A 461,373-nucleotide genomic window follows, 5' to 3' on the forward strand; every position below is an offset into this window, starting at 1 on the left:
ATCGCTCCCCCTCCAGGCTTGCCTTGGCCCCAAGTGTTACCTGGCCATTGGCCGTGAATTTAATCGCATTGCTCAGCAGATTCGACACCACCTGCTTGAAGCGTAGCGGGTCGACCAGCACCACCCGATCAATCAATGGGTCAAGTTCAACCTGCAGCGCCAGCCCCTTGGCCCGCGCCAACCCTTCGAACACGCGTGCCACCGATGCCAGCAGTTCTTGCAAGTTGGCTGGTTCAAGGGCCAGGGACAAATGCCCAGCCTCGATTCGCGCGATATCAAGGATATCGCCGATCAATTCCAGCATGCCGCGCGAGGCCACCGACGCCACCTCCAGCGCATCCCGGTCGGCGCGCCCCTGCTCGGCATTTTTCAGGGCCAGCTCGATCATGCCGATCACGGCATTCATTGGCGTGCGGATCTCATGGCTCATGGTGGCCAGAAAGGTCGTCTTGGCTCGGCTGGCCGCATCGGCATCGTCCTTGGCTTCCTGCAACTGGCGAAGCAGGCGTTGCCGCTCGCTCACATCCACCCAGCCGGCAATCATGCCCACCACCTTCTCGTCGCCATCGCGGTACGGCAACATCCACTGGTAAATCGTCAGGATCTCGCCACTGGGCACCTTGAGTATCCGATCATGAATCTGCGGCTCGCCACCGGCCATCAGGCGTAGATAATCCTCATGAAACGACTGGGCCTGGGGCAGATTGTTGGTGTCGGTTTCCACCACGGTCCTGCCGATCACGTCTTCGAGCTTGTAGCCGAAAACGTCAAGATAAGCGTTATTGCAGGCCATCAGCCGCCCTTGGCGGTCGCGCACATAAATCGGGTGCGGGGTGCCGTCAATCAATACGCTCATGAACCGCATCTGGTCGCTCAGCGCCCGCTCGGCCTGCACGCGTTTATGAATCAGGCTGCGCAGATAGATGACCCAACCCAGCGTGATCACCAGCAAGAGTGCCGCCAGCCCGAAACCCTGGAGAATGACGTTGCGATGGCGCAACCAATAGCTGTCCTCGATGATGATCTCATTGCGCCAATGCCCGATCAGCTCGTCCATCTCTTGCGGCGTGATGCTCAGCAGCGCCTTGTCCAGGATCGAATAAAGCTCCAATTGACTGCGATTGACCCCGAATGTCACGCGTGCCGGCTCGGTGCCGACGGTACTGGCAATACGCAAACGGTCGCGATAATCCCGGGCAATCAGATAGCGCGCACTGATCAGCGAGTTCACCGCACCGTCGGCGTCGCCTTTGGCCACCAACGCCATGGCTTGCTCCGGGTTTTCCACGTCCACAAACGCGATGCCGGGAAAATTCTGCGTAATCTCATCGTGCAAGCCGTTACCGGTCACCATCGCCAGGCGTTTGCCGAGCATATCTTCCAGGGTGGCCGGGCTGTAGTCCCCACCACGTGTCACCAGCACAAAGGGGTTGGTGAGGTAGGGCCGGGTAAACCGCACCTTCTCGGCGCGCACGACACTGGGGGTCACGACCGCCAGCATATCCGCCGTGCCCGCATTGACGATATTGATCTGGCGCGGTAACGAGGTGCCCGGCACCACATCGAACTTCAAGCCGGTACGCAAGCTGATACGCGCCAACACCTCGGCACTCAACCCTTCGAACTGCCCTTGATCATTGATGAATGACAGCGGCAGGAAGTTGTTCAGCACTGCGACCTTGACCCGTGGATGCTTCTGCACCCAGCGCTGCTCACTGGCACTCAGTTGCAACCGATCAACGCCGACGATACCGAGGTTGCCCCCACTCCAACGACGCAGGATTTCCATCTGCTCACTGGCAGGAATCGCCTCCAGCGCGGCGTTGAGGATGGGCAATAGACGTGTATTGTCCCGAGCCACGGCGAAGGCAAACGGGTTGACTTCCAGGGTCGAAAAATCGGCCATGCGCACATTATTGAGGTGGTTACGGTTGATCAGGTAATTGGTGCTGATGGCGTCGCCCAGATACACATCGGCACGACCAAATGCCACGGCGCCGATGGCTTCGAAGGTCGACGCAAACAGCTCCAACTGGGCATCGGGGTAAAAGGCGCGTACAGCGTCGGGCTGCATGTAGTGATACAGCATCGCCACACGCTTGCCCGCCAGGTCGTCACTCAACACCTGGCTTTCACCGGTGCGGGTGACCAGTGTCGGTTGATCATTGGCGTAGGAGCGAGACAAATGCAGTTGCGGGTCGGCCGCTTCGTAGCCGTTGGCAGACCCGAGAAAATCCACGGCCCCCTGTTTGAGGGCTTCGATCACTTCATCGCGGGTGTCGTAGCGCCGGACTTCGATGGAGATATGCAGGGCCTGGCCGATCAGTGCGGCAAAATCGGCAGTTATGCCTTCGAGTTCGTGGTTGTTATTGGTCAGGTCAAACGGCGCGTAATCGGGGGCGGAAACCCCCATCAACAGCGTGCGCCGCTCGCGCAGCCAACGCCAATCAGCCTCGTCCAGCGTCACTTCGGGAGTTTCGATATGAGAATGCCCCAGCAGGCGCAAAGCGTGGGGCTCGTCAAGGGCCACCGCGATCAGGGGTAACAGGCTCATCCAAAGGATCGTGGCGAACCTCGTAAACGCGGTGGTGATCATTTCAGATCAGATGGTTGCGCTGGGCAAACTTGGATAAATGCACTACCGAGGACATACGCAACTTCTCCTTGAGTCGAGTCTTGTAAGTGCTGATGGTCTTGTGACTCAACAGCATCTGCTCGGCAATTTCCTTGTTGCCCAGCCCCAGGGCCAGCATTTGCAATACGGTCAACTCACGGTCAGACAAGCACTCGATCATCTGTCGTTCCGTTTCCTGCAGGTCGTCACGGCGTACCGAACTGGTCGGCAAACTTGGGAAGCAACTGTAGCCCGACATGATCGCCTTGATGGCCTTTTGTAACTCATCCAACTCGCCGGTCTTGGCCACAAACCCCATGGCTCCGGCGCGCATACAGCGTGTGGAAAAGAACACTGCAAGGTAAGAGGTGAGCACCAAGATGCGGCACGGCAGGCCCTGGGTCTTGATGCGGTGGATCACTTCCAACCCACCCAGCTTTGGCATTGCCAGGTCGAGGATGATCAAGTCCGGGCGCTGTTCCCTCGCCAATTGCATGGCATCTGCACCGTCACCTGCCTGATAAATGTCGTCGAACCCTTCCAACTGCAGCAGATGCTTGACCGTTGCACGGATAAACGGATGATCATCCACAATTAATGCTTTGCTCATAAACTTCCCTATACGGACAAAATACCCTTACACATCACATCGGACCTTGGTACCTGTGAGAAATAACAGTTCCGACCAACGGCACTGCGCAAACTCAGAAAGATAACCAAGCGATGCCTGGCCCATTCAATTGCAACACCACACTTACAGCAGCCGGGCCTGATGGGCCCATCTGCTGTAAGTGCCCAACCTTAGCAATGCATAAATATTTAGATTGAAGGGATAATCCGGACTGTTTGTAGGATTTTTCCACGATCAAGTTTAGCCGCTTGTGGCATATCCATAACGTTCAGTCCGTGGTACTCGGGCTCCAGAACGCCTGTACCACCAGGGTCGAGGTCGAGATGCGCGCCACCAGTGCATCCAGCTCGTCGCCATCGACCGACGTCGCCGCCAGGGTGGCCTCGATTTCCACTTCTTCGCTGCCGAACGGTCGCACGTCGACATCGCTGGCCGGGTAGTTGCAGCGGGCCAACTCGGCTTCCAGCAACACCATCACTGCCTGTTGCTGACTGCGCCGCGCAATCACATAGAGGATGTTGGTAACCTCCGCCGACACCACGTCCAACGGCTGGCGGTTTATGTTATTGACGATCGGCCGCAGCAAGGTATTGGCCGCCAGCACAAACAGCGTGCCCAGCAACGCCTCGAGGATCAGGTCGGCACCCGCGCAAGCCCCCACCGCCGCCGAGGCCCAGAGGGTCGCGGCGGTGTTGAGCCCGCGCACATTGCCTTCTTCACGCATGATCACACCGGCCCCCAGGAAGCCGATGCCCGAGACCACATACGCAACCACCCGTACAGCGCCTTCCGCGCCGCCCAGGCGGTTGGCCATATCGACGAAAATCGCCGCGCCGACCGCCACAAGTACATTGGTGCGCAAGCCGGCGGTGCGCTGGCGGTATTGGCGCTCGAAGCCGATCAGGCCACCGAGAATAAACGCCGCGGTTAGGCTGACCACCGTGTCGATCAGGGAATTGAGGTTGATATTGTTGATTGCCTGCATAAGAAAATCTCCATGAATGCAGCAGCACGTTGGAACCACCATGGATCCGCTGGGAACTGACTTGCCTGCGAGGGCGGTGAGTATTTACATAATTTTTGGCACGCCGCTGGACATGTGGGAGAGGGCTTGCCCCGATGGAGGTGGGTCAGCCAACATCATGTTTGCTGGGCTGACGTCTTCGCGGGCAAGCCCCCTCCCACAGGGTTTTGCGGTGTTGCATGGAGCGTATTACTGCCAGCCAAACCGGCGGATATAAAAGCCCTTCACCGCCTGGGTCAGCGCCATGTACGCCAGCAGAATCACCGGCAGAAATACGAAATACAGCGACGGCAGCGCCTGCAATTTGAAGTAGTGCGCCAGCGGCCCCATCGGCAGGAAGATCCCCACGGCCATGATCACGCCGGTCATCAACATCAACGGCAGCGCCGCACGGCTTTGCAGGAACGGGATTTTCGGGGTACGGATCATGTGCACGATCAGGGTCTGGGTCAGCAGCCCCACCACGAACCAGCCGGATTGGAACAGGGTCTGGTGGTCCGGGGTGTTGGCATCGAACACATACCACATGAGTGCGAACGTGGTGATGTCGAAGATCGAGCTGATCGGCCCGAAAAACAGCATGAAACGCCCCACCTCCCCTGGCTGCCAGCGTTGCGGCGTGGCGAGCATTTCGTCATCGACGTTATCGAATGGAATCGCAATCTGGGAGATGTCATACAGCAGGTTCTGCACCAGCAAATGCATTGGCAGCATCGGCAGGAACGGGATGAACGCGCTGGCCACCAGCACCGAGAACACGTTGCCGAAGTTGGAGCTGGCGGTCATCTTGATGTACTTGAGCATATTGGCGAAGGTACGCCAACCTTCCAGCACGCCCTCCTCCAGGATCATCAGGCTCTTTTCCAGCAGGATGATGTCAGCCGCTTCCTTGGCGATGTCCACCGCGCTGTCCACCGAAATACCGATATCGGCCGTGCGCAATGCTGGTGCGTCGTTGATGCCATCGCCCATAAAGCCCACCACATGCCCGTTGGCCTTGAGCAGGCGCACGATGCGCTCCTTGTGGCTGGGGGTGAGCCTGGCGAACACATTGGTGGTTTCCACGGCCTGGGCCAGTTCGGCATCGGTCATGGCTTCGATATCGTTGCCCATCAGCAAGCCTTGTTGCGCAAGACCCACTTCGCGGCAGATCTTCGCCGTGACCAGTTCGTTGTCGCCGGTCAGCACTTTCACCGCCACGCCATGGGCTTTCAGGGCCTTGAGGGCGGGTGCGGTGCTTTCCTTGGGCGGGTCGAGAAACGCCACATAGCCGATCAGGGTCAGGTTGTTTTCATCCGCCAGGCTGTAGGTGTCACGCCCGGCCGGCATCGGCTGCGCCGCCACCGCCACCACACGCAGCCCTTCCTCGTTAAAGGCCGCGGTCACCTGGCGAATGCGCGCCAGCAGTTCCTCGCTCAGGGCTTCATTGACGTCGCCGTGGCGCACGCTGGTGCACACCGACAAGATCTCCTCCACCGCGCCCTTGCAGATCAGCAGGTGCGGCTGGTCTCGCTCGGCCACCACCACCGACATGCGGCGGCGGTTGAAGTCGAAGGGGATCTCATCGACCTTATGGAACGCGGTGCCGACTTTCAGCTCGCGATGGATTTCCACGTGTTCGAGCACCGCCACGTCCAGCAGGTTTTTCAGGCCGGTCTGGTAGTAGCTGTTGAGGTAGGCCATTTCCAGTACGTCTTCGGACTCCTCACCCCACACGTCCACATGGCGCGCCAGGAATATCTTGTCCTGGGTCAGCGTGCCGGTCTTGTCGGTGCACAGCACGTCCATGGCGCCGAAGTTCTGGATCGCGTCCAGGCGCTTGACGATAACCTTCTTGCGCGACAGGAATACCGCGCCCTTGGCCAAGGTCGAGGTGACGATCATCGGCAGCATTTCGGGGGTCAGGCCCACGGCGATCGACAGCGCAAACAACAGCGCCTCGGTCCAATCGCCCTTGGTGAAACCGTTGATGAACAACACCAGCGGCGCCATTACGAACATAAAGCGGATCAGCAACCAGCTGACCTTGTTGACCCCGTGCTGGAACGAAGTGGTTGCGCGATCAGTGGCCGTGACACGTTGGGCCAACGCCCCGAAATAGGTGCTGTTGCCGGTGGCCAGGACCACTGCGGTGGCGGCGCCGGACACCACGTTGGTGCCCATGAACAGAATGTTCTCCAGCTCCAACGGGTTGCGGGTATGGGCATCCTGCTGATGGGCGAACTTCTCCACCGGCATGGATTCACCGGTCATCGCCGCCTGGCTGACGAACAGGTCCTTGGCGCTGAGCACGCGGCAGTCTGCGGGAATCATGTCACCGGCCGACAACACAATCAGGTCGCCCGGCACCAGTTGCTTGATCGGCAGTTCAATACGCTTGGCGGCATCGCGGCGCAGTACGGTGGCGGTGTTGCTCACCATGGCCTTCAAGGCGTCGGCCGCCTTGTTCGACTTGGCCTCCTGCCAAAAGCGCAACAGGGTCGACAGCACCACCATGGAAAAAATCACCGTGGCAGCCTTCATGTCCTCGGTCAGCCAGGAGATCACTGCCAGTAACGTCAGCAGCAGGTTGAACGGGTTTTTGTAGCAGTGCCACAGGTGCACCCACCACGGCAGCGGCTGCTCATGCTCGACTTCGTTGAGGCCGTATTGCACACGCAGGGCGTCGGCCTCCTGGATAGTCAGCCCCGCCGAATGACTGCCCAGCACACCCAGCAACTGCATGGCACTGCCGTTGGCCGCAGCCACCAGGGTGTGCGCCAGGTTTGGCGGGACTTCGCGGCTGACGCTGGCGTCGGTCACGGTTTCGAGCATTGCCAGCCGGCGAAAATGCCGGGCGATATGCCGGGTCCGCAGGAAGCCGGCGAAGAACTCTTTGAGCAGCGTGAGGTTCATGGTGTTACTCCTGCGCGAGGAAAACCCGTCGTGCAGGTACTGCCCATCCGCACCGCGCCCGTCACACAGGCACAGCCGAACCTGGCCCGCCCACCGTAAAAAAGGCAGGCGCGTCCGTAGCATCCCGAAGTTACCCAGGTGCTGGTCAGCGTCGATGAGAGGGATTCAGGCAGGCGCCAGGACGGGCTACTGCCGGGATGCCGCTTCTCGCTTTTTCAGGCGAGATAACGGCATCTGGAACATGCGCGTTATCTTGCCAAGTATGCGCCGGTTACCGAGACCGGCCGACAACTGTCACTCGAACAAGTACCCACTGAGGGTCTCCGCTATTGATGAAAACGCGCGAAGCTTACGCCGCGATGTTGGCAGAGTAAACCGTAGGAAAGTGCCCGCATGGAGAATAAGAAAATTCTTCAGGATGGGTTCAGGAATCCCTTTCTCAACCACACCGCCAAGCAAATGTGGGAGGGGGCTTGCCCCCGATGACGGTGTTTCAGCTACTAATTCATCGCCTGACACACTGCATTCCTAGACAAGCCCACTTGGGCTCAGCGATGCATACTCCTTAATCAACAACTTTGAGCCGCACTTTGGCGCCGTCTGGCAACTCCTTAATCTCCAGCGCCAAATCACCGCAAAACCGAATCTGCTCGACGTGATCAATACAACGCACATTGCTCATGTCATATTCACCACCCAACACCGGCGAAATCACGAAATGATAGACCTTGCCCGGTGCCAACCGGCCCAACACCTTCTCGGCCTGCTCCACCATCGGTTGCAAATACCAGCCGTGCAGAAACGCCTGATCCTTGGAGACGTCATCCAGTGCTTCACGCGTCTGGGCGATGATTTCGCAAGAGAGGGCCTCCGGACATAACCGCCAATAACGCGCCTGCCCGTCCTTGATCATCAAATTACCAAACGCCGTGAGACCTACAACTTCGATGGGGTCAATACCAACCCATCCCCAGCTCTCGCGTATCGCCTGAATCATCTCCATACCGCCTCCTTGCAAATCAACGTTTCAATCATCCCGCGTCAGCACTTCCAGCAATTCAATCTCGAAACGCAAATTACTGTTGGGCTTGATATGCGCGCCCATGGAACGCTCGCCATAGGCCAGGTGCGCTGGCACATACAATGTACGTACCCCGCCGACCCGCATCCCCATCAACCCCTGGTCCCAGCCCTTGATCACGCGACCGGTGCCAATCACGCACTGGAACGGCTTGCCCCGCTTCCACGACGAATCGAACACGGTGCCATCTTCCAGGGTGCCGGTGTATTGGGTGGTGATCAGCGCGCCCTTGACCACGGTTTTTCCAGTGCCCGGGCGGATGTCGGTGATCTGCAGTTCGTCGTTGCTCATGGGGGTCTCATTGAAGGCATCAAAGGCTAGGGTTTTCCCAGAATCGGCTGGGTTTGGCAAGTGTAGGAACAGTCGGAACAATGACATTTCCCTTTAACTTGAAGGACGTTTCCGAGAGAATCCCAACCGCTTGCGCCGCTCACATTGCGTGGCTAGTCTTCGTCGGTCACTGCCAATTCAGTGACTCGGGGTTTGGTAGACCGCGAATGATTAGGCGCTAAGCGCCCCCTTCTGCAAGGCGCTTTTTTTCGGCCCTGCGTTATGGTGGCCGTGCGCAGGGCACCTTCGGGTGCACCGGGTCCTAATCACCGGTCTACCAATCTGCGTACGGCCACCACCCTAAAAGTCGTTTGGTAGCGATGGTGGTGGCCTTCTAACTTAGATTAGGAGTCAAACCATGGAAAAGCTCGTCCCCGCACCACCCGCCCCAGAACTGCAATTCTTCGCCACCACACCCGACCTCAGCTTCGAAGACGCCCTGGCCCATGCCAGCAGTGTATTGCGTTGCGCAGCCGTTGCCGCGCAGACAGCGGGTGAGCAGTTGGATGGCACTTCCCGCACCCTGGTGATTTCGGTCATGCACCTGGTGGAAATGGCCAGCGTGATGGTGGACCGTTCGCTGGAATGCATACTGCCGCGTTAATGCAAAACTAAATGTGGGAGGGGGCTTGCTCCCGATGGCGGTGCATCAGTCACACTTCATTGGCTGACAAGCTGCTATCGGGAGCAAGCCCCCTCCCACATTTAATCTGCCTGCATCCAGAAGTCGCTGTGTCGGCCTTTACAACCAATGCCAGAACCGGCTCCAGAACCCGCGTCCCAACTCATCCTTGCACCCGGCATATTGCCGTGCGTACAGCTGCGAACGCGCCTGCACCTTGCTCGCCACCGGTAGCAGCCAGGCTTTGCTGGCGTAGGTGCGCTGGCGGTAGCCACCCCAGCCTTCGTGGTAGTTCAGGTATTGGCCGTAGGCGTCGTATTTGTAGACGCCATTGATGGTGTAGGTCTTGTCCATGTACCAGCCGATAAAGTCGATGGCGTCGTCAAAATCTTCGCGGTCAGCACCGCTGCGGCCGGTGCTTTTGCGGTAGTCGTTCCACACTTCATCCTTGGCCTGGGCGTAGCCGGAAGCGGTGGACACGCGGCCCCAGGGGATGATCCACAGCAGGTATTTACGCGGGGTCTTGGCGTCGTAGCGAAAGCCCGACTCCTGATACATGATGGCAAGCGGCACCTGGATCGGCACGCCCCAACGCTTTTGCGTGACTTTGGCGGCGTCGTACCAGTCATCTTTTTCGCGGAAGATGCCGCAGATGTCGTTGGGCGTGCGTGGCGGCGAGGTGCCGCACGCCGCCAAGAGAGAAGTGAGTAATAACAGTCCTACGGTTTTGCCTGCGCTCAAGGGGCACCTTTGCGGGATACGGGTAAAATGCCAGCATTTTACGCGCTCAGCCAGTCGGCGTCCTTGTTGTGGGCGTTTTTATGCCAAGGGCATGCGGTGGCTTGTCAGGAAGAAACGCCCGATAAAGAAGATCAGGTTCAGGCGCATATGGACCACGTCCACCAGTGCATTCGTACTGCTCAGCGGTCAATTGCTCTGCACTATCCTGATGCCGGGTGGTCGTATTCCCATGCGCCCAGCCCCTACAAAAACTCGCGCGTTTTCTATTTTGGAGCAGTCATGACCCAGGATGTCCTTGCCAAAGAAACCAACCGCCGTCAATTGCAGCAGATCATTTCCGGGCTGTCCGACGGCGTGATCCTGGCCGAGGTCGACCAGACCATCCTCTGGGCCAACGAAGCGGCACTGGCCATGCATGGGGTCAATGAAGTCGAGGAGCTCGGCACCAATACCGAGGCGTACGCCAAGCGTTTTGCCCTGCGCTATCGCAACAATCATCCGTTACAACTGGACAGCTACCCCTTAAGCCGCGTCGCGACCGGTGAAGAATTCAGCGATGTGGTGGTGGAAGTCACCCCTGCTGCCGATGAAAGCCGTTGCTGGGTACATCGCTTACGCAGCCTGGTGCTGACCGACTCCAAGGGCGAGCCGGAGCTGCTGGTGTTGATCCTCAGCGACGCCACCGAATGGGCCAGCGCCGAGCAGCGCTTCGAGAAAACCTTCAACGCCAATCCGGCGCCCGCAGTGATCTGCCGCCTCAGCGACCTGCGCTACATCAAGGTCAACCAGGGTTTTCTGGAGATGACCGGCTACAACCGCGACCAGGTCATCGGCAAGTCCGTGTATGAACTGGATGTGCTGGAACAGGCCGAGCGCAAGGACCTGGCCATCCAGCGCCTGGGCGAAGGCGCGACCATCCCGCAGATGCAGGCCGAGCTGAAACTGCCCGAAGGCGGCAGCAAACTGGTGATCGTCGCCGGCCAGCCGTTGGATATGAACGAGGAAGATTGCATGCTGTTTTCCTTCACCGACCTTGAGCCCCGGCGCAAAGCGGAAATTGCCCTGCGCCAGAGTGAAGAACGCTTCGCCAAGTCCTTCCGCCTGACGCCGGTACCGACCCTGGTGTGCAGCGCTGACAACCGCCAGGTGGTGGATATCAACGAAGCCTTCATGAATATGACCGGCTACATCAGCGAGGAGCTGATCGGCAAGGCCATTGAAGACATCAACTTCATCGACAGCCCCCAGGCTGGCGCGCAGTTGTTCGCCACCCTGGAAAAAGCCGGCAACCTCGACGGCCAGGACCTCAAGGTGCGCAAGAAAGGCAACGAGGTGATCGACTGCGTGGTGTCCGCCGACACAGTGATCATCCAGGATGTGCCCAGCTACCTTCTGGTGATGATGAACATCACCGAACGCAAACGCTCCGAACTCGAGCTGGTGGCGGCTATCGAGGAAGTGATGCAGGACGCCTCCTGGTTCAGCCAGACCTTGATCGAGAAGCTGGCCAACGCCAAAAGCGTCAACAGCCCCAACCTGCCGAATGTGGCCTTCACCGACCTGACCGCCCGTGAGCGCGATGTGCTGGGCCTGATCTGCGAGGGGCTGGCCGACAAGGAAATCGCCTCGCGCCTGAAGCTGGCGCCCAATACCGTGCGCAACCACGTGGCTACGGTGTATTCGAAGCTGGGCGTGCACAGCCGCAGCGCAGCCATCGTCTGGGCCCGTGAACGCGGGCTTTTTGCCGGGGAACTGCGCCTTAAAAACAAGTCCTGAGCATGCAAATGCACTAGTTCAACTAGTGCGAATTCGCCTTATTGAGCGGGTAAGCAGGCAATAACCTTTTAGGGATCGTATTTATGCCCTGAAGGAACCCGCATGTTTACCCTCTCCCAACTGCGCAACTGCATCGAAGAAGGCCTGTCACCGCTGACGTGCGAATTCACCCTGTGCCGGGATGCGTCATTGACCCTCAAGGTCTACGACGCCGAGACCGGCCGGGTCGACCTGGTGGTCACCGGCATCAGCACTAACCGCCTGCAGACTCCACAAGAAGTGGAAAAGATGGTGGATGAGCTGCGTTACGAGCTGCAGAGCAACAACGTTGGCAAGCTCACCCTCGATGATTTGCCTTCATCGACGCGGCAATAAACAGAACACCTGCAAAGCAGCAGGTGGTGGTGGTGCCGGGATTATTTCTTCACCGGGGTGATCTCAAGGATCGTGCCGTTGGTGGTCTTGAGCAGCACGAACTTGTCGCCTACCCGCGCCCACTGATTATCATCCCCCGGAGCCTTCAGACCGCGTTTTTTCCAATCGCTGACCGCCGACTCCTTGCGCATCAGCATATCCGGCGCGCGGTCACCTTCTTTCAGGTCCCGGGCATTGATATTTGAAGGTTGCACGGTTTCCTGAGGGGTATCACCGGCCTGCACGACAAAGCTGGCGGTGGACAGGCCGGCGGCGACCAGCAGGCAGGCGGCTAGGGTTTTAGACTTCATGGGTGCTCCTTCAATTAATGGTGCGTACCCAGTGTCCGACCGCAACGACGCAGAATCATTCAGCCTGCCTACCTTGCAGCAAGCTCCTACCACAAGGTAGTAGTCACTGCGCAGGTGTGCCTTGGTGAAACACCATCCGCCACTGCCCTCGCTCTTCGCGCCATACCGAACTGCGCAATGAATCGCCCACGCCTTGCCGATGACCGCGATAGGTCACCAGTGCCACGTTGGCGCTGAGCATTTTCAGCGCAAATTCAGTCATACGTCGCTCGGAAAACACCTCATCCTGCAACCCGGCAATCACCTCGGCCTTGCTGCCCCAGACAGCGCCACTGGCACCAAACTCAACAAAATCATCCGCCAGCAGTTGCCCCAGCCGGTGCGCATCCGAGCGCGTCGTACACGTCTGAAGTTCCTGTTCCAGCGCGAATAAATGCGCCTCGAGTTCCATCACCATTGCCCCCGTGAAATTAATCCTGTAATTTTTCATGAAATTATCCAATACAAATTTCATGACCCCACAAGAAGAACTCGCCACCCTCGCAGCGCTGATCCACGACCTGCGCAAGCACAAGAAGCTCACCCTGGCCCAACTCGCGCAAAAAATCGAGCGGTCGGTGGGTTTCCTGTCCCAGGTCGAACGCGGCTTGTCGCGCCCAACCGTGGCCGACTTGACCGCTATCAGCCACGCACTTGATGTGCCCACCACCTATTTCTACAGCCTGCCCAAACCCAAGGCCGTGGACTGGGTCACCCGCCCCAACGAGCGGCGCACGGTGTATTACGCCAATGGCATCACCGACATCCTGGTGTCGCCGAGCATGAACGGCGCGTTTTCGATGCTCGATAGCCTGCTGGCTCCCGGTGCCAATAGCGGTGAACAAAGCATGAGCGACCGCGCCGAACAGGCCGGCTTTGTGCTGGAGGGCGAACTGACCCTGTGGGTGGACGGTGAGGCCGACCCGGTCACCCTCGGCCCCGGCGACAGCTTCCACCTGGCCAGTTTCGCCCACTGTCGCTACGCCAACCTGACCGACCTGCCCGCCCGCGTCCTGTGGGTCTACAACTAGGAGCTGCACCCGTGAAAAGCCATTCCTCCACGTTGCTGGCCGAAGTACGGACCTTTCGCCAGAACCACCCCGACGTGCGCTATGTCGACCTGATCGCCCTGGACATCCCCGGGCATTTCTACGGCAAGCGCTACCCGGTGGAGATGCTTGAAAAAGTCGCCGCCGGCAGCCCATTGAAGTTGCCGCAGAATGCCGTGTTACTGGGGGCCCAGGGTGGGTTGTTCAAGATCGGCGACTACTGCTTCAACGACGGGGACCCGGACGCCAATCGGCGACTGGTGCCCGGTACGCTCAAGCCGGTGAGTTGGGAAGCGCAGCCGCTGGGGCAAATGCTCATCACCTCGGACGGCACCGAGGCACCGATTGAATTCGAACCCCGCGAAGTTCTGGCCAAGGTATTGGAACGCTTGCAGCACAAGGGCATTCACCCGGTGGTGGCGTTTGAACTGGAGTTCTATCTGTTCGATAAAAAGCTCGAAAACGGCCTGCCGCAATTTGCCCGTGACCCGCTGAGCGATGATGCCGATGACCAGCCCAATCTGCATATCGAACGGCTCTCGCGTTTCAGCGAAGTGCTTGACGACATGGCGCAGACCGCCAAGGCCCAGGGCATCGACATCACGGTGATCACCGCCGAAATCGGCCCTGGCCAGTTCGAAATCAATTTCGGCCACTGCGACGACGGCCTGCGCGCCGCTGATTGGGCCGCCCTGTTCTGCCGCAGCACCCGTGGCGTGGCGCTCAAGCACGGTTACCGCGCCAGCTTCATGGCCAAACCCTACCTGCAATTTCCCGGCAGCGGCATGCATGTGCATGTCAGCCTCTACGACGCGGCGGGCAATAACCTGCTCGCGGCTCATCAGCAGCAGGCGCTGCGCCATGCGGTGGCCGGTTGCCTGGAGTTGCTGCCCCACTGCATGCCGATCTTCTCGCCCAACCACAACGCCTTCCGCCGCCTGGGTGGCACAGTCAACGCCGCGACACGTGCCAGTTGGGGCTTTGAAGACCGTGACGCCTGCGTGCGCATCCCCGAGTCCGACCCGCGTAACCTGCGCATCGAACACCGCCTGGCCAGCGCCGATGCCAACCCGTACCTGGTACTGGCGGCGATCCTGGTGGGGCTCGAACACGGACTCGAAACCAAGCGTGAGCCCATCGCGCCGCTGAATGAGGACCGCAGCAGCGGCACCGACTTCCCGGTGGAAATGCTCGACGCCGTACGCGTCATGCAGCAGCAACCGATAGTGCGCGATAAGCTGGGCGCGGAATTTGTCGATGTGTATTGCGAAAACAAACGCCAGGATCACCTGGCTTTTCAGCAGGAAATTCATGCGCGGGAATACCGCTGGTTTCTCTGACTCAACCCCATGGAAGCACCGATGACCGACCAAAGCGCCCCGGCCCTCAAGGAACTCTTCAACGTCGAACGCCTGCAACACATCGCCACCGAGATGAGCGCGGTGTACCCGGCATTCGATGCCAGGGGCTTTCTCACGCACGCCACAGCCGGGCTGGACGAGTTATCGGTGATGCAACGCATGGCGCGGGTCAGCGAGAGCCTGCACGCGGTGATCCCTCTGGATTACGCGCAAACCCTCAAGCACCTTTACGCCCTGGCGCCGCGCATCAACAGCGGCTTTGTCAGTCTGTTTTTGCCGCATTACGTGGCGAGCTATGGCCTGGGTGATTTCAAGCGCTCCATGGCCGCGTTGAAATTTTTCACCACCTTTGGCTCCTCCGAGTTCGCCATTCGCCACTTCTTGCTGCATGACTTCGAGCGCACGTTGACGGTGATGCAGCAATGGTCGCTGGAGGCCAACGAACACGTACGCCGCCTGGCCAGCGAAGGCTCTCGCCCTCGCCTGCCATGGTCGTTTCGCCTGGCCAACGTGCAAGCCAATCCCGAGCTGTGCGCGTCGATCCTGGATAACCTCAAGGCCGACAGCAGCCTCTATGTGCGCAAGTCGGTGGCCAACCACCTCAATGACATCACCAAGGACCATCCAGGCTGGGTGCTCAGCCTGATCGAAGGCTGGGACCTGAATAACCCGCACACTGCCTGGATCGCCCGCCATGCGTTGCGCAGCCTGATCAAGCAAGGCAACACCCGCGCACTGACGATCATGGGTGCCGGGGCCAAGGCCGAGGTGACCATTGACCAATTGAGCATCACCCCGGCGGCGATTCGCCTGGGCGAGCGGATCAACCTGTCTTTCAACCTGACATCCACCGCTCCCCAAGCGCAAAAACTGGTGGTGGACTACGCCATCGATTACATAAAGAGCGCCGGCCATAGCGCGTCCAAAGTGTTCAAGCTCAAAGCTTTTACCCTGGGCGCAGGCGCACGGCAGCGCATCAACCGCGAGCAGCACATCCGCGAATTGACCACGCGCAAGCACTATCCCGGCACACACCGGGTGCATGTTTTGATCAACGGAGAGCGCATCGCCAGCGCGGAATTTGAACTGCTAAAACCTTGACATGAATCAAACAAAAGGCTCTAGCACGGGCCTTTCAGGCGGATAAATTGTCGAACAATCCTGGCTTTCGTCGTTGAGACCCATTATCATCCGGCGCCTTCTCGCTACCCGCAGGGTAGTTGTTTCAATGTGTCACCCGAGGCGCCCATGTACCGTTTTTCGTTTCACCGCCCTTTGTTTGCGATCAGCCTGGGGCTGGTCAGCCATTCTGTTTGTGCTGCACTGCAACCCATGGCCGAAGCTCCGCTGGCCAGCGACACCGAGCTGCACTGCCACTTTAACCGCGACGCCAGCACCGACTGCACCACCACCGAGCACTACACCATCCTCAAACCCAGCGGCCGCGAAATGCTCTCGCGTATCGACTTCGATTACTCCGAAGGTGACACCTTTAAAGTGATCAGCGCGCAGTCCACACAGCCCGGCGCCAAGCCGGTGGCCCTGGCCGATACGCAAATCGACACACGCACCGCGCCCAACCCGGACCAGGGCTTCAGCCGCGACAAGCAAACTTCCCTGGCCTTCCCCAACCTGCGGGTGGGCACACAGATCCGCTACACCGTACGCCAGCACTACCCAGCCAAGCCGCTGGTGACCCAGTTCCACTATGTGCTCAAGTTCGGCCCCGGCGCGGCCCGCCGTGATCGCTTCAAGGCACGCTTCACCGCCGAACGGCCGATCCAGTGGCGCAGTGAAATGTTCGACGGTTTCAAGGTCACTTCTTCGAGCAACGGCAAGACCCTGGATGTGGTGCTCAAAGCGCCGATCTACGTCAACTACATCAATGAATCTTCCGCCGCCGCACTGCTGCGCATCCCACGCCTGGAAGTGGGCAGCGCGGTGGAGCGCCAAGCCTACTTCGGTGATTTAGCCCAGCGCTACAACCAGATCCTCGGTGCCAGCCTGCCGGCGCAAGCCGCCACCGCCGTGACCGCCGCACGCAGCCTGGCGCCGGCCGAACAAGTGGCTGCGCTGATGCAGCACATCAATGATCACTACCGCTACCTGGGTGACTGGCGCGCCACCGAGCGTGGCTACGTGCCATTTAGCCTGGCGGAAATCGAGCAGCACGGTTACGGCGACTGCAAAGACCTGGCAACCCTGCTGACCGCCATGCTCAAGGCCAGTGGCATCAAGGCCGAAACCGCGTGGGTAAGCCGTGGGGATGTGGCAGCCGCTTTGCTGATCCCAGGCCCGCAGGCGCCAAACCACGCCATCGTGCGTGCCGAAGTGGACGGCCAGGTGTGGTGGCTCGACCCGACCAACCCGGTCTTCGCCCCCGGCCAGACCATGCCCGACATCCAGGACCGCTGGGTACTGGTCAACGATGCCCAGGGCCAGGTGCGCGAAGAACACATCCCAGTGGAGCGCCCCGAGGTCGTGGTGCGCCTGGACAAACATGTGCAGTTCGGTAAGGAAGGCGATGGCGCAGTCGAGGCCACCGTCACCTTCAGCCGCCTGTGGCTGATGCAATTGAGCACCGCCGACCGCCAACAAGGCACCACCGCCACCGACCAGAACATCTGCGCCAACTTCGGCAATGACATCAGCGACTGCCAGATCACCCGCGAACCCACCGGGTTTGTGGTGCATGACGGTTACAGCGTCAACGCCCGCATGAACGACCAGCGCGTCCTGGAAAAACTGGCTAATGACTACGTCTACACCGACCCGTCGTTGAAAGACCGCTGGGAGGGCTACATCAACTATCGCAGTCACGGACAGCAGGCTGACCTCTACCTGGGCAACCCTGAAACCTATGACTACACCTATACACTGGCAGGCGGAAAAATGGAAAAAGCCGTCCCCGGCTGCAAGGTCCGCTCGCCATGGTACGACCTCGACCTGGATGGGAAGCTGGAGGAAGGTTCGCTGCGCTATCACTATCGCCTGAGCCAGAAAAAACGTTGGCTGACCCATGCGGAAGTAGCCAGTGACACGTTCGGCAAGATGATTGAAGAGGCTCGGGCCTGTGCCGAGCAGGTGCATCAAGTCGTGAAGCTCTAAGATCTCTCTGGAATTACGCAACCCAAATGTGGGAGGGGGCTTGCCCCCGATAGCAGTGGTTCAGTCACAGCTGCATTGACTGATACACCGCCATCGGGGGCAAGCCCCCTCCCACATTTTGCTCCCCGTTCCGTCAGTCGGATTCGCCGAGCAGCAAACCCTGCTCCCGGGCACACAACTCCACCACATAATCCCACAACACCCGCAACCGCACCGACTTGTGCAGCTCCCGGCGCGAGCTGATCCAGTAGCTGCGCTGGATGCTCTCTCCCGGCAGCAACGGCACCAAGTCCGCGTCGCCAGCCGCCATGAAGCACGGCAGCACGGCAATGCCCAACCCCGAACGCGCCGCCTGGTGCTGGGCAATCACGCTGGTGCTGTGGAACACCACCTTGGGGTTACGGCAGAAGCTGCTGAGAAATTTCAGTTCCTGGCTGAACAGCAAATCATCCACGTAATCGATCCAGGCATGCGCCGCGAGGTCTTCGCGTTTTTCGATGGGTGGGTTGCGCGCAAGGTAAGCGCGGCTGGCATATAGCGCGAGGCGGTAGTCGGTGAGTTTGCGCGTCACCAGTTGATCGACGCTGGGGCGTTCCAGGTGGATGCTGATCTCCGCTTCGCGGTTGAGGATGCTGACAAAGCGCTGCACCGCGACCAGCTCCACTTCCAAGCCCGGGTAGCGTTCGAACAATCCCCCCATGCGGCTCGCAAGGAACATCACGCCCAGGCCTTCGGCGACACCGAGGCGGATCTTGCCCAGGGGCGCAGCGGCGTGGGTAAGTTCGTCTTCGGCCAGCAGCGCCAGGTTTTCCATGGCTTCGGCATGCTTGAGCAGCGCTTCGCCGGAAGGCGTCAGCTCATAGCCCTGGGCATGTTGCACGAACAACGCAGTGCCGAGGCTTTTTTCGATGGCCTCGATATGCCGGGCCACGGTGGCATGCGTGGTCTTCAAGCGTTGCGCGGCGGTGAGCAGGCGGCCACTGCGCTGCAACTCGAGAAAAAACCGCAGGTCATTCCAGTCGAACATGTCGCCTCCCTTGCCTGAACCCCGCCGACGCTGTTTAAAAACGCACAGCAGCTGGGTAAAAACTAACATTTTTAAGACGAAAACTAACAACTAGGATGGGGGCAATAAGAAAAACAAGCGAGACCCCAGATGCCCATTGCAACTGCTGAATACGATTACATCGTGGTCGGCGCCGGCCCCGCCGGTTGCCTGCTGGCCAATCGTCTGTCCGCCAACCCCGCCCACCGCGTCCTGCTGCTGGAAGCCGGTGGCCGCGACAATTACCCTTGGATACACATTCCCGTCGGTTACCTGTTCTGCATTGGTAACCCGCGTACCGACTGGTGCTTCAAGACCGAAGCCCAGGCCGGCCTGCAAGGTCGCGCCTTGAGTTACCCGAGGGGCAAGGTGCTGGGCGGCTGCTCGTCGATCAACGGCATGATCTACATGCGCGGCCAGGCCCAGGACTACGACGGCTGGGCGGCAGAAGGCAATCCGGGTTGGGCCTGGAAAGACGTACTGCCGTTGTTCAAGCACAGCGAAAACCACTTTGCCGGCGGTTCTGAATTCCACAGCGATGGCGGCGAGTGGCGTGTCGAACAACAGCGCCTGTCGTGGCCGATCCTCGATGCGTTTCGTGAAGCGGCAGCCCAGAGCGGTATCGCTAATACCAGTGACTTCAACCAGGGCGATAACGAAGGTTGCGGCTACTTCCAGGTCAATCAAAAGGCCGGTGTGCGCTGGAATGCGGCCAAGGCATTTCTCAAGCCAGTCCGCCAGCGGCCCAACCTGACCGTGCTGACTGACGTGGAAGTTGACCGGGTGCTGCTGGAAAACGGCCGCGCCTCCCAGGTGGTCGGGCGCCAACACGGCCAGCAGCTAAGCTGGAAAGCGCGCAAGGAAATCGTGCTGTGCGCTGGTGCCGTTGGCTCGCCGGGCATCCTGCAGCGCTCCGGCATCGGCCCTTCCAATGTGCTCAAGCCGCTGGGCATTGAGGTACTGCATGAACTGCCTGGGGTCGGCGGCAACCTGCAGGATCACCTGCAATTGCGACTGATCTACAAGCTGGAAAACGCCCGCACCCTCAACCAGATTGCCGGCACGCTGTGGGGCAAAATGGGCATGGGCCTGCGCTACCTGTATGACCGCAGCGGCCCGCTGTCGATGGCACCGAGCCAACTGGGCGCGTTTGCTCGCTCCGGTCCGGAGCAGACCTCGGCCAATCTTGAATACCACGTGCAGCCGCTGTCCCTGGAGCGCTTTGGCGAGCCGTTGCATGGCTTCCCGGCGTTTACCGCATCGGTCTGCGACTTGCGCCCGCAAAGCCGCGGCCGCGTGGATATTCGCTCGGCCAATCCGGCGGATGCGCCGCTGATACAACCCAATTACCTCAGCCATCCCGAGGACCTGCGCGTGGCCGCCGACGCCATCCGCCTGACCCGACGCATCGTCGCCGCACCGGCCCTGAGCCAGTTCAAACCGGTGGAATACCTGCCCGGCGACGCGCTGCAAACCGAAGAGCAACTGCACGAAGCCGCTGCCCGTATCGGTACTACCATCTTCCATCCGGTTGGCACCTGCCGCATGGGCAATGACCAGAACGCCGTGGTCGATAGCCAACTGCGTGTGCATGGCATTCCCGGCCTGCGCGTTGCCGATGCGTCGATCATGCCGCGCATCACCTCCGGCAATACCTGCTCACCCACGCTGATGATCGCGGAGAAGGCCGCGCAGCTGATCCTTTCACCGACTACAAGGAGCCTCGTCGCGCAGAAAGAACTGGTTCATGCAATCTGAATAGCGGCGTCAAACCTGGCGCCGACAGTGGAACAACAATAAATAATCACTGTGAGGGACACCCGATGTCAGAACATGCTCAACCCCTGGGCTCGGCGGCCAGAGCAAGCACCGCCAACGAATCAAGAAAGGTCATTTTCGCCTCGTCCCTGGGGACGGTGTTCGAGTGGTATGACTTTTTCCTCTATGGCGCCCTGGCGGCGGTGATCAGCAAACAGTTCTTTGCCGGGGTCAACGACACCACGGCGTTTATCTTCGCCTTGATGGCCTTTGCCGCCGGTTTTGTGGTGCGGCCGTTCGGTGCGTTGGTGTTCGGCCGCCTGGGCGACATGATCGGGCGCAAGTACACCTTCCTCGTCACCATCATCCTGATGGGCGTGGCGACCTTCTGCGTCGGGCTGTTACCCACCTACGCCAGCATCGGTATCGCCGCGCCGATCATCCTGATCGTGCTGCGCATGCTGCAAGGCCTGGCTCTGGGCGGCGAATACGGTGGTGCGGCCACCTACGTGGCCGAGCATGCACCGCCGGGCAAGCGCGGGCTGCATACCAGCTGGATTCAATCCACCGCCACCCTCGGCCTGTTGCTGTCGTTGCTGGTGGTGCTGGCCTGCCGTTATTTCACGGGCGATCAGTTCGAAGTGTGGGGCTGGCGCATTCCGTTCCTGTTTTCCATCGTACTGCTGGGCATCTCGACCTGGATCCGCATGAGCCTGCACGAGTCGCCGGCCTTCTTGAAAATGAAAGAGCAAGGCAAGGCCAGCAAGGCGCCGATCCGCGAGTCGTTCGGTAAATGGGAAAACCTCAAGGTGGTGCTGATCGCGCTGTTCAGCATTAACGGCGGCCAGGCCGTGACCTTTTACGCGGCGCAGTTCTACGTGCTGTTCTTTCTGACCCAGTTCCTGAAGATGGACCCGGCCCTGGCCAACATGCTGTTGATCATCAGCGTGGTGATTGGAGCGCCGTTCTTTATCCTGTTTGGCTGGCTGTCAGACAAAGTCGGGCGCAAACCGGTGCTGATGCTTGGCCTGCTGTTGGCGACCGCGCTGTACTTCCCGATCTTCAAGGGCCTGGCGCACTACACCAACCCGGCGATGGACCAGGCCAGCCGTCAAGCCCCGATTACTGTATTGGCCGACCCGGCCACCTGCACCTTCCAGTTCGACCCGGTGGGCAAGGCGCGTTTTGACAGCCCGTGCGACAAGGTCAAGACCTTTCTGGTCAAACAGGGCCTGCCCTACAGCAGTGCTGCCGCCCCGGCGGGCAGCCCGGTGCAAGTGAGCGTGGGCGATGTGCGCATCGACGGCTTTGATGAGGCAGCCCTGCGTGGCGCCGTGGCCCTGGCCGGCTACCCGACATCGGCCGATGTGGCCCAGGTCAACAAGGTCATGGTGGTGGTGCTGATCGTGGTGCTGATCCTGATCGCGGCCATGTGCTACGGGCCATTGGCGGCGCTGATGGTGGAGCTGTTTCCAACACGCATCCGCTACACCTCGATGTCCCTGCCCTACCATATCGGCAACGGCTGGTTTGGCGGGTTCCTGCCGACGGTGTCGTTTGCCCTGGTGGTGTACACCGGCGATATCTTCTATGGCCTGTGGTACCCGGTGGTGGTGACGGGGGTGAGCCTGGTTGTCGGGTTGTTCTGTCTTAAAGAAACCCGGCATGTGGATATCGACAATAACTGAGTTCGTTTGAACACTGGAGATCCCCTGTAGGAGGGGCGGTGCGACGATTCGATTTGCTCCCGATAGCAGTGGTTCAGTCAATATCTTCATGGCTGACACACCGCAATCGGGAGCAAGCCCCTCCCACATTCGGTTGTTGTTGCTCACACATATTGCTGTACATCCATACAGATAATGGTTGCTCAAATCCCTCTGACTGAGCATCCTGCAAGGCATCAATCCAATCTGATGGGATGACCATGCGGCTGTACCTCTGTGAAAAACCCTCCCAGGCCAAGGATATCGCGGCCGTGCTCGGCGCCAGCCGCCGCGGCGACGGTTGCTGGCTGGGCAATGGGGTCACCGTCACCTGGTGCATCGGCCACCTGCTGGAAACCGCTCCGCCTGACGCCTACGACGCCAAGTACAAGCGCTGGGTGCTGGCCGACCTGCCGATCGTGCCGGAAAAATGGAAGATGCTGGTCAAGCCCAAGACCGCCAGCCAATACAAGGCCGTCAAGCGCTTGCTGGGGGAAGCCCAGGAGTTGGTAATTGCTACCGATGCCGACCGCGAAGGCGAGATGATCGCCCGCGAACTGGTGGAGCATTGCCGCTATCGCGGGCCGATCCAGCGCTTGTGGCTGTCGGCACTGGACGACGCCTCCATTCGCAAGGCTTTGGCTGCGCTCAAGCCCGGAGCCGAAACCTTCAGCCTGTATCATTCGGCGCTGGGCCGCTCCCGAGCCGACTGGCTGATCGGCATGAACATGAGCCGCCTGTTTACCTTGCTGGGGCGCCAATCCGGTTACCAGGGCGTTTTGCCGGTAGGCCGGGTGCAGACTCCGACCCTGCGCCTGGTGGTGGACCGCGACCGCAGCATCGCCGATTTCGTGCCGGTGGCTTATTGGGCCATTGATGTCGACCTGCGCCACGAGCGCATGACCTTCACTGCTCAGTGGCGCGCCCATGACGATGCCTGCGACGATCAGGGCCGCTGCCTTAACCCGCAATTGGCGCGGGACGCCGCCGACGCCATGCTTAACGCCGCCACTGCGCGGCTGGTGAAGCTGCGCACCGAACGCATGCGCGAAGTGGCGCCCCTGCCCTTCGACCTCGGCACGCTGCAGGAAATCTGCTCGAAGAAGCTCGGCCTCGGCGCTCAGGAAACCCTGGATATCGCCCAGTCCCTCTACGAAACCCATAAGGTCATCACCTACCCGCGCAGCGATTGCGGCTACCTGCCGCTGAGCCAGCACAGTGAAGCACCGAAGATTCTCGCGGCCCTGGGCCGTGCGGATGCGGCAGTCAACGAGCTGATGCCGCACATCGACCCTCAACGCCGCTCGCGGGCCTGGAACGACGCCAAGGTCAGCGCCCACCACGGCATCATCCCCACCGGGGCGGGCAAGGATTTAAGCCAACTGACCGGCAAGCACCGTGCGGTCTATACCCTGATACGTGCGCGCTACCTGGCGCAGTTCCTGCCCAACCATGAATATGACCGCACCCAGGCGGACTTCGACTGTGCGGGCCAGGCATTGCGCGCGGTAGGCAAAGTCATTATCGAGCCAGGCTGGAAACGCGCATTGCCCGAAGCCCTGGCCCCCGCCAAAGGCCGAGAAGCGCCCGCGCCACAGGCCTTGCCGACGCTGGTGCAGGGCCAGGACTACGCCGTGGCCAAAGTCAATCTCAAGGACCTGTGGACCCAACCGCCCAAGCCCTTTACCGAAGGCGACCTGATCAAGGCGATGAAAAACGTCGCCAAGCTGGTGGAAGACCCACTGCTCAAGCAAAAGCTCAAGGACACCACCGGCATCGGCACCGAAGCCACCCGCGCCGGGATCATCCAGGGCCTGCTCGACCGTGGTTACCTGGTGAAGAACGGCAAGGCCCTGTCGGCCACCCCGGCGGCATTCAGCCTGATCGACGCAGTGCCCCGCGCCATTGCCGACCCTGGTACCACCGCCATCTGGGAGCAGGCGCTGGACATGGTGCAAAGCGGCGAAATGAGCCTTGAGGAATTCGTCGCCAAGCAAGCGGCGTGGATGAGCAAGCAGGTGGCGCGCTGCAACGGCATGCGCATGACTATCACCGGCCCCGCCAGCCCCGCAGGCCGAGGCGCCACACCCTGGAAGAAGAAACGCAAGAGCGCCCCACGCAAGACCGCAGCCAGACCCAAGCGGGCGAAAAAACCGTCAACGGCGGGGTAAAACCGGAAAAAATCCGGCAAATGACGTTTTTCGACGGGTTTAACGCCGCTTTGGGTCTTGCCCTGCCGTGGGCCGTCTAGGATTCTGTAGGGGATCTGGACTACCTACAACAACACCGGAGTGGCCGCCATGAAGACCGTCGCACAATTGCTGAAAGCCAAGGACCAAAAAAACCAGGACGTCCATACGATCAAATGGGATCACACCGTCTTTGAAGCCTTGGTCCGGATGTCGGAAAAAAACGTCGGGGCTCTGCCGGTGGTCAAGGATGACGTGGTGGTAGGCATCATCAGTGAACGTGATTACGCGCGCAAAATCATGCTCAAGGGCCTGTCGTCGGTCACCACCAAGGTCCATGAGGTGATGAGTTCGCCAGTCATAACGGTGGACACCCATAAAAGTGTCGAAGAATGCATGAACATCATGACCGACAGTCACCTGCGCCACCTGCCGGTGGTCGAAGACGGCAAACTGCTTGGCCTGCTGTCCATCGGCGACCTGGTCAAGGAAGCCATTGCCGAACAAGCAGCCTTGATCCAGCAGTTGGAGCAGTACATCCGCGGCGAATAGGGGAACCCATGCTCGACACCTTGGTACATCAGGAAGACCACCTCGACACCCTGCACAGGGCCATGGCCGGACGACACTTTGTGGTGCTGACCGGTGCAGGGATCAGCACCTCGTCGGGCATCCCTGATTACCGCGACAGTGAGGGTGTGCGCCGGGGCAAGGCCCCAATGATGTACCAGGAATTCCTCGCCACCCCAGAGGCGCGGCGCCGTTACTGGGCGCGGGCGATGCTGGGTTGGCCGCGGGTGCGCATTGCCCAGCCAAACAAGGCCCATCGGGCGCTGGCGACGCTGCAACAGCGCGAGCTGATCAGTGGGCTGATCACGCAAAACGTCGACACCCTGCATGACCAGGCCGGCAGCCACGATGTGATTGAGCTGCATGGCAGCCTGCATCGGGTGCTGTGCCTGGATTGCCAACTGCGCAGCGCACGCGATGCGATCCAGCGGCAGATGGACGTCGATAACCCTCACATGGCGCAGGTGCATGCCGTGCAAGCGCCGGATGGCGACAGCTTGCTCGACACCGCGTTCGAACAGCGCTTCCAGGTGCCCCGCTGCCCCCATTGCAATGGCGAACGTCTCAAACCTGACGTGGTGTTCTTTGGCGAGAACGTCGCACCGGCAACTGCGCTTAAGGCGATGAGTGCGGTAGACCATGCTGACGGTTTGCTGGTGGTGGGGTCGTCGCTGATGGCCTATTCGGCGTTCCGCTTGTGCAAGGCGATGGTCGAACAGGGTAAGCCGGTGATTGCGATCAACCTGGGCAAGACCCGAGGGGACGAACTGCTGCAGGTTAAAATCCAGGCCTCCTGCGAGCAGCTACTGCCGTTGCTTGTCGAACGAATGTAGGAGCGAGCTTGCTCGCGAAAAACCTGAGCGCACCGCGTGGGTGTCAGGTGTTCCGAGTCATCGTTGACGATTTTCGCGAGCAAGCTCGCTCCTACAGGGAGTTAAACGCTCGACCAGCAACTCCAAAAATGACGCCCAAGTCACGTTTTCCCGCATTCTCCCGCCCCCACAACGATTTATGTAGTGATCAAAAATAATCACTACATAACCGTTGACGTAAGCTTTTTGTCCTTGCATGATCTAGACGTCTCCCGGATCGGGAGCGTTGGTAACACGCGTTTTGAACAGGCTCGTCTGACCGCCGAGCTGTTTTTCCGGATGTGCACTGCCCACAAGGCGGATTGATGAAGCTGACCAGCCCCGAGAGGGACAGGTACAAGGAGCCTAAACGCTGCTTGTCTTCGTTATGAAAGCATTGCGTAGCAGTTCATCAGCAAGACTACATGCATCAGGCTCAAGACCCTGCCCGTATTCGGCAGACCGTCACTGACGCCCGGTTTTCCGAACCGGAGACAACTAAAGAGTTTTAACGAATCAACTGATAGATCGCCAACTGGTCAAGGGGCTTACACATGAATCTGAACAACCAACCAACTATCGATGAATTGGCTGAGATGTTCGCAGCGCAGAAAGACACACTCGACGACCATATCCTGTGGATTGGCAAATCGGGCGAAGTGCAAATTGACTGCCTGGCTCCCAACACCAAAGAGGCCGAGTTCGACCGCAATAACCGTGAGCTGGCGGCGCGCCTGAAGATGTACCGCCGGGGCCAGGGTTATGTCGGCAAGAAAGCCGCGGCCGACCGCAATTTTATCGAGCAGGTGTTCGATACCCTTAACAATGCCTGGGCATCTTTCAAGGATAACTCGCAGGTTAAAGTGATCGATCGCTACTACTAATAAGCATCACTCGATCAAGTATGGGAGTTGGCTTGCCAGCTCCCATACTTTTTTGTGAGTTGTTCAAAAAGTTGGAAACCTGCCCTTCCCCGCTTCATCGCAAAAGATATCAAACAATACTTGGGCCGCCGCCGATAGTTCATGCCCAGGCTTGGTCAATACTCCTATCGGCCGCTCGATCACCGGGCCGCTCAAGGTAATGCAATGTGCCCCCGCTTCCTCCATTTGCCGCGCACATAACGCCGGCACCGCGCTGACCCCCAAGCCACTGGCAACCATCTTGCCCACCGTCACCAGTTGATGGCTTTCCAGCGCCACGGGCAGCTTCATTTGCAAAGCACCCAAGTGATCTTCCAGCATCACCCGCACCGTAGATGGCCGCTGCAAGGTAATGAACGGATGCTCCAACAGGGTTTTCCAGTCGATTTCAGCGCATTGCGCCAAGGGCGAATCTCCCGGCACCACGGCAATAAAGCGGTCCAGGTACAGCGGCGTGAAGGCCAACGATGAACCTTCGGACGGCTCGAATGCCACGCCCAGCTCGACCTGGCGATCACGCACCATCTCCAGCACTTGTTCATTGATCAGGTCATGCACCGTCACATTCACCTGGGGGTAACGGGCGCGGAATATCTTCAGGATCGGCGGCAACAAGTTGCCGGCGAACGATGGCATCGCCGCTACCGTTACCCGCCCGCGTTGCAGCGTGAATCGCTGGCGCAGTTCGTCCTCGGCATTGTCCCAGTCAGCGATCAATCGACGTGCCAGGGGCAACAGCGATTCACCTTCAGGGGTTAGCGCAACATTGCGTGTGTTACGGCTGAACAAGCGTCCACCCAACCCTTCTTCCAGGCCCTTGATCGTTAAGCTGAGAGCCGATTGAGAAAGGTGCAGGCGCTCGCAGGCCGCGGCAAAGCTCAGGCTCTGGGCCACGGCGAGAAAGGCACGCATCTGTTTAACGGTCATGGAGCTGCTCCGGACGAAGGATCGACTATGCTGTTTTCTAAATCAATCAACCTTAAAAAACAACTTAACAAATCAATCCATCAGCGCAACACTCGGTTCACTGGCTGGACCACAAACAATAAAAGAGGTGCATATGGCAGGTTTCGATAAACGTGTGGCGTCCTATGAAGAAGCGCTGGCAGGTCTGGAAGATGGCATGACCGTGCTCTCCGGCGGTTTTGGCCTGTGTGGCATTCCGGAAAACCTCATCGCCGAAATCAAACGCAAAGGCACCCGCGACCTGACAGTGGTTTCCAACAACTGCGGCGTCGATGGCTTCGGCCTGGGTGTGCTGCTGGAAGAAAAGCAGATCAGCAAAGTGATCGCCTCCTATGTAGGTGAAAACGCCTTGTTCGAAAAGCAGCTGCTCAGCGGCGAAATCGAAGTGGTGCTCACTCCCCAAGGTACCCTGGCGGAAAAAATGCGCGCAGGCGGCGCCGGTATCCCGGCCTTCTTCACCGCCACCGGCGTCGGCACCCCGGTTGCCGAAGGCAAGGAAACCCGCGAATTCAATGGCCGCCCCTACTTGATGGAAGAATCCATCACCGGCGATTTTGCCATCGTCAAAGGCTGGAAGGCCGACCACTTCGGCAACGTCATCTACCGCCACACCGCCCAGAACTTCAACCCGCTGGCCGCCACCGCCGGCAAGATCACCGTGGTCGAAGTCGAGGAAATCGTCGAACCGGGCGAGCTGGACCCGGCGCAGATCCACACCCCTGGCATCTACGTCGACCGGATCATCTGCGGCACCTTCGAGAAGCGCATCGAACAGCGCACCGTCCGCAAATAATCCACGTCCAGAACAATAAGAGGAAATCACCATGGCGCTTACCCGCGAACAAATGGCTCAACGCGTCGCCCGCGAAATGCAGGACGGCTATTACGTAAACCTGGGCATCGGCATTCCGACCCTGGTGGCCAACTACATCCCCGACGGCATGGAAGTGATGCTGCAATCGGAAAACGGCCTGCTCGGCATGGGCCCGTTTCCTACCGAAGACACTATCGATGCCGACATGATCAACGCCGGCAAGCAAACCGTCACTGCGCGCATCGGCGCATCGATCTTCTCCTCTGCCGAGTCCTTCGCGATGATTCGCGGCGGGCATGTCGACCTGACTGTGCTTGGCGCATTTGAGGTGGATGTGCAAGGCAACATCGCTTCGTGGATGATCCCCGGCAAGCTGGTCAAGGGAATGGGCGGCGCCATGGACCTGGTGGCTGGCGCGGAAAATATCATCGTGATCATGACCCACGCATCCAAGGACGGTGAGTCCAAATTGCTCAGCCAGTGCAGCCTGCCTCTGACCGGCGCGAACTGCATCAAGCGTGTACTGACGGACCTTGCGTACCTGGAAATCGAAAATGGCGCTTTTGTCCTCAAGGAACGCGCACCTGGCGTCAGCGTTGAAGAGATTGTGAGCAAGACCGCCGGTAAACTGATCGTCCCGGACCACGTTCCAGAAATGCACTTCCAGTGAGGACAGATTCCATGCAAGACGTCGTGATTGTTGCTGCCACCCGCACCGCCGTGGGCAGCTTCCAAGGTTCGCTGGCGAACATCCCGGCCCCGGAACTGGGCGCTGCGGTGATCCGCCGCCTGCTGGAACAGACCGGCCTGGACCCGGCCGAAGTCGATGAAGTGATCCTCGGCCAAGTGCTCACCGCAGGCTCAGGCCAGAACCCGGCGCGCCAGGCTTCGATCCTCGCCGGCCTGCCCCATGCCGTGCCGAGCCTGACCCTGAACAAGGTCTGCGGCTCGGGCCTCAAGGCCCTGCACCTGGGCGCCCAAGCCATTCGTTGCGGCGACGCCGAGGTGATCATTGCCGGCGGCATGGAAAACATGAGCCTGGCCCCGTACGTATTGCCCGCCGCGCGCACCGGTTTGCGCATGGGCCATGCAAAGATGATCGACAGCATGATCACCGACGGCCTGTGGGATGCGTTCAACGATTACCACATGGGTATTACCGCCGAGAACCTGGTGGACAAGTACGGTATCAGCCGTGAAGCCCAAGACGCCTTCGCCGCCGCCTCCCAGCAAAAAGCCGCCGCCGCCATCGAAGCCGGGCGCTTTGCCGATGAGATCACGCCTATCCTGATTCCCCAGCGCAAAGGCGACCCGGTAGCTTTTGCGGTGGACGAACAACCCCGCGCCGGCACCACCGCCCAGTCCCTGGCCAAGCTCAAGCCCGCGTTCAAGAAAGACGGCAGCGTCACCGCCGGCAACGCCTCCAGCTTGAACGATGGCGCCGCCGCTGTGCTGCTGATGAGCGCCGATAAAGCTCGGGCCCTTGGCTTGCCGGTATTGGCGCGGATCGCCAGCTACGCCAATGCGGGCGTTGACCCGGCCATCATGGGCATCGGCCCGGTGTCGGCCACCCGCCGCTGCCTGGACAAAGCCGGCTGGCAGTTGGCTGACCTGGATCTGATCGAAGCCAACGAAGCCTTCGCTGCGCAATCCCTGGCGGTGGGCAAAGAGCTGGCATGGGACGCCGACAAGGTCAACGTCAACGGCGGTGCTATCGCCATCGGCCACCCGATTGGTGCCTCAGGTTGCCGCGTGCTGGTGACCCTGCTGCATGAAATGATCAAGCGAGATGCCAAGAAAGGCCTGGCGACGCTGTGCATCGGTGGCGGGCAGGGCGTGGCCCTGGCCCTCGAACGCATCTGACCTGTAGGAGCAATACAGAAAAGGCCTGGCTCCACGAAAAGCCAGGCCTTTTCTTTTATCGATACCCCTGAATGAACTCGGTCAAAATGTGGGAGCTGGCTTGCCTGCGATAGCGGTCTATCAGTCAAATCATTGCTAACTGACACACCGCTATCGCAGGCAAGCCAGCTCCCACATTCGATCTCATTGCCTGTCACTCTGTGGCACCGCAAACACCGCACTCGCCCGCAGCACAACCCGCTCATCCACTTGCAAACTCAGCGTGGCAAACGCCATCTGCCGCCCGCGCTTATGGCTGTCCAAGCGCACCACCATCCACTCCCCTACCTGCACGGCCCCCAGGTAATCCACGGTCATGCTGGCGGTAATCAACGGTAACGGCGGCTCACTGGAAAATGCCATGGCGTAACCCATGCCAATATCCGCCAGGGTTGCCAGCACACCGCCGTGCACCGTACCGCGCCCATTGGCGTGACGGTTATCGGCGCGCAGGCCGATTTCCAGCTGCAAGCCTTCGCCCCGGCAATACGCCGGGCCGAGCAGGTCCAGCAATGGGCTGCTGCGAGGTAATGGAACAAAACCTTGAGGAACGGTGTGGGTGGTCATGGCGGCTCTTCCCTGGAACGAGCCTTAAGGTGTACGCCAAGCGGCGCGCAGCGGCCATTACCATCATCCGCGCAAATTCCCTGCCATGCGTAGGGAGCTGCTCTGTCAGCGTTTCATGCAGCGCTGATAGCGCTCATCCACGCGCTTGGCGAACCATGCCGTGGTCAGGTTGCGGGTGATCTTCGGGCTCTTGAGCACAATGCCCGGCAGGATCGCCCGCGGCAGCGGCTTGCCCGCGGCCTGATCGGCCAGGGCAAAGACGCGTTTGTAGAGAGTGGTGTCTTCGAAATCCAACTGCTCGCCCTGCTCCAGCTGGCTGCGGATGCTGGGATTACGCATGTCCAGTTTTGCCCCCAGTGAGCGCACCGCCAGCTCGGTGGTACCGGGCAGCAAGGAGCCATAGCGGATCAGATCCCCGTCCAGCGCCAGCTCCTTGCCGGTGACGCGGCTGACGGCCGCCTGGAACGCCGCATTGCGGCTGGCGTACCAACCGGCATTGAAATCGGCAAAGCGGTACAGCGGCTGATCGTAGCTCACCGGGTAGCCGAGCAGATGGGCGATGCCGAAGTACATGCCACCGCGACGGGTGAAGACTTCGCGGCGAATCGTGCCGTCCACCGTGTAGGGATAACCCCGCGCCTGCTTTTGTGCGAAGTCGATACTGACCTGCATCGGGCCTGCGGTGTGCACCGGGTTGAAGCCGCCAAACAGCGTATTGCCCAGGGGCACCATGCTGATGAAGTCATCAAAGATCGCGCTCAGGTCCTTCTCGGTGCGTGCGGCATTCAAGCGGTCGGCATAGGTCTTGCCAGTGGGCGAACGCAATTGCAACGCGCTGCGTACCACGAACGCGGGCACATGCACCTTGCCGGCACGGCGCAGGATTTCATCCTGGGCGATCTTGCCCATGCCGGGCACTGGTGGGTCGACCTGAAAAGTGGACTCCTGCTCGGTCACCGCCAGTACGGCGCAGATGTTTTCAGTGCTGGGGTAGATCTTTTGGGTGTCGAAGGCGGTGTAGATGTCCTGGGCCCAACCGTTGCGGTCCGCCACCTTGGCCGGCAGCAGGCGCACGATCTGCGCCTTCACCTCGGCTTCACTGCGCTCAGGCTGCTGCGGGCCGCGTGAAGTGGAACAACCGGCGAGCACCAGCAAAGGCATGAGGCAGAGGAGCAGACGGCTTGAATACATGGGGCTTCCTTGATGAACGACGGACCGGACAGTGCAGATATCGACAGGTAAGTCTAACCGGGGTTCGTCGGTGTGCAGAACCGGCTGCCTGGTCGTAGCTGAAACATCCCACATAACTGCCGGATAAGCTCTACTCCCCTGCCCCGGGAACCGCTGCAAAGTCCCTCGCCTGATTGAACAGTGCGAGGGATTGCAGATGGTTGTTTTCGTTACGCCCCCGGTTGATGGGGTTGGCGCTTGAACCCGGTCATTGGCAGGCTGGCCCTGACCCCAATGAACGTGAAAACGGTCGACGTTGAAGGCGTCTTCCGTGACTTTCGCGATTGCTTGAACACCTTTGACGATTGGGCCAATAGCTTCTGGAGCTTCTCGGCGCTGGAGCTTGAGCAGGTGTTCAAGGTCGGCGATGAGGTAACGCTCGTTGTCCCGATCAATCGCTCCCTGTTTCCCAGCAGCACCGTCGCCACCTGCCGGGCCAACGGTACGTTGACCCTGGTGCATATGTTCCAGAGCACGCGGTTCGTGCCGATCGGCGACACGGCGGTGATGCTGCAACGCGTTGATCCAAACGGCGGTCCGCTGGGCGAGCCCATCCATAAGACCATCGGCCCGAGCGGCATCCTTGAGATCACCGAGTGTGATCGCAACCAGCAATATCGGGTGAGCTTTTATCCCAACGTTTCCCAGGATCACCTCAAGGCGCTGTATGCCTCCTACCAGTCGGTGATCGCAGCGCTGGAAGCCCGGCTGCGCAAAGAGTGGACCGACACTTTCCAAGCCCAGTGGAAAAGTTACGCAGACGCTCGCCCGCTTGAGCGGCGCCGCCTGCTGGAGGCGGCCTTTGCCAGCGGCATGGTCAAGGCGCTTTACAGCCTGTGGGACAACATTGGCGAGCTGTCGGCGCTGCTGGCGGACCTCAAGCCCAACAGCGAAAAACTGCTGCAATACCTTTCTCAAACTGAGCTCGATGAACTGCTGACACTGAGCAGTGACGCGATCGCCCAGGGCTTGCTGGTGCTCAGTGATGAACCGCTGTTGTTTATCTATCTATCGGCGCTGGTCAGCTGGATGCGCATGCTCCCGCCGCCGGAGATGGCTGAACTGTGGGGCGAAATTACCGGTGAGGTCCTGATCAATCTGCTGCTGATTCGCGTCTTGGGTGCGATGGGCGTAGTGGTGCGATTGGGGGCTGGTGTGCTCAGTCACGTCAAATCCGGGCGCGCACGAGCGTTGTTGGAATTGCTGGCCAAGCAAGTAGTGGGGCCAGGGTTGGGGCCGCATGTCGAGGTCGCCAAGCCTGTGTTGCTTAGCAGTTCGGCGACACCGGTCAAGGCCGTGCCGGTGGTGCCGTTGAAGGCCGGCGACACGCTGGTTTCGAACTCGGTGCCGGTGGTTCGCAACAAGACTCGGCAGACGGTATTGGTCCGGCAGGAGCATGTGGATGATGCGCCTGCCGTGGCTTCCAATCCGAAGGGAGATGCGGCGGCGCCAGCGGACAAGACGGTCACCAACGGCTGCCCGGTGTCGATGGTCACCGGGGAGGAATTGCTTACCCTTACCGATGGTGCGCTGGACGGGATCTTGCCGTTTGAGTGGGCGCGGCTGTATCGCACCAGTGCGGTGGATGTGGATTGCGGTTTGGGGTTTGGCTGGAGTCATGCGCTGGCGCACAGGCTTTGTGTGTCGGGCGATTCGGTGGTGTGGACTGATCATGAGAACCGCTCGACCACCCTGCCCTTGCCCACATCTGCCCGACCCGCGATCACCAATAGCCTGGCGGAAGCGGCGATCTACTTGGGCTCGGCTCCTGATGAGTTAGTACTGGCCCAGGCGTCGCGGTTCTATCACTTTCGCGACGGTGTGCTGGTCTCGATCAGCGATGCGTATGACAACCGGCTGCGCATTTGCCGTGATCCTTCCGGGCGAATTGAGCGGCTGGATAACGGTTCTGGTCGCTCGCTGCTGTTGCGCTATGAGCTGGACCGCATCGTCGCAGTGGACTACCAGGTGCATCGCGCCACAGGGCGCGAGCCCTACGTCTGGGAGACCGAGCAGAACGTCGTTTCCTACGCCTATGACGAAGCTGGACGACTGGTTTGCGCGACCAATGCTGTCGGGGAAAGCGAGCGTTATCAGTACGACGATCAGCACGTCATTCTTGAGCGGCAGTTGGCCGGTGGGGCGAGTTTCTTCTGGGCGTGGGAAGGCTCTGGTAAGGCGGCACGCTGTGTCCGGCATTGGGCGAGTTTTTCGCAGATGGACACGCGGTATGCCTGGGGGGATGACGGCCGTGTCACGGTGCTTAACGCTGATGGTAGCCAGGAAGCGTATGTCCATGACGACCGGGCACGGTTGGTGCAGCGGATTGATCCGGACGGTGCCCAGCACTTCAAATCCTACGATGAAAAAGGCCGGCTGACCGTCGAGCAGGATCCGCTGGGGGCGGTGACGGCGTATCAGTACGACGAAGCCGGACGCTTGGTAGCGTTGTTTCCGGGGGATGACGAGCCGACGTCCTACGAGCATGATAATGGTTTCGTACGGGTTGTCAGGCGTGGCGAGGCGGTCTGGAAATATGAGCGTAATAGCCAGGGCGATGTTACGCGTAGGACCGATCCCGATGGGCAGGTCACGGACTACAGCTACAACAAACGCGGGCAGTTAACCGGAGTTTGGTACCCCGATCACAGTTGTCATCGGCTGGTGTGGAATGAGCGTGGGCAGTTGCTTGAGGAGCAATTGCCCACTGGCGGGATCAAGCGCTATCGCTATGACGATCTAGGGCGGCAAGTAGCGTGTGAGGATGAATATGGCGCGCTAACCCAGTATCAGTGGGACAGCGTCGGGCGCTTGATTCGCCTCGTCTTGCCAGGCGGCGCCACACGAGAATTCAGCTACAACCCCTACGGCAAAATCATCGCCGAACGCGATGAACTCGGCCACGTCACCCACTACGAATACGCCGACGGCCTGCACCTGATCAGCCGCCGCATCAATGCCGACGGCACCCAGGTCAAGTATCGCTACGACAACGTTCGCTTACTGCTCACCGAAATCGAAAACGAAGTCGGCGAAACCTACCAGCTCACCTATCACCCCAACGGCCTGCTCCAGCAGGAAACCGGCTTCGACGGCCAGCGCACCGCCTACGCCTACGACCTCAACGGCAACCTGCAGGAAAAGACCGAATACGGCGACGACGGCAGTCAGCTCATTACCCGCTACGAGCGCGACCACGCCGGGCGTCTTGTCCGAAAAGCTCTGCCCGATGGCAGCGTGGTCGATTATGCCTACGACCGCCAAGGCAACCTCCTCAGCGTCGAAGACGGCCACTGGGCCCTGGCCTACGAATACGACCAGCAAAACCGCCTCGTCGCCGAGCACCAAGGCTGGGGCACCTTGCGCTACGGCTACGACGCCTGCGGCCAGCTACAAAACCTGCGCCTGCCGGACAATAACCGCCTCACCTTCAACCACGACAAAGGCGGTCACCTCGCCACCGTCGAGCTCAACGGCGAAGTGCTCACCTCACACCTCTTCCGTGCCGGTCGTGAACACCAACGCCAACAAGGCCAGCTGCTCAGCCACTACCACTACGACGACCAGCACCGCCTGCACGCCCACGCCATCACCCAACACCAAAACCACCGCTACCAGCGCCAATACGACTACGACAAAAGCGGCAACCTCACCCGCCTGCTCGACACCCGCAAAGGCGAACACCGCTACCACTACGACCCCCTCGCCCGCCTGACCCGCGCCGACCATTCCCAAGACGTGCAGGAACGCTTCGCCCACAACCCGGCGGGCAACCTGCTCATGCAAGACCGCCCCGGCCCGGACATCGTCGCGGCGAACCGCCTGGTGATCCAGGGCGACCGCCACTACGACTACGACGCCTTCGGCAACCTGATCCGCGAACGACGCGGCAAGGGCCAACAACTCGTCACTGAATACCGCTACGACTGCCAGCATCGGCTGATCAGCGTGACGAAGCCCAACGGCGAAACCGCCAGTTACCGCTATGACCCCTTTGGGCGGCGCATCAGCAAGACCGTGGACGGCAAGACCACCGAGTTTTTCTGGCAAGGCGACAAGCTGATTGCCGAGCATCATGCGGACCGCCACCGCAGCTACATCTACGAGCCCGGCAGCTTCCGTCCACTGGCACTGCTGGAAGGCTTCGGACCACAAGCCACAACCCCCTACCACTACCAGCTCGACCACCTTGGCACGCCGCAGGAACTCACCACGCCCGAAGGCGAAATCGTCTGGTCCGCCCACTATCGAGCCTACGGCCAGATCGCCCGGCTCGACGTAGGCAAGATCGACAATCCACTGCGTTTCCAAGGGCAGTATTTCGATCAGGAAAGCGGGCTGCACTACAACCGCCATCGCTACTACAATCCGGATATTGGTCGCTACCTGACGCCGGATCCGGTGAAGTTGGCCGGTGGGATCAATGGGTACCAGTACGTGCCCAATCCTACTGGCTGGATTGATCCACTTGGCCTGAGTAGATGCCCTGGTGAATGCGGTCCCGCTGAAGGCGTCGAAGATCCTACAACCAGTGCAAAAACCAAAGACAGCCAGCCGACGCTGCCTGCTCCTGAAGAAATTCAGTGGACCGCTCATGGTTATAAGCACAGCCCGTCTAAGAAAATGCCTTGGAAAGATATTTTGGCAACAACAAAGTCCGGCCCGGCAAAGTACAAACCGGGTATAAACATTGAAAATCTGGAAAGAGAAGCCTATAAAAATGGCAGAGCGACTACTAATGGAAAACCTTGGAAAGTGATGGAGTACTCTGAGAGCATTGGGGCCAGCGAAGGAGCATCCAGCCGCTGGATACGCATAGAATTGAGTGCAAAAACCATTCACGGCCACCCTATTTCAGAAAGAGAATTTCGGAGGTTAACCAAATGATCTCGTTAGATTTCCTGAAAGGCAAAATCACTTACGATGAGCTATCGATACTGCAGAATTCCGGGATTGAGCACCAAGCCCACAACCTAAAGGAGGACATGCTTCAGGTTGAATATCCAGACGGCTTTCTTATTGATGTAGGTTGGTATCCTTCATTCGATGCAAAAGGGCATTTTCAAATAAAGGTTATTAAAGACTATGAATGGGACTGTCCCACTTTAAAACTTACCGCACAATCAATTAGTACACTAAGCGAGCTGCTGCTGCTCGCTCAAGAATCGATTAATACAAAACTTCAAAAAACCACCACTTCGTTGATCGCTTGATAACGTCTAACGAAGTGTATCTGCGCAAGCTCGCCCCTGTGAAAAGCAAACCCACTCACCACAGGGGATAAACGGCGCCGTTAGATCCCCGCCAACGCCAAGTCCATAGCGAAGTAAGTAAAAATCAAATCCGCCCCCGCCCGCTTGATCGACCCCAAGGTCTCGCGCACCACCCGGTCCTCATCAATCGCCCCGGCCTGTGCGCCAAATTTTATCATCGCGTACTCACCGCTCACCTGATACGCCGCCACTGGCAGGCGTGAAGCCTCGCGGATGTCGCGGATGATGTCGAGGTAGGCGCCGGCTGGCTTGACCATCAGTGCGTCGGCCCCTTCCTGTTCGTCGAGCAGCGATTCGCGCACGGCTTCGCGGCGGTTCATCGGGTTCATCTGGTAGCTTTTGCGGTCGCCCTTGAGGGCGCTGCCACCGGCTTCGCGGAATGGGCCGTAGAGGGCCGAGGCGAATTTGGTGGAGTAGGCCATGATCGGGATATGAGTGAAACCGGCTTCATCCAGGGCGCGACGGATGGCCTGGACCTGGCCGTCCATGGCGGCCGATGGGGCAATCACATCAGCACCGGCGCGGGCAGCGGCCACGGCTTGTTTGCCGAGGTTGACCAGGGTCGCGTCATTGTCCACATGAGCGCCGTGCATCACGCCGCAGTGGCCATGGTCGGTGTATTCGCAGAAGCAGGTGTCGGACATCACGATCATTTCCGGCACCGCGTCCTTGATGATCGAGGACATCCGCGAAACCAGGCCCTGTTCTTTCCAGGTGTCGCTGCCGCTGGCGTCCAGATGGTGGGACACGCCGAAGGTCATCACCGACTTGATGCCGGCACGGGCGTAACGCTCGATCTCGCCGGCCAGTTTCTTCTCAGGGATACGCAACACACCCGGCATGCTGGTGATCGGCACGAAGTCGTCGATTTCTTCTTCGACGAAAATCGGCAACACCAAATCGTTAAGGGTGAATTCGCTTTCCTGGAACAAGCCACGCAGCTCCGGGGAACGGCGCAGGCGGCGTGGGCGGGCTTGGGGGAACTGACTGGTCATGGCTTTCCTGAAAAAATGGCTGAAATCTTTGGGGCCAAAGCTTATGCCCCCAAGTCCCGGCAACACAAATGCCAAGGGACCAATAGTGTATTGCCAGGCACGTAACAATTCATTGATCTAGAGCTGTAGTCGCCCTTCGATGCACACTGCCACGGCGCCACCTACCCAGACTTCATCACCCTGGCGCTCGATGTGAATACGCCCCGCCCGCCCCATGGCCGTGCCTTGGCTGACCACGTAGCGGTTGGGCGCCAGGCCCTCGGCCAGCAGCCATTGCGCCACACCGGCATTCAGGCTGCCAGTGGCCGGGTCTTCAGGGGCGCCGTCGCCGGCGACAAAGGCACGCACTTCAAAGTGTGCGTCTATTGCGTCACGTGCCGGGTCACAGGGGGCGATCACCCCCACGGCCAGCCCCTGCAATTGTGAATAATCCGGCTGCAGGCCCAGCACCGCATCACGATCATCCAACATCACCGCCAGCCAACCGGCACCATTGTCGACCCACTGGCTGCGCACAATGGCCTCGGGCGCCAGGCCCAAGGCCAGGCGCACACGCTCCAGCAACGGCGCATCCAATGGCCCGGCACGCAACAACGGCGGCGCGATAAATGCCAGCTCGTTACCTTGGCGGCGGATACGCACCAAGCCGATTTCACATTCCTGGATGATTTCATCCCCATGCGGCACGCCGCCGGCTTGCAGCCACGCGTGGCAACTGCCCAACGTGGGATGCCCGGCGAATGGCAGCTCCTTGAGGGTGGTGAAGATTCTTACCCGGTAATCGGCCCGCGGATCGCGAGGCGTCAGTAAAAACGTGGTTTCGCTGAGGTTGGTCCAATTGGCGAAGTCGGCCATTTGCTTGTCGGTAAGGCTGTCGGCGCCGAGCACCACGGCCAGCGGGTTGCCCTTGAGAGACACTTCGCTGAAGACGTCCAGTTGTTTAAAATCGAAAGTCGGCATGCGTCAGCTCGGAATGTTCAGGCCACGGATCACTGCTGGACGTGCGACGAAGCCGTCCAACGCGCGCAGTACGTTAGGGAAATCAGCGATGCCCACCAGGTCGCCGGACTCATAGAAGCCGATCAGGTTGCGGATCCAGGGGAAGGTGGCGATGTCGGCGATGCTGTAGTCGTCACCCATGATCCAGGTGCGGCCCAACAGGCGTTTTTCCAATACTTGCAGCAAGCGCCGGGATTCGGCGGCGTAACGGTCCCGCGGGCGCTTGTCTTCATAAGCCTTGCCGGCGAACTTGTTGAAGAAGCCTAGCTGGCCAAACATCGGGCCGATCCCGGCCATCTGGAACATCAGCCATTGCAGGGTTTCATAACGGGTGGCCGGGTCTTCGGAGAGCAACTGGCTGGTTTTTTCCGCCAGGTAGATCAGGATTGCGCCGGACTCGAACAACGCCAGCGGCTGCCCACCCGGGCCATTGGGGTCAATGATCGCGGGGATCTTGTTGTTGGGGTTCAGGGACAGGAACTCGGGGGACAGCTGGTCATGGGTGTCGAAACTGACCTTGTGCGCCTCATAGGGCAGGCCCAGTTCTTCGAGCATGATCGACACCTTGACGCCGTTGGGCGTGGGTAACGAATACAGCTGCAAACGTTCCGGATGCTGGGCGGGCCATTTACTGTTGATCGGGAAAGCGGCAAGTGCATTCATTGAAGAATCCCTGGACGGAAAAGCCTCATGATAGTCATCCCCCCGTTGTCGTGCATGGGTCATCGTTGCGCAACATTCCCCGGTTAGTATCCCGAGTGGCGAACCAAAGCGCCTGAATGCACTCTTAAGTGCGCCCGAAGGGTGAATGGAGGCACCTTGCTATATCGACAGGGAACACCGCAGGACGCTTTCAGCGTCGCTGGGGCCGGGCTTGTCCGCCTTAATCCGACGCATGAAGACTCGAACCTATAATGAAGATCAAGCCTCTGCGCCTCGTGCAACGACTCAAACGTTATTCATACATGATGTTACCGCTGCTGCTGGTCAGCGCGGCCATCGTCACCGTCCTCGATGCCCGTGAAAGCCGTGCGCAACCCGTGGACGGCGTGCAAACCCTGGTATTCCTGCGCCACGGCGAAAAACCGGCCGGCGGTCTGGGCCAGCTCAATTGCCAGGGCCTGAACCGCGCCATGAACCTGGCCACGGTGCTGCCGGAAAAATTCGGCAAAGCCAACTACGTGTTTGCGGCCAACCCGACGCGCAATGTCGAGGAAGGCGAGCTGGATAATTCCTACAGCTACATTCGTCCGCTGATGACCATCAGCCCCAGCGCCATCAAGCTCGGCCTGCCGGTGAATATCAAGTTTTCGGCAAATGACACCAGCGCCCTCGCCGACGAACTGGTTGAAGACAAGTATCACAACGCGACGATCTACACCGCCTGGTCCCACGGCTACCTGCCGGAACTGATCAACAAGGTCGCCAGCGAAGCCGTCGGCGAAAAGCACACCATCACCGAAGACTGGTCCGGCAATGACTATGACTCGCTCTACGTGCTGACACTGACCTGGCACAACGGTAAGGCCTCGCTGCTCAGCCGCAACTATAAGCAGGGGTTGAACAACGGCGAGGAAAGCTGTCCGGATCCGACCCAGGTCAGTACAGATATCTGAAGCTTGGGCCGCAGGGGCGTATGATGCCCGGCTATTGACTCACCTGCGGATTCTCTCCATGTCCAACCTCGCTTCCACCCAGCCCCGCCGGGGCTGGTCGTTCTGGTGGAAACCAGCGCTGTTTCTCCTGGTGGCCTGCATCGGCCTCTACTACGTGAAATGGTCGCCCTATTACCTCAAGGCGTTTGTAGCAGCCGACAACCACAGCATCGGTGCCTCGATTCTCAATGACCAGCAAAGCTCGCCCCTGGCGGCGGCGCTGGCCTATGCCCAGGTGTATTTCCTGGCGATCTGGAAAGCCGCGGTGCTGGCAGTGATCCTCGGTTCGTTGCTGCAGGTGCTGATCCCTCGCGATTGGCTGCTGCGCCTGTTCGGTCGTGCCGGCCTGGGCTCGACCCTGCGCGGCGGGCTGTTCGCCCTGCCGGGGATGATGTGCAGTTGCTGCGCGGCTCCGGTCGCGGCAGGCATGCGGCGCCAGCAAGTGTCGGTCGGCGCGGCGCTGGCATTCTGGATTGCCAACCCGGTGTTGAACCCGGCCACCCTGGTGTTCATGGGCTTCGTATTGGGCTGGGACTTCACCGCGCTGCGGCTGGTGGCGGGGGTTGTGCTGGTGGTGGGAGTGTCCCTGGTGGCGCAACGTATTGCGCGCCCGGAGCAGGTACCGGAGGCGGCACTGGAAGCCGTCGCCGAAGTCAGTACCGTGGAATCGCAACCGTTCCTGGTGCGCTGGCTGCGCACCCTATGGCAGTTGTTCTGGAGCACCATCCCGGTGTACATCCTGGCGGTGCTGATCCTCGGCGCGGCACGGGTGTGGCTGTTCCCCCACGTGGACGGGGCGATGACCGACAGCCTGGTATGGCTGGTGCCGCTGGCGATTGTCGGCACACTGTTCGTGATTCCTACGGCGGCAGAGATCCCTATCGTACAAACCATGATGACCCTGGGCATGGGCACCGGCCCGGCCGTGGCCTTGCTGATGACCCTGCCAAGCGTGAGCCTGCCGTCGCTGTTGATGCTGCGCAAGGATTTCGATGCGCGGGTGCTGGTGACGGTGGCCGGGTTGACCATGCTGGTGGGGGTGGTGTGCGGGTTGATTGGGGCGGTGATTCTTTAGGGATGCGCTAAGGCTGAGGGCCCTGTTGGGGCATGGGTATCTACACAACTCTGACGTAGCGACCGTCAGTAACCACGATGCGAAGCGAGCCGCTCTTGATCTTGATCTGCTTTTGATCTTGATCTTAGGCGCCCCGTTAAACCACGCTGGCCGGAATTCGACAGGGATTTGGGGGGTAAACCGGCAGGGATGCCGGTTTAGCCGCCCCGCGCCATGGATGGCGCGTGGCGGCGCCCCCCCAAATCCATGTCGGATTACGGGCACACCGAGCCTGGGCGAGGTGCCGAGTGGTGGGGCAAGAGCGTTTGGTTACTTTGCGCTTTTCAAAGTGACCCGCTGTAAAAGCGGAACCAATAGTGGCCGTTGCCCAAATAACGGATATGTACTCGGTCTGATCCAACATTCTGGTCGGCTGTCAGGCCGCCATCGGGGGCAAGCCCCCTCCCACATTTTGACGATGTTCACCAATCAACATGTGGGAGCGGGCTTGCTCGCGAAGAGGCCCTTGAAATTCACTTATCAACCTCGTCGTCCGCTGCGCTCACGCAAATACTCCACCACTGCTGCCTGCTCGCCGACGAACTCGATCCGTGCGCCTTTCTTTTCACGCTGGAACGCGTACATCGGGTCGTAGTATTCGCGCAGCAATCCTTCAATCCACACCCGGTGCAGATCCACGGCGCCAGTTCGCGCCTGCTCCGCCAGAGCGTCCTGCAAGACGGCCTGTAACCGTTGGAAACGCTCACCGCCCAGACGCTTGTGGATATTGGCCAGGCTCTGGGTCAGGCGCTCGGCGAATAACGCCTGGCCGGTTTCACCAAACATCTCGATGAACTCGGCGCAAAGGTTCACCACGTAATCACCCAGGATGCGCTCGACGCGGCCCTCGACGCTGTCTTCCAGCCACACCATCGAAAATGTCTGCATGCTCTTGTGCAACGGCAAGGGCAAGGCGCAACTGCCGATCATGCGGCTCTCATCCTCGACCACAAACTGCTCGATGCCGCGTGCACGTTTCTTCAACAAGTCCACCGCCAGGCGGTTCTCAAAGTCGATATTCGACGGTTGCGACGTGGCGCGCTTGCCGAAGCTGGAACCACGATGATTGGCATGGCCTTCCAGGTCCAGGGCGTTGCGCAGTTGGCCAAGCACTTCGGTTTTGCCAGTGCCGGTCATGCCGCCAAGCAGCACGAAATCACACTGGCTGGTCGCCTGCTCCAGGGTCTCCAGCAGAAAAGCACGCATGGCCTTGTAGCCACCACCCACGCGGGGATAGTCAATGCCTGCTTCGGTTTTCAACCATTGCTGCACGATCTGCGAACGCAGCCCGCCACGGAAGCAGTACAGGTAGCCGCCGGGATTAGCCTGGGCAAAGTGCGCCCACTGCTCGATGCGCTTGGCCTTAGTCGCCCCGGACACCAGCTCATGCCCCAATACAATCGCCGCTTGCTGGCCCTGCTGCTTGTAACAGGTGCCGACCCGCTGACGCTCATCATCGTTCATCAGCGGCAGGTTAAGCACCCCTGGGAAGGCACCCTTGTTGAACTCGACCGGTGCGCGGGTATCCATCATCGGCCGGTCGTTGAGGAAGATGTCGCGGTAATCGGTGATGTCAGCCGCCATCAAACCACCTCTACCGCGTTGCTCTGTCGCTCAAACAATTCGCCGATAGGCTCAAGGGCCAGGCCGAGCTCGGCGGCCACCGCGTGGAACTCGGCGTCGCCTTCTGGAGTGACAGCGACCAGCAGGCCACCGCTGGTCTGCGGGTCGCACAGCACGCGCTTGTGCAACTCCTGCACACGGCCGAGCTTGCTGGCGTAGCTGTCGAAGTTGCGCAAGGTACCACCGGGTACGCAGCCTTGGTCCAGGTAGTACTCAACCCCAGGCAGGCGAGGGACTTTTGCATATTCAATGCGGGCCGTCAGGCCGCTGCCGTCGGCCATTTCCACCAAGTGACCAAGCAGGCCGAAACCGGTGACATCGGTCATGGCCATCACACCCGCCAACTTGCCAAAGCGGCTGCCGGGTTTGTTGAGGGTGCACATCCAGTCACGGGCCAGGCCGATATCGGCCTCGCGCAACTTGCCCTTCTTTTCGGCGGTGGTGAGGATGCCGATGCCCAAGGGTTTGGTCAGGTACAGGCGGCAGCCGGCAGTGGCGGTGTCGTTACGCTTCATATGGCGTTTTTGCACGATGCCGGTCACGGCCAGTCCGAAGATTGGTTCCGGCGCATCGATCGAATGCCCACCCGCCAATGGAATGCCCGCAGCGTCGCATACAGCACGACCACCACGGATTACTTCGCGGGCAATCTCGGGCGCCAGCACATTGACCGGCCAGCCGAGAATGGCGATGGCCATCAAGGGGTCGCCGCCCATGGCGTAGATGTCGCTGATGGCGTTGGTGGCGGCGATTCGGCCGAAGTCGAAGGGGTCGTCGACGATCGGCATGAAAAAATCGGTGGTGGATACCACGCCGCGCTCGTCGTCGATGGCGTATACCGCCGCATCATCGCGTGAGGCGTTGCCCACCCAGAGGTTGGGATCGAGGTTTTGTGCGCCGCTACCGGCCAGAATCACTTCCAACACCTGGGGCGAGATCTTGCAACCGCAACCCGCACCATGGCTGTACTGCGTAAGTCGAATCTGATCGCTCATGGAAAACCTCTTACTATCGTGTAGGAGAATTCTACCAGATAGCCAAAAGCCAACCGCGCTCTAATGAACGCGGCTGGCTTTTGAGGTCAAGCGTTACTGCCGGGCAGCAAGCAATCGTGCGTGCCGGTTACGCCGGGCGATGTTCAGGCATTCGATCGCCGCCGAGAACGCCATGGCCGCATACACGTAGCCTTTAGGTACATGGGCGCCGAAGCCTTCAGCGATCAGCGTCATACCGATCATGATCAGGAAGCCCAGGGCGAGCATCACCACCGTCGGGTTGTTATTGATGAACTTGGCCAAAGGTTCGGCCGCCACCAGCATCACAATCACCGAGACCACCACGGCGATGATCATGATCGGCAAGTGCTCGGTCATCCCCACGGCGGTGATGATGCTGTCGATGGAGAACACCAGGTCGAGCATCAGGATCTGGCCGATGGCCGCGGCAAAGCCGATGGTCACACCGTTGCTGACGGTGGCCTTCTCTTCGGGTTCCGGGTCCATGCTGTGATGGATCTCGGTGGTTGCCTTCCAGACCAGGAACAGGCCACCGGCGATCAGGATCATGTCTTTCCACGAAAACGCCTGGCCGAACACTTCGAATACCGGCGCCGTCAGTTGCACGATGAAGGCGATGGTGCTCAACAGGCCCAGGCGCAGGATCAACGCCATGCTGATACCGATGCGTCGCGCCTTGGCCCGATGCTTCTCGGGCAATTTGTTGGTGAGGATCGAGATGAAGATCAGGTTATCGATGCCCAGCACGATTTCCATGACGATCAAGGTGGCCAGGGCCACCCAGGCGGTGGGGCTGGCGGCCAGTTGTAAAAGGTAATCCATAGGTCAGTCCTGACGTGGTGGTGCTGGGAAATTAGGTTTCTTGGGTGTGGGATTCAGCGTTGTTTTCGGCGTCTTTTTCCTGCTTCTCAGGACTGATCAAGCCCTGGGTCGCTTCGCTCAATGCCTGTTCGGCGGCCTTCTGGGTGTCGTCGATGGCCTGCTTGGCCGATTCGGTGGCTTTGCCCAACACCTGTTGCGCGCTTTTCTCGACCTGATCACAGCCACTGATCATTACCAATGAAAGCGCAAGCAACGACGCCGCGCCCAGGGAATTGAGTTTCATGATGTATTCCTCGTTAGAACCATTAGGGCCCAATGGTGGCCCCTCGATAGCGAGGCATTCTATGCAGGCAAACAGTTCAGGAAAATTCGTATTTTTCTCGCGTATACTTCGATTTTTGCGAAGTGTAGACCGTCATGCTCAATTATCGACAGCTGCATTACTTCTGGGTGGTAGCCAAGACCGGCAGCATCGTGCGCGCCTGCGAGCAGTTGAACCTTACGCCCCAGACCATCAGCGGGCAGATCAGCCTGCTGGAACACACCTTCGGCATTGCGCTGTTCCAGCGTGTAGGGCGCCAGCTTGAGCTGACCGAAGCCGGGCGCCAGGCCCTGCCCTACGCCGAGCAGATGTTCCAGACCGGCAATGAACTGGAGGCGATGCTGCGAGCCCAGCCCGATGAACAACAGATTCCGTTCCGGGTCGGGGTGGCGGATGTGGTACCCAAGTCCATTGTCTACCGGTTGATCGCACCGACCATGGAACTGAGCGAACCGATCCGCATCACCTGCCGTGAAGATAAACTCGAACGTTTATTGGCCGACCTGGCGATCCAGCGCCTGGACCTGGTGATTTCCGACAGCCCCATGCCCACGCATCTGGACATCAAGGGCTACAGCCAGAAGCTGGGGGAATGCGGTATCAGTTTTTTCGCCACCCAGGCGTTGGCTGACCAATATGGCGGTGATTTCCCACAGTGTTTACAGGGCGCACCGCTATTGATTCCGGGGGCGGAAACGGTGGTGCGCAGCCGCTTGCAGCGCTGGTTTGCCGAGCAGCAGGTTCAGCCCCGCATCATCGGCGAGTTCGACGACAGTGCGCTGATGCAGGCGTTCGGACAATCCGGCAGTGGGATCTTTATTGCCCCCAGCGTGATCGCCGACGAAGTGGTACGCCAATACGGCGTGGCCCTGATCGGTCAGACCGATGCGGTGACCGAGTCGTTCTATGCAATTTCGGTGGAGCGCAAGGTCAAGCACCCTGGCATCGTGGCAATTACCGAAGGTGCCCGAAGGGAGTTGTTTACCGCCCTGCCCTGATCCATCAGGCGCTGGGGGCGACCGATTGCTTGGCCGTCATCAGCCACATCGCCAGCAGGATCGATACCAGGATGAAGCCCGAAGCGGCAAACCCCAGGCTGCCCAGGCCCAAGGTATCGATGACATGCCCACCGACCATCGCGCCCAGACCGATGCCGAGGTTGGCGCCGGCGATATTCAGCGATGCGGCAAACGCCGGCGCATGGGGCGCGGCCTTCATCAACCGCACATGGCTGACCAGGAACATCGCCGCCTGGGTTACGCCCCACACCGCCATCGCTGCCGCCAGGCCTATAGTCGAATGAATCGCCGGCACCACTGCCACCATGCCCGCGATCATGAACCCGCAGAACACCATGGATGCGATCAACGGGTGACGATCCACGGCGCGCCCGCCCAGAGAGTTGCCGATCAGCCCGACTGCGCCAAAGCCCATCAGGCACCAACCCACCAGCGTACCGTCGAACCCGGCCAGGCGCTCAAGGATATCCGCCAGGTAGGTGTAAGCGGTGAACATGCCGCTGAACACCAGGATCGATAACAGGATATGCCCCTGCATCACCGGGCTGCGCAGGATCTTGAATTGTGAGCGCAAGGTGACCTGCTCGTTCTTTGCCCGGGTAACCGGCAAGTAGATAAACAGCAGCAACGCTTTGGCCAGGGCAATCACCGCGAGCACGGCGAACGCACTGCGCCAGCCGAACATATCGGAAATCAGCGTACCCACCGGAATGCCGAACACCGTGGCGCAGACGATGCCGAAGCCGATTTTTTCAATCGCACGCCCGGCGAACTCCGGGCCGACGATATCTACCGCCGTTTCGCTGGCCAAGGCCCAGAACACCGGCAGCCCCAAGGCAGGAATCAAACGGGCCAGGGACATTATCCAGATATTGGGCGCCAATGCCGCCACGGTATTGGCCACCGCGAACATGATCAGGATGCTGATAAACAAGCGCTTGCGCTGGAATCGTGCGCAGTACGCGGTCAGAAAGGGACCGAACGCCGCCACGGTAAATGCAAACAGCGTCACCAGCAGCCCAGCCTGGGACACACTGACATTCAGGTCCCGGGCAATCGACGGCAACAGGCCGACGATGACAAATTCTGTGGTCAGCACGGTAAAACCGGCAGCCGACAGCAGCAGGATAGGGAACAACATGGAAACTCCAGAAACGACGACATCAACGACAGCCCTGGGGGCCCGCTGACGGAGAGGAAAGATGAGAGGGGTGAATATTAACAGGATATGTCCGGGTTTGGCCAAGCTCGACGGGCGCGGGTGACGGAATGCCGCAGCGAACAAGACGTTTCGTACAGCATGTTAGACTTCGCGCCTACTTCCTACAGTACTTTCTGCTTGCAATGCTGTACCCAACTAAAAAAACTAGAGACAACTCTTTATGACTGCTGCCCCTTCCCTGTTGCAACGTCTAATGCGCGTCAGCCTGGTCACCCAAATCGTCATCGGCCTGATCGCCGGGATCGTGCTGGCCTTGTTATTACCCGAGGCTGCCCGCGCCACCGGCTTTATCGGCAAGGTGTTTGTCACTGCACTGAAGGCGGTCGCGCCGATCCTGGTGTTTGTGCTGGTAATGGCCTCGATCGCCAACCATAAACACGGCCAGGAAACCCATATCCGCCCGATCCTGTTTCTGTATCTGCTCGGCACCTTTGCCGCCGCCGTGGTTGCAGTGGTGGCCAGCACCCTGTTCCCCTCCTCCCTGGTCCTCGCCACCCATGACGCCACAGTGAGCGCTCCCGGCGGCATTGGCGAAGTGTTGCAAAGCCTGCTGCTCAGCGTGGTGGATAACCCGATCAGCGCGCTGATGAACGCCAACTTCATCGGCATCCTGGCCTGGGCCATCGGCATGGGCATCGCCATTCGCCATGCCGGCGAAACCACCCGTACGGTATTGGACGACCTGTCCAACGGCGTGACCCTGATCGTGCGTGTGGTGATCCGCTTCGCCCCGCTGGGCATCTTTGGCCTGGTGGCCTCGACCCTGGCCACTTCCGGCTTTGGCGCGCTGCTCGGCTACGCCCACCTGCTGGTGGTCCTGATCGGCTGCATGCTATTCGTGGCGCTGGTGATCAACCCTGCCATCGTGTTCTGGAAGCTACGCCGCAACCCTTACCCGCTGGTGCTGATGTGCCTGCGTGAAAGCGGCATCACCGCATTTTTTACCCGCAGTTCGGCGGCGAACATTCCGGTCAACCTGGCGCTGAGCAAACGCCTGGGCCTGCATGAAGACACCTACTCGGTATCTATCCCACTCGGCGCCACCATCAATATGGCCGGTGCCGCGATCACCATCACCGTACTGACCCTGGCGGCCGTGCACACCCTCGGGATTGCCGTGGACCTGCCGACCGCCGTACTGCTCAGCGTGGTTGCCGCGGTGTGTGCATGTGGTGCGTCTGGGGTGGCGGGTGGTTCGCTGCTGCTCATCCCGCTGGCGTGCAGCCTGTTCGGCATTCCAAGTGAAATCGCCATGCAGGTAGTGGCCGTCGGTTTCATCATCGGTGTGCTGCAGGATTCGGCGGAAACTGCGCTTAACTCCTCGACCGATGTGCTGTTTACTGCGGCGGCGTGTTTGGGCAAGGAAGAACAGCCGGCTTAAACAGCAGACATGAAAAAGCCCGGGACGGTTCATGGATGAACGCTCCCGGGCTTTTTTGTGGCGGCTTAAAAAGCGCCCATGTAATCGCGCTTGCCCACTTCCACACCGTTATGACGCAGCAAGGCGTAAGCGTTGGTGACGTGGAAGAAGAACTGCGGCAGGCCGTAGGTCAACAGGTAGGACTGGCCGCTGAAGCGTTTCTCCTTTGGAGTACCAGGGCGGGTGACGATCTCGATACCTTCCTTGCCATCGATCTGCTCGGGTTTGATGGTGTCGACGAACGCCAGGACCTTGGCGATCAGCGCTTGCAGGTCGGCGAAGGTGACTTCGCTGTCTTCATATTTGGGTACTTCGATCTCGGCCAGGCGGGCGGAAACGCCTTTGGCAAAGTCGACGGCGATCTGCACCTGGCGCACCAGCTGGAACATGTCAGGGAACAGACGGGCTTGCAGCAAGGCGTTCGGCTCGATGTTCCTGGCGGCGGCGTGGGCTTCGGCCTTGGTCAACACACCGCTCAGGGCGGTGAGCATTTGCTTGAAGACTGGGATAGAAGCGGCGTACAGGGAAATAGTCATGGCAGTCTCACGGTAATGGCAGGGTTGGAACCAGCGGCGATTATAGCCATGCCCGGCGCTTGTCTTTTATTTTTTGAGGATTACGCTGGTGACCTTCACTGCATAGGGAAAGCGCGATGACCGCCGAGCACGACACCGACACCCCTGAGCCGCGCCTGAACAGCACGGAAATCCGCGTCCTGGGCTGCCTGATCGAGAAACAGGCAACCAACCCGGAAACCTACCCACTGACCCTCAACGCCCTGGTGCTGGCCTGCAACCAGAAGACCAGCCGCGAACCGGTGATGAACCTCAGCCAAGGTCAGGTCGGCCAGAGCCTGCGTGCGCTGGAAGGCCAAGGCTTTACCCGCCTGGTGATGGGCAGCCGCGCCGACCGCTGGGAACACCGTGTGGACAAGGCCTTGGAACTGGTGCCGGCCCAGGTGATCTTGACCGGGCTGCTGTTCCTGCGCGGGCCGCAGACGGTCAATGAGCTGCTGACCCGCAGCGGGCGCATGCATGATTTCGAGGATGCCGAGCAGGTCGTGCATCAACTCGAACGCCTGATAGCGCGGGGGTTGGCGTTGCTGGTGCCGCGTCAGGCGGGACAGCGGGAAGACCGGTATACCCATGCGTTGGGAGACCCGGCGGATATCGAGGCGATACTCACGGCGCGGGGCAGTCCGGTGGAGCGTGGGCCTGGCAGCTCAGTCCCATTGGAACGTATCGAAGAACTGGAAGCCCGGATTGCAGCATTGGAAGAACGCCTGGTACAACTGGAACAGGCCTGACACAGTAAAAAATGTGGGAGGGGTGGTGCGACGATTCGACTTGCTCGCGATGAGCATGGGTATCTACACAACTCTGACGTAGCGACCGTCAGTAACCACGATGCGCAGCGAGCCGCTCTTGATCTTGATCTGCTGTTGATCTTAGGCGCCCCGTTAAACCACGCTGGCCGGAATTCGACAGGGATTTGGGGGGTAAACCGGCAGGGATGCCGGTTTAGCCGCCCCCGCGCCATGGATGGCGCGTGGCGGCGGCCCCCCAAATCAATGGCGGATTACGGGCACACCGAGCCTGGGCGAGGTGCCGAGTGGTGGGGCGAGGACCTTTTGCTTACTTTTGGCTGGGCCGGCATTCCGGTCCTTCCAAAAGTGAGCCGCTGTAAGAGCGGAACCCTAAGTGGCCGTTACCGCAGCAATGGATATGTACTCGGTCTGATCCAACATCCTGGTCGGCCCTGAGACCGCCATCGGGGAGCAAGCCCCCTCCCACATTAGCTGGGCCTTCAATTGCGGGCGAAGGCCACCGCCGCCTGAAATTGCTCCTGCGTCGGGCGCACACCGGTGTACAACACAAACTGCTCCAGCGCCTGGATTGCAATCACCTCCAGCCCGGTAATCACCCGCTTGCCCTTGGCGCGCCCACGCACGATCAGGGGTGTTTCGGCTGGAATCGCCACTACATCGAAGACAGTTTCCGCCTGATCGATCGCCTCGGCGTCGAACGCCAACGCATCCGCCTCGGCCCCACCTGTCATGCCGATGGGCGTCACATTGATCAGCATCTGCGGGCGCAAGTCGCCCAGGTCCGCCTGCCATTCATACCCGAGGTTGCGCGCCAATGCCTGGCCCGCCGCCTCATTGCGCGCCACGATCACGCCGCGGGCATAACCGCCATCACGCAAGGCACTGGCAACTGCCTTGGCCATGCCACCACTACCACGTAGGGCGAACGTGGAGTCAGTCGGCACGGCGTGCTTTTTCAACAATTGCTCGATGGCAATGTAGTCAGTGTTATAGGCCTTGAGGTGGCCATTGGTGTTGACGATGGTATTGAGCGAATCAATGGCTTGAACTGAATCGTCAAGTTCGTCCACTAAGGCAATGGCGGCCTCCTTGAACGGCATCGATACTCCACAACCACGCACGCCCAAGGCGCGGATACCACCGATCGCGCCGGGCAGGTCCTGGCTGCTGAAGGCCTTATAGTAGAAATTCAAACCCAGTTGTTCATACAAGTGGTTATGAAAACGCAGGCCAAAGTTCCCGGGGCGCGCCGACAGTGACATGCACAGCTGGGTGTCCTTGTTGGGGTGCATCTGCATGGGTAACTCCTTGAAGTAAGCAAATCGGTACAGACCTTACACAACCTTTACCTAATGGAAGTGCTGTTTTTTTGAAACACGTTGTCTTAAAAGTATCCCCGCGACAATCCTTGAGTCTATTGATTGCAGACCACAAGCGCAGGGGCTAACCGAGGAATGACCATGATTCGTAAAATCCCCAGAATCGCCTTGCTGATCGGTGCACTCGCAATGGCCGGCCAAGCTTCCGCCCACGGTGGTGGTTGGGGTGGCCCGGCAGTGTTGGGCGCACTTGTTGGCGCAGCGGTAGTTGGCTCCGTAGTTGCCAGCCAGCCTCGTGAGGTCTATGTGCAACAACCGGTGTACGTCCAGCCGCAGCCGGTGTATGCCGCTGCGCCACCGGTCTATTACGCGCCACCGCCGCCGGTGTATGTACAACAGCAGGTTTATTACCGCCCGGCCCCGGTCTATTACGGCCCTCCACGCGGCTATTATGGTCCGCCTCGGGGCTACTACGGCCACCCGCACGGTTACTACGGCCGCGGTTGGTAGGTTTGAACTGAGTGACTTGAATGGGCCTCGCTCCTGAGCGGGGCCTTTTTTTTGCCCGAAAAGTCCGGATTTATCCTGCCAATGTCGCTGTGAGAACAATGCCCAAGCGCCTATCCCACATCATAAGGACGCAATATCCTCTTGATCGGCGCAGGCGTGCGCTGTCATGGTTGCGTCATAAAACAGTCTCACTATCGACCCAGTCCACCCAATAACAATTAAGGACGATTGCCCATGCCCACGCAAAATCCCCATCGCACCGCCGGTCTCTGCACGTCCAGCAAGGTCTACAGTGCCTTGACCGAACTCAAGCACCTCGAGGGCCACCGCAGTGTAAAGTTCCTCGCATTGCTGGCCGAAAACCTGGTTCGCAAAGGGCTGCTCAGTGAGCACGAAGTAGTGAGCATGCTCGACCAGGTGGTGGATTAACGCCTGGCGTCGATGTCGACTATCGAGCCAGGTGATTTTTCCCCGGTGCCAGCGCACCGTAAGGTGACCTCCATAACGATTGGAGGTACTTATGCCCACTGTTCAAATCATGTCTGTCATCGGCAGCGCCGTCCCAGCCCCTTTACGTAAGCTGGGCTTGCTCGCCTGTTGGTACGTGGTCCGCGATGGCGAGCCGATCAGCGGCCCGCTCACTTCATTGTCCGACGCCGAGACACAGCGCCAACGAGTAGCCGACTTCAGGCTTCAAGCCTAGGGCAACGGCAATTTGACCCGTGGCTTGGTTTCGACGAACAGCGCCCAGCACGACATGAACAACGCCGCCACCAGTGGCCCGATGACGAAGCCGTTGAGGCCGAACACCGACAGGCCACCCAAGGTCGAGATCAGGATCAGGTAGTCCGGCATCTTGGTGTCCTTGCCCACCAGGATCGGACGCAGCACGTTGTCCACCAGGCCAATTACGAATACACCGAAAAGCCCCAGCACCACGCCCTGCCAAATCGAGCCGCTGAGCAGGAAGTAAACCGCCACCGGGCCCCAGACAATCCCTGCGCCCACCGCTGGCAGCAGGGACAGAAACGCCATCAATACCGCCCAGAGCAATGCACTGGGAATATCCAGAAACCAGAATATAAAGCCACCCAATGCGCCTTGGGTCACGGCCACCAGCACGTTGCCCTTGACCGTGGCGCGCACCACCCGGTTGAACTTGAGCTGCAGGCGACGCTTTTGCGGTTCGGCCAGCGGCACCGCCGTGCGCACCTTGCGTACCAGCTCCGGGCCGTCGCGCAGCAGGAAAAACAGCAGGTACAACATAATGAAAAAGCTCACCAGGAAATCAAACGTGCCCTGGCCGAAGCTGAACGCCTGGGAGGCAAAGAACTGACTGCCCTGCATCGCGCCCTTGACCACTTTTTCCCGCAGCCCTTCCAGGTTGCCCATGCCGAAGCGGTCGAGCAGGTGTTGGAAGTACGGAGGCAGGAAATGCTTGAATTGCTCGATATAACCGGCCACATCCAGCTTGCCACTCTCAACGTTTTTGTACAGCGTGGCCCCCTCTTGCACCAGCAACGCACTGGTAATGATCACCGGCAGAATCGCGATCACCAGGCACACCATCAAAGTGGTCAAGGAGGTCAGGTTGCGGTTCCAGCCAAGCCGTTGTTGCAGGCGGCGTTGCATGGGGGCAAAGATAATGCCGAGGATTACTGCCCAGAACACCGCGCCGTAGAACGGCAGCAATATCCAGATAAAAGCGATGGTTACCAGGGCCAGCAGCAACAACAGGGTCTTGAATTGCAGGTTGGTTTGATTCATGTCCGATCCATGTCAAAAAAGCAGAGGGCCGGTGTCGGCCCTGTTGCTTAGTCCGCGGCGATACCTGGGAGTGCCCTTGTTTATCGAACAAGCATAGACCGCCTTGTTTAGACTTGGATCAATGAACCGCGCCCGCCCCTGTACTACCCTCGCGGCTTTTTGCGACCCACACCCATGCCACCTATCATTGCCCCCGAACTGCTCGCTCCTGCCGGCACACTGAAGAACATGCGCTACGCCTTCGCCTACGGCGCCGATGCGGTCTATGCCGGCCAGCCGCGCTACAGCCTGCGGGTGCGCAACAACGAGTTCGACCATGCCAACCTGGCCCTGGGTATCCGGGAAGCCCATGACCAGGGCAAGCGCTTCTACGTGGTGGTGAACATCGCGCCGCACAACGCCAAGCTCAAGACCTTCCTCAAGGACCTGGCGCCTGTGATCGCCATGGGCCCGGATGCACTGATCATGTCCGACCCGGGACTGATCATGCTGGTGCGCCAGCACTTTGCGCAGATGCCGATTCACCTGTCGGTGCAGGCCAATACGGTGAACTGGGCCAGCGTGGCGTTCTGGCAGCAACAAGGGATTTGCCGGGTGATCCTGTCGCGGGAGCTGTCCCTGGAAGAGATCGATGAAATCCGCCAGCACGTACCGGCCATGGAGCTGGAAGTGTTCGTACATGGCGCCTTGTGCATGGCCTATTCCGGACGTTGCCTGCTGTCGGGCTACATGAACAAGCGCGACGCCAACCAAGGCACCTGCACCAACGCCTGCCGCTGGAAATACCAGGCCACGCCCGCGGTGGAGAATGCGACCGGCGATATCGTCCAGCAATATCAGCCCACGCTGGGGATCGGCACGCCAACCGAGCACGTATTCCTGCTGCAGGAAGCCAATCGCCCCGATGAATCAATGCCTGCCTTCGAAGACGAACATGGCACCTACATCATGAACGCCAAGGACTTGCGCGCGGTGCAGCATGTGGAGCGCCTGACGCAGATGGGCGTGCACTCGTTGAAGATCGAAGGCCGCACCAAATCCCACTTCTATTGCGCACGCACCACCCAGGTGTACCGCCAGGCCATCGATGACGCGGTGGCCGGACGCGCCTTTGATCGCAGCTTGATGACCAACCTTGAGTCCCTGGCCCAGCGCGGCTACACCGAAGGTTTCCTGCGCCGTCATGTACATGATGAATACCAGAACTACCAGAACGGCAGCTCGGTGTCCGAGCGACAGCAGTTTGTCGGTGAGTTGACCGGCGAGCGTCGTGGCGAGTTGGCAGAGGTCAAGGTGAAGAATCGTTTTGCCGTTGGCGATCACTTGGAATTAATGACGCCGGCCGGCAACTTTCACTTTGACCTGGCCACCTTGCGCAACGCCAAGGATGAAGCCATTGAGGTGGCACCGGGGGACGGGCACACCGTGTATGTGCCCTTGCCGGCCGAGATGGACCTGCGTTTTGGCCTGCTGATGCGCGACCTGTGAAGGGTCAGATCCTGAACTGACCGACCAACTGCCCCAGGCGCTGGCCCAGATCTGCCAAGCTGCGGGAGGTCTGGGCACCCAGTTGGGTTTCATCCGCCACGCTGTCCACCGCCACGGCAATCTGATGCACGCTGCGGTTGATCTCTTCAGCCACGGCGGTTTGCTCCTCGGCAGCGCTGGCGATCTGCGCATTCATCGAGTTGATTGTGCCGATCAACTGGGCCATGGTGTCCAGGGACGCCCCGGCCTGGTTGGCCTGGGCCGAGGTGCCATCGCCGGCATCGCTGGAGCGGCGCATTGCGTCCACGGCTGCCTCGGTGCCTTTTTGCAGGCGGTCGATCATGCCCTGGATTTCCTGGGTGCTGGTCTGGGTGCGGCTGGCCAGGGCGCGTACTTCATCGGCGACCACGGCAAACCCGCGCCCGGCCTCCCCGGCCCGTGCGGCTTCAATGGCAGCATTGAGCGCCAGCAAGTTGGTTTGTTCGGCGATGGAGCGGATCACGCTGAGCACACTGACAATCGACGACACATCCTGCTGCAGGCTGTCCAGGGACACGCCACTGCTGCGGATATCGTTCACCAGCGCATGGATCTGCGCGATGCTGCCGTCCACCACACGTTTGGCGGCCTGGCCTTCGGCGTCGGTCTGTTGCGCGGCGACAGCGGCGCCTTGGGCACTGCGCGCCACTTCATGGGCAGCGGACGACATCTGGTTGATCGCGGTGGCCACTTGGTCGGTCTCGTGGCGCTGGCGTTCCATGGCTTGCTCGGAACGCTGGGCCTGGTCGGATACCTGGCTGACCAGTCCGGTGAGCTGGGCGGTCATTTCGGTTATCTGGCGCACCAACCCATGGATTTTATCGACAAAGCGATTGAACGCACCGGCCAGGTCGCCCAGCTCATCCTGGCTGGTAATCGCCAGGCGGCGGGTCAGGTCGCCTTCGCCAGCAGCGATGTCGTCGAGATTGGCCTTCATCAGGCTCAGTGGACGCAGGATGGTATTGGCCACCAGCATGCCCACGGCGGCGATTACCAACAGCAATATAACGGCGACGCCGAGGATGCTCAGCAGCACGCCTTCCATGCGTTTCTCCACCTTGGCTTCGACCACCGCCACCTGGGCCTCGATACCGTCCAGGTTCACCGAAGTACCGATGACCATGTCCCACTTGGGCAGGTATTCGGTATAGCCGAGCTTGGGCACCAGTTCGGTCTGGCCGGGCTGGGTCGAGCTGTATTGCAGGTAGTGGGTACCGTCCTTGCCGACTTTAACCAGGTCGCGATTGACGTAGACGCCGTTGGGGTCGCGGTTGTCCTTGAAGCTTTTGCCCACGCCGTCCGGGCTGTTGCCCTTGAACAGGCGGATGGTCTCGGAGTCGTAGCCGAAGAAATAGCCGTCCTTGCCGTAGCTGGTATTGGAGAGCAACTTGACCACCTGCGCCCGCGCCGCGGTGTCGCCGGGGGCTGCCGCATCGTAAAGCGGCTTGATGGTGGTCATGGCCACTTCGACATAACCTTGCAGCGTGGCCTTGGCGTCGTTGAGCAAGCGCTGGCGGGTTTCATCCACTTCGTTGCGCGCCTGGCCCTGGAGAATCCACACGGTGGTCAGGCTGATGACCACGGCAAACAACAATACAGGCACTACGGCAAGGGCCAGGACTTTGGCCTTCAAACTCAGACGCATGGCTTTTCTCTCTTGTTAGTGGCGACTTGAGAGGTTAACGGCCAGGTGCGTGATTTCTGTAGGCGCGAGCTTACTCGCGAAGCACCTGAGAACTCTGCGGGGTTTCAGGTTGTTCGCATTATCGTTGGGGTTTTTCGCGAGCTCGCTCCTACAGGGAATTCATCAGAGCGTCATCGCGGCCAGCCACCCAAACACCAGCAGCGGAATGTTGTAGTGCAGGAAGGTCGGCACCACGGTGTCCCAGATATGGTGGTGCTGGCCATCGACATTCAGGCCGGAGGTGGGCCCGAGGGTGGAATCCGACGCAGGCGAGCCCGCATCGCCCAGCGCACCGGCGGTGCCGACAATGCACACGATGGCCAACGGGCTGAAGCCCAGTTGCACACACAACGGCACGAAAATCGCGGCAAGGATCGGCACCGTGGAAAACGACGAGCCGATGCCCATGGTCACCAGCAGCCCCACCAGCAGCATCAGCAACGCCCCTACCCCACGGCTATGGCCGATAAACGCCGCCGAGGCTTCTACCAGCGAGCGCACGTCACCGGTGGCTTTGAGCACTTCGGCAAAGCCCGACGAGGCGATCATGATGAAACCGATCATCGCCATCATCTTCATGCCTTCAGTGAAGAGGTCATCGGTGTCGCGCCAGCGCACGATGCCCGATACCGAGAAGATCAGGAATCCGGCCAGGGCGCCGATGATCATCGAGTCCAGCCACAGCTGGATGATGAACGCCGAGGCAATCGCCAGGCCGGCCACCAGCAGGGTCAGCGGGTTGTACTGCACCGCCACTTGCTCGACACGCTCGATTTTTTCCAGGTCATACACGCGCTTCTTGCGGTAGCTGATAAACACTGCCACCAGCAGGCCGACCACCATGCCCAGTGCCGGCAGGCCCATGGCGTGGGTGACGTTGACCTGGCTGATATCCACCCCGCTCTTGGCTACGTTGGCCAGCAGGATCTGGTTGAGGAAAATATTGCCGAAACCCACCGGCAGGAACATGTACGGCGTGATCAGGCCGAACGTCATCACGCAGGCGATCAGGCGGCGGTCCAGTTGCAGCTTGGTCAGCACATAAAGCAGCGGCGGCACCAGCAGCGGGATAAACGCAATATGGATCGGCAGGATGTTCTGCGAAGCAATCGCCACCACCCACAACAGGCCGATCAACAACCATTTGACGTGGCTGCCACCGCTGGCTTCCTGGCGATCAACCAGCAGCAAGGCTTTGTCCGCCAGCGCGTGGGCCAAGCCGGACTTGGCAATTGCCACCGCGAAAGCACCAAGCAATGCGTAGGACAAAGCCACGGTTGCGCCGCCACCTAAACCGCCGTTGAAGGCTTTGAGCGTGGCGTCGATCCCCAGGCCACCCGTCAAGCCGCCCACCAGGGCGCCAACAATAATGGCGATGACCACATGCACGCGGGACAGGCTGAGTACCAGCATGGTGCCGACCGCGGCGATGACTGCGTTAATCATGGTTACCTCAAGCAAAAACAAAAAAGACAGGCATGCCCGCGCACGGCCCATGGGAACAGCTGCCGGCGTGCAGGCTTGAAAGAGGTCCTATTAGAGGGCGCGCACTTTGCAGCAGGCAGGCGCGCATGTCAAAAAGCGGCGCCGTTTTTGAAGTTTAAATTGATCGTTTGAATAAAGAACCATGCGTGTCGGCCGATAAGCTGTTTCCATGTGCTTTCAGGTAAGGATGTCCCGATGTCGCTCAGGCAGCTCTCCATTCAATGGAAAATCACCCTGCTCGCGGGCCTGTGCCTGCTGGGGATCGTGACCCTGCTGGTGGGTCTGTCGCTGTATCGCATGGCGCAGAGCTCGGAGCAGGTCAAGGCCTCCAGCATGCAGATGCTGGACGAAGCCGCCCAGGCGCGCATCGAGGCCCAAGGTGAAGTACAGGCGCTGGGCATTCGCCAGCAGTTCATGGATGCCTACCAGTACGGTCACGGCTTTTCCCGCCAGGTACTGTTTCTGCGCGAGCAGGCAGAGAAACGCTTTCTCGATGCCTTCGACACCCGTGAGGACCTGACCCGCCAGGTCAAGGCCGCGCTGCAAGCCAACCCCGACCTGTTGGGTTTGTCCCTGGTGTTCGAAGCCAATGCGCTGGACGGCAAGGACGAGTTGTTCGCCAACCAGCAGGAACTGGGCAGTAATGACAAAGGCCGATTCGCCTTGTACTGGTCGCAGCCGACGCCGGGGAAGATCACTTCGATGGCACTGCCCGAAAGCGACATGACCGACACGTCCGTCAGCCCCAGCGGCGAAAAAGCCAACGCCTGGTTCACCTGCCCGCGCACCACGCTCAAGCCGTGTGTGATCGAACCCTACTTTTATGTGATCGACGGCCAGAACGTGCTGATGACCAGCATCGTGTTCCCGCTGATGGTCAATGGCAAAGTCATCGCCTCACTGTCGGTGGACATCAACCTCAACAGCCTGCAGGCCGTGAGCCAACAGGCCAGCCAGAAGCTGTACGACGGCCAGACCCAGGTCAGCATCCTCAGCCCGACCGGTTTGCTTGCCGGTTATAGTCCGGATGCCAGTAAGCTCAGCCAGCGCCTGGCTCAGGTTGATACGGCCAGCGGCGCGCAGTTGGTCAGCGCCTTGGCCAGCAGTACTCAAACCCACAGCCTGCGTGCCGGTCATCAGCTCAAGGTGCTGGCGCCCTTTGCGCCGATCCCTGGGGGCAAGCCGTGGGGCGTGTTGCTGGATGTACCGGAAAAAGTCCTGGTGGCGCCCGCCGAGGCGTTGAAAACCCAGCTGGACGCTGACAATGCCAAAGGCACCCTGCTGGAGCTCGGCCTGGGTCTGCTGGCCGCTGTGGTAGGCCTGATACTGGTGTGGCTGATGGCGCGCAGCGTGACCCGGCCGATCCTCGGCGTGGCACACATGCTTGAAGATATCGCCAGCGGCGAAGGTGACCTGACCCGGCGCCTGGCCTATGACAAGCAGGACGAACTGGGCCAGTTGGCCGGCTGGTTCAACCGCTTCCTCGACAAGCTGCAACCGATCATTGCCGAGGTCAAACGCTCGGTGCAGGACGCCCGTGGCACCGCCGACCAGTCCGCCGCGATTGCCACGCAAACCAGTGCTGGCATGGAGCAGCAGTACCGCCAGGTGGATCAGGTGGCGACCGCTTCCCACGAAATGAGCGCCACCGCCCAGGACGTTGCCCGCAGCGCCGCCCAAGCTGCCCAGGCCGCTCGCGATGCCGACCAGGCCACACGCGAAGGCTTGACCGTGATCGACCGCACCACCGCCAACATTGGCGACCTCGCCGCCGACATGAGCACCGCCATGACCCAGGTAGAAGGCCTGGCCGCCAACAGCGAGAAAATCGGCTCGGTGCTCGAAGTGATTCGCGGCATCGCCGAACAGACCAACCTGCTGGCGCTCAACGCCGCCATCGAGGCCGCCCGTGCCGGTGAAGCCGGTCGGGGCTTTGCCGTGGTCGCCGACGAGGTGCGCAACCTGGCGCGGCGCACCCAGGAATCGGTGGAAGAAACCCGCCTGGTGATCGAGCAACTGCAAAGCGGCACCACCGACGTGGTCGGCTCCATGGGCAACAGCTATCGCCAGGCCCAAGGCAGCGTCGAACAGGTCGGCCAAGCGGTAACGGCCTTGCGCCAGATTGGCGACGCGGTCACGGTGATCAGCGACATGAACCTGCAGATCGCCAGTGCCGCCGAAGAGCAAAGCGCGGTGGCCGAGGAGATCAACAACAATGTGGCGACCATTCGCGATGTGACCGAGTCGCTGTCGGAGCAGGCCAATGAATCGGCGCGGGTCAGCCAGGCGTTGAACAGCCTGGCGAATCAACAGCAGGGGTTGATGGATCAGTTCAGGGTGTAAGCCTAATGGAGATCTACTGTGGGAGGGGGCTTGCCCCCGATGGCGTTGGGTCAGCCCCAGATGTATTTACTGACACTCCGTCATCGGGGCAAGCCCCCTCCCACATTTTTAGATTGGCATTACCGCTTGGGCAATTCGATCAGTACCTTAAGCCCACCCAGCTCACTCTCCTGTAACTGCAACGTCCCGCCCCATACCTCGACGATGTCCCGCACGATCCCCAACCCCAGGCCATGTCCGTCAATTTGCTCGTCCAGTCGCGCGCCGCGGCCCAAGACCTGGTTACGCTGGGCCTCGGGAATACCGGGACCGTCGTCCTCCACCACCAACAGGTAGCCTTGCTGGGTTTCGCTGACGTTCAGCCGAATATCGGCATCCGCCCACTTACAGGCGTTGTCCAGCAAATTACCAAGTAATTCCAGCAAGTCCTCGCGGTCCCAGGGCAATTGCAGGCCCGGCGAAACGTGATAGCTGAGGTCAAGATGGTCGCCATGGATCATGTTCAAGGTCGCCAGCAGGACGGGCAGTTCTTTTTCGCAATCAAACAAAGCACCCGGCAGGGTTTCGCCAGCCAGCCGTGCCCGGTTGAGCTCGCGATTGAGGCGTTGCTGGATTTGCTCCAGTTGGTCGCGCAATAGCTGGCTCAACTGCGGATGACCCTTGAGCGCCTCACTGGAGGCCGCGCTCAGCAATACCGCCATTGGGGTTTTCAGCGCATGCCCCAGGTTGCCGAGCGCATTGCGGGAACGCTTGAGACTGTCTTCGGTGTGCGCCAGCAAATGGTTGATCTGCGCCACCAGTGGTTCCAGCTCCAACGGCACCTGAGTGTCGAGTTGCGAGCGCTGGCCCTGTTGCAGCTGGGCGATCTGGTTACGCGCCGTCTCCAGTGGGCGCAGGGCGCGGCGCACGGTGACTCGCTGCAGGACCAGCACCAGCAGCAGCGCCGCCAGCCCCATCACCAGGCCAATCTGGCGCATCAGGCGAAAACTCTCCCGCACGGGCGTGTAATCCTGGGCCACGCTGATGGAAATCGGCAGGCCGAAGCGCTTGTAGTCCGAACGCAACACCAGCAATTGCTGGCCTTCCGGCCCCAGTTGCAGGTTGCCCTTGAGCCCCGCCTCGGGCAGGCGGGGCAGTTCCTGGTCCCAGAGTGAACGGGAACGCCAATGGACATCGGCAAAGTCGATCCGGAAATAATGTCCGGAGAACGGTCGCTGATAGGCCGGTGACAGGCGTTGCTCATCCAGCTGTACGCCGTTTGGCCCACGCACCAGCGCCACCAGCAGGTTCTCACTGTCATTGCGCAAACCCGCTTCCAGGTAACGCTGCAAACCGGCCTCGAACAGCCACAGGCTGGTTTGTGCCAGCACCACGCCAACGCCCACCATCACGCTGATCAGGCCCAGGCTCAAACGCCGCTGGATCGACTTCATGCCGGGGCGGCGCCAAACCGGTAGCCCTGGCCGCGCCGGGTTTCTATCACACTGCGCCCCAACTTGCGGCGCAGATGGTTGACGTGCACCTCCAGCACATTGGAGTCTCGCTCCGTCTCGCCATCATACAAATGCTCGGCCAGATGGCTTTTCGACAGGATCTGTTCGGGGTGCAGCATGAAGTAGCGCAGCAAGCGAAACTCGGCCGCCGTCAGCTGGATCTCGGCGCCATCGCGCAGCACACACTGGCGCCCTTCATCCAGATGCAAGCCTGCAGCCTGCAGGGTGGGCTGGTTGGCGTGGCCGTGGGAGCGTCGCAACAGCGCCTGGATGCGCAGGTAGAGCTCTTCGGGGTGAAAGGGTTTGCTCAGGTAATCATCGGCACCGGCCTTGAGCCCTTCGATACGCTCGGCCCAGGAATCGCGGGCGGTGAGGATCAATACCGGGATGGCGAGCTTAGCGGCGCGCCATTGCGCAAGCACATCAAGCCCGGGCAAACCGGGCAGGCCCAGGTCGAGGATGATCAGGTCATAGGGTTCGCTGCGACCTTGATACGCGGCGTCGCGGCCATCGGCCAGCCAGTCGACTGCATAGCCTTGACGCTGCAAACCGGCCAGCAACTCGTCAGCCAGGGGCACGTTGTCTTCCACCAGAAGCAGGCGCATCAGTCTTCCTCATCTTTGATCAGGTCACCGTTGGTGGCGTCCAGTTTGATCTCACGCACCACGCCTTCGGTGGTCACCAGTTCCACTTCGTAGGCATATTGGCCGTGTTTCTTTTCCAGCTCGGCCTCCAGCAGCCGCGAGTCGGGGTACCGCGCCATGGCCTGCTGCAACAGTTGCTCCAGCGGCAGGATCACCCCCTGCTGGCGCAGCGCCAAGGCCTCGTCCTGATTGAGGTCGCGGGCCGCCAGGCTGGAGCAAAAAACCATGAGCGCCAGCGCCACTCGACTGCCCACGCGTAAATTAACCTTCATTACGTATCCTGATGATTCTTGAGAACCTGTCCGGTGAGCGCGTCCAGTTCAACGTCCCATTCAATGCCGTTGCGATCTTCCAGTTCGACTTCATAGACGTACTTGCCGTATTCCTCATCCAGGTCGGTGCCCAGCAGCGTCGAGCCAGGGTGCAGCGCCAGGGCTGTGGCGTCCAATTGGTCAAAGGCGACAATAGTAACAGTGGCGGGGACGATCAGTGGCTTGTCCGGGTCCACGGCTGCGGCCTGGGTCGCCGTAACCATGATGATAGCGGCGGCGCCCAGAACAGTGAGGCGCGTCATGATAAGTCTCCGTTACAGGATGTTTTCCTACGCCGGTCACCCTACCTGTTGCAACTTAACTGAAACTGAATTGCCACCATGGCAATTGCGCGCAAGCCGTTTCTCCCACCGTCTGCGATATTTTCTATAATGCCCCGTTCGCCCAATCAGAGACCGGTATGACAGCCATCCATATCAAGTTCCCTGCCCTGACCCTCAAGGCCGGCAAACGCGCCTTCGCCCGCATTCGCGAGCGGGGCCTTGCGCCTGCCGACGTCGGCATTCTCCCCGGTGCGGCTGGCGGCCCCAAGGCCTTGGGCATCCAGGGCCTGGACCTGGCGCTGTTTGGTGACTGGCTACCCCGCGTGCCGCGCGAGCGTGCATTGATCGGCGCGTCCATCGGTTCCTGGCGGTTCGCCAGCGCCTGCCTGCCCGACCCTGTGCAAGGCTTGCTGGACCTGGGCCGCCTGTATAACGAACAGCGCTTCGCCAAAGGCGTGACCATGGCCGACGTCAGCCAGAGTTGCCAACGCATGCTCGATGACCTGCTGGCTGGCCGTGATGCACGCATACTGGACAATCCCGACTATCGCCTGAACATCATGGTGGTCAAGAGCCACGGCCTGCTCGCCGACGACCACCGTGGGCGGCTGGGGCTGGGCCTGTCCTCGGTGATCGCGGATAACTTGCGGGGCCGCGCACGGCTGTCGCGGCATTTCGAACGGCTGATCATCCATGACCCGCGCCAGGCACCGCCGGTGCATCCCCTTAAGGATTTCCCGTCGCGCTTCCTTAGCCTGGAGTTGGGCAACCTGCGCCAGGCGCTGCTTGCGTCCGGCTCGATCCCCATGGTCATGCAAGGCGTGCGCGACCTGCCCGGCGCCGGTGCCGGCACCTATCGCGACGGTGGCCTGCTCGACTATCACCTCGACCTGCCCTACCACGGCGATGACATCGTGCTCTACCCGCACTTCACTGACCGGGTCATCCCCGGCTGGTTTGACAAGGGCCTGCCATGGCGACGCAGCAGCCCGCAAGGCTTGCAGGATGTGTTGCTGCTGGCACCCTCCAGGGACTACCTGGCCCGCCTGCCCTACGGCAAACTGCCGGACCGCACTGACTTCAAGCGCTTCATGGGCGATGACCCAAGCCGCAACAAGTATTGGCAAACCGCGATGAGCGAGAGCCGACGACTGGGGGATGAGTTTTTGGCCTTGGCGGATAACGGCGCGCTGGGCGACCGACTGCTTGCCCTCTAACGGTAGGAGCGGTGTGCGCAGGGGCTGATCAAACTGTTAAACTCGCCGACTGCCAGACACCTGACCGAGCTGAAAACACTGTGGAAATCTTCAAGGAATTTACATTCGAATCCGCCCACCGCTTGCCCCACGTGCCGGAGGGCCACAAATGCGGGCGCCTGCATGGGCATTCGTTCAAGGTCGCGATCCACCTGAGCGGCGACCTGGATCCCCATACCGGCTGGATTCGCGACTTTTCGGAGATCAAGGCGATTTTCAAGCCGCTCTACGAACGCCTCGACCACAACTACCTCAATGACATTCCCGGCCTGGAAAACCCCACCAGCGAAGTGTTGGCCAAGTGGATCTGGAATGAATTGAAGCCCTTGCTGCCCGAGCTCAGTGCGATTCGTATCCATGAAACCTGCACCAGCGGTTGCATCTATCGCGGCGAGTAGGCGATCACGTGTCGGAAAACCACCTGCGGGTGGTTTTTTCGAAGTGCCAGTGGCATCTTTCAGAGGAGTTCATTGCAATGATGCGCCCCGCCACTGTCGATGATGTGGCTGCCATTGAGGCCATCGCCCAGGCTGCTTACTCGCCTTACATCTCGCGCATCGGCCGCAAACCCGCGCCGATGCTGGAAGACTATCGCCAGCGAATCGAGGCCGGTGGCGTACATGTGATGGACCATGCGGGGCAGGTCCAAGGCTTTATCATCCTGCTCGATACCGACACTGGCCTGCTGTTGGATAACCTGGCCGTGGCACCGGATGCCCAAGGCCTGGGGCTGGGGCGCGTGCTGATGGATTTCGCCGAGCAACAAGCAGCCGACTCTGGCTACACGCACATCTACCTGTACACCAATGAGGCCATGACCGAGAACATCGCGCTATACACTCGTCGTGGGTATGCACAAACCCATCGGGCCGTGGAAAATGGTTTGCGCCGGGTGTACATGAGCAAATTTCTACAGGCGATTTAACAGATCCAACTTGTGTCACTTGCTGCACCGTTTTCGCGCTTGACCGGCAACTCTGGCATGACCCTCTCTGCGACACCTCCTGGTTTGACTATAAATACGCTGCACAACCTGGGCGCATTACTGCCTCTGACTTGGCACGCACGCTGCAACAGGCCTGCGTCACTCATTCAGGGAGCAACCCACATGACGCAGCAGGAACCAGGCAACGATTACCCCCTCAGCGAAGTCCCCTTGCATGCGCGCAAGGGCCTGGCATCCACAGCCATGGTGCTGCTGGGCTTCACGTTTTTTACCGCGACCATGTTTGCCGGCGGCAAGCTTGGGGTAGCGTTCAGTTTCACCGAGATGCTCGGCGTCGTGGCCCTGGGTAACCTGTTGCTGGGTATCTACGCCGCAGGTCTGGGTTACATCGCCTTCAAGAGCGGCTTGAACTCGGTGTTGATGGGGCGGTTCTGCTTTGGCGAAGTCGGCAGCAAGCTCAGTGACTTGATCCTGGGTTTTACTCAGATTGGCTGGTATGCCTGGGGTACTGCCACGGCGGCCGTGGTATTGGGCAAGTATTTCGAATTGAGCCAGGGCAGCGTGCTGGGGTTGATGGTGGTGTTTGGCTTGCTGTTCTGCGCCACGGCCTACGTGGGGTATCGCGGGCTGGAAATCCTGTCCTATATCGCCGTGCCGGCCATGGGCATATTGCTGGTTCTGTCGATGTGGGTAGCGACCGTGAAAGTCGGCGGCCTGGATGGCCTGCTGGCGGTGGTGCCAACCGGTGAACTGGACTTATCAACGGCGATCACCCTGGTGTTCGGCACCTTTGTCAGCGGTGCAACCCAAGCCACCAACTGGACGCGCTTTTCACGCTCGGCCAAGGTCGCGGTGCTGGCCAGCCTGATCGGGTTTTTTATCGGCAATGGCCTAATGGTGCTGATCGGTGCTTATGGCGCCATCGTCTATCAGCAACCGGATGTGGTGGAAGTCCTGCTGCTGCAGGGGTTCGCCATGGCGGCGATGGCCATGTTGCTGCTCAATATCTGGAGTACCCAAGACAATACCATCTACAATTTTGCCGTCGCCGGCTGCAATCTGCTGCGCACCCGACGCCGCAAGACCGTGACACTGGCCGGTGCGGTGATCGGCACCCTGCTCGCCTTGCTCGGCATGTATGACATGCTGGTGCCATACCTGATCCTGCTGGGCACGGTGATCCCGCCGATTGGCGGGGTAATCATGGCGGACTTCTTCTATCGCTATCGTGGCCAATACCCACGCCTGGCGCAAGCCCGCCTGCCGGCGTTCAACTGGCCCGGTCTGGTCGCGTATGGGGTGGGCACCGTGCTGGCGTTCAACTCGCCATGGGTCGCTCCACTGGTGGGAATTGTTGCCGCGTCGCTGACCTATATGCTGCTCAGCGCCATACTACGTGCAATGACCGCCGGGACATCGGTATCGCCCTGAGGATCCGGCGGCTGTCTGCCTGATTGTTTTTAGCCAAGAGGAACTTGACCATGCACATCATCAATGCCCGCCTGCGCAACCGTGAAGGCCTGCATGATCTGCACCTGGAACACGGCCGGATCGCCAGCATTACTGCGCAAACCGGAATCCCGACACTCACGAGCGGCGACCTGGACGCCGCCGGTAACCTGGTAATACCGCCCTTCGTAGAACCCCACATCCACCTCGACGCCACCCTCACCGCCGGGGAACCGCGCTGGAATATGAGCGGCACGCTGTTTGAAGGCATCGAGTGCTGGGGTGAGCGCAAGGCCACTATTACCCTGGAAGACACCAAGACCCGCGCCAAAAAAACCATCCAGGCCCTCGCCGCCCACGGCATCCAGCATGTGCGCACCCATGTCGACGTCACAGACCCGGACCTCACTGCACTCAAGGCCCTGCTGGAGGTGCGTGAAGAAAGCTCGCACCTGATCGACCTGCAAATTGTCGCCTTCCCCCAGGAGGGCATCGAGTCGTTCCGCAATGGCCGCGAACTAATGGAAGAAGCCGTTCGCCTGGGCGCCGACGTGATCGGCGGTATCCCCCACTTCGAATACACCCGCGACCAAGGGGTCAGTTCGGTGAAATTCCTCATGGACCTGGCCGAACGCACGGGCTGCCTGGTGGACGTGCACTGTGACGAAACCGACGACCCGCACTCACGCTTCCTCGAAGTCCTCGCCGAGGAAGCCCGCAGCCGCGACATGGGCGCGCGGGTCACTGCCAGTCACACCACGGCCATGGGTTCCTACGACAACGCTTACTGCGCCAAACTGTTCCGTCTGCTGGGGCATTCAGGCATCAGCTTTGTCTCCTGCCCCACTGAAAGCATCCATCTGCAAGGTCGCTTCGACAGCTTCCCGAAACGCCGGGGTGTCACCCGTGTCAACGAACTGCTTGAGGCCGGCATGAACGTGTGCTTCGGCCAGGACTCCATCGTTGACCCCTGGTACCCCCTGGGCAACGGCAACATCTTGCGGGTCCTGGAAGCCGGCCTGCACATCTGCCATATGCTCGGCTACCGTAACCTGCAAAGTGCCCTTGACCTGGTGACCGACAACAGTGCCAAGGCCATGGCCCTGGGTGACCGATATGGGCTGCACGCCGGTCGCCCCGCCAACCTGCTGATCCTGTCCGCCGACAGTGACTATGAGGTCATTCGCAGCCAGGGCTTGCCGCTGTACTCGATCCGCAACGGCAAGGTGCTGATGAAACGGCAGCCGGCGCAGGTGGAGTTTTTATATAACCCGGCTGGCTAGACGATAGAGTCGATGTCCAGCGTTTGCGCCTTTGCCTGATCATGGTGTGCAGGCGGCGGAATGCTGGCAAATTGGGCAAACTCGCGGTTTTCAGGGTGACTGAACCAACGTTTGAGGCTCGATTGCAGGTGCGCAGACTGTGCTTGACTGCCGTAGACGTCGCGAGCTTCAAGGCGACGCCAGCGCAGGGTTGCCAGGCGCTCGCGGCTGGTGTGCAAGCGGTCGATCTCGGCGTTCAAGGCATCGCTAGGCTCATAGCTGCGATCATTGGCTGGACGCTGGCGGGCAAGTTCACGCCGTTTGGCTCTCAATTGCTCGCGCATGTCTTCGAGAGCGCGGTCGAGCAGCTCAAACTCCCTCAAGGTCACCAGGGGGCCTTGACGATCCAGGGCTTGCTGCCAGCGTCGCAGTGTGGCCCAGGCTGCAGGGATGTAGCTGGTGGTCATGAAGTGTTGGCCGGCCTGAAAAAGCTGCCGCAGCAGATTGTCACGGTCGGGCATATCGCCCTGGAGTTGCAATGCGCGATGACAGCCCGCCTCCTGGATGGACTCACAGCCAGGTTTCCATAGCACTGAAGAATGGGTGCCGTCCGGGAGCGTGATCGGCATGAAGTGATGTTGCTCACCGTGATGTTGATAGGGGTTGCCGCCCACACGTACCAGCCCGGCGGCGAACAATAGGCCACCGGGTGCAGGGGCACTGAATAATGTGATGGCCCCGGGGATCCAGAGTTTGGCGGTGGTGTTCATCCAACGCGCCGGAACGCTGGGGACGGGGTCGTTGTGGTTGACGATGCGGTGATGGACCAGGGATGAGGCGCCGGCGATAAACTCGGAGTCGGCGGCGCGAGGGGCGCCGTAGGTGTAGAGGAGAACGTCGTAATTAGCATCCGGGGTTCGGCGCAGCCCTTCGGCCAACAGCAATGCAATAGCGCCGCCAAGGCTGTGGCCGCAAATCACAATACGCTGGCCAATGTGGAATTGGTCAAGGTATCGCAGTACGAAATCACGCATAGCCCGGTAAGCCTGGTAGAAGCCCTCGTGGACTTTACCAACGCCGTCGACGAAAGCCACTTGATGGGCGTCCGCGTCACGTAGCGCATCAGCACCGCTGACGGTTCCTCGCACGGAAATCAGGATGACCTGGTCGTGGTGAGTGATGAACGCCTGGGTGTCGGTGCCAAATTTTTCGTCATCGAAAAAATGCAGGCGTGCAGGGTGTTCCTGCTCGTCCTTTAGTTCCGGGCGATTTTGGGGATATAAGTCGGGATCGAAAGGCAGGATTTCGAAACGCTGGGAGTATGGGACGTCTTCATAGATCGGATAGAAACACTGCGTTTGCTTCGGATCGATTCGCCAGGCTTCGTGATACACCGACAGCTGTTCAGCGAACAGATTTCCAACGCTTGGATCCAACGGAAACCGGACCTCCTTTAAGGGGTTTTCTCGAGGGACTTGCCCAAAGTCGCAATAACTCAACGCAGCAAACAATGCCAGCTGAAACACATTCAGGGCACAGATGTTGTCTTCGACAGATAGCATTGGGCGCAAGGCCCGCAATGGCCGTACCTCGAGAATGGTGTGCTTGTTTGGAAACAGCACGATACCCGCTAATGTTGGCTCGGGCGGGCCGAATCCCAGCTCGGCCATCATTTTCAATGCATGACGTTTGGGACGATGGGTACGAGGCGTTATCGGAGGCAAGTGGGCGACATGTCGAACCAGATCTCTGACTTCGACTTGATAGAACCGGTCAGCTTGTAGTTGAGCAGGATTGGCTTCAACACGACGCCCACTGGACGTAGAAAATTTAGTCTGCTCTGCCCGAACTTGAAGCTCGCTGATAGGAAGTGGATACATCGGCCGCATCATTAATCGGCGATATGGCTGTTCTGCTCCTGAATAAAGTTCGTCAAAAACAAGAACCACGGGACCGCTATAAATATCTTGTAACTTGGCGCCCCCCTCACCGTTCAATCTACCTTTGTACTGCTGTCCTGCACTGTCGTGAACGGTATACGGCAGACCGCCATACATCGTTCCTACTCCGACTTCGTCGACTAAGCAAAAGCTCACCCACTGCCCTCGTAATGAACAAGCTAGCGTGCTATCACTGAAAAATGATCGCTTCCTTGCGTCCATGCACATGGCTCACTCCTTCATTCACACGATGGATAAATATCGCAGATGCGACCGTCCGGCATTTTTATAGGTTTAAAATCGGTCGTGTTGCCGTTGCAGTAGGCATCCCGATCAGAGAAGTCCTTACCTTTACAGCGTTTCCACCCTCCTGGAACAGCTACCCAGTTATCGTCAAAAGCGGGTCTCTCCTCATTACTCAAAGTCAACACCATCCTCAGAGTTTTTCCTGGGAGTTCATCTCGTTGCGCGTATCCACCTACTCGTGTTTTTTGCAACTTCCCCTCCGCATTAACCGAACGGCACTGGAGAATTTTCCTGATCCCGTGAAGAGGGCCTACAGTCCGAAACAACCATTGACACTGGCCCGAAAAATCCTGCGCATCTGACTCCCGCATCCCGGGCATATCCAGATAATCTCTGATAGAGATATTGGCAATATCCCCACCCACATCCGTACTTCGCTTTCCCCACTTCGCATAGAAATCAAACTCCAAACTACGCAGTACCAACGGACACCCTTCTACCGTTTCGGTCAGCGGTAACTCATAACTCACCCTGCTCGCGACAGGTTTGTAGTCTGTAAAAAAGACCTTCCGCTCTGGTCTCTTGCCTCGGCGTCTCGGCAAGACACAGGTTTCACCCGTTGCAGGTCGATAATTAGCTGCGGTCTTCAGTTCGAACTGCGGCGGCAAATCCACCTCCAACGTAAAATGCTCTACCCCCTTCCCCGTACACCCCGAAAGCCCTACGCCCCCGACCACAAGCAACCCCACTTTCATCCATCTATTCACCCTTCCCTTCCTCCCTGCGCCACTGCTCCACCACCCGTTCAAAATGCGCCCCTGGCGCCTCGCCTACCCTCGGTTGCCAATGGACAATGCTGCTGCGGGTCGCCTCTTCCAACCGACGCACCACCAAAAACTCCAACTGCTCAGGCGTGTGCCATTGCCAGGTGCGTGCCTGCTCCAGTACCTGGGCCAGCCAGATCCTCGGGTCTTGAAACTCAACCAATGCAGCCAGGTCTTCGCTGTGCTCGGCCAACAGGTAGCGCAGGATATTGGCGTGCAGGATGGCTTCGGCCTGGGGATTGGGTGCACCCAGCCAAGGTGACGGGTCGGGTACCGGATAGTCGCCTGGTGCGGGGTTCTCGGCCTGGCACCAACGGCCTTCGTGCCAATAGCAAACGCTGATGAGCGGCCCGAGGTAGTCCGGCCAATGCGCTTTCGATAAATGGGCCAAGGCACGACCCAGGGTGCGGTTGTCGTGAATGCGATAAAGCACCTGCTGGCCCTTGGGCCCCAGCAGCAATCGCGCGCGCCAATGTCGAGTCACATCGTCCAAATCGGCAGCAGGCAAACTACCCATCCACCCCCAATTCGACTCGGGGTGTTGCAGCAGCTCGACCAATGCAGGTTCCTGCATCTGCTCCAGCAACACTATGACCGGGCCTGAGCTCGCTAACTGCGCCGCATCGGTCTCGCTGTAGAGTTCGCAATAGCGCGATAGGCTGCACTCTGCCAACAGGGGCTGGCGAGCGGTGTTATGGCCCTCCAGCATCAGGCACAGCGCGTACCCTCTCTGCCGCTGTTGAGCCATCCATCGATGGGGCGAGCTGTCCATCAAGCCGCCCTCCCCGCGATATCGCAGCCGCCTTCTCGGCAGTCTTCGCACAGGGGGCAAAAATCCGCGCCCAGTTGCTTGGCCAAGTCCATGATGATGCCTTGCACCGCGGAAACCGGCGCGGCAACCCGCCCAGAGCCCACCGGATGGGATGCCGACGGTATGCCGCCAAGGCTGATGTTGCGGCTGCTGAAAATACTGCCGGCTTGAATCACCAGGTGCTCTCCACCCGCCTTCAGGCTCAGTTTCGCACCCGCATCGATTATCAGGCTGGCACCGGCCTGGAGATGAACCTGCTGGCCGGCTTCGATCACCATGGTCCGGCCAACTCGGGTCAGGCTATCGCCCTGCACGTCAAGGTAGTCATGCGCCTTGAGCGTTACCTTGCGATCACCGTCGACGTGGCGATGCTCCTCGCTTTCCAGCCGGAGCGTGCTCACCCCCCGAATGATTTCATGCCTCTCCCCGGCGACTTCCAGGCGGCTGTCACGGCCCACCTGTTGTTCCAGGTCGCGTTGTGCGCGCAGGTAGATCAGTTCTTCGCCGCGCCTGTCTTCAAGGTGCAACTCGTTGGCCCCTGCTCCGTGGGGAGAACTGCGGCTACGCAGAACGCTGCGCGTCTTGTGCTGCGGCAAAGGGTAGGCGGGAAGGTGTAGCGCGTTGGGCAGGCAACCGCTGACCAGGGGTTGGTCGGGGTCGCCCTCCAGGAAGCTCACCAGCACTTCCATGCCCACCCGTGGAATGACCATGGCGCCAAACCCATCCCCCGCCCAACCGGACGCTACCCGCAGCCAACAGCTGCTGGTATCGTCAGGTTTGTCCCGACGATCCCAATGAAAGCGCACCTTCACACGGCCATAGGCATCGCAATGGATATCCTCACCCGCAGGCCCGGTCACCGTCGCGGTTTGGCTGCCACTGATCGTCGACTTGGGGTGCTTGAGCGGCGGTCGATGCACTGCGCTCCAAGATGTCGCGGTGAAGCGGTTGCGATAGCCTTGAAACCTGTCGACTCCAAATGCGGCCTCCTCCAAAACCTGCGGTTGGTAGCCCTCATGACGTACCGAAGTCAGTAGCCACAAGTCGTTGCAGACTGGATCGGGGTGATCGCACAACTCGAGAAAGTGACCACTGCATAACGCCGGTTGATCGCTCTTGCCCAATACTCGATGACGATCACGCTGATGGCGCTCCAGGCCGCGGCGCGCCAGTTGAGCACCTCGTTCACGGCTGGTGAACCCAGCGGGGGAGCCATAGTCTTCCAAAGGATCCGTGGCTCCGGCCTGGGCTTGCAGGTGTAGCGAAGGATGCTCAAAGTCGAAGTCACGGCGTACGCTGCGTTGACTGCGGGTTTGCAGGCGCCGGTCGAAACGCTGGACGACCCGGGCCTCGAGCGCCGGATCGGGCGATGAACAATAACGCTGCACCGGTAACCGTCGAAACACTGTCTGGTCATCACCAAACACCAACAGATGATTGTCCGTACTGTGGCGAAAATGGAAGTGGATGCCCTCCTCTTCGCACAGTCGCTGGATGAAGTGCAGGTCGGACTCCATGTACTGCACGCAGAATGTCCGCGGGGGATACACCACCGGCCCGAGCTCGAAGGTATAGGTATCGGCGAGAATGCCGTGGTGCTCAAGGATCGTCGCAATGATCTGCGGCACGTTGCGCTGCTGGAAAACTCGCTGGTCGCGGCGATGGGCAAGCCATGCAAGGCGGGGGGCCAGCGTCAGGTGATAACGGGTGAACCGTACACCCGGGTCATCCCGGCCGATGGCGTAGACCTGCCCATGCAGGCCTGTATCCACCTCGCCGAAGTCCAGATAGGCGGGTTGACGAAGCAAGGCCTCCAGGTCAAGGGAAGGGTTTTCACTGATCAACTGCATATGAATGAAGTACGGCTGGTCGAGGGCTTCGTGACCTTTGAAGGTCAAAACCTGGAAGTCCGTATTAATTCCAGGAAGAAACAATTTAAAACGTGAGGAAGAAAACGCGTGAACCATCCTTTGTTACCCGCCATCAACTTTTTCGATTGAATTGCCCTTCCTCGCCAACCTTGATGGCTTGGGAAAAAAAGCACCTGAACACGATAAAGCTTAGCGATTTTGGCAGCGTTTCGGATGTTAAAAAACAAAAGAGAAGTTTCGTACGTCGAGGTTGGAAGTGTCTTTTAAAAAATGCAACACGGTGCAAAACAATGCTGGCTAATATCAAGAAAGTTCTTACTTTGACTTGCACCTTTAACAGCTAATAACTCAGGAAACAGCTGACACCGGATTAAGCCGTGCGGGGTTTTCACAGGTTCAGGTTATTATTCGGGCGGCCCCAAACAGACTGACACTCAACAAGTTCCCAGCCTCCGCCTGCAAATGCACTGGAGCCGTACCACCCGGCATCACCACGGCGACCTCTCCAGCCTCCACCCAACCCGCTCGCCACGCGGCACAAGCCACGGCGCAGGCGCTGGTGCCCGAAGACGCGGTAGGCCCTTCACCTCGCTCAAATACACGGGCACTGACGCGATTGCCGGAGTCCCGAGCGGCCCCACTGCAGGTTGACCCCACCGACACAGGGTTGGCCACCACCTGCCGGGGGGGCAAAGGCAATGCTCTGTAACCGTTTGAACAGCCCTAGCTGATGCATCGTATCGTTAGCTGGCAAGGCGCACGCCTGCTCCAGTAACGTCGTTTTAACCCCGCCCGCGAAGGGAACCCTGCTCGCTCGAAAAGGCCTGATGTGCAAGGATGTCACGCCGGACATCGTTCGCTGAACGCAAAACCAAGGATTCTTCATGACTGCCATTCCCACTCCTGCCCCCGTGGTTCCCGGGCGGTTGGAACAAATGTCCACCCGTATCGCTTTTTTTATCGCCGGTTTTGGTATTGCCGCGTGGGCGCCCTTGGTGCCGTATGCCAAGGCGCGCGCGAACCTGAACGAAGGCACGCTTGGTCTATTGCTATTGTGCCTGGGGGTGGGTTCGATCATCGCAATGCCGGCGGCGGGCGCGCTGGCGTCTCGCTACGGTTGCCGGCGCGTGCTTACCGCCGGGACGCTGATGATTTGCCTGGCCCTGCCGATGTTGGCCACTGTCAGTTCGATCCCTTTACTGATCGCCGGGTTATTCCTGTTTGGCGCGGGCCTGGGCACCGTGGACTCCACCGTGAATCTGCAAGCCGTCATCGTTGAGCGCGCCAGTGGCAAGACCATGATGTCAGGGTTTCATGGCCTCTTCAGCCTGGGTGGCATTGTCGGCGCGGCGGGGGTTTCCGGTTTGCTGGGGCTGGGCCTGTCGCCCCTGCAGGCGACCCTGGTGGTGGTCATTATCATGGCCGTTGCGCTGTTCAAGGCCGCACCGCATCTGTTGCCGTATGGCAGTGAAAGCTCAGGTCCTGCATTTGCAGTGCCCCACGGAGTGGTGCTGTTTATCGGCTGCCTGTGTTTTATCGTGTTCCTGGCTGAAGGTGCCGTGCTGGATTGGAGTGCGGTATTCCTGAGTGCTGAGCGTGGCCTGGATGAGGCCTACGCCGGTCTTGGCTACGCGGCATTTGCCTTGACCATGACCGCTGGGCGCCTGACCGGTGATGCCATTGTCCGACGCCTGGGCGCCACGCTAGTGATCGTGATCGGTGGCGCGCTGGCGTGTGCCGGCTTGCTCCTGGCGACATTATTGCCGGCTTGGGAAACAGCGTTGCTCGGGTACGCATTGGTGGGTGCCGGGTGTTCGAATATCGTGCCGGTGCTGTACACCGCCGTCGGTAGACAAAAGGTCATGCCTGAACATATTGCAGTGCCGGCCATCACCACCCTGGGTTACGCCGGTATTCTCGCCGGCCCCGCCATGATCGGTTTTATCGCCCATGGCAGCAGTTTGAGTACCGCTTTCGTGCTGATTGCGGTGTTGCTGGCGGCAGTCGCTATCAGCGGCAAAATCCTCAAGGTGTAGGTCAAGGCGTCAACGTGCTTTGCGAGCTTTGTGCTGCTCCTGCCAACGTTCGAGGTTTTTGTTGCACAGGTGGTCTTCTACATGCGGCGGGCCAAACAGGCGTGGAGTATTCGCATGCTTCAGCGCAGGTAGCAGACCCGGCCGCTCAAAAATGTTCTTCATTGTGTAGACGCACAGTTCGCTGTACTTGGACCTGGGCATCCCGGTGGACGGGTCCAGCACCGGGTTGCCCTGTTGATCAACCTCATACGGATCCTGCAAAACTTCCCTGAGCTTGGCGATGTCGACGTACTGGTGCTGTTCGAAAAGAAAAGTCCGATCCTTGGTTTTATCTCTCAAGTGCTCGAACTGCCCTTGCAGCGCCTCAACTACTTCAGCGTTGCCCTGCGCATGAAAGGGATCCTGGCTGAAGACGCTTGGGGAGCTGTTGCCCTGCAACGCCTGGGCCGCCGCCCTGAGACTATCCCGCGTGATATCACCGTCACGACTGAAGATCGTATCGCTTAGTCGCGGGCGCTCGAGAATTTCCCGGACGACCTGAATCGCGCTGTCCAACTCCTCGTTTTTTCCGGTGGGCTCAGCGGCAATCCGCTGCAATGACAACCAGGTCAAGCGCCCGTCATTCAGATACGAGTGCAGCAGCCCGAAGGCTTTCTCCAGGGCACTCGCCAACTGCTTGTCCGTGGAGTTGGGGCCCGGCAGGGAAAACTGCGCCCGCTGCGGGGGGAAGTTCTGCAAGTTCCGATGACGCAGGACAGACAATGTTCCGCGCAGCAGGAAGGGCTTGCGAGGCCCAGCAGACTCAGGCACGGAGGGCGTTTCACTCCAGGCTCCAGCGTTGTCGACCGGTGGTGGCGCCATGGGGTGCGGGACTGGTCCACCAGGGGCGTGAGACCGCCTGGGAGGTAGTACACCATCGATTGACATGGGTTTTCTCCAACTCTTTGAGATGCATATCCGCTTGGTGATCGGCTCGGTGATGACCAAAATCAACGAATGAATTCCACTCGGACCAGCACCTCATGTGTGGTTGGATGAACCCGGCAGTTCCTTACGGACAACGAATACCAATGACAATATGTAAAACCGCAACCAACGATGCTCAACCCAACTTGCGTCTGCGCCACCAGCCCGCGAGGGTGTGAATCAGCCCGACATTTTTTATCGATCCGGCCCCCTCTCCGGGGGGCTGTCCGTCCGCAAGCATGCCCCTGGAAAAGTCATCCGAAACGGGCGCCTGGAATTGTCGCTGACCGGCAAAAGCCTTCATGCGCAGGGCTTGGGCCGCATGTTCCTTTGCAGGGGTGTGCAGGCCTCGCGTTGCTGCGCCCTCCTCTGATACCGCAAGTTTCGCGTCCTGGGTGCTGTGCAGGAGTTCAAGGCGCTGGGATGGGGGGGAGTTAAACGAGGTTGAAGTCATGAGTTTGCCCTCACTCGGAATCTGAAAAGCGGCGGGTGAATCACTACTGTAGGTATCAGCTATGTGGCAAATGAGTGTAATCCGTTCCTCGAACAATTCAGTCAGGCGCCGCATTCGCCGTGCAGCGCCTGTAGGTTGGTCACTTGGACAATAGGACCAATGCTCTCCAATTGATCTTTCCGTCCCCGTCTTTACTGGCAAGGTCGTCCATCAGCTTGAGCAGATTACTTCGCTGGATCACTGCCTGGGCCAACTGGATAAGATGGTCCTTTTCAGCGTCGCCTGTGAAAGGTTGGCGGGCGAGCTTTTTCAGGTCGCGGATTCTAAGGTCTGGCCCCCAGGGCCAGCCCTTCAATTCGTCAAAATGCTCGAGCATTTCAGCGGCCAACTCCTTGTCAGACTTGTACTTGAAGTAGTTTTCGCCCTTGATGACCGCGATCACATTCTGAAAGTCGATGAGATTATCCAATGCACCGGTAGAAGTGTGTCGGTCAAGCGCCGCCATCAGTTCCGGACGCCGCAGCAGCTCATTGGCCAAGCGAATGTTCTCCCGCATGGCTGGGTTAGGCGACCACCCTCTTCTCGCCATCGCAAGGATGCTGTCAACACTGATATACCCAGGATTCCTGGGGTCCCTGAAAGCATGGAAACTGTCGCGCAATTGCGCTGCCAACTCTTCATTGTTCTTCAGCGAGTATTGCGGATCTGGCCTGCCAGGCGCGACCGGATAGGGCCTTTCTCCGCCGGTAGGGTCTGGTCGTGGTGGCGGGTTGCTCGCCCCGGGATTCGGCCTCGGCGGCGGATTGCTGCAACCTGGGTTCGGCCTTGGTGGTGGACCGCCGCAGCCTGGATACGGAGGCGGCCGATGTCCGGAAAACCATTGGTTCATCCATTGCTTGAACTGGCTCAGGAAATCCTGCATTGCAGGAGCGTGATGATGGTGATGGTGATGGTGATGGTGGCGGCCTGACACATCTGCGCCGGTGGTGGCAGCCTGATGGTTGCCGAACACTGGACCGGCCTTACTTTCCCCGGATTGAAAATTTACATTGGCGGAACTCTGACCTTTGAAAGAAGGCGTAGCAGGCGCTTCACGAGTGTTCTTGACCTCGGGCTTGGCAGTGGCATTGGCCTGCGAAGGATCAGAGGTTGATGAGGTAGAGACGGGGGATGGATCCAACATCGGTACCGACATGCGTTTCTCCATTACAGTGGGCGCGATTTTCAGCTTGTCGCTCCAACGTAGTGTCGAAGCCCATCAGCTTTCCCATGTGTGGCTTTTTGTCGGAATCAGTTCCTGTGCCAGCAACAATATATGCTGTGCGAGTGTAGGAAACAGATCGAGCAGGTAATAGCCTTTGCTGCTGCCTGGGCAACGTCGCGTCGCACCCGGGCAGGCAAAAAAATCGCAACCCTTGGGTTGCGATTTTTCTATCCACTGGATATCAGAATCCGACACTTGCCTGGACGAAGAACGTACGCGGTTCACCCAGGTATATCCCGGCGTTGTTGTCGCTGGAACGCGTGTAATGCTGCTGGTCGAAGACGTTCTTTACGCCCACGCCCAGCTTGAGGTTCGACAATTGCGCGCCAAAGTCATAGCCGCTGCGCAGGTTGACGGAGACATAACCTGGGATGTCGCCATATTGGCCATCGTCGGTGCCCTGGGTAATGTAGGTGGTGCCGGTACCTGGCGCACGCTGCTTGGATTGCGCATAAACATCGAGGTTATGGGTCCAGTGGTTGACGTCGTAGCGCAGGCCCAGCGTCGCCACTTCACGGGAGTACAGGGGCAGGTCGCGGCCCTTGAACGGTACATCACCTTCGGAGGTGGCCTTGGTATAGGTAAAGCCGGCGTTAGCCGTCAGCCCGTCAAGGCGCGGGTCGAGATTGGACAGGTCGTAGTGGGCCGAGGCTTCGACACCGGCGTGCTTGGTGGCGCCGAGGTTAGTCCAGCCTACATCGTTGCTGACGTATTGCAGCTCATCCGAGAAGTCGATGTAGAACAGTGTCACTTCGCCGCCCCAGACGCTGTCGTTGTAGCGCGTTCCGATCTCGTAGGTCTTGGCTTTTTCCGGGTTAAGGCCATTGGCGGTCTGGTTGCCGGTGCCGCCCTGGCCCAGCTGGAAATACTGCAGGCTGCCGAAGGAGGTTTCGTAATTGGCAAACAGTTTCCAGGCGTCGGAGACGTGATACATCACGCTCAGGGCCGGCAAGGGTTCGTTGTTGTGGATCTCGCGGCGTTTTTCCTCGGTACGCTTGCCGTTCAGGGCCACGACGGGGCGGTCATGCCATTCGGTGCGGATATCTTCAAAGCGGATGCCCGGGGTGATGGTCCACTTGCCAATATCGATTTTGTTGTCGATGTAGAAGGCATTGGCTTCGGTGCCACCGGTGCGGTCCTGATAGACATGGCCATCGCTCTGCCCGCCCGGCGTCGGCACGTTATTGATCAGGTTCAGGCTGGTGGCTTGCTCGTGCATGCCTTCCTTGAGGTAACGGTAGCCAACGCTGACTTCCTGGGTGCTCGGGCCCAGGTCAAACACATGGGACACCCGCGGCTCGATACCAAAGGTGTAGTAGGTGCGCGGGTAGGAACTGAGGGTTTTCAAATCACGGTTGGCGATGTTGCTGCCACGGAAGCTGTCGGAGTAGTAGGTCAGCACTTCGGCCTGGGTGCGATCGTCGATCTGGCGGATGTACTTGAAGGACACATCCTTGCGGCGACCGCTGAAGTTGTCCCAGTCGCGCACCGACTGATACGGGTTGGCGTCGAACTGTTGCTGGGTCAGGCCGCCAGGCATGTCGGCGCTGGCGTCGTAGTAGTGGAAGTTCAGCGAGAAGTCGTCTTGATCGGTCGGCGCCCAGTGGGTCTTGAAGATCACGTCGTCGATATCGTTGGAATTATTGCTGTTGCGATAGCCGTTGCCGTTGACTCCGGAATACAGCAATGCAGCGCCGATGCCGTTGTCTGCCGTGCCGCCAATAAAGGCGTTCTCCACATGCTTCCAACCACCATGGGCGGAGGTCTGCAGGGTAGTGCCGACCTCACCGGAGAATTTCTCCGGAATTGCGCGGGTCACGAAGTTGATCACGCCCCCCACGTTCTGTGGCCCATAACGTACAGAGCCGGCCCCGCGGACAACGTCGATGCTTTCCAGGTTACCGGCAGAAATCGGCGCCATCGACAGTTGCGGCTGGCCGTACGGGGCGAAGGCCGCCGGTACTCCGTCGATCAGCACGGTGGAGCGCGGCGACAGGCGTGAGGTCAAGCCGCGTACACCGACATTGAGGGAAATATCGCTGCCGCCGGTGCCGTTGGCTTCCTGCACCTGCACGCCAGGCACGCGGCGCAGTACGTCACCGACGTTCATCGCGCCCTGCTCCACCATGGCTTCGCGGCGCACCACGGTACGTGCGCCCGGATGGTTTTGCACCACGGCGGCATCGGCATCGCCGAGCCAATCGCCCACCACCTTGATATCGGTGACTCCCAGCTCCAGCGGTGAACCCGCTTCACCGGTGCCGTTGCTCACCGGGCGCAGGGTCACGGAACCGGCGTCGATCTGGTAATCCAGCCCACTGCCTTGCAGCAGTTGGCGCAGGGCCTGTTCGGGCGAGAGGTCGCCATTCACCGCCGGGGCTTGCTTGCCGGCCACCATGTCGGGGCTGAAGAACACTTGCAGCGAAGTCTGCTGGCCCAGTTGGCTAAGCGCGGCACCCAGTGACTGGGCGCGGATATGTATGCCATCGGCCGCATACGCGGCAGGCAGCGCGGTGCTGACCGCAATGGCCAGTGCCAGGGGCGCCCAGCGAGAGATTTTATTATTGTGGATGGCGAGTTTTTTCACGTCGAACCTAGTCCTGTGATCGCAAGAGTGTGCGGCTGTTAATGCAAACCAGTTGCAGTTGCAGGAGAAGACGAAGAACTCGAAAAAAACCTGAATGTCAGCGTGAAATAATTTCCTGACTACCGTCCGGCAAGGTGCGCAAGGCCACGGGCAGGATGTGCGGCAAGGCTTTGAGCAAGGCGTCGGTGTCACTGGATTTGAATACGCTGGTCAGGCGCAGGTTACCCACCGCTGCCGTGCTGACACGCAACGGCTGCTCACGGTAGCGCGACACTTCCCGGGCCACTTCGCCCAAGGTGGCGTTGTTGAACACCAGTTTGCCGGTACGCCACGCGGTCAGTTCTTCAGGGTTCACCGCATAGGTTGCTGCCACTTGGCCTTGGGTATCAACGTGGGTACCACGGCCAGCGGTGAGCGTCACCGCCTGATCCGATATGCGCCCCTGCACCTTGACCGTACCGGCTTCGACCGCCACGCGGGTCTGGTCTTCGTCGCGGCGCACATTAAAACGCGTGCCGGTAACCGTTACCTGACCTGACCCGGCAACCACGACGAACGGACGCCTGGCGTCATGCTCGACACTGAACATCGCCTCGCCCTGCTTGAGTTCCACGCTCCGCTGGCCCTTTTCATAGCGAACCGCAGCCACGCTGCGGCTGTTGAGGTCCATCACCGAGCCATCGGGCAAGGCTACCTGGCGATGCTCGCCCAATCGGGTGCTGAACTCTGCACTGTAAGGCTTTGACTGGCCCACCCCGCTGACTAAACCCAGGCCCACTGCAATGGCGACCACACTGGCGGCAACGGCATAGCGCAACACCGCACGGTGCTTGGGAGGCTCGCCCGGCGTATCGCACAAGGCCTGCAAGCGGGCCTGGGGCAGCAGATCGGCGGCGCCCCACAGCCCTTGCAGCACATCGATTTCGTACTGGTGCTCAGGCGCCTGCGACTGCCAGGCATCGAAACGTTGCCGCTCCTCGGCGTTCAATGGGCCGTCTTGCAGGCGTACAAACCATTGCGCGGCCTCATCACGGACACGGTTATCCATCGAGCAGGATCCTGTTTCAAAGCGGGTCATGGCGCCATCGCATCCAGACGATCACGCAGATGCCGCAGGGTGCGGATCATATACTTTTCCACCATGTTTTTAGACAGCCCCAGGCGCTCGGCGATTTCCTGCTGGGTCAGGCCCTCGATCTTCTGCCAGATGAAAATCCTGCGACAGTTGAGCGGCAGCTCCGTCAAGGCCCGCTCGATGGAGTCGGCCAACTGGATCGCATGCATGTAATGCTCCGGGTCGCCGCTGTGGGGCGCGCTTTGATCCATGGCCGGCAGCGTCAGCGCCTGGCGGCGGTCTTCGCGGCGATAGGCGTCCAGCGCAATATTGCGTGCGGTTTGATGCAGGTAGGCGCGCGGTTGTACTACCTCGCTGGCGCGGGACTCAAGCACACGCACAAAGGTGTCATGGGCCAGGTCTTCGGCCTGCTGGCGGTTTCTCAGGCGGCGCGTCCAGGTTCCGATCAACTCTTCGTAGTGCTCGAAAAAGCCTGTTCTGCGGGGCGGCTGAGGGGTCATCGCGGATGCACTGGGTAGGCGGGGCGTGAATAGTAATGCTTCCTATTAAGCAGGGCAATTGCTGCTGAGCGCCTGCGCCACTTCTGTTCCCGAGAGCATTTATTTTTTTGAAATAACCGCACTCATATATTGATGCAGGTCGCGTAGATCCTTAATGCTCCAGGCATGCGGCGCTATCTTTACACCGTTCTCCCGCAACGTCCTTGGGATCAGGTCGCCATTGGGACGAAGGATGATCGACGATACGATAACACCCGGATAATCCTTGAGCCGCTGCTTGAAAGCTGTGGTTGTGAGGTCAGGCGTTGGCGGATTGCTTTTTTTGGCCAATGGCCCAGTCGCTCTGATATCGGGCCCATGACACACCGCGCACCTTTGGAGGTAAAGCGTCTTGCCATTAGCGTTTTCTGCCAAGGCCCCCGACGTTTGAGCCAGTGACAATACCGCTGATAGACCCATGAGTATTTTGTTCATGGGTGCGGTGCCTGTCGGCATATACATTCCATCGCGCCCTCTCCATTCCCTTTATTCTAAGCACCATACGATAACATTCACCTTCCGGCCGAACGCTACACCTATGCAAACGCCTTTTATCGACACCCGCTGCCACCACGCCTTACGCCTTGCCTGCAACATCAACACTTACCCGCACAAGTTCTGTTTGAGCCAATCCAATCGAAAACTCGTCAGTTCCCTGATGGATGAATGCCCGGGCGTGCAGACATTGGTCGAACAGCTGTGCCAGATGCAGGCGCTGCTGGCACCCAAGCTGCCACTCACCGGCACGAGCGCACTGTGGAAATCCCGCGAGGCGCATCTGCAGCAAACCCAGATACACACCACCGTCGACACGGAACCTTTACCCGACGGCACCCTGACCGATATTGCGCGGCTGCTCGATCTGCAGCTGTTTGAAACCGTACTCTCGACCATGCCATGCGAAGCCAAGGGTGCCCCATCCTCGCATGACGCTGTTAGCCTGGCGTGCCAATGCGTTTGGCTTTCTGAGCTACTGGCGCTGGTCATACTGGGTATCGCCAGGGCAACCCTTGATGAGACCGGCCGTTGCAGCATCACGCCGTCCTCGGACGCCATGCGCATGCACCTTCGACGAGTGTGGTTTGGTTCAGCCCTGGAGCAGGCATCCCTTGCGTCTGCCTCCCTGGCCATCCAGAGCCTTGCCATCGTGGCCGCCGACCCGGCTCGACGAAACCAGCTGCAGAACGCCAGGGTATCGGCACTCACTGTATTTCCCCAGCATTGGCGACTACCGCCAGACTACGGTCCCGTGGCCGGATTATTATTCGATCAACTCGAACCCTTGCTGCTGATGATCATTCACGCGGTCCATGGGGCACAGCACCCTGGAACCCCACCCTTCGATCATCGCCACGCCGCGCAGAAAGGCATCACGCCGGTCTACGAACTTGTCTGTCAGATTCAAGCGCAACTCCCCGTGGTTGACCGGCTGTTCGATTTCTCTGGAGGCGGACTGATCCTGGGAACGCGCAACCTGGCGAGTGGCGCCATCGAGACAGCCGAAAAACTTGCAGAAATAAAGTTCGGCGACAATTGGCACGGCAAGGCCACCTCTGATGCACAGAAGGCCTACCTGTTGAACCGGCTCAAACGCTGCGCCCATATTGAAGTGCTCGATTTCGAACTGCTGCAACACCATACAAAAGACAGTGCCGTTGAAGTGGATGTCGATTTTTTCATCCGGGATAACCTGCACGGCCAGATTTATGGCGTTCAGCTCAAACACCTCAAGAAGCGCTCCCATAGCGGTCTACTGGGATGGCTCAGCCTGCTCCGGGAGCCGGCCAGTGGGTTGGGCAACCTGGTCCGACAGTTGGAAAACCTGGTGCTGGTTGCCCGCGACGATGAGAAGGCTCGGGCGGTGCTGATCGGCAACGGGCTCACACCGGCCGAATGCGAGCGCATCATACCGGTAGGCTTGCACAATGTCGGCAGCATGGACATGTGGTCACTTCAAAACGGCATTCTGCTCTATGACATGCACACGTTTGTGAACCTGGTGGCCGGTAGGGCTGCGGTCGAAATCGGCATGGTCGACGGGCAAATCATTCATCGGCCGGCGGCCGCCCGCGAAGGACCTCCTCCCAGCCCTCATGCTCCGGACTCGGCCATTGATGCCTACCTGGCCGATCCCCTGTTCCAGCACCTGTCCCGGTTTGACAGCGCTGCCAGGGTCAGCCGACGGGTGTGTATCGGCGCGCATACCGTTGTTGCCCATGGACTGGGCATATGAGCCAAACGGTGAACTTCCACTGCTCGTCGTCAGTCAGCTGAAAGGACTCTCATAATCACAGTGGGTGGGCGATGCAGATTTCCTTGCAGCAACAAGTGGCCCTGGTCACCGGCGCCAGCTCCGGCATTGGCGCCGGTGCCGCCAAAGCCCTGGCCGCAGCGGGTGCGGCGGTGGTGCTCAACTACAATTCCCAGGCGGCACCGGCCGAGGCCCTCGCCGCGCAGATCAATGCCGCCGGTGGCCAGGCGCTTGCCATCGGTGGCGATGTGTCCAAGGAAGCAGACGTCGAACGCCTGTTCGCCCAGACGCTCGACGCCTTCGGCCACCTGGATATCCTGGTGGCCAACTCCGGCTTGCAAAAAGACGCCAATCTGGTCGATATGACCCTTGAGGACTGGAACACCGTGATCAGCGTCAACCTCACCGGGCAATTCCTTTGTGCCCGTGCGGCCGTGCGTATTTTCAATCGTCAGGGTATTCGCGAAGGCGTGTCCCGCGCCGCCGGTAAAATCATCCATATGAGCTCGGTGCATCAACTCATCCCCTGGGCCGGGCATGTGAATTATGCGGCGTCCAAGGGCGGTGTGGAGATGCTGATGCGCACCCTCGCCCAGGAAGTCAGCGAGCAACGTATCCGCATCAATGGTATTGCGCCCGGCGCTATTCGTACGGCAATCAACCGTGCGGCCACAGAAGGTGCGGCAGAAAAAGAATTGCTCAAATTGATTCCTTACGGCCGCGTGGGTGATGTGGAGGACGTGGCCAATGCGGTGGTTTGGCTGGCCAGCGATGCGTCTGATTATGTCGTCGGCAGCACCCTGTTCATTGATGGCGGCATGAGCCTTTATCCGGAGTTCCGTGGCAATGGTTGATTTGAAGACAGAACCCCAAAGCGCCATCGATGCCCACGGCATCATCGGCGATATGCGCAGCGCGGCGCTGGTGAACGACCGGGGCAGTATCGACTTTTTCTGTTGGCCCGAATTCGACAGCCCATCGATCTTCTGCGCGCTGCTCGACACGCCCGATGCCGGCACGTTCCAGCTCACCCCGGACTTGCCCAACGCCCGCCGCGAACAGATCTACCTGCCCGACACCAACGTGCTGCAAACCCGCTGGCTCAGCGACGCGGCGGTGGTAGAAGTCACCGACCTGCTGGCGGTCAGCGAAGAGGTCGACGAGCTGCCTTTGCTGATTCGCCGGGTACGGGTGGTCAGCGGCCAAGCCACCCTGCACCTGCGCTGCGCCGTGCGCCACGACTACGCGCGTGCCAAGACTCACGCCACAGCCAGCAATAGCGGTGTGCTGTTCAGCGCCGACGGCCAGCCCGGCCTGCGCCTGGTAGGCAGCCACCCGCTGACCCTCGAAGACCATGCAGCCGTCACCAGTTTCACCCTGGCCCAGGACGAAGGCGCCGAATTCGTGCTCGGCGGCCAGGACGATCCTCGGGTGGTCAATGACTGCACCGACCTATACCTGGAGCGCACCCTTAAGTTCTGGCGCGGCTGGATCTCCCAGTCCAATTACCGTGGGCGCTGGCGCGAAATGGTCAACCGCTCGGCCTTGGCGTTGAAGCTTTTGACGTCGCGCAAGCACGGCGCAATCATCGCCGCCGCTACCTTCGGCCTGCCGGAAACCCCCGGCGGCGAACGCAATTGGGATTACCGCTACACCTGGGTGCGCGACGCCTCGTTCACCGTCTACGCGTTCATGCGCCTGGGTTTTGTCGAAGAGGCCAATGCCTATATGCGTTGGCTCAAAGGCCGGGTCAGCGACTGCTGCGGGCAGCCGACCAAGATCAACATCCTCTACGGCATCGACGGTCGCCAGGAACTGCCGGAAACCACACTTGACCATCTGAGCGGCCACGGCGGCGCCCAACCGGTGCGCGTGGGCAATGAAGCGTTTGACCAGATCCAGCTGGATATCTATGGCGAACTGATGGACGCGGTGTACCTGGTCAACAAGTACGGCGAAGCCATCTCCCACGAAGGCTGGAAACACACGGTGGAAGTGGTCGACCAAGTGTGTGAGATCTGGAACCGCAAGGACGTAGGCATCTGGGAAATGCGCGGCGAGCAGCACCACTTCCTGCATTCGCGCCTGATGTGTTGGGTGGCCGTGGATCGCGCCATACGCCTGGCGTCCAAACGTTCACTGCCGGCACCGTTCGCCCGCTGGGATCAGACGCGTCAGGCGATCTACGCCGACATCTGGAGCAACTTCTGGAACGAGGAGCGCGGGCATTTTGTGCAGCATATCGGCAGCACTGCGCTGGACGGTTCGATGCTGTTGATGCCGCTGGTGCGCTTTGTAGCGGCGACCGACCCGCGCTGGCTGTCGACACTGGAAGCGATCCAGAAAAGCCTGGTGCGCGACGGCATGGTCTACCGTTATCGCAACGACGACAGCCAGATCGATGGGCTGCAAGGCACCGAGGGCGCGTTTGCCGCCTGCTCGTTCTGGTATGTCGAATGCCTGGCCCGCGCCGGCCAAGTGGAAAAAGCCCATCTGGAATTTGAACAGTTGCTGCGTTACGCCAACCCCCTGGGGTTATACGCCGAAGAATTCGACAGCCAGGCCCGGCACCTGGGCAATACGCCCCAGGCCTTAAGCCATTTGGCGTTGATCAGTGCGGCGACGTTCCTGGACCGCAAGCTCAGCGGGGAGAAGACCGTATGGCAACCCTGAATGCCCCCGCCCCATTGCTCTATGTGCGCACCTCCGTGTTGGATGTAGCTTACGAGACCCATGGCCCCGTCGCAGGTGAGCCGGTGATCCTGCTGCATGGCTTCCCCTACGACCCACGCGGCTACGATGAGATCGCGCCAACGCTGGCCGAGCGTGGTTATCGGGTGTTGGTGCCGTATCTGCGCGGTTATGGCCCGACGCGATTTATCAATGATCAAGTGATGCGCTCCGGCCAACAGGCGGCGCTGGCCAAGGACCTGCTGGATTTTATGGATGCCCTGGCAATACCCCAGGCTACTCTCGCAGGGTTTGACTGGGGTGGGCGCGCCGCGTGTATTGTCGCGGCGCTGTGGCCGCAACGGGTGCGCGGGCTGGTGACCGGCGATGGCTACAACATCCAGGACATCGCCAAGTCAATCGCGCCTCGGGCTGCGGAAACTGAGCATCGTTTGTGGTACCAGTATTACTTTCATACCCAGCGCGGGGTCGACGGTCTAACCGCTAACCGCCGTGAGCTTTGCGAGTTGTTATGGCGGCTCTGGTCACCGACCTGGCTTGAAGGGCCAAGCCTGTACGGCAATACCGCGCCATCGTTTGATAACCCGGATTTTGTCGCGGTGGTGATTCACTCCTATCGCCATCGATTCATGTATGCACCGGGTGACCCCGCGCTGGAATTCATCGAGCAGGCATTGGTGCCGCAACCGGCGATCTCGGTGCCGAGCATTTCATTGTGCGGTGCCGACGATGGCGTGGGCCCGCCCTCTCAAGAAGATGAGGATGTGGAGCGCTTCAGCGGTTTTTATCGAAGGCACGTGTTGCCTGGCGTGGGCCATAATGTTTTCCAGGAAGCGCCCAAGGTCACGCTGGATGCCTTGCTGGAATTACTGCAGCGCTGAAAAACGCTCCCGATAAGCCTGGGGCGTCACCGACAGGGCGCGCAGGAAGCTGCGGCGCAATGTCTCTTCACAGCCAAAGCCGCATTGCAGGGCAATGCGTTTGATTGAGGTGGTGCTGTCTGCCAACTGTCGGCGTGCGCTTTCGATACGGATCAGTTCAACAGCGCGCGCCGGGGTTTGGCCGGTTTCGGCTCGGTAGTGACGCACAAAACTACGCTCACTCATGCCGGCCTGCCCCGCCAGGGTGGCGATGTTCAGATCCAGTGTCAGGTGCTCGGCGATCCAGGCGTGCAATTCGGCAAAGCGGCTGTCGCTCTTTTGCAGGGCCAGCGTCACGCTGAATTGCGCCTGCCCGCCGGGGCGCTTGAGGAACACCACCAGGTGACGCGCTACTTCCAGGGCAAAGGCGCGCCCCAGGTCCTCTTCCAACAGGGCCAGGCACAGGTCGATCCCGGCGGTCACACCAGCCGACGTCCACACTGCGCCTTGCTGGATGAAAATCGGATTGGCCTCCACCGTCAGCGCGGGAAACTTGCGCGCCAGTTCTTCACAGCGCGTCCAGTGCGTGGCCACCCGACAGCCGTCGAGCAAGCCACTGGCGGCCAACAGAAAAGCTCCGGTGCACACCGAAGCCATGCGGCGCGTGTGCCGGGCTTTTTCCCGTACCCATTGCACCAGCGCCGGGTCTTCGGCTACGCCGTACACGCCCCAGCCACCGGCGATCACCAGGGTGTCGCAAGCCGTGTCGTTGGCGGGCAGCGGTTCGGCCAGCAGCGCCAGGCCGGCAGAGGTCATCACCGGATCAGCCTGGGCGGCGATCACACTCACCGCGTAGGGCAACGGCAAGCCACGCTGGCGTGCCAGGTCATTGGCGGACGCGAACACCTGCAGGGGTCCGGTCACATCCAGCACCTGGACATTCTCGAAAGCGAGTACATGAATGATTCTGGGCATGATTGGCGTGATTAGTGGGCTCAATGGCGTATGCGCCAAAGCCTAGGCTCCTACAGTGAGGTCGTCCACCCCTTTATCGGAGCTTGATTAATGACTTTGCACATCGGTTTTCTGTTATTCCCCGGTATCCAGCAACTGGACCTTACCGGCCCCTATGACGTGCTTGGTTCACTACCCGACGTGAAGCTGCACCTGGTGTGGAAAGACCTGGCGCCGATCACCTCAAGTACCGGCCTGATATTCACGCCGACCATGACCTATGCCGACTGTCCGGCCCTGGATGTGTTGTGTGTGCCCGGCGGTGCAGGCGTGGGCCCGTTGATGGAAGACCCGCCCACCCTGGACTTCCTGAACACACAGGCGCAGACCGCACGTTACATAACCTCGGTATGCACCGGCTCGCTGGTATTGGGGGCGGCGGGTTTGCTGCGCGGTCGCAAGGCCACCACCCACTGGGCTTACCACGACCTGCTCGCGCCGCTCGGCGCCATCCCCGTGCAGGAACGTGTGGTGCGTGACGGCAACCTGTTTACGGGCGGAGGGATCACGGCGGGAATCGACTTTGCGTTGACCCTGGCGGCCGAGTTGTATAGCGAAGCGGCGGCGCAATTGGTGCAATTGCAGATCGAATATGCGCCGGCCCCGCCGTTTGACTCAGGCCGCCCGGAGACTGCGCCCAGGCATGTGCTGGAGGAAGCCAACAAGCGCACGGTAGAGTCGCGCAGAGTGCGTGGGGAGATCGTGGCCCGAGCGGCTGCGCGGTTGGGTTGAATGTTCATCCGTGGCGAGGGAGCTTGCTCCCTCGCCACAGTACAGCGCTGCTCCTTAACTGACGGGCATCTCAGCATCAGTATCTACACATCTCCTGGTATGGCCCTGTGGGAGGGGGCTTGCTCCCGATGGCTGCTTCAGGGCCGACCAAGATGCCGGATCAGACCGAGTACATATCCGTTACCGCAGGAATGGATATGTACTCGGTATAACTGTGTCGGCTGTCAGGCCGCCTTCGCGAGCAAGCCCGCTCCCACAGTTGGATCGTGGGGTATCAGGTAGATGAGCATCGGCTGTCGGGCCGTCACAGGAGCAAGCTCCCTCGCCACAAAAAAGCTTGCTTGGCGTCCAGCGTGTCTTCAGGCAGGACGAGACATCACCGCCAAACGCACAGCCAGCACCATCAACACGGTCGCCAGGCCCCACTTCTGCAGCCAGGCGCTTTTTGAACGCTTGGCAAAGAAGCGACTGAGCGCACCGCCAAACATCCCCAGCAGCGCGTGAAACACGCCTGCAATCAGCGTCAGCACGCCACCCAGCACCATTAATTGAACGGCGATGGGCCCAGCCTCCGGTTGCACAAACTGCGGCAGGAACACCATGAAAAACAACAGCGCCTTGGGGTTGAGCAAACTGTTGAGCATGGCCTGTAGAAATACCCGGCCCAGGGCCACGCGGTCGACGTGCGCAGTGTCCGCGCCGGGGCGCTGCTGCAAGGTCTTGAACACCAGCCATAGCAGGTAGATCACACCGGCGTAACGAATCAAGTCAAACGCTGGCGGCCAACTGGCGACCAACGCCGTCACTCCCATGACGGTCAACGCCGTCAGCAACAGGTCTGCCACAGCGATGCCCAGGGCCGACGCACAGCCTCCGCGCCAGCCATGGGTCACACCATGGCTGATCACAAACGCCATATTTGGCCCCGGTGACAGCAGCAACAGCAAAACAGCGCCGGAAAAAACCGCAAGAGTGACGAGGCTGATCATGGGTGAACCGTCCGCCGGGAAAAGCCCAGATTAATCGGCGTGTACAGCGCACACAAAAAATTGTGCTGGATACATTGCTTGCGCAGAAAACCAGATGATTGCTGAATGCCACGATCAACGTCTAGAATGCGAAACATTATCAATTAAGTTTGCTGCGCCGGGATGACCATGTCGAGCGATCACCCTCTGGACCCTGCCGCCATCGGCCAGCTTTACCAGGCCCACCATTCCTGGCTGCGCGGCTGGTTGAGCCGGCGCACCGGCTGCCGTGAACACGCCGCCGACCTGGCGCAGGAAACCTTCGTGCGCCTGCTCAACGCACGCAAGCACCAGACCTTGCAGCAGCCGCGGGCCTATTTAAGCAGCATTGCGCGCAGCTTGATGATCGACCAATACCGGCGTCGCGAGCTGGAACGCGCCTATCTGGAAAGCCTGGCGCACTTCCCCCAAGTCGAGGTGCCGAGCGAAGAAACCCGCTTGCTGATCCTCGACAGCCTGGAGCGCATCGACCGTTTGCTTGACCAGCTCAAGCCGCGGGTGCGCGAGGCGTTCCTGTTGGCGCAACTGGACGGCCTGACCTGCCCGCAAATCGCCCTGCGCCTGGGCGTATCCAGGGCCACGGTGGAACGTGACCTGTCCAAGGCACTGCACGCTTGTTATCGGCTGCGCTATGCCGAACTCTGACCCGCGCCTGGTGGACCAGGCCATCCAGTGGATGATCAAGCTGCGTTTCAACGTCGCCGACGACGCCAGCACCGCGGCCTTTGAGCAGTGGTTGCAGCGCAGCGCAGCACATCAGCGGGCCTGGCAGCAGGTGGCGGCCATGGATGACGATTTCAAGCAACTGCCGGCGCATGTCAGTCGCCATGCACTGGATGGCGCGCGCCAACGCATCAGTCGTCGTGAAGGCTTGAAGGTGCTGGGGCTGTGTGCCGGCGCCGCTGGCTTGGCCTGGCTGGGCCGCGACTACACACCGCTGCCCGCCCTGCTGGCCGACTACCGCACCGCCACCGGCGAGCGGCGCTGGGTGGCATTGGGCGATGGCAGCAAAGTCCAGCTCAACAGCGCCAGCGCCATCGATACCGCGTTAAACGCCGAGCGGCGGCTGGTGGACCTGCGTCAGGGAGAAGTGCTGATCAATACCGGTGGCGACCAGCGCCCCTTCTGGGTGCACACCCGCGACGGTTACCTGCGCGCCCTCGGCACGCGCTTGCTGGTGCGCGAAGAGCCAGCAGGCACGCTGCTGGCCGTGCAACAGGGCACGGTGGCGGTATTTTCCGACAGCCATGACATCACTGCACGCCAAGTGATCAAGCCCGGCGAACAGGTGCTGTTCAACCGTAGCGGCATCCACCCATCCCCCTCCAATGGCCTCGACCCCTGGGCCTGGAGTGACGGCGTGATCAGCGCCCACAACATGCGCCTGGATGATTTCCTCGCCGAACTGGGCCGTTACCGCAATGGGCTGGTGCGTTGCGGCGAAGCGGTGGCCGGGCTGCGGGTCTCGGGCACTTACCAATTGGATGACACCGACCAGGTACTGAAACTGGTGGCCCAATCGTTGCCGGTCGCAGTGACCTACCGCAGCCGTTACTGGGTGACCGTCTCCGCTCGGGTTTAACCGACTGAAAATAAATGAGGTGAATTCTCATTGCCGCTCGACCTGTAAGGAAAGGCCGATCAACAGGCCGGTTTTATTCACTTCCCTCAGGAGCATCCCGCGGTCATGCAAGCGTTCCCCTCCAAACGTTCACCTCTCAGACACGCCGTCAACGCCCTTCTCCTCGGCGCGAGCGTGGCGGCCGGCGCCCTGCCCTATACCGCAAGTGCTCAAGAGCCCGGCAACGAGCGCCCGGCCCGCGCCTGGAATATTGCCCCTGGCCCTCTGGCCGGCGCCCTTGATCAATTTGCGCGGCAGGCCGGTATCAGCCTGTCATATGACGCGGGCAGCGTGGCCGGCAAAAACAGCCCGGGGCTGAACGGCACCCTGGACCCACAATCGGCCCTGAGCCGGTTGCTTCAGGGCCAGGGGTTGCAGGCTCAAAGCCAGGGCCAGAACGCTTGGTTGTTGTTGCCTCAGCAGCAGGACGGTTCGGCGCTGAACCTGGGCGCCACCACCATCACCGGCAATCGCCTGGGTGCCACCACCGAAGGCAGCGGCTCCTACACCACCGGTGCGGTAACCATCGGCAAGGGAGAACACAGCCTGCGACACACCCCGCAATCGGTGAGCGTGATGACCCGCAAGCTGATGGATGACCAGAACATCACCACCATCGACCAATTGCTGGAGCGCACGCCAGGCATCACCAGCTACGAATCGCCTATGGGCGGCAAATATTTCTACTCCCGGGGCTTCAAGATGCTCGGCCAGTACCAGTTCGATGGCGTGCCGCTGGACATCGGAAAGGATTACATACAGGCCGACAGTTTCAGCGCAAACATGGCGATTTATGACCGGGTGGAAGTGCTCAAGGGGGCCGCCGGCATGCTCAAGGGCGCCGGCACCGCCAGTGGTGCGGTGAACTTCGTGCGCAAGCGGCCCCAGGCCACTCCCACCACCAGCCTCGGGTTGTCGGCGGGCACCTGGGATAATTACCACGCCGAGCTCGACACCGGCGGCCCGTTGAACGACAGCGGCACGGTGCGTGGCCGCGCGGCGGTCAGCCAACAGAATCGTGGTTCCTACATGGACCTTGCCAAGCGCCAGGACCAAGCGTTTTACGCCGCCCTGGACATGGATGTCACACCCGACACCACCCTGGGCTTCGGTGCCAGCCATGAGGATGTCGACGCCACGCCGTGCTGGAGCGGCCTGCCGCGCTACCGCGACGGCAAAAGCCTCGGTCTGAGCCGCTCCACCTGCCTGGGCCAGGCCTGGAACGACTGGCAAAGCCAGCGCACCACGCTGTTCGCCGATGTGACCCATCACTTCAATGACGCCTGGAAGCTCAAAGTCAGCGCCGTGCATAGCCGCAACCTGCAAGATATCAAATATGCCGCCAGTGAAAGCACCGTGGACTATGGCAACCCGGCGCCCACCCTCACCAGCTACGCCGCACTGCTGGACTACGATCACAAAGACTACGGCCTGGATGCCTATATCGACGGTCAATTCGAGGCGTTTGGCCTGCAACATGAATTGATCCTCGGCGCCAACGGCAGTCGCGGTACCCAGGACGATGTCTACGCGATCCGCAACCTGCCCCAGCGCCAAAGTGTTTTCAACCCCGATCATCACTTCCCGGAACCTGCCGACGACACCTTCTGGCCCAACATGTACCGAGGCGGCACGGTCAACGAGACCGCCACGCAATACGGCGCCTACGCCACCTTGCGCCTGCGCCTGGCCGAGCCCCTGATGCTGATTCTCGGTAGTCGCGTCAGTTGGTACGAAAACCGCCGCAAGTCCCTGAACCTGGCGTGGGGCGAGTGGGCCGATCAAGACGCACGCACCAAGGAAACCGGCGTGGTAACGCCGTTTGGCGCGTTGATCTATGACCTCAATGACAACCTCTCGGTGTACGCCAGCTACGCCGATATTTTCCAGCCACAAAGCTCCTACGCCACGGTCAGCGGTTCGGCCCTCAAGCCAAAAATGGGCGAGAACTACGAGCTTGGCATCAAGGGTGAGTGGTTTGACGGGCGCTTGAACAGTTCCCTGGCAGTGTTCCGCGCAATCGAAAAGAATGCCGCCCAAACCGACTTCGAGACCCGTTGCGGCAGCTCCTCCGACGGCTACTGCTACACCGACACAGGCAAAGTTCGCGCCCAAGGGGTGGAGGCCGAGCTCAGTGGTGAATTGCTCGAACGCCTGCAAGTGTTCGGCGGCTATACCTACACGCAGACCAAGAACCTGAAGAACATCGATAGCACAGCCGAAGGCGCGGTATCCAACACCTACGTGCCACGGCATATGCTCAGGTTGTGGGGCGACTATCAGTTGGACGGTGCGCTGTCGAAATGGACAGTCGGTGCAGGGGTTAACGCCCAAAGCAGCAACTACCGGCTGCAAACCATCAAGCTTGAACAAGCCGGATATGCGTTGTGGAATGCGCGCCTGGCGTATCAGGTAGACGACACCTGGACCGTGGCGCTCAACGGCAACAACCTGTTTGATAAAAACTACTACCAGACCGTAGGCACAGCCGGTTGGGGCAATCTCTACGGAGAGCCGCGCAACCTGACGCTGAGCCTCAAAGGCAACTTCTAAGCGTTACAAATCCCTTCTCCAGGGCCGGCAAGCCGGCTCTGGCTCCACGCCGCGCCATCCCCTCCCGCATCCCAAAAGCTTTTTCCTCACCGCCGGGAAAATCCCCAGGTTTGTTCCTACACTCCAAAAAGCCATCATTGATTCTCGATTTTTCTGACACCTCGCGCAGAATGTCAACAAACCGTCATATCATAGCGATGTTATGAAACCCATTGACGGCGCCGGCCTAATAAGCCAAATGATTGACACGCGACCTCAAGAGAGCCACTATTTAGCCAGCATTTCGTAAATTCCTGCGCACGAACAGGCATTACGTATTACCCAGCGACAGCAGTCGTTCGATTTGCACCACTTGTAAAGCACACCTGCCTTATGGATGAGCAAACGAACAGGAACGTTCTGGTGGTGTATTGAGGATCTGATTTATGCGCGCTAAGTCGTCGGTCGATAGCCTGTTTTTGACTCGTCCCGGTTTTGTTGAGTTTTTCGTTGTTTTCGTAAAACTGATCCACGGCCTGACTTCAGTCTTGCCAGCGATCATCTTGTTGTTCTACCCGGACCCAGTCGCCGAGCACATGCGCAATCACTACCTCGGCCTGCTGGTGTTCTTTGCGCTCCTGACCATCATCCTGTTCCAGGCCCTTGGGGTGTACTCCGAGGATCTGTTCAGCAACCGCCTGCGTTTTCGCGTGATGCTGGTGGCCTGGGTCTCGGCGTTTTGCATCCTCTTGTTCATGTACCAGATCCTGCTCCTGTTCCCGCAGTTGAGCCCGCGCAACCTGGTGGCGTGGTTTTCCATGAGCCTGGTGCTGTTCGGCGTGGAGCGGATATTGATGCTGCGCCTCTACCGCCATTTGATGAAGAACGGCAAGTTCTTGCAGCGCACGGTGATCCTGGGTTTTACCGAGACGGCGGTCCACGTGGCCGAACACCTGTCGCGCAATAGTGATATCCGTTCCGGCCTGATCGGTTTTATCGACGACCGTACCGAGCGCATCCCCAAGGAATTGAGCCGCCTGCCGTTGTTGGGTAATACCCGCGACCTGGAAAAGCTGATCCGCGGCGAACAGGTCAATCAGGTGATGATCACCCTGCCCTGGGCCGCCGAACAGCGCATCAATGGCTTGGTCAAGCGCCTGCGGCAGATGTCGGTGAACGTCATGCTGGTGCCGGACATGGCCGCCTTGCGCTATGGCCATAACCGCATCACCGATGTGGGCGGCATCCTGATGTTCAACACGTCGCAGTTGCCACTGCGCGGCTGGTCGCCCTTTATCAAGCGTTGCGAAGACCTGCTTCTGGCCAGCGTGGGCCTGCTGCTGCTGTCACCGCTGATGCTGGTGACCGCTATCGCGATCAAACTCGATTCCAAGGGTCCGGTGCTGTTTCGCCAGAAGCGCTTTGGCTACAACGACAACCTGATCCGCGTGTTCAAGTTCCGCTCGATGTATGTCGAGCAGACCGACCTCAACGCCGAGAACCAGACTACGCGCCTGGACCCGCGCATTACCCGGGTAGGCCGGATCATTCGCAAGACCAGCATCGATGAGCTGCCACAACTGTTCAACGTGCTGCTGGGCAATATGTCGATGGTCGGCCCACGGCCCCATGCCACGGCCACCAAGGCCGCCGGGATTCCGTTCGAGCAAGCGGTCAGCGAATACAGCTCGCGCCATCGGGTCAAGCCGGGCATCACCGGCTGGGCGCAGATTAACGGCTACCGCGGCGAAACCGACACCCTGTTCAAGATCCAGAAGCGGGTCGAATACGACCTGGAATACATCGCCAAATGGTCGGTGTGGCTGGATCTGTACATCGTTTTCATGACGATTCCTGCCGTTCTTTCCACCAAGGAAGTCTATTGATGAACCCACTTAACGGCTTGATTCCCTGCATCATCTCCGGTGGTTCGGGCACGCGGCTGTGGCCGGTTTCGCGGCAGAACATGCCCAAGCCCTTCATGCGCATGCGTGACGACCAGAGCCTGTTGCAGAAGACCTTCCTGCGCGCCAGTCACTTGCCGGGGGTGGACAGCATCCTGACGGTAACCAACCGCGACCTGCTGTTTCGCACCCTTGACGACTACCGCGCGGTGAACACACAGCGACTGGCCCTCGACTTGCTGTTGGAGCCCTTTGGCCGTAACACCGCCGCCGCCATCGCCGTGGCCGCGTTGCATGTGCAGGAACATTTCGGCGCTGACGCGCAGCTGCTGGTGATGCCCGCCGACCACCTGATCCTCGATGAAAGCGCTTTTGCCCAAGCAGTGGAAAAAGCCCGCGCACTGGCCGAGGCCGGTTATCTGGTGACCTTTGGTATCCAGCCTGACCGTGCGGAAACCGGCTTTGGCTATATAGAACAAGGGGCGCCGCTGGGTGTTGGGTTCCAGGTCCAGCGCTTTGTCGAAAAACCCGACCAGGCCACCGCCCAAGGCTACCTGGACGGCGGCAGGCACCTGTGGAATGCCGGAATGTTCTGCTTCAAGGCTGGCACTGTGCTGGACGAATTGACCCGCCACGCACCGCAGGTCCTGGACGCAGCCAAGGCCGCACTGGAGCACAGCCAGAGCCTGCAAAACAGCAGCAGTCGCCAGCGCGAACTGAGCCCGGAAGGTTTTGGCACCGCACCGGATATCTCCATCGACGTGGCCCTGATGGAAAAATCCGCTCAGGTCGCGGTAGTGCCCTGCAACATTGGCTGGAGCGATATCGGCTCCTGGGAAGCCCTGCGCGAACTCACGCCCAGTGACGACAATGGCAACCAGATCAATGGCGAGGCGGTCCTGCACGACGTGCATAACTGCTATATCGATTCGCCCAAGCGCGTACTCGGTGCAGTGGGCGTGCGCGACCTGATCATCGTCGACACCCCGGACGCACTGCTGATCGCTGACGCCCACCGCAGCCAGGATGTGCGGTATATCGTCGCCGAGCTCAAGCGCCAGAATCACCCGGCGTTCAGCCTGCATCGCACCGTCACCCGCCCCTGGGGCACCTACACGGTGCTGGAAGAAAGCACGCGGTTCAAGATCAAGCGCATCGTGGTCAAGCCCAAAGGCTCGCTGTCCCTGCAAATGCACCATCACCGCAGCGAGCATTGGGTGGTGGTCAGCGGCGCAGCGATGATCACCAATGGCGAGCGGGAAATCCTGCTCAACATGAACGAGTCCACCTACATTCCTGCCGGGCACAAACACCGCCTGACCAACCCCGGCATCATCGACCTGGTGATGATCGAGGTACAGAGCGGTGAGTACCTGGGTGAAGACGACATCGTGCGCTATGACGACATCTACGGCCGTGCGCCGGTTGAAGTGAAACCCTGATGCGTACCTCCCTGATCATCCCCACCCGCAATGCGGCCAGCCATCTGGACCGCTTGCTGCCTGCCCTGCGCATGCAGACCTTGCAACCGGACGAGATGCTGGTGGTCGACAGCGCCTCCAGCGATGACACCGTGGCGCGCTTGCGCGAATTCGGCGCGCGCGTGGAAGTGATCGATGCCGGTGATTTCAATCACGGCGGCACCCGGCGCTGGGCCAGCGAGCAGGTGGGTGGCGACGCGTTGATCGTCATGACCCAGGACGCAATCCCCGCCACCGCCGAGACCTTCGCCAACCTGATCGCCGAACTGCAACTGGAACCGCTCAATGGCGTGGCCTATGGCCGCCAACTGCCGCACCCCGGTGCAGGTGTGTTGGGAGCCCAGTCGCGGCACTTCAATTACCCAGCGACCAGCCGCAGCAAAAGCCTGGCCGATGCAACACACCTCGGGATCAAGACCTGCTTCAGCTCCGACTCGTTTTCGGTGTACCGGCGCAGCGCGCTGCAGGCGGTGGGCGGCTTCCCCCAGGATGTGATCGGCAGCGAAGACGCCTACGTCGCCGCACGCATGTTGCTGGCCGGCCACCAGGTGCGCTACGCCGCCAGCGCGCAGGTGTATCACTCCCACGATTACCGCTTGCTGGAAGAGTTTCGCCGCTACTTCGATATCGGTGTGTTCTACGGCCGCGAGCCGTGGATTCGCCAGGCGTTTGGCGACGCCGGCGGTGAAGGCAAACGTTATGTACTGGCCGAACTGCGCGCATTGCGCGAGGCCAATGCGCTGCACCGCGCGCCCGAAGTGGTGGTGCGCAGTGCCTTTAAATTGCTGGGTTATCGCCTCGGCCACCTTGAACGCTACTTGCCCAACTCGCTTAAACGGCGCCTGGGCATGTTTTCCACCTACTGGACTTGAGCCGTCATGAAGACTATCAACCGACGTTCCCGTCTTACCCTGTTCAGCCTCTTGAGCGCCTCAATCTGGCTGGCGGGTTGTTCGACCCCCGCGCGGGTGCCGCTTCCTGACAACGATACGCTCAAGGCCGGCCATCAAGCGGCACTGACCCTGGCCGACCTGCCGCCGCCGCAGGTGCTGATCCAGAGCGGCGACTCGCTGCGGATCGTGCGCGATGCCCAGGAACCGGCGGCAGCCGATGACATGACCCTGTTCGTGGTGCGCCCCGACGGCGTGATCTCGGTGCCCAATATTGGCCGGGTCAAGGCCGCCTTGCGCACGCCCGAGGACCTGGGCAAGGAAATCACCGAGAAGTACAAGCGCATCTACCGTGAACCGGCGGTGACGGTAAACATCGCCAGCGCACCGAGCAACAAGGTGTTTATCGGCGGTGCGGTGCCCAACCCGGCGTTTTTTGACCTGGCCGGCAACGTCAGCGTCGAGCAGGCGCTGCTCAGTTCCGGTGGTGTATTGCCCTCGGCGGATGCCTCCAACGTGGCCTTGATGCGCACCGGCCCGGATGGCAAGTACAGGACGTATTTCATCAGCCTGGAAAGCATGTTGACCAACGCCAATCACCCGCGGGTGGCGTTGCAGCGCGGCGACTTGATCTTTGTGCCGCAGTCGGGCATCGGCGCGACGGTGGAGGCCGTGGATATGTACTTCACCAAGCTGTTTCCGATCAACAAGGGGATTGGCATTGGCTTGAATTACGACCTGAACAAGAGCGACGTGAAAAACAGCGGCAACACCATCTACAACAACCCAACCATCAACGCAGGCCAAGGATTATGAAGCGGGCGTCGTATCACTCGAACCAACTGTCCCCGTCTTTCGTAAACCCCATATGCAATGGAGTGATCCTGTGATCGAAATCCGCTCTCTTCGCGACCTGCTGCGGCTGTTTTTCATCTACCGCCGCGAATTCAAACTGGCAGTGATCACCACGATTGTCGTCGCAGTGCTGGGTGCCTTCCTGCTGCCGGCTCGCTACGAGTCCGACGCGCGCTTGCTGGTCAAGCCAGGGCGGGACAACACCACGTTGCCGATCGAAGCCGCCAACCGCCAGACGCTGATTGCCCCGAGCACCCAGCACGACCCGATTGTCGACGAAGAAAAAATGCTCACGGGCCGGCCCATTGTGCATATCGTTGCCGAGCGCTATATGGCGATGACCTCCGAACCGCCACAAGGCTTCTGGAAGGTCACCAAGTTCTACGTCAAAAAAGGCGTTGGCGAAGTCATCAATGCCGTGCGCAGCGTGCTGCAGTTCGTAGGCCTTGCCGAGAAACAAAGCCCGCTTGAACGCCTGGCGACCTCGCTGGAGAAGAACTTCAAAGCCGGTCACGAGCCGGGCTCTTCGGTGATCGAGATTTCCTTCACCTGGGACGACCCGGCGGTGGCGCAAAAAATCGTCGAGGAATGGGTCAATGCCTACCTTGAGGAACGTGCGCGGATCCTCGGGCGCAAAAGCCTGCATACCTTCTATGAAACCGAGCGCGCCAAGGTGGCGGAAAATATCCAAAGCCTGAAGGACCAACTGCAAGGCCGTCTGAAGCAGATCGATTCGATCAGTGTCGATGCGCGCCTCAAGAACCTCACCAGCCAGATCGACCGCGTCACCGACGCCAAGGTCAGCGCGCAAAACCAGATCTCGGGGATCCGCAGCCTCCTGGCCAACGCCAGCCAGCAGATCAAGAGCCAGCCGGCGGACGTAGTGACGATGCGCGAAACCAGCCTCAACCCCACCCAACTGGACCTCAAGCGCCAGCTCAATGCGCTGCAAGTGGAGCGAGCACGCCTGCTGCGCACCTACCTGCCGGGCACGCCGCAGGTCAATCAGATTGAGCAGAACATCCGCGACATGGAAGCCCTCAGCGCCCAGGAAGCCACACGCCTGGAGCGCTCGCAAAACACCGCGCCCAACAGCCTGGTGATCAACATCAAGCAGCAAGTGATCGACGCCCAATTGCAAGAGCGCAAACTGGCCGGCGAAATCGAGAACTACGACAAGACCCTCGCCGAGCTGCGCGACCAGCGTGACAAGGCGATGACCGATGAGCCGGAACTCAACAAGCTGAGCCAACAACTGCGCGCCGCCGAAAAAAGCTACGCCTTGTACTCGGACAATCTTGAACAGGCGCGAATCGACCACGAACTGGACAACAGCCAGATCAGCAACATCGCCCTGATCGAACACGCCACCCTCAACCCGTCACGCGTGTTTCCCAAGAGCCTGCTGATTCTGTTGTTCGCCATTCCCGCCGGCGTGGCCGTGGGCTTGTTGACCATCTATGTGCTGTACCTGCTGGACCAACGCATCCACGACGGCACTCGGTTGCAGGAGATGTTTCATGTGCCGCTGTGGAGCAGCATCCCCGATGTGCAGGACGCAACGCCGGCAGCCGTCACCGCCAGCCTCTATCGCCTCTACAGCCTGCTGCCCCTGGAGCGCATCGCCAGTGAAGGCTTTGCCCTGGGCCTGACCTCGGCGCGGCATGGCGAGGGCGTGACGTTTATCGTCGAGCAGCTCAAGCGTCTGTTGGAGGAGCGTGGCCACCGCGTCTCGGTCAATGGGGCAAACGCGCCCACGCCGGGTGAAGTGCTGTTGCTGGATGCCTCGGCCTTGTCGTCCAACCCCCAGGCCTTCCTGATCCTGCGCCGCGCCGACCAGATCGTACTGGTGATCGAAGCTCGCACCAGCACAGTGCCGACCATCGAAAATGCTGTGTCGCTGCTGACCACCGCGTTCGGCAAAGTGGACGGCATGATCCTCAACCGCCGCCGCTTTGAAGTGCCGGCCAAGGTCCTGGCACGAATCAACAGCTGGCGCGGTGCGGCCTGATGCGTATCGCGCTGCTGGCACCGCTGCCACCGGAGCAGACCGGGATCGCCGATTACGCCGCACACTTGCGTAGCGCGTTGATCGAACTGGGCCTTGAGGTGGTGACCCCTCTCGCGGGCTGCCAGAACCTGCCTGAACAATTGCGGCGCCTGCAGGCCTTTGACTGGACCGGCGTGGACCTGGTCCATGCCGAGCTGGGGGGTGGGCGCTTCGGTGAGTTCCAGGCGCTGGACTATCTGCGCCGGGCGCAACCGCACCTGCCTTTGACCGCCACGGTGCATGATCCGGAGCGTCTGATCTGGCGCAGGGCCAAGCTGTTTTTCCCCTTGACCCTGCTCGAACGCCTGCCCCACCCGCTGCCCCAGGCGGCGGCACTGCTGGCCGACCCGCTGACCTTGCGCGAAGAACGGCGCCTGGCCAAAGGCATGCGCCGCCTGATCACCCTCACCCGCCTGGGCGGCGACTGCCTGCGCGAACGCATGGGCCTGCGTCCGGAGCAAGTGGCGGTTATCGCCCACGGCAACCTGACCATTGCGCCCCAGGCATTGGCGCCGCTTGCGCCGTTGCGTCTGCTGTATTTCGGCTTTATCTATCGCGGCAAGGGCATTGAGGACCTGCTCCAGGCCCTGGCCCAGTCACTGGCCGCCCACCCCCAGTGCCGAGGCCAAATACGCCTGACCCTGGCCGGCGGCACCGCCCCGGAAATGACTTTTGACCCGGCCGGTAACTACCTTGATGGCCTGCGCCAACAGATCAGCGCGCTGCACCTGGAGGATGTGGTGGATTGGCAACTGGACCTGCCATCGACCCAGATCCCTTCTACGATCCAGGCGCACCACGTGATGGTATTGCCTTACCGCGAATCGAAAAAACTCAGCTTCCTGGGGCAGATGCGTGGCACCAGCGGCGCGTTGTCGTGGGCCAATGCCTGCGGGCGCGGGGTGATCACCTCAAACGCCCGTGCCTTTGCCGAAGAAGTGGCCGGCGGCAATGGCATCACCTATCAGCAGGGCGATATCGATTCCTTGAGCAACGCATTGAACCGCTTGATCCTAGACCCGCAACAGGCCCGGCAATGGGCCGCCCAGGCTGGGGAAATCGGTCGCCAGCGCCAGTGGGCCAACACGGCCCAACGTTTTGCCGAACTCTTTCGGGATGCTTGTGAGGAGCCGTTGCGATGAAGATTTCATCCGTTCGCCCGATGTGGCGTTATCTGCCGCTGGTGTTGGCAATCGCCGTCGGGGGCGCCCTGCTGTCGAGTGAAAAAGTCGATGCACAACCGGTGAATCTGGCCCCGGAGCGCAGCGTGGCATGGAAGGATTTTCTCGGCATAAATGCGCACTTTCTGTGGTTCAAGCCCGAGCAGTACCGCAAGCAGATCAACCAATATAAGAAGCTGGGATTGCAATGGGTGCGGATCGACCTGCACTGGGATCGCCTGGAGCCCAAGGAAGAGGGTTATCAGCTCAGCACTTTCGATGAACTGGAGCGCACCCTGACTGCCGAAAAAATCCGCTCGGTATTTTACCTGGTGGGTTCGGCGCCCTTTATCACCACCGCCCCCAAGGGCGCGCCGTTCCAGGACCAGTATCGGCCACGGGACGCCGGCATCTACGCAGCGCGTCTGGCGCTACTGGCCAAACGCTACCCGAATATTGATGCCTGGCAAGTGTGGAACGAACAGAACCTGCCGAACAACTGGCGCCCCAAAGTCGACGCCAAGGAGTACGGGCAATTGTTATTGGCCAGTCACCAGGCCTTGAATATTGCCGCGCCCGGCAAACTGCAGGTCATGGGTGGCATGGCGTACTACAGCCAGATGCCTCCCCGTGGCAAAACCCTGATGTTTGAAGCGCTCGGCGCGCTCGGGGTGCAAAGCCTGGGCATGGTCGCGGCCTATCACCCCTATTCGATGACCCCGGAAACCGATGAGCCGGGCAAGAACGAAGTGCTGCTGCGCGGCGATCAACTCAATGCAATGCTGCATGGCGCCGGGATCAAGCAGGTATGGGCCACTGAATGGGGCTGGTCCAGCTATGCCGGGCCCAAGGAGATGCAGGACCTGATCGGTATCGACGGGCAAGCCGACTACACCTTGCGTCGCCTGGCCTTGATGGCGTCCCAGGACTACCAGAAGATTTTCCTGTTCGCCCTCTCCGACCTCGACGAACGTGCCTCGCCGCGAGACCAGCATTACGGCCTGCTGGACCTCAATGGCGAGCCGAAGCCGGTGTACACCGCCCTCGCCCGCTTCCTCGAGATCACCGGCCCCACTCTTCAACCCGGCGCCACGCCGCAGCTCAAGGACATACCGGACAGCTTCTACAGCGTGGCCTGGACTCGGCCTGACGGCAAGCACCTGCTGATGTACTGGAGTGCCGAAGGCAGCAGCATCAGCCTGCCCGGGATTAAACGCGCAGAACTGCTGGACCCGCTGACCGGAACCCGACAGACCCTGAGTGACGACAACGGTATTCGCCCCGTGGTGAAGCCGAGTTTGCAGATACTGGTGTGGTAGCGCCGAGCATGGAGAACGACACATGAGAATCCTATGGATTGTGCCCTACCTACCGTGGCCGACCACCAGCGGCGGCAAGACCCGGCAGTACCATTTGCTGCGCACCTTGAGTGAGCGCGGGCACCGCATCACGCTGCTGGCGCAATCGAAGACGCCGGCCGATGACGCGGCGCATGCAGCCCTTGAGCCATTGCTCGAGCGCTTGATCGTGGTACCGCGCCGGCCGCTGAAACACCCGCTGACCCTGCTTGCTGGCGTGTTCGCGCCGTGGCCGCTGTTGACCACGGTCAACGGCCTGTCCGCACCGTTGCAGGCGCAATTTGCACAACTGTTGAACGAACACTGGGACGTGATTCAGATGGAACACAGCTACAGCCTGCAGCCGTTCATGCGTACCTTGCAGCAGCGTCGGCGCGCGTTTGTGCTGACCGAGCACAATCTGGAATCAAGCCTCGGCGGCGCCACTTACGACCGCTTCCCCAAGTGGGCCGCGCCGTTCGTGCAGTACGACCAATGGCGCTGCCGGCAGTGGGAGCGCAAGGCGTTCGATGCCGCCGCCCATGTGATCGCGGTGACCGAGGCGGACGCCCAGGCCATGCGGCCGTTGTCCTCGACGCCGGTGAGCGTGGTGGTCAATGGGGTCGACAGCCGCGCCTTCGCCGAGGTCAATGCCGACGCGCAAAGCCAGCGCCTGTTGTTTGTCGGCAACTACGAATACGCACCGAACCTGGACGCCGTGCAGTGGCTGCTCGAGGAAATTTTCCCCAGGGTCTGGCGGCAGTGCCCGAATGCGCGCCTGGCGGTGGCAGGTTACGGCTTGCCCGAACACTGGCGCAACCGCTGGCCGGATGAGCGTATCGAGTGGCTGGGATTCGTTCCCGACCTGTGCGCCTTGCAACGCCGCTGTGCCGGGTTTGTCGCCGCGTTGCGCCACGGCGGCGGCTCCAAGCTCAAGGTGCTGGAGGCGATGGCCGCCGGCTTGCCGCTGGTCAGCACTGCCCAGGGCGTCTCCGGCCTTGCAGTAAAGCCACAGGACCATTACCTGGCGGGCGAAAGCGCCGAGGCCTTGGCCGACGCCGTCGTGCGCTTGCTGGATGAACCGTCTCTGGCTCGGCAACTGGCCGATGCGGCACGCGACTACGCACGTCACTATCACGATTGGGCGGTGGCTGGTAACGAACTGGAGCACATCTACCGCACCTTGCTCACCGCCAAGGAGCCGCAGCCATGCGCGTAGCCCTGGACTATCGCCCCGCCACGGTTGCGCCGTCGTCTGGCATCGCTCGCCAGGTCCTGGCCCTGGAGCACGCCCTGCGCGCGCGAGCCGATACCGAGGTGCTGCTGTTCAGCGAAGCCCCCCTGGATCACCCGCAACGCCAGATCGCCATTTGCCCGGCCTGGGCCAGCCCGCTGGACGGCCTGCAGCGCCCACAAGTGCGCCTGGGTTTCGAGCGCAGGTTTTTGCCCAAGGCCTTGCACGCGCAGCAGATCGACCTCTACATCGCCACCGCCAATATGGGCTTGCCGCTATGCCGCAAACCCGCCGGCACCCGCTATGTGCTGGTGCTGCATGACCTGTTTCAGCTGACCCACCGTAACTTTCATCGCTCCAGGCTCAAGGCCCTGGCCTATCGCTTGATTGACGGCGCGTCGATTGCCTGGTCGGTGTGGCAGGCTGACCGGGTGTGGTGCCCTTCGCAGTTTTCCTGCAACGAAGCCGCCCGCGTGTTCCCTTGGGCCCGGGCGAAATTCCGGGTGCTGAGCAACCTGGTACCCGAATTGAATGCAGCGCCAGAGCCGCTGCCGGCAAGCCTGCCGGCGCGTTACTGGTTGGTGGTTGGCACCCGGGAACCGCGCAAGAACATGGTGTTTTTCCTGCGCCAATGGCAGGCCTGTCGTACGGCGAACCCTGATGTACCGGACATGGTGCTGGTGGGCCATGCCAGCGATGTACCGGCAGACCTTGGCGAACTGCCGGGCCTGCATTGGTGCAGCGGTTTATCGGACGGCCAACTGCAAGCACTTTACCGGCATGCCGCCTGCCTATGGCAGCCTTCCTATGCCGAGGGCTTTGGCCTGCCGGTGGTGGAAGCCTTGAGTGTCGGCACGCAGGTGGCGGTAGCACGCGGCTCCGCCCTCGACGAAGTCGCGCCGCCCAGCGCTCCGCGCTTCGACCCCCACGATGCCGGGCAACTGCAAGACGTCATGCGACAACTGGCAGCCCCCGAGGCAACGGTAGACCCGCAACCGCAAATCGACTGGGCCCGGCAATTTGCCGAGCCCGCCTATCGCTCGCGTCTGGACACTTTGCTCAAGGAATTGGACCGCTAATGCTGCCAGGAAAATTCGTTAGTCTGCTCCTGGGCCTGGTCTTCGGCGGCTTGCTGTTGGCCCTTTCGCCGATAAAGGTCCTGTTGGTCGTGGCCGGCATGGGCGTGGCCTTGACCCTGGTCCGCTTCCCCCTGTGGGGCTTGCTGATTTTCGCCGTGTTGGCCACAAGCATTCCCTACACCACTTTGGAACTGGGAATCCGCACCACCGTGAGTGAAGCGGTGCTGGGGCTGACCTGGGTCGGGGTGTTCTGGCAGTCGTTTATCGGCAAGACCCGTGGCTTGATACTGTGGCGTCCGACCGAGCGCGCGCTGATGTGGCTGATGCTGTTCAGCACCATTCCGTTTATCTGGGGCATGGTCATCATCCATGCCGAAGGCAATGGACCGGTGAACTGGGTGCGCTGGCTGATGAACCTGTCGTTGCTGTTTATCGTGCCGTTGCTGCTACGCACCGACGCCGACCGCGACAAGGTCGTGGTCGCCCTGCTGCTGGGTAACCTGGCAATGCTGTTGCTGTCGATTTTCATGTTCCTGAAGACACGCAACGCGATGTCGATGATCGATATCCTCACTGACCTCAAGTATGCCCACCCGGAAGCGGTGAAGGATATTTTCTCCGCCAACTACACGCGCATGGCCTCGCCCTGGGTGCATCCGAACCTGACCGGCGGCGTGCTGGTGCTGTTTATTCCCCTGGCGCTGTTCTATGGCTGGACCCGCAGCGGCTGGCGTCGGGCGCTGGGCCTGGCGGTGGCGGTGCTCGGTTGCGCCGGCCTGCTGCTGAGCATTTCCCGTGGCGCCATCGTGGCTCTGGCGCTGGTCTTGATCTGGCTGACCTACAAGCGCGTGCCTAACAGTGGGCGCATTATCGGTATCGGGTTGGCGTTTGGCATCGCGCTGGTGATGTTCTACCCGCCGCTGCAGGAGCGCTTGATGACCATCTTCTCGACCACCAACGCCAGTACCGAAATCCGCTTCGACGAATACGCCAGGTTCCCCGACGCCATGTCGAAATTCCCCCTGGGGATCGGCTTCAAGATCGACCCGCCCGTACCCGGCAGCAACCTGTTGGGGATCTCCAACCTGTGGCTGAACTTCATCTACAAGGTCGGTATTCCAGGGATGTTGTTGTTCATCACCGTCACGGTGCTGTGGTGGCGGGAAGTGCGGCCCCTGGGCCAGGTGCGCAAGGTCACCGCCGACAATGCCCTGTGGCTGGGATGCATTTGTGGCGTGCTGGCAGCGCTGCTGACGGGGCTTTTCGACCACTACTTCAGCTTCACCTTTGTACTGATCGCACTGTTCTGGCTATTGATGGGCATGAGCCTGCAACAGGTGCGCTTGCGCCCCACCGTTACCAGCGCTGTTCCTGTTATTGCGCCAAAGGATGACCAACCATGAAGCACCGGATAATTCACTCTACCGATTTGCGCGACCGCCTCCCTATGCTGGCCGGTGAACTCGGCGTAAGCCTGCCCGACCTGGAAGAAGCGCTGGATTGGTGCCTGGCCAACGACGTGGTGTTTGAAGACGGCGAAGGCGAGAACAAGCGTTTCTGGATCAGCTCCATCGACCTGGAACCCACCCTTGAGCACCCGGTGGCCCGCCGCCTGTTCCACCGTCTGAAACAGGACCTGCCGTGCCAGCTACTGCCGCGCTACGGCAAAAACTGGGCAACTATCAAGGATCGCTGGCGCAACGCCTGGGACATGGCCTACAACATCTTGATCAACAAAATCCCCAGCCACCATGTACGTATTGCCTGGCTGCGCCTGGGAGGCGCGAAGATCGGCAAGGGCTCAAGCCTATGGCGTAACACCGAAGTGCTGGGCATCCACAATCTGGTGGTGGGTGACGACTCGGTGATCGGCTGGCATTGCCAGGTGGACGCACGCGCCGGGCTGGTGATCGGCAACCACGTGGCGATTGCCTCTCACGTGCTGATCATCGCTGGCAGTCATGATTTGCAGGCGCCGGAGTTCTGGTCGATTTCCGGGCCAATCTACATCGACGACTACGTGTGGATCGGCAGCCGTGCCTTGATCGGTTTCGGCACCCATCTGGGCCATGGTTCGGTGATAAGCGCCAACACCGTGGTGGCCAAAGCCGTGGCCCCCTACAAAATCATTGGCGGTACAGGCGCCAAAATCATGGGTGAACGTTGCCATGATCTGACCTATAAGGTGGGTGGCAAGGGCCTGTTCACCCTGTTCCACTGATGTTCGGCAGCACCCTCTGGCTGACCCTGGCGACTCTCGCCGGGCTGGTGGCCGGTTTTGCCCGCGAATGGCTGCTGGTGGCGGCCTGGGGCGCCGGTAGTCGCAGCGACGGGTTTCTGGTGGCGGTGTTTTTGCCCGAAGCGCTGCGCATGACCCTGGCCGCCGGCTTGCTCGCAGCGGCGGCCCTGCCCCTTTATCAACAACGCGACCCACAGCGCCAGCAAGCCTGGCTGGCCAGCCTGTCTCCACGCCTGCTGGGCGTAGGCCTGGGCCTGTTTGCCGTGCTGGCGCTGGGCGCGCCGCTGTGGGTGCGCCTGATCGGTCCCGGCCTGGACGCTGCGGCCCACGCCGAAGCCGCCACCAACTTGCGCTGGCTGGCCGCCTGTGCACCGGGCCTGGTGATGCATGCCTTGTTCAGCATTCCGTTGCAGGCACGCCAACGTTTTGTCCTGCCAGGGCTGGGCTCGTTATTGTTCAACCTGCCGCCGGTGCTGTACCTGTTTATCCGTGGCAGCGCCAGCGACAGCGCGGAACTGGCGATGTGCTTTTTTGCCGGCAGTGTATTGATGTGCCTGCCATTGCTGGCGCCGGTCTGGTCCTTCGGCTGGCGGCCGTGGCAGGTCACTGGAGAAGCCCTGGCAGGCCGCGAATTGCTGGGGCGCATCGGGCCATTGCTGGCCAGCAATGTCGCCAGCCAGGGCCTGGCATTGCTCGAGCGATTGATCGCCAGTTACCTGGGGGAAGGCGCCGTCACTTGGGTCAACCTGGCACGCAAACTGATCAATCTGCCCTTGATCGCCCTGATGAGCCTCAACCAGGTACTGCTGGGCATGATGAGCGGCGAACAAGGCCAGCAGCGCCTGGCTCTGCTGCGCCGGGGCCTTGATGCAGCAACCCTGCTCAGCCTGCCCGCCGCCCTCGGCCTGATCGGCGCCAGCCCCGTGCTGATTCATTTGCTGATGCCCGCCCAAAGCGCCGACGGCCCACTGCCGGCGCTGCTGGCCTGGTTCGCGACGCCATTGGTGTTCGGCGCCTGGAACGCCATGCTTGCCCGCTACGCCTATGCCGGCGGCGACACGCGTCTACCGTTGCGGTGCGAACTGCTGGGCAGTGTGATCAACGCCATACTCCTGCTGCTGTTGCCGTACTTTTTTGGTTTGCCGGGTATTGCACTGGCGGCGTTGGGCGGGGTTGTCGTTACCAATCTGCTGCTGATGCAACGCCAGCAATTGCTTGGGCAACTGGGCTGGCCGCTGCAATGGGGGCTGAGTGCAGTGTCATTGGGCTTTGCAGCCGTCATATTGCACCCGCTGCACAATGACGGCTGGCAACTGGGCTTGAGTACCTTGACGGGTGCACTGGTATTGGGGGGGTTGGCTGGGTGGTTCAAACCATGGAAAAGCGTGAAGTAGAACCACCGCTGCAACTGCCTGCGCAGGAGCTGGTAAGCCAGCTCCTGCGCGGACTCAGTCATCCAGCTGTTGAGGAGCAGCCTGCTTGGCTGCCTTACCCGTTTTGGGAGCGTTCTTGCCAGGTGCAGGTTCTGGCGCAGCTGGCGCGGTCGGCGCAGCCGCTTCTTTCTCGGCCATCGGCATCTGGTCGATAGCGCTGAAAAACTCCTTGAGGTCGAGGGTGTCCGGTGGCACGGTCTTCTCGAGTTTCTTCTCTCCGTCCTTGCCGATCAGGATCACCTTGGTGCCGCTGCCGGCCCCCAGCTTTAGGGCGCGGATCAGTGCGTTGGTTTCCGGTGGCGTAAGTTTCTTGTTGTCCTTGGCTTCCTTGGCGAACTTCTCACCTTCGGCGCCGATGCTGCCGAACTTCACGGTGTAGAACACCATGTTGCGCTCTTCAAAGGACTGTTTGGTGGCAGGTTCGTCCAGCTGTTTCCTGATAGTCGCCAAGGTGTCGTTGCCGGAATCCAGCTCCACCACCACCAGCGGCCGGGCCTTGCCCAGGTCCTGCTTGAGCGGATCGATATCATCAGCGGCCAGCAACGGCCCCGTAAAAGCCATCAAGGTAGCCAGGGTCAGCGACCGGATGAGCATGCGCACCTCCTTTGAATTCCATGCAGGGTTCTTGAGTTTCATGTCTGCGACAGCCAAATTCAAGGATGATTCCTACACCACCATGAGAAGCGTAGGTCAGGACGCCCGCTACGCAAGGGTTGGGGGCTGACCAGGGCCATTGTTTCTTCTGGTTACGAGACCTTCCACTGCGGCCAATGCCGGGCAAAAACGGGCGCGACAACAGGGTCGGCGTCCACTCGTTCCAGGGTCTGCGCAAATCCCGGCGCCAGTCTTGCGAGCTCCTCACGCGCCTCATCCCAACGTGACACTGCCGCCGCCATGATCCCCAGTGCATTCGGCACACCGGTGGGCGTGAACAGCTGGTCGGCAAACTGCTCGGCGAACACCACCCACGCCTGGTGCAAATAGCGCCGAGTACCCGCAATCAATTGTGCTTGCAGCGCCTCATCCGCGTTGCCCAGCCAGCGTTGTGGGTAGTCGATGATGCCGATTGCCGAATAGCAATTGGCGGCGATGTACAGCAGGCCGCGCAGGATCTGCGTACGATTGCCGGCCAGCAGCTCGGCTTCGGGATATTCCAGGCCCAGGTGGATCAGGATAGCGGCGCTTTCGGTCAGCACCTGGCCGTCGGGAGTGACCAGGGTGGGGATCTGTTTCAGCGGATTGATGCGCGCGAGCGCGTCGCTACCCTCGCCCTCCTGCCAGGAACTGGCGTCCACGCGATGCCACGGCACCGCGCAACGCTGCAGGGCAATTTCGATCATGCAGGAACCGGATTCGTCGGTGCCGTAGAGTGTGTACATGGGCCTTTGCTCCTCATCGCAGCATTTTGATTTGCACTAGCCAGGCCTGGCTAGCGGCCATACCGAATCAAGTTTAGAACAAGCCCATCTGCCCGCCCACCAAGGTGCCGAAATCGTCATTCACGAACGGCAGGATCGCATCGGCCACCGGCTGCAATTGTCGGGTGACGTAGTGGTCGTAGTCGATGGGCGCTTGCCGCACTTCCAGCGGCTGCGGGCCGTTGACGCTGATCACATAGCTGATCCAGCCACCGCGCTGGTACTGGCGCGGGCGCCCCAGGCGGTCGTTGTACTCGTCGGCCAGGCGCGCGGCTCGTACATGGGGCGGGACGTTGCGCTCGTAGTCGTGCAAAGGCCGGCGCAGACGCTTGCGGTAGATCAGCAGCTCATCGAATTCGCCGCTCAACGTACGCCGAACGTAGTCGCGAATGTAATCCTGATGGGGCTGGCGATGAAAGATGCGCTGGTAGAGCTCCTGCTGGAATCGCCGGGCCAGGGGCGACCAGTCGCTGCGTACGGTTTCCAGGCCCTTGTAGACCATTTCTTCGCTGCCATCGCCGCGCACGACCAAGCCGGCGTAGCGCTTTTTGCTGCCCTCCTCCGCGCCACGGATGGTCGGCATCAGGAAGCGGCTGAAGTGGGTTTCGTATTGCAGCTCCAGGGCGCTCTGCAAGCCGTACTCCTTGCTCAAGTGCGTACGCCACCAATCGTTGACGTGTTGCACCAGCGCCAGGCCGATGCGATTGGCATCCTCCGGGGCATGGGCACTGCCAAGCCAGACGAAGGTGGAGTCGGTGTCGCCGTAGATCACTTCGTAACCCTGGGCCTCCACCAGCTCGCGGGTCTGGCGCATGATCTGGTGCCCACGCAGGGTGATCGAGGACGCCAGCCGCGTGTCGAAGAACCGACAGCCGCTGGAGCCGAGCACGCCATAGAAAGCGTTCATGATGATCTTCAGGGCTTGGGACAGCGGCGCGTTATTTTCGCGCTTAGCCACTTCGCGGCCCTCGGAAACGCGGGTGACGATCGACGGCAAACAATGACGGGTGCGGGAAAAACGCGCGCCGCGAAAACCTTCCACCGACTCACTGTCGTCGGGATACTTGAGGCCTTCGATCAAGCCCACAGGGTCGATCAGGAAGCTGCGGATGATCGACGGATAGAGACTTTTATAGTCCAGCACCAGCACCGACTCGTAGAGGCCCGGACGGGAGTCCATGACAAACCCGCCGGGGCTGGCTTGGGGCGGTTTGTCACCTAGGTTCGGCGCGACGAAGCCCTGGCGGTGCATCAACGGCATGTACAGATGGGTGAATGCGGCGACCGAACCGCCGCTGCGGTCAGCAGGCAATCCGGTGACACTGGCCCGCTCCAGCAGGAACTTGAGCAGCTCGGTCTTCGCGAAAATCCGCGTGACCAGTTCGCAGTCCTTGAGGTTGTAGCGCGCCAGGGCCGGCTTGTCCTCGGCGAACATGCGGTTGATTTCGTCCATGCGCTGGTAGGGCGTGGAGATGTCCTTGCCTTCGCCGAGCAGGGTTTGCGCGACGTTTTCCAGGCTGAAGGATTCGAAGCTCCAGGTGGCCGAACGCAAGGCTTCGATGCCGTCGATGATCAGCCGTCCCGCCGCCGCGGCGAAGTAATGGTTGCGACTGCCGTGTTCGCGCCAGGTCATGGCTTCACCGCCACGCCCGAGCAGCAGGGGCACGTTCAGGCGCTGGGCGTGTTCGTGGAGCACACGCAGGTCGAACTGCACCACATTCCAGCCGATGATCGCGTCGGGGTCGAAGGTGACCAGCCATTGATTGAGGCGTTCAAGCAGTTGGGCACGGGTGTCGCAATAGTCGAGCTTGAAGTCCACCGCGTCGGGTTTGTTCGGCGGGCCGAGCATGTATACCTGGCGCTCGCCGCAACCCTCGAGGGCAATGGAATACAGATCGCCCTGGGCGGTGGTCTCGATGTCCAGGGACACCAGCTTCAATTGCGGACGGTAGTCAGGAGCGGGCTTCATCTGCGCGTCGAGCAATGTGCCGTTCGCGTCGGGCGTGCCGCCGAACCACACGGGGGCAGTGATAAAGCGCTCCATCATGTAACGCTCGGGTGGGCGTACGTCACCTTCGTAGACATCGACCCCGGCAGTGCGCAGGCGCTTTTCGATGTCCATCAACTGGCGGTGCTGGCGGGCATAAAGGCCCAAGACCGGACGATGGTGGAAGTCGCACAGTTGCAACGGGCGCAGCTCAAGATCGCGCTCGCCCTTGAGCAGCCAATCGAGCGGCTTGCGGTGCGCCTCGGGGATGAACACCACCGAGGTCTGCGCGGGCAGGCGAATGCAGCGAGGCCCATGGTCGGTGGCCAGCCAGAAACTGACCTCCGTGCCCGCCGGGGTGTCGCGCCAATGCCGGGTCAAAACAAAACCCTGCTGTAAATCCACCGTACCGCACCTCAGGAATCGCGTTAAGGGCGTGATTCTACTCGGCATCCGTGCAAACGCGGCAGGTTAACGCGCATCCAGACGGTCATCTCATAAATTTGTTGCAGATCGTTAATAGTAATTACTATCATCTGCGCTGGAGTCGTATTCGCGCAGTGAGGAAGCGCAAAGTCGTTGTCCACTTCCTCACACCGTTGACGGTTCGCCGTCAGGATCGATCATGCCCATCTGTAACGCTCCCACTGTGCCGTTTCGCCCCACCCTGCTCGCCCTTTGCTGTTCCCTGAGTTTTGCTGCACAGGCGGCACCGCCAGCGGGTGCGGATAACGCATTGGAGCTAGGCGCAACCAGCATCAATGCCGAAGCGCCCGCGCCCACCGCATTGCCACCCGAGTTTGCAGGTGGCCAGGTGGCACGCGGTGGCCAATTGGGTGTTCTGGGCAACCAGGACATCATGGACGTGCCCTTCAGCATGTCCTCCTACACCGAGAAACTGATTCGCGACCAGCAGGCGGAAACCGTCGGCGACGTGTTGCTCAATGACTCTTCCGTGCGTCAGGCCTCGGGGTATGCGAACCAGTCACAGACTTTCATGATCCGTGGCCTGCCGTTGAATGGCGACGACATTTCCTATAACGGCTTGTATGGCATCCTGCCGCGCCAGATCATCTCCACCGACGCCCTGGAGCGCGTAGAAGTGTTCAAGGGCCCCAACGCCTTTATCAATGGCGTCACCCCCACTGGCTCGGGGATTGGCGGCGGTGTCAACCTGCAACCCAAGCGCGCCGATGATGTACCGCTGCGGCGGTTCAGCACCGACATCAGCAGCGATGGGCGGATTGGCGAGCACTTGGATATCGGCCAGCGTTTCGGTGAAGACAACCAGTTTGGCGCACGGGTCAACCTGTCCCAGCGCGAAGGCGATACCGGCATTGACGATGAAAACCAGCGTTCGAAGCTGTTTGCCGTCGGCCTCGACTACCGCGGCGATGCGTTGCGCCTGTCCGGTGATTTTGTGTATCAGAAGCAACGTATCAACGGCGGACGCAACTCGGTATTCCTCGGCAAGATCACCCACGTGCCGGATGCGCCCTCGGCAGATACCAACTATGCGCCGAGCTGGAGCAGTACCAACCTTGAAGATACCTTGGGGATGCTGCGCGCCGAGTACGACCTGAACGAGAACTGGACCGCCTATGCAGCAGCGGGTGCCAAGCACAGCCGTGAGATGGGGCGCTACTCGTCGGTGACCTTGAGCGATAACTTCGGTAATGCCAACGCCAGCGGTTCGACCATCGCCCGCGAAGAAAACAACACCAGCGCGATGGGCGGCCTGAACGGCAAGTTCCAGACTGGGGCCGTCAGTCATCGGCTCAACTTCGGCCTGGCTGGTATCTGGACCGAGGAGCGCAACGCCTATGTGTTTGCCAGCGCCAAGACACCGACCAATATCTATCACCCTGTGACCGGCGCACCACCGGCCTTGAACAGCCCACGCAATACCCCAGGTACCGACTTCAGCGACCCGACTATCACCGGCAAGACTTTCGTGCGCAGCGCAGCAGTGTCCGACACTCTCGGCTTCTTCGATGACCGCCTGCTGGTGACCCTGGGTGCCCGCCGCCAACAGATGGTGGTACAGAGTTACAACTACATGAGCGGCAGCCGCACCGCCAACTATGACGAATCGATCACCACGCCGGTGTACGGCATCGTGTTCAAGCCATGGGAGCATGTGTCGCTGTATGCCAACCGCATCGAAGGCCTGGCACAGGGCCCGACGTCGCCGCTCAAATCAGGCGAACTGACGGTCATCGGTGGCGGGCAAGCCTATGCGCCCGCGCGCTCCAAGCAGATCGAAGCTGGCGTCAAGGTGGACATGGGCACCTATGGCGCGACACTGGGCGTCTATCGTATCGAGCAGCCCGGCGCAGGTTATGCCGAGGCCATCGACGCCACCACGGCGCGCTACGTGCGTGAAGGCGAGCAGATCAACAAGGGCGTCGAGCTGAACGTCTTCGGCGAACCGGTCAGCGGCCTGCGCTTGCTGGGCGGAGTGACGCTGATGAAGACCGAACTCAAGGGCACCCTCAACGGCGCCAATGACGGCAACCGTGCCATCGGCGTTCCTTCATTCCAGCTCAACGCCGGTGTGGATTGGGATGTACCCGGCCTGCAAGGCGTGACCCTCAGCGGCCGCATGCTACGCACCGGCGGCCAGTACGCCGATGCAGCCAACAACCTGAGCCTGCCGGCCTGGAACCGCTTCGACGTCGGTGCGCGCTATACCTTCACACTGGATGAGCGCGAGGTGACGGTGGGCGCAACGGTGGAGAACGTCGCCAACCAGAAGTACTGGGAATCGGCCCAGGGTGGGTTCCTGAGCCAGGGTGATCCGCGAGTGGCGAAGTTGTCGGCGACGATTGATTTCTAAACGCGTGAAAACATGGGGGGCTGAACTCCCCCTTGTATCCCATCACTTCGGCGGGGTTTCGCTCAGGTAGTTTTCGATGTTGCCCACCTGCTCATCCCAGCCACGGGAGTTCATCTTGAAGGCTTTCTGGCGCCGGGCCTCGGGCACGTTGTCAAAACCGGATTCAACAACCCGCAACAAGATGCCCGGCGCACGATCCTCAATGGTGAACTCCACCAGGGTCGGTGTTTCCTCGTCGTAGTCGACGCCCGCTTCTACCGCGTAAGGGTGCCACCAGAAAGAAAACAGCGTTTGCGGCAGGATGCGTTCGATCCTGACCTTCCACACCACATGTTCGTAGCCTGGATAGGTAATCGGCGCTTCGAGGGTTTCCCCGGCAACAAAGGTTTTGCCCTTGAGCGCGATACCGAACCAATCACCAAATTGCTCGGCCTGCGTCAGTGCCTCCCAAACCTGCTTGCGTGATGCGTTGAGCAGGACTTTTCGTTCGATGCGATCTAATACGTGCATGAGTCACCTCCTCCATTGAACAGTAGGCGACATCGATCAATGCGCAACCTTCAGTTGTGCGCGATGATGATGACCCCATCCTTGACCTGACCATAGGTTATGACTGACCCATTGAATGGAAGTTGCTTGTGCAAAGCGGTGCGCTACCAGGTGGACAGCCTGGACATGCCCATCAGTCACTGCCACTGCAAAAGCTGTCGCAAGGCGCACGCGGCCGCGTTTGTCGCCACGGCCGGGGTGATGCGCGAACACTTTCGCTGGACGCAGGGTGAAGAACTGCTGTCGTCCTTTGAATCTTCACCGGGCAAACGCCGGCATTTCTGCTCACGCTGCGGCTCACATCTGATCGCCGAACGTGGGCATCAGCCTCACGTGATTGTGCGGGTGGCGACGCTGGATGATGACCCAGGCACCCGGCCCACCTCGCATATCTGGACGTCCCATGAGGTACCCTGGCTTGCCTATGACGGCGTTGAGCGCTGGGACGAATGGAAGGCCTGAGTCAGACGCGTGGGTCGCCTGGCGCCTTGGCGGGTGTCGCATATTGCGGTTTGAGATGACCTTCCTGGTCGAGCAGCCAAGCGTCCATGATCTGTCGCACCACGGGCCCGGCCACACGGCCGCCGGCCTCACCGTTTTCGATCATGACTGAAATCACGATTTTCGGATGTTCGGCCGGCGCGAAGCCGACGAACAAGGCGTTATCGCGATGGCGCTCCAACGTCTTGTTGCGGTTGTAGCGCTCACCCTGCTTGATCGCCACTACCTGGGCGGTACCACTCTTGCCGGCGATGCGATATTGGGCACCTTGCGCTGCGGCCCGGGCAATACCGCGTGGATCGTGCATCACCAATTGCATGCCGTGGTTGACCTGCTCCCAATCACGCGGATCCTTGAGGACCACGTTGGGCATCGGGTTTTCGTCCACGGGGGGTATGCCGTTGATGGTCTTGGCCAGATGTGGCCGGTTCCAAACACCTTTGTTGGCGATCAATGCGGTGGCCTGGGCCAATTGCAGCGGCGTCACCTGCATATAGCCCTGGCCGATACCGAGGATCACGGTTTCACCCGGGAACCATGGCTGGCGACGGGTCGCACGTTTCCAGGCCTGGGAAGGCATCAGGCCCGCAGACTCTTCGAACATGTCCAGGGATACTTTCTGACCGAGGCCGAACTCGGCGAGATAGTCATGTAGACGGTCGATGCCCAGCTTGTGGGCCAGGTCGTAGAAGTAAGTGTCGTTGGAACGCATGATGGCCGCGTCCATGTCCACCCAGCCGTCGCCGCTGTGATTCCAGTTGCGGTATTTGTGATCGAAGTCCGGCAGCTGGTAGTAACCGGGATCGAACACCCGGGTTTGCGGGGTGACAACGCCACTGTCGAGGCCGGCGATGGCCACTTCCGGCTTGATGGTGGAACCCGGCGCATAGAGCCCGCGCAGTACGCGGTTGAACAGTGGGCGGTCGATGGAATCGTGCAGCGCAGCGTATTCTTTGAAGCTGATGCCAGTGACGAACAGGTTAGGGTCGAAACTCGGCTTGCTGACCATCGCCAGTACTTCACCGGTTTGCGGATCCAGGGCCACCACCGAACCACGACGGTCGCCCAGGGCCTCTTCGGCGGCTTCCTGTAGCTTGACGTCGAGGCTAAGGACGATGTTTTTACCAGGGATTGGGTCAGTGTGCTTGAGCACCCGCAATACGCGTCCCTGGGCATTAGTCTCGACCTCTTCATACCCGACGTGGCCGTGCAGTTCGGACTCGTAGAAACGCTCGATCCCGGTCTTGCCGATGGACTGGGTACCGCGGTATTCCACGGAATCGAGGGTCTTGGATTCTTTTTCGTTAATGCGACCGACGTAACCAATGGAATGCGCAAAGTGCGCGCCCAGTGGGTAATGACGAACGAATTGTGGCTCGACGTCCACGCCAGGTAGACGGAACTCGTTGACGGCCAACACGGCGATTTGTTCTTCGGTCAACTCATAGAACAAGGTGACGGGAACAAACGGGTGACGAGCCTGCTTGAGCGCCTTATCGAACACCGCACGGTCTTCGGCAGGCAGGTGCAGCAGATTGACGATTGCGTCCAGCTCGCCCTTGAGATCGGTGGTGCGCTCGCGGGTGATAGTCAGGTTGTAACTCGGACGGTTGTCGGCCAGCACTACGCCATTGCGGTCATAGATCAAGCCGCGAGTCGGGGTGATGGGCAGTACGTGGACCCGGTTGTTTTCGGAAATCGTGGAGTGATAGTCGTACTGCACCACCTGCAGGAAATACATGCGCCCTACCAGGGCACAGGTGATGCCGATCACCAACAGCGCACAGGCGAGCAAGCGCTTGTTGACCAGGCGGTTTTCTTTTTCGTGATCTTTGATAGGTATCGGTTCAGGCATTTCTACAGCATCTCGTTGAAAAAGGTCGACGCCGCCTCCTGCGGATAAAGATCAATCCTTGTGAAAATGTGCTGCACCATACCAAAAATGCAGAAACACTTTGCATCGATTTCCCTCAACGGCAGGTTATTTAATGGGGATGAGGACCAGGAACTGAGGGCATTTCCGAGCGCCCAAAACAAAACCCCAACTGCTTTCGCAATTGGGGTTTCGGAATTTAATCTTGACGATGACCTACTCTCACATGGGGAAACCCCACACTACCATCGGCGATGCATCGTTTCACTACTGAGTTCGGGATGGGATCAGGTGGTTCCAATGCTCTATGGTCGTCAAGAAATTCGGGTACTGAGTCGTGGCCAGCTGGCCTCGCTTCAGCAAATTGGGTATGTGACAGCGGTCGGTGCTTTGTGAGCGTCGAACTTTCGGTTCATTTCGTCTTCACACACCGCAATCTGATGCTCGTTAGAGAAACAAATTGCTTGGGTGTTATATGGTCAAGCCTCACGGGCAATTAGTATTGGTTAGCTCAACGCCTCACAGCGCTTACACACCCAACCTATCAACGTCGTAGTCTTCGACGGCCCTTCAGGGGACTCAAGGTCCCGGTGAGATCTCATCTTGAGGCTAGTTTCCCGCTTAGATGCTTTCAGCGGTTATCTATTCCGAACATAGCTACCCGGCAATGCCACTGGCGTGACAACCGGAACACCAGAGGTTCGTCCACTCCGGTCCTCTCGTACTAGGAGCAGCCCCTCTCAAATCTCAAACGTCCACGGCAGATAGGGACCGAACTGTCTCACGACGTTCTAAACCCAGCTCGCGTACCACTTTAAATGGCGAACAGCCATACCCTTGGGACCGGCTTCAGCCCCAGGATGTGATGAGCCGACATCGAGGTGCCAAACACCGCCGTCGATATGAACTCTTGGGCGGTATCAGCCTGTTATCCCCGGAGTACCTTTTATCCGTTGAGCGATGGCCCTTCCATACAGAACCACCGGATCACTAAGACCTACTTTCGTACCTGCTCGACGTGTCTGTCTCGCAGTCAAGCGCGCTTTTGCCTTTATACTCTACGACCGATTTCCGACCGGTCTGAGCGCACCTTCGTACTCCTCCGTTACTCTTTAGGAGGAGACCGCCCCAGTCAAACTACCCACCATACACTGTCCTCGATCCGGATAACGGACCTGAGTTAGAACCTCAAAGTTGCCAGGGTGGTATTTCAAGGTTGGCTCCACGCAGACTGGCGTCCACGCTTCAAAGCCTCCCACCTATCCTACACAAGCAAATTCAAAGTCCAGTGCAAAGCTATAGTAAAGGTTCACGGGGTCTTTCCGTCTAGCCGCGGATACACTGCATCTTCACAGCGATTTCAATTTCACTGAGTCTCGGGTGGAGACAGCGCCGCCATCGTTACGCCATTCGTGCAGGTCGGAACTTACCCGACAAGGAATTTCGCTACCTTAGGACCGTTATAGTTACGGCCGCCGTTTACCGGGGCTTCGATCAAGAGCTTCGCGTTAGCTAACCCCATCAATTAACCTTCCGGCACCGGGCAGGCGTCACACCCTATACGTCCACTTTCGTGTTTGCAGAGTGCTGTGTTTTTAATAAACAGTCGCAGCGGCCTGGTATCTTCGACCGGCATGAGCTTACGGAGCAAGTCCTTCACCCTCACCGGCGCACCTTCTCCCGAAGTTACGGTGCCATTTTGCCTAGTTCCTTCACCCGAGTTCTCTCAAGCGCCTTGGTATTCTCTACCCAACCACCTGTGTCGGTTTGGGGTACGGTTCCTGGTTACCTGAAGCTTAGAAGCTTTTCTTGGAAGCATGGCATCAACCACTTCGTCATCTAAAAGATGACTCGTCATCAGCTCTCGGCCTTAAGATCCCGGATTTACCTAAGATCTCAGCCTACCACCTTAAACTTGGACAACCAACGCCAAGCTGGCCTAGCCTTCTCCGTCCCTCCATCGCAATAACCAGAAGTACAGGAATATTAACCTGTTTTCCATCGACTACGCTTTTCAGCCTCGCCTTAGGGACCGACTAACCCTGCGTCGATTAACGTTGCGCAGGAAACCTTGGTCTTTCGGCGTGGGTGTTTTTCACACCCATTGTCGTTACTCATGTCAGCATTCGCACTTCTGATACCTCCAGCAAGCTTCTCAACTCACCTTCACAGGCTTACAGAACGCTCCTCTACCGCATCACTTACGTGATACCCGTAGCTTCGGTGTATGGTTTGAGCCCCGTTACATCTTCCGCGCAGGCCGACTCGACTAGTGAGCTATTACGCTTTCTTTAAAGGGTGGCTGCTTCTAAGCCAACCTCCTAGCTGTCTAAGCCTTCCCACATCGTTTCCCACTTAACCATAACTTTGGGACCTTAGCTGACGGTCTGGGTTGTTTCCCTTTTCACGACGGACGTTAGCACCCGCCGTGTGTCTCCCATGCTCGGCACTTGTAGGTATTCGGAGTTTGCATCGGTTTGGTAAGTCGGGATGACCCCCTAGCCGAAACAGTGCTCTACCCCCTACAGTGATACATGAGGCGCTACCTAAATAGCTTTCGAGGAGAACCAGCTATCTCCGAGCTTGATTAGCCTTTCACTCCGATCCACAGGTCATCCGCTAACTTTTCAACGGTAGTCGGTTCGGTCCTCCAGTTAGTGTTACCCAACCTTCAACCTGCCCATGGATAGATCGCCCGGTTTCGGGTCTATTCCCAGCGACTAGACGCCCTATTAAGACTCGCTTTCGCTACGCCTCCCCTATTCGGTTAAGCTCGCCACTGAAAATAAGTCGCTGACCCATTATACAAAAGGTACGCAGTCACCCAACAAAGTGGGCTCCCACTGCTTGTACGCATACGGTTTCAGGATCTATTTCACTCCCCTCTCCGGGGTTCTTTTCGCCTTTCCCTCACGGTACTAGTTCACTATCGGTCAGTCAGTAGTATTTAGCCTTGGAGGATGGTCCCCCCATATTCAGACAAAGTTTCTCGTGCTCCGTCCTACTCGATTTCATGACTAAGAGATTTTCGCGTACAGGGCTATCACCCACTATGGCCGCACTTTCCAGAGCGTTCCGCTAATCTCAAAGCCACTTAAGGGCTAGTCCCCGTTCGCTCGCCACTACTAAGGGAATCTCGGTTGATTTCTTTTCCTCAGGGTACTTAGATGTTTCAGTTCCCCTGGTTCGCCTCTTGCACCTATGTATTCAGTACAAGATAACCATCTTATGATGGCTGGGTTCCCCCATTCAGACATCTCCGGATCAAAGTCTGTTTGCCGACTCCCCGAAGCTTTTCGCAGGCTACCACGTCTTTCATCGCCTCTGACTGCCAAGGCATCCACCGTATGCGCTTCTTCACTTGACCATATAACCCCAAGCAATCTGGTTATACTGTGAAGACGACATTCGCCGAAAATTCGAATTTCTCAATTAAGAGAACTCACAAATTTTACCTTAGCCTGATCCGTTACCAGTGAAAGTAACGTTCAGTCTATCTTTCTATCACATACCCAAATTTTTAAAGAACGATCTAATCAAAGACTAGAAATCAATATTCACTTCAGAATATTCATTTCTAAACTCTAACAGCAGAAGCAGTTAATGGTGGAGCCAAACGGGATCGAACCGTTGACCTCCTGCGTGCAAGGCAGGCGCTCTCCCAGCTGAGCTATGGCCCCATAACAAAATTGGTGGGTCTGGGCAGATTCGAACTGCCGACCTCACCCTTATCAGGGGTGCGCTCTAACCAACTGAGCTACAGACCCAATTTCGAGCGCAACTGATTAGCTAAGAGCTATCAGCTTGGAGCTTAAAGCTGCTTCTATCGTCTTCTTCAATGAATCAAGCAATTCGTGTGGGAACTTATGGAGCAGCTGATGTCGTCGATTAAGGAGGTGATCCAGCCGCAGGTTCCCCTACGGCTACCTTGTTACGACTTCACCCCAGTCATGAATCACACCGTGGTAACCGTCCCCCCGAAGGTTAGACTAGCTACTTCTGGTGCAACCCACTCCCATGGTGTGACGGGCGGTGTGTACAAGGCCCGGGAACGTATTCACCGCGACATTCTGATTCGCGATTACTAGCGATTCCGACTTCACGCAGTCGAGTTGCAGACTGCGATCCGGACTACGATCGGTTTTCTGGGATTAGCTCCACCTCGCGGCTTGGCAACCCTCTGTACCGACCATTGTAGCACGTGTGTAGCCCAGGCCGTAAGGGCCATGATGACTTGACGTCATCCCCACCTTCCTCCGGTTTGTCACCGGCAGTCTCCTTAGAGTGCCCACCATTACGTGCTGGTAACTAAGGACAAGGGTTGCGCTCGTTACGGGACTTAACCCAACATCTCACGACACGAGCTGACGACAGCCATGCAGCACCTGTCTCAATGTTCCCGAAGGCACCAATCTATCTCTAGAAAGTTCATTGGATGTCAAGGCCTGGTAAGGTTCTTCGCGTTGCTTCGAATTAAACCACATGCTCCACCGCTTGTGCGGGCCCCCGTCAATTCATTTGAGTTTTAACCTTGCGGCCGTACTCCCCAGGCGGTCAACTTAATGCGTTAGCTGCGCCACTAAGAGCTCAAGGCTCCCAACGGCTAGTTGACATCGTTTACGGCGTGGACTACCAGGGTATCTAATCCTGTTTGCTCCCCACGCTTTCGCACCTCAGTGTCAGTATCAGTCCAGGTGGTCGCCTTCGCCACTGGTGTTCCTTCCTATATCTACGCATTTCACCGCTACACAGGAAATTCCACCACCCTCTACCATACTCTAGTCAGTCAGTTTTGAATGCAGTTCCCAGGTTGAGCCCGGGGATTTCACATCCAACTTAACAAACCACCTACGCGCGCTTTACGCCCAGTAATTCCGATTAACGCTTGCACCCTCTGTATTACCGCGGCTGCTGGCACAGAGTTAGCCGGTGCTTATTCTGTCGGTAACGTCAAAATTGCAGAGTATTAATCTACAACCCTTCCTCCCAACTTAAAGTGCTTTACAATCCGAAGACCTTCTTCACACACGCGGCATGGCTGGATCAGGCTTTCGCCCATTGTCCAATATTCCCCACTGCTGCCTCCCGTAGGAGTCTGGACCGTGTCTCAGTTCCAGTGTGACTGATCATCCTCTCAGACCAGTTACGGATCGTCGCCTTGGTGAGCCATTACCCCACCAACTAGCTAATCCGACCTAGGCTCATCTGATAGCGCAAGGCCCGAAGGTCCCCTGCTTTCTCCCGTAGGACGTATGCGGTATTAGCGTCCGTTTCCGAACGTTATCCCCCACTACCAGGCAGATTCCTAGGCATTACTCACCCGTCCGCCGCTCTCAAGAGAAGCAAGCTTCTCTCTACCGCTCGACTTGCATGTGTTAGGCCTGCCGCCAGCGTTCAATCTGAGCCATGATCAAACTCTTCAGTTCAAACATCTTTGGGTTTTTAAGAAACCCTAAACTTGGCTCAGCAATCGTTGGTTACATCTTTGATTTCTCGCGGAGTAACTTGTGATGCTGATAATCTTGTTGACTATCAGTCTGACTCCACAAGCACCCACACGAATTGCTTGATTCAGTTGTTAAAGAGCGGTTGGTTAAGAGCTTTCGTCTCAACCGAGGCGCGCATTCTACAGCAGCCTCATTTGCTGTCAAGTGATTATTTTCAGAAGCTTTCGAAGATTTCTTCAACAACTTCAACCACTTGCGCTTCTGATCTCTCATCAGCGGGAGGCGAATTCTACAGCGTTACACGCTGCTGTCAACACCTCTTTTTCAACTTCCTTTGGGCTTCGATGAACTGAAGCTACTTGCTGCCGAAAACTTCATAACTCATTGTTTACCAAGGAGTTTTCCGTTTCGACTGCGCCGGAAGTGGGGCGAATTATAGGCTTTCAGAATTTGCCGTCAAGGCTTAATTCAGGTTTTCTATCAATACAGCTGCAAACGCCATAATCCTTCTATATAGAAGGACTTAAACGGCAAATTGAGCAATATATTGCTCATCACTGAACAGTTAAGCATCATAGCGACATCTGCTCATCGACTATGACTTCGGAAGAACACCTCCAATGACCACCCCTCCCCGCGGCTTGGCCTGCGCACTGTTTCCCGTCGGCCTGCTGTTGATCGCCATGGCCTCCATCCAATCCGGTGCCTCACTGGCCAAGAGCATGTTCCCTATTGTCGGCGCGCAAGGCACTACTACTCTGCGCTTGATCTTCGCCAGTGTGATCATGCTGCTTTTATTACGCCCATGGCGCGCCAAGCTGACGGCAAAGTCCCTGCGCACAGTGATCATCTACGGAATGGCGCTGGGTGGCATGAACTTCCTCTTCTATATGTCCCTGCGCACCGTGCCCTTGGGAATTGCGGTAGCACTGGAATTCACAGGCCCGCTCGCCGTCGCTATCTACGCGTCGCGGCGAGCAGTCGACTTCCTCTGGATTGCGCTCGCAATCATCGGCCTGCTCCTGCTGATCCCGATGGGCGAGGCCAGCAGCGGTATCGACTGGGTTGGGGCCGCTTACGCGCTGGGCGCAGGCGTATGCTGGGCGCTCTATATCCTGTTTGGCCAAAAGGCGGGGAATGACAACGGTGTCCAGACCGCCGCCCTCGGCGTAATGATTGCAGCCCTGTTCGTAGCGCCGATCGGCATCGTGCATGCCGGCGCCGCATTGCTGACGCCCGCCCTGATCCCTATCGCCATTGGCGTTGCGATTCTGTCGACCGCCTTGCCCTATACGTTGGAGATGGTCGCACTGACTCGCCTCCCCGCACGCACATTCGGTACGCTGATGAGTATCGAACCGGCGTTCGGCGCCCTCTCCGGCCTATTCTTCCTGAATGAGCACCTATCCCTCGCCCAGTGGCTGGCGATTACCTGCATTATCCTGGCTTCCGTGGGCGCCACTTTGACGATGCGCAACGAATCAAAACCGCTGGTACCCGCTGACTGACCCTCTTTAACACCAACTCTGGTATTTGCCGCTCATTTAGGCCATGTTTAAGCCGTAACCGAATGTCATTCATGGAGAATTTCGACACGGACAGCATGAACGCTACGCTCGAGAGCGAGTAAGCGGCTCTGTTCTTCTGCAGAGCGGCTATTAAGGATGGGAATGAAACGAATTTTGATACTGTTGCTGGTTGTGGGCATCGCTGGCTGTGCTGCAACCACCAAAACAGAAGTGAAACGGGGCAAAAAAGGGTTGCACATCAACTGTTCTGGCCTGTCCTCCTCCTGGGACCAGTGCTACACCAGTGCAGCCAACTCATGCGGCGCCAAGGGGTATCGGGTGATTGCCAAGTCCGGCGACAACTCCGAGGAGCCTGGGGACTATCCCTTCGGCCTCAATCCTGCCGGCTATACCAGCCGCAGTATGATCGTCATCTGTAAATAGCTGCCGAGCAGCCTCTCTTGGCTGCTCGTCTCAAATTCCCACCACATTCCAAATGCCTTTTGCGACACGGCGGCTAAACTCCTGCTCGATCATCGAGCCAATGGAGTTCCCATGACGCACAACAAGAAAATCGTATTGGTAGTCGGTGCAGGTGACGCAACCGGTGGCGCCATCGCCAAGCGCTTTGCCCGCGAAGGCTACATTGCCTGCGTTACCCGTCGCAGCGCCGACAGACTGCAACCCCTGGTAGACAGCATCCAATCGGCAGGCGGTGAAGCCCACGGTTTTGCCTGTGACGCACGTAAAGAAGAAGACGTTATCGCACTGGTCGAGCAAATCGAGACCGAACTCGGGCCTATTGAAGCGTTTGTCTTCAACATCGGCGCCAACGTGCCTTGCAGCATTCTGGAAGAAACCGCACGCAAGTATTTCAAAATCTGGGAAATGGCGTGTTTTTCCGGTTTCTTGAATGCACGTGAAGTTGCCAAGCGAATGGTCACCCGTAACCGCGGCACCCTCCTGTTTACCGGCGCGACTGCGGGCTTGCGCGGAGCCGCAGGGTTCGCCGCGTTCGCCGGTGCAAAGCACGGCATCCGCGCCCTCGCCCAAAGCATGGCGCGGGAATTAGGCCCGATGGGCATCCACGTCGCCCATGTGGTGGTCGACGGAGCCATCGATACCGACTTTATTCGCGATAACTTCCCGCAAAAATATGCCCTCAAGGACCAGGACGGCATCCTCAACCCAGACCACATTGCCGACAACTACTGGTACCTGCATAGCCAGCCACGTGATGCGTGGACGTTCGAACTGGATCTGCGCCCCTGGAACGAACCCTGGTAACACGCCCCTATAACAATAAGCAGCGAGTATCGACCATGAGTAAAACCCTGGAGTTTTTCTTCGATCTGGGCAGCCCTGCCACTTACCTGGCCTACACCCAGCTGCCGGCTCTCTGCGCCGAAACGGGCGCACAGCTGGTGTATCAGCCGATGCTGTTGGGCGGCGTATTCAAGGCCACTGGCAATGCCTCACCGATCATGGTGCCGGCCAAGGGGCGCTACATGCTGGATGACTTGGCGCGTTACGCCAAACGCTACAATGTACCGCTCAGGTTTAACCCGAACTTCCCCATCAATACCCTGATACTGATGCGCGCAATCACCGGCATGCAAATCCACCAGGCTGAGCGCCTCCTCGACTTTATCGACTGCCTGTTCCGTGCGCTCTGGGTAGAAGGCCGTCACCTGGGCGATCCCGAGGTGCTGGCCAGTGTTCTCAGCGAACATGGGTTTGATCCAGGGCAAGTACTGGCCCTGTCCAATGACGAAACCGTCAAGAACGCGCTCAAGGACAACACCGAACAAGCCGTCAAACGCGGCGTGTTCGGCGCCCCCAGCTTTTTTGTCGACAACCAGCTGTTCTTTGGCCAGGACCGTCTGGACTTTGTGCGCGAAGCTCTCAGCTAGATTTCGCTTGCAGCCGGCGCGGGCCGGCTGCAATAAATCAAATGGCCGCGGTGCGCACCTGCAGCCACTCGAGCGCCGCACCACTGAGCAACGGGCTCAAGCGCTCACGCACTTCGGCGTGGTACGCGTTGAACCACTCACGCTCGTCCGCCGTCAGCAACGACGGCTCCAGGCAACGGGTATCAATCGGGCACAAGGTCAGGGTTTCGAACTTGAGGAATTCGCCAAACTCGGTCTTGCCCGCTTCACGGTTCAGTACCAGGTTTTCAATACGCACGCCCCAACGGCCGGGACGATAAGTACCTGGTTCAATCGAAGTAATCATCCCCGGCTGCATCGCCGTTTGTGGCGCAGCAACGGCCTGGTAAGCAATGACCTGCGGGCCCTCATGCACATTGAGGAAATAACCTACGCCATGGCCTGTGCCGTGGCCGTAGTCCACCCCTTCGGCCCAGATCGGCGCACGAGCAATGGCGTCCAGCAATGGTGACAGGATGCCTTTGGGGAAGTGCGCACGGGACAGGGCAATCACTCCCTTGAGCACACGTGTGCAATCGCGTTTCTGCTCTTCACTCGGCGTACCGATGGGCACCATGCGGGTGATGTCGGTGGTTCCGCCCAGGTATTGGCCACCCGAGTCGATCAACAGCAAGCCATCCCCTTCGATCAGCGCGTGTTCTTCTTCGGTGGCGTGGTAGTGCGGCATCGCGCCATTGGCGTTGAACGCGGCAATGGTGTTGAAGCTAAGCGACACATAACCGGGGCGACGGGTACGCGCAGCGGTCAGGTGTTCGTCGATAGTCAGTTCGGTAATGCGCTCGCGGCCCAGGGCGCTATCGAGCCAGGCGAAAAATTCGCACAATGCCGCGCCATCCTGCTCCATGGCCTGTCGGATATGTTCCGCGTCCGCCAGGCTCTTGCGCGATTTGGCAAGGGTGGTCGGGTTCAGACCTTCCACCAGCTTGACGCCAGTGTCGAGGTTTTCCAGCAAGCCAGCCGTCACGCGTGCGGGGTCCACCTGCAAGCTTGCACCCGACGGCACGGCACGCAGCGCATCGGCCACTTCGCTGTAGTCGCGCAAGGTCACGCCATCCTGCTCAAGCATGGCCCTGAGTTCGGCATCGACCTTGCCCAGCGCCACAAACAAGGTGGCCTGCTGTTGATTGATCAACGCAAAGGACACGAACACCGGATTGAACGACACATCACCGCCGCGCAGGTTGAATAACCAGGCGATGTCATCCAGCGTCGCGATGAAATGCCAATCGGCGCCCTTGTCTTTCAAACTGGCGCGCAATGCGGCAAGTTTCTCGCCACGGCTGACGGTGGCTTGGGGCGGCAGATGCTGGTAGATCGGCTGGTTCGGCAGCGCCGGGCGGTCTTGCCAGACTTCGTTGAGCAGGTCGATATCGGTACGCAGGCGGGCACCGCGCTCGACCAGCTTGCTGCCCAGGGTACGCGCCGAGGCCACGGCCATGACCGCGCCATCCACGGCCACCACGCCGCCTTCGGGGGTTTGCTCGGCCAGCCACTCCAGCGGCCCAGGTTGGCCCGGTTGCAGTTTGACCAGCTCGATGCCGCTGCCCTTGAGTTCCTTGGTCGCCTGTTCCCAGTAGCGGCTATCAGCCCAGACCCCGGCAAAATCCGCCGTGACGATCAGTGTTCCCACCGAACCATGAAACCCCGACAACCATTGGCGCCCTTGCCAGTAACCCGGCAAGTACTCGGACAAGTGCGGGTCGGCCGATGGCACCAGCAGGGCATGAATGCCCTCGCGGCGCATCAGTTCACGGGTATGCGCCAGGCGCTGGGGAACCGTTCCATGGGTCAAAGGCTGCGTACTCATTGTGTCTCCTGCTAACCACGAATAATTGTTATATGTTGCGAAAGATAAATCAGACCGCCCAGAACGCCGGCGCGCTGGCCAGTGCGGCGTTGATCAGCCGGGCCGCTTCGTCGATATCCTGTTCGGTGGTAAACCGGCCCAGGCTCAAGCGGATAGTGCGTCCGGCGCTGCGTACATCATGCCCCAAGGCCAGGAGCACATGGGACGGCGCATTGCTTGACGAATTGCACGCGGAAGTCGCGGAAAAGGCAATGCCCGCGCTCAGTGCGGCGGAATTGAATTCGCCTTCGCTGAACGTCAGGCTGAGGGTATGTGGAATACGCTGGGTGGGGCTGCCATTGAGACGCAGGCCGGCGACTGACGCCAGTTGATCCAGCAGGCGCTGGCGCAGCGCAACAATCTTGGCCTTCTCATCAGCGAAGGACGCCGCCGCCAAGGCAAATGCCGTGCCCATGCCTGCAATCTGGTGGGTCGCCAGGGTGCCGGAACGCAATCCGCCTTCGTGGCCTCCACCATGAATCTGCGCCAGTACCTTCTGCTGTGCCCGAGGCCCGACGTACAACGCACCGATCCCCTTGGGACCGTACAGTTTGTGCGCAGAGAACGACATCAAGTCCACCGGCCACTGGGCCAGGTCAATGGCCACCTTGCCCGCCCCCTGCGCCGCATCCACATGGAACAACGCGCCATGCTCACGCACGCGGGCGCCGATGGCCGGGATGTCGTTCAGAGTGCCCAGCTCGTTATTGACCAGCATCAGCGAGACCAGGAAGGTGTCCTCGCGCAGGGCTTCGCTGACGGCGTCGACGCTGATCAAGCCGTGGGCATCCGGCACCAGGTAAGTCACCGCCACGCCGGCGTCCTGCAATTGCCGCGCGGTATCCAGTGTGGCCTTGTGCTCAATCTGGCTGGTGATGATATGCCCACCCGCCACACCACGGGCCTGGGCCACGCCCTTGAGCGCCAGGTTGTTGGATTCTGTAGCACCGGAGGTCCAGACGATCTGCTCAGGCTGGGCGCCGACCAACTCGGCGACCTGGCGACGCGCCTGTTCAACCGTATGCCGAGCCGCCTGGCCAAACGCATGGGAACTGGACGCAGGGTTACCGAAGTTGGCATTGAAGCCCAGGCACTCGACCATCACCTGGATAACCCGATCATCCACCGGCGTAGTGGCGGCGTAGTCGAAATACAACGGACGTTTATTCATGACGTTAAAAACTCGCAGAGCGTATTCCCGAGAGCAGCGTCTCAGGAGGCATCGACCAGAACAGAGGTCGTCAGGTTTAACCGATCGAGTGCCATTAAAGAAGGACCACTTTATTTAAATGTGCGTAGGAACGCTCCTGGAATTCAGCTTAACAGGCTGAAGTAGCCCATGGCAAACAAAAAGCCCGAGGTTCCTTATGGGAAGCCTCGGGCTTTTTGCCGCAGGAAGCGGGCTCAACTGGGACGACCATGCAGGACGACGCTGCGCTCGGCGTTCATTTCACCCTGGTGATCAAAGCCGAAGGGTTGCTGTGGCTGGCCAAGCAACGCGGCGCGCTGGCGTTGATAGTCGTCAAACGACAAACCACGGCGACCCAGGGCTTCCAAGGCCAATTGCCTGGTTTCTTCCGCGGTATAAGGCCGCAGCTCAGGTGACGGCTGGGACGCACAACCTGCGAGGACAGAGGTGACAAGTAAAAAAGAAACAGCGAGCAAACGGTTCATGGCGGAGGCCCTGCAAAGGTGGTTTCAAGTCAATGAACACAGGCTACTCCCGCCCCTCCGCGGTGAAAAATCACCGTCCGTGATAGTCGCTATCAACCGTTACGGCATACCAGATAGCATCTTCTACTTATTCACTTAAGGCCTATAAATATAGAAATACGTACGTTTACGGAATAAACGTATTCTTCTATATCTAACTCCACTAACCAGTCCATGCCGATCCGACGCTCCATTTCAAACAGAGGTGCCCATGCAGCTTTTGACCCTCCCGCCCTCGCCCGCCCTTGCGACCTCGATCCGCGCCACGGCCCAGGTTTTCGAAGACCCGAAATCCCAGGCGTTGCTCGAGCATATCCGGCAAGTGGCGCCGAGCGAAGCCAGCGTACTGATCATTGGCGAGACCGGCACCGGCAAGGAACTGGTGGCGCGGCATATCCACAACCTCAGCGCACGGCGCAAACGGCCGTTCGTGGCGGTGAACTGCGGAGCCTTCTCTGGATCCCTGGTGGAGGCCGAGCTGTTCGGCCACGAGAAAGGCGCGTTTACCGGAGCCCTCTGCGCCAAGGCCGGCTGGTTCGAAGAAGCGCAAGGCGGCACTTTGTTTCTCGATGAAATCGGCGACTTGCCGATGGCTATCCAGGTCAAGTTACTGCGGGTGTTGCAAGAGCGTGAAGTGGTGCGCCTGGGTTCGCGCAAAAGTATTCCAATCGATGTGCGGGTCCTGGCCGCCACCAACGTGCAACTGGAAAAGGCCATCAACGCCGGGCACTTCCGCGAAGACCTCTACTACCGCCTCGACGTGGTTAGCCTGGAGCTCAGCCCACTGCGCGAGCGCCCCGGCGATATCCTGCCGTTGACCCGGCACTTTATCGAAACCTATAGCCGGCGCCTGGGTTACGGCCTGGTCACCATCAGCCGCGAAGCCGAGCACAAGCTCCGTAGCTACAGCTGGCCGGGCAATATTCGCGAGCTGGAAAATGTGATTCACCACACGCTGCTGACCTGCCGCAACGGCGTGATCGAGCGCGACGACCTGCGCCTGTCGAACCTGCGCATCGAGCGCCAGGACGACAGCCGGCATGGCCTCGATAACAGCGCCGAAGCCCTGTTGGCACGGGCGTTTCAAAAGCTCTTCGAGGAGCAGGCCGGCGCCCTGCACGAAAAGGTCGAGGACGCATTATTACGCGCCGCTTACCGCTTCAGCCATTACAACCAGGTGCACACCGCCAACCTGCTGGGCTTGAGCCGCAATGTGACGCGCACGCGCCTGATCAAGATCGGCGAGTTGGCGGTGAACAAGCGTCGGCCAGGGGAAAACCTGCAAGGCGAGCGAATGCTGCATCTATCCATTTAGCCTGCAGTGCAACGCGTCATCCTGGCTGCGCTCAAAACTGCGCAGCACCTGGAACGAACCGAAGGTCACGGCCGTGGCCTGGTGAGCGCGGATCAGCGTCCAGAAATCCGCATCGCCCTGCTCAAAGCACTTGAAGGCCGCCTCACCGGCCTCGCGGGATTGCCATTGCAGGTAATTGAGCACCCGCCGACCATCATCGCTGACTTGTACGCTGGCACTCAAAAAGCCGCCATGGCTTTCGGCCAGGCGCTCGCTCTGGGTGGTCAAGGCTGCCACCAGGGCGGATTGCTGACGGGGCTCGATATGAAACTCGATCAATTGAGCGAAGCTGCGATTTTTCTCTGATACCTGCATGAACACGCCCCTTTCTTTGTAGGCAGAATCTTGCGATTCGATGTCATGCAGGGTAAAACCTCTAGCTAAGTCGAGGTCAAGCACTGCCTGGGAGTTTTTCATGCTCAACAAGGAACTCAGCGTCGGTCAGCTGGCGGCCCGCAGCGGCGTGGCGGTCACTGCCCTGCACTTCTACGAATCCAAAGGGTTGATCAAGAGCAATCGCAATGCCGGCAACCAACGGCGTTATCCACGGGACGTACTGCGGCGGGTGGTGCTGATCAAGATCGCCCAGCGCTTGGGCATTCCACTGGCGACCATTGGCGAAGCATTGCAGGCGCTGCCCGATGGGCGCACACCGAACGCTCGCGACTGGGAGCGAATGTCGGCGTTATGGCGTGAAGACCTGGATGAGCGCATCAACAAACTGATGCTGCTGCGGGACAAGCTTAATGGCTGTATCGGTTGTGGATGCCTGTCGATGGAGGCGTGCCCGTTGCGCAACCAGGACGATCAGTTGGGTGAGCGCGGCCCCGGTGCCCAGCTGTTGGAACCCACCCTTGATTCCGACCTGTAGGCCCAATCAATAATGGGGTGGTGCGGCGTGACCTATAGTGAAAAGGTTGTCACTCCATAACCACAATAAAGGAGAACGTTATGAGCGTTAAACCTATTCCCGACGGTTATCACGGCATTACCCCCTATATGGGGATCAACGAGGCCGCAAAGGCGATCGAGTTCTATCAGAAGGCCTTCGACGCCACAGTGTTCATGCGCCTGGACATGCCCGACGGCAGGGTCGGCCACGCCGAGCTGCGGATTGGCGAAGCGGTGATCATGCTGGGCACGCCGTGCGATGAAACGGCCCTGCGCAACCCGGATACACACCCCAGTGTCGGTTTGCACTTGTATGTCAACGATGTGGATGCACAGTTCAAACAAGCCATTGAGGCCGGCGCCATCGAAGTGTCTGCGCCACAGGACCAGTTCTATGGCGACCGCTCCGCGAGTGTGAAAGATCCGTTCGGGCACCTGTGGTTCCTGGCTACACACAAGGAAGACCTGACCGAGGAGCAAATCCGCCAGCGTGCCATGGAGATGTTCAAACCGTAGTGCATTCAAGGTGGGAGGGGGCAAAACCCCTCCCACATTGGATCTCCTTTGTTTGAAGGGCCGGGCTTCTACACACTTCATGAACATCCTCCCCACGCTTTTCCCCTTGCCCCAACCGCCGTGTGATTCCAGGATGCAGGTCATCATCACAAGGAGTCACTCCATGTTTGCCGGCTTCGAGAAACACCAGTGCCACGTCAACGGCGTCGACATCAGCTACCGCAAAGGCGGTACAGGCTCCGGCCTGCTTCTGCTCCACGGGCACCCGCAAACCCATGTCATCTGGCATAAAGTCGCAGGGCAATTGGCCGAACACTTCAGCGTGGTGGCTGCCGACCTGCGCGGTTATGGCGACAGCAGCAAGCCACCGGCCGAGGAACATCACACCCATTATTCGAAACGGCAAATGGCCAGGGACGGTGTCGAACTGATGCAGGCCCTGGGCTTCGAAACGTTCTCGGTGCTGGCCCACGACCGTGGCGCCCGCGTCGCCCATCGCCTGGCCCTGGACCACCCCAAGGTTGTAAAGCGCATGGTGCTGCTGGATATCGCGCCAACCCTGGCGATGTACGCCCAGACCGATGAAGCCTTCGCCCGCGCCTACTGGCACTGGTTCTTCCTGATCCGCCCGGCGCCGTTGCCGGAAGCCCTGATCGAAGCTAACCCCGAGTTGTACCTGCGCAGCGTCATGGGCAGCCGCAGCGCCGGGCTCAAGCCATTCACCGACGAAGCCTTCGCCGAGTACCTGCGCTGCCTGACATTGCCCGGCACCGCCACCGGTATCTGCGAGGACTATCGCGCCGCCGCGAGCATCGACCTGGAACATGACCAGGCTGACATCGACGCCGGCCATCATCTGAATCTACCTCTATTGGTGATATGGGGCGCCGACGGCACCGTCGGCCGCTGTTTCGACCCGCTCGGAGAATGGCAGAAAGTCGCCACCAACGTACGTGGCAAGGCGGTGCCGGCCGGGCACTACATAGCAGAAGAGGCGCCGGAGTTATTGCTGAGTGAAGCCCTGCCCTTCCTTTGCGCAGCCAAATAAGCTGTGCCTCCCGCCGTGGCCGCTACCCGAGCACAGCAGCCTCCCCAACCGATGCTATCCTGGCGACTCACCCTCCCACACCTGCCTGCGATGACGAACAAAAAAGCCACCGTGCCCCTGCCCGAAGACCTGCGGGTATTCCTCACCGTCATCCGCAAAGCCGGCTTTGCCGCAGCCGCCGACGAACTGGGCTTGTCCCCAGCCTATGTCAGCAAGCGTATCCAGATCCTCGAAACCACACTGGCCACGCGCCTGCTGCACCGCACCAGCCGACGCATCGCCCTGACCGAAGACGGCGAACGGGTGCAGCGTTGGGCCGTGCGCATCCTCGAAGACTTTCAGCAACTCTCGGATGAACTGTCCGACGCCCATGACAGCCCCCGTGGGCACCTGCACTTGTGCAGCAGCTTCGGCTTCGGTCGCAATCATGTGGCCCCGGCCCTGTCATTGCTGGCAGAAAGATACCCAGGACTGGACATCCGCCTGGACCTGTTCGACCGCGTGGTGGATATCGTCAGCGAAGGCTTCGACCTGGAGATTCGGGTGGGCGATGACATCCCCGGCCAGCACATCGGCCGACGCCTGGTGAGCAATCGTCGAGTGCTGTGCGCCGCACCGTCCTACTTGCAACGTCGGGGCACGCCGCGGCAACTGAGCGACCTGGAGCATCATGACTGCCTGGTGATCAAGGAGCGCGATAATGCCTTCGGCATCTGGAACCTGGAGCGCGATGGCACAGCGCACAGCGTGCGCGTTCGCGGGCCGCTGTCATCCAACAACGGCGAGATCGTGTTGCAGTGGGCACTGGATGGGCGAGGCCTGCTGCTGCGCTCGATGTGGGATGTGAAACCGCTGCTGGAGCAAGGCCAACTGGTGCAGGTGCTGCACGACTACACCCAGAGCGCCAACGTATGGGCGGTGTACCCGACACGCCTGGCCTACTCCGGCAAACTGAGGGCTTGTGTGGAGTTTCTACAGGAGCACTTCAAGGGTTTGTCGATCTGACCCTCCGGTAAGCAGCGCAGCCCAGCCATATCGTCATGACCACCAACGCAGAACGGCCTGACCACTAGCATGCCCACGCCAAAGCCCGCCATCTGGATCAGGGTCAAGAGGCTGAACAGCGGCAAGCGCAAGCTATCGGGCTCGCTTTGCGCACGGGAGATCAATGCCACCTCGGACAACCCGTCGCCCATGTCGGTCCCACTTAAGTCGACGAAGCACCCGGTGTCAATCGAGCCAGGGCTTCGTCGCCAGGTGCTGGCGCTCAAATGCCTTGATCTGCTCGCTGCGCTGCAAGGTGCTGCCGATTGCATCCAGGCCGAGTAACAGTGCCGTCTTGCGCAAGGTGTCGATCTGGAACGGGATCAACTGGCCATCCGCCAGACGAATCTGCTGGGCCTCAAGGTCAATACTGATCTGCGCCTGATCCGCTTGACTGATGGTTTGGGCAAGCCGGTGTAACACGTTCTGTTCCAGAGTGATCAATAACAGCCCGTTACGCTGGCAGTTGTCTTGGAAAATTCCGGCGAAGCTGCTGCCGATCAAAGCACGAATGCCCATTTGCTTCAGGCCCCACACCGCATGCTCGCGGCTGGAGCCACAGCCGAAGTTCGGCCCCACCACCATAAAGCTCGCGCCTTGCCAGGCCGGTTGATTGAGCACGAACTCGGAATTTGGCGCACCGGACGGCAAAAAACGCAGGTCAAAAAACAGCCCACGGTCCAGGCCATTGCGATCGATGCCCTTGAGAAACTGCTTGGGCATGATCACATCGGTATCGATATTGGCCGCCAGCATCGGTGCGGCTTTGCCAGTGACCAGGGTGAAGGGTTGCAGGCTCATGGGCGCTCTCCAAGGTCACGGATATCGGTGAGCCGGCCGGTGATGGCGGCAGCGGCGACCATCGCCGGGCTCATCAAGTGAGTGCGGGCCCCCGCACCCTGGCGGCCTTCGAAATTGCGGTTGGTGCTGGAGGCACAGCGGTCGCCGGGGGCCAATACGTCGTCGTTCATCGCCAGGCACATCGAGCAGCCCGACTGACGCCATTCGAAACCAGCGTCGATAAAGATCGCGGCCAGCCCTTCGGCTTCGGCCTGGTCCCTGACTTGCGTGGAGCCCGGTACGATCATCGCGCGTACATGATCGGCCACCTGTTTGCCGCGCACCACGCGGGCGGCGTCGCGCAGGTCTTCGATGCGCGCGTTGGTGCAGGAACCGATAAACGCATGGCTGATGACGATATCGCTCAGCGGCATGCCGGGTTCCAGGCCCATGTAATCGAGGGCGCGACGCATGCCCTGGCGCAGTATCAGATCGCTGACGTGCTGCGGGTCGGGCACACGGGCGCCAATGGACGCGGCCTGGTCGGGGCTGGTGCCCCAGGTGACCATGGGTTCCAGGGTGGCGGCATTCAGTTGGACTTCGCGGTCAAACACCGCGCCCTCGTCACTGCGCAGCGTGCGCCATTGACGCAGGGCTTGTTCCCACAGCGCCCCCCGGGGTGCGCGAGGCTTGTCCTTGAGGTAGGCGAACACCTTGTCATCCGGCGCCATGAACGCGCCACGGGCGCCGGCCTCCACGGCCATATTGCAGATGGTCATGCGCGCTTCGATGCTCAGCGCATCGAGGGTGGTGCCACGGAACTCGATGGCGTAGCCGGTGGCACCGGATGCACCGATCTGGCTGATCAGCGCCATGATCACGTCCTTGGAAGTCAGGCCCGGCGCCAGCTCGCCATCGACGTTCACTAGCAGGGTTTTCAAGCGTTTGTAGACCAGGGTCTGGGAGGCCAGCAGATGCTCGATTTCCGAGGTGCCGATGCCAAAGCCGAATGCGCCGAGGGCGCCGTAGGTGGTGGTGTGGCTATCTCCGGCGGCAATCACCATACCGGGCAGGATAAACCCCTGCTCCGGCGCGATCACGTGTTCGATGCCTTGACGCTTGTCGAGGACATCCAGCAGTTCGACGCCGAAATCCCGGCAGTTTTCCGCAAGGTAGGCCACCTGTCGCGCCGCGCCGGCATCCGGCATGGTCGCGACCCGCGTGGGAGTGGTGGGGTTCACATGGTCGACCACCGCCAGCGCCGTGCCGGGGCGCCACACCGTGCGCCCGGCCTCGCGCAAGCCGCTGAACGCCTGGGGGCTGGTGTATTCGTTGATCACCTGGCGGTCGATATAAAGCAAAACATGGCCCTGGTCATCCAGGGCGCACACCGTATGGGAATCGATGTGTTTGTCGTAGAGGGTTCTGGCAGTCATTTTCTTGCGGGCTCGCTCGACGGGGTCCGCCCATCCTAGCCAGCCGTCCTGCCCCATCAATGGCGACGGGGTGATCGCATGAAACATGTTTCGTGTTCGATCAACGTTTCCATACCGCCTGAATGTGAACCTGAAACATTTACTTTCATATATGCATTAGGGATTTCTCATTCTCATCCGTCTTAACTTAGATACAGCCCGTCGCGTCAGCAAAAGCTACGACCGGCCTTTTCCGGGCCTCCATTGCCCCCTCCGATCAAGACCCTCATTAATCATGTCGAAGAAGTCACGCTCCAAACTCTGGTTTCTCGTGCATAGCTGGCTGGCATTGCCCATCTGGTTCTTTGTACTGATCGTCTGCGTTACCGGCACCCTGGCGGTGGTCAGCCAGGAAATCGTCTGGCTGGCCAACCCGGATATCCGTGCGAGCAAACCGTCGGATGACGCCCAGCCGCTGAGCTTTGGCCAGGTGATCGCCGCCATCAAGCGCGATGAACCCCAGGCTATCGTGCGATCCATCAGCCGTCCGGATGAATCGCACTTCGCCCTGAGTGTCGACCTCAGCTACCCGGATGGACGTTCCGTGGAGGTCTACGCCAACCCCTATACCGGAGCGATCCAGGGCATCAGCCCGTCGTTCAACTTCCAGCAATTCACCCGTGCCCTGCACGGCTGGTGGCTGGTGCCGTTCACCAACGGCTACAGCTGGGGCTGGTACCTGGTGTCCTTGCTTGGCTTGCCGCTGCTGGCCTCGCTGGTCACCGGCCTGGTGGTGTACAAGCGTTTCTGGAAAGGCTTCTTCAAGCCAACCCTGCGTTTTCGCCACGGTGCGCGCATTTTCTGGGGTGACTTCCACCGCCTCAGCGGTATCTGGTCGATCTGGTTTATCGCGGTCATCTCCATCACCGGCACCTGGTTCCTGATCCAGGCGATCCTGGGTGACAACCAGATTTCCATCTCCAGCGAGCCGGTCGTGCCGGTGATCGCCCGCGAGAAAGTGCCAACCTCTGCACCTGGCGTACCCGCGCCGATGATTGCGCTGGACGACGCAATCGAGATTGCGAGTCAACGCATTCCCGGGCTGGAAGCCTCTTTTCTGGTCCTGCCGTTCAACGCCTACAGCCATTTGCAGATTGGCGGCCGGGGCTGGTACCCACTAATGTTCCAGACCGCACAACTGAACCCCTATGACGGTGAAATCGCCGTCACGAACCTGCTGTCCGACCGTACCGCGCTGGAGTTCGTCACCGAATCCATGCGCCCGCTGCACACTGGTGACTTTGGCGGCTTGTGGATCAAGTTGATCTGGGCATTCTTCGGCCTGGTGCTGAGCATGATGGTGCTGAGCGGCTTGCTGATCTGGACCAAGCGCACCGCCCTGGCCACCCTCAACGCCCTCAAGCGCGAAGCCAAGACCCAGCGGCAACCCGCGCCCATCCCGGCCATGCAGGCTGAAACCCCGGAGGCCCAGCGATGAGCAAGGTCGCGACTGTACCGCCATCCCCCCTTCGCGCCTTCTGGCTGAAATGGCGTTTCCACATCAACATCCTGCTGTTGCTCGTGCCACTGGGGTTCATGCCCAAGTACTTCGCCGATGCCGCGCTATTTCGCGGAGATACCGGTATCGGCGAGCGCGTGGCTGGGCAGGTGCAAGTCGGCCCGTGGAGCCTGACCCTCGCCGAGCTGCGCAATGAAGGCCCACGGCCAGACCCTGCCGGACCGATGAAATTATTCAATGCCGCCCTGTGTGACACCTGCACCAACCAGGTCAAGGCCACCTACCTGCGCATCGGCAAGCCGCGCAGCCTGCGCGCCGCCGGGGTGATCTTCTTCGGTACGCCGTACCGCATGGGCGCCGCCCTGCCGGTGCCGGAACGCACACCGGTAGACGCCCAGGTGTGGGTAACCATGGAAGGCTGGGACGGCAGCATGCACCAGGGTTCCATCCCGCTGAGCCAGGCCTCGCCTGCCACCATTGCCTGGCTGAACAAGCAAGGAGTCAAACCATGACGTTCAAGCGCCTGACCCGCGCCGCACTGCTGCTGTGCGCGGCTTTCAGTACCACCGCCTTTGCCCACAACCCGATGTGCGAATGCAAGGAAATCCCCGGCGAGCAGATCCAATGCAAGGGCGGCTTTTCCGACGGCAGCGGCGCCCCCGGTGTAACCCTGGATGTGATCGGCTACGACGAAACCATCCTGGTGCCGGGCAAGCTCGGCGAGGATTCGACCCTGACCTTCAAGAAGCCTGCGGCCGAGTTCTATGTGCTGTTTGATGCCGGCCCCGGCCACGTCGTGGAAATCGACCAAGCGGATATCCAGGCGCAATGACTACCACACAGGTCGTACGCCCCGCCGGCGCAGGTCATGAAACCCTCTACGTGCTGCTGTTGTGCCTGATCATCCTGGCAGTGGCGGGCACGGTGGTGGCATTGCACGGTGAAAGCCAGGCAGTCACGGCGGTGCCGAGCCACCAGTTGGACGCCCGCCGCGACCTGAGCGCCGCCGAACAAGGTATCTATGCCGACCTGCGGGTGACGCTGGATGAAATCCACCTGTTGCAACAGGAGCAAAATGCCCTGCCGACACCTGAACAACTGGCCGAGGAAGGCTTCGCGCCCTTTGCCCAGGATGCCAGTTCGGTCAGCCGTGGCGACCATCGCTGGCAGCTGTTGGCCCCGGCCGCCTACCTGGGTTTGAGCCAGGTTCCGGCCACCAGCGGTTCGCTGCTGATGCGCGTGCAGGGCAACGAGCCGGATATCTGGCTCAACCGCAGCGCCAACCTCGCCGCCCCTTCCGACCTCACTGACCAGGCGCTGATTGCGGCCGGCTGGCAGCAAGTGGTCGCGCAATTCGATGCCGGCGTCACTCGCCAGCACCGTCACTGAACGAGAAGACCGATTGCCCATGTCTATTTCATCGCCCCTGTTGCGCCTGTTGCTGGTCAGCTTTCTCAGCCTGATGCTCGCCCCGCTGGCGAATGCCGAAGCGGCCAAGCGCCTGCGTATCGGCATCACCCTGCACCCTTATTACAGCTATGTGGCCAATATCGTCGGCGACAAAGCCGAGGTGGTGCCGCTGATCCCGGCCGGCTTCAACCCCCATGCCTACGAACCACGCGCCGAAGACATCAAGCGCATCGGCACGCTGGATGTGATCGTGCTCAACGGCGTCGGCCATGACGACTTTGCCGACCGCATGATCGCCACCAGCGAGCGCCCGGACATCCCGGTGATCGAAGCCAACGCCAACGTGCCGCTGCTGGCCGCCACCGGCAATGCCGCACGCGGCGCAGGCAAGGTGGTCAACCCGCACACCTTCCTGTCGATCAGTGCCTCGATAGCCCAGGTCAATAACATCGCCCGCGAATTGGGCAAGCTCGACCCGGACAACGCCAAGGCCTACACCCAGAATGCGCGCGCCTACGGCAAGCGCCTGCGCCAGATGCGCGCCGACGCCCTGGCCAAGCTGACCAGCGCCCCCAACCCGGACCTGCGTGTAGCTACGGTGCATGCCGCCTATGACTACCTGCTGCGCGAGTTTGGCCTGGAAGTGACTGCGGTAGTGGAGCCGGCCCACGGTATCGAGCCGAGCCCCAGCCAGCTGAAAAAAACCATCGATGAACTGCGCGCCCTGGATGTGAAGGTGATCTTCTCGGAGATGGATTTCCCGTCCACCTACGTTGACACCATTCAGCGTGAATCCGGGGTCAAGCTGTACCCGCTGTCGCATATTTCCTATGGAGAATACAGCGCTGAAAAGTACGAAGTTGAAATGACCGGCAACCTCAACACCGTGGTCCGTGCGATCCAGGAGTCGGGGGCATGACGGCGGCAGAGCAACTGAACGTAGTCAGCGTCGGCCCGACCCTGGACTTCGACCAGGTGTCGCTGACCCTCGGGCGCACCGTGATCCTCGACAGCGTAAGTTTCCAGGTACAGCCGGGCAGCATCCACGCACTGGTAGGTCCCAACGGCGGCGGCAAGAGCTCGCTGATCAAGACCCTGCTGGGGCAGACGCCCCACCAGGGCCGATTGAGCCTGGAGTGGCCGACCACGCCCGGCACCATCGGTTATGTGCCCCAGGCACTGGAGTTTGACCGTGGTTTGCCGATGACCGTGGATGATTTCATGGCCGCCATGTGCCAGCGCCGCCCGGCGTTCCTTGGCCTGTCCAGGCATTACGCCGCCGCCATTGGCGAAGCGCTCGAACGGGTAGGCATGCAGGACAAGCGCAAGCGCCGCATGGGCGCGTTGTCCGGTGGCGAACGCCAGCGCGTCCTGCTGGCCCAGGGCCTGATCCCGGCGCCGCAATTGCTGGTGCTGGATGAGCCGATGTCGGCCCTCGACGAAGCCGGCATCCAGGTCTTCGAACGCTTGCTAAAAGACTGGCGCCTGGCCGGGATCACCGTGCTGTGGATCGAGCACGACCTGGAAGCCGTCGGCCGCCTGGCCGACCGCGTCACCGGGCTGAACCGCCGCGTGCTGTTCGACGCCACGCCTAAAGAGGCGCTGACCCCGGACCGCCTGTTGACCCTGTTCTCCACTCACCCTCGGAGCCCGGCGCAATGAGTTATGAAGCCTTTCGCTTGATGGTTCAGGGCTGGGCCTCTTCCGGGTACCTGCCGGAAGCCCTGGCCTACGGGTTTGTGGTCAACGCCCTGCTCGCCGGTTTGCTGATCGGCCCGGTACTGGGCGGCTTGGGTACGCTGGTGGTGGTCAAGCGCTTTGCGTTTTTCTCCGAAGCGGTCGGCCATGCCGCACTGACCGGCGTGGCCGTGGGTATCCTGCTCGGCGAACCCTACACTGGGCCCTATGGCAGCCTGTTCGGCTACTGCCTGCTGTTCGGCATCCTGCTGAACTACCTGCGCAACCGTACCGGCCTGGCGCCGGATACCCTGATCGGCGTGTTCCTCTCGGTGTCACTGGCACTGGGCGCCAGCCTGCTGCTGATCCTGGCCGGCAAGATCAATGTGCATATTCTGGAGAACGTGCTGTTTGGCTCGGTGCTGACGGTCAATGGCAACGACTTATTGGTATTGGCAATCGTCGGTTCGCTGGTGATGGCCCTGGCGTTGCCGCTGTACAACCGCATCATGCTTGCCAGTTTCAACCCGCAGTTGGCGGCGGTGCGTGGTGTCGCGGTGAAAACCCTGGATTATCTGTTCGTGATTCTGGTGACACTGATCACCGTCGCGGCGGTCAAGGTCATCGGCGCGATCCTGGTCGGTGCGCTGCTGGTGATTCCGGCCGCCGCGGCACGCCTGTTGAGCCAGTCGCTCAAGGGGTTCTTCTGGGTGTCGGTCGTCATCGCCACCGTCAGCACCCTGTGCGGGATCCTGCTGCCGATCATCTTCGACCTGCCGATCCCGTCCGGCGCCGCAATCATCCTGGTTGCTGGTATCGCCTTTGCCTTCGCCGCCATTGCCCGCGGCACCGTGCCCAGCCTCAAAGGGAATCTTGGATAATGCGCCCTGTCTTTCGCCCAATGGCCCTGGCCATCGCTTGCTTGATCAGTACTTCGGCGCTGGCCGCCGTTGATGGTTTCGATCCAAAGGAGTTCAAGGCCAACCACGGCCTCGGCCATGCCGCTCTGACCAAGGCCAAGTCGGTAAAACCGGTCAAGGTCCTGGCCTCGCTGCCCATTACCTACGGCTTGGCCGAAGTGCTGCTCAAAGGCACCGACGTGCAGCTTGAACGTGCGGCCCCCGCCAACCTGCCAGGCTCGCGGCAGGTCTCCTATTTCACCGGCCGCGGTGCTGCGGCACTCAATACCTTGGCACAGGACGCCGACGCCGCCATCGGCCTGCGTTCCCTGTGGGCCGATGACCCGCTGTACCCGGTGGCGCGTCGCAGCAATATCCGTATCGTGGAAGTGGATGCCGCACGCCCGGTAGACGGCGGCTTGCCAGGGATCGCCGTGCAACCCGGCGGCGCCGATGGTTTGAACAGTCAACCCTGGCAATCGAGCAACAATATGGGGCGCATGGCCGATGTGATGGCCGCCGACCTGAGCCGCCTGGCACCGGGCGCCAAACCGAAGATCGACGCCAACCTGGCCGCCCTCAAGCAACGTCTGCTCAAGCTCAACGCCGACAGCGAGGCGCGACTGGCAAAAGCTGACAACCTGAGCGTGGTCAGCTTGAGCGATCACTTTGCCTACTTGGTCAGCAGCTTGAACCTGGAACTGGTCAGCACCGATGCGCGACCCGATGCCGACTGGACGCCTGAGGCGCTGCAGAAACTCAGTACCGACTTGAAGGACAACGATGTGGTGATAGTGCTGCACCACCGTCAACCAAGTGAGACGGTGAAAGCGGCTGTGACTGCCGGCGGCTCCACGCTGCTGGTGTTGAATGTGGACGGTGCCGACCCTGTGACCGAGTTGGAAACCAATGCGGATCAGGTGATCAAGACGCTGACGCCATGACATCCACCCCCACATGAATCGCATCATGGCGCCAGAACTCCAGGTCACAATCGATCAGGCGCTGGTGCTGGTCATAGTTGACCCGGGCGATGCGCAAGCCCGGGCTGCCAACCGACACGCGCAACGCGGCGGCGGCCTCCACTGGCAGGGAAGTCGGCACGATTTCAAAGCGCACCCGTCCATAGTGCAAGTCGTACTTGCGCGCATACAGCTCGGTCATCGACTGATTCAAATCACACGCCAGGATCCCCGGAAAATACCGGGGGTTCAGGTAGTGCTCCACGTACAGCACCAGACGCCCGTCGATCCTGCGGCTGCGGCAAATCTGGATCACGCTGGACAGCGCCGGCAATTGCAACCATGCACACACCGCCGCCGACGCCGGTTGCAGCCGGGCCGAAATCACTTCAGTGCAGGCCACACGCCCCTGGTCGCTGACCATCGCGTGAAAGTGGCTGCGTTGCATCAGGTTATAGGCCAGTCGCGGCGGCGAGACGAACCAGCCGCGACGCTCTTCGCGATAGATCTGCCCTTGAGCCTCCAGCTGTAACAAGGCTTCCCGCACGGTAATCCGAGTGGTACCAAACAACTCGCTGAGCTTGCGTTCGGCGGGCAACTTGCTGGCTGGCGGCAACAGGCCATGGTCGATCTGCTCTTGCAGCGCCAGGCCAATGGAGGTTACCGCCTTGATTGCCTCATCACGCATCAACGTTACCTATCTGGACTAGACCAGCACCGTTCGGGTGCACAAAACGTGCGCTATCTGGGCTTTTGCTGTTGCGTGCCAGCCTAGGCATTACAGATGACCGACAGATGACAGCGGGTGTAGCCCTTCCTACCACACCCTGCAATACATCGGCCAAGTCCAGGGCCTGCGGGCACTTGGACATGGTCTACGCTAACTCTGCGCTGAGCGACATCAGCGCTTTGAAAACGACATCGACATGAAACTGTCATCCATCGGGCCTAGATTGGCTCAGGTATTGCTGACCTAGACCAAACCACCGCTAACGTTCATATAAAACGCCGCGTTGAAAACGCCCAAAGGAGCTTCGGATGAAACAGCTTTTCCTGGCATCACTGTTAGGCTCGACCATTGCCATGTGCACCGCCGCCATGGCCGCTGATACCGATTTGAAAACGCTCGAAGCCGCCGCGAAAGCGGAAGGCGCCATCAACAGCGTCGGCATGCCCGATGACTGGGCCAACTGGAAAGGTACCTGGGCAGACCTGGCCAACACCTATGGCCTCAAGCACATCGACACCGACATGAGTTCGGCCCAGGAAATCGCCAAGTTCAAAGCCGAGAAAGACAACGCCAGTGCCGATATCGGCGACGTTGGCGCGGCCTTTGGCCCCATCGCGGTGAAGCAGGAAGTCACCCAGCCGTACAAGCCTTCTACCTGGGCACAGGTGCCAGACTGGGCCAAAGACAAGGACGGTCACTGGGCCCTGGCCTACACAGGCACCATTGCCTTTATCGTCAACAAGAAGCTGCTGCACGGCTCCGAGGTTCCCACCAGTTGGGCTGACCTGCAGACCGGCAAGTACAAGGTGTCGGTAGGTGACGTGAGCACCGCCGCCCAGGCGTCCAACGCGGTACTCGCCGCCGCCATCGCCAACAAGGGCGACGAGAAAAACATCGCACCGGGCCTGCAATTCTTCACCAAGATCGCCCAGCAAGGTCGCCTCTCGCTGTCCAACCCGACCATCGCCACCATGGAAAAAGGCGAAGTCGAAGTGGGTATCGTCTGGGACTTCAACGGACTGAGCTACAAGGCCAAGATGGCCAACCCGGATGACTACGTGGTGTTGATCCCTTCGGATGGCTCGGTGAAATCCGGCTACACCACCATCATCAACAAATACGCCAAGCACCCGAACGCCGCCAAGCTGACCCGCGAATACATCTTCAGCGATGCCGGCCAGCTCAATCTGGCGAAGGGCAATGCCCGTCCTATCCGCGCTGAAACCGACCTGAAACTGCCGGCCGACATCGCCAAGAACCTGATCCCGGGCGAGCAGTACACCAAGGCCAATCCGCAACCGATCAAGGATGCCGATGCCTGGGAAGCGACCTCCAAGAAGCTGCCGCAGCTGTGGAACGAGCAGGTCATCGTAGAAATGAAGTAAGGGGTTATCCCACATTGGAGACCCAGTGGAGATCCAATGTGGGAGGGGGCTTGCCCCCGATAGCGGTGTGTCATTCAACAGATTTATTAGCTGTTCCACCGTCATCGGGGGCAAGCCCCCTCCCACATTTGGTCCGGTTTCTTGCGGACAATCGAGTCGAATCCAATCTGTTGCGGAGCCCCAGCCCCCATGAAGCACAATGTCATCCTTGTGGTGCTCGACGGCCTGAACTTCGAGGTCGCCAGGCACGCCATGGGGCACTTGCAGGCCTATGTCGGCGCAGGACGCGCAGCCCTCTACACACTGGAATGTGAACTGCCCGCCCTGTCCCGCCCGCTGTATGAATGCATCCTCACCGGCGTGCCGCCGATTGACAGCGGCATCGTCCATAACAACGTCTCGCGCCTGTCCAACCAGCGCAGCGTCTTCCATTACGCCACCGATGCAGGCTTGACCACGGCAGCGGCGGCTTACCATTGGGTCAGTGAGCTGTATAACCGCACGCCCTTTCTCGCCGCCCGAGATCGCCACACCGACGACAAGGCGCTGGCGATCCAGCATGGGCATTTCTACTGGCATGACCACTACCCGGATTCCCACCTGTTCGCCGATGCCGAAAGCCTGCGGCTCAAGCACGCGCCGAACCTGCTGCTCGTGCACCCGATGAACGTCGACGACGCCGGCCATAAGCACGGCCTCGACTCCGCGCAATACCGCAACAGCGCGCGCTCGGTCGACATCATCCTGGCCGACTATCTGCAAGCTTGGCTCGACGCCGGCTACCAGGTGATGGTTACCGCCGACCACGGCATGAACAACGATCGCTCCCACAACGGCCTATTGCCAGAAGAGCGCGAGGTCCCCCTGTTTGTACTCGGCGACGGATTCAGCCTGGACAGCAATGCCGCGCCCACACAGACAGACTTGTGCGGCACGGTGTGTGAACTGCTCGGCGTACCCCACGACAAACCTGTATGCCGGGAGCTGCTGAAGTGAATTCAATGACCCGCGGCAAATGGCTGGCCCTGCTCTGCCTGGTGCCCTTCGCACTGTTCTTTATCGTGTTCGAGATTGCGCCGCTGGTGTGGGTGCTGATCAACAGCCTGCAGACCGAAGAGTCCGGCTGGGGCCTGGAAAACTTCACGCGCATCTTCAGTTCCAAGTTCTACCGGCAGGCGATCCAGTTCAGCCTGGAGATCAGTTTCTACTCCAGCATCTTCGGCATCATCATCGCCACCCTGGGCAGCTACTCCCTGCGCCGGGTGGATTCGCCGCTGCGCAACTTCGTCACGGCCTTTGCCAACATGACCAGCAACTTCGCAGGCGTGCCCCTGGCCTTCGCGTTCATCATCCTGCTGGGGTTCAACGGCAGCATCACCATCATGCTCAAGCAGGCCGGGATCATTCAGGACTTCAACCTGTACTCGAAAACCGGCTTGATCATCCTCTATACCTACTTCCAGATTCCCCTCGGCGTGCTGTTGCTCTACCCGGCCTTTGACGCACTGCGCGAAGACTGGCGCGAGTCGGCCGCCCTGCTCGGCGCCAATGGCTGGCAGTTCTGGCGCCATATCGGGTTGCCGGTGCTGACGCCGGCACTGCTGGGCACCTTCGTGATCCTGCTGGCCAACGCCCTGGGCGCCTACGCCACGGTGTATGCCCTGACCACCGGCAACTTCAACGTGCTGCCGATCCGCATTGCCGGCCTGGTCTCCGGCGATGTGTCGCTGGACCCGAACATGGCCAGCGCCCTGGCGGTGGTGCTGGTGGCGCTGATGACCGTGGTCACCGTGGTCCATCAACTGCTGCTCAAGAGGAGCTACCATGTCACGCGCTGATGCCGGCCCGGTCACCCTCTACCATCGGGTAGTGGTGTACCTGTTGTTCCTGATCCTGGTGCTGCCGCTGATCGGCACCTTTGTGTATTCCATTGCCAGCAGTTGGTCAGCCACCATCCTGCCTGCCGGTTTCACGGTGAAATGGTATGTACAGCTGTGGAGCGACCCGCGCTTCCTGATGGCATTCGGGCAATCGTTGCTGGTGTGCGTTGGGGCGCTGATCCTCTCGGTGGTGCTGATCCTGCCGCTGCTGTTCGTGGTGCATTACCACTTCCCCAGGCTCGACGCGCTGATGAACATCCTGATCCTGCTGCCCTTTGCGGTGCCGCCGGTGGTGTCGTCGGTGGGCCTGCTACAACTATATGGCTCCGGGCCATTAGCGATGGTGGGCACGCCATGGATCCTGATCGGCTGCTACTTCACCGTGGCGCTGCCGTTCATGTACCGCGCGATCACCAATAACCTGCAGGCCATTAACCTGCGCGACCTGATGGACGCCTCGCAACTGCTCGGCGCCAGCACCTGGCAAGCCGCGATCCTGGTGGTGCTGCCCAACCTGCGCAAGGGCCTGATGGTGGCGCTGCTGCTATCGTTCTCGTTCCTGTTCGGCGAGTTCGTGTTCGCCAACATCCTCGTCGGCACCCGCTACGAGACCTTGCAGGTGTACCTCAACAACATGCGCAACAGCAGCGGCCACTTCACCAGCGCCGTGGTGATTTCCTATTTCTTCTTTGTGCTGGTGCTGACCTGGGCCGCCAATATCTTGAACAAGGACAAAAGCCAATGAGCTTCGTCAGCGTCCAACATCTGCAAAAAGGCTACTCCGGTACCTCCGTGTTCAGTGATATCAACTGCGAAATCGCCAAGGGCGAGTTCGTCACCCTGCTCGGCCCGTCCGGTTGCGGCAAGTCCACCCTGCTGCGCTGCATTGCCGGGCTGACCTCGGTGGACAGCGGTAAGATCCTGCTGGATGGCCAGGATATCGTGCCCCTGAGCCCGCAGAAACGTCATATCGGCATGGTATTCCAGAGTTACGCGCTGTTCCCCAATATGACCGTGGAACAGAACGTCGCCTTTGGCCTGCGCATGCAAAAGGTCAACGCCGACGACAGCCACAAGCGTGTGCAGCAAGTGCTGCAACTGGTGGAGCTTACGGACCTGGCCGGTCGCTACCCGCACCAGATGTCTGGCGGCCAGTGCCAGCGCGTGGCCCTCGCCCGCTCCCTGGTGACCCGCCCGCGCCTGCTGTTGCTGGATGAGCCACTGTCGGCGTTGGATGCACGGATTCGCAAGCACTTGCGCGAACAGATCCGCCAGATTCAGCGCGAGCTGGGGCTGACCACGATCTTCGTGACCCATGACCAGGAAGAAGCCCTGACCATGTCTGACCGCATCTTCCTGATGAACCAGGGCCAGATCGTGCAGAGCGGCGATGCCGAGACGCTCTACACTGCGCCGGTGGATGCATTTGCCGCCGGTTTTATCGGCAACTACAACCTGCTCGACGCCGACAAGGCCACTCAACTGCTGCAACGCCCGATCAACAGCCGTATTGCCATTCGCCCGGAAGCCATCGAGCTGAGCCGCAACGGCGAACTGGATGCGCTGGTGCGTAGCCACAGCCTGTTGGGCAACGTGATCCGCTACCGCATCGAAGCCCGCGGTGTAGAGCTGGTGGTGGACGTGCTCAACCGCTCGGCCGACGATCTGCACCCGGACGGCCAGCGCCTGGCACTTTCCATCGACCCCAGCGCCCTGTGTGAAGTAGCCTGACAGGCAGCGACCTATTGAGAGAGAACATGACGGATGGCATTGGTAATTTTTGATCTGGACGACACCCTGATCCACGGCGACTGCGCCACCCTGTGGAGCGAACAGATGGGCCGCCTGGGCTGGGTAGACCCTGAGTCGTTCATGCGCAGGAACAACGAATTGATGGACGCCTACAGCCGAGGCGAGTTGCGCATGGAAGACTTCATGGACTTCAGCCTGGAGCCGATGATCGGCCGCACCCCGGAAGAGATCGAGCATCTGGTGGAGCCCTGGGTCGAAGACGTGATTGAGCCGCTGATCTATAGCGACGCCACCAAGACCATCGCCCGCCACCGTGCGAATGGTGACCGGATCCTGGTGATTTCCGCATCGGGCACTCACTTGGTCACGCCAATTGCGGCGCGCATCGGTATTGACGAAGTGTTGGGGATTAACCTGGACGTCGGCCACGGCGTGTACAGCGGCAAGACAGTAGGCGTGCTGACCTATCGTGAAGGCAAGATCACGCGCCTGTTGGAATGGCTGGAGCAGGAAGGGGAAACGCTGGAGGGCGCGTATTTCTATTCGGATTCGCGCAATGATTTACCACTGCTGCTCAAGGTGGATCACCCGCAGGTGGTAAACCCGGACCCGGTGTTGCGCGAGCATGCTGAAAAGGCCGGCTGGCCGATCCACCATTGGGTCTGAACCAACCGAGATCCCCATGTGGGAGGGGGCTTGCTCCCGATGACGGTGTATCAGTGAAGAATATTTCATCTGATACACCGCCATCGGGAGCAAGCCCCCTCCCACATGGGTCCCGTTACAACTGTGGAATATTCAGCGCGTTTAGAGCTCGCTACCACGAACTCGCCCTACATTGCATGTAGGACCAAGCTCTTACACCACTCGACATGCCCCTCAACGCCTTGCAATGCTCTCACTGTGCCTCCATAGTGAGTCTGGACTGAGCCCGTAGCAGTAGTGCCGGGCTTTTTGCATTATGCGACCGGACCATATGGAACCGGCTCCCTCAAAGACGGCCTAATATGCGTTATCAATTGCCCCCGCGTCGAATCAGCATGAAGCATCTGTTCCCCAGCACCGCCTTAGCTTTTTTCATTGGTCTCGGCTTCGCGTCAATGTCGACCAATACGTTCGCAGCCAACAGCTGGGACAATCTTCAGCCTGATCGCGATGAGGTGATTGCCAGCCTCAACGTCGTCGAGTTGCTCAAGCGCCACCACTACAGCAAGCCGCCGCTGGACGACGCTCGCTCGGTGATCATCTACGACAGCTACCTCAAGCTGCTGGATCCGTCGCGCAGCTACTTCCTGGCCAGCGATATCGCTGAGTTCGACAAATGGAAGACGCAATTCGACGACTTCCTCAAGAGTGGCGACCTGCAGCCCGGTTTCACCATCTACAAGCGTTACCTGGACCGCGTCAAGGCCCGTCTGGACTTCGCCCTGGGTGAGCTGGACAAAGGCATCGACAAGCTCGACTTCACCCAGAAGGAAACCCTTCTGGTGGATCGCAAGGACGCTCCGTGGCTGACCAGCACCGCGGCCCTCGACGACCTGTGGCGCAAACGCGTCAAGGACGAAGTGCTGCGCCTGAAGATCGCCGGCAAAGAGCCCAAGGCCATTCAGGAGCTGTTGACCAAGCGCTACAAGAATCAGTTGGCGCGCCTGGACCAGACCCGTGCCGAAGATATCTTCCAGGCCTACATCAACACCTTTGCGATGTCCTACGACCCGCACACCAATTATCTGTCGCCAGATAACGCGGAAAATTTCGATATCAACATGAGTCTGTCCCTGGAAGGCATCGGTGCAGTCCTGCAAAGCGACAACGACCAGGTCAAGATCGTACGCCTGGTGCCGGCAGGTCCGGCGGACAAGACCAAACAGGTCGCCCCGGCGGACAAGATCATCGGCGTGGCCCAGGCTGACAAAGAGATGGTCGATGTGGTCGGCTGGCGCCTGGACGAAGTGGTCAAGCTGATCCGTGGGCCGAAAGGCAGCGTGGTGCGCCTCGAAGTGATTCCGCACACCAATGCACCGAACGACCAGACCAGCAAGATCGTGTCCATAACCCGCGAAGCGGTGAAGCTCGAAGACCAGGCCGTGCAGAAGAAAGTCCTCAACCTCAAGCAGGATGGCAAGGACTACAAGCTGGGCGTGATTGAAATCCCGGCCTTCTACCTGGACTTCAAGGCCTTCCGTGCAGGTGATCCGGACTACAAGTCGACCACCCGCGACGTGAAGAAAATCCTCACGGAACTGCAGAAAGACAAAGTCGACGGCGTGGTCATCGACCTGCGCAACAACGGCGGCGGCTCCCTGCAGGAAGCCACCGAGCTGACCAGCCTGTTTATCGACAAGGGCCCGACCGTGTTGGTGCGCAACGCTGACGGCCGCGTCGACGTGCTGGAAGACGAGAACCCGGGCGCCTTCTACAAGGGGCCGATGGCGTTGCTGGTCAACCGTCTCTCGGCCTCGGCCTCGGAAATTTTCGCCGGCGCCATGCAGGACTATCACCGTGCGATGATCATCGGCGGCCAGACCTTCGGCAAAGGTACCGTGCAGACCATCCAGCCGCTGAACCATGGTGAACTCAAGCTGACGCTGGCCAAGTTCTACCGGGTTTCCGGGCAGAGCACCCAGCACCAGGGCGTGCTGCCGGATATCGATTTCCCATCGATCATCGACACCAAGGAAATCGGCGAAAGCGCCCTGCCTGAAGCCATGCCATGGGACACCATCCGCCCTGCGATCAAGCCGGCATCGGATCCGTTCAAGCCGTTCCTGGCGCAGTTGAAGGCTGACCACGATACCCGCTCCGCCAAGGATGCCGAGTTCGTGTTTATCCGTGACAAGCTGGCCCTGGCCAAGAAGCTGATGGAAGAGAAAACCGTCAGCCTCAACGAAGCGGATCGCCGTGCACAGCACTCCAGCATCGAGAACCAGCAACTGGTGCTGGAAAACACCCGCCGCAAGGCCAAAGGTGAAGATCCGCTCAAAGAGCTGAAGAAAGAAGATGAAGACGCACTGCCGGCCGAAGCCGATAAAACCAAGCCGGAAGATGACGCCTACTTGGCCGAAACCGGTCGGATCCTGCTCGATTACCTGAAAATCACCAAGCAGGTGGCCAAGCAGTAAATGATGGCAATTTAATATGAGCGCTCCATGGAGTGTCATCATATAGACATCATTCTGTCGTGAAATGAAAGGACCGCAGGCTTAATGCCTGCGGTCCTTTTTTTTCGATCGAGATCGCCATGACCATGACCGAACAGCTGAATGCATTGGGCTCAATCCTGGCTCAACGCAGCCTGCACAGCTTGTTCCAACCGATCATTTGCTTGTCGCAGCGGCGCATTCTCGGTTACGAAGCCCTCAGCCGCGGCCCGTCCAACAGCCCCCTGCACTCCCCCGTCGCGCTATTCTGCGTAGCCCGCCAGGCCGGGCGCCTGAGCGAGTTGGAAATGGCGTGTCGGGAGAGCGCGTGCCGGCGTTTCAGCGATCAGAAACTGCCGGGCAAGCTGTTTCTCAATATCTCACCAGAATCCTTGATGGAGACTGCGCATCAGCCGGGGCGCACCCTGCAACTGCTGCGCGACTTCGGTATTGCGCCCAGCCAGGTGGTGATCGAACTCACCGAGCAGACGCCCACCGATGATTTCGCCCTGCTGCAAACCGCCCTGCACCATTACCGCGACATGGGCTTTGCCATAGCCCTTGATGACCTGGGTGCCGGTTATTCCAGCCTGCGATTGTGGTCGGAGCTACGTCCGGACTACGTGAAGATCGACCGGCACTTTATCGACGGCATTCACCAGGACGCACTCAAGCGCGAATTTGTCGGCTCGATTCTGCAGATCGCCAGGGCATCCCGCGCCCAAGTGATTGCCGAGGGGATCGAACGAACGGAGGAACTGGCAGTGTTGACCGAGATGGGTGTCGACTTGATTCAAGGTTACCTGCTCTGCCGCCCGCAGGAGCATCCGCCTCAGGAAGCGCGCCTGATGCTGCCCAAACTCGATAACGCCGCCACTGCCCTCAATGACGAAGGCAGTGACCTCAGTGCCCTGCTCAATGAGCAACCAGCGGTGGATCAAGAGACTGCCACGGCCCAAGTGCTGGAATCGTTCCGTCGCCAGGCTAACCTCAATTCGCTGGCGGTGCTGGATGGCTGCGGTCGCCCCGTCGGTATTGTGCATCGGCATTCGTTGTCGGACGCGCTGCTCAAGCCGTTCGCAACGGATCTATTCGCGCGCAAACCCATCAGCCGCTTGATGAGCAGTGACTTCCTGGCGGTGGAGTTGAGCCAGTCCTTGCAACAGGTCAGTCGCTTGCTGACCAGTCGCGCGCGACAGCGCATCGAAGAAGATTTCATCATCACCTTGAACGGCGATTACCTGGGCTTGGGCCGGGTCATCGATGTGCTCAAGTTGATCACCGAACTGAAAATCCAGCAGGCACGCTACGCCAACCCACTGACCTTGCTACCCGGCAACGTGCCGATCCAGCAGTGCCTGACGCGACTGTTACAGCAACAGCGCGAGTCAGTGATCTGCTATGTGGATATCGACAGTTTCAAGCCGTTCAATGACATCTACGGCTACGGGCGTGGAGATGAAGTGTTGCTATGTCTGGCACAATGCCTGAACGACCGGGTTGACCCCAGCCGCGACTTTGTCGGGCATATCGGTGGCGATGATTTTCTGCTGGTGCTGGGCCCGCAAGACTGGCGCAAGCGGCTTAACCAGTTGCTGGATGATTTCCACACCCAATGTCGACGCTTTTACCGCCCCGAGCACGTTGATGCTGGCTGCTTTGTCGCACTCAACCGCCAAGGCGTGCGCCAGGAGTTCGCCCTGCTGTCGCTGTCCATTGGCGTGGTGCATCTGTACCCACAGGCCTGCGCAGAGCTCGATGCCAGCCAGTTGGCAGAGTTGGCCTCACAAGCCAAGCACCAGGCCAAGGACGTGGCCGGCTACAGCATCCATGTGATCGACAGCATGGACAGAGTCCCCCAGGCGCTTTAGGCCTCGGCGGATTCCGGGTACTCGTACTCGAATACCCGCACCACTTCCGAAGCATGCCAGGACGCAGCGGCCACACCATCAGACGGCCCGCTGAAACGCCCCAGCCGCTCCACACACTCAAAGAAACCGGTGCGCGGCAGGCGGCTGGCGCCCTGGCTTATCACCAGTGAACTGCGCAGCGGCTGCTCGGCCTTGGCATCCAGCGCCGCCAGATGTTCCAGGGCGGCGGCCAGGGTCTGCATGGCCGGGGTCGGGAACTGCAGGCGCTCCAGCAGCGCCCGGTACGTCAGCAAATGGCGCTGGCGACGTGCCTGGTCCAGTTCATTGAGTAACCCATCCCAGTGCTGACGGCTGATACGTAGGCTCAAGACTCATCCCTCCAACCTGCAACGCCCAATTCCCAAGCCAGGCTGCGGCGAATGGCGGCATCCGGCTGGCGTTCACCACTTTCAATCAATCCAAGATACGAAGGGCTGATCCCCACCGTGCGTGACAAGGTCTCGATCGCCAGGCCCTTGGCTTCACGCAGGCCGCGCAGGTCTGCGAGCGGGCGCAGGTCCTGATCGGTGGCGATGGGGGCGACAGGTGAAGGAGCGAGTGTAGGTTGCTGCTGACCGGCAGCTTTTAGCAGCGCCTGGTACTGGTCCCATGGCAACACCGCATACTCGGGTTCGCCATTGCGTGAAATGATCTGGATATCCATGACTGCCCCGTAGGATAAAAACACTTACTAAGTAAGTTCTTTCCTTAGAAGTGTAATCCTAACAGCCACAAAGGTCGTAGGGGATACCCAGCATCATTAGTTTTTTTGCGGGTTTTCCTGGGCCAGCAGTTCAGGCGTTGCAGGCAGGCGCTCAACCACCGCCAGTTTTTCCGGACGCTGCGCCTCGCGCCAGGCCCGAAAGGCGCTCAGTTCGCCGCTCAGGGTCTTCATGACCCATGCCAGCACTGCAATGTCGTCGAGCATGCCGAACATGGGGATAAAGTCCGGGATCGCATCAACCGGGCTGAGGAAGTACATCAGCCCCGCCACCACCGAGATCAGCGCCTTGGGACTGATCGCCCGGTATTCGCCGCGCCAGTAAGCCAGGCACAGGGCCTGGAGCAATTTGAGATCATCCTTGAGCTGGCCCAGCCGGTTGCCTTGGCTTGAGCCTTTGGCGGCGACGGCAAACAGCAGGGTCGGTAAGCGCCCACGACCCAGCAGACGAGCCGCCATAGGCAGGAAACGGGTGAAATTGAAAGGTGGTTTCATCGGTCACTCCAGTTCCAGGCGATATAAAAGGTTATCCACACAAATTGTGGATAACCTTGTGAACAGAGCCTGTTTTATCGGCTGAAAGCCACGCTCTATAAGGCTTGCAGTCAGATCGGGCGTTTTTTGCGCACATAAAAAAAACCCAAGATTTCATTGACTTGGCATGCGCGTGCGGCTACCCGTGCTCGAGTCTTCTATCAGACTGTTTCCGCTGCCGTGGGTTCTATCGGATTTCACTGTAGGGGGCAAGCTTGCCCGCCACACTTAGCTCTGCGGCAACAAAAGTGAACCGGCAGAAACAACAACGCCCCGTCGAGACGGGGCGTTGTCTGTTCAGGCGCCGATTACTTTTTGGCGGCTGGTGCAGCAGGTGCTTCAGCAGCGTCTGCCTTGGCTGGGTCCTTGATGGCCAGCAGTTCCAGGTCGAATACCAGCACGGAATTGGCTGGAATCGCCGGGCTCGGGCTCTGGGCGCCGTAGGCCAGGTCAGACGGGATGTACAGCTCGACCTTCTCGCCAACGTGCATCAGTTGCAGGCCTTCGACCCAACCCGGGATCACGCCGCTGACCGGCAGGTCAATCGGGCTACCGCGATCCACGGAGCTGTCAAAGGTGGTGCCGTTGGTGAGCTTGCCGGTGTAGTGCACAGTTACTACGTCGGTTGGCTTGGGCTGGGCGCCGTCGGCCTTCTTGACGATCTTGTACTGCAGGCCGGAAGCGGTGGTGACGACGCCATCTTTCTTGGCGTTGTCTTCGAGGAATTTCTTGCCGGCGGCTGCCGACTCTTCGCTCATCTTGGTCATGCGTTCTTCAGCACGCTTTTGCAGTGCGGCAAACGCCTCGACCAGTTCGTCATCCTTGAGCTTCTGTTCTTTCTTGCCGACGGCATCTTCAATGCCCTGGGCCACAGCTTTGGAGTCCAGGTCGTCCATGCCTTCCTGGGCAAGGCTCTTGCCCATGTTCAGGCCGATGCCATAGGAAGCTTTCTGCGCCGGGGTTTTCAGCTCTACGCTGGTCTGCGAATCACAACCCGCAAGTACCAGGCTAACCAGGGCCACCGCCGCCGCCAACCGATGCTGTTTCATGCTATTTCCTTGTTCATGCGCCAAAAGGGCATTCGAATAAAGTCGCGAGCTTATCAGGCGGCCACGACCAATGGCTACCGGCATGTGAGCAGGAAACTTCTGATAAGTTCACGTGTTTAAAAGCATTTTCATTCATTATGGAGTACCGCGACGGATCGCGGGACCGCCTGCAACCAGGCTACTGGCTACTTGCCGCACCTGTGGTGTAGTGGCATAACAACGCGACAACTCGACAAGGATAGTTATCTTGCGCATTTTTTCCCGTGTTTTACTCCTGATACTCATCGCCCTCGGCCTGATCCTGGCCGTGGTGCTCTATTACACCATTAACCCCAAGCTGCCGGACTACGTGCCAGTGCAGCAGGTGCACTACCAGGATCAATGGAGTGCCGCTGACCGCCAGGTCTATTACTTCACGCCCCAAGGCACCCAGGTAAAAGGCCTGCACTACGACTGGTTCACGGCCCTGGAGTTGCCGTTCTCCGAGCAACGCTTTGCCGCGCCGCAGTATCTGGCGCGCTTTGGCTTCCTGGTCGACCCCAAGCAGGTTCCCACCACGCAGAACCCAGGCAACCTGCCAGTGGGTTTCACCCGACACCAGAACGCCGGCAGCAAGGTTCAGTACCTGGACGTCACCTGCGCCGCCTGCCACACCGGCGAACTGCACTTCAAAGGCCAGGCCCTGCGCATCGACGGTGGCTCTGCGCAACATGTATTACCCTCCAGCGTCCCGACCTTGCGCGGCGGCAGTTTCGGCCAGGCCCTGGTCGCCAGCCTTGCCGCTACCTACTACAACCCCTGGAAGTTCGAGCGCTTTGCCCGCAGGGTCTTGGGTGACCGGTACGATGCCCAGCACGACCAACTGCGCAAGGACTTCAAGCAAGCGCTGGACCAGTTCCTCAAGGTCGCCTGGAACGACACCCACCGCGGTCTTTATCCCACTGAAGAAGGCCCTGGCCGCACCGACGCCTTTGGCCGCATCGCCAATGCCAGCTTTGGCGACGCCATTTCCCCAGACAATTACCGCGTCGCCAACGCTCCAGTGGACTACCCGCAACTGTGGGATATCTGGACCTTCGACTGGGTGCAATGGAACGGCTCGGCCCAGCAACCCATGGCGCGCAATATCGGTGAAGCCCTTGGCGTCGGTGCGACCTTGGCATTCTTCGACAGCGCCGGCCAACCGCTCCAGGGCGATGCCCGCTACCCGTCGAGCGTGCGGGTGGGCGACTTGCACCTGATCGAGGAAACCCTGCAACGCCTCAAGCCGCCAACCTGGCCGGAAGACTTGTTCGGCGCCATCGACAAACCCCTCGCCGCCCAGGGCCGTGCACTGTTCGCCGAAAACTGCGCTGGCTGCCACGTACCGACTGTTACCGAGGAAAATGGGCGCCCAGTACAGCAATTGAAAATGCTGCCTGTGGACTACATCGGCACCGACCCCGGCACCGCCAGCAACATTGCCGACCAGCGCTACGACCTCAGTGCCCTGCAATGGGACCCGGCCGAACTGGCCCAGCTGGATGTCCAATTGCACCCCACGCCCACCGCGCCGCTGGACCTGAAAAACATGTCCGTGGCCCAGGGCCTGGCCTACGTGACTGCCTTCGTCGAAGAACATGCCTACCGCGCTGCCGGCGTGACCCCAGCGCAGCGCCCGCAACTGGACGGATTCGGCCTGCCCATCGGCGTACGCGAATTACGTGCCTACAAAGCGCGGCCGCTGGCCGGCGTATGGGCCACCCCGCCGTTCCTGCACAACGGCTCGGTGCCGACGATCTACCAACTACTGTCGCCCCAGGACGAACGCAGCACTACCTTCTACAAGGGCACCTTCAATTACGACCCTCGCCACCTGGGCTTTGAAAGCGCCGCCTTCAAGAATGCCTTCCTGTTCGATACCCGGATCACCGGTAACCACAACAGCGGCCACGAATTCCGTGCAGGTGCACGCGGCAATGGCGTCATTGGCCGTGGCTTGCTGCCGCAGGAGCGCTGGTCGCTGCTCGAATACCTCAAAGTGCTGGGCGGCCCGCTGGAGCATCAACTGCCATGATTATCCGATCGCAAAACAAGGACCGTTCCATGCTCGCTCGATTGTGGCTGCGTCTTGGCGCCTTTCTCGGCAAAACCCTGCTGTGGCTGCTGGGCCTGGGCCTAATAGGCTGGTTGTTGGCGACCCTCTGGTTCGCCTGGCAGCACAGTGGCCCGGTGTCAGCGGATGAGCAGATCCCACCGGGTGAAGCGGCCATGACCCAAGGCATCATCCAGACCGCAGTCCGCATCGTCGACCAGCACCGCGAAGGCACCCGCTACCTGCGCGATGCCCACGCCAAGGCCCATGGCTGCGTGAAAGCCGAAGTCAGTGTGCTGGCCGATCTCGATCCAGCGTTGCGCCAGGGCGTGTTCGCCGAACCGGGCAAGACCTGGGAGGCGACCATGCGTCTGTCCAACGGCAACGCCTACCCGCAGTTCGACAGCATCCGCGACGCCCGCGGCATGGCGATCAAGCTGCTGGATGTGCCCGGCAAACAGCTGATGGCCGACCAGCAAACACGCACGGAGCAGGATTTCGTGATGTTCAGTCATCCGAATTTCTTCGTCAGCGATGTAGCGGAATATGCGCAGAACATCGGCGCGCAGGCGGACGGCAAGAAGGTCCTGGCTTTCTTCCCCACGCTCGACCCGCGCAGTTGGCAAGTGCGCCACCTGTTTATTGCCCTGGCCACCCTGGCGCCCGCACCCGCCAGCCCGACGCAGACCACCTACTTCTCAGTTTCGCCCTACAAGTTCGGCGCGGCCAACGCCAAGTTCCGCGTCGCGCCAGACCCGCAAAGCTGCCCGGACTATGTGCTGCCCAAACAGAATCAGGCCCTGCCGAACTTCCTGCGCAGCGCCCTCACACAACAACTGTCCACCGACCGTGTAGCCGCCTGTTTCGTGCTGCAGATCCAGCGCCAGAACCCGCAGAAGTTCATGCCGATCGAAGACACCAGCATCGAATGGAAGGAGAGCGACGCGCCATATGAGACGGTGGCGAAGGTCAGGATCCCCGCCCAGGACTTCGACACGCCCGCGCAGAACCTGGCCTGCGACAACCAGTCGTTCAACCCGTGGTTTGGTGTGGAAGCACACCGCCCTATTGGCGGCATCAACCGGTTGCGCAAGGCGGTGTATGAAGCAGTCAGCGATTACCGGCACAGCCGCAACGCGCCGTAAAGAGTGCGTAACAACAGGCCCGGCGGCGTAAGGATTGCGTCGGGCCTATTGAGCAGCTTCCGCCCCGTCTCTACCGTGATGGCATACCCCATCATTGCGTAGGAAGTCAGCGTGGAAAGCTCAACCCTCGGCATGATCGTACTGACCATAATCGCTGTATTCGGCACAGCATCTTTCTGCTTCGAACACTTGGCAAGACGCCAGCCGCGCAGGAAAAAAGCCGAATAGAAAAAACGCAGACGAAAAAAAGCCCGCTCAATGAGCGGGCTTTCTGTAGCGACCTGGCGTTCAGTGCTCCAGGTTGCCGAATATGGCGCAGCGGACGGGACTCGAACCCGCGACCCCCGGCGTGACAGGCCGGTATTCTAACCGACTGAACTACCGCTGCGCGTAACACTTGAAGCGAATGGTGGGTGATGACGGGATCGAACCGCCGACCCTCTGCTTGTAAGGCAGATGCTCTCCCAGCTGAGCTAATCACCCTTCGTTTCGGTGTGGGCGCATCATACACCAATAATCCGCAATGTCTTGATTTAAATGCAATTTATTTGAAATATTTTCTTTATCCCCCACAGAAGCTCTGGAACTGTCCAACCGCCGATGGTCGTCGCGCCCTAAACACCTGGGTAGTGAACCCGATTGGCGGGCGTGTTCGCCACGCGGCTTGGCCACTTGTGGTTAACATCGGCAAGCTGTTTTCGTTCACGACATCACAGCAGTCTTCGACTTGATAATAGAACCCCCTCCAACAGGAGGGGTCTGCTCTTTATCAGATCTCGGGAATACATCGAATGTCCGCGCAACATAGCCTGGTAATACTCGCTCGGGGAGGCTACGCCGCCCGGGGAGCGCTTTATTTGATCATCGGTATCTTCGCATTGCTCGCAGCACGAGACTCGACAAAACCGAAAGACAGCCACAAGAGCCTGGAAGCATTGCTAAGCCAACCATTCGGCTATTTTTTAGTTGGGCTTGTGGTGGCGGGTCTGCTCGCATTTGCGGCTTGGCGCGTCCTGCAAGCTACGCGTGATGTCGATCATCACGGCAAAGAGCTCAAAGGCCTGGTGATTCGCACGGGTCTATTTGCAGGAGGTATGGTCAACGGCGCTCTGGCGCTTTTCGCATTGGGCCTGCTCATTAGCGGCATTAGAAGCTCGGGCGATTCCGGAGGGCAGACCAAAGACTGGCTAGCGCATCTTTTGTCTTGGGAATACTCGAGTTTGCTGGTTTACCTGATCGCTCTCATTCCGCTTGGTGTGGGTATTGCTCACATCATCAAGGGATGGAAGGCGTCGTTTGAGAAGTATTTCGAGGCTGACGAAGACATCATGCGGTACGTACGTCCAGTGTCGCGCTTCGGCCTGATAGCCCGTGGGGTTGTTTTTATAGAGATTGCGTTGCTGCTGGCAATCAGTGGCTCCGCTTATCAAGCCATGGATCCACCCGGTATGAAGGAAGCCCTGGACGCGCTTCAGAATCTACCAGCTGGGTGGTTGATTTTGATGGTGATGGCCTTGGGGCTGATTGCTTTCTCGGCTTACAGTTTCTCTGAAGCCTTCTGGCGCAGGATAAATATGGATATGCCGGGAGTATCGAGATCGCGCTGATAGCCGGAGTGACGTCCGGCTCACCACCGTAGGAAAAACGTCATGTACAGAAACCAGTATTAGAAACAGGAAGGCCAATGTAAACCGAAGCGCTGGCGATCATTGAACTGCCATTCGGCCAGTAAATACTCACGTGAATAACAAACGGCGCCATTGCAGCGCCGTCTGACTACCACCCCTAGCGTCATTTGGACTCTAATGTTGCAGCTTGATTACCGCCCTGCTCTGCAATCTTGGATAGTTTTTCATCGGTCGCTTTTTCTTCAGCGAGAGTTTCTGCGAGCAGTTTCGCAGCATCAGGAAGGTTCAAGTGCTTTGCCATGGCAATGAGCGTTCCATAGCCAGCGATCTCGTAGTGTTCCACCTTTTGCGCTGCCCCAATCAAGCCAGCATCCAGAACAGCGCCTTTCTCGATCTCGTCAATTAATTCTTTTGACTCCTCGACCAGCCCTTCCATTGCTACGCATTTCATTCTTTTGAGTTTTAAACCGGTCAGTTCCACGAGCCGATCTATCCGTTCAATCTGGCCCTGGGTTTCTTCAAGATGAGCATTGAATGCTTCTGCCAATAACGGGTTGGTTGCCGCTCGGGCCATACGAGGTAAGGCACGAGTGATCTGCTTTTCAGCACTGTAGATATCGGAAAGCTCGTGAATAAAAAGGTCTTGCACTGTTTTCCTAGCCATTTTAATGCCCTCACTGAATCAAAGATCGCCCCTTGCCAGGACGCAATTCAACGACACAGGGCGTGTCGCACATGAAAAATGACTGGGTGATTTGTGCAGTTGTTCCAAAATTTTTCCGGGAGTACAACCCAGCGGTAGACGAACCAATACGAAAATTGATGTGCAGGGAATGGTAAAAGGCTGTGCCAGCGGTGAACTGATGTGTACTTGAAAAACCGTGGCTGGAGATGAGCTCCGGTGTATTCAGAAGACGAAAAAAAGCCCGCTCAATGAGCGGGCTTCTTGTGGCGACCTGACGTTCAGTGTTCCAGGTTACCGAATATGGCGCAGCGGACGGGATCATAACTCATCCTCCAAGTGTTTGAAAGCTCAAGATTTCCAAAGTATAGCGTTACGCTGATGGCCTTAATTGTGTACTCATTATTTGTGCTGGCGTTTTTACGTGGCTACGGCCGAATCACACGGGGCCAGGCCGGGTAAGACTTCTCATGCTATATCCGCATCGGTTTAACCAAAAAAATGGATTCGTACTCATTGGGGAGTCGCACAGGCGTACACCCAGCAGTGGGCACGTGAACTCTAAACAGGTTTCTGAATCGGCAAGATCTCGCCCTCTTCTGTTACCGATGACGCTGCATTGAGTAGCACATGATTTACTTCCGGATCGCCACGTCTGGGACTTCGATCACCCGCATCTTGTATAACTTGATGGAAGTGCCACGCAAGCTATGATCGTACCTAAGGATTATTGCCTACCGCCCAACTCGCTGGTGATGGATCAAACGTCTAAGCGAGGCTAAAAATGCCCCACGATGTCTGCATTGGATTCTATCACTGTCGACCACAGGCCTTCAGACCCACAATCGTGTAGCAACCCACCGCCACCACGTAACCATCAATTCGTTGTAGAAAGGTCTGTTTGAGCTCGTTCTGACCCGTCATAGGGTTACGCCACAAGTAAGTCATCTCGGCGTTGTCCTCAGTGCGCATCAGTTCAAGCATGGCTTCGCCAATGGGCTTGCCATCGGTGGAACGCAGCGACTTGAAGTCAGTGCCCACCAGCCTGGGCAAGAAGCCATGGGCGGCGAAGCGTTGGGTCTTCAGGTCCACCACAAAGGCATACAGATCATCTTCGGTGAGTTGCTTGTCGTGTTTGTTGATGCGATCCAGCGTAGAGGCCGGGTCGCTGGCCAGTTGTTCGGTCACCCGTTGCAGCAACTGCCTGGCCTGTTCAGCGCTGGCTCGGGGCATGTAGTAGCCCACCGAGATCACCCGATCGGCCACACGCTCGTAGAACACACGCTTGCGCTCCACTTTGCCGTGCTGCCAGTTCCACCAGCGGTATTCGGCGCTGCGCACCGTGCCGTCAGCCGGTTGCGAAATAGCGTGCTGGAAGGCGGCCTTGAGGTCGTCATCCAGCACGCTGACCACGGGCTTGCCCACCAATGACGCTGAAGGTCCGCCACTGGCTAGCATTACGCCGGCGGTGTCGATCACGTAGATGTATAGCTCACCATCCACATAGGCGCCCTGGCGACTGAACTCGGCGAGGGCACCATCACCCCGCGTCTTGTAATCGGCCACGGCCTTGGCCAGCAAGGCATTGGCGCGCTGGGCTTCGCCACCGTAGACATCCGTCGTCGCAGCTTGGGCCCCATTGATGAACGCGCTGCACCACAGGCACAGCAGCACGAAAGGTCGGTAAAGGCTCATTAATGGTGTTCCTCAAAAGGTGGCTGCGTCATCTGGTGTCACAGGGTCCGCCCGATGATCTCCTTCATGATCTCCGAGGTGCCGCCGTAGATTCGCGCGACACGGGCATCCACCCACGCCCGGCTGATCTTGTACTCGCTCATGAACCCGTACCCACCGTGCAGTTGCAAAAACTCGTCGAGCAGCTTGCCCTGCATTTCCGAGCCCAGCAGTTTGGCCATCGCCGCGACATCCGGCGCCAGCTCGCCGCGCATGACCTTGGCCAGGCAATCATCGACAAACACACGCAACATGGTGAATTGCGCCTTGGCCTCGGCCAGCTTGAAGCGGGTGTTCTGGAAGTCCAGCACCGGCTTGCCGAATACCTTGCGCTCACGGGTGTACTCGATGGTTTCCGAGAGCAACGTGTCGATCGACTGCGCGGCGCGGATGGCAATGATCAAGCGTTCCCAGGCCAACTGGTGAGTCAGGTATTTGAAGCCCTGCCCTTCCTCGCCCAGGCGGTTGGCTGCGGGTACGCGCACCTCATCGAAAAACAGCTCGGCGGTGTCCTGGCCCTTGAGGCCGATCTTTTCCAGCAGGCGCCCCTTGGCGAAGCCTGGACGGTCCTCCTCGATACAGATCAGGGTCAGTTCCTTGGCGCTGAGGTCAAGCTTGGTGGCGGTGACCATCAACCCGGCGTTGCCGCCGTTGGTGATGAAGGTCTTCTGCCCGGAAACGATGTAGTCATCGCCGTCGGCGCGCGCCAGGGTGCGCATCGAGCGCAGGTCACTGCCGATTCCCGGCTCACTCATGGCGATCACGCCGACCAGCTCGCCACTGACCATTTTCGGCAACCAACGCTGCTTCTGTTCTTCGGTGCCGTAGGCAACGATGTACGGCGCGACGATTTCCGAGTGAGTGGTAAAACCCACTGCCGTGGCGTTGGCACGCGCCAGCTCCTCGATCATCACGGCGCTGTGGCCAAAATCGCCACCGGGGCCGCCATATTCCTCAGGCACTGTGGAGCACAACAGCCCGGTTTCCCCAGCCTTGAGCCAGACTTCCTTGGGAACGATGCCGGCCTTTTCCCATTCATGCAGGTAGGGCACGATCTCGCGATCGACAAACCGACGGGCTTGGTCGCGGAACATGCTGTGGTCTTCGCGAAAAACACTGCGCATTGTCAGTCTCCAGAATTGGGTCGATAAGCCATCAACGGTCGCGGTAGTCGGGTGCGCGTTTTTCGACAAACGCCGACACGGCTTCGTGATGGTCTTCGGTGTGATGAGCCAGCGATTGGTACGCGGCCGACAGCTCCAGCAAGGAGTCCAGGCGCATATGCTGGCCTTCGCGGAGCAGGCGTTTGCACAAGCGCAACGAATGCCCCGGGTTGCTGGCAATCCGTTCGGCGAGCGAGCGCGCTTCGGCCATCAAGGTCTGGTGCGTGCACACTTGCTCCACCAGCCCCCATTCCTGGGCCTTGACGGCATTGATGGCGTCGCCGGTGAACGACATCAGGCTGGCCTTGGGAATGCCGATGATCCGCGGCAGCAACCAGGCGCCGCCGTCTCCCGGAACGATCCCCAAGCGCACGAAACTCTCGGCAAACACCGCCGAGGTCGAAGCCAGGCGAATGTCGCACATGCACGCAAGGTCAAGGCCGGCGCCGATTGCCGGACCGTTCACGGCCGCAATCACGGGGATATCCAGCTCGTAGATCGCCAGGGGTATGCGCTGAATCCCATCGCGGTAGGTATTGCGCAGTTCATAGGGTGAGCCGGCGAAAATCCCGCCGCGCTCATGCATATCCTTGACGTTGCCACCGGCGCAGAAAGCGCTGCCATTGCCGGTAAGAATCATCACCCGCGCCGATTGGTCGCGGCGCAATTGGCTGCACAGCTCGACGAACTCCTGGATCTGCTCGGGGGTCGTCAAGGCATTGCGGGTGTCGGGATGGTCCATGCGCACGGTGACAATGCCGCCGTCGCGCTCGATCTGCAGAAACGGCTTCATGATGCATCACTCCCGGATGGGCACAAGGGTTGCCTGCCGTGGTCGGTCAGCAACGGCCAGAACCCATCGCTGCCACCCTGGCAGATGCGCTGGCCCAGACGTTGACTCCAGAGGCTGGCCGAGCCTGCCTCGCTGCGCCACGCCCATAGCCGGCGGGTCAGCAAGTGCAAAGGGTATTCCTCGGTAAAACCGATGGCGCCGTGCACGGAGTGAGCAAAGCCGGCGCCTATGCCGGCCGCCTCGGCGGTACTGATCTTCGCTGCAGCGATAGTCAATTCGGCCAGCCCGTCGCCTGATTCGGCAAACGCCGCTTCGGCAGCAATCCCGGCAGCAGCGGCCTGTTCGGCAAACACCGCCAGTTGCTGCTGGATAGCCTGGAACGACCCAATCGCCTTGCCAAACTGCTGGCGCTCGCGGGCATAGTTGGCGGTCATGTCCAGCAAGCCGTGCAGCGCCCCGGCAATCTGCGCCGAACGCAGCATGGCGGCGCCCAGTTCAAGTACGTTGCCGGCAAAACCCTCAGGCAAGGCTGCCTGCGCCAGCACCTGGGCACCGGTAAAGCCCAGGTCGTCGCGGGGCTCACCGGCGATATTCAAGCTGAGCGTCAACTCGCTGGCATCGCTGCGCTTCAACAGCACCACGCTCGGCTTGCCGGACGACGACTGGGTCGCCACCGCCACCAGCGCTTCAACCTGACGGCCCCACGGCACCGCGTACGCCGAGCCGAATACCCGATCATCGTCGAGCAGCAAATCGGTGTCGGCCGCGATGCTCAAGCTCCCCGCGACCCCTTCCAACCCGGCCTCGCTCAACAGCCAGTTGCCAAGCAGGGCTTCAGCCAGTGGCGCCGGCACGCTATGACGCCCGGCCGCACGTACCAGCACGTACATATCGGACCAGCTGGCACCGGCGCCACCGAGCGCCTCGCTGACGCCGGCCAAGGTAAAGCCGGATTCGTCCAGGGCTTGCCACAACGCCGTAGGCCATTCGCCGCCGTCACACGCCATCACATAACTGGGCGTCGCCAGGTCGGCCAACAGGCGTTCAATTGTCGATTCAAATAGTTCGCGCATTATCGCAACCCCAAGCCACGGGCAATGATGCCCCGCAGAATTTCACGCGTGCCGCCGCGCAATGAGAATGACGGCGCCATTTGTGTCAGGTAGGCCAGCACTCGCGCGTGTTCACTCCCACCGTCCTGGCGCGGTTCGGTTTCCAACAGCAACTGGGCCACTTCGGGGATTTCCTGCTCGAAGGCATTCCCCAGGTCCTTGACGCAGGAGGCCGCCCACGTCGGTTGCGCCCCCGCCGCCAGTTGGGCAGTGACCGAAAGCGACATATTGCGCAGGGTCAACAGCTTGGCCGACATTCGGCCGATCTCCCGCGACTGCAAGGCGTCGGGATGGTTGCCCACCGCATCGATCAGGGTTTTCAACAGCGCGATGCAACTGAGAAAACGCTCCGGGCCGCTGCGTTCGAAGGCCAACTCGGCGGTGACCTGGTCCCAGCCTTTGCCCTCGCTGCCGATCAGGGCATCCACCGGCAAGCGCACGTTGTCGAAGAACACTTCATTGAAATGCTCACCGCCAGCCAAGTCACGGATCGGCCGGATCGTGATGCCCGGCAGGCTCAGGTCGACAATAAATTGCGACATGCCCTCGTGGCGCGCCGCCTGTTTTTCCCCGGTGCGCAATAGAGCGATCATGTAGTGCGAATGGTGAGCGTTGGTCGTCCAGACCTTCTGCCCATTGAGCACCCAGCTGTCGCCGTCACGCACCGCGCTGCTTTTGATCGACGCCAGGTCCGACCCCGAATTGGGCTCGCTCATGCCTATACAGAAGTAGCTTTCGCCGCGACAGATAGCCGGCAGGTAATGCTGTTTTTGCGCCTCGGTACCGAAGCGATTGATCAACGGACCGCTTTGCCGATCGGCAATCCAGTGCGCCGAAACCGGAGCCCCGGCCGCCAGCAGCTCCTCGATGATCACGTAGCGGGCAAAGGGCCCGGCCGCCGCCCCGCCATATGCCTTTGGCAAGGCCATGCCAACCCAGCCCTGGGCTCCGAGTTTTTGACTGAAAGCCGCGTCGAACCCCATCCAGGATTCCGCCCGCAAGGTATTCGGGTATTCGGCCAGGTGCGTATGAATAAAGGCGCGGACGCTTGCGCGAAGCGCCTCGGCTTCGGCAGGAATACTACTGTAGGAAAATTGGCTGATAGGCATATGCGTTCTCTTACGCTGAACACGAGCGCGACCGCCTCAAACGAGGCGACCACGGAACCTCTACCGCCCCACTGCCGCCCTTGGTGGGCGACGGTGGGAGCAGCGGCAACTTACAACGCGGTTTGCGCGTCAGCTTCGGCGAACATCGCGTTGATGTCGCCGGATGTCACCGGCTTGTTGTCTTGCCGACCGTGGTCGGCACCGCCCAGGCCCAGGGCCGGTTCGATGCTGACGTGAGTCGCCTTGGCCCGCAGCGCGGCGACCGTGCAGTCTTCGCGCTTATGGATCGAGAACGGGTCGTAGGAGAACTCGCGCATCGCGTTCAAGTGGGTGATCTTGTCGATCATCTCTTTATCCAAGTGCTGCAAGCCTTCCCACGCGGTTTCAGGCGAGTTCGGCCAGGTGCAGTCGGAGTGCGGGTAGTCGCTTTCCCAGGTGACCATCTCGGTGTTCAAGTATTTGAGGTTCTGCAGACCGAAATTGTCTTCGATAAAGCAGGTGACGAAATGTTTGTTGAAGATGTCGCTGGGCATCTTCCCGCCGAAGTTGGAGTTGGTCCATGCGTTGTGGTGGCGGTGCGTGAAGTCCGCACGCTCCAGCAGGTATGGAATCCAACCGATGCCGCCTTCGGAGAGTGCCATGCGCAGATCGGGGAATTTCTTCCACATCGGCGCCCAGATCCAGTCCGCCGCCGAGTTGGCGATGGAGATCGGCATCGAGGTGATCCAGGCGTCGATCGGTGACATGTCCGAGGCGTGATTGGCTTTGACGCCGGTGCCGATGTGGCAGCAAATAACCACCTTGTTATCGCTGCAGGCTTTCCACAACGGGTCCCAGTAATCGCTGTGGATCGACGGGTAACCGTGAATCGCCGGGTTATCCGACAGCGACAGTGCATGCACGCCCTGCCTGGCCAGACGCTCGACTTCGGCAGCGGCGGCTTTCATGTCCCACCACGGCACGATCATCAACGGGATAAAACGCCCCGGTGCGGCATTGCACCAGTCGTGCAAGTGCCAGTCGTTGTACGCCTGGATCGCGGCCAGGGACACATCGCGGTCGGCATGCACCTGGAAACGCTGCCCGGCAAAGCCCGGGAAGGTAGGAAAGCACAATGAGCCGAGCACGCCGTTGGCGTTCATGTCGTCGACGCGGTCCTTGATATTCCAGGTACCACGACGCATCTGGTCGTAGCCCAGCGGCTCCATGCCGTATTCCTCTTTCGGCCGGCCAACCACAGAGTTCAACCCCATGTAACCGGTGGCCTGCTCTTCGAACACCCACACATCACGGTCGCCCTTCTTGACCACATGAGGCTCACGCCCCTTGAAGCGCGCAGGCATGTGACGGGCAAAGGCATTCGGCGGCTCAATCGCGTGATCATCGACGCTGACGAGAATCAGATCTTCAACTTTCATTGTTTTTCCCCTTCGCATTCGGGCTTGTTGTTGTCCCTGAATCATAGAGCAGGATCTGCATTAATTAAACACTTTTTTTAATTGTGTTCATTTAATGCAGTTTTTCAAGCGTTTGGCTGGCTCTTGATTTTGATCTAGAGCGCCCCGTCAACCACGCTGGCCGAGGTACCGAGTGGTGGGGCGAAGACCTTTTGGTTACTTTTGGCTGGGCCGGCATTCCGGGCGGTTGCCAAAAGTGACCCGCCGTAAGGGCGGAACCAAAAGAGGCCATTACCGCAGAAACGGATATGTACTCCGACCGATATCTCTGGCGCCCAACACACAGCCATCGCAGGCAAGCCAGCTCCCACCTTTTGATACGGTTTACACCCGGCAAGTGAGCTGCTCGCCTGTAAGACCGCTTTCGCGAGCAAGCCCGCTCCCACAGGTGGGTCGCGGGGCATCAGTCACATCCCGGTCGACCTAGAGGCCGCTTTCGCGGGCAAGCCAGCTACCACAGTATGATCCGGTGTACGTCGGTCAATCCCACAACACATGCAGATAATGCGGCCCGCGCAACTGCGCCCCCACGATCTGCGGCCCAGGCTTGGACGGGTCAAGGCGAATGTTCGGCATCAAGTCAAGAATGGCATTCAGCGCGCAGTTGATCTCCGTCTTGGCCACAAACTGCCCGATGCACATGTGCGGGCCAAAACCGAAGCCAAACGAGGGCTTGGCCTTGCGATCGATATCGAAGGTATCAGCTCGTTCAAAGGCGTCTTCGTCGCGGTTCGCCGAGGTTACGATGCACTGCACCATGGCGCCCTTGGGAATCGCCACACCGCGAATCTCCAGGTCCTTGGCGGCCTGGCGTACCTTGAACGTGGCCACCGGTTCAAACCGCACCGCTTCATCGATGGCTTTGTTGACCAGGCTGCGATCGTTGCGTACCCGCTCCAGCACATCCGGGTGCTGCAACAGCAACGACATCAAGGTGCCAAAGGTGCGCGTCGTGGTTTCGCTGGCAGCTGGCAACAACGAGCGCACGAACGTGGCGATTTCGTGATCGTCCAGGGACCGGCCCTGGTACTCGGCATTGATCAGGCGACTGATCAAATCATCGCCGGTGGCGCCGTTGGCGCGGCGCTCAGCCACCACCGTCTTGACCACATCGTAAAGCGCCTTGGCCGCTTCCATCGCGGCACCGCGTGCGGCGGCGGCCTTTTCCGGGTCGACCTGGGGGCCGGCGAGAATGGCCAATGCCCAGGCGGCGTATTGCTCGATCTGTTCAGGGCGGTCTTCGGGAAAGCCGATCAGCGAATAGATCACGCGGATCGGGAAATACAGCGCGAAGTCCATCAGGTCGGCGCCCTTGGCCGGCACCATGGGCTTGAGGTATTCCTCACGAATGACGCGGTCGATCTTGGTTTCTTTCCAGCGGTTGACCGTCTCTGGCATGAACACCGGTTGCAGCAGGTTACGGATATTCTTGTGGGCATCACCGTCCATCGCGGTAAGGATCAAACCATCAAAGAATGCGCCCAGGCCCTCGGCAATAAACCCGCTGGTGAACGTCCCGGCATCGCGCATCACGGCCATGACGTCGTCGTATTTGAACAAGGTAAAGGTGGGCCGACTGGCGTCCAGACCGGCAATCGTCGGCACACCCAAACGCGCCATGAAGTTGTCCTGGAGCACCGGGGAGTTTGCGCGCATGTCGCGGTAAGTCGCGTGCAGGTCAATGTCGCTGGTACCCCGGTAATTACTGGCGACATCGTTGAATGCCTTGGTCAGGTCACTCTGTGCAGGTGTGGACATGAGCATCTCCGTCATTTTTGTCGTTATTGTTTGAGGCTGATCGCAGTCAGGTCGCTATCAGGCGACGGCAGCCGGACTGCTGCGCGAATATATGGACGCTTTTTCGATAATTGATCAGTTTCACATCCAAATGCAATCAGTAAGCTTGTTGAACGACGGTCATACGTCCGCCTGCCAACATCAACGCACAGAACATACCCAGCTCCACCACCTGCTCCGGCGAGAAGAAGATAGCCAGTTGGGCAAAATGCGTATCGTCGATAGCCAGGTAGTCACCGGCGAACAGCTCGGCGTAGGCAAGTGCCGCCTGTTCAGCGGGTGTGAAGTGCGCGCTGTCCGAGTTCATGCAAACAATGTCCTGCTCGGTAACGCTGTCGGACTTGCGCGCCAGCCGGCAGGCCTGACAGGTGGTGATGCTGGCAATCTTCAGCCGCACCAGTTCCCGCAAGCGCTCATCCAGCAGGCTTTCACTGTGCAGGGCCTCCATCAACCCCAGCCAGGCCAGGGCTGCCCGAGGCCGGTGAGCCCAGACTTGCACCGGGGTGATGGCGCTGAGCATGCGGCTTTGCCGGCCGCGCGCGACCGCCTCCTGCAACGCAGCCGGCATCGCCTCCAACGTAATCAGCGGCAGGCGCGCCACCTCAGTCGAGCCGTTCGATAATGGTGGCGGTACCCATGCCACCGGCGCAGCAGATCGCTTGCAAACCGTAACGCGCGCCACGTCGCTCAAGTTCGTTGAGCAAGGTGGTCATCAACCTCGCGCCACTGGCGCCCAATGGGTGACCAAGGGCAATCGCGCCGCCATTGACGTTGAGCTTGCTGTGGGGCACACCTGTTTCCTGCATCCAGGCCAGCGGCACCGAGGCGAACGCCTCATTGACTTCGAACAGGTCGATATCCGCAAGACTCAACCCGGCCTTGGCGAGCACCTTGTCGGTCGCGGCGATGGGCCCGGTGAGCATCAGCGTCGGGTCCGAGCCCACCGTGGTGAAGGCCACGATGCGCGCCCGTGTCTTGAGCCCGAGCTGACGCGCAGTATCGGCCCCCATGATCAGCAGGGCCGCGGCGCCGTCGCTGATCTGCGACGAATTGCCGGCGGTGATACGCCCGCTTTCCGGGCGAAAGCTGGTCTTGAGAGTCGCGAGTTTTTCCAGCGAAGTATCACGACGAATGGTCTCGTCGCGACTTAGCGTCGTGGCAGGCTCCTCCAGCGCCTTTTCCCGCAATGCCTCGACAGGTACGCCGACGATTTCGTTATCGAAATGGCCGGCATCGCTCGCGGCGGCCGCGCGCTGCTGGCTGGCCAAGGCAAACGCATCCAGCGCTTCGCGGCTCAGCGCCCACTTGTCGGCAATGCGCTCGGCGGCCTCACCCTGGCTGGTCAGTTCATAGTGCTGCGCTGCCATCCAACCGAATGCCTCGCCGTGGATCTCGCGGTTACTGCCCATGGGCACGCGGCTCATGTTTTCCGCGCCGCCCGCCACCACGATGTCGGCAGAGCCTGCGGCAATCATACCGGCCGCCAGGTGCACTGCGACTTCACCGGAGCCGCATTTGCGGTCAATGGTCAGCCCTGGAATGGTCACCGGCCACCCAGCCCCAAGCAACGCGGTACGGGCAATGTTGGCCGATTGCTCGCCAATTTGCGTGACACAGCCAAAAATCACGTCGTCGACGCGCGTCGGTGACAGATCATTGCGCTTGAGCAACTGGTCGATCACCCACGCACCGAGGTGATCGGCACGCACCCCCGCCAGGCCGCCGCGAAACCGGCCGATAGGCGTGCGCACCGCATCCACAATCACGATGTCGTTCATAGCGCACTCGCCTTGAGCCCGGAACCCGCGACCGGCTTACCTTCTTCGTAGCGGTAAACCCCGTGCCCGGTCTTGCGCCCCAGGCGCCCGGCCGCGACCATTTTGATGATCAGTGGGCACGGCCTGAATTTCTCCCCGAGGGTCTGGTGCAAGTAGCGCAGCACTGACAACCGCGTGTCCCAGCCCGTCAGGTCGCCCAACTCCAGCGGCCCCATGGGATGGTTGAAGCCAAGGCGCAGCGCGGTGTCGATGTCTTCGGCGGTGGCGGTGCCTTCCTGCAGCATCCACATCGCCTCATTGCCCAGCAGGGCCGACATACGGCTGGTGGTGAGCCCCGGGGACTCATTGACCACAATCGATGTTTTGCCCAACTGATCGCACAGGGTGCGCGTGCGGGCCACCACCTCATCGCTGGTCGCCAGGCCACGTACCAGCTCGATGAGCTTCATCTTGTGCACGGGGTTGAAGAAATGCATGCCGATCACCCGTTCGGCGCCCGGTACCGAGGCGGCAATCTCGGTGACGCTGAGCGCCGAGGTGTTGGTTGCAATGATTGCATCCGGCGCCAGCAGCGGTGCCGCCAGGCCGATCACCGCCTTCTTTACCGCCAGTTGCTCGGAGACCGTCTCCACCAGCCAGTTTGCGCCGGCGGCGGCTTCACTCAAGTCGCCGCCGGTCAGCAGGTTCGCCAGAGAAGCCTTGGCTTGCTCTTCGCTGACCTTGCCCAGGCGCACGCCGTCGCTGAGGATTTTTTCGATACTCGCTCGGGCCTGGGTCAACGAGGCGGCATTGGTGTCGACCAGCAGCGTTGTAAAACCCGAACTGGCGAACGCGTGTGCGATACCGGTTCCCATCAAACCGGCACCGACGACCACTATTTTTTCTTGTTTGGCGTTCATTTTTGTCTCTCGATTAAGCGTGGATTTTTCGCCCGACAACATTACGTAACGTGCCAATGCCTTCGACACTGGCCTCCACCACATCGCCCTCTTTAAGAAACAACCCGGTGCCCATGCCGACGCCTGCGGGTGAACCCGTGAACAGCACGTCGCCACAGGCAAAGCTGGAGCGCTGCTGCACAAAGCGAATCAACTGGCCTACATCCCACGTCATTTCGGCGGTCGAGCCGTCCTGGCGCGTTTCGCCATTGACCTTCAACGTCAGGCGCAGCTTGGGCGAGCCCTCAGGGAACTCGTCCTTGGTGACGATCCAGGGGCCGAGGCCCGTGGTCTGGTCCTGGCTCTTGGCCGCGAATAAATCCATGCCGATCCCGGCCGCACCGCTGCGCTGCAGGTCGCGGGCACTGACATCATTGCCAACGGTGTAACCCAGCACGCAGGCCAGCGGGTCTTCCAGATCGATTTCATGGGTGCCGATCACCGCCACCAATTCCACTTCGTGATCGAGCTCTTCGGTCAGTGGCGGAAAACGGATCGGATCATGGGCGCCTATCAGTGCGCCGTAGGCCTTGAGAAAGGCCACCGGCTGAGCCGGTGCCCCCAAGCCGAACTCCACCAAGTGCTTGGCGTAATTGGCGCCCGCGACCACTACGCGATTGACCGGCTCGATCGGCGGCAGCAAGCGCACCTTGGACAGCGGCAACGCAGGGCCGGCAATGCGCACCGAGCTGATCCCGCGTCCGGCAGCCACCGCCGGCGCCCAATCCTTGAACTCACCGGAAATCGGCGTCACTTCGTTCTGCGCAACATCCACCACGGCCCAGAACACGCCGGACGCGAAATATTCACAACGCGCCAGCTTCATCAGGCACCTACCTTGCCCAACTTGGCGGGATCCAGGTGCAGCAGGCGGCAGGCATTTTCATAGCGGATCTTGCGCAGGTCGGAATCCGACAGACGCAGCCCGTCGGTCAGGTCGTGACGCACCGCATCGCTACCACCGAAGTTGCTGCCGTACAGCACATGGTCGGCGCCAATGATGTCGACCAGGGCCTGGCGCATCGGCACTTCATGCAGCTCGACATCAAAGTAGAAGTTCTTCATGTATTCCAGCAGCGGCTTCTTGTTGAATTTGACGTCGAGGTTTTCGTTGGTCTTGGCCAGGCGTCCCAACTGGTACGGCACATAACCGCCACCGTGGGTGATGTACACCTTCAGATTAGGGAAACGGTCGAGCACGCCACCGCAGATCAGGTTCCAGAAGCAGCGGCTCTCGTCGTACTGCATGCCGACGATGGCAGTCGTTTCATAGCGGTCGTCATTGGCGTTCTTGCCCCAGGTGACCGACTGGTTGTAGCCGTGGATGAACATCGGCAGGTCGAGGTCGCAGAGAGTTCTCCAGACCACGTCGAGTTCCGGCGAGTCGAACTCCAGGCCACCAAAGTTGGCGCCACCGGCAACCATGCCTTTGGCTCCCAACTCGGTGCAGGCATAGCGCAATTCGGCGGCTGCGGCCTCGGGCGAATTCAATGGCACATGCGCCCAGAACATCAGGCGGTCAGGAGCGGCCGAGCAGTATTCGGCCAGGGTGTTATTGACGGTGCGCGCAAACGGCACCGCGAACTCGGCTTCCGTCCAGTACATGTAGCAATGGGACGGGACGGACACCACTTGCAGGTTTTGCCCCGCCTTGTCCATGCCGGCCAGGCGCACTTTCGGATCGGCCCAGCGCGACAGGTACTCTTCAAGCTTTGGCCCGTTACCGGAACGTACGGCGGCTTTGCGCTCAGGCGAGCCCAGGCCCAGGATCCAGTCCCCGACACGCAGTTTGATATCGCCGTCGGAATGTTGCTCGAAGAAAGGCCCCCAGTGCGGGTGCTGGTTGTAGTAGCCCGGATGGGGAGCATGAGCGTGGAGATCGATGAGCATGTCTAGGTACCTCGAAGTTGGCACTTTTTGTTGGGGATTAGCGCGGTGCCTTCACGCGACAAGGTCGGTCTGCCGCGAAAAGGGGAAGCCGTACGGCTCGCTGCTAAGGCTTGAGCTTAAATTTAATTTGAGCATAAATCAAAAAACTGTTCATATTAATTTCAATCAGGCGTGCGAACGCCCGAGCCAGAGCGCTCGAGCGGCGTGAGAAGCAAAGAAAAAGCACACGCAATTGCCCGCGAATCGAAAAAAACGCCGCTTAAGATTGCGATTAGTCAGCCATGCAGAAACACAAAGCCCCCCGAAATTCGGGGGCTCTAAAGGTGGTGCGGGAAAAACGCGGGGTTTAACGGCGGGTGCGCGACGTGGAGCCCATGATCAAGGCCCCGAGCAGTTTTTTCACGCGGATCGGGAACAGACGTCGCCCTGCCGCTTCCGGCACCAGAATTTCGCTGAGCACGTAGCGGATGATCATTTCACAGACCAACTCCCGGTCCAGGCGAACGCCCAACCGGTCGTCCCAATCGTCGAACACGATGCTCAGGCCGTCCTGAAAACGCACGATCGAGTCATGAAAAATTCGCCGGAAGAAGCCCAGGGCGTAATCCGGCGCCACGACCAGCAGGCGTCGTGCCCGGCTTTGTTCCAGGTAATTGTCGAGGTAAGCGAACAAGGCGTTGAGGCGCGCTTCGGGGTCGGTGATCGGGCCCAGTTCCTGGGACAGCGAACTGTGGAAGCTTTCGCGCTTGTGTCGCGAAAACGTGTCCAAAAGGTCTTCTTGTGAGGCGAAATACCGATAAAAAGTCCCCCGCGAAACCCCCGCGACCTGACACACATCGAGAATCGAAATGCGCTCGGCGCCGGACATCAACACCACTTCTTCAGTGGCCTTGAGGATATTCGCGATGGTTTCTTCCGAGCGCCGGTTCGGCTTGACCGGTGCACCGGACACGGCTTTGTTCCCGGCGCGCCGCTCGACGGGCTTGACCGCACGGGGAGCCGCTTCTGCCACTGCGGCTTTTTTAATTTTTGGGGTTTTCGCAGCTGGCTTAGGCGTTTCGGCTTTCTGCGGCGCAGTTTTTGGCATGGATTGGCAGGCTCATGAAGAGAAAAGATGGCCAACATTAGCACAGGATCTATGCATAAATAACACAACATGTTCAACTTATTCCTAAAGACATTTTATTAGTTTGTATTTAGAATCAAATTCTCTCACCAAAATAAAATCAGGTAACCCCTTCGCTGCGGGCGCCTAAACGGAGAACCGATATGGGTAGCACTGGAAATCCCGAGACCTGGGCCGTCGGAGATCGAGACACGGTCATCGATGCGCTTGAACGTGCAGTGGCAAGGCATCCAGACAAAATATTGCTGGATTTCAGTGGTGAGTTATACACATACGCCGAGGTTGACTCACTTTCCACAAAAATGGCCAATGCGCTCACGGTGCTGGGGGTCAAGGCCGGTGAAACCGTACTGACGATGCTGGACAACAACATCGACGCGGTAACCACCTGGCTCGCGATCAACAAGTTGTGCGCGGTCAGCGTGCCCATCAACACGGCGCTCAAGGGCGAGTTTCTGCGACATCAGATCGCCGATACCGGCACTTCGGTGGTGATTTGCGAAGCCGCTTACCTGGCGCGTATCACGCCGCTGGCGGAACAACTGCATGACGTGCACCACATTCTCCATCGCGGCCTGCTGCAGAACGCTCCAGACTGTCGGATTCGCATCGCGCCGCTGGATGCGTTTCGTGGCCACGATGCCACCCCGCTGCCGACCAAACCGCAGCCATCCGACCTTGCCTGCCTGATCTACACCTCCGGCACCACCGGCGCATCTAAGGGCTGCATGATCAGCTACAACTTCATGTGCAACCTGGCGCGCCTGCAATTGCGTGCCGGGCCGGCCAGCGCCGATGACATCACCATCACCCCGCTGCCGTTGTTCCATATGAACGCGCTGTGCGTGTCGATCATTGCCAGCATCCTGGTGGGTGCGCGGGCGGCAATCCTGCCACGGTTCTCGGTGTCGAACTTCTGGCCGGAAGTGGAACGCTCGGGTGCCACCATCGCCTCGATCCTCGGCGGCATGGGCGGCCTGCTGGCACAAGCGCCGGATAACGATGCGATGCTGCGCTGCGTCGGGCAGATCCATACCGCGCGTGGCAACCCTTACACCGAAGAGACCAAGCAGCTCTGGCGCGAACGTTTCGGCACGCGGCTGGTTGGCGGCAATGGCTACGGCCTTACCGAAGCGTGCGTGATCACTTCCCTGGCGGCCGGCGAATACGCCGCACCGGGTTCGTCAGGCAAACGCATTGCCGACTTTGACGTGCGCATCGTTGATGAATTCGACCAGGAGTTGCCCGCCAACTGCGCCGGCGAGATCGTGGTACGCCCGCTGCGCCCGGACATCATGTTCCAGGGTTACTGGAAGCGTCCCGAAGACACCCAAAAATTGATGCGCAACATGTGGTTCCACAGCGGCGACATCGGCAAGTTCGACGACGAGGGTTTTTTCTACTTCGTCGACCGCAAAAAGGATTACCTGCGGCGCCGTGGCGAAAACATCTCCAGCTTCGAGATGGAAGCTGCGTTCGCGGTTCACCCTGCACTGGCGGAAGTGGCGGTGCACGCGGTGCCATCCGACAAGGGCGAGGACGATGTGAAAGTCACGGCGGTGTTGCATGAAGGCGCAGCGCTGCAGCCCGAAGATCTGTTCCAGTGGGCGACGGATTCGGTGCCTTACTATGCCCTGCCGCGCTACATCGAGTTTCGCAGCAGCTTGCCGAAAAACCCTCAGGGCCGGGTGCTCAAGTATTTGCTGCGGGACGAAGGCAAGACCGCGACCACCTGGGACCTGGAAACCACATCTATCGTGGTCTCCAAGAAATAGGCGCTACGGCAACATCAGAAAAAGCGCGGCACTCGCCGCGCTATTTTTATCGCGCCAGGCTCAGTATTCCCGCACCGGCACCGCTTTGGGGCGGGAGTTGTAGCCGGGCAAATGCAGCCCACCGTCCACGTGGATGGTTTCCCCAGTGATATAGCGCGACATCTCCGACGCCAGGAAGACCACGGCCGGGCCGATATCAGCCTCTGGCTCGCCACAGCGACCCAATGGACGCATCGAGGCAGACATTTCGGCAAAACCCGGGTTTTCCGCCGCAAGCTTGTGGAACGTCGCGCCCATGGCGGTCGGCGCTATGGCGTTGACGCGTACATTGAAGCGTCCCCACTCCGATGCCGCGCTGCGCGTCAGCCCGACGATCGCCGCTTTCGCAGTGTTGTAGTCGCCATGCAGCCAGGCGCCGATTTCAACATCGATGGAGTAAAAGTTGACGATCTTGCCACCGCCGCGCGCCTTCATGTGCGGCAGCGCGGCACGCATCGCCCACCAGGCCGCCCACACGGTGGAACCCAAGGTCTGTTCAAGCATCGCATCGGTCTTGTCTTCCAACAGCACATTGGGCGTGGGGGCGAAGGCATTGTTGATGAGGATATCCAGGCCGCCGAATTCATCCACCGCCAACTGCACGGCCGCCTCGACCTGCGCCTTGACGCACACGTCGGTCTTGATGAACACCGCCCTGGCGCCCAGGGCCTTGAGCTCGGCGACAACGGCTTCGCCACTGGCGACATCCAGCTCCGCCACCACGACTGCCGCCCCCTCTTTAGCGAAATTGAGCGCAATACCGCGGCCAATGCCGCCCCCTGCGCCAGTGATCAGCGCGACCTGTTCGGTTAGCAGTGCCATGAGCCACTCCATTTTTTGTTTTTAGTGAACATTTTTGGTTATAGTGTTCAAATATAACCGATTTCTTACGCCTGAACAGCTGTAGTACAAAGGATATTGAGGATGACTGCATTTCGCCGCCGCGTGGATATCATCGCCAGCCGCCGCCATGGCTCTGGTGAAGTGCGCGCCGCCCTGGAAGACGACTTTCACCACTTTCGCGTTTGGGTCCGGCATGCAGACGCCACAGTCATCGCCATCGGTGGCGAAGCGCTGCGGTATCCGTACTCGATGTGCCCGCAGGCTTGCGATCAATTACAGCAGTTGGTTGGCATGCCGCTGGATCGCGTGGCGCATTCGGTCACCCGGCAAACCGACGCCAGCCATCAGTGCACCCATTTGCTCGATCTGGCCGGCCTGGCCATTGCCACCGCAGCACGCGGCACCACCGCGCGACGCTATGACATCCAGGTGGACCGCCGCGTCAATCAGCGTACACGCCCCACGCTGGTACGGGATAACCATGAGGAACTGGTCTGGGAAGTCAACGGTGCCCTGATCGAAGGGCCCTCCCCCTACGCCGGTGTCAACTTGCGTGAAGGCATGGCGCGCTGGGCGCTGGCGACCCTTAACGAAGAAGCCGCAGAGGCGGCGCTGCTGTTGCGGCGTTGCACGCTGATTTCGATGGGCCGAGCATTCAACCTCGATGACCAGGCACACGCCGAGAACAGCAACCGGTGTTACAGCCAGCAGGCGGTGAGGGCCGAACAGGCCCTGCGGATAAAAGGTTCGACCCTGGATTTCAGCGACCGACGAGAACGCCTGTGCGCCGACGACCAGGCATGGCTGCAAGCGGTCAATGCACGTCCTGTGCATTGACCCTGTGCCTTAGAGAAACACCGCCAGGTTTGGCGTACCCAAGACCGCCTGGTCGAGAATGACCTCACGGCGCGCCAGCTTGAACCCGGTTTCACCCAGGCGCAGCACATCACGACGTTCGCCACTGATGACATCGACATGAGTGTCCTTGAAGCGGCTGCGGGTCAGCAGCAGATAGCTGGTCACCACGAACTCATCCGGCTTGGCGGTTTCCTCGACGAACACGTTGGTCACCAGACGACGCGTACGCGAGGGCGGATCTTCGGCCCAGGCGCTTTTGCCGGACAGGCGCAACACCCGGCCCATGATCGAACGATAATCGTCGTGGTAATGCTGCACCGTACGCACGATGGTGGTTTTCAGCTCGGCGGCCAGGCGCGTCTGGCGCAATGGCACGGTGTACACCAAGTCGGTATCCAGGCGCTCGGACCATTCCTGCAGGCGGATCTGGTCGAGCAGCGTGGCTTCCTCGTACAGAAAGGTCACCACGTCGTTATAGATCGGCGAACCCACCGGCACCCGTTTGGTGCCCACCGGAGAACCCGGCTGGATGTCTTCCTCGCCGCGTTGTTGAACCTGAGCCATGAGTCATTTCCTCACTGTTATTGTTGTGCTGATAGAGAGCGCTGCCAGCGAGCGCGGCCTGCAAGGGCCGCGCCGCCTGGCACGGGCTTACTGCTCGTCCGAAGCCGTCATCAATTCATGCCAGTACAACCACCAGTGCCATTGGGTGTCGTCCTTGGTGAAGCCTTCGTTGACGATCCCTGGGCCCGGCCAGCCTTCCGGCGCACCGGTTTCAAAGCAGGCCTGGTATTTGAGCGTGCTCTTGCGGCCCATGGCGCCTTTGGCGGCCAGGGTCATGTGCGGCCAGGTGTCGGAGTCATCCTGTTCAACCATGCCCGACGTGCCGAACAGCTGAATGGTCTGCTTGAGCATTTTGTCGCGCAGTTCCGGCGAAGCGTCCTTCTCGGCGAACACCCAGTTGACGAATTCCAGCTGGTCCGGCCCACGCGGCACGTAGGCGTGCAAGGTCATGGAGCCGACTACGCTGCCGTCCGGCTGCGGGATGTAGACAAAGCCGAAGAGAATGTTCGGGAACATCCCACCCACTTGCGGGGGCATGGTGGTGAGGACTTTCAGTTGATCCTCGCTGAGGTTGCGCGCCAACTGTTCAACCATGTCGGCGGTCATGCCGGCCGGAGGCAGTGCCTGGAGTTTCTGCTCCACGCTCAACTCCGCCGGATCGAGCCCGGTGAGGCGCTTGATCTTGCGCGCCAGGTCGATGCAGCGCAGCGCATGGCCATGGGGCGAGCTGATCTCAACGCCGATCATCTCCGGGCTCAGGTCGGCGGTCTCGCCTTCACCTTTCTTGGCATAGTTGCCCACTTCACCCAACCAGCGGTGCAGCGTCAGGGTGTGAAAGCCATCGGCAGCCGATTGCTCGCCGGCGGTTTTCCAGTTGGCGTTGACCACGAAGCGCTGCGGCGGGCCAAGCACTTCCATGCCCTTGTCCGAACGGCAAAAGAGCATGTCGTAATACCACTTGGCGTCACCGAGGAACTCGTCGAACGAAGGCCCGTCGATGTTCCAGGTAGCGAATACCAGGCCGCCGTACAACGTGACCCGGGCCTTCTTCAGGCCCAGCTCTTCCTTGGGCAGCGTCTTGCCGTGCATGCATTCGCGCTCGACCGGCGAACCGACGAAGTCACCGTTGGGACGGAAGGCCCAGCCGTGATAGATGCATTTATGAATTTGCGTGTTGCCGCAGTCAGCGGTGCTGATGCGCATACCACGGTGCGGGCAGACGTTAAGCGTGACGAAGACTTCGCCTTCTTTGCCGCGCGCAACAATGACCGAATCGGAGCCCAGGTCACGCACCATGAAATCCCCGGAATTCGGAATTTCCGACTCGTGCCCCAGCAGCACCCAAATCTTGCCGAAGATCTTCTCCATCTCCAGGTCGTAAATCTCGCGGTCAGACAACACGCGCATCTGTACTTCACGGCTGGAGGGGTAGATGAGGTCAGAGACCTTGGTTCCATCAGACAACACGGGGCTTGTTATTGTTAGCATGCTTGCCTCCTACTCTTGGCTTCACGGCGGTAAGCCGCAAGATAATATAAGACACTTTTCAGATTTGTGTATACTAAATTCACGCACAATTTGTGGGTGAAATCACTCGAATCCGCTTTCACTGGGCAGGCTTTAGGCCCACTTGGGTACGCAGTACGCCGATACCGTCAATTTCCAGCTCAACCACATCACCGCGTTTCAGATACCGCAACTGCTCCAGGCCGCAACCGTTACCCACGGTGCCGGAACCCAGGAACTCACCGGCGTGAAGCGTTTCATCACGCGAAACGTGGGCGATCACATCTTCAAATTGCCAGCGCATGTCACGGGTATTGCCACGCCCCCATTCCTCACCATTGACCCGGGCAATCATGTTCAGGTCATAGGGGTCGCCCAGCTCATCAGCGGTGACCAGGCACGGGCCCATGATGTTCGCCGTATCGAAGTCCTTGCTTTTGGCCGGCCCGAGCATCCCGGGCATTTCCAGGGCCTGGGCATCGCGGGCGCTCATGTCGTTGAAAATCGTGTAGCCGACGATGTGTCCGCGGGCCGCCTCGCGGCTGATGTCCTTGCCACGCTTGCCGATGTAGCAGCCGAACTCCAACTCGAAATCCAGCGCCCGGGTGAAGCTCGGCCATTGGAATTCATCATCGATACCGACCACCGCAAAGCGGTTGCCCTTGTAGTAGATCGGTTGCTCGTTGAAGGTCTCGATCACGCGGTCATCGGCGCGGGTGTTCATGGCTTTCAAGGTGGCTTCTGGGTCGTCGGTACGCAGGGCGCGCGCGCGACGGGCGGCGGCGAAGCTCTGGCGCAGGTGCAGTTCGAAGCAGGAGCAGTCACGCATTTGCGGTGGCGGCTGGATCGGTGCGCGCAGCTTCACATGGGCACGCTCCAGCACCGCGTCGGCCGGTGCTTTGGCCAGCAGGCCACGCGCCAGCTCCAACGCCGGCTCGCCAGCCTCCACCAGCCCGAGAATGCTGCCCAGCGCCGCGCTGTCACGCCCTTGCACCGCGCGGTAGGCGCGTTGCAGGTCCAGCACCTGCTGATCGTCGTTGAACAAGGCTCCCGCGCGATCAATGCCCTCGGCATCGGTGTAGGTCACCAGCCTCATACGCGGCCACTCACCGGCAACAGCGCGCCGGTCACCGCTGCCGCGTCATCCGACAACAGGAACGCCACCACCGCTGCCAGCGCCTCGGGTGTAACCCAGCGGCTGCTGTCGGCGTCGGGCATATCGGCGCGGTTGGTCGGTGTATCGATAATGCTCGGCAACACCGCATTCACGGTCACGCCACGGTCTTTCAGTTCTTCCGCCAGGGCTTCGGTAAAGCGTGCCACGCCGGCCTTGGAGGCGGCGTACGCGCCCATGCCGGCCGACGCCTTGACCGAGGCCAGCGCGCCAATGTTGACGATGCGCCCGGCGTTGCCCGCCACCAGGTGCGCCAGCGCCGATTGGGCGCTGACCACGGCAGTGCGCAGATTGATCTGGTACAGGCGGTCCCAGGTCTCCAACTGCCCTTCCTCGACCGTCTCCCAGGCAAAGCCGCCCGCCACGTTGACCAGGCCGTCAATGCCGCCCCACTGCGCGGCGACCCGTTCAAAGGCAACGCCGGCCGACGCTGCCGACGTCAGGTCTACCCCATCCAGGCACAGCAAGCCTTGTGTGTCCAACAGCGTGGCAGGTGCCTCACTGCGATCGAGCAAGGCCACCTGCGCACCGCGCGCCAGTAAATACTTGCCCAGCGTGCTGCCCAACACACCGAACCCACCGGTGACGACTATCCTCTTGCCCTGTAATGGCTGGGACATAGCGCAATCCTCTTGTTGTTTTTAGTGCGCGAACAGTCGATTCGCGCATTCACTACGGCGAATATATGACACTTTTCGAAAATATGTTCAAATGATACCGTACGACTTCGAGTCAAACACTTCGCAGCGGACTACGTCATGCCTAGAAAACTTCCCGCACTCAACGCCGATAACCGCGCCTTCTGGCAAGGCGGTGAACAGGGCACCTTGTTCGCTCACCATTGCGCGGCGTGCAGCCTGTACTTTCACCCGCCCGCCCCACTCTGCCCGCATTGCGCCAGCCTTGACGTGGCGCCCAGGGCGGTGAGCGGCAAGGGCAAGGTGCTCAGTTACACCGTCAACCACCAACCCTGGACGCCGGGGCTGGAGGTGCCGTATGTGGTGGCGATCATCGAACTGGTGGAACAGGCCGGCTTGCAGTTCGTCAGCAATGTGGTGGGCATGCCAGTTGATGAAGTGCACATCGACATGCCGGTGCGGGTCAGCTTCCTCAATATCGAGGATGTGTGGTTGCCTCTGTTCGAGAAGGATCAATGATGTTCGATCATCGGTATGAAAAAGACGTGGCAATCACCGGCGTCGGCCAATCCGAAGTCGGCCGACCGTCGAGCCTGTCGGCCATGCGCCTGACGGTCGACGCCTGCCTTGAAGCGATCGCCGACGCTGGCCTGCAGCGCAGTGACATCGACGGCGTGGCCTGCTGGCCGGGCGACAACAACAACGGCGATGCATTCTCGCCGGTGGGCCCGAGCGCATTGAAAAACGCGCTGGGCCTTAACGTGAACTGGTTCGGCGGCGGTTATGAAGGCCCGGGGCCGCTCGCCGGGGTGATCAACGGCGCCATGTCGATTGCAGCCGGGCTGTGCAAGCACGTGCTGGTGTTTCGCACCATCACCGAGGCCTCGGCACGCGTGGTCGACAAACAAGCCGGAGCCTTGACCAACAAGACCCAGGGCCGCGACAGCAGCTTCGCGTGGCAATGGTTTACCCCGTTCAACGTGCAGTCAGGCATCAACTTGATGGCGTTGTATGCGCAACGGCATTTTCATGAGTACGGCACCCGGCCGGAGCAGTTGGCGCAAATTGCCCTGACCTGCCGCCGCAACGCCATGCGCAACCCGAAGGCGGTGTACCGCACGCCAATGAGAATGGATGACTACATGGCGTCCCGGATGATTTCGTCACCGCTGCGTATGTTCGACTGTGACGTGCACTGCGACGCGTCCACGGCCATCGTGCTGTCGCGGCGGGACATTGCCAAGGACCTGCCCAACCGCCCTATCCGCATCGAGGCCATGGGCGCGGCACTCAACCAGCCCTGGTCGTGGGACCAGATCTCGCTGACGAAGATGGCCGCGTTCGATGTCGGCCAGATGATGTGGGCGCGCACCGACTACACCCCGCAGGATGTCGGCTCTGCGCAGCTGTATGACGGCTTTTCGATTCTGACGCTGATCTGGCTGGAGGCGCTGGGGCTGTGCCCCACCGGTGAAAGCGGCGCGTTTGTCGAGGGCGGTACCCGCATCGCGCTGGAGGGCGCCCTGCCGATCAACACCAATGGCGGCCAACTGTCCGGTGGCCGAACCCATGGCCTGGGCTATGTGCATGAGGCTTGCCAGCAACTGTGGGGGCGCGCCGAGGGCAGGCAGACGCGCGACCACGAGGTGAGCACCGTGGCTGCCGGCGGCGGCCCGCTGGGTGGCAGTTTGCTGTTGGTGCGCGAGTAACCGCGCGCCTCAGTACAGCACGCAGGCCACCTCGCTGCAGAACTCGATCAACGCCTTGCCCAGTTCGGCAAGGCCTTCCTCGTCGCGCTGCCCGCGAAACATCACGGCCGAGACGGTGAAGTCGATGCTGTCGGACGGCGAATAGATCGGCGCCGCCACCGCCAGGATGCCGACCGAAAAATGCCCGTCGTCCATGGCCCAGCCGCGCTCGGCCGCCAGTTTGACCTCCTCGCGATAAGTCGCCAGCGGCAACGGTCGGGCCCAGCGGATGGTCTCGTAACCGCTTTGCACCAGAGGGTCTTCCATGTCGATCTGGGTCGCGAACATGCGTCCGCTGGCGCCCATCAGCAGTGGCAAGCGTTGGCCTTCGGCCATGTCGATGCGCACGTCGGTCGGGCTGGCGGCGGAGCTGACGATCACGATCCGATCCGGGCTGGTGCGGCGCCACAGGGTGATCGTCACCCGCAGGCGCGCGGCCAGGTTCTGCAGCAGCGGCTTGGCCATCTGCACACGATGGCCCTGGGTCACTTGCTGTTCCACCAACCGCGCCAGGCCCAGGCCGACCGAGTAGCGCTTGGACATGGCACTGAAATCCACCACATCCTCCTGCACCAGCGTGCGCAGGATGTTAAAGCAGGTGCTGGGGTTGATTGCCAATTGTCGGGCGATGTCCACCGAACGTTCGGGCGTGCCGACCTGGCTGAGGTAGCGCAGGATGCGTATGGCATTGGAAACCGGCTTGACGGTAACCGCTGTGCCCAATTTAGTGCTGTCGTTGACGTCGGAAGAGTCCATGCCCAGTCCAGGTAACCAAAGATTGCTGGCATTCTAGCTTGAGAATGAAACCCTACGTGAAAGTTTTATCTGGGAATTTTCCTACGCATCGCTGACCGACGCCAAGGGCGGCTGGTAAATCAGCCGACGCGTCTGCAGGTCTTCACAGCGATAGCGCTCTATCAGGCGTTCCTGGGCGTGGTCCGCCTGTGTGACGCGTAACTGCTGGCGCAAATAGTCGAGCCAGGATTCAACCGTAAACCGCTCGACATATAGCTGCGGCTGCGCCATGTCGCGGTAAAGCCGCCAGTTCTGCGCGCCGTTGCGCCGACGCGCCTTGCCCACTGCGTAGACGCTGTTCAGGAAGTCCGCGCGCTGCGCATCCGTGACCTGATAGACGATCTCTACCGACACCGGTCCGTCGGCGTGGGCGACCGTAGCGGTCAGCAGGGGTTTTTCGGTCAGGGCCACCAGGGCGAAATCCGCTTCCTGGCCCAGCTCGAACTGCCCCTTGCGAGTGAGCATCAGCCCGCCGATCAACAACAGTGTCGCCAGTAGCAAGCTCTGCTCGAGCCCCACGTACTCGGCCAGTGCGCCCCATAGCACGCCACCGGCCGCCATGGCGCCCATCAACGTCAGCACGTACACCGAGGCCACGCGCGCGCGCACCCAGTTGGCCGCGTAGGTCTGCACAACCGTGGAAATGGTCGCGTTGACTGCCATCCAGCCAAAACCTGCCAACAACATCATGGCGCAGACCACCGCGCGGTTATGCGACAACGCTGCGCTGAGGGTGGCGGCGCTGAAGGCGATCACACCGCAGACGATCAGGCGTCGCAGGCTCAAGGTTCGGTACAGCTTTGGCAGGCAGATGGCCGACAACACCGCGCCAGCGCCGAGAAATGCCATCAGCAGGCCGTAACCACCGGCATCCATGCCCAGCTCCTGCTTGGCAACCAACGGCATCAATGCCCATAACGCACTGGCGCAACTGGTGAACACCAACACCTGTCGCAGCGCGCTGGATAAAACCGCCGAATGCCGGATATAGCGCAGCCCGCTGCGCATACCGCCCGCCAGGGTTTCCGGCGGCAAGCCAAACTCGGGCGGCGCGGGTGCCAGGCGAAACAGAAACAACATGACCACAAACATGCACAAGGCGATCACCACGAATACCAGAGTGGTGCTCCAGTAGGCAATCAACGCGCCTGCCAACGCGGGGCCCAATGCCCGTGTGGCATTGATGGCAATGCCAATCAAGGAGACGGCTGCAGGCACCTGGTCACGCGGCAGCACACCCACCATGGTCACCATCCACGCCGACATGCCCAAGGCACTGCCGGTACCCAGCACAAAGGTAAAGGCCAGCAACCCCAGTGCTTCAAGGTGTGCGGTCCATGCAAGGAGGCTGAGGACCACGGCGGCGAACAGCATCATGCACTGGGTGATGATCAGCCAGTTTCGGCGATCCACGCGGTCTGCGATCACCCCGCCCGGCAAGGCAAACAGGAACACCGGCAAGGTCACGGCCGTTTGTACCAGTGAAACCATGGTGGCGGATGGGGTCAGCGTGGTCATGATCCACGCCGCTCCCACGGTGTGCATCCAGATCGCCAAGTTGACCAGCGCACCGCCCAGCCATAAGCCACGGAACGCCTTGTTACGAAACGGCGCCCACGCCGAGCCATCGCTCATAGTTACTCCTGCCAGGAATTCATTGTTTAGGAACGCCGGTTTACGCCAGCGGTTGACCCAACCTGCCCTTTGCCCGCGCGCCACTCAGGGCGCGCGGCGCGGCAATGGTGTTGCGCAAACGGCCGACACCGCTGATCTGCGCATCGACGCGATCGCCTGGCTGCAGGAAGCGCCCTGTTTCCAGCCCGACACCATGGCTGGACCCGGTAAACACCAGGTCTCCGGGGCGCAGGGTGATGCGCGCATCGAGGTAGTTGAGCAGCTCGTCCAGCGGGAAAATCATCTGCCGGGTGTTGTCCTGCTGGCGTAGCTCATCGTTGACAGTCAGTTGCATGTTCAACATCGGCTGCCCTCTCACACCCAACTCGTCAGGCGTGACGATCCACGGGCCGACGGGTGTGGTGCGGTCCATGGCCTTCTGGGTCAGCAAGTCCAGGCGGCCGATCTGTTTGCCGGCGTCCCGTGCGCTGATGTCGTTGCCGACCGTGTAGCCCAACAGGCAATGGCTGGCGCGCGGCTCATCGAGCAGCGGCCGGCCAATCACGGCGACAAGTTCGACTTCGTAATCGAGCTGGGTGGTCAGGGGTGGATAGTGGATCTCATCATTGGCCCCCACCAGAGCCGATTCAGGCTTCATGTAGGCCAAGGGGTGGGCCGGCACCGTGCTGCCCAGGCGTTGCAAATGGCTGGGGTAATTCAAACCGACGCCAAACACCCGCCCGCCAGGCTCCAGGGGTGGAAGCAGCCGAGCGGCGGACCGGGGCAGGCGTTCAGGCCCCAGGTCCAGGGCATCCAACGCCTGCGCCCCCGTTAACCCGGCCCAGTGTGCGAACGGTGCATTAATGGGCCGCAGGCGGTGGGTCTCATCTTCAAGCAGCGCCCAGAATGCCCTGCCGCCCACCTCGACCCGCGCAATGCGCATGTCAGCGCTTGGCCAGGTAGATGGGCAAGTACTCGGCGTCGAGCACCTCTTCGGGCGTCTTGACACTGGCACCCAGGATCGGCCCGACCATTTCATGCCCCCACAGGCTGAGCTTTTCAGGGTTCAGCTCGTAGGGATCGCCCTGCCACGGCTCGATTTCGGCAATGGTTTCGAAGGCAAAACCCGAGGGGGTGAAATGGTAGAACGACAGGTGCGGGTCCTGGGCATGCTGGCCCAGGGTCATCATCATCGGCAGTTCGCGCTGGCGCACAATGTCGTAGGTTTCGCCGACATCGCGCACATTGCGCACAAACAAGCCCACGTGTTGCACGCCCATCCGCCCCGGCCCGTGGCCATAGGCAATGTCGTGGCTGGTGTGGTGGTTGAGCTTGGAGCGAAAGAACCCGGTGCGGCCCTTGCCCGCACCCGCGCCATACCAACTGAACCCCATCACGTTGAGCAGAAAGTCTTCCAGCTCGTGGGTGTAGTCCGGCGTGATCAACACCACATGGCCGGCGCCCCGCTCATCGGCGAGAAAACCACTGTGCGGGCGCCCGGGCTGGAACGAACGTGGCAGCCATTTCTGCCCGTAGAACAGCTCGTGCCGATAGCCGACCGGGTCGCGAAAACGCACCACCTCGCGCACACCGCGCAGCTCGCAGAATTGCGCATCGCCGCGCGTGTATTCGACCTTGGCAGCCTCAAGTTTCTTGATACCGGCCTCGAACGCCATACGACCGATGGCCTCCCAACCGATATAGGCGATACGGTCGACCTCACCGGGGTGGAATGCAAACCGGTGGCGACGATCGTCGATCTTGAAGTACAGCGAATCCGGGTCGCTCTCGGGGTTTTTGCCTATGCCGAAGCCCATCACCTGCGGGCCGTATTCACGCCACGCGTCCAGGTGCGGGGTTTCGAAACCCATGTAACCGATGCCGATGATGTCCACGTTTTTTCACCTTTTTATTGTTCGAGATGAAACGGTGCGGCGCTGGCTAGACCGCCAGTAAGCCGCCGTCGATGACAAAGTCCGAGCCGGTAATGAAGGACGCCTCATCGGACGCCACGAAGACCGCCAGCGCCACCACTTCCTCGGGTTCACCGGGACGGTCCATCAGCACGCCGTCCAGCAGCATCGCGCGCAGCTTGGCGTCTTCCAGGAACGGACGGGTGCCGGGGGTAGCGACGAATCCGGGGCTCAGGCTGACCGCCCGTATGCCGAACGGTGCGCCCTCTACGGCAAGCTGCCGGGTGAACGACACCACCGCGCCTTTGGCGGCCGAGTGGGCACTGATGCCCGCGACCTTCGAGCCGCCCCAGGCGGCAGTGGACGACACATTGATGATCACCCCGCGCTGCTCGGCCAAGTGGTTCCAGGCGTATTTGGTGGTGTAGAACAGCAGGTCGATTTCGTTACGCATTGTGTACTGCCAATCTTCGATCGACAGTTCGCTGACCAGCCCGAAACGCGCGGCCGAAGCGTTGTTGTAGAGGATATCGATACGCCCGTGCTCGGCGACGGCGGCATCGATCCAGGCCTTGGCTTGCTCGTGGTCGCCCAGGTCGACCGGGGCACTGCCGTAAAGGGTGAAACCTTCGGCGCGCATCAATTCGGCGGTCTGCTCATGGCCCTCGGCGACAAAGTCGCAACCGACCACGATGGCGCCCTCGCGGGCAAAGCGCAGTGCTGCAGCACGCCCTTGGCCGCCGCCGGTACCGGTGATCAAGGCCACCTTATTGTGTAAACGTCCCATCGACCTCTCCTCAGCGTGTGGTTATCCCAAAGCGCATGCGCGCCGATTCAAACGGCGTCGTCTGCGGCGGTGATGGGCTCCAGCCAGATGGCTTCGGCCGGACACGCTGCGGCACCTTCGCGTGCTTCTTCTTCAAGCTCCACAGGCACGCGGGCATCGTCGAAGTACACCAGGCCATCGGCGTCGAGTTTGTAGACACTGGGGCAGATCGTGGCACACAAGCCATAACCACAGCAGCGGCTACGGTCTGCCACGGCCTTGAACTGCGCAGGTTCTGAACTCATTTTTTTCTCCTTATCAGGTTCAGTTTCGGCAAATTATGAACACTTATTTATTTTATGTGCAATTAATTTTTAGCGCGGATATGCTGGTGATCAGCCCCGGGGGCAAAACAACCCGGCCGGCTGCCTGCGACGAGGGCTTGAATACAGTCAAGCCAGCTTGATCCAACGTCGCCTGCGGCGCAGGTATTTTCGTTTGTCTGTCAGTCACATGGCGATGCTGGACAAACCCAGATGGGCAATTTTAGTCTCCACCCGGTATCCGGTTCTGAATACAGAACCAAACAGTTTCCCCAGCAGCGCTTGGCTCAACAAAACCTATAAGGAAGCCAACCCCATGCAGCCTTCGAAAAACGAAGCGGCTATTGATTTTCATGAATTCCGTCAGGGCTGGAAAATCCTGATCCTGTCGGTCGCCGGTGTCGCCATCAGCATCAATGCCGCGCTGTTGTATGGCTTCGGCACGTTGGTGGTGCCGCTGGGCGACGCCTTCGGCTGGAGCAGAAGCGAACTGCAGGCGTGCATCACCTTCCTGTTCGGCGGCGCCGTGGTATCGCTGCAATTGGTGGGCTGGTTCAACCTGCGCTACGGGATGAAACGCGTCACCGTGATTTCGCTGCTGCTGCTCTCCCTCGGCTACCTGGCCACCACCCAACTGACTGCCTCCATCTGGTCGATGTACTTTGCCTTTGCGGTACTGCCGATCATCGGTATGGGCGCCTTGGCGGTCACCTGGACCCAACTGCTGAGCTTGTGGTTCGACCGCAATCGCGGGCTCGCGCTGGCCATCGGGCTGTCCGGTACTGGCGTCACCGCAGCCACCATTCCACGCCTGATGGCCTGGGGCATCGAGCAATGGGACTGGCGTGCAGCCTTCGTCATCCTCGCGTTGCTTAACCTGCTGGTATTGCTGCCCCTGATTTTGCTGTGGTTCAAGCTGCCGATGGCCCAGGGCGATGGCGACAGAAAGCAGGCGCTGGCGGCCCTGCCCGGCATGAGCTTTCGCGAAGGCATGGGCTCGCTGAAGTTCTGGACCTGCAACCTGGCGCTCAGCCTGGTGATTTCCTCGATTGTGGGGATGGTCACCAGCACCGTGCCCATGCTGCAAGCCAAAGGGCTGTCGGCGGGTGACGCGGCCACGGTATTCAGTTGCTTCGGGATTTCGCTGATCTTCGGCCGGCTGTTGATTGGCTACCTGCTCGATCGCCTGTGGCCGCCTGCGGTGTCGGCGATCAGCCTGATCCTGCCTGCCGTGGGGTGTTTCATTTACCTGAACACCTCCACCGAAATCGCCCCGTTGATGCTGGCGGCCGTGCTGGTGGGTTTTGGTGCAGGCGCAGAATTCGATATCGCCGCCTTCCTCATTGCGCGTTATTTCGGCTTGCGCGAGTACGGCCGCCTGTTTGGTGTGCACCAAGGCCTGAACACCGTGGCCTCGGCCCTGGCGCCACTGTTGTTCGCCGTGATGCTCGCACGTACCGGTTCCTACACCGCGATGCTGGTGTACAGCGCCGCCTGCTGCCTGATCGGCCCGCTGTTGCTACTGACCCTGGGCCGCGTGCCGCGCTTTACCGCGCAGGCGCTGCCCCATCAATCCTGAGAAGAACCGGAGCAGAACATGCCCACATTGACGTTTATTGAACACAACGGCACCGAACACCGGGTCAACGGCAGCATCGGCCAGTCGGTGATGCAGGCGGCGACCTTCGCTTCGGTGCCCGGCATCCCTGCCGATTGCGGGGGTGCGTGCAGTTGCGCCACCTGCCACGCCTATGTCGACGAGGCTTGGCTGGCCAAGGTGGCGCAACCGGAAAGCATGGAGACCGACATGCTCGAGTACGCCTTCGAGCGCCAGGACAACAGCCGCCTGAGCTGCCAGTTAATCATCAGCGAAGACATGGACGGCATGGTCTTGCGCCTGCCGTCGTCGCAATTCTGAATACGCGCCAAGGAGCTGTCATGACCCTCGCCTCTGTCGTTATCGTCGGTGCTGGCCAGGCCGGTTTTCAAGTTGCGGCGTCCCTGCGCCAGGAAGGCTTTGAAGGCCGTATCACGCTGATTGGCGATGAGCCCGGCCTGCCCTATCAACGCCCGCCGCTCTCGAAGGCCTACTTGCTGGGCAAGATCCAGGCAACCAACTTGCTGTTTCGCCCTGAAGAGTTCTACGCCACCCAACGCATTGAACTGGTGCATGACCAGGCAACGGCCATCGACCGCCTGAACCGCCGCGTACTGCTTGCGTCTGGAGAAGCCGTGGGCTACGACCACCTGGTGCTCGCCACTGGTGCTCACAACCGCCCGCTGCCGGTGCCTGGCGCAGAGCTGCCGCAGGTGTTCGGCATCAAGACCAGGGCCGACGCCGACGCCCTGGCGCCACTGGCCAAGGCGGCGCGCAACGTGGTGGTCATCGGCGCGGGGTTCATTGGCCTGGAATTCGCGGCCGTGGCCGCCGCCCTCGGCGCCAATGTACATGTGCTGGAGCTGGGTGAACGGCCGATGGCGCGGGCGGTCTCGCGGGAGATGTCCGAGCTGTTTCGCCAGGCCCATGAAGCCTGGGGCGTGCATTTCGACTTCCGCCAGGGCCTGAGCAGCATCGAAGCCGACAATGGCAACGTGTGCGCGGTGCACACCAACGACGGGCGCCGCTTGCCGGCGGACCTGGTGGTGTTCGGCATCGGCGTGATCGCCAATGCCCAGCTGGCGACCGAAGCCGGGCTGGCGATCGAGAACGGGATCAAGGTCGACGCCAATCTGCTCACCTCTGATGCGCAGATCTCTGCGCTGGGCGATGTCGCCAGCTTCCCGTGCCTGCAAAACGACGAACAGCACACCCGCCTGGAATCCGTGCAGAACGCCATTGATCAGGCGCGCGCCGTGGCAGCACGTTTGATGGGCAAGCCTGCACCTTACGCGGCCCTGCCTTGGTTCTGGACTGACCAGGGCGACCTCAAGCTGCAAATCGCCGGGCTTTCCACCGGTTACGACAGCACCGTAGTGCTGGGCTCTGCCGAAAACCGGCAACTGTCTGTGTTGTGCTTTCGCAATGAGCGGCTGGTGGCAGTGGAATCATGCAACCGCATGGGTGACCACATGGCCGCGCGCAAGATCCTGGCCCGTGCTCCCCGCTTGACGGCTGTCGAAGCCGCCGCCGAAGGCTTCGACTTGAAAACCTGGGAAGCGGCCAACCGCGACTGATCCATTCCCCTTGCGCCGCATCCGCGCCTGGCGTGAGTGCGGCTTTTTTATGCGCAGAGCGCAGGAGCCATCCCATGAACAAAACCTGGTTTATCACCGGCGCGGCACGTGGCCTTGGCGCGGCCATCGCCCGCGCCGCCCTGGATGCGGGCGACAACGTAGTGGTCAGCGGTCGACGCCTTGAGGTCTTGCAAGGCGTCTTCGCCCCCTACGGCGAGCGCGTCCTGGCGGTGGAGTTGGACGTGAGCGACGAAGCCCAGGCACTGGCGGCGGTCGATGCCGCGGTGGCGCAGTTTGGCCGCATCGATGTGCTGGTCAATAACGCCGGTTATGGCCAACTGGCGCCCTTCGAAGAAAACCTCGCCGCCGAAGCCCAACAACAGTTCGCCACCAATGTGTTCGGGGTGTTCAATGTGTGCCGCGCCGTGCTGCCGGTCATGCGCCGCCAACGCAGTGGCCGCGTGTTCAACCTGTCGTCGATGGGAGGCCTGCTGGGCATGGGCGGCGCAGCGCTGTACTGCGCGTCGAAGTTTGCGGTGGAAGGCTTTTCCGAATCCCTGGCCCAGGAGGTCGCGGGGTTCGGCATCAAGGTCACGCTGGTTGAGCCGGGGGTGTTTCGCACCGACTTCCTCGACCCAAGCTCGGCAGTGTTTGGCAGCCGCGGCCTGGCGGACTACGAGGTGTTCACCGCCAAGGTCAAGGGCGCCTCGGCCGCCTACAACCATCAGCAGACCGGCAACCCAGCCAAACTGGGCGCGGCTCTTGTAGGCCTGGCCAACCATGAACAGCCGCCCCTGCGTTATCTGGCGGGTTCGGATGCGTACCAGCAAGTCAGCACCAAGCTGACCGACATGCTCACGCACATTGAACAATGGCGCGAGCTGTCGTTTTCGACCGACGGGGTATGAACGGCTACAGGTCGATGAAGTAACGCACCGACAATTTGCCCTCTTCGAACCGATACAACTCAATGGTCTCGATACCGCCTTCCAGCTCGCGGAAGGCGTTGAGGTGATGACAGGCAGCCTCGCTACCGTTGACGATGCACTGGCGCACCTCGACACGGATCTTGGGCTGCTGCTGCGCCCACATGCCCTCCAATACCTGCCAGCCATCCTGCACTGGCCTGCCGACGTATTCGATGCTCAAGCCGTTGGGCGACACGCTGCGGTAGTGGGCAAAAAATCCCTGCTTGTCACCCTTGTTCCAACAGTCGACCTGTCCATGCAGGAAACGCTCGATAGCTTGTCTGTCCATGCTCATAAACTCGATGTCCTCAGGGAAAGACTTCAGGCGGGTTGCTGCTGTTGCCAGGCATACCGGCGCGCCAGGAATGCCGGTTCCATCTTCAGGCACAGCAGGATGGTCGGGCCGATGATCGCGCAGCAGAAACAGCACACCAACACGGCTGAATAGCTGCCGTACACGTCGTAGAGATGCCCGAACAAGATCGGCACCAGCCCGGACACGATGGTGATCAGGCACAGGTGCAGGCCGAAGATCCGTGCGTAATCCTTGAGCCCGAAATAACGCGCCATCAGGAACGCCGCCAGATCAAACTCGGCCCCGGCACTCGCGCCGATGCACAGGGTGGCAAGCACCAGCAACGGCAGGCTTTGCCCGCCGCTGAAATAGAAAATTGCGCAGCCCAGCGCCGGCAGCACCAGGCTGACCGCCGCCACCATCGACGGCGAATAACGGTCCAGCAAGTAGCCCACCAACAGGCGCCCGGCGATGATCGAGATACCGAAGGTACTGAATACCTGGGCCGCCTCCTGCGGGCTGAGCCCTTTGCTTTGCAACATCGGCACCATGTTGGTGACCATGCCGACGGTCAACGACACCGACAGGATCAGCGCCACGTTGAAGCCCCAGTACATGCCGCTGCGCAAGGCTTGCCGGAAACTCATGCCGGACAGCTCCAGCGGTTTGCCCTGCTCGGCCGAATGGCTGCCGGTGGCAGGCCTTGAAAAGTCAGTCGGCAGGCGCAACCACCACAGCGCCAACGGCAATGTGAACAGCAATGGCATCGCACCCAGGGCGAAGAACCCGGCCTGCCAGCCATAGGCCGCAATCAGCCGAGACAACAACGGCGGCAGCACCATGGCCATCAACCCGGTGCCGCACAAGATAATCGCCAGCGCCAGGCCACGGTTGCGCTCGAACCACAGGTTGACCAATTGGGTCCAGGTAATGGCGATGGTGCCGGCACAGACGATCGGCATGGCAAAGAACGCCAGGTACAGCCAGCCAATCGAACCCTGGATCTGGGTGATTGCGAAATAGCCGACGATCTGCAGCACAATCGAAACAATTGCCACGCGACGCAGGCCATAACGCCGATACAACCAACCGACGACCTGGGTGGAAATCGCCACGCCCGCGAAGAGGAACGTGATCGACGCTTGCAAGTCGCCGCGGCTCCAGCCAAACGCTTGTTCCAGCGGAATCACCAGGGTGCCGAAGGCATACAGCAATGCCGCAGTAATACTGGTGCAGATGCCGAACAGTCCGAGCAGGACCACGCGCCAGCCGCGCTTGAATTCGGAAAAATCACTGCCCTGCCGAGGCGCAGTTTTGGTGCGTGTATCAGTCGTCATGGTCTAACTCCCGGCGCAATGCGCGACATGCTTAGTGGCCCTTGAGGATGTCTTCGACCTTGGGCAGTGCGATCATCGTGGCACCACCGTCCACCAGCAGCGACGTGCCGGTGATATAGGAGGCTTCGTTGGAGGTGAGGAACAGCACGGCGTTGGCAATGTCGGCGGACTCACCCAGGCGGCTTACCGGAAAATGCGCGGCCAGTTGATGCGGCAATTCGTTGCCCAGGGTTTCCAGCATATGGTCAGTGCCAATCAGGCCCGGCTCGACCACATTGACCAGGATGCCCAGCGCGCCAAACTCCACCGCCAGGCCACGGGCAAAGGCATTCATGAACGCCTTGCTCGCGCCGTAGGCAATCAGGCGGGGGGTGTATTTGCGGTTGGCTTCGCCGGACGAAATAAAGATCAGCCGGCCCTTGTCGACTGCCTTGGACAGGTACGGCGCACTGTCTTTGGCCAGCCAGAACAACGACTGGATATTGCTGCGTACGATGTGATCGAAGGTGTCATCGGCCATCTCGGCCATCAGCCCGTGGCTGGTGTCGGCGGCGCAATGCACGACGATGTCCAGTTGGCCAAAGCCGTCGACAGCGCCTTGCACCATGGCCTTGATCGCTTCACGGTCGGCGATGTCACCGCCGACCAGGCAGGCTTGTGCACCCAGGGCCTGGATTTGCCCGACGGTTTCTTCGCCATAACGCGCGGTGCGCGCCGATACGACCACCTTGGCGCCCTCGCGGGCATACGCCAGTGCGATTGCACGGCCCATGCCGCGTCCGCCACCGGTGACCAGCACTACTTTGTCGCGATATTTCATCGCCGGATCCTCATTGTTTTTATTAGTCGAGGCGGGTGTCGCGGCGGCCGGGCCTGTTGGGCCCGGCCGCCTGGAGGTTACAAGTCCTGGCCCTTGACGTTGCGCGCCGAACCGTTGCGCCGGTCCGACTCACCCCAGCCCAGCCAGTGCGACGGCTCACGGGTATCGCCAACCCGGCGCCAGCGGCCTTCTTGCTGGGCAGTAATCGGGAAGCCGCCGACGAAGTCGATCATCTCGCCTTTCTCGTCCGGCAGGAACTCCCATTGTTCCTTGCCTTCCAGGGTGATCTTCGCGGACTTGAGGAAGTAGCTGCCGTCTTTGTGTTCGGTGAGGCCCTCGATGTCGGTCGTCACCCGCACTTCGCCCTTTTCGTTGTTGAAGATCGCGTAGCCCAGGTGGTCGTGCCCGACCATGAAGGAGCCGGTGTCCCAGGTGCCATCCTTGTACACCGTGACGAACGACCACCAGATCACATGCTTGTTGTTGTTCACCACCAAGTCTTTCTTGAAGTGGATGGCGCCGCCTTCGGCCATGTAGAACTGGTCCAGTGCCATGGCGCCCTTCACCGGGCGGCCTTCGCACACACCGGACAGCTCCCACAGCTGCGACACGTAGAACGTGCCCCACTCCACGCCGGGCAGGTACCACTGCAACCCCGGGCCGAGCAGGCGGCCTTCGAGATGGAACAGGCCCTCTTCCTTCCAGGTCAGGCGTTCGCTGTTGGCGGTGATTTCCCAGGCATTGCCCGGCTCGCCCGGTTGGCTGGCCCAGCGCGCGGTGTCGCCGTCCAGGCTGTGCACCGGCAGTGGCGTCAACGCCTGCCTGGCCATTTTCTCGTGGTCCATGCGCAGGTTGACGTGATCCACGTGGTTGTTCAGGTAGAAGAATTTGGTCGGGTTGGGGGTGCCGTTGGGCGCCATCAGTGAGCGCACGAAGGAGTAGATATTGCCCTCCTCGTCACGGACCGAGCCGAACGGCGAACTCTTGCTCAGGTGCAGGCCGAAGAACCCGCGCTCGGCGGCCATCGATGCGCCCGTGACCTTGTGCGGGCCGACCAATTGTTGAAAGCCGAAATCACCGCGTTCTGGAATGGTTTTAAACGTTCTCATGCTGCCCTCTATTGTTTTTGTAGGGATGCTTTTGCAGGGATGTTTTGTAGAAAGGTGTGTTCAGTCCCAGATAACCGGGAGTGTCGAAACCCCACGCAACTGCGCGCCGTTGATCTGCGGCACGGGCTGGCTCGGGTCCAGGCGCAGGTTGGGAAACAGGTCGAGAATCGCGTTCACCGCGCTGCTGATCTCGACCTTGGCCACGAACTGGCCGATGCACATGTGCGGGCCAAAACCGAAACCGAAAGACGGTTTTGGCTTGCGGTCGATGTCGAAGACGTCGGGGTGTTCGAACGCGGCTTCGTCACGGTTGGCAGACACCACCATGCATTGCACGAAGGAGCCTTTGGGAATCTTCACACCGTGGAATTCCACGTCCTTGGCGGTCTCACGCACCTTGAAGGTGGCGACCGGCTCGAAGCGCGTGGTTTCGTCCATCAACCTGGCGATCAACGAGCGGTCGGCTTTCACGCGTTCCAGCAGGCCTGGAGTAGTCAACAGCAAGGTCATCACCGAGCCGAACATGCGCGTGGTGGTTTCACCGGCTGCCGGCAACAGCGAACGCGTGAAGGTGATGACTTCGTGGTCATCCAGGGTCCGCCCCTCGTATTCGGCACGCAGCAGGCGCCCCACGACGTCATCGCCCTGGCTGCCCTCGGCGCGACGTTGCACCACGACTTCCTGCAGCGCGTCGTACAAACCCTTGACCGCAATGCCGGCCTGGCGGCGTGCTTCGACCATTTTGGTCGGGTCAATCTGGTTGCCTCCGACGATGGCCAGCGCCCAGGCAGCGTATTGCTTGTATTTGGAGGGATCATCCGAGGGGAACCCCATCAAGGCGTACATCACCCGAATGGGCAGTTCGAGGCCGAACTTCATCAGGTCGGCCTTTTTGGCCGCCAGCATGGGCTGGATGTATTCCTCGCGGATCACCTGGTCGATCTGCGGGCGCCACTTGTTGACGGTTTCCGGCATGAACGCCGGTTGCAACAGCGCGCGTACCTTGCGGTGCTCGTCGCCATCCATCGCGAGGATGATCAAACCGTCGAAGAATGCGCCGAGGCCTTCGGCAATGAACCCGCTGGTGAAGGTCGCGCCATCGCGCAACACGCTCATCACATCCTGATAGTTGAACAAGGCGAAGGTCGGACGCGTACCCTGCTGCGTGCCAGCATTGGTCGGCACACCGAACTGGGTGATGAAGTCGCCTTCGTAGATCGGCGACTTGAGGCGCTGCTCACGGCACACCTCGTGAATATCCAGGTCGGTACCGCGGTACAGCTGCGACACCGCGGAATATGCGGTGGCCAGGTCCAACGCTGCGCTCTCGTTGCTCATCAATATCTCCTATCTCTTGTTTTTATTGTCCGGGCACCGGCTTTACGTGCAGTGTCCGGGCTGCCAACCTATGGTATGCGCTCGTCCAGGTACGGGCAGTCCGATTCGTTTGACCCGGGGTCAAACGAAGTCCCGCAAACAACACATGCCGGCAGAAGGAACAGAAGGTGGCGACAAAGACAGCTGAAGGTGGCGAACAGGGCAAACGCAGCACAATGAATCGCCTGCTCGCCGCCGCACGCATCGAATTCGCCCGCAAAGGCCTGGCAGGCGCGCGCGTCGAAGCCATCGCCATTGACGCCGGGGTTACCAAGCAACTGGTCTATCACTACTACGGGTCGAAAGAAGGCTTGTTCGTGGCGGTATTGGACGAGTCTTCGGACAACATCATGTCCGAGCTGGTCAACCTCAACGTGGAGTCGTTGCCACCGCCGCTGGCCATGCGCAGCGTGCTCAATCACTTCTTCGATCAGTACCGCTTCGATCCCTTCCTGGGTAGCCTGGCGCTGGAAGGGATCCGCTATCACGACGTCCATGAAACACCGCGTAACCATTTCCTTGAGCTGGCGCCGGCGCTGATTGCCAAGTTGGACGCGATCCTCAAGCGCGGTGCTGCCAGCGGTGATTTCCGTGCCGATATCAACCCGCGCCTGCTGCTTGCCAGTGCGTCCCTGGTGACCACCGGCTGGTTTACCAACAGCTATTCCATGTCAGCCCTGGCGGGCCTGGATACCGACTCCGAAGAAGGCCTGTCGACCTGGCGTCAATATTCGGCTGATTTCGTCCTGGCGGGGATTTCACTGCGCACATAAGATTTTTTGTATGAGCGCGCTTCAAGACCCCGCCGGGTGCAAGACATTGTGGCGAGGGAGCGGTTGTTTGGCTTGCCATGGTGAAGGATGCAGCGCGCCTCAAGACCCCGGCGTACACCGCGCCGGGTGCAACACATTGTGGCGAGGGAGCGGTTGTTTGGCTTGCCATTGGTGGAGGACGCAGTGCGCTTCAAGACCCCGGCGTACACCGCGCCGGGTGCAAGACATTGTGGCGAGGGAGCTTGCTCCCGCTGGAGTGCGCAGCGCTCCCGCTTTTTGGGGGCCGCTTCGCGACCCAGTGGGAGCAAGCTCCCTCGCCACAGGGAGCGGTTTTTTGGCTTGCCATTGGCGAAGAACGCAGCGCGCTTCAAGCGCTCCGGCGTAAATCGCGTCGAGTGCAAAACATTGTGGCGAGGGAGCTTGCTCCCGCTGGAGTGCGCAGCGCTCCCGCTTTTTTGGGGCCGCTTCGCGACCCAACGGGAGCAAGCTCCCTCGCCACAGGGGAGCGGTTGTTTGGCTTGCCATTGGTGGAGGACGCAGTGCGCTTCAAGACCCCGGCGTACACCGCGCCGGGTGCAAGACATTGTGGCGAGGGAGCTTGCTCCCGCTGGAGTGCGCAGCGCTCCCGCTTTTTGGGGGCCGCTTCGCGACCCAGCGGGAGCAAGCTCCCTCGCCACAGGGGAGCCGTCGCGCCTACAGGCGTGCGTCGGGTGTGGTTCAGCGAGCGGTTTTCTTCAGGTACGCGCTCACTCGTCGGGCCGCCAGCCGTCCTGCCATGCCATTGACCCCGCCACCCGGATGAATGCCCGCGCTGCCCAGGTACAGGCCTGCGACCGGTAACGTATCGCCGCCCAAGCCATGGGCCGGGCGCATCGTGCTGGAGCGCAGTGACGTGGTGTCGATATGCACCACGCAACCGTTGACGGTGTTCAAGCGCGCCGTAAAGTCCGGTGCCGCTTCGATGTGCCGGCCAATCACCTGGCCCTCAATGCCGTCGATATAGTCATACAACTGCGTCATCACCTGGTCAGCCACTTGCTCGCGCAGGCCATCCCAACCCTGGGTCGGGTTCACCGGCATCACCGGCGGGTAGATGTACAACACATCCTGCCCCGCCGGGGCCTGGGAAGGGTCCGCAGCACTCGGCGCAGCCACGGTGATATACGGCAATTTCGGCACCTCGCCGCGTGAAGAAGTAGCAAAATTCTCCAGCACCGCTTCCTCGGTTCCGATCAACAGGCAGGTATTGCGCAGGTCCACACCATCACCGCGCCACGCTTCAAAACGCGGCAGCGAGATCTGCCCGCGCAGGGCCACGTCCACTTTCAACGGGCCCGAACCCTTGGCGTTGGCCGGCGCCATGGCGATGCGCGTGAGCAGATGCCGGGGGATTTCGCCGGCGGTGACCATTTCCAGCGCCGGCTTGGGGTGACAGCCCGCGATCACCGCGCGCGCAGTGAAGCTGCGGCCATCGGCGAGTTTCACACCCTTGACCTGCCCGTCCTTGGACACGATTTCACTGACGCTGGCCGACACCAGCACCTGCCCGCCCAATTCCTCCAGGCGTGCCTGCAAGGCATTGCTCAACTGTTGCATCCCGCCCAGCACCCGACCTACCCCGAAGCGATGAAGGAAGCCGAGCAACGCGTAGTAAATGCCACCGCCATCGGCACTGATATCCCCGGCCAGGCCGGTCAGCGCACACATCGCGGAAATAGTCACCGGGTGCTCGAAACGCTCACGCGCCGCCTGCAACGCCGAGCCTGTCATCAATGCCATCAGCTCGGGCTTGAGCGCCTTGCGCTTGATCGCCGTGCCGAGAATTTTAAGCTTGGTGCCCAGGTTGGTCTGTGCCGGGTCGACGCGCATCATCGGCAGCGCAATGTCCAGGAACAGGTCGATGACCTTCATGAACTGCAGAAATGCGTCGGCGTCCTTGCTGCTGAAGCGGCGAATTTCGGCGGCGGTTTTCTCGCGGTCACGCCAGAACACCAGCGAGGTGCCGTCCGGGTGCAGGTACACATACCCCGGCGCCATTTCCACCGATTTGAAGCCGTGCCGTGCCAGTTCCAGTTCAACCGGTACATGGGCGTGCACGCGCATGGACATCATGTCCAACGCACACGGGTGCACCAAGTGCTGTGGCGCCTCGGGGATCAGGTAGCCCGAAGAGGCCATGCCGCCGACCTTGTCGAGTGCCTCGAGCACCAGGACTTTCTTGCCTTCCATGCCCAGGTAGCAGCCCGCCGACAGGCCATTGCTGCCGCCACCGACCACGATCACATCAAAGTCATTGTTCAGCGCATGTGGGTTCTGATTCATCACAGGTTTCCAGGTGGTTCCAGCCATGGCAGCGTCTGGCGGCAATGGCGGCAAAAGAGACCGCGACGCGCCCGACGGACGCATCGCGCCAGGCGTTACATGCCGGTGCGGCCCATTTGCGCGAACAGCGCACGCATGGCCACCAACGACGGTGTATGGCTGCTGAAACCGCCATCGGCCACCAGCGTGGTGCCGGTCACGAAAGACGACTCATCACTGGCCAGGAACGCCACCACGTCGGCGATCTGCCGGGGCGTGCCCAATTCGGCGGTGCAGTGGTTGTCCCGCAGGATATCCAGCAGTGCGGCGGGCATCGCGTGCTCGGAGGGCGCCAGGCCGATCTGCACGGCATTGCCGCGAATGCCCTGCTTGCCGTACTGCGAAGCGACCATGCGCGGCAACATCATCAAGCCGGCCTTGGACGTGGCGTAGCCGGTCAACGACATGTCGCCCTGCATGCCCAGGCCCGAGGTGGCAAAGATGATCGAGCCCTGGCCGTGTTCCAGCATCACCGGGATCACATGCTTGGTGCACAGCACGGCGCCGCGCAGGTTGACCGCAATGGCGCGGTCCCAGGCCTGCATGTCGAGGTTGACGAAATCACGGTCCAGCTGGCGTTGTTCGGCGTTGAGAATGGCCGCGTTGTTGTGCAGCACATCGATACGCCCAAAGTGTTGGCGCACCTGGGCGACCATGGCTTTGACGTCGTCTTCGGAGGACACATCGGTGCAAATCGCCAGCGCCTGATGCCCTTCGGCCAGCAGCGCCTGGGCTACCGCGCTGGCGCCTTCGAAATTGATGTCGACTACCGCGATGCTTGCGCCATGGGACGCCAGCACCCGCGCGCACTCGGCGCCCAGGCCGCCACCTGCGCCGGTGATGATCGCCACGCGCCCTGCCAGTTTTCCTGTACTCATGTCCTGTTCCTTATGGTTGTCTCGGCACGCCTCTGCGGCTTATTCGCCGGTGAACTGCGCTTCGCGTCGTTCGCTGAACGCCAGCGCCGCCTCGCGGGCATCCCCGGTCGGGGCCAGCAAGGCGAACAGGTCCAGCTCCAGGTTCAGGCCGCTCTTGAGGTCCAGTTCCAGCGCTGCCCGCGCTGCCCGTTTGACAAACGCCGACGCGGTCGGTGGTTTGCCGGCAATACGCTGGGCAAAGTCGCGCACTTCGCTCTGCAACGAGGCGCTGTCACTGGCCAAACGGCTGACCAGGCCAATGCGCTGGGCCTGCTCGGCGCTCACGCGATCGCCGGTGAGCAGCATGTCCAGTGCCTGGCCCGGCGCAACCACCCGCGACAGCCGTTGCGTACCGCCACCGCCGGGAATCAGCCCCAGGCCGGTTTCCGGCAGCGCGAACACCGCGTCAGGCGCGGCGAAGCGAATGTCACAAGCCAATGCCAGCTCCAGCCCGCCGCCCATGCAATAACCATGAATGGCGGCGATCACCGGCTTGCTCACCGCGTCGAGCGATTCGATCCAGCGCAGTTTCTCCATGCGCTGGCGCACCTGCAGGCTGGACTCGGTACCACGGCGCTCCTTGATGTCGGCGCCGGCACAGAAGCCCCGCTCGCCTTCTCCGCGGATCACAATCACGCGGATCGCCGGGTCCTGTTGCAACAGGCTCAGCGCCTGGGGTACGCCCAGGCGGATAGCGTCGTTGATCGCGTTGATTTGCCCCGGGCGCGTCAGAACGATCCAGCCGACCCTGGCCTCGCGCTCCAGGCGCACCGCCTCGTTGATCTGCACGACTGTTTGCTCAGGGTGCGTGGTGGTCATGCAGGGCACTCCTCGAACTCAAAGACCTGGCCGTTGAATTCCTGAGGGTCGACCTTGATCAGCGACCGACCGTCCACCGCCTGCGACGACTCGATCCACTGGAATCGCGTGCCACGCGCCCGCAAGTCTTCGGCCTTGGCGGCCAAGTCGTTGACGCCGATCCGAATGTAATACGGTCCTGGGCCCCAGTTGTTGACGTAGTGGCCGGCGTCGGTATTCCAGTAAGTCGCTTCCAGCACATCGAGGGTCGCGCTGTTGGGCACCGTAAAGCCCATCCGCGCGCGGCGGTAGCCTTCACTCTGGATGTTTTGGACCGGGCCGCTTGGCTCCCAGTCGAGGTTGGTCGAGACCTTGCGCAGGGTTTCATCCAGGTCGCGTACCAGGAAGCCACGGGCGGTGACGCGCACCATCTCGCCGGGCTTGAGGTCGCGCGGCTGTGCAGGTGGCAACTGGTAGGTTTCCGCCGGCATCTGCAACGGCTCGGTGGGCATGATCTCGATGCACAGGCCGCCATCCACCGACGGCTGGTAATACGGTTGCTCCGGGGTGGCGCCCAGCCACAGCCGGTCGAACGGCATTTCCGGGGTGCGCTGGGCCATGCGGAACGGCAGGCGCCGGCGCATCAGCTTGGCCACCAGGGCGTCGAACTTGTCGCCATGCAGGGCCAGCACGATGGAGTGGGTCAACATCGGCCGGTGATGGCCCTGGAAATCCTTCAGGCTTTCAAGAAAGTCATGGAACAGCGGGTCGCCGGGGTTCGGTCGATCCAGGTGCCATTGCGGTTCAATGCGTGTCGGCGACACGGCCAGGGACTTGTGCACGCGCAAGAAATGCGCAATGTACGGGTGGTTATCGAACGCCTGGCGCCAGCGTTCATGTTTGTAGATCCCCAGCTTGTCGACCAGCATCTCGGTCATGCCGTCCGGGTCTGGCACCATCATGTCGGCACTCAGCAATAACTCGAACATTTTTCTCTCCTGGCAATGTGCGGCCGGGGCCTGCCCCGGCGATTAAGTCAGCGGGCGCGCCGGGGTAAGGCGGCCTTGGTCAATGCGTGATTACGCGGCTGGGCCGCCGGCCTGCGGCTGTCTTGCTGCTGGCGTGTGTCCTCCAGGTCGAGGGCGGCCCCGCCCTTGGAGTTGCCCTTGGGGTTAAGCAAAAAGTGCGACAGCGCCGGGATCAGCACCAGTGCGCCGAGCATGTTCCACAGGAACATGAAGGTCAGCAGGATGCCCATGTCGGCCTGGAATTTGATCGGCGACCAGGCCCAGGTGATCACGCCGGCGGCCATGGTCAGGCCGACCAGCGCGACGACGCGGCCGGTGAAGTCCAGCGAACGCCGGTACGCCACGGCCAGGCTGCCGCCACGGGCCTGCACGGCCAGTTGCACGCTGAGCAGGTACAACGCGTAATCGACCCCGACCCCCACGCCCACCGCAATCACCGGCAGAGTGGCAACCTTGAGGCCGATGCCCAGCCAGACCATCAGCGCCTTGCAGATAATCGTGGTCATCAGCAGCGGGATCAGCGCCACCAGGGTCGCGCGCCAACTGCGGAAGGTCAGCAGGCACAACAGCGCAGTGGCGCCGTACACCGCCAGGTACATGGTGATAATGCCCTTCTCGACTTCGATATTGGTCGCCGCCTCGATGCCGGCATTACCCGCCGCCAGCAGGAACTCTACCGGATGCTCGGCGCCCGCGGCGGTGTTGTGGGTGTTGGCGAAATCTTCGGCCACCTTCAATACGCGGTTCAGCGTGTCCGCCTTGTGGTCGGCCAGGTAGGCAATGATCGGCGTCACCGAACACTGCTGGTTGGTGATGCCCGGCGCGGAAATCATCGCGGCATCCACGGCCGAGTTGGTGATCGCCTGGTCACGGCTGATGCTCAGCCATTTCGGGCTGCCCTCGGCCATGCCCGAGCTGATCATGCGCACGGTTTCGCCAAGGGACTGGGTGGTCTGCACCCCCGGGGTCTGCCGCAGGCGCCAGGCCAGTTGGTCCATGCTTTGCAACGACTGGTAGAGGCGGCAGCTGTCTTCGTTGGTCTTGACGATGACCACGAACTGATCGCTCGACAGCCCGTAGTTTGCAGTGATGTAGGCGTTGTCGCGGTTATACCGCGAGTCGGCGCGCAGCTCCGGCGCGCCGGGGTCCAGGTCGCCCACCTTGAGGTGCATCATCACCGCGGTGCCCGCCAGCGTCACGACCAGCGAAAGCGCGATCACCGCCGTGGCCATCGGCCGCTCGGTAAAGCGGTCAAGGCCATGCCAGACGCGCCCAAGCACGCCGCGATTGGCTTCACCCGCCTGGTCCTTGGCGATCGCGATACGCGCCGCTTTTTGGCTCACGCCCAGGTATGAAAGCGCCACCGGGATCAGCAACAGCTTGGTGAAGATCAATACCGCGACGCCGATACTGGTGGTCAGCGCCAGGTCGCGAATCACCGGGATATCGATGATCACGAGCACCGCGAACCCGACGATATTGGTCAACAGTGCTGTCAGGCCGGTGAGGAACAGCCGGCGAAAGGTGTAGCGTGCCGCGACGTATTTATGGGTGCCACGGCCGATATCCTGGAGGATGCCGTTCATCTTCTGCGTGCCATGGGAGATGCCGATGGCGAAGATCAAAAACGGTACCAGAATCGAGTACGGGTCCAGGTCGTAACCCAGGATCTGCATCAACCCCAGCAGCCATACCACCCCGGCCACTGCCACACCCACCAGCAGCAGCGTGCTGCGCAGGCAGCGGGTATAGAAATACACAAACAGACCGGCGATCACCACCGAGGCCCCGAAAAACAGCATCACCGAATACAGGCCGTCGATCAGGTCGCCGACCAGCTTGCTGAAGCCGACGATATGAATCGCCACCTTGGGGCTTTCGAGAACGCGAATCTTGTCTTCGAGCTGTTTGGAGAAGTCGCCGTAGTCCAGCGGTTTGCCGGTCTGCGGGTTGGTATCCAGCAGCGGCGCGACAATCATGCTCGACTTGCCGTCATTGGCCACCAGGTTACCAATGATGCCAGCGCGCATGATGTTACTGCGCAGCGCCTGGATCGACTTCGGGCTGCCGTCATAGTCAGACGGCATCACCGCACCACCGTCGATGCCCTCCTCCGTGACTTCCTTCCAGCGCACGATGGGCATCCACAACGACTTCATCCAGGACCGATCCACGCCGGGTATCAGGTAGAGGGTGTCGTTGACCTTTTGCAGGGCGAGCAGATAGTCGGCGTCGTAAATATCACCGGTCTTGTTTTCCACCACTACGCGAATGCTGTTACCCAGGCCTGGCAACTGACTTTTGTAGGCCATGTAGTTCTTGATGTAGGGGCTGGAGCCGGGAATCATTTTTTCGAAGCTGGCATTGACCTGCAGGCGCGTGGCGAAAAAGCCCAGCGTCACGGTTGCAAGCAAGCAGGCAACGATAACCAACATGCGGTTTTTGAAAATGACCCGCTCAAACCAGCCGCCGGAGTTCTTGTCGAAGTCCTCCAGGTTGGCAATCACTGGCATCCCGCTGTTGAATTTTTGCTCGACCATGTTTTCTGTCTCGTAGGGGAATCGTGCCGACCGCGTTAATCAGCCTTGGCGATATCGATGACCTTGGCGCCGTTGAAGCGCGCAACGACCAGGCTCCCGGCCTGCTCGGTGGCGCTGGCGGCGTACACCTCGCCCACTCGCCCATTGGCCAGTTTGGTGACGTGCAGGGTCTGGCGATCCACCTTGACCAGTTGCCCGCCCTGGCTCACCACGATCAGGGCTGCGCCCTGTTCGACAATGCTCACCAGGCTGCCATTGAGTTGAGTGTCCAGGGCCTGCCAGCTCTGGCCGTCATCGCGACTGGCAAACAGATTGCCGCGTAGCCCGAACGCCAGCAGCAGCTGGTCGAAAGCACGCACGCCGAAATAGGTCCCGGTGTACGGGGTGTCGATTTTCACGAAACGTTGCTGTTGGTTGTCCAGGCGCAGCAACAGCCCCTGTTCACCACTGATGTAGAACGTACCGTTGTGCTCAGCCAAGCCATACAGGTGCATGCGCTTGGGGTTGTCCGCCCGTTCGATCCACGGCAGCCAGGTTTTCCCGGCATCCTCGCTGCGCAGGATCATGCCGAAGGCGCCGACCGCAAAGCCGTGGCCTTGTGCGTCAAACAGCACGTCGAGCAATGGCACCGGCAGTACATCAGCCGTCGCCGACGAGCCCATCGCGCGGCTGACTTCCTGGACCATATCCGCCGCGTCCTGGTCACCGCTCTCGGCGCGTTGGCCATAGACGCTATTGAGGACGCCGAGCAATTGCCGGCCATCCATTTGCACCGCCCAACTGAGGCCACCATCGGTGCTGTGCAGTACCACGCAATCGTGGCCGACAATCCAACCGTTTTGCGCGTCACTGAAACGCACTTGCACAAAGTCACTGGAGACCGGGCTGGGCACTTGCTCCCAGGTCTGGCCGTTGTCGCGCGAGCGCTGGATCAGGCCGTGCAGGCCCACACTCACCAACGCATCGCCGGCACGTGCAACGCCCAGCAACGGCGACGCCAGTGGGCCTTCGAGCAGGCTGGCCGGCTCTTGCAGCGGGTCGATCAGCGCAGCGGCTGCCTGCGCATGACCTGCCGCCATCAGCGCGGCGATCAGGGCAATGTTCAGCACTCGCGTGAGCGGGTTGGAAAGTCGTACAAGGCGTTGGCTAATCATTATTTTTATCCTCACCAGGCCGGGGTCCCGGCGCCGGCGCGCATCTGACGATTGACGCGCTGGCGACAGGACCACCTCTTCAACTGCGCGCACCTCCAGGGTGCGCGCAGGTCACCGCATGCCGCTTGATGCTAGCGCTGGGTTTCGCGCGCCACGATCGCCTCGGGGTTCATATCCCGTTCGGAGCGGGGTTTATCGACGAACTTGTAGCCGCCCTTCAGGCCGTCGTTGAGCAGTGCCCACATGCCTTTGTTGAAGTCGTACACCACGTTCTTGACGTTGTACGGCAGGGTCTTGTCGTACAGCTGCACGCCACTGAGGAAGATCGCACGGTACAACGCGCCGCTCTGGTCCCAGGCGTCATACAGGCCGATGCCGTAGGTGTCTTCATCCAGGTAATAGGTACGCTTGCTGTAGACGTGACGCTTGCCCGGTTTCAACGTGGCTTCCACTACCCACACGCGGTGCAGCTCCCAACGCTCGCACGCCGGGTTGGCGTGGTGGGTGAGAAACTGGTCGTCCTGCTTGCACTCGAAGTAGAACTTGTAGGCGTTGTACGGGATGTACATTTCCTTGCGGCCCACCAGCTTGTAGTCGAAGCGGTCCTGGCTGCCGGAGAACATTTGCAGTTCGTCGAACAGGGTCACGCCGCCCTGGCTTGCCACCGGGGTATCGAAGGAAAACTCGGGGGCCAGTTTCACCCGGCGTTGACCCGGTGAATAACTGAACGCACGACGCGGCTTGGTGGTGGGGTCCATGTAGTCGTTGATGCCGGTCACTTCGCCAGAACGCCGCGCCGGGTAGTTATTCAGCGAGTACACCCGCGCATACATGTTCGGGTCACGGTCCGGCTGCTCGGTCTGGTAGTACGGCTGCTCCTCGAACGTCGCCTGTTCGGCGGCCTTGGTCCGCGAGCCATTGGCGTCTATCACCCAGCTGTTGGACGAGCTGGTGGTGGAGTAGCCATGGCCGATCTTGTAGCGCAGTTGCTGGTTCCAGATCACCTCGTTGCCGGTCTTGGGGATCGGGAACGGCAAGCCGCCACGGCAGGCGACGTCCACTGCCAGGCCTTCCTTGGTGGTGTTGCAGCCGGTGGCATTGCGCGTGGTTGCAGCCAGCACATCCTGCGGGTAGGCCGTGGTGCGATGGCTGGGGTAAATATCGAAGTAATAATCGGGGTATTTCTTCAGGACTTCTTTTTGCCCTTCGCTGAGCTTGTCGGCGTATTGCGCCACGTTCTGCGCGGTAATCCGGAACAGGGGTTTCTCATCACGGAACGGGTCGGCCCAAAAGCCACTTTCGGGCTTGAAGTCTGCAGGAGCCTTGGTCAGGCCACCGGTGTAGGCCGGAATGGTGCCTTCGGCATTACCTGCCTGAATCGACCCAAATGCAGTGAGGGTTTTACCGATCTGCGCCGCTTCTTCCGGGCTGACGGCGGCGATGCTGCTGGCAGCAAAGCCAAGCAGTGCGATGGACAAGGCAATTTGTCGTTTCATTCAGACAGGCTCCGTTTTTATTGGATTTGTTCAGAAGGAGGTTTTGAACGTGAATGCCAGCCAGCCACGGTCGGTATTACCGACGCCGCCGTTGCCTCCCACGGTACCGTTGGACAGGTTCTTGGACTGGGCATGGGTGTCGGCGTAGCGCAGGCCAAACTCGTACTGCTGCTGGTAGGTGAACTTGACCCCGGTAGACCAGGCCAAGGCACCTTCACTGCCACCGCCGGCGGAAGCGGCGTTACCGTGAATGCCGTAGTTGACGGTCAATGGGACTTCCAGATCCCACGACGGGAAAATGTTCAGGTATTGCGGCGTGTAGTTGACCGCAGCGGCATAGTAGTTACGGGTAGAGCAACCGTCCGACTCATCGCCGGAATTGGCAACAGCTGGGCTGCGCCCGCTGGTACAGGCAGCGTTGCCCTTGTATTTGAACAGTTCCTCGTGCTCGGTGACTTTGGCCAGGTGGCTGAAAGCGAACTCTGCGACCAGCGTGGCATTCTCGGCAATGAAGTTACGCGGCACGCCATACACGGCGTTGGCGATGAAGTGGATGGTGTCGCCGCGAGGGCCTTCGTCATCCAGGGTGCTGACGCCGGTCGCGTTCAGTGCGCCGTTCATGCGATAGGACAATTCACTGCCCACGGCGATCGAGTCGAACACCCGCGCGAAGCTGACGCCGGCCAGTTTCACCCCACGTGGGTACACCACGCGGTACTCACCCAGGTTCGCCTTGATTTGCGGGGCCAGCCACGGCTGGTAATCGTCGAACTGGCGGTAGTAGGCGCCGAAGGTCGACTCGATGGCCTCCAGGTTGTATTTGGCCATCACGCCCCAGTTGGCGCCGTCGCGGCCAAATTTGGAGTTCTGGCGCTTGAACGCGCCAGCACCGGCAGGTAACTGGTCCGGGCCTTCAAACAGGAAGTCCGCGCCGCCGAAATAGGTGCCACCGTAAGGGATACGGGTGTTGTCCCATTCATAGAAATACTGCCCGGAAATCGACAGAGAATCGGTGACTTGCGCTTTCGCCGAGACTTGGCCAACAGGCAAAAATACTTCTTTTGTCTCAATACCAGGGCTTGTGGCGGCTTTTACCCCATCACTTGGCGCCTGGGAGTAGGAAACGGAGTGGGCACCGAACAGCAGGCCTTCACCCCAATAGTTGGTGTGCCGACCAACCTTGACGTTGACCGGCGTGTCGCCCAGCTGGAAATTCTTCCAGATGAATGCGTCCAGGATTTCGCCCGATGGCCCCCGCACGTAGCGCTTTACTTCGTCGCTGTACCGGTCGTTTTCATAACTGGTCTGGCCACCCACCTGACTTTTTACGCCAGTGTCGCGATAAGCATTGTCGTACCAGCCGGCGAGGCTCAGGCGTGCGCCCCACTCGTTCAAGTATGAAAAATCGACTTCGGTAAACAGATCGACCCGATTTGTCACGATGTCGTGTTTGCCGAACTTGCCGTCGGATTCGTCGTAGGTAGGGTTATTCATGATGTGACTGTCCTGGCCATCCATACGCATGCCCAGGTTGTAACGCACGGTGTTGTCCCAACGCAGGCGGTAGTCGGGGTTACTCAGGTCGAACGAAACTGCGTGGGCACAGCTCATGCCGCTGAGCACCGCCAGCGCGACAGCGCTACGGCTGAACACCTGCCGACCGTGCTTGGTCATGTCTTTCATACGAGCCACCTTTTATTTTTATTTTTCAGTCGTTTATGTGAGATCGGTAGAACGCTTTCTGCTGTATTGCGGGCAGGTGTCGCGCACCTTGCCCCAAGCGCCTCAGCCCTATCTGTCCAACTTCCCAACAGCTGCAGGCCCAGCGGCTTGGAAATCAAATTAACCGAGAAAAACAAATAATTCCATATAAAGATTTCAATTCTATATTCAGAATCACAAGCTTCAGTACCCCATCGGTTCACACCTTCACAACCTACAGAGCTCGGCACATCCACGCAGACATATTGCACATAAAAAACTTAACTGTTCAATTGTGTTTTGATCCGGCGTCGGTTTGCGTTCTAATGGGCCTTGCCGGACGCGGCCGCCGCGTCGTCGCAACGCCCATAAAAACAAGAGGAAAAAGCCGCGAATGAACATCGATCTGAGGGGAAAACGAGTCATCATCACGGGTGCTTCAAGGGGCATCGGCCTTGCTATAGCAAGCGCGTTCGCCCTTGAAGGTGCTCGTGTAGCGATTTGCGCGCGCAGCCAGGATGCCGTCGACGCCGCCGCCGCCAAATTGCGCGAATCTGCCGAACAGGTGCTGGCGCGCGTTGTGGATGTCACCGACACACAGGGTGTTCAACACTTCGTCAGTGAAGTGGCCGAGGCATGGGGTGGCGTGGACATTTTGGTCAATAACGCCGGTCAAGGGCGTGGCGGCAGCCTCGAAACGCTCACCCCGGAGGCCATTCTTGAACACGCAAATGTGCTGCAAATGGGCCATTTCCGTTTCGTCCAGGCGGTAGTGCCGCATATGCGCAAGCAGCAGTGGGGGCGGATTATCGAAATCAATGCGCTCGCCGGCACGGTCCCGACGCCGGACGGCATTCCCTCGGTGATCAACCGCGCTTCGTGTATCGCCCTCTCGCGCTCACTGGGAATGTCCCTGGCCAAGGACAACATCCTGGTCAACAGCCTGAACATGGGTTGGATCGACACTGGCCAGTGGGACCGCCATTACCGGGAAATGGGGCCCGGGGTCAGCCGCGAAGAGTTTGACGCGATGGTGCTCAAAGTGGTGCCCATCGGGCGCTACGGCAAACCCGAAGACGTCGCCGGCATGGTGTTGTTCCTGTCCAGCGAGTACGCCAGCTTCATCAGTGCGGCGTCCATCGACATCGCTGGCGGCATGGGTGGGCAAATCGCGTATTTCCCAACGCTCAAACGCGATTTCGCACAGGCGGTCAAGGCGCGTAATGCGGCCGATCAATAGTACGGACGCATCCGATGAATAACCTGCTGTTTCCCGTGCTTGCCACGCTGATCTGGGCGGCAAGCACCGTGGTCAATCGGCTCTCCGTGGGCGTGATCGACCCGGCCGCGATTTCGTTCTACCGCTGGCTGGTGGCACTGCTTGTATTGTCGCCGGTGTTGCTGCCCAGAGTGTGGCGCCTGCGTCGCAACATCGTGCCATTGCTGCCCAAACTTGGCGTACTGGGTTTGCTCGGCATGGCGCTGTATCAATCGCTGGCGTATTTTGCCGCGCACACGGTCACTGCAACGTCCATGGGTCTGATCCTGGCGACCCTGCCGCTGCTGACCATGCTGCTGGCGTTTGCGATTCTGCATACCCGCCCCACCCCGTTGATGCTGGTGGGTGCCGGGGTGTCGTTTATCGGCCTGGCGTGGCTGTTGTCGGCCGGTAACCTTTCGTCGCTGTGGCAACAAGGGGTTGGCCGCGGGGAGTTGATGATGCTGCTGGCGTCGCTGTCTTATGCGCTGTATTGCGTGTTGGTCAAGCGTTGGCGTATTCCCTTGCCGACCTGGGAAAGCCTGTACGTGCAGATCGCCTGCGGCACGCTGTTTCTGGTGCCGGCGTTTGTGCTGGCGCCCACGGTTGCCTTGACGCCGGCGAATATCCCGTTGGTGTTGTTCGCTGGTCTGTTCGCCTCGGCGCTGGCGCCAGGGCTGTGGATGCGTGGCCTTGACACCCTCGGCGCGGAAAAAACCGCCGTGCTGATGAACTTGGTGCCGCTGTTTACTGCGGTATTGGCTATTACGCTGTTGGGTGAGACGTTGCATCTGTATCACGCGGTGGGGGGCGGGTTGATTCTGGTGGGTATCTGGCTTACGCAGGGGAAGTAGGTGTCCAGGCAGGCCTGTGGTGAGGGAGCTTGCTCCCGTGGCGGCCTGACAGCCGACCAGGATGTTGGATTTGACCGGGTACATATCCATTTTTGCGGTAACGGCGGCTATGGGTTCCGCTCTTACAGCGGGTGACTTTGGAAAAGCCCCAAAGTAACCAAAGGGCTCTTGCCCCACCACTCGGTGCCTCGCCTAGGCTCAGCATGCCCGAACGCAGGCTTGAATCCGTGGGTAACCCGGCTGGACGCCGGGTTAGCCGTCCTGGGCCAGGGAAGGCCCAGGACGGCGGCCCAAGGATTCAAGCCTGCGTTCGGCCAGCGTGGTTGACGGGGCGCTTGAGATCAAGATCCAAAGCAAATCACAGCAAATCACAGCAAATCAGGGGAATATTGGGTGGCTGTGAGGTTGTCACGGGAGCAAGCTCCCTCGCCACAGGTGCCTGGCCTCCCAAGATGGTTATGTAGGGGGCGCAGCCCACGCAGTCAGTAACGTGTCGCGCAGACGCTGGATACCCGCCGGGGCGAGGCCGGTGAAGCGAGCCAGGTAGGGATCGAGCCTGCCGTATTCGGCGTCGATACTGGCGTAGGCAGCCTGCAGATACTCCGGCCTTGCGTCCAGTACCGCATCGATCGCGACTTCGTTTACCGGTTTGCCGACCATGTGTTCGATCGCATTGCCCAGGGCGGTCTGGCGCTGGGTATCGAGTTGATGGAAACGGCGGGCCGACAGGAGGTAGTCGGCCATGATGGTTTCGGGGGCCACGCCTAGGGCATGCAACAGCATGCGCGACCACTACGCCGGTGCGATCCTTGCCCGCGGCGCAATGAATCAGCACCGGCGTGTGCCCACCGACGAGCAATTCGAACACGGCCGCCAAGTGCGGCGCCAGCAGGCTCGGTAGCTGGCGATATACCTCCAGCATCATCTGTCGCGCGCCCTCCTGCGCCGGGTTGGCTGCCAACATGGCCGCAATGGCCGGGTCGGCACGCACATCGCCGCTCACCTCCAGGTGCACATGCCGTGTGACGGTTTCGGGCAAGTCACTGGGGTATCGCTCACGCTCGGCGCCGCTGCGCAGGTCGCACACGGTTTTGAGCCCCATCTGCTGCAGCGCCATCCAATCCTCCACCGTCAGACGATGCAACTGGTCCGCCCGCAGCAGGGTGTCACCCGCGATGCGCCGCCCACCGTAGGCAGGCAGGCCTTTGAGGCTGCGAAAGTTATCCGCGCCCTGCAGGCGCATAGTCGTACTCGGGGTCACAACTCAGGCGTCCAGTTGAGGTTGATAAGCCGGGGCCAATGGCCGCGCATCCTTGCCCAGGATCGGCGTGCGTCGGGGCGTGCGGCCTTCGGTCAAGAGGTTGATGGTGTCCCAGTCCTCGGCAGCCGCGAAAAAGCGCTCAACCATCGGTAAGCCGGTTTGCCCCCAGTCATCCATGTTCGACATCCACGTCTGCATGCCCCACACCGGCAAGCGACACAACTGTTCCCAGGCTGCATCCTGGCCGAGTACGCCCTGCGCGCCCAGGCTGATGAGTTTCTCGCGGTACACCCGCAACAGGCGCTGGGCATCCGCTTGCCGCTCCGCCACGGTCAGCGCGCCGAGCATGAAATACGTCACGTCGCGCCAAGGCCGTCCCCATCGCGCGAGCTGCCAGTCGAGCCAGACGCGCTGGCCATCCGGACGCAGGAAGCTGTTGCCCTGGTGGGCGTCGCCGTGGATCAGGCAACCCGGTGAAGTCTGCTCGCGCTCAAACGCAGCCATTTCATCGAAGGCATGGCTGAACAATTGCGGCGAGTCATACATCCACGACGGCAGTACCCGCTGATATTCCGGCTTGCTCAGGTTCACCTGAATGTAGTTGTACATCCGCAACAGGCCGTCGCAGTCCACCGGGTTGGCCATCGACACCGGCAGCCACGCTTGCTGCTGCAACTGCGCACTGCCCCAGGTCGCGCCATGCAAGGTGGCCAGGGACTCAAGGCCCGCAGCCACACCGTCCACGCCCAGATGATCGGTGCTGTGGCCAAACTGCCCGGCGGCCAGGCCAAGGTCTTCCATGACCACGATGCCTCGACCGCCGCCGTCGGCGTCCCAGTCGGTGAAGTAGGTCTTGGGCAGAGGCGCCTGCGGCCAACTGCTCGCCAAATGATAGAAGCGCGCCTCAAGCTCGCAGATATCGCCGCTTTCAAAGCCCTCGGACCAATTGGACTTCAGGCACAGGTGCGGCGCAATGCCCGCACGCTGGCCCGCGTCATTCAAGGTCAGCCTGGCGCGAAACTTGGTGGTGTGACCGTTACGCACCTGCACCGGCTCGAGCGCCAGCACCTCGACGCCGGGATAACGCGGCTGCAACAGCTGCGTCAGCCACTGCGCCGTAACCTCCTGCAGTTGCCTGGGCAAGCGCCCGTTACGCTGTGGATAGGGGCGCCCGGCCGGTAGGTCCAGCGAGCGTTCGGTCATGACGACACCACCGCCGGCACCTTCAATTTGAGCAGTTCGATGGCGTTGCCGCTGCGGATCCGCTCACGGTCATCGGTGGACAAACCCAGCCCGGCCGTCAGGTCGCCGTGGTCGTAGGCGCCGCCGAAATTGGTGCCGTAGAGCAGGCGGTCAACGCCCACCACTTCGGCCACGCCACGGCGCAGGCCTGGCGCATGTACGTCGAGGTCAAAATAGAAGTTCTGCATATATTCCATCAGCGGCCGCTGGTTGCGCGAGTCCGGCGCCATGGCGCGATTGAGTTCACTCAAGCGGCCCAACTGGAACACCGCCATGCCGCCCGCATGGGTGATGTAGGTTTTCAAGGTGGGAAATACATCCAGCGCGCCGCCGCAGATCAGGTACCAGAAGAACAAGGTTTCATCGACGCAATCGCCAACGATCGAGGTGGTTTCGAATTTGTCGTCGGTGTGTTTTTCGCCCCAATAAATCGATTGGTTAAAGCCGTGCACCATGATGGGCACATCCAGTTGCGTGAGCTTTTCCCACACTGGGAACAGCCGCTCGTCATGCGCCTCCAGCCCGTTGAAATTGGCCCCGCCCACACACACGCCCTTGGCGCCCAGTTGGGTCACCGCACGCTCGATTTCGCGGGCAGCGTTCTCGGGGTCCGCCAGGTTGGCATGGCACCAGAAGTCGAAGTGGTCGGGGTCGGCACGGCAGAATGCGGACAGTTCATCGTTACAAACACGCGCGTATTCGTTGGCGAAGTCACCCGCCCAATACATGAAGCAGTGTGACGGCGTAGACATCACCAGCTTGTCGACACCGCGCTCGGCCATCAGCTTGCGCCGGCTGGCGTGGGTCATGCGCGCCAGGATATTAGCCTGCGCCTCAGCATCGGTGGCCGCCTTGGCGGGTTGTTTGGTACCCAGGGAAAAGTGGCCGACGGTCAGCCCCTGCACCTTCATGAACGGGCCCCAGAATTCGTGACGGTTGAGCATACCTTCGGTCAACAGGTGGGCGTGGACATCAATCAGCATGGCGTTCTCCTTGTTTTTAGTCATCCGGCTTTTAATTATCTGGCCCGGATGAGCCATCAGGCGGATAAAGCATCCGAAATAATATAAACACATTTTTAATATCTGTTCATTTAATTCCCGCAACACAGTGGATTTCACGCAAAAAAAACGGCCCTTTCGGGCCGTAAAAGTGGAGTCGAAGGGTGAATCAGCGCTGGGTTTCCTGGGACACGATGGATTCTGGCTTCATGTCCCGCTCAGTCTCCGGGACGTCATGCACGCGGTAACCGCCCTTCAAACCGTCGTTGAGCAGCGACCACATGCCCTTGTTGAAGTCGTAGCTGACGTTCTTGACGGTATAGGGGATGACTTTGTCGTACAGCTGCACTCCGCTGAGGAACAACGCGCGGTACAGCACCCCGCCCTGGTCCCAGGCGTCGTACAAGCCGGCACCGTAGGTGTCTTCATCCAGGTAGTAAGTGCGTTTGCTGTAGACGTGGCGCTTGCCCGGTTTGAGCGTGGCTTCCACCACCCACACCCGGTGCAGTTCCCAGCGTTCGCACGCGGGATTGGCGTGGTGCGCGAGGAACTGTTCGTCCTGGCCACAGCTGAAATAGAACTTGTAGGCGGTGTACGGGATGTACATTTCCTTGCGGCCCACCAGCTTGTAGTCAAAGCGGTCCTGGCTGCCGGAGAACATTTGCAACTCGTCGAACAGGTTCACGCCGCCCTGGTTCGGCACGGGCGTGTCGTAGGCGAATTCCGGCGCCAACTTGATCCGGCGCATCCCCGGCGTATAGCTCCAGGCGCGACGCGGCTGGCTCTGCGGGTCGAGGTAGTCGGCGAGGATGATCAACTGGCCGGCGCTGCGTGCCGGGTAACTGTCCAGCGCCCAGGCGCGGTAATACAATTGAGGGTCGCGGTCGGCCTGTTTGACCTGGTAGTACGGCGACTCTTCAAAGGTGGCGGACTCGGCGGTCTTGGTCACCGAGCCCGAGGAGTCCACCACCCAACTGTTGGATGACGGCGTGGTGGTGTAGCCCGCGCCCTTGTAGCGCAATTGCTGGTTCCAGATCACCTCGTTGCCGTTCTGTGGCAGCGGAAACGGCAGGCCGCCACGGCAAACCGGGTCGACGGCCAAACCGTCCTTGTTGGTGTGGCAGTTGGTGGCATTGCGCGCCGTGGCGTCGAGGACTTCCTGCGGGTACGCCGCCGTGCGGTGCGAGGGGTAGATATCTAGGTAGTAGTCGGGGAATTTCTCCAGCAACAGCTTCTGCCCGCCGCTGAGTTTGTCCGCGTACTGCTGCATGTTTTTCGAGGTGATGCGCAGCAGTGGTTTTTCATCCTTGAAGGGGTCGACCCAGAAGCCGCTGTCGGGTTTGAACCCAGGTGGGCTCTGCCGCAGGCCGCCCTGATAGGCGGGGATCGTGCCTTCGGCGTTACCGGCAATAATTGCACCGAACGGCGTGAGGGTTTTACCGATTTGCGCCACCTGATCGGCGGGCGCCGCCGCCAGGCTGCAAGTGGCCGCGCTCAACAGCGCGAAGGCCAGGGCAAGTTGTCCGTTCATAGCAGGTACTCCGTTTATTGGCGTTATCAGATGGAGGTCTTGAAGGTGAAGGCCAGCCAGCCACGGTCGGTGCCACCCACGGCACCGTTGCCGCCAATCGTGTCGCCGGGGATGCGCTTGGACTGGGCGTCGCTGTCGGCGTACCGCAGGCCGAACTCGTAACGCTGGGCATAGGTGAGCTGCACGCCGGCGGACCAGGTCAGCGCGCCTTCATTACCGCCACCGGCTGAAGCGGCGTTGCCCGACAGGCCATAGTTGACGGTCAAGGGCACGGTCATGTCCCAGGAGGGGAATACCGACAAGTACTGCGGCGTGTAGTTGACGGCCATGGCGGCGTAATTGCGGGTGGAGCAGCCGTCGCGCTTGTCGCCCGACCCCGGCGTGCCGACCCGGGGGTCTACACAGTTATTGTTGTGTTCACCCAGGTACAGCTCCTCGTGGTCAGTGACTTTGCGCAGGTGGCTGTAGGCGAACTCGGCGACCAGGGTGGCGTTGTTGGCGATGAAGTTACGCGGCACGCCATACACGGCATTGGCGACAAAATGCAGCGTATCGCCGCGCGGCCCTTCGTTGTCCGTAGGGTCGATGCCCACCGCATTCAACGCCCCGCCCTTGCGATACGACACCTCGCTGCCTACCGAGACCGTGTCGAACACCCTGGAAAAACTCAAACCCACCAACTTGACGTTGCGCGGGTAGACCAGACGGTAGCTGCCAGTGGCGGCCGAGACTTCTGGCGCAAGCCAGGGTTGGTAATCGTCAAACTGGCGGTAGTACAGGCCGACGTTCGAACTGATCGCCTCGATCTCATACTTGGCCATCACCCCCCAGTTGGCGGAGTCGCGGCCGAACTTGGAGTTCTCCCTTTTCAAAGAGAAGCCCGGTGCGACGGGCAGCCGGTCGGGGCCTTCGAAAAACGGGTCTGCCGCGCCAAAATAGGTACCGCCATACGGCAGCCGGGTGTAGTCCCATTCGTAGAAATACTGCGCAGCCAGGGTCAGGTTATCGGTGGCCTGAGCCTTGGCCGAAATTTGCCCGATGGGCAAAAACACTTCCTTGGTTTCGATACCGGGGCTGGTGACCGCCTTGGCTCCGTCCAGCGGCGCTTGGGAATAGGACACGGCATGCGCGCCGAACAGCAACCCTTCGCCCCAGTAGTTGGTATGGCGGCCCGCCTTGACGTTGATCGAGGTGTCGCCGACCCGGAAGTTCTTCCACAGGAAGGCATCGAGAATTTCCCCCGAAGGCCCTGCGGCATAGCGCTTGACCTCGCCGCTGTAGCGATCACTGTCATAGCTGCTCTGGTAGCCGGCTATATGGCTGCGCACGCTATCGTCGTGGTACGCCTGGTCGAACCAGCCGGCGGCGCTGACACGGGCACCCCACTCCTTGCGATAGGAAAAGTCGATTTCACTCAAGATGTCGACGCGGTTAGTGACGATATCGCCCTTGTCGAACTTGCCATCGGATTCATCGTAACTGGGGTTATTCATGATGCGCCGGTCCTGGTCTTCCATGCGCATGCCCAGGGCGTAACGCAAGGTATTGTCCCAACGCAGGCGGTAGTCGGAATTCGGCAACTCGATGGCGGCCGCCAGTGCCGTGCCGCCTTGGCCCACCAGTACCAGCAAGGCCAGGGTCTGCCAGGCTTGCTCACGCCGCTGCTTATTTATCGGTTTCATGTAACCACCTTTTGTTTTTATTCTCAGTCGGTTGATCCACGCGCTCATCACGGCCTCGGGGCTAGCGCCCGATGGGGTAGATGATGGATTTTTCCTGGGTGAATTCCTTAAGCCAGTTGGGCCCGAATTCGCGCCCGATACCGGAGCGCTTGAAGCCACCGATCGGCGCGTATGGCAGGCTGCCACTACCGCCATTGAGGTACACGCTGCCGGCACGGATGCGCCGGGCCAGGGCATAGGCCGTTGCGGCATCGGCCGAGGCGACGGCCGCGTTGAGGCCGAACCGGGAGTCGTTGGCGATGACCACGGCTTCGTCGTCGCTGTCAAAACCGATCACCACCCCTACCGGCCCGAAGATCTCTTCCTGGGCGATCAGCATGTCGTTGCGCACGTCATCAAACAGCGTGAGTTCGCTGAAAAAACCACGCGACAAATGCGCCGGGCGCCCGCCGCCGCACACCAGCGTGGCGCCCGCGTCGCGGCCCTGGCGGATGAAATGCTCGACCTTGTCGCGCTGCGACGCCCGGATCAGCGGGCCCATCATCACGCCGGGGTCAGCCGGGTCGCCGACCTTCCACTGGCTGGCGACGGCCTTGGCGCACTGCACAAACGCCTCGCGCACGGAGTGATGCACCACAAAGCGCGTCAGCAATGCACACCCTTGGCCAGCGTTGACCGCCAACCCGGCCACCGCACCCAGGGCGGTGGCCTGGATATCGGCATCCGCGCGCACGATCAACGCCGACTTGCCGCCCAGCTCCAGGTGCACCCGTTTCAAGGTCGGCGCGGCCTGGCTCATGATGCTGCTGCCGACGCTTTCGGAGCCGGTGAACGAGACCATGTCTACCCGGGGGTCACTGCTCAACAGGCTGCCGACTTCAATACCGCCGGTGACAATGTTGAGTACGCCCCTGGGCAGGCCGACCTCTTCGGCGATCTGGCCGAACAGCAACGCGCTGTACGGGGTAAACGGCGAAGGCTTGAGCACCAGGGTGTTGCCCGCCAGCAGCGCCGGGAAGACCTTTGCAAGGTTGAGTAAAAACGGAAAGTTGTAGCCCGTGATACCGGCCACCACGCCAATTGGCTCACGCTCGACCGTGCCACTGCCGAGGATCAGCGGGCCACCCGGGTTGAAGGGGTTGGGGTTGGCATGCACAGGAATCTGCTGGCTGTCGCTGTGCAGCGATTGTTCGATCGCCGTCAGCACGTGGGCCAGCGGCATATCCACCTGCATCGCGTACGTCACGCCTTGGGAACAGCCGACTTCGGCAATGATCAGTGCGGCGATCTGCTCACGCTTGCTCACCAGCGCGGCATGCATGCGCCGCAGATAGCCTGCACGTTCGGCCATGCTCAGCCATGGCCAGGGGCCGTTGTCGAACGCCTCGCGGGCCGCCGCCAGTGCGGCGTCGGCGCTGTGCAGGTCGCCCGTCGGGGCCAGGCCGATCACCGCTTCGCTGGCGGGATTGAGCACCTCTTCACGAGGGCCGTCGACGTTGACCCAGGCACCGTTGATGTAAAGCTGGTCGAGCTGAGTAAAGGGAATAGTCATGCTGCGCTGGCTCCAGAAAGTGTGCCGGTGATCAGTTCGGCCGCACGCATGGCAATCGCCATCGCCGGGGCATTGGTGTTTCCGGACACCAGGCAAGGCATCACGGAGGTATCGACCACCCGCAGGCCCTCCACGCCGCGAACACGCAATTGCGGGTCCAGCACCGAAGCGCTGTCGGCGCCCATGCGGCACGTACCGGAAACATGGAAAGCGGTCTGGCCGTAACGGCGAAAGGCCGCGAGGATTTGCTCGTCGCTTTGCACCTGCGGGCCGGGGGTAAGCTCCTTGACGATGAACGGCTTGAGCGCGGTTTGGGCCGCCAGGCGACGGAACCAGCGGAATAAGGCAACGGCCGAGGTCCGGTCGATTTCTGCGCTCAGGTAGCGGGCGTTGATCTGCGGTGGCACCGACGGGTCGGCAGATTGAATCCGCACCTCGCCCTGGCTTTGCGGGCGCAGGAAGTAGCCGCCGATCGTCAGGCCGGGCTGTTTGTCGATTTCCACCTTGTTGCCATCACCGTCCATGGAATACAGGCTGACGCCAATCTGCGCATCCGGCTGCTCAAGCTCCGGGCGCGTCTTGATAAACCCCCCGGCCTCGTGGGCGGCATGGGTCATCGGCCCCTTTTTGCGCAGAAAATACTGCCCCAGCGCGCCGAGCAAACCCAGGCCATGGAAACAGTGGTTGAAGCTGCCGCGTGTCACTCGGTACTGCATGGCCATGTACACATGTTCGCGCAGGTTGCGACCCACTTCGGGGGCATCCTGCACCACGGCAATTCCCAGGGGCTCAAGCACACTGGCCGGGCCGATGCCGGACAATTGCAACAGCTTGGGCGACTCAATGGCTCCGGCGCACAACAGCACTTCGCGGCGTACCTGGAAGCGCGCCTTGCCGGCGCGGACCTGCACGGCCGTGGCACGTCGGCCGTTGAACTCGATGCGCTGCACATCGGTGCCGGTCATCACCGTGAGGTTCGGGCGTTCGCGCACCGGGTCGAGAAACGCCTTGGCGGCGCTGAACCGCTGGCCGTTCCAGGTCGTTTGTGGTTGGTAACCGAAGCCGCCCTGGCGCACCGAGTCCACGTGGTTAGTGTCGTCGGTGCGCGCCGCACCCAGCTCGCCAGCGGCGCTGATCACCGCGTCGCACAACGCATCCCCCGCCGGATGCACCGTGACCTTCAAGGGCCCGCCGACGCCGCGCCACTGGCTTTCGCCCAACTGGTGGTCTTCCAGCGCGACAAACTGGCGCCCCATGTCGGCCCAGCCCCAACCGACGCACCCCTGGGCTTCCCAGCCGTCGTAGTCAGCAGGTGTACCGCGCACATACACCATGCCGTTGACCGAGCTGGAACCGCCGATGGTCCGGCCTTTGAGCCACTGCTCACTGGCCATGCCTTCGCCGCGCTCGGCCTGGTAGTTCCATACATGAGGGTTGCCCGGGTTGAGCAATTTGCCGATGCCACGGGGCATGGCGATCAGCGGGCTGGTGTGGTCCGGGCCGCTTTCGATCAGCAGCACCGAAACCTTCGGATCGGCGGACAAACGATTGGCCAGCACGCACCCCGCCGAACCCGCCCCGATAATGATGTAGTCGTAGATAGTGCTCATTGTTGTTCTCCAGGGTCTCTTGCGGACCGCAGAAAACATAAGTCGCCGGGCATCAACCCACAACGAACAGAACCGCGAATCTGTTCGACATCGCAGTTTTTAATTAACACTTTTTTAAAAAATGTTCTAAAACTAAGGTGCTTGTCTTGGCGGTCGATGCCATGATTCAAGCCTCAACGCCGAGGTAAATCCTCTCGCCCGGCGCCAAGATTCCAATAAAAAAGCTGCAGAGGTACCGGATGACACACGCCGCCCCCGCACACAGGCTCGATAACACGCACTGCCACCAGCGCCACATGCTGCGCTCCCAGCGAACCCGCGATCTGCTGTTGGATAACATGTATCGACTGGCCCTGGAGAAGGACTACAACGAAATCACCGTGCAGGATCTGCTCGACCGAAGCGGTGTGGCGCGCTCGACGTTCTACGCGCACTTTCGTGACAAGGAAGACCTGATCATCGCCGGCTACGAAATTATCGGCGTACCGGCCACCAAGCTCACCGACGTCCAGGGCGACCGGCGCGTAGTGCTGGACGTCTCGACCTGGCTGTTTGGCGCCACCGAACGTCATGCCGCACTCACCACATCGTTCTTCAGCGGCGCCGGACACCGCGTGGTGCTGGCGCACCTGGAAAACATCCTGATCATTCAAGTACGCGAACACTACCGCAAGCAGGGCCTGTACCAGGCCACAAAACTACGCGGAGAAGTCGCCGTGCGCTGCTTCGTCGGCGCGTTGCTAGGGTTGTGGCTGTGGTGGGTACGCCATGATTATCCGGGCTCGGCGCAAGACATGACGGAGGCGTTTGATACATTAATGAATGATGGGAGCTGGCCTGGTCCTTCGCCGGGGTAGGACTAACCACTTTTACACTGCTTTTGCTCTTGACCTTGATCTCAGGCGCCCCGTCAACCACGCTGGCCGAACGCAGGCTTGAATCCGTGGGTAACCCGGCAGGACGCCGGGTTAGCCGTCCTGGGCCAGGGATGGCCATGACGGCGGCCCACGGATTCAAGCCTGCGTTCGGGCACACCGAGCCTGAGCGAGGTGCCGAGTGGTGGGGCAAGAGCCCTTTGGTTACTTTGGGGCTTTTCCAAAGTGACCCGCTGTAAGAGCGGAACCGATAGCCGCCGTTACCGCAAAAATGGATATGTACCCGGTCAAATCCAACATCCTGGTCGGCTATCAGGCCGCCATCGCAGGCAAGCCAGCTCCTACAGTTTGATCCGGTTTACATCCGGCAAATGGTGGCGCCCGGGAGGCCGCCACGGGAGCAAGCTCCCTCGCCACACGACCCGCCAATCAACATCCACGCACAAACACTCAGGACGCACACGCCATAATCAAAAACTGCCTAAACGCCTCGGCCGGCCGCGACAGAGCCCGATCTGGCAACCAGATCAACCCCAACTCCATGGGCGGAATCACGTCCACCAACGGCCGTATCTCGATTTTCTTGCCCTCCAGCGACCAAGCGCGGTACAGCATGTCCGAAAGAATCGTCACCCCAAACCCATGCCCCACCAAGCCTCGCAGCGCCTCCAGCGACGACGTGCGAAATGCCACCTTGGGCGCCAACCCCCGCGACTCCCAGTAACGCAGCGTCGAGGTGTCGCCTTCATCCAGCGTGGCGAGGATATAGGCATGCTCGGCAACGTCTTCGAGGTTGATCGACGCCGCTGCCATCAGCGGGTGTTGACTCGACAGCCAGAGCTGGCGCCGCGAGCGGATCAGCACATGATGGGCAAACCCGCGCAGGTCGGGGGTGTTGGACAGGATGACCAACCCCAGGTCCAGCTCGCCATTGCTGACGGCCGCCTCGATGCTCTGGCGATCCATGTCCACCAGGTCAACCTCGACCAGCGGGTAGCTGCGCTTGAAACGCGCCAGCAGCGCCGGCAAAAAATACCCCAGCACCGTGTAGGAAGCGCCAACCCGCACCGTGCCTTGCATCCCGTGGCTGAGAAACAGTGGCTCGCTGAGTGCGTCTTGCAGCGTGTCGAGGATATGCCGGGCATGCTGGGAAAACTTATTGCCTTCAGCCGTCAGCGCAACGCCGTAGGGCAAGCGATCAAACAGGCTGACACCGAGCGACTCCTCCAGTTGCAACACTGCGGCGGTGATGGCCGATTGTGAGACGTGCACCTTGAGCGCCGCCTGGGAAAACTGCCCGGCGTCGGCGGCGGCCACGAAATAGCGCAACTGGCGCATGGAAATATCTTTGCCTTTGGTCATCTGATTTCCTGATACCTGCCACCTGAATATATGAAACAGCTCAGTCCGCGCGCTGGGTACACTCGGGTCAGGCTGCGCCCCTTGGAGGCGCTGACCCTCGAATTTCAGCACCAACAATAAAAATCGCTGAAGGTAGAAAAATGAACACGATCCAATACAGCGAGTACGACTGTGAAGACACGGGGCATTTCCTCACCGAGGCCTCAGTGGCCAAGCAAGGCTTCGACATCCGCATTGAACACGCCCAGTGGTCCAACAGCGGCACGGCCCTGATTGAAACCGGCGACAGCTGCCTGCTGCGCCTGATGCTGCCTGCCAGCGCGCATGACAACCCCAATTGCGGCAGTTTTTCCAGCCGCGCAGGGCATGCATTCCAGCCGCTGGGAAAACTGCTGTTCATTCCCCACGACACCCAGTTCCACTTGCGCCACGACGCGTGCGCGCAAAAGGCGCTTGTCTGCGTCTTCGACCCTGCCGCCTTGGGCGTGCTGGGGTGCTACCGCTGGAACTGGCAAGACAACGTCCACGAATCCATGCTCAACCTGAAAAGCCACTACCTGCATGCCTCGTTGCAGCGTCTGGCCGAAGAAGTGGCTCAACCCAGCTTCGCCAGCGAACTGCAGACCGAATGCCTGCTTACCAGCATTGCCCTGGACCTGCGCCGCGAATACATCGATGCACCTGCCAGCGGTATTTCAGAAGGTGCCAGCGGCGAAAAACTCAGCCCCGGGCAACTTAAATTCCTGCGCGAACTGCTGGATGCCAGCCCCGACGTCGAGTGCTCGCTGCAACGCCTGGCCCAGGCATGCGACTTGCCGTTGCGCACCCTCTCCAGCCGCTGCAAAAACACCACGGGCATGACCCTGCGCCGCTACGCCGCGCAATGCCGCCTGCAAACCGCCATGGCGTTATTGGCCGACCCGCATTTGTTGGTCAAGCAGGTGGCTTATCAGTCAGGCTTCAACAATGCCGCCGCCTTTGGCGCCGCCTTCCGCAAGGAACTGGGCGTGACGCCGGAAGAGTTTCGCCGCCAGCGCCAACGGTAAAGGGCGCCCTTTCAGGGGCGCCGCGCCTGGCGACCTAACGTCGAATCGTTGCGGTAATTTTTGCGTGAGGGCCACTGACCTGCGCCGCCCAGGCTTCGGCCGCCTGGTCGAGCGTGAAGTCGAGGTAATCGACCTGGATCTGCTGCTCTTTGGCGATACTCAGCAAGCGCAGCCAGATCTGCTCACGGTCGGCTGGCGGGCGTTGACCGGTGCCGATGCACGACAAGTTGCGAAACAGCAGGTCGGCGATGTCCAGGTTCAACTGACGCCCGGCGCCGGTGCCGATGGTCATGATGCGCGCGCCCCAGTTGGTGGCCTTCAAGGACGTCAACATCGGCTGGCCGCAGACCAGGTCCAGCACCACATCAAACCCGCCGTCGGCGGCGTCCTTGAGGGCGGCGACATCATCGCTGCCGCCCAGGGTCACCACCTCGTCGGCAATCCCCCGGGATTTCAGGCGGCCCAGCGCCTCTGCGGAACGCGCGGCGCCCACGACTTTACCGGCGCCCATGCCGCGTGCCAACTGCAAGGCGATCTGCCCAAGGGTGCCGGTGGCGCCGAGCACCAGGACCTTTTCGCCCTTCTGGATCTGCGCCTTTTCCAACGGCACGATGGCGCCGGTGGCGGCAATACCCATGCTGATGGCGGTCTTGTCGTCGACATCATCCGGCACATTCCAGACTTCGGCTTGAGGCACCAGGGTACGTTCTGCCCAGGCACCGAACGGCAACACCGAACGCTCGCCAAAGTACACCCGGCGACCATCCGGGGCACGGCCCACGCCCTCACCGCGAATCACACAGGGGTACTCGACGCCCAGGCGATAAGCGCCCAGTACGTCCCAACCGCCAAGCCCGGCGGTATCCACGTCAATCAGTACTGCCCCGTCCTGGGGTTGTGGTTCCCGAAAGTCCTGTATGACCGGTGGCGCATTGCGCTCGGTGATGATGGCTGCTCGCATCGCATTCTCCTTGTCTGTTTTGTTGTCAGGTTGCGCATGCAGCAATAATTGAACACATTTCTATTTATTGTCCATATATTTTACTGAATAGCGATTTTACGTAGCGGCCAATGCCTGCCCTTGATAGCGCGGATACCCGCCAAGCGTCAGCAGTAGCAAGGGGCCGACCACAAAACAGATGCCGCTGAACAACAGCATCGCCGAGTAGCCGCCGGTGACTTTGTACAACAGGGCAAACAGCAAGGGTGACAGCGCCGCGCCGGCAGTAATCAAGCCCAGGTGCGCACCAAACAGGCGCCCGTAATCGCGCATGCCGAAGTAGCGTGCGATCAAGAACGCGGCGATGTCGAACTCGGCGCCTGCACCCACGCCCACCAGCAGTGTCGCCAGAATGTACAGGCCAATCGTCGCATCGCCGTAGGCAAAAATGCCGCAGGCAAACGCCGGCATCAGCAGCGCCAGTGACGCCACCGCCGGCGCCCAAAGGCGATCGATCAGGTAGCCCACCACCAATCGCCCAAGGATCAACGACACGCCAAAGCTGCTGAATACCTGGCTGGCCTGCAACGCGCTCAAGCCCCGGTCCTGCAGCAACGGCACAATGTTGGTGACCATGCCCACCACGCACGCCACCACCAGGGTCATCGACAGGTTGCACACCCAGAACCGCCACGAGCGCAGGGCTTCGCTCAGCAACAAACCGCCGGCCAGTGCCGTGCTCGCTGTGCTGGTTTGCCGGGCATCAGCGGTCGGCAGCAGCCAGCGCAGGGCCAGTGGCAAGGCCAGCAACAGCGGCAACAGCCCGAGTGCGAGGAAGCCTGCCTGCCAGTTCCAGCGGTTGATAGCCCAGGCGGTGATCAACGGCAAGCCGATGGCCGCCAGCCCTGAACCACTGAGGATAATGGCCAGCGCCAGCCCCCGGTTTTCGTCGAACCACAGGTTGACCAGATGCGACCAGGTCACCTGCAAGGTGCCCAGCCCGGCCAGTGGTACCAGGAAAAAACCCAGGTACAGGCTCCAGATCGAACCGTTGATGCCGGTCATGGCCCAGACACTCAGGCATAACGTGACCAGCGACACCAGCGTGACCGCGCGCAGGCCATACCGCAGGTTGAGCCAGCCGGCCAGTTGCGAGGCGACGATAGTGCCCAATGACAGCGCGGTGATTGCCGCCTGCAACTGCGCGCGATCCCAGCCCATGGCGTTTTGCAGGGGAATCACCATGGAACTGAAGCTGTACAGCAGCAATGAACTGGAACTGGTGGCGACGCCAACCAGGGCCAGCACCAGTACCCTCCAGCTGCGTTTGAACTCAGCGTTATCGAAGCCTTTCATGGTGCATTACCTCAGTCGTTGCCAATAAACACAGCCGCTTGCGCGCTCGTCGCCAGGACGTGCTCGCGTCGCGCCTGGCCCGGTGGATCGCCCAGGGTGTCCTGGGGGTGAATCAGCGTCGGGCCTTTGGCCAGATTCTGCAGCGCCCACAGCGCCAGCTCCTCGGCTTGGGGCAGGACCATGCTCAGGGCGTCGGGAATATTCAGCTTGACCATTGCCTCGCGCATGGTGGGGGTGTCGACGGTGCCGATCAGCACGTTGAGGACATCCACCCCATGGTCCTTCCACTCCGCCCAAAGCGATTCGCCCAGGTTCAACGCGAACCCTTTGGTGGCGCTGTACATCGCCAGTTTGCGCACGCCGCCGAGTGCCGCCTGGGACCCCACCAGCAGTAGCCCGCCCCGCCCGCGTTCGAGCATGGCGCCGCCAAAGGCATGACTGCAGCGCATCACGGTCAGGCTGTTGAGACAGAGCAGGCGCTCCCAGTCATCCGCCGAGGTGGCGATGAACCGGGTGATATAGGGATCGCCGCCGGCGTTGTACACGAACAAGCCGACTTGCCGCGTGCCTACGGCCGCCACCAGTTGCTCACAGGCGTCGTGCCGGGCCAGGTCCTGGATGACGGTCAATACTTCGACGGCATACTCGCGCTCTAGCTGCGCCTTGAGTTCGGCCAGCGGCTCGCCGCGACGGGCCACCAATACACAATTGAGGCCACGGGCCGCGAGCAGATGGGCAAAGGCTGCGCCCACCCCGTGGGAGGCGCCCGCGATCACGGCCCAGGGGCCATAGCGATGCACAAAATCCGGATCAGACATACAGGTTTCCTCAGCTCACAGGTGGCAGGTCGATGTGGCTGGCAGAGGCGCCAATCGCTGTGCTGCCATACACCAACACCCGACGTTCGACCTGGGCCATGAACAAGCGCAGCAGCGGCTCGTCATATTCGGGCCCGGCGCTTTTAACGAAGGTTTCCAGGGCCACCTCGATTTCGCTGTAGTCGGCGAAGGTACGGTCCAGCAAGGTTTGCGCTTCTTGTTGTTCCAGCTCGCGCAGCTTCAGCTCCATGGCGTCACCGCGCCCTAGGTACTCCACCAATTTGCCCACCGCACGCAGTTTGGTTTGCTGGAAGTCGCTGGTGACCTCCACTTGCGCCAGCGCGTCCGTCAGCATGGTCAGCAACTGGGCATTCGGACCGCTGTCGACAATCGGCAGGTGCGGCGTGTGCAAGGGCACGCCCATGGCTTCGGCCAGCGCATGCACCACCACCCGGCGCAGCGCCAGATCGAATTCGGTGTAGGTGTCATGCGGGTCGCCCGGTTGTGGCGTGGCCACCGAGGCGGAGAACTGCAAAGTGCTGACCGTGGCGAACAGCAAGGTGTGGAAGCGCACCACATCGGGGTCGGCCGGCTCACCGGTCAGCGTTTGGTAATGGCGATACAGCGCGGCAAAGCTGTCGCCCAAGGGTTCGTAATTGTCACGCATGCGTGCCGAGGCCAGGTCGGCCAACGGATCGCCGATCATTGCGAACTCAAAGTCGTACAGGCCATGCACTTGGCCGTTCTCGAACAGAAACTGCCCCGAGTCGTACTGCACGAAGCCGGGCCGGGTGCGATGCTGCGGCACATTGCGCCGCAGCCAGCCCAGGGCGAACTCGGCCAGGGGCTGGGCGCGGGTCTTGTTGCGCTCATACAAGGGGTAGTAGGCGTACAGCCCCGCCAGAGCAATGTCCTCTGCCGTGCGGGGCAAATCGATGCCCTGTTCGACAAACGGCTGCAGCGGTAGCTGGTGCATGCGCGCCATGGCCGCGACCCACTGGCGAGCGACGCTGTGGCGTTCGGCATCGTCCTTGGCGGTGGTGACGTCACGGCTGCCGGGCACCAGCTCCATCACGATCGCCTGAGGGTCTTCGCACAGCCCGTAGATATGCGGCACCGGTACGCCTTGCTGCTTGAGCTGGGTGAGGATATCCGCCTCGCGCCGCAGTTCAGGGAACGGGCTGACGTCGCCGCCGCGCTCGCCCCGAATGTGCAACTGCAGGGTTTCGTCGCCGCGCTGCAGTTCCAGGTTCCAGGCCGGGCGCCAGCGCAACAGGCGCTGCATGGCCGTGATCTTGCCGCCCAGCAAGTCTTCGACGAAGGTGCGCAGCTTTGCTTCGACGGCGTCAGCGGTCGGGCTCTCGGTTGTTTGCATGTCGATCTCCATCAAGGGCTGAAGGCCAGCGCCGCTATCAATTGGCACTGGCAGCGCCGGCGTTCGGGCCACCCACCTCTGCCAGCGGAACACCCTTTTTCTTCGCCAGGTCGGCGGTATCGAGGTACTCACGCCAGGCACAGATCAGGCCCTGTTCATTCAGTTCGTACACCGCCACCATCGAGTGCGGCATCGGCACGCCATTGTTGACGCAATAATCATCGCGCTCGGTCATCACTACCCGCGCCGAAGACACGATGTGCCGGGTGGTACAGCGGTTATGAGTGACGTAACTCATCTGCCGTTCTATCTCCTGGTGCAACGCTGCTCGCCCGCGAATCACCGGGCCGCCAGGCACCCACAACTGCCAGACGGCGTCTTCGGCAAAGGTGGCCATGATGCGTTCGATATCCGGGCGGCTGCCGTCGGAGCCATCGCCCCAGGCCGCCAGCATGTCGAGAATGAAGTGTTCTTGTTCGAGGGCCATGGGCCGGGCTCCTGTGTCGGGGATGGGGAGAGTCAGGCCGAGGCCTGGGGCAGCAGCAAATTACGCACCACCGGCACCATCGGCGTACCGCAGCTCATGCCGCCGTCGACGCGCATCAGGGTGCCGTTGACATAGGCGGCATCGTCACTGGCCAAAAACGCGGCCATCGCGGCAATGTCGCGCGGTTCGCCCAACTGGGGCACGTTCTGCAGGTCGAGGAAGGCTGCCTGCATCGCTTCGGTGGCCCAGCTTTCCATGGCCGGCGTACGGATCACGCCGGGCAGGATGCCGTTGCAGCGGACGCCGCGCTTGCCAAACGTCGCGGCGATGGTTTGCACGTACCAGTTCAACGCGGCCTTGGACGCGCCGTAGCTGAACTGGCTGATTTCGCCGGCGATCGAACTGGTGGAGGACGTAAACAGAATCGACCCGCTGCCCTGGGCGAGCATGTGCGGCAACGCGTATTTGCACGCCAGCACGCCACCCAGCACATTCACACGCATACAGTTGTGAAACAGCTCGGTATTGAAGTTGATGAAGTCGATATCCCGCGTAGTCTCCGGGTTGCGGTACACCGCGTTGTTAAAGAGCACATCGATACGCCCGAAGGTGTGCACCGTGGTCTCGATCATTTGCCGCAGCTGATCCTCGTCGCCGACATCGACCTGCAGCGCCAGGGCACGCGGGCCGATTTCGGTGGCCACGGCCTGGGCCGAGTCGAGGAACAGATCGGTCACCACTACCCTGGCGCCCTCCTCGGCAAAACGTAAGGCCGAGGCGCGGCCAATGCCGCTGCCCGCGCCGGTAATCACGCACACTTTGCCGTCCAGGCGCTGTAAAAGCTGGCTCATAAAAAACTCTCGCAATTCGAAAAAAAGGCGCCCTGCACGACGCCTAAAAGGAGCTTCAGGTCAGCGCGTCTGGCCACCGGCAATCGTCTGCGGGTTAGCCTCGCGCTCGGATACCGGCGCTGCGCGATAGCGTGTCGGGCCATTGCCAAACATGCCGTACTGGTCACGCGTGAAGTCGTACAACGCGTAGGAGTCCTGCTGCGGGTTATTGGGTATGCCGTAGGCCTCGATGTTGAACTGCGAGCCGGTACGGAACAGCGCGCCACTGTCATCCCAGGCGTCATACACCGCCGCGCCGAACGTATCCTCGTCGATGTAATAGCGGCGCTTCTTGTGGGCGTGACGTACACCGTCCTTGCGAGTCGCCTCGACGACCCACACGCGGTGCAGCTCCCAACGCTCGCAGTCGGGGTTGATGTGCTTGGGCATCAGCTTCTTCTGCATGTCGCAGCCCCATTTCAGCGTGTAATTGCTGTAGGGAATGAACATCTCCTGCTTGCCCACCAGCTTCCAGTCAAAGCGATCCATTTTCCCGGAGAACAGGAAGATTTCGTCATAGAACGCCACGCCACCAAACGCCGAGTTGGGCGTGTCGTAGTTGAATTCCGGAGCCTTGCGCACGCGACGCTGGCCGGTGCTGTAGCTCCAGGCATAACGCGCATTGGCGACCGGATCCAGGTAGTCCCAATAGCCCGATGCCTGCCCCGCCGTCCGCGCCGGTGCGACGATAAACGACCAGATACGCTGGCCGATCTTCGGGTCACGCCCCGGCACGTCCAATTGATAGAAGGGTTTCTCACCGGTGGAGCGGTTGGTGTTGGTCAGCGTCGGGTGCCCCTGGTTGACCACATAGGCGCTGTGGTTCCAGTCCCAACCGTTGACGCCCTGATAGTTGAGGATGTAGTTCCACATGACCTCGTGCCCGTCCTTGGGCAACGGAAACGGCAAGCCACCGCGACAGCCCTCGCTGATCGACAAACCGTCGTTTTCGGTCCTGCAATCCTGCCGACTGGCGTTGCGCTGGCTGGCGGCCAGAAAGTTGGCCGGAAACGTCGCCGTGCGGTGGGTGGGGTAAACCTCAAGGTAGTAGGTCGTCGGGTTTTGCTTGAGCAATTGCACCTGCCCGGCGGCCAACTGGTCCTTGTACTGATCAACGTTGGCGGCAGTAATGCGCAAGCGCGGCTTCTCCCCGGCAAACGGATTGGGCCAGTTACCGTCACCCGGCACCAACCCCGCAGGGACCTTCAAACCGCCGTCATACGCCGGAATAGTCCCAGCCGCATTCCCCGCCACAATAGCGCCGAATGGCGTGAGCTTGCCGCCAAGGTCAGCTGCCGTATAGGCATCATCCGCCGTCGCGGAAGCCGTGAACACCAAAGCCACCAAACCGGCACTCACACCAGTGAGAACCTTCGAAAAACCAGCCATTGAAGGCTTCAGCTTTTGACTTGGCTGTTGATCCTGCTTTTGATCTGCTTCTGATCTCAATCGCCCCGTCAAACCACGCTGGCCGAACGCAGGCTTTGGAGCGTGGGTAACCCGGCAGGACGCCGGGTTAGCCGCGCTGGGCCAAGGATGGCCCATCGCGGCGGCCCACGCTCCACAGCCGGAGTGAGGGCATGCCGAGCCCAGGCGAGGCACCGAGTGGTGGGGCGAGGACCTTTTGGTTACTTTTGGCTGGGCCGGCTTCCGGTCTCTCCAAAAGTGACCCGCTGTAAGAGCGGAACCATAAGCGGACTTTACCGCAGCAACGGATATGTACTCCGACCCAAAACCCTGGCCGCCTGACCCAAAGCTTTCGCGAGCAAGCCCGCTCCCACATTTAGACTGCGGGGTGCCAGCTGACTCAGGGTTGGCCCCGAGGCCGTCATCGCAGGCAAGCCAGCTCCCACCTTTGGATTCGGGGGTATCAACCAGCGCCCCATGGAAATCAACCGTCATAACACTCTCCATTCAGATGAAGTAACCGCCGCACTCGACGACCACTGCAATGCAAAACCTGGGGCCCAATCAAAAGGCCGTGCTGAGCGTCAGCGACACCCAATTACGGTCCGTGAGCCCCACATCGCCGCTGCCGCCCACCACGGTTTTACCCACGCCGGGGACGTTCGCGTATTTGCGCTCGCTGCCATAACCGATGTACGACAAGGTCACGTCATAGCGCTCGTCGTAGGTGCCCTTGATCCCGGCCTTCCAGGTGTATTTGCCTTCGTTGCCACCGCCGGTGGCGGCATTGCCATACACGCCGTAGTCCACACTCATCGGTGCCGAGATATTCCAGCCGGGAAACACCCCCAGCCATTGCGGGGTAAAACTGACCGCCATGCCGACATAGTTTTTGGTCGCGCAGCCGTAGTGTTTGTCCTGCCCGGACGGACAACCGCCGTAACCTTCGCCCTTGTACAACTCCGCGTGCTCGGTCACCCGTTGCACATGGCTGAACGCGGTTTCGACGATCAGGTTGCCGGTGTCGAAATACGCCGTGCGCGGCAGCAGCCACAGGCCGTTCACCACCATGTGCCAGGTGTCGCCCCGGGCGCCTTCGTTATCGACGGTGCTGATGTTGCTGGAGACCAGCGAGGTGTTCTGTCGGTACGACAGGTCCACGCCAAGGGAGCCGCCGCCCAACACAGGCCCGGCGGAAAAGCCCAGGCCGTAGAGCTTGACGTCCTTGGGGTAGACGTAGCGGGCAAACGTCGGTGCCACTTGCAGGCCCCAGGGGTTGTAGTCGGCAAATTCGCGGTAATACAGGCTCACATCCGAGTGCAGCCAATCCAGGCTATAGGTGCCCATCACGCCCCAGTTGCCGGAGTTTTTAGGCTTGAGAGGGTCCACCAGTGGACGCGTAACCCCGCTGAGCAACGGCAACTGATTCGGCCCTTGCAAGGCCACATCCGCCGAAGCCAGGTAGGTCCCGCCTTCCGGCGCCCGGGTGGTGTCCCACTCGAAGAAATATTGCGCGGCGACCGACAACCTGTCGGTGATTTGCGCCTGGGTGGAAATCTGCGTCAGCGGCAGGAAGATCTCGCGCGTTTCGGTGCCCGGGTTACTCACGGCCTTACGCCCATCCAGCGGCGCTTGCGAATAGGAAATCGCATGCCCGGCAATCAACAAACCATTGCCCCAATACACCGTGTGGCGACCGGCGCGCACGCTGACGGGAATTTCACCCAGGTCAAAACGGGTGAACGCAAAGGCATCCAGCAACTCGCCGCTGGGGCCGCGGTGATAGCGCTTGGTAAAGCCCGAATAATGCCCGCCCCGGTAACTGGGCGTACTGGCACCGGGAACGGCGCCAGGGTAATAGACATTGCCATCGGTGGTCTTGACGTCGGTGTTGTCATAGGCCTGGTCGTACCACGCGGCACCACTGATGCGTACGCCGTGATACTGCTTGTAGGCGACCTCCAGTTCGCTCATCAGGTCGACGCGGTTGGTCACCACGTCGCCGCGATCGAACTTGGCATCGGACTCGTCATAACTCGCGTTATTTGCCAGCGCAGAGTCCCGCGACTCGGCCCGCACGCCCAGGTTGTAACGCACGGTATTGTCCCAGCGCGCAGACAAATCCGGGTTGCCGGTGTCGATCTCGGCGGCCTGCGCCATGCCCGCAGACACCGCGCCCGTACTCAGGCTGAACCAGAGGGCCAGCCGCAGCGGCTTCAGTTTTGGGTTGCTCATCAACACTCCCGTCACATTCTTGTTATTGGCAGCCGAGGGCTGTGGGTTTCGGTGTGAGCAGCAGTAGACGGCACGCGGCGGCGCCTCACAACGCGCAACGCTATCGCCCAAATGCGTTTTGCTATTGGCCAAATGCAGCCGCCGTGACACGTGCACCCAGGTATCCGAAAAGCCAATACCTGCAGGGTGTTTTTGTGATTTTACGATGCCAGGCACGCTGCCTAGACTGCGGCGAACAAGGCCGTGCCGTGCTCCCGGCGCCGCCATAAAAATAAAGCCTGGAGGATCAACATGAGTGCCGCCCCGTCCCTGGACGACAAGTACATCCAGCACAGCGGAAACGTTTTGCTCACCGGCATTCAAGCGCTGGTGCGCCTGCCGCTGATGCAGCGGCAACGCGACCTGGCGAATGGCTTGAACACTGCCGGGTTCATTTCCGGCTACCGTGGCTCGCCGCTGGGTGGGTTCGACCAGGCACTATGGAAAGCGCGCGACTACCTCAAGGAGCACCACACGGTGTTCCATCCAGGCATGAACGAGGACCTCGCGGCGACCTCGATCTGGGGCACCCAGCAGGTCAATCTGTTTGAAGGCGCGACCTACGATGGCGTGTTTGGCATGTGGTACGGCAAGGGCCCGGGGGTGGACCGCTGTGGTGATGTGTTCCGCCACGCCAATGCCGCCGGCACCTCCGCGTTTGGCGGTGTGCTGGCAATTGCCGGGGATGACCATGGCGCCCGCTCCTCTTCGCTGCCGCACCAGACCGAGCATATTTTCAAGGCGGTGATGATGCCGGTGCTGGCGCCGTCAGGCGTGCAGGAGTACCTCGACTACGGCATGCATGGCTGGGCCATGTCGCGTTACTCCGGTTGCTGGGTGGCGCTCAAGGCCGTCGCCGATACCGTGGAGAGCGCGGCGGTGGTCGATATCGACATCCATCGCGTGCAGCCGGTGATCCCGGATATCCCCCTGCCCGAGGGCGGCTTGAATATCCGCTGGCCCGACCCGCCGCTGGCGCAGGAACAACGCCTGCTGGAACACAAACTGTATGCCGCCCTGGCCTATGCCCGGGTCAACCGCCTCGACCGGATCGTCATGGATTCGCCCGGCGCACGCATCGGCATCGTGACCTCCGGTAAGTCATACCTGGACGTGTGCCAGGCCCTGAAAATCCTCGGCATCGATGACGCCCTCGCGCAACAGATCGGCCTGCGCGTGTACAAGGTCGGCATGGTCTGGCCCCTGGAAGCCGAGGGTGTGCGCCAGTTTGCCGAAGGCCTGGAAGAGATCGTGGTGGTGGAAGAAAAGCGCCACTTGATCGAATACCAATTGAAAGAAGAGCTCTACAACTGGCGCGAAGACGTGCGCCCGCGCATCGTCGGCAAGTTCGATGACAAGGGCGAATGGAGCCTGCCCCACACCGACTGGCTGCTCCCCGCCACCAACGACCTGACCCCGGCGATGATTGCCCGAGCCTTGGCCAAGCGCATTTTGCGCCTGCACCAAAGCGGGCCATTGCAGGTGCGCCTGGCGGTGCTGGACGCGCAATTGGCGAGCAAACACCAGTTCAGCAACCTGATGGACCGCGTCCCCCACTATTGCTCCGGCTGCCCCCACAACACCTCGACCAAAGTGCCCGAGGGCAGTCGCGCGCTGGCCGGCATCGGCTGCCATTACATGGCGGCGTGGATCTACCCGCAGACCCAGACCTTCAGCCAGATGGGCGGCGAAGGTGTGGCCTGGATCGGCCAGGCGCCCTTCACGGCCACCGAGCATGTATTCGCCAACCTGGGCGACGGCACGTACTTCCACTCCGGCATTCTGGCGATTCGCGCGGCCGTCGCCGCCAACGTCCAGATCACCTACAAGATTCTCTACAACGATGCGGTTGCCATGACCGGCGGCCAGCCCGTGGACGGCAGCCTGAGCGTCGCGCAAATCAGCCGGCAGCTGGCCGCCGAAGGCGTGCAGCGCATTGTGGTGGTCAGCGAGGATGTCGATAAGTACCAGCACATCGATGACCTGGCCGACGGCGTGCCCGTGCTGCGTCGCGACAAAATGGACGCGGTTCAGCAAGAGCTGCGCCAGTTCAAGGGCGTGTCCGCGATCATCTATGACCAGACCTGCGCCGCCGAAAAACGCCGGCGCCGCAAGCGCGGTAAATTCCCCGACCCGGCACGTCGGGTGGTGATCAACGAAGCGGTGTGCGAGGGCTGCGGCGACTGCAGCAGCAAGTCCAACTGCATGTCGGTGGTGGCCGTGGAAACCGAGTTCGGGCGCAAGCGCGAAATCGACCAGTCGTCCTGCAACAAGGATTTCACCTGCCTCAACGGCTTCTGCCCCAGCTTTGTCACGGTCGAAGGCGGCACCCTGCGCAAACCCAAGCCGCTGGCCAACACCGAGGAAGCCTGGAACCTGCCGACCCCGGCCGTCGCGGCGCTGGATGAGCCCTATAGCATCCTGGTGACAGGCGTTGGCGGCACCGGTGTGGTGACCATCGGCGCACTGCTCGGCATGGCGGCCTTTATCGAAGGCAAGGGCACCCTCAACCTGGACATGGCCGGCATGGCGCAAAAAGGCGGCGCCGTGTGGTCGCATATCCGCATTGCCGCACGCCAGGACCAGCTGTTCGCCCCACGTATCGCCGAAGGTGAGGCCGCGCTGCTGCTGGGGTGCGACCTGGTGGTAAGTGCCAACACCGAAACCCTGTCGAAACTGCGCCAGGGCGTGACCCATGCGCTGGTCAATTGCGAAGAAAGCATCACCAGTGCCTTTGTCCGCACCTTTGCCTTGCAGGCGCAAAGCGGGGATTTGCTCAAACACCCCGACCCGACCTTCCATACCCACAGCATGAGCGCGCAGATCAGCGAAGCGGTCGGCCCCGACCAGGCGGACTTTGTGGATGCGAGCAAGGTTGCCACGGCGCTGATGGGCGATTCGATTGCCACCAACACCTTCATGCTCGGCTACGCCTGCCAGAAAGGCTGGCTGCCGGTGGGTGAAGCGGCCTTGCTGCAAGCGATTGAACTGAACGGTACGGCGGTGGCGTTCAACCTGTCGGCTTTCGCCTGGGGCCGGCGCAGCGCGCAGGACTTGCCGCGGGTGCTGCGAAAGTTGCGCGACGCCAACGTGCAGAACGCCGAGCGCACGCTCTCCAAAGACCTGCAACAAAGCGTGACACCCCGCGTGAACGCACTCGGCGCCTACCAGAACGCCGCCCTCGGGCAACGCTACCAGCAGCGGGTCAAGCAGTTCATGGCTGCAGAAACCGCCCTGCTCGGACAGCCGGGCGCACTGTCGGCGAGTGTCGCGCGGCACTACTTCAAAGTGCTGGCAATCAAGGATGAGTACGAAGTGGCGCGGCTGTTCACCGATGGCCGGTTCCTGCAAAACATTCAGGCCCAGTTCGAGGGTGACTACCGCCTGCGTTTTCACTTGGCACCACCGGTACTCAACCGTACAAACCCAGGCGCCGAAGCAAAAAAACGCAGCTACGGCCCGTGGATGCTGCAGGGCTTCAAGCTCCTGGCCAGCCTGAAGGGCTTGCGTAATACCTGGCTCGATCCGTTCGGGTACACCCACGAACGCAAAGTCGAACGCGCCTGGCTGGCCAACTATGAATCGATCCTGGATGAGTTGCTCGCGGGCCTGACGCCCGACAACCTGGCCCTGGCGCAGGACCTTGCCGACCTGCCGGACAGCGTGCGCGGTTATGGCCCAGTGAAAGAGCGCTACCTGACCCACGCCTATCAGCGCCAGGCACAGTTACTGGAGCAGTGGCGCCGGGGTCCGTCCGCGATGTTCCACGATGCCGCCCAAGGCACCGGCAAAATTGCCGTCACACACCTTTAGGCAACAGCACCGTGCTGCGGCACGGTCATATTTTTGGAGAGCGCCATGCAAGATGTCGTCATAGTCGCGGCCACCCGCACCGCCATCGGGACCTTTCAAGGGGCACTGGCCAACACGCCTGCCGTGGAGCTGGGCAGCATTGTGATCCGGGCACTGCTGAAAACGTCCGGCATCGATGCCGCGCTGGTGGACGAGGTGATCCTCGGCCAGGTCCTCACCGCAGGCTGCGGCCAGAACCCGGCACGCCAGGCGGCGTTGAATGCCGGCCTGCCATTCGGCGTGGCGGCGATGACCGTCAACAAGCTCTGCGGCTCGGGCCTCAAGACCGTCAGCCTGGCCGTCCAGGCGATCCGCTGTGGCGACGCCGACGTGGTGATCGCCGGCGGTATGGAAAACATGAGCCTGGCGCCCTACACCCTGGCCAAGGCGCGCACCGGCCTGCGCCTGGGCCACGCGCAACTGGCCGACTCGCTGCTGCAGGATGGCCTGCTGGACGCGTTCAACGACTACCACATGGGCATCACCGCCGAGAACCTGGTCGACCGCTTCCAGCTGACTCGCGAGCAACAAGACAGTTACGCCCTGCGTTCGCAGCAACGCGCCAGCGCAGCCCTCGAGGCCGGGTATTTTACCGAGCAGATCACCCCGGTGGCCGTGCCCCAGCGCAAAGGCGAGCCGCTGCTGTTTGCGAAGGATGAACAACCCCGCGAGCACACCACGGCGGACAGCCTGGCCAAGCTCAAGCCGGCCTTCAAGGCGGATGGCAGCGTCACGGCAGGCAACGCCTCGGCGATCAACGATGGCGCGGCGGCGGTGCTGCTGATGAGCGCGAGCAAGGCCCAGGCCCTGGGTGTGCCGGTGCTGGCCACCATCAAGGCATATGCCAGCAGCGGTGTCGACCCGGCGATCATGGGGATCGGGCCGGTGTCGGCCACCGAAAAATGCCTGGCCAAGGCCGGTTGGCAGTTGGCTGACCTGGACCTGATCGAAGCCAATGAAGCCTTCGCCGCGCAGTCACTGGCCGTTGGCAAGGCGCTGGGTTGGGACAGCGACAAGGTGAATGTCAACGGCGGCGCCATTGCGCTAGGCCATCCCATCGGTGCTTCGGGTTGCCGGGTGCTGGTGACGCTGCTGCATGAAATGCGCCGGCGCGATGTGAAAAAAGGCCTGGCCACCTTGTGCATTGGTGGCGGCATGGGTGTGGCCCTTGCGGTAGAACGGCCATGAGCGGCGGGCGCCTGGCCGCCGTGCCCGCATCGCCATGGCCTGGCGAAACCGACGATGACGTGAGCACCCGTCAGTTGTTGCGCCAGGTGGCACAGGAGCTGTTCGCCGAGCAGGGTTTCCAGGCGGTCAGCCTGCGCCAACTGGCGGTGGCAATGGGCATGCAAGTGGGCTCGCTGTACAACCACATCGACAGCAAGCAGGTATTACTGTTCGAGCTGATCCAGGACCATGAAAGCGAGCTGTTGGCGCTGCTGTGCAAAGACCTCGTGCGCCGCGCCGAAGGCCTGCCGCAACTGGAGGCCTACGTGCGCCTGTATTTGCAGTTCAACTGCCTGCACGACCAGCGCCATACCCTCGCCCGCCTGGAATTTCGCAGCCTGGCACCCGAGCAGCAACACAGCATCAAGCTGTTGCGCCAAACCCATGTCGATCTGCTGGAAGACCTGCTGCGCCGCTGTGCCCTGCCCGCCAGGGAATGCGGCACCATCGCGCTCGGCATGCGCGCCCTGCTCGACGGCGTGGTGGCCGGCTACCCCGTGGGAGGACGGCCACCGCTGGGTAACCTGGCGGCGCTGTTCAGCCGCATGGTGATGAGCGGGTTGAGCCAACCCCAGGCCTGAAGCACTTCTTGAACCCAAAACAATAAGGTCGACCCATGAACGAAGAACTGGCCCGGCATTACCGCGAGATTATCCAGGGTATCGGTGAAGACCCGCGGCGCGAAGGCTTGCTGGACACCCCCAAGCGCGCGGCGAAAGCCATGCAGTATTTGTGTCACGGCTACCAGCAGAGCCTGGCGCAAGTGGTCAACGACGCGCTGTTTGAATCGGATAACGATGAGATGGTGATCGTGCGGGATATTGAGCTGTACTCCCTGTGCGAGCACCACCTGCTGCCATTCATTGGCAAGGCCCACGTCGCCTACATGCCCACCGGCAAGGTCCTCGGTTTGTCCAAGGTGGCGCGCATTGTCGACATGTATGCCCGCCGCTTGCAGATCCAGGAAAACCTCACCCGGCAAATCGCCGAGGGCATTGCCCACGTCACTGGCGCCGCCGGGGTGGCCGTGGTGATCGAAGCCAAGCACATGTGCATGATGATGCGCGGCGTCGAGAAGCAAAACTCGGTGATGACCACGTCGGTGATGCTGGGTGCGTTTCGCGAGTCGTTCAACACGCGCCAGGAGTTCCTGCAGTTGATCCGCAACCATTGATCACCTTCAACTGAGCATCACCATCCCGCCATCGATCATCAGGGTCTGCCCGGTGACAAAACGCGAGCCCTCCCCCGCCAGGAACACCAGCACCGGCGCGAGATCGCGGGCGGGGTCACCCAGGCGGCCGCCCAATGGCAACTGCCCGGCCATGAACGCGTCATGCTGCGCCAACTGCTCGCCACTCATGCTGGCGCGGGTTGCCTCGTACATCGGCGTCCACATTGCCGGGGCAATCGCGTTGACCGTGATACCGAGCGGGCCCCACTCGCGGGCCACGGTGCGGGTCCAGGCCAGTACCGCACCTTTGCTCGCCGCGTAGTGAGCCTTGCCGGGCTGGCCGACCACGCCGGCGGCCGAGGCAAAATTGATGATGCGCCCGCCTGCATGCTTGAGCCGTTCATAGGCCGCGCGGTTGGTGAGGAAGGTGCCACGGGTATTCACCGCAAAGACCTGCTCCCATTCATCCAGGCTGATCGCCTCGGCACGCGCATTGGGGGCGATCCCGGCTGCGTGCATCAGTACGTCAAGCCCGTCCAGCTGCTGGTCGGCCCACTCGAAGGCGGCATCCACCGAGTGCCGGTCGGCGATATCGCAGGTGCGGCTTGTCGACCAACCGCCATCGGCCCCCGCAAGGTCTGCCGATTGGCCGAGATCGAGGCTGACCACATGGGCGCCTTCATCAACGAAGGCCTGGACCATGGCGGCGCCGATACCTCGGCCGCCCCCCGTGACGATGATGCGTTTGCCTGCCAGTTGCATGAGCGGTTCCTCGTGGGGTGCGGGTTATTGATCGATGCGCTGCAACGCCGTCGCCAACAAGCGTAACGCCGAAGCATGGTGTTTTTCGCCAGTGGCCATCGGCGCCTTGCCGGCGCAGGCACGGGCATAACTGACTTCCAGAAAGATGCCGAGCTTGAACCCGGCCAATACCAGGTACCAGGTGAAGTCGGCCAGCGAGCGCGAGCTGCCGGCGCGGTAGTGGGCGACCAGCTCATCCGTGCTGCAAAAGCCCGCCCAGGGGTGCACCTCAATCGTGCCGGCGCCGAAACCATCGGCGTCGGGCCAGGTAACCACCAGCCAAGCCAGGTCGAGCAAGGGGTCGCCAACGGTGGCCAACTCCCAATCGACCACGGCCGCCAGCTCGGCACTGTCGTGGCGGAACATCACATTGGAGAGGTGAAAGTCGCCATGCAGGATGCCGGCCTCAAACTGTTGCGGGCAGTGTGCGTTGAGCCACGCTGCCACCCGATCCAGGCCAGGCAACTCGCTGGCGCCCGGCCAATCGGCATAACCCTTGACGCTGTCGAGGTGCGCCAGCCACCGTGCCACCTGACGCTGACGGAAACCTGCGGGGCGGCCAAAATCCGCCAGCCCGACCGCGTGGTAATCGACTTCGCCCAGGCGCAGCAGCGCGTCCACCATGGCCAGCCCCATACGCCGACGCAGCTGGGGGTCGCTGGCCTGCAGGGGCGGCAGGCCAGCGACGTTGTTGGGGTTGAAGCCTTGCACCGGCTCCATCAGGTAGAAACTCGCCCCCAGCACATCCGGGTTATCGCACGCAGCAATCAGCCCGGCATGCGGCACCGCTGAACCCGCCAACGCCTGCAGCAGCCGGGCCTCGCGCTTGATGGTGGTGTTGCCGACCTCGCGCAGTTCCCGCGATGGGCAGCGCAACACGAACTCACGCGCACCACGGCGAAAGTGCAGCAGCAGGTTTTGCGTACCGCCGGCCAGGACCCGCGCAGCCTCGATCGGACCGTGCTCCAGGCCGCAGTCATCCATCCAGCGCGCCAGGCGATCCGGCTCGACCAACGCCTGCCAGTCGTTCATGCCTGCGGCTCGTCGAAGTGTGCCAATACGTCGGCATATTTTTCCCTGGCACGGGCGGCAGCGGTCGGCCGATGGTAGGCGGGGAACACCTCGTCACAGGCGTGGTAGTCGCGCAGCAGCTGTTTGGCGACGGTGATTTTGTGCACCTCGGTAGGCCCATCCGCCAGCCCCATCTGGAATGAGCGAACGATGTAGCCGGTAAACGGCATTTCGTCGCTGACCCCCAGCGAACCGTGCACATGCAAGGCGCGTGCGGCAATGTCATGCAGCACCTTGGGCATGGCGGCCTTGACGGCGGCGATGTCTTTGCGCACCCGTTGGTAATCCTGGTACTGGTCGATTCGCCAGGCGGTGCGCATCACCAGCAAGCGGAATTGCTCAAGCTCGATCCAGGAGTCGGCGATCTTTTCCTGGACGAGTTGCTTGTCGGCCAGGCGACTGCCCTGGGTTTTGCGCGACAAGGCGCGTTCGCACAACGCATCCAGGGCCTTCTGGGCCTGGCCGATCACGCGCATGGCGTGGTGCACCCGGCCGCCGCCCAGGCGCACCTGGGCCACCACAAACGCCTGCCCCGGCGCGCCGAGCATGGCGCTGGCGGGTACACGCACATTGTCGAAAGACAGGTAGGCATGGGTGGCCGCCGGGTCATCGGCGATGCCGACGTTGCGGATGATGCTCACCCCTGGCGTATCGGCGGGCACGATAAACATCGACATGCCGTTGTACACCGAGACACTTTTGTCGGTGACCGCCATCACGATGTAGAACGCCGCGTAGCGCGCGTTGGAGGCGAACCACTTCTGGCCGTTGAGCAACCAGTCATCGCCCTCGCGCACCGCGTCGGTGGTGAAGACCGCAGGGTCGGCGCCGCCCTGGGGTTCGGTCATGGCGAAGCAGGACACGATATCCCCCGCAAGCAGCGGTTGCAGGTAACACTGCTTTTGCTGCGGCGTGCCGAAATGCGCAAGGATTTCACTGTTGCCCGAGTCCGGTGCCTGGCAACCGAACACGATGGGGCCGAACAGCGAACGCCCGAGAATTTCATTGATCAGCGCCAGCCGCACCTGGCCATAGCCCGCACCGCCCAGCTCTGGCCCCAGGTGGCAGGCCCACAACTTGCGCGCCTTGACCCGCGCCTGCAACGGCTTGACCAGTTGCTGGAACAGCGGGTCATGGATATTCCATGGGCTGCCCAACACATGGTCGAGGGGCTCGACCTCTTCACGCACGAACTGCTCGATCCAGTCCAGTTCAGCTTGAATCTCGGGGTCTGTCTGGAAGTCCCAGGCCATGGTGTCTCTCCTAGCAATAAGTGATCAGGCCAGCAGCATGCCGCCGTCGACCAACAGGGTCTGGCCCAGCAGGTAGCCCGCCAGGGGCGAGGCCAGGAACAGCGCCACATTGGCCATGTCCTGCGGTGTGCCCAGGCGCCCCAGAGGGATGCCGCGCAACGCGCTTTCAAGGCGTTTGGGGTTGGCGGTGGTGACCTGGGTCAGCTTGGTCTCCACCAGGCCAGGCGCAATGCCGTTGACCCGGATACCGTCCCGCGCCCACGCTTCGGCCAGGGTGCGCGTAAGGCCGAAAGCGCCGGTCTTGGAGGCGTTATAGGCTGGGTTACCCCGGGTGGAATGGAACGCCGCCGCCGAGCTGACAACGATCAACGCGCCCTTTGCGTCCTTGAGCAGCGGGTAAAATTTCTGCGCGCAGACCATCACGCTGGTGAGGTTGACATCCAGCACATGCTTGAAGCCTTCGGTGAGAAACTCCTGGCGGTCATAGAGCACCGTGCCCTGGGCCAGTACCAGCACATCCAGCCGCGCAAACGGCACCCGGGTCGCTTCGATCAGGTCGGCATCGGCCACGTTGACCCGGGCGTAGTGCAAGCCTTCGAGGTCCGAATCCGCCGAGTCCGCGTAGGCGGCGGCATTCGCCCGCGTACCCCACACGTGCACCTGGGCTCCGCGTCGGCGAAAGTTCTGCGCGATGCTGTTGCCTATACCGCTGGAGCCGCCCACCACCAGCACGGTTTTGTCGTTGAAGTCCAACTCGTCCATGGAAATTCCTTGTGCTGCGTGTCGAGAAATCGTCAGGGTTGCTGCAGCGTCAACCAGCCATCGGCGGCCAATCGCTGCAGTTCGTCATCGGCAAAACCCAGCCCCTGCAGGACTTGCCGCGTGTGTTGGCCCAGCGCCGGCGGCGGACGCGACAACGCCAGGGGCAGGTCACCGAAGTCCCAGAACTCGCCGATCTGTTGCAGCTGGCCATACTCCGCGTGGTCAGTGTGAGCGTGCAGGCCGGCCGCGGCGTGCTCGGGGTTGTCGAGAAAAGCCTCGCGCTGTGCCTCCAGCACCGCTTCGGCGGGCACCTGCGCCTCTGCCAGTGCCGCCAATGCCGCATCACGCGGTTGGCGGTCGCACCAGTCGTGAGGCGCATCGCCCACCAGCGCGTGAAAACGCTGCACTTCATCAGGGGTCAGGGCCGCGACGGCGATCCATGCATCGCGGCAGAGGTATAAGCGATGGTTGTCCGCCAGGCCGGTCTGTTGCCCGTCCATCGGTTCGAACGGTGTGAGGCTGCCGTCTGCACGTACCACCACTTCACTCATGGTGAGCAACGTGGCACCCAGTAAAGAGGCGTTGACCATTTGCCCGGTGCCACTGCGATTGCGTTGATACAGCCCCAGCAGCAAGGCGTACAGCGAGGACAGGCCGGCGAAGAAATCCCCGACGCCAAAGCGCAGCCACATGGGTGCCTGCCCCTCGCCGCCCTGCGCGACCTCCCAGCCGCACGCGGCTTGCATCAATTGATCAAACCCCGGCCAGTCGGCACGCGGCCCGGTGGGTCCATAGGCGCTGACGTGGCAATACAGCAACTGCGGGTTGATCGTCTTGAGCGAGGCGTAATCGACCTTGAGCTTGCGCGCTGCCGGCAGGCGCATGTTGTGGTGGACCACATCCGCCCAGCGCACCAGCGCCTCCACCGCCGGCCGGGTGTGCGTATCGCCCAATTGCAGCGCCACACCCAGCTTGCCGCGCTGGGTACCGCTGAATACGCGTTCCAGGCGTCGCATGGCGTCGCCCTTGGGCGCCTCGACCTTGATCACTTCGGCCCCGAGGTCGGCCAATAACATGCAGGCAAACGGTCCAGCCAGATAAGCGCCCAGGTCGAGTACCTTCAAGCCGTGCAGTGGCGGCAATGGTGCCGCCCCCTCAGCGGCTAGCGCTATAGGGGCGAGCGCAGGGAATTCGGGTAGCCCGGCCCCGGCTTCGTTGGCCCGTGGCGCACCAGTACCGATGGGCGGTAGGGGCTGCACTTGCCAGGCGCGTCCAGGCTGCCAAGTCGTGCCTAACTGCTCATCCTCGACCTGCACCACGTAGCCATTGAGACGGGCTTGCTCGTCGAAATAAATATCGCCAAACGGCGCCGCGATTTGCGCTGCCACATCGTGCTGCCAGAAGTGCTCGACCCAATCCTGTGCAGGGCGCGTGGCGATCACGGCCTTGTTCGCACCGAAGTTCGGTGCTACATGACTGGGTGGCCACAGCGCGTTCAGCCGGGCTACCTCGACCTCTCCCAACGCGGCGAGCGCGGTAGCCATCCACGGTGCCTTGTCCGGTGAATAGTGCACATGCAGCCAGCGACCGTCGGCGCATTGATGCAGGGGAATGGGAATGTGTTTGTCCAGGCCTTTGGCAAACGCCGGGGTAGGCGTTTGTGCGCGGCTCCAATGCATGGTCATCGGTACTAGTGCGGCTTGCGCCAGGCTGGTGTGGGCGAGCCCGCCCCGGCCATCACGGTCGCGGGCAAGCAGGCGCGCCATCACCCCGACGACACAGAGCCAGCCCGCCAGCCAGTTGGCAAAGGGTATGCGCACGAACACCGGGCCAGATCGGTGACCGGGCTGCTCGTCCAGCAACCCCAGACGCGCCAATATCAAGGTTTCCCGCGACAAGGCGTTTGCCAGCGCGTGACGCCGGGGCCAGCCGCTGATGGATGAAATCACCAAGCGGGGAAACGCCGCCGTGAGTAAGGCGTCCGCCAGACCGTGGGCCTTTGCCACGTCCGGCGTGAAGTCATGCAGCAACACATCCGCATCGCTGAGCAGTTGTTGCAGCTGTTCAAGGCCGACAGCCGCTTCGAGGTCGAGAACGACGCTGCGTTTGCCCCGGTTGAGTACCGCAAACAGCACAGGCTGGTCTCGGGCCGGGTTAACAACTGGCTCGACCATTATCACCTGCGCTCCGGCCTCACTCAGTTGCAGGCCAGCCGCTGAGCCGGCAATGCCGGAACACAGGCTGATAACGCGAATTCCTTGAAGCACGGCATGGCTCATCGGGCACCTTCAGGTGTTGTTTTTTGCTCACGGTGGTTGGCAGCGAAGCTGCCTGACAATTCCATGGCTCAACTCTACGACGACCCGATGAAATTCCACATCTAGATTATAATTCTGAATATGGAACAATAAAAATAAATGAGCACACTATGACTATAACTGTTCAATTATTGCGAGCAGCTCAGCCGTTAGTCACGAGGCAGCTTCAGGCGTTATCGACCAACTCCACCGTCACATTATCGATCAGGCGCGTTTTCCCCAGCCGCGCGGCCAGTAACACGGCCAACCGAGTAGCGTCTTCAAGCCTGGGGCTCAGGTTGAATGCATTGCGCACTTCAAGGTACTCAAGCTCAAAACCGGCTTGGCAAATGCGTTGGGCAAAGTCATCCATCAGGTGCGGGTCGACATGCCCGGCACTCTCGATGGCGGCTGCGACCCGCTGCAGGTAGCCATACAGCAGCGGCGCCTGCCTGCGTTCCTGTTCCGTCAGATAACCGTTACGCGACGACAGGGCCAACCCATCACTCGCACGACAGGTCGGCACAGCAATAATCCTGACCGGCATATCCAGACCACTGACCATGGCGCGAATCACCGCCAACTGCTGATAGTCCTTTTCGCCAAACAACGCGCTGTCGGGCTGAACCATATTCAGCAGCTTGCAGACAATGGTCGCCATCCCATCGAAGTGCCCAGGACGGGACCCACCACAGAGCCCCCACGACACACCCGGCACGCTGATACGCGCCTGGGCCGCTTGGCCATTGGGGTACATTGCTTCAACCGACGGACAGAACAGCAGATCGCAGCCTGCATCCTCGAGCTTTTGCCGATCAGCCTCCAGGGTGCGCGGATACGTAGCGAAATCCTCGTTGGGACCGAACTGCAAGGGGTTGACGAAAATGCTCGCCACTACATAGTCGGCGCATTGCCTGGCCCTGCGAATCAGCTCGATGTGCCCCTCGTGCAGGTTGCCCATGGTCGCCACCAGGGCAATAGATTTCTGCACGCCGCGCGCGCGCGCGGTGTGGGCGCGAAGCGCGACGATGTTGTTCACTGTCAACATTGATGCTCGATCCTGCATTGCAGCCCGTGTATCAGACGCGTGGGTTCAGGCCGTCAGGGCTAACTGTGCGTCTATCGCAGACAGCAATCGAGGATCATCGGCAGCGACATCCGGGGCGAAGCGAGCCACGACCTTTCCCGAACGACCAACCAGGAATTTCTCGAAGTTCCACAGCACCTGGGTGGTGTCGTCCGAGGTGACACCGTACCCCTTGAGGCGCTCGCGGAACGGTCCTTCGCCGGTCGCGGCGGGTTGCGCGGCCGTCAGTTGGGCATAAAGTGGATGCTGGTCAGCGCCGGTCACCGACACCTTTGAAAACAGCGGAAACTGCACGCCGTAAGTCAGGGAACAGAACGCCTTGATCTCTTCTTCGCTACCGGGCTCCTGTTCCTTGAAATTGTTGGCAGGGAAACCCAACACCTCCAGGCCTTCGGCGCGCTTGCTTTGATAGAGTTTTTCCAGCCCCTCATACTGCGGCGTCAGGCCACATTTGGAGGCAACGTTGACCACCAGCAGCACTTTACCTTGGTAGTCGCCCAAGCTCGTGTCAGAGCCATCAATCTGCTTCAGGGGAATGTCATACAGAGAGCCGGACATCTGAAAACCTCATACGCATGGATAAAGATCGCCTGCCCAATCTGTGTGCGCAGACCTGAACGAATAGGAGAAGCCTGACGGTCACCCCTCCCAACGGGACAAATAAAACACATATATAATATTTGTTCAATTTCATAATGATCGAACGGATAGAGTTTGACGCGTTTCAGGCGGACTTCGGATTAGGTACCGAAGGACATGCGCGTCCGCCCCCCTTTCCAGTAGTAGCGCAACAGCCACAGCTTACCGCCTGCTTTAGTCACCCCAAAGAGATAGGCCAGCAATGTCGTCGAGGGTTTAGTTTCTAGCGGTGATTCGGGCGAAAAAATTAGACTCTCGACAGGCAGTATCGACACGGTTTTCTTCGGCACCCTGCCCGTCCGGAGAGTAATCAAAAAGATCAAAAAATATGAAGATGAATCCGACTATGACCATCGCGATACCACCACTGAAGATCTCACCGCTCTCAAACACCAATCCCATTACAGTCAATGGTCAAAGCCGCTGGCCCCTATGCCGGGAAAGCCCGTTGCAAATACTGTACAGTGTCGCATCCAAACGACCTCCCCTGCCCAATATAAAAAGTAGGGTAAAAGCTCGACGGATAACAAGACATGCATGGTTTAACATCTTCACATACTCCTTAGATAGATTGGCCCAGTCTCGTGGCTGCTGGCTCTGATGGCGCGCCGCTCAACTTCTGCGCCTCGGAGTAGCTTGGATAAGGTCGAAATCCCAGCAGGATTAACGTCGCCAGCAGAAACGCACCAAGCAACGTCCACTCAGCCAACACATAAGAGCCGGTCTGGTCATACAGCGCGCCAATCAGCCAGGCACCGAGGCTGATCGAAAGGGCAAACGTGAACGGCTGCACCGCCCCATAGATCACACTGAAACGACGCAAACCGAAGTAGCGTGCGATGAAGTATTTGGTCGTACCACTTTCGCCACCGCCACCCAGGCCGATCAAGAATATCGAGAGCCACAAGCCGGCAAAGCCGTTCGCAGACTCGAATATCAGCATGCCGAGTACGGCGATCAACGCAAAGGGTAGCGCGACCCTGGGCGTCTGGAAGCGGTCCATCAAGCCCCCCATCAGTGGCTGGGACACCACCATGCCGATCGACAACGCCGACAGCACCGTAGCAGCCTGACCCCGAGTCAGTTCACGTTCTATGAGCATTGGTACCCCGTGCGTCATCACGCCCGACACCACAAATACCGTCAGCACTTGGTTGATCAGCAGCAACCAGAACGTTGGCGTTCGCCAGGCTTCGAACTCGGACATGCCCGGCTCCACCGCAGGCGCGGCTTGCTGGACGGCGGGGACTGCACGCTCGCGAAACAACCACCATAACAATGGCAACGCCACCCCGCCCTCCAGAACGCCATACACTAAGTAAGTGGTACGCCACCCCCATGCCTCGATGCACACATGGCCCACCCACAACCCGAACGGACCGCCGATGCCAAATCCCAGCCCCAACAATCCATAGGCCATGCCACGTCGCTGCACAAACCAACCGCCCAAAATCTTGCCGTAGGGCATATTCCCCGGTGCAACGATACCCAGCAGCAAAAACAAACCGCGTAGCTGCCAGACTTCTTCGATGATCGCCAACCCCATCAGCAGTGGTGCCAGCAACGCGGTGCTTACGAGCATCAACCGCCTGGCCCCCCAGCGGTCGATCAGCCAGCCTTTGACCGGGCTGCTCAGCGCCACCGCCAGACCGAACAGCGTCACCAGCAACACGACCTGGGCGCGGTCCCAGCTGAATTCGAGGCTCATCGGCGCGATGAACAAACTGAACGTAGTGAGCAGGATGCCGGTGGGGCCAAGCATGATGGCGATCACCGAAGCCAGCAGCACACCGAGGGCGGCCGGAGAATACTCCGCGTGGCCGCCCTTTTGAGTTTCAAGGGCCATAGTCGTATCCCATCAGCCACTATCCGTTGAGTATCAGAACTGATACCGCGCCTTCACGTAGTAGAACGCACCGTTGAAACCGATCTGTGAGCCGTAGGTGTCGTAACGCAACACATCGCCGTAAGTAGTACTCGCGGCCGGCAGCTTGTCGGGGCGTACGTCCAGCACGTTGTCGGCGCCCGCACTCAGTTGCAGGTTGCGATTTACCGCGTATCGCACGGCGACATCGGTGATGTATTTCGGGCTGTTAACAAAGTGATTGAACACCGTAGGGGACCAGGCGTTAGGCCCAACGGTGTAGTCGAGCTCCGAGGTAGTCTTGCCGTAGCGTGTCAGACGCAGGCTCACGTCAAGGTTATCTAGGCTCCAGGTACTGCCCAACGACACTTGGCTGCGCGGCGTGGAAGATGTCAACCAGGCAATCTGCTGGGCATTGAGCAGCACGTCACCGTTGGCGCCCTGGTGGTTCTTTTCTACTTTGGTGCGATTGAAGTTGGCCGATGCTTCCCAGTCAATCGCGCCATAAGCGCCAAGGGACGTGAGGTAATGCCCTGTGATATCGACCCCACGCGTGAGGGTGTCGGCACCATTGGCCAGGTAGTGCGTACTGACCGTGTCCAGGCCCGCGGGCAACGAGATACCGGCCAGCGTCAACGCATCGATCGCCTCGGTACCCGAATAGGTGCCGCTGTCGACGATACGGTCACGAATGCGGATCTGGTAGGCATCGATGTTCAGGCTCACATCGTCCCGCGGGGTCAGCACCAACCCGAGGTTGAAATTGGTGGACTTCTCCGGTTTCAGGTCCTTAGCCCCCAACAATTTGGCGGCCGGTGAATTGGCCGCCAGCAGCCCGAGGGCGATGTCCGGCCCCACGCTCAGCCCGGTATAGTGTTCCTGCACCAGAGAGGGCGCGCGAAAGCCACTGCTCACACTGGCGCGCACTGCCACCGCCGGCGTGAAGTCATAGCGGGTGGATAATTTGCCATTGGTCGTGCTGCCAAACTCGCTGAAATGCTCGTAGCGGCCGGCAACGTCCACCTGCCATTTCTCGGTGATCGACGACGACAGATCGATGTAGGACGCCAGCACATCACGCGACCATTTGCCCGCACTCAGCGGTGAGAGCCCGGCCAGCCCCTCAGCTCCGCCCAGGTCGTACGAAGCCGGATCGCCGGCGTTGATCTGATAGGTTTCCCGCCGTTGCTCCAGGCCCAGCGCGACATTCAACGGTTTGGCAAGGAACCCGACGTCATAAGCGCGGCCGATGTCAAAATTGTTGGTCCACTGGGTGTTGCGATACGTAGCCAGGTCGAAACTGGTGGGGCTGGTGCCGGTGTTGCGATAGAGCGCCGCGTTGACCGATTGGGTCATGCTGATTTCGGGCCTATCGGCGCCATAGGCGGTGCTCAGGTCCCAGTGCCATTGATCGAATAACGAGTTACCGCGGATGCCGAAGACGGCCGAATAGTCATCCTCGTCATTATTGGGGCGCGGGGTAAAGCCTTGCGGGTAGATCGTCGGAGCCACCGAACCCAGGCGATAGTTTGCCGCCGACGAGCCCTTTCGGCTGGTGTAGGTCCCAAAGCTATACAGCTCGACGTCATCGTCAAAACCATAGCCGCTGTTGTATGCCATCGACTGGCGATGGAAGGCAGGGTCACCGATGGAAATGTTGTCGCGATGGCCCGTGCGGTTATCGATACCACTCCTGACGGTACGCTCCTGCTCCCGGTATTCGGCACTCAGGTTAAGAAAACCGCTCTCGCCGAACGCCAGCCCGCCGTTGATGCCCGAGCCCTGGGACAGCCCGTCACCGGCGCCGTACTGCCCGATATCAGTGTTGAACAGCGCCCCATGGTCGGCAGACTTGAGGATGATATTGATCACCCCGGCGATGGCGTCCGAGCCGTACTGTGCGGACGCCCCGTCTCGCAGCACCTCGATGCGCTCGATGGCGCTAACGGGAATGGTGTCCAGGTCGACGCCCGTCGAGCCTTTTTGCAAACCACCACTGATGTTCAGGTTGGCCGTCTCGTGGCGACGTTTGCCGTTGACCAGGACCAGCACATGGTCTGGGCTCAGGCCGCGCAACGACTGGGTATGGGTCAAGGCTGAGGCATTGAACGGCTGCGCCTGTCGAGTCAGCGCGGGCAGCAACTTGACCAGCATGTCGCGCAGGTCAGTCGCCCCGCTGCTCTGCAGTTGCTCGCTGCTCACCACGTCGATGGGGCTCAGGCTCTCGCTGGCTTTCACATTGGTCTGGCGAGTGCCGGTCACCACTACCGTCGCCAGCGTGCCCGTCGACGTCGGCGCACGCGGCACAACGGATGCTGCCGGCGCGGACGCTACGGGGTGCAACGTCAGTACGCCATTGTTGCGGCTAAACCCCAAGCCACTGCCGCGCAATGCTTGCTCCAGCGCCTGATCAACACTCAACGAGCCCTTGATCGCCGGCGCCGACAACCCCTCGACCTGCGTCTGGTCAAACGAGATCGGCGTACGACTCTGCCGGACAATGCTCAACAGCACCTGGGATAGGCTTGCGCCAGGAATATCAAAAGCCAGGGCCTGGACCTTGCCGGCCACGGCGACAGGCTCGGCCCAAAGCGGCGGCGCCGACACTAGGCAGGTGAGCCCCACCGCCCAGATCATTGAGCTGCGAGGCACGCGAGACAAACGTTTTATGGTCATTATCGATTTACCTGAGGGATGCACGTTCCTATGTGTGCAATTGCCCCCAGGATTGTTTAGCGCCGATCGAGACTGTTTTTTTATAAGGTTATGCCGTCATTCCGCGCGGAGTGGCATTGCCTCTGGAGCAGTGTGTGCCCAGTGCGAACCTATGAAGATCACCTCGGGCCAGCATTCACCACCAAGGCAACCTAAGTGGGTTGCTATGAGGCAGTAATACTGACCCAATAATCGCTATACCGGCTGACCGCCACTGGCAGGCTGCGCTCCAGCATCTCAAGGGAGATGGGCATATCGTCCAGCGGGAACAGGCCGTTGACGCGAATTTTCGCAGCCTTGTCGTCGAGCATGACCACACCGGGCAGATAAGGCCTGAACGCCTCCGCGACCCAACTCAACGGCTTGTCATTGACTTCAAGCCAACCGCTGGCCCAGGAGCCTTCGCCCGGTTGCAGCGATGCCTCTGACAGCACGCCATGGGCATCGAACAGCAGGGAATGGGCGCCGGGCACCGCCACGTTCTCGCCATTGGGTAAACGCAGGAGCACATCGCCTTGCAAGGTCAGCAGACGGATACCCGCCCCCTCTTCTCCTACCTGCAACCGCCCCGCCTGGCTATGCACGACCCCGACCGCCGTCGCGATCTCGAAGGACGAAACAGTGTTCTCGACGATGTCCAGCAGCAGCGTGCCCTTGCGCAAGACCAACGCCCGCTGCTGGTCGAAAAAGCGCGGCAATACGCGGCTGCGGGCGTTGAGTTCCAAGCGGCTGCCGTCGTCCAGCTGCCAGTGTCGTCGCTCGCCGGTACCGGTCGCCCACTCACCAGGCAGCCCCATGCCCGATTGCAACCAGCGTCCGAACAGCCCGGCGCCCAGGGCAACCCCGAGCACGCCGAGGCTATTGCCGATAAATCGCCTTCGACTGGAAGGCTGCTCCAGGGCACGTAGTAAAGGCGTGCTGGTACGCCCGCGCCAGGGAGAGGCTTGAACGGCCTCCAGCCCTTTGAGCAACTGATCGAACACCTGGGCATGGCGTGGTGATTGCCCACGCCACCGCTCCAGGGCGCGTTGCTGCTGGCTGTCAAACGCGCCGGACTGAATTCGCGCCATCCATTCAATCGCCTCTTCCAGCACCGGGTCGTCGCGCTCGTCCGTGCTCATTCGGCCAGCCCCCGGTAGCAGCAGCGCAACGCCTCTTTCATCAACTGATGAATGCGCGCCTGAGACAACCCCACACGTTCACTGATCTGCAGGTAGGTCAGGCCCTCCAGTTGACTGAGCACGAACACCGTCTTGGCTTGCCCCGAGAGGCCGTCGAGCAGGCGGTCGATGGCTTGCAGGCTTTCGATGAGCATCCACTGTTCATGGGGCGAAGGGTGGACCTGATCCGGCGCCTCCGCCAGTACCTGCAGGTAGGCGCGCTCCAGATCCTTGCGCCGCCAGGTCTCGTACATCAGACGCTGGGCAATGGTCGCCAGCAGCGCCCTGGGCGAACGAATCGCCGCTGGATCCGGCAGCAACCAAACCTGCAGAAAGGCCTCCGCCGCCAAGTCCTCGGCGCTGTGGCTGCAACCGGTGTGGCGCGACAAGCGCCGGCACAACCAGCCGTAGTTCTGCTGGAACAGTTGAGCAATCAGCGTGCTCTTGAAAGGTGAAGGGCTATCCATATGCATTCAGTCACTTGAGACACCCCACGCCAACGGATACGACGGTAGTGAGCTTGCCAGGTTGAAGTTCTCTCGACGGTCAGTCGTTTTCCTGTGTTTTGGGCAGCCGTGCCGACCACCAGCCGCACCCGGCACCGCCGAGTACCAGGGCCGCTCCCAGCCACGGCAGCAGTTGAACGGAAAAATGATCCACCACACCGGCACCGAGGAACGCCCCCAGGGCCACGCCCAACTGGATTGCACTGGTGTTGAGGCTGATCTGCACGGCTGCGGTTTCGGGGTTGAGTTGCACCAGGTACTTCTGGATCGCGGGGCCCGGCGCCATGTTGAAAATGCACCAGGTCACCACCGCCACCAGCAGCGTCAGCAGGGAAATCGTCGCAAGGGGCAACAGGCTCATCGCCAGGGCATGCAACAGCAGAAACACCACGAACGTGCGTGGCCCGGGCCACCGGTCCGCCGCGCGTCCGCCCAGCACCGCGCCCACGATGCCACCGATACCGTAGACCAGCAGCACCAGGCTGATCACGGTTTTCGACAGGCCCATGCTGCGCACCAGAAACGGCACGATGTAGGTGTAAAGCGTGAATTGCCCGGTCATTTGCAACAGCGCCGCCCCATGGGCGAGAAAGACCTTGGCCCGCACCAGCTCCGCCCATTGCCGGGACGGCGCTATGCCGGGTGCGCCGGGAATATCCGGCAGCCACTGTGACACCAGCGGCACACTGAGCAACGCCACGCCCGCCAGCAGCAGGAACAGGCTGCGCCAACCCCAGTACTCGCCAATCAGCGTGCCCAGGGGCACCCCCAGCACCAACGACGCCACGATGCCGGCGAACACCAGGCCGATGGCCTGCCCGCTGCGATTGGCCGGCACCAGCGCCACAGCGACGGTGATGGCGACCACCACGGTGACCGAGGCACTGGCCGCCACCAGGAGCCGGCTGAGCAGCAACAGCATGAACGTCCCCGCCGCTGCCCCGGCCAGGTTGGCTAGCACAAACACCAGCAGCGCCACCAGCAACAGGCGTCGCCTGGACACCCTGGCGCTGAGGTAGATCAATACCGGACCGGCCAACGCATAGACCAGCGCATAGAGGCTCATCAACAAGCCGGCTTGCCCCTGGGTGACGCCGAATGTCTGGGCGAGCTGATCGAGAATCCCCGCCACCACCAATTCAACGGTGCCGACCACAAACGCCAGGACTGCCAGTAACCATACACCGGGCGCCAGGCGGTCGCGCTCGCTTGCGGCTTCCAATGCCTTACTCATGGCGGTGTTGCTCCCTTGTTTGATAAACCGGTGGCGGTGTAACGATAACGGCCCAGGCCCAACAGCAATACGGTAGCCACCGAGAAGGCCGCCAGCAGCACCTGACTCGATAAGCCGTAGCCGCCCGAGCGGTCATACATCACGCCCAACACATAGGTGCCCAGGCTGATCGCGATGGCAAATGTAAACGGCTGCACCGAACCATAGATCACGCTGAAGTGGCGCAAGCCAAAATACCGCGTCAGAAAATACTGGGTAGTGCCGGTTTCACCGCCAGCACCAAGGCCGATCAGGAACACCGCGGCCCACAGCCAGCCGTGCTGGCCGGCCTGAATCAACACCAGCATGCCCAACACCGCCAGCAATGCAAATGGCAGCGCCACCCGGGGGCTGTTGTAGCGGTCCAGTGCAAGCCCCAGCAGCGGTTGCGACACGATCATGCCCAGCCACAACGCCGACAGCACGTCTACGGCGTCTGAGCGTGTCAGGCCCTTCTCCACCAGTAAGGGCACGCCATGGATGATCACCCCAGTGACCGCAAACACCCCCAGCAGCAAATTTGCCAGAATCAACCAGAACGTTATCCCCGCCCAGGCTTGGCGCGGTGTGCTGCCCTCGGTCGGGCGCCGCCGGCTGGATGCAGACACCACCACAGGCCGCTCGCGAAACAGCCACCACAACAGGGGCAAGGCCACCAGCCCCTCAAGCAGGCCGTAGATCAAATAGGTGGTGCGCCATCCAAACGCCTCGATACACAGGTTGCCAGCATACAACGCCAGCGGACCACCGACACCGAAACCCAGGCCCAGCAACCCATAGGCGGCGCCCCGTCGATGATTGAACCAACCGCCGAGAATTCGCGCATAGGGAATGTTGCCCGGCGCCAGCAAACCCATCAGCAAAAACAACAGATACAACTGCCAATCGGCCCGTACCCAGGCAGTGCACGCCATGCACACCGCCAGCAGTGCCGTAAGCGGCAACACCAGCGCCCGCGCGCCCCAACGGTCCACAGCCCAGCCTTTGAACGGGCTACTCAGCGCCACCGCCAAGCCCAGCCAGGTCACCAGCAATGCCACGTGGCTGCGGTCCCAGTGCAATTCGGCGCTGATGGGGTCGATAAACAACGAGAAGCTGCTGATCACCAACCCGGTGGGGCCAACGATGACGCCGATGACACAGGCCAGCAGCACCCCCAGCGTCACCGGTGTGAACTCAGAAGCGCGTGGCTCGACCAGCGGTTCGGCCCGGCTGATGGACGTATCACTCATGAGGCCGCCCTCAGGCGCTCGATCAACTCGCGCCGCAACTGAATATCGAGCGCACTCTCGGTGGTGGCTTCCAATTGGACAATATCGATGCCAGCCTGATGAAACGCCAGGATGTCCGAGGCGACCTTGTCGATCGTCCCGACCCGCAGGCCGGCGAACGCGCGCTCGACCACTTCGACCGCCCATTGCTGACGCCTGGCCGGGCTCAACTGCCCGAGTAGCTCGCGTTCGTTGTCCCGCGCCAACTGAGGTGAGGCACTCAGTTCCGCAGCGGGGCGCGCCAATAACAAGCCCAGGGCTGCCTCACGCCACTTTCGCGCGGTGTCACGCGCCGCCTGTTCGGTCTCGCCGAGAATCACCTGGAAATGCTTCCAGAACTTCAAGGGGCGCCCATCGGCCAATGCCTGCAGTTTCACTTTCAGCTGATAGGTGGCCTCAGGGCTGCTGAAGCTGCCGGCGTAGATGTCGGCAAAGCGCACCGCCAGTTGCTGGGCACTGTCCGACGAACCACCGATGGATAAGGGCGGACGCGGCTGCTGCACCGCCGAAAAGCCGCTGCCGGCGTTCTCGAGCCGATAGAACTCGCCCGCATAATCGAAGGGCTCGGAACTGGCCAGGGTGCGGGTGAAGATATCCAGGTATTCGAAGGCTCGCCGATAGCGTTGCTCCTTGTCGGCAAAATCACCGTCGCGGCGCACATCGGCGTCGCTGGAGCCGATCACCACATGCACCGCCGCACGTCCCTGGGACAAACGGTCCAGGGTCGCCAGGGAGCGTGCCGCGACGGTGGGTTGAGTGACTCCTGGACGGTGGGCCACGGTCACCCGCAGTGTGTCGGTAGACGACAAGGCGTAACCGGCCACCAGCCAGGGGTCCGGCCACGCGCTGGCCACGGTCACCAAGGCACTGTCCAGGCCATCGGCCTCCTCCAACCGGGCTTTCTGCTGAATATCGAAGGGGCATACCGGGCGACTGCGCAGGTCGGGCAGGAAACGCCCGGCCTGGCGTTCAAACACCGTGTCACCGGCGACGGCACAGGCACGCACGCCGCCGCGCAATTCAATGGACATCGTGTTCACCTCCCCTAGAAGCTGTAGACCGCGTTCACGTAATAGAAAGCCCCGTTGAAGCTGATCTGCGAGGCATAGGTGTCGTAGTGGTTGAACCCCAGGTAAGCGCTTTCAGCGGGCAGTTTGTCGGGTTTGACGTCGAACACGTTGTTTGCACCCACGGCCAGCGACAGTTGGCGAGTCGCGGCGTAGCGCAACTCGATGTCGGTGAGGTACTTGGGGGAGTTCTCGAAATGGTTGAACTCGGTGGTGGAGTACGCATTGGGCCCGGTGTAATAGTCCAGTTCAGAGATGGTTTTGCTGTAGCGCGTCTCGCGTACGGTCAGGCCCCATTTATCGCGACTCCAATTGGCTTCCAGGGACACCTGGCTACGGGGTGTGGAACTGGTGATCCAGGCCTGTTGCTGATCGTTGAGCAGCGGCCGGCCGTCGCTGCCGATGTGGTTTTTCAGCAGCTTGGTGCGGTTGAAGTTGGCGCCCAGGCGCCAGTCGATCTGGCCCCAGCCGTCGAGCCGGGTCAGGTAGGTGGCCGTGATGTCGACACCGTGGGTGCGGGTGTCGGCGCCATTGGTCATGTAGTGAGTGCTTACCGAGGCCAGGCCCGACGGCACCGAAATGCCGCCGGCACGTAGCGCGTCGATGGCTTGCTGGCCCGAGTAGGTGCCGCCGTCGACGATACGGTCACGCAGGGTGATCTGGTACGCGTCGATGGCGATATTCAAGTCGCTCAGCGGGTTGAGCACCAACCCCAGGTTGTAGTTGATCGACTTCTCGGGCTTGAGGTCCTCGGCTCCCAGCATCTTGGCCGCCGCCGAGTTGGCGGCGAGCAACCCGGTGGCAATCGTCGGCGAGACCCCAAGGCTGGTATAGTTCTCCTGGGCCAGGGACGGCGCACGAAACCCGGAACTGACACTGGCCCGCAGGCCCACCTGGGGGTTGAAATCGTACCGGGTCGAGAGCTTGCCGTTGGTGGTACTGCCAAAGTCGCTGTAATGCTCGTAACGGGCCGCCGTCGCCACTTGCCATTGCTCGGTCAGGTGGGTGGAGAGGTCCAGGTAGCCGCCCAGCACGTCCCGCGTCCACTGCCCGGCAGTGGCGGGTGCCTGGCCGGGCAAGGCTTTGGAGCCGCCGTTGTAGTAGGAGTAGTAATCGCCGGCGCCAACCTTATACAGGTCGCGGCGCTGCTCCAGCCCCCAGGAAAAGTTCAGCGGCTTGGGCAGCAGCGCCACGTCGAAGGCACGGCGCAGGTCCAGGTTGTTGGCCCATTGGGTGACCTTGTATTCGGCCAGGTCAAACTTGCGCGGGGTGGTGCCGGTTTCGTTGTACAGCGCGAGGTTCACCGAGTGGTCCATTCCGATATCGGGCTTGTCGGCGCCGTAGGTGGAGCTCAGGTCCCAGTCCCAGTCACCGAACAGTTCCACGCCGCGCAGGCCGGCGGTGAGGGAATAGTCGTCCTCATCACTGGTGATGCGTGGCGTAAAGCCGTTGGGGTAAATGGTCGGCACCAGTGTGGGCAACTGGTAGATCTGCGCCGACGACACCGTGCGATGGGTGTAGGTCGCGAAGCTGTAGAAATCCAGCTGGTCGGTCAGCGCCGCCCCTGTGTTGAACGCCAGGGCCTGGCGATGCACGGCCGGGTCGCCAATGGAGGGGTTGCCGTAATGCCCGGTACGCTCGTCGATGCCGGCGCGGATCGTACTCTTTTGCTCGCGGAACTCGGCGCTGAGATTCAGATAGCCGGTCTCCCCCACCCGGTAGCCGTTGTTCACCGCCCCGCCCTGGGAAAAGCCGTCACCCGCGCCGTACTGGCCAGCGTTGTAAGAGACCAACCCGCCGTGGTCGGCCGAGCGCAGAATGATGTTGATCACCCCGGCAATGGCATCGGAGCCGTATTGGGCCGAGGCGCCGTCGCGCAGTACTTCGATGTGGTCGATGGCGGCCATGGGGATGGTATCCAGGTCGACCCCGGTGGAACCACTCTGCAAGCCGCCGCTGACGTTAATATTGGCCGTCTCGTGGCGACGCTTGCCATTGACCAGCACCAGTACATGGTTGGGGCTCAGGCCCCGCAGGGACTGCGCGTTGGTCAGCGCCGAAGCGTTGTAGGCCTGGGCCTGGCGCGACAACGAGGGCAATAACTTGATCAAGGCTTCGCGCACATTGTGGGTGCCGGTCTGGCGCAATTGCTCGTTGGAGACCACGTCAATCGGGCTCAGGCTGTCAGTGGCCTTGACGTCGGCCTGGCGAGTCCCGGTCACCACCACGGTGGCCAGGGTTCCCGCCGAGGTGGCGAGGGTTGAGGTGGTGGGCTGCGGCGCCTGGGAGGCCACCGTGTGCAAGGTCAATACGCCGGAGGCGTTGCGGCTGAAACCCAGGCCGCTGCCGCGCAAGGCTTGCTCCAGGGCCTGGTCCATGCTCAACGAGCCTTTGATGGCAGGCCCCGACAACCCCTGCACCCGCGCCTGATCAAACGAGATCGGCGTGCGGCTCTGGCGGACGATGCTCAGCAGCACCTGAGACAAATCCCCCGCCGGAATATCAAAAGACAACACCTGAACCTTGCCCGCCGGCGCGGCAGGTTGGGCCCAGAGGGGCTCAACCGCCATCAGGCAGGTAAAGCCCACAGCCCAGATCATGGGAGTACGGTGCAAACAGGATGGACGTTCAATGGACATCATCAACTTACCCTAAGGGAATCACGTACCTGTGAGTGCAAATGGCCCAGGGCTTTTTCAGCAGCGATCCAGACTGTTTATTCATAAGGTTATGCCCCACTTTTTTCCGCACGTCGTACACAGCGCCAGACGCTGACGGGGATGTCTGTCACATGCCCCTGGCGCGCCATGCGTTGTTCGGCGATGGCGCCCAGGCGGGCAAAGAACTCCTCGATTCGTTCCGGTGGCACCAACGGGCTGAAATAGGTGCCAAAGGTAGCGGCGTGAAAGCGCTGATATTCCTCGATGCTGTGGATCCGCAGCGCCGCCGAGCGACTGGCAATCGAACGCACCTGAAAATGGCGCTGCACCAGTGCTTCCAGCGCCACCCGTGGTCGGGTACGCATGCCCATCGGCAGTACCGCCGCTTCGGCGAAATGCGCCTGCACGTGCCCCGGCGTGACCAGTTTCATCGCCAGCAGTGCCTCGGCTACCAACTCATCCTCACCGCCCAACCCTTGCTGCGAAACGGGGTGATGAGACGTGAAGAGAAACACGCCCTGTTCACCCAGATGCCGTGCCACCCACTGGAACAACCTGTCCTCATGGGGATACAACCAATGCAGGACAGCAGTCATGCTTATCAGGTCAAAACGCTGCTCCAGCGCGGGCAGGTCCAGCAGGTCGCCCTGCTGCAACACCACCTCGGCCGGGACATGGCGTAATTGCTCGCGCGCCAGGTCCAGGCGCAACTGCGAACGCTCGATGCCCCACACCTGCTCCAGGCTCGGCCAGCGCTCCACGGCCCCCTGCAGCAGCGAACCGATGCCGCAACCCAGGTCGAGCAAACGTCTGGGCTGGATCTGTGCACGCCCCAGGACCCAGTCCTGGTCACGCAACTGCAAGAGTTGGCTGGAGGTTTCATAACCGGCCAGGGTACGGGCTTGCTCAATGATCGTGCTCATGCTCGACGACTCCTGCGTGAATGAGGCTTTCCTTGGTAATGGTCCATTCGCAGCCATGGCCCTGTTCGTCGGCCAGCAACGTCCAGCGGGCGTCACACCCCTTGGCATGGACCAGCGAAGACAGCAACTTGGTGCAATAGGTGCAAGCCGACTTCAAGGTGATTGGCACGCCGTTGGCTCGGGCACGCTCGCGGTAGTCCCAGATTCCGCAGTGGTGCACCTTGAACAGACTGGCGTCGGGGGCGACCTGGCGAATCTCGAAACGCGTGCCGTAGAGCGAAGCCTGTCGCCCCAGGCGTTCTGCCGCCGCAGCGGGTTCACCCTGGCCGGCAGGCTCCAGGGCGCGATACACCTGGCCGGTGGCGGCCGCCCAGGCATCCAGGTCGTAAAACTGCTTGCGCTGCACGATGAATTGTTCGATCAACGCCTGGGTGCGGAAAAACACCGCCTGCCACTCGGTACTGCCGGCGCCCAAGGCGGGCGGCAAGTCGCGGAAGATCCGCCCGGTGACGTCAACCCAGTCGGCGAGGTCCTGCGCCCGATGTTCCTGGATCAGGTAGGCCGTCATCGCGCTGTGGGCCTCAAACAGACGCTGACGCCACAGCGCACCTTGCTCGGCTGGCGTCAGGGGTGCCGCACTCATGGCTGCGCAACCTGATGCAGGAAGGGCAAGAGCTGCTCCAGTACCGCCTCGGGTGCTTCTTCGGCCAGCATATGGCTGGCCGCAATCGCCGCGCCCCGCACCTCCACGGCCCAGGATCGCCACACCGTCAACGGGTGGCTGGCCGCTGCGTAGGGACGGTCCTGCCACAGCACCAGCACCGGGCAGCGCAACTGGTGACCGGCGTCGCGGTCGGCCTGGTCGGCGGCGGCATCGGCGCCGGCTGCCGCCCGGTAGTCTTCGCACATCGCGTGCAATACCTCGGGACGGGCAAAAGCCTGGTGGTAACTTTCCAGCGCCTGCGGATGATAAATATCGCGCCCCTGAGCCATGCGCTGTAACGTCCAGTCAAGGAAATAGCCGGGGTTGGCACCGATCAGCCGCTCCGGCAGATCAAACGGCTGGGCCAGGAAAAACCAGTGGTAGGCGTTCAGGGCAAAGGCCTTGTTGACCCCCGCCCAGACATCCAGGATCGGCACCACTGTCAGCGACACCAGAGCACTCACCACCTGCGGGTGTTCCAGCGCCAAGCGATACGCCACCCGTGCGCCACGGTCATGGCCCACTACCGCGAACCGCGAAAACCCCAGCTTCTGCATGACGTCCAACTGATCCAGGGCCAGTGCGCTCTTGTCATAAGCGCCCGGAGCGTCAGCATCCAGGGCGCGGGATTCGCCGTAGCCGCGCAGGTCTGCCAGCACCACGGTGTAGTCCTCGGCCAGGCGCGGGGCAACGCGGTGCCAGGCTAGGTGGTTTTGCGGGTAACCGTGCAACAGCAACAGTGGCGGGCCACTGCCCTTGACCGCCACCTGAATCCGCGCACCGCGGGTGGTCAGGGTCGAGTACTCGAAACCGGGAAGCAATGAATGACTCATGAAGGGCTCCTGCCTCATAAAATGATGCTGATGCGCCGCTGGGCACTGATGGTTTCGTGGTCCAGGCGAATGTCGCGCTTGAGAATCCGCAAGCCACGAGGGCTGTCGTACAGCACATGGGTGGCCTCGCCGACGAAGTACCAGGTTTGCTGGTTGCGAAACTGGTGCACCACGAAGTTGCTTTTGATGGTCAACTGCTCGCCGTCCCTGGACTTGATCCGCACGTTGCTCACCAGCCGTCGGGTACGCGAAGGCGGCGTCTCCATCCAGCTATGGCCACTGAGCAGGCTGTCGACCCGCTCACGCAGGCGGCCGTAGTCATCGGCAATGATGAACAGGCTGTCGTGGGGCTCACCCTCAACCAGATGGCGTTGCAACGGCAGTACCCGGTACTGGGCGGGTTGATCGAACAGGCCGATCCAGGTTTCCAGCTCGCGGTTGTCCAGCAGCTCGGCTTCGCTGATCAGGAAGTCGCTGACCCGGGCCTGCAAGCTCGGGGCGCTGATGTTCAATGGAAGGCTCATGGGCATGTCCCCTGAAGGTTGAAGGCGGTGCTACAGGCGGATTTCCACCTGGTACAGGCGTAACCAGCGGTCCAGGTTCAGCAGGTAGGCCAAGCCGGCCGTGGGGCTGCTGGAGGCCCGGGGACTGGGCAGCGGCTGCTCCAGTTCGAGCAACTCACCCACCCGGCGCGTATCCACCAGGTCGAACACCGGCGAGTCGCCGTCAATCAGCAACTGCCTGAGCTGGCTGCGCAACAACGCCAGGTAGCGCGGGTCGGGATTGGCCGGAAAGCCGCTTTTCCTGCGCTCGACAATCGCTTCGGGCAATTCACCGCGCACGGCGTTACGCAACAGGCTCTTGCCCTCCCCGGCCACGCTCTTGATCGACCAGGGCACATTCCATACGTAGTCCACCAGGCGGTGATCGCAAAACGGCACCCGCACCTCCAGGCCCACCGCCATGCTGATGCGGTCCTTGCGGTCGAGCATCGCCGGCAACCAGCGCGTCAGCGCCAGGTACGTGACCTCGCGCTGTCGCCGCTCAACCGGGCTGTCTGCGGCCAGGTGCGGAACCTCCGCCAAAGCTTCCTGGTAACGCCTGGCCATGTACGCCTGCGGTGCAACTCGCTCGGCGACCTCGGGCCGCAGCAGTTCCCAAAGACCACTCTTGCCTGCCAGCCAAGGAAACCCGCAAAAATCCAGGGCCTGCTGGTCGTGAAAAAACGGATAACCGCCGAACACCTCGTCCGCCGACTCCCCCGAGAGCGCCACCGTGGTGTGCTCGCGCACCTGTTGGAACAGCAGGTACAGCGAGCTGTCCAGCTCTCCCCAACCCGGCAGGTCCCGGGCACGCAGTACCGCGTCTTCCTGCTCCAGCACCTGTTCGGGTGCGACCGCCAAGGTGGTGTGCGGCGTACCCAGCGCTGCGGATGCCAACTGCGCGAAAGGTTCGTCCCAACTGCTTTGCCACGGGGTTGGGGTAAAGCCTTCACCACCGCCGGTAAAGTCCACCGAAAAGGTCGGCAACGAGCGCCCTTCACGCCCCAGCGCCTGAGCGGCATAGGCGCTGATGGCGCTGGAATCCAGGCCGCCGGAAAGCAGGCTGCCCAGGGGTACATCCGCCACCAATTGTTCCTCGACCACCTGGCGCAACAAGCTGGCAACCTGCCGGGCAGTGTCGGCCGGGCTGTCACTGTGAGGCTCGGCCGTCAGCGACCAATAGACAAGGTCCTGTCGCCCGTTGGCATCGAACCTCAAGGCATGGCCAGGCTTGAGCTGATAAAAACCCTGGTAGATCCCGTGGCCAGGCGTGGGCGCGGTACTCAGCGCAAACAGCTCGGCAACCCCACTGGCATCCAGCACCGGGCGTACCTGGGGATGGGCAAGGATGGCCTTGGGCTCGGAGCCGAACAGCACGCCGGTGCCGGTGGCAAAGTAATACAGCGGCTTGACACCAAAACGGTCGCGTACCAGCCACAGGCTTTGGTCCCGTTCATCCCACAGGGCAAAGGCGAAAATCCCGGTCAACCGGGCGAACGCGTGCTCGCCCCATTGCAGGTAGGCACGCAGCACCACTTCAGTGTCCGAACGGGTGGTGAAGGCCTGCCCCAGCGCCTGCAGTTCTTCGCGCAAGGCCAGGTAGTTGTAGACTTCTCCGCTGTAGGTCAGCACCACTTCGTTGCTGGCGTCGGCCATGGGTTGGGCGCCATGGGCCAGATCAATGATCGACAGGCGCCGATGCCCCAGCAGCGCGTGGGGCGCCACCCATATCCCTTCGGCATCCGGGCCCCGCAGCGCCAGGGTGCGCGTCATGTTTTCGATCACCTCGCGCTGGGGGCGCAGGTCTTGGGTCCAATCGGTCCATCCGGCAATTCCGCACATGAATAATGCCCTTGCAGTGCCCGATATTCCCCACGTAGCCCAAGCTCGGTGCGCGTGGAAGATCTGCCAGGAGTCGGTGATAGTGACTGGCTAAACAGCGATGGCCAGTTGGCGCAGAGGGATCTGTTGCCCGAGGCGACGGCTCCATTCACGCCAGAAACTGCGGTTTTGTTCTTCATCGGTGTGGCGCTGGGTGCCTGGCCCCATGCCCCGGGAAAAATCACTGTAGCCCAGGGCACTGTGGGCATAGGCCCGCTGGCAGGACTCAAGGATTTCCACATCATCCGGGGTGCCGAAGCCGCCCGGGCCAATAAAGGAGATCAGGCCGTTGATCCGCGCTGCCCGCTCCTCTCGGCTCTCGTTGCTGAACCCCGCGCCCCATACGGTGACATTGACCTGGGTAGCGGAGACGGGGAAAAAGGTGCGGATGTTCAGGCCCAGGATGTCGTTGATCACCAGGTTGGGAAAGATGAACAGGCTCTTGTTGGTGTGGGCGATGGTCTGCGCCCGCGCCAGTCCGAAGCGCTGTACCAAGTGCTCGAATTTGTCGGCAATCGGCGCTTTCAGTGCCTCGGGAAACAACGGGCTCCAATAGGCAATCGGCCGGCCCGTGGAGGGTGGCCCGCTCATGATCAAGCCGTGCCCGTTGCCCAGGGACAAACCTTCGCCGGTACGCTTGTGGGACGCCGGATCGGTGCCCAGGCTGTTGAGGTATTCGAGGTAACGCTTGTGGGCGAACGGCAGGTGGTAGGCATCAACACCGTTCTCGGCGAGCAACTTCCAGTTGCCTTGAATGGCATGGTCAAACGCGCCGGGGATTATTTCCAGGGAGGATTCGGACTGGTCGAGGATCAGGTCGATGTAGTCGACAGCCTGCCCGAGGTAGTCCTCCAGGGTGTTCTGCGTGCGGGCAAAGTGGATGAACACAAAACCCTTGTAGACGGAGTGCTTGATGCGGGTCAGCGACAGGTCGAGGTTGCATTGGCCGTGATGCTCGTAGGCTGCCTTGTCAGGCTGGCCGATCAGCGAGCCAGCGGTGTCGTAGGTCCAGCCGTGGTAAGGACAGTTAAAACGCTGGGTATTGCCCTGAGGCTCGGAACATACCCGCGCGCCCCGGTGCGAACAGGCATTGAGGAACACCGCAAGTTCACCGTTGCCCTGACGCTGGAAGATCAGGTTGCGCCCGCCCACGTCACGGGTAAGGAAGTCCCCGGCCGCTGGCACCTCGCTGAGGTGGGCCAGATACAACCAACTCTTGTCGAAGACCGCTTCGAGTTCTTGCTGATAAACCTGGGGGGAAACATAAGCCTGTCGATTGACTTTGAAATAACTAAGATTATCGGTCTCTATAAATCCATTCACGTCACGCCCTCCCTTGCTGTTTCGATAGAACTTATAAAAACCTAACACAACAAACCCGGCGACAACTATAACGATTGACCATTAGCTCATAACTGAAAGCCGCAGGCATAAGCACTGAAAAAATAAATCTAAGGCGACAGTAAAAAAATCCAGGAGCTATTGCACTCATAGAGGGATTCATTGCACTTAGCAAAAACTAAAGCCGTCACTGACCACTCACTAGTTCCCCCACAGATAACAACAACGCAAAATTGCATTATCCAGGAAATAAATAGTAATTTTCGGTTATGCGACGACGTGAGCGTTTGTCTAGATTTTCCTTCGCGCACCGAGCTCAAGCCATTAGTTCGCTAACTGCTGGGATCGGCGAATGCACGCGCTGGGTATTTATCCCTAACGACTGCCAAGCCGCGACTTGCATGAACAAATTCACACTGGTAGCAACCACGGAAGCCTATTTCATCGCGTAAGGCATTCAGACCTCCCGTAGCGGACCACCCTTCTATTAGAGGCCACCTCTATGAACGAAGCTAGTAGAGTGACTCCAACTGAAAAGCTGTTCTACAGGCCCATCGAAGCCGCAATACGTTGGAGTAATTTAACTGCTCATGAGTCCGTGATCCTCGAGTTCGCATGGGGCCATCCCGATCGCCTAAGCAATGAGTTTCCGCAGTGGCCGTGCCTGCACGCGAACTTCTGGAAGATTCTGGATGCCATTCGAAATCGTGAGATTCCGTACGGAGCCTTGGGTATTACGGTCACTCCAGGCACACCTGTCGACTTCAGGCTCCTGACCATCCGACATTCAGATTTAAAGCGCTGGATGTCTATGTACCACCCTGATCAACGACCATCTTTTCTTTTCGGCCCACCGCTAATCAGTCAGGAAACAATCCACAACCACACGTACTTGACCTTACAAGCCGATCGAGATGCCCTACAGGTACAGCTAAAAGCTAGCGACGCGAAACTCCAAACTTTGACTGATGAGTTGAAAGCTGCAGGACTGGAGCGCGAACAGCTTCGCGAGCTCGCCGAAAACAAACTCCAACTTAGTGAAGACAGCAAGGAAACTTTACTTAACATTATCGGCGCGCTGGTCGAAACCATCTTAGGTTCCACCAGCACCGGTAGACGGCACTCCGTTTTCGACAGTCAAGCTTCTCTCGTCGACTCAATTACCGCGCACTACGGCGGCGTAAAGGGTCTGAGCAAACGCACACTAGACGGAAAGTTTGCGGCCGGCAGACGCAACCTTGCAAAGGCTAAAAAGTGAGGGTTGCACTGCAATCACTTCAATTGCACTGCAATGACTACTCCCGCTTTCTACTATTGAATCCAGGTCACTTCCCACCCGATGCCATACGGCGCTAGGAGTGACCAACATGCTTAATCAATCTTTCTCTACGGCTGATGCACCTAATCCTCAGGTCGAGCGCCATATCATGCGCCGTGATGAGGTGGAGCGAAAAACCGGATTCAAGCGCGCTCACATCTACAACCTGATGAAGGAAGGTAAGTTCCCTAAAGCTAAACGTATTGGACTGCGTGCAGTCGGATGGGACTCGCTGGAAATCGAGCAATGGATCACCGAACGTTTGGTGCAAGAGGGCTGATGGTATGCGTGTGATATCGATTGTTTCGACCAAAGGAGCTGTCGGCAAAACCACTGTAGCGGCCAATCTTGCCGGTCTGCTAGTGGATGCGGGCCTCCGTGTGCTGCTACTTGATCTGGACAGCCAACCCACCCTCTCCAGCTATTACGCATTGAATCAAAAAGCGTCTGCGGGGACGTACGAGTTTATAGCACTCAATCAGACATCTCCTGCACAGATTATTTCCAAAACAGAGGTCAAAGGTCTCGACTTGATTATCTCCAATGACGATCAAGGTCGGTTGAGCACATTACTGCTGCATGCCCCCGACTGTCGGCTGCGGCTGCGAAATTTACTTGACCAATTCGGCGCCAGCTATGACCTTCTTTTGATCGACACCCAAGGCGCACGCAGCGTGCTTCTGGAGATGGCCACGCTGGCCTCCGATCTTGCCCTCTCGCCCGTCACTCCGGAAATGCTCGCCGCACGCGAGCTGCATCGCGGCATCCTAAAGCTGCTGAGTGAACTAGAACCGTTTCGTCACTTGGGCATAACAACACCATCGCTGCGACTGCTGCTTAACCAAGTAAACGCACGGTGGAAGGATACCCAGATGATCATTCGGGGTCTGCGCGAAACCCTCATTAAAACACCCAACATATCAATCCTATATACCCTAATTCCAGATCGGGTGGCGTACCTCAACGCCGCATCTCTTGGACTTCCAGTACACCGAATGGAGAGTCGCCAGTCACCCGGACGACGTTCGTCATCAACGCTAGAAACCATGCGAGCGTTGGCCGCCGAGCTGTTCCCGGAATGGCGTTCGGCAATCTACACGGTAAACAGAGTCTCGGTGATTCAATCAGGCGACTCGTCGCGCGAGTGTTCTCGATAGCCGTTTAGGTTAATCGATCTTGATGCCAACAGCGTTTGGCAAGGAGTCTGTTGATGTTGTATCAGCTTCCCATCATCGTTCCACCGTCCACTCAACCACACCACCCACCTTGTGAGGAGTACTGCACCGTGGTCTTTCGCCTGCAGGGTGGGCGCTCGGCCATGGGCTGGTTCCTCGCAGAACTCTCCCGACATTTCGAAGGTTCGGGCACTGCCGAGATCGTCAAGTTCGAGGTCGGTGACCATTTGCGCAACCGGCGTTAACTGAGGTTGTTCAGATGAAGAAGCTGAGTCAGGAGCAGATCACCGACAAGCTGCACCAGGACCACTTCCCTCGGGGCCCGGAGCTGGAGCGGCTGTCCGATCCACTCATCGACACGCCCATGCTGGTCACGCTGGAGCAGTTGCGGCCCTACGAACACAACCCGCGCTTCATCCGTAATCCGCTGTACGACGACATCAAGGTGTCGATCCGTGAGCGCGGACTGGATCAACCGCCACCGATTACCCGCCGCCCGGGCGAAACCTATTTCATCATCCGCAACGGGGGTAATACGCGCTTGGCGATTCTCGGCGAGCTGTGGCAGGAAACCCGCGACGAGCGCTTCTTTCGCATTCATTGCCTGTTCCGACCTTGGACCAATGAGCTCACCGCCCTACTCGGCCATCTGGCTGAAAGCGATCTGCACGGCCAACTCACCTTCATCGAACGGGCTCTGGCGGTAGCCAAGCTCAAAACCATGCTCGAAGCAGAGGGAGCGGTGCTCTCGCAACGCGAGTTGGCACGACATCTTGCCGCTGGAGGCTATCCGATTTCGCAGTCGCACATCAGCCGAATGCTGGACACCCTCGAACACTTATTGCCCGCCATTCCACAAACCCTGTATGCCGGGTTGGGCAAGCCCCAGATCGAACGCCTGATCGGCCTACGTAGCCAGGTTGAACGAACCTGGAACCGTTATCCAACCGCCACCGTTGCGTTCGCTGAATTTTGGCTCGAGACCCTGGGTTACTTCGATGCCGAGCCCGAGTCCTTCGATCTTGAGCAAATCCAGGACGAACTGCTCGAACGTATGAGCCGCTTGCTCGGACAGTCCTACCGTATGTTGGCCTTGGAGCTGAGCGATACCCAACGGGTCATCTCGACGCCTGGCGTTGCAGTCACCACGCCCTCGGAAAACAGTCATCTGCCGAACGATAATGAAGCCGCGGCAGGACCTCTCTCCTCCGAGTCCCGCCCTCAATCAACTGAGACCTGGACCCAGACCGAAACAGCGCGAGAGGAACTGCTCACACCGCCTGAAACGAATGTCGAATCAGCGGTCAGCCCTCCGTCACGCGTTCAACAGATTCGCGAACAGATCAATCACGAGACCGCCACCGAAACAGCACCGACCTTCGAGGCCTGCTCGACCGACGACATCTGGACCATTGCACCAGCACTAAATACCCCCGAACAACTGCGTTTAGCCATTGCCGGACTGGCGCGGGAAATGGCGACCTATGCCGGACATCCCGAGAGCATCATCGATCAGCAGCTTGGCTTGGGTTTCACTCTGAACATCGAGCGACTTGATCTTGCCGCGCCTCGCGCGACCGGCGTTCACCTAATGCTCCTGGCCCTGTTGCGCGCTCAAGACGACGTGAACTGGGAGGATCGCAAGCAACTGCCCTCAGCCCTGTTCGGCCAACTGTTGTTGGGCATCTATCAACTCCCCCTGACAGATCGTCCAGCTGTGGATGTGGGACTGGAGCGACTGCCCGACAGCCTGTTAATCAAACTGTATCGCCTGATCCGCCTAGCCCGTCGCCTGATCGACTTAACACTTCCCCCTGAAGACGACTCACCGAAGGAGCTGCCATGAACCTGTCCTTCAATGTGCTCAACCATGCCATGCTGACCCAGGTGCTCCACGAGTTGAGGCTGGGTAACCTGCAACGCTGTAAGGCACTCGGACTGGGTGAGGACGACATCTACCTGTTGCAATCCTTACCACCCACCACGCTGTCGCGCCTGGCCCATGCCACCGTAACCTGGGTTGAGGTCAAGATTGACTCGCCGGTGCTACATCGATTGATCGAGCAAGCCGAACGCGACGAGCAGAACGAACGTTTGATCAACCGAGCGCTCAAGCTAGGCGCCAGCAGCACCATCATGTATCAGTGCTTCGGCTTGGCGCATTCGGAAACCGCCCTGCGTCGACGTCTGCTCAAGATAGAAACCCGTAAGGGCCGTCCTCAGCATTTGAGCGAAGCGCAGGAACATGCACTCTGGCAGCGATGGTGCCAGCTACGCTCTCAGGACGGTACCGAGGATCAGCTCGACGCCATGATGATGCTGGCCGAAGAACAACAGATCAGCTTGACCATCGTTTGGCAGCAGATTGACCAGTACAGCAATGGAACATGAACACTGCCCCCTCCAGTCGCTGGCAGCGTGTCCTGCAGCAATGCACCCAGCAGCTGAGTGAACGCTGGCCCGCACGCCCTACCACCGAACAACCGTCCAACCAGGTTCTACAGGCTGGCTTTTTGTTCAGTGGCCAATCTCACGAAGTCGTGCCACGTCGGCTGCTGTTGGATCATCGGCTGACGCCATTGGAACGTAATGCCTGGCAGGTGTTCCGACTCATGCTGCAAGGCCAGGGCGTGGTCACACCGCGCTATGAGGATTTGCAGCCTTACCTCTCGAGCGTGCCGTATGGCGCGCAAGCCTCCCGTGAAACCATCGCTCGCGTCTTAACGATGCTCAGACTGACGCGCTGGCTCAGCTTGGTAAGTCGCGGTCGCGACCAAGTTAGCGGGCGCCTGCAAGGTTCTCTGTACGTCCTGCACGATGAGCCGTTAACCCCCGCCGAAGCCATGGAACTGGATCAAGATTACCTGGAGTTGGTCGGACATTGCCTCAGTCATAGCACCAAGGCGGTGCGCATTGTCGCTCAGCATGTTCTGGAAGAAATTCGCCAGGACACCCGTATCGATTTAGGTCAGCTACCCACACGGCTCGAGAGCTGGGAAGATCACTGGATACAGCAAGGATTGGATCAGGCAACCGACTCCGCGGTGCATGATTCCGAACTGGGTGGCGATCACCGCGTTCGGAATCGTGCAGGCCCTCGTTCGGATTCCGAACCGGGCTTGAACACCAGTGTTTCCGGCGTAGTTCGGAATCAGAACGCCGCCTGTACTGTATTAAAAGAAAGTACTTGTACTGTACCCCGCGCGACCCAAGCGGTGGATAACCTGCTCTGGCCCGATTCGCTGCACCTGAGTCCAAGCGAGCGTCAGGCCGTCGCCATTGCGCTGAACAAGCTCAAACCAGCGGATCGTCAGGCGGTGCTCAACGAAGCGGGCGCACGCTGTACGGCAGGAGGTATCCGCAAACCAGCGGCGTATCTGATGGGCCTAATCCAGCGCGCACTGAAAGGCGACTTTCGGCCTTGGGCGGGTCAGACAGAGCCCTCACCCGTTGCAGAACCGCCCCCAACGGCACCGTCACGCCCATCCCGAAAACAGGGCGAACCCGCCTCCGCCCTCGCCCAAGCGTGTCTGAATGAGCTACGCCAACTGTGCGGCAAACGCTCTGGACATCAGTAGATTTGATGCCAGTGGCATCAAATCTACTGAGCTCTACTGTGAAATCGCAAAGGGCCGAATCTGCGCAATCCGACCGATACAGCCATCGCCATCCCTGGAAATGATGCCACTGGCATCACTCACGAACGCCTCCGAAATTAACCCTCTCACACCAAACCGAACAGACCGCATTCAGCTTTTTGGCTGCCCTTGACCCTCATCTGTCGCAACGTTCCTGTCCAAGCGAATGCGAGGACAACACCGTGCCCGATCACTATCAACTCAATCTGGGTTCATTGCGCAGCAGCATCACCCTGACCCTGCACACCCACCACGCCGCCCGTATCTGGCAAGGTCGGGCCGCACGTGAAGGCGTCCACTCGATCATGGGCATGGCCGGCTACATCAGTGTCACCAACCTGATCAAACAAACCGCGGCCCAGGACGATCCCTATGCCGACTGGGCCATCGTGCAACTCGAAGAAAAACTGATGCAGGCCAAGGCTGGGATGCTGGAACTGACCCAACAGCTGGACCGAATCAGACAGGACCTGCCGACACAGATCGACATGGGCGACAACCTCAACATCCACCCCGTCACCTTGCCGTTGTACATCGGCAGCCAGCTGGGTTTTCTGGCGGTCTACCTGCTGACCGACTACGACACTCTGGTGCGCCGGACCCTATTGGCTCATCACACCGCCCTGATCGGCCGCATCGACATGGAAGCCTGGATCGACGACGGTGCCCATCTGCTGCGCAGCCTGTTCGGCCAGGCACAGCGCTATCGACATTCTGGCGTCACCCGCGACGACATGGCGGCGAACAACGCCCGTGCTATTGCGGCCATCGAGAAAATGGGTTTACCCCCGATGGACATTCTAGAGGGGCATCGCCGCTCCCAGTTCGCGCCGCCAATCACTCGCCGTGGTGCGGTGGCAGTGGATGACGCCGACGCGTTGGCAGAGGACGCAGGAGCATCGTCTGCGTCAGTGAGTGAACCGGAGGACGAAGCATGAATCCGATGATCCCGGCTCAACCAATGCCCTTCGTAGCGTTAACACCGGATGCCTATCGACAACTCGAACATGCATCCTCCCTAAAAGGCCTTTTAAAACCTTTTAAGGGTAAGGGGGAGTTGGAGCACTTGGCGCAGGTAGCGAGGGAAATCGAGGCGCAGTTATGTCACCTGATGGAGGCTGTGGTGCAGCAAGCCGGACAGCCCCCTTACTCGCTGCTGGACATTCGTTTAGTGCTGCAGAACACCAGCGCAGGCAGCACCTTTTTGCGTTGGCGCACCCGTGACTTCGCCCGTATGGGCGTAGCGGTCTGGGAACGCCAGGTCTGCAACAATGCCCTGCCACAGGCCATACGGGAGAGATTGCACCGTTTCGAATGCGAGCGCATTGCACTGAACCTACAGATGAGTGTGGTGCATTCGCTCTACCGCCAGGCCACGACCTGTGCGATCAAAATGGCCAGCGCCGAACGGCTGCTGCGCCAGTTCACACCCGCAGCGGAGGTATCACGATGAGTACTTTTTTCGTCGGCGAAGGCAATATCGGCAGTGCGCCAGAGTTCCAGGAGTTTCCATCAGGCAATGACGAGCCCCGGCGTTTGCTACGGCTGAATGTGTACTTCGACAACCCCGTACCACGGGAGGGCAACTATGAAGATCGAGGCGGCTATTGGGCCCCGGTTGAGCTCTGGCATCGAGAGGCCGAACACTGGAGCACGCTGTATCAGAAAGGCATGCGGGTGCTGGTCGAAGGTCGTACGGTACGCGACGAGTGGGAGGACAGCGAAGATAACGCACGAGTAACCTTCAAGATCGAGGCCCGTCGAGTCGGTGTCCTGCCCCACCGGGTGCACAGTGTGGTCATGCGGGAGCGCTCCAGTGAACCGACGGCTTCTCAAAATACAGAGCAGGCCAGTTCACCGGCGTCGAAACCTAAGAAACGCAGAGGGCCGCCACCGTCGACCTGACAGACATCAGGCATAAAAATTGCGCCTTTGCGCGAAGTTGCCGACCAGTTATTACTCGCTGTTCGTGAAAACCCGCCCTGTTACCCACCCTACAAGGTAGCAGCCTCGGCCCATTCAAAGCTGCCCTCACCGACTAATATGAGGAACCTGCCATTCAGGTTTCTCATATCTCGCCCCTGCTACTTCGAACAACGCTGCTCCGAACCCAATCCGGAGCAGTTCTATGCGTCTCTTCCTCTGCGAGAAACCGTCCCAGGGTCGTGACATCGCCAAGGTGCTCGGAGCCAGCCGGCGTGGTGACGGTTGCCTGATCGGCACCGACTCAACCGTCACCTGGTGTATCGGTCACCTGCTGGAGACGGCCCCACCTGAAGCTTATGGTGCTCAGTACAAATCCTGGTCGCTGGATCATCTACCGATCACTCCCGTGCAGTGGCAGGTCGAGGTCAAACCCAAGACCGCCGCGCAGTTCAAAATCATCAAACGCCTGCTGAGTGAAGCCTCAAGTGTTGTCATCGCGACCGACGCCGATCGCGAAGGTGAAATGATCGCCCGCGAACTGCTGGAACTCTGCAGGTATCGAGGCCCCGTTCAGCGCCTCTGGTTGTCCGCCCTCAATGAGGCGTCGATTCGCAAAGCATTGTCCTCGCTGAAGTCTGGTCAGGAGACCCTCCCGCTCTATCACTCAGCCCTCGCCCGCAGCCGTGCTGACTGGCTGATCGGCATGAACCTGAGTCGCTTGTTTACCCTCCTCGGTCGGCGGGCAGGCTACGACGGAGTGCTGTCGGTTGGACGCGTACAGACACCCACTTTACGCCTAGTGGTCGATCGGGATCGTGCGATTGCCAGCTTCGTCTCGGTACCCTACTGGGAAGTGGATGTGCACCTGTCCTCAACGGGCCAACAATTCATTGCGTCGTGGCAACCACCAAGGTTAGGACGAGATGAGGCCGGTCGTTGCCTGCAGCAGGCGCTTGCCAGTCAAACGATCCAAGCGATCTCTTGCGGTAAGACCGCCACAGTACTCTCGCTGCAGACTGAGCATTCCCGAGAACCGCCGCCCCTGCCCTTCGACCTGAGCACGTTGCAGGAAGTCTGCTCGCGTAAGCTGGGGCTCGGCGTCCAGGAAACCCTGAACATCGCCCAAGCCCTGTATGAAACCCACAAAGCCACCACCTACCCGCGCAGCGATTGCCGCTATTTGCCAGAGAGTATGTTCAACGAGGCACCCGCAGTATTCGACGCCCTGCTCAAAACGGATTCGGCACTCAGACCTGCATTCGGGAGCCTCGATCGATCATTGCGCTCCCGCGTATGGAACGATGCCAAGGTCACCGCGCACCACGGCATCATTCCCACCACCGAGCCCGCAAACCTGGCGCGGATGTCCGAACAAGAGCGCCAAGTCTACGAACTGATTCGTAGCCACTACCTCGTGCAATTTCTGCCGCATCATGAGTTTGATCGAACCCAGGTCGAACTGGAGTGTGGCGGAGAACGATTGATGGCTGTTGGCAAACAGATCCTGATTCAGGGCTGGAAAGACTTGCTCTACGACGCTGCGGAGGCGGATGAGCCCAGTCAAAAGTCGCAAGTATTGCCCGCCTTGCAACAAGGCACGCAGTGCGCAGTGGACGACGTCGAACTCAAATCCATGCGCACCGCAGCTCCCAAACCTCTCACCGAGGGCGATCTGATCAAGGCGATGAAAAACGTCGCCAAGCTGGTCAACGACCCACGCCTGAAACAGAAACTTCGGGACACCACCGGTATCGGTACTGAAGCCACGCGAGCCGGCATTATCAAAGGGTTGATTGATCGCGGTTATTTACTGAAGAAAAAACGCGCCTTGATGGCCACCGCCGCGGCCCATACCCTGATCGAGGCGGTACCGGCAGCAGTCGCAGATCCGGGTATGACCGCAATCTGGGAACAGGCGCTGGACGAAATCGAAGCGGGACGCCTGACCCTGGATGCGTTCGTTGCCAAGCAGGCGAACTGGATTGCGCAGCTGGTCGCAAACTGCCGCTCGCTCACTTTGGCAATAGCGCTCGAAACGAGCCCAGGCTGCCCCATGTGCAACGCCTCAATGCTCAAACGAAAGGGCAAATCAGGGCCGTTCTGGTCATGCTCCCGCTATCCGGATTGCAAGGGCACTGTGTCGATCAGTAAAGATACGCGTCGCTCATGATGTTCCATGGGACGATCACCATGAGAATGGTGCGTTCTCTGCCTTGACGTCGTCCCACCCTCTCTGCTGTAGTACCTTAGGATCATCGCCAACGGCGACCCAAGACCGATTTGCTCCGGGTAGCTCGGTCGAACTCTTCGAGTTCGGAGCCTTCTCTTCTGCGGAATTTCATTCCCGTTTTTTGCTCGACCTGATTGTGGTGGCGGATGACCACTGCTGCCTTTACCCGGCAACAGCGGTCATCCGCTTCGGCGATCGTATTCAGTCCCGGAGCCCGCCGGGGAAACACTGGGCACCCTTTGTGCGCGGATGCGTGCCAGCAGGTACCGACCCAGGCCACGACAAGGGTCGGTTGGCGGATCATGGCGCAGTTCAACCAAGTGTTGCGAGGCGCTTGTCGACTGCGTCAGACCGCCTAAGGTGGCTTTTCTATTCTTCGCCTGGCACCCAGCCAGGCCCACTCTTCACTTTCTTCAGTCCAGTAATTTCCAATGTATTCCGGCCATAAAAAATCGGCTTGCGGCGTCTTGACGCTCCCCTGTGACAGGCTTATACAAAGGGCGTGGTTCGCTGTCATTGACAGCCCAGCCCAGGTAGCTTGAACCTTCAAGGCTACGCCACGCTTGTGGTGGTTTACCCAAGTGCAATCAGCGTTCGGAAGCTTGCACGATTACCGCTTCAGCGGTGATGAATGCCGACTACTCCATGCCTGCGGATCACCACCGCAGACGCTCCTCTGCTGCACTGCTATTCCCCCAGACGCATCGTTCTGATCGTCATCGGCTTGCCGGTGGCGAGTCGTTCATTGCTCGCCTTCACCTTACCCACCCTGACGGGGGCTCACTTCCCCGTCAGGGGCTGTGAGTCGCCGTTTTCCCTTGAAACAGGAGAACCACCATGGCCCACGCCAACCACTCCCAAGAAGCGACCACTTACTTCAACCTGCACACCGTCGGTATCGGCTACCTAAACCGTGTTCGTGAAGTGCAAGTCCGCCGCGGCCAACCTTTCATGGCCTGCGATATCGCCGCGTTGCACGGTGCTACTGATGCCGTGGAGTACACCCGCTTCGACTGCAAAGTCGCTGGGGGTGAAGCTGAACGCTTGATTCGTCTCTATATGGACGCCGTCAACGCCGAGAAAAAGGTCTTGCTGTCGTTCCGTATCGGCGACCTGTGGATCGATCCGTTTCTCTACGAGAAAGGCGCTAAGCAGGGTCAACCGGGCGCCAGTTTGAAAGGTCGTTTGTTGTTCATCGACTGGATCAAGGTCAACGGCACGTTCGAGTACAAAGCGCCCGCCAGGCAGGAAGCAACAGCACCTGCTGAGCAAGCGCCAAACAGTGAGTCCTCCCCAACGTCGGCTGATGCCGAAGCTGAAGATATCGACAACCCAACAGAGTCCAGGATTGAACCTGAATCTCCACCCACTCTCCGCACGGCCCGCCGTGTCGCCACGCGTACTGTTCAGTCCGCCTGAACAATCCACGATGTTTTACATCAAGGCGCTCAATCGAGCGCCTTTCCTTCAATCCGCACAGGAGAGTCAACATGGAATCCTTCTGGCTTTGCGACGACTGCCTGTTCGCGACTGCTTACGAGGACTACAGCACGTTATCGCTCTACTACACGACGGATGAAATCGAGAAACGCATCGCCGGCATCCATCGTGAACTGGTTTGGTTAATGCCAATCAGTGCCGACTTCGATCCCGAAACCGGTCGGGGAATAAAAGCCTTCTCCCCATTGCCCTGCGACGGTTGTGGTTCACACCTACACGGCCAACGCCACCGATTCACGCGGCTGTAAACAGCGCGCCATCTGCTAACGCCCGCGACTCCACACCCACCTCGGGGACACCACTGCCCTCGGGCGTGTACCCCTGATTGTTCCCTTCGGAGGTACCACCATGAGCACCCAACTCACACTGATCGAGACTTCGGATTTCGAGGCTGATCGCATTGTCCAAGAAAATCAGCTGATCGACGAAGCGCTGCATATTCTGGATCGTCGGCTGTTCACCCGCGGCCCTATCCTGACCGCCCCTGACACCGTAGCTGCTTACCTAAAACTGCATCTTGCGCAACAAGAGCATGAAGTCTTCGGTGTGATCTTTCTCGACGCCAAGCACCGGGTGTTGGCGTTCGAAGTCCTCTTTCACGGCAGCATTGATGGCGCCAGCGTTTACCCCCGCCAAGTCGTTAAGCGTTCCCTCGCGCATAACGCTGCGGCCGCCATTTTTGTTCACAACCACCCCTCAGGGTGTACGGAGCCCAGCCAGGCGGATCGCGTCTTGACCGCACGGCTGAAGGAGGCCTTGGCCTTGATCGAAGTGCGCGTACTAGATCACTTCATCGTGGGTGAAGGTCGTCCTCTCTCCCTTGCCGAATATGGCTGGCTTTAACCTTCACAGGCGTCTTCGGACGCCTTGTTCATTTTCATTCTGGAGAACCCTCATGAACCCCACACACCAAGCCCCAGCCCAACTGACGGCCTCAAACCCATTTGCTCGCGGTTACGACAACCTTCATATCGAACGGCTGCTACTGATTACCTACGAAAACGACTGCCCTCCCTGCTTTCGACCCGTGCACGACTCACAAGCCCATCTGCCCGACAATGAGCTGCAACTGTTCGTCTGTCTGTTCAATGACGATTTCGCCTTGATCAGCGAAGGCCAATCCATTCCGGAAGATTTGGATGAATGCTGCCAGTCCACCGGGTTGGTGCGCCAAGTAATCTACCCCGTGATGGGCGAAATGCTCAACGTGCGGCATCACCTCGGTGACCTGTACTCCCTGGAAGAGGCACAAGCCATGGTCCATCGCTTGAGCTTCGAAACGGGACACTACAGTCGAGCCTGGGAAATCAGTACCGCACACCTTCCCGAAGAAGCGATGCTTTATCTGGAAGAGTGGGTCAGTAACTTCGCTCCGCGGCATACCGGCCTCTTGTTCGAGCTTTTTACGCTGCCAGATTGCTGCGGTATCGGTTGCAAACTGATCGGCACGCCATGGACGGACGAGAACTTGCTGAACATTGAGGGCAATCGTTATTCGAGCTTGAGACAAGAGCAACTCGACGCAGGCACACCGGAAGCCTTGGTCAACGTACTGTACCTCGCGGCATTGGCGGATGTGCGATTGTTGATCTTCGACCCCGACGCTGCCGTCTTGGATGGGCTCGCCATTTTTGACGAATAGCAACGTGTTCAGCGTTAACACGACCTGCCTTGAATCGACTTTCTCACTGAATCGCTCCTTCACCTCATGTCAGGTTCTGCACTGAATCTGACATGAGGTTTTTTTCCATGGAGCGTTTTTTCACGCCTGTCTGCCTGCTGGGTTTGTTGAGCGCCTGCACCGCGCAAATCCCCACCCCAATGCCGACTCATCTAGAAATCGGCAGTGGCTCCAATCGGGCCCAGCACTCGAGGGGCACAGCCGAAGAAAACCATCCGGCAGAACTTCGTTATGGCCGCTACACGCTGGTCAGCACCGAGCCCACCACGGGACAACGCGATCTTCTTGCCCAAATCATTGAAGTGAACATCTCGTCCAGCCTGAGCCCCTCGGTGCAGGATGCGTTGCAGTACGTATTGCAGCGCTCGGGCTATTCGCTCTGTCCAGTTTCCGCGTCGGTGAGGGTGCTCTTTACTCGGCCCCTGCCCGCGGCCCACTACCGGCTTGGGCCAATCCCTTTGCGCCGCGCGCTACAAGTGCTGGCTGGCCCCGCCTGGCAACTCACGACTGATGAAATCAGCCGTTCGGTCTGCTTCGAACAGCAGAAAGCTGATGCCGGCGTCACGCTGACCACACCCGTCTCGCCCCATCAGTTGGAGGCACGTCCATGAAAGCCTCAACGTTTCAAACCCTCATTGTTGGCTTACTTTGCCTGGCGGTCGCCGGGCTGAGCGGTGGTTTGTATAACCAGTATCAGCGCATGGCCGAGCTACAGAGCACGAACACTCAGTACCTACACACTTTGGACACCCTGCAACATGATTCAAGCGCCCTCAAGGACGCCCAGGAAAAACTGCAGTACGCGCTGAAAGACCTAAAGCAAATGGTCGATTCCGGTGAGCAACAGGCCAATACCCTCGATCCGATGCTGGATCAGTGGGCGCAAGAGATACAGGAACTGCGCGATGGCCTGGCGGCCCGTGCCACCGTGGCAGACCTGACAGTGCTACGCGCGCGTCTTGAACAGGTCGAGCAGCAGTTCCTGGACATCAAGACCCAGCCATCACTCCCACCACCGACGTCTTCCGCGACCAAGCCGAAACAGAAGGCTCGCTCCAAGTACCTCCCGCTCTCACCGCCGTTCTCAGTGTTGGGGTTTGAGTCCCGTGGGGGTGAGCGCTTTCTGGCGGTCGCACCTCCTGACAGTCGCTCGCTCATGGAGATCCGGCTGCTGCATAGCGGTGAGCAGTTCGGCGCCTGGCACCTAAAAGTACTGGAGCCGAACTCAGCCATCTTCGCGGTGGCCGCTCAGCCAGACCAGACCGTGCACCTCCCTTGAGAAGCGATCATGAACAAAGCGTTACTGCCCTCCGTCGCCTGTCTTGTTTCGCTACTAACCACCGGCGCTGCGATGGCTAACCCCATCACGACACCGTCACGGAACCAGAACACGCAGGTCGCGCCCTTGGGGCGCTCTCACTCTGAACAGGCGGTGAGTTGGGGTCTGACCGAGCAGGAGTGGACGCGTTTCGAACAGATCCAAGCCGGCCCGCGCGGTTTCTGGAGCCCGAACCTCGATCCGTTGACCGCACTCGGGGTCGAGGCCCAGACCGACGAAGAACGCCAGCGCTATGCCGAATTACAGGTAGCACTGGAAGCCAAACGCGCCGAGCGTGAATTGGCCTACCAAAACGCTTACACCGCGGCCTGGACCAAGCTGTTTCCCGGGCTGCTGCCGATCCAAGGCATGGCATCTTCGTCCCCTACCAGCTCATCGGTCGCGCCGCGCCCAGCCCTGTTTGTGGAGGACCACTGTCCTGCATGCACCGCTGAAGCACAACGTTTGCAAAACAGTGACACGACGTTCGATATCTACTTGGTGGGCAGCCAAGGCGAGGATGAACGCGTCCGTCGCTGGGCTCGGCAAGCGGACATCGATCCGGCCAAGGTTCAACGCCGGCAGATCACCCTGAACCATGACCGTGGTCGCTGGTTCAGCCTGGGGGCCTTGGGGCCATTGCCCGCCACTTACCAACAGGTGAATGGACAATGGCAACGCCTCGACTGAGTGGTATTGCGCTCATGCTGACGATGCTCGCCGTCCAGGCTGACGAACTTCCGCCTCCGGCCTATCAACTGGCGGCGCATGACGCCGGCATCCCTTCTACGGTGCTGTTCGCGATTGCGCTGCAGGAGAGTGGTATCCGCGTCCGTGATCGACTGCTGCCCTGGCCCTGGACCCTGAACATCGCCGGAACACCCTACCGCTTCGCCACTCGCCAGACCGCCTGTCACGCCTTACTTCAGGCACTCGCCCAACATGACGCCACGCGGGTCGATGTCGGTCTCGGGCAAACCAACCTGGGTTACCACGGTCAACGTTTTTCCAGTCCCTGCGAAGCCCTCGACCCCTACCGAAATCTCGCTGCAACCGCCGCGCTGTTGCAGGAGCATCACGCCGCTACCGGTGATTGGGTGTCAGCTGCCGGCCGCTATCACCGCCCGGCAGGAGGAACGCCAGCCGCGCGTTACCGTGCAGGCTTTTCCCGGCAACTTGAACGACTGATGGCCTCCTTCAAACAGGGCACACCACCATGAAGCGAATATCCCTTACCTGCTATTTCATCCTGCTCTTGGCACCTTTCGCCCAGCCGGAACTGACCGTAGCTGGGGATCAGCCTAGCGACTTCACACAACCCGATTTTCCAGCCGTGGGCGTGCCGATAAATAACAGAGTTCAGGCTGATCGGCCCGTGCATGCGGACCTGTCCAACTTTGCCGATGTGGCCTGGATACTGCCGATTAGTAGTTCCCGGCTGAGCCCCGGCCCGGTCACGCCTCGTTCCCTGAAAATGCCCGGCCTGCAACCCTGTTTTCTGGTGGGCGGCGATCCCCAGTCGCTGACTTGGCTGCGTCAACGCGCGGCTGAACTGCACGAAATGGGAGCGGCCGGCCTCGCCGTCGAAGTGGCCGATAATGAAGCCCTGGCCCGGATTCGAGCAGCCGCTCCGGACATCACTATCTTGCCGGTCAACGGCAACGACATCGCCACCCGCCTGCAGATTGAGCACTATCCCGTCTTGATCACTGCAACCTCATTGGAACAGTGAGTCAGGTCATGGCCGAGCATGCGATGGAGTCCAAGCTCCGGCCAGCGGTGGAGCTGTATACCGTAGCAATCTGTATCGCTGCCGCAGTGTTGTGCGTGTACTCGCCCTGGGCTGTGGCCCTGTCACCGGAGATCGGTCTGGTTGCGGCGCTGGCCTATGCCCTGTTCGGCCTTATCCGGCTGCGACAAGCCTGGGAGGTGCTGCGTTATCGACGCAATATTCGTCGGCTGCCCCGCTACGAGCTGACCAGTCGGCAGATTCCGGTCAGCCGTAAACGTTTGTTCATGGGCCGCGGCTTTCGCTGGACCCGCCTGCACACCCAGCGCCTGGTCGAAGCCCAGGATCCGGCGGTCGCTCACTATGTCGACCAACCGACCTGTTACCGCCTGGCCCGTGGACTCGAACGGCGCCTGGAGCATGCACCGTTTCCGCTCTCGACATTGGTCCGTGTCACGGCCTGGGACAGTGCCTTCAATCCATTGCGTCCTTTGCCCCCGGTCGGAGGTTCGCCACTGTTGCATGGGGTCGAGCCCGACGAAACGGAGGTCAGCCTGCCGCTGGGCGAACGGGTCGGACACACACTGGTGCTGGGCACTACCCGCGTCGGCAAGACGCGGCTCGCCGAGGTGTACATCACCCAGGACATTCACCGCGTCGAGCATGAGGTGGTGATCGTCTTCGATCCGAAGGGTGATGCCGACCTGCTCAAACGCATGTACGTCGAAGCCAAACGCGCCGGGAGGGAGAAGGAGTTTTATGTCTTCCATCTGGGCTGGCCAGAAATCTCGGCCCGCTACAATGCCGTGGGACGTTTCGGTCGTATCTCGGAAGTGGCGTCACGCATCGCCGGACAGCTTAGCGGTGAAGGTAACTCTGCGGCCTTCCGTGAGTTCGCGTGGCGCTTCGTCAACATCATTGCCCGGGCTTTGATCGAGTTGGGCCGGCGTCCGGACTACCTGCAAATCCAACGGCATGTGGTCAACATCGACGCACTGTTCATCGAGTACGCCCAGCAGTTTTTCGCCAAGACCGACCCGAAGGCGTGGGAGGTGATCGTTCAGCTTGAAGGCAAGCTCACCGAGAAGAACATCCCCCGGCATATGATCGGGCGCGAAAAGCGTGTGGTGGCCATCGAGCAGTACCTGGCGGTGAAGCGGGTATTCGATCCAGTAATGGACGGACTGCGCTCAGCGGTGCGGTATGACCGTACTTACTTCGACAAAATCGTTGCCTCGCTACTGCCGCTGCTGGAGAAACTCACCACCGGCAAGACCGCCCAGTTACTGGCCCCCAACTACACCGACCTAGATGACCCGCGACCGATCTTCGACTGGATGCAGATCATCCGAAAACGCGGCATCGTCTACGTCGGTCTGGATGCGCTGACCGACGCAGAGGTTGCCGCCGCTGTGGGCAACTCCATGTTCGCCGACTTGGTCTCGGTCGCGGGGCACATCTACAAACATGGCATTGACCATGGCCTGCCCGCATCGAACAACAGCAACGACAAGTTGCCGATCAACCTCCACGCCGATGAGTTCAACGAGTTGATGGGTGATGAGTTCATCCCGCTGATCAATAAGGGTGGCGGCGCTGGCATCCAGGTAACCGCCTACACCCAGACCCTCAGCGATATCGAAGCGCGCATCGGCAACCGCGCCAAGGCCGGTCAGGTCATCGGTAACTTCAATACTCTGCAGATGCTCCGCGTACGCGAAACCGCCACCGCGGAACTGCTCACACAGCAGTTGCCCAGGGTTAACGTGCTGACCAAGACCCTGGTGTCGGGTGCCACTGACACCTCCGATCCTGAGGCCAACACGGACTTCACCTCGTCCTCGCAGGACCGTGTCAGCAGCACCAGTGTGCCGCTGATCGAGCCAGCGCATATCGTCAGTTTGCCCAAGGGGCAAATGTTCTCCTTTCTGGCCGGTGGGCAGCTCTGGAAAGTCCGCATGCCATTGCCAAAACCCTCCAACGACGACGGCATGCCCAAGGACCTGCAGGAGCTCACCCAACGAATGCGAGCCACCTACAACGAGCAGGCGGGGCAATGGTGGAGCGCAAGCGGTGGCGGCCCAACAACAAACTTCGATTGGGATCAGGTGGGGTAGTTCGCACCCGCGACAGGTTTTGACTCATCAGAAAATCCAGAAGGATCGTGACGACATCAACTCTGCAACGCGCAATGGAGTGAACAATGGCGACTTCCACCCAGAACACGCCGCCTCAACCGATCCAGCATCCGGGATTGATCATCTCGGCGATCAGCCTAGTCCTGCGCATCGTCGGTTTGCTGATTGCCTCGTTGCTGATCTCGATTCTGATTGAGTTTGCTGGTCTGCTGCTGTTCTGGGGTGATCAGGGCTGGCGGCATAGTCAGGCCATGCTAACCAGTGAGTTAGGTTGGCTCAGCGAAAGCTTCAAATCTTCACTTCTCATCCAACAGCCTGGGCCAATGATTCTCCAGTGGCTGGATTTCCTCAATCGGTGGTGGTTGGTCAAGACTGGTTTTGCGGATTTTGCCCAGCAGGCGCGCGCCTCGAGCCAGAGTAACAGCTTCTGGGGCTGGACCAATCAGCTCTACGTGAGCATTGAGGATTTCGTGCTGGCGGCGGTGTATGTAACATTTACCTTCGTGGTGCGCCTGTTCATTCTGGTCCTGGCTACCCCCTTGTTTCTGCTCGCCACGCTCACCGGTTTTGTCGATGGATTAATGCGCCGCGACCTACGCAAATTTGGGGCTGGGCGGGAAAGCAGCTTTGTCTATCACAGGGCTAAGCGGGCAGTTATGCCGCTACTGGTCGTGCCCTGGATCATTTACCTATCCCTCCCCATCACGCTCAATCCAATGGCCGTTTTTATACCTTGCGCCGTATTGCTTGGTGCGGTCATGACGATTACAGCAACAACATTTAAAAAATACATTTAAAACAATAAGCACCACTATTACTCAAGCGAAAAGCTCACATCACTTTTAGCTAAAGAGGCGGCAAACCTAGTCTAATACCACCATTCATCTACCCCTTAATCTTAAAAAAAACCACAAATTAAAATACATCAATCTCGCCGCACCTAACAGCCAAGAGCGGGACTTCATGTTACCCTCCCCAATTAATGATAGCGACGCAGTTGCTGCCTTACCTCCCGCAAGAAAAGAAATAATACAAAAGAGAAAATATTTCAAATTTTCATGCTCATGCGCCAATTTAACTTTATCAACCAGCTTCCCCAGCCTGTCATACAGCTTACCTACACGCTCCCTGTGATCAGGTAGCGGAATGTAATCCTTACGCCCAAACTCCTGACTATTTACCATTAAATGCGAAGGCGTTTCACGACACGCTCCATTTAAATCAGCACGAGAGCAAAAATATGTGTTTATTCTAGCGATATCACTGGGTTCTGGTAACGATTGCAACCAGGAATCCCCATATCGTCTTAACTCAGGCTCATCCCCTACAATGTTAAATGAGAGTATTGAAAATACCTTTGCGGCGGATTTACAGACCGCCTTTTCGTCCTTGGCAAACGATGCATCAACCAGACAGTACTCTTTCAAACTCTGATAACGGCCTTTATAAAACTGCAAGTAATCCCCTAGCAGTTTATTCGTTTCCAACATTTGCTCCCGATCAGACTTCGCTTGAGAGTCAACAACCAAATACATGCACCCCACGAGACTTAACATGCACCACAAATGGTCATACCCGTGTTTAAACTTTGGACTTTTAAAGCAATTAGCCAGCATCAATACAGCCGACCACCCAAATCCGAAGGCGATCAGAAAATTTATTCCACTACTCCAGAAACCGCCTATGTATCCTGCCCCTAAATGAAATTCTTCAGGTATGAGCAACCACCAACTCGGAGAAAAACCGACTAAGGATAAAACCCCAGGTAAAAATACGACTAATAGGCTCGCCAGACCAGGCCTACGCCCCAGGACGAATGCTCCCCTAACAAACATCAAACTCATAAAAACAAACGACATGAAAAACAACAATGAGATTGCTTTCATACCAGCGACGGGACTGAGATTCAACAACGGGTATGGTATACCCGGCTCATATATATTATTAAAATAACCAAACCACCCTATCCCTTCAAGATTCTGCGCCACGCCGTAAGAGGCGATGAAAGACACCCAACAATACGGTTTTATAAATACATAAAACCACTGCATCAAGCCACTCCCCAAAAAATCCAGGCTCACGTTTAAAACTGAAAGGGTAGCCCCACCAGTTCGTCTTTCCCGTCAAAGCGGATATAGGCCATACAAACCAAAATACTCGACAAGGTCAATCGCCACTAAAAGCGATTGCCTCCGTCTCAGTTTACCTGCGGCTTTAGCTGGTCATTTTTACAATCCTGCACGTATGAATCCAGAGCCAATCGCCATGCTTACGCCCTTCATCCCTCGCCCTCTGATTTCCATATTGTTCCTAGCATCTGGTTGTGTCATTGCAGCACCCAGCCATGAGCAAATTGCGATGAGCCTAATCCAAAATCAACTTGAAATTACGGAGCGTCTTGCTGATCGCGCGAGTTTAACAAACACAACCGATGCACAAGAGCGCTATCGGTTCGATTATCACCAATTGATCCAAGACATCCAGCGTATTCGCCGAGGTGTACGGAGCTATCTATCCCCCTCCCGCGCCCAACCCCGCGATCCCGCCGAACTCGTCGGTGATTACCGCCTCGACACCCCGCTAACGGAGCCGTCGCCATGAGCATGACTGACGCTCAGAGCTCAGCGTTCCAAAACGCCTCCGGCTTCTCGGCACAGAGCAGTTCGACGCTCTGGCTGTCCCTGATTCTCGTCCTGGCTTTGCTGTGGTGTGCCTGGGTGATGTGGACGGCTTACCGGGGATGGGCGACAGGCAGTGTGCGCTTCGGCGCGTTTGGCGGCAGCGCCGCGCGCGTGCTGCTCGCATTGTTAGTCCTGATGTTCTTCACCCTTTCCTAACCCAGGAGATCGCGGTCATGCTCAAGTGCCTTGCCCCTATGAAAAACAACCTACGGGATCGCGCGAGCCAGCGCTTGATCGGTCTGCTCCTGGTGCTCGGTCCAAGCCTGGCTTTTGCCGAGCTCCCCACCATGGAGGCTCCTTCACGTGGTGAGGGTTCCGGGTTGATCGAGACGATCAAAAACTACGCCTACGACGGCGGCATCCTGCTCGGTCTACTGATCGCCCTGCTCGCTTTTCTCGGTGTGGCCTGGCATTCCCTGACTGTATATGCCGACGTGCAGAACCAGCGCAAGACTTGGAAAGACCTCGGCGCGGTGGTTGGAATCGGCGCCCTGTTGGTGGTGATCATCATCTGGTTCCTGACCAAGGCTGCCGCGATTCTGTGAGGTGGGCATGAACGACGCTATCGAACGCCTTGCCGACGGCACCTTGGTTTTTCTACCGGAACGGCTCAACCGTGATCCCGCCGTATTGCGTGGTTTAACCAATGATGAGATGTGGGTAGCGCTCGGCACCGGCGCCGTCATTGGCCTGCTGTTGGGCGTTCCTCTGGCGATCGCCACCGCCTCCATTGCCGTGGCGCCGACCAGCATGATCGCAGGCATGGCGGTGGTGCTGTTTGCCGGTGGCACACTACTGCGTCGGGCCAAACGGGCCCGGCCCGAGACCTGGTTGTACCGCAAACTCGAATGGGTACTGGCCAGCCGTTGGCGCCTGGGTCGCGGAAGTCTGATCCTGCACTCCGGCGCCTGGACGGTTCGCCGTTCGCGTCGACTGCGCCCTGCCCTGTCCCGGTGGCAGCCATGAGCCGATTTCGGAACAAGGTAGATGCCCAACAGGCCCACATCTTCAGCCTGCGTCTGGCGGTAGTGATTCTGGCCCTGGTCTGTGCCGGACTTTGGTATGGCTGGCGCTCGGCACCGACCGATCTGACGGTGCATGTCCCCCCGGATCTGCGCTCGGGCAGCACTCGTAAGTGGTGGGATGTCCCCCCAGAGAATGTCTATGCCTTTGCCCTGTACATCTTTGGCCAACTCAACCGCTGGCCTTCGGATGGCGAGCAGGATTATCGCCGCGCCATCTATGGCTTGCAGTCCTACCTGACACCCGCCTGCAAGGCCTTCCTCGACGGTGATTATGAGTACCGCAAGGCCGCCGGCGAACTGCGCCAGCGGGTGCGTGGGGTCTACGAAATTCTGGGCCGAGGCTACAGCGAAGATCCGGAACTCAGGGTCAAGCAACTCGATCGCGACAGCTGGCTAGTCAAGCTCGACCTTAATGCCGATGAGTATTACGCCGCCGAACCGGTGAAGCGGGTGGTGGTGCGTTATCCATTACGCGTGGTGCGTTTCGACCTGGACCCCGAACGCAACAAGTGGGGGCTGGCACTGGACTGTTATCAGGGCACTCCGCATAAAATCTCCCTGCCTGGAGGTGAGCCATGAAGCGGATTTTTACTCTGGGACTCACCGTCGCACTGATGTTATGGGGAGCTGCAGCGCAGGCCGTCGAGCTGATGCACTGGGAACGCCTCCCCCTCGCGGTCCCACTGGTGATCAATCAGGAACGAGTGATCTTTGTCGATGAGGCTGTTCGAGTCGGCGTGCCCTCAACCCTGACGGGCAAGCTGCGCGTGCAATCAACCGGAGGCACGCTGTACCTGCGCGCGTCGGAAGCCATTGCACCGACCCGCCTGCAGCTGCAATCGGTCGCGACGGGCGAGATCATCCTGCTGGATATCGCGGCCACGCCTGGCGATCAACCGCTGGAGCCCGTGCGTATCCTCAAGAATGCTCAGGAGCAAGCTGCCGAGACGGAATCTAGCACCGTCCCTGTTCCAGAACGTACACCGATTCCGGTCGCTTTGACGCGCTACGCCGCGCAAAGCCTATACGCGCCGCTGCGCACCGTAGAATCCCTGCCCGGTGTACGCCGCATCCCGCTCAGGCTGCGCACCGAACTGCCGACCCTGCTGCCCACCGAAAACGTGTCCAGCACGCCCATCGCTGCCTGGCGACTCGGTGATTACTGGGTGACGGCGGTGAAGTTGCGCAATCGTGGTCCAGAGACGGTGCAACTCGATCCGCGTCGGCTTCAGGCCAAGCTGTTCGCCGCGGCCTTCCAGCATGCTTTTCTCGGGCCGGCCGGCAGTGCTGAAGACACCACGATTGCCTACCTCGTTACCCGCGGTGCCGGCCTCGAACACGCCGTGCTGCTCCCGCCCATTGCGCGAGATGCTGACGATGAAAGCTAACGCCTTGCTCAAATGGCTGGTACCGGCTGCGCTGCTGGCCGTGGTGCTGATCATCCTGAAAAGCTGGGTCGCGGGTGGCCGCACGCCCTCTCCAGAGGGCCCAGTTGATCAGGGCAACCTTCAGTTATCCGCCGAGCAAGCCAAATCGCTCGGCATTGCGGGCGATACCCCACGCGACACGGTCGCCACCCTGGTCGGCCAAGTGAAGGCCATGCGCAGCGACATGCTCGGTTTGAAGAAACACAACGATTCGCTGCAGACGGAGAACAACCATCTGCGCGAGCGGGAAAACAGTGTCGACTCGCGTATCCAGACCGCGCTGGGCAGTGTGACTCAGCAGGTCGACGAAGGCCGCCGACAAGCCAACGAGGCCCGGCTCAAAGCGGAACAAGACAGTCGTCAGGCTCGCGGTCTGCTGACGCAATTGCAGGGACAGCTGTCGGGGCTGACCGGTAAAGGCAAGGACATGCCAATCGGCTTGGGGCTTGAGCCGGGCGATGGTGCCCAGTTCGAAGGGCGGCATTCTGCCGATGATGCGCTGCAGTGGATTGAACCCTCGGATGTTCCGCCTACCGACGGCCGAGGCAAAACCAAGACCTCCCCCGCACTGAGTCTGCCTACTGCCTTCAACTCACTGGAAGGCATGAAAGATAACGCGATTGATCGCAGCCAGAAACAGCTACGTACCGTCACCCAGGGTGAGCGTGACCGGAGGCGATCCGTTGATCGTACCGAAGGCGCGAAGCCGGTCTACACCATTCCCGAAAACGCCACGCTGATGGGCTCGGTCGCCATGACTGCGCTGATCGGCCGCGTCCCGGTGGACGGCACCGTGAATGACCCTTATCCCTTCAAGGTGCTGGTCGGTCCGGAGAACCTGACGGCCAACGGCATCGACCTGCCGGACGTCGCGGGGGCCGTGATGAGCGGCACGGCGTCCGGTGACTGGACCCTGTCTTGCGTACGCGGACAGGTCGAGTCAATCACCTTTGTGTTTACCGATGGCACCATCCGCACCGTGCCTCAGCCGAAAGCGGTCGCCAGCCGTAATGCCTCCACCACCCAGAGCTCGAACACCGACAAGATCCGTGGCGGACTCGGCTACCTGTCCGATCCGTATGGCATCCCGTGCATTGCCGGCGAGCGCCGCTCGAACGCCCAGCAGTACCTAGGCAGCCAGAGCCTGATCACTGCCGCCGGTGCCGGTGTCGCCGCTCTGCTCGGGGATGAGCAGAACAACAGCAGCGTGATCAGTTCGGGTGGCAGTACCCTCGGGGTGACCAACAGCACGGGCAACAGCACACTGAATTCAATCCTCAGTGGTGGAGTCAGCGACATCCGCGAGTGGGTCAACAAGCTGTATGGCGAGGCCTTTGCGGCCGTGTACGTGCCACCCGCCGCACAGGTCGCACTGCACCTCGACCATGAGATCACCATCGATTATGAGCCCGAGGGCCGGAGCGTTCGCCATGAAAAAGACCAAGCTTCTCTGCCTGACCTGGATTAGTTTGCTCTGCTGGGGTCTGGCGGGGTGCTCCACCGACAAGGAGACGCTGCTGCCCCATGGCGAGCAAACCATGCTGGACATCTGGAACGGTGCTGGTTCGCAAGGCACTCAGCAGCAACTGCTGGAGGCTCGGCAGCAGTTACGCCGCCCGCTGGCCCAGGCAGATGCCTCCGCGGCTATCCAGCAACCGTACACGCGCACAGCGGCGAACGAGATCCGCAACCTGTTCCCTCGCCTGCCCAATCCCGATCTGGTGCTGTATGTGTATCCGCACTTGAGTGGTACCGAGCAGGCACCGGTCCCCGGTTACTCGACCGTCTTTCCGTTCTACCAACGGGTGCAGTACGCATTGCCGGGTGAACGTCAGGAAGACTTGTAGTGCGTACCGGCGATTCGCGGAACCGTGCTCCTGCGTGGAAAGCCTGGCGCAACCCATTGCGCCCTCGCGCCACCTTGGCCGATGACGCCGCACTCTATGCGCACAATCCCAGCTTCACCGATCACCTGCCGTGGGTCGAATACCTCGACACCGAGCAGTTTTTTTTGCTGGATGACAATCGCTCGGTGGGTGCGGTGTTCGAGCTACTGCCCATCGGCACCGAAGGGCGCGAACCCGATTGGTTGATGGCCGCCCGCGATGCCCTCGAGGATGCCCTGCAGGACAGCTTTGACGAGCTGGATCAAGCGCCTTGGGTGGCGCAGTTTTTCTGCCAAGACGACAACGACTTCACCCCCTACCTGACCCAGTTCACCGACTATATCCAAGATAGAGCACGAGGCACCGTCTTCACCGAGGCATATTTGGAGCTCAGCCGCCATCATCTGCAGGCCATCGCCAAGCCTGGCGGTCTGTTTGAGGATAAGGTGGTGACGCGCTTGCCCTGGCATGGCAATAACCGCCGGGTGCGCTTGGTGATCTATCGCTGGCTCGAGTCTGACGCTGAGGAAACGGGGCCCACCCCGGTGCAACCCCTGCAACAGGCTTGCGAACGTATCGCGGCTTCGTTGCAGGCATGCGGGGTGCAAACAACGCGAGTCGATGGCCGAGGTCTGTATGCCTGGTTAGTGCCCTGGTTCAATCCGGCACCCAGGCTCACCGATGAAGCGCCCGAGGAGTTCTACCGGCGCGTGACCTATCCGGAGTCGGGCGACGGCGAGTCGCTGGAACTGCCCTTCGATCATGACTTCGCCGAGCGGCTGTTCTTCAACGAACCGCGTTCGGATGTCCAGCACGGATTCTGGTTTTTCGATGATCAACCTCATCGGGTCATGGTGGTGGACAAGCTGCGCCGAGCGCCCTTGATTGGTCAACTCACCGGAGAAACCCGCAAAGGTGACGCGGTGAATGCACTGTTCGACCAGTTACCCGAAGGTACAGTCATGAGTCTAACCTTGGTGGTCAAACCGCAGGATGTACTTGAGGATCAATTGAACCGACTGGCGCGCAAAGCCATCGGTGAAAACCTGGCCTCGACCCAGACCCGCCAAGATGTTGAAGAGGCTCGTGCAATCATCGGTCGCCGGCACAAGCTGTACCGCGGCACCCTGGCGTTCTACCTGCGCGGTCACGACGAACAGCAATTGCACCAGCGCTCGGTCAGCCTGGCTAACGCACTATTGGGTGCGGGCCTACAACCGGTACGCGAAGGCGATGAAGTCGCCGCCTGCAACAGTTACCTGCGTTGGTTACCGATGGCTTACAACCCGGAGCGCGACACGCGCAACTGGTACACCCGCCTGATGTTTGCCCAGCACCTGGCGAATCTGGTTCCGGTGTGGGGCCGCACCACCGGCACCGGCCACCCGGGCATCACCCTGTTCAATCGTGGTGGCTCGCCGTTGAGTTTTGATCCGTTGTCACGCCTGGACCGAGCCATGAATGGTCATCTGCTGTTGTTCGGCCCCACTGGCGCCGGCAAGTCGGCCACTCTGGTCACCCTGCTGATGCAGGTCATGGCGGTGTACCGCCCTCGCCTGTTTATCGTCGAGGCCGGCAACTCATTCGGCTTGCAGGGAGACTACTTCGCGACACAGGGCCTGTCGGTCAACAAGGTTCAATTGAAACCTGGCGCCTCGGTCAGTCTCGCCCCGTTCGCCGATGCTTGGCGCCTGGTCGAGCAGAAGGATCAGGTCGCGAGTCTGTCTATCGATGAGCTGGACGATGAGGTGGTAACCAGTCGCGAAGACCAGCGCGATGTTCTCGGCGAACTGGAAATCACCGCCCGCCTGATGATCACCGGCGGCGAGGCCAAGGAAGAGGCGCGCCTGAGTCGAGCCGATCGCAGCTTGATCCGCGAGTGCATTCTCGATGCGGCGCAGACCTGTGTTGCCGCCGGCCGCCAGGTACTGACCCGCGGCGTGCGCGACGCCTTGCTGCGCATCGCCGCCGACCCGCACCTGCCGGAGAAGCGTCGCGAGCGTGCCCAGGAAATGGGTGAGTCCATCGACCTTTTTTGCCAAGGTTTCGAGGGTGAACTGTTCGATCGCGAGGGCACGCCTTGGCCCGAGAGCGATGTGACCATTGTCGATCTGGCCACTTACGCTCGTGAAGGCTACGAGGCGCAGATGTCCATCAGCTACATCAGCCTGATGAACACCGTGAACAACCTAGCCGAACGCGACCAGTACCTGGGGAGGCCAATCATCATGGTCACCGACGAAGGCCATATCATCACCAAAAACCCGCTGCTGGCGCCATTCGTGGTCAAGGGCACGAAGATGTGGCGCAAGCTCGGCGCTTGGTTCTGGCTGGCGACGCAAAACCTTGCCGACTTTCCCACTGCCGCGCAGACCATGCTCAACATGATCGAATGGTGGATTTGTTTGAACATGCCGCCCGCGGAGATTGAAGAAATCGCACGATTCAAGAAGCTCACGCCGGCACAGAAAGCCTTGTTGCTCTCCGCCAGCAAGGAACCGGGCAAATACACCGAAGGGGTCGTGCTGTCGAAAAAACTCGAAACGCTGTTCCGGGCCGTGCCGCCCAGCCTTTACCTCGCCCTGGCCATGACGGAGCCCGAGGAAAAAGCCGAGCGTTGGACACTGATGCAGGAGAATGGCTGCTCAGAGTTGGAAGCGGCTTACCGGGTAGCTGAACGGATCGATAAAGCGCGAGGCATAGAACCCACATAGGGAAATCTATTCGAGTATCGCGCTCTAAAGCGAGCGACAGGTTATTGCGATGCGCCTCGAAGCCGCTGCTGAATCCTCAACAGGAATCCGGCTTCAAAAGCATCTTGACAGTCGCCAACAGGAAACGTCTTGCGTGTTTGCGCCAGTTCCCACCACAGTGGAATCTCGCCGGGCGTATCAAGCCAAACCTGAGCGCATTGCACGCCACGTTCGATCATTAGGGCAAATTCGTTGCCCCACGGTGTCAGAAGACTTGGGCAACCATCTGCCGCAGGAATTGAAATGTAGTTTTCGTCCATACACACCCTAGAGTTCTGATTTTATTGTTAGACGCTGGACCCAGCCTCGAAATCATAACGGAACCAAATGAACGCTGGATAACAGGCATGAGCATCAAATGGCCTAGATCAATACCAATGTAGACTATATCCCGTGGATTGAGAGTCCCTCAAGGCGCAATTTGCGCGCATGACTCAAGACTACGAACAGCTTCGTCTGCAACTGGCGGAAAACATCCGCTGGATGCGACGCATAAAGAACCTTACCCAAGAGCAGTTAGCGCTCATGGCCGAGGTGGATCGTACCTACGTCAGTCAAATCGAACGATGCACGGGCAATCCGTCGCTGATGGTCCTATGCAAGCTCGCCAATATTCTCGAGGTTACGACGGATCAGCTACTTACCGAGCCAGATTCCCTTCGCCGTGCGCTGAGCATCGAATAGCCACCTCGTCGCCCTGAAAATCCTTGTAAACCGACAACGCCAGCTTCAGCTTTATCACTGACGGTGTAGGTTCAATCATTGAACGTGTCCAGGCCATTAGCCCAAAGAGCCTGGATCATGCCTGTCGTATGCCCGTCAATTTCGCCCCAGAAGCTACGACCTTTGGCACTGAGCATCCTGCTGGCGTGCGGGCCAAGCGTGGCGCTCGACACCAGCAGCATCACGTCCTCCGTGCTTTCTCCAAACTGTCTCGAATACAGGGTCATAGGCATTTGTTTCTGGCTCCTCTGCACGCCCTTCGGCTGCACAGTCAAAACCTCGACCAAGGTTCGTCATTTCATTCCTGAGCTCGTGGTCTCGAGCTACGCCACTACGGGCAATAATCCATGGTCCGAGATGGCCACCCTCTCCTCTCCCATTGGCGGTGCGGAAGGTGGCGGCAACCTAATCACGCCGAACACCCACCGCGACAACCTGCCTCGCTTCAAAAACGTTGATGGCATCGGTCATCCCGGTGGCTGGGCCGCCACGCAACTGGCCTCGCAATCCGGCTACGCCTGCGCCAGCGGCGCTACTGCGTTCATGCCCTACTACCTGAGCACCCTGGACTCGCTGGCCTGGCGCCATGGCATACCGGAAAGTCTTTACCCCGAGTCGCTCATGCCGGGGATCCGTGAAATCGGTCAGCAGTCCTCGGGAAGCATGTGGGGCAACGTCTATCCCCGGCAGGGTATTCTGGTACAGCCCGACGATTTCAAGGCGGCCGCGGTGATGGCGCAACGGGCTGGCGATGTGATTACCCGCAACGGGCAGCCGCATGTGTACTTACCGCTCACGCCCACCAAACGCGACGGCTACTGGCCGCCTGGCCCGATCGTTGAAAACGACGCTTCCACCCACAAATGGCAATTGCTCTACCCTCAGGTTCAGTCCACATGCGCCATCTTCCCCAGCGATCCGGTACAGAGCGAGGATGGCGGCTACGCCTGGTCGCTCTGGCGTCCCTATAGCTGCTGCAAACGCGAAGGACAGACCTTCCTGTTCAGCATCGACTTCGAAGGCGGTGCTTCATGAGTCGGCTTCTCGCGCGACCATGGCTGGGCGTGATTAGTCTGTTGCTCTACGGACTGCTCGCCATGACCACGCATGCCCACGCCGCCGAAGGTGATTACCGCCTGGGCACTCAAGGCGAAGTGCTCGACGACCGGGTGATGTACACCATTGGTGGCGGATCGGCAGTCGGCTCACCGAGTTCGCTGTACCGACCCAGCGGTCTCGGCGTCGGCGGCTCCTGGCGAGCAAACATGATGTGCGGAAACATGAGCCTCACCAATACCCTGCAAAACCAGCTGAACGGCGCCACCGAAGGTTTCCAGCAGATCATGGGCAGCATTGTGCAGAACGCGACCCAAGCCGTGATGTCGCTGCCGGCGTTGATCATCCAGCGCGCCAACCCCGGTCTCTATGAGTTGCTCAGTAACGGGGTGATGCAGGGGCGTATCGACTTCGACCGATCCAAGCTGACCTGCCAAGCCATGGCCGAAAAGATGGCGGACAAGGTCGGTCAAGCTGGCTGGGGCGCGCTGGCCAAGAACCAGGAGATGCAGGGCAACCTGGAGCAAACCGGCGGTGATGCGGTGGCCGCGGTGAGAAACACCGAGGGCCATAACGGCAACAATGGGGTGTCCTGGGTTGGTGGCTCAAAGGCCGGAGGTAACGGGCAGACGCCCATTCGGGTGACCGCCGACGTGGTGCGCGCGGGCTATAACCTGCTGCATAACCGTAAGGTGGATGACAGTGCCTCGATCAGTAGCAGCGACTGTCTGGGTGGCGCTATTTGCCAGACCTGGGCCTCGCCCCAAGAAGAATCCGAATGGGCTATTCGCGTCTTAGGCGAGAGCGAAGTCTCGACCTGCGACACCTGCGAAACCCTGCGTGCGACCGCTGGCACCGGATTGACGCCGCTGATCCAGGAGGCCTACAGCGAACGCCTCAAGGCCCTGCAAGGGTTGCTGTCTGGCTCACTGCCGCCTACCCCTGACCACCTGGTGAAAGCCTCCAGCCCGATGCTGCCGGTGACCCGTGGTGTGATCGAAGCGCTGCGCGACGATCCCGACCAGGATCTACTAGCACGGCGCCTGGCCAGTGAGACAGCCCTGTCCAGCGTGCTCGACAAGGCGCTATTGCTACTGCGCACGCTGCTGGCGGGCAGCCACGAACCCAACATCGCCTCCGCCGAACCGGCCCAAACCGCCTTGACGAAAAACATCGACGCTCTGGAGCGCGAAATTCGCCTGCTGCAGACCGAACTGCAGGTCCGGCAGATGCTGGCCACCAATACCGCCAGCTTGGTGCTCGATCGGCATGCTGGGGGTGCCGACGCATCGCGCACCGTCGAACAAGGTGATCCCGAACCCAGCCGACTCAATGACGCCGACGCCAGGCGCAAGTGAAGCCATGAAACGCTCACGGCAGCTCACTCTGCTTTCAGGTCTGGGAATTGCCGCGGTGATGATCCTCACCGCCGCACTGGTCGCCTGGATCGGCCGCACTGCGCTGGATAGTTTCGAGGCCTGGCAGCAGGCATTCGAATCCGCACGGCCCTATCTGCGGTGGTGGCGTGCCCTGCTCTACGGCGCCCTCTTTGCGCTCTGGTGGGATCTGCTTCGGCGCTACCGACATCGACCACAGGATCGACTGCGTGTGAAGCACATCGGGACATTAGGGCTCGTGCTCTTGACCGTCGCCGAACTCACCCGACTGTGAGGTCACCACCATGCTCATGAGCACCAACAGCTACCTGGAGTTTTACCTCTCCCTGCTGGCCTGGATCGTCAACAACGGTCTCTGGAGCGTCCTGTCCGACACCGGACTGTTCGCCGCACCCTTTGGCGCAATCATTTTGCAAGAATGGTTATCGGCCCGTCAGCAAGGCGCGGATGAAGGCAACAAGGGCCTGCTTTCGGTGCCGCGGATCGAGAACCGGCTGTGGCTGGCCTACATCGTCGTGTTGTTCGGCTGCGCGCCAGTCTTTCCGTTGAGCCTCACGTCAATGGCGTTCGATGATGTGGCGAGCCAGCGCTGCGGTGTCAGTGTTGCGAAGCCAGCAGATACCGCCTGGGGGACGACCTTCAGTACCATTGGCGAGCGCTCTGCCAACGTGCCGATCTGGTGGTTTCTGGTGCATGCCTTGAGCAAAGGGGTAACCGCCGCAGCTACCGCCTCCATTCCCTGCGCACCGGATATCCGGCAGATGCGCATGGAGATCGACAGTTCGCGCATCGACAGCCAGGTACTGCTGCAGGAAGTCGCCGACTTCACCCGCGACTGCTATGGCTATTCTCGCTCCCGGCTGTTTACCAACCGTCCCCAGTTGGACAAGGCTCAAAGTCATGATGCGTCCTGGATCGGCTCAAGCTATTTTCTTGATACGCCTGGCTACTACGATACGGATCGCTCACACACACCGCGCGTCAGCTGGCCGTATGACGAAAGCCGCGATGTCTCCTTGCCTCGGCTGGAGAATGGCGCGGGCTACCCCACCTGCAAGCAGTGGTGGAGCGATAGCGGTGTCGGATTGCGTGAGCGCTTGATCGAGCAGGTCGATCCTTCGCTGCTGACTCAGCTGAAAGGTTGGTTGACTGGTCGTTCGAGCAACGAGATCGAGGATGCCACCCTGCGTGAGCTGGTCAGCCCGCGCCAGCAATCGATGTCCATGTCGCCCGGACAGGTGTACCAGGACTATGGCTCCAGTGCCCGCGGCGGCTCGATCAATCAGGGTCTCAATAACCTGGCCACCAATACCGGATTGGCACTGGGTTCCTTCAGTAATTTTCCCGCAATGAATGCGCTACGCGCCGCCCTACCGATGGTGCAGGCTTTTCTGATCATGGGCGTCATCATCAGCTTGCCGCTGATTCTGTTGGTCAGTACCTACCAGTTGAAGACCGTCATGACGGTGACGTTCGCTCTGTTCACGCTGCACATGCTGAGCTTCTGGTGGGAACTAGCCCGCTGGGTCGACTCCAGCATGCTCGACACCTTGTACAACCAAGTTTCGGCTTCCAATCAAGTGCTGTTATCGCTGCCCACATCCGGTTTTATGGATGGGACGGTCACAGCACAAGTGATCGAGTATGTGATGGGGGCGATGTTCATCGTGCTGCCGATGGTTTTTCTAGCCACCATGAGTTGGGCCGGATATAGCATAGGTTCCATAGCAGAAAGCATGCTAGGGAAAGGGACACTCAGTGCACAAAATGCGGGTTCGAAAGGTACTGACGCTCTGATCTCTGCAGGTACTTCAATCAGAAAAAGCTAACGACAACCCACTAATGCTCGTCCAGATCAGGCTGTCCCGGTGCACGATTGAGTTCGTACTCGCCATAAGGATCGCCGAATGCCTGAGCACCGTAAAAGTCCTTTGAGTCGTTGAGTCGGCGATGGGCGATTACCCAATACAAAACCATTAGAGTCATCAACGACAGGAGAGCCCAAAAACCTACAAAAAGCAATCCTCCGATCAATGCCAGCTTGGCAATCAGAAAGCTCCCGCGAACGAGTAATTTACCCGCAGGCATCCCTGCCGTCACCGCACGCTCAGCCAGGCGGGACTCAAACACTCTCAGTTTGCGATAACCACGCGTTACCGACATACCACAGGCGTACGCCCAGCGGTGGGCACGTGAATTCTGAACAGGGTTCTGAGTCGGCATTGTCTCGCCCTCTTCTGAGCGTTTTCATGGTTGAGACAGGAGTAACAGCCTACTACTGAAAACTGTCCGTGCTTGACCGTTTATCAGCTTGCCAAGCCAAAAAATCTTCACTGGAAGACAGAAGACGAACATCGTGACACAGCGTCTCTTCGGAGGTTGACCCAGATAAATCGTCCAGTTAAATACAAGGTACGGATCGCTGTTATCGACAGCACCCTGCCCAGGCAGCCAGAACCTTCAAGGCTACGTCACTTCGGTGATGGTTCTTCCCCAAGTGCGATTAGCGTTCGGTGGCTCGCACGGTGACCGTTTCTACGGTGATGAACGCCTACTGCTCTTCTGAGCGTCTTCCGAGCTCCGCTCACCAGGCAAACCTTCTCGTTTTTCTTCAACCCGCCGCGGGGAAATTCTCTCCCGCACGGGACAGGTTTCTTCGCGTTTTCAACGGAGGCACACCATGTCCGACTCACTTACGCCGGAAGCACTGAACACCCTACAGTTGCCCATTGTGTTCACGCCTGGCGCGTGGCAATACGCAGTACTGCTCGAACGCTCAGGTCATCCTGAGAAGCTGCAGGTCGATCGGCTGAGCAACGTATTGCGCGCAGCCTTCGAGGCTCACCTGGCCTCTCCACACGAGCCCTATGTGGTGTTCGAGGTAGCCCAAAGCGCGTCAACGGGTCATCCATGCCATGACCCATTGCTGCAACTGAGCCTAAGCCTGCTCCTAGAGCCAGGCCAGCCTAACGCCTTGCTGATAGCGCTTGCAGGAGAACATCAACGCTAAACGCATACGGTCGTACTCGGCCCCCAGATCCACACTCAGACGGCATGCAAGCCCTGCATCAATCCAACCCACCGGGGAACCCTCCCCGACGGGCAAGGCGTTCCTCCGTTTTTCTCTCGAGGAAATTGCCATGCGCGATATCTACCAAGACGTAACTGACAAGATCGTTACTGCGTTAGACCAAGGCGTCGCACCCTGGATCAAACCCTGGTCCTCAAGTGGCTCCGCTTACATCGGTCATCAACCCTACCCCGTCAACGCCATCACGCGACGTCCGTATTCGGGCATCAATTTACCGCTGCTCTGGGCCGAGGCCAGGTTGCAGGGGTTCACTCAAGATCGTTGGCTGACTTTCAATCAAGCCAAAAAAGCTGGCGGGCACATTCGTAAGGGTGAGCACAGCACTCTGGCGGTTCTCTACAAGCCGATGGAGCGCGAGGAACAGACCGAGTCAGGCCAACCCGTACTCGATGAAAATGGTCGACCCAAGGTCGCTCACTTCGGTATTCTCAGGACGCATTTTCTGTTCAACATCGAGCAAACGGAGGGGCTCGAAATGCTCAATGACACCTTGCTCGAGACGGAACAGAGTGATCCCTTCCAGCCCAACAGCGCCGCAGAAAATCTGTTGTTAAGTTCAGGTGCACGCATCGTTCATCGGCCTGCCGACGAAGCCTTTTACCACCCCATCAGGGATCTCATCCAACTGCCAACAAAAGCACAATTTCACGATGAAGCCGGGTACTACGCCACCGCACTCCACGAGCTGACGCACTGGACCGGGCATCACGCTCGGTTGCAGCGCGAAGGCGTGACGTCCGCCTGTCCGTTCGGCTCGCCAGGCTACGCGTTTGAGGAGTTGATCGCCGAGATGGGCGCTGCTTTTTTATGTTCCTACGCCGGTATACAGGGGGTGCTGCGGCACGAGGGCTACATTGACTCCTGGCTCGGCCTGCTCAAGGCTGACAAACGTGCGATCTTTCGCGCCAGTGGTCAGGCCCGAAGCGCCTCGGAGTATGTGCTCAACCTAGAGCAGCAACTGAAGCAGATGGGAATGGATGACTCACGATGCATGAACGATGGAGCTTGATCGTTACCTCACCGCTGCAATCGCATCACAGGGCCCTACGCGAGTAGGCCCTTTTTTCTGCGCCCAAAAAATTCCCCATGCCGCGGGGCTCGGATGCAAAGAGTCAGAGAGGGGCACACACGCGTAGCCTGTCATTCCGCATCCAAGTTCTGCGCCAGAAAATCCACCAGTTCGAGTGGACTTCGGCTGTCGATCACTTTGTAGATCAGATCACGCTTACTGCGCGGTAACTTCTTGACCACGCTCTTCGCCGAGGCCCTGACGGCTTCGTCGGTCCCATGGATACGTGCCGCGAGCAGCAGCACGAGCGTGGCGTCAGTGAGGTTCATGGCAAGACCCAAAAAAGATGCACCGCAGTGTACCGACTCTTGTCTTTTCCGCACTACCCCCAACAAAACGATGCCTAGCAGTATCCATATTCCGATTGCCGCACAAAGGGACACGAGCCAAAAGGACGGGTAAGGGTTGGAAGGGAATGGGGACTCAAGGGTAAAAGCTCTATCCGAAAAGGCTAAAAGGCCACTGACCCAGTCACTTCCCGGAGGTCACGATGCTCAATCTGTTTCGCCACAAAAGGCGGAAGCCCCCTCCTCCGCCGACCGTGAGCGTCGCCGAAGGCTACCTGCCCATCGAGTCGGCACACAGCTTGTTAGCCGCGGAACACCGCCGTCAGTTGCTCGATCGCATCTGGCAGTACACCGCCCTCTCCCACGCCCAATTCATCCAGCTCTATTTTAATCCGATCCATCGCTACGCCGAACAGGTCCAGCAACTCCCGGCCAGCGAAACACATCATCATGCGTATCTCGGCGGCATGCTCGACCATGGCCTAGAGCTGGTCGCTTGCAGTTTGAAACTGCGTCAGTCGTATCTACTTCCCACCGGCGCTGCACCCGAAGACCAAGCCGCCCAGACCGATGCCTGGTCGGCTGGCATCGCCTATGGCGCCCTGCTGCATGACATCGGCAAGATCGCCGTGGACCTGCTGGTCGAACGCCAGGATGGCCATGTTTGGCATCCTTGGCAGGGTCCGCTGGATCAGCCCTACCGTTTTCGTTACATCAAGGGTCGCGACTATCACTTGCACGGCGCTGCCGCAGGCTTACTCTATACCCAGATTCTCGACCGTCCCATCCTCGATTGGCTCAGTGGATTTCCGTCGCTGTGGGCCAGCTTGCTGTATGTCCTGGCAGGTCAGTACGAGCGTGCTGGTGTGCTGGGCGAGTTGGTCATTCAGGCCGACCGCGTCTCTACCGCGCAGAACATCGGTGGCAATCCGAGCAAGGCGCTGCAAGCACCGATTCATTCGCTGCAACATCACTTGATCACCGGACTACGTCATCTGGTTCAGCACGAGCTGAAACTCAACCAGCCGGGTGCCGCGGGATGGCTGACCCAGGACGCCCTCTGGCTGGTCAGCAAGACGGTCACGGACAAGCTGCGAGCCTATCTGCTGTCGCAAGCGATAGAGGGGATTCCGTCGTCCAACCTTGCGGTGTTCGACGAGCTGCAATCGCATGGGCTGGTCGAGTCCACTCCGGAAGGTAAAGCGATCTGGACCGCTCTTGTCGCTCAGGGAAATTGGCAGCAGAGCTTTACCTTTCTGCGCCTTCAACCGGCGTTGATTTGGGGGAGCGAAGACCGCCCCGAGGCTTTCAGCGGAACGGTGAGCGTGGCAGTCGATGACCACCCGACTGACGCCCCGGTATCACCACCGCCGAAGGCAGTCAGTACAAGGTCAACTCAAAGCCAATCGCGGCCCGATCCAATGACTAAGGAAAATGCGGACTACTTAGGATCGTTGCTGGATATGTTCGAGTTAGAGAAGCCTGAGGCCTGCGATGCACCGTCCGCAATTGCTCTCGAAATCTCAAACCCTCCTGCGAATAACTCTGGTCAGGTTTTCCTGAATTGGGTCAGGGAAGGCATCCAGAGCCACAAGCTGATCATCAATGACAGCAAAGCGAAAATCCACACTGTGGGTGGCAGCGTATTTCTGGTAACACCTGGCCTCTTTCAACGCTATGCGCAGGAGTTTCCTTGTATCTCTCAGGGCGCCTGTCAAGAGATCGAAGAATGGCGCTGGGTGCAGAAGCAGTTTGAGAAACTGAAGGTCCACAGAAAACGTGACGATGGCTTGAACATATGGATCTGTCAGGTCGAAGGTCCTAGGAAGAAAGCGAATCTCAAAGGTTACTTACTCGAGACACCGGCGTTGTTGCTCAACATTGTGCCTGCCGACAATCCTTTTCTTAAAATCGTCAATGCTTAAATTTCCATAGCAGCCTATTGGATCCCTACGACGTTCTGTATCGCGAGTACTTGCCAGCTTTCGTCCTCTCCACTCAGTCCTATCACGGTCAATAACGGTCTTTGCAGCCTCATACTTTTTTAATTCGATCCTTTAGCCACAACTGCACCTGCTTTCGAACTCACACATCCCCAAGTCGTCAAGCACCGTAACCGCTCATGCCCCAGGCTTTAGCGAAACCGACACTGCGGCCATCCACCTCGACCACTTATCCAACCCGGAGAGCGGCTGTGATGAGCCTCTGCCATCGCGCTCCCTCTTCAGGGGCGGGTAGGAACATCGAGCCGGTCATCGTAAATCACCTCCAACCCAGGCTCCGGATATACCGTCTGCCCGGAAACCATAGGCATGATTCCTCGGATGCTGCCCGAGAGCCTCCAAGTGGTTTGCGCGATCTCTCATACGCGGCATCCACTGAATCGTCCCGTCATTGCAACGCCCATCTGAACGCAATAGAGCGGCGATCTTGGGCACTTGGATTTCTTATGGTCAGGATGCTTTTAATTAACGCCATCACTTTCAGGGAAGCACGTTCAAAATTTACTAAGCCCCACCTCAATCAAGGCGCGAAACTTCTCTACTAGCTGAAGCTTTGACCCTCCTGGAGATACTAATCGAACCAATTCATCAAAATCAACCTCCACCATTTTATTGACTCTGGGATTAATCAGTACGCATGACTTCCACTCAGTAGAGTTAGTTTCGATGGCGTATAGATAACTCATAAGCCAGTACATAAGCACCTGCCGATAATCCGCAGAGGAAAAATTTTTAGCAGAACATTTTACCTCAACCAAACAATCTCCAACTGCGAAATCCCCGACACCAGATGATATCCAACCATATCCTGGGATTTTTGGAGCAATCACCACATCCGAAAGCGGTAGAGATTTTGAACCCGCCAAGCTTGCCAAACCCCTGACTAAATTTTCCCCCGTCACTTTAGCGACGACCTTATCGCCTTCTGCCAAAATCAAAGGTATTTCGGCATCATAGTGGAGCCGTTGTTTAGCAACAGCATTCAACAGCAGGACATCCCAACTCGGCAAACAACCGGCAACCAAACTACTTTCAGCGACCCCAGATGCAATCTCAAAAAGCATCGATTTTTGGAGGCTGCTTTCAGACAAAAGTTTATGATCAATTGTTTCGAATGCCGGAATAGTAACACTTATACGATTAATGTAAGTGACAACCCTGGGAATGAGGTGTGGAAAGATAGTTTCAAAGACCCCTGAAATTTCCCGCGCTACTGTCCGAGGATCTCCGCCCATCCGAGGGCCGTTCATTGTTCACACCACCTAACGTAAGCAGATGCAAATTGATCTGTTCCTCCGCTATCAAACCCTAGACCCCACGCACTCAACACTGAAGCTCGCAATTGCTTTTTCATATAAGCGCCATCATCACCAAACTCTGTAGCGGCAAGCCATACCATTCTCTGCTCCCCCGCCCCACATGTTGCCCAGCGCGAGCGCAACGCAATGAATCGATCTCTGTCTTTCCAGCTTCGCCAACAATCAATGCAGGCTCGACCGACAGTCTCTGTGTGCCCAGAAGCGTAAAGGCTGGCCACATATTTAGCGCGAGCATCTGTACGGCGAAACCTCAGAGCCCGTAAATAATGCAAGCAGTTACTGTCTACAGAAAGTAAATGACTCGAATGTAGTGGAACTGAGTCTAAGAGATTATCAACAGCTTCGTGAATCGTGACGTACTCTGGTTCATCTCTAAGCTGGGAAACGCCCCTCAAAATTTTAGAAAAGGATGCACGAAAGGAATGCATGTTAACCCCCGTTAAAAGGGCGGTACAAACTTCCAACGCAATCGGCGGTGCAAGTAGCCTCAACGTTCTGCTTACTTGAGTGACGATAAAATTATCAGGTTGCGACTTCTCCAACTCCCCACCTACAAGTCTCATTACATCCAAGTGCTGTACAGCTGCTTTGAGTTCTTCGTAGTCAGCCTCGGCGGTATCGGAATACGGATCAAATCGCAAATCAATCGCCCGGAGAGCATTGGATTGCTCATCATCTCCGCCCAGCTGCACCTTCACCAACTCGACGTAATGAGGAACAGCTAAGAAGCTCGTCTTAGTTTTGTTTAGTGAAAGACCATAATCAGCTAAAGCATGGGATAGAACGGCTAATACTCTATAAGCAGAGTTTTGATTTTCAGCTACCAATACAAAGTCGTCGACATATCGCCGCCATACAACACCTTCATCCGTAAGCCTCTGATCAATTTTCGACATTAAGAGCTCGGCTAAAACCCTGGAGCATTGTCCACCTACGGGCAAGCCGAATGATCGGCCTGAGGCGAAGCTGCTCAGCATACGATCCACCTGTACAGAAATGGTCGGAGAATCAGGAAACAGCTCATCAATAAAGTTCTGAATGCGATGATGATATATATGCTCATAGAAACTTGAAACATCCGTCTGCACAACGACCGCATTAGCAGGTGCCGAGAGGCAATCTTCGAGTGTCCGCTCCTTAAACTTGCGCCAACTTTGACTCGCATCAAAAAAGCTTGGACCCACATCGGAGAACCTGTACGAATGGGCACGGTCACTGCGATGCGGCTCATGACGTTCAGCTATAGCCGCACCTAGAGCATTGAAATAAAAATTCCAGAACGGGTGTATCTTTGTGGTCACTCTAAATCCAGCAGGCCCAGCAGGAGTTAACAAGCGCTCTGAAAAGAAAGAAACTTCATTGAATTTATGTACCGCAAATTCTTTACCTCCCCTCGCTACTGCCGCCGACATTCTTTCAGCCACCCTTATTAGGATATCTTTGGATTCAGCGACAAAACGACAATCGACGTCGAAGGGAAGAGTATCGTTGTCTCCGTGCGCGGCGATATCGTCAATGGCTCGGCTGAAGTGCTCTGTCGTTAACAAGTCAGTATTGCTCCCAATCTACGTATTGACGCCCTCTGGAGGCCTATATCTTAGGATCATAGCCATAAAGAGGTGATGCGCGGGGAATTACGCGGGGAGCACGGTGACCCCGAAGGAGATATCTCCTTCCCGCGTTAAACCTACCGCCCGTGAGGTCTGCTCGGTTCTGACGAACTGCCCCGGGCACTGTAGACATCTCCAGCCTATGCTGTAGTTCGATAGGCGTGTTTGCCGTTCAATTACAGAAAGCGTGCCTTGCTAACAGCCTCCCCCCCCCCGAAACCTTACTGTTCAACATTTCCTATGCTTGTCGAGCAGCGCCTAACGTCGCTCGATCACCACCTCGGGTCGCCTAGCACTAGAAAGCGTTACGCGGTGGGTAGTGGAAGATAAGTCCTGCTACGTAAAGTCCGAACGTCATCAATTGAACCGCAGCAATGCTGGCCACGCCCTCTTCGTCTGGACATTCTAGCTACTCATCGCCGCACGGCTTATGATGATGGCAGCTTGGCATTGCCCCGCTTCGTTGTAGGAGCGCTTCGGAGCTACGCAGCTTTTCTAATCCACGAATGGATCCTGGACTCCGCGCTTCGCGAAATGGTCTTCAGGGCTTACATTCACGAGGAAAGTACGTTTCCCGCGCAATGTCAGTCACTCAACGCTAGGAGCGAAAATTGGTCGAAGAAGTAGTGTCATTCATCACCCAAGAGGACGAGACAGCGGTTCGAGAGGATAGAACCCAAGCTCCCGAGCTGTTCACTCTTGATTCCGGCCAATTACCTTTCGAACGAATGGGCGACGCTCATTTTGAGCTTTTGGTCGCTGATGTCTTCCGCGAGGAACTGCAAGCTGGCTCAGAGGACTGGTTCGACACTGTAAGTCGTCTTAACGACGGCGCAGACCAAGGGCGTGACGTAATTTTGTTCAACGATGGCAATCCCATCGGAGTGGTTCAGTGTAAGCGCTTGAAGACAACACTCGAGCTCGAAGCACTTATTTATGAGATTTGTAAATTCTTTTTATATGCTCACATCAGACCTCAAATCTGCTCGGCTCCGGGAACTCCCTTTAGATATTACGTGGCAGTTGCCGATAGCGTTAGCACCAAGCTTTTTGAATTTATGCAAGGAACCGGGCAGGCTCGCTTTGATGATTTGCGTGCGACCTTTCAAACAAAATGCGGCACCGTACGCACCAGATCTGAAACTTTAAAAAAACACCCCCTGCTCAAAGACCTCACAAAAGCTGAGCTATGCAATATTGTCTGGCAATGGATACCGCAATTACGGACTGCCGTTTTCAAGAAAGATAGCCTTTCAAGCCTCGTGGCCAAGTACCCAACTGAATCGCCCCGGGTTTTCTAGACACTCTCAAGGCTCGCTGCGTAACGCTTTTCAAACTCTACCGGTGACAGCTGATTGTTGAAACTGTGGCGTCGTTTTGGGTTGTAAAACATCTCGATGTAATCGAACACATCATCTCGAGCATCCTGGCGTGTAGTGTAGATTTTACGCTTGATCCGTTCCCGCTTCAGCAACTGGAAAAAGCTCTCCGCCACAGCGTTGTCGTGGCAATTACCTCGACGACTCATGCTGGCTACCAGGTTGTTAGCTTTCAAGAAGCTTCGCCAGTCTGAGCTGCTGTACTGGGCGAATTCAACCGGTCGTCGCAACACTGGATTGTTGGACTGATTTTAGATACTCATTCAGTGCTTCGGCAGGTGTCTTCCAGCCGAGTGTTTTCCGGGGCCGCGTGTTCAGCACATTAGCCACGGCTTGGATCTCATGCGCACTCCAGCGAGAAAGATCGGTACCTTTTGGGAAGTATTGCCGTAGAAGGCCGTTCGTATTCTCGTTTGTACCGCGCTGCCATGGACTATGAGGGTCAGCAAAGAAGACCTTCACTCCGGACTCGATGGTAAATCGAGCGTGATCCGACAGCTCCTTCCCACGATCCCAGGTTAAAGATCTCCACAGTTCGATGGGAAGATCAGTCACTGTTTTCTTCAATGCGTTGGCCATACTAACAGCCCCGTATCCAGCCAGCGCCGGGCCGTTCTTCGTCCGGGGAATTAGCCCATAACCTTTCTCGCGAGGCAGATGGACGAGCATGGTGAATCGAGTTGAGCGTTCGACCAGCGTTCCAATCGCAGAACGGTTCAGACCAATGATCAGGTCGCCCTCCCAATGCCCGGGTACAGCTCGGTCCTCTACCTCAGCAGGGCGACTGGAGATCATGACATCCTCGCTGACGTGTGCCCATGCTTTGGCTTGCGCTCTAGCTCTCGGCACGCGCAATGCTCGCCCTGAGCGCAGACAGCTCACCAGTTCGCGTTTGAGAGCTCCTCGACCCTGAATGTAGAGCGCCTGATATATGGCTTCGTGAGAGATACGCATGGATTCATCGTCCGGAAAATCGATCTTGAGCCGGTTGGTAATCTGTTCGGGCGACCAGCCATTGACCCATTTACGGTCACTGCGATGTGGTTTATTTCGGCCTTTGAAGGGTGCTTGTCGAGGCCCAGCAATCTCACGGCCATCAGCGTCTTTAACTTTACCCTCAAGACGGTCTCGTATGTATTGATGCAATCGCGGATTAGTGACCAGTTTCGCTGGCTTCGGTCTCTTGGCAACTAGTTCTGCCTTCCATTGCGCAACTGAAGCTCGATATTCAAACCGACCGCCACGAGTTGCAGCATTACGTGTCAGCTCCCGTGAAATTGTCGATGGGCTTCGTCCAAGGCGACGGGCAATCTCACGAACACCAACACTTTGCGCCCGAAGCAGCCCAATCTCTTCTCGCTCTGCGAACGATAAGTACCGTCCTGAAATGTAGTTCGACATGAATAATGGCATCCCGCCCCGATGACGGAACCAGCGTGTGCCTACCGCTGTTGATACGCCAACGGCCTGTGCTGCTTTTTCGCTTGTGATGCCGGTCGCGATCTGCACCCAGAACAGCCGCTTGATCTCATTACGAAGTGACGGCGCACCTGGAGAACGCATCGCTCCCCGGCCCGTTAATTTTTGCATCCATCCTGCGGGTCGTCCCATAAACACCTCGATCAAAGGTGTTGCGACGACCGGTTGAATTCGCCCTGACTGCCTTGATCCGAGTGGATCATCACCTCTTGCTTCGGCTTACGTCTCCAAACCGCCATCAGCAGTGCATCAATGGCTACGTCGCTGGTCATCTGCGACTTCATTGACCAACCAATGATCTGGCGTGAAAACAGATCGAGCACCACGGCCAAATACAGCCAGCCTTCATATGTTCGGATGTAGGTAATGTCTGTGACCCAAACTTTGTTGGGTTCTCTGACATCGAATTGGCGCTTCAGTAAGTTCGGTGAGGCAACGGCTGGCTTACCACCGTATTTTCCAGGCCTCCGTCGATACCCAGTCTGAGAACGTAAACCTTCAAGGCGCATCAACCTAGCCACCCGGTGACGGCCACAGCTCTCACCAACCTCTCGCAGGTCATCATGGATCTTTCGATAGCCATAAACGCCACCGCTTTCCAGCCAGGAGTGTTTGATCAATCCAAGCAGTCGCTGATCGTCCTTGGCTCGCGCAGATTTTGGTTCTGATAGCCACGCGTAGTAGCCGCTGGGATGAACCTTGAGCGTCAGGCAAAGCCGTCGAATCGCGTAATGACCCGCTTGCTGCTTAATAAAGGCGTACTTCAGCCGCACTCCTTGGCAAAGTACGCGGCGGCCTTTTTTAAGATGTCTCGCTCCTCCGTCACCCGTTTCAGCTCGGCACGTAGACGACGAACCTCAGCGCTCTGATCATCCTCCTCAACGCGCTGTTCCTGGGGCTTGGTGTAGCGCTTAACCCAGGCATAGAGGCTGTGCACAGACACACCCAATCGTGCAGCCACCTCCGAGACAGGAAGCTGCTTTTCGGTCACTTGCTTGACCGCCTGGATTTTGAATTCTTCGGGATAACGCTGGTTGCTCATGGCACCTCCTAATGGGCCTCATTTTAAGGCTTGGAGGTGTCTACGAAACTAGGGGCGATTCACGAACTGGTAAGCACTGGGAGCGTATAAACCCTCTCAAGACTGCCGAGTTGCAAGCCATAGCATCCAAGTGGCATATTCAAATATGGGAAAATTTCAGCTGGATCGGGATACCGTGTATGACACCTGGTGAAATCGGCATTGAGGCTGGTAGGATCTTCAATTACAATCTGCCGTCTAACTGGCTGTTCAGATCACAAGAGGATCAGAACGATCACGGCATCGATGGGGAAATCGAGGTCACCGATGAGAAAGGGATAGCTCAAGGCAGCGACTTCGTTTTCAAGGTGCAAATCAAAGGCGAAGCCAACTGCACCATCCTCAAAAACCAGCTGATCCTCTCATTTAATTTACCGACCAGCAAGCTCCAATACTACCTGTCATTCAACATACCCGTCATTCTAGTAGTCGTAGAAATATCGAGCGAAACCATTTACTGGATTTCAATCACCGACAATGACGAGCTTATCGCCAAAGCAAAGAGCATTGAAACCAGTTCTACTCAAATCCACATCCCCACGCAAAATACAATAAAGAGACGTGACGACAATCTAGCTCAGAAGGTACTAAGCGCTGTGATCGCCTCTTGGGATTTTTTAGCACTCAAAGGCGTAAAGGGTTCAATCCAGCGGTTCGCCGATCTTGACCCCAAGCGACTGGAAAGCAGAATCGCAGAGATGGGTAACGCCTTGTTCAAGGCACATCACCAGCACCTAGAAAATCTTCTCTGGCAACAAGATTTTTTAAAGATATATAAAGTCTCAAGCGACCTGATAAAATCAGCGATCGTACCCGCGACAAATCGGTTTGTCGCAGCCCTATTTTACCGCATAGCATTAAGAGCGGCGCCTCTACATCAAGCTATAGGTGATCAAGCTAGAGACGTCGCAAACATAAGCATGATATTAATCTCGCTTGCGAAAGAAGAGAAATCGGTCAATCTCAGACGTTACGCTTTCGGGCTAGCACGAGCTGCCAAGCTTAAGTACGAGATCGATAGCTTAATGGCCAACAACAACGCTGCAAAAGCTCTTAGCAACTCCCCTGAGGGATACCTTTTCCGCCGTGAACTGCACAAACAGTACAAAACAGTCTGCACAAGCATAAAGAAAGTAATCGACCTGCTGAGCCTAATCGCTGCAAAAGGACAGTACCAAATCCTTTACGAGACGTACCTTGAGTGCGTTACTTCTTTGGTATTGTTTCGCATCATTCAAAAAGAAAAAGGGAGCGAAGACTCAATTGACTTCTTCCAGAACTGGATGGTCGCCATATTCCAATTCTGCCTCACGTACTCCTTCCTCAGCAATGACATCGAGCGAGCGGAGAAGCTTTACTCACTGGCCCTGCACTCGAACCTTCTCAGCACTGAAGAAATAAAATCGCTCAAATCATTATTTACTACTATTGACCCCGGCGCCCTCGAAATAATTATGGCAGTTGAGGAAAATCATGAGCCTAAGATCGAGACAGACTTTTTAAAAATCAGCACTGAGAAACAAAAGGCATATTTCACAAATACAGCGCGAAATATGGGAATGGACCCTGAGGATCCAGATAACGTGATGGGTCAGATAGTAGCAAGAGCGCTGACAAACTTCGACCCCACAGAAATAGTTAAAAACTGCGAACATCTGTTCATTCACTACAAGCCCGGTGGGATAGTCGCGCAGACATTACAGATGCATTCCGCCGGGGGTATGCACCTGATGATCTGCCTTAGGCACAAATACGTCCAAGGCACAGGTAATTTGCTAAAACTTCTTTACACCCCAGACATTGAGATCCCAGGGCACGGTTTTAAGAAAAACCACTGCGATAACTGCTCTGACTGCACACCCCGACCACCCGACTGGAAGTGGTCCTTAGCTTGGCAGGAAAGCGAGAAAGCGAAGCACATGGATTTCCTGAAACTCCTCAAGGGTTGGTAGCCGTTCGTCTATGCGAGAAATTGGCTAAAACGGGGCGGTTCCCTGAGCTCACCCACTTCCAGTATGGAACCACACTGAAAACCACCCAATACCAAACCGGTCTTGGGTCCGGAGTCGCCATGTGCGATCGCTCGCACATCGGGTGCGAACGGGGACAAACCTTGGGGCACAATTTATGATCAGAAGGCCTAAAAACCCCAGCCAGAGCCTAGTCAAAATGTTTTTTGGGGACCCCGAGAGTTTGTAACTGAATTCCACAGAGTTCCAAAAAACCTTTAATAACATCGGGTTATAGGATTTTTTCGTCCACTACCGCTTGCCTGAATCCACTAGATTCTAGCGCCCTTGGGGGAAAAATCAGGGTCAATTTCGGTTCCTTGACAAAGGATGCCCCCACCGATGCCCTCCACTACTGCGGTTGTTTTCAAGCGAAAACTCAGCGACGCCATCATCCGCACGCTGACCGGGCCCGGCAAGCACGGTCGGCAAGTCCCCCTCCAAACGCTGGCGATTAAAATATCGGCTGCACGGCAAGGAGAACCGTTTCTCGATCGGTACTTACCCCGATATCGGGCTGGAAGAGGCGTGCGAAATTGCCCGCGGTGCACGCCGTGACGTCGCCAACCACATCTTGCCCATTGGCAAGCAGCCGGTTAGCGAGATCAGGCTAGAGCAAGGCACTACGATCATCACCGAACTGCGTCGCCTACGTACTATGGCCTTGGCGAGGCGCGTGCGCACCATTATCCGTGCCATCCTCGGCTTCGCCGAAGAACGTGGCCGGGTTGAATGCAACGTGGCGCTCAGCAACATCGAGGAATTGAAAATCCGCCACGTCGTCACCAGCAACCCGGCGATCGAAAGGATCTGGCTGCACAGCATTGAGCAATGGGGCATGGAGCAGGCGAACCCAGGGCGATAACAACCGCTACCGCCGAAGGAAAAATTGAATCGATTGCGATCAATTCAATGACTCGGCAGGAATCCTTTCTCTGCCAACCACTTCAATGCATCAACCATAATCTCCTCGTTATTCACGACTTCGGTGAACCCCGCACGACGAATCTTATTCATGTCCGAGATCATGTCGAATTCGGTGTTGAAGATGAAGTCACCGAATGGCCACCCAACCAGCTTTTCATAAGGCAGTGTGTTCAGCTCATGCTCAGATACCAGTCGCTCCCAGTCCTTCGCTTTACCGGGCATGTGCTTGGCGAGAGAAAACGGCTGAGGCGTAGCGACCTCCATGTTCAGCGCTTCGGCGGTTTTGATCCAAATGCGCTCCCAGCGGAACGGCTCACCTACCAGGTTGAACGCTTCGTTACGAGCTGTCGGAGCGAGTGCGGCCCAAAGGCTCGCACGTGCCAGCCAATGCGCGTCGGTGAGTTGAGCAACGACCTCTCGATACGTGCGCATGGAACCAGGGAAACGCAGTGGCACCCCTGCCTGTTTACTCAGTGCTGCGAAGACACCTATGACCATCGCGATATTCATCGGGTTGCCCGCAATGTCGCCTACCACCACATCTGGCCTGAGGATGCTCCAATCCAGGCCATCGGTGATCTGCCTTTCTCTGAGCAAATCCTCTTGGGCGTAGTAGAAGTTGGCAGCCACATGCCGTGGGTCGTCTTCATAGAAAGGTGCGACGCTGGCGCCCAAGTGAACGCCATACACTTTGGCGCCCTGATAATGCACCACCCGCTGTAGCGGTGCTCCGTTGGCCTTCAACCCATCGAGCACGTTACGGAGCATCACGGTGTTGATTTCAGACTCACGCGCCAGATCAGGATCAGTCTGCAACGCCGCATAGAACACGTGGGTGGTATCGGATGCAGCTTCGAGCGCTTGTCGGGTTGCCTCTGCATCACTCAAGTCACAATCGATCGCCTCGACGCCCGGCAAGTTTGTTTTACGCAATGCCCGAACAGTCCAGTCAGGTGCGCTGAACAGCGTTTCAACCAATGCGCTGCCAATGATTCCGCTGGAACCCACAACGAGCGCAACGTGTTTATCGTTCATATCAAAATCCTCAAGTAGATCCGCAAAGACTTGGCGTCAGGCAATGCGACCACCACCATCAACGTGGAGCACGGTGCCATTGATGAAGCCATTTCCCATCAGTGACAGCGCAGCGTCTGCAAGATCGTCAGCTTGGCCGACGCGGCCGACGGGAAGGCTACCCGCGACGCTTTCGAGAAGCCCTCGACGGTCCTCATTGCTCAGGAAGTCCCATGTTGGGGTATCAACGACGCCGGGGGAAACGACGTTGACCCGTACCGGTTTGATCTCCAGTGCCAACGTCATGGCGAAACCTTCGAGCGCGGCGTTCAGCGCTGCGACAATCGATGCCCCAGGCGCAGGTCGGTAGGCTGCCAGGCCAGAGAAGAACGTGATCGAGCCCTCTTTGGCGATATGAGGAGTGGCGTATTTCGAGGCGTAGAACGGCCCCCAAAACTTTGAGACGAGCATCGATTCCACTTGCCCAGTCGTGAGATTCGCCACGGGAGCGAACGTCAACTCGGCAGCCGTGGTGACCAGATGATCAAACGCTCCAATATCCTCGAATGCGCTTTTGACTGCGGCTTCATCACCGAGATCAAATGCCCGGTAACTAGCCGAATCACCAAGCATGACTGCAACGTTGCTGAGCTTGTCAGCATTGCGGCCACCGATAACCACCTTGCCACCAGAAGAAATCACCTTCTTGGCAAGTGCCAGGCCCATACCGGAGCCACCACCGAGGATGACGACTTTTTTACCTTCAAATGACATACCAGAGTCTCCCATGTCTCATGGTCTTTTTGCGACGCGACATGCGTCCACTAAAAAGCTCAAGCGTTAAGTGGGACTCAGCGTATGCTTACGGAAAATGACTAGGTAGATCCAAAAAAGAGAAGCAGCTTTGCACTATGGGAAAGCCAAACATACTTGATGGAATACCGGAGCTGGTTGCGACGGTTGAAGGCGGCAGCTTCAGCGCAGCAGCGAAGATCCTGGACTCTTCGGTCGCCAACCTCAGTCGCAAGGTCGGCGCGCTGGAACGCAGCCTGGGTCAACAGTTGTTGCAACGTACTGCACGCGGCTGCGTACCGACCGAGGCCGGACAAGCTTTTTACAAGCAATGCCGGGGACTCATGGACGGGATCGAAGAGGCTCATGATGAAGTCCGCCTGGGCCGCTCACAGCTTAAAGGCCATATCAAAATTAGCCTGGCTGGGCATTTCGCTGAAACCACCCTGCCCCCGCTGCTGGCAGAATTCGCGCTGCAATATCCCAGCATTCATCTGTTCATCAACGTCACGGCGCGCAATGTCGACCTGGTCAGCGAAGGCGTCGACATCAGCGTTCGGCTGGGTCCGCTTGCAGACTCGAACCTCATCGCCAGACGACTCATCAACTTTCCCCTTCGCACGCTGATTGCCCCTGACCTGTTGCCATCGGTGGCTGATTGCAAACATCCCGGTGAGCTGCCGCCATCGCTCTGCCTTTCGCTATTGAGCCGACGCTGGAGTTTTCAAAAAAGTAAAACCGTTTATCACCTGCAACCAGCAGGTCGGATCGGCAGCGATAACGGACTGGCGCTTGTAGCGGCAGCACAGACTGGCTTGGGTATCATCCAAGTGCCGAGCTATTACGGTAATGCTGAGGTGCAACGCGGGGACCTGCTACCAATCTTCGATGATTGGCAATCCGAGGATGAATTCGAATTCTTCCTGGTGTTTCCCCCAACTCGATATATCCCTGAGCGGGTGCGGGCTCTGGCCGATTTCCTGCACAAACGCCTGCAGTAAAAAGCCTATAGCCGAGAATAGCTCTCTTTGAAAAGCCAATACATAGGATGTTAGGATCTATTGCAGCTTCAGACATCTCAAGGTTTTTTCGTGAACGAACCATTGCAGCAACATTACCGTGGAATCCTGGAAACTCTCGGTGAAAACCCGGCGCGCGAGGGATTGCTCGACACACCTAAACGCGCAGCGAAAGCCATGCGGTATCTCTGCCATGGCTATGAACAGACCGTGGACGAGATTGTCAACGGTGCGCTGTTCAATGCCGCGACCGACGAAATGGTCATTGTTCGAGACATTGAGCTGTACTCGCTTTGCGAACACCACTTGCTACCTTTCATCGGTAAAGCCCACGTTGCGTACATCCCCACTGGGAAAGTGCTCGGGCTGTCCAAGATTGCCCGCATCGTTGATATGTTCGCAAGGCGCCTGCAGATCCAGGAAAACCTCACTCGCCAGATCGCGGACGCGATTCGCGAAGTGACGGATGCAGACGGCGTAGGCGTCGTGATCGAGGCTCAGCACATGTGCATGATGATGCGTGGTGTTCAGAAGCAGAACTCGATGATGCAGACCTCAGTAATGCTGGGCTCGTTTCGGGCTTCAGATGTTATACGCCAGGAATTTCTTCAGTTGATCCGCAGGAGCTGACATCGTGAGCAACGTAACGTCAGGGTTGGCCAGAATCGAAATCAACAACTTGAGCATGCGTGGCTACATCGGTGTGCTTGAGGACGAAATGCGCTACAAGCAAGATTTGCGGATCAGTCTGACCCTCATGTACGACGCCATCGAAGCAATGGAAAACAACGATATCGACGCGGCCGTCGACTACCAGAAGGTCGTAGACGCGTTGATGCCTCACGTGGAAAACGAGCGATTTGCCTTGCTGGAGCGATTGGCCCAGGAGCTGCTCGGTAAGGTCATGGAGTTTCAGACGATCGTGTACGCCAAGATCAAGGTCGAGCGTCTGTTAGCGCTGAGGTTTACCGACTCTGTTTCCGTGACACTCACCTCGCGCAGATCGACAAACCCGCGTGTGTATAATAAAAAAGATGGGATCTCAGGATCTATTGCTTTAGTCGAGAATGAATCAAACCATGGCAAAACTAGGTCAAACCCCCGTTCCGCGTCTCTCGCTGGTTGAGTCCACCATCGAAACCATCCGCTCGCTGATCGATCAGCGCGTCTGGAAGGTGGGTGAGTGCATACCAAAAGAAGCGGAGCTCGCCGAGCAATTCGCCGTCGGTCGAAATACCGTTCGTGAAGCGATCCGCGTGCTTTCGCACTCGGGCATGCTGGAAGTTCGCCAAGGCGATGGCACGTACGTACGGCGCGAGCTGGACCCTGCGCAAACTGTCAGCAAGCTGAACCGCTCCGGGTTACGGGACCACATCGAGCTGCAGTGCCTGCTGGAGTCCGAGGCTGCCCGGTTTGCGGCCAGGCGTCGTACGCCTGAAGACATAGCTCGCCTGAAAGCCGCCCTTGATGTTCGCGGTGAGTACACGACCGAAAGCATTCTCGATGAGTTTCTGGATCAGGACCGCGACTTCCATGTCGCGATCGCAACCGCCTCGCACAATGATGCCCTACAGGCCTTGTACGCCTACTTCAACGCCTCTATCCACAGCCATACCAAAAGCATTTTCTCGGATGCTGACCTTCCAGAGCCAAGTCTTGCCGATCACCATGCCATTCTTGATGCAATCGTTGCCGGTGACGAAGAAGCTGCTGCCTCTGCGGCCCGCAACATGCTTACGCCCTTGATCGAGAAACTCGACGAATTGCTGGGGACCCGCCCGGGGAATGCCAAGTGGATAAACCGGATCGGCGCTACCTTCTGGAAGTGACCATCACATAAACCATTTGAAAATGATGTTGGGGGAGATGCGCCCGTAGCGGTCTCCTCCGATGTCGTAGTGGTGAGTCTCCACTCTCACGCCTAACTGAAACGATCCGGCCTTGTCGACGTGCCAGAGCACTTCAGGCCGGGTGAAATACTCAGTGCCGTTATGGTCTGTGCCGTTGATCAATGACAGCAAGGTGAAGTTGAACTGCTGTCCGGCAATCTCCCATGGCTTTGAAATCAGGTACGAACGCCACAGCCAGTTGGGGTCGTTGTAGTTGGTGGTACGCCGCAGCAGACCTGATTCGAAATAAACGAAGCCTGGCACATCAAAGTTGAGCGAAAGGCCGTAGTTTCTTGAGCGGAAGTCGGCATAGCTGGCATCTTCCCAGCGCGCGATAAGCGACACATCCGTCACCGGCCCATACGCAAACGATTTACCGGTCATCTTGCCCAGGCTCAACCTTGGGTTTGCCACCAGCAGGCTCTGAGAGCTTTTCCCCGAACCGCCAGAAGCGGCACCTTCGCCCCCGACGTCATCGCCTTTGTACACCTCTGCGTCCAGATAGATATCGCCGTACTTGAAGGTACTGAAGTGTTCAAACTGGTAGGTCGTCAGGTTCTTGTCCGACGTACCTGTGCCGAGAATGGGGTCAGCCTTTGAATTGCCCGTGGCCATAACACTGAGAACGTTGAAATTGAATTCAGGGTAGTCAGCCGCGTACGAAAAAACGGGGAAACCGCACAACACTGCAGCAGGGATGAGTACTTTTTTCATGGTCTATCTCGATTGTTGTTGTTATGGAGACACACAGCTACACCGCACGCGGACGAGATCAGCGAGCTTTGGGCAAAGGGGTTTCAAGACCCTGATCCTGGGATCAGTGCCGGTTTATCTGATGGATTGAATCAAGGCGCCCGAAGGCGCCCCGTGTCAGGAATGCGCAGCTGCCATTGAATTTTTCTGGGCAGGCATGCGGTGGATGACAGCTCTCGGAGGCAGGATCTCGAAAGAGCTCTTGTGGATCGCGCCGTCCTTCATGACCAACGCAATTTTTTCAGGGTTTTGCAGGACCCGGATGTCTGCCAGCGGGTTGCCGGTGACCAGCATCAGGTCTGCGAGGAAACCTTCCTTGATCTGACCCAGCTCACCCCCTTGCATCATGATCTGGCCGCCGTAACGGGTGGCCGCGATCAACGCCTCCATGTTGGTCATGCCCAGATAGGTAGTGAAGTACTCGAGGTCCATGGCGTTGGTGCCGTGAGGCATCCATGCGAATCCGTAGTCACCACCGGGCAGCACTCGAATGCCACGCTTATGCATCTTCTGCAGCGTTTCACAGGCGGCCTCCAGTTCGCGCTTGTAGCCCATTTTTTCTGCGATCGCTGGGGTGATCCCATATTCGGATGCGTTGTAGGTGGTGCGAATCAACCAGGCCAGACCTGGCGCAACGAAGTGCTTTTCCTTGTTGGCTTCGAGCATGTCCAACGCTTCTTCGTCCGCGAAGCTTGCGTGGTAGATCATGTCGATGCCGTAACGCACGCATTGCTTGACCGACTCCGCCGAACGCGCGTGTGCAGCGACGCGCTTACCGAAACGCTTGGCTTCGGAAACCAGCATGGCGATCTCTTCCTCGGAAAACGGTGAAGTCTCCGCCGCGATGCCGGCAATGTATTCACCGGAGAGGTTGATCTTCAGGTGGTCGACCCCGTATTTGATGAAGGTCCGAACCGTTTTTCGGATCTCCTCAGGACCACAGCACAGAGCGCCGAAGTTAAGCTCAGGAAACGGCAGGTGCGGGAGCGTGTTGTCGCCCAATGCACCAATAGTGGAGACTTCCTGACTACCTGCGAGGTAGCGCGGTCCTGGAAACTGCCCCGCATTGATGGCGTTACGCAGAACAACATCAAGACGAGCCTTCGCGGCGGCTGCACCAATGCACGACGTCCACCCCATATCGAGGTAGCGCTTGGCGACACCGACACACCAGAGTATGTGTTCCTCCGGCGGCATCATCTGAATGGCTGCCAGCGAAGGTTGGTCATTCCAGGAAAAGTGCGTATGAGCCTCGGTCATGCCGGGCATCAGAAACGCACCCTTACCATCGATGGTTTTCGCATCGAGGTCGTGAAGCTTGGCAGTGCCACGGACAATACGTTTGATGCGATTGTCCTCAACCAGCACGCTGCCTTTGTAAGGCTTGTCACCGCTTGCGTCGAAAATGGTGACATTCGTGAATGCAATCTTATTGTTATGCATCTGAATTCTCCGAAATCTTTATTAGGGTTACACAGGGCCGAAACGATTGGCGGCTGTAGAAACTCTCCCGCTTGAAGAATGCCGGTCAGGCTTAGGCGAAGCCCGTCCGCCATGAAGATCACGCTATGGATGAATAGAACTGCTTGAGCTCGACCATGCACTGCACGGGTTTTTCAAAGGTCGTCCAGTGCCCGCACGCGTCCAACGTCACCATGCGACCATTGGACAGGCGCTCAGTGAACGCTTTGACGGCTGCAACAGGCGCGACGCCATCCTGATCCCCAGTCACCAGTAGGACGGGCGCTGTGATTTTTTCGACGGCCGCCGGTTGTGCTTTCGACAGAGCCTCACAACTCTGACTGTAGCCCTCTGCAGGTTGACGCATGATGCATTCGCGCACCAAAGCGACCACGGCGGGCTGACCGTCCTTGGTTTGCTGTGCCGTAGCGCCTTTGACGATCGCATCGGCAATTTCCTGCAGCGCTTCAACACCGCCGCTGCGGGCCAGGTCGGCACGGGCCTGAATGCCCGGACGGCCCGCATCAGGTGGAGCCAGCAACGGACCGAACAGCGCCAGGCTGCTGACCCTTTGTGGATGGCGCGCGGCAAAGTGAGCCGCAACGATGGTACCCATGGAGTGCGCGACCACATGAACCTTGTCGACCCCCAGCGCTTCCAAAACCTGCTCTGCAGTTTGCACGTACAGTTCAATAGAAAGCGCTGTATTGCCCAGAGCGGAGCGACCGCTGCCCGGCAGGTCGAAACGGATGACCTTAAAACCGTCGAAAGCCGGCAGAACAGAGGTCCAAGTATTAGAGGAACCGCCCAAGCCATGAATACACAGCAGCGGGGTGCCCTCCCCTGAAACCTCGACGGCGATGCCGTTCAGGAGTTGGGTAGTCACTCTGCCACCTCATTCTCCAGAGCGCCGATACCGGCGACTTCGATACGAACCACATCACCCGACTGCAGAAAGCGTGGAGGCGTAAAGCCAATACCAACACCCATCGGAGTACCGGTTACGATCACATCGCCCGGCTTAAGCTCGATGCCAGCGGAAATGGTTTCGATCAGGTGAGGGATGTCGAAAATCAGTTGACCGATGTTGGAGTTTTGGCGCAGCTCACCATTGACCCAGCACTGGATGGTGGCATCAGCAACGTTGACTTCATCAGCAGTGGCGATCCACGGGCCCATCGGTGCAAAACCATCGAGCGATTTGCCGAGGAACCATTGACGGTGGTTCTTCTGCAGGTCACGAGCGGTCATGTCGTTGACGATGGTGTAGCCAAACACGTGTGCGTAGGCGTCAGCCTTGGAGATGCCACGCCCTCCCTTGCCGATGATCACGGCAAATTCAGCTTCGTAGTCGAGCTGGTCGGTGACATCAGCGTGACGCGGAATTTTGTCATTGGTGGCAATGACAGTGTCTGGGGTCTTGGTGAAGACGACCGGGAATTCAGGAGCGATCTCGCCGTCTTTGGCGCTGTGGTCGAAACCGGACTTGCTGAACTCTGCCGCATGCTCGTGATAGTTCTTGCCGACACAGAACAGGTTGCGACGTGGCAGCAACGGCGCCTTGAGGGTAACGTCTTCCAACGATTGGCCTTCACCGCTCGGTACCAGGTCAGCTTTCAACTGATCCCACTGTAGTACCAATTGGTTCATGTCACCCGTGAAGCCGGAGATCAGGTCGGAAACAGGCCAGAAGCGTTCGGTTTCGCTGTTCACGACTACAACAGACAGCTCGCCGGCAGGGTTTTGAATGGTTGCGAGTTTCATTGTTATTGGTCCTCTTACGGTCTATTTTTGGTTCAACTGAAACCGAATATAGGACCACAAAAGAACCAATGCAACCATTTTTTTGCAGCATTAGACCAATTGGTATACCTTTCACTCTCATACACCCTCAACCCTCCTACCAAAAAGGCTTTCAGCGTGAGTGAAGCAGTGGCTCAAAAGTCCGTTCGTGCAGATGGCGCACGGAACTTGGCCAAATACCTAGTCGAAGAGATCGAAAGCGGCCGGCTTGCGGCGGGCCAGAAGCTGCCTGCCGAAAGAGAATTGAGCGAATCCTTTCAGGCGTCGAGGGGCTCCGTCAGGCGCGTGCTTTCCAATCTCAAGGAAATGGGGTTGATCACTCAAACGGTAGGCAGTGGGACGTTCGTCGCTGATAACGTAAGGCTCGTGATGCCTGTCGTTGAACACCGCACTTCGGCCGTCCAGACGAGCCCGGCCGAGCTGATGGAGGCGCGGCTTCTGATCGAAACCCAAATGCCGAGCCTGATCGTTCGCTATGCCACGGGCGCTGACTTCGAAAAGATGGACGAGTGCATCACCCGATCCGAAGCGGCTTCCACTATCGAGGAATTCGAGCACTGGGATGGCGCCCTCCATCAAGCTTTCGCAGAAGCGACCCATAACAGTTTTTTCCTGAAAATCCTTGAACTCACCACGCAGATTCGCGAAGAAGGCGAATGGGGGCGTCTTAAAAAGAACTCATTGACCCCGGAGCGGCGCAGTCAGTACGAAGAGCAGCACCGCGCGATCGTCGACGCGCTGCGCGACCGTGATGAAAAGCTCTCGCGCGAACTGATCGAAGGTCACTTGATTCAGGTCCAGCGCAACCTGTTCGGGCGCAACTAGACCCGCTTCATCACCCGAGGTAGTTCGGTGCCTGCTTGGTGATCTGCACATCATGCACGTGTGATTCCTGCAACCCGGCACCGGTGATGCGCACAAACTCGGCCTTGTCGTGCAACTGCGCAATCGATGCGCAGCCGGTGTAGCCCAATGATGAGCGCAATCCGCCAAGCAACTGATGGACAATGGCCGAAAGTGCTCCCTTGTATGGCACGCGGCCTTCGATACCTTCGGGCACCAATTTATCTACGTTCTGAGTGCTGTCCTGGAAGTAGCGATCCTTGGAGCCTTGCTGCATCGCGCCAAGCGATCCCATGCCTCGATAACTTTTGTAACTGCGCCCCTGGAACAACTCGGTCTCCCCAGGCGCTTCTTCCGTGCCAGCGAAAAGTCCGCCGAGCATTACCGTATGAGCACCAGCGGCCAGTGCTTTGGCTATATCACCCGAGAAACGAATGCCCCCGTCAGCGATGAGGGGCACACCTGAGCCGACCAAGGCTTCGGCGATATTGGCGACCGCCGAAATCTGCAATACACCCACGCCGGTGACCACGCGTGTGGTGCAGATGGAGCCTGGGCCGATTCCGACCTTCACAGCATCCGCTCCAGCCTCAATCAAGGCGAGCGCGGCTTCTGGTGTGGCAATGTTTCCCGCAATGACCTGTGCATCGGGATAGTGAGTCTTGATCCAACGTACGCGCTCGATCACACCTTTGGAATGCCCATGGGCGGTATCGACCACGATGGCATCCGCACCTGCCTTGATCAGAGCATCGACACGCTCGTCAGTGTCCGCGCCCACACCCACAGCTGCCCCAACGCGCAAACGGCCAAAAGCGTCTCGACATGCCATCGGGTGCTCAGTCGACTTCAAGATGTCTTTCACCGTAATCAGCCCTGTCAGCTTGTAGTTGTGATCCACGACAAGAACCCGCTCCAGACGATGCTGATGCATGAGCGCCTTGGCCATTGCGACACTGGTCCCATCGGTCACCGTCACAAGCCTGGTCTTCGGGGTCATGATCGATGACACCGGAGCATCAATTTCGGAGGCAAACCGCAGGTCTCTGTTGGTGACCACACCTACCAGCTGATGATTCTGATCGACCACCGGAAAACCCGAAATTTGATAGTCGGCCGCTAACGCGATAACCGTCCGAATGGCTTGGCCAGCAGCAACAGTGAGGGGATCACGAACGACGCCAGACTCATAGCGTTTGACCTTGGCAACTTCCAGGGCCTGCATCGCAACACTCATATTTTTGTGAATGAAGCCCATACCGCCTTCTTGGGCGAGAGCAATCGCAAGGCGCGACTCTGTCACCGTGTCCATGGCGGCCGCAGTCAATGGGATGTTCAGGCTGATCGTACGTGTCAGCCGGCTGGTCAGATTGGTGTCCTTCGGAAGGATTTCCGAATAGCCCGGTACCAGCAGCACGTCATCGAATGCCAGGACGTCTTGTTTGATTTTCATGGTTCAGCCTCTCAGCTCGGTCAACGACCAATAGAAATGGATTGGGGATAAATCATTTGGTCACGGTCTGACCTCACCCAGTGACGCGACTTCACGGCGAATCAGGAAAGACAGCACCAGCAAAACGCCGACGCACAGCGCGTAAAACACCGACCAGCTCAAATACGTGATAGCCGCAGGCACAGCCATCAGGGTCACCGTTGTGAGTAAACGGCTGCTCCCGCACAACACGGCATAGTCGGTTGCAGATTGGGCCTTGCTGGACCACTTGAGGATCAGGGCGTAGATGATCACCGACAATGCGCTGCTGGCCATTCCCTGCAGAAGCGCCCAGTGCATGACTGCTGAAGGTGAGTCGTCAGCAATGCTGATCACCGTTCCGGCCGCTGCCAGGGACGAAACAGCAACCAGCAGCAACAGTGATTTGACCGGGGCCATTCGCGACAGAAACGGCGCCACGACAAGCGCCGCCAAGGTGTTGGCAATCGGCGCGAGCGTTCCTAGCCCCCAGCCGATATCACTGAGCGCAACGCCCATCTCGACAAGGATCGGTCGCTGAAAATAGATCAGCGAGATGGTGGCGGTGGTTATAAGTGAAAGCAGGACAATCTGGCGCAAAGCGCCCGGCCGACTGAATGTGATCCACAGACTGGGCCGAGCGCGGCCAGTGGCTCGCGGTTGATCAGCGCGGGTCAGGGCTAGCACGGGGAGCAGCGTCAGGATCGGCAATCCCGCTGTTAGCAGGAAGGTGCCCGACCATCCAAGGCGGTCAAATGAACCGACCAGCACTCCACCGCCGATTAGACCGCCAAATGCCAGGGCAGCCACTTTCAGGCCCGCCGCCGTCGCTCTGTGGTTGGGGCCAATGATGTCCACAGCCAACGCATCGAGCGCCAGATCCATCGTCGCCACGGCAAAACAGACCGCCAGCCCCAGTGCGAACAACGTGTGGGCCAGGTAACCCTCTCCGAATGCAATAACGACCAAAAGCGCCGAACTGATGCACTGGGAGAGAGCAATCCAGCCGATCCGGTAGCTCAGCCAGGGCAAAGGTTTCCCATCAATCAACGGGGCCCAAAGAAAGGTCAAACCGAATGGAACATACAGCGCGATAACCCACCCCATCGACGCCAAATCGACGCCTCGGGACATCAGAATCGGCGGTACGCCGTATTCGAGCAGGCCGAAGCAGACACCGAATGAGACATAAAGCAGGCCGACCGCAAACAGCACCCAGAACGACCTGAATGCCCGATGAGGCTCTTGTGGCTGCGCGTCTGGCTGGGCGTGATTCAAGACATTCATTTCGTCATCACCATGAATATTTCAGACTGGCCAATGTCGTGCGTTCGGCGCCATAAAAGCAGCCGCCGGCCGAGAAGCAGGATGCGACGTAGTGTTTGTCGTTGAGGTTGTTGACGTTGACTGCTACCGACCAGCCTTTCAAAGCTGTAGACGCTTTGTTCAAGTCATAACGCAGTGCCGCGTCCACAAGCGTGTAAGCGTCTACGGAGATATCGTTGTTGGTGTCGCCGTAGGATTTACCGATATGGCGCAATCCGACTCCGGAAGTCAGGCCGTCAAAGGTGCCTCTGAAGGCGTAGTCAACCCAGGCAGAAGCCTGACTCAGCGGCACCGAGACCGGACGATTGCCCTCATTGGACTTGGTTGTGTCCTTTGTGACCTCAGGGTCAAGGATGGAATAGCCCGCCAGCAGGCTGATCTGGTCCGTCAGGTTGGCTCGACCTTCGAGTTCTGCGCCGCGTACACGAACCTCACCGGTCTGAACGTAGTAAAAGGCATTCCCCGGGTCCGTGGTACGAACGTTTTCCTGCTTGATCTGGAAGGCCGACAATGTGATGAAACTGTCCCACCCCACTGGCTGGTATTTGATGCCGACTTCGTATTGCTCGCCTTTGGTAGGCTTGAACGCCTGACCTTGCGCATCCGTGCCGACCACCGGTTCGAACGAGTTCGAATAGCTGGCATATGGGGAGATGCCATTGTCGAAGGCATACACCACCCCGACACGTCCGGTCAGCGCCTGATCGGATTGGTGGCTGTTGGTACCGGCAACTTTGTCCTCGGTCCGTGTTTTCGCCCAGTCCTGACGCAAGCCGGCAAGGAACGTCCATTGATCCCATTTGATCTGGTCCTGCAGATAGAGCCCCGTTTGCTCGGGCTTTTGTACCGTGTGACTAGTCAGCGCGGGTAATGCCGCCGATTGGGCATAAACGGGGTTCACATAGTTGATACCCGACACGTCATACGAGCGACCGAAGCGCATGCTGGATTGCGCCCGATCATACTCAAGGCCGATGAGCACCTTGTGCTGGAACGGTCCGGTATCAACGTTCGCCTCCAGCTGGTTGTCCACACTGAAGGTTTGCTGCTTCTCGATGCTGTGGTCCGCCAGCCGGTTGAGCTCACCCGCTGTAGTCGATGAATAAGGATTCACGTAATTGACCATGAACCCTTTGTATTCCGAGTTCAGATCCATGTAGCGGGTGTTCTGCTTGAACGACCACATGTCATTGAAGCGGTGGCTGAACTCATATCCGAACAGCGTCTGCTCGCGATCATAGGCATCGACTGACGGCTCGCCAGGATTGAAATGCCGTGAGATCTTGCCAGTGGCGCTGCCCGATACCGATCCCTGCGCTGGCACCCAGCCTGTGTAATAACTCGAAGGATCTTTCTGGTAGCTCGCCAGCAGCGTCAGGGAAGTGTCATCGTTCGGCCGCCACGTCAGGCTCGGCGCCACTGCAACACGCTGCTCCTGCGTGTGATTGATCTGAGTGTCGGCCTTCTTGGTCAGGGCCGTGATGCGATAACTCCAGATGCCTTGATCATCGATCGGGCCAGAATGATCCGTAGCGATTTGCTCACGCCCGCGACTGCCGGTCTGCACTTCGACTTCGTGCAATGGCGTATCGGTTGGCCGCTTGCTGACCATGTTGACGACTCCACCCGGACTTGCCTGCCCATAAAGAACGGACGCAGGCCCCTTGAGGACATCGATGCGATCAAGCAGGTACGAGTCGACAGCGGGAGTCGCAAGGTACTGGCCCGACTGCAGCGGCAGGCCATCCAACAGCTTTGAAAAATTAGCCAAACCGCCAAACCCGCCGAACCCTCGTATGAACAGGCCATCGAATAAACCGTCTGCACGGCTATCGGCAAAGACGCCTGGCGTGTACTTGAGGGCCTCAGCAACGGTCTGCGCTTTTTGCTGATCCATCTGGGTACGTCCCACTACCGATATCGACTGAGGGACTTCAGCGATATCAGTATCGGTCTTTGTGCCGGCTGCGGATTGCCGCGCGACCACCCCCTCTATTTCATCGTCTTGCGTGACCTGGGTTGCGTCGATCTGAATGTCGTCGAGGACCACCGCACCCGAACCTAGCTCAGACGCCACGGCTTTGACGGGCTCCTCTGCCAGGAGCACGCGTGGACTCAATCCCAAAACGAGAGCGAACGAAACCCCGCCGATGAATGTGCACCGGTTTTCCATGTCTTTTTTTCCGAGAGGTTGTGGGTGTTGTGTTGATTAACCGGCAGCCAGGTCGCGATGATCCTGCTCGCCACGCTTCCAATAACCCGCGGCATGGACTTTGCCCAGCTCAAAGCCGCGATCGCGCAGCAACTGCGTACGGATGCTGCGAATCACTGAAGCCTCTGCAGCAATCCAGGCGTCGCCGCCCGTGGTTGGAAGCGGGCTGTAGCGCAAGACCTCGCTGAGGGTCTCTGGCTCTTGCGTTGCGCTGCCGTTTCGGTAAATCCAGCGCACCCGAACCTTCGGCTGGATCTCAAGAAATTGACGTTCGGTCTCATCTGCCACTTCTGCAAACACATGGACTTCAAGGTCCGCTGGCAACTGACGAACGATGGCAGCAATCGCCGGCAAGCCTGTTTCATCCGCAGCCATCAACAGCCAGGATCGTGGGGTCGCGCCTTTGAAACCGCCTCGGGGACCCGCCAGTTGTAATTCGTCGCCTGGTTTTGCTGTCAACGCCCACTCGGACATTGGCCCGCCTTCATGCAACGCGATGTCGAAGGTCAGCTCTTTATTGATCGTGTCAAAGTTATGAATGGTAAATGCGCGGCCTATGGGCTGCGCAGTCCCGTCAGGCAGGAAAATCTTTACCCACTGCGCAGGCAGATCAGTCTCGAAAGTTTTGAGCGAGTGCCCACCCAGAACGATCCGGCGGACCTGGGGCGTCGGTTTATGAACCGATACGACTCTAACAGTGCGCATTGTCCTGTCGTCCTGAAACGGTATGACTTGAGACGCGGCGCCCGGAACCGTTCTTCCCGCCTGTAGCGGTGATCGGGTCTTCATCGCAATGCGCGCCTTGCTCAGGGCGGTCCCACAACTGTCCACCAGGCTTTTTAGCACCGGTGCAATTTGAGGGTCAGACTGATCCGAGGTATTGCTGAATTTGCGCGATGCAATGCCCAACGCTGCCAATAGATTCAACTCATCTCGCGAGACATAAGCTGACATCGGCCCCAGCAGGTAGAAATTCGGATCGGCCTTGATAATGACCGAGACGAGATCGGCGAACACAAATGTCTGTGCAGAGCTCAAGCCGATTTCTTCAAGGAAAAAGCCAGCCTGGGCAGGCCAGTTTCCTTCCCAGTTCAGCGCCCTGAGAGCCTTCAGCAAACGCAGTTCAATGGACGAGCACTGGTTGATGGAAAAGATCATTCTGGTCATGGTCATACCCACAATAAGCCGAGGCGGTCTGCCACGGAAATTTCGCAGCTGTCGCCGCCCAAAAAATCATTGAGCTGCGCGATGGTCGGCAGCAGCATTGCCTTCACGGCCGCAACTGAGGCCTGCTCATCGCCGTAGATGATCGACTCGACCACTTTTACGTGCGCATCAAGGTCCGGATCGAGCAACTGGCCATCGGCAAAAATGGCCAGGACATGGCTCCTGATCGACACGCTGAACGAGCGATACATCGCCTGTAGCGCGAGATTATGGGAGGCGATCGCGATCGCCATGTGGAGCTCGCGATCACGTGCAATAAAGTCGTTCAAATCATCATCAGCGCTGTATTCACCACGTGCGCCCAGACGCTCACGCAGACGGCGTATGTCATCCATATTTCGGCGACGTGCAGCCAGGCGAGCAGCCTCCACCTCAAGCACGTAATGCATCTCGAGATGGTCACGGATGCCGGCCCGATTGTGCTGGCGCCGTTCATCCACAGATTGAGTGGCTTGCCTGACGTACATCCCTTCGCCCGGGCGGAACTCCAGGAACTGCCAGTTCAGAAGCGTCTGCAGTGCTTGGCGGACGGTATGACGACTACCGCCGATTTGCTCAAGCAGCTCGACTTCGGTCGGTAACCGATCACCAATGCGGTAGGTCTGATTGGCGATCAAGCTACGGATCACGTCAATGGTGGACGCGATCCATCGACGGTTTTTTGCTGGACTGGCAAGAAGCGCTTGCATGGTCATCACCGAGAACAGGATTAATTGAGGATGATCCTAACATCCTATGTTTAACTCGACAATGAGAGGTATTCTTAAATAGTGAGATATTTGTTTTGGCCGACGAATAGCGTTGCGGTAACGATGACTGGTCTCGCCAGAACCTCTGCGGGAGTCATCAGTGTTGGTAAACCCGCCGGTACGCCCGATTGAAACTGAGGCCAGGCTTTAACACGCTGGCGTCTTTGAAGCGGCGCAGGCAAAAACAGAAGCACAGCCAAGAACAAGTGCGGCCATGACAACCAGACAGCCACCCAACCAGCAGATCCCGACCCAGCCCGCGACGGACCAGACCCACCCGCCGATCAGTGCTCCCATCGCCCCGCCACCGAATGTGACCCCCATGTACAGGGTGTTCAAACGGCCGCGTATCTCCGGGCTCAGGCCAAAGATCCGCGCTTGATTAGCCACCTGGCCACTTTGTAGACCGAAATCGAGAAGGTTGATCGCGATAACCAGCGCTATAACTGATGTTCGTCCCAGTGTCGCGGCCAGGAGAAAACAGGCAGCCATACAGACCAATGCGCAGGCATTGACTCTTCCTGGCCCCCATCGATCGGCGAGCCTGCCTGCCATCGGTGCGAGCAGCGCGCCTGGCGCGCCCCATAAACCGAATAAGCCAGCGGCGGCCGGGCCCAGCCCGAATGATGCGCTGGAAAGGTGAAACGCAAGGGTCGCCCACAGCGCGGAAAAACCTGCAAAGCAGCACAGGCTCAGCGCCATGGACAGTTGCAGTTCGCGATGACGAAACAGTGGAGGGAGCGACTTGATGAGGTGCCAGTAACCAATCCCCGCACCAGTGCTACGGGCGGGCAGATACCTTGGCAGCACGAAGAAAAGTACAGCGATCAGCAACGCTTCAAGCAGGAACGGCGCTCGCCACGAGCCCAAATATTCAGCCGCCAACCCCGAGAACGTCCGGGATAGAAGAATGCCTAGAATCAGCCCCGTACTGAGCTTGCTGACGATTCGCCCGCGAAATTCTGGGGCTGCCAGCGTTGTAGCCAGCGGAATGAGGATCTGGGCGACGACGCAGGTGGCCGCGATAGAGACGCTTGCCACCAACAACGCGGACAGTACAGGTGCCAGTGCAGCGGCAATAAGCCCCACGATGGTCAGCATCATCATCCGTCGTATGAGCTTCACCGGATCGCTGCCATCGGCGAGCGGCACCACAAACAAAATGCCAAGCGTATAGCCCACCTGCGTGGCCACGGCCACAAGTGCCGCTCGATCCGCCGCGATGCCAAATGAGCGAGCCATCTCTGCTAGTAATGGCTGGCACAGGTAGATAGTGGCAACCATCACCCCGCAGGCGAATGCCAGCATCGCCAATGTGCCGGAGCGACTGTCTTTCAGCGGGATTGAGGCAGACATGATGCGCCGACTCAGTTAGGCGATGCGTTGGCATCAAGCTCGGCAAACACTTCACTGGCCGCTTGCAGTGCTCCTAACGCGGTTGGCAGACCAGCAGCCATCGACACCTGGACTAATGATTCAACGATCTGCGCACGTGTTGCGCCATGACGCAATGCAGCAGGGATATGCATTTTGACTGCGCCCAGACCTGTAGCCCCCAGAGCCGCACAGGAGGCGATGATGATCAGCTCACGAGTCTTGATGTCCAGACCTGGACGGTTGTAGATCGCACCAAACTCCATCTCCACAATCAGCCGTCCAAAGCCCGGCGCGAGGGGTTCGACATTGGCCACAAACTGTTCGGCGGTGATGCTCAGGGATGAGTCAAACGTCTCTGCTCCCAATGCATACAAAGCCTGAAGAGTGGACGGGTTGCCATGGGAAGTAGACATAGGTAAAACCTCTGATTGAGCGCTTTTAAAAACTAGACTGTACTGTCCAATCTAGTCAAGCGCGTTCTTTCTGAGATTTTTTTGCCTATGTCCGCCACCTCTCCCTCTCTGTTCGACGAGATGCTTTCTTCCGAGCACAGCACATCCAAACAAGACGCGATTCTTGCAGCTGCAGGTCGTATCTTCATTCAGCATGGCTTTGAAGGCACCAGCATGGAGCTCATTGCCAAAGCTGCTGGTGTCGCCAGGCAAACGCTCTACAACCGTTTCCCGGATGGTAAAGAGGCCTTGTTTGGTGCAGTAGCCGAACGGATGTGGCGTGCGTTCCCAGTGATGGACATTGCGAGCGACGAGGAGGCATTGGCCAATCCCGAGGCGGGATTGCGAACCATTGGTCGAGGGGTCGCAGCGTTTTGGGCCCCCCCCCTTGCAGTGGCTTTTCTACGGATGGTCGTTGCTGAAGGCCCACGATTTCCCGAGCTGACTCGCCGCTTTTTTGAAGTCGGTAAAACACCTGCGGTCAGCGCAGTACGTAACTACATCGCGGAGCTCGGTCGTCGTGGCAAGCTGGCCATCGACGATCCGGAATTAGCCTCGCAGCAGTTCTTGGGAATGATCGACGAGACCGTGCTCTGGGTCCGGATCATGGGTGATCCACGGGAGCTGAGCGTGACTCATACCAACAAGGTCGTGGATCAGGCTGTCGCCATTTTTCTGCGCTACTACTTGCAATAAGTGCCCACCCATCAACTGAGAATAAATCTCATCGACTTCTATAAAGATAGGATGTTAGGATCAATCCACTGCCGACTTTACGAGGGGTATAACCCTCGGGAGATATCATGGATTTCTACCTGCACGATGTGTCTGAATTTCCGTTTGTAGCATTGCGCTCTGATCGCTGTCCGCCCGGATATGCCGAACAATGGGGCAAAGAGATGGATGCCCTCCTGGACAGCAACCGCGTGTTCGTCGTGGCGTTCGAGCCAGAGGCACTGAACGAAACCTCAGAAGACTTTCGCACCCGAGGCATTTGGTTCAAGAAGCATCGCCACCTGCTGCCTGGGCGGTGCGCTGCCATGGTCGCAATCGTTCCCTCATCCGAAGAGCGCGCGGCAAACGCCGATGACATGGCGCAGCGATCTAGAGGATTTGAGGTGTTGTACAGGGCGATGGCCTCATTCGAGGCAGCCGAGCAGGCAACCGCCGAACTGATTTCAGATAGCCAATCGCGCATCACCTGAGCACAGCCTTGCGCGCATCGATGTATCAAAATCAAGAAGTCGGAATGAACGCCCCTTTGAACATGACACACAGGGCGTTCAGGGTTGATTTCAAGTGGTGCGTGCTTTTCAGCGCCTGACGCAAACACTCAACGATCAAACCGGTGAAACAAACCTGCAGGATATAGCTGGAACCTGTACGTCTTAATTGTCGACCCGCTCACCTCTGCTCACGCCATGTCCCAGTAGAGCCGCCGCCACCAGATTTTGGCGAGTAAGCTCTGCGTCCCCAGCACTTTTTCTAGCCATTTCAATCATCTACTCAGTTTAATTTTCATCTGAAGATCCGGCTCACAAGCCCCACCCACTGGAGCTGAGCCGCAAATAACCACACCATCCACAGGGCCAGTTAAGAACTTTTCTCATCGACGATATAAACATGGGATGTTAGGATCTATTTTCTGTTTCGCTTCACCCTCTGCTTGGTCAATGCCTGCCATTGGCCTGTCGACCTGAATTCGCACGGTTCTCGAACGGATTCCAAGTCTCTGTTTTGAATATCCTTTTCAGGAGATACACGAGTGAACTGCCTTTGGCCTACACGTGCCTTGCACATCCTCCCGCTCACCGCCTTGCTGCTCGCTGGCTGCCAAAAGAGTGATCAACCCGTCGCGCAAAATCCGGTCACCGAGGTCGGCATATACACCATCAAGTCACAGCCATTGATGCTCATCACCGACCTTCCCGGCCGCACGTCAGCGTACCGAGTGGCAGAAGTTCGCCCACAGGTCAGTGGGATCGTGCAGCAACGAATGTTTAGCGAAGGCACCGAAGTGAAGAAGGGGCAGCAGCTCTATCAGATCGACCCTGCGACCTACAAAGCGCAGCTCAATCGGGCTGAGGCCAATCTGACCAGCGCCCAGAATCTGGCCGAGCGCTACGACCGACTCCTCAAAACCAACGCCGTGAGTCGTCAACAGTACGACGACGCATTGGCAGCGTGGAAGCAAGCGCAAGCGGCCGTTCAGGTTGCACGTATCGACGTGCAATACACCAAGGTGCTTTCGCCGATCACCGGACGGATTGGCCGCTCCGCAGTGACTGAGGGTGCGCTGGTCACCAACGGACAGTCCCAGGAGCTGGCGACCGTTAACCAGCTTGATCCGATCTATGTCGACGTGACCCAACCCATAACCCGAATCCTGGCCCTGCAGCGGGCGTTGGAATCCGGCAGCCTGCAAATGGCAGCCAAGAATCAGGCACAGGTCACGCTTACCCTCGATGACGGAAGCGCCTATGCGGTCCCCGGGACGCTGAAGTTTTCAGAAGTGAGTGTCGACCAAGGCACTGGCTCGGTCACGTTGCGAGCGGAATTCCCCAACCTTGACCGCAAACTGTTGCCTGGCATGTTTGTGCATGCACAGCTCAAAGAAGGCATCCAGCAAGAAGCGAAGCTGGTGCCACAAGCGGCTGTGATCTTTGACAGTCGCGGCATGGCTAATGTCTGGGTGGTCAAGCCGGACGACAGCGTTGAACTGCGCGAACTCAAAACCGTCCGCACGGTGGGCAACACCTGGCTGGTCAGCGATGGCATTGAACCGGGGGACAAGGTTGTTACGAAAGGCATTCAGCGCCTGCGCAGTGGCAGCAAGGTGAAAGCGGTCGAGGCCAGCGACACCAACCTCGTTGAAACCTTCAGCACCGCCGCCAACTAAGGATACTTTCAGAATGTCCCGTTTCTTCATTGATCGACCGATCTTCGCGTGGGTGATAGCCCTCGTGATCATGCTCGGCGGTGCTCTAGCAATCCGTTCACTGCCAATCAACCAATACCCCAACATCGCTCCACCTGCGGTGCAGATCAGCGTCACCTACCCAGGTGCATCTGCGCAGACCGTGCAAGACACCGTTGTTCAGGTGATCGAGCAGCAGCTCAATGGCATGGAGGGTTTACGTTACATCACCTCCAACGGCAATACCGACGGCAGCATGCAAATCATCGTGACCTTCGATCAGGGAACCAACCCCGATATCGCTCAGGTGCAGGTGCAAAACAAACTGCAACTGGCAACGCCGTCACTGCCAGAGGAAGTCCAGCGTCAGGGCATCCGAGTGGTGAAATACCAGGTCAACTTCATGTTGATCGTGGGCTTGGTCTCAACCGACGGTCACCTCAACGGCTTCGATCTGGGCAACTTGATCGTTTCGAACATGCAAGACCCCATTTCCCGCACCAAGGGTGTGGGTGACTTCCTGTTGCTGGGTGCTCAGAACTCGATGCGGATCTGGCTCGACCCAGCGAAGTTGAACAGCTACCAGTTAGTGCCTCAGGACATCATCGATGCCGTGAGCACGGAGAACGTTCAGGTGTCGTCCGGCTTGATCGGCGGTTTGCCTGCCAAGAAAGGCGTGCAACTGAGTGCGACGGTAATCGGCAAGGTGCGCATGCGCACGGCCGATGAGTTCAAGCAGATCCTGGTGAAGGTGAATCCTGACGGCTCCCAAGTGCGCCTACAGGATGTCGCCGAAGTCTCGCTGGGTAGCGAAAACTACTCGATCTTCAATAAGTACGACGGGGCTCCATCGGCAGGCATTGCACTGCGTTTGGCCACTGGCGCAAATCTTCTGGACACTGTTGATCGTGTTCACGAGACAGTCGACCGAATCAAACCGTACCTGCCCAAAGGCGTCGAAGTTATCTATCCGTACGACACCTCACCGGTAGTTGCGGCGTCGATTGAATCTGTGGTTCACACCTTGTTCGAAGCCATCATTCTGGTCTTCCTGGTGATGTACCTGTTCCTGCAGAACCTTCGTGCCACCTTGATTCCAACGCTCGCAGTGCCTGTCGTTCTGCTCGCGACATTCGGGGTTCTGTTCGCCTGTGGCTTCACGATAAACGTGATGACCATGTTCGCCATGGTACTTGCGATCGGTCTGCTGGTAGACGATGCGATCGTTGTAGTGGAGAACGTTGAGCGCTTGATGGTTGAGGAGCATCTTTCGCCCAAGGAGGCGACGCGCAAGTCGATGGACCAGATTTCCGGCGCATTGGTGGGTATCGGGCTGGTGATCTCGGCGGTGTTCCTGCCCATGGCTTTCTTTGGGGGATCGGCCGGCATCATCTACCGCCAGTTCGCGATCACAATCATCTCCGCGATGGGGTTCTCGGTACTGATCGCCTTGATCTTTACCCCGGCGCTCTGCGCAACACTGCTCAAGCCTCATAAAGCGGGTGCAGGTGAGAAGAAAGGATTCTTTGGCTGGTTCAACCGCACGTTCGAGCGAAACACGCAACGTTATCAATCGGGTGTCAGCGCGATGCTTGGCCGGCGCGGGCTGTTCATGCTCGTGTACCTGGTCTTGATTGGCGGGGTAGTTTTCCTCTTCACCAAAGTGCCGAGTTCATTCCTTCCGGATGAAGACCAAGGGGTATTCGTCGTGCAGGTTCAGTTGCCGGCAAACGCCAGCTCTGAGCGCAATGAAGAAGTGCTTACCGAGGTTCGTGACTACCTGGCCAAGGATGAGAAGGACAGCGTTGCGTCGTCGTTTACCATCAATGGCTTCAACTTCGCAGGACGCGGGCAGAGCTCCGGGCTAGTCTTCGTCAACATGCGCCCGTACGAAGAACGTCGAGATCCTGAGCGCTCGGTGTTTGCCGTCGCAAAACGCGCTCAGGCACGATTTGCCAGCATCAAGGAAGGCGACGTCATTGCGGTCGTTCCTCCGGCCATTTTGGAGATGGGTAACGCCACAGGTTTCGATATGTTCCTGCAGGATAACGCGGGGGTTGGACATACCGCGCTCATGGCTGCGCGCAACCAGTTTCTCGAAATCGCTGCGCAAGACCCTGTTCTTGCCATGACCCGGCCTAACGGCATGAATGATGAAGCCCAGTACCAGGTCATCATCGACAATGAGAAGGCTCGGGCCCTTGAAGTGTCGATCGCAGACATCAACCAGACCATGTCCGTTGCGTGGGGCTCCGCCTATGTAAATGACTTCATCGATCGCGACCGGGTAAAGAAAGTCTATGTTCAAGGTAACGAGGACTCCCGTCTCTCGCCTGAGGACTTCGATAAATGGTACGTGCGTAACGCCAAGGGCAACATGGTTCCCTTCTCGGCGTTCGCGACCGGCAAATGGGTCTATGGCTCTCCCAAGCTCGAACGCTACAACGGCATCCCATCGATCGAAATTCTTGGGCAACCCGCGCCGGGTTATAGCACCGGTGATGCCATGCGATCCGTCGAGCGTATTGCCGCTCAGTTGCCTGCCGGCATCGGGATGGCCTACACCGGACTGTCCTATGAAGAGCGGCAGGCCGGCTCCCAGGCGCCTGCGCTTTATGTGCTTTCACTTCTCATCGTGTTCCTGTGTCTGGCAGCCCTCTACGAGAGTTGGACGGTGCCCGTTTCGGTGATGTTGGTTGTGCCGCTGGGCGTACTTGGCGCGGTTGCTGCAACGCTGTTGCGCGGCCTATCGAACGACGTGTTCTTCCAGGTGGGGATGCTCACCACCATGGGCCTCGCCGCCAAAAACGCGATCCTCATCATTGAGTTCGCCAAAGACCTCTACGAGCATCAAGGACGCACGCTGATTCAAGCCGCCACCGAAGCTGCTGGCCTGCGATTGCGCCCGATCATCATGACGTCAATTGCTTTCGTGATGGGTGTCCTGCCGTTGGCCCGAGCCCATGGGCCCGGCAGCGGCAGTCAGCACTCCATCGGTACTGGCGTCGTTGGCGGCACGCTGGCCGCAACCTTCCTTGCCATCTTCTTCGTCCCGCTGTTCTACGTCGTGGTGATGAAGCTGTTCAGCAAAACGGCCAAAAGCGAAGTGGTTGAAGGAGAACAAGCATGAGACTGAACCACTTCACCTGTGCGCTGATCGTTGGCTTCGGGCTTCAGGGATGCTCTCTGATCCCTGAAAACATCCAGCCTGCGGCGCCGGTACAGAATCAATGGCCACAAGGTCCTGCTTACCAGACCAAGGGGAGCAGCGCGCAGATCAAGGCAGTTTCTGGGTGGAAGCAATTCTTTCGCGACCCGGCAATGAGCCAACTGATCGAGACCGCGCTGATCAACAACAGAGACCTGCGCCAAGCCGTACTGAACGTGCAGGCCTACCGTGCTCAGTACAGGATCCAGCGCTCCGAGTTATTCCCGTCTGTGGATGTGAATGCTGACGGCTCCCGGCAACGCGTACCATCAGACCTTTCCACCACAGGCAAAGCCGGGATCGAGAGCCAATATGGCCTGAACGTCGGGATTACGTCTTACGAACTGGATGTCTTCGGTCGCGTTCGCAGCCTTGAGCGCAGTGCGCTGGAAAACTATCTGGTAACAGAAGAAGCCCAACACAGTGTGCAGATTGGCTTGATTGCAGACGTCGCAACGGCCTACATCACCTGGAGAACGGATCAGGCTTTGCTGAAGGTCACGCAAGCCACGCTGGACAGCTATGGCAACAGCCTTTCGCTGATTGATGCCAGCCATCTGGCGGGCACGGCATCGGCACTGGACGTTCGCCAGGCGCGAACGCTTGTGGATGGCGCGAGGGCGCAAATGTTTTTGTACACCCGCCAAGTCGCCCAAGACGCCAACGCATTGCAATTACTGCTGGGGGCCCAGCTCCCCTCCTGGGTCACTGATGCGCCGCTGGGCAGAGACGTTCTTGCCGAGATCCCAGCAGGTTTACCCGCGACGCTCCTTCAACAACGGCCTGACATCCGCGCAGCCGAGCACGACTTGCTGGCAGCCAATGCCAACATCGGCGCAGCCCGAGCAGCGTTCTTCCCAAGCATCCGTCTGACTGCAACAGCGGGGACTACGAGTGCAGAACTTGATGGGTTGTTCAAAGGCGGATCAGGCAACTGGAGCTTTTCGCCGCAAATCAACATTCCGATCTTCAACGGGGGGCGGCTGCGCGCGAACCTGGACTACGCACAAATCCAGAAAGACATCCGTGTAGCCAAGTATGAGAAAAGTATCCAGACCGCTTTCAGAGAAGTCGCCGATGGACTGGCTGCGCTCGGCACGTATGACGGCCAGCTCCAGGCGCAGCGTGATCTGGTGCGTTCCAGTCAGGAGTACTACGAGATGGCGAAGCAACGGTATAACGAGGGGGTCGACAACTACCTGACGTTGCTCGACGCCCAGCGTGAGTTGTTCTCGGCTCGCCAGCAATTGCTGACCGATCGTCTGCAGCAACTCGATAGCCAAGTGCAGCTTTACAAGGCTCTTGGAGGTGGCTGGAGCAAAAACGGTGTGACGACTTCCAACCGCTAATACCCACGATCAGCAGATTGGCCAGGGACGGCGATCGGCTGAAATTCAGGCGTTTTTTCATGCCCCGTACCTGAGTCATCCGAAGAATCAAAAAGCAGCAGGCATCACGGCGAGAACAACAGCGCGATCTACGCGAGGAGCGAGAACGCCCTGCGCCGCCGAAGATACCCCGCTCGGAAGGAAAGCCCTATGAGTATCAACGAAGATAATTTTGCCAACTTCGACATGAACCTGATTGTGGTCTTCATACTGCTGTATCGCGAACGTAGCGTCTCGCGAACAGCAAAATTGCTAAGCGTTGGCCAGCCAGCCGTAAGTGGGTCACTCATGCGGCTGCGCCGTAAATTCGAAGATCCGTTATTTACCCGGTGCGGGAGAGGGATTGTTCCGACCGAACGAGCTGAACAGCTCATCGCAGAACTGATTCCAGCGGTAAACAAGATTGAGGCAATGCTTTGCCTGAAAGGTTGAGCCTATTCCTAAATGAATCGGAACGAGCAGATTCGATCCAGTTTGGCCTGGGCTAGAAAGTGACCTTTTCATCACGCTCGATTGGGTTGGCGTTTCATCGTGCCCAACGGTAGAAAGCCAGACATCCCGAAGGAGGCCCAAAAAAGTCGGGGTAGGCTATCCACTCACAGTACCTATCCCTTTACCGAACGACCACGAATTGGCCAGATACAGAGGCGCACTGAATACCAGCCACGGCCACCGAAGTCCGTGTCAGAAATCGCCATTCGCGATCGCTCGCATGCCCGCTGCGACTGGGGGCAAAACTGGGGGCATTTTTTAGATTTTTCGAGCTAAAAATGCCGCCCTAGAGCCCAGTCAAAATGTTTTTTGGCGATAGGCTCGATTGATAGCGATAGCACGTGATGCTGACCCCGAAGGTCAGGCACGCGAGCTTGATACTGCATCGACCTGAACGAACCGCTTCCTGCGCCATCTCTCGTCGCCGCGATGGCTTCACCACTTTTTTGCCAAGGCTTCCTGGATGATTTCGGCTTTGAGCCGCTCGTCGGCGTACTTTTTTTTGAGACGCCGGTTCTCATCCTCCAACTCGCGTAACCGAGCCATCAGCGATGCGTCCATGCCGCCGAACTTGGTGCGCCGCTTATAGAAGGTGGCCGAGCTGATACCGTGCTCGCGACATAGCTCTGGCACCGGGCTTCCAGCCTCGGCTTGCTTGAGAATGGCGATGATTTGGCTGTCTGAAAACGTGATCTCTTCACGCAAAATTTCCTTGATCCGATTAGGAGAAAATTCTACTTCTGGTGAGTATTTTTTTCAGAGGGGATTACCGCGTAACGCCCCCCGGTTTTCCAGGTGGATGATCCGAGCCCGGCGGTGGGAATTAGAGCATTGAGCCAGATGACGTTGAGTTATATGACCGACGCCTGAGCCGTGTAAAGTTCAAGAACGAACGACGGCACCTCCAAATCAACGAGCGTCGCCCGGCGACGCACAGATCTGCGCAGCGTGAACCCGCATCCAGTCGGCCAGTAAATCGAAAGTGTCCTGCAGGGTTTTTCCTAAGTCCGTGATTTGGTATTCCACCCGAGGTGGCACCTGGGCATACACCGTGCGTGTGACGAGTCCGCGCTGTTCGAAAAGACGCAATTGCCGAGTCAGTTCTTTTTGCGTGATCGGCGAAACAGCCCGCTGCAACTCGCTAAACCGCACAGGACTATCCAGCACGATCAGTCGATAAAGTATCGGAATGGCCCACTTACCGGATATCAGGTTGACAAAATCCACCATCGGGCAACCTGACGGCGGGTTCGACGGGGAATGCGCTGCATGCAGCAGAGGCTTGTGGCTGCTCATATGGATCAAATCCGTCCCTTGGTATCTAAAAGGTGCCTACTAGTCAAAGGATACTAACGCTCTGAGAATGGGTTCTCCAACTCATTACCGGGACCAAGGGCATGCAGAGGCTGCAGAACAAATACACACTGATAACCGGTGGCACATCCGGCATTGGCCTGGAAACCGCCCGACAGTTTTTGGCTGAAGGTGCAACGGTCGCGATCACCGGCCGCAGCGAAAACGCATTATTGGCGGCCAAGAGGGAATTGGGAGATGCGGTCCTGTCGATCCAGAGCGATGCGGGTGACGCGGCTGGCCAGAAAGCGTTGGCACGCAGAATCGCCGGGCTGTGGCCTCGGCTGGATGTGCTGTTCGTCAACGCCGGCGACGTCACTCACCGGTCGATCGAGGATTGGGACGAAGCGGCATGGGATCAGCTCATGCAAACCAACCTTAAAGGACCTTTCTTCCTAATCCAGGCCCTGACGCCCTTATTGTCCAACCCGTCTTCGGTGATTCTTTGCGGGTCCGTCAGCGCCAGGATTGGCCTCGCACAAAGCAGTGCGTATGCCGCGAGCAAGGCCGGACTGCTTTCACTGGCACGCACACTCTCGGGAGAACTCATCGAGCGTGGCATACGCGTCAATGGGTTGAGCCCAGGCCCAACTGAAACAGCAGCCCTGGGCAAACTGGGTTTACCCGCCGCCGAGCAAGAAGCGTTGCGCGAGAGAATCCGTCAACTGGTCCCCATCGGGCGCCTGGGAACCCCGTGGGAGCTGGCCAAGGCCGCGGTCTATCTGGCCTCTGACGAATCGACGTTCGTCGTGGGGACAGAATTACTGGTGGATGGCGGCGTCGGCAACTTGTGAGCTACACGTGCAGGTCAAGTCACTCTGTCCGCAGCAGAGAGGGCTGGCGGGACTCGAGCAGTTTATCCACGAGCTCGACAACCCGGCCCCACGGGGCCCATGAGTGATCCAAGCGGGTGGTGTGGAGAGCTGCGACAGGTATTGGCGCACGGCCCTCACACCCACGAGGTGGCGGAAGAAATCGAACATCGGTGCGTCATTGGTCGAGTCGACGCAATAGGGCACCGCATCACGGAGCTCATTGATATCCAGGTCATAAACCTCAGCCAGAATACGCCTGGACATACTCAGCATGTCATAGCCGCCAAGCCAACCCAGGCCCCATAAATTATTCACAGTAACGTCGGCGCCTGCTTCCTCCAACGCCTCCACTAACGCTTGCCGAGTATCGGAGTGCTCCGGCAGGGAAAACGCCAGACTTGTCAGCCTCAACGGCTGGTCACTGGCCAGCATTGCTTCAGGCACCCTGGCTTGAACGTGTCGAGCGATGGCCTGCACCTGACTCAATACCCTGGGCTGCTCGATTTCGGAGTGCCAAAACTACCGACACAGCTCATGTCCACCGACTGTACGTTGGAAAAACACCCCTCCATTTTCCCCAATCACTCCGTCAACAGGCCACCTCCGAGCCATTTGATCGCAACACCCGGCAGGCGCCGCAGTGACTGGAACAACGCAGATGCCACAGGCCTGCAAACGCTCTAGCGCTGTGTACGTAGCGGCGGCCAAACGGCCGTTGCGAGTCAGGGTTTCATCCATGTCGGAGAGAACAAATCGAACGCAATGGAATTCGGAATCAGAAGCTCAAAATAACGATTGCATAGAGCTCCTCTTTTTCTTTGAAAAGGCTCCTATCTCCTACCCAAGACCTTTTCTCTAGCTCTAGCGACACACTGATTATTACAACAAACATAACAAACGATTATACATACCTAATTTTATATTCTTTTTATGGGGCTGTCGTTTCGTGGAATAGTCCCAGTCTGCCGTATCAGATCGCGTACTCATGTCCAACCCCCATCACCGCCAGTTCACTCTGCTTTTTCGCCCATCCAGAACTATGCATCCCAACATGCAGACAACCTGTCTGATCCAATATCGCCTCACAAACTGATCATCATGTTCAGTTGCTCGTACCGCAGGGAGTCCGCATGTTACGCCGGGTGGTCACACTCAAAATGGCCACGTTCTTGACGCTGCTACCTATCCCAACATCGTACTCACCGCCATCGATTCGGATGTGATCAAAACCTACGTCGAACTCGGGATGGGGATTGGTATCGTTGCCGAAATGGCCTACAGCGCCGAGCAAGATAAAAGCATTATCTGCCTCGAACAGGAAAACCTTATACCACCGAACATCGCCAGCATCGCCGTGCGGCATGGTACTTTTCTACGCGGCTACGCTATCGCATTCATTCAGACACTGATCCCCGACCTCAGCAGCGAGGCGATCCGCACAGCCGTTGAAGGTAGTAGTGACATGACGTGCCTCCCATGTGTCACGCAGCCGAATTAAGCGCGTCAACGGCCAAAGACCGCTTATTGGGCAATAAACCTCAGCGGAATTTCTTTCAATAGGTTCCGCTCTGCAAGCTCATACTCGCCTTCCTTGGTCAGCCTATGCAGCAGCGCCTCTTTGAGCCGGTAAAAGTCATAGCCACTGCGCTGACGCGGACGGGGAAGATCAATATCAACAATATCCTTGATCCGGCCAGGACGGGGTTGCAGCACTACCACCCGATCCGCAAGGTATATCGCCTCCTCCACATCATGGGTCACCAGTACCGTGGTAACACGATAGCGTTGGCGGATGTTCAACAGTTCGTCTTGAATCTGCTGCCGAGTGAGTGCATCCAATGCACTGAACGGCTCGTCGAGGAGTAAAAGACGAGGACTGGTCACCAGGCCTCGGGCAATGGCAACGCGTTGTGCCATACCGCCAGACAGCTGGTGGGGATATGCCCGGCTGAATTTCTCCAGGCCTACCAACTCGACCATTGACTCGATCCTCTTACGCTTTGCCTCTGGGTCAAGCACTGTATTGCCCAGTGCCAGACCGATATTTTCGCTGACGTTAAGCCATGGAAATAGTCGGTGCTCTTGGAAAACAATTCCACGGCCACTGCCAACTCCTTCCACCGGCCGACCATCAATGCTGATGTTTCCACTGAATGCTCTGTCCAGGCCAATCAACAGTCGCAGCAGCGTGGACTTTCCGCATCCGCTGGCACCCACAATGGCGACGAACTCACCGTCGGCGATATCCAGGCTCACGTCCTGTATGGCCTGGAAGTCTCCGTCTTCGAGCTTGAACACTTTGCTTACGTGACTGAAACGGACGACGGGATCTGCCGCGGTTTTCATTGATGTCTCCAGCGCGTCGCGCTCTTTTCAAGTATCTGTCCGAGGCTGTTCAGCGTGGCCCCCGTCAAACCGATAAGTATCATGCAACTGATAATCTGATCGGAGCGCAATAACTGCTGGGCCCCGATCATCAGACTGCCGATGCCGCCATTGGAAGGCATGAAATATTCCGCACCGATGGTGCCCAGCCAGGCGTAGATCATCCCGAGGCGCAAGCCACTGAAGATGGCGGGCGCCGCGCCGGGCAGGATCAGGCACCGCATACGTTTATAGGCGGTCAACTGCAGTACCCGCGAAGTCTCATGCAAGTGTTCCGGCAGATGAGCGACTCCACGGTACGTGGCAATAAACAAGGGGAAAAATGCAGCCATTGCCACAAATGCCCATTTGGCGGCTTCACCCAATCCGAACCATGCCGTCAGCAACGGCACCCAGGCGAAAATCGCGATCTGGCGCAACGCCCCCAGACTGGCGCCCAGCAATCGTTGGGCACGAGCAGAGACACCCAGCAGTAATCCCACCACCACACCCAGCGTACCGCCCAGGACGAAGCCACCCAGCGTGCGCCCCAACGTCATGCCAAGTGCCGCGGGCAGTTGCCCGTTTGCCAAACCGTGCAGCAGGGTTAGCACCACTTGCCCAGGGGAAGCCATCGACTGCGGATTCAACCAGCCTTGCCAGCTGCCGGCTTGCCAAACAGCGATCAGTGCCAACGGAAGCAGCCAGGGAATCAGCCATTGCTGCGTCGAATGGTGGCGGCCGGGCTTCAGCTCGGCCAGCGCAGGATGGGGCCAGAATACCCAACGTCGGTCGATCCAACTGATGCCACTATCCATGCTTACGCCAATGATGCCGATCAACACGATGCAGACGAACACGATATCCAGCATGAATAGCTGACGGGCCCAGACCATCAAGTAGCCTATGCCTTCGCTTGAGGCCAGGAGTTCGACAGCGAGGAGTGATGACCAGCCTGCGGACAATGCCAACCGCACGCCAGCCATGAGGGAAGGCGCCGTCGCCGGGATAATCACGCGGCGTATGAGCGACAGCCTGGACAGTCCCATGACCGATGCCAGCTCTCTCAGCGTTGGTTGTGCATCCCGTACCCCAACCAAGGTGTGCAGCGTAACGGGCACCACGACCGCCTTGATCAGAACGGCGATTTTCAGCCACTCGCCAATACCCAGGAAGATCATCAGCAAGGGTATCCATGCCAGCGTAGGAATCTGGGCCAGGGCCGTGAAGGTCGGGAGTACCAGTCGCTCGGCGATATGGCTTGCCCCCAGCCACGCACCCAGCACTGCGCCCGTGATAACGCCAGCGACAAGGCCCAGCATCAACCGACCCAGACTGATCGCCAGGTGGGTCCAGAGTTCGCCTTGGGCAAGTTCAACTGCACTTTGCCAGACTAGCGCAGGTGCCGGGAGGATCTGCTCGCTCATCCAATGCCGCTCGCTGGCGACCCACCACAACACGAATATCGCCAAGGGCACCAGCCACGGTTGCACGCGCCTGGCTGATATCAACATCAGGCTGCGGAGAAATCGGGGTTTCGCCCGTTGCGTTGGATGGCCGTAGGTGTTGGATATCATGATTAACCTGAGGGGCGGATAGCGGGCTATTGTCCGCTGTGTGGCTGACCGTCCGGCAAGCGCAAACAGCGAATAATTTTTATGCGTGTGATGCATTGGATCGCACGCTGCGAGCGAGGCAACAATGCCTGCATCAACCATTAATGGGGGAGCCTTATAATCACGTGCCCCCTGCGTAGTGAAAGACTTTCTGGGCATAGCGTGCATCCGCTGGGGAATATGAACTTTATCAAGTCCTGCAGATGCTTAAGCTACGCAACAATGATTGGTCTGCCCGTTGTCTGCTGCCCGGCACTGACCTATGCCTCGCAGTTCAGTACGTCGACAGCATTTTCCACCCAAGGTATCGGTGTCGCCAGCAAGGTGCAGTTAACCGTTCAAGAGGTTTCATCACCGCGCACGTTCACGCATGGTGTCACCCGTCTTACCGACATCGTGTACGCAACGCCTGATGGTCACCGACCTTTGACGCTGGATCTTTACCTGCCTCAACGGCCTGTCGGCCACCGTCCGCTGATTGTCTATGTGCATGGTGGAGGCTGGTCCAGCGGACATTCACGGGTAGCCGGGGCCTTCGAAGACTTTCCGGCCGTGCTCGCGCGTTTTGCGGCACAAGGCTACGTCGTCGCCTCACTGAATTATCGGCTCAGTGCAGAGGCTGCATTTCCATCAGCCCTTGAGGATGTACGCACCGCCGTTGAGTGGCTGCAAGAAAGGCATCGGGATTACGGCGTCGATCCAAGCCGAATGGCGATTTGGGGCAGCTCGGCCGGCAGTCAGCTTGCCGCGCTTGCCGCACTTGACTGTAATCACTCGGCCAATCGAACCGCACCGTGCGCCAAGGTGCTCATCAGTTGGTTCGGTATATTCGATTTTTCAACCCTGGTGAAAGACCTGCGGTTCGCGGCCATCATTCAGGCCTCTCGAAGATACCTGCACTGCCCAGACGGTCCATGTGCCGCTGCGACTCTGAACGCGGCGAGTCCGATCAACCATATTGGCAAGTCGGCACCGTCGGTGCTGTTGATTCATGGCATGGCCGACCAGGTAGTCCCCAGCCAGCAATCCGAAGCCATGGCGCAAGCACTCCAGCGCCAGGGGGTACAGGCGACGTTGCTGCTTTTGCCGGACGTGAGTCACAGCTTTGTCGGCAAAGATCAGATCGCCACCCGAGCGGCTAATTACGCAGCGCTGGAGGCAACGGCGCAGTTTTTGGGTGAGCATCTCTAGGCAACCAAAGCGCAAGGACGCCAAGGAGTGGCAGGCAGCTTGCGCAGGTGAACGTTGCGACGATTCCCCAGTGATCCGACATCACGCCCAAGCCTGCGGCGGCGATGCCACTGATTCCGAACGTCAGGCCAAAGAAGGCGCCGGCCACCAAGCCAATCCTGCCGGGTACCAAGTTCTGGGCCATCAGCAGGATTGCAGCGAACGCCGACGCTATGACGATCCCGATCACTATTGACAACCCGATCGCCACCGCCAGGGGGGCGTGAGGCAGCCATAGCGCAAAAGGACAGGCTCCCAGGATGGAAAGTGTAATGACCGGACGCATCCCCAGTCGATCAACCAGTGGGCCGCCGAGTAACGTGCCAGCGGTGATGGCCAGCAGAAAAACAAACAGCAATATCTGCGCCTGCGCAATAGTGACGGCAAAACGCTCGATCAAAAAGAAGGTGTAGAAGTTGGCAATACAAGCCAGATAGATGTATTTGGAGAGCAACAGCAGCGTCAGCAACAATAGTGCCTTGATTTTTTTTCCACGGCTGAGCGTGGCCAGCGAAGCGCTCGAAAAGCGCACCGAAGGAATGTGTGAGCGGCTGATCTGCAGGGCTCTACGCAGTAGCAACAGACCGCATACCGCCAGACCTGCCAAGCACAACGCCATGTGCTTGATGGGCATGATGAGCAGTGTCGCCAACAGTAGCGGCGCGACCGCCGACCCAATGTTTCCGCCCAGTTGAAACACCGATTGCGCCAACCCCAGGCGGCCCTCCGAGGCCGCGCGGGCGGCACGCGACCCTTCAGGGTGAAAGATCGACGAGCCTAAACCCACGGCGGCTGCAACCCACAGGAAATCGGTGAATCCATCGGCAAAGGCGAGCAACGTCATCGCGACGATCATGCACATCATCGCCCAGGGCAACAGCCTGGGGCTGGGTCGATGGTCGGTATACCAACCCACGACCGGTTGGCACAGCGAACCGATCAGATGAAACATCAGCGTGATCAACCCCAATTGCGAATAGGACAGTTGAAAACGTATTTGCAGCTCAGGGTAGAGCGAAGGCAAGACGGCCTGGAAAAGATCGTTGAGGCTATGGGCAACCGCGATGAGCCAGAGTGCAGGAGCCAGGCGAGCAGGGCTGGAAGCAATAGAAGTTGAGGGGATCATGGGGATGGCAGAAAGAGCGAGCGGAGTCGGCAGTAGAGCCCATCTTCCTGATCGCGCGCCAATGCATTCTGCTCATCTTTTTTTTGCGCATTGCACATAACCGTTAGAAACCTTTCTGGTGCCGGCTTATATCTTTATAGAATATAAATAAGTGGTTTCGGTATTTACTGATTGGGTTTGTAGTGTGGTTAAACGTCGCCGTGCAAGCCAGTTACACCGCTGGCTGATCCTCACGGAGTCGGAAATCTTGATGTCGTCGCGTCCCCATAAAGTTGTCTCCCTCCTAGGCCTGGGACTTGTCCTGGGTACACTGGCCTTCAGTACTGCGCAGGCGGACGAGCTGCAACTCAACATTGCGGTCTCGGATATCGGTGCCGGTGGGAAACCTGCCGGTGGCGGTCTGGTCGATGTCATCCACTCGCAACAACGACTGGAAAAGGCACTGAGCGCCGATGGTGTCACGGTCAACTGGCACTTTTTTAAAGGCGCGGCACCGCTGATCAATGAGTCCTTTGCCAACGGCCAGGTGGATCTCGCCTACCTTGGAGATCTGGGCGGCATTGTCGGTAAGTCCGGCGGGCTGGATACCCATGTCGTTGCGGTCGCGGCACGTGGCGTTGCGCACTATCTCGCCGTGCCTCCGGGTTCCTCGATTCATACGATGGCGGACCTGAAAGGCAAGCGGGTCGGACTGTTTCGAGGTACCGCCGCCCAGCTTTCGTTTATTGGTGCGCTGCGCACTGCGGGCCTCACCGAGAAAGACCTCAGTGTCATCAACCTGGATTTTGCCGCGGCCAGTGCCGCGCTAGCTGCCAAACAAATCGACGCCACCTGGGGAGGCGCGAATGTGCTCGCCGTGCGAGACCGTGGCCAGGCACAAGTGCCAGTTTCCACGCGCACCCTCGGCGGTGCAGGCGAGCTTGCCGGGCTGGTTCTGGTCTCAGGTCGCTTGATGAGCGAGCACCCGGATTGGGTACGCAGAATCGTTGAGATCCAGCGAGAAGCTTCAGCCTGGGCGAGCGCCGCCGAAAACCGCGATGCCTATATCCAGTTGCTCGCTGATCAGGCGGCATATCCAGCCAGTCTGCTGCGTGCGGACCTGGAGGGGGCTCCGGACTTATCGGTGTTGTTGTCTGCGGAGTTGGATCCCCCTTTTGTTGAACGCCTCAGGCAAGCCGTCACTACAGCCAAAGAGGCTCGATTGATCCGCCGCGACATCGATGTTGATCAATGGTTGGCACCGCAATTCTTGCAACAGACCACCCCCTGAGTCTTCCCATTTACCCCTGCTGACAGCGCCGCGCTGTCAGCCTGGCCGAACTCGCACGCTGGAAACGCCCATGAAACTTTATCCTCAGCAAAAATACCTCCCTTTGGTCACCAGCATCGCGCTGGGTCAGGTACTGGCCTATGTGGCGACGGGGGCCCTGGCCGACACCGATCCCCAGTTGGCCACTGTACACGTTGAGGGCGCACGTCAGGCGGACCCGCAGCAGCCGCCCACCTCGACTCAAAAGTTGAGCGGCAAGACACTCGAGCAGCAAGGGGTTTATCGATTGGAGGATCTGCAGCAACTGGCGTCCGGTCTTGATGTGGCAACCGTCGATCCTTATGACACTCGCCTGACCATTCGCGGAGTGGGCGATGGCGGTGGCACTGAAATCAATATCGGCATGCCAAGCGGTGTGGGGCTGTTTCTCGATAACGTTTACCTCAGTCGCCCGGGCATGATGTCCAATGATCTGCTGGACATCGAAAGTGCCGATGTATTGAGCGGGCCGCAGGGAACGCTCTATGGTTTCAACACCACCGGCGGTGCCATCGATATCCATAGCCGCAAGCCAACTTTCACCCCTGAAGGCTCCCTGCGCCAGTCCATCGGGCAGCGTGGTTACACCCAGACGCAGGCAATGTTTTCCGGTCCATTGACCGACACCCTGGCTGGGCGCATCAATCTGTCCCATACCGAGAAAGGCGGCTACATCAAAAATGAGTACACCGGGCACGAACTGGGCGGCAGCAACCAGGACGGGATGCGCGGGCAATTATTATGGCAGCCGGCAGATGACTTCAGCCTGCGCATCATTGCCGACCTCAACAAGTCGACCAGCTACCCGGTGTCGGTGCTCGATAAAGCCAATGCGATCAACGGCACCGTCCCCTATCTGAATCGCGCAGCCCTGGTAGGAGCCCATGTTGTCGGCGGTGGCTATAAGGTTAACACCGACGATGAAAACGAGGCCTATGTCCGCCAGGGAGGGCTTTCCGTGCAAGCCGACTGGACACTTGCTGACGGCTATAATCTGAGGACGGTTTCGTCGTACCGCTATTTTGGCTACCAACCCAACAATACCGATGGGTTGGATGTTCCATTGTTTGCCGGCAGCGGTGGCGATGTGCGTGATCGCGTCTGGTCGCAGGACATTCGCCTGGACTCCCCCAAGGGCGAACATTTCGACTATGCGTTGGGAGCAACCTACTGGGGCGAGGACCTTAATACATTTGCCCACGATTACTATGCGTCTGGCAGCCAGACAACCCAGTACTACGGCACAAACGCTAACACCGGCAAACTGGTCAAGCGCTGGGGTGAAATCAACGATACGGTGTTCTCGCTCTACGCCCAAGGGACTTGGCATGTGACCGACGAGTTCGACATTACCGGTGGTATTCGCAACAGCTACGAGAAGAAGTCCGGGTCATTCCGTCGAGCCAACAAGAACGATTTTGACTCCGGCAAGCTTAATCAGTACAGCCAGCTTCCGGCGGCGATGCTCAACTTCAATTACTACTTCATGCCCAATCTGCAGGGCTACCTGACGATCGCGTATGGCGAAAAATCGGGTGGGCTGAACGTCTCGTCCGGCGCAGCCGGCAAAGCAGGCCTCGGCAGTTTGTTGATTGATCCGGAAAGCACCCGGGGCGGTGAGTTAGGTTTGAAGAGCCATTGGCTGGATAACCTTATCTCGGTTGATGCCGCGTTGTTTTGGTCCGAAGTGCGCAAGTTCCAAACCACCGCCTACGACCTCGAAAGTCAGAGCAGTTATTTGATCAACGCCGGAACCATGCGCTCCCGCGGCCTGGAAACCAACCTGACGCTCAAGCCACTGGACGGTTTGACCGTCAATTTCAACGGTACGCTGCTGGACAACAAGTACCTGGACTTCAAAGACGGTAAATGCCCGGCCGAAGTGTCGCTTGCGCCGAAGCCGCCCGCATCCTGCGACATGAGTGGCGAACGGGTATTCCGCTCGCCCAAGGTCACTTACAACCTGACCAGCCGATATGAGTGGCAAACGTTCGGGGCCTTGCAGGCGTTCGTGTCCGGTCGTTACTCCTATCGCACCTGGTCGTACGGCACGGTCGATAACTCGCAATTCACACGGGTACCGGGTTACGGATTGCTGAGCCTGTCGACCGGGCTCGGCGGCAAATACGGTGACGGCAACTGGAACGCTTCTTTGTGGGCCAACAACGTTACCGACAAGCGCTATTACCGCACGCTGAATACCGGCGATTACGGTTCTGCGTTTGGCGTGCTAGGTGAACCACGTACCGTAGGTATGACCCTCGGCTATGACTTCTAGAGAACGGCACCGATGAACAATTTTCTCCTGGATCGACGCAGTTTCATGCGTGCCAGTGCCGTGATGGCCGGCACCCTACCCTTCGCTAATAGCGCAATGGCGTCCACGTCCACGTCGACCTCGGCCAACATGCCGGAAACCCAACTTGGCTGGTTGGGCCAGGACGCACCATCCTCTTTCACTGGCGTGACCTGGGGTACGCCATGGCCGCAGGGAAAGGTCGCGGCGGGCAGTCAGTTCCAGATACGTGGCAATGACGGTTCCTTGCCATTGCTGCAAACCTGGCCGCTGGCCTATTGGCCCGATGGCAGTTTGAAGTGGACCGCTCATGCCATCGGGCCGCAGGCCAGCGCCGCTGCGAATTACGATCTGCGTCCAATCTCTGCCTCGGGCCCTGAACCCGCCTCCCTGGTCAAGGAGCAGGATGGCGAAATCCACATCGACACCGGCTTACTGCAGTGCGTGATCCCTCGCCACGGGACGGTCCTGATCCGTAGCGTCAAGCGATTGGGGCGGCCTGGGTTAAAGAACGGTCACTTGGTTTTGCAGGTCCAAGGCGACCCGGACCAGGCATCAAGCACGGTGAGGCAGTACCTAAGCCAAGTAGAGCGTGTCGTGGCAGAGCAGACCGGACCGGTGCGCGCCGTGATCGCTTTGCACGGTACACACCGGCGGCTAGATGGTGATGAAACACTGATCCCTTTCATCGTGCGCGTTTACCTGTACCTAAACAGCGAGACCCTGCGTGTGATTCACACGTTGGTGATCGACGCTGACGAAACGCATGACTTCATCAAAGGGGTCGGGCTGCGTTTCGATACGCCGCTAGATGCACCGTTACATGATCGGCATGTGCGTTTCGTCGGTGCCAATGGAGGCTTATTCGCCGAAGCTGTGCGGGGCCTTACGGGGTTGCGGCGCAATCCTGGCGACGCGATCATGCGCGCGCAGGTCGAAGGACGAAGCACCGGCCCCGTGTCAGGATTTGCGCCTGAAGTCGCCGATCGTCTGCAATATATCCCGGCGTTTGGCAGCTATCGATTGCTTCAGGCTCACCCAGACGGCTTTCATATCAGCAAACGTACCTCGTCCGGACAAAGTTGGCTGCACAGTGCCACCGGGGAGCGGGCAGCAGGTGTTGGTTACTTGGGGACACCGCAAGGCGGCGTGGTCTTCGGTCTGCGTAATTTCTGGCAAAGCTATCCAGCACAACTGGATATCGAACGGGCGCACACCGAACAAGCGCAAATCACCCTGTGGTTATGGGCTCCACAAGCCGCACCAATGGATATGCGCGCCTACCACGACGGCTTGGGAGAAGACAGTTTCATCAAACAGCGTGAAGCACTGGAAATCACGTACGAAGATTACGAGCCAGGCTTTGGTACCTCCATGGGAGTCGCACGTACCAGCGAATTAGAACTGCAATTCGTGGTGGCAACGCCAAGCGGATCGCAACTGCAGCAAATAGCACAACGGATTCAAGATCCACCGTTGCTGCTGGTATCCCCTGAGCGTTTGCATGCTGCCGCTGTCTTCGGACCCGATTGGGCGCCGCCAAAGACGGATAACGGCCGCAAACAGGAAATCGAGGCGCAACTGGCTTGGTATTTCGAGTTCTATCGCAACGAAGTCGCGCAGCGTAAGTGGTACGGTTTCTGGGACTATGGCGATGTCATGCACACCTACGATGAGCAACGCCACGTCTGGCGTTATGACGTCGGCGGGTTTGCCTGGGATAACTCCGAACTGAGCACTGATTTGTGGCTGTGGTTTTACTTTTTACGAACAGGCCGTCAGGACGTGTTCCGCATGGCCGAAGCGATGACTCGTCACACTGGCGAGGTTGACGTCCATCACATCGGTCGCTTTGCCCCGCTGGGTTCACGGCATAACGTGCAGCACTGGGGCGACAGCGCCAAACAATTGCGTATCTCCACTGCCGCCAATCGCCGATTCCTTTATTACCTGACGGCGGATGAGCGTGTCGGTGACCTGCTGGATGAGCAAGTGGAAGCCTTGCGGACGCTACGCAACGTCGTACCAGGTCGCAAGATCGGTCAACAGCGTGATGTTCGGAACGGCTACGCCAGCATTACCTTTGGCACGGATTGGGGCGCTATTGCCGCCGCCTGGTTGACGGATTGGGAGCGTAGCGGCGACCCCGCCGTTGCTCGGCGCCTGCTTAACAGCATGGAGTCGATTGCCGCGCAGCCCCACGGTTTTTTCACAGGGTTGGGCACTATGGAACTGGACACCGGCCGCTTCGACATCGACCAAAGCGGCAAGCTATCCGTATCTCATTTGTCCGCGGTGTTCGGGCTTGCGGAAATTTGCAGTGAACTGCTGCAACTGTTGCCTTCGGCAAACTTTGAACGGGCCTGGTTGGACTATTGCCGCTTATACAATGCGCCGCTGGCAGAGCATCAAAAAGCTCTCGGGGAACCCCTCCCCAACTTGAACCTGGCGCAAGGGCATGCTCGTTTGACGGCTTTTGCCGGTTATCGATTGGGCGATGCAGCCTTGCAGGACCGTGCCTGGAAAGAGTTCTTCGCTGGAGCTGGCGGCATTCCGCAGCCCAACCGCAATCTGCATAAGGTGGTGCAGCCGAACTACCTGTACCCACTGGATGAACCCGACCCAGTGTCGGTCATTGATGAACACTCCGGTACATCCGCCACCGCCAACCTGTCAACCAATGCTGTCGCTCAATGGGGCTTGACCGCTATTGCATTGCTGGCCTTTGAGCAGGCCGAGCACTGACCTATTGGCCTTCAAATCATCTGTTCAGAGACTGTTCTCATGCCTCACCCGAGCCTTTTATCGGCGACTGCTGTCGAGTTTCAGCCCAGCGGTATCCGCGATGACTTTCCCGCGCTTGACCCTCAGCGCTGGCGCATCGAAACCGAGCAACCCAATGACTCCCGCGTGTTTGTCGAATCCAGCAGACTGATTATGGACACCCGCGCCGGAATGACCGTATGGCTGCAACAGCGCCTGGCCGGTGCCTACCGAATCGAGTTTCTGCGACAGGTGCTGGTGGCCGGCCAGGCTAACGATCGGCTGTCCGACATGAATATTTTCTGGGCGGCCCACGATCCCGGTGAGCCAGGCTTACATTCGCGGGATGGCGTGCTGGAATCCTACGACTCAATGGCCGCCTATTACGTGGGCATGGGGGGAAACACCAACACCACCACGCGCTTTCGCTATTACGACGGGAGCGGCAATCGCCTGCTGCTGGGGGAGCGGCTGGACGCCGCTCATTTGCTGGAGGTCGGACGTATTTATCGGATCCGCATTGACGTGAGTTCTAAATCAACTGCGTACTGGGTCGATGGTGAGCCTGTGTTTGAACAACGCCTGGATGGACCTCCCGCTCCTGGCTATTTCGGCTTTCGCTCAGTGTGGTCGCGTCAGGCAATCAGCCGCTTCAGTGTGCAAGCCCTGTAAGGGGGAGTTCAGCGAGCTCGCCCTGGGGTGGGTTCGCTTCCAGCATCTGCATCGCAGCGTCCGCCTCGTGGAAGGCGTCAATCAGGTTCTGAGCCAAAAAAGACACCTTATAGCCGGAGCGGCTGATAATACCGTAATGCGTAAAGAACTCCGGAGCCAACGGATCCAGTCCCCGGACATTCAGAACCTTGAGCCCCTGACGCAAATAGGGGTTGTTGTGGCTGACGTTGGTGGTACCGATGGCATCCGAATGCTGGATAACGCTGATCAGACTATAGCCGCTGTCACATTCAATACTGGTCTGGAAATCCGGCCGCCCGCTTAATTCCACCAATGCCTTGCGCAGGTTGGGCGGACGTACCGTACCGGCCAACGGATAGCTGAACAATTGCTCGACGGTGATTTCATCCTGCGATGCCAGAGGGTGTTCGCTGCGGCAGCAGAAACCCCACTGATGATGACTGAGCAGTTCCACACGATAGTCCGGATCGTGCTCGAAATTGCGTGCGTCCGCGACGAAGAACTCACACTCCTCGGCAAGCAGCCGCTGACCCAGGGCCTGCCAGTTATCCACATGAAAACGCAGTCTAACCTTGGGCAGTCGCCGCGTGAACACCCCCAGCGCCTGCGGCATTAGCCATGCGGCCGGTGCCGGCCCGCAGGCAAACGACAACTCACCAGCTTCATGCTCATTGAATTGGCGTACCGAATTGATCAGCTCATGAGCATTACCGATCATCTTCCGCGCATGTTCCAGCACGATCAGACCTTTCTTGGTCGGTGCCAGATTTCGCGTCCGGTCGATCAATCGGGTGCCAAAACTTTGTTCCAGTGCCTGGATGCTGCGACTAAAAGCCGATTGGGAAATATTGACTGATTGCGCGGCGAGGCCAAAGTTTCGGTACTCCACCAAAGCAATGAAGTGCCGCAGTTGACGTAGATCCAGATGCATTTAAGACAATGACTCGGTAAGTGTGTGGAGAAGAAGGTAACTGTGACCGAACGTCTGGCGCTTTAAAAAGAACTAAAAGCTTCAATAATGGTTTTTTAGGAATAAGGGGTAGGCATGAGCGGTATTTGATCGGAGCCATGTACGCTCTGACATAGGTGTCTGATCTACCACAATATATAGATTGCGAATCAAGCATAAATATTTTGCGATTCGTGCATCTTCCCGGCAAGACCCGGTGTGACTGGCTTATGCCTATTGTGGTCGATAGCCAGCGAATTTTTTATTTCACTTCAACTCAGCGCTAAGCGAAATTGCCGCACATTGAAGGCGGAGTAGTGTGTCTTTTTGTCCGCCAAAGGCCATTGTAGAGCGATTCAAATGATCAACAAGTTGTCAGGATTGTTAAATGATTAGCACTAAGGGGGAGACCGTGCAAGCGCTGCGACCACTAGATCCAAGCGAGCTGCTTGACCTTAGCCGGGTCTTTTGGAAGCCCTTGGAACTGTCGCGTCTACACAGCACGCCCAAGCGTGTCTTGAGTCGCAGCGAAGGGATCTTGCTGGGGGGGGTCGCCCTGGTGCTGCATGGCGCGGTGATTTTGTGGGTCAACCAGACACCGCCGCCGCTGCCCATAGTGCCGCCGGAAATTCCACCGATGACCATCGAGTTTTCTCAGCCCGCGCCGCCCGTGGTGCAAACATCGCCACCGCCGCCCGAGCCGATCGTGCAGCCCGTGGTCGAGCCACCACCACCGGTGGAGGACGAACTGGCGGTCAAGCCGCCACCGCCCAAACCGATTCCCAAGCCCAAACCTGTGGTCAAGCCGGTGCCGAAGCCGGTCGCCAAACCGGTGGAGCAACCGCCCGCGCCACCGGCGCCGCCACAACCGGTCGCCGCCCCGGCACCACCCGCGCCACCCGCGCCAAAACCGGTAACCCCGGCCTCGGCCAGCGCGGGCTACCTGAAAAATCCGGCACCGGAATACCCGTCGCTGGCGATGCGGCGCGGCTGGGAAGGCACGGTGCTGTTGCGGGTGCATGTGTTGGCCAGCGGTAGGCCCGGTGAGGTCCAGATCCAAAAAAGCAGCGGTCGCGATCAACTCGACGACGCCGCACGGGCTGCGGTCAAGCGCTGGAGCTTTGTCCCCGCTAAACAGGGTAATGACCCTATAGACGGCTGGGTCAGCGTGCCGATCGACTTCAAGATCAAGTAATTCCATTGCGAACGTTTATACCGCGAGCCACCTGACAAAAGGCGCATCGCTACCACCGATTTAATGCCTTGTTGGAGAGCCTGACCATGAATCTGATTGCATCCCCCTTCGAATCCATCGAACACGCCGTCATCTGGCTGTTGATTCTCTTCTCTATCGCGACCTGGGGCCTGGCCCTGCTCAAGGGCGTGCAGTTCACCCGCCTGAAGAGCCAGGATCGCAAGTTCCATAAACACTTCTGGGCCGCCTCCAGCCTCGATTCCGCTGCTGAATTGGTCCATAGTCAACCGGGCGCCGCGGCTCGCGTCGCACTGGCCGGTTACGCCGCGATCCAGGTCAGCGACCAGCCGAGCACTGACCTCAGTCAGGCGATCAACCATCAGGACCGTCTTGAACGTGCCCTGCGCCAGCAGATCGTGCGTGAGCGCCGCTCGCTGGAAAGTGGGCTGGCGATTCTCGCCAGCATCGGCAGCACATCGCCCTTCATCGGCTTGTTCGGTACCGTCTGGGGGATCATGTCAGCCTTGAAAGGCATCAGTGCCGCGGGCTCGGCCAGCCTGGAAACCGTGGCCGGGCCGATCGGCGCGGCGCTGGTCGCCACCGGCGTGGGCATCGCCGTCGCGGTGCCGGCGGTGCTGGTTTACAACTACTTCCTGCGACGCCTGAAACTGACCGCCGCCGACCTCGACGACTTCGCCCACGACTTTTACAGCCTGGCGCAGAAACATTCGTTCCGTGTGCTGCTGCACCCGGCGCAGAAAAAATCCGGCGCCACCGCGACCGCGCAGAAAGTGAAGGAGGCGTCCTGAGATGGCCTTTTCCACACAAGACAGCGATGAAGTGCTGAGCGAGATCAACGTCACGCCACTGGTGGACGTGATGCTGGTGCTGCTGGTGGTGTTCATCGTCACCGCACCCCTGCTGACAAACGCCATCCCGATCAACCTGCCCAAGACCGAAGCCGTTGCTCCGGTCGAGCAAAAGGACCCGTTGGTGGTGAGCATCGACGCCGCCGGCAAGCTGTTCATCAACAAGGACGAGATCCAGCCGGACTTGCTGGAGTTCAACCTGACGGCAGCCAAGGCCAAGGACCCCGACGTGCGCGTGCAACTGCAGGCGGATGACGGGGTGAACTATGGCGAAGTTGCGCGGGCTATGGCGTCGATCGAACGCGCCGGCATCACCAAGCTGTCAGTGATTACCGCACGATAAGGCTTCTGTGTTTTTTGGGGCCGTCTTCTGCAAAGAGATGGCCCTTTTTTTGGGGTCCCTGACCGATGATGCGTCACCTGCTCGCGATGGTCGTTAACGATGACGCGGGCTGCCTGAATGTCCGTGGATTGTTTTTCGGGATTGCGTGAAGTCCCTCTTTTTCGCTTGCTGCTCCAGCAGCACCCTCCCCGCACACGTGCTGTGCCCCCCAGCAAAAGCCATTCCAAAAAACAAATTAACCTATTGATATTTATAGATTTAATTTGATGGCGTATCGCTTGCGATGCTGTCCCCAATGCTTTCAAACCGGGGAACTAGACGTATGCAATATCTGAGTGAATTCAAACTCACCAGTCTGGCCATTTCGGTGTCAGGCACGTTACTGATATCGGGTTATGCCACGGCGCAAACCAAGGATTCAGAACTCGATACCGTGGTCGTGCAGGGGCAGAGCGAAACCGCCCTCTCCCACACGCAGTTCCTCCAGCTCTACTTAAATCCGATCCATCGCTACGCCGAACAGGTCCAGCAACTCCCCGCCAGCGAGACGCACCACCATGCGTATCTCGGTGGCATGCTCGACCATGGACTGGAACTGGTCGCCTGCAGTTTAAAACTGCGTCAGTCGTATCTTCTTCCCACCGGCGCTGCGCCCGAAGACCAAGCCGCTCAGACCGATGCCTGGTCGGCGGGTATTGCTTATGGTGCCCTGCTGCATGACATCGGCAAGATCGCCGTGGACCTGCAGGTGGAACGCCAGGATGGCCGTCTTTGGCACCCTTGGCAGGGCCCACTGGATCAGCCCTACCGTTTTCGTTACCTCAAGGGTCGTGACTACCACCTGCACGGTGCTGCCGCAGGCTTGCTTTACACCCGGGTTCTCGACCGACCAATCTTGGACTGGTTGAGTGGCTTTCCGTCACTGTGGGCCTGCTTGCTATATGTCCTGGCGGGCCAGTACGAACGTGCCGGCGTGCTCGGTGAGTTGGTGATGCAGGCCGACCGTGTTTCCACCGCGCAGAACGTCGGTGGTAACCCAAGCAAGGCGCTACAAGCACCGATTCATTCGCTGCAACATCACTTGATCAGTGGACTGCGTCATCTGGTTCAGCACGAGCTGAAACTCAACCAGCCAGGTGCCACGGGTTGGTTGACTCAAGACGCACTCTGGCAGGTCAACATGACGGTCACCGACAAGCTGCGAGCCTATCTGCTGTCGCAATCGATTGAGGGCATTCCTTCATCCAATATTGCGGTGTTCGACGAACTGCAGTCGCACGGGGGCTGGTGGAATCTACCCCGGAAGGCAAAGCTATCTGGACTGCGCTCGTCACCCAGGGAAACTGGCAGCAGTCCTTTACCTTTCTGCGCCTTCAACCGGCGTTGATTTGGAGGAGCGAAATTCGGCCTGAGGCCTTCAGCGGAACGGTCGGCGTTATAGCTGATGAACACTCGAATGACGCTTCGGCATCACCACCAGCGCCGTAGATTGTCAGTACAGGATCGCCTCAGAGTTCTTCGCCGAGAGATCCCGTGGCGGTGGAAGATACCGACTACCTCGGAACACTGCTTGATATGTTCGATTTGGCAGAGCCACAAGCTCGTGAAGGCACGTCAGAAAGCACTCTCGAAAGCTCCCCCCCATCAGACAACCCAGGCGAGGCATTCCTGAATTGGGTCAGGGAAGGCATCCTGAGTCACAATCTGATCATCAATGATAGTAAGGCCAAAATTCACACGGTGAGCGGTACTGTATTTCTGGTATCTCCAGGTCTCTTTCAACGTTATGTCCAGGAGTTTCCTGGCATCGCCAAGAAGGTCAATAAAGAGATTGAAGAATGGCGTTGGGTACAGAAGCAGTTCGAGAAACTGAAGGTCCACAGAAAGCGAGACAACGGCCTAAACATCTGGGCATGCCAAGTGCAGGGCCATAGGAAGAGAACCACCTTAAAGGGGTACTTGATTGAGGATCCGAAGCATTTATTTGAGTTGATACCACCCGACAATCCTTTTCTTAAAATCGCAGAATCTTAATACCTGGCATGAGGGCGACATCCGACGTAAGGCTTGGTGAGTTTGTTCCTATGGACGCCTTAGGCCTTAGGAGGAAGCCCCCGTGATGATGACTTGCGCTCCCGCATAACACACGTATGCTTTTCTGGGGCGACGACATTTAACGCTCGGCATCGAGATGTCCAAGTTCGACCGGCGCGCAGCCCCCTATCGTCGCAACGTCGTCGAGCTTGCGATCCTGTTGTCCGGTGCTCAGGTCCGGTTGCGCAGGATGAAGCAGGATCAAGCGCTTGAGCCTCACAACAAAAAGGTGCATCGCGCCAACCTACCATTGGAGGTTGGCGCGCCCACTGCTGAGTCGTTCGTACGACCGGCCAGGCCCCAGGACACATCGTCTCCCACCACGACGATCAGCCGCGCGCTGTAAGAGCCAGGTCCAGCCCCATAGACCCAGCGCGAGCATACACCTTCATTGCGGCAGCTATAGGCCTGGCTCCCGAACCGCGTCAAGGGAGGCTGGCTTGAACCGATTAATATCATTGACGATGTCTTCCAGAGTGACTGTCGCGAGTTCATCCTCCAGAGCTTGCTGCGCTTTATCAAAACGCGGGCTTAGTACGCGTTGAATGTTTTTCCCGACCAAGCATTTCTGGTCGGGTTTGCCTCGGTGCAAGGCGAAGATTTCCGGGTCTTCAACAGCACGGTAGACGTCGATCAGGCTTATCTTTCCCGGTTTTTTGGCCAATTGCATACCGCCGCCCATGCCAAGCTGCGCCTGCGATCAACCAGTCGATCCAAGACACTCTCTGGCCCAGCATCTTGTCCATGAAACCCACAGTCAGCAGGTTCTGTGCGGCAGCCGTCTGAATACCCACGTTCCAGATACTGGTGCCTTGGGCAACAATGATCATCAAACCCGCTGCGATATTGGAGCGTTTGGCCACGCCGAAGGCGGCGATCACGCCCATCATGATCGGCACCACGCAGGCACTACGAGCTGTGGCGCTGGGCACTACCAGACTCAACAGCACGATCACGAGCATCGCCCCGAACAGAATCCGCCTTGTGCTGGCCCCAACCTTCGTCAAGGTCACCAATGCTATGCGACGGTCCAGGCCCGTATGGGTCATCGCGGCAGCAATGAACAATGCCCCGACCACCAAAGCAAGCGCTGGATTGGAAAAGCCGCCAAGTGCCATTGAAATGCCGGCCGATGACCCATAGGTGAGTGACGGATCTAACAAGGTCGGTGCCGTGCCGATCAATGTCGCCATCAGCGAAGTGATCATGATGGCGCTGGCCTCGTAAGAAACCGCCTCGGTCACCCACACCGTGACCGCAAACACCAGGATGGCCAGCATTCGATGTCCGGCTACCGGTAACGCCGCAGGTAACGGCAAGAACAGCACGATCACCATGGCTAGGACGGCGACAATCAATCCTGGCGGAAAGTGTAAAGGCGGCGGCGGGGTAACCGGTGAGGCACCTTCATTCATAGCGTTCTCGCATAAGCTCTAAAATGGAATTAAATGACTCTGAACAGGGTCACGCATCGGTGAAAGTCTGCCCGCGCGCCTGGCCTTTGGCCAAAGGCGATGGGGACTGTGGCTGCGTGAAGTCGGCGGTCCAGTGCCAGTTGCGGATCTTGGGCATGTCTTCGAAATGCTCGCGGATATAAGTGTGATGACGACGCAATTGGTCTTCAAAATAACTCATCGCGTCCAGGCTGCTGGACCGCAGCCGGGGCACATGTGACAACGCATCGATTGCCAGCTGATACCGGCTCATATTGTTCAGAACGACCATGTCGAACGGCGTTGTAGTGGTCCCGCGATCAGAGAAACCCCGCACGTGAAAGCGCGCTTCATTCGCCCGCCCGTGCACCATGGAATGAATCACCCAGGTTGAACCGTGGAAGGCAAACATCACCGGCACTTCGCGGGTGAACAGCGCTTCGAATGAAACATGGTCCATGCCGTGTGGGCGATCGTCGGGACTGGCCAGAATGCTCAAATCGACCACGTTGACTAAACGAACGCGAATACCGGGTACGTGCTTCTGCAACAGCCACGAGGCCGCTACCGCTTCTGTCGTTGGCACATCTCCGGCGCAGGCCAGCACGATATCCGGCTCCGCCGCGCCGTCATTGGTGGCGAAATCCCAAATCGATGCGCCCTGCGAGCAGTGCTTGAGAGCCTGATCGAAATTCAGCCACTGGAAATCCGGCTGCTTGCCGCAGGTGACGACGTTCACGTAATTGCGACTGCGCAAACAATGGTCGAAGACGTTGACCAGACAGTTGGAATCAGGCGGGTAATAGACCCGCACGACGTCGGAGCGGCGTTGCAGGACGTTGTCGACGAAACCGGTCGATTGATGGCTGAAGCCGTTGTGATCGTTGCGCCACGCGTGGCTGGTCAGCAGGATGTTGAGCGAGGCCAGCGGCCGCCGCCAGGCGAAATCGCGGCATTGCTGCAACCATTTGGCGTGTTGCGTCACCATGGAATCGACCACTTGCGCAAAGGCTTCGTAGGTCGACCACATGCCGTGGCGGCCGGTCAGCAAATAGCCTTCCAACCAACCTTCGCACAGATGCTCGCTGAGTACCTCCATGACTCGGCCGTCGCGCGCCAAGTGGTCGTCGATGCCCAGCAACGGACCCGCGGCGGTTCGATCGGTGGCCTCGAAGACCGCGTTCAAGCGGTTCGAGTTGGTCTCGTCCGGGCCGAAGATCCGGAAATTATGCGGGTTGGTACGAATGACATCGCGCAAATACTCGCCCAGCTTGCGAGGCGCCTCGGCGATCACCTGGCCTGGCCCCGGGACGTGCAGGCCGTAGTCGGCGAAATTAGGTAAATCCAGCGCCGTGAGCAGTCGACCGCCATTGACGTATGGCACCGCGCCGAGGCGCAACGGCGCGGGTGGCGTCAGCGCCTGCAGATCAGCGACCAGGCAGCCCTTATCATCAAACAGCGTGTGCGGCTGGTAGCTGCGCATCCACGCCTCCAACTGCGCCAGATGGTCAGGATTCTGCACGACATTGGCCAGAGGCACCTGATGCGCGCGGAACGTGCCTTCCACCGGCAGGCCATCAACGACTTTCGGGCCCGTCCAGCCTTTGGGGCTGCGCAGGATAATCATCGGCCAGCGCTGGGGCGAAGTGTCGCCCTGCTCCCTGGCCTGCTGTTGAATATGCCGGCCCTTTGCATAGGCCGCATCAAGCGCTGCCGCAAAACGCTGGTGCATGCCAGGCACGTCTTCCCCGGCGACGATCAGGGGTTCGTAGCCACGCCCACGGTACAGCTCGATGAGGTTCGCATCGGTGGTACGCGCCTCCACCGTAGGCCCGGATATCTTGTAGCCATTGAGGTGCAGGATGGGTAATACCGCCCCGTCGCGGCGAGCGTCGAGGAAGCGCACGCTCTTCCAACTGCCCTCCAAAGGGCAGGTTTCGGCTTCGCCATCGCCAATAACGCAAGCCACCCACAAATCCGGATTATCGAATACGGCACCGAATGCATGCACCAGTGAGTAGCCGAGTTCGCCGCCCTCATGCAACGAGTTGGGCGTATGCGGGCCACAATGACTGGGGACCCCGCCGGGCGTGGAAAAACTGCGGAAAAAGCGCAGCATGCCCGGCTCGTCCGGGGTGATGTCCGGATGAACGTCGCTGTAAGTCCCCTCCAGCCATGCACAGGCGTTGAGTGTCGGCCCGCCGTGGCCCGGCCCCGATATGTACACCATGGACACTCGCTGTTCGCTGATCAGCCGGTTCAGGTGAACATAGATAAAGTTTTGCCCTGCTGACGTTCCCCAGTGCCCCAGCAGCCGTGGCTTGATGTGCTCGGCCTGCAAGGGTTCGCGCAACAACGGGTTGGCCTTGAGGTAGATCTGCCCGACACACAAGTAATTTGCGGCTTGCCAATACCGATGCATCCGGTCGAGCAACTCTGGCGCCAGCGGACCGCCCGCCTCGGGCGTTATCGGGCTGACGTGGTTTGAATCATCGGCGCTGGAAAACGCTGGATTGAAGGTATACATAGCGACTCCACGAAAATATGACGATGGAAAGCGTCCGGCAAAACGCCAGAGGCTCGCGGTCAATCCGGGTTGCTGTCGAGCAACGGTGTCGGTAAAAGCTTCAGGGTGTACCGGGCGATTACCCGGTCTTCATCGGTAGGGATCATCCAGGCCCTGACCGGGCTGTGGGATCGCGAAAGACGCGAAGCGGATGCTTGATTGGCCTCTTCGTCGAGTTCGAGCCCCAGCCAGGCACACCCGCGCAGGATAGCGGCGCGCACCGGTGCTGCGTGTTCACCGATGCCGCCGGTGAAGACCAATGCGTCCAGCCCGCCCAGCACGGCGGCAAAGCTGCCTATTTCCCGGACCACGTTGTGAATGTACAGCGACACTGCCTCACGAGCGGCCACCTGATCACTGGCCAACAGGGTCCGCATGTCGCTGGCAATGCCGCCTGATACGCCCAGCAAACCACACTCGTGATACAGCAAGTGTTCAAGCGCTTGCGCGGACATTGCGCGCTCGCGCATCAGGTACAACAAGATGCCAGGGTCGAGGTGGCCCGGTCGGCTGCCCATCAGCAGTCCGTCCAGCGTCGTGAACCCCATGCTGGTGGCACGACTGCGCCCATTATGCAGTGCACACAGACTGGCGCCGTTGCCCAGGTGCGCGACAATGGTTCGTCCCGCAGCAGCAGCACTGTCATAGTCGCCGAGCACTCCAGCGATGTACTCATAGGAAAGCCCATGAAAGCCGTAACGGCGCACGCCTTCCTCAGTCATTCGTCGAGGCAAGCCATAAAGAGTTTCAAGCGGGTCAACGGTGTGATGGAAAGCCGTGTCGAAGCAGGCCACCTGAGGTAATCCAGGGTACTTGGACGCGAGAAAGCGAATCGGCGCCAGGCACAGCGGCTGGTGCTGCGGTGCGATGGGGGTGAGCGCCTGTAGCTCGATCAGCAAGGTCTCATCGACCAGTGCGGCGACTTCCTGACGGAGGCCGCCATGCACCACGCGATGTCCGGCGGCAACCAACGGCGCGCCGGTGCGAGCTTCGATCCACGGCAGTAAACGCTCCGGGGCGTCGCCATCTTTCGCAGGCAACGGCCAGCGTTCCTCAGCGGCTTTGCCCGACCTGTCGGTAAACGACAGCACCCACTGCTCTTCCCGCCGTTCCAGGCTGCCCTGCCCCTGAGCCAGTGGTTCGCCCTGCTCATCGGGGTTACCGTGATAGAGAGAGAACTTCAAGCTCGAGGAGCCGGCATTGAGCACCAATAAGGAACCGCCCATCGCAGCGGGGAAAGCCTGGGTTGCCATTCGCAGCTCCTGAAATCCTGGGTGGGCGTGTCTTACTGGCTGAGGATGACCTTCATCGCTTTCTCCTGGGCGGCATTGCCGAAGATTTCATATGCCTGAAGGATGTCATTCAAGGCAAAGCGATGAGTGATCAACTGGCTGGCGTCGATCTTGCCGGCTTGCACGGTCTTGATCAGCATCGGCGTGGTGTTGGTGTTAACGAGCCCCGTGGAGATGTTGATGTTCTGAATCCATAGCTTCTCCAGGTGCAACTCCACGCTCTTGCCGTGTACCCCAACATTAGCAATATTGCCGCCGGGCGCGATCACCGACTGACAGGTATCGAACGAAGCCGGAATACCCACCGCCTCAATCGCGACGTCCACACCGACGCCATCGGTCAATTCAAAGATACGCTCGATGGCGTTTTCGGTCTTGATGTCGATCACGTGGGTGGCACCAAAACGCTGTGCCACCTCAAGGCGATTGCTATCACCGTCGACCATGATCAGCGTAGCCGGTGAATAAAATTGAGCCGTCAACAATGCAGCCATGCCCACTGGGCCTGCCCCGACAATCACCACGCTGTCGCCAGGCTTGACCTTGCCGGCAAGCACGCCGATTTCAAACCCGGTCGGCAAGATATCGCTGAGCATCACCAGGGCTTCCTCATCGGCACCGGCGGGAATCGGATAAAGACTGTTGTCGGCGTGTGGAATGCGAACGTATTCCGCCTGAGTTCCATCGATCATATGGCCAAGAATCCAACCACCGTCCGCGCAGTGGGAATACATCTGGCGGCGGCAATTGGCACAACTGCCACAAGAGGTGACGCAGGAAATCAGCACATGGTCGCCGGGCTTGAAATTACGTACGGCCGAACCTACCGTCTCGACAATGCCCACCCCTTCATGGCCAAGCGTTCGGCCCGGCGTTACCGCAAGGACATCGCCCTTGAGAATGTGCAAGTCAGTGCCACATATCGTCGTGTGCAGCAGGCGAATAATGGCGTCAGTAGGTTTATCGATGAGCGGGGTAGGTTTGTCAGTCCAGACTTTAACGCCAGGGCCTTGATAGACGAGGGCTTTCACAATGTCTTCCTTTATCCGATGGGCCATCAGTATGGGACGCACGTGCTGGACCGGTGGCCTTCTTCGAGGCGCTGATTATTCCCTGCCCCGCAAAGTAAAGGCCGGACCGATTAAATCATCGACCGTTGAATAAATCAAAGGGTTACCAACCCGGCACGCCCTCTCGGATCCGCAGGGAAAAAGCCGTGTCCGATTCGGACTTCGCCCGCTCGGTGATGCGACCGGCATCACGCAACGCCTGAAGCGAATAACCTGGCTGCAAGCCTCCAACATCGTAAACGTAGCCCGGCAGGTAACCGGTCAGAAGCAAACGGTAGTCCATCGGCAAGCCTGCGACGATGGTGTTCATCATGTCGAAGACAATGCTGGTGCAATTGGCAGTCACGGTATTGTAGAAGCGCGGGTGATTCAGCAAATCATTGGTTTGTTCAACGTACGACAACAACAAGGCCTTGCGCTGAGGGGCTGACAACGCAACGCGATAGAGATAATCGTCCTCCCCGCGCACATTGGTCCTGACCCGCAGCGCGTCACGTTCGTCAGTCGCTAGAATGCTGACTTCATACTGTTTGAAAAAACCGGCGATCGCAGAATAACTCTCGCCCTTCTCTTTTCGGGTTTCGACGCTGAATAACAAAAATCGACCGTCATCGAAACCGAACGACACCATGATGTGAGCGATAGCGGGCATTCCCCAGTACGAAGTGATCACGTCCACCGAAGCCAGGTGATCCAGGTCGTACTCACGTGCCTCCCAACGGATCTGGTAATTGTCATCCGTTTGCCACTCGAAGTTGCGCACATTGCTCATGGTGAGCGTGTTGCCATTGAGTTTGCCGGAGGTCATTCGCGCAACGTCATCTGCCCAGATTCGCTCGTTCGACGGTATGAACTTGCTCCACCAAACGCCAATACTGGCCAGCAGTACGACGTAACCGAGAACGGCGCGCAACGGCCGTGCGCTCCACGTCAGTACGACCAAACCGACGCCGCATAGACACCAGACGAAGATCAAGGCGTTACAGGCCCACGACGGCAGTGCAAGTCGATAACTCAGCGCTAATGTACCCCAGGCGAGAAAGCCCCCGCCTGCCAGGGTCGCCAGGCTGCGCAGCAGTATGCCGATAAGCTTGCGTGCAACGCTCATTTTCGAACCCCCACCGGCTCTTGCAGGCTTTGAAGATGCTGCTGAAGAATTCGCCGGATCTCGATAATTGCCTCGGGGGTATCCTGAACGCTATGCCCCGAGGGCACTATCTTTTCCGATTGGGCGCCCGCCAGATGGCTGCTGCTGTAGGGCACCACACCGTCATCGGACAGGGTCGGTGCCAGAGAGGGCGTGTGGTTACCGATGATGCTGTGATATTGCACCCCAGGTGAGATGGGCAAGTCTGCAACCGCCATTACGAATGGATCGCGGTCACTCAAGTTATCGATGCTGTTCAGCGGCCGGGCCATGGCCGCAGAGGATGCGCTACCAGGCACCACCAGCAATTGCGCGAGCTGCTTGAACCGGTCAAGCACCGACACCGGTAACTGCACAAGCCCTGCAGCCCATCGCGAAATGCGGTTCTCGGCAAATGGCGTCCCTCGGTGCGGTGCGGCGACGAAAATCGCGCGGCTGACCTGCGGCAAAGGGGTGAATTGCAAAAACGGGTCGAGGTTGCTGTGCGCGGCCGCTAATTGTTGGTCATTCATTTTGTACTTGGAGAGCAAGGCATCCCCTACCCCCGTGCCCGACGTCGACACCATAAGACGGGACAGAACACCGCCCATGCTATGGCCTACCAGGACCACATCGTGACTGGCCCGTGCGGTTTGATCGGGATCGAAATGCTGCAGCGTCTGCTCAATGACATTACGGATCGTGGCGTTGTTCAGCGCCAAAGGCAGGTTGGTCGGATAATACAACTGCCAGACCTGATAATTGCGCCGCAGGTTTTCATCACCGAGCACTTCATTGGCAACGTTGATCCACGCCTCGGGACTGCTTGCCAGGCCGTGCAACATGATCACGACATGGCGGTCGGGGTCGTAGGGCTGCAACAGGTATAGATGAGGCTTTTTCAGGACCTCCCCCTTGCCCACCAGCGTGAGCAATGACTGGCGGGCAAACCCGGAGCGCGCAAGCCACAAACCATAGCCCGAGGTGAAATTAGCCGCCAACGGCGTTTCGTTGCCGGCAAGCTTCACAGCGTCCTGCCGGTACGGGTCATAGGCCAGCAGCTCGACCTCGTCGGTGGTCAAGACTTGCTCAAGGGTTTGACCGGGAAAGCGAGCGACGGCGGTCAGGGCCGGAAAAGGCGTCTCGCTCCAGGGCTGTTCGTCACTGTCGCTGTTCACCACCTTTTTCGCGGTGACCGCCACCAGTTCGGCTCCGACCCCGTCACGGCGATACTGATTGCGCAGCCCGGCAAATGACAGGGACGAGGCCGGAATTAGTCCCTGAGGCAAGGAACGCTCGTTGGCCAGACGTACATTTTCCATTCGCCCGAACACCGTCCAGCGACCTGCGCGCAGTCGGAAATTCCCCTGGTCGTCTTCGGCCTTCGGCGGATGCCCCCGATACCGTTCGAACAACTCGCTGAGCGCTTGCTGAACGGAGAAGTTGTAGTAATCGCGGACCTGAGACTGACGATCCTCCAATGCTCTCTGACTGGGTGTTCTTGCGGTCATGAACAGATAGGCATAGGCATAACGCGCGCTTTCCAGAAATGCGTCGGTACGCGGTTCGGCACTTAACGAGCTGTGTGCATGTTGGGCCTCTTGTAGCCACAATTCAGACAGCGTGGCAAGACGCTGTTCCTCACCCAAGCCAGTGTTATTACGCACCTGTTCACGGCAGTCTTGTGGGGCCTCGTCGCAGTGTTTTTCTTCGACACCAGCAACTTGCAAAGCGGTGCGCGCTGCCGCGCTGAGCTGCCCTGACGTCAGCACGTCGCCACGCCGAAGCGAGAGATAATCGCGATTATCGATGGTGTTGACCTTAACCCCGGCACAACCACCCGCAGCCATCACGAGTAAGACCAACATGGCGCCCGGCCAAACGCGAGCCGAACCCTTCAAATGATGCAACGACACAAAAAAACCCTTACTGGTGAAAACGACAATCCGAGTGTCTGCTCTGCTTGGGTAAACGTAGCTATCACGCCATCTGGCTGATCGTTTTGCGAAAGCGCGAAAGCGAAATCGCAAACAACACCGAGCCGATGATGAGTAACGTCACGAATGTTGGCCACACCACCATCACCCCTGCCCCGCGATAAAGAATCGCCTGACTGAGCTCAACGAAATGGGTGGTAGGCGCTATCAGCATGATGTTCTGGACGAGTTCGGGCATGCTCTCGCGTGGCGTGCTGCCGCCTGAGAGCATTTGGAGCGGCAGCAGTACCAAAATCATCAACATGCCGAACTGAGGCATGCTTCGCGCCAGTGTCGCCAGAAATATGCCCATGGACGTAGTCGCGAACAGATGCAACGCGGCCCCGGCCAGGAATAATAGGATGGAGCCCTCGATCGGCACATGCAGCACGCCCTGCACGATGAATATCAACGACAGCGCAGCGGCGGTAAGTACCACCAGGCCCATCGACCAGACTTTGGCCAACATGATTTCCCGAGGTGTCACCGGCATGACCAACAGATGTTCGATGGTGCCGTGTTCACGCTCACGAATCAGCGCTGCGCCGGTCAGGACAATGGACAACATGGTGACGTTGTCGATGATCTGCATCAACGCGCCAAACCAGGCGTGTTCAAGAGAAGGATTGAACCGCATGCGGGTGACCAACTCCACAGGCAGGGCCTGAGCCCCGCGGTATCGCTGCACGAACTCGGTGATTTCGCCATTGATCATTTGCTGGATATAACCGCTGCCAGTGAAGGCCTGGGACATGCGGGTCGCATCCACGTTGAGTTGGATTTCCGTCTCCCGGTTCGCCAGCACATCGCGTTGGAAGTTTGGCGGGATAGTGAGCGTGAACGTGTAGTCACCTGCGTCCAGGCCGGCATCAACCTGCTCCAGGGAGATCATCACCGGCGTAGTAAACTGCGGTGGAAAAAAAGCCGAGGCAATGCGTCCGGATAATGGCGATTGGTCTTCATCGACGATGGCTATGGGTGCCATGTGCAGCACGTCCGGCTGAGCAGTTGCGGCGGTGTAGACCGAAAAGGTAAAGGTGTAGATGATCAACACCAGCATCGTCGGATCCCGGGCCAGGCTCCACAGCTCCTTGATTCCCAGCCGGTAGACATTCTTGAGCGACTGCATGTCAGCGATCCTGTTTCTTGAGCAGGGCAACCGTCAGCATCAGAATCAACGGCACGGCGACCAGCAGCGGCCAGAACTCGTTATGCAGGTCATCGAAACCCAGGGATTTACCGAATACGCCGCGACTGATATTGAGCATGTGCGTCGCCGGATAGACTTCACCCACGAATCTGGCCGCGCCCTCCAGCGACGACACCGGGTTGAGCAGTCCGGCGAACTGGATAGCCGGGATCATGGTGCCAATCATGGTGAAGAACATCGCAGCGATCTGGCTGCTGGTCAGTGTCGAGGCCAGCAAGCCGATCCCGGTGGCGATGACGTTATAAATCAACGCGGCCAGCAGCAGAGTCATGAAGCTGCCTTTGACGGGCACATCGAACAGCGTGACCGCCATCAATGTCATCAGCAGAAAGTTGATCATCGCCAACGCCACATACGGCAGCTGCTTACCCACCAAGAATTCGGTTCGCGTCACCGGCGTGACATATAAATTGATGATCGATCCCAGCTCTTTTTCCCGGACGACCGACAGCGCCGTGAGCATGGCGGGCAGCATAAGCAGCAACAGCGGAATGATGGCCGGGACCATGGCGGGCAGGCTTTTGACATCCGGGTTATAGCGAAACCGGGTCTGGATGCTGAACGAACTGTCGCTAACCGCTGTGCCCAGGCGATGCAAGGCCTGATCCTGCAGCCATGTCTGGTGCATGCCCTGTACATAGCCCAGTATCGTCTCGGCCCTGGACGGCATCGCGCCGTCAATCCACGCCGCAATCTGCACCGGTGCTCCCCTCTGCAGATCGCGCCCGAAACCTGGCGGTATCTCGATGGCCAACGTGATCTTCGAACTGCGCATGCGCTGGTCCAGATCCTGATAGTCGGCCAACGGCAGCATCTCCTTGAAATACCGCGAGCCGGAAAGGTTGAGCGCATAGTTGCGGCTCAGTTCGGTCTGGTCATGGTCCAGCACGGCATAACTGAGGTTTTCCACATCCATACTCAGACCGAAACCCATCACCAGCATCAACACCAGTGACCCTATCAGGGCCAGCGTCGCACGCACGGGATCACGTTGCAGTTCCAATGCTTCGCGCCACAGGTAGCTGAACATGCGATTGACGCTGAAACTCGGCTGACCCGCGGAATTGGACGGCTTGAGATTGACCGCAGGTGAAGGGGCCTTCGCCGGCTCTTCTTCCGACTTGCCTGCTGCCTCTTGCAAGTAAGCGATGAAGGCCTGCTCCAGTGAGCTGGCTCCACGCTGCTCAACGATATTGCCAGGCGTATCGCTGACCAGCACCTTGCCCGCGTGCATTAACGAAATGCGATCGCAACGTTCAGCCTCGTTCATGAAGTGGGTGGAAATGAAGATGGTCACGCGATCGCGCCGGGACAGCTCGATCAGCAGGTTCCAGAAGCCGTCGCGCGCAATCGGGTCGACGCCTGAAGTCGGCTCATCGAGAATCAGCAACTCGGGCCGATGAACCGTCGCAACCGCCAGAGACAGGCGCTGGCGGATCCCCAGCGGCAGACTTTCTGGAAGACTGCCCAGCACCTCGCCGAGGCTGAAGCGTTCGGCAAGCTCGTTGATCCGCGGGCCGATCTGCTCTTCAGGCATTTGGAACAGCTGCGCGTGAAGTACCAGGTTTTGCCGAACGGTAAGCTCGCTATAGAGCGAAAACGCCTGCGACATATAACCGACTCTACGTCGTGTACCGATGTCGTCGGGGTCGACTTCGCGTCCAAACAGACTTGCCGTGCCCTCACTGGCCGGCAACAGCCCCGTCAGCAACTTCATGGTGGTGGATTTACCGCAGCCGTTGGAGCCAAGAAAACCAAAGATTTCGCCGCGGCGAATACGGAAACTGACATGATCCACCGCCACGAAATCACCGAAGCGAATGGTGAGATCCCGGGCTTCAATAGCGATCTCGGGTTCAGCGACGTTCTCCAACGGTTCGATATGCACCGGTTGGTGACCGCGACGCTTTTCCTCCGGCAGCAAGGCGATAAACGCCGCTTCCAGATCCAGGGATTGGGTACTGGCCAGCAATTGCTCGGGCGAACCGGTCGCCAACACCGTGCCGGCGTCCATCGCGACCAGCCAGTCAAAGCGCTGCGCCTCATCCATGTATGCGGTGGCAACAATGACGCTCATTCCTGCCCGTTGCTGCCTTATGCTACCGATCAGGTCCCAAAACTGGGCCCGCGCCAGAGGATCCACGCCGGTGGTAGGTTCGTCCAGAATCAGCAGATCAGGGTCATGAATCAACGCGCAGCACAGGCCCAGCTTCTGTTTCATGCCGCCTGACAACTTGCCGGCTGGACGGGTGAGGAATGAGTACAGCCCTGTGCTGCGGGTCAGGTCATCAATACGGCGACGGCGCTCCGCGGCGTCATGGCCAAACAGTCGGGCGAAAAATTGCAGGTTTTCCTCGACCGAAAGCGTCGGGTAGAGATTCTTGCCCAATCCCTGTGGCATATAGGCAATACGTGGGCAGACCCGATTGCGATGGGCAACCTGGCGCATATCGCCGCCCAGCACGCTGACCTGGCCCTGCTGTATCGCCTTGGCTCCCGCCAGAAGCGACAGAAGGCTGGATTTACCGACACCGTCCGGGCCGATGAGCCCGACCATTCGGCCTGCGGGAATATCCAGAGTAATGTTGGCTAATGCCTGGGTCTTACCGTAGGTCAGCACTACGTCCCTGACGCTGGCGACGCCAGGCAACGGATCGCCTTGGGGTTCGTCCGTCATTTAGAAACTTTCACAGCCAGTTCAACTGGCCAGTCGGCTTGCGGGTCAAGCTTGACCCAGGCCACACCGGGCAGACCGGTCTTGATCTGTGTGAGGTTGCGCAGCAAAAGGTCCCGATCGATCTGCGCCTTGACACGAAACATCAGCTTCTGACGTTCGCTGGCCGTTTCAACGGTCTTCGGGGTGAATTGTGCAACGCTGGCGACGAACGAGACCTTCGCCGGTATGACGTACTGAGGTGCGGCATCGAGAATGATGCGGATATCGCTGCCCAGCGCGACCCGCCCTGCCACACTTTCCGGGAGAAAAAACGTCAGGTACACGTCGGAAAGATCGACCAGGTTGAGTACCTTGCCGCCCGCCGCCAACACTTCGCCCGGCTGAGCGACGCGGTACTGAACGCGCCCGGCGCGTGGCGCGACCAGCTGGCTATCGGTGATGTCGGCCTCTATTCGAGCAATCGTGGCCAGGCTCGCCGTCACCGCCGATTGCGCGCCCACGACCTCGGCTTGAGCAGCCTCAATATTGGCTTGAGCCGCTGCCACCTGAGCCTGAGCCGCCTTCAGTGTCGCCTCGGCGCTTCGTACGTTCGCTCGGTCATCGTCATATTGCTGAGTCGACAAAGCGCCTTCACGGGACAACATTTCGGAACGTTTCAGTCGGCGCTTCATGGCGTCAAGTTCGCTTTCGCGTTGAGCGATCAGCGCCTCGGCAGCCAATTTGTCGCTTCGACGTACCAATACCTGTGCCTTGGTGCCCAACACGGTGTTGATCGCCTGCTGATGCTGAGCGGCAGCCTCGTCACGCTGAGCCGTAAGCGTCTGGATTTGCATGCTTGCCAACATCTGTCCGCGTTCGACGAAGTCACCCTCCTGCACCAGGATGTCATCCACACGACCCGCAAGTTTTGCCGAGACATCCACTTCGGTGGCCTCGATACGCCCGTTCCCGCTGACAAACCCATCGCCAAACCCGACAGGGTTCAAGGCCTTCCACATAAACCAGCCTGCAACCAACACAACGACGACGCCCAGGGGCACTAACAGCTTATTGCCAGGTACTTTCATGAATAACGACCTTAGTCCTTGGGCTTTACGTTCAATTCAGGCGTTCGGCAGCCATAGCGAAGTGGCCTGGTCTGCGCTTGTGCGGCGTACAAAGCGACTCGGCTGCAATGCATGGGAATAGGTCCGCCCACTGAATCCCCTAGCGAGTTCAAAAGTGTTCGATTCGCGCAACGGCAACGCGCAAGTCTCAAGCAATATCCGTTTCCAGCTGCAACGAGCGAATGTGGCTGCGAATTCAGGTCGGGAGTTGGCTGCCCCTGAAACGACAGCGGGTCAGCCTCGTTTCGGGCCCTCAACAGTGAGACGCCCCCACGATCCGGTGCTAGGATTAGCCCACCATGAAAATTAATTCATCGAGCGTTGATTAAAGCGTCGCTTCGACGCACATGTCAACCAATCCGTCTAGATCAGGTATATCCACCGAATGCCCAACGAGCTCACCAAACGCCGAGGCAGGCCGCCCAAAGCCGACGAGGTCAAACCCGATGCCATTCTGCGGGCGGCATTGACGTGCTTTGCAACGCACGGTTTCGAAGGTGCCAGCCTGCGGCGTATCGCTACCGCGGCGGACGTCGACGTGGCCTTGATCGCGCATCGCCATGGCGCAAAGCTGGATCTGTGGAAAGCAGTCGTGGATGACATAGCAAGTAAATTTGTCCTGGAACTGAGTCGATCACGAAGTCCCGCCGAATTCGCCGATGGAACGTCCATGGACCGACTTCAGCTTGCGATTGACCAGATGATCGACTTTTCAGCAGATGCACCGGAAATGTCGATGTTCGTCATAAAGGAAATCGCCCAGAGGGATGAAAGATTCCACTACGTCTATGAGCGCCTCATCAGGCCCGCACAAGAGGTCTTGCTGCCAACCGTTGAGCTCGCAATCGCTGATGGCTTTCTTGAAAACGTTGATCCCGAGCTGTTTTTCTATAATGTCTCCGGTGCTATTGCCCTGACAGTTTCGATGCGCTCTTTGGTCGGACAGCTCGACGGTAATGCATTCAGTTCTGAACATTTTTTGCCCGGCATGAAATCGCTATGGAGATCACTTCTTCAGCGGGAAATTTGAATACGCAAGCTGCATGTGCAACCTAATCGTCGGTCATCACAGGCGACACACTCAGGCGTTTACGCCGTCAATGCAACGGCGTGCATTCGGTTCTTCCGAGCCGTGAGACAGGAGAAATAGTTCAACACGCGTAACCGCCCTTTACCAAGCTAGTGACACGCACCGGAGAGGCTTTATGGCGCTGGAAAAAAGTATCGAAAAGCTGCGCATGGACCTGGATGAGCTGGCATTCGACCTGAGCATTACCTGGTCGAGTTTGAACGACATGATCTGGCGGCTAATGGACAATGATCTATGGCTGCTCAGCCGCAATCCTTGCCTGGTGCTATCCAGTGTCAGTGACGATCACAGTGAGGGGTTGCTGCGACAGCCGACGTTTCGTGCGCAGTTGCAGGCGCTGTCGCAGACCCGCTACGACGAATTGAACACGCCAGGCTGGTTTCACCAAAGCCATCGGCAAGAACAAGCCTGCTGCATCGCGTACTTTTCCATGGAGTTCATGCTCAGCGATGCACTGCCCATTTATTCCGGCGGGTTGGGAAACGTGGCCGGGGATCAGCTCAAGGCGGCCAGCGATCTAGGCGTGCCGGTCACGGCGGTAGGCATGCTCTGGCAGCACGGTTACTTTCGTCAGGAGTTCGACAGCCAGGGACATCAGCAAGCGTTGTACCCGGTCAATGACACCCGACAGATGCCCGTAAGGCCGTTGCTCGATGGCAGCGGAAACCCGGTGCGGCTGGCCTGCCATTTCCCCGGTTGGACCATCTGGTTACGTGGATGGCAAGTCAATGTCGGACGTAACCGCCTGCTGTTGATCGACACCAATGACCCGGCCAATCCGCCGCCAGTGCGCTTGATCGCCGGCGAACTCTATGGCGGCGATCTGGAAATGCGTCTGCGCCAGGAACTGGTTCTCGGCATTGGCGGCTGGCGTCTGCTGGAGGCCGCCGGCGTCGAACCGGACGTGCTGCACCTTAACGATGGCCATGCCGCATTTGCAGTGCTGGAGCGTGCGCTCAGCTATCAGCGCAAACACAATGTCGACTTCGAGGTAGCCCTGACAGCCACTCGTGCAGGCAACCTGTTCACCACCCATACGCCGGTCACCGCCGGCTTTGATCGTTTTCCGCCAGCGCTGATCGAAAAGTACCTGGGCCATTACATCCAGCAGGAGCTGGCACAGCCCGTGGCACGAGTGATCAGTCTTGGTCAGGAACAGCCCGGAGTGCCTGATTCGCCATTTAACATGGCTTGGCTTGCCGGTCGTGCCGCGGGGGCGATCAATGCAGTGAGCGAACTGCATGGCGCCACCAGCCGACGCATCTTCGAACCGCTGTATCCGCGCTGGCCAGCGGCGGAGGTACCCATCGGCCATGTCACGAACGGCATTCATCTGGCGACCTGGATAGGCGCCGATGCACTGGAGGCCTGGAAACACTGGCATAAGGGACAACCCAGCGGGGGTGAACCGGAACTGAGCGCCGAGCAGGCGCTGAGCAGCTTCAGTGATCAGGACCTCTGGAATATCCGCCGCCGGGCCCGGAGTGCATTGCTGGACTATAGCCGTGATCATCTGGCTCGTCAGCGAGCGATTCATGGAGCATCGCTGCAACAGATCGACGCGTGTCAGCAGTGGTTCGACCCCGATATTCTGACCTTGGGTTTTGCCCGCCGCTTCGCCACCTACAAACGCCCCAACCTGTTGCTGCATGATCCACAACGCTTGCTCAATCTGATCCAACATTCACGATGGCCGGTCCAGTTGCTGGTAGCAGGCAAGGCGCATCCTGCAGATCTGCAGGGCCAGGCAATGCTCGCTCAATGGCATGCCTTCATTCGCGACACCGACAGCCAGGGGCGCATCGCCTTTCTCGACGATTACGATATGCGTGTGGCACAGCATCTGGTAAGCGGTGTGGACGTCTGGATTAACACCCCAAGGCGTCCATGGGAGGCCAGCGGCACCAGCGGCATGAAGATCCTGGCCAATGGGGGTCTGAACCTGTCGCAACTGGACGGTTGGTGGGCAGAAGCCTATGAGCCAGGGCTGGGTTGGGCCATTGGCGATGGTAGCGAGGAGCCCGAAGCCGATCCGGGTGCAGATGCCAGGGACGCTGAACAGCTATATCAACTGCTGGAAAACGAGATCATTCCGACCTTCTATGAGCACGACGCCGATGGACTGCCTCGGCGCTGGATCCAGCACATCCGCAGTAGCATGAGCAATCTGGTGCAGGAATACTCCGCCGACCGGGCGGTACGCGAATACACCGAGCGCTACTATCTGCCAGGCGCCCTCCGCTACCGTGAGCGGACGAAAGAGCGTAGTGCCGTGGCGAACCTGTTGAGAGATCGACTCACGTCCCTGGATGAACATTGGGACGAGATTAAGATACTCGACACTCGGATCACCCGCGGGCCGGCACTGACGTACAAGGTGGAAGTGGCAATCGATACTGGCGCTCTACCCGTAAATGCTCTATGCGTACAGTTGTATGCGGAGCAACGCGGTCATGCGCCCGCGCAAGTGCTGGACATGACGCTCAAACCGGCCGATGAGCATGCCCAGACGCGGCTCTACGTTGTGGAGGCGCGCGGTGACCGGGAGATAGAAGACTTCACTGTCCGCATCATTCCCGGCAGCGAATATGGCCTGGCGGTGCCATTGGAAAGTCAACGGGTTCACTGGGCAAGCTGACACCAGGCAACGACGCGGTACTGCAGTTCTCCGAGAAGGCCCGACCGAAGCACGAATCGTTGGATTACGGTTTCCGCCGATGGTCTTCTATTCACCGTATGCCTGTACGGGACAATCCACCTTCCGGGATTGCGGCACACATCAGACTCACGACGGCATTCGGTACACCCATGTTTTGGGCGCACATCTACCCAGTTACTTTATGAAGTCCTTCCAGGGCTTTCAGGTAAGCGGTCAGAGCTCTCGGAAGCTCTTCAATCAAGATACGCCTGGACAACGCATTATTTTCCTGCGCGATCTGAAAGGCGCCCATGGGCAGCCCTATCAATGCCAGGACGTAAGTTTGGCGTGCCTCGGCAGTCACATCTGGCAATCGGATCTGAAGCACCCGTGCGTATATGCCTTCGATCCGCAGGCGCAGATCAGGGTTACTCAAACGATAAGTGCCATCGAGCGGAAAGATTAATGAAACCAGGTCCCGATGCTGCTCGGTATAGCGCAGGATCGGAACGATCAGTCGAGCGATAACGCCCTCTGCGCTTTCGTCGACCCAGACACTGTCGTCGATGGCCATCAATTCGTCCGTAATGACCGCCAGCGACTGTATATGGCGTTCACCCAACGCTTCCAGCACTCGCTGCTTGTCTGAAAAGAAATGATAGAGCGAGCCAATCGATGTTCCAGCTTCTCGGGCAATGCCATGCATCGTCACCTGGGCGGCACCTTCGAGCAGGATCAAACGGGCGCAAGCGTCCAATATCGCCGATACCCGCTCGCGGCCGCGGGCTTGCTGAGGGGGACGGGATGAAGAGGGTTTCTTGTCAGTCATGGGAGAGATACATGATTTGGCCGTCCATTATGACCGATTTGATATCGTCGTAAAATGAACTAATACTCGACTCACCCGTCTAGTATCCCGCAAACTGAACGGCACCTTCGCCCATAACGGTTTATCGAGATTACTGCGCTTGGCTGAGTACCTTGAACCGACGCCAAAATGGGAAGCGCATGAACGGCCATCGATGCCAGGTTCTCCTTCCACCCCCTATCACAGCCCGTTCGTGCGATTGGCCTATGCGCTTGTTGCGACGTTGCTGGGCATTACAGGGGGATTAGGCAACGCACTGATCAGCGCCAACCTTGCCAATATCCAGGGGCATCTGGGATTGACCCCCTCCGAAGCGGCCTGGTTGCCGGCTGCCTACCTGATGGTGAACATCTCTACCGCATTGCTGTTGGTTAAGTTTCGCCAACAGTATGGTCTGCGACGTTTCGCTGAAATTGGTCTGCTCGCCTATGTCGTGCTCACGGTTGCGCATGTATTCATCGACGGCTTCACCATGGCGGTATTCGTCAGGGCCGCCAGCGGTTTTGCCGGGGCGACCGTCAGCACCCTGGCCGTGATGTACATGTTGCAGGCATTTAAAAAGGCTGCAATGGGGAGCGCCCTGGTCCTTGGCATCGGTATCTCTCAATTGGCCACGCCGCTCGCCTGGCTGATCTCCCCCGCCTTGCTCGACATGGGCGAGTGGCATCGTCTTTATGTCTTCGAGGCGGGCTTGGCGCTGTGCTGCCTGGCCGCCGTAGTGGCGCTCAAACTGCCGCCCGGCGTGCAGATCAAGGCTTTCGAACCACTGGACTTTCTCACTTTTTTCCTGCTCGCCCCTGCGCTGGGTTTGTTTGCTGCGGTACTGACCCAGGGCCGCGTCCAGTGGTGGAATACCCAAACGTGGATAGGCTATGCCCTGATCGCGGCCATTGTATTGCTGACCGTGGCCGTCATGATCGAGCACCAGCGCAAGAACCCGTTGCTGCAAACCCGCTGGCTGGCTTCGCTCGAAACGATACGTTTTGCCTTGGGCGCGCTGATGTTGCGCTTCATCCTTTCCGAACAAACCTATGGCGCGGTTGGCCTGTTACAGAATCTGGGCATGGCAGCCGATCAATTGCAGCCCTTGTATGCAGTCATGCTTGCAGGGCTTGTGGCGGGGATACTCGTCAGCGCCCTGACGTTCAGCGAAAAAGCTGCCGTACCGCAGATTCTGGTGTCTATCGTGCTGGTCGCGGTGGGCAGTTTCATGGATGCCGATGCCACCAACCTGACACGTCCGCAAAATATGTTCCTCAGTCAATTCCTGTTGTCGGTGGCGGCAGGGATGTTCATGGGGCCTTTGTTGCTGATAGGCGTGATGAGTGCGCTGAAGAATGGGCCTCATTACATGGTCAGCTTCGCTGTGCTTTTCTCGCTCACTCAAAGTATCGGGGGGCTGGCGGGGCCAGCAGCTTTAGGCTCGTTTCAGGTCCTGCGGGAAAAGTTTCACTCCAGCCAGATCAACGCGCACATCGACCCCACCAATTCCGTAATCGCGCAGCGTCTGCAGATTCAGGGACAGATCTATGCCGCGACTCAGCCTGATCCCGCCCTACGCAATGCGCAGGGCATATCCCAGCTAAGCCAGGCCGCTACCCGAGAAGCCAACGTACTGGCATTCAATGACGTCTTCCGGGTACTGGGTGTGCTGACCATCAGTTTCCTGTGTTGGTCATTGGTGCACACCGCCCGTGCTGCGCGTAAAGCGACACCGCCGCCGCCCGCCACTCCCTCCTCCGCAGTTGTGTGACCTTATGAGCCAGACCGATCCGACGAAAAACCTCGAAACCTCAACCCCTCCCAGCGATGCAGCCGATGCAGGTGGCGCGTCGGTCGATCCGCCGAAAATCATCAAACCGAGCCGTACGACCCTGTGGTTGATGGCGGGCGGGGCGGGCGTTGGCATCGTCCTGGTTCTGTATGCCTGGCAGTTCTGGCCGTTCAACAGCGCAGTGATGACCACAGAGAATGCCTATGTTCGGGGGCAGATCACCGTCATGGCGCCGCAGGTCAATGGCTACGTAGCGCAAGTGCTCGTGCGGGACTTCGAGGTGGTCAAGCAGGGAAAGGTGCTGATACAAATCGACGACCGTATTTATCAGCAGCGGGTTGAACAAGCGGCAGCCGATCTGGACGCTCGCAAGGCGGATCTGGAAAACTCGCTGCAAACCCAGGCGTCGGATCAGGCGACGCTGGCGTCCAGGCAGGCGGAGATGTTTTCGGTGGAGGCCGAATTTGATCGTGCCAGAGCCGACGAAGCGCGGGTCAATGAACTCGCCTCGCGAGGTTCGGTGTCTATCCGCGAACGTGACCAGATCCGCGCTACCGCCCGTGCTGCGGGCGCCAATGTAAAAAAAGCGCGAGCCGCAATCGACATCGCCAAAGAGACGGTGAAATCCACCCAGGTTTCGCGGGGGGTATTGGAGGCTGCCGTCAGGAGCGCGCAGGCCGCCCTGCACCTGGCGCAGATCGATCTGGAAAACACTCGTATCCGCGCTCCGCGTGATGGTGTGCTCAGCGAGGTCTCGGTCCGTCTTGGACAATACGTCAGCGCCGGCTCGCAATTGCTGTATCTGGTGCCCGAACAGCTTTGGGTGGTGGCCAATTACAAGGAAACCCAAGTGAATGGCATGCTGGCGGGGCAAGCCGTAACCCTCGACGTGGACGCCCTGGACGGCGCGCGACTGAGCGGGCGCGTCGAGCGGTTCGCTCCGGCCACAGGTTCGGAATTCAGCGTCTTGCGGCCCGACAACGCCACCGGCAACTTCACCAAAGTCGCTCAACGCATTCCCGTAAGAATCGAGCTGGACGCCAACCAACCGATGGCCCGGCGCCTCAGGCCCGGAATGTCGGTCGTCGCTCATGTCGATACGGCCAGCGTAGGCGACGAAGGTAGCGCGCCATGAGTCGGTCAGCCTCCTGCCCGTGGCAACACCTCGCGCTCGCAACCCTTGTCGCGCTGGCAGGTTGCGCACCCGCCAAGGCACCTGCGCCAACGCAATCCAAGGTCTTCCCCCCTTCGCAGTGGCGAGGTCAAACCCAAGCCCCGGCGCCTGTCTCGGCGCAGTGGTGGCAAGCCTTTAATGACCCCGTCCTGAGCCAACTGGTCGATGAGGCGTTGACGCATAACAACGACGTGCTCACAGCGGTCGCACGCGTTGAGGAGGCGCGTCAGCAGATCGGCCTGGCTCATTCGGCGCTGTTGCCTACGCTTGACGGGACACTGAGCGCTCAGACGACACGTAACCTTGGTCTGACCGGCGTGACTCACACCCGATCGGTGCAACCGGAAATCCAGGTGGCCTATGAGTTAGACCTTTGGGGGCGCCTGCGCAACCTGGACAAGGCGGCTCAGTTGCAATACCAGGCCACCCGCACAGACCTGGACAATATTCATCTGTCGGTCGCGAGCACGGTTGCACGCGCCTACATTACCCTGCTGTCGCTGGACACCCAGCTCAAGGTCACTCGCGATACTGCCGCGTCGCGCCGCGATGCACTGATAGTCGCTCAGGACCGCGCCAATGAGGGCTATACCTCGCAGTTGGAACTGACCCAGGCGCAGTCCGAGTATGAATCCGCCCAGCAGATGATTCCGCAACTGGAACAATCGATACGCCAGCAGGAAAACGCCATCCGCCTGCTGACAGGAACGCTGCCGGGCTATGTGTCCCGCGGCAGCCTGTTCCAGAACGTCGTCCCTCCTTCAGTGCCAGGGATGCTGCCAGCAGAATTGCTACGGCGCCGTCCGGATATCCAGCAAGCGGAGCTTATGGTGGCGGCTTCGGATTACAACCTGGAGGCACGTCGCGATGAGTACCTGCCTCAAGTGCAACTCTCGGCAGGCTTCGGTCGACTCTACGTCAACGCTCTGGACTTCGATCCGGTCAAGGTGTGGGATCTGGGCGCCAGCGTACTGGCCCCAATCTACAGTGCCGGACGGCTTGAAGCACAGGTTGGGGTGGCGACGGCGCAACGAGATCAGGCCGCTTACAACTATCGCGCTGTCGCGCTCAACGCATTCGGCGAAGTGGAAAACTCGCTGTCGGCGGTCAAGCGCTTTGAAGAACAAATCGAATGGACACGCACCCGGATACACACGCTGGGCCGTTCATTGGATATCGCTCAAGATCGTTATCAAGGTGGTTATTCCTCCTACCTGGAGGTGCTCGACGCCCAGCGCAATCTATTCAACACCGAGTTAGCGGCGATTCAGGTCAGAGAGAGTCAACTCAACAACGTTATTTCGCTATTTCAGGCACTCGGAGGAGGTTGGCCTGGCTCGAATCTGAACCAGGCCGCAACAGCGGCGAGGGATGCAAACTGAATCGATGGGCGGCGTGCATTTGTTGTAGCGCATCGCTCATCTCCGACACAAGTGTCACAGCCTCGCTAATACTGACCGCAGACAGGCTTCCATCTTGGTAAGCCTTGTGCCGTAGGGATAGCTGGTTGGCGTTGATGCCGTTGCGCCGGGCTACCAATGACACTCTTTGCCCAGATTCAGGACCTATCGAACATGGCCAGCTTCTGGTCGGCACTCCAGTGGCGTCGGCATTCCTGGCCGAGCAGCTCGCACCCTTGTCGTTTTAGTAGCACTCACCGTTGTTCCTCACTTTGGCTTTCTCAAAGCCCTTCTTCCCTGATCAGTGATCGAAGGAGTCATGCCGCAGGTGCGTCACTCCTTGGTCTCCTCAAATCTATCCTGTCCGACCTTGATCGCATAGCCTGACTTCGGACTGCTAATCAGCAGGTACCCGCTGCGCGCTCAGAAAATCCGTTGAAGGTCGCCCGATTTGCGGCATGTAAGCTTCAGGCGCAGGGGGCGGAACGCCGACCTCTAGTGCATCTAATAAGTCCGCCCAGTATTGCATCATCCTACGTCTCGGTTCGACGTATTCCGCGTGATTGTACGCAGCCCGAATTTGGTTGGCATCAGCATGGGAAAGCTGCGCCTCAATCCACTCTTCTACAAAGCCAACCTCGTTGAGCGCCGTTGAGATGGTGGCCCTGATGCCATGACCGGTGAGCCGCCCTTTGTAACCCATCCGGCTAATCGCGGTGTTAAGGGTATTTTCACTGATCATTTCCTGCGGTTCGTATCGGTGAACCAGCAGATACCGCGCACCGCGCGTCCTTAACTGCATCAGCCGCTGCACAAGTGCAATTGCTTGAGTAGACAGCGGAATCACATAAGGCGGGATCTCATTTCCCTGTGTTCGCACACGACTTCGGAGCTGCTTCACGCCCTCCGGTGGCACCAGCCAGATCCCCTTGTCGAAGTCGAATTGGTCTGGCGTCGCCGCCCGTAGCTCTCCTGTACGCACGCCCGTCAGCAGCAATAGACGAATACCAAGCCGTGTCTTTTCTGCACACTCATAGTGGGTGACGGTCCTGAGCAATCCTGGAAGTTCATTTACGTGGAGGAAGGGATTATGGCGGACTGGCCGCGGCGTCTCGGCAACGATATCAAGGTCTGATGCTGGGTTCACATCAATAAGCCCTTCCGCCATAGCAAAACGAAAGATCTGGTTGAGCCAGGTGCGCACCTTTCGAGCAGAGACCAGCGCGCCTCTGCGCTCAATTCGCCTAATGAGCTCCAGCACGTCACCACGAGAAATATCCGCGATCGGAAGATCGCCCAAACACGGCAGCATGTCCTTCTTCAGGTATTTGCTGGCTTGCCCTGCACTGCCCTTCTTACTTTTCGTCAGTTTTTTACTTCGGAACTCATGCCAGCGATCAGAAACCGCTTCAAATGTGTTGCTGGCGGCGTGAGAGGCTTTCTGGCGCTCGGCGCGACGATGTGATCGTGGATCGATATTGTTGGCCACCAGCGCACGTGCAGCCTCTCTCCGCTGGCGAGCCTCCTTGAGACTCACGTCGGGATAGGTGCCAAGGGAAATACGCAATTGCTTGTCATGCCAATAGAAACGGAAATGCCAGCGCTTCGAACCCGTCGTGGGCACTTGCAGCGATAAGCCATCCCCATCAGTTAACGTATAAGGCTTGCTGGCGGGCTTGGCTTGCTTGATCGCTGTATCTGTCAGAGCCATCAGACACCTCCTTTTGCATCAAGGAGGGGAATACAACCCAGCGGTAGACGAACCAATACGAAAATTGATGCGCAAGGAATCGTAAAAGGCTGTGCCAGCGGTGTACTTAAATGTGTACTTAAAAACCGTGGCTGGAGATGGATTCCAGTGGAATTCAGAAAACGAAAAAAGCGGCTCAAGGCCGCTATTTCCGTGACTTCCAGGCGTTCAGTGGGCCTTAGTGGAAGCAAATATGGCGCAGCGGACGGGACTCGAACCCGCGACCCCCGGCGTGACAGGCCGGTATTCTAACCGACTGAACTACCGCTGCGCGTAACACATGAAGCGAATGGTGGGTGATGACGGGATCGAACCGCCGACCCTCTGCTTGTAAGGCAGATGCTCTCCCAGCTGAGCTAATCACCCTTCGTTTCGGTGTGGCGCGCATTCTACGGAGCGACCCTAAGTCTGGCAAGCACTTTCTTAAATCTTTTTTTTCAGCCCTTCCAATGGCTTAGGCAGGGTTGGCCTGGGGCGTGATCAAGAGAATAATGCCCCCCTTTGTATAGAGGAGAGACTCACCCCATGTGGTTCAAGAACCTGCTTATCTATCGCCTGACCCAAGATCTGCCTGTTGATGCCGAGGCGTTGGAAGCGGCCATGGCCACCAAGCTGGCGCGCCCTTGTGCAAGCCAGGAGTTGACCACTTATGGTTTCGTCGCACCTTTCGGTAAAGGTGAAGATGCTCCCCTGGTTCACGTCAGCGGTGACTTCCTGCTGATCGCCGCGCGCAAGGAAGAACGCATCCTGCCGGGTAGCGTGGTGCGTGACGCACTTAAAGAGAAAGTCGAAGAGATCGAAGCCGAACAGATGCGCAAGGTCTACAAGAAGGAGCGCGACCAGATCAAGGATGAGATCATCCAGGCCTTCCTGCCGCGTGCCTTCATTCGTCGTTCGTCGACCTTTGCTGCCATCGCGCCGAAACAGGGCCTGATCCTGGTCAACTCGGCCAGCCCCAAGCGCGCCGAAGACTTGCTGTCGACCCTGCGTGAAGTGATCGGCACCCTGCCGGTACGTCCGCTGACAGTGAAAACTGCACCGACTGCCATCATGACCGACTGGGTCACCACCCAGAAACCGGCCGACGACTTCTTTGTCCTCGACGAATGCGAACTGCGCGACACCCACGAAGACGGCGGTATCGTGCGCTGCAAACGCCAGGACCTGACCGGCGAAGAGATCCAGCTGCACCTGACCACCGGCAAGGTCGTGACTCAATTGTCCCTGGCATGGCAGGACAAACTGTCCTTCATGCTCGACGACAAGATGACCGTCAAGCGCCTGAAATTCGAAGACCTGCTGCAAGACCAGGCGGAACAGGACGGCGGCGACGAAGCCCTGGGGCAACTGGATGCCAGCTTTACCTTGATGATGCTGACCTTCGGTGAGTTCCTGCCGGCGCTGGTTGAGGCACTGGGCGGTGAAGAGACACCACAGGGCATCTAAGCCATGTGAAGATCAAAATGTGGGAGGGGGCTTGCTCCCGATGGCGGTATGTCAGCCAATAGATGTGTAGCTGACCCTCCGCTATCGGGAGCAAGCCCCCTCCCACATTTGATCGCATTGCCAACTAAAAAAACTAACAAAAAGGATGCCCCCATGCGTGCACTCGCCGCCTTGAGCCGCTTCGTCGGCAATACCTTCGCCTACTGGGTGTTGATATTTGCCGTACTGGCCTTCCTGGAACCCGGTTGGTTCATCGGCCTCAAAGGCGCCATCGTCCCCCTGCTGGGCCTGGTGATGTTCGGCATGGGGTTGACCTTGAAACTCGAAGACTTCGCCGAAGTCGCTCGCCATCCCTGGCGCGTGGCCTTGGGCGTGGTCGCGCATTTCGTGATCATGCCAGGCGTGGCGTGGTTGCTGTGCCAGGTTTTCCATCTGCCGCCGGAAATTGCCGTCGGCGTGATCCTGGTGGGCTGTTGCCCAAGCGGCACCTCGTCCAACGTCATGACGTGGCTGGCCCGGGGCGATCTGGCATTGTCGGTGGCCATTGCCGCTGTCACCACCCTCCTCGCCCCGCTGCTCACCCCGGCATTGATCTGGCTGCTGGCCTCGGCCTGGCTACCGGTGTCGTTCATGGAGCTGTTCTGGTCGATCCTGCAAGTGGTGCTGTTGCCGATCGTGCTTGGCGTGGTCGCGCAACGCTTGTTGGGTGAGCACGTGCGCCATGCGGTGGACGTGCTGCCGCTGGTGTCGGTGGTGAGCATCGTGATCATCGTTGCCGCGGTGGTTGCAGCAAGCCAACAGAAGATCGCCGAATCGGGCCTGCTGATCATGGCGGTGGTGATGCTGCACAACAGCTTCGGCTACCTGCTGGGCTATTTCACCGGGCGCTTGTTCAAGTTGCCCTTGGCGCAACGCAAGTCATTGGCTCTGGAAGTGGGCATGCAGAACTCCGGGCTGGGTGCCGCGCTGGCCAGTGCGCACTTTTCGCCGCTGGCGGCAGTGCCCAGTGCGTTGTTCAGTGTCTGGCACAATATTTCCGGAGCACTGCTGTCGACCTACTTCCGCCGCATGAGCGAAAAGGAAGACCGCCGCGCACTGGAAAGCGCGCCGTAACTTGATCGTCTGATCCGATTTCGGCACTCTACCAAGCTTCGCGGGGACGACCTCGCGACGCTATCAAGCGCCTACCTGGGGACGACCCCACTTTGTAGAAGCGAGGTCAGCATGTCCTGGATCATTCTGTTTTTTGCCGGGTTATTCGAAGTCGGCTGGGCCGTCGGCTTGAAGTACACCGACGGTTTCAGCAAGCCACTGCCCACCGCCCTGACAATTGCCGCCATGGCGGTCAGCCTGGGGCTATTGGGGCTGGCCATGAAGGAGCTGCCGCTGGGCACCGCCTATGCCATCTGGACCGGCGTAGGTGCCGTAGGTACCGTGATCGCCGGGATTATCCTGTTTGGCGAATCCATGGCGCTGTTTCGGTTGGCCAGTGTGGCGTTGATTATTTGCGGGCTGATAGGGCTCAAGATTTCCACTTAAGCCACTACCGCTATCGCAGGCTAGCCAGCTCCCACCTTTTGAATTGTGAATACAGTCAAATGTGGGAGCTGGCTTGCCTGCGATGAGGCCCTGACAAACAACGACAAACTACCTGACACTCCCCCGCAAACCACCCACCACAGCCTGCAACTGCACCGGCGTTGCCGCCTCCACGGCAAGCGGCTCACCCGCCACCAACACCACCCGCGACCAGATCCGATGGAAAAAGCCCTTGTGCGGATCGCGACTGAAAAAACTCCCCCACAACCCCTGCAATGCCATCGGGATCACCGGCACCGGCGTCTCCTCCAGAATGCGCGTCACGCCACCGCGAAACTCATTCATCTCGCCATCGGCCGTCAACTTGCCTTCCGGGAAGATGCACACCAACTCGCCATCCTGCAGGTACTGGGCAATCCGCGAAAACGCCTTTTCATAGATCTGGATATCTTCATGCCGCCCGGCAATCGGAATCGCTCCGGCGGTGCGGAAGATAAAGTTGAGCACCGGCAAGCGGTAAATCCTGTAGTACATGACAAAGCGAATCGGCCGACGCACCGCGCCACCAATCAACAGCGCATCGACAAACGATACGTGGTTGCACACCAGCAGAGCTGCACCCTCATCTGGAATCTGCTCCAGGTTGCGATGCTCCACGCGATACATGGAGTGGCTGAGCAGCCAGATCATGAAGCGCATGGTGAACTCAGGGACGATCTTGAAGATGTAGGTGTTGACCGCGATGTTGAGCAACGACACCACCAGAAACAGCTCGGGGATCGACAGCTTGGCCACGCTCAGCAGCAGGATCGAGACGATGGCCGAAACCACCATGAACAGCGCGTTGAGGATATTGTTGGCCGCGATCACCCGCGCCCGCTCGTTCTCGGCGGTGCGCGACTGGATCAGCGCATACAGCGGCACGATATAGAAACCACCGAACACGCCGAGCCCAAGGATATCGAACAACACCCACCAGGCCTGGCCGTAACTGAGTACCGCAAGCCAGTCATTGGCCTGGACGTTCTGCGGGAAGCCCCCCGAGTGCCACCACAGCAACAGGCCGAACACCGTCAGGCCGAAGGAGCCGAACGGCACCAGGCCGATCTCCACCTTACGCCCGGAGAGCTTTTCGCAGAGCATCGAACCCAGAGCGATGCCCACGGAGAACACGGTGAGGATCAAGGTCACCACGGTTTCGTCGCCGTACAACCATTCCTTGGCGTAGGCCGGGATCTGCGTGAGGTAGATCGCGCCGACAAACCAGAACCAAGAGTTGCCGACGATCGAGCGCGACACCGCTGGCGTCTGCCCCAGGCCCATGCGCAACGTCGCCCAGGACTGGGTGAAGATATTCCAGTTCAGGCGCAGTTGCGGCGTGGAAGCCGCCGCGCGCGGAATGCTGCGGCTGGCCAGGTAGCCCAACACCGCCACGCCGACTATCGCCACCGCCACTACCGGGGCGTAATGGGTGGAGGACATCATGATCCCGGCGCCAATGGTGCCGGCCAGGATCGCCAGGAACGTGCCCATTTCCACCAGGCCGTTGCCGCCGACCAACTCATCGTCGTGCAGGGCCTGGGGCATGATCGAGTACTTCACCGGCCCGAACAGCGCCGAATGGGTGCCCATGGCAAACAGTGCCAGCAGCATCAGCTCCAGATGATTGGTCAAAAAGCCCGTCGCGCCGACGGCCATGATCACGATCTCACCGATCTTGATCGCACGGATCAAGGCGTCCTTGTTGAATTTCTCGCCAAATTGCCCGGCCAATGCCGAGAACAGGAAGAACGGCAGGATAAACAATAAAGCGCACAGGTTGACCCAGATAGAGCGGTCGCCCTCGATGCTGAGCTTATAGAGAATGGCCAGGATCAGCGATTGCTTGAAGATGTTGTCGTTGAACGCGCCCAGCAGCTGGGTGATGAAAAACGGCAAGAAACGCCGTGTGCGCAGCAAGGTGAATTGCGAGGGGTGGCTCATCGTCCGTGTTCCTGCGTGGCCTGTTATTGATCAGGCCACGACTTTACCTAATCCCGCTTACTTATTCCCTAACCCTGCAATGCATGGCGAAACAAAAAGCTCGCCTTTATACGCGCCCTGCACCGTGCGCTTTGCCACGATCATCCACATCAGCGCCAGCGCCGCCACCAGCACACTGCCCAATACGCTGAAGAACCCCAGTTGCAGCACGTTCGCCAATTTCAACGTGGCCAGGGCATATACCCCCAGCGGAAAGGTAAAACCCCACCAACCCAGGTTGAACGGGATACCGGCGCGCAGGTAACGCAGGGTGATCAGCACCGCGATCAACATCCACCACAGGCCAAAGCCCCACAAGGTGACGCCTGCGATCAGGCCCAGGCCATGGGCCATTTCACCGACACTCGCCAGGCCATTGGCAGCGAAGATCGCCGGCGCATCGCTACCGAGCAGCAACATGCCCAGGGCGCCTGTACCGATAGGGCCCAGTGCCAGCCAGCTCGACGCCGCCATATTGGCGTGAGGCAATTTATGCAAGGCCATGCGCAACATCAGGATGGTCAGGATGCTGAACGCCACTGGCAGCGAGAACGCCCACAGCACGTAGCTGGTCACCAGCATCACCAGTTGAGCATGGGCGTCGACCAGGTGCGGGGCCAGTAAGCCACCGCTGGCCGCCGCTACTTCGGCAGCCACTACGGGCAACAACCAGACCGCGGTCATCTGGTCGATGCTGTGCTCCTGGCGAGTGAACATCATGAACGGGATCAGCACGCCACAGGCCAGGGACATGGCGACGTCCAACCACCACAGGGCCTCAGCCAACGGGATCACATCACCGCCCCAGCGTGGCAGGCCGAACAGCAGCAAACCGTTAAGAATGGTCGCCAGGCCCATAGGGATGGTGCCGAAGAACATCGAGACTGTGGAGTGCCCGAAAATCCGCCGTGCCTCGTGGAAAAACATCACCCAACGGGCGGCATACAACACGCTGAACAGCATGAACAGCCCGATGGTGAACACCCAAAGACCCTCTGCCACAGCGTGCAAGCCTGGCAGGCTGACCGGCAGTTGGGCCAAGGCCAGCGCCAGCACCCCGGTGCCCATGGTGGCGGCGAACCAGTTCGGAGTGAACTGACGAATCACTTCCCGGGGACGGGCCAGGTGACTTAAAGGTTTGTAGCTGTTGATAGTCGAGCAGGTCATGGCGCTAATCCTCTTCCTCGCATGAGGTTGAAGCCATGATAGAACCTGTTCGAATATCTATATAACGGGTAATATCTCTAACTATTATCTATTTTGCAGATATACATCTTATGCGGCGGCTCTGCCTCTTGAAGCATCCTGCAACAGCAGCCCGGCGAGTGCGCCGAGGGCCAGCAGGATAAGCATTACACCATAGCCATCCGTGGTAGCGACAAGGCCAAACACGCGGCTCAGATTACCCGCCAATAACGCCGGCACGCAGAACGCCAGGTAGCTCAATACATAGAACGCTGACATCAGGCCGGCCCGCTCATGAGGCAACGCCAAGCCGACAATACTGCGCACACTGCCCATGAAGCCGCCGCCGAAACCAAAGCCGGCAATCACACTGGCGACAAAGAACAGCCACAGGCTGGCGGTCTGCACGGCAACCAGCAGCAGCCCTACACCCACCGCCAGCAGCACCGCCGACAGGCGCATGACCTTGTCGGCCGCACGGTTGCGCAGGCTGTAGATCATTACCGCGCCACTCAGGGTCACTACCGCCACCAGGCCACCGCCGATCAAATGCGAGCTCGACCCCGTCGCAGCCCGCACCAGCGACGGCGCCAGGGAAGACACGAACCCACCCAGCGCCCACACCGCCACATTCAGCGGCATCGCCAACCACAAGGCCCGGCGCGCTTGGGGCGGCACGTGCAGGGTTGGCGCCAGGGACTTCAAGGCCCCCGGTATCCGGCTGACGGTTTCAGGCAGACGCCACAGGTACACGGCCTGCAGCACCATCAAGCCCAGCAGGGTGAAATAGACCAATTGGGTCGGCCGCGGCGCGTACTCCACCAGCAAGCCGCTGCCCAGGCCACCACAGGCCATGCCGAGCATCGGCGCGAGGCTGTTGAGCATCGGGCCACGCACGCGGTCGGTATCGAGCAATGTCGCGCTCAACACCGCTGTGGCAGTCCCGGTCGCAAAGCCCTGCAATGCGCGAGCGGCAAGCAGGCAGGCGGTGCTGTCAGCGTTGATAAACAGCAGCATCGCCATGATATTCAGCAGCAGCGCGGCGAAGATCACCGGCTTGCGCCCCAGGTAATCCGAGAGCGACCCCACGGCCAGCAACGCCGCCAACAGGCTCACGGCATAAACGCCGAAAATGGCCGTGAGCATCGCGGCCGAAAAATGCAGGTTTTCCTGGTACACCTGATACAACGGTGTCGGCGCACTGGACGCGGCGAGGAAGGTCAACACGGTGATCACCAGGAACGCCAGGCTGGACCGGTGAGAAATGTTGCTGGACATGGGCACGCTCCGCTAAAGCTAATATTTTGCTTTTGCAGAGTGTGCTACCCGCCGGCGCTTAAAGCAAATTCTTTGTGTTAAGGTTTTAAGCATGGCGATTAAAGAAGGCCTCCGCCCGGGGGGCCGTAGTGCCCGGGTACAAGAATCCGTTCATTCGGCAGTGCGCGAATTGCTCGAAGCCCATGAGCGATCCAGTATTACTGTGCCGATGATTGCGGCACACGCAGGCGTTACGCCCTCGACCATCTACCGGCGCTGGGGCGACCTTTCCGTGTTGCTCGCCGATGTGGCCCTGGCGCGCCTGCGCCCGGACAGCGAGCCGGCAGACACCGGCAGCCTGCGCGGCGACCTGCAGGCCTGGGCTGAGCAATACCTGGATGAAATGAGTACGGACGTAGGGCGCAATATGATGCGCGACGTGCAAAGCAGCGTAACGCCGGGGTATTGCGTGAGCATTCTGGGCGGGCAATTGCAGGCGATCGTCGATCGTTATCCGCAAGAGACGGCGCCGAGTGTGGACCGCTTGATCAACCTGCTCGCGGCGCCGACGGTGTTCCGTATTCTGTTTTCGGCGCAGCCTTTGGCGGTTGAAGAACTGCATGCCCTGATAGAGCTGGCCCTGAAAAACTGAAGGCCATACACCAAACCAAATGTGGGAGGGGGCTTGCTCCCGATAGCTGTGGATCAGTCAGTACAAGGTGTCTGACAGACCGCTATCGGGAGCGAGCCCCCTCCCACATTTTTTACCGCGTTGAATCGCTATTTAAGTACGCATCCCACGCCCGCTCACCAGCAACCGCGCACAACCGATATACAGCACCACGGTCGCCACGATCATGAAGGTGATCGCCACGCTGATCTTGATGTCCGACACGCCCAGAATGCCGTAGCGGAAGGCGTTGACCATATGCAGCACGGGGTTGGCCAGGGACACGGTCTGCCAGAACGGCGGCAGCAAGGTGATGGAGTAGAACACCCCGCCCAGGTAGGTCAGCGGCGTCAGCACGAAGGTCGGAATGATCGAGATATCATCGAAGTTGCGTGCGAAAACGGCGTTGATGAACCCCAGCAGCGAGAAGATCGTCGCCGTGAGCACCACCACCAGGATGGTGACGCCAAGGTGATGCACCTGCAGGTGGGTGAAGAACAACGACAGCAGCGTCACGATCACCCCGACCATCAAACCACGCAGCACACCGCCGAGCGTATAGCCGATCAGGATTGTGTGCGGCGAAACCGGCGAAACCATCAGTTCCTCGATGGAGCGCTGGAACTTGCTGCCGAAGAAACTGGAGACCACGTTGCCGTAGGAGTTGGTGATCACCGACATCATAATCAGGCCCGGTACGATGTACTCCATGTAGGTGAAGCCACCCATGTCACCGATCTGCCGGCCGATCAGGTTACCGAAGATCACGAAGTACAGGACCATGGTGATTGCCGGCGGCAGCAGGGTCTGCGGCCAAATCCGGGTAAAGCGCTTCACTTCGCGATAGACAATGGTTTGCAGCGCGACGAGGTTGGGTTGCAGTTCCGAACTCATACCGCCACCTTCGCCAGATTTTTCTCCACCAGGGACACGAACAACTCCTCAAGGCGATTGGTTTTATTACGCAGGCTCAACACTTCGATGTTCTGGGTCGCCAACTGGGTGAACAGCGCGGTGATGCCCATGGCTTTGTCCACCTGCACTTCCAGGGTGTGGCTGTCGACCAGGCGGCTTGGGTAACCCACCAGTTGCGGTGCCACCGTCAGGTTGTTCTTCAGGTCGAGCAGGAAGGTTTCCACATGCAACTGGCCCAGCAGGTTGCGCATGCTGGTGTTCTCGACAATGGTGCCGTGGTCGATGATGCCGATGTTGCGGCACAGCTGCTCAGCCTCCTCCAGGTAATGGGTGGTGAGGATGATGGTGATGCCCTTCTCGTTCAGCTCGGTAAGGAAGGCCCACATCGAACGGCGCAGCTCAATGTCCACGCCCGCGGTAGGTTCGTCGAGGATCAACAGGCGCGGCTCATGCACCAGGGCGCGGGCAATCATCAGGCGGCGCTTCATACCACCGGACAGCGAACGTGAAGGTACATCGCGCTTGTCCCACAGGCCCAGTTGGGTCAGGTACTGCTCGGCGCGCTCCTTGGCGATTTTTGCCGGGATGCCGTAGTAGCCAGCCTGGGTCACGACAATATCGAAGGTCTTTTCGAACTGGTTGAAGTTGAATTCCTGGGGCACCACGCCAATGGAACGCTTGAGCGCCGCCGGGGATTTATCCAGGTCATGCCCGAAGATATTCACCGTGCCGCTGGTCTTGTTGACCAGGGTCGAGAGAATGCCGATGGTGGTGGATTTGCCGGCACCGTTGGGGCCGAGCAAGGCGAAGAAATCACCTTCGGCGACATCCAGATCGATACCACTCAGGGCCTGGAAACCGTTGCCGTAGGTTTTGGTTAGCTGCCGGATGGACAGAGCGGAACTCATATCGGGATACGCACCAAAGAAGGGAATAGAAACAATAGATGAGGGCACACCGCCGGTAGTTCAACCGCGGTGCAGTGCGAGCATGGTGCGTGCCCATGCCGCACAAGTACAGTCACCCGTATTAATAGTGTGTATTAAGTCAACGCGGTCATCACCGCTTTGCGATAGGCCGGTCGCTGTTGAAGGCGTTGGTACCAGGCCTCTAGATGGGGCATTGCAGGGCGTTCGATAGGCATCTCGAACCAGGCGTAGATAAAGCTGCCCAGGGGGATATCCCCCATGCCGATCTCATTGCCCGACAGGTAAGGTTGTTCGGCAAGGGCCTGGTCGACAGTCTTGAGCACCTCGATGCAGGCTTGGCGCCCGGCATGGATGTTGTCCCAGTTCTGTTTTTCCGCCGGGGTGCGCAGCACGCCCCAGAACACGGTTTTGAACGGTTCGGCGAACGTAGAGGTGGTCCAGTCCATCCACTTTTCGGCGTTGGCGCGGGCCTTCAGATCGCTTGGGTACCAGTTAGAAGCGTGCTTGGCGCACAAATAACGCACGATGGTGTTGGACTCCCACAACACAAAGTCGCCATCTTCGATCATCGGCACCCGGCCATTTGGGTTCAGGGCCCGGTACTGAGGGGTGTCGACCACACCGAAAGCCCCGCCCGCATCAATCGCCTCATAGTCCAGGCCGAGCTCCTCGGCGCACCATAGTGCTTTCCTGACGTTGGACGAATTTTTACGACCCCAGATTTTCAGCATGACCGCGCCTTCTTGTTGATGAACTTGGCAGGATGAAGGCAGCAGCATACGCCGGTTCAGGCGCGGCTTGAATCGCTCTGCATGTCGCCCAGCAAGGTCGGTGCATCGTCGGCGAACAGGTGCGGGTAACACTTTTGGATATGGGCGAAGAAAAATGCTTCAGGCACGTCAGGAAATTGCCCGTGGTCCACCACGTACTCCATTGAGCGCTGGCCCTGGCGATTGAACGCGTGAAAGACGCTGTCATGGCGGCCATCGAACGCCAGCGGCGGCACATCGAACAGGTCGCACAGTTGCTGGTTGAACGCAGGGGTCGCCTTGACCCAGCGGCCGTTCAGGTAAAGCTCGGTATAACCGTGCATGGCGAACACGTCGCTCTTGAGCAGGGCGAGCAGGCGTGGGGTGGACAGGTGATTGCGCACATCCGCCAAGCCGATTCGGGCCGGGATACCGCAGTGGCGGGCGCAGGCAGCGAGCAAGGTGGCCTTGGGCACGCAGTAGCTTTGGCCGGCAGCCAGGGCGAAGCTGGCGTTCAAGGTGCTGGGGTCACGGCTGAAGGTGTAGGGGTTGTAGCGAATCGTCTCACGCACGGCGTAGTAGAGACTGACTGCCTGGTCACTTAAATCCGCACGGGTTCCGCGATGTTTTTCGGCGAACTCCACCACTGCAGGGTGGTCACTATCGATGAAGCGGCTGGGACTCAAGTATGCGTTCATAAGCTTGATCTCCAAAGGAAGCCTCGAGTCTAACGACAGGCTTGCCACAAGAGATAACGACGATTCGGCCAAATGTCGGCGCCTGCGGATGGGTAGTCGAGTACAACTTGTAACACCCTGATCACCCGGCTTGATCGGATGCCGACTAAGCTCCCTGGTGGTTTCGCCCCTGGTTTCACGGAGGATTGCATATGCTGTTGTTGTGGATACTGGTGCTGGTGGTCGGCATTGCCTACCTGGCACACCGCCGTACCGCCCCCCTGCCCGCCCTGGGCGTGGTCGCCGTCTACCTGCTGGCGATGGGCGCCTGGAGCCACGCACCGGGTTGGCTGCTGCTGATCTTCTGGGTGCTCATCGCCGTGGTCGCCGTGCCGTTGCTGTTGTCCGACCTGCGCCGCCAATACTTCACCAAGCCGCTGTTCAGCTGGTTCCAGAAAGTCTTGCCGCCGATGTCCGAGACCGAACGCGATGCCATCGATGCCGGCACCGTCTGGTGGGACGGGGAACTGTTCAGCGGGCGCCCCGACTGGGATAAATTGCTAGCTTACCCCAAGGTGCAATTGACCGAAGAAGAACAGGCGTTTATCGACGGTCCTACCGAAGAACTCTGTGCCATGGTCAGCGACTGGGAAATCGGCCAGGCCATGGACCTGCCGCCGGAGGCCTGGGAACACATCAAGACCCACGGCTTTTTCGCCCTGATCATTCCCAAGGAGTACGGTGGCAAAGGCTTCTCTGCCTATGCCCATTCCCAGGTCGCCATGAAGCTCGCGACCCGCAGCGGTGACCTCGCCTCGACCGTGATGGTGCCCAACTCCCTCGGCCCGGCCGAACTGCTGCTGCACTACGGCACCGAGGAACAACGCAACCACTACCTGCCGCGCCTGGCCCGTGGCGACGACATTCCATGCTTCGCCCTCACCGGCCCGCTGGCCGGCTCTGATGCGGGCGCCATGCCCGACACCGGGGTGATCTGCAAAGGTGAATGGGAAGGCAAGGAAACCCTCGGCCTGCGCCTGAACTGGGAAAAACGCTACATCACCCTCGGCCCGGTCGCGACCCTGCTCGGCCTGGCCTTCAAGGCCCATGACCCGGACCATCTGCTGGGCGCGGAAGAAGACCTGGGCATCAGCCTGGCGTTGATTCCAACCGATACTCCCGGCGTAGAAATCGGTCGTCGTCACCTGCCACTTGGTGCCGCGTTCATGAACGGCCCCAACTCCGGCAAGGACGTGTTCATCCCCCTGGAATACCTGATCGGTGGCCAGGAAATGCTCGGCAAGGGCTGGATGATGCTGATGAACTGCCTGTCGGTGGGCCGCTCCATCTCCCTGCCTGCGGTCGGTACGGGCGCGGCCAAGTTCACCAGCCTGGTGACCGGGCAATACGCCCAGGTGCGCGAACAGTTCAACGTACCGCTGTCGGCCTTCGAAGGTATCCAGGAAGCCCTGGCGCGCATCGGCGGCAATGCCTGGCTGATGGACAGCGCCCGCATGCTCACCGCCAATGCCGTGGATTTGGGCGAGAAGCCCTCGGTGTTGTCGGCGATCCTCAAGTACCACCTGACCGAGCGCGGCCGTGAGTGCATCAGCCACGCCATGGACGTGCACGGCGGCAAGGGCATCATCATGGGCCCGAACAACTATCTGGGACGTAGCTGGCAAGGGGCGCCGATCTTCATCACGGTGGAAGGCGCGAATATCCTTTCGCGCAACCTGATGATCTTCGGCCAGGGCGCGATTCGCTGCCATCCGTTCGTCCTCAAGGAGATGGCCCTGGCCGGTCGCGAAGACCGTGACCAGGCGTTGAAGGAGTTCGACGGCCTGCTGATGCAACACATCGGCTTTGCCGTGAGCAACGCGGCCAGCACCCTGGTGCTGAACCTGGGCTTCGGGCATTTCGAGAAAGCCCCCGGCAACCGTTTGAGCCAGGGCTACTTCCGCGCCCTGAACCGCCAGGCGGCGGCGTTTGCACTGCTGGCCGACCTGAGCATGATGCTGCTGGGCGGTGAGCTCAAACGCCGCGAACGCTTGTCGGCACGTCTGGGTGACGTGCTCAGCCATATGTACCTGGCATCGGCGGCGCTCAAGCGTTATCACGACCTGGACTCGCCGGATCACCTGGAACCGCTGTTTGCCTGGGCCATGGAAGAAAGCCTGGGTGAATCGGAACGCGCACTGGATGAACTACTGAGCAACTTCCCGAACAAAGTGTTGGGCTGCCTGCTGCGGGTGATCGTGTTCCCGTTCGGGCGTCGTCACACCGGGCCGTCCGACGCGCTGGATGCCGAAGTGGCCGCGGTGATCGGTCGCGCCAAGGGCGACCCGACCCTGGAAGAATTGCTGGCCGGCTGTTATCGCCCGCAATCGGCAGAAGATCCCGTGGGCGCGCTGCAGCATGCCTACGACCTGCTCGGCGCCAGCCATCCGTTGCAGAAAAAACTGCATGCCGCACTTAAAAGCGGGCAAGTCAAACCGACGGCCGGTGAGTCTGCCATCGACGCAGCCCTGCACGCCGGCGTGCTGCAACCGGCCGAAGCGCAAACCCTGCGTGACGCCGAAGCGGCGCGGCGCAAGGTGATCGACGTGGATGATTTCAGCAAGGAAGAGCTGATGCAGGCCGAAGGTAAAGTCCGCTGAGTCAAGCGGTCATATAAATACGGGCGCGAGAGGCATATACTCTCGCGCCCGTTTTTGCTTTAGAGGACTTTATCTCGTGTCCAACGTCGTTGCCGATCATCTCGTCTTGCTCGACCACTTGCGCAGCATCCTGGTTGCCGTCGGCGAAGCCGAACAGGTGCCCGAGGAAAGCCACTCGCTGTTCCTGGAGCGTTTTGACGAACTGCGCGCCCTGCTGCCAATCGACCCGATCGAAAGCCAGTACCTGGGCCAGGACCTGATGAGCCAGGTCATCCTGCGCTACCCGCAGATCGCCCATTTGGTCCCCCGCGATCTGCTGTGGTTCTTTGGCGGTGACTGCCTGCACTTCATGCCCGACGAGGAACTGGACCTGTACCAGGCCCTGGAAGAGCGTCGCTATGAAGCCGAACAGAACGACGAACCGTTCGACTGGAACCAGGAAAAGCAACTGCTGGCCATGCCCCAAGACCAGAGCAAGCACTGACTTTTCAAACACTGAGATTCAAATGTGGGAGGGGGCTTGCCCCCGATAGCAGTGGGTCAATCAATGCAAAGGTGACTGACAGACCGCTATCGGGGGCAAGCCCCCTCCCACATTTAGCTTTGGCTCTTTCGCCATGCACTCCACCAGATAATCAATAAATACCCGCAACTTCGGCGGCAAGTACCGCGTCGGCGAGTGCAGCAACCACGCCTGGCCATGGTAAGACGCAATAAAGTCCCACGCCGGCAACACTTGCACCAACTGGCCCGCCGCCAACGCATGCCGCGCCGTGAAATACGGCAAGCTGCCAATCCCCACATGCTGCAATACCGCATCCAACCGCACCCCAGTGTGGTTCGCCGCATAACGCCCGCGTACGCCAACCGTCACCGCCTTGCCGGCCTGGCGGAATTTCCAGCGCGAGTCGCCCGGGGTTTCCCCCAGGTAGATGCAACTGTGTTCGAGCAAATCGTGGGGATGGCACGGGGTGCCATGCTCGGCCAGGTACTGCGGCGTCGCGCACAGCAAGTGTTCGATGGGCAATAACTGGCGCCCGACCAAGCCAGGCGGCGGGCTGTCAGTGATGCGAATGCTCAGGTCGACATTATCGTCGATCAGGTCCACGTGCCTATCCTCGAGGATCAACTGCACATCCACCTTGGGATAGCGCCGCAGAAATTCAGGCATATGCGGATGCACCACAAAGCGCCCCACCGCCTTGGGCACGCTGACCCGCACCAGGCCCTCGGCTTCATGGTTGAACTGGCCACTGATTTCCATCACCGAGCGGGCCGCGTTGACCATCTCCTGGCAACGCTTGAACACCTCTTCGCCACCCTCGCTCAGGCGCAGCTTGCGCGTGGTGCGTTGCAGCAAGCGCGTGGCCAGGGCCTGCTCCAGGCGTGAGATGCTGCGGCTTACAGCCGAGGGTGAAACGCTCAGTTGCCGCGCCGCTTCGGAGAAGCTGCCGGTTTCCACGACTCTGACGAAAATTGCCATTTCGCCCAGCAGCGACAAGGGAAGATTGATGCTCATGACGCACAGGTCCATTGATAATTGAGTGGATTATCACCCATCCACGCACTATTTATACTGTCCGCAGAACCCCGATGCGGATGTAGATGATGACCGAGCGCCTGTTTTTTACCCACGACCACCTTACAGCCGAGCTGGAAGTGCTCAGTTGCACTGCGCACGAAGAGCAATTTGCCGTGATCCTGCAGTCGACGATCTTCCATCCCCAAGGCGGCGGCCAGCCGTTCGACACTGGCTGGCTCGGCAACAGCCAGGTACTGCGCGTCATGCAGGAAGCCGAGCATGTAGTGCATTACGTTGATCAGCCGTTGCAACCCGGCCCGATCATTGCGCGGGTCGATGCACAGCGCCGCGCGCTGCACACCCGCCTGCATTCGGCGGGGCATTTGATTGGCAATGCCGGCGAACGCCTGGGCTGGATGCCGATCAAGGCCCACCATTGGCCGGATGAAGGCAAGATCACGTTTATCCGTGGCGAAGCGGCACAGGACATGGATGCCCAAATGCTTCAACTGCAGGTCAACCAATGGATCGCCGCCGACTACCCACGGCATATGAGGCTGGAAGAAGGCATCCGGGAAGTCGGCTTCGGCGAATTGCCGTCATACGCTTGCGGTGGCACCCATGTGCAAACGTTGAGCGAACTGGGCCAGGTGACGATTTTGGCATTGTCGGAGAAAAAAGGCGCCCTGTCGGTGCGCTACGAAATCAATGTGGGAGTGGGCTTGCTCCCGATGGCGGAGGTTCAATCACAGCATGAGTGACTGACCCACCGCTATCGTGAGCAAGCCCCCACCCACAGTGACCGATGCGCCACAGAGAAATAGGCTACACGGCAATCGCCCCCGCCCTCCCCGGTTCTAGCACAAAAGACTTCAACGTCGACACCGTCGCCACCGGGTCACGCGGGTCACTGATCGCGCGAAATTTCGTCAGCATCCGCTGGGCCGTCAACTCCACCGACACGTACCCGCGCTGGCGGCTGTCGAAAAACTTCACATGGGGGTTGAGCGGCATGATCTTCATGAAGGCGTCATAGGGCGGCCCGTCTGACGTCACCGACGAGCCGACGAACTCGGTGGCGACCACCGCCGAGTCCGGATTGTCGGCTTTTGCATGCAGGTCCGTGGCCCAGAACGAATGTATGTCGCCGCCCCAGAACACCGGGTTGCTGAGCCGATGGCGCGTGATGGATGCCAGCATGCGCGAACGGTTGGCCATGTAGCCATCCCAGCCATCGGTCCAGCGTCCCGGCTTGTGGTTAGTGAGATCACGCTGGATCAGCGGCGCCACCAGCAGGTCCTGGGCGATCACGTTCCACTGCGCCTTCGACTGGGCAAACCCCTGGTCCAGCCAGGCTTCTTGCTGCCAGCCAAGCAACGTGCGGGCAGGGTCACGCAAGTCACGGCATGGGCTGGTCTCAATGTGCCCTTGGCGACTGCCATTGGCCTGGGTACAGGGTTGCCCGGAGCGGTATTGGCGACCATCGAGCACATGGAAACGGGCGAGCCGGCCATAGTCCAGGCGCCGGTAGATGCGCATGTCCGCGCCTTTCGGCACGCTGCTGGCGCGCAGGGGCATGTGTTCGTAATACGCCTGGTAAGCCGCCGCCCGTTGCTGCAGAAATTGCGTCACGCCGACCTTGGGGTCCTGGGACCAACGGTTGGCATAGTCGTTCTGCACTTCGTGGTCGTCCCAGGTCGCCACACTGGGTGCGGCAGCGTGCAGGGCCTGCAGGTCCGGATCGGTCTTGTACAGCGCGTAGCGGTTGCGGTAGTCACTCAGGGTCTGCGCATTGCCGCTGCCATGGGAGCGAAAAACCTTGCCGGAATCCGCCGCGTAGGAACTGTCGTAGATATAGTCGCCGAGGAAAAACACCAGGTCGGGTTGCTCGGCGGCGAGGTGCCGGTAGGCGCTGAAATACCCGCGCTCCCAGTGCGAGCAGGAGACAAACCCCAGCCGGGCCGAGGCCATGGCATGCAGCGGCGGTGCGGTGCGCGACTGGCCCACCGGGCTTTGCGCACCAAGCCCTTCAAATTGGTACCAGTACGGCCTGCCCGCCGCCAGCCCCGCCACCTCCACATGCACCGAATGGGCGAAACGCTCAGTCGCCAGCACCTCGCCCTGTTTCACAATGCGCGTCATCGCCGCATCGCTGGCCACCCGCCAACGCACCGGCACCGCGCGACTCAAGCCACCACACCCGTCTGCGGCGTTGAACAACGGCGCCAAGCGCGTCCAGATCACAAAGCCATCCGGCAACGGGTCGCCAGACGCCACGCCGAGGGTGAACGGATAATCCACCCCGGCACTGCGCGCAAACGGGCTGAGGATGGAAAACGCCGTAGCGACCGTCAGCCCGCCCAGCACCCGGCGTCGGTCATGGTCCACGCCACCGCTCACAACCGGCGCTCCCAGTCGTCACGCACGGTGGCAAACCCGAGCAAATCCTCGTACACCCCATTTTTCAGAAACGCCTGGCGCATGCAGCCTTCATAACGCAGGCCGATCTTCTCCATGACCCGCGCCGACTCCTTATTGCGGCCAAAACATTGGCTGCCTACGCGCTGCAACCCCAGTTCAGAGAAGCCGAAATCCATCACCGCGCTCGCCGCTTCGGCGGCATACCCCTGGTTACGGCAGTGCGCCGCGACCCAGCCACCCAGGTGCCCATAGTGATGGCGAGCATTGAGCCGCAGGCTGACCATGCCGATCAATTCGCCGGATTCACGCACATGCATCCCCAGGGTCAGCAACTCACCTGTGCGGTATTTCTGCGCCGCACCGGCAATAAAATCCTGCGCTGTTTCCAGCGTATAGGGCGAGGGAATATTGGCCGTGTTGTCGGCAATTTTCGGCCCGTTGGCGAGCGAAAAAAGCACCTCGGCCTGGTGCATTTCCAAGGCTCGCAATAGTAGCCGCGGGGTGGACAAATGAGGCAACTCAGTGGGCATACGGGGCGGCTCCCGAGATAAATTCCTCGAGGATGTACCCCCTGCATGTCAGTTTCATTACGTCGCAAAAGTGACCGGTAAGTTTTCTGAAAGACGCGTCCTAGAGCCTTTAAACCGTCAATTAAAGTTAACCGTTCGGTCATTTTTGCCTGTTAGCGTCTTGCCCCTAATTCACTGACGGGGTAACGGAATGAGAACCTGGGACGAACCCAAGAAACGCAAGGCGCACATCGAGCTGATCCCGATGATCGACGTGATGATGTTCCTGCTGGTGTTTTTCGTACTGGTGAGCTTGAACGTGATTCCCGCGCTCGGCATGAAGACGCAATTGCCCAGTGCCAGCAGTTCACAGCAGCTCAAACCGCAAAACAAATTCATCCTCACCCTGGGCCTGGGAGGCCAGTTGCAACTCGACGGCAAGGACCTGACGGTGGCTGCCTTGGTGCCGGCGCTGAAGGCCGCCGAAAAGCCCGATACCAAGTCGACGATCATCGTCAACAGCGACAAAGGCGTTGAGGTTTCGCGCCTGGTGGAAGTGATGGACACCCTGCGCCTGGGTGGCTTCACTTCCGTTTCCATCGCTACGCGTAAGTCCTGATCATGTACGTGCTGTTTCGTGCGCGTCAGCTGCTGGGCAGTGTACCGGCCGTGATCGCCCTGGTGCTGATTGCACTGGGTATCCAATCCCAGACCTTGAAGGTCGAGCCGGTGTATGACGAGTCGGCGGTCGAGTTGGCCTTGGTCGAACCGGAGCCGGAAGTCGTCCCGGAACCGGTGGTGGAGCAAGAGCCGCCACCGCCGGTGATCGAAGATGAGGAGGCCGAGCCGGCGCCACCGCCACCGCCACCCAAGCCACTGCCCAAACCCGAACCCAAGCCCAAGCCAAAACCGGTGCCCAAGCCGGTGGTTGCCAAGGCCGCGCCAACGCCTGCGCCGGTGGCCGCAGCCAAACCCGTTGCGCCCGTGGCAGCCCCGACAGCGCCTGTAGCGCCGCCAGCCCCGCCAGCCCCGCCGAAAGTCGATGGCCAGGCCCTGGAAGGCGGTTATCTCAAAGGCTTGCGCAACGAGCTGGACACCTACAAGCAGTACCCCACCGGGCGCCAGGCGTCCCTCGAACGCCCGAGTGGCGAGGTGGTGGTGTGGTTGCTGGTAGATCGCCAGGGTCGCGTTCTCGACTCCGGCGTACAAAGCCCGGCCTCAAGCATGCTGCTCAACCGGGCCGCCACCAACAGCTTGCGTCGCATCAAGCAAGTCAAGCCGTTCCCCGAGCAAGCCTTCGGGGGGCGCAACGAGCAACGCTTCACCGCCACCTTCAACTACAGCGTGCAATAAGCACCCGACCCAGGACGACAGTGATGAAGTTCACCCGTATTCATCTGGCACTCGTTGCCGCGACCAGCATGACCCAGGGAATGGTCATGGCAGAGACCAGCGACAGTGACGTCGGCACCATTGGCGTACAAGGCAAGGCGACCGCCGGCGGCGGCTATATGGTCCCGGAGGAGAGCATCAAGGGCCGCTCCACGGTAACCAAGGAAGCCCTGGACAAACAGGCCGCGACGGGCAACGCCATCGACAAGCTCAAGTACACCCCGGGCTTGAACATCTCCAGTGAAGACAACACCGGTCTCTCGGGTTTTCGCTTCACCATGCGCGGCATGAACTCCGACCAGGTGGGCATGTCGGTGGACGGCATGCCGATCAACGACTCCGGCAACTATGCGCTGTACTCCAACCTGCTGGGCGACCCGGAGAATATCGACCAGATCTTCGTCACCCAGGGCGCATCGGAAGCCGACGGCCCGCACATCGGTTCCAGCGGCGGCAACATCGGCATCGTGACCATTCGCCCGACCAAGGAAACCGGCGCCTTCGTCAAGCAAGTCGTCGGCAGCAACGCCACGCGCAAGACCTTCGCCCGTCTCAATACCGGCGAGATCAATGGCCTGAGCAACTGGCTGTCGGTGTCCCATACCGAAGGGGAAATGTGGCGTGGCTCAGGCGCGGTGCGCGCTGACAAGGTTGAGTGGAACAGCTTCTTCGACGCCGGCAACGGCAACACTGCCAACCTGATCCTCAAGTACCACGAGCAGGACAACAACAGTTACAGCCAGTTGACCAAGGCGCAGTTCCAGCAGAACGGCCGCAAGTACGATCCCTACCCGGCGACGCCGAGCGTGGGCAGCAACGGCAAGTACAACAGCTACTACGCCCTGGCGCAGAACCCGTTCCAGACCTTTACCGCCGTGCTCAACACCCAGTTCAAACTGGCCGACAACCTGGCCCTGTCGGTGATCCCGTATTACTACTGGGGCAACGGCAGCGGCGTCGGCGCGTCCGCCTATGCGCTCAACCGCGGCTCGAACCAGGGCGGTGTGTTCGACCTCGGCAACCTGCCCACCGCCGCGCAATACAACGCCGATGGCACGCCGAACAGCGGCGTGTACTACCGCCCTTCGCGCACCCAGACCTGGCGTCCGGGCATCACCACCAAGCTGACCTGGGACCTGGGCGACCACAGCCTGCAGTTCGGCTACTGGTACGAGCGCGCACGCCAGAGCCAGACCCAGCCGTTCATTCCGCTCAAGAGCAACGGCAAGCCGGTAGACACCTGGCCCGACTCCAACAGCGCCATTGTCGATGCCAATGGCAAGCAGATCCAGGGACGGGACCGCTTCACTGTCACCCCGGCGCAAAAAGTCTGGGCCCAGGACACCTGGTACATCAACCCGGACTGGACCTTCATCGCCGGCCTTGCGTACATGAACGTCGAGCGTGACGGCACCAACCACGGCAGCCTCACCGAGCAGCCGGAAAAACGTAACCAGACCTATAACAAACTGCTGCCCAACGTCGGTCTCAAATACCAGCTGGACGAGCGTGACCAGCTGTTCTACAGCCTCTCGCGCAACATGCGCGTACCCCAGAACTACGCGCTCTACGACAAGGGCGCCGACTCTATCAACCTCGAGCCGGAAACCAGCTGGAACCATGAACTGGGCTGGCGCTACAGCGGCGACGACATGAGCCTGGCCGCTACCCTTTTCTACATGGACTTCAAGAACCGCCAGGTGTCGTCCAAAGACATCAATGGTGACGCTGCCGACATCAACGTCGGCGCGGTCACCAACAAAGGGCTGGAGCTGGAATGGAGCGGCCAGTTGCCTCACCACTTCAACTACTACACCTCCTACACCTACACCAAGGCCGAGCAGCAAGACGACATGACCGTCTACAACGCCGGCAAAGCCATCGTCTTGCCCACCAGCGGCAAGCAGTTCGCCAACGTGCCCAAGAACATGCTGGCGGCCAACATCGGTTATGACGACGGGCGCTTCTACGGCACCTTCGGCGGCAAGTACACCAGCAAGCTCTACGGCGACCTGACCAACGACGAGGCGATTTCCGGCCGCACGGTGTTCAACCTCGGTGCCGGTATCTACCTGCCGGTGGACAAGAAGGTGGTCAAGGACGCAACCCTGCGCCTGAACGTCGACAACCTGTTCGACAAGAAGTACCTGGACGGCGTGTACACCACCAAGACCAATGCGGCCAGCTACAGCGGCTTCCGCGATGGCGACCCGGCGTACATCGTCGGTCTGGACCGCACCGTAACGGTTTCGCTGGAAGCGAATTTCTAAGACTGACCCAAGAGGAACACCATCATGGATATGAACCTGCTCCACGACGTCACCTTCTATGTGATGTATGCGGCGATGGCCATCGCGATCTTCATCGCTATCGAACGTGGCATCTACTTCGCCTATGTGCGCCGCCAGGCCCGTGCCCTCACCGACGCCCTGGGCCCCCAGGTGCACAGCGAACGCGACTTGCCGGACAGCCTGACCCGCCGTCACAGCCTGCCGCTGAACATGGTGTTGCCGGTGCTGGCGCAGAAGGCATCGAATGGCTCGCGCAAAGACCTCGACGACGAAATCGAAACCCAATACCTGAAGACCCGCGCGCCCTTGGCCCGTAGCCTGTGGATCATCGAAACCATCACCACTGCCGCCCCGCTGCTCGGCTTGCTGGGTACCATTCTGGGCATCATCGATACCTTCAAGGCATTGGCGACGGCGGGTGTTTCCGACCCAGGGCAGATTTCCGGTGGTATCGGCACGGCCCTGTTCGCCACCGGCCTGGGCATCGCCATCGCGCTGTTCTGCGTGGTGTTCCACAACTTCTTCCAGGACAGCCTGGAACGCATCAATGATCAGTTGAAGATCCTGCTGATCCGCGCAGCCAGCGGCGCCCGCGAGCAGGCCGAAGCACCACACCGCGTGCCGACCCCGCTTCACAGCCGCACGGCATGACCCGCCGGGCGGGCGCGTCATGCACCCGCCCCCTCTTTTTGTCCGATGAGACGCTTATGTCCCTTTCGATGAAGTTGCGTATTGCAAGCCTCGCCGGCTTGCTCCTCAGTCCGCTGGCCCAGGCGGACTTTTCCATTCCAGGGTTTGAATTGGTGCATACCGTGCCGGTGGACACCACCCTGGACGCTGCCGATCTGCGCCAGACCGGCGCGGTATGGATCGAGTTGTTCGACGGCGCAAAAAGCCGCATTGATATCGGCCAGTTCTACGCCGCCGATCATCCAGGCTCGGTAATGGACAAGGTCATCGAGCACCTTGAGGCTGCCGGCAAGCGCGGTGTGAAAATCCGTTTTCTGCTGGAAGAAAAAGGCATCAAGTTATCGGAAGCCGCCACCCTGGAACGCCTGCGTGCGATTCCCAATCTGACCTTCCGTGTGCTGCCCTACGGGCAACTGAGCGGCGGCATCATCCACGCCAAATACCTTGTGGTGGATGGCAAGCAGGCATTTATCGGTAGCCAGAATTTCGATTGGCGCTCCCTGGAACATATCCACGAAACCGGGCTGCGGATTACGGACGAGGCGGTGGTGGGCCAGGTTCAGGCGATCTTCGATCAGGACTGGCAAGCCCAGGCTGCCCTCGCCGATAAGCAACCGGTGCCGCTGCCGGCCACCGGCCAGGAACCTACGCGTGTCGGCAATTACCTGGTGGCCAGCCCGCAACGCTACAACCCGCCTGGCGTAGGCGACTCACAGCTGGAACTGCCACGCCTGCTGGGCGAAGCAAAAAAACAAGTCCGCGTGCAATTGCTTGACTATGCGCCACTGTCCTACGGCCCGGATCGGACCCGGCCGTACTACGCGGTGATCGACAACGCCGTGCGCGCCGCAGCCGCCCGCGGGGTGTCAATCAAACTGATGGTGTCCAACTGGAACACCGACAAGCTGGAATTGCCCTACCTCAAGAGCCTGGCGGTGCTGCCCAACGTCGAGATCAAGATCGTCACGCTGCCCGAGGCCAAGCAAGGCTTTATCCCCTACGCGCGGGTGATCCACAGCAAGACCATGGAGATCGACGGGCAAGTGGCGTGGATCGGCACCAGCAACTGGCTGGGTGGTTACCTGGATAACTCGCGCAACCTGGAGGTGGTGATGCGCAGTGAAGCGATGGCCAAACGCGTAGGGCAATTGCATGCGCAACTGTGGGAAGGGCCCTACGCTAGAGCCTTGAACGTGACTGATGAGTACCCTGCGCCCCATCCTGGCCAGCCTTGACCTTGGGCACCTGAGTAATGGTAGTGTGTGGAAATGTTTCTGGCATATCCGTCAGAAACCTCCTACTCACTACCTGCAAAGGAATGCCATCAACCATGCACTTCCCACTCAAAAAACTGGTAGCTGCCACCCTGTTCGCTGCTAGCCTTTCAGTTGTCACCACCCCTGCGCTCGCCAACATAAGCGCCGAACAAAGCGCGGCGATCCTGAAGAGCTTCAGCGACACGTCGGTCACCGATTTCCGCAGTTTCCTCGGCACCCTGGCCAAGGGCGACCTGGGCAAGAGCAGTGACGTCGGCCCGGCCATCAGCACCTTTCTCGACAACAAGACCCTGAGCGCCGAGCAGCAGAACGAAATCAACCGCCTGCTCGGCATCTACACCCGGGCGAAGTACGGCAAGGCGGCCCTGGAAACCCTGCGCGAACTGGTGGAGATCCCGACGTTCAACGTAGACGGTCTGCCACAGTACAAAAACCCGGAATTCCTCAAGATTGCCGACAAGATCCAGGCCCTGGCCAAGTCCTTCAACCTGAACTTCCGTAACGTCGATAACCGTGTGTACGAAATCTCCCTGGAAGGCAGCGGCGATGAAGTCGTCGGCGTGCATGCCCACGCCGATGTGGTGCCGGTGACGCCGGAAAATTGGGTACTGCAAGACGGCACCAAGCTCGACCCGTTCAAGGTCACGCTGATCGGCGACCGTATGTATGGCCGTGGCACCGAGGATGACAAGAACGGCATCGTCGTGGCGATGTACGCCATGAAGGTGATCAAGGAAGAAAACCTGCCGCTGGCGCGCACGTTCAAGCTGCTGGTGGACACCACCGAGGAAACCTCCGGTGACGCCATTCCTTACTATTTCGAACGCAATCCCGTGCCGCAATACAACCTGGCGCTGGATGGCGGCTACCCGGTAGTGATCGCCGAAAAAGGCTCGGGCACCGTCATGGCCACCTTCCCGGTGCGCAAGGGCGAAGGCCAAGGCGCAGAAATCATTTCGATGACTGGCGGCAAGGCCACCAACCAGATTCCATCGGTATCGGTCGCCACGCTGGTCAGTGATAAACCTGCCGAACTGGCAGCCAGCCTGCAGCAAGCTGGTGCTGATTATGCCAAGCGCAATGGCGGCAATTTCCAGGTGACTGCCAAGGTCGACGGCAAGGACGTCAAGCTCACCGTCACTGGCGTGTCTGCCCACTCCTCCGAACCTGAATCCGGGATCAACCCGGTGGCACGCATGCTGGAGTTGATCCACAGCGTCGACGGCAAGATCGCCCTCAAGCACAACCACATCACCGACGCCGCCCACTATGCGGCGGACAACTGGGGCCTGGATTACCTGGGGGGCAAATTGGGTGTGGGCTTTGCCGATGACTTCATGGGGCCGCTGACCACCTCGCCGACCTTTGTCGGCCTGGACGACAAAGCCTTCAAGCTGGCGGTCAACCTGCGTGCGCCGAAGGGCAAATCGCCGGAAAAACTCAAAGCCGAAATCGCCGAGAAGTTGAGCGCCTGGGACAAACGCACCCAGGTCAAGGTGGACTTTACCTACTCGCTGGATACGCCGATGTACCGCAACCCTGAAGGTGAATGGGTCAAGGCCTTGCTGGCGGTCGCCACGGAAAACCTCGGCATGGCGCACAAGTTCGGCACCTCGGCCGGCGCGACCTCCGTGCATGACTTGCCCAACGGCGTGCAATTTGGCCTGGCGCGACCTGAAGAGAAGTACACCGGGCACACCGACGGTGAGTTCAAGACCGTCGAACAGTTTTTGCTGGACCTGCAGATTGTCACTGAAATGATGGGCCGAGTTGGCCAACTACCCAAGCTCTGAGCGCAGTGGGAGCCCGCCGCAATGGCGGGCTCGTCAGGCTTGCAGCATCAGCATATCCTCAAAAAAACCACCGACCGGCTCCGTGGGATGGCATAGCTGGATTTCCAGCACCCAGGCCATCTCACTCGGTGGGATTTCCAGCTCCGCCAGCACCTTGCTTTCTAACAGCGCATGGGGAAAATCCGCAAGGCGGTGCCCTGCGAGGTTGCGCGCCAGCCTCCAGCCCTTGGACTCGGCGCTCTGCTCGGCGAAGTCATAGAGTTCACGCCCGGTCAGCCCGCGCAGCCAGGCTTCACGGGTTTCATCAAATACTTCATGCAGGGCTTTTGTACAGGCCAGGTGCAACGGCAAATCACCGAACACAAAGGTGTCGCCGTAGTCGCCTTCGTAGCCATCCCAGACCGGTCCCAGGTCAACCACGGCGATGTCCGTGGCGCGCAGCCTGCGTTGACGGTCAATGCCTTCACGGGGTGGGCGCACCGTGTCGGCGCCAAAGCGGATGTAGGTTGGATGCCAGGTATGGGACGCGCCCATGGCGTGCAGTTGCTCGGCCGCCATATCGAGGGCTTCGCCGGTGGTCATACCCACCTTCAGTTGGCTGGCGATCGCCGCCAGGGCGCGGATGGACTGCTCGCGTGCGGCGAGCATGCCGTCCAGCGAGTAACGTGGGCCGACTTTTTCCCAGATCGGGTCCAATGGCTTGGAGGGCGCTCCCGCACTCGAACGGCCACTGGGCACAAAGGCTTCCGCGACAAACCGGTGGCTGGGCAAGCCCGCTTCAAGACAAACCGCACGTGTCTGGCTGATCATCGCGCCGTTACCGCAGGCATAGACCTGGGCCGCCTGCCAGTGATGCCCATGACTCAGCGCAACTTCCTGCACCCGGCCCTCTGAGGCCAGTACCGGATGCCAGTGAAAACGTGGGTGGTCCATGACCATCCTGGCCAAGAACAGGCTGTCATAAAAATCTGCCGGCTGCGCACCGCCCCAGTACAACGTCACCTCCACCTCGCGTTTCAAGGCGGTCAGCAGAATCGGCTTGATGCCTGCGTAACCCGTGCCCGTGGCGAACAGCACGACCGGCGCACTGTCATCGTCCTGCCAGGTGCAGGCACCAAAAGGCCCTTCCAGTTGCAACAGGTCGCCGGCTTCAAGGGCGCCCAGGAAGGTCTCGGAAAACAGCCCGCCGCTCACCCGACGAATCTGGAACACCAGGCGCCCATCGCTTTCGGCCGGCAAGTTGGCGATTGAGAAACAACGCGAGTCACCGTCGACCACGCGGAACTTGGCGTACTGTCCCGCTCGCACCGCCAGCGGCATGTCCGGCATCACGACCAACTCGATGACATCGGGGCTGAGCGCGCGCTTGCCCAGCACCGTTGCCTCGACCACGAGCACGGGTGTGTCCAGCGACCAGCCGGGAATTTCCAGACGCATATCGGAGCAGGCATGGCTCTGGCACAGCAGCATTTCATTGGCGGCCAGCGGATAGGACGGTGCCGGGACTCCCGGGTCCAGTGGCTTTGCACGGTACGCACCGTCGGCCACTACCACCTTGCACGACCCGCACGCGCCACGCCGGCACGAAAACGGCACGGTCAAGCCGCTGGCGAGCATTGCATCAAGCAACAGTTCATCACCGGCTTCAAAGGTTTTCCCCGAGGGGGCGAGTTCGATGACATGGCGTGTGTTCATAAGGACCTCGGGTGAGTGAGATCTGATTGTTGCGCTAGACTAGGCCCATTAGAACCTCCAGATTTGGATAATTCAGATGGTCCAGATGCGCAAATGGCGCCCCTTGCTCAAGCTCGACGAAGATACCCACCAGGCGTCCTACCGCAAGATTGCCGAGGGCCTGGTCAGCGCGATCCTCGAAGGCCGCCTGGCGCCTGGAGCCTTGCTGCCGGGCACACGGGAAATGGCGCAGTTGCTCAACGTCAACCGCAAGACCGTGATCCTGGCCTACGAAGAAGCCATGACCAAAGGCTGGCTGATCAGCGAGCCGCGCCGTGGCACCTTCGTCAATGCGCGATTGACGCCCAAGCCCATGCCCAGTGCTGCGCAACCGTCCTTCGCGCCGCCGCTGCTGGAGCAGCCGGTGGTGCCGTATTTCACCCACAACGCCCAAGTGGTCGCTCTCCAGCATCGACATGGCGCGCTGTTTTTCGACAATGGCACCAGCGATCACCGTTTGCTGCCCCAGGCCGTTTTGCATCGCTACTATCGTCATGCATTGCGCAACAGTTTTGCCTCCAACACCTTGCGCTACGGCAGTGAGGGCACCGGCTACCATTTGCGTTGCGCCCTGGCCGACATGCTGCGAAATAATCGCGGGTTGACGGTGAATGCCGAGAATATCTGCCTGACCCAGGGCACCCAGATGTCGCTGTACCTGAGCGCAAGCCTGCTGCTCAAGCCCGGCGACGTGGTGCTGGTAGAGCGTTTGAGTTACCCACCGGCGTGGGAGATTTTCCGAAAACTCGGCGCACAGCTGGTCACGGTCGACATCGATGATGAAGGTTGCCGCACCGACCAGATAGACCGTTTATGCCGCGAGCATGACGTGCGCATGATCTACCTCACGCCCCACCACCAGTTCCCCACTACCGTGAGCTTGCATGCAGCACGCCGGCAACACTTGCTGGCACTGGCGGCGCAACATGACTTTTGCGTGATCGAGGAAGACTACGATCACGAATATCATTTCAGCGGCCGCCCTTACCTGCCGCTGGCCAGTGACCGCGCCCAGCGCCATGTGATCTACATCGGTTCGTTATCCAAGGTGCTGGGCTCAACGTTTCGTTGCAGCTACATCGTGGCGCCCACCCAGGTGATTGAGGTTTTACAGCGCAATGCCGCATTGATGGTGGGCGATGCCGATGGGGTGGCGCAGGCCATGCTGGCGGACTTGATCAATGACGGTGAGTTGAAAAAGCATCTGCGCCGCGTCTCGAAAGAATACCTGGCGCGCCGAACTGTGCTGCGCGATTGCCTGGACCAGGCATTCGGCGATCGCATACAGGTGCGCGAGCCTGAGGGTGGCTTGGCGCTCTGGGTACGCTTCGAGGAAGGAATAGACGTGGATCGCTTGGTAACCACCGCCCTGGACCATGGGCTGGTGGTGCGCAGCGGTCGTCAGTTTTCACCCAACGACCGTCCGGAAAATGCGCTGCGCCTGGGCTTTGCATCCCTGGACCGGGATGAAATCGCGCAAGCCACGCAGCGCTTGGCCCAGGCGATGAGAGCGCTGGCCACGGGGTGAAGCGACTTACCCCGCGGCCCCCAGGAACGGCAGTGCCAAGTACAGCTTGATCACCACAGCATTGGTGATATCGATGAAGAATGCCCCGACCATCGGCACCACCAGGAACGCAATCTGTGACGGCCCGAAGCGCTGGGTCACGGCCTGCATATTGGCAATCGCAGTGGGGGTGGCGCCAAGCCCGAACCCGCAATGACCGGCCGCCAATACCGCCGCGTCGTAATTACGGCCCATTACCCGAAACGTCACGAAAATCGCAAACAACGCCATCAACAGCGCCTGCGCAGCCAAAAGGATGACAATCGGCAAGGCCAGCGCCGCCAGGTCCCAGAGTTTGAGAGACATCAGCGCAATCGCCAGGAACAACGACAAACTGACATTGCCCAGTACCGACACTTCGCGCTCGAACACCTGGTGCCAGCCGAGGATCGACAGCCCATTGCGCAGCACTACACCGACGAACAATACGCAGACGAAGGTCGGCAATTCGAAGGCAGTGCCTTGGATGGCACTGTTGAGCAAGGTGCCGGCCTTCAGGCTGATCGCCACCAACGCCAGGGTCTCGATAAACGAAAACGCCGTGATCAGACGCTCCTGGTTGGGCTGTTCGAAGCCCTTTGGCAAGCGCGGCTGCGGTTGCCCGACACCTGGCACTTCGACCCGCTTGATCAGCAAGCGCGCCACGGGGCCGCCAATCAGGCCACCGAGTACCAAGCCAAACGTCGCCGATGCAATTGCCAATTCAGATGCAGAAGCTACGCCATATTGCTCACTGAACACCGCGCCCCAAGCCGCGCCAGTGCCATGTCCGCCGGATAATGTCACCGAGCCGGCCAGCAAGCCCATCAGCGGATCCAGGCCAAGCGCCGTGGCCAGTGCGATACCCATGGCGTTTTGCAACACCAGCAGCGCGGTTACCACCAGCAGGAATATGGCCACTATGCGCCCGCCCTTCTTCAGGCTGGCGAAGTCTGCGTTAAGGCCGATAGTGGCGAAAAACGCCAACATCAAGGGGGTTTGCAAAGAGGGATCGAAGCGTACCTCGATATCAGCCAGGCCGCGCAATGCCAGGAGCAGCAGGGCGACCAACAAACCACCGGCGACCGGTTCGGGAATATTGTAGGTGCGCAAGAAGCCGATCCGCGCCACCATCCATCGCCCCAGCAATAGCACCAGCGAAGCGGCTACCAGTGTTGAATAAAAATCGAGTTGAAGCATCTGGGCAGTTCTCTGAAGTGAGCAAGGAGAATGGGTGGCCAGAGTAGAGAGCACGACAGAGAAACGCACCTCCCCCACAAAAAGTACAGACTATCCCTACATGTTTGACAAGAATGCCCTACGACGAGCTGCGCTTTTGATAGGAAAGACGGCACATGAGGCTATCCACGATACCGTCGCAACAAGGGCCAGTTGGAGGCGAGGGCTCCGGGCTCATAGTCGCGCCCCTCGACCCGCACAAGGTCAGGGAACTCAAGCAGCAATGCACGGTTACCCCTGCCGATGTGCTCCATCACTGCCAGGGTAATGTTCTCGCGCACCATGCCCGTCGAGACGTAATACATGGCCCAGGCTTGTTCGGGCGTACAAAGGCCGATCTGCTCTTCAATCTCTTTGTATGCCTTATAGTCGTCTGACTCCAGATAGCCCTGATCAACACCTTGGCGCATGCTGTCTCCCTCCCCCGGCCACCGCCCTGTGGTCAGCCGGCCAATAGTTCTACCCTCACGTACCACTCTTGACCTTGGTCCACACGCGGGTGCGGATGCGCTCGGCCTTCAGCGGCAAGGGTTCGAGCGGGACCAACGTGGCCATGGTCTTTTTATCGGGATAAATCCACGGGTTATCCCGCAACTTCTGCTCGACGAACTGCGTGGCATCTTTATTGGCGTTGGGATAGAGCATGTAGTTGGACGTCTTGGCGATTACCTGCGGCCGCAGCATGTAATTGATAAATTCCAGGGCGGCCTTGGGGTGCCGGGCATCCTTGAGCAGCACCCAGTTCTCAGACCAGACCAATGCCCCTTCCCGGGGCAGGCTGTAGGCTATCTTGCGTCCGCTGTTGGACTTTTCATTGATCGCCTGCGCCGCCAGGGCACCGTTGGCCCAGCCTACGACGGCGCAGATATTGCCGTCGGCCAAGTCGGTGTCGATGCGAGATGAGTCGAAATAGAGAACGTAGGGGCGGATTTTCAACAGCAGGGCCTGGGCCTTCTGGTAATCCTCGGGGTTGGTGCTGTTGCTCGGGAGCCCGAGGTAGTGCAAGGCAATCGAAATGATCTCGCTGGGCGAGTCGAGCATGGCCACGCCACACGCCTTGAGCTTGCTGATGTTCTCTTCCTTGAAGATCAGGTCCCAGCTGTCCACCGGGGCATCCTCACCCAGTGCCGCCTTGACCTTATCCACATCGTAGCCAATGCCGGTGGTGCCCCATACGTAGGGTATGGCATAGCGATTGCCGGGATCATTGACCGCCAGCAGAGCGAGGATATCGGGATCGATGTGCGACAGATTGCTCAGTTGCGAGCGATCCAGCGGCTGCAACACGCCGGCCTTGATCAGCCCGGGCAGCACATTGGAAGTGGCCACCACCAGGTCATACCCGGTGCGTCCGGCCATGACCTTGCTCTGCATGATTTCTGCGCTGTCGAAGGCGTCCATATGCAGCTTGATGCCGGAATCCTGCTGGAATTCACTCGGGGTCTGCGGCTCAAGAAACCCGAACCAGTTATATAGATACAACGAAGATTGGGCGGCGCCTGCCGGTGTACTGATTGCGGCACCCAGCAGCAAGGCTAAAAAAATAGCTCGCAAGTGTGATCGACTCATATGACTATCCTTGTCCACCCGACATGCCTTCATGGCTATCGTTAGTTCGGGATGAATATACCGGGCATGGTTGAATAGTAAATACCTAGAAGTACTTAGCCCTGGCCTGCCAATCCCTAACCCTAAAGGGGTAGAACATGTCGCTTGACCTTCATAGCCTGGCCTGGCATCGATCCGTTGGGAAACTGATCATGCAGCTCAATCGGCCAGAATTCTGGAGCTCATTGATTCGTGTATTGAATGAATACGTGCAGATAGACAATTGGGTTGTACTGGTTTTCGGCGATCACTCTGTGCGCGTGATCAGCCTGCCTGAGGTAGCTGACAGCGAAGAGGTTGACGCCTTCATTCATCGCTATGTGAAAGGTCTTTATCTACTGGACCCGTTTTATATCGCTGATCGAGAAAACCCGCAGAGCGGCTTCTTCCATCTGCTCGATATTGCGCCGGAACACTTTCTTGAGACCGAGTACTACCATCAGTATTTCGCGCAATTCATCTCGGTCGATGAGGCGCAATACAACGTACGCCTCGATGCCGACAGAACCTTGTGCATGTCGTTTGGCAGCAACATGCGGTTCACACAGGCGCAAGTTACCATGCTCGACATGATCAAGCCGTGGGTGACGGCGATGATGCACCAACGCATGTGCTTTGAAATCGACCAGGAAAAGAACATCGCCGAGCCAGCGCCATGGGCTGAAGCCATAGCCCAGTTGGAGGCTCAGATAACCACTCGCGAAAAAGATGTACTCAAGTTGCTGCTCAGCGGTTTTTCCAACAAGGAGATTGCCGGGAAGCTGTCGCTGTCGACGGAAACCATCAAAGTCCACCGCCGCAACATCTATAGCAAGTTGAATATAAAGTCGCAGTCCGAACTGTTTGCGCGGTTTTTTATGCCAAGGCAAGACGCGCCTGCGGCCACTTGAGTGCTGGCAGTGCACGGGTGAGGTAAAATCAGCACACACAAAAACGCCGATCATTACTGATCGGCGTTTTTGTTAAATATGGAGCGGGAAACGAGACTCGAACTCGCGACCCCGACCTTGGCAAGGTCGTGCTCTACCAACTGAGCTATTCCCGCAAATGGCGTCCCCTAGGGGACTCGAACCCCTGTTACCGCCGTGAAAGGGCGGTGTCCTAGGCCACTAGACGAAGGGGACACGCTACTGAAACACATGGTGTGTATTTCAGTGCCCAGAGGCCTCATCCGAAGACTTGGTCCTGGTTTCACTCAATGCCGCCCGAGGGCAACACTGCTTAAAAATTGGAGCGGGAAACGAGACTCGAACTCGCGACCCCGACCTTGGCAAGGTCGTGCTCTACCAACTGAGCTATTCCCGCATATGGCGTCCCCTAGGGGACTCGAACCCCTGTTACCGCCGTGAAAGGGCGGTGTCCTAGGCCACTAGACGAAGGGGACACACGTACAACATTCACTCCCTACCGCGTTTCGCTGTGTGCTTTACGCTGTAAGTGGCGCGCATTCTATGGATGGATTGAAAGGTCGTCAACCCCCATGGATAAATTTATTTAAATCAATGACTTCGCCGTCGTTTACCGACCTTCACGGGCTTTGTCGGCGTCCGAGCCCTGGCGCCTATATTCTGGCGCCCACCAAGACGTTATAGTTCACCCAGGCAAGTGATGGCAATGTGCACCCATACGGGACACGCCTACCTATATAGAAGAAAGTACCTGGTAATTGGTCGATCAATCCTATCCGCCGGCTGACCCAGTCACTACACTCAACAGCAAACCCTATAAAGAGGTCACACCGGTGACACCACTCATGATCACCCTGCTGGTAATAGCCGGGATCGCAATACTGATCGCCATTGGCTACATGAACCATGTGGTGGAAAACAATAAGCTGGAAAAGAAGCGCACCGAGATCGAGCTTAACGATCGGCTGCGCCGCTGCGGTGAAATCACCGAGACTTTTCCTGGCCAACTGATGACCCCGGCGCTCAAACTGTTGCTGGCCCGCCTGGAACTGAACGTCAACCAGCGCCTGTTGAACCTCAACAAATCCAGCGCGCCACTCAAGGCACGTATCGCCGAGCTGAATGCGCTGATCGCCCAGGGCGAATCCATTCCGGTAGCGAACCCACCGGCACCGATCCAGACCGAAGCCAAGGCCAAGGACGTACGCTTTTTGCTGGAAGCCTTGCACGGCCAAGTCACCCGTGCAGCCCAGGATGGCTTCCTGCCGACCAACGAGGCCAAGCACTGGATCAAGGAAATCCGTCATATCCTGGTGCTGCTGCATATCGAGTTCTTCAACAACCTCGGCCAACATGCCCTGCAGCAAGGCCAACCGGGCCAGGCGCGCCTGGCGTTCGAGCGTGGTGTGCAGTACTTGCGCAAACAACCGGAGCCGGTGCTCTACAGCGCGCAGTTGCAGCTGCTGGAATCACAACTGGCGCGCGCCAACTCCACGGTACTGACCAACAGCCAGCCCGCCGAGGACGAAGTCAACGAGTTGACCGAGGGGCTGAAGGTCGTCGACGCCGATGCCGAGTGGAAGAAGAAAGCTATCTACGACTGACAGCCCAGGTAATAATATGGAGCAAGGGCGATTTACCTGGTGTAAGACGATCCAAATGTGGGAGGGGGCTTGCTCCCTCCCACATTTGGATCGCGGCGCATCAGTTGGATAGCGCCCTCACCCCACAGGCCATCACTTTGCACCTATCCCCCCACCCACAACTAGCGTAAAAAAGTGCCCCTCACTCCGTGAAGTTAGAGGCCTGTTATGCCTGTTGCCGTGATTGATGGACAACCGCTGCACTATCTTGACCAGGGCACCGGCCCGGTCGTCCTGTTAGGTTCAAGCTACCTGTGGGCCAGCGACATGTGGGCGCCGCAGATTGAAGCGCTGTCGCAGCAATACCGGGTGATCGTCCCCGAGCTGTGGGGCCATGGCGAGTCGGGCACGCTGCCGACGCAAACCGAGTCCCTCGATGGCCTGGCTCGCCAGGCCCTGGCACTGCTCGACCATCTGGACATCGAGCAGATCAACCTGGTGGGCCTGTCGGTCGGTGGCATGTGGGGCGCACGCCTGGCATTGCAGGCTCCCGAGCGCATCAACAGCGTGGTGCTGATGGACACCTACCTCGGCGCCGAACCCGAAGCGACGCGCCAGTACTATTTCTCGCTGTTCAAGATGATTGAAGACGCCGGCGTGATCCCTGAACCGTTGCTGGATGTGATCGCACCGATCTTCTTCCGCCCGGGCATCGACCGCGAATCGGCGCTGTACCAGGATTTTCGCAAGTCCCTGCAAAGCTATTCCAAGGAGCAGCTGCTGCAAAGCATCGTGCCCCTGGGCCGCTTGATCTTTAGTCGCGAAGACATCCTGGCGCAACTACCACGCCTGGATTCCGACACCACCCTGGTGATGTGCGGCGAGCAGGACAAACCCCGGCCGCCCGAAGAGTCCAGGGAAATGGCCGACCTGATTGGCTGCGACCTGATCCTGATCCCCGAGGCCGGGCATATTTCCAGCCGCGAGAACCCGGAATTCGTCAATGAAGCCCTGCTGACCTTCCTCGCCAATCACGCCTGATCGCCCTGTCTATTGATCGCAGCGCCGTCGCTGCGATCAAAGGCGGAAATGCCCCACCATCCCCTTGAGCTCTACCCCCAACTGCGCCAGCTGGAGGCTCGATGCCGCGTTGCCTTGCATGCTCAACGCCGAGTGGTCGGCACTGGCACGAATACAGGTGACGCTGCGGTTGATCTCTTCGGCCACCGAGCTTTGCTCCTCGGCGGCGGCCGCGATCTGTTGATTCATCTGCTGGATCAGTGACACGGCAGCGGCAATGCTACCCAAGGCGCTTTCGGTTTCCAGGGCATCACCGACCGCCTGCTTCACCAGTTCGCCACTGTGCTGGATCTGCTGCACCGACGCCTGCGCCGCACTGCGCAAGGTGTTGACCAGCCGCTCGATTTCCTCGGTCGATTGCTGGGTGCGCTTGGCCAGTGCCCGCACCTCATCGGCAACCACGGCGAAGCCACGGCCCTGTTCACCGGCACGCGCCGCTTCAATGGCGGCGTTCAAGGCCAGCAGGTTGGTCTGTTCGGCCACGCTGTTGATGACGCTCAATACAGTGCCGATATTCTGGATCTCTGCACTGAGGCCCTCGATGCTGGCGCTGGCGCTGCTGCTCGACGCCGCCAGTAATTCGATACGCTGCAAACTCATACGCACCACCTGCTGGCCGCTGTCGACCTTGTCATCCGCCGTCTGCGCCGCTTGGGCGGCCTGCTCGGCGTTGCGCGCCACATCATGCACGGTGGCGGTCATCTGATTCATCGCGGTGGCGACCTGCTCGGTTTCTTCCTTCTGGCTGCTGACCTCGAGGTTGGTCTGCTCGGTGACACTGGACAACGAATGCGCGGAACTGGCGAGTTGTTCGATACCGGCCTGCAACCCGCGCACGATCTGGCTCAAACCACTGCCCATCTGCTGCATCGCCTGCATCAATTGGCCGATTTCATCACGGCGGCTGACCTCCATGCGTCCACTCAGGTCACCCGCGGCAATCTGTTGGGCCACGGCGATCACGCTGCGCAGCGGCGCCACGATCAACCGGGTTATCACCCATGCAGCGATCAAGCCCACCAGCAACGCAAGGGCGGATGAGCCGATAATCAGCATCGCGCTGTGTTGCAACTGTGCCTGCATGGACTGGTCTTCGGCGGCATACGCTTGGTTGACGCGACTGACCACGTGCTCGGCGCGGTCGTGCAGTTGCGTATAGACGACTTTCTCCTGGGCCAGCAGCCCGGTGTACTCGCCGAGTTTTTCACTGAATGACGCGATGTGCCCGGAGACTTCGTTCAGGACGGTCTGGTAGCCGGGGTCCTTGACGCTGCTCTTGAGCTTCTCGACTTCAACCAGCGCCTGGTCGGCCTGCTCGATCTTGCCCTGCTCAGCGGCATCGGCGTCAGCCTTGCGGCTCTGGTCCAGGCGCACCCGCGCCTCGTCCATGGCTTGCAGCATCAAGCGCGACACCTGGCTGACCTGCCCCGCCTGCTCGATAAATTCGGCACCCTCCTTGCCTTGGCTTTCCTTGAGAGCATAGGCACCGTCGTCCGCCAGGCCGGCTTGCAACACATCCAGGTTGTTCGCCACGCTGGACACTGACCAACTGGCCATTTCCAGCGCCAGGTCCTTGGTCTGGTTCAGTTCGACGAACTCATCGAACGCCTTGCGGTACGCCGCCAAGGCCTGCTCAACGTCACTCATCACCTGCTCGTTGGCTGCAGACCGGGCCTTGAGACTGGCGGCCTGCGCCGCCAGCGCCTCGACACCGGCATGCAGGTCGTCAACGGCCTTGGAGTCGGCGTGCAGTGCGTAGTCCTGCTCGATCAAGCGCACCTTGAGCAAGCCGCTGTTGAGCGAAGACATGCTCGTGAGCCCGTCAAAACGCTGGCCGACGGTTTGCAGCGACCACACACCTATCGCCGCCACCAGCGCCGTGAGCAGGAGTACCAAGGTGAAGCCCAAGCCCAGTTTTTTTGCCATACCAAGGTTGGCGAAACGTCGTTGCACGCCCGAAATCATTGCCTTGAATCCTCTTGCGATGGCCGATGCCATAAGCCAGGTTTACAAGCAGTGAGATTGGCAACCCATGGGTACTGAGCACAAGCGGCTGACGCCGGAATAATGGCAAAAAGCTACATGCTCGTCGTTTTCAGAATGGTCGAGGTCGATCTGGTTGCGCCCATGGCACGGAATAATGCCAATGCCCGCTGATCAGCCGCGTAGGCCACATTAATACGCAGCCACTCGCTGCGCTCACCCGTCGGGCTGAACAACCCTCCCGGCGACAGCAACACCCCCAGGCGTCGGGCGCACGCCTGCAAGCGTGAGGGGTCCGCCAAGCCAGGTCGCGCCCACAGGAACATACCGCCAGCGGGCACGGAAAATACCTGCCACTCCTCATCTTCCAACACTTGCAAGGTCGCGGCCATCTGCGCGTTCAACCGCTTGCGCAGGCGCTGCACCCACTTGCGGTAAGTGCCGTTGCTCAACAACGTCGCCACCATGGCTTCGGCAAAGCGCGAGGTGCCGATTCCCGTCAGGGTCTTGAGATGGGTCAATTGGGTAATGGTCGTGGCACTGGCACAGAGGTAGCCCACGCGCAAGGCGCTGCTCAGGGTCTTGGAAAAACTCGAGACATAGATTACCCGGTCGCCATGGGGCAACGCCGACAAGCGCGTGCAGCTGGCATGTTGCAGGTCGCCGTAGACGTCCTCCTCGATGATCAGAAAGTCGTGATCCCGGGCCAGCTCCAGCAAACGCTCCGCGACCCGGCGGCACAGACTGGTGCCGGTGGGGTTGTGGTACAGGCTGCTGATAAACAGGCACTTGGGGCGATGGGTTTGCAGCAGCACTTCCAACGCTGTGATATCCGGGCCGCCTCTGGTGCGTGGCACCTCTAGTAGCCTGACACCCTGAAAGGCCAATTGACGATAGAGATTGCCGTATCCCGGCGTCTCGACCACCACCTCATCACCGGCCTTGAGCAGCGTGCGTATCAACAGATCCTGGGCATGACTGGCGCCATGGGTGGTGAGGATACGGTCCAGGCTGGTGGGCACATGGATCTGAGTCAGGCGCTTGAGCAGTTGCTCGCGCAGCGCCGGCAGGCCCAAAGGCGTGCTGTAGTTGAACAGGGCAGCGGTGTCGGTACGGCTGACTTCGCGGATCGCATAGCTGATGTCATCGCTTTCACGCCAAGCATCGGGCAACCAGCCGCACCCCAGCTTCAGCTCGCCCAACGGGCTATCGGTAAAGGCGCCCCAGACCTGTTCTGCACCTTCGTACCAGTGATTTTCGTCGGCAGCCGGCGGCTGCGCCACCACAAACCCCGAACCGTGCCGCGAGGCCAGCAGGCCTTGGGACACCAACCGTTCGAATGCCTCCATCACGCTGGACTGGCTCAACAGGTTGTCGAGGGCCAATTGCCGAATGGACGGCAAGCGTGTTCCGGGGCTCACCCCATTCTTGCGAATCCATTCCGCCACTGCGCTGACGATTTGCTGAACCACCGGTACCAGGGCTTGTCGATCGATCCCTAAATCCATGAGCCACTCACTTCAACTGTCTGTAAACCTAAAACAGTTAAGCACAGAAGCCGGTTAAACCCCGTCGCCAAAATTTATTAAAGTATTGATTTTATTGAATTATTTACCTTCCGATACATATTCGGACAAGGCACTTTGCCAGTTCTGGAAACCCCTCACAGCAGCCCACTCACTTTTCGAATAGTCCATGAGATGAAGTCCTAGATCGCCGTGGCACCACCGTCCACCGCCAGCGCCTGGCCGGTGGTAAACGCCGCACCATCACTGCACAGGTACAATACCGCGCTGGCGATTTCCTCGACCTTGCCAATGCGGCCGACCGGGTGCATCGCCGCAGCAAATTCGGCCTTGCGCGGGTCAGCCTCGTAGGCACGACGAAACATGTCGGTATCAATGACTGCCGGGCAGACCGCGTTGACGCGAATCTTCTTTTTCGCGTACTCAATGGCCGCCGACTTGGTCAGGCCGATCACCGCATGCTTGGACGCGGCATAGATGCTCATCTTCGGCGCCGCCCCCAACCCCGCTACTGACGCCGTGTTGACGATTGCCCCGCCGCCCTGGGCCAGCAGCAACGGCAATTGATACTTCATGCACAACCACACGCCCTTGACGTTAACCCCCATGATGGCGTCGAACTCGTCCAGGCTGCCATCGGCCAGCTTGCCCTTCTCGATCTCGATCCCAGCGTTGTTAAAAGCGTAGTCGAGCCTCCCGTAGGTGGCGACGGTCTGCGCCATCAGTTGCTGCACGTCGGCTTCAAGCGTGACATCGCAACGCACAAAAAGCGCTTCGCCACCGGCCTCTCGGATCAGTGCGACCGTGCCCTCGCCGCCCGCCACATCAAGGTCGGCGACCACCACCTTCAAGCCTTCGGCGGCGAACGCCAGCGCGGTGGCACGGCCAATACCAGCGGCGGCGCCGGTCACCAGGGCGACCTGGCCGGAAAACGTCATGCTCATGGGAAGCGTCCTATGGGAGGAGTAGCGATGGAGCGAGTCTAGCCAACACCGGGAGCAACGCGTCAGCACTATCAGAAGGCCGGTTGGCGCTGCATGGATCGCAGTGATAACGTCACCCGGCTGATTATCAGTGAGGCCTATCGACGGGCATTCGTCTCCCACGGATATCTTGCCCTCCAGCCACTGAAGGTCTATCACTCATGGTTCCATTTCTAAAGAGTCCTTGCCATGACCGCCCAGACCAACCGCCAATTTCTTCTCGCCAAACGCCCGGTCGGCGCGGCCACGCGGGAAACCTTCACCTATCAGGAAGTGCCGGTGGGTACGCCCGCCGATGGCCAGGTGCTGGTGCGCAATGAATACCTGTCCCTCGACCCGGCGATGCGTGGCTGGATGAATGAGGGCAAGTCCTACATCCCACCGGTCGGCATCGGTGAAGTGATGCGTGCCCTGGGCGTCGGCAAAGTGATCGCCTCCAACAACCCGAAGTTTGCCGTGGGTGACTACGTAAACGGCGCCCTCGGCGTGCAGGATTATTTCCTCGGCGAACCCCGTGGCTTCTATAAGGTTGACCCCAAGCTTGCGCCCCTGCCCCGCTACCTGTCGGCCCTGGGCATGACCGGCATGACCGCGTACTTCGCGTTGCTGGAGACCGGTGCGCCGAAAGCCGGCGACACCGTGGTGATCTCCGGCGCCGCGGGCGCCGTGGGCAGCATCGCCGGGCAGATTGCCAAGATCAAAGGTTGCCACGTGGTGGGGATTGCCGGTGGCACCGACAAGTGCAAGTTCCTGGTGGATGAACTGGGCTTTGACGCCGCCATCGACTACAAAAGCGAAGACGTGCCCACGGCTCTCAAGCGCGAATGCCCCAAAGGGGTGGACGTGTATTTCGATAACGTCGGCGGCGACATTCTCGACGCCGTGCTCAGCCGCCTGGCGCTGAAAGCCCGCGTAGTGATTTGCGGTGCCATCAGCCAGTACAACAACAAGGAAGCCGTCAAAGGGCCGGCCAACTATTTGTCATTGCTGGTCAATCGCGCGCGCATGGAAGGCTTCGTAGTGATGGACCATGCGGCAAACTTCGCGGCGGCCGGCCAGGAAATGGCCGGCTGGATGGCCCAGGGTAAGCTCAAGAGCAAGGAAGATATTGTCGAAGGGCTGGAGACATTCCCGGAAACGCTGATGAAGCTGTTCAACGGCGAGAACTTTGGCAAGTTGGTTCTAAAAGTCAGCTGACACACTGCAGATCGAAATGTGGGAGGGGATTTGCCCCCCTGGGAAGTAAGCTTGTTCTCCCTGGAGCCTGACAGCCGACCGCTATCTAACTGATACTCTACGATCCAAATGTGGGAGGGGGCTTGCTCCCGATGGCGGCCTGACAGCCGACCAGAATGTTGGATCAGACCGAGTACATATCCGTTATTTGGGCAACGGCCACTATTGGTTCCGCTTTTACAGCGGGTCACTTTGAAAAGCGCAAAGTAACCAAACGCTCTTGCCCCACCACTCGGCACCTCGCCTAGGCTCGGTGTGCCCGTAATCCGATAGGGATTTTGGGGGCCGCCGCCACGCGTCATCCATGGCGCGGGGCGGCTAAGATCAAGATCAAAAGCAGATCGAGATCAAGAGCGACTCGCTGCGCATCATGGTTACCGTCGGTTGCTACACAGTTGTGTAGATACCCATGGTCATCGGGGGCAAGCCCCCTCCCACATTTTTTACAGTGCTCACTTGAGTATCAGGCGATCTCGGCAACCACTGCAGCCAACGCCTTGGCAGGATCCGCCGCCTGGCTGATCGGACGGCCAATCACCAGGTAATCGGAGCCCGCATCCAACGCCTGGCGCGGGGTCAGGATACGGCGCTGGTCATCTTGGGCACTGCCCGCCGGACGAATACCCGGCGTCACCAGTTGCAACGACGGGTGGGCGCTCTTCAGGGCCTGGGCTTCCAGGGCCGAGCACACCAGACCGTCCAGGCCGGCTTTCTGCGCCAGGGCCGCCAACCGCAAGACCTGCTCCTGGGGCTCGATATCCAGGCCGATGCCGGCCAGGTCCTCGCGCTCCATGCTGGTCAGCACGGTTACGCCGATCAACAGCGGTTTCGGGCCGCTGCGCTGTTCCAGCACTTCGCGGCACGCACTCATCATGCGCAGGCCACCGGAGCAGTGCACATTGACCATCCACACGCCCATCTCGGCCGCAGCTTTCACCGCCATCGCCGTGGTGTTGGGAATGTCGTGGAATTTCAGGTCGAGGAACACTTCGAAGCCTTTGTCGCGCAAGGTGCCGACAATTTCAGCCGCGCAACTGGTGAACAGTTCCTTACCGACCTTGACCCGGCAAAGCTTGGGGTCCAACTGGTCAGCCAGCTTCAGTGCGGCGTCACGGGTGGGGTAATCCAGGGCGACGATGATAGGAGTCTGGCAGACGGACATTGGAATGGGCTCTCAGGCAAGTCGAAATCGGCGCGGATTGTAGCGCAAGCAGCGCGGTTGCGGGATCCGATGATCGGTAAATACTGATCAAACGCCCGAGAGACGCCATTTCGGGCAATTGTTTCAAAGTTGATACAGACTCGACACGCCCTCAACACGCCGTGGGCCTAGCCTCGCGCACGTGACCGCCCGCCCGGTACTTCCAGGCTTGGAACCGGGCGCCTATGCTGACCGCAACAACCCAGGCAGATGATCGCACTATGCATACCCCCTCCGCCCCCGTAACCGAAGAGCCAAAAGACGCGGTGATCGCCGAAGACAAGCGCTGGAATACCCGTGCGCTGATTGTCGACGACGACGTGCCGATCCGCGAACTGCTGATCGACTACCTGGCGCGCTTCAATATCCTCGCCTCGGGTGTCACCGACGGCACCGCCATGCGCCAAGCCATGCAAGCCGAGACCTTCGATGTGGTGGTGCTCGACCTGATGCTGCCGGGCGAGGACGGGCTGTCGCTGTGCCGCTGGTTGCGCGCCGAGTCGGACATTCCGATCCTGATGCTCACCGCCCGTTGCGAACCCACCGACCGCATCATCGGCCTGGAACTGGGCGCCGATGACTACATGTCCAAACCGTTCGAGCCCCGGGAGCTGGTCGCGCGTATCCAGACCATCCTGCGCCGGGTGCGCGATGACCGCAGCGAGCAACGCACCAACATCCGCTTCGACAATTGGCGCCTCAACAGCGTGCTGCGCCAGTTGGTGGCCGATGACGGCCTGGTGGTACCGCTGTCCAACGCCGAGTTTCGCTTGCTGTGGGTGTTCATCGAACGCCCGCGCCGTGTGCTGAGTCGCGAACAATTGCTGGATGCCGCCCGCGGCCGCTCCATCGAAGCCTTTGATCGCAGCATCGACTTGCTGGTGTCGCGCCTGCGCCAGAAGCTGGGAGATGATCCCAGGGCGCCACAACTGATCAAGACCGTGCGCGGCGAAGGCTACCTGTTCGATGCCCGGGATATCGGCTGATGCGTGCCACCCTCAATACGCTGTTCGGGCGATTGTTCGGCCTATTGCTGGTGGCCATTGTGCTGGCCCACGTGCTGGCGATCTTCTGGTTCCACCACTATGGCCGGCCACCGCCCCCGCCTCCCGAGGTGTTCGTCGAACAACCGGATGGCACCCTCAAGCCACTGCACAAGGAACCTCGCCCTTGGTTTGGTGGGCCGTTGGTACCGCTGACGTTTCAATTTATCTCGTTGATCATCGCCGCCTGGTACGGTGCCAAGCTGTTGAGTCGGCCGATCCAGCGCCTGAGCGCAGCGGCCGAGCGCTTGAGCATCGACCTCGACAGCCCGCCCCTGGTGGAGTCCGGCCCGCGCGAAGCACGGCAGGCCGCGTCGACCTTCAATCTCATGCAAAAGCGTATCCGCGAGCAAGTCAGCCAGCGTGCACGCATGCTCGGTGCGGTCTCCCACGACCTGCGCACCCCGCTGTCGCGCCTCAAGCTGCGCCTGGAACAGATCGAGGACACCCAGCTGCAAGGCCAGATGCGCCAGGACCTGGACGACATGATCGGCATGCTCGATGCCACCCTGAGCTACCTGCACGAACAACGCACCAGCGAGACACGGCACTGGCTCGACGTGCAGGCGCTGGTGGAGTCCCTCAGCGAAAACGCCCAGGACCAAGGCAGCGATGTGCAATTTTCCGGTACCTGTGCACCGTTGCAAGTACAGCCGATGGCCTTGCGCTCATGCCTTAACAACCTGATCGACAATGCCCTGCGCTATGCCGGCACGGCACATATCGTCCTGACGGACAGCCGCGACGCGCTGGTCATCCGTGTGATTGACCACGGCCCGGGCATTGCGGCCGACAAGCGTGAGGCGGTGTTCGAGCCGTTTTACCGACTCGAAGGGTCACGCAACCGCAACTCCGGCGGCGTCGGCCTGGGCATGACGATTTCCAGGGAAGCGGCGGAGCGCTTGGGCGGCCGCTTGAGCCTGGAAGAGACGCCTGGTGGCGGGCTGACCGCCGTCATGTGGCTGCCCCGCACCTGAACGCCTCAGTTACAGGGTTTGTCTTCGCGGCGGACTTGCGCCTGAGTGGCGCTCCAGTCTGTCAGCAGGCTGTAGGCCACCGCCAGTAAGGTCGGGCCGATAAACAGGCCGATAAAGCCGAACGCTATCAAGCCGCCAAACACGCCCAGCAGCACAATCACCAGCGGCAGGTTGCCGCCACGGCTGATCAGGTACGGCTTGAGTACGTTATCCACGCCACTGATCACGAACGTGCCCCATACACCCAGGAACACGGCATAGGTGTAGTCGCCCTTCCACGCCAGCCAAGCCGTGGCCGGAATCCACACCAGCGGCGGGCCCATGGGGATCAGGCTGAGCAGGAAAGTGACGATACCCAGCACCAGCGCACCCGGCACGCCGGCGATCAGGAAGCCGATCAGGGCCAGCAGGGCCTGGGCCGCTGCGGTACCGATCACACCATTGACCACCCGTTGCACAGTGCCGGCCACCAGTTCGATGTAATAGCCGGCGCGCTCGCCGATCAGGCGCTCCAGCAAGCGGTGCACAAACATCGCCAGGCGCGGCCCGTCACGGTAGAAAAAGAACACGAAGACCAGGCTCAGGGTCAGCTCGAGAATGCCGCCGCCAATTTGCGCACTGCGCGCCAGCAGCCAATTGCCGACCTGGCCGAGGTACGGCTTGATGGTGACCATCAGCGCCGCGCCTTGTTGATCGATACTGTCCCACATTCCCGCCAGGCGCTCGCCAACCAACGGAATCGAACCCAGCCAGGACGGCGCCTCGGGCAAGCCGTCGACCTGGATATCCTTGATCAGCGCCACTGCATCGCGCACATGGTCGGCGAGGTTGAACCCCAGCCATACCAGCGGCACTGCCACCAGCAACATCCAGCCCAGGGTCAGGATGCCGGCGGCCAGGGACTCCCGGCCACCCAGCCAGCGCGTGAGCAAACGCATCAGCGGCCAACTGGCAAATGCCAGCACCGCCCCCCAGAACAGCGCCGACCAGAACGGCGCCATGACCCAGAAGCTGGCACCGAACAGCACCAGCAGCAGGATTTGCACCAGCAGGCGATCGTTATTGAGCATCGGGTATCTCGAGAATAAGGCTATTGGAAGAGAGCTTAGGCGAACGGCGCGGGTCCGTTCGCCTGATAACGGTCAGCGTATCAGATGCAGGTGCAATCCCTTAGCGTCACCGGTGCCGGTTTCCAGGCGGGCAGCGCGCACGCCGGCATCGATCAGCCCTTGGCGCCAGGCTTCGGCGGTGGGCCCGGTCAGGCTGATGCGCAAGGTGGTGTCGAGGTTCAGGCCGCGGGAAATCAAGGTCAGCCACGTGGCGTCAGGTTCGGCACCCAGCGCCGGGAAGTCCAGCTCGCCGGTGCTTTTCAGTTCACGCAACAGCGTGGCAGAGGTCGGCAGCAGGTTACCCAAAGGCGCGCTGGCGTCGAGTTGCTCGACATGCAGGTAAGCGCGACGGTTACCGCGGGTGATGCCGTACAGCGCGACCAGGGAATTGTCCTGCGGGGCGGCCAGGCGCAGCAGCAGGTATTCCTGCTGGCCATCGGCCCCCACCAGCTTGGCGTTGCCGAACACTTCATTGGCCCACAGGCTGCTTTCGCCGCAATCGCGGGCCTGGCACCAGAACAGCAATTGCGCGCCGTTGGCCTGCAAGGCTTCGCGCGTTGCCGTGAAGGCCGCGCTGGAACTGTGCTCGGCGGGCAGTTCATAGGTGATTGCAGTGGCTTGGCCCCGCGCGGTGGCCTGGCCCTCGGAGCGCAACTGGCCGCTGATCTTGCGGATGGCGCCCATGGGGTAGATGCGTTCCTTTTCTTCAGCGGGGCGATAATCGACGATTTGCGCGTCAACCTGGCGGGCCACGGCAGGTAGATCCTGGCTGCCCGGCACGTCAGCGGCGAACACCAGGGGGCTGAAACAGCAAAGGCCAAGAGCACGGAGACATCCTTTACCCAGGCTCATCGGATCAATGAGCCCTGGCCAATGGGGGTGACAGCGGTATTGAGTGTGTACATAGTTGACTCCCTTTCAATCCGCCCAGCCTCGGCAGTTGACCTCGCCAAGTCAAGGCGCGGAGAAGAACCGATTGAAACAGTCTGCAACAAGAACGGCGCCGGGCTCGTCATTCAAGTGTAAATGATGGCCACCTGGCAGCGTGGTGACGGTGAAGGGCAGCTGGGAAAGCAATTCAGCATGTTTCGCCAGCATGCCGTCAGCCGCGACCACCAACTGCGTAGGGCAACCTACGCGCCTTACGAAAGCCATAGCCTGCTCATCGGTCAGGCGCGTCGGCGATGCCAAGGTCAGGCGGCTGTCGCTGCGCCAGGTGTAACCGCCCGGTACTGGCATCAGGCCGCGCTGGGCCAGCAGTTCCGCGGCTTCACGACTGACCGCCACCACGCCCTTCATCCGCGCCTCCACCGCTCGATCGAGCGTGCCGTAGACAGGCTTGCGCTTGTCTTGCAGGCTCATTTGCGCCTGCAAGGCCATGCCCAGGCGTTCGGCCGCGTTCTCGGCGCTGGCGGTCGGAGGGATCACGCCATCGATCAAACCCAAGTGCGTCACACGCTCCGGCAAGGCCCCAGCCAACACCAGGGAGACGATGGCACCCAGGGAATGGCCAAGTAATGCAAAACGTTGCCAGCCCAATTGCTCGGCGACCTGCAGCACGTCATAGACATAGTCCCACAAGGCATAACCGGCCCCTGCCGGACGATGGTCCGAGTGCCCGTGCCCCGCCAGATCCAGCGCGACAATACGCAAGCCGTGCAGCTTGGGCGCCAGGCGCGCAAAGCTGTTGGCGTTGTCCAGCCAGCCATGCAGGGCGATCACCGGCAGGCCATCCTCGGGGCCGAACAGATGAGCCGCCAACTCAATGTGCGGCAGGCTCAGGCGAACTTCTTCGACAGGTGTGCTCATGCGCAACTGCGCTCGCGGGCTTGCCAACGGGCGAACAGGTTCTTGATCAAGGTGGCGGTGTCCTGGGGGCGTTCCAGGGGGAACATATGGCCGCCCGGCATGGTGAGCATTTCGCCCATGGGCAGGCGGTCGACGCCGCTGGCATGGTGGCGCATCACCACACGGCTCTGGCGCCCACGCACCACCGCCAGCGGCACCTTCAATTGGCGCACCTGGCCCGGGCTGGTGTGGGGTAAGCCGCGATAGATGCTGATTTCGGTGGCCGGATCGAAACGCAGGCGCAGGCGGTCGCCCACTTGCTGCAGGCCATGTTGCAGGTACGCGTCAAAACAATCGGGATCGAAGCCACGAAAAAGGGTCTTGCCGGCAAAATAGCTGCGTGCGGCTTCAAGGTCGGTGAACTCTTCACGGCGGCCGAGGGTGCGCCCAGCCGGCGTCAGGCGGTCGATAAAGCCAAAACGCTTGGCGGCACGGATCACCCAGCGGTCCGCCCGGGTCAGCACCGGCGAATCCAGCATTACCACGCCCCGGTACAACTGCGGGCAACGCATGGCTGCGTGCAAGTGCAGCACGCCCCCGAGGGAATGGCCCACGCCCCACACCGGCTCCGGCTGCTGTTGCAGATGGTGGATCAACTCATCCACCAGGTTCTGCCAGTTATCGTCCACCGGGAACCTGGGGTCGTGACCGTGCTGCGGCAGGTGCGCCACCGCATATTCCGGGGCCAGGGCGGCAAACAGCTTGCCGTAAGTGGCCGATGGGAAGCCATTGGCGTGGGTAAAAAACACGTGCTGCGGCATACAGGTTCCATCGACGAAAACAGAGGTGGATTGTCACCATGCCGGCGCCCTGCGGCAATGACTGTAACTGCCAGGAATGATGACACTCACGCCACGCCTATCGCGCCGGTGGTTTTTCGCCCAGCGGCACCACGGCCATGGTCAGCCGCGAGATACAGCTGGCCTTGCCGTCGTCGCTGCTCAGGCGGATGTCCCACACCTGGGTCGTGCGCCCGATATGAATAGCCTTGGCCACCGCCGTCACCCGCCCGCTACGCACGCCACGCAGGTGGTTGGCATTGACCTCCAGGCCCACGCAATAGAACTTGCTCGCGTCGATGCACAGGTAGGCCGCCATGGAGCCGACACTCTCGGCCAGCACCACCGAGGCGCCGCCGTGCAACAGCCCGTAAGGCTGATGGGTGCGGTGATCGACCACCATGCTGGCGGTGAGGGATTCGTCGTCGAAGCTTTCGAAACGAATATCCAGCAACTCGCCGATGGTGTTTTTCTGCATCGCATTGAGTTGTTCAATATTCGGTTGGGTGCGCCACAGGCTCATGGGGTTGTCCTTGTTGATTTTATTACGTGCCTAATCCTGCCACAGAACGGTTTCGGTGCGCGCGCTCCATGCCTGCAATTGTGGCCCGTACGTCGACTCGATCACGTTGCGCTTGATCTTCAAGGTCGGGGTCAGAAAGCCGTTTTCCACCGCCCAACTGTCTTTCACCACCACCAGTTGGCGCAGGCGCTCATGTTTATCCAGGACAGCGTTGACCTGTTCCAGCCAGCGTTCAAGACCGGCGCCAAGGGTTCGATGGTCCTCATGCGGCGCCGACAACACACAAAGCCCGATCGGCGCGCCGAGCCCCTCCCCGACCACACAGACTTGTTCGATGCGCGCATGTTCGGCCAGGCGATTTTCAATCGGTGCCGGGGCGACGTATTTGCCTTTGCTGGTCTTGAAGATCTCCTTGAGGCGCCCGGTCAGGCGCAGGCGGCCGTCAGCGTCCTGCTCGCCCTTGTCACCGGTACGCAGGAAGCCGTCCTCGGTGAGCGTTTCAGCGGTTTTCTGCGGGTCCTTGAAATAGCCCTGCATGGTCGCGCCGCTGCGCACCTGCACCTCGCCCGCCGGATCGATGCGCACTTCCACGCCAGGGCACGGCAGGCCGATCCAGCCTGGCTTCTGTGCACCCGGGGTACACACATGGGAATAGCCACAGTTTTCGCTCATGCCATACACCTCCAGCACGTCCAGGCCCAGGCGCTGATACCAGCGCAACAGCGCCTCGGGCACCGGTGCCGCGCCGGACAGGGCGATGCGCAGCGCATCCAGCCCCAGGCCCGCCAGCACTTTATGGCCGACACGCTTGCCGATGAATGGCAGGCGCAACAGGGTTTCGAGGCGCTTTTCCGGGAGCTTGGCGTAGACCCCCAGTTGGAATCTGGTCCAGATGCGAGGCACGCCAAACAAGGCCGTCGGGCGTGCCCTGCGCAAATCGGTGAGGAAGGTCTCCAGGCTTTGCGCAAAAAACACGGTTTGCCCGGTGTAGATCGAGGCCATTTCCACAAACATGCGTTCGGCCACATGACACAGCGGCAGGTAGGACAGCAGCCGGTCTGCTTCCCCCAGGCCAAACAACTCGGTGCCGCGAGTAGCGGCAAAGCCCAGGGCACCGAACGTGTGCATCACGCCTTTGGGCAGCCCGGTAGTCCCGGAGGTATAAACAATGGTGGCCAGTGTCGAGGCAAGGGGCTCTGGGTTGTCCTGGATCGGTGAGCAGGCTTGCAGGTCCGCCCAGCTGAAATCGAACGTCCCCGCCGGGCACAGCGGCAGGCTGATGGTCGGCACACCCGCTGGAATACCCGGCGCCATTGCCGGCCAATCATCCAGCTTGCCGATCAACGCCAACGCCGCCTCGGAATGGGTCAGCACGTGGGCAACGGAGTCGGCGGTGAGGTTGGGATAGAGCGGCACCGAGACATGCCCGGCCATCCAGATGGCCAGGTCGGCGATGATCCAGTGCGCACAGTTTTTTGAGATCAGGGCGATGTGCGAGCCCTGGGGCAACTCCCGGCCACGCAGCCAATGGGCGGCGCACCGGGCCTGGAGGCCGACATCGCCCCAGGTCAGGGTCTGCACCTCGCCGCCATCGAGGGGCTGTACCAGGAAAACCTTGCGTGGGTGCCGCGCTTCACGCTCGAAGAAAACCTGTAACGGCAAACGAAAAGCGACAGGCATGGGACGCGCTCCTTTGTGATCCGTCAAACAGTCAACCAAGCACTTGCTTGGTTGACTGTATAGCACATACAAAGGCAACGGCCTGCTGGAGCGATAGGCTATAAGGCCGCTATCGAGGCATAGGTGGCTACATGATTTTGGCGCGGCCCCGGTCAGTCAAGCGAACGAAATGCTCAAGACAGCGAGGATCCAATGTGGGAGTCCCCACCACATCTTCGATGTGACGCTGTCGCGCAGCAAACTAGGGAGCTTGCTCCCGTGGCGGCCTGACAGCCGACCGGGATGTTGGATCAGACCGAGTACATATCCGTTATTTAGGTTACGGCCACTATTGGTTCCGCTTTTACAGCGGGTCACTTTTGAAAAGAGCCCAAAAGTAACCAAAAGGCTCTTGCCCCACCACTCGGCACCTCGCCCAGGCTCGGTGTGCCCGTAATCCGACATTGATTTGGGGGGCCGCCGCCACGCGCCATCCATGGCGCGGGGCGGCTAAACCGGCATCCCTGCCGGTTTACCCCCCAAATCAACATCGAATTCCGGCCAGCGTGGTTTAACGGGGCGCCTAAGATCAAAAGCACAGCGAGGCGGCCTTATAGCCGACCTGATTGTTGAGGCGTGCGCGTACCCCTGTGGGAGCGGGCTTGCCCGCGAAGGTCGTTAACGATGACGCGGAAAACCAGAAAGAACGCGGCGTTCTCAGGTTTTTCGCGAGCGCTCCTGCAGAAAAAACAGAAGCGCCGCCAGCGTATCTGCGATGCGCAGCGAGTCGCTTTTGATCTTGATCTCAGGCGCCCCGTTAAACCACGCTGGCCGAACGCAGGCTTGAAGCCGTGGGTAACCCGGCAGGACGCCGGGTTAGCCGTCCTGGGCCAAGGATGGCCCATGACGGCGGCCCACGGTTTCAAGCCGGAGAGAGGGCACACCGAGCCTGGGCGAGGTGCCGAGTGGTGGGGCAAGAGCCTTTTGGTTACTTTTGGGCTCTTTTCAAAAGTGAGCCGCTGTAAGAGCGGAACCTATAGTGGCCGTTACCTAAGCAACGGATATGTACTCGCCCCATCAACCCAACAACCCGGTCACATCGACGACGTGGCGCCGTCGCGCAGCAATCTGGGCCGCCTCCAAAATATCCGGCGTTAAGACTAAATTTTAACTATTTAAAATCAGTAGCTTAATTGAAGTTTGAGGGGCTTGCTCCCGATGAGGGAGTGTCAGCAAATTCATCTGGAGCTGACACCGCCATCGGGGGCAAGCCCCCTCCCACATTTAGATCGTCGTCAGGCCACAGGTCCAGCGTCGCACCAACGCTGTGTAAATACCTATCTACGGATTCTTCACATCGACCAGGCTCATCAAGCCGGCCAGCGGAAAATCGCCCTCAAGCTCTGCAAGGCTCGCCGTGTACATCGGCTGCGGCTGGCGCTGATGCCCGTGCAGCAGAAAGCTGATCAGGCTACCCACCAGGGGTTGGTGGCTGACCAGCAGCACGTTGTCGTCGGTGTCGAGTTTTTCCAGCACCTGCTGCGGGTTACCATCGGGCGTCAGCCACGGCACCGTACGGATCTCCGGCTTGAACGCCAACGCTTCCTGCACCAATTGCGCCGTCTGCTGCGCCCGCACATAGGGGCTCGCGATGATGGCGCTGAGGGGCTGGCCAATCAGGTGCGCAGCGCTGCGCAATACTTCGGCGCGCCCATGCTCGGTGAGGTTGCGTTCGGCGTCGGTCCGGGCATGCCCTTGGGCTTCACCGTGGCGCAGAATCCACAACTTCATAGCTTTGGCTCTTCATCACGCACGGGGTGCGGAGCCGGCGGCACACTGTGAGCGGCTTCGCCTTCCGGGGCACGCGGGGCTGGCCAATCGGCGAACGGCCAGGGCTTTTGCTCGGTGTGGAAGCTGCCGAAGCGACCGATCTGCGCGAGGAACTGGCTGAGGCTGTCACCAAAGTTCATCAGGCCCAGGTTAGGTGCGCCGTAGATCACACGGTAAACCAGCTGCACCACCACCAGTGCGCCGAGCAGCAATTGCGCCACCTGCCACACCAGCGCGAATACCAGCATCCACAGGACGCGCAAGGCAATCGACTCGTATTTGGGGGCGGCTTTCGGATCGTTCATGATGCGTTCCTCAGTTGAAACCACTGGTGGAAATAAAGTCGACATCGGTCTTGGGCTCGGCCCGCATTAACAGCTCGATGACCTGGTCCAAGGTGCGCCCTTCGAACAGGATCGCGTGCAGGCCGGCGACCAGCGGCATATACACGCCGACCTCCTGGGCCTTGGCTTTGAGTACCTTGAGGGTGTTGACCCCTTCGGCCACTTCGCCCAGGCGCGTCACCGCCTCCTCCAGGCTCAGGCCCTGGCCCAGGGCAAACCCGACCTGATAGTTACGGCTCTTGGGCGATGAACAGGTGACGATCAAGTCGCCCACGCCTGCCAGGCCGAGGAACGTCATCGGGTTGGCGCCCTGGTTCACCGCAAAGCGAGTCATCTCGGCCAGGGCGCGGGTGATCAACATACTCTTGGTGTTTTCCCCCATGCCCAGGGCCACGGCCATGCCGGCAATGATCGCGTAGACGTTTTTCAGTGCCCCGCCCAATTCGACGCCAAAACGGTCGGCGCTGGCATAGACCCGGAAAGTACGGCCATGCAACACCGCCTGCACACGCTCACACAAGGCTTCGTCTTCGCTGGCGACCACCGTGGCCGTCAGGGCGTGCTCGGCGACTTCCCGCGCCAGGTTCGGCCCGGATAGCACGCCAATGCGCGCCTGAGGTGCGATCTCTGTGAGGATTTCACTCATCAGCTTGAAGGTATGGGCCTCGATACCCTTGGTCAGGCTGACCAGCAGCTTGCCTGCCAGGCGTTCGGAATGGGGGGCCAGCACCGAGCGCAAGGCGCTGGAGGGCAGCGCGACAAAGCACAGGTCGCAGGCCGTGAGCGTGTCCAGCAGGTCGGTGACCGGCTCGACCGCCGGATGAATCTTGATGCCTTTAAGGTAACGGGGGTTTTCACGATGCACGCGAATCGCTTCGGCCTGCTCGGGGTCGCGCATCCACTGACGCACCGTCTGGCCGTTCTCGGCCAGCAGGTTAGCCACGGCGGTACCAAAACTTCCGCCTCCCAGGACCGCGATAGGGCGCTGTTCTGTCATATGCAATCCGTTAATCCATACCAGTGGCGATGGCGGCATTATACGGGGCGCCCCGCTTGCGGCCAGCCCCCGTATCAATTCGCACGCCTGTCGGAAAATGCCACGCCTGTGCTAGGTAATTGCAAATCCGACGACTGGCAAATAGCCCCGCCTCAGTTAACATGGGCGGCTATCCGTCATTAACAAGGCCGTGCCGTGTATCTGGGCCCTCCTCCTCGCTCATCTCTAATGTTGATGCTGTTGTGCAGCCTGCCTGCACTGGCTGACGATCTGTTTCTCGACGGCCAACCGCTGCCGCAGGTCTTGACCGCCACGCGCCTCAAGCAATCGGCCGCCGCCGTGCCCGGCAGCATGACGGTGATCGACAGCGAGCTGATCAAGGCCAGCGGCGCCCGGGACATTTCGGAACTGCTGCGGCTGGTGCCCGGGATGATGGTCGGCTACACCACTGGCAACCAGGCGTCGGTGAACTACCACGGCACCAGCGCCAGTGATGCACGGCGCATGCAGGTGTTGATCGACGGTCGCTCGGTGTATCGCGCCGGCCTGGCCACGGTGGACTGGAGCGATATCCCGGTAGCCATGGAGGATATCGAGCGCATCGAGGTATTTCGCGGTCCCAACACCGTCAGCTATGGCGCCAACGCGCTGATGGCGGTGGTGAATATCCTCACCCGCTCGCCGGCCAACAGCCACGGTTCGCGCATGAAGGTCACCCGTGGCGAACGCGGGATCAACGACTTCTATGCCAGCCAGGGTGTGGGGTGGGAGACCGGCGATTTGCGCCTGTCCCTGTCCGGGCAACAGGACGATGGCTTTGACAGTAACGCCGTCGGCGCCGACCGCCGTGATGGACGGCGCCTCAACCGTTTCAGCCTGGCGGTAAGCCAGACCCTGAACGCGCAACAGAGCCTCGACTGGCAGCTGAACGTCAAGGAAGGCACCAACCAGCGCCCTTATACCTACACGCCGGTATTTGATGGCATTACCGAAGGTGGCAACAATTCCGACATTACCGCCAAGGACTACGCAGGCTCACTGCGCTGGAACTTCGATTTCAACCCCGACCACAGCCTGTACATCCAGGGATCGGCGCAGCAGTGGGACCGCCGGCAAATCTGGAAAGCCTGTGACGCCAAGGTCTCATTCAGCCCGCAGCTGACCCAGTTATGGCAGCTCAACCCCAACTACGCCGAAAGGCTGGCTCGCAACATGGAGACCTACAGCCAAGGCTCCGCCCCACCCGGCAGCGCCGCCGAACAGGCTCTGGCCAATCAGGTGCTCGATCAGTGGAAACACCAGGGTGGCAAGGACCCCGTCTGCGGCGATATCGACCAAAGTACCCGGGAAAGCCGCTACGACCTGGAACTGCAGGACACCCTCAGCCTGTCCGATAGCCTGCGCCTGGTCAGCGGCCTTAATTACCGCTACGACCGCGCCGACTCGGACACCTACTTCAACGGAACGCTCGACGACACCACCTGGCGCCTGTTCGGCCAGCTGGAATGGCGGCCCAGCGAACACTGGCTGCTGCAGGGCGGCGCCATGTACGAAGACACCCACCTGAGCGGCAATTCCCTGACCCCGCGGGTGGCGGTCAATTACCTGATCAACCCACGCCATGGCTTGCGGGCGGTTTACTCCGAGGCGGTCCGCTCGCCGGACATGTTCGAGAACAACGTCAACTGGAGCTACCGCGTCACCAATCTCAGCTCCCCGGCCTATGGGCAAGACTCCGGGCAGTATTTTGTCGTGACGCGCGGCCCCGGCAACCTCGACAAAGAATTGATGCGCTCACGAGAGCTGGGCTACAACGGTTTCTTTGCCGACCTGGGGCTGAATGTCGATGTGAAGCTGTTCTATGACGAAATCACCGACATGATCAGCTCGCCACTGCGCAACAACCAATACATCGCCAGCAACGCCAACAGCTCGCGCTTTACCGGGGCAGAATCACAGTTGGACTGGCGCGTGAGCAACGCCGACCGCCTGCGCCTGACCTATGCTTATGTCGACGCCTCCTCCAGCAACCCGCTGGACAAGGCGCAAACCGCCCGCAACAGCGGCTCGGCCGGATGGCTGCGTGAATGGGGCCAGGGTTGGTCCAGCGCAGTGTTCTACTACGGCGACGACGCACTCAACCAATATCGCTTCCAACGGGTCGACCTGCGGGTGGCCAAGCGCATTGCAGTGGCCAAGACCAATGTGGAACTGGCCGGCATGCTGCAACAACGCCTTGATAACCAGCCCACCAACTGGGCCGACAATAACTACGATCATCGTCACGTCCTCTACTTCAGCGCGGAGCTGGACTTCTGACATGGGCGATCAGTCACGGATGACCCTCTTCTTGATTCCACTGCGCTGGTGCCGCGGCGTGCTGCTGGCAGCCCTGCTGCTGGCGACCCCGGCGTGGAGCGCCGACATCCTGCTGACAGCAGTCCAAGACAGTGCCGGCGTACAAGCCTTTACCCAGGCCCTTGCGCAACAGCGCCCCGAAGACCAGATCACCTTCACCCCGCTCAAGGACTTGCCAGCGCCGAGCCGTTTGCCCGCCAGCACCCGCTTGATCCTCCTCGACTTGCCCGGCCTGGATTGGCGTCTGCAGGACGCTCAAGGCCCGCCGACCCTGGTGCTGCGCATCAGCCGCCTGCAGGCCCGACAACGCCTGGGCGACACGCATCCGGCGAAGATCAGCCTGCTGTGGAGTGACCCGCCGCTGGAACGTCAGTTGCACCTGATCGCCAGCATCCTGCCCCAGGCCCACCGCATCGGCGTGCTTTACGGTGCCGACAGCGAGTTCCTGCTTCGCGAACTGATGCAGTTCGCCAAACCCATGGGCCTGGAAATCGTGCCGCAACGATGGAATAACACCAATGACAGCCGTGCGCTGCAGACCCTGTTCAAGAACAGCGACGTGCTGCTCGGCCTCGACGACCCAAAACTGTACAACCCCAAAACTGCAAAAAACCTGTTGCTGAGCAGCTACGCCCAACAACTGCCACTGGTGGGCCCCAACGCCGGGTTTGTCAGGGCCGGTAGCCTGGCCAGCACCTACAGTGACCAGCCCGACTGGCTCGCCGTGCTGGACCGCCTGCTGGACCATGCGCCGGCCAATTGGCCGCACACCTTGTACCCGGAACACTTCAAAGTCGTGGGCAACCCGCAAGTCGCGCGCTCACTGGGCATCGAACAGGTCGATGAAGCCGCCGTCGCCGCCCGCTTGGCCGAAGGAGAAAAACGCCCATGACCTTGCGTCGTCGTTGGGATATCAACACCCGCACCCAGCTCATTACCCTGGGCCCCGCGTTATTGCTGACCCTGCTGTTGATCAGTTTCTTTACCTTCGTGCGTATCCAGGATTTGCGCCAGGAACTGGATCACACCGGTCAACTGATCGCCAACCAGCTGGCGCCCGCTACCGAGTACGGGGTGATTTCCGGCAACAACGATGTGCTCGAATCCCTGCTGCGCGCGACCTTGGCCACGCCCCACGTACGCTTCCTGGAGATTCAGGACAGCGCCGAAAACATCCTGGTGTATGTCGAGCAACCGTCGGAGAAACATGACCGCTCACTGTCGGTGAAAGTGTTCCAGGCGCCGATCCGCCTGCAACATATCGAGCTGGGCAATGACTTCTTCCAGGACAACCTCAAGGGCCCCATGGTACCCCGCGCAGATTACCTGGGCCGGGTGATCGTCGGCATGTCCAACGACGCGTTCAGCCAGCGCCAGCAACAGATCCTGTTCAAGGCCGGGATCCTGGCGCTGTTCGCCCTGCTGTTCACTTTCCTGCTGGCGCGACGCCTGGCGGCGAGCCTGTCGCAGCCGATCAGCGCCATGGGCAACGCGGTCAAGGCGATCCAGCAGGGCGACTACAAGACCCCACTGCCGATTGTCGATGACTCGGAGCTGGGCGACCTGTCGCGGCATATCAACAACCTGGCCGAGGGCCTCAACCAAGCCAGTCGCGAACAGCAACAAGCCATCGCCCAGTTGATCCAGACCCGCGAGGAAGCCGAGCGTGCGAACAACGCCAAATCGGAATTCCTGGCGATGATGAGCCACGAACTGCGCACGCCCATGAACGGTGTGCTGGGTATGCTGCAACTGCTGGAAACCACCGAGATGACCGAAGAACAGACCGAGTACGCGGCGCTGGCTTCCGAGTCCACCGAGCACTTGCTCAAGGTGATCAACGACATCCTCGACTTCTCACGCATTGAGCGCGCCGCACTGGAACTGGAACATATTTCCTTCAACCTGGCGGACCTGATCAACAGCTGCGCTCAGGCCTTCCAGCACAGCGCCCAGCAGCGCGGGCTGACCCTGGAGTTACCGATTCCTGCGGGCATGGAAGCCCTGCAAGTGCGGGGCGACCCGACACGTATCCGGCAGGTACTGGTCAACCTGATCGGCAACGCGTTGAAATTTACCGAACATGGCAGCGTGACCGTCGAGCCCCATTGGCAAACCCTGGACCACGAACTGGTCTGGTTCACCTGCACGGTGCGCGACAGCGGAATTGGCATTTCTGCCGAACGCCTGGAGCTGATGTTCGATGCGTTCCAGCAGGCCGACAGTTCCATTTCAAGACGTTACGGCGGCACCGGCCTGGGGCTGCCAATTGCGCGCACCCTGGCCGAGCGCATGGGCGGCACCTTGCGGGCCCGGAGCGAAGAAGGCCGGGGCTCGGTGTTTACCCTGGAAATCCCGCTGGCTATCGACCAGCAACAGGTGCAGGCCATTGCTCCAGACGCCGTTGGCAAAACCAGTGCCGGTGACGGACGCCACGTGTTGCTGGTGGAAGACAACCCGGTCAATCGCACAGTGGTCGAAGCAATGTTGCGCAGCCTGGGTTTTGAAGTCAGCCTGGCCACCGATGGCGCCGAGGCGATCCGCAGCGCCGAGAGCCTGATTTTCACCGCCATCCTGATGGATTGCCGCTTGCCGTTGATCGACGGCTACGAAGCCACTCGACAGATTCGCCAACTGCCCGGCTGCGCCGATCTGCCGATTATCGCCCTGACGGCCAACGCATTGCAGGGTGACCGCGAAGCGTGCCTGGCAGCCGGAATGAACGATTACCTGGCCAAGCCGTTCAAACGCACGGATTTGCAGGAAATCCTGCAGCGCTGGGTGCAATAGCGCCGCGCCATCAGCCAACTCTGACTGGCGTGAAAGACGAAAGTGCGGCAGTCTTAGGCACCCGAACGGGCCGATAAACAGGCCCGGTTTAAAATTTCAGTGAACAAGTGTACATTCAGTACCTTGCCGCTGTGACTTTCACTACAACGCAATAGTCTATGTGTAGGCTGCCGCTATGAGGCATGAACGCTTCATTCGGTTCGGGAAGATTTACCCTACCCTGCCGCATGGGATTATTGAGGAGCTCGCATGACCAAACAAAACGCCTTTACTCGGGAAGACCTGCTGCGCTGCAGTCGCGGTGAGCTGTTCGGCCCAGGTAACGCGCAACTGCCCGCCCCGAACATGCTGATGGTGGATCGCATCACCCATATCAGCGAAGAGGGTGGCAAGTACGGCAAAGGTGAATTGGTCGCCGAGCTGGATATCACCCCGGACCTCTGGTTCTTCGCCTGTCACTTCGAAGGCGACCCTGTGATGCCAGGCTGCCTGGGCCTCGATGCCATGTGGCAACTGGTCGGCTTCTACCTGGGCTGGCAAGGCCTGCCGGGCCGCGGCCGCGCCCTGGGTTCGGGCGAAGTGAAGTTCTTTGGCCAGGTCCTGCCGAGCGCCAAGAAAGTCACCTACAACATTCAAATCAAGCGCGTCCTCAAGGGCAAGCTGAACCTGGCCATCGCCGACGGTTCGGTGACTGTCGACGGACGCGAGATCTATACTGCCGAAGGCCTTCGGGTCGGCGTATTCACTTCCACTGACAACTTTTAAGGGTTATCCGCATGCGCCGCGTCGTTATCACTGGTCTGGGCATCGTTTCTTGCCTGGGCAATGACAAAGAGACCGTCACCGCTAACCTGCGTGCAAGTCGCCCTGGCATCCGCTTCAACCCGGAATATGCCGAAATGGGTCTGCGTAGCCAGGTTTCCGGCTCCATCGACCTGCCCCTCGAAGAGCTGATCGATCGCAAGATCTATCGCTTCGTCGGCCACGCTGCCGCCTACGCCTACCTGGCCATGAAAGACGCGATCGCCGATTCCGGCCTGAGCGAAGACCAGGTGTCGAACGTACGTACCGGCCTGATCGCCGGCTCCGGCGGCGCATCGACCCTCAACCAGATGGAAGCGCTGGACATCCTGCGCGAAAAAGGCGTGAAACGCGTTGGCCCTTACCGTGTCACGCGGACCATGGGCAGCACCGTTTCCGCCTGCCTGGCCACGCCATTCCAGATCAAGGGCGTGAACTACTCGATCTCCTCCGCGTGCGCCACCAGTGCCCACTGCATTGGTACTGCCGTTGAGCAGATCCAGCTGGGCAAGCAGGACATCGTATTCGCTGGCGGCGGTGAAGAAGAACATTGGAGCCAGTCGTTCCTGTTCGACGCCATGGGCGCACTGTCCACCCAGTACAACGAAACCCCGGAAAAAGCCTCCCGTGCCTACGACGCCAAGCGTGACGGTTTCGTCATCGCCGGCGGTGGCGGCATGGTGGTGGTCGAGGAGCTGGAACACGCCCTGGCCCGTGGCGCAAAGATCTATGCGGAAATCGTTGGCTACGGCGCAACGTCCGACGGCTACGACATGGTTGCACCAAGCGGCGAAGGTGCCATCCGCTGCATGCAGATGGCCATGGCCACCGTGGATACCCCAATCGACTACCTGAATACCCACGGCACCTCGACTCCGGTCGGTGACGCCAAGGAAATGGAAGGCGTACGTGCGGTATTCGGCGACAAGGCGCCGGCCATCAGCTCCACCAAGAGCCTGTCCGGTCACTCCCTGGGCGCTGCCGGCGTTCACGAAGCGATCTACTGCCTGCTGATGATGGAAGGCAACTTCATGGCCGGCTCGGCCAACATCGAAGAGATCGACCCGGTCGTTGCCGACATGCCGATCCTGACCAAGACCGTAGAAAACGCTAAGATCGACACTGTGATGAGCAACAGCTTCGGCTTCGGTGGCACCAACGCCACCCTGGTACTGAAACGCTGGCAGGGCAAGTAAGCCCCGCAGGCCAAGTCACCTGAAAAAGCCCCGACTGGTTCGGGGCTTTTTTATGGGTGAACGCAAAGACCGAGGCGCCTGCTTCGCACCGGTCAAGGCAACAAACGCACTATCAGGGTGTGACGCCATTGCGAGGCGACTTGGGCAGTATCGCCAGGAAATTATCCCGCGCCACCTTGCGGGCCACGTCCTCGGGCAACGCATCGAGAAACGGGTCGAAGCGGCGCATTTCCTTGCCCAGCTTATTGAAACGCCCGACCACATCAGACCCCAGCATAAAGCGCTCTGGAAAGCGCTCCACCAGTTTTACCCACTCCGGCCGAGGCTGACCCGCCTCATCCAGCAGATAAGGCGTGAGCATGCTCCAGGACAGGTCGATATACAGGTTGGGGTACGCCTCGAGCATGCGGTTCAAGGTGGGCAGCAAAAAGTCCATCTGCACCTGATGCCGGTGGATTTCCTTGCTCGTGCCGGCATGGGCCCAGATAAAGCGTGTGTGTGGGTGGTTGCGCAACGACTCCTCGACTTCCGCGAGATACAGCGGATTACGCTCGCGCTTGGAGGTAATGTTGGAATGCAGCATCACCGGCAGGTCGTTTTCGGCGGCCAGATGATAGATACGCGTCATCGCTTCGTTGTTGGCGCGGGGCGTATCACCGGAAGTCAGGGCGGTGAGGTCGTCGTGGCGGGTGAACACTTCACCGATGCCCTGCCACAATCCGGGGTTGAGGTCGAGCATGCGCTGGATATGGGCAGCGGAGTTCTTGTCGTTGGGATTGAAGCCGGCCAGGAACGGATGAAAGTGTTGGCGTTGCTCGGGGGCCAGCTTATTGACCGCTGCCGCGACAATCACATCGGTGGCACTGTACCAATAGGCATCGGCGTCATCACCGGCGTAGTAGCGCGGGCGCTTGGGCTCATCTTCGTGCCATTTCTTGGCCACGGGGATACCGGAAATCATCACATGCTCGATGCGGTTTTCGGCCATCGCCTTGAGCAGTTTGTCCATGCCTGCCGTTTCCTGGAAAAAATCCACGTAGTGCAGGTGCGCGTCACTGTAGGCATAGTCGCGGGCCTGCGCGGCAAGGCTGGCGGCAACGAGCAACAAGGCAAGACTCAGGCGGGTCCGAAGCACGGTAACACCTCAATTAGGCTAATACGGGTAGACCTTGCGCCAGTCATCCCGGTTCAGCACGGAAAAACGGGAACACTCGGGCGCCAGCATGCTCTATAACTGCATGACCTTCATCCTGCCCTCTTGTGAGGTTCGCCATGCCTGTTACCGTCAATACACTGAACGCTGAAAACTTCCGTCACAGCGTCAATATCAACAACCACGAGCTGTTTACCGACCTGCCCAAGAGCCTGGGTGGCGACGACTCGGCGCCCTCCCCCCACGATTATTTCGATGCTGCGCTGGCGTCATGCAAAGCCTTGACGGTCAGGCTCTACGCGCAGAAGAAAGATATCCCGCTCACCGGCGTGACCGTTGAAGTAACTCACGACGCCGCCGAAGAGCAAAAAGGCAAATACAAACTCAGCGTCAAATTGACCCTCAAGGGTGTATTGAGCGATGAGCAGCGCGAGGAGTTGCATCGCGTTGCAGACAAGTGCCCGGTGCACAAGCTGATGACCACCGCCGAAATCAGCATCGAGACGAAATTATCGGAAGGTGCCTTCAGCGCATAGCGCCAACTTCCCATCGAGCGGGTTATGCTCAGCCGCATCCAACCCGCTCAAACAGGGATGCTCCATGACCACCCTCACCGTGATCCGCCCCTGCGCCGAAGATGTCGAAGGCCAGCCGATCCTGCGCCCGCTACCCTCCCGTGAATGCCGCAGCGTCGGGCCCTTTGTGTTTTTCGACCATATGCTGCCGACCCGCTATGCACCAGGCACGGGCATGAATATCCGCCAGCACCCGCATATCGGCCTGTCCACCCTCACCTACCTGTTTGAAGGCGCCTTGCAGCACAAGGATAGCCTCGGTTCGGACCAGGTGGTGCAGGCCGGTGATGTCAGCTGGATGACCGCCGGTAGCGCAATTGCCCATGTCGAGCGTACCCCCGAAGCGCTCAAGGCCAGCGGTTTCAGCCTGCATGGCCTGCAAGTATGGCTGGCCTCACCCAAGGACCACGAGACCGGGCCTGGCCACTACAGCCATCACTCGGCGGCGAGCTTGCCGGTGAGCGATAACCTCGGTGTGCAGGTGCGCCTGATCGCCGGTGATGGCTTCTGTCTCAAGTCTCCGGTGCCGGTGCTCTCGCCGACACTGTATGCCGAGGTGCAGATGCAGGTGGCTACCACCTTGCTGGTTCCCGATGAGCATGAGGAGCGCGCGGTGTATATGCTGGAAGGTGATGCGCAGCTCGACGGCGAGCCGCTGGCAGTGCATAGCCTGGTGGTATTGCCGCCAGGGCAAGAGATGACACTGTTTGCCGAGACCGATTGCCATGTGATGGTGTTTGGCGGCGCGCCACTGGATGGGCCGCGGCGGATCAACTGGAATTTCGTGGCGAGCGATCCGGCGATGATCGAGCAGGCACGGCAGCGGTGGGCGGCTGGGGATTGGCCGACGGTGCCGGGGGAGTCAGAAAGAATTGAATTGCCTGTTAGATAGTCATCGGGAGCAAGTCGAATCGTCGCACCGCCCCCCACATTTTTGACTGTATTCACAGTTCAAGTGTGGGAGGGGGCTTGCCCCCGATGGCGGCCTGACAGCCGACCAGAATGTTGGATCGGACCGAGTACATATCCGTTATTTGGGCAACGGCCACTATTGGTTCCGCTTTTACAGCGGGTCACTTTGAAAAGCGCAAAGTAACCAAACGCTCTTGCCCCACCACTCGGCACCTCGCCCAGGCTCGGTGTGCCCGTAATCCGCCATGGATTTGGGGGGCCGCCGCCACGCGCCATCCATGGCGCGGGGCGGCTAAACCGGCATCCCTGCCGGTTTACCCCCCAAATCCCTGTCGAATTCCGGCCAGCATGGTTTAACGGGGCGCCTAAGATCAAAAGCCAGATCAAGAGCAAGAGCAAGATCAAGAGCGACTCGCTGCGCATCGTGGTTACCGGGGAGCTACACAATGTGTAGATACCCATGCCCCGATAGGGCTGAGCAATCAGCCCTTGAACACTTCATCCAACAAGTTATGCATCGACTGGAACGCCCGTGCAGCGGTCTTGGCGTCGTACATCATCTTGCCCGGCACATTGGCCTCAGGGTCGGTGAAGGAATGCACCGCGCCACCGTAGCTCAGCAACTGCCAATCCACACCCGCCGCGTTCATTTCATCTTCGAACGCCGGCAGTTGTTCTTTGGGCACCAACGGATCGGAAGCACCGTGCAAGACCAGCACCGAGCCCTTGATGTTATTCGCATCCGCCGGATTTGGCGTGTCGAGGGTGCCGTGGAACGAGATCGCCGCCTTGAGCGGCGCCCCAGTACGCGCCAACTCCAGGGAGCAGCAACCGCCGAAGCAAAAACCGAAGGTCGCCAGCTTCGACGTATCGACGGCCGCATCGGTCTGGCCTTGCAGCTGCTCAAAGGCCGCTTGCATGCGCTTGTTCAGCAGCGAGCGGTCATTTTTCAGTGGCATCATCGCCGCGCCGGCTTCATCGCCATTGCTCGGACGCACGGTTTGCCCGTAGAGGTCGGCAATCAGCACCACGTAGCCTTTGCTGGCGACACGCTTGGCGATCTCCTCGGCGCCCACACTCACCCCCATCCAGTTCGGCGCCATCAACAGCCCCGGCAGAGGGGCCTTGTGACTGGCATCGAACGCCAGGCGGCTTTCATAAGACTGACCATCAATCTGATAGACCACGGAACGTACAGTGACTTGGCTCATCATTTTCTCCAGTTGAGGTGCGGTAAAACGAAAAAACCCGCCGAAGCGGGTTTTTCTACGCGGGTATTAAACCGACAGTTCAACCAACAGCTTGTTCAGACGGCGCACATAGGCGGCTGGATCTTTCAGGCTGTCGCCGGCTGCCAGGGCGGCTTGGTCGAAGAGAATGTGCGATAGATCGCCAAAACGCTCTTCGCTCTGCTCGCCATCAAGTTTCTCGATCAGCGGGTGAGCCGGGTTGAATTCGAAGATCGGCTTCGAATCCGGCACTTTCTGGCCGCTGGCCTCGAGGATCTGGCGCATCTGCATGCCCAGGTCCTGCTCGCCGATGGCCAGGATCGCCGGGGAGTCGGTCAGGCGATGGGAAACCCGTACTTCACTGACCGCATCCCCCAGGGACGCCTTGATCCGCTCAACCAAGCCTTCTTTGGACTTGGCGACTTCCTCGGCTTCTTTCTTCTCTTCCTCGGAGTCCAGGTTACCCAGGTCCAGGTCACCACGGGCGACGTCGACGAAGGATTTGCCGTCGAACTCGGTGAGGTAGCTCATCAGCCACTCATCGATACGGTCGGTCAGCAGCAGCACTTCGATGCCTTTCTTGCGGAAGACCTCCAGGTGCGGGCTATCCTTGACGGCTTCGTACTTCTCGCCGGTCAGGTAGTAGATCTTGTCCTGACCTTCCTTGGCCCGGGCCAGGTACTCGGCCAGAGACACGACCTGCTCTGCATCGCTGCCTTGAGTCGAAGCAAAACGCAGCAAGCCGGCGATTTTTTCCTTGTTGGCGAAGTCTTCCGCCGGGCCTTCCTTCATTACTTGGCCGAAGTTCTTCCAGAAGCTCTTGTATTGCTCAGGTTCGTTCTTCGCCAGTTTTTCC

397 protein-coding genes, 10 tRNA genes, 3 rRNA genes and 9 pseudogenes (2 of these 419 running past the window's edge) are annotated in these 461,373 nt (G+C 59.7%); 198 read left to right on the forward strand and 221 right to left on the reverse strand.

What is annotated here, in order from left to right:
- The 6 genes from BLU48_RS14215 to BLU48_RS14245 all read right to left on the reverse strand — a co-directional run.
- Window positions 1-2,596, reverse strand: partial view of a transporter substrate-binding domain-containing protein gene (locus tag BLU48_RS14215; RefSeq protein ID WP_172833422.1) — the 5' portion only. The gene continues 1,019 nt to the left of window position 1, outside the view; only the first 2,596 of its 3,615 coding nucleotides appear in the window; its start codon is at window positions 2,594-2,596; its stop codon lies beyond the left edge, outside the window.
- A gap of 1 nt (window position 2,597) precedes the next feature.
- Window positions 2,598-3,224 carry a response regulator transcription factor gene (locus BLU48_RS14220; protein WP_043050228.1) on the reverse strand — a complete coding sequence of 209 codons (627 nt, stop codon included), beginning with the start codon at window positions 3,222-3,224 and terminating at the stop codon, window positions 2,598-2,600.
- A gap of 289 nt (window positions 3,225-3,513) precedes the next feature.
- Window positions 3,514-4,230, reverse strand: a complete 717-nt coding sequence (locus BLU48_RS14225) for an MgtC/SapB family protein (protein WP_057012224.1) — start codon at window positions 4,228-4,230, stop codon at window positions 3,514-3,516.
- A 228-nt stretch (window positions 4,231-4,458) separates the two neighbouring features.
- A complete protein-coding gene (mgtA, locus tag BLU48_RS14230) occupies window positions 4,459-7,164 on the reverse strand; it encodes a magnesium-translocating P-type ATPase (protein WP_057024176.1) in 2,706 nt (901 codons plus the stop codon).
- A 565-nt stretch (window positions 7,165-7,729) separates the two neighbouring features.
- Complete coding sequence (locus tag BLU48_RS14240; RefSeq protein ID WP_057024177.1) at window positions 7,730-8,167, reverse strand: T6SS immunity protein Tdi1 domain-containing protein; 438 nt, start codon at window positions 8,165-8,167, stop codon at window positions 7,730-7,732.
- 24 nt (window positions 8,168-8,191) lie between these two features.
- Window positions 8,192-8,536 (reverse strand): FKBP-type peptidyl-prolyl cis-trans isomerase, encoded by a 345-nt coding sequence (locus tag BLU48_RS14245; protein ID WP_057024178.1) that lies wholly within the window; start codon window positions 8,534-8,536, stop codon window positions 8,192-8,194.
- A gap of 397 nt (window positions 8,537-8,933) precedes the next feature.
- On the opposite strand from BLU48_RS14245, the gene BLU48_RS14250 reads away from it, so the two are divergent.
- Window positions 8,934-9,179 (forward strand): DUF6124 family protein, encoded by a 246-nt coding sequence (locus tag BLU48_RS14250; protein WP_057024179.1) that lies wholly within the window; start codon window positions 8,934-8,936, stop codon window positions 9,177-9,179.
- 138 nt (window positions 9,180-9,317) lie between these two features.
- On the opposite strand, the gene BLU48_RS14255 is transcribed toward BLU48_RS14250, so the two are convergent.
- Window positions 9,318-9,938: a transglycosylase SLT domain-containing protein gene (locus BLU48_RS14255; RefSeq protein WP_057024180.1), complete on the reverse strand. Its 621-nt coding sequence runs from the start codon at window positions 9,936-9,938 to the stop codon at window positions 9,318-9,320.
- 279 nt (window positions 9,939-10,217) lie between these two features.
- Between BLU48_RS14255 and BLU48_RS14260 the strand changes: the two genes are divergently transcribed.
- Together BLU48_RS14260 and BLU48_RS14265 are read left to right on the forward strand one after the other, a co-directional pair.
- A complete protein-coding gene (locus BLU48_RS14260) occupies window positions 10,218-11,714 on the forward strand; it encodes a PAS domain S-box protein (protein ID WP_057024181.1) in 1,497 nt (498 codons plus the stop codon).
- Window positions 11,715-11,816: 102 nt separating this feature from the next.
- Complete coding sequence (locus BLU48_RS14265) at window positions 11,817-12,089, forward strand: DUF1652 domain-containing protein (protein WP_043050215.1); 273 nt, start codon at window positions 11,817-11,819, stop codon at window positions 12,087-12,089.
- 41 nt (window positions 12,090-12,130) lie between these two features.
- On the opposite strand, the gene BLU48_RS14270 is transcribed toward BLU48_RS14265, so the two are convergent.
- Together BLU48_RS14270 and BLU48_RS14275 are read right to left on the reverse strand one after the other, a co-directional pair.
- The gene (locus BLU48_RS14270; protein ID WP_046071989.1) at window positions 12,131-12,439 is read right to left on the reverse strand and encodes an RcnB family protein; all 309 of its coding nucleotides are present in this window, start codon (window positions 12,437-12,439) and stop codon (window positions 12,131-12,133) included.
- Window positions 12,440-12,542: 103 nt separating this feature from the next.
- On the reverse strand, window positions 12,543-12,929 hold the full coding sequence (locus BLU48_RS14275) for a nuclear transport factor 2 family protein (RefSeq protein WP_231989045.1): 387 nt from the start codon (window positions 12,927-12,929) through the stop codon (window positions 12,543-12,545).
- A gap of 22 nt (window positions 12,930-12,951) precedes the next feature.
- On the opposite strand from BLU48_RS14275, the gene BLU48_RS14280 reads away from it, so the two are divergent.
- The 4 genes from BLU48_RS14280 (at window position 12,952) to BLU48_RS14295 (ending at window position 17,996) form a co-directional block, all read left to right on the forward strand.
- Window positions 12,952-13,509, forward strand: a complete 558-nt coding sequence (locus BLU48_RS14280; RefSeq protein WP_046071987.1) for a helix-turn-helix domain-containing protein — start codon at window positions 12,952-12,954, stop codon at window positions 13,507-13,509.
- 11 nt (window positions 13,510-13,520) lie between these two features.
- Window positions 13,521-14,867 (forward strand): glutamine synthetase family protein, encoded by a 1,347-nt coding sequence (locus tag BLU48_RS14285; RefSeq protein ID WP_057024183.1) that lies wholly within the window; start codon window positions 13,521-13,523, stop codon window positions 14,865-14,867.
- A gap of 21 nt (window positions 14,868-14,888) precedes the next feature.
- Window positions 14,889-15,989, forward strand: coding sequence for a DNA alkylation repair protein (locus BLU48_RS14290; protein WP_057024184.1), 1,101 nt, complete (start codon window positions 14,889-14,891; stop codon window positions 15,987-15,989).
- Window positions 15,990-16,136: 147 nt separating this feature from the next.
- Entirely contained in the window at window positions 16,137-17,996 is a 1,860-nt protein-coding gene (locus BLU48_RS14295; RefSeq protein WP_057024185.1) for a DUF3857 domain-containing transglutaminase family protein, read from the forward strand.
- Between the two features lie 133 nt (window positions 17,997-18,129).
- Here BLU48_RS14295 and BLU48_RS14300 read toward each other — a convergent pair whose 3' ends face one another.
- A complete protein-coding gene (locus tag BLU48_RS14300; RefSeq protein WP_057024186.1) occupies window positions 18,130-19,023 on the reverse strand; it encodes a LysR family transcriptional regulator in 894 nt (297 codons plus the stop codon).
- A gap of 129 nt (window positions 19,024-19,152) precedes the next feature.
- On the opposite strand from BLU48_RS14300, the gene BLU48_RS14305 reads away from it, so the two are divergent.
- From BLU48_RS14305 to BLU48_RS14330, 6 genes are all read left to right on the forward strand, one after another.
- Window positions 19,153-20,799, forward strand: a complete 1,647-nt coding sequence (locus BLU48_RS14305) for a GMC family oxidoreductase (protein WP_057024187.1) — start codon at window positions 19,153-19,155, stop codon at window positions 20,797-20,799.
- Between the two features lie 65 nt (window positions 20,800-20,864).
- Window positions 20,865-22,487 carry an MFS transporter gene (locus BLU48_RS14310; RefSeq protein WP_057024188.1) on the forward strand — a complete coding sequence of 541 codons (1,623 nt, stop codon included), beginning with the start codon at window positions 20,865-20,867 and terminating at the stop codon, window positions 22,485-22,487.
- Window positions 22,488-22,726: 239 nt separating this feature from the next.
- The gene (locus tag BLU48_RS14315) at window positions 22,727-24,676 is read left to right on the forward strand and encodes a DNA topoisomerase III (protein ID WP_057024260.1); all 1,950 of its coding nucleotides are present in this window, start codon (window positions 22,727-22,729) and stop codon (window positions 24,674-24,676) included.
- Window positions 24,677-24,805: 129 nt separating this feature from the next.
- Window positions 24,806-25,246 (forward strand): CBS domain-containing protein, encoded by a 441-nt coding sequence (locus BLU48_RS14320; protein WP_003190337.1) that lies wholly within the window; start codon window positions 24,806-24,808, stop codon window positions 25,244-25,246.
- Window positions 25,247-25,254: 8 nt separating this feature from the next.
- A complete protein-coding gene (locus tag BLU48_RS14325; protein WP_057024189.1) occupies window positions 25,255-26,097 on the forward strand; it encodes an NAD-dependent protein deacetylase in 843 nt (280 codons plus the stop codon).
- A 572-nt stretch (window positions 26,098-26,669) separates the two neighbouring features.
- Window positions 26,670-26,999: a hypothetical protein gene (locus BLU48_RS14330; protein ID WP_046071979.1), complete on the forward strand. Its 330-nt coding sequence runs from the start codon at window positions 26,670-26,672 to the stop codon at window positions 26,997-26,999.
- Between the two features lie 63 nt (window positions 27,000-27,062).
- On the opposite strand, the gene BLU48_RS14335 is transcribed toward BLU48_RS14330, so the two are convergent.
- Window positions 27,063-27,965: a LysR family transcriptional regulator gene (locus BLU48_RS14335; protein ID WP_057024190.1), complete on the reverse strand. Its 903-nt coding sequence runs from the start codon at window positions 27,963-27,965 to the stop codon at window positions 27,063-27,065.
- 133 nt (window positions 27,966-28,098) lie between these two features.
- On the opposite strand from BLU48_RS14335, the gene BLU48_RS14340 reads away from it, so the two are divergent.
- From BLU48_RS14340 to BLU48_RS14350, 3 genes are read left to right on the forward strand one after another with little or no spacing between them, the layout of a single operon-like run.
- Complete coding sequence (locus tag BLU48_RS14340) at window positions 28,099-28,797, forward strand: CoA transferase subunit A (protein ID WP_010211319.1); 699 nt, start codon at window positions 28,099-28,101, stop codon at window positions 28,795-28,797.
- A 31-nt stretch (window positions 28,798-28,828) separates the two neighbouring features.
- A complete protein-coding gene (locus tag BLU48_RS14345; RefSeq protein ID WP_003190327.1) occupies window positions 28,829-29,488 on the forward strand; it encodes a CoA transferase subunit B in 660 nt (219 codons plus the stop codon).
- Window positions 29,489-29,499: 11 nt separating this feature from the next.
- The gene (locus BLU48_RS14350; RefSeq protein ID WP_057024191.1) at window positions 29,500-30,681 is read left to right on the forward strand and encodes an acetyl-CoA C-acetyltransferase; all 1,182 of its coding nucleotides are present in this window, start codon (window positions 29,500-29,502) and stop codon (window positions 30,679-30,681) included.
- 183 nt (window positions 30,682-30,864) lie between these two features.
- On the opposite strand, the gene BLU48_RS14355 is transcribed toward BLU48_RS14350, so the two are convergent.
- Window positions 30,865-31,287, reverse strand: a complete 423-nt coding sequence (locus tag BLU48_RS14355; RefSeq protein ID WP_057012203.1) for a PaaI family thioesterase — start codon at window positions 31,285-31,287, stop codon at window positions 30,865-30,867.
- Between the two features lie 105 nt (window positions 31,288-31,392).
- Entirely contained in the window at window positions 31,393-32,478 is a 1,086-nt protein-coding gene (locus tag BLU48_RS14360) for a DUF1615 domain-containing protein (RefSeq protein WP_057012202.1), read from the reverse strand.
- Between the two features lie 273 nt (window positions 32,479-32,751).
- Between BLU48_RS14360 and BLU48_RS14365 the strand changes: the two genes are divergently transcribed.
- Both BLU48_RS14365 and BLU48_RS14370 read left to right on the forward strand, forming a co-directional pair.
- Window positions 32,752-37,404: an RHS repeat-associated core domain-containing protein gene (locus tag BLU48_RS14365; protein ID WP_231989046.1), complete on the forward strand. Its 4,653-nt coding sequence runs from the start codon at window positions 32,752-32,754 to the stop codon at window positions 37,402-37,404.
- On the forward strand, window positions 37,401-37,730 hold the full coding sequence (locus tag BLU48_RS14370; protein WP_057024193.1) for a hypothetical protein: 330 nt from the start codon (window positions 37,401-37,403) through the stop codon (window positions 37,728-37,730). Before BLU48_RS14365 ends, BLU48_RS14370 begins: the two co-directional genes overlap by 4 nt.
- Window positions 37,731-37,810: 80 nt before the next feature.
- Here BLU48_RS14370 and hemB read toward each other — a convergent pair whose 3' ends face one another.
- The 3 genes from hemB to BLU48_RS14385 form a co-directional block, all read right to left on the reverse strand.
- Window positions 37,811-38,785 carry a porphobilinogen synthase gene (hemB, locus tag BLU48_RS14375; protein ID WP_057024194.1) on the reverse strand — a complete coding sequence of 325 codons (975 nt, stop codon included), beginning with the start codon at window positions 38,783-38,785 and terminating at the stop codon, window positions 37,811-37,813.
- A gap of 117 nt (window positions 38,786-38,902) precedes the next feature.
- Complete coding sequence (locus tag BLU48_RS14380) at window positions 38,903-39,745, reverse strand: PhzF family phenazine biosynthesis protein (protein WP_057024195.1); 843 nt, start codon at window positions 39,743-39,745, stop codon at window positions 38,903-38,905.
- A 3-nt stretch (window positions 39,746-39,748) separates the two neighbouring features.
- Window positions 39,749-40,447, reverse strand: a complete 699-nt coding sequence (locus BLU48_RS14385; protein ID WP_057024196.1) for a glutathione S-transferase N-terminal domain-containing protein — start codon at window positions 40,445-40,447, stop codon at window positions 39,749-39,751.
- A gap of 251 nt (window positions 40,448-40,698) precedes the next feature.
- Between BLU48_RS14385 and BLU48_RS14390 the strand changes: the two genes are divergently transcribed.
- A complete protein-coding gene (locus BLU48_RS14390) occupies window positions 40,699-41,400 on the forward strand; it encodes a hypothetical protein (protein WP_057024197.1) in 702 nt (233 codons plus the stop codon).
- A gap of 58 nt (window positions 41,401-41,458) precedes the next feature.
- On the forward strand, window positions 41,459-42,514 hold the full coding sequence (locus tag BLU48_RS14395; protein WP_057024198.1) for a permease: 1,056 nt from the start codon (window positions 41,459-41,461) through the stop codon (window positions 42,512-42,514).
- A 519-nt stretch (window positions 42,515-43,033) separates the two neighbouring features.
- Here the strand turns inward: BLU48_RS14395 and mnmH are convergent.
- The 4 genes from mnmH to BLU48_RS14415 all read right to left on the reverse strand — a co-directional run bounded on the left by mnmH (window position 43,034) and on the right by BLU48_RS14415 (window position 46,297).
- A complete protein-coding gene (gene mnmH, locus BLU48_RS14400) occupies window positions 43,034-44,137 on the reverse strand; it encodes a tRNA 2-selenouridine(34) synthase MnmH (protein ID WP_057024199.1) in 1,104 nt (367 codons plus the stop codon).
- Window positions 44,137-45,171, reverse strand: a complete 1,035-nt coding sequence (selD, locus tag BLU48_RS14405; RefSeq protein ID WP_057024200.1) for a selenide, water dikinase SelD — start codon at window positions 45,169-45,171, stop codon at window positions 44,137-44,139. The genes mnmH and selD overlap by 1 nt, the downstream gene beginning before the upstream one ends.
- 93 nt (window positions 45,172-45,264) lie before the next feature.
- Window positions 45,265-46,014: a TerC family protein gene (locus BLU48_RS14410; RefSeq protein ID WP_034119028.1), complete on the reverse strand. Its 750-nt coding sequence runs from the start codon at window positions 46,012-46,014 to the stop codon at window positions 45,265-45,267.
- Between the two features lie 31 nt (window positions 46,015-46,045).
- A complete protein-coding gene (locus tag BLU48_RS14415) occupies window positions 46,046-46,297 on the reverse strand; it encodes a hypothetical protein (RefSeq protein ID WP_057024201.1) in 252 nt (83 codons plus the stop codon).
- Window positions 46,298-46,431: 134 nt separating this feature from the next.
- On the opposite strand from BLU48_RS14415, the gene nhaR reads away from it, so the two are divergent.
- Window positions 46,432-47,334 carry a transcriptional activator NhaR gene (gene nhaR, locus BLU48_RS14420; protein WP_046071964.1) on the forward strand — a complete coding sequence of 301 codons (903 nt, stop codon included), beginning with the start codon at window positions 46,432-46,434 and terminating at the stop codon, window positions 47,332-47,334.
- Window positions 47,335-47,338: 4 nt separating this feature from the next.
- Here nhaR and BLU48_RS14425 read toward each other — a convergent pair whose 3' ends face one another.
- Entirely contained in the window at window positions 47,339-48,496 is a 1,158-nt protein-coding gene (locus tag BLU48_RS14425; RefSeq protein WP_057024202.1) for an MFS transporter, read from the reverse strand.
- 241 nt (window positions 48,497-48,737) lie between these two features.
- On the opposite strand from BLU48_RS14425, the gene sstT reads away from it, so the two are divergent.
- Window positions 48,738-49,958, forward strand: a complete 1,221-nt coding sequence (gene sstT / locus BLU48_RS14430) for a serine/threonine transporter SstT (RefSeq protein ID WP_043051751.1) — start codon at window positions 48,738-48,740, stop codon at window positions 49,956-49,958.
- 65 nt (window positions 49,959-50,023) lie between these two features.
- Here sstT and BLU48_RS14435 read toward each other — a convergent pair whose 3' ends face one another.
- Window positions 50,024-50,533, reverse strand: coding sequence for a DUF1993 domain-containing protein (locus BLU48_RS14435; RefSeq protein WP_057024203.1), 510 nt, complete (start codon window positions 50,531-50,533; stop codon window positions 50,024-50,026).
- A 116-nt stretch (window positions 50,534-50,649) separates the two neighbouring features.
- Between BLU48_RS14435 and BLU48_RS14440 the strand changes: the two genes are divergently transcribed.
- Window positions 50,650-51,303, forward strand: coding sequence for a YceH family protein (locus BLU48_RS14440; protein ID WP_057024204.1), 654 nt, complete (start codon window positions 50,650-50,652; stop codon window positions 51,301-51,303).
- A gap of 500 nt (window positions 51,304-51,803) precedes the next feature.
- On the opposite strand, the gene BLU48_RS14450 is transcribed toward BLU48_RS14440, so the two are convergent.
- Window positions 51,804-52,622, reverse strand: coding sequence for a shikimate 5-dehydrogenase (locus tag BLU48_RS14450; RefSeq protein WP_057024205.1), 819 nt, complete (start codon window positions 52,620-52,622; stop codon window positions 51,804-51,806).
- A 156-nt stretch (window positions 52,623-52,778) separates the two neighbouring features.
- Here BLU48_RS14450 and BLU48_RS14455 point away from each other — a divergent pair, with 156 nt between their 5' ends.
- From BLU48_RS14455 to BLU48_RS14465, 3 genes are all read left to right on the forward strand, one after another.
- The gene (locus BLU48_RS14455; RefSeq protein WP_046071959.1) at window positions 52,779-53,153 is read left to right on the forward strand and encodes a hypothetical protein; all 375 of its coding nucleotides are present in this window, start codon (window positions 52,779-52,781) and stop codon (window positions 53,151-53,153) included.
- A gap of 234 nt (window positions 53,154-53,387) precedes the next feature.
- The gene (locus BLU48_RS14460) at window positions 53,388-53,582 is read left to right on the forward strand and encodes a hypothetical protein (protein WP_057024206.1); all 195 of its coding nucleotides are present in this window, start codon (window positions 53,388-53,390) and stop codon (window positions 53,580-53,582) included.
- A gap of 91 nt (window positions 53,583-53,673) precedes the next feature.
- Entirely contained in the window at window positions 53,674-53,856 is a 183-nt protein-coding gene (locus BLU48_RS14465) for a hypothetical protein (RefSeq protein ID WP_057024207.1), read from the forward strand.
- Here the strand turns inward: BLU48_RS14465 and BLU48_RS14470 are convergent.
- Complete coding sequence (locus BLU48_RS14470; RefSeq protein ID WP_057014493.1) at window positions 53,853-54,920, reverse strand: AI-2E family transporter; 1,068 nt, start codon at window positions 54,918-54,920, stop codon at window positions 53,853-53,855. The genes BLU48_RS14465 and BLU48_RS14470 overlap by 4 nt on opposite strands.
- A gap of 174 nt (window positions 54,921-55,094) precedes the next feature.
- On the opposite strand from BLU48_RS14470, the gene trhP reads away from it, so the two are divergent.
- Window positions 55,095-56,408 (forward strand): prephenate-dependent tRNA uridine(34) hydroxylase TrhP, encoded by a 1,314-nt coding sequence (gene trhP, locus BLU48_RS14475; protein ID WP_057024208.1) that lies wholly within the window; start codon window positions 55,095-55,097, stop codon window positions 56,406-56,408.
- Between the two features lie 4 nt (window positions 56,409-56,412).
- Here trhP and BLU48_RS32800 read toward each other — a convergent pair whose 3' ends face one another.
- Both BLU48_RS32800 and BLU48_RS14485 read right to left on the reverse strand, forming a co-directional pair.
- Window positions 56,413-58,092, reverse strand: coding sequence for a methyl-accepting chemotaxis protein (locus BLU48_RS32800; RefSeq protein WP_057024209.1), 1,680 nt, complete (start codon window positions 58,090-58,092; stop codon window positions 56,413-56,415).
- 162 nt (window positions 58,093-58,254) lie between these two features.
- Complete coding sequence (locus BLU48_RS14485) at window positions 58,255-59,574, reverse strand: Na+/H+ antiporter family protein (protein ID WP_164484847.1); 1,320 nt, start codon at window positions 59,572-59,574, stop codon at window positions 58,255-58,257.
- 237 nt (window positions 59,575-59,811) lie between these two features.
- Between BLU48_RS14485 and BLU48_RS32805 the strand changes: the two genes are divergently transcribed.
- Window positions 59,812-61,959 (forward strand): methyl-accepting chemotaxis protein, encoded by a 2,148-nt coding sequence (locus BLU48_RS32805; RefSeq protein ID WP_057024211.1) that lies wholly within the window; start codon window positions 59,812-59,814, stop codon window positions 61,957-61,959.
- Window positions 61,960-62,078: 119 nt separating this feature from the next.
- On the opposite strand, the gene BLU48_RS14495 is transcribed toward BLU48_RS32805, so the two are convergent.
- From BLU48_RS14495 to BLU48_RS14510, 4 genes are read right to left on the reverse strand one after another with little or no spacing between them, the layout of a single operon-like run.
- Entirely contained in the window at window positions 62,079-63,392 is a 1,314-nt protein-coding gene (locus tag BLU48_RS14495) for a sensor histidine kinase (protein ID WP_057024212.1), read from the reverse strand.
- Entirely contained in the window at window positions 63,389-64,057 is a 669-nt protein-coding gene (locus tag BLU48_RS14500; RefSeq protein ID WP_057024213.1) for a response regulator transcription factor, read from the reverse strand. The genes BLU48_RS14495 and BLU48_RS14500 overlap by 4 nt, the downstream gene beginning before the upstream one ends.
- Window positions 64,057-64,368: a PepSY domain-containing protein gene (locus tag BLU48_RS14505; protein ID WP_057024214.1), complete on the reverse strand. Its 312-nt coding sequence runs from the start codon at window positions 64,366-64,368 to the stop codon at window positions 64,057-64,059. Before BLU48_RS14505 ends, BLU48_RS14500 begins: the two co-directional genes overlap by 1 nt.
- The gene (locus tag BLU48_RS14510) at window positions 64,368-64,670 is read right to left on the reverse strand and encodes a PepSY domain-containing protein (RefSeq protein ID WP_057024215.1); all 303 of its coding nucleotides are present in this window, start codon (window positions 64,668-64,670) and stop codon (window positions 64,368-64,370) included. The genes BLU48_RS14505 and BLU48_RS14510 overlap by 1 nt, the downstream gene beginning before the upstream one ends.
- A gap of 158 nt (window positions 64,671-64,828) precedes the next feature.
- On the opposite strand from BLU48_RS14510, the gene BLU48_RS14515 reads away from it, so the two are divergent.
- The 5 genes from BLU48_RS14515 to codA all read left to right on the forward strand — a co-directional run bounded on the left by BLU48_RS14515 (window position 64,829) and on the right by codA (window position 69,625).
- On the forward strand, window positions 64,829-65,908 hold the full coding sequence (locus BLU48_RS14515) for a patatin-like phospholipase domain-containing protein (RefSeq protein ID WP_057024216.1): 1,080 nt from the start codon (window positions 64,829-64,831) through the stop codon (window positions 65,906-65,908).
- Between the two features lie 80 nt (window positions 65,909-65,988).
- The gene (gene queD / locus BLU48_RS14520; protein ID WP_003190259.1) at window positions 65,989-66,345 is read left to right on the forward strand and encodes a 6-carboxytetrahydropterin synthase QueD; all 357 of its coding nucleotides are present in this window, start codon (window positions 65,989-65,991) and stop codon (window positions 66,343-66,345) included.
- A gap of 77 nt (window positions 66,346-66,422) precedes the next feature.
- The gene (locus tag BLU48_RS14525) at window positions 66,423-66,872 is read left to right on the forward strand and encodes a GNAT family N-acetyltransferase (protein WP_057024217.1); all 450 of its coding nucleotides are present in this window, start codon (window positions 66,423-66,425) and stop codon (window positions 66,870-66,872) included.
- A 183-nt stretch (window positions 66,873-67,055) separates the two neighbouring features.
- The gene (gene codB / locus BLU48_RS14530; protein ID WP_057024218.1) at window positions 67,056-68,324 is read left to right on the forward strand and encodes a cytosine permease; all 1,269 of its coding nucleotides are present in this window, start codon (window positions 67,056-67,058) and stop codon (window positions 68,322-68,324) included.
- A gap of 50 nt (window positions 68,325-68,374) precedes the next feature.
- The gene (gene codA, locus BLU48_RS14535; RefSeq protein ID WP_057024219.1) at window positions 68,375-69,625 is read left to right on the forward strand and encodes a cytosine deaminase; all 1,251 of its coding nucleotides are present in this window, start codon (window positions 68,375-68,377) and stop codon (window positions 69,623-69,625) included.
- Here the strand turns inward: codA and BLU48_RS14540 are convergent.
- The 5 genes and pseudogenes from BLU48_RS14540 to BLU48_RS14560 form a co-directional block, all read right to left on the reverse strand.
- Window positions 69,622-71,772 carry a lipase family protein gene (locus tag BLU48_RS14540; protein WP_057024220.1) on the reverse strand — a complete coding sequence of 717 codons (2,151 nt, stop codon included), beginning with the start codon at window positions 71,770-71,772 and terminating at the stop codon, window positions 69,622-69,624. The genes codA and BLU48_RS14540 overlap by 4 nt on opposite strands.
- A gap of 11 nt (window positions 71,773-71,783) precedes the next feature.
- Window positions 71,784-72,545 carry a hypothetical protein gene (locus BLU48_RS14545; protein ID WP_057024221.1) on the reverse strand — a complete coding sequence of 254 codons (762 nt, stop codon included), beginning with the start codon at window positions 72,543-72,545 and terminating at the stop codon, window positions 71,784-71,786.
- Window positions 72,546-72,549: 4 nt separating this feature from the next.
- Window positions 72,550-73,386: a DUF4123 domain-containing protein gene (locus BLU48_RS14550; protein ID WP_057024222.1), complete on the reverse strand. Its 837-nt coding sequence runs from the start codon at window positions 73,384-73,386 to the stop codon at window positions 72,550-72,552.
- Window positions 73,386-75,392 carry a type VI secretion system tip protein TssI/VgrG gene (tssI, locus tag BLU48_RS14555; protein ID WP_057024223.1) on the reverse strand — a complete coding sequence of 669 codons (2,007 nt, stop codon included), beginning with the start codon at window positions 75,390-75,392 and terminating at the stop codon, window positions 73,386-73,388. The genes BLU48_RS14550 and tssI overlap by 1 nt, the downstream gene beginning before the upstream one ends.
- Before the next feature lie 300 nt (window positions 75,393-75,692).
- Window positions 75,693-76,074 (reverse strand): annotated as a pseudogene (locus tag BLU48_RS14560) (diaminopimelate epimerase); the annotation flags it as partial.
- Between the two features lie 106 nt (window positions 76,075-76,180).
- Between BLU48_RS14560 and BLU48_RS14565 the strand changes: the two are divergent.
- Window positions 76,181-77,332 carry an MFS transporter gene (locus BLU48_RS14565; protein ID WP_057024224.1) on the forward strand — a complete coding sequence of 384 codons (1,152 nt, stop codon included), beginning with the start codon at window positions 76,181-76,183 and terminating at the stop codon, window positions 77,330-77,332.
- A gap of 9 nt (window positions 77,333-77,341) precedes the next feature.
- Here the strand turns inward: BLU48_RS14565 and BLU48_RS14570 are convergent, their stop codons facing one another.
- From BLU48_RS14570 to BLU48_RS14600, 6 genes are all read right to left on the reverse strand, one after another.
- Window positions 77,342-78,193, reverse strand: a complete 852-nt coding sequence (locus BLU48_RS14570; protein WP_231989047.1) for a type III secretion protein — start codon at window positions 78,191-78,193, stop codon at window positions 77,342-77,344.
- A gap of 698 nt (window positions 78,194-78,891) precedes the next feature.
- On the reverse strand, window positions 78,892-79,947 hold the full coding sequence (locus BLU48_RS32025) for a type III secretion effector protein (RefSeq protein WP_169718278.1): 1,056 nt from the start codon (window positions 79,945-79,947) through the stop codon (window positions 78,892-78,894).
- Window positions 79,948-80,197: 250 nt separating this feature from the next.
- Window positions 80,198-82,603, reverse strand: coding sequence for a TonB-dependent siderophore receptor (locus tag BLU48_RS14585; RefSeq protein WP_057024226.1), 2,406 nt, complete (start codon window positions 82,601-82,603; stop codon window positions 80,198-80,200).
- 97 nt (window positions 82,604-82,700) lie between these two features.
- Window positions 82,701-83,651, reverse strand: a complete 951-nt coding sequence (locus tag BLU48_RS14590; RefSeq protein ID WP_057024227.1) for a FecR family protein — start codon at window positions 83,649-83,651, stop codon at window positions 82,701-82,703.
- Between the two features lie 26 nt (window positions 83,652-83,677).
- Window positions 83,678-84,178, reverse strand: a complete 501-nt coding sequence (locus tag BLU48_RS14595) for a sigma-70 family RNA polymerase sigma factor (RefSeq protein WP_057024228.1) — start codon at window positions 84,176-84,178, stop codon at window positions 83,678-83,680.
- A gap of 99 nt (window positions 84,179-84,277) precedes the next feature.
- A complete protein-coding gene (locus BLU48_RS14600) occupies window positions 84,278-84,652 on the reverse strand; it encodes a c-type cytochrome (protein ID WP_057024263.1) in 375 nt (124 codons plus the stop codon).
- On the opposite strand from BLU48_RS14600, the gene BLU48_RS14605 reads away from it, so the two are divergent.
- The 4 genes from BLU48_RS14605 (at window position 84,636) to BLU48_RS14620 (ending at window position 90,040) form a co-directional block, all read left to right on the forward strand.
- Window positions 84,636-86,450: a hypothetical protein gene (locus tag BLU48_RS14605; protein ID WP_124356096.1), complete on the forward strand. Its 1,815-nt coding sequence runs from the start codon at window positions 84,636-84,638 to the stop codon at window positions 86,448-86,450. The two genes, BLU48_RS14600 and BLU48_RS14605, sit on opposite strands and share 17 nt — an antisense overlap.
- Before the next feature lie 71 nt (window positions 86,451-86,521).
- Window positions 86,522-87,322, forward strand: coding sequence for a glucose 1-dehydrogenase (locus BLU48_RS14610; protein ID WP_057024230.1), 801 nt, complete (start codon window positions 86,522-86,524; stop codon window positions 87,320-87,322).
- Window positions 87,315-89,141, forward strand: a complete 1,827-nt coding sequence (locus BLU48_RS14615) for a glycoside hydrolase family 15 protein (RefSeq protein ID WP_057024231.1) — start codon at window positions 87,315-87,317, stop codon at window positions 89,139-89,141. The genes BLU48_RS14610 and BLU48_RS14615 overlap by 8 nt, the downstream gene beginning before the upstream one ends.
- Complete coding sequence (locus BLU48_RS14620) at window positions 89,129-90,040, forward strand: alpha/beta fold hydrolase (RefSeq protein ID WP_057024232.1); 912 nt, start codon at window positions 89,129-89,131, stop codon at window positions 90,038-90,040. Before BLU48_RS14615 ends, BLU48_RS14620 begins: the two co-directional genes overlap by 13 nt.
- Here BLU48_RS14620 and BLU48_RS14625 read toward each other — a convergent pair.
- Window positions 90,026-90,994 carry a GlxA family transcriptional regulator gene (locus tag BLU48_RS14625; RefSeq protein WP_057024233.1) on the reverse strand — a complete coding sequence of 323 codons (969 nt, stop codon included), beginning with the start codon at window positions 90,992-90,994 and terminating at the stop codon, window positions 90,026-90,028. The genes BLU48_RS14620 and BLU48_RS14625 overlap by 15 nt on opposite strands.
- 90 nt (window positions 90,995-91,084) lie before the next feature.
- On the opposite strand from BLU48_RS14625, the gene inhA reads away from it, so the two are divergent.
- Window positions 91,085-91,765 carry an isonitrile hydratase gene (gene inhA, locus BLU48_RS14630; protein ID WP_057024234.1) on the forward strand — a complete coding sequence of 227 codons (681 nt, stop codon included), beginning with the start codon at window positions 91,085-91,087 and terminating at the stop codon, window positions 91,763-91,765.
- 359 nt (window positions 91,766-92,124) lie between these two features.
- Here the strand turns inward: inhA and BLU48_RS14640 are convergent, their stop codons facing one another.
- Entirely contained in the window at window positions 92,125-92,754 is a 630-nt protein-coding gene (locus tag BLU48_RS14640) for a LysE family translocator (RefSeq protein WP_057024235.1), read from the reverse strand.
- 168 nt (window positions 92,755-92,922) lie between these two features.
- Here BLU48_RS14640 and BLU48_RS14645 point away from each other — a divergent pair, with 168 nt between their 5' ends.
- The 15 genes from BLU48_RS14645 to BLU48_RS14715 all read left to right on the forward strand — a co-directional run bounded on the left by BLU48_RS14645 (window position 92,923) and on the right by BLU48_RS14715 (window position 112,569).
- A complete protein-coding gene (locus tag BLU48_RS14645) occupies window positions 92,923-93,438 on the forward strand; it encodes a sigma-70 family RNA polymerase sigma factor (protein WP_046072525.1) in 516 nt (171 codons plus the stop codon).
- The gene (locus BLU48_RS14650) at window positions 93,425-94,375 is read left to right on the forward strand and encodes a FecR domain-containing protein (RefSeq protein WP_057024236.1); all 951 of its coding nucleotides are present in this window, start codon (window positions 93,425-93,427) and stop codon (window positions 94,373-94,375) included. The genes BLU48_RS14645 and BLU48_RS14650 overlap by 14 nt, the downstream gene beginning before the upstream one ends.
- A gap of 105 nt (window positions 94,376-94,480) precedes the next feature.
- Window positions 94,481-96,967, forward strand: a complete 2,487-nt coding sequence (locus BLU48_RS14655; protein WP_057024237.1) for a TonB-dependent siderophore receptor — start codon at window positions 94,481-94,483, stop codon at window positions 96,965-96,967.
- A gap of 425 nt (window positions 96,968-97,392) precedes the next feature.
- Window positions 97,393-98,832, forward strand: a complete 1,440-nt coding sequence (locus BLU48_RS14660) for an undecaprenyl-phosphate glucose phosphotransferase (RefSeq protein ID WP_057024238.1) — start codon at window positions 97,393-97,395, stop codon at window positions 98,830-98,832.
- Window positions 98,832-100,292: a mannose-1-phosphate guanylyltransferase/mannose-6-phosphate isomerase gene (locus BLU48_RS14665; protein ID WP_057024239.1), complete on the forward strand. Its 1,461-nt coding sequence runs from the start codon at window positions 98,832-98,834 to the stop codon at window positions 100,290-100,292. The genes BLU48_RS14660 and BLU48_RS14665 overlap by 1 nt, the downstream gene beginning before the upstream one ends.
- Window positions 100,292-101,203 carry a glycosyltransferase family 2 protein gene (locus BLU48_RS14670; RefSeq protein ID WP_057024240.1) on the forward strand — a complete coding sequence of 304 codons (912 nt, stop codon included), beginning with the start codon at window positions 100,292-100,294 and terminating at the stop codon, window positions 101,201-101,203. The genes BLU48_RS14665 and BLU48_RS14670 overlap by 1 nt, the downstream gene beginning before the upstream one ends.
- 6 nt (window positions 101,204-101,209) lie before the next feature.
- Window positions 101,210-102,037, forward strand: a complete 828-nt coding sequence (locus BLU48_RS14675; protein WP_057024241.1) for a polysaccharide biosynthesis/export family protein — start codon at window positions 101,210-101,212, stop codon at window positions 102,035-102,037.
- Between the two features lie 70 nt (window positions 102,038-102,107).
- A complete protein-coding gene (locus BLU48_RS14680) occupies window positions 102,108-104,087 on the forward strand; it encodes a GumC family protein (RefSeq protein WP_057024242.1) in 1,980 nt (659 codons plus the stop codon).
- Complete coding sequence (locus BLU48_RS14685) at window positions 104,087-105,268, forward strand: glycosyltransferase (RefSeq protein ID WP_057024243.1); 1,182 nt, start codon at window positions 104,087-104,089, stop codon at window positions 105,266-105,268. Before BLU48_RS14680 ends, BLU48_RS14685 begins: the two co-directional genes overlap by 1 nt.
- The gene (locus BLU48_RS14690; protein ID WP_057024244.1) at window positions 105,265-106,605 is read left to right on the forward strand and encodes a glycoside hydrolase 5 family protein; all 1,341 of its coding nucleotides are present in this window, start codon (window positions 105,265-105,267) and stop codon (window positions 106,603-106,605) included. Before BLU48_RS14685 ends, BLU48_RS14690 begins: the two co-directional genes overlap by 4 nt.
- 22 nt (window positions 106,606-106,627) lie before the next feature.
- The gene (locus tag BLU48_RS14695) at window positions 106,628-107,842 is read left to right on the forward strand and encodes a glycosyltransferase family 4 protein (protein ID WP_057024245.1); all 1,215 of its coding nucleotides are present in this window, start codon (window positions 106,628-106,630) and stop codon (window positions 107,840-107,842) included.
- Window positions 107,833-108,936 carry a glycosyltransferase family 4 protein gene (locus tag BLU48_RS14700; protein ID WP_057024246.1) on the forward strand — a complete coding sequence of 368 codons (1,104 nt, stop codon included), beginning with the start codon at window positions 107,833-107,835 and terminating at the stop codon, window positions 108,934-108,936. The genes BLU48_RS14695 and BLU48_RS14700 overlap by 10 nt, the downstream gene beginning before the upstream one ends.
- Complete coding sequence (locus BLU48_RS14705; RefSeq protein ID WP_057024247.1) at window positions 108,936-110,339, forward strand: O-antigen ligase family protein; 1,404 nt, start codon at window positions 108,936-108,938, stop codon at window positions 110,337-110,339. The genes BLU48_RS14700 and BLU48_RS14705 overlap by 1 nt, the downstream gene beginning before the upstream one ends.
- Entirely contained in the window at window positions 110,336-111,157 is an 822-nt protein-coding gene (locus tag BLU48_RS14710; RefSeq protein ID WP_057024248.1) for an acyltransferase, read from the forward strand. The genes BLU48_RS14705 and BLU48_RS14710 overlap by 4 nt, the downstream gene beginning before the upstream one ends.
- Window positions 111,157-112,569, forward strand: coding sequence for a lipid II flippase MurJ (locus tag BLU48_RS14715; protein WP_057024249.1), 1,413 nt, complete (start codon window positions 111,157-111,159; stop codon window positions 112,567-112,569). The genes BLU48_RS14710 and BLU48_RS14715 overlap by 1 nt, the downstream gene beginning before the upstream one ends.
- Before the next feature lie 54 nt (window positions 112,570-112,623).
- Here BLU48_RS14715 and BLU48_RS14720 read toward each other — a convergent pair whose 3' ends face one another.
- The 3 genes from BLU48_RS14720 to BLU48_RS14730 form a co-directional block, all read right to left on the reverse strand.
- Window positions 112,624-113,202, reverse strand: coding sequence for a DUF4174 domain-containing protein (locus tag BLU48_RS14720; protein WP_046069001.1), 579 nt, complete (start codon window positions 113,200-113,202; stop codon window positions 112,624-112,626).
- Between the two features lie 152 nt (window positions 113,203-113,354).
- Window positions 113,355-113,987 carry a glutathione S-transferase N-terminal domain-containing protein gene (locus tag BLU48_RS14725; RefSeq protein ID WP_046069002.1) on the reverse strand — a complete coding sequence of 211 codons (633 nt, stop codon included), beginning with the start codon at window positions 113,985-113,987 and terminating at the stop codon, window positions 113,355-113,357.
- Window positions 113,988-114,060: 73 nt separating this feature from the next.
- A complete protein-coding gene (locus BLU48_RS14730; protein ID WP_057024250.1) occupies window positions 114,061-116,418 on the reverse strand; it encodes a DNA polymerase II in 2,358 nt (785 codons plus the stop codon).
- 220 nt (window positions 116,419-116,638) lie between these two features.
- On the opposite strand from BLU48_RS14730, the gene BLU48_RS14735 reads away from it, so the two are divergent.
- Entirely contained in the window at window positions 116,639-118,852 is a 2,214-nt protein-coding gene (locus BLU48_RS14735; protein WP_057024251.1) for a TonB-dependent receptor, read from the forward strand.
- Between the two features lie 42 nt (window positions 118,853-118,894).
- On the opposite strand, the gene BLU48_RS14740 is transcribed toward BLU48_RS14735, so the two are convergent.
- Window positions 118,895-119,362, reverse strand: coding sequence for an SRPBCC family protein (locus tag BLU48_RS14740; protein WP_057024252.1), 468 nt, complete (start codon window positions 119,360-119,362; stop codon window positions 118,895-118,897).
- Window positions 119,363-119,461: 99 nt separating this feature from the next.
- Between BLU48_RS14740 and BLU48_RS14745 the strand changes: the two genes are divergently transcribed.
- Window positions 119,462-119,863, forward strand: coding sequence for a GFA family protein (locus BLU48_RS14745; RefSeq protein WP_057024253.1), 402 nt, complete (start codon window positions 119,462-119,464; stop codon window positions 119,861-119,863).
- A gap of 1 nt (window position 119,864) precedes the next feature.
- On the opposite strand, the gene mrdA is transcribed toward BLU48_RS14745, so the two are convergent.
- The 6 genes from mrdA to BLU48_RS14775 all read right to left on the reverse strand — a co-directional run bounded on the left by mrdA (window position 119,865) and on the right by BLU48_RS14775 (window position 127,201).
- Window positions 119,865-121,757, reverse strand: a complete 1,893-nt coding sequence (gene mrdA / locus BLU48_RS14750; protein ID WP_057024254.1) for a penicillin-binding protein 2 — start codon at window positions 121,755-121,757, stop codon at window positions 119,865-119,867.
- 221 nt (window positions 121,758-121,978) lie between these two features.
- Window positions 121,979-122,094 (reverse strand): 5S ribosomal RNA (gene rrf, locus BLU48_RS14755).
- A 156-nt stretch (window positions 122,095-122,250) separates the two neighbouring features.
- A 23S ribosomal RNA gene (locus BLU48_RS14760) occupies window positions 122,251-125,142 on the reverse strand.
- Between the two features lie 237 nt (window positions 125,143-125,379).
- A tRNA-Ala gene (locus tag BLU48_RS14765) sits at window positions 125,380-125,455 on the reverse strand.
- Window positions 125,456-125,465: 10 nt separating this feature from the next.
- Window positions 125,466-125,542 (reverse strand) — tRNA-Ile (locus BLU48_RS14770).
- 122 nt (window positions 125,543-125,664) lie between these two features.
- Window positions 125,665-127,201 (reverse strand): 16S ribosomal RNA (locus BLU48_RS14775).
- Together the 16S, 23S and 5S rRNA genes with 2 tRNA genes alongside form the textbook arrangement of a ribosomal RNA operon.
- A gap of 641 nt (window positions 127,202-127,842) precedes the next feature.
- On the opposite strand from BLU48_RS14775, the gene rhtA reads away from it, so the two are divergent.
- From rhtA to BLU48_RS14800, 4 genes are all read left to right on the forward strand, one after another.
- Window positions 127,843-128,730, forward strand: coding sequence for a threonine/homoserine exporter RhtA (gene rhtA, locus BLU48_RS14785; protein WP_057023776.1), 888 nt, complete (start codon window positions 127,843-127,845; stop codon window positions 128,728-128,730).
- Window positions 128,731-128,892: 162 nt separating this feature from the next.
- The gene (locus tag BLU48_RS14790) at window positions 128,893-129,174 is read left to right on the forward strand and encodes a hypothetical protein (protein ID WP_003190182.1); all 282 of its coding nucleotides are present in this window, start codon (window positions 128,893-128,895) and stop codon (window positions 129,172-129,174) included.
- Window positions 129,175-129,285: 111 nt separating this feature from the next.
- On the forward strand, window positions 129,286-130,017 hold the full coding sequence (locus tag BLU48_RS14795) for an SDR family oxidoreductase (RefSeq protein WP_057023775.1): 732 nt from the start codon (window positions 129,286-129,288) through the stop codon (window positions 130,015-130,017).
- Window positions 130,018-130,052: 35 nt separating this feature from the next.
- Window positions 130,053-130,643, forward strand: a complete 591-nt coding sequence (locus tag BLU48_RS14800) for a 2-hydroxychromene-2-carboxylate isomerase (protein WP_057023774.1) — start codon at window positions 130,053-130,055, stop codon at window positions 130,641-130,643.
- Between the two features lie 37 nt (window positions 130,644-130,680).
- On the opposite strand, the gene BLU48_RS14805 is transcribed toward BLU48_RS14800, so the two are convergent.
- The 3 genes from BLU48_RS14805 to BLU48_RS32305 form a co-directional block, all read right to left on the reverse strand.
- Window positions 130,681-132,489 (reverse strand): aminopeptidase P family protein, encoded by a 1,809-nt coding sequence (locus BLU48_RS14805; protein ID WP_057023773.1) that lies wholly within the window; start codon window positions 132,487-132,489, stop codon window positions 130,681-130,683.
- Between the two features lie 49 nt (window positions 132,490-132,538).
- Window positions 132,539-133,699, reverse strand: a complete 1,161-nt coding sequence (locus BLU48_RS14810; RefSeq protein WP_057023772.1) for a cysteine desulfurase family protein — start codon at window positions 133,697-133,699, stop codon at window positions 132,539-132,541.
- A gap of 233 nt (window positions 133,700-133,932) precedes the next feature.
- The gene (locus BLU48_RS32305) at window positions 133,933-134,202 is read right to left on the reverse strand and encodes a hypothetical protein (RefSeq protein WP_082636675.1); all 270 of its coding nucleotides are present in this window, start codon (window positions 134,200-134,202) and stop codon (window positions 133,933-133,935) included.
- 250 nt (window positions 134,203-134,452) lie between these two features.
- Between BLU48_RS32305 and BLU48_RS14820 the strand changes: the two genes are divergently transcribed.
- Window positions 134,453-135,556, forward strand: coding sequence for a sigma-54 interaction domain-containing protein (locus BLU48_RS14820; RefSeq protein WP_057023770.1), 1,104 nt, complete (start codon window positions 134,453-134,455; stop codon window positions 135,554-135,556).
- Here BLU48_RS14820 and BLU48_RS14825 read toward each other — a convergent pair.
- Window positions 135,545-135,910, reverse strand: coding sequence for an antibiotic biosynthesis monooxygenase (locus BLU48_RS14825; protein WP_057023787.1), 366 nt, complete (start codon window positions 135,908-135,910; stop codon window positions 135,545-135,547). The two genes, BLU48_RS14820 and BLU48_RS14825, sit on opposite strands and share 12 nt — an antisense overlap.
- 100 nt (window positions 135,911-136,010) lie before the next feature.
- Between BLU48_RS14825 and soxR the strand changes: the two genes are divergently transcribed.
- From soxR to BLU48_RS14845, 4 genes are all read left to right on the forward strand, one after another.
- The gene (soxR, locus tag BLU48_RS14830; RefSeq protein WP_057023769.1) at window positions 136,011-136,466 is read left to right on the forward strand and encodes a redox-sensitive transcriptional activator SoxR; all 456 of its coding nucleotides are present in this window, start codon (window positions 136,011-136,013) and stop codon (window positions 136,464-136,466) included.
- Between the two features lie 80 nt (window positions 136,467-136,546).
- Window positions 136,547-137,002 carry a VOC family protein gene (locus BLU48_RS14835; RefSeq protein WP_057023768.1) on the forward strand — a complete coding sequence of 152 codons (456 nt, stop codon included), beginning with the start codon at window positions 136,547-136,549 and terminating at the stop codon, window positions 137,000-137,002.
- 163 nt (window positions 137,003-137,165) lie between these two features.
- Window positions 137,166-138,050 (forward strand): alpha/beta fold hydrolase, encoded by an 885-nt coding sequence (locus BLU48_RS14840; protein WP_057023767.1) that lies wholly within the window; start codon window positions 137,166-137,168, stop codon window positions 138,048-138,050.
- Window positions 138,051-138,140: 90 nt separating this feature from the next.
- A complete protein-coding gene (locus BLU48_RS14845; RefSeq protein WP_138233635.1) occupies window positions 138,141-139,055 on the forward strand; it encodes a LysR substrate-binding domain-containing protein in 915 nt (304 codons plus the stop codon).
- A gap of 225 nt (window positions 139,056-139,280) precedes the next feature.
- Here the strand turns inward: BLU48_RS14845 and leuD are convergent, their stop codons facing one another.
- Window positions 139,281-139,895, reverse strand: a complete 615-nt coding sequence (gene leuD, locus BLU48_RS14855) for a 3-isopropylmalate dehydratase small subunit (RefSeq protein WP_057023765.1) — start codon at window positions 139,893-139,895, stop codon at window positions 139,281-139,283.
- Window positions 139,892-141,310: a 3-isopropylmalate dehydratase large subunit gene (gene leuC, locus BLU48_RS14860; RefSeq protein ID WP_057023786.1), complete on the reverse strand. Its 1,419-nt coding sequence runs from the start codon at window positions 141,308-141,310 to the stop codon at window positions 139,892-139,894. Before leuC ends, leuD begins: the two co-directional genes overlap by 4 nt.
- A 274-nt stretch (window positions 141,311-141,584) precedes the next feature.
- Here leuC and BLU48_RS14865 point away from each other — a divergent pair, with 274 nt between their 5' ends.
- From BLU48_RS14865 to BLU48_RS14900, 8 genes are read left to right on the forward strand one after another with little or no spacing between them, the layout of a single operon-like run.
- Window positions 141,585-142,787 carry a PepSY-associated TM helix domain-containing protein gene (locus BLU48_RS14865; protein WP_057023764.1) on the forward strand — a complete coding sequence of 401 codons (1,203 nt, stop codon included), beginning with the start codon at window positions 141,585-141,587 and terminating at the stop codon, window positions 142,785-142,787.
- On the forward strand, window positions 142,784-143,320 hold the full coding sequence (locus tag BLU48_RS14870; RefSeq protein ID WP_057023763.1) for a hypothetical protein: 537 nt from the start codon (window positions 142,784-142,786) through the stop codon (window positions 143,318-143,320). Before BLU48_RS14865 ends, BLU48_RS14870 begins: the two co-directional genes overlap by 4 nt.
- Entirely contained in the window at window positions 143,317-143,640 is a 324-nt protein-coding gene (locus BLU48_RS14875; RefSeq protein ID WP_043050326.1) for a hypothetical protein, read from the forward strand. The genes BLU48_RS14870 and BLU48_RS14875 overlap by 4 nt, the downstream gene beginning before the upstream one ends.
- Window positions 143,637-144,197, forward strand: coding sequence for a DUF6162 family protein (locus BLU48_RS14880; RefSeq protein ID WP_057023762.1), 561 nt, complete (start codon window positions 143,637-143,639; stop codon window positions 144,195-144,197). The genes BLU48_RS14875 and BLU48_RS14880 overlap by 4 nt, the downstream gene beginning before the upstream one ends.
- A gap of 19 nt (window positions 144,198-144,216) precedes the next feature.
- Window positions 144,217-145,137, forward strand: coding sequence for a metal ABC transporter substrate-binding protein (locus BLU48_RS14885; protein WP_034116836.1), 921 nt, complete (start codon window positions 144,217-144,219; stop codon window positions 145,135-145,137).
- On the forward strand, window positions 145,134-145,880 hold the full coding sequence (locus BLU48_RS14890) for a metal ABC transporter ATP-binding protein (RefSeq protein WP_057023761.1): 747 nt from the start codon (window positions 145,134-145,136) through the stop codon (window positions 145,878-145,880). The genes BLU48_RS14885 and BLU48_RS14890 overlap by 4 nt, the downstream gene beginning before the upstream one ends.
- Window positions 145,877-146,776: a metal ABC transporter permease gene (locus BLU48_RS14895; RefSeq protein WP_056846313.1), complete on the forward strand. Its 900-nt coding sequence runs from the start codon at window positions 145,877-145,879 to the stop codon at window positions 146,774-146,776. The genes BLU48_RS14890 and BLU48_RS14895 overlap by 4 nt, the downstream gene beginning before the upstream one ends.
- Complete coding sequence (locus BLU48_RS14900; protein ID WP_057023760.1) at window positions 146,776-147,738, forward strand: metal ABC transporter solute-binding protein, Zn/Mn family; 963 nt, start codon at window positions 146,776-146,778, stop codon at window positions 147,736-147,738. The genes BLU48_RS14895 and BLU48_RS14900 overlap by 1 nt, the downstream gene beginning before the upstream one ends.
- On the opposite strand, the gene BLU48_RS14905 is transcribed toward BLU48_RS14900, so the two are convergent.
- A complete protein-coding gene (locus BLU48_RS14905) occupies window positions 147,719-148,444 on the reverse strand; it encodes a UTRA domain-containing protein (RefSeq protein ID WP_043050321.1) in 726 nt (241 codons plus the stop codon). The genes BLU48_RS14900 and BLU48_RS14905 overlap by 20 nt on opposite strands.
- A gap of 350 nt (window positions 148,445-148,794) precedes the next feature.
- Between BLU48_RS14905 and BLU48_RS14910 the strand changes: the two genes are divergently transcribed.
- From BLU48_RS14910 to BLU48_RS14945, 8 genes are all read left to right on the forward strand, one after another.
- Entirely contained in the window at window positions 148,795-149,871 is a 1,077-nt protein-coding gene (locus BLU48_RS14910) for an ABC transporter substrate-binding protein (RefSeq protein WP_043050320.1), read from the forward strand.
- Window positions 149,872-150,060: 189 nt separating this feature from the next.
- Window positions 150,061-150,867 (forward strand): alkaline phosphatase family protein, encoded by an 807-nt coding sequence (locus BLU48_RS14915; RefSeq protein WP_057023759.1) that lies wholly within the window; start codon window positions 150,061-150,063, stop codon window positions 150,865-150,867.
- A gap of 5 nt (window positions 150,868-150,872) precedes the next feature.
- Window positions 150,873-151,709, forward strand: a complete 837-nt coding sequence (locus tag BLU48_RS14920; RefSeq protein ID WP_164484846.1) for an ABC transporter permease — start codon at window positions 150,873-150,875, stop codon at window positions 151,707-151,709.
- The gene (locus BLU48_RS14925) at window positions 151,696-152,496 is read left to right on the forward strand and encodes an ABC transporter permease (RefSeq protein WP_057023757.1); all 801 of its coding nucleotides are present in this window, start codon (window positions 151,696-151,698) and stop codon (window positions 152,494-152,496) included. The genes BLU48_RS14920 and BLU48_RS14925 overlap by 14 nt, the downstream gene beginning before the upstream one ends.
- A complete protein-coding gene (locus BLU48_RS14930; RefSeq protein WP_057023756.1) occupies window positions 152,493-153,482 on the forward strand; it encodes an ABC transporter ATP-binding protein in 990 nt (329 codons plus the stop codon). The genes BLU48_RS14925 and BLU48_RS14930 overlap by 4 nt, the downstream gene beginning before the upstream one ends.
- A 33-nt stretch (window positions 153,483-153,515) precedes the next feature.
- Entirely contained in the window at window positions 153,516-154,169 is a 654-nt protein-coding gene (locus BLU48_RS14935; protein WP_057023755.1) for an HAD family hydrolase, read from the forward strand.
- Window positions 154,170-154,543: 374 nt separating this feature from the next.
- Window positions 154,544-156,625: a carboxy terminal-processing peptidase gene (locus tag BLU48_RS14940; RefSeq protein WP_231989048.1), complete on the forward strand. Its 2,082-nt coding sequence runs from the start codon at window positions 154,544-154,546 to the stop codon at window positions 156,623-156,625.
- A 119-nt stretch (window positions 156,626-156,744) separates the two neighbouring features.
- Window positions 156,745-158,514 carry a bifunctional diguanylate cyclase/phosphodiesterase gene (locus BLU48_RS14945; RefSeq protein WP_057023753.1) on the forward strand — a complete coding sequence of 590 codons (1,770 nt, stop codon included), beginning with the start codon at window positions 156,745-156,747 and terminating at the stop codon, window positions 158,512-158,514.
- Here the strand turns inward: BLU48_RS14945 and BLU48_RS14950 are convergent.
- The 4 genes from BLU48_RS14950 to BLU48_RS14965 form a co-directional block, all read right to left on the reverse strand.
- Window positions 158,511-158,882 (reverse strand): hypothetical protein, encoded by a 372-nt coding sequence (locus tag BLU48_RS14950; RefSeq protein WP_005786715.1) that lies wholly within the window; start codon window positions 158,880-158,882, stop codon window positions 158,511-158,513. The genes BLU48_RS14945 and BLU48_RS14950 overlap by 4 nt on opposite strands.
- Window positions 158,879-159,217, reverse strand: a complete 339-nt coding sequence (locus tag BLU48_RS14955) for a helix-turn-helix domain-containing protein (RefSeq protein ID WP_057023752.1) — start codon at window positions 159,215-159,217, stop codon at window positions 158,879-158,881. The genes BLU48_RS14950 and BLU48_RS14955 overlap by 4 nt, the downstream gene beginning before the upstream one ends.
- A 96-nt stretch (window positions 159,218-159,313) precedes the next feature.
- On the reverse strand, window positions 159,314-159,769 hold the full coding sequence (locus tag BLU48_RS14960; RefSeq protein WP_057023751.1) for a YkvA family protein: 456 nt from the start codon (window positions 159,767-159,769) through the stop codon (window positions 159,314-159,316).
- A gap of 347 nt (window positions 159,770-160,116) precedes the next feature.
- Window positions 160,117-160,857, reverse strand: coding sequence for an FKBP-type peptidyl-prolyl cis-trans isomerase (locus BLU48_RS14965; RefSeq protein WP_043050311.1), 741 nt, complete (start codon window positions 160,855-160,857; stop codon window positions 160,117-160,119).
- A 247-nt stretch (window positions 160,858-161,104) separates the two neighbouring features.
- Between BLU48_RS14965 and BLU48_RS14970 the strand changes: the two genes are divergently transcribed.
- Window positions 161,105-162,913, forward strand: coding sequence for a c-type cytochrome (locus BLU48_RS14970; RefSeq protein ID WP_057023750.1), 1,809 nt, complete (start codon window positions 161,105-161,107; stop codon window positions 162,911-162,913).
- 29 nt (window positions 162,914-162,942) lie between these two features.
- Window positions 162,943-164,076, forward strand: coding sequence for a catalase family protein (locus BLU48_RS14975; protein WP_057023785.1), 1,134 nt, complete (start codon window positions 162,943-162,945; stop codon window positions 164,074-164,076).
- A gap of 311 nt (window positions 164,077-164,387) precedes the next feature.
- Here BLU48_RS14975 and BLU48_RS14980 read toward each other — a convergent pair.
- Both BLU48_RS14980 and BLU48_RS14985 read right to left on the reverse strand, forming a co-directional pair.
- A tRNA-Asp gene (locus BLU48_RS14980) sits at window positions 164,388-164,464 on the reverse strand.
- 19 nt (window positions 164,465-164,483) lie between these two features.
- Window positions 164,484-164,559 (reverse strand) — tRNA-Val (locus BLU48_RS14985).
- Between the two features lie 308 nt (window positions 164,560-164,867).
- Here BLU48_RS14985 and BLU48_RS14990 point away from each other — a divergent pair.
- Entirely contained in the window at window positions 164,868-165,683 is an 816-nt protein-coding gene (locus tag BLU48_RS14990; protein WP_057023749.1) for a DUF1206 domain-containing protein, read from the forward strand.
- 184 nt (window positions 165,684-165,867) lie between these two features.
- Here BLU48_RS14990 and BLU48_RS14995 read toward each other — a convergent pair whose 3' ends face one another.
- From BLU48_RS14995 to BLU48_RS15060, 15 genes are all read right to left on the reverse strand, one after another.
- Entirely contained in the window at window positions 165,868-166,368 is a 501-nt protein-coding gene (locus tag BLU48_RS14995; RefSeq protein ID WP_057023748.1) for a YciE/YciF ferroxidase family protein, read from the reverse strand.
- 10 nt (window positions 166,369-166,378) lie between these two features.
- The gene (locus BLU48_RS31730; protein ID WP_138233636.1) at window positions 166,379-166,711 is read right to left on the reverse strand and encodes a hypothetical protein; all 333 of its coding nucleotides are present in this window, start codon (window positions 166,709-166,711) and stop codon (window positions 166,379-166,381) included.
- Window positions 166,712-167,199: 488 nt separating this feature from the next.
- A complete protein-coding gene (locus BLU48_RS15000; protein ID WP_057023747.1) occupies window positions 167,200-168,081 on the reverse strand; it encodes a cache domain-containing protein in 882 nt (293 codons plus the stop codon).
- Window positions 168,082-168,119: 38 nt separating this feature from the next.
- Window positions 168,120-169,244, reverse strand: a complete 1,125-nt coding sequence (locus tag BLU48_RS15005) for an acyl-CoA dehydrogenase family protein (RefSeq protein ID WP_057023746.1) — start codon at window positions 169,242-169,244, stop codon at window positions 168,120-168,122.
- 31 nt (window positions 169,245-169,275) lie between these two features.
- A complete protein-coding gene (locus BLU48_RS15010; RefSeq protein ID WP_057023745.1) occupies window positions 169,276-170,076 on the reverse strand; it encodes a crotonase/enoyl-CoA hydratase family protein in 801 nt (266 codons plus the stop codon).
- Entirely contained in the window at window positions 170,073-171,149 is a 1,077-nt protein-coding gene (locus tag BLU48_RS15015; protein WP_057023744.1) for an acyl-CoA dehydrogenase, read from the reverse strand. The genes BLU48_RS15010 and BLU48_RS15015 overlap by 4 nt, the downstream gene beginning before the upstream one ends.
- A complete protein-coding gene (locus BLU48_RS15020) occupies window positions 171,149-172,297 on the reverse strand; it encodes an acyl-CoA dehydrogenase family protein (protein ID WP_057023743.1) in 1,149 nt (382 codons plus the stop codon). The genes BLU48_RS15015 and BLU48_RS15020 overlap by 1 nt, the downstream gene beginning before the upstream one ends.
- Window positions 172,298-172,407: 110 nt before the next feature.
- Entirely contained in the window at window positions 172,408-173,715 is a 1,308-nt protein-coding gene (locus tag BLU48_RS15025) for an amidohydrolase family protein (RefSeq protein WP_057023742.1), read from the reverse strand.
- A 519-nt stretch (window positions 173,716-174,234) separates the two neighbouring features.
- Entirely contained in the window at window positions 174,235-175,512 is a 1,278-nt protein-coding gene (locus tag BLU48_RS15030) for a cytochrome P450 (protein ID WP_057023741.1), read from the reverse strand.
- A 136-nt stretch (window positions 175,513-175,648) separates the two neighbouring features.
- On the reverse strand, window positions 175,649-176,152 hold the full coding sequence (locus BLU48_RS15035; protein ID WP_172833423.1) for a carboxymuconolactone decarboxylase family protein: 504 nt from the start codon (window positions 176,150-176,152) through the stop codon (window positions 175,649-175,651).
- 1 nt (window position 176,153) lies between these two features.
- On the reverse strand, window positions 176,154-177,329 hold the full coding sequence (locus tag BLU48_RS15040; protein ID WP_057023740.1) for a thiolase family protein: 1,176 nt from the start codon (window positions 177,327-177,329) through the stop codon (window positions 176,154-176,156).
- On the reverse strand, window positions 177,326-178,228 hold the full coding sequence (locus BLU48_RS15045) for a 3-hydroxyacyl-CoA dehydrogenase (protein ID WP_057023739.1): 903 nt from the start codon (window positions 178,226-178,228) through the stop codon (window positions 177,326-177,328). Before BLU48_RS15045 ends, BLU48_RS15040 begins: the two co-directional genes overlap by 4 nt.
- Before the next feature lie 13 nt (window positions 178,229-178,241).
- Window positions 178,242-179,093 carry a fumarylacetoacetate hydrolase family protein gene (locus tag BLU48_RS15050; protein WP_057023738.1) on the reverse strand — a complete coding sequence of 284 codons (852 nt, stop codon included), beginning with the start codon at window positions 179,091-179,093 and terminating at the stop codon, window positions 178,242-178,244.
- Window positions 179,093-180,157, reverse strand: coding sequence for an amidohydrolase family protein (locus tag BLU48_RS15055; RefSeq protein ID WP_057023737.1), 1,065 nt, complete (start codon window positions 180,155-180,157; stop codon window positions 179,093-179,095). The genes BLU48_RS15050 and BLU48_RS15055 overlap by 1 nt, the downstream gene beginning before the upstream one ends.
- Window positions 180,158-180,503: 346 nt before the next feature.
- Window positions 180,504-181,244 carry a TetR/AcrR family transcriptional regulator gene (locus BLU48_RS15060; protein WP_057023736.1) on the reverse strand — a complete coding sequence of 247 codons (741 nt, stop codon included), beginning with the start codon at window positions 181,242-181,244 and terminating at the stop codon, window positions 180,504-180,506.
- A 182-nt stretch (window positions 181,245-181,426) separates the two neighbouring features.
- On the opposite strand from BLU48_RS15060, the gene BLU48_RS15065 reads away from it, so the two are divergent.
- On the forward strand, window positions 181,427-183,058 hold the full coding sequence (locus tag BLU48_RS15065) for an ATP-dependent acyl-CoA ligase (RefSeq protein WP_057023735.1): 1,632 nt from the start codon (window positions 181,427-181,429) through the stop codon (window positions 183,056-183,058).
- A 60-nt stretch (window positions 183,059-183,118) separates the two neighbouring features.
- Here the strand turns inward: BLU48_RS15065 and BLU48_RS15070 are convergent, their stop codons facing one another.
- Window positions 183,119-183,919: an SDR family NAD(P)-dependent oxidoreductase gene (locus BLU48_RS15070; protein ID WP_057023734.1), complete on the reverse strand. Its 801-nt coding sequence runs from the start codon at window positions 183,917-183,919 to the stop codon at window positions 183,119-183,121.
- A gap of 102 nt (window positions 183,920-184,021) precedes the next feature.
- Between BLU48_RS15070 and BLU48_RS15075 the strand changes: the two genes are divergently transcribed.
- The gene (locus BLU48_RS15075; protein WP_057023733.1) at window positions 184,022-184,777 is read left to right on the forward strand and encodes a DUF2889 domain-containing protein; all 756 of its coding nucleotides are present in this window, start codon (window positions 184,022-184,024) and stop codon (window positions 184,775-184,777) included.
- 9 nt (window positions 184,778-184,786) lie between these two features.
- On the opposite strand, the gene BLU48_RS15080 is transcribed toward BLU48_RS15075, so the two are convergent.
- From BLU48_RS15080 to BLU48_RS15095, 4 genes are all read right to left on the reverse strand, one after another.
- Window positions 184,787-185,362 carry an aromatic-ring-hydroxylating dioxygenase subunit beta gene (locus tag BLU48_RS15080; protein ID WP_057023732.1) on the reverse strand — a complete coding sequence of 192 codons (576 nt, stop codon included), beginning with the start codon at window positions 185,360-185,362 and terminating at the stop codon, window positions 184,787-184,789.
- A gap of 87 nt (window positions 185,363-185,449) precedes the next feature.
- Window positions 185,450-186,850: an aromatic ring-hydroxylating dioxygenase subunit alpha gene (locus BLU48_RS15085; RefSeq protein WP_057023731.1), complete on the reverse strand. Its 1,401-nt coding sequence runs from the start codon at window positions 186,848-186,850 to the stop codon at window positions 185,450-185,452.
- 118 nt (window positions 186,851-186,968) lie between these two features.
- Window positions 186,969-187,964 (reverse strand): fumarylacetoacetate hydrolase family protein, encoded by a 996-nt coding sequence (locus BLU48_RS15090; RefSeq protein WP_057023730.1) that lies wholly within the window; start codon window positions 187,962-187,964, stop codon window positions 186,969-186,971.
- Window positions 187,961-188,662 (reverse strand): SDR family NAD(P)-dependent oxidoreductase, encoded by a 702-nt coding sequence (locus BLU48_RS15095; protein ID WP_057023729.1) that lies wholly within the window; start codon window positions 188,660-188,662, stop codon window positions 187,961-187,963. The genes BLU48_RS15090 and BLU48_RS15095 overlap by 4 nt, the downstream gene beginning before the upstream one ends.
- A 138-nt stretch (window positions 188,663-188,800) precedes the next feature.
- On the opposite strand from BLU48_RS15095, the gene BLU48_RS15100 reads away from it, so the two are divergent.
- Together BLU48_RS15100 and BLU48_RS15105 are read left to right on the forward strand one after the other, a co-directional pair.
- On the forward strand, window positions 188,801-189,199 hold the full coding sequence (locus tag BLU48_RS15100; protein WP_057023728.1) for a Zn-ribbon domain-containing OB-fold protein: 399 nt from the start codon (window positions 188,801-188,803) through the stop codon (window positions 189,197-189,199).
- Window positions 189,199-190,389 (forward strand): thiolase family protein, encoded by a 1,191-nt coding sequence (locus BLU48_RS15105; RefSeq protein ID WP_057023727.1) that lies wholly within the window; start codon window positions 189,199-189,201, stop codon window positions 190,387-190,389. The genes BLU48_RS15100 and BLU48_RS15105 overlap by 1 nt, the downstream gene beginning before the upstream one ends.
- A gap of 9 nt (window positions 190,390-190,398) precedes the next feature.
- Here the strand turns inward: BLU48_RS15105 and BLU48_RS15110 are convergent, their stop codons facing one another.
- The 6 genes from BLU48_RS15110 to BLU48_RS15135 all read right to left on the reverse strand — a co-directional run bounded on the left by BLU48_RS15110 (window position 190,399) and on the right by BLU48_RS15135 (window position 195,821).
- Window positions 190,399-191,184, reverse strand: a complete 786-nt coding sequence (locus tag BLU48_RS15110) for an IclR family transcriptional regulator (protein WP_057023726.1) — start codon at window positions 191,182-191,184, stop codon at window positions 190,399-190,401.
- A gap of 81 nt (window positions 191,185-191,265) precedes the next feature.
- Window positions 191,266-192,858 carry an MFS transporter gene (locus BLU48_RS15115; RefSeq protein ID WP_057023725.1) on the reverse strand — a complete coding sequence of 531 codons (1,593 nt, stop codon included), beginning with the start codon at window positions 192,856-192,858 and terminating at the stop codon, window positions 191,266-191,268.
- 40 nt (window positions 192,859-192,898) lie between these two features.
- A complete protein-coding gene (locus tag BLU48_RS15120) occupies window positions 192,899-193,780 on the reverse strand; it encodes a fumarylacetoacetate hydrolase family protein (protein WP_057023724.1) in 882 nt (293 codons plus the stop codon).
- Window position 193,781: 1 nt separating this feature from the next.
- Entirely contained in the window at window positions 193,782-194,732 is a 951-nt protein-coding gene (locus BLU48_RS15125; protein WP_057023723.1) for a VOC family protein, read from the reverse strand.
- Between the two features lie 46 nt (window positions 194,733-194,778).
- Window positions 194,779-195,537: an SDR family NAD(P)-dependent oxidoreductase gene (locus BLU48_RS15130; protein ID WP_057023722.1), complete on the reverse strand. Its 759-nt coding sequence runs from the start codon at window positions 195,535-195,537 to the stop codon at window positions 194,779-194,781.
- A 47-nt stretch (window positions 195,538-195,584) separates the two neighbouring features.
- Window positions 195,585-195,821: a ferredoxin gene (locus BLU48_RS15135; protein ID WP_057023721.1), complete on the reverse strand. Its 237-nt coding sequence runs from the start codon at window positions 195,819-195,821 to the stop codon at window positions 195,585-195,587.
- A 334-nt stretch (window positions 195,822-196,155) separates the two neighbouring features.
- Between BLU48_RS15135 and BLU48_RS15140 the strand changes: the two genes are divergently transcribed.
- From BLU48_RS15140 to BLU48_RS15155, 4 genes are all read left to right on the forward strand, one after another.
- Entirely contained in the window at window positions 196,156-197,418 is a 1,263-nt protein-coding gene (locus BLU48_RS15140; protein ID WP_057023720.1) for an MFS transporter, read from the forward strand.
- Window positions 197,419-197,436: 18 nt separating this feature from the next.
- Complete coding sequence (locus tag BLU48_RS15145) at window positions 197,437-197,757, forward strand: 2Fe-2S iron-sulfur cluster-binding protein (RefSeq protein WP_057023719.1); 321 nt, start codon at window positions 197,437-197,439, stop codon at window positions 197,755-197,757.
- A 20-nt stretch (window positions 197,758-197,777) separates the two neighbouring features.
- Window positions 197,778-199,013, forward strand: a complete 1,236-nt coding sequence (locus BLU48_RS15150) for an NAD(P)/FAD-dependent oxidoreductase (protein ID WP_057023718.1) — start codon at window positions 197,778-197,780, stop codon at window positions 199,011-199,013.
- Between the two features lie 74 nt (window positions 199,014-199,087).
- Window positions 199,088-199,921, forward strand: a complete 834-nt coding sequence (locus tag BLU48_RS15155) for an oxidoreductase (RefSeq protein ID WP_057023717.1) — start codon at window positions 199,088-199,090, stop codon at window positions 199,919-199,921.
- A 4-nt stretch (window positions 199,922-199,925) separates the two neighbouring features.
- On the opposite strand, the gene BLU48_RS15160 is transcribed toward BLU48_RS15155, so the two are convergent.
- The 5 genes from BLU48_RS15160 to BLU48_RS15180 form a co-directional block, all read right to left on the reverse strand.
- Window positions 199,926-200,276, reverse strand: coding sequence for a Cif family virulence factor (locus tag BLU48_RS15160; RefSeq protein ID WP_057023716.1), 351 nt, complete (start codon window positions 200,274-200,276; stop codon window positions 199,926-199,928).
- Window positions 200,277-200,302: 26 nt separating this feature from the next.
- Window positions 200,303-201,613 (reverse strand): MFS transporter, encoded by a 1,311-nt coding sequence (locus BLU48_RS15165; protein WP_057023715.1) that lies wholly within the window; start codon window positions 201,611-201,613, stop codon window positions 200,303-200,305.
- A 31-nt stretch (window positions 201,614-201,644) separates the two neighbouring features.
- Complete coding sequence (locus BLU48_RS15170; RefSeq protein ID WP_057023714.1) at window positions 201,645-202,433, reverse strand: SDR family NAD(P)-dependent oxidoreductase; 789 nt, start codon at window positions 202,431-202,433, stop codon at window positions 201,645-201,647.
- 77 nt (window positions 202,434-202,510) lie between these two features.
- Window positions 202,511-203,542, reverse strand: coding sequence for a hypothetical protein (locus tag BLU48_RS15175; protein ID WP_057023713.1), 1,032 nt, complete (start codon window positions 203,540-203,542; stop codon window positions 202,511-202,513).
- A gap of 60 nt (window positions 203,543-203,602) precedes the next feature.
- Complete coding sequence (locus BLU48_RS15180; RefSeq protein ID WP_172833424.1) at window positions 203,603-204,880, reverse strand: cytochrome P450; 1,278 nt, start codon at window positions 204,878-204,880, stop codon at window positions 203,603-203,605.
- Window positions 204,881-205,047: 167 nt separating this feature from the next.
- Between BLU48_RS15180 and BLU48_RS15185 the strand changes: the two genes are divergently transcribed.
- Window positions 205,048-205,692, forward strand: a complete 645-nt coding sequence (locus BLU48_RS15185) for a TetR/AcrR family transcriptional regulator (RefSeq protein WP_057023711.1) — start codon at window positions 205,048-205,050, stop codon at window positions 205,690-205,692.
- A gap of 717 nt (window positions 205,693-206,409) precedes the next feature.
- On the opposite strand, the gene BLU48_RS15190 is transcribed toward BLU48_RS15185, so the two are convergent.
- The 8 genes from BLU48_RS15190 to BLU48_RS15225 all read right to left on the reverse strand — a co-directional run bounded on the left by BLU48_RS15190 (window position 206,410) and on the right by BLU48_RS15225 (window position 217,669).
- Entirely contained in the window at window positions 206,410-208,014 is a 1,605-nt protein-coding gene (locus tag BLU48_RS15190) for a phytoene desaturase family protein (protein WP_057023710.1), read from the reverse strand.
- Between the two features lie 95 nt (window positions 208,015-208,109).
- Window positions 208,110-208,931, reverse strand: a complete 822-nt coding sequence (locus BLU48_RS15195) for an SDR family NAD(P)-dependent oxidoreductase (protein ID WP_057023709.1) — start codon at window positions 208,929-208,931, stop codon at window positions 208,110-208,112.
- 39 nt (window positions 208,932-208,970) lie between these two features.
- On the reverse strand, window positions 208,971-209,789 hold the full coding sequence (locus BLU48_RS15200; RefSeq protein WP_057023708.1) for an enoyl-CoA hydratase/isomerase family protein: 819 nt from the start codon (window positions 209,787-209,789) through the stop codon (window positions 208,971-208,973).
- On the reverse strand, window positions 209,786-210,757 hold the full coding sequence (locus tag BLU48_RS15205) for a VOC family protein (RefSeq protein WP_057023707.1): 972 nt from the start codon (window positions 210,755-210,757) through the stop codon (window positions 209,786-209,788). Before BLU48_RS15205 ends, BLU48_RS15200 begins: the two co-directional genes overlap by 4 nt.
- A 47-nt stretch (window positions 210,758-210,804) precedes the next feature.
- Window positions 210,805-213,336: an efflux RND transporter permease subunit gene (locus tag BLU48_RS15210; RefSeq protein ID WP_057023706.1), complete on the reverse strand. Its 2,532-nt coding sequence runs from the start codon at window positions 213,334-213,336 to the stop codon at window positions 210,805-210,807.
- A gap of 35 nt (window positions 213,337-213,371) precedes the next feature.
- Entirely contained in the window at window positions 213,372-214,490 is a 1,119-nt protein-coding gene (locus tag BLU48_RS15215; protein ID WP_057023705.1) for a WD40/YVTN/BNR-like repeat-containing protein, read from the reverse strand.
- Between the two features lie 131 nt (window positions 214,491-214,621).
- Complete coding sequence (locus BLU48_RS15220; protein WP_057023704.1) at window positions 214,622-215,986, reverse strand: DUF1329 domain-containing protein; 1,365 nt, start codon at window positions 215,984-215,986, stop codon at window positions 214,622-214,624.
- Window positions 215,987-216,016: 30 nt separating this feature from the next.
- On the reverse strand, window positions 216,017-217,669 hold the full coding sequence (locus BLU48_RS15225) for a DUF1302 domain-containing protein (protein WP_057023703.1): 1,653 nt from the start codon (window positions 217,667-217,669) through the stop codon (window positions 216,017-216,019).
- A gap of 412 nt (window positions 217,670-218,081) precedes the next feature.
- Between BLU48_RS15225 and BLU48_RS15230 the strand changes: the two genes are divergently transcribed.
- Window positions 218,082-218,927 (forward strand): SDR family oxidoreductase, encoded by an 846-nt coding sequence (locus BLU48_RS15230; protein ID WP_057023702.1) that lies wholly within the window; start codon window positions 218,082-218,084, stop codon window positions 218,925-218,927.
- Between the two features lie 14 nt (window positions 218,928-218,941).
- Window positions 218,942-219,799 (forward strand): DMT family transporter, encoded by an 858-nt coding sequence (locus BLU48_RS15235; protein ID WP_057023701.1) that lies wholly within the window; start codon window positions 218,942-218,944, stop codon window positions 219,797-219,799.
- 456 nt (window positions 219,800-220,255) lie between these two features.
- On the opposite strand, the gene BLU48_RS32315 is transcribed toward BLU48_RS15235, so the two are convergent.
- The 8 genes and pseudogenes from BLU48_RS32315 to BLU48_RS15275 all read right to left on the reverse strand — a co-directional run bounded on the left by BLU48_RS32315 (window position 220,256) and on the right by BLU48_RS15275 (window position 229,678).
- Window positions 220,256-220,576, reverse strand: coding sequence for a tyrosine-protein phosphatase (locus BLU48_RS32315; RefSeq protein WP_231989049.1), 321 nt, complete (start codon window positions 220,574-220,576; stop codon window positions 220,256-220,258).
- Between the two features lie 64 nt (window positions 220,577-220,640).
- Window positions 220,641-221,042, reverse strand: a pseudogene (locus BLU48_RS32320) (tyrosine-protein phosphatase); the annotation flags it as partial.
- Between the two features lie 21 nt (window positions 221,043-221,063).
- Window positions 221,064-222,263, reverse strand: coding sequence for a phosphotransferase family protein (locus BLU48_RS15250; protein ID WP_057023700.1), 1,200 nt, complete (start codon window positions 222,261-222,263; stop codon window positions 221,064-221,066).
- Window positions 222,260-223,285, reverse strand: a complete 1,026-nt coding sequence (locus tag BLU48_RS15255; protein ID WP_057023699.1) for an amidohydrolase family protein — start codon at window positions 223,283-223,285, stop codon at window positions 222,260-222,262. The genes BLU48_RS15250 and BLU48_RS15255 overlap by 4 nt, the downstream gene beginning before the upstream one ends.
- A 187-nt stretch (window positions 223,286-223,472) precedes the next feature.
- Window positions 223,473-224,834, reverse strand: coding sequence for a DUF1329 domain-containing protein (locus BLU48_RS15260; RefSeq protein ID WP_057023698.1), 1,362 nt, complete (start codon window positions 224,832-224,834; stop codon window positions 223,473-223,475).
- A 26-nt stretch (window positions 224,835-224,860) separates the two neighbouring features.
- Window positions 224,861-226,516, reverse strand: coding sequence for a DUF1302 domain-containing protein (locus BLU48_RS15265; protein WP_057023697.1), 1,656 nt, complete (start codon window positions 226,514-226,516; stop codon window positions 224,861-224,863).
- Between the two features lie 61 nt (window positions 226,517-226,577).
- On the reverse strand, window positions 226,578-228,068 hold the full coding sequence (locus BLU48_RS15270) for an aldehyde dehydrogenase family protein (RefSeq protein ID WP_057023696.1): 1,491 nt from the start codon (window positions 228,066-228,068) through the stop codon (window positions 226,578-226,580).
- Window positions 228,065-229,678, reverse strand: coding sequence for a GMC family oxidoreductase (locus BLU48_RS15275; protein WP_057023695.1), 1,614 nt, complete (start codon window positions 229,676-229,678; stop codon window positions 228,065-228,067). The genes BLU48_RS15270 and BLU48_RS15275 overlap by 4 nt, the downstream gene beginning before the upstream one ends.
- 296 nt (window positions 229,679-229,974) lie before the next feature.
- Here BLU48_RS15275 and BLU48_RS15280 point away from each other — a divergent pair, with 296 nt between their 5' ends.
- Complete coding sequence (locus tag BLU48_RS15280; RefSeq protein ID WP_231989050.1) at window positions 229,975-230,535, forward strand: TetR/AcrR family transcriptional regulator; 561 nt, start codon at window positions 229,975-229,977, stop codon at window positions 230,533-230,535.
- A gap of 468 nt (window positions 230,536-231,003) precedes the next feature.
- On the opposite strand, the gene BLU48_RS15285 is transcribed toward BLU48_RS15280, so the two are convergent.
- Window positions 231,004-231,915: a LysR family transcriptional regulator gene (locus BLU48_RS15285; RefSeq protein ID WP_057023693.1), complete on the reverse strand. Its 912-nt coding sequence runs from the start codon at window positions 231,913-231,915 to the stop codon at window positions 231,004-231,006.
- 140 nt (window positions 231,916-232,055) lie between these two features.
- Here BLU48_RS15285 and BLU48_RS15290 point away from each other — a divergent pair, with 140 nt between their 5' ends.
- On the forward strand, window positions 232,056-232,961 hold the full coding sequence (locus tag BLU48_RS15290; protein WP_057023692.1) for a helix-turn-helix domain-containing protein: 906 nt from the start codon (window positions 232,056-232,058) through the stop codon (window positions 232,959-232,961).
- A 34-nt stretch (window positions 232,962-232,995) separates the two neighbouring features.
- On the opposite strand, the gene BLU48_RS15295 is transcribed toward BLU48_RS15290, so the two are convergent.
- From BLU48_RS15295 to BLU48_RS15335, 8 genes are all read right to left on the reverse strand, one after another.
- Window positions 232,996-233,922, reverse strand: coding sequence for a quinone oxidoreductase family protein (locus tag BLU48_RS15295; RefSeq protein ID WP_057023691.1), 927 nt, complete (start codon window positions 233,920-233,922; stop codon window positions 232,996-232,998).
- 96 nt (window positions 233,923-234,018) lie between these two features.
- Window positions 234,019-235,257 carry an MFS transporter gene (locus BLU48_RS15300; RefSeq protein ID WP_057023690.1) on the reverse strand — a complete coding sequence of 413 codons (1,239 nt, stop codon included), beginning with the start codon at window positions 235,255-235,257 and terminating at the stop codon, window positions 234,019-234,021.
- Window positions 235,258-235,268: 11 nt separating this feature from the next.
- The gene (locus BLU48_RS15305) at window positions 235,269-236,075 is read right to left on the reverse strand and encodes an SDR family NAD(P)-dependent oxidoreductase (protein ID WP_057023689.1); all 807 of its coding nucleotides are present in this window, start codon (window positions 236,073-236,075) and stop codon (window positions 235,269-235,271) included.
- Window positions 236,076-236,085: 10 nt separating this feature from the next.
- Window positions 236,086-237,450, reverse strand: a complete 1,365-nt coding sequence (locus BLU48_RS15310) for a phosphotransferase (protein ID WP_057023688.1) — start codon at window positions 237,448-237,450, stop codon at window positions 236,086-236,088.
- A 37-nt stretch (window positions 237,451-237,487) separates the two neighbouring features.
- The gene (locus tag BLU48_RS15315) at window positions 237,488-237,937 is read right to left on the reverse strand and encodes a nuclear transport factor 2 family protein (RefSeq protein ID WP_057023687.1); all 450 of its coding nucleotides are present in this window, start codon (window positions 237,935-237,937) and stop codon (window positions 237,488-237,490) included.
- A gap of 32 nt (window positions 237,938-237,969) precedes the next feature.
- Window positions 237,970-238,788, reverse strand: coding sequence for an SDR family NAD(P)-dependent oxidoreductase (locus BLU48_RS15320; protein ID WP_057023686.1), 819 nt, complete (start codon window positions 238,786-238,788; stop codon window positions 237,970-237,972).
- A 60-nt stretch (window positions 238,789-238,848) separates the two neighbouring features.
- Window positions 238,849-240,216 carry a DUF1329 domain-containing protein gene (locus BLU48_RS15325; protein ID WP_057023685.1) on the reverse strand — a complete coding sequence of 456 codons (1,368 nt, stop codon included), beginning with the start codon at window positions 240,214-240,216 and terminating at the stop codon, window positions 238,849-238,851.
- Between the two features lie 582 nt (window positions 240,217-240,798).
- On the reverse strand, window positions 240,799-242,469 hold the full coding sequence (locus BLU48_RS15335) for a DUF1302 domain-containing protein (RefSeq protein ID WP_057023684.1): 1,671 nt from the start codon (window positions 242,467-242,469) through the stop codon (window positions 240,799-240,801).
- Window positions 242,470-242,760: 291 nt separating this feature from the next.
- Here BLU48_RS15335 and BLU48_RS15340 point away from each other — a divergent pair, with 291 nt between their 5' ends.
- The 4 genes from BLU48_RS15340 to folE (BLU48_RS15355) are packed head-to-tail and all read left to right on the forward strand — an operon-like array spanning window position 242,761 to window position 248,761.
- Window positions 242,761-246,321 carry an indolepyruvate ferredoxin oxidoreductase family protein gene (locus BLU48_RS15340; protein WP_057023683.1) on the forward strand — a complete coding sequence of 1,187 codons (3,561 nt, stop codon included), beginning with the start codon at window positions 242,761-242,763 and terminating at the stop codon, window positions 246,319-246,321.
- A 45-nt stretch (window positions 246,322-246,366) separates the two neighbouring features.
- Window positions 246,367-247,548 (forward strand): acetyl-CoA C-acetyltransferase, encoded by a 1,182-nt coding sequence (locus tag BLU48_RS15345; protein ID WP_057023682.1) that lies wholly within the window; start codon window positions 246,367-246,369, stop codon window positions 247,546-247,548.
- Window positions 247,545-248,168 carry a TetR/AcrR family transcriptional regulator gene (locus BLU48_RS15350; protein ID WP_057023681.1) on the forward strand — a complete coding sequence of 208 codons (624 nt, stop codon included), beginning with the start codon at window positions 247,545-247,547 and terminating at the stop codon, window positions 248,166-248,168. The genes BLU48_RS15345 and BLU48_RS15350 overlap by 4 nt, the downstream gene beginning before the upstream one ends.
- Window positions 248,169-248,203: 35 nt before the next feature.
- Window positions 248,204-248,761 (forward strand): GTP cyclohydrolase I FolE, encoded by a 558-nt coding sequence (folE, locus tag BLU48_RS15355; RefSeq protein ID WP_057023680.1) that lies wholly within the window; start codon window positions 248,204-248,206, stop codon window positions 248,759-248,761.
- A 6-nt stretch (window positions 248,762-248,767) separates the two neighbouring features.
- Here folE (BLU48_RS15355) and BLU48_RS15360 read toward each other — a convergent pair whose 3' ends face one another.
- The 21 genes from BLU48_RS15360 to BLU48_RS15465 all read right to left on the reverse strand — a co-directional run bounded on the left by BLU48_RS15360 (window position 248,768) and on the right by BLU48_RS15465 (window position 275,392).
- The gene (locus BLU48_RS15360; protein WP_057023679.1) at window positions 248,768-249,523 is read right to left on the reverse strand and encodes an SDR family NAD(P)-dependent oxidoreductase; all 756 of its coding nucleotides are present in this window, start codon (window positions 249,521-249,523) and stop codon (window positions 248,768-248,770) included.
- A 24-nt stretch (window positions 249,524-249,547) separates the two neighbouring features.
- Window positions 249,548-250,594, reverse strand: coding sequence for a phosphotransferase family protein (locus tag BLU48_RS15365; RefSeq protein WP_057023678.1), 1,047 nt, complete (start codon window positions 250,592-250,594; stop codon window positions 249,548-249,550).
- Window positions 250,591-251,886: an acyl-CoA dehydrogenase family protein gene (locus BLU48_RS15370; protein ID WP_057023677.1), complete on the reverse strand. Its 1,296-nt coding sequence runs from the start codon at window positions 251,884-251,886 to the stop codon at window positions 250,591-250,593. Before BLU48_RS15370 ends, BLU48_RS15365 begins: the two co-directional genes overlap by 4 nt.
- Window positions 251,887-251,910: 24 nt before the next feature.
- Window positions 251,911-252,648, reverse strand: coding sequence for an SDR family NAD(P)-dependent oxidoreductase (locus BLU48_RS15375; protein ID WP_057023676.1), 738 nt, complete (start codon window positions 252,646-252,648; stop codon window positions 251,911-251,913).
- A 32-nt stretch (window positions 252,649-252,680) separates the two neighbouring features.
- Complete coding sequence (locus BLU48_RS15380) at window positions 252,681-254,915, reverse strand: CoA transferase (protein ID WP_231989051.1); 2,235 nt, start codon at window positions 254,913-254,915, stop codon at window positions 252,681-252,683.
- Between the two features lie 217 nt (window positions 254,916-255,132).
- Window positions 255,133-255,993 (reverse strand): pantoate--beta-alanine ligase, encoded by an 861-nt coding sequence (panC, locus tag BLU48_RS15385; protein WP_057023674.1) that lies wholly within the window; start codon window positions 255,991-255,993, stop codon window positions 255,133-255,135.
- Window positions 255,994-256,038: 45 nt separating this feature from the next.
- A complete protein-coding gene (locus BLU48_RS15390; RefSeq protein ID WP_057023673.1) occupies window positions 256,039-256,590 on the reverse strand; it encodes a glutathione peroxidase in 552 nt (183 codons plus the stop codon).
- A gap of 643 nt (window positions 256,591-257,233) precedes the next feature.
- Window positions 257,234-258,517 carry an MFS transporter gene (locus tag BLU48_RS15400; protein ID WP_057023671.1) on the reverse strand — a complete coding sequence of 428 codons (1,284 nt, stop codon included), beginning with the start codon at window positions 258,515-258,517 and terminating at the stop codon, window positions 257,234-257,236.
- Window positions 258,518-258,550: 33 nt separating this feature from the next.
- A complete protein-coding gene (locus BLU48_RS15405) occupies window positions 258,551-261,211 on the reverse strand; it encodes a TonB-dependent receptor (protein ID WP_057023670.1) in 2,661 nt (886 codons plus the stop codon).
- A 203-nt stretch (window positions 261,212-261,414) separates the two neighbouring features.
- Window positions 261,415-262,371 carry a FecR family protein gene (locus tag BLU48_RS15410; RefSeq protein ID WP_057023669.1) on the reverse strand — a complete coding sequence of 319 codons (957 nt, stop codon included), beginning with the start codon at window positions 262,369-262,371 and terminating at the stop codon, window positions 261,415-261,417.
- The gene (locus BLU48_RS15415) at window positions 262,368-262,877 is read right to left on the reverse strand and encodes a sigma-70 family RNA polymerase sigma factor (RefSeq protein WP_057023668.1); all 510 of its coding nucleotides are present in this window, start codon (window positions 262,875-262,877) and stop codon (window positions 262,368-262,370) included. Before BLU48_RS15415 ends, BLU48_RS15410 begins: the two co-directional genes overlap by 4 nt.
- Before the next feature lie 79 nt (window positions 262,878-262,956).
- Window positions 262,957-264,150 (reverse strand): MFS transporter, encoded by a 1,194-nt coding sequence (locus tag BLU48_RS15420; protein ID WP_057023667.1) that lies wholly within the window; start codon window positions 264,148-264,150, stop codon window positions 262,957-262,959.
- Window positions 264,147-265,421: an MFS transporter gene (locus BLU48_RS15425; protein ID WP_057023666.1), complete on the reverse strand. Its 1,275-nt coding sequence runs from the start codon at window positions 265,419-265,421 to the stop codon at window positions 264,147-264,149. The genes BLU48_RS15420 and BLU48_RS15425 overlap by 4 nt, the downstream gene beginning before the upstream one ends.
- On the reverse strand, window positions 265,418-266,491 hold the full coding sequence (locus BLU48_RS15430) for an LLM class flavin-dependent oxidoreductase (protein WP_057023665.1): 1,074 nt from the start codon (window positions 266,489-266,491) through the stop codon (window positions 265,418-265,420). Before BLU48_RS15430 ends, BLU48_RS15425 begins: the two co-directional genes overlap by 4 nt.
- Window positions 266,492-266,505: 14 nt before the next feature.
- Window positions 266,506-269,166 carry a TonB-dependent receptor gene (locus BLU48_RS15435; RefSeq protein ID WP_057023783.1) on the reverse strand — a complete coding sequence of 887 codons (2,661 nt, stop codon included), beginning with the start codon at window positions 269,164-269,166 and terminating at the stop codon, window positions 266,506-266,508.
- Between the two features lie 89 nt (window positions 269,167-269,255).
- On the reverse strand, window positions 269,256-270,110 hold the full coding sequence (locus tag BLU48_RS15440) for a class I SAM-dependent methyltransferase (protein WP_057023664.1): 855 nt from the start codon (window positions 270,108-270,110) through the stop codon (window positions 269,256-269,258).
- Window positions 270,094-270,753, reverse strand: coding sequence for a hypothetical protein (locus tag BLU48_RS15445; protein WP_057023663.1), 660 nt, complete (start codon window positions 270,751-270,753; stop codon window positions 270,094-270,096). Before BLU48_RS15445 ends, BLU48_RS15440 begins: the two co-directional genes overlap by 17 nt.
- On the reverse strand, window positions 270,750-271,646 hold the full coding sequence (locus BLU48_RS15450) for an alpha/beta fold hydrolase (protein ID WP_138233638.1): 897 nt from the start codon (window positions 271,644-271,646) through the stop codon (window positions 270,750-270,752). Before BLU48_RS15450 ends, BLU48_RS15445 begins: the two co-directional genes overlap by 4 nt.
- A 14-nt stretch (window positions 271,647-271,660) precedes the next feature.
- Entirely contained in the window at window positions 271,661-272,170 is a 510-nt protein-coding gene (locus BLU48_RS15455; RefSeq protein ID WP_057023661.1) for an aromatic-ring-hydroxylating dioxygenase subunit beta, read from the reverse strand.
- Window positions 272,171-272,200: 30 nt separating this feature from the next.
- The gene (asnB, locus tag BLU48_RS15460) at window positions 272,201-274,030 is read right to left on the reverse strand and encodes an asparagine synthase (glutamine-hydrolyzing) (protein WP_057023660.1); all 1,830 of its coding nucleotides are present in this window, start codon (window positions 274,028-274,030) and stop codon (window positions 272,201-272,203) included.
- A 90-nt stretch (window positions 274,031-274,120) separates the two neighbouring features.
- A complete protein-coding gene (locus tag BLU48_RS15465) occupies window positions 274,121-275,392 on the reverse strand; it encodes an aromatic ring-hydroxylating oxygenase subunit alpha (protein WP_057023659.1) in 1,272 nt (423 codons plus the stop codon).
- Between the two features lie 520 nt (window positions 275,393-275,912).
- Between BLU48_RS15465 and BLU48_RS15470 the strand changes: the two genes are divergently transcribed.
- The 22 genes from BLU48_RS15470 (at window position 275,913) to BLU48_RS15575 (ending at window position 294,860) form a co-directional block, all read left to right on the forward strand.
- Complete coding sequence (locus tag BLU48_RS15470) at window positions 275,913-276,668, forward strand: coiled-coil domain-containing protein (protein WP_057023658.1); 756 nt, start codon at window positions 275,913-275,915, stop codon at window positions 276,666-276,668.
- 109 nt (window positions 276,669-276,777) lie between these two features.
- Window positions 276,778-277,008, forward strand: a complete 231-nt coding sequence (locus BLU48_RS15475; protein WP_057023657.1) for an AlpA family transcriptional regulator — start codon at window positions 276,778-276,780, stop codon at window positions 277,006-277,008.
- Window positions 277,009-277,012: 4 nt separating this feature from the next.
- Window positions 277,013-277,885, forward strand: coding sequence for a ParA family protein (locus BLU48_RS15480; RefSeq protein ID WP_057023656.1), 873 nt, complete (start codon window positions 277,013-277,015; stop codon window positions 277,883-277,885).
- A gap of 53 nt (window positions 277,886-277,938) precedes the next feature.
- On the forward strand, window positions 277,939-278,148 hold the full coding sequence (locus BLU48_RS15485; RefSeq protein ID WP_057023655.1) for a hypothetical protein: 210 nt from the start codon (window positions 277,939-277,941) through the stop codon (window positions 278,146-278,148).
- Between the two features lie 14 nt (window positions 278,149-278,162).
- Window positions 278,163-279,749 carry a ParB family protein gene (locus BLU48_RS15490; RefSeq protein ID WP_057023654.1) on the forward strand — a complete coding sequence of 529 codons (1,587 nt, stop codon included), beginning with the start codon at window positions 278,163-278,165 and terminating at the stop codon, window positions 279,747-279,749.
- Window positions 279,746-280,294, forward strand: coding sequence for a DUF2857 domain-containing protein (locus tag BLU48_RS15495; protein ID WP_057023653.1), 549 nt, complete (start codon window positions 279,746-279,748; stop codon window positions 280,292-280,294). Before BLU48_RS15490 ends, BLU48_RS15495 begins: the two co-directional genes overlap by 4 nt.
- Entirely contained in the window at window positions 280,291-281,481 is a 1,191-nt protein-coding gene (locus BLU48_RS15500) for an STY4528 family pathogenicity island replication protein (protein ID WP_057023652.1), read from the forward strand. Before BLU48_RS15495 ends, BLU48_RS15500 begins: the two co-directional genes overlap by 4 nt.
- 242 nt (window positions 281,482-281,723) lie before the next feature.
- On the forward strand, window positions 281,724-282,479 hold the full coding sequence (locus BLU48_RS15505) for a PFL_4669 family integrating conjugative element protein (RefSeq protein ID WP_057023651.1): 756 nt from the start codon (window positions 281,724-281,726) through the stop codon (window positions 282,477-282,479).
- Window positions 282,476-282,994 carry a DUF3158 family protein gene (locus BLU48_RS15510; RefSeq protein WP_057023650.1) on the forward strand — a complete coding sequence of 173 codons (519 nt, stop codon included), beginning with the start codon at window positions 282,476-282,478 and terminating at the stop codon, window positions 282,992-282,994. The genes BLU48_RS15505 and BLU48_RS15510 overlap by 4 nt, the downstream gene beginning before the upstream one ends.
- Window positions 282,991-283,446, forward strand: coding sequence for a single-stranded DNA-binding protein (locus BLU48_RS15515; protein ID WP_082636670.1), 456 nt, complete (start codon window positions 282,991-282,993; stop codon window positions 283,444-283,446). The genes BLU48_RS15510 and BLU48_RS15515 overlap by 4 nt, the downstream gene beginning before the upstream one ends.
- 223 nt (window positions 283,447-283,669) lie before the next feature.
- Window positions 283,670-285,637, forward strand: coding sequence for a DNA topoisomerase III (locus tag BLU48_RS15520; protein WP_057023648.1), 1,968 nt, complete (start codon window positions 283,670-283,672; stop codon window positions 285,635-285,637).
- 897 nt (window positions 285,638-286,534) lie between these two features.
- Window positions 286,535-287,116 (forward strand): STY4534 family ICE replication protein, encoded by a 582-nt coding sequence (locus BLU48_RS15525; protein ID WP_057023647.1) that lies wholly within the window; start codon window positions 286,535-286,537, stop codon window positions 287,114-287,116.
- Window positions 287,117-287,187: 71 nt separating this feature from the next.
- Complete coding sequence (locus BLU48_RS15530) at window positions 287,188-287,445, forward strand: hypothetical protein (RefSeq protein WP_057023646.1); 258 nt, start codon at window positions 287,188-287,190, stop codon at window positions 287,443-287,445.
- Between the two features lie 100 nt (window positions 287,446-287,545).
- On the forward strand, window positions 287,546-288,040 hold the full coding sequence (gene radC, locus BLU48_RS15535; RefSeq protein WP_057023645.1) for a RadC family protein: 495 nt from the start codon (window positions 287,546-287,548) through the stop codon (window positions 288,038-288,040).
- A gap of 52 nt (window positions 288,041-288,092) precedes the next feature.
- Window positions 288,093-288,839, forward strand: coding sequence for a DUF5983 family protein (locus BLU48_RS15540; RefSeq protein WP_057023644.1), 747 nt, complete (start codon window positions 288,093-288,095; stop codon window positions 288,837-288,839).
- Between the two features lie 107 nt (window positions 288,840-288,946).
- Complete coding sequence (pilL2, locus tag BLU48_RS15545; protein ID WP_057023643.1) at window positions 288,947-289,489, forward strand: PFGI-1 class ICE element type IV pilus protein PilL2; 543 nt, start codon at window positions 288,947-288,949, stop codon at window positions 289,487-289,489.
- Window positions 289,486-290,157 (forward strand): tropomyosin, encoded by a 672-nt coding sequence (locus BLU48_RS15550; RefSeq protein WP_057023642.1) that lies wholly within the window; start codon window positions 289,486-289,488, stop codon window positions 290,155-290,157. Before pilL2 ends, BLU48_RS15550 begins: the two co-directional genes overlap by 4 nt.
- Window positions 290,158-290,166: 9 nt before the next feature.
- Window positions 290,167-290,886, forward strand: a complete 720-nt coding sequence (locus tag BLU48_RS15555) for a TIGR03759 family integrating conjugative element protein (protein WP_057023641.1) — start codon at window positions 290,167-290,169, stop codon at window positions 290,884-290,886.
- Complete coding sequence (locus BLU48_RS15560; protein ID WP_057023640.1) at window positions 290,868-291,416, forward strand: lysozyme family protein; 549 nt, start codon at window positions 290,868-290,870, stop codon at window positions 291,414-291,416. The genes BLU48_RS15555 and BLU48_RS15560 overlap by 19 nt, the downstream gene beginning before the upstream one ends.
- Window positions 291,413-291,928, forward strand: coding sequence for an integrating conjugative element protein (locus BLU48_RS15565; RefSeq protein ID WP_057023639.1), 516 nt, complete (start codon window positions 291,413-291,415; stop codon window positions 291,926-291,928). The genes BLU48_RS15560 and BLU48_RS15565 overlap by 4 nt, the downstream gene beginning before the upstream one ends.
- A gap of 8 nt (window positions 291,929-291,936) precedes the next feature.
- On the forward strand, window positions 291,937-294,042 hold the full coding sequence (traD, locus tag BLU48_RS15570; RefSeq protein ID WP_057023638.1) for a type IV conjugative transfer system coupling protein TraD: 2,106 nt from the start codon (window positions 291,937-291,939) through the stop codon (window positions 294,040-294,042).
- An 86-nt stretch (window positions 294,043-294,128) separates the two neighbouring features.
- Window positions 294,129-294,860 (forward strand): TIGR03747 family integrating conjugative element membrane protein, encoded by a 732-nt coding sequence (locus BLU48_RS15575; RefSeq protein ID WP_057023637.1) that lies wholly within the window; start codon window positions 294,129-294,131, stop codon window positions 294,858-294,860.
- Window positions 294,861-294,944: 84 nt separating this feature from the next.
- Here BLU48_RS15575 and BLU48_RS15580 read toward each other — a convergent pair whose 3' ends face one another.
- Window positions 294,945-296,114 carry a hypothetical protein gene (locus tag BLU48_RS15580; RefSeq protein ID WP_057023636.1) on the reverse strand — a complete coding sequence of 390 codons (1,170 nt, stop codon included), beginning with the start codon at window positions 296,112-296,114 and terminating at the stop codon, window positions 294,945-294,947.
- A 214-nt stretch (window positions 296,115-296,328) separates the two neighbouring features.
- Between BLU48_RS15580 and BLU48_RS15585 the strand changes: the two genes are divergently transcribed.
- From BLU48_RS15585 to BLU48_RS15625, 9 genes are read left to right on the forward strand one after another with little or no spacing between them, the layout of a single operon-like run.
- Window positions 296,329-296,664 carry an integrative conjugative element protein, RAQPRD family gene (locus BLU48_RS15585; RefSeq protein ID WP_082636669.1) on the forward strand — a complete coding sequence of 112 codons (336 nt, stop codon included), beginning with the start codon at window positions 296,329-296,331 and terminating at the stop codon, window positions 296,662-296,664.
- Complete coding sequence (locus BLU48_RS15590) at window positions 296,661-296,900, forward strand: TIGR03758 family integrating conjugative element protein (RefSeq protein WP_057023635.1); 240 nt, start codon at window positions 296,661-296,663, stop codon at window positions 296,898-296,900. The genes BLU48_RS15585 and BLU48_RS15590 overlap by 4 nt, the downstream gene beginning before the upstream one ends.
- A 17-nt stretch (window positions 296,901-296,917) precedes the next feature.
- Complete coding sequence (locus tag BLU48_RS15595; RefSeq protein WP_057023634.1) at window positions 296,918-297,289, forward strand: TIGR03745 family integrating conjugative element membrane protein; 372 nt, start codon at window positions 296,918-296,920, stop codon at window positions 297,287-297,289.
- A gap of 7 nt (window positions 297,290-297,296) precedes the next feature.
- The gene (locus tag BLU48_RS15600; protein ID WP_057023633.1) at window positions 297,297-297,710 is read left to right on the forward strand and encodes a TIGR03750 family conjugal transfer protein; all 414 of its coding nucleotides are present in this window, start codon (window positions 297,297-297,299) and stop codon (window positions 297,708-297,710) included.
- Window positions 297,707-298,348 carry a PFL_4703 family integrating conjugative element protein gene (locus BLU48_RS15605; protein ID WP_057023632.1) on the forward strand — a complete coding sequence of 214 codons (642 nt, stop codon included), beginning with the start codon at window positions 297,707-297,709 and terminating at the stop codon, window positions 298,346-298,348. The genes BLU48_RS15600 and BLU48_RS15605 overlap by 4 nt, the downstream gene beginning before the upstream one ends.
- Window positions 298,345-299,157, forward strand: coding sequence for a TIGR03749 family integrating conjugative element protein (locus BLU48_RS15610; protein WP_057023631.1), 813 nt, complete (start codon window positions 298,345-298,347; stop codon window positions 299,155-299,157). Before BLU48_RS15605 ends, BLU48_RS15610 begins: the two co-directional genes overlap by 4 nt.
- The gene (locus BLU48_RS15615) at window positions 299,147-300,664 is read left to right on the forward strand and encodes a TIGR03752 family integrating conjugative element protein (protein ID WP_057023782.1); all 1,518 of its coding nucleotides are present in this window, start codon (window positions 299,147-299,149) and stop codon (window positions 300,662-300,664) included. Before BLU48_RS15610 ends, BLU48_RS15615 begins: the two co-directional genes overlap by 11 nt.
- Complete coding sequence (locus BLU48_RS15620) at window positions 300,627-301,043, forward strand: TIGR03751 family conjugal transfer lipoprotein (protein WP_057023630.1); 417 nt, start codon at window positions 300,627-300,629, stop codon at window positions 301,041-301,043. Before BLU48_RS15615 ends, BLU48_RS15620 begins: the two co-directional genes overlap by 38 nt.
- A complete protein-coding gene (locus tag BLU48_RS15625) occupies window positions 301,043-303,796 on the forward strand; it encodes a conjugative transfer ATPase (protein ID WP_057023629.1) in 2,754 nt (917 codons plus the stop codon). The genes BLU48_RS15620 and BLU48_RS15625 overlap by 1 nt, the downstream gene beginning before the upstream one ends.
- 41 nt (window positions 303,797-303,837) lie before the next feature.
- Here BLU48_RS15625 and BLU48_RS15630 read toward each other — a convergent pair whose 3' ends face one another.
- Window positions 303,838-304,095 carry a LasR-specific antiactivator QslA gene (locus BLU48_RS15630; RefSeq protein ID WP_082636668.1) on the reverse strand — a complete coding sequence of 86 codons (258 nt, stop codon included), beginning with the start codon at window positions 304,093-304,095 and terminating at the stop codon, window positions 303,838-303,840.
- A 169-nt stretch (window positions 304,096-304,264) separates the two neighbouring features.
- Here BLU48_RS15630 and BLU48_RS15635 point away from each other — a divergent pair, with 169 nt between their 5' ends.
- From BLU48_RS15635 to BLU48_RS15655, 5 genes are all read left to right on the forward strand, one after another.
- Window positions 304,265-304,519: a helix-turn-helix domain-containing protein gene (locus BLU48_RS15635; RefSeq protein WP_057023628.1), complete on the forward strand. Its 255-nt coding sequence runs from the start codon at window positions 304,265-304,267 to the stop codon at window positions 304,517-304,519.
- A gap of 117 nt (window positions 304,520-304,636) precedes the next feature.
- Complete coding sequence (locus BLU48_RS15640) at window positions 304,637-305,593, forward strand: TIGR03756 family integrating conjugative element protein (RefSeq protein ID WP_057023627.1); 957 nt, start codon at window positions 304,637-304,639, stop codon at window positions 305,591-305,593.
- A complete protein-coding gene (locus BLU48_RS15645) occupies window positions 305,590-306,972 on the forward strand; it encodes an integrating conjugative element protein (RefSeq protein ID WP_057023626.1) in 1,383 nt (460 codons plus the stop codon). Before BLU48_RS15640 ends, BLU48_RS15645 begins: the two co-directional genes overlap by 4 nt.
- A gap of 4 nt (window positions 306,973-306,976) precedes the next feature.
- Window positions 306,977-307,285 (forward strand): hypothetical protein, encoded by a 309-nt coding sequence (locus BLU48_RS15650; protein WP_057023625.1) that lies wholly within the window; start codon window positions 306,977-306,979, stop codon window positions 307,283-307,285.
- A 10-nt stretch (window positions 307,286-307,295) separates the two neighbouring features.
- Entirely contained in the window at window positions 307,296-308,840 is a 1,545-nt protein-coding gene (locus BLU48_RS15655) for a conjugal transfer protein TraG N-terminal domain-containing protein (protein WP_057023624.1), read from the forward strand.
- A 10-nt stretch (window positions 308,841-308,850) separates the two neighbouring features.
- On the opposite strand, the gene BLU48_RS15660 is transcribed toward BLU48_RS15655, so the two are convergent.
- On the reverse strand, window positions 308,851-309,234 hold the full coding sequence (locus tag BLU48_RS15660; protein ID WP_057023623.1) for a DUF3742 family protein: 384 nt from the start codon (window positions 309,232-309,234) through the stop codon (window positions 308,851-308,853).
- Window positions 309,235-309,691: 457 nt separating this feature from the next.
- Between BLU48_RS15660 and BLU48_RS15665 the strand changes: the two genes are divergently transcribed.
- Window positions 309,692-310,021: a hypothetical protein gene (locus BLU48_RS15665; protein ID WP_057023622.1), complete on the forward strand. Its 330-nt coding sequence runs from the start codon at window positions 309,692-309,694 to the stop codon at window positions 310,019-310,021.
- A 130-nt stretch (window positions 310,022-310,151) separates the two neighbouring features.
- The gene (locus BLU48_RS15670; RefSeq protein WP_057023621.1) at window positions 310,152-311,111 is read left to right on the forward strand and encodes an ArdC family protein; all 960 of its coding nucleotides are present in this window, start codon (window positions 310,152-310,154) and stop codon (window positions 311,109-311,111) included.
- Window positions 311,112-311,242: 131 nt separating this feature from the next.
- Here BLU48_RS15670 and BLU48_RS15675 read toward each other — a convergent pair whose 3' ends face one another.
- A complete protein-coding gene (locus BLU48_RS15675; protein WP_007901093.1) occupies window positions 311,243-311,440 on the reverse strand; it encodes a DUF7740 domain-containing protein in 198 nt (65 codons plus the stop codon).
- Window positions 311,441-311,661: 221 nt separating this feature from the next.
- Between BLU48_RS15675 and mobH (BLU48_RS15680) the strand changes: the two genes are divergently transcribed.
- Window positions 311,662-313,383 (forward strand): MobH family relaxase, encoded by a 1,722-nt coding sequence (gene mobH / locus BLU48_RS15680; RefSeq protein ID WP_057023620.1) that lies wholly within the window; start codon window positions 311,662-311,664, stop codon window positions 313,381-313,383.
- A 572-nt stretch (window positions 313,384-313,955) separates the two neighbouring features.
- Here mobH (BLU48_RS15680) and BLU48_RS15685 read toward each other — a convergent pair.
- Entirely contained in the window at window positions 313,956-314,711 is a 756-nt protein-coding gene (locus tag BLU48_RS15685) for a hypothetical protein (RefSeq protein ID WP_138233639.1), read from the reverse strand.
- Window positions 314,708-316,327 carry an RNA-directed DNA polymerase gene (locus BLU48_RS15690; RefSeq protein ID WP_082636667.1) on the reverse strand — a complete coding sequence of 540 codons (1,620 nt, stop codon included), beginning with the start codon at window positions 316,325-316,327 and terminating at the stop codon, window positions 314,708-314,710. Before BLU48_RS15690 ends, BLU48_RS15685 begins: the two co-directional genes overlap by 4 nt.
- Window positions 316,328-317,001: 674 nt before the next feature.
- Between BLU48_RS15690 and BLU48_RS15695 the strand changes: the two genes are divergently transcribed.
- Entirely contained in the window at window positions 317,002-317,691 is a 690-nt protein-coding gene (locus BLU48_RS15695) for a restriction endonuclease (protein ID WP_057023617.1), read from the forward strand.
- Here the strand turns inward: BLU48_RS15695 and BLU48_RS15700 are convergent.
- The 3 genes and pseudogenes from BLU48_RS15700 to BLU48_RS15710 all read right to left on the reverse strand — a co-directional run.
- Window positions 317,688-317,978, reverse strand: a pseudogene (locus BLU48_RS15700) (IS3 family transposase); the annotation flags it as partial. The gene BLU48_RS15695 and the pseudogene BLU48_RS15700 sit on opposite strands and share 4 nt — an antisense overlap.
- Window positions 317,979-317,982: 4 nt before the next feature.
- Complete coding sequence (locus tag BLU48_RS15705) at window positions 317,983-319,359, reverse strand: IS30 family transposase (RefSeq protein WP_082636666.1); 1,377 nt, start codon at window positions 319,357-319,359, stop codon at window positions 317,983-317,985.
- Between the two features lie 65 nt (window positions 319,360-319,424).
- Window positions 319,425-320,290, reverse strand: a pseudogene (locus BLU48_RS15710) (IS3 family transposase); the annotation flags it as partial.
- Window positions 320,291-320,301: 11 nt separating this feature from the next.
- Between BLU48_RS15710 and BLU48_RS15715 the strand changes: the two are divergent.
- Together BLU48_RS15715 and BLU48_RS15720 are read left to right on the forward strand one after the other, a co-directional pair.
- Complete coding sequence (locus BLU48_RS15715; protein WP_057023615.1) at window positions 320,302-322,281, forward strand: DUF4365 domain-containing protein; 1,980 nt, start codon at window positions 320,302-320,304, stop codon at window positions 322,279-322,281.
- 399 nt (window positions 322,282-322,680) lie between these two features.
- A pseudogene (locus BLU48_RS15720) lies at window positions 322,681-323,146 on the forward strand (integrase arm-type DNA-binding domain-containing protein); the annotation flags it as partial.
- A gap of 101 nt (window positions 323,147-323,247) precedes the next feature.
- Here BLU48_RS15720 and BLU48_RS15725 read toward each other — a convergent pair.
- Entirely contained in the window at window positions 323,248-324,300 is a 1,053-nt protein-coding gene (locus BLU48_RS15725; RefSeq protein ID WP_057023613.1) for an SDR family oxidoreductase, read from the reverse strand.
- A gap of 36 nt (window positions 324,301-324,336) precedes the next feature.
- Window positions 324,337-325,053 (reverse strand): SDR family oxidoreductase, encoded by a 717-nt coding sequence (locus BLU48_RS15730; RefSeq protein WP_138233640.1) that lies wholly within the window; start codon window positions 325,051-325,053, stop codon window positions 324,337-324,339.
- 137 nt (window positions 325,054-325,190) lie between these two features.
- Here BLU48_RS15730 and BLU48_RS15735 point away from each other — a divergent pair, with 137 nt between their 5' ends.
- The 4 genes from BLU48_RS15735 to BLU48_RS15750 all read left to right on the forward strand — a co-directional run bounded on the left by BLU48_RS15735 (window position 325,191) and on the right by BLU48_RS15750 (window position 327,919).
- A complete protein-coding gene (locus BLU48_RS15735; RefSeq protein WP_057023611.1) occupies window positions 325,191-326,072 on the forward strand; it encodes a LysR family transcriptional regulator in 882 nt (293 codons plus the stop codon).
- A 90-nt stretch (window positions 326,073-326,162) separates the two neighbouring features.
- The gene (gene folE / locus BLU48_RS15740) at window positions 326,163-326,720 is read left to right on the forward strand and encodes a GTP cyclohydrolase I FolE (RefSeq protein WP_057023781.1); all 558 of its coding nucleotides are present in this window, start codon (window positions 326,163-326,165) and stop codon (window positions 326,718-326,720) included.
- 4 nt (window positions 326,721-326,724) lie between these two features.
- The gene (folB, locus tag BLU48_RS15745; RefSeq protein WP_231989052.1) at window positions 326,725-327,216 is read left to right on the forward strand and encodes a dihydroneopterin aldolase; all 492 of its coding nucleotides are present in this window, start codon (window positions 326,725-326,727) and stop codon (window positions 327,214-327,216) included.
- Complete coding sequence (locus BLU48_RS15750) at window positions 327,170-327,919, forward strand: FadR/GntR family transcriptional regulator (RefSeq protein WP_057023610.1); 750 nt, start codon at window positions 327,170-327,172, stop codon at window positions 327,917-327,919. Before folB ends, BLU48_RS15750 begins: the two co-directional genes overlap by 47 nt.
- A gap of 3 nt (window positions 327,920-327,922) precedes the next feature.
- Here the strand turns inward: BLU48_RS15750 and BLU48_RS15755 are convergent, their stop codons facing one another.
- The 4 genes from BLU48_RS15755 to BLU48_RS15770 all read right to left on the reverse strand — a co-directional run bounded on the left by BLU48_RS15755 (window position 327,923) and on the right by BLU48_RS15770 (window position 331,957).
- The gene (locus tag BLU48_RS15755; RefSeq protein ID WP_057023609.1) at window positions 327,923-328,693 is read right to left on the reverse strand and encodes a hypothetical protein; all 771 of its coding nucleotides are present in this window, start codon (window positions 328,691-328,693) and stop codon (window positions 327,923-327,925) included.
- A 156-nt stretch (window positions 328,694-328,849) separates the two neighbouring features.
- Window positions 328,850-330,175 (reverse strand): metal-dependent hydrolase family protein, encoded by a 1,326-nt coding sequence (locus BLU48_RS15760; RefSeq protein WP_057023608.1) that lies wholly within the window; start codon window positions 330,173-330,175, stop codon window positions 328,850-328,852.
- A 118-nt stretch (window positions 330,176-330,293) separates the two neighbouring features.
- Window positions 330,294-331,079 carry an alpha/beta fold hydrolase gene (locus BLU48_RS15765; RefSeq protein ID WP_057023607.1) on the reverse strand — a complete coding sequence of 262 codons (786 nt, stop codon included), beginning with the start codon at window positions 331,077-331,079 and terminating at the stop codon, window positions 330,294-330,296.
- Window positions 331,076-331,957: a fumarylacetoacetate hydrolase family protein gene (locus tag BLU48_RS15770; RefSeq protein WP_057023606.1), complete on the reverse strand. Its 882-nt coding sequence runs from the start codon at window positions 331,955-331,957 to the stop codon at window positions 331,076-331,078. The genes BLU48_RS15765 and BLU48_RS15770 overlap by 4 nt, the downstream gene beginning before the upstream one ends.
- 156 nt (window positions 331,958-332,113) lie before the next feature.
- On the opposite strand from BLU48_RS15770, the gene BLU48_RS15775 reads away from it, so the two are divergent.
- The gene (locus BLU48_RS15775; RefSeq protein WP_057023605.1) at window positions 332,114-332,821 is read left to right on the forward strand and encodes a FadR/GntR family transcriptional regulator; all 708 of its coding nucleotides are present in this window, start codon (window positions 332,114-332,116) and stop codon (window positions 332,819-332,821) included.
- Between the two features lie 10 nt (window positions 332,822-332,831).
- On the opposite strand, the gene guaB is transcribed toward BLU48_RS15775, so the two are convergent.
- From guaB to BLU48_RS15810, 7 genes are all read right to left on the reverse strand, one after another.
- Window positions 332,832-334,292: an IMP dehydrogenase gene (gene guaB, locus BLU48_RS15780; protein WP_057023604.1), complete on the reverse strand. Its 1,461-nt coding sequence runs from the start codon at window positions 334,290-334,292 to the stop codon at window positions 332,832-332,834.
- Window positions 334,293-334,352: 60 nt separating this feature from the next.
- Complete coding sequence (locus BLU48_RS15785) at window positions 334,353-335,597, reverse strand: MFS transporter (protein ID WP_057023603.1); 1,245 nt, start codon at window positions 335,595-335,597, stop codon at window positions 334,353-334,355.
- 7 nt (window positions 335,598-335,604) lie between these two features.
- Window positions 335,605-337,809: a TonB-dependent siderophore receptor gene (locus BLU48_RS15790; RefSeq protein WP_082636664.1), complete on the reverse strand. Its 2,205-nt coding sequence runs from the start codon at window positions 337,807-337,809 to the stop codon at window positions 335,605-335,607.
- Window positions 337,810-337,845: 36 nt separating this feature from the next.
- The gene (locus tag BLU48_RS15795; RefSeq protein WP_057023601.1) at window positions 337,846-339,015 is read right to left on the reverse strand and encodes a siderophore-interacting protein; all 1,170 of its coding nucleotides are present in this window, start codon (window positions 339,013-339,015) and stop codon (window positions 337,846-337,848) included.
- Between the two features lie 2 nt (window positions 339,016-339,017).
- Window positions 339,018-339,764, reverse strand: a complete 747-nt coding sequence (locus BLU48_RS15800) for a FadR/GntR family transcriptional regulator (protein WP_167659870.1) — start codon at window positions 339,762-339,764, stop codon at window positions 339,018-339,020.
- 207 nt (window positions 339,765-339,971) lie between these two features.
- A complete protein-coding gene (locus BLU48_RS15805) occupies window positions 339,972-341,180 on the reverse strand; it encodes an MFS transporter (protein ID WP_057023599.1) in 1,209 nt (402 codons plus the stop codon).
- 11 nt (window positions 341,181-341,191) lie between these two features.
- The gene (locus BLU48_RS15810) at window positions 341,192-341,614 is read right to left on the reverse strand and encodes a carboxymuconolactone decarboxylase family protein (RefSeq protein WP_082636662.1); all 423 of its coding nucleotides are present in this window, start codon (window positions 341,612-341,614) and stop codon (window positions 341,192-341,194) included.
- 87 nt (window positions 341,615-341,701) lie between these two features.
- Between BLU48_RS15810 and BLU48_RS15815 the strand changes: the two genes are divergently transcribed.
- The 6 genes from BLU48_RS15815 (at window position 341,702) to BLU48_RS15840 (ending at window position 349,598) form a co-directional block, all read left to right on the forward strand.
- Window positions 341,702-342,349 carry a TetR/AcrR family transcriptional regulator gene (locus tag BLU48_RS15815; protein WP_057023597.1) on the forward strand — a complete coding sequence of 216 codons (648 nt, stop codon included), beginning with the start codon at window positions 341,702-341,704 and terminating at the stop codon, window positions 342,347-342,349.
- A gap of 107 nt (window positions 342,350-342,456) precedes the next feature.
- On the forward strand, window positions 342,457-342,858 hold the full coding sequence (locus BLU48_RS15820; protein WP_057023596.1) for a hypothetical protein: 402 nt from the start codon (window positions 342,457-342,459) through the stop codon (window positions 342,856-342,858).
- A gap of 560 nt (window positions 342,859-343,418) precedes the next feature.
- Entirely contained in the window at window positions 343,419-344,552 is a 1,134-nt protein-coding gene (locus BLU48_RS15825) for an efflux RND transporter periplasmic adaptor subunit (RefSeq protein WP_057023595.1), read from the forward strand.
- Window positions 344,553-344,565: 13 nt separating this feature from the next.
- Window positions 344,566-347,700 carry an efflux RND transporter permease subunit gene (locus tag BLU48_RS15830; RefSeq protein ID WP_057023594.1) on the forward strand — a complete coding sequence of 1,045 codons (3,135 nt, stop codon included), beginning with the start codon at window positions 344,566-344,568 and terminating at the stop codon, window positions 347,698-347,700.
- The gene (locus BLU48_RS15835; RefSeq protein WP_057023593.1) at window positions 347,697-349,127 is read left to right on the forward strand and encodes an efflux transporter outer membrane subunit; all 1,431 of its coding nucleotides are present in this window, start codon (window positions 347,697-347,699) and stop codon (window positions 349,125-349,127) included. Before BLU48_RS15830 ends, BLU48_RS15835 begins: the two co-directional genes overlap by 4 nt.
- 189 nt (window positions 349,128-349,316) lie before the next feature.
- Entirely contained in the window at window positions 349,317-349,598 is a 282-nt protein-coding gene (locus tag BLU48_RS15840) for a LysR family transcriptional regulator (protein WP_057023592.1), read from the forward strand.
- A gap of 364 nt (window positions 349,599-349,962) precedes the next feature.
- On the opposite strand, the pseudogene BLU48_RS15845 reads toward BLU48_RS15840, so the two are convergent.
- Window positions 349,963-350,351: pseudogene (locus BLU48_RS15845) on the reverse strand (transposase); the annotation flags it as partial.
- Window positions 350,352-350,567: 216 nt separating this feature from the next.
- Window positions 350,568-350,954: a winged helix-turn-helix transcriptional regulator gene (locus BLU48_RS15850; protein WP_082636661.1), complete on the reverse strand. Its 387-nt coding sequence runs from the start codon at window positions 350,952-350,954 to the stop codon at window positions 350,568-350,570.
- A 101-nt stretch (window positions 350,955-351,055) separates the two neighbouring features.
- On the opposite strand from BLU48_RS15850, the gene BLU48_RS15855 reads away from it, so the two are divergent.
- Both BLU48_RS15855 and BLU48_RS15865 read left to right on the forward strand, forming a co-directional pair.
- On the forward strand, window positions 351,056-351,805 hold the full coding sequence (locus tag BLU48_RS15855; RefSeq protein ID WP_057023589.1) for an SDR family oxidoreductase: 750 nt from the start codon (window positions 351,056-351,058) through the stop codon (window positions 351,803-351,805).
- A gap of 1,240 nt (window positions 351,806-353,045) precedes the next feature.
- Entirely contained in the window at window positions 353,046-353,324 is a 279-nt protein-coding gene (locus tag BLU48_RS15865) for a type 2 periplasmic-binding domain-containing protein (protein ID WP_057023588.1), read from the forward strand.
- A gap of 23 nt (window positions 353,325-353,347) precedes the next feature.
- Here the strand turns inward: BLU48_RS15865 and BLU48_RS15870 are convergent, their stop codons facing one another.
- A complete protein-coding gene (locus tag BLU48_RS15870; protein WP_057023587.1) occupies window positions 353,348-354,172 on the reverse strand; it encodes an ABC transporter ATP-binding protein in 825 nt (274 codons plus the stop codon).
- A complete protein-coding gene (locus tag BLU48_RS15875) occupies window positions 354,169-355,704 on the reverse strand; it encodes an ABC transporter permease (RefSeq protein ID WP_057023586.1) in 1,536 nt (511 codons plus the stop codon). The genes BLU48_RS15870 and BLU48_RS15875 overlap by 4 nt, the downstream gene beginning before the upstream one ends.
- Before the next feature lie 282 nt (window positions 355,705-355,986).
- Here BLU48_RS15875 and BLU48_RS15880 point away from each other — a divergent pair, with 282 nt between their 5' ends.
- Window positions 355,987-356,997 (forward strand): alpha/beta hydrolase fold domain-containing protein, encoded by a 1,011-nt coding sequence (locus BLU48_RS15880; protein ID WP_082636659.1) that lies wholly within the window; start codon window positions 355,987-355,989, stop codon window positions 356,995-356,997.
- Here BLU48_RS15880 and BLU48_RS15885 read toward each other — a convergent pair.
- Entirely contained in the window at window positions 356,945-358,162 is a 1,218-nt protein-coding gene (locus BLU48_RS15885) for an MFS transporter (RefSeq protein ID WP_057023585.1), read from the reverse strand. The two genes, BLU48_RS15880 and BLU48_RS15885, sit on opposite strands and share 53 nt — an antisense overlap.
- Before the next feature lie 250 nt (window positions 358,163-358,412).
- On the opposite strand from BLU48_RS15885, the gene BLU48_RS15890 reads away from it, so the two are divergent.
- The 4 genes from BLU48_RS15890 (at window position 358,413) to BLU48_RS15905 (ending at window position 365,202) form a co-directional block, all read left to right on the forward strand.
- Window positions 358,413-359,432 carry an ABC transporter substrate-binding protein gene (locus BLU48_RS15890; RefSeq protein ID WP_057023584.1) on the forward strand — a complete coding sequence of 340 codons (1,020 nt, stop codon included), beginning with the start codon at window positions 358,413-358,415 and terminating at the stop codon, window positions 359,430-359,432.
- 70 nt (window positions 359,433-359,502) lie between these two features.
- A complete protein-coding gene (locus BLU48_RS15895) occupies window positions 359,503-361,749 on the forward strand; it encodes a TonB-dependent receptor (RefSeq protein ID WP_057023583.1) in 2,247 nt (748 codons plus the stop codon).
- A gap of 129 nt (window positions 361,750-361,878) precedes the next feature.
- Window positions 361,879-364,512: an exo-rhamnogalacturonan lyase family protein gene (locus tag BLU48_RS15900; protein WP_231988973.1), complete on the forward strand. Its 2,634-nt coding sequence runs from the start codon at window positions 361,879-361,881 to the stop codon at window positions 364,510-364,512.
- A 39-nt stretch (window positions 364,513-364,551) separates the two neighbouring features.
- Complete coding sequence (locus BLU48_RS15905) at window positions 364,552-365,202, forward strand: DUF6250 domain-containing protein (RefSeq protein ID WP_057023581.1); 651 nt, start codon at window positions 364,552-364,554, stop codon at window positions 365,200-365,202.
- Here BLU48_RS15905 and BLU48_RS15910 read toward each other — a convergent pair.
- A complete protein-coding gene (locus BLU48_RS15910) occupies window positions 365,183-366,154 on the reverse strand; it encodes a LysR family transcriptional regulator (protein ID WP_057023580.1) in 972 nt (323 codons plus the stop codon). The genes BLU48_RS15905 and BLU48_RS15910 overlap by 20 nt on opposite strands.
- A 406-nt stretch (window positions 366,155-366,560) precedes the next feature.
- On the opposite strand from BLU48_RS15910, the gene BLU48_RS15915 reads away from it, so the two are divergent.
- The 4 genes and pseudogenes from BLU48_RS15915 to mobH (BLU48_RS15930) form a co-directional block, all read left to right on the forward strand.
- Complete coding sequence (locus tag BLU48_RS15915; RefSeq protein ID WP_057023579.1) at window positions 366,561-367,367, forward strand: energy transducer TonB; 807 nt, start codon at window positions 366,561-366,563, stop codon at window positions 367,365-367,367.
- An 86-nt stretch (window positions 367,368-367,453) separates the two neighbouring features.
- On the forward strand, window positions 367,454-368,176 hold the full coding sequence (locus BLU48_RS15920; protein ID WP_057023578.1) for a MotA/TolQ/ExbB proton channel family protein: 723 nt from the start codon (window positions 367,454-367,456) through the stop codon (window positions 368,174-368,176).
- A 1-nt stretch (window position 368,177) separates the two neighbouring features.
- Entirely contained in the window at window positions 368,178-368,579 is a 402-nt protein-coding gene (locus BLU48_RS15925; protein ID WP_057023577.1) for an ExbD/TolR family protein, read from the forward strand.
- Between the two features lie 457 nt (window positions 368,580-369,036).
- Window positions 369,037-370,613, forward strand: a pseudogene (gene mobH, locus BLU48_RS15930) (MobH family relaxase); the annotation flags it as partial.
- A 139-nt stretch (window positions 370,614-370,752) separates the two neighbouring features.
- On the opposite strand, the gene BLU48_RS31735 reads toward mobH (BLU48_RS15930), so the two are convergent.
- The 11 genes and pseudogenes from BLU48_RS31735 to BLU48_RS15980 all read right to left on the reverse strand — a co-directional run bounded on the left by BLU48_RS31735 (window position 370,753) and on the right by BLU48_RS15980 (window position 385,090).
- Window positions 370,753-370,908: a hypothetical protein gene (locus BLU48_RS31735; protein WP_156422414.1), complete on the reverse strand. Its 156-nt coding sequence runs from the start codon at window positions 370,906-370,908 to the stop codon at window positions 370,753-370,755.
- 165 nt (window positions 370,909-371,073) lie between these two features.
- Window positions 371,074-371,355: an Rrf2 family transcriptional regulator gene (locus BLU48_RS31740; RefSeq protein ID WP_138233641.1), complete on the reverse strand. Its 282-nt coding sequence runs from the start codon at window positions 371,353-371,355 to the stop codon at window positions 371,074-371,076.
- A gap of 1 nt (window position 371,356) precedes the next feature.
- Window positions 371,357-372,088, reverse strand: a pseudogene (locus tag BLU48_RS15940) (SLC13 family permease); the annotation flags it as partial.
- Between the two features lie 49 nt (window positions 372,089-372,137).
- Window positions 372,138-374,633 carry a phosphoketolase family protein gene (locus BLU48_RS15945; protein WP_057023575.1) on the reverse strand — a complete coding sequence of 832 codons (2,496 nt, stop codon included), beginning with the start codon at window positions 374,631-374,633 and terminating at the stop codon, window positions 372,138-372,140.
- A gap of 59 nt (window positions 374,634-374,692) precedes the next feature.
- Window positions 374,693-375,925 carry an acetate/propionate family kinase gene (locus tag BLU48_RS15950; RefSeq protein ID WP_231988974.1) on the reverse strand — a complete coding sequence of 411 codons (1,233 nt, stop codon included), beginning with the start codon at window positions 375,923-375,925 and terminating at the stop codon, window positions 374,693-374,695.
- A gap of 32 nt (window positions 375,926-375,957) precedes the next feature.
- Entirely contained in the window at window positions 375,958-376,995 is a 1,038-nt protein-coding gene (locus BLU48_RS15955) for a zinc-dependent alcohol dehydrogenase family protein (RefSeq protein WP_057023574.1), read from the reverse strand.
- Window positions 376,996-377,137: 142 nt separating this feature from the next.
- Window positions 377,138-378,142 carry an Lnb N-terminal periplasmic domain-containing protein gene (locus BLU48_RS15960; RefSeq protein ID WP_057023573.1) on the reverse strand — a complete coding sequence of 335 codons (1,005 nt, stop codon included), beginning with the start codon at window positions 378,140-378,142 and terminating at the stop codon, window positions 377,138-377,140.
- Window positions 378,139-380,028, reverse strand: coding sequence for an esterase/lipase family protein (locus tag BLU48_RS15965; protein WP_082636658.1), 1,890 nt, complete (start codon window positions 380,026-380,028; stop codon window positions 378,139-378,141). Before BLU48_RS15965 ends, BLU48_RS15960 begins: the two co-directional genes overlap by 4 nt.
- A 112-nt stretch (window positions 380,029-380,140) precedes the next feature.
- Window positions 380,141-381,265 carry an ABC transporter permease gene (locus BLU48_RS15970; RefSeq protein WP_057023571.1) on the reverse strand — a complete coding sequence of 375 codons (1,125 nt, stop codon included), beginning with the start codon at window positions 381,263-381,265 and terminating at the stop codon, window positions 380,141-380,143.
- A gap of 1 nt (window position 381,266) precedes the next feature.
- Window positions 381,267-384,023, reverse strand: coding sequence for a ribosome-associated ATPase/putative transporter RbbA (gene rbbA, locus BLU48_RS15975; RefSeq protein WP_057023570.1), 2,757 nt, complete (start codon window positions 384,021-384,023; stop codon window positions 381,267-381,269).
- Window positions 384,020-385,090 carry an HlyD family secretion protein gene (locus tag BLU48_RS15980; protein WP_057023569.1) on the reverse strand — a complete coding sequence of 357 codons (1,071 nt, stop codon included), beginning with the start codon at window positions 385,088-385,090 and terminating at the stop codon, window positions 384,020-384,022. The genes rbbA and BLU48_RS15980 overlap by 4 nt, the downstream gene beginning before the upstream one ends.
- A 424-nt stretch (window positions 385,091-385,514) precedes the next feature.
- Between BLU48_RS15980 and BLU48_RS15985 the strand changes: the two genes are divergently transcribed.
- Together BLU48_RS15985 and glgP are read left to right on the forward strand one after the other, a co-directional pair.
- Complete coding sequence (locus BLU48_RS15985; RefSeq protein WP_057023568.1) at window positions 385,515-386,159, forward strand: TetR/AcrR family transcriptional regulator; 645 nt, start codon at window positions 385,515-385,517, stop codon at window positions 386,157-386,159.
- 175 nt (window positions 386,160-386,334) lie between these two features.
- Window positions 386,335-388,857, forward strand: a complete 2,523-nt coding sequence (glgP, locus tag BLU48_RS15990) for an alpha-glucan family phosphorylase (RefSeq protein ID WP_057023567.1) — start codon at window positions 386,335-386,337, stop codon at window positions 388,855-388,857.
- Between the two features lie 187 nt (window positions 388,858-389,044).
- Here the strand turns inward: glgP and BLU48_RS15995 are convergent, their stop codons facing one another.
- Window positions 389,045-389,686, reverse strand: a complete 642-nt coding sequence (locus BLU48_RS15995; RefSeq protein ID WP_057023566.1) for a TetR/AcrR family transcriptional regulator — start codon at window positions 389,684-389,686, stop codon at window positions 389,045-389,047.
- Window positions 389,687-389,879: 193 nt separating this feature from the next.
- Here BLU48_RS15995 and BLU48_RS16000 point away from each other — a divergent pair, with 193 nt between their 5' ends.
- The 3 genes from BLU48_RS16000 to BLU48_RS16010 are packed head-to-tail and all read left to right on the forward strand — an operon-like array spanning window position 389,880 to window position 394,055.
- Window positions 389,880-391,478, forward strand: coding sequence for an MFS transporter (locus tag BLU48_RS16000; protein ID WP_057023565.1), 1,599 nt, complete (start codon window positions 389,880-389,882; stop codon window positions 391,476-391,478).
- A gap of 4 nt (window positions 391,479-391,482) precedes the next feature.
- Window positions 391,483-392,634 (forward strand): HlyD family secretion protein, encoded by a 1,152-nt coding sequence (locus tag BLU48_RS16005; protein WP_057023564.1) that lies wholly within the window; start codon window positions 391,483-391,485, stop codon window positions 392,632-392,634.
- Window positions 392,631-394,055, forward strand: coding sequence for an efflux transporter outer membrane subunit (locus BLU48_RS16010; RefSeq protein ID WP_057023563.1), 1,425 nt, complete (start codon window positions 392,631-392,633; stop codon window positions 394,053-394,055). The genes BLU48_RS16005 and BLU48_RS16010 overlap by 4 nt, the downstream gene beginning before the upstream one ends.
- 415 nt (window positions 394,056-394,470) lie before the next feature.
- Here BLU48_RS16010 and BLU48_RS16015 read toward each other — a convergent pair whose 3' ends face one another.
- The 3 genes from BLU48_RS16015 to BLU48_RS16025 form a co-directional block, all read right to left on the reverse strand.
- Window positions 394,471-395,784 carry a tyrosine-type recombinase/integrase gene (locus BLU48_RS16015; RefSeq protein ID WP_057023562.1) on the reverse strand — a complete coding sequence of 438 codons (1,314 nt, stop codon included), beginning with the start codon at window positions 395,782-395,784 and terminating at the stop codon, window positions 394,471-394,473.
- A 233-nt stretch (window positions 395,785-396,017) separates the two neighbouring features.
- Window positions 396,018-396,094, reverse strand: a tRNA-Asp gene (locus tag BLU48_RS16020).
- Between the two features lie 19 nt (window positions 396,095-396,113).
- Window positions 396,114-396,189: transfer RNA gene (locus BLU48_RS16025), tRNA-Val, on the reverse strand.
- 159 nt (window positions 396,190-396,348) lie between these two features.
- Between BLU48_RS16025 and rdgC the strand changes: the two genes are divergently transcribed.
- The 3 genes from rdgC to sugE all read left to right on the forward strand — a co-directional run bounded on the left by rdgC (window position 396,349) and on the right by sugE (window position 398,808).
- Entirely contained in the window at window positions 396,349-397,269 is a 921-nt protein-coding gene (rdgC, locus tag BLU48_RS16030) for a recombination-associated protein RdgC (RefSeq protein WP_003172886.1), read from the forward strand.
- 153 nt (window positions 397,270-397,422) lie between these two features.
- Window positions 397,423-398,382 (forward strand): bile acid:sodium symporter family protein, encoded by a 960-nt coding sequence (locus BLU48_RS16035; protein WP_057023561.1) that lies wholly within the window; start codon window positions 397,423-397,425, stop codon window positions 398,380-398,382.
- Window positions 398,383-398,493: 111 nt separating this feature from the next.
- The gene (sugE, locus tag BLU48_RS16040) at window positions 398,494-398,808 is read left to right on the forward strand and encodes a quaternary ammonium compound efflux SMR transporter SugE (RefSeq protein ID WP_010211634.1); all 315 of its coding nucleotides are present in this window, start codon (window positions 398,494-398,496) and stop codon (window positions 398,806-398,808) included.
- Window positions 398,809-398,916: 108 nt separating this feature from the next.
- On the opposite strand, the gene BLU48_RS16045 is transcribed toward sugE, so the two are convergent.
- From BLU48_RS16045 to BLU48_RS16055, 3 genes are all read right to left on the reverse strand, one after another.
- Entirely contained in the window at window positions 398,917-400,791 is a 1,875-nt protein-coding gene (locus tag BLU48_RS16045; RefSeq protein ID WP_057023560.1) for an MFS transporter, read from the reverse strand.
- A gap of 57 nt (window positions 400,792-400,848) precedes the next feature.
- The gene (locus BLU48_RS16050; protein ID WP_046069041.1) at window positions 400,849-401,997 is read right to left on the reverse strand and encodes a TDT family transporter; all 1,149 of its coding nucleotides are present in this window, start codon (window positions 401,995-401,997) and stop codon (window positions 400,849-400,851) included.
- Window positions 401,998-402,105: 108 nt separating this feature from the next.
- The gene (locus tag BLU48_RS16055) at window positions 402,106-403,293 is read right to left on the reverse strand and encodes an MFS transporter (RefSeq protein WP_057023559.1); all 1,188 of its coding nucleotides are present in this window, start codon (window positions 403,291-403,293) and stop codon (window positions 402,106-402,108) included.
- 91 nt (window positions 403,294-403,384) lie between these two features.
- Between BLU48_RS16055 and BLU48_RS16060 the strand changes: the two genes are divergently transcribed.
- On the forward strand, window positions 403,385-403,924 hold the full coding sequence (locus tag BLU48_RS16060; RefSeq protein WP_057023558.1) for a TetR/AcrR family transcriptional regulator: 540 nt from the start codon (window positions 403,385-403,387) through the stop codon (window positions 403,922-403,924).
- A 132-nt stretch (window positions 403,925-404,056) separates the two neighbouring features.
- Here BLU48_RS16060 and BLU48_RS16065 read toward each other — a convergent pair whose 3' ends face one another.
- The 4 genes from BLU48_RS16065 to BLU48_RS16080 all read right to left on the reverse strand — a co-directional run bounded on the left by BLU48_RS16065 (window position 404,057) and on the right by BLU48_RS16080 (window position 407,233).
- Window positions 404,057-404,836, reverse strand: coding sequence for an ABC transporter permease (locus BLU48_RS16065; protein ID WP_005786689.1), 780 nt, complete (start codon window positions 404,834-404,836; stop codon window positions 404,057-404,059).
- Entirely contained in the window at window positions 404,833-405,765 is a 933-nt protein-coding gene (locus BLU48_RS16070) for an ABC transporter ATP-binding protein (protein ID WP_057023557.1), read from the reverse strand. Before BLU48_RS16070 ends, BLU48_RS16065 begins: the two co-directional genes overlap by 4 nt.
- A 134-nt stretch (window positions 405,766-405,899) precedes the next feature.
- Window positions 405,900-406,517, reverse strand: coding sequence for a glutathione S-transferase family protein (locus BLU48_RS16075; protein WP_057023779.1), 618 nt, complete (start codon window positions 406,515-406,517; stop codon window positions 405,900-405,902).
- Window positions 406,518-406,573: 56 nt separating this feature from the next.
- Window positions 406,574-407,233: a transglutaminase-like domain-containing protein gene (locus BLU48_RS16080; protein ID WP_057023556.1), complete on the reverse strand. Its 660-nt coding sequence runs from the start codon at window positions 407,231-407,233 to the stop codon at window positions 406,574-406,576.
- Window positions 407,234-407,424: 191 nt separating this feature from the next.
- Between BLU48_RS16080 and BLU48_RS16085 the strand changes: the two genes are divergently transcribed.
- Both BLU48_RS16085 and BLU48_RS16090 read left to right on the forward strand, forming a co-directional pair.
- Window positions 407,425-409,872, forward strand: a complete 2,448-nt coding sequence (locus tag BLU48_RS16085; RefSeq protein WP_057023555.1) for an acyl-CoA dehydrogenase — start codon at window positions 407,425-407,427, stop codon at window positions 409,870-409,872.
- Window positions 409,873-409,948: 76 nt separating this feature from the next.
- Window positions 409,949-410,356, forward strand: coding sequence for a PA2817 family protein (locus tag BLU48_RS16090; protein ID WP_003190109.1), 408 nt, complete (start codon window positions 409,949-409,951; stop codon window positions 410,354-410,356).
- 60 nt (window positions 410,357-410,416) lie between these two features.
- Here BLU48_RS16090 and BLU48_RS16095 read toward each other — a convergent pair whose 3' ends face one another.
- Window positions 410,417-411,391, reverse strand: coding sequence for a LysR family transcriptional regulator (locus BLU48_RS16095; RefSeq protein WP_056846298.1), 975 nt, complete (start codon window positions 411,389-411,391; stop codon window positions 410,417-410,419).
- Window positions 411,392-411,480: 89 nt separating this feature from the next.
- On the opposite strand from BLU48_RS16095, the gene BLU48_RS16100 reads away from it, so the two are divergent.
- Window positions 411,481-412,155, forward strand: a complete 675-nt coding sequence (locus BLU48_RS16100; protein ID WP_057023778.1) for an alanyl-tRNA editing protein — start codon at window positions 411,481-411,483, stop codon at window positions 412,153-412,155.
- Window positions 412,156-412,219: 64 nt separating this feature from the next.
- Here BLU48_RS16100 and BLU48_RS16105 read toward each other — a convergent pair whose 3' ends face one another.
- Complete coding sequence (locus BLU48_RS16105; protein ID WP_057023554.1) at window positions 412,220-413,794, reverse strand: alkaline phosphatase D family protein; 1,575 nt, start codon at window positions 413,792-413,794, stop codon at window positions 412,220-412,222.
- Window positions 413,791-414,345, reverse strand: coding sequence for a GNAT family N-acetyltransferase (locus BLU48_RS16110; protein WP_057023553.1), 555 nt, complete (start codon window positions 414,343-414,345; stop codon window positions 413,791-413,793). Before BLU48_RS16110 ends, BLU48_RS16105 begins: the two co-directional genes overlap by 4 nt.
- A gap of 190 nt (window positions 414,346-414,535) precedes the next feature.
- Here BLU48_RS16110 and BLU48_RS16115 point away from each other — a divergent pair, with 190 nt between their 5' ends.
- The 6 genes from BLU48_RS16115 to BLU48_RS16140 all read left to right on the forward strand — a co-directional run bounded on the left by BLU48_RS16115 (window position 414,536) and on the right by BLU48_RS16140 (window position 421,767).
- Window positions 414,536-414,943: an ExbD/TolR family protein gene (locus tag BLU48_RS16115; RefSeq protein WP_057023552.1), complete on the forward strand. Its 408-nt coding sequence runs from the start codon at window positions 414,536-414,538 to the stop codon at window positions 414,941-414,943.
- Window positions 414,944-414,945: 2 nt separating this feature from the next.
- Window positions 414,946-415,677 (forward strand): energy transducer TonB family protein, encoded by a 732-nt coding sequence (locus BLU48_RS16120; protein WP_057023551.1) that lies wholly within the window; start codon window positions 414,946-414,948, stop codon window positions 415,675-415,677.
- Between the two features lie 23 nt (window positions 415,678-415,700).
- Window positions 415,701-417,986: a TonB-dependent receptor gene (locus tag BLU48_RS16125; protein ID WP_057023550.1), complete on the forward strand. Its 2,286-nt coding sequence runs from the start codon at window positions 415,701-415,703 to the stop codon at window positions 417,984-417,986.
- Window positions 417,987-418,010: 24 nt separating this feature from the next.
- Entirely contained in the window at window positions 418,011-418,658 is a 648-nt protein-coding gene (locus BLU48_RS16130) for a MotA/TolQ/ExbB proton channel family protein (protein WP_057014064.1), read from the forward strand.
- A 56-nt stretch (window positions 418,659-418,714) separates the two neighbouring features.
- Window positions 418,715-419,932 (forward strand): phospholipase D-like domain-containing protein, encoded by a 1,218-nt coding sequence (locus tag BLU48_RS16135; protein WP_046069055.1) that lies wholly within the window; start codon window positions 418,715-418,717, stop codon window positions 419,930-419,932.
- Between the two features lie 95 nt (window positions 419,933-420,027).
- On the forward strand, window positions 420,028-421,767 hold the full coding sequence (locus tag BLU48_RS16140) for a dipeptidase (RefSeq protein ID WP_057023549.1): 1,740 nt from the start codon (window positions 420,028-420,030) through the stop codon (window positions 421,765-421,767).
- Window positions 421,768-421,800: 33 nt separating this feature from the next.
- On the opposite strand, the gene BLU48_RS16145 is transcribed toward BLU48_RS16140, so the two are convergent.
- The gene (locus BLU48_RS16145) at window positions 421,801-423,462 is read right to left on the reverse strand and encodes a M24 family metallopeptidase (protein ID WP_057023548.1); all 1,662 of its coding nucleotides are present in this window, start codon (window positions 423,460-423,462) and stop codon (window positions 421,801-421,803) included.
- 76 nt (window positions 423,463-423,538) lie between these two features.
- Between BLU48_RS16145 and pdxR the strand changes: the two genes are divergently transcribed.
- Complete coding sequence (gene pdxR / locus BLU48_RS16150) at window positions 423,539-425,029, forward strand: MocR-like pyridoxine biosynthesis transcription factor PdxR (protein WP_057023547.1); 1,491 nt, start codon at window positions 423,539-423,541, stop codon at window positions 425,027-425,029.
- A 6-nt stretch (window positions 425,030-425,035) separates the two neighbouring features.
- Here the strand turns inward: pdxR and gltS are convergent, their stop codons facing one another.
- The 3 genes from gltS to BLU48_RS16165 form a co-directional block, all read right to left on the reverse strand.
- Entirely contained in the window at window positions 425,036-426,247 is a 1,212-nt protein-coding gene (gltS, locus tag BLU48_RS16155) for a sodium/glutamate symporter (RefSeq protein WP_057023546.1), read from the reverse strand.
- 161 nt (window positions 426,248-426,408) lie between these two features.
- On the reverse strand, window positions 426,409-426,696 hold the full coding sequence (locus BLU48_RS16160) for a hypothetical protein (protein ID WP_056846288.1): 288 nt from the start codon (window positions 426,694-426,696) through the stop codon (window positions 426,409-426,411).
- 55 nt (window positions 426,697-426,751) lie between these two features.
- Window positions 426,752-427,855, reverse strand: coding sequence for a polyamine ABC transporter substrate-binding protein (locus BLU48_RS16165; RefSeq protein ID WP_057023545.1), 1,104 nt, complete (start codon window positions 427,853-427,855; stop codon window positions 426,752-426,754).
- Between the two features lie 137 nt (window positions 427,856-427,992).
- On the opposite strand from BLU48_RS16165, the gene BLU48_RS16170 reads away from it, so the two are divergent.
- Window positions 427,993-428,784: a helix-turn-helix transcriptional regulator gene (locus BLU48_RS16170; protein ID WP_057023544.1), complete on the forward strand. Its 792-nt coding sequence runs from the start codon at window positions 427,993-427,995 to the stop codon at window positions 428,782-428,784.
- A gap of 79 nt (window positions 428,785-428,863) precedes the next feature.
- Here BLU48_RS16170 and BLU48_RS16175 read toward each other — a convergent pair.
- The 4 genes from BLU48_RS16175 to BLU48_RS16190 form a co-directional block, all read right to left on the reverse strand.
- Window positions 428,864-428,939, reverse strand: a tRNA-Gly gene (locus BLU48_RS16175).
- Between the two features lie 3 nt (window positions 428,940-428,942).
- A tRNA-Glu gene (locus BLU48_RS16180) sits at window positions 428,943-429,018 on the reverse strand.
- Between the two features lie 105 nt (window positions 429,019-429,123).
- Window positions 429,124-429,199, reverse strand: a tRNA-Gly gene (locus BLU48_RS16185).
- A gap of 3 nt (window positions 429,200-429,202) precedes the next feature.
- Window positions 429,203-429,278 (reverse strand) — tRNA-Glu (locus BLU48_RS16190).
- A gap of 357 nt (window positions 429,279-429,635) precedes the next feature.
- Between BLU48_RS16190 and BLU48_RS16195 the strand changes: the two genes are divergently transcribed.
- The gene (locus BLU48_RS16195; RefSeq protein WP_057014071.1) at window positions 429,636-430,406 is read left to right on the forward strand and encodes a hypothetical protein; all 771 of its coding nucleotides are present in this window, start codon (window positions 429,636-429,638) and stop codon (window positions 430,404-430,406) included.
- 207 nt (window positions 430,407-430,613) lie between these two features.
- Window positions 430,614-431,426: an alpha/beta fold hydrolase gene (locus BLU48_RS16200; RefSeq protein ID WP_057023543.1), complete on the forward strand. Its 813-nt coding sequence runs from the start codon at window positions 430,614-430,616 to the stop codon at window positions 431,424-431,426.
- Window positions 431,427-431,462: 36 nt separating this feature from the next.
- Here BLU48_RS16200 and BLU48_RS32700 read toward each other — a convergent pair whose 3' ends face one another.
- The 4 genes and pseudogenes from BLU48_RS32700 to BLU48_RS16215 all read right to left on the reverse strand — a co-directional run bounded on the left by BLU48_RS32700 (window position 431,463) and on the right by BLU48_RS16215 (window position 435,918).
- On the reverse strand, window positions 431,463-432,380 hold the full coding sequence (locus tag BLU48_RS32700) for a methyl-accepting chemotaxis protein (RefSeq protein WP_414896212.1): 918 nt from the start codon (window positions 432,378-432,380) through the stop codon (window positions 431,463-431,465).
- Window positions 432,372-433,463, reverse strand: a pseudogene (locus tag BLU48_RS32705) (HAMP domain-containing protein); the annotation flags it as partial. The pseudogene BLU48_RS32705 and the gene BLU48_RS32700, both read right to left, overlap by 9 nt.
- 80 nt (window positions 433,464-433,543) lie before the next feature.
- Complete coding sequence (locus BLU48_RS16210) at window positions 433,544-434,956, reverse strand: aminotransferase-like domain-containing protein (RefSeq protein ID WP_057023541.1); 1,413 nt, start codon at window positions 434,954-434,956, stop codon at window positions 433,544-433,546.
- Window positions 434,957-435,156: 200 nt separating this feature from the next.
- Window positions 435,157-435,918: an SDR family oxidoreductase gene (locus tag BLU48_RS16215; protein ID WP_057023540.1), complete on the reverse strand. Its 762-nt coding sequence runs from the start codon at window positions 435,916-435,918 to the stop codon at window positions 435,157-435,159.
- Window positions 435,919-436,146: 228 nt separating this feature from the next.
- Here BLU48_RS16215 and BLU48_RS16220 point away from each other — a divergent pair, with 228 nt between their 5' ends.
- A complete protein-coding gene (locus BLU48_RS16220; RefSeq protein WP_057023539.1) occupies window positions 436,147-437,154 on the forward strand; it encodes an NADP-dependent oxidoreductase in 1,008 nt (335 codons plus the stop codon).
- Window positions 437,155-437,656: 502 nt separating this feature from the next.
- On the opposite strand, the gene pyrF is transcribed toward BLU48_RS16220, so the two are convergent.
- Window positions 437,657-438,355 (reverse strand): orotidine-5'-phosphate decarboxylase, encoded by a 699-nt coding sequence (gene pyrF, locus BLU48_RS16230; protein ID WP_034118948.1) that lies wholly within the window; start codon window positions 438,353-438,355, stop codon window positions 437,657-437,659.
- Window positions 438,356-438,615: 260 nt separating this feature from the next.
- On the opposite strand from pyrF, the gene BLU48_RS16235 reads away from it, so the two are divergent.
- Complete coding sequence (locus BLU48_RS16235; protein WP_057023777.1) at window positions 438,616-439,380, forward strand: response regulator; 765 nt, start codon at window positions 438,616-438,618, stop codon at window positions 439,378-439,380.
- A complete protein-coding gene (locus BLU48_RS16240; RefSeq protein WP_057023538.1) occupies window positions 439,380-440,414 on the forward strand; it encodes a sensor histidine kinase in 1,035 nt (344 codons plus the stop codon). Before BLU48_RS16235 ends, BLU48_RS16240 begins: the two co-directional genes overlap by 1 nt.
- 5 nt (window positions 440,415-440,419) lie before the next feature.
- On the opposite strand, the gene BLU48_RS16245 is transcribed toward BLU48_RS16240, so the two are convergent.
- The 6 genes from BLU48_RS16245 to BLU48_RS16270 form a co-directional block, all read right to left on the reverse strand.
- Complete coding sequence (locus BLU48_RS16245) at window positions 440,420-441,484, reverse strand: AI-2E family transporter (protein WP_057014078.1); 1,065 nt, start codon at window positions 441,482-441,484, stop codon at window positions 440,420-440,422.
- A gap of 72 nt (window positions 441,485-441,556) precedes the next feature.
- Window positions 441,557-442,375 carry a DUF4892 domain-containing protein gene (locus BLU48_RS16250; protein WP_057023537.1) on the reverse strand — a complete coding sequence of 273 codons (819 nt, stop codon included), beginning with the start codon at window positions 442,373-442,375 and terminating at the stop codon, window positions 441,557-441,559.
- A gap of 102 nt (window positions 442,376-442,477) precedes the next feature.
- Window positions 442,478-443,332 (reverse strand): alpha/beta hydrolase, encoded by an 855-nt coding sequence (locus tag BLU48_RS16255; RefSeq protein WP_057023536.1) that lies wholly within the window; start codon window positions 443,330-443,332, stop codon window positions 442,478-442,480.
- Window positions 443,329-444,132 (reverse strand): alpha/beta fold hydrolase, encoded by an 804-nt coding sequence (locus BLU48_RS16260; protein WP_057023535.1) that lies wholly within the window; start codon window positions 444,130-444,132, stop codon window positions 443,329-443,331. The genes BLU48_RS16255 and BLU48_RS16260 overlap by 4 nt, the downstream gene beginning before the upstream one ends.
- Window positions 444,133-444,229: 97 nt before the next feature.
- Window positions 444,230-444,673, reverse strand: a complete 444-nt coding sequence (locus tag BLU48_RS16265) for a hotdog fold thioesterase (RefSeq protein ID WP_043051244.1) — start codon at window positions 444,671-444,673, stop codon at window positions 444,230-444,232.
- A gap of 30 nt (window positions 444,674-444,703) precedes the next feature.
- Window positions 444,704-446,353, reverse strand: a complete 1,650-nt coding sequence (locus BLU48_RS16270; protein WP_057023534.1) for an AMP-binding protein — start codon at window positions 446,351-446,353, stop codon at window positions 444,704-444,706.
- 663 nt (window positions 446,354-447,016) lie between these two features.
- Here BLU48_RS16270 and BLU48_RS31745 point away from each other — a divergent pair.
- On the forward strand, window positions 447,017-447,490 hold the full coding sequence (locus tag BLU48_RS31745; protein ID WP_156786503.1) for a hypothetical protein: 474 nt from the start codon (window positions 447,017-447,019) through the stop codon (window positions 447,488-447,490).
- A gap of 183 nt (window positions 447,491-447,673) precedes the next feature.
- On the opposite strand, the gene sixA is transcribed toward BLU48_RS31745, so the two are convergent.
- From sixA to BLU48_RS16290, 3 genes are read right to left on the reverse strand one after another with little or no spacing between them, the layout of a single operon-like run.
- Window positions 447,674-448,123, reverse strand: coding sequence for a phosphohistidine phosphatase SixA (gene sixA, locus BLU48_RS16280; RefSeq protein WP_057025724.1), 450 nt, complete (start codon window positions 448,121-448,123; stop codon window positions 447,674-447,676).
- Complete coding sequence (locus tag BLU48_RS16285) at window positions 448,120-448,470, reverse strand: DUF4389 domain-containing protein (protein ID WP_172833443.1); 351 nt, start codon at window positions 448,468-448,470, stop codon at window positions 448,120-448,122. The genes sixA and BLU48_RS16285 overlap by 4 nt, the downstream gene beginning before the upstream one ends.
- Window positions 448,471-448,477: 7 nt before the next feature.
- Window positions 448,478-449,503: an NAD(P)H-dependent glycerol-3-phosphate dehydrogenase gene (locus BLU48_RS16290; RefSeq protein ID WP_057025726.1), complete on the reverse strand. Its 1,026-nt coding sequence runs from the start codon at window positions 449,501-449,503 to the stop codon at window positions 448,478-448,480.
- A 195-nt stretch (window positions 449,504-449,698) separates the two neighbouring features.
- On the opposite strand from BLU48_RS16290, the gene BLU48_RS16295 reads away from it, so the two are divergent.
- The 5 genes from BLU48_RS16295 to fabB all read left to right on the forward strand — a co-directional run bounded on the left by BLU48_RS16295 (window position 449,699) and on the right by fabB (window position 456,648).
- Window positions 449,699-451,822, forward strand: a complete 2,124-nt coding sequence (locus tag BLU48_RS16295; RefSeq protein WP_331717121.1) for a TonB-dependent receptor plug domain-containing protein — start codon at window positions 449,699-449,701, stop codon at window positions 451,820-451,822.
- Between the two features lies 1 nt (window position 451,823).
- A complete protein-coding gene (locus BLU48_RS16300) occupies window positions 451,824-452,753 on the forward strand; it encodes an ABC transporter substrate-binding protein (protein WP_057025727.1) in 930 nt (309 codons plus the stop codon).
- Window positions 452,750-454,651, forward strand: a complete 1,902-nt coding sequence (locus BLU48_RS16305; RefSeq protein ID WP_057025728.1) for an ATP-binding protein — start codon at window positions 452,750-452,752, stop codon at window positions 454,649-454,651. Before BLU48_RS16300 ends, BLU48_RS16305 begins: the two co-directional genes overlap by 4 nt.
- Window positions 454,652-454,900: 249 nt before the next feature.
- The gene (gene fabA, locus BLU48_RS16310; RefSeq protein WP_003190035.1) at window positions 454,901-455,416 is read left to right on the forward strand and encodes a 3-hydroxyacyl-[acyl-carrier-protein] dehydratase FabA; all 516 of its coding nucleotides are present in this window, start codon (window positions 454,901-454,903) and stop codon (window positions 455,414-455,416) included.
- Between the two features lie 11 nt (window positions 455,417-455,427).
- Entirely contained in the window at window positions 455,428-456,648 is a 1,221-nt protein-coding gene (fabB, locus tag BLU48_RS16315) for a beta-ketoacyl-ACP synthase I (protein ID WP_057025729.1), read from the forward strand.
- Window positions 456,649-456,760: 112 nt separating this feature from the next.
- Here fabB and BLU48_RS16320 read toward each other — a convergent pair whose 3' ends face one another.
- A complete protein-coding gene (locus BLU48_RS16320) occupies window positions 456,761-457,783 on the reverse strand; it encodes an amidohydrolase family protein (protein ID WP_057025730.1) in 1,023 nt (340 codons plus the stop codon).
- 137 nt (window positions 457,784-457,920) lie between these two features.
- Between BLU48_RS16320 and BLU48_RS16325 the strand changes: the two genes are divergently transcribed.
- Both BLU48_RS16325 and BLU48_RS16330 read left to right on the forward strand, forming a co-directional pair.
- Window positions 457,921-458,337, forward strand: coding sequence for an OsmC family protein (locus BLU48_RS16325; protein ID WP_043051254.1), 417 nt, complete (start codon window positions 457,921-457,923; stop codon window positions 458,335-458,337).
- Between the two features lie 64 nt (window positions 458,338-458,401).
- Complete coding sequence (locus BLU48_RS16330) at window positions 458,402-459,268, forward strand: pirin family protein (protein ID WP_057025731.1); 867 nt, start codon at window positions 458,402-458,404, stop codon at window positions 459,266-459,268.
- Between the two features lie 502 nt (window positions 459,269-459,770).
- Here the strand turns inward: BLU48_RS16330 and BLU48_RS16340 are convergent.
- Both BLU48_RS16340 and htpG read right to left on the reverse strand, forming a co-directional pair.
- Window positions 459,771-460,499 carry a dienelactone hydrolase family protein gene (locus BLU48_RS16340; RefSeq protein ID WP_057025732.1) on the reverse strand — a complete coding sequence of 243 codons (729 nt, stop codon included), beginning with the start codon at window positions 460,497-460,499 and terminating at the stop codon, window positions 459,771-459,773.
- Window positions 460,500-460,565: 66 nt separating this feature from the next.
- Window positions 460,566-461,373: the final stretch of a molecular chaperone HtpG gene (htpG, locus tag BLU48_RS16345; protein WP_057014125.1), read on the reverse strand. It continues 1,097 nt past the right edge of the window; only the last 808 of its 1,905 coding nucleotides appear in the window; the start codon falls outside the window, past its right edge; its stop codon occupies window positions 460,566-460,568.

This window comes from Pseudomonas synxantha, assembly GCF_900105675.1.
GTDB lineage: Bacteria > Pseudomonadota > Gammaproteobacteria > Pseudomonadales > Pseudomonadaceae > Aquipseudomonas > Aquipseudomonas synxantha.

Bases quoted from the DNA above. Each gene is read 5' to 3' on its own strand.
- BLU48_RS14220 (WP_043050228.1), bottom strand. From the start codon at position 3,224: ATGAGCAAAGCATTAATTGTGGATGATCATCCGTTTATCCGTGCAACG.
- BLU48_RS14225 (WP_057012224.1), bottom strand. From the start codon at position 4,230: ATGCAGGCAATCAACAATATCAACCTCAATTCCCTGATCGACACGGTG.
- mgtA (WP_057024176.1), bottom strand. From the start codon at position 7,164: ATGAACCTCACGCTGCTCAAAGAGTTCTTCGCCGGCTTCCTGCGGACC.
- BLU48_RS14240 (WP_057024177.1), bottom strand. From the start codon at position 8,167: ATGGAGATGATTCAGGCGATACGCGAGAGCTGGGGATGGGTTGGTATT.
- BLU48_RS14245 (WP_057024178.1), bottom strand. From the start codon at position 8,536: ATGAGCAACGACGAACTGCAGATCACCGACATCCGCCCGGGCACTGGA.
- BLU48_RS14250 (WP_057024179.1), top strand. From the start codon at position 8,934: ATGGAAAAGCTCGTCCCCGCACCACCCGCCCCAGAACTGCAATTCTTC.
- BLU48_RS14260 (WP_057024181.1), top strand. From the start codon at position 10,218: ATGACCCAGGATGTCCTTGCCAAAGAAACCAACCGCCGTCAATTGCAG.
- BLU48_RS14265 (WP_043050215.1), top strand. From the start codon at position 11,817: ATGTTTACCCTCTCCCAACTGCGCAACTGCATCGAAGAAGGCCTGTCA.
- BLU48_RS14270 (WP_046071989.1), bottom strand. From the start codon at position 12,439: ATGAAGTCTAAAACCCTAGCCGCCTGCCTGCTGGTCGCCGCCGGCCTG.
- BLU48_RS14275 (WP_231989045.1), bottom strand. From the start codon at position 12,929: ATGAAAAATTACAGGATTAATTTCACGGGGGCAATGGTGATGGAACTC.
- BLU48_RS14280 (WP_046071987.1), top strand. From the start codon at position 12,952: ATGACCCCACAAGAAGAACTCGCCACCCTCGCAGCGCTGATCCACGAC.
- BLU48_RS14290 (WP_057024184.1), top strand. From the start codon at position 14,889: ATGACCGACCAAAGCGCCCCGGCCCTCAAGGAACTCTTCAACGTCGAA.
- BLU48_RS14295 (WP_057024185.1), top strand. From the start codon at position 16,137: ATGTACCGTTTTTCGTTTCACCGCCCTTTGTTTGCGATCAGCCTGGGG.
- BLU48_RS14300 (WP_057024186.1), bottom strand. From the start codon at position 19,023: ATGTTCGACTGGAATGACCTGCGGTTTTTTCTCGAGTTGCAGCGCAGT.
- BLU48_RS14305 (WP_057024187.1), top strand. From the start codon at position 19,153: ATGCCCATTGCAACTGCTGAATACGATTACATCGTGGTCGGCGCCGGC.
- BLU48_RS14310 (WP_057024188.1), top strand. From the start codon at position 20,865: ATGTCAGAACATGCTCAACCCCTGGGCTCGGCGGCCAGAGCAAGCACC.
- BLU48_RS14315 (WP_057024260.1), top strand. From the start codon at position 22,727: ATGCGGCTGTACCTCTGTGAAAAACCCTCCCAGGCCAAGGATATCGCG.
- BLU48_RS14320 (WP_003190337.1), top strand. From the start codon at position 24,806: ATGAAGACCGTCGCACAATTGCTGAAAGCCAAGGACCAAAAAAACCAG.
- BLU48_RS14325 (WP_057024189.1), top strand. From the start codon at position 25,255: ATGCTCGACACCTTGGTACATCAGGAAGACCACCTCGACACCCTGCAC.
- BLU48_RS14330 (WP_046071979.1), top strand. From the start codon at position 26,670: ATGAATCTGAACAACCAACCAACTATCGATGAATTGGCTGAGATGTTC.
- BLU48_RS14335 (WP_057024190.1), bottom strand. From the start codon at position 27,965: ATGACCGTTAAACAGATGCGTGCCTTTCTCGCCGTGGCCCAGAGCCTG.
- BLU48_RS14340 (WP_010211319.1), top strand. From the start codon at position 28,099: ATGGCAGGTTTCGATAAACGTGTGGCGTCCTATGAAGAAGCGCTGGCA.
- BLU48_RS14345 (WP_003190327.1), top strand. From the start codon at position 28,829: ATGGCGCTTACCCGCGAACAAATGGCTCAACGCGTCGCCCGCGAAATG.
- BLU48_RS14350 (WP_057024191.1), top strand. From the start codon at position 29,500: ATGCAAGACGTCGTGATTGTTGCTGCCACCCGCACCGCCGTGGGCAGC.
- BLU48_RS14355 (WP_057012203.1), bottom strand. From the start codon at position 31,287: ATGACCACCCACACCGTTCCTCAAGGTTTTGTTCCATTACCTCGCAGC.
- BLU48_RS14360 (WP_057012202.1), bottom strand. From the start codon at position 32,478: ATGTATTCAAGCCGTCTGCTCCTCTGCCTCATGCCTTTGCTGGTGCTC.
- BLU48_RS14365 (WP_231989046.1), top strand. From the start codon at position 32,752: ATGAACGTGAAAACGGTCGACGTTGAAGGCGTCTTCCGTGACTTTCGC.
- BLU48_RS14370 (WP_057024193.1), top strand. From the start codon at position 37,401: ATGATCTCGTTAGATTTCCTGAAAGGCAAAATCACTTACGATGAGCTA.
- hemB (WP_057024194.1), bottom strand. From the start codon at position 38,785: ATGACCAGTCAGTTCCCCCAAGCCCGCCCACGCCGCCTGCGCCGTTCC.
- BLU48_RS14380 (WP_057024195.1), bottom strand. From the start codon at position 39,745: ATGCCGACTTTCGATTTTAAACAACTGGACGTCTTCAGCGAAGTGTCT.
- BLU48_RS14385 (WP_057024196.1), bottom strand. From the start codon at position 40,447: ATGAATGCACTTGCCGCTTTCCCGATCAACAGTAAATGGCCCGCCCAG.
- BLU48_RS14390 (WP_057024197.1), top strand. From the start codon at position 40,699: ATGAAGATCAAGCCTCTGCGCCTCGTGCAACGACTCAAACGTTATTCA.
- BLU48_RS14395 (WP_057024198.1), top strand. From the start codon at position 41,459: ATGTCCAACCTCGCTTCCACCCAGCCCCGCCGGGGCTGGTCGTTCTGG.
- mnmH (WP_057024199.1), bottom strand. From the start codon at position 44,137: ATGGCGGCTGACATCACCGATTACCGCGACATCTTCCTCAACGACCGG.
- selD (WP_057024200.1), bottom strand. From the start codon at position 45,171: ATGAGCGATCAGATTCGACTTACGCAGTACAGCCATGGTGCGGGTTGC.
- BLU48_RS14410 (WP_034119028.1), bottom strand. From the start codon at position 46,014: ATGGATTACCTTTTACAACTGGCCGCCAGCCCCACCGCCTGGGTGGCC.
- BLU48_RS14415 (WP_057024201.1), bottom strand. From the start codon at position 46,297: ATGAAACTCAATTCCCTGGGCGCGGCGTCGTTGCTTGCGCTTTCATTG.
- nhaR (WP_046071964.1), top strand. From the start codon at position 46,432: ATGCTCAATTATCGACAGCTGCATTACTTCTGGGTGGTAGCCAAGACC.
- BLU48_RS14425 (WP_057024202.1), bottom strand. From the start codon at position 48,496: ATGTTGTTCCCTATCCTGCTGCTGTCGGCTGCCGGTTTTACCGTGCTG.
- sstT (WP_043051751.1), top strand. From the start codon at position 48,738: ATGACTGCTGCCCCTTCCCTGTTGCAACGTCTAATGCGCGTCAGCCTG.
- BLU48_RS14435 (WP_057024203.1), bottom strand. From the start codon at position 50,533: ATGACTATTTCCCTGTACGCCGCTTCTATCCCAGTCTTCAAGCAAATG.
- BLU48_RS14440 (WP_057024204.1), top strand. From the start codon at position 50,650: ATGACCGCCGAGCACGACACCGACACCCCTGAGCCGCGCCTGAACAGC.
- BLU48_RS14450 (WP_057024205.1), bottom strand. From the start codon at position 52,622: ATGCAGATGCACCCCAACAAGGACACCCAGCTGTGCATGTCACTGTCG.
- BLU48_RS14455 (WP_046071959.1), top strand. From the start codon at position 52,779: ATGACCATGATTCGTAAAATCCCCAGAATCGCCTTGCTGATCGGTGCA.
- BLU48_RS14460 (WP_057024206.1), top strand. From the start codon at position 53,388: ATGCCCACGCAAAATCCCCATCGCACCGCCGGTCTCTGCACGTCCAGC.
- BLU48_RS14465 (WP_057024207.1), top strand. From the start codon at position 53,674: ATGCCCACTGTTCAAATCATGTCTGTCATCGGCAGCGCCGTCCCAGCC.
- BLU48_RS14470 (WP_057014493.1), bottom strand. From the start codon at position 54,920: ATGAATCAAACCAACCTGCAATTCAAGACCCTGTTGTTGCTGCTGGCC.
- trhP (WP_057024208.1), top strand. From the start codon at position 55,095: ATGCCACCTATCATTGCCCCCGAACTGCTCGCTCCTGCCGGCACACTG.
- BLU48_RS32800 (WP_057024209.1), bottom strand. From the start codon at position 58,092: ATGCGTCTGAGTTTGAAGGCCAAAGTCCTGGCCCTTGCCGTAGTGCCT.
- BLU48_RS32805 (WP_057024211.1), top strand. From the start codon at position 59,812: ATGTCGCTCAGGCAGCTCTCCATTCAATGGAAAATCACCCTGCTCGCG.
- BLU48_RS14495 (WP_057024212.1), bottom strand. From the start codon at position 63,392: ATGAAGTCGATCCAGCGGCGTTTGAGCCTGGGCCTGATCAGCGTGATG.
- BLU48_RS14500 (WP_057024213.1), bottom strand. From the start codon at position 64,057: ATGCGCCTGCTTCTGGTGGAAGACAACGTGCCCCTGGCTGACGAGTTG.
- BLU48_RS14505 (WP_057024214.1), bottom strand. From the start codon at position 64,368: ATGAAGGTTAATTTACGCGTGGGCAGTCGAGTGGCGCTGGCGCTCATG.
- BLU48_RS14510 (WP_057024215.1), bottom strand. From the start codon at position 64,670: ATGACGCGCCTCACTGTTCTGGGCGCCGCCGCTATCATCATGGTTACG.
- BLU48_RS14515 (WP_057024216.1), top strand. From the start codon at position 64,829: ATGACAGCCATCCATATCAAGTTCCCTGCCCTGACCCTCAAGGCCGGC.
- BLU48_RS14525 (WP_057024217.1), top strand. From the start codon at position 66,423: ATGATGCGCCCCGCCACTGTCGATGATGTGGCTGCCATTGAGGCCATC.
- codB (WP_057024218.1), top strand. From the start codon at position 67,056: ATGACGCAGCAGGAACCAGGCAACGATTACCCCCTCAGCGAAGTCCCC.
- codA (WP_057024219.1), top strand. From the start codon at position 68,375: ATGCACATCATCAATGCCCGCCTGCGCAACCGTGAAGGCCTGCATGAT.
- BLU48_RS14540 (WP_057024220.1), bottom strand. From the start codon at position 71,772: ATGTGCATGGACGCAAGGAAGCGATCATTTTTCAGTGATAGCACGCTA.
- BLU48_RS14545 (WP_057024221.1), bottom strand. From the start codon at position 72,545: ATGAAAGTGGGGTTGCTTGTGGTCGGGGGCGTAGGGCTTTCGGGGTGT.
- BLU48_RS14550 (WP_057024222.1), bottom strand. From the start codon at position 73,386: ATGGACAGCTCGCCCCATCGATGGATGGCTCAACAGCGGCAGAGAGGG.
- tssI (WP_057024223.1), bottom strand. From the start codon at position 75,392: ATGGTTCACGCGTTTTCTTCCTCACGTTTTAAATTGTTTCTTCCTGGA.
- BLU48_RS14565 (WP_057024224.1), top strand. From the start codon at position 76,181: ATGACTGCCATTCCCACTCCTGCCCCCGTGGTTCCCGGGCGGTTGGAA.
- BLU48_RS14570 (WP_231989047.1), bottom strand. From the start codon at position 78,193: ATGGCGCCACCACCGGTCGACAACGCTGGAGCCTGGAGTGAAACGCCC.
- BLU48_RS32025 (WP_169718278.1), bottom strand. From the start codon at position 79,947: ATGTCGGTACCGATGTTGGATCCATCCCCCGTCTCTACCTCATCAACC.
- BLU48_RS14590 (WP_057024227.1), bottom strand. From the start codon at position 83,651: ATGGATAACCGTGTCCGTGATGAGGCCGCGCAATGGTTTGTACGCCTG.
- BLU48_RS14595 (WP_057024228.1), bottom strand. From the start codon at position 84,178: ATGACCCCTCAGCCGCCCCGCAGAACAGGCTTTTTCGAGCACTACGAA.
- BLU48_RS14605 (WP_124356096.1), top strand. From the start codon at position 84,636: ATGAGTATTTTGTTCATGGGTGCGGTGCCTGTCGGCATATACATTCCA.
- BLU48_RS14600 (WP_057024263.1), bottom strand. From the start codon at position 84,652: ATGAACAAAATACTCATGGGTCTATCAGCGGTATTGTCACTGGCTCAA.
- BLU48_RS14610 (WP_057024230.1), top strand. From the start codon at position 86,522: ATGCAGATTTCCTTGCAGCAACAAGTGGCCCTGGTCACCGGCGCCAGC.
- BLU48_RS14615 (WP_057024231.1), top strand. From the start codon at position 87,315: ATGGTTGATTTGAAGACAGAACCCCAAAGCGCCATCGATGCCCACGGC.
- BLU48_RS14620 (WP_057024232.1), top strand. From the start codon at position 89,129: ATGGCAACCCTGAATGCCCCCGCCCCATTGCTCTATGTGCGCACCTCC.
- BLU48_RS14625 (WP_057024233.1), bottom strand. From the start codon at position 90,994: ATGCCCAGAATCATTCATGTACTCGCTTTCGAGAATGTCCAGGTGCTG.
- inhA (WP_057024234.1), top strand. From the start codon at position 91,085: ATGACTTTGCACATCGGTTTTCTGTTATTCCCCGGTATCCAGCAACTG.
- BLU48_RS14640 (WP_057024235.1), bottom strand. From the start codon at position 92,754: ATGATCAGCCTCGTCACTCTTGCGGTTTTTTCCGGCGCTGTTTTGCTG.
- BLU48_RS14645 (WP_046072525.1), top strand. From the start codon at position 92,923: ATGTCGAGCGATCACCCTCTGGACCCTGCCGCCATCGGCCAGCTTTAC.
- BLU48_RS14650 (WP_057024236.1), top strand. From the start codon at position 93,425: ATGCCGAACTCTGACCCGCGCCTGGTGGACCAGGCCATCCAGTGGATG.
- BLU48_RS14655 (WP_057024237.1), top strand. From the start codon at position 94,481: ATGCAAGCGTTCCCCTCCAAACGTTCACCTCTCAGACACGCCGTCAAC.
- BLU48_RS14660 (WP_057024238.1), top strand. From the start codon at position 97,393: ATGCGCGCTAAGTCGTCGGTCGATAGCCTGTTTTTGACTCGTCCCGGT.
- BLU48_RS14665 (WP_057024239.1), top strand. From the start codon at position 98,832: ATGAACCCACTTAACGGCTTGATTCCCTGCATCATCTCCGGTGGTTCG.
- BLU48_RS14670 (WP_057024240.1), top strand. From the start codon at position 100,292: ATGCGTACCTCCCTGATCATCCCCACCCGCAATGCGGCCAGCCATCTG.
- BLU48_RS14675 (WP_057024241.1), top strand. From the start codon at position 101,210: ATGAAGACTATCAACCGACGTTCCCGTCTTACCCTGTTCAGCCTCTTG.
- BLU48_RS14685 (WP_057024243.1), top strand. From the start codon at position 104,087: ATGCGTATCGCGCTGCTGGCACCGCTGCCACCGGAGCAGACCGGGATC.
- BLU48_RS14690 (WP_057024244.1), top strand. From the start codon at position 105,265: ATGAAGATTTCATCCGTTCGCCCGATGTGGCGTTATCTGCCGCTGGTG.
- BLU48_RS14695 (WP_057024245.1), top strand. From the start codon at position 106,628: ATGAGAATCCTATGGATTGTGCCCTACCTACCGTGGCCGACCACCAGC.
- BLU48_RS14700 (WP_057024246.1), top strand. From the start codon at position 107,833: ATGCGCGTAGCCCTGGACTATCGCCCCGCCACGGTTGCGCCGTCGTCT.
- BLU48_RS14705 (WP_057024247.1), top strand. From the start codon at position 108,936: ATGCTGCCAGGAAAATTCGTTAGTCTGCTCCTGGGCCTGGTCTTCGGC.
- BLU48_RS14710 (WP_057024248.1), top strand. From the start codon at position 110,336: ATGAAGCACCGGATAATTCACTCTACCGATTTGCGCGACCGCCTCCCT.
- BLU48_RS14715 (WP_057024249.1), top strand. From the start codon at position 111,157: ATGTTCGGCAGCACCCTCTGGCTGACCCTGGCGACTCTCGCCGGGCTG.
- BLU48_RS14720 (WP_046069001.1), bottom strand. From the start codon at position 113,202: ATGCTCATCCGGTCGCTGACCCTGGCTACCTTGATGGCTTTTACGGGG.
- BLU48_RS14725 (WP_046069002.1), bottom strand. From the start codon at position 113,987: ATGTACACACTCTACGGCACCGACGAATCCGGTTCCTGCATGATCGAA.
- BLU48_RS14735 (WP_057024251.1), top strand. From the start codon at position 116,639: ATGCCCATCTGTAACGCTCCCACTGTGCCGTTTCGCCCCACCCTGCTC.
- BLU48_RS14740 (WP_057024252.1), bottom strand. From the start codon at position 119,362: ATGCACGTATTAGATCGCATCGAACGAAAAGTCCTGCTCAACGCATCA.
- BLU48_RS14745 (WP_057024253.1), top strand. From the start codon at position 119,462: ATGACTGACCCATTGAATGGAAGTTGCTTGTGCAAAGCGGTGCGCTAC.
- mrdA (WP_057024254.1), bottom strand. From the start codon at position 121,757: ATGCCTGAACCGATACCTATCAAAGATCACGAAAAAGAAAACCGCCTG.
- rhtA (WP_057023776.1), top strand. From the start codon at position 127,843: ATGACCACCCCTCCCCGCGGCTTGGCCTGCGCACTGTTTCCCGTCGGC.
- BLU48_RS14790 (WP_003190182.1), top strand. From the start codon at position 128,893: ATGAAACGAATTTTGATACTGTTGCTGGTTGTGGGCATCGCTGGCTGT.
- BLU48_RS14795 (WP_057023775.1), top strand. From the start codon at position 129,286: ATGACGCACAACAAGAAAATCGTATTGGTAGTCGGTGCAGGTGACGCA.
- BLU48_RS14800 (WP_057023774.1), top strand. From the start codon at position 130,053: ATGAGTAAAACCCTGGAGTTTTTCTTCGATCTGGGCAGCCCTGCCACT.
- BLU48_RS14805 (WP_057023773.1), bottom strand. From the start codon at position 132,489: ATGAGTACGCAGCCTTTGACCCATGGAACGGTTCCCCAGCGCCTGGCG.
- BLU48_RS14810 (WP_057023772.1), bottom strand. From the start codon at position 133,699: ATGAATAAACGTCCGTTGTATTTCGACTACGCCGCCACTACGCCGGTG.
- BLU48_RS32305 (WP_082636675.1), bottom strand. From the start codon at position 134,202: ATGAACCGTTTGCTCGCTGTTTCTTTTTTACTTGTCACCTCTGTCCTC.
- BLU48_RS14820 (WP_057023770.1), top strand. From the start codon at position 134,453: ATGCAGCTTTTGACCCTCCCGCCCTCGCCCGCCCTTGCGACCTCGATC.
- BLU48_RS14825 (WP_057023787.1), bottom strand. From the start codon at position 135,910: ATGCAGGTATCAGAGAAAAATCGCAGCTTCGCTCAATTGATCGAGTTT.
- soxR (WP_057023769.1), top strand. From the start codon at position 136,011: ATGCTCAACAAGGAACTCAGCGTCGGTCAGCTGGCGGCCCGCAGCGGC.
- BLU48_RS14835 (WP_057023768.1), top strand. From the start codon at position 136,547: ATGAGCGTTAAACCTATTCCCGACGGTTATCACGGCATTACCCCCTAT.
- BLU48_RS14840 (WP_057023767.1), top strand. From the start codon at position 137,166: ATGTTTGCCGGCTTCGAGAAACACCAGTGCCACGTCAACGGCGTCGAC.
- BLU48_RS14845 (WP_138233635.1), top strand. From the start codon at position 138,141: ATGACGAACAAAAAAGCCACCGTGCCCCTGCCCGAAGACCTGCGGGTA.
- leuD (WP_057023765.1), bottom strand. From the start codon at position 139,895: ATGAGCCTGCAACCCTTCACCCTGGTCACTGGCAAAGCCGCACCGATG.
- leuC (WP_057023786.1), bottom strand. From the start codon at position 141,310: ATGACTGCCAGAACCCTCTACGACAAACACATCGATTCCCATACGGTG.
- BLU48_RS14865 (WP_057023764.1), top strand. From the start codon at position 141,585: ATGTCGAAGAAGTCACGCTCCAAACTCTGGTTTCTCGTGCATAGCTGG.
- BLU48_RS14870 (WP_057023763.1), top strand. From the start codon at position 142,784: ATGAGCAAGGTCGCGACTGTACCGCCATCCCCCCTTCGCGCCTTCTGG.
- BLU48_RS14875 (WP_043050326.1), top strand. From the start codon at position 143,317: ATGACGTTCAAGCGCCTGACCCGCGCCGCACTGCTGCTGTGCGCGGCT.
- BLU48_RS14880 (WP_057023762.1), top strand. From the start codon at position 143,637: ATGACTACCACACAGGTCGTACGCCCCGCCGGCGCAGGTCATGAAACC.
- BLU48_RS14885 (WP_034116836.1), top strand. From the start codon at position 144,217: ATGTCTATTTCATCGCCCCTGTTGCGCCTGTTGCTGGTCAGCTTTCTC.
- BLU48_RS14890 (WP_057023761.1), top strand. From the start codon at position 145,134: ATGACGGCGGCAGAGCAACTGAACGTAGTCAGCGTCGGCCCGACCCTG.
- BLU48_RS14895 (WP_056846313.1), top strand. From the start codon at position 145,877: ATGAGTTATGAAGCCTTTCGCTTGATGGTTCAGGGCTGGGCCTCTTCC.
- BLU48_RS14900 (WP_057023760.1), top strand. From the start codon at position 146,776: ATGCGCCCTGTCTTTCGCCCAATGGCCCTGGCCATCGCTTGCTTGATC.
- BLU48_RS14905 (WP_043050321.1), bottom strand. From the start codon at position 148,444: ATGCGTGATGAGGCAATCAAGGCGGTAACCTCCATTGGCCTGGCGCTG.
- BLU48_RS14910 (WP_043050320.1), top strand. From the start codon at position 148,795: ATGAAACAGCTTTTCCTGGCATCACTGTTAGGCTCGACCATTGCCATG.
- BLU48_RS14915 (WP_057023759.1), top strand. From the start codon at position 150,061: ATGAAGCACAATGTCATCCTTGTGGTGCTCGACGGCCTGAACTTCGAG.
- BLU48_RS14920 (WP_164484846.1), top strand. From the start codon at position 150,873: ATGACCCGCGGCAAATGGCTGGCCCTGCTCTGCCTGGTGCCCTTCGCA.
- BLU48_RS14925 (WP_057023757.1), top strand. From the start codon at position 151,696: ATGTCACGCGCTGATGCCGGCCCGGTCACCCTCTACCATCGGGTAGTG.
- BLU48_RS14930 (WP_057023756.1), top strand. From the start codon at position 152,493: ATGAGCTTCGTCAGCGTCCAACATCTGCAAAAAGGCTACTCCGGTACC.
- BLU48_RS14935 (WP_057023755.1), top strand. From the start codon at position 153,516: ATGGCATTGGTAATTTTTGATCTGGACGACACCCTGATCCACGGCGAC.
- BLU48_RS14940 (WP_231989048.1), top strand. From the start codon at position 154,544: ATGAAGCATCTGTTCCCCAGCACCGCCTTAGCTTTTTTCATTGGTCTC.
- BLU48_RS14945 (WP_057023753.1), top strand. From the start codon at position 156,745: ATGACCATGACCGAACAGCTGAATGCATTGGGCTCAATCCTGGCTCAA.
- BLU48_RS14955 (WP_057023752.1), bottom strand. From the start codon at position 159,217: ATGGATATCCAGATCATTTCACGCAATGGCGAACCCGAGTATGCGGTG.
- BLU48_RS14960 (WP_057023751.1), bottom strand. From the start codon at position 159,769: ATGAAACCACCTTTCAATTTCACCCGTTTCCTGCCTATGGCGGCTCGT.
- BLU48_RS14965 (WP_043050311.1), bottom strand. From the start codon at position 160,857: ATGAAACAGCATCGGTTGGCGGCGGCGGTGGCCCTGGTTAGCCTGGTA.
- BLU48_RS14975 (WP_057023785.1), top strand. From the start codon at position 162,943: ATGCTCGCTCGATTGTGGCTGCGTCTTGGCGCCTTTCTCGGCAAAACC.
- BLU48_RS14990 (WP_057023749.1), top strand. From the start codon at position 164,868: ATGTCCGCGCAACATAGCCTGGTAATACTCGCTCGGGGAGGCTACGCC.
- BLU48_RS14995 (WP_057023748.1), bottom strand. From the start codon at position 166,368: ATGGCTAGGAAAACAGTGCAAGACCTTTTTATTCACGAGCTTTCCGAT.
- BLU48_RS31730 (WP_138233636.1), bottom strand. From the start codon at position 166,711: ATGATCCCGTCCGCTGCGCCATATTCGGTAACCTGGAACACTGAACGT.
- BLU48_RS15000 (WP_057023747.1), bottom strand. From the start codon at position 168,081: ATGAGCCTTTACCGACCTTTCGTGCTGCTGTGCCTGTGGTGCAGCGCG.
- BLU48_RS15005 (WP_057023746.1), bottom strand. From the start codon at position 169,244: ATGCGCAGTGTTTTTCGCGAAGACCACAGCATGTTCCGCGACCAAGCC.
- BLU48_RS15010 (WP_057023745.1), bottom strand. From the start codon at position 170,076: ATGAAGCCGTTTCTGCAGATCGAGCGCGACGGCGGCATTGTCACCGTG.
- BLU48_RS15015 (WP_057023744.1), bottom strand. From the start codon at position 171,149: ATGCGCGAACTATTTGAATCGACAATTGAACGCCTGTTGGCCGACCTG.
- BLU48_RS15020 (WP_057023743.1), bottom strand. From the start codon at position 172,297: ATGCCTATCAGCCAATTTTCCTACAGTAGTATTCCTGCCGAAGCCGAG.
- BLU48_RS15025 (WP_057023742.1), bottom strand. From the start codon at position 173,715: ATGAAAGTTGAAGATCTGATTCTCGTCAGCGTCGATGATCACGCGATT.
- BLU48_RS15030 (WP_057023741.1), bottom strand. From the start codon at position 175,512: ATGTCCACACCTGCACAGAGTGACCTGACCAAGGCATTCAACGATGTC.
- BLU48_RS15040 (WP_057023740.1), bottom strand. From the start codon at position 177,329: ATGAACGACATCGTGATTGTGGATGCGGTGCGCACGCCTATCGGCCGG.
- BLU48_RS15045 (WP_057023739.1), bottom strand. From the start codon at position 178,228: ATGAACGCCAAACAAGAAAAAATAGTGGTCGTCGGTGCCGGTTTGATG.
- BLU48_RS15050 (WP_057023738.1), bottom strand. From the start codon at position 179,093: ATGAAGCTGGCGCGTTGTGAATATTTCGCGTCCGGCGTGTTCTGGGCC.
- BLU48_RS15055 (WP_057023737.1), bottom strand. From the start codon at position 180,157: ATGCTCATCGATCTCCACGCTCATGCTCCCCATCCGGGCTACTACAAC.
- BLU48_RS15060 (WP_057023736.1), bottom strand. From the start codon at position 181,244: ATGCCAAAAACTGCGCCGCAGAAAGCCGAAACGCCTAAGCCAGCTGCG.
- BLU48_RS15065 (WP_057023735.1), top strand. From the start codon at position 181,427: ATGGGTAGCACTGGAAATCCCGAGACCTGGGCCGTCGGAGATCGAGAC.
- BLU48_RS15070 (WP_057023734.1), bottom strand. From the start codon at position 183,919: ATGGCACTGCTAACCGAACAGGTCGCGCTGATCACTGGCGCAGGGGGC.
- BLU48_RS15075 (WP_057023733.1), top strand. From the start codon at position 184,022: ATGACTGCATTTCGCCGCCGCGTGGATATCATCGCCAGCCGCCGCCAT.
- BLU48_RS15080 (WP_057023732.1), bottom strand. From the start codon at position 185,362: ATGGCTCAGGTTCAACAACGCGGCGAGGAAGACATCCAGCCGGGTTCT.
- BLU48_RS15085 (WP_057023731.1), bottom strand. From the start codon at position 186,850: ATGCTAACAATAACAAGCCCCGTGTTGTCTGATGGAACCAAGGTCTCT.
- BLU48_RS15090 (WP_057023730.1), bottom strand. From the start codon at position 187,964: ATGAGGCTGGTGACCTACACCGATGCCGAGGGCATTGATCGCGCGGGA.
- BLU48_RS15095 (WP_057023729.1), bottom strand. From the start codon at position 188,662: ATGTCCCAGCCATTACAGGGCAAGAGGATAGTCGTCACCGGTGGGTTC.
- BLU48_RS15100 (WP_057023728.1), top strand. From the start codon at position 188,801: ATGCCTAGAAAACTTCCCGCACTCAACGCCGATAACCGCGCCTTCTGG.
- BLU48_RS15105 (WP_057023727.1), top strand. From the start codon at position 189,199: ATGTTCGATCATCGGTATGAAAAAGACGTGGCAATCACCGGCGTCGGC.
- BLU48_RS15110 (WP_057023726.1), bottom strand. From the start codon at position 191,184: ATGGACTCTTCCGACGTCAACGACAGCACTAAATTGGGCACAGCGGTT.
- BLU48_RS15115 (WP_057023725.1), bottom strand. From the start codon at position 192,858: ATGAGCGATGGCTCGGCGTGGGCGCCGTTTCGTAACAAGGCGTTCCGT.
- BLU48_RS15120 (WP_057023724.1), bottom strand. From the start codon at position 193,780: ATGCGCATTGCGCGGGTCGAGGTGGGCGGCAGGGCATTCTGGGCGCTG.
- BLU48_RS15130 (WP_057023722.1), bottom strand. From the start codon at position 195,537: ATGGGACGTTTACACAATAAGGTGGCCTTGATCACCGGTACCGGCGGC.
- BLU48_RS15135 (WP_057023721.1), bottom strand. From the start codon at position 195,821: ATGAGTTCAGAACCTGCGCAGTTCAAGGCCGTGGCAGACCGTAGCCGC.
- BLU48_RS15140 (WP_057023720.1), top strand. From the start codon at position 196,156: ATGCAGCCTTCGAAAAACGAAGCGGCTATTGATTTTCATGAATTCCGT.
- BLU48_RS15145 (WP_057023719.1), top strand. From the start codon at position 197,437: ATGCCCACATTGACGTTTATTGAACACAACGGCACCGAACACCGGGTC.
- BLU48_RS15150 (WP_057023718.1), top strand. From the start codon at position 197,778: ATGACCCTCGCCTCTGTCGTTATCGTCGGTGCTGGCCAGGCCGGTTTT.
- BLU48_RS15155 (WP_057023717.1), top strand. From the start codon at position 199,088: ATGAACAAAACCTGGTTTATCACCGGCGCGGCACGTGGCCTTGGCGCG.
- BLU48_RS15160 (WP_057023716.1), bottom strand. From the start codon at position 200,276: ATGAGCATGGACAGACAAGCTATCGAGCGTTTCCTGCATGGACAGGTC.
- BLU48_RS15165 (WP_057023715.1), bottom strand. From the start codon at position 201,613: ATGACGACTGATACACGCACCAAAACTGCGCCTCGGCAGGGCAGTGAT.
- BLU48_RS15170 (WP_057023714.1), bottom strand. From the start codon at position 202,433: ATGAAATATCGCGACAAAGTAGTGCTGGTCACCGGTGGCGGACGCGGC.
- BLU48_RS15175 (WP_057023713.1), bottom strand. From the start codon at position 203,542: ATGAGAACGTTTAAAACCATTCCAGAACGCGGTGATTTCGGCTTTCAA.
- BLU48_RS15180 (WP_172833424.1), bottom strand. From the start codon at position 204,880: ATGAGCAACGAGAGCGCAGCGTTGGACCTGGCCACCGCATATTCCGCG.
- BLU48_RS15190 (WP_057023710.1), bottom strand. From the start codon at position 208,014: ATGAATCAGAACCCACATGCGCTGAACAATGACTTTGATGTGATCGTG.
- BLU48_RS15195 (WP_057023709.1), bottom strand. From the start codon at position 208,931: ATGAGTACAGGAAAACTGGCAGGGCGCGTGGCGATCATCACCGGCGCA.
- BLU48_RS15200 (WP_057023708.1), bottom strand. From the start codon at position 209,789: ATGACCACCACGCACCCTGAGCAAACAGTCGTGCAGATCAACGAGGCG.
- BLU48_RS15205 (WP_057023707.1), bottom strand. From the start codon at position 210,757: ATGTTCGAGTTATTGCTGAGTGCCGACATGATGGTGCCAGACCCGGAC.
- BLU48_RS15210 (WP_057023706.1), bottom strand. From the start codon at position 213,336: ATGGTCGAGCAAAAATTCAACAGCGGGATGCCAGTGATTGCCAACCTG.
- BLU48_RS15215 (WP_057023705.1), bottom strand. From the start codon at position 214,490: ATGATTAGCCAACGCCTTGTACGACTTTCCAACCCGCTCACGCGAGTG.
- BLU48_RS15220 (WP_057023704.1), bottom strand. From the start codon at position 215,986: ATGAAACGACAAATTGCCTTGTCCATCGCACTGCTTGGCTTTGCTGCC.
- BLU48_RS15225 (WP_057023703.1), bottom strand. From the start codon at position 217,669: ATGAAAGACATGACCAAGCACGGTCGGCAGGTGTTCAGCCGTAGCGCT.
- BLU48_RS15230 (WP_057023702.1), top strand. From the start codon at position 218,082: ATGAACATCGATCTGAGGGGAAAACGAGTCATCATCACGGGTGCTTCA.
- BLU48_RS15235 (WP_057023701.1), top strand. From the start codon at position 218,942: ATGAATAACCTGCTGTTTCCCGTGCTTGCCACGCTGATCTGGGCGGCA.
- BLU48_RS15250 (WP_057023700.1), bottom strand. From the start codon at position 222,263: ATGACCGAACGCTCGCTGGACCTACCGGCCGGGCGCCCCTATCCACAG.
- BLU48_RS15255 (WP_057023699.1), bottom strand. From the start codon at position 223,285: ATGCTGATTGATGTCCACGCCCACCTGTTGACCGAAGGTATGCTCAAC.
- BLU48_RS15260 (WP_057023698.1), bottom strand. From the start codon at position 224,834: ATGAACGGACAACTTGCCCTGGCCTTCGCGCTGTTGAGCGCGGCCACT.
- BLU48_RS15265 (WP_057023697.1), bottom strand. From the start codon at position 226,516: ATGAAACCGATAAATAAGCAGCGGCGTGAGCAAGCCTGGCAGACCCTG.
- BLU48_RS15270 (WP_057023696.1), bottom strand. From the start codon at position 228,068: ATGACTATTCCCTTTACTCAGCTCGACCAGCTTTACATCAACGGTGCC.
- BLU48_RS15275 (WP_057023695.1), bottom strand. From the start codon at position 229,678: ATGAGCACTATCTACGACTACATCATTATCGGGGCGGGTTCGGCGGGG.
- BLU48_RS15280 (WP_231989050.1), top strand. From the start codon at position 229,975: ATGCTGCGCTCCCAGCGAACCCGCGATCTGCTGTTGGATAACATGTAT.
- BLU48_RS15285 (WP_057023693.1), bottom strand. From the start codon at position 231,915: ATGACCAAAGGCAAAGATATTTCCATGCGCCAGTTGCGCTATTTCGTG.
- BLU48_RS15290 (WP_057023692.1), top strand. From the start codon at position 232,056: ATGAACACGATCCAATACAGCGAGTACGACTGTGAAGACACGGGGCAT.
- BLU48_RS15295 (WP_057023691.1), bottom strand. From the start codon at position 233,922: ATGCGAGCAGCCATCATCACCGAGCGCAATGCGCCACCGGTCATACAG.
- BLU48_RS15300 (WP_057023690.1), bottom strand. From the start codon at position 235,257: ATGAAAGGCTTCGATAACGCTGAGTTCAAACGCAGCTGGAGGGTACTG.
- BLU48_RS15305 (WP_057023689.1), bottom strand. From the start codon at position 236,075: ATGTCTGATCCGGATTTTGTGCATCGCTATGGCCCCTGGGCCGTGATC.
- BLU48_RS15310 (WP_057023688.1), bottom strand. From the start codon at position 237,450: ATGCAAACAACCGAGAGCCCGACCGCTGACGCCGTCGAAGCAAAGCTG.
- BLU48_RS15315 (WP_057023687.1), bottom strand. From the start codon at position 237,937: ATGGCCCTCGAACAAGAACACTTCATTCTCGACATGCTGGCGGCCTGG.
- BLU48_RS15320 (WP_057023686.1), bottom strand. From the start codon at position 238,788: ATGAGCCAGCTTTTACAGCGCCTGGACGGCAAAGTGTGCGTGATTACC.
- BLU48_RS15325 (WP_057023685.1), bottom strand. From the start codon at position 240,216: ATGGCTGGTTTTTCGAAGGTTCTCACTGGTGTGAGTGCCGGTTTGGTG.
- BLU48_RS15335 (WP_057023684.1), bottom strand. From the start codon at position 242,469: ATGAGCAACCCAAAACTGAAGCCGCTGCGGCTGGCCCTCTGGTTCAGC.
- BLU48_RS15340 (WP_057023683.1), top strand. From the start codon at position 242,761: ATGAGTGCCGCCCCGTCCCTGGACGACAAGTACATCCAGCACAGCGGA.
- BLU48_RS15345 (WP_057023682.1), top strand. From the start codon at position 246,367: ATGCAAGATGTCGTCATAGTCGCGGCCACCCGCACCGCCATCGGGACC.
- BLU48_RS15350 (WP_057023681.1), top strand. From the start codon at position 247,545: ATGAGCGGCGGGCGCCTGGCCGCCGTGCCCGCATCGCCATGGCCTGGC.
- folE (WP_057023680.1), top strand. From the start codon at position 248,204: ATGAACGAAGAACTGGCCCGGCATTACCGCGAGATTATCCAGGGTATC.
- BLU48_RS15360 (WP_057023679.1), bottom strand. From the start codon at position 249,523: ATGCAACTGGCAGGCAAACGCATCATCGTCACGGGGGGCGGCCGAGGT.
- BLU48_RS15365 (WP_057023678.1), bottom strand. From the start codon at position 250,594: ATGAACGACTGGCAGGCGTTGGTCGAGCCGGATCGCCTGGCGCGCTGG.
- BLU48_RS15370 (WP_057023677.1), bottom strand. From the start codon at position 251,886: ATGGCCTGGGACTTCCAGACAGACCCCGAGATTCAAGCTGAACTGGAC.
- BLU48_RS15375 (WP_057023676.1), bottom strand. From the start codon at position 252,648: ATGGACGAGTTGGACTTCAACGACAAAACCGTGCTGGTGGTGGGCGGC.
- panC (WP_057023674.1), bottom strand. From the start codon at position 255,993: ATGTTGACAGTGAACAACATCGTCGCGCTTCGCGCCCACACCGCGCGC.
- BLU48_RS15390 (WP_057023673.1), bottom strand. From the start codon at position 256,590: ATGTCCGGCTCTCTGTATGACATTCCCCTGAAGCAGATTGATGGCTCT.
- BLU48_RS15400 (WP_057023671.1), bottom strand. From the start codon at position 258,517: ATGGCCCTTGAAACTCAAAAGGGCGGCCACGCGGAGTATTCTCCGGCC.
- BLU48_RS15405 (WP_057023670.1), bottom strand. From the start codon at position 261,211: ATGACCATAAAACGTTTGTCTCGCGTGCCTCGCAGCTCAATGATCTGG.
- BLU48_RS15410 (WP_057023669.1), bottom strand. From the start codon at position 262,371: ATGAGCACGGACGAGCGCGACGACCCGGTGCTGGAAGAGGCGATTGAA.
- BLU48_RS15415 (WP_057023668.1), bottom strand. From the start codon at position 262,877: ATGGATAGCCCTTCACCTTTCAAGAGCACGCTGATTGCTCAACTGTTC.
- BLU48_RS15420 (WP_057023667.1), bottom strand. From the start codon at position 264,150: ATGAGTAAGGCATTGGAAGCCGCAAGCGAGCGCGACCGCCTGGCGCCC.
- BLU48_RS15425 (WP_057023666.1), bottom strand. From the start codon at position 265,421: ATGAGTGATACGTCCATCAGCCGGGCCGAACCGCTGGTCGAGCCACGC.
- BLU48_RS15430 (WP_057023665.1), bottom strand. From the start codon at position 266,491: ATGTCCATTGAATTGCGCGGCGGCGTGCGTGCCTGTGCCGTCGCCGGT.
- BLU48_RS15435 (WP_057023783.1), bottom strand. From the start codon at position 269,166: ATGTCCATTGAACGTCCATCCTGTTTGCACCGTACTCCCATGATCTGG.
- BLU48_RS15440 (WP_057023664.1), bottom strand. From the start codon at position 270,110: ATGAGCACGATCATTGAGCAAGCCCGTACCCTGGCCGGTTATGAAACC.
- BLU48_RS15445 (WP_057023663.1), bottom strand. From the start codon at position 270,753: ATGAGTGCGGCACCCCTGACGCCAGCCGAGCAAGGTGCGCTGTGGCGT.
- BLU48_RS15450 (WP_138233638.1), bottom strand. From the start codon at position 271,646: ATGAGTCATTCATTGCTTCCCGGTTTCGAGTACTCGACCCTGACCACC.
- BLU48_RS15455 (WP_057023661.1), bottom strand. From the start codon at position 272,170: ATGAGCCTTCCATTGAACATCAGCGCCCCGAGCTTGCAGGCCCGGGTC.
- asnB (WP_057023660.1), bottom strand. From the start codon at position 274,030: ATGTGCGGAATTGCCGGATGGACCGATTGGACCCAAGACCTGCGCCCC.
- BLU48_RS15470 (WP_057023658.1), top strand. From the start codon at position 275,913: ATGAACGAAGCTAGTAGAGTGACTCCAACTGAAAAGCTGTTCTACAGG.
- BLU48_RS15475 (WP_057023657.1), top strand. From the start codon at position 276,778: ATGCTTAATCAATCTTTCTCTACGGCTGATGCACCTAATCCTCAGGTC.
- BLU48_RS15480 (WP_057023656.1), top strand. From the start codon at position 277,013: ATGCGTGTGATATCGATTGTTTCGACCAAAGGAGCTGTCGGCAAAACC.
- BLU48_RS15485 (WP_057023655.1), top strand. From the start codon at position 277,939: ATGTTGTATCAGCTTCCCATCATCGTTCCACCGTCCACTCAACCACAC.
- BLU48_RS15490 (WP_057023654.1), top strand. From the start codon at position 278,163: ATGAAGAAGCTGAGTCAGGAGCAGATCACCGACAAGCTGCACCAGGAC.
- BLU48_RS15495 (WP_057023653.1), top strand. From the start codon at position 279,746: ATGAACCTGTCCTTCAATGTGCTCAACCATGCCATGCTGACCCAGGTG.
- BLU48_RS15500 (WP_057023652.1), top strand. From the start codon at position 280,291: ATGAACACTGCCCCCTCCAGTCGCTGGCAGCGTGTCCTGCAGCAATGC.
- BLU48_RS15510 (WP_057023650.1), top strand. From the start codon at position 282,476: ATGAATCCGATGATCCCGGCTCAACCAATGCCCTTCGTAGCGTTAACA.
- BLU48_RS15515 (WP_082636670.1), top strand. From the start codon at position 282,991: ATGAGTACTTTTTTCGTCGGCGAAGGCAATATCGGCAGTGCGCCAGAG.
- BLU48_RS15520 (WP_057023648.1), top strand. From the start codon at position 283,670: ATGCGTCTCTTCCTCTGCGAGAAACCGTCCCAGGGTCGTGACATCGCC.
- BLU48_RS15525 (WP_057023647.1), top strand. From the start codon at position 286,535: ATGGCCCACGCCAACCACTCCCAAGAAGCGACCACTTACTTCAACCTG.
- BLU48_RS15530 (WP_057023646.1), top strand. From the start codon at position 287,188: ATGGAATCCTTCTGGCTTTGCGACGACTGCCTGTTCGCGACTGCTTAC.
- radC (WP_057023645.1), top strand. From the start codon at position 287,546: ATGAGCACCCAACTCACACTGATCGAGACTTCGGATTTCGAGGCTGAT.
- BLU48_RS15540 (WP_057023644.1), top strand. From the start codon at position 288,093: ATGAACCCCACACACCAAGCCCCAGCCCAACTGACGGCCTCAAACCCA.
- pilL2 (WP_057023643.1), top strand. From the start codon at position 288,947: ATGGAGCGTTTTTTCACGCCTGTCTGCCTGCTGGGTTTGTTGAGCGCC.
- BLU48_RS15550 (WP_057023642.1), top strand. From the start codon at position 289,486: ATGAAAGCCTCAACGTTTCAAACCCTCATTGTTGGCTTACTTTGCCTG.
- BLU48_RS15555 (WP_057023641.1), top strand. From the start codon at position 290,167: ATGAACAAAGCGTTACTGCCCTCCGTCGCCTGTCTTGTTTCGCTACTA.
- BLU48_RS15560 (WP_057023640.1), top strand. From the start codon at position 290,868: ATGGCAACGCCTCGACTGAGTGGTATTGCGCTCATGCTGACGATGCTC.
- BLU48_RS15565 (WP_057023639.1), top strand. From the start codon at position 291,413: ATGAAGCGAATATCCCTTACCTGCTATTTCATCCTGCTCTTGGCACCT.
- traD (WP_057023638.1), top strand. From the start codon at position 291,937: ATGGCCGAGCATGCGATGGAGTCCAAGCTCCGGCCAGCGGTGGAGCTG.
- BLU48_RS15575 (WP_057023637.1), top strand. From the start codon at position 294,129: ATGGCGACTTCCACCCAGAACACGCCGCCTCAACCGATCCAGCATCCG.
- BLU48_RS15580 (WP_057023636.1), bottom strand. From the start codon at position 296,114: ATGCAGTGGTTTTATGTATTTATAAAACCGTATTGTTGGGTGTCTTTC.
- BLU48_RS15585 (WP_082636669.1), top strand. From the start codon at position 296,329: ATGCTTACGCCCTTCATCCCTCGCCCTCTGATTTCCATATTGTTCCTA.
- BLU48_RS15590 (WP_057023635.1), top strand. From the start codon at position 296,661: ATGAGCATGACTGACGCTCAGAGCTCAGCGTTCCAAAACGCCTCCGGC.
- BLU48_RS15595 (WP_057023634.1), top strand. From the start codon at position 296,918: ATGCTCAAGTGCCTTGCCCCTATGAAAAACAACCTACGGGATCGCGCG.
- BLU48_RS15600 (WP_057023633.1), top strand. From the start codon at position 297,297: ATGAACGACGCTATCGAACGCCTTGCCGACGGCACCTTGGTTTTTCTA.
- BLU48_RS15605 (WP_057023632.1), top strand. From the start codon at position 297,707: ATGAGCCGATTTCGGAACAAGGTAGATGCCCAACAGGCCCACATCTTC.
- BLU48_RS15610 (WP_057023631.1), top strand. From the start codon at position 298,345: ATGAAGCGGATTTTTACTCTGGGACTCACCGTCGCACTGATGTTATGG.
- BLU48_RS15615 (WP_057023782.1), top strand. From the start codon at position 299,147: ATGAAAGCTAACGCCTTGCTCAAATGGCTGGTACCGGCTGCGCTGCTG.
- BLU48_RS15620 (WP_057023630.1), top strand. From the start codon at position 300,627: ATGAAAAAGACCAAGCTTCTCTGCCTGACCTGGATTAGTTTGCTCTGC.
- BLU48_RS15630 (WP_082636668.1), bottom strand. From the start codon at position 304,095: ATGGACGAAAACTACATTTCAATTCCTGCGGCAGATGGTTGCCCAAGT.
- BLU48_RS15635 (WP_057023628.1), top strand. From the start codon at position 304,265: ATGACTCAAGACTACGAACAGCTTCGTCTGCAACTGGCGGAAAACATC.
- BLU48_RS15640 (WP_057023627.1), top strand. From the start codon at position 304,637: ATGCCTGTCGTATGCCCGTCAATTTCGCCCCAGAAGCTACGACCTTTG.
- BLU48_RS15645 (WP_057023626.1), top strand. From the start codon at position 305,590: ATGAGTCGGCTTCTCGCGCGACCATGGCTGGGCGTGATTAGTCTGTTG.
- BLU48_RS15650 (WP_057023625.1), top strand. From the start codon at position 306,977: ATGAAACGCTCACGGCAGCTCACTCTGCTTTCAGGTCTGGGAATTGCC.
- BLU48_RS15655 (WP_057023624.1), top strand. From the start codon at position 307,296: ATGCTCATGAGCACCAACAGCTACCTGGAGTTTTACCTCTCCCTGCTG.
- BLU48_RS15660 (WP_057023623.1), bottom strand. From the start codon at position 309,234: ATGCCGACTCAGAACCCTGTTCAGAATTCACGTGCCCACCGCTGGGCG.
- BLU48_RS15665 (WP_057023622.1), top strand. From the start codon at position 309,692: ATGTCCGACTCACTTACGCCGGAAGCACTGAACACCCTACAGTTGCCC.
- BLU48_RS15670 (WP_057023621.1), top strand. From the start codon at position 310,152: ATGCGCGATATCTACCAAGACGTAACTGACAAGATCGTTACTGCGTTA.
- BLU48_RS15675 (WP_007901093.1), bottom strand. From the start codon at position 311,440: ATGAACCTCACTGACGCCACGCTCGTGCTGCTGCTCGCGGCACGTATC.
- mobH (WP_057023620.1), top strand. From the start codon at position 311,662: ATGCTCAATCTGTTTCGCCACAAAAGGCGGAAGCCCCCTCCTCCGCCG.
- BLU48_RS15685 (WP_138233639.1), bottom strand. From the start codon at position 314,711: ATGAACGGCCCTCGGATGGGCGGAGATCCTCGGACAGTAGCGCGGGAA.
- BLU48_RS15705 (WP_082636666.1), bottom strand. From the start codon at position 319,359: ATGCAAAAATTAACGGGCCGGGGAGCGATGCGTTCTCCAGGTGCGCCG.
- BLU48_RS15715 (WP_057023615.1), top strand. From the start codon at position 320,302: ATGGGCCTCATTTTAAGGCTTGGAGGTGTCTACGAAACTAGGGGCGAT.
- BLU48_RS15725 (WP_057023613.1), bottom strand. From the start codon at position 324,300: ATGAACGATAAACACGTTGCGCTCGTTGTGGGTTCCAGCGGAATCATT.
- BLU48_RS15730 (WP_138233640.1), bottom strand. From the start codon at position 325,053: ATGTCATTTGAAGGTAAAAAAGTCGTCATCCTCGGTGGTGGCTCCGGT.
- BLU48_RS15735 (WP_057023611.1), top strand. From the start codon at position 325,191: ATGGGAAAGCCAAACATACTTGATGGAATACCGGAGCTGGTTGCGACG.
- BLU48_RS15750 (WP_057023610.1), top strand. From the start codon at position 327,170: ATGGCAAAACTAGGTCAAACCCCCGTTCCGCGTCTCTCGCTGGTTGAG.
- BLU48_RS15755 (WP_057023609.1), bottom strand. From the start codon at position 328,693: ATGAAAAAAGTACTCATCCCTGCTGCAGTGTTGTGCGGTTTCCCCGTT.
- BLU48_RS15760 (WP_057023608.1), bottom strand. From the start codon at position 330,175: ATGCATAACAATAAGATTGCATTCACGAATGTCACCATTTTCGACGCA.
- BLU48_RS15770 (WP_057023606.1), bottom strand. From the start codon at position 331,957: ATGAAACTCGCAACCATTCAAAACCCTGCCGGCGAGCTGTCTGTTGTA.
- guaB (WP_057023604.1), bottom strand. From the start codon at position 334,292: ATGAAAATCAAACAAGACGTCCTGGCATTCGATGACGTGCTGCTGGTA.
- BLU48_RS15785 (WP_057023603.1), bottom strand. From the start codon at position 335,597: ATGAATGTCTTGAATCACGCCCAGCCAGACGCGCAGCCACAAGAGCCT.
- BLU48_RS15790 (WP_082636664.1), bottom strand. From the start codon at position 337,809: ATGGAAAACCGGTGCACATTCATCGGCGGGGTTTCGTTCGCTCTCGTT.
- BLU48_RS15795 (WP_057023601.1), bottom strand. From the start codon at position 339,015: ATGACCAGAATGATCTTTTCCATCAACCAGTGCTCGTCCATTGAACTG.
- BLU48_RS15800 (WP_167659870.1), bottom strand. From the start codon at position 339,764: ATGCAAGCGCTTCTTGCCAGTCCAGCAAAAAACCGTCGATGGATCGCG.
- BLU48_RS15805 (WP_057023599.1), bottom strand. From the start codon at position 341,180: ATGTCTGCCTCAATCCCGCTGAAAGACAGTCGCTCCGGCACATTGGCG.
- BLU48_RS15810 (WP_082636662.1), bottom strand. From the start codon at position 341,614: ATGTCTACTTCCCATGGCAACCCGTCCACTCTTCAGGCTTTGTATGCA.
- BLU48_RS15815 (WP_057023597.1), top strand. From the start codon at position 341,702: ATGTCCGCCACCTCTCCCTCTCTGTTCGACGAGATGCTTTCTTCCGAG.
- BLU48_RS15820 (WP_057023596.1), top strand. From the start codon at position 342,457: ATGGATTTCTACCTGCACGATGTGTCTGAATTTCCGTTTGTAGCATTG.
- BLU48_RS15830 (WP_057023594.1), top strand. From the start codon at position 344,566: ATGTCCCGTTTCTTCATTGATCGACCGATCTTCGCGTGGGTGATAGCC.
- BLU48_RS15835 (WP_057023593.1), top strand. From the start codon at position 347,697: ATGAGACTGAACCACTTCACCTGTGCGCTGATCGTTGGCTTCGGGCTT.
- BLU48_RS15840 (WP_057023592.1), top strand. From the start codon at position 349,317: ATGAGTATCAACGAAGATAATTTTGCCAACTTCGACATGAACCTGATT.
- BLU48_RS15850 (WP_082636661.1), bottom strand. From the start codon at position 350,954: ATGAGCAGCCACAAGCCTCTGCTGCATGCAGCGCATTCCCCGTCGAAC.
- BLU48_RS15855 (WP_057023589.1), top strand. From the start codon at position 351,056: ATGCAGAGGCTGCAGAACAAATACACACTGATAACCGGTGGCACATCC.
- BLU48_RS15870 (WP_057023587.1), bottom strand. From the start codon at position 354,172: ATGAAAACCGCGGCAGATCCCGTCGTCCGTTTCAGTCACGTAAGCAAA.
- BLU48_RS15875 (WP_057023586.1), bottom strand. From the start codon at position 355,704: ATGTTGATATCAGCCAGGCGCGTGCAACCGTGGCTGGTGCCCTTGGCG.
- BLU48_RS15880 (WP_082636659.1), top strand. From the start codon at position 355,987: ATGAACTTTATCAAGTCCTGCAGATGCTTAAGCTACGCAACAATGATT.
- BLU48_RS15885 (WP_057023585.1), bottom strand. From the start codon at position 358,162: ATGATCCCCTCAACTTCTATTGCTTCCAGCCCTGCTCGCCTGGCTCCT.
- BLU48_RS15890 (WP_057023584.1), top strand. From the start codon at position 358,413: ATGTCGTCGCGTCCCCATAAAGTTGTCTCCCTCCTAGGCCTGGGACTT.
- BLU48_RS15895 (WP_057023583.1), top strand. From the start codon at position 359,503: ATGAAACTTTATCCTCAGCAAAAATACCTCCCTTTGGTCACCAGCATC.
- BLU48_RS15900 (WP_231988973.1), top strand. From the start codon at position 361,879: ATGCCGGAAACCCAACTTGGCTGGTTGGGCCAGGACGCACCATCCTCT.
- BLU48_RS15905 (WP_057023581.1), top strand. From the start codon at position 364,552: ATGCCTCACCCGAGCCTTTTATCGGCGACTGCTGTCGAGTTTCAGCCC.
- BLU48_RS15910 (WP_057023580.1), bottom strand. From the start codon at position 366,154: ATGCATCTGGATCTACGTCAACTGCGGCACTTCATTGCTTTGGTGGAG.
- BLU48_RS15915 (WP_057023579.1), top strand. From the start codon at position 366,561: ATGATTAGCACTAAGGGGGAGACCGTGCAAGCGCTGCGACCACTAGAT.
- BLU48_RS15920 (WP_057023578.1), top strand. From the start codon at position 367,454: ATGAATCTGATTGCATCCCCCTTCGAATCCATCGAACACGCCGTCATC.
- BLU48_RS15925 (WP_057023577.1), top strand. From the start codon at position 368,178: ATGGCCTTTTCCACACAAGACAGCGATGAAGTGCTGAGCGAGATCAAC.
- BLU48_RS31735 (WP_156422414.1), bottom strand. From the start codon at position 370,908: ATGCACCTTTTTGTTGTGAGGCTCAAGCGCTTGATCCTGCTTCATCCT.
- BLU48_RS31740 (WP_138233641.1), bottom strand. From the start codon at position 371,355: ATGGGCGGCGGTATGCAATTGGCCAAAAAACCGGGAAAGATAAGCCTG.
- BLU48_RS15945 (WP_057023575.1), bottom strand. From the start codon at position 374,633: ATGTATACCTTCAATCCAGCGTTTTCCAGCGCCGATGATTCAAACCAC.
- BLU48_RS15950 (WP_231988974.1), bottom strand. From the start codon at position 375,925: ATGGCAACCCAGGCTTTCCCCGCTGCGATGGGCGGTTCCTTATTGGTG.
- BLU48_RS15960 (WP_057023573.1), bottom strand. From the start codon at position 378,142: ATGAGCGTTGCACGCAAGCTTATCGGCATACTGCTGCGCAGCCTGGCG.
- BLU48_RS15965 (WP_082636658.1), bottom strand. From the start codon at position 380,028: ATGTTGGTCTTACTCGTGATGGCTGCGGGTGGTTGTGCCGGGGTTAAG.
- BLU48_RS15970 (WP_057023571.1), bottom strand. From the start codon at position 381,265: ATGCAGTCGCTCAAGAATGTCTACCGGCTGGGAATCAAGGAGCTGTGG.
- rbbA (WP_057023570.1), bottom strand. From the start codon at position 384,023: ATGACGGACGAACCCCAAGGCGATCCGTTGCCTGGCGTCGCCAGCGTC.
- BLU48_RS15980 (WP_057023569.1), bottom strand. From the start codon at position 385,090: ATGAAAGTACCTGGCAATAAGCTGTTAGTGCCCCTGGGCGTCGTCGTT.
- BLU48_RS15985 (WP_057023568.1), top strand. From the start codon at position 385,515: ATGCCCAACGAGCTCACCAAACGCCGAGGCAGGCCGCCCAAAGCCGAC.
- glgP (WP_057023567.1), top strand. From the start codon at position 386,335: ATGGCGCTGGAAAAAAGTATCGAAAAGCTGCGCATGGACCTGGATGAG.
- BLU48_RS15995 (WP_057023566.1), bottom strand. From the start codon at position 389,686: ATGACTGACAAGAAACCCTCTTCATCCCGTCCCCCTCAGCAAGCCCGC.
- BLU48_RS16000 (WP_057023565.1), top strand. From the start codon at position 389,880: ATGCCAGGTTCTCCTTCCACCCCCTATCACAGCCCGTTCGTGCGATTG.
- BLU48_RS16005 (WP_057023564.1), top strand. From the start codon at position 391,483: ATGAGCCAGACCGATCCGACGAAAAACCTCGAAACCTCAACCCCTCCC.
- BLU48_RS16010 (WP_057023563.1), top strand. From the start codon at position 392,631: ATGAGTCGGTCAGCCTCCTGCCCGTGGCAACACCTCGCGCTCGCAACC.
- BLU48_RS16015 (WP_057023562.1), bottom strand. From the start codon at position 395,784: ATGGCTCTGACAGATACAGCGATCAAGCAAGCCAAGCCCGCCAGCAAG.
- rdgC (WP_003172886.1), top strand. From the start codon at position 396,349: ATGTGGTTCAAGAACCTGCTTATCTATCGCCTGACCCAAGATCTGCCT.
- BLU48_RS16035 (WP_057023561.1), top strand. From the start codon at position 397,423: ATGCGTGCACTCGCCGCCTTGAGCCGCTTCGTCGGCAATACCTTCGCC.
- sugE (WP_010211634.1), top strand. From the start codon at position 398,494: ATGTCCTGGATCATTCTGTTTTTTGCCGGGTTATTCGAAGTCGGCTGG.
- BLU48_RS16045 (WP_057023560.1), bottom strand. From the start codon at position 400,791: ATGAGCCACCCCTCGCAATTCACCTTGCTGCGCACACGGCGTTTCTTG.
- BLU48_RS16050 (WP_046069041.1), bottom strand. From the start codon at position 401,997: ATGACCTGCTCGACTATCAACAGCTACAAACCTTTAAGTCACCTGGCC.
- BLU48_RS16055 (WP_057023559.1), bottom strand. From the start codon at position 403,293: ATGTCCAGCAACATTTCTCACCGGTCCAGCCTGGCGTTCCTGGTGATC.
- BLU48_RS16060 (WP_057023558.1), top strand. From the start codon at position 403,385: ATGGCGATTAAAGAAGGCCTCCGCCCGGGGGGCCGTAGTGCCCGGGTA.
- BLU48_RS16065 (WP_005786689.1), bottom strand. From the start codon at position 404,836: ATGAGTTCGGAACTGCAACCCAACCTCGTCGCGCTGCAAACCATTGTC.
- BLU48_RS16070 (WP_057023557.1), bottom strand. From the start codon at position 405,765: ATGAGTTCCGCTCTGTCCATCCGGCAGCTAACCAAAACCTACGGCAAC.
- BLU48_RS16075 (WP_057023779.1), bottom strand. From the start codon at position 406,517: ATGCTGAAAATCTGGGGTCGTAAAAATTCGTCCAACGTCAGGAAAGCA.
- BLU48_RS16080 (WP_057023556.1), bottom strand. From the start codon at position 407,233: ATGAACGCATACTTGAGTCCCAGCCGCTTCATCGATAGTGACCACCCT.
- BLU48_RS16085 (WP_057023555.1), top strand. From the start codon at position 407,425: ATGCTGTTGTTGTGGATACTGGTGCTGGTGGTCGGCATTGCCTACCTG.
- BLU48_RS16095 (WP_056846298.1), bottom strand. From the start codon at position 411,391: ATGAGCATCAATCTTCCCTTGTCGCTGCTGGGCGAAATGGCAATTTTC.
- BLU48_RS16100 (WP_057023778.1), top strand. From the start codon at position 411,481: ATGACCGAGCGCCTGTTTTTTACCCACGACCACCTTACAGCCGAGCTG.
- BLU48_RS16110 (WP_057023553.1), bottom strand. From the start codon at position 414,345: ATGCCCACTGAGTTGCCTCATTTGTCCACCCCGCGGCTACTATTGCGA.
- BLU48_RS16115 (WP_057023552.1), top strand. From the start codon at position 414,536: ATGAGAACCTGGGACGAACCCAAGAAACGCAAGGCGCACATCGAGCTG.
- BLU48_RS16120 (WP_057023551.1), top strand. From the start codon at position 414,946: ATGTACGTGCTGTTTCGTGCGCGTCAGCTGCTGGGCAGTGTACCGGCC.
- BLU48_RS16125 (WP_057023550.1), top strand. From the start codon at position 415,701: ATGAAGTTCACCCGTATTCATCTGGCACTCGTTGCCGCGACCAGCATG.
- BLU48_RS16130 (WP_057014064.1), top strand. From the start codon at position 418,011: ATGGATATGAACCTGCTCCACGACGTCACCTTCTATGTGATGTATGCG.
- BLU48_RS16135 (WP_046069055.1), top strand. From the start codon at position 418,715: ATGTCCCTTTCGATGAAGTTGCGTATTGCAAGCCTCGCCGGCTTGCTC.
- BLU48_RS16140 (WP_057023549.1), top strand. From the start codon at position 420,028: ATGCACTTCCCACTCAAAAAACTGGTAGCTGCCACCCTGTTCGCTGCT.
- BLU48_RS16145 (WP_057023548.1), bottom strand. From the start codon at position 423,462: ATGAACACACGCCATGTCATCGAACTCGCCCCCTCGGGGAAAACCTTT.
- pdxR (WP_057023547.1), top strand. From the start codon at position 423,539: ATGGTCCAGATGCGCAAATGGCGCCCCTTGCTCAAGCTCGACGAAGAT.
- gltS (WP_057023546.1), bottom strand. From the start codon at position 426,247: ATGCTTCAACTCGATTTTTATTCAACACTGGTAGCCGCTTCGCTGGTG.
- BLU48_RS16160 (WP_056846288.1), bottom strand. From the start codon at position 426,696: ATGCGCCAAGGTGTTGATCAGGGCTATCTGGAGTCAGACGACTATAAG.
- BLU48_RS16165 (WP_057023545.1), bottom strand. From the start codon at position 427,855: ATGAGTCGATCACACTTGCGAGCTATTTTTTTAGCCTTGCTGCTGGGT.
- BLU48_RS16170 (WP_057023544.1), top strand. From the start codon at position 427,993: ATGTCGCTTGACCTTCATAGCCTGGCCTGGCATCGATCCGTTGGGAAA.
- BLU48_RS16200 (WP_057023543.1), top strand. From the start codon at position 430,614: ATGCCTGTTGCCGTGATTGATGGACAACCGCTGCACTATCTTGACCAG.
- BLU48_RS32700 (WP_414896212.1), bottom strand. From the start codon at position 432,380: ATGGAGGTCAGCCGCCGTGATGAAATCGGCCAATTGATGCAGGCGATG.
- BLU48_RS16210 (WP_057023541.1), bottom strand. From the start codon at position 434,956: ATGGATTTAGGGATCGATCGACAAGCCCTGGTACCGGTGGTTCAGCAA.
- BLU48_RS16215 (WP_057023540.1), bottom strand. From the start codon at position 435,918: ATGAGCATGACGTTTTCCGGCCAGGTCGCCCTGGTGACCGGCGCCGCC.
- BLU48_RS16220 (WP_057023539.1), top strand. From the start codon at position 436,147: ATGACCGCCCAGACCAACCGCCAATTTCTTCTCGCCAAACGCCCGGTC.
- pyrF (WP_034118948.1), bottom strand. From the start codon at position 438,355: ATGTCCGTCTGCCAGACTCCTATCATCGTCGCCCTGGATTACCCCACC.
- BLU48_RS16235 (WP_057023777.1), top strand. From the start codon at position 438,616: ATGCATACCCCCTCCGCCCCCGTAACCGAAGAGCCAAAAGACGCGGTG.
- BLU48_RS16240 (WP_057023538.1), top strand. From the start codon at position 439,380: ATGCGTGCCACCCTCAATACGCTGTTCGGGCGATTGTTCGGCCTATTG.
- BLU48_RS16245 (WP_057014078.1), bottom strand. From the start codon at position 441,484: ATGCTCAATAACGATCGCCTGCTGGTGCAAATCCTGCTGCTGGTGCTG.
- BLU48_RS16250 (WP_057023537.1), bottom strand. From the start codon at position 442,375: ATGAGCCTGGGTAAAGGATGTCTCCGTGCTCTTGGCCTTTGCTGTTTC.
- BLU48_RS16255 (WP_057023536.1), bottom strand. From the start codon at position 443,332: ATGAGCACACCTGTCGAAGAAGTTCGCCTGAGCCTGCCGCACATTGAG.
- BLU48_RS16260 (WP_057023535.1), bottom strand. From the start codon at position 444,132: ATGCCGCAGCACGTGTTTTTTACCCACGCCAATGGCTTCCCATCGGCC.
- BLU48_RS16265 (WP_043051244.1), bottom strand. From the start codon at position 444,673: ATGAGCCTGTGGCGCACCCAACCGAATATTGAACAACTCAATGCGATG.
- BLU48_RS16270 (WP_057023534.1), bottom strand. From the start codon at position 446,353: ATGCCTGTCGCTTTTCGTTTGCCGTTACAGGTTTTCTTCGAGCGTGAA.
- BLU48_RS31745 (WP_156786503.1), top strand. From the start codon at position 447,017: ATGACGCGGAAAACCAGAAAGAACGCGGCGTTCTCAGGTTTTTCGCGA.
- sixA (WP_057025724.1), bottom strand. From the start codon at position 448,123: ATGAAGTTGTGGATTCTGCGCCACGGTGAAGCCCAAGGGCATGCCCGG.
- BLU48_RS16290 (WP_057025726.1), bottom strand. From the start codon at position 449,503: ATGACAGAACAGCGCCCTATCGCGGTCCTGGGAGGCGGAAGTTTTGGT.
- BLU48_RS16300 (WP_057025727.1), top strand. From the start codon at position 451,824: ATGGGCGATCAGTCACGGATGACCCTCTTCTTGATTCCACTGCGCTGG.
- BLU48_RS16305 (WP_057025728.1), top strand. From the start codon at position 452,750: ATGACCTTGCGTCGTCGTTGGGATATCAACACCCGCACCCAGCTCATT.
- fabA (WP_003190035.1), top strand. From the start codon at position 454,901: ATGACCAAACAAAACGCCTTTACTCGGGAAGACCTGCTGCGCTGCAGT.
- fabB (WP_057025729.1), top strand. From the start codon at position 455,428: ATGCGCCGCGTCGTTATCACTGGTCTGGGCATCGTTTCTTGCCTGGGC.
- BLU48_RS16325 (WP_043051254.1), top strand. From the start codon at position 457,921: ATGCCTGTTACCGTCAATACACTGAACGCTGAAAACTTCCGTCACAGC.
- BLU48_RS16330 (WP_057025731.1), top strand. From the start codon at position 458,402: ATGACCACCCTCACCGTGATCCGCCCCTGCGCCGAAGATGTCGAAGGC.
- BLU48_RS16340 (WP_057025732.1), bottom strand. From the start codon at position 460,499: ATGAGCCAAGTCACTGTACGTTCCGTGGTCTATCAGATTGATGGTCAG.